489 protein-coding genes, 1 tRNA gene, 4 pseudogenes, 6 riboswitches and 3 other annotated features (2 of these 503 only partly in view) are annotated in these 458926 nt (G+C 38.5%); of the genes and pseudogenes, 170 read left to right on the forward strand and 324 right to left on the reverse strand.

From position 1 onward, the window contains the following. Positions 1 to 77 carry the 5' end (the start) of a 2,3,4,5-tetrahydropyridine-2,6-dicarboxylate N-acetyltransferase gene (gene dapD / locus FS458_RS12685; RefSeq protein ID WP_144701039.1) on the reverse strand. The gene continues 640 nt to the left of window position 1, outside the view, so 77 of the gene's 717 nt are visible here — the first part of the coding sequence; it begins with the start codon at positions 75 to 77; the stop codon falls past the left edge of the window. Between the two features lie 69 nt (positions 78 to 146). Further along, a complete protein-coding gene (locus FS458_RS12690) occupies positions 147 to 1016 on the reverse strand; it encodes a LysR family transcriptional regulator (RefSeq protein WP_144701041.1) in 870 nt (289 codons plus the stop codon). A gap of 123 nt (positions 1017 to 1139) precedes the next feature. Here FS458_RS12690 and FS458_RS12695 point away from each other — a divergent pair, with 123 nt between their 5' ends. Next, positions 1140 to 1871: a sulfite exporter TauE/SafE family protein gene (locus tag FS458_RS12695; RefSeq protein WP_186320539.1), complete on the forward strand. Its 732-nt coding sequence runs from the start codon at positions 1140 to 1142 to the stop codon at positions 1869 to 1871. A gap of 6 nt (positions 1872 to 1877) precedes the next feature. Then, entirely contained in the window at positions 1878 to 2243 is a 366-nt protein-coding gene (locus FS458_RS12700) for a VOC family protein (RefSeq protein ID WP_144701045.1), read from the forward strand. Here FS458_RS12700 and FS458_RS12705 read toward each other — a convergent pair. The 3 genes from FS458_RS12705 to FS458_RS21040 form a co-directional block, all read right to left on the reverse strand. Beyond that, entirely contained in the window at positions 2235 to 3125 is an 891-nt protein-coding gene (locus FS458_RS12705; protein WP_144701047.1) for a cation diffusion facilitator family transporter, read from the reverse strand. The two genes, FS458_RS12700 and FS458_RS12705, sit on opposite strands and share 9 nt — an antisense overlap. Positions 3126 to 3216: 91 nt before the next feature. After that, positions 3217 to 3963, reverse strand: a complete 747-nt coding sequence (locus FS458_RS12710) for an SDR family NAD(P)-dependent oxidoreductase (protein WP_144701049.1) — start codon at positions 3961 to 3963, stop codon at positions 3217 to 3219. A 121-nt stretch (positions 3964 to 4084) separates the two neighbouring features. Next, positions 4085 to 4534, reverse strand: a complete 450-nt coding sequence (locus FS458_RS21040) for a spore coat protein (RefSeq protein WP_260858606.1) — start codon at positions 4532 to 4534, stop codon at positions 4085 to 4087. A 175-nt stretch (positions 4535 to 4709) separates the two neighbouring features. Here FS458_RS21040 and FS458_RS12720 point away from each other — a divergent pair, with 175 nt between their 5' ends. After that, positions 4710 to 6035: a short-chain fatty acid transporter gene (locus FS458_RS12720; protein WP_144701051.1), complete on the forward strand. Its 1326-nt coding sequence runs from the start codon at positions 4710 to 4712 to the stop codon at positions 6033 to 6035. 77 nt (positions 6036 to 6112) lie between these two features. Here the strand turns inward: FS458_RS12720 and FS458_RS12725 are convergent. Together FS458_RS12725 and FS458_RS12730 are read right to left on the reverse strand one after the other, a co-directional pair. Continuing rightward, positions 6113 to 6188, reverse strand: a tRNA-Val gene (locus FS458_RS12725). Positions 6189 to 6336: 148 nt separating this feature from the next. Next, a complete protein-coding gene (locus FS458_RS12730; protein WP_144701053.1) occupies positions 6337 to 6894 on the reverse strand; it encodes a phosphatidylglycerophosphatase A family protein in 558 nt (185 codons plus the stop codon). 141 nt (positions 6895 to 7035) lie between these two features. Between FS458_RS12730 and FS458_RS12735 the strand changes: the two genes are divergently transcribed. The 4 genes from FS458_RS12735 to FS458_RS12750 all read left to right on the forward strand — a co-directional run bounded on the left by FS458_RS12735 (position 7036) and on the right by FS458_RS12750 (position 9563). After that, a complete protein-coding gene (locus FS458_RS12735; protein ID WP_144701055.1) occupies positions 7036 to 7764 on the forward strand; it encodes an alpha/beta hydrolase in 729 nt (242 codons plus the stop codon). A 62-nt stretch (positions 7765 to 7826) separates the two neighbouring features. Further along, positions 7827 to 8345, forward strand: coding sequence for a YjcG family protein (locus tag FS458_RS12740; protein ID WP_144701058.1), 519 nt, complete (start codon positions 7827 to 7829; stop codon positions 8343 to 8345). 2 nt (positions 8346 to 8347) lie between these two features. Further along, the gene (locus FS458_RS12745) at positions 8348 to 8782 is read left to right on the forward strand and encodes a GNAT family N-acetyltransferase (protein WP_144701060.1); all 435 of its coding nucleotides are present in this window, start codon (positions 8348 to 8350) and stop codon (positions 8780 to 8782) included. Positions 8783 to 8867: 85 nt separating this feature from the next. After that, positions 8868 to 9563 (forward strand): YetF domain-containing protein, encoded by a 696-nt coding sequence (locus FS458_RS12750; RefSeq protein ID WP_144701062.1) that lies wholly within the window; start codon positions 8868 to 8870, stop codon positions 9561 to 9563. Here the strand turns inward: FS458_RS12750 and FS458_RS12755 are convergent. The 5 genes from FS458_RS12755 to FS458_RS12775 form a co-directional block, all read right to left on the reverse strand. Further along, a complete protein-coding gene (locus tag FS458_RS12755) occupies positions 9535 to 10449 on the reverse strand; it encodes an MBL fold metallo-hydrolase (RefSeq protein WP_144701064.1) in 915 nt (304 codons plus the stop codon). The two genes, FS458_RS12750 and FS458_RS12755, sit on opposite strands and share 29 nt — an antisense overlap. Positions 10450 to 10494: 45 nt before the next feature. Next, positions 10495 to 10722 (reverse strand): hypothetical protein, encoded by a 228-nt coding sequence (locus tag FS458_RS12760; protein ID WP_144701066.1) that lies wholly within the window; start codon positions 10720 to 10722, stop codon positions 10495 to 10497. Between the two features lie 129 nt (positions 10723 to 10851). Next, the gene (locus FS458_RS12765; protein ID WP_144701068.1) at positions 10852 to 11199 is read right to left on the reverse strand and encodes a hypothetical protein; all 348 of its coding nucleotides are present in this window, start codon (positions 11197 to 11199) and stop codon (positions 10852 to 10854) included. A 63-nt stretch (positions 11200 to 11262) separates the two neighbouring features. Then, positions 11263 to 12150: a hypothetical protein gene (locus FS458_RS12770; RefSeq protein ID WP_144701069.1), complete on the reverse strand. Its 888-nt coding sequence runs from the start codon at positions 12148 to 12150 to the stop codon at positions 11263 to 11265. 134 nt (positions 12151 to 12284) lie between these two features. Beyond that, complete coding sequence (locus tag FS458_RS12775) at positions 12285 to 13397, reverse strand: hypothetical protein (protein ID WP_144701071.1); 1113 nt, start codon at positions 13395 to 13397, stop codon at positions 12285 to 12287. A 120-nt stretch (positions 13398 to 13517) separates the two neighbouring features. Here FS458_RS12775 and FS458_RS12780 point away from each other — a divergent pair, with 120 nt between their 5' ends. Both FS458_RS12780 and FS458_RS20735 read left to right on the forward strand, forming a co-directional pair. Beyond that, positions 13518 to 14543: a hypothetical protein gene (locus tag FS458_RS12780; protein ID WP_144701073.1), complete on the forward strand. Its 1026-nt coding sequence runs from the start codon at positions 13518 to 13520 to the stop codon at positions 14541 to 14543. Further along, positions 14540 to 14692, forward strand: coding sequence for a hypothetical protein (locus tag FS458_RS20735; protein ID WP_186320540.1), 153 nt, complete (start codon positions 14540 to 14542; stop codon positions 14690 to 14692). Before FS458_RS12780 ends, FS458_RS20735 begins: the two co-directional genes overlap by 4 nt. A 36-nt stretch (positions 14693 to 14728) precedes the next feature. Here the strand turns inward: FS458_RS20735 and cysC are convergent, their stop codons facing one another. Then, positions 14729 to 15334 carry an adenylyl-sulfate kinase gene (gene cysC, locus FS458_RS12785; protein ID WP_260858608.1) on the reverse strand — a complete coding sequence of 202 codons (606 nt, stop codon included), beginning with the start codon at positions 15332 to 15334 and terminating at the stop codon, positions 14729 to 14731. A gap of 22 nt (positions 15335 to 15356) precedes the next feature. Beyond that, a complete protein-coding gene (gene sat / locus FS458_RS12790; protein ID WP_186320541.1) occupies positions 15357 to 16490 on the reverse strand; it encodes a sulfate adenylyltransferase in 1134 nt (377 codons plus the stop codon). A 99-nt stretch (positions 16491 to 16589) separates the two neighbouring features. On the opposite strand from sat, the gene FS458_RS12795 reads away from it, so the two are divergent. Both FS458_RS12795 and FS458_RS12800 read left to right on the forward strand, forming a co-directional pair. Further along, positions 16590 to 16829: a hypothetical protein gene (locus tag FS458_RS12795; protein ID WP_144701075.1), complete on the forward strand. Its 240-nt coding sequence runs from the start codon at positions 16590 to 16592 to the stop codon at positions 16827 to 16829. A gap of 401 nt (positions 16830 to 17230) precedes the next feature. Continuing rightward, on the forward strand, positions 17231 to 18556 hold the full coding sequence (locus FS458_RS12800; RefSeq protein ID WP_144701077.1) for a glycosyltransferase family 2 protein: 1326 nt from the start codon (positions 17231 to 17233) through the stop codon (positions 18554 to 18556). A gap of 135 nt (positions 18557 to 18691) precedes the next feature. Here the strand turns inward: FS458_RS12800 and FS458_RS12805 are convergent, their stop codons facing one another. The 4 genes from FS458_RS12805 to wecB (FS458_RS12820) are packed head-to-tail and all read right to left on the reverse strand — an operon-like array spanning position 18692 to position 22440. Continuing rightward, complete coding sequence (locus FS458_RS12805; RefSeq protein ID WP_144701079.1) at positions 18692 to 19561, reverse strand: NAD-dependent epimerase/dehydratase family protein; 870 nt, start codon at positions 19559 to 19561, stop codon at positions 18692 to 18694. Next, positions 19558 to 20364: a dTDP-4-dehydrorhamnose reductase family protein gene (locus FS458_RS12810; protein WP_313957538.1), complete on the reverse strand. Its 807-nt coding sequence runs from the start codon at positions 20362 to 20364 to the stop codon at positions 19558 to 19560. Before FS458_RS12810 ends, FS458_RS12805 begins: the two co-directional genes overlap by 4 nt. 5 nt (positions 20365 to 20369) lie before the next feature. Next, positions 20370 to 21356, reverse strand: a complete 987-nt coding sequence (locus tag FS458_RS12815) for a polysaccharide biosynthesis protein (protein ID WP_144701083.1) — start codon at positions 21354 to 21356, stop codon at positions 20370 to 20372. After that, entirely contained in the window at positions 21349 to 22440 is a 1092-nt protein-coding gene (wecB, locus tag FS458_RS12820) for a non-hydrolyzing UDP-N-acetylglucosamine 2-epimerase (protein WP_144701085.1), read from the reverse strand. The genes FS458_RS12815 and wecB (FS458_RS12820) overlap by 8 nt, the downstream gene beginning before the upstream one ends. Before the next feature lie 177 nt (positions 22441 to 22617). Here wecB (FS458_RS12820) and FS458_RS12825 point away from each other — a divergent pair, with 177 nt between their 5' ends. Beyond that, a complete protein-coding gene (locus FS458_RS12825) occupies positions 22618 to 23676 on the forward strand; it encodes a glycosyltransferase family 4 protein (protein ID WP_144701087.1) in 1059 nt (352 codons plus the stop codon). 43 nt (positions 23677 to 23719) lie between these two features. Here the strand turns inward: FS458_RS12825 and FS458_RS12830 are convergent, their stop codons facing one another. The 3 genes from FS458_RS12830 to FS458_RS12840 are packed head-to-tail and all read right to left on the reverse strand — an operon-like array spanning position 23720 to position 25668. Beyond that, complete coding sequence (locus FS458_RS12830; protein ID WP_144701089.1) at positions 23720 to 24439, reverse strand: glycosyltransferase; 720 nt, start codon at positions 24437 to 24439, stop codon at positions 23720 to 23722. Between the two features lie 15 nt (positions 24440 to 24454). Further along, a complete protein-coding gene (locus tag FS458_RS12835) occupies positions 24455 to 25378 on the reverse strand; it encodes a glycosyltransferase (RefSeq protein WP_144701092.1) in 924 nt (307 codons plus the stop codon). A 56-nt stretch (positions 25379 to 25434) separates the two neighbouring features. Further along, complete coding sequence (locus FS458_RS12840) at positions 25435 to 25668, reverse strand: hypothetical protein (protein ID WP_144701094.1); 234 nt, start codon at positions 25666 to 25668, stop codon at positions 25435 to 25437. Between the two features lie 243 nt (positions 25669 to 25911). Between FS458_RS12840 and FS458_RS12845 the strand changes: the two genes are divergently transcribed. Then, positions 25912 to 26274, forward strand: a complete 363-nt coding sequence (locus FS458_RS12845) for a hypothetical protein (protein WP_144701096.1) — start codon at positions 25912 to 25914, stop codon at positions 26272 to 26274. 144 nt (positions 26275 to 26418) lie between these two features. On the opposite strand, the gene fabI is transcribed toward FS458_RS12845, so the two are convergent. Together fabI and FS458_RS12855 are read right to left on the reverse strand one after the other, a co-directional pair. Further along, positions 26419 to 27198, reverse strand: a complete 780-nt coding sequence (gene fabI, locus FS458_RS12850) for an enoyl-ACP reductase FabI (RefSeq protein ID WP_144701098.1) — start codon at positions 27196 to 27198, stop codon at positions 26419 to 26421. Positions 27199 to 27795: 597 nt separating this feature from the next. After that, positions 27796 to 29637, reverse strand: a complete 1842-nt coding sequence (locus tag FS458_RS12855; RefSeq protein WP_144701100.1) for a monovalent cation:proton antiporter family protein — start codon at positions 29635 to 29637, stop codon at positions 27796 to 27798. A 150-nt stretch (positions 29638 to 29787) separates the two neighbouring features. On the opposite strand from FS458_RS12855, the gene FS458_RS12860 reads away from it, so the two are divergent. Both FS458_RS12860 and prpE read left to right on the forward strand, forming a co-directional pair. Beyond that, on the forward strand, positions 29788 to 30945 hold the full coding sequence (locus FS458_RS12860; protein ID WP_144701102.1) for an FtsW/RodA/SpoVE family cell cycle protein: 1158 nt from the start codon (positions 29788 to 29790) through the stop codon (positions 30943 to 30945). 65 nt (positions 30946 to 31010) lie between these two features. After that, entirely contained in the window at positions 31011 to 31751 is a 741-nt protein-coding gene (gene prpE, locus FS458_RS12865; protein ID WP_144701104.1) for a bis(5'-nucleosyl)-tetraphosphatase PrpE, read from the forward strand. A gap of 152 nt (positions 31752 to 31903) precedes the next feature. Here the strand turns inward: prpE and FS458_RS12870 are convergent, their stop codons facing one another. From FS458_RS12870 to FS458_RS12890, 5 genes are all read right to left on the reverse strand, one after another. Beyond that, entirely contained in the window at positions 31904 to 32674 is a 771-nt protein-coding gene (locus FS458_RS12870) for a sulfotransferase family 2 domain-containing protein (protein WP_144701106.1), read from the reverse strand. A gap of 96 nt (positions 32675 to 32770) precedes the next feature. Continuing rightward, positions 32771 to 33664: an RluA family pseudouridine synthase gene (locus FS458_RS12875; RefSeq protein ID WP_144701108.1), complete on the reverse strand. Its 894-nt coding sequence runs from the start codon at positions 33662 to 33664 to the stop codon at positions 32771 to 32773. Position 33665: 1 nt separating this feature from the next. Next, the gene (locus FS458_RS12880; RefSeq protein WP_144701110.1) at positions 33666 to 34460 is read right to left on the reverse strand and encodes an NAD kinase; all 795 of its coding nucleotides are present in this window, start codon (positions 34458 to 34460) and stop codon (positions 33666 to 33668) included. Positions 34461 to 34474: 14 nt separating this feature from the next. Beyond that, positions 34475 to 35122 carry a GTP pyrophosphokinase gene (locus FS458_RS12885; RefSeq protein ID WP_066393151.1) on the reverse strand — a complete coding sequence of 216 codons (648 nt, stop codon included), beginning with the start codon at positions 35120 to 35122 and terminating at the stop codon, positions 34475 to 34477. Then, on the reverse strand, positions 35119 to 35517 hold the full coding sequence (locus tag FS458_RS12890) for a hypothetical protein (protein WP_144701111.1): 399 nt from the start codon (positions 35515 to 35517) through the stop codon (positions 35119 to 35121). Before FS458_RS12890 ends, FS458_RS12885 begins: the two co-directional genes overlap by 4 nt. Positions 35518 to 35643: 126 nt before the next feature. On the opposite strand from FS458_RS12890, the gene FS458_RS12895 reads away from it, so the two are divergent. The 4 genes from FS458_RS12895 (at position 35644) to FS458_RS12910 (ending at position 38408) form a co-directional block, all read left to right on the forward strand. Continuing rightward, entirely contained in the window at positions 35644 to 36225 is a 582-nt protein-coding gene (locus FS458_RS12895; protein WP_144701113.1) for a CYTH domain-containing protein, read from the forward strand. Positions 36226 to 36267: 42 nt separating this feature from the next. After that, the gene (locus FS458_RS12900; RefSeq protein ID WP_260858612.1) at positions 36268 to 36942 is read left to right on the forward strand and encodes a lytic transglycosylase domain-containing protein; all 675 of its coding nucleotides are present in this window, start codon (positions 36268 to 36270) and stop codon (positions 36940 to 36942) included. Between the two features lie 166 nt (positions 36943 to 37108). Next, a complete protein-coding gene (locus tag FS458_RS12905; protein ID WP_144701115.1) occupies positions 37109 to 37522 on the forward strand; it encodes a globin in 414 nt (137 codons plus the stop codon). Continuing rightward, positions 37506 to 38408, forward strand: a complete 903-nt coding sequence (locus FS458_RS12910) for a ClpXP adapter SpxH family protein (protein WP_144701117.1) — start codon at positions 37506 to 37508, stop codon at positions 38406 to 38408. The genes FS458_RS12905 and FS458_RS12910 overlap by 17 nt, the downstream gene beginning before the upstream one ends. 341 nt (positions 38409 to 38749) lie before the next feature. On the opposite strand, the gene pepF is transcribed toward FS458_RS12910, so the two are convergent. From pepF to mecA, 3 genes are all read right to left on the reverse strand, one after another. Further along, a complete protein-coding gene (gene pepF / locus FS458_RS12915) occupies positions 38750 to 40567 on the reverse strand; it encodes an oligoendopeptidase F (protein ID WP_144701119.1) in 1818 nt (605 codons plus the stop codon). Between the two features lie 96 nt (positions 40568 to 40663). Further along, positions 40664 to 41836 carry a competence protein CoiA gene (locus FS458_RS12920; RefSeq protein WP_144701122.1) on the reverse strand — a complete coding sequence of 391 codons (1173 nt, stop codon included), beginning with the start codon at positions 41834 to 41836 and terminating at the stop codon, positions 40664 to 40666. Positions 41837 to 41994: 158 nt separating this feature from the next. Continuing rightward, positions 41995 to 42663, reverse strand: coding sequence for an adaptor protein MecA (gene mecA, locus FS458_RS12925; protein ID WP_137789854.1), 669 nt, complete (start codon positions 42661 to 42663; stop codon positions 41995 to 41997). Positions 42664 to 42987: 324 nt separating this feature from the next. On the opposite strand from mecA, the gene FS458_RS12930 reads away from it, so the two are divergent. Then, the gene (locus FS458_RS12930) at positions 42988 to 43656 is read left to right on the forward strand and encodes a TerC family protein (protein WP_144701124.1); all 669 of its coding nucleotides are present in this window, start codon (positions 42988 to 42990) and stop codon (positions 43654 to 43656) included. Positions 43657 to 43748: 92 nt separating this feature from the next. On the opposite strand, the gene spxA is transcribed toward FS458_RS12930, so the two are convergent. The 3 genes from spxA to FS458_RS12940 all read right to left on the reverse strand — a co-directional run bounded on the left by spxA (position 43749) and on the right by FS458_RS12940 (position 45270). Then, positions 43749 to 44147: a transcriptional regulator SpxA gene (spxA, locus tag FS458_RS12935; protein WP_066245987.1), complete on the reverse strand. Its 399-nt coding sequence runs from the start codon at positions 44145 to 44147 to the stop codon at positions 43749 to 43751. A gap of 339 nt (positions 44148 to 44486) precedes the next feature. After that, positions 44487 to 44621 carry a hypothetical protein gene (locus tag FS458_RS21045; RefSeq protein ID WP_255548976.1) on the reverse strand — a complete coding sequence of 45 codons (135 nt, stop codon included), beginning with the start codon at positions 44619 to 44621 and terminating at the stop codon, positions 44487 to 44489. Positions 44622 to 44652: 31 nt separating this feature from the next. Beyond that, complete coding sequence (locus tag FS458_RS12940) at positions 44653 to 45270, reverse strand: GNAT family N-acetyltransferase (protein ID WP_144701126.1); 618 nt, start codon at positions 45268 to 45270, stop codon at positions 44653 to 44655. A gap of 129 nt (positions 45271 to 45399) precedes the next feature. Between FS458_RS12940 and FS458_RS12945 the strand changes: the two genes are divergently transcribed. From FS458_RS12945 to FS458_RS12955, 3 genes are all read left to right on the forward strand, one after another. After that, positions 45400 to 45579: a hypothetical protein gene (locus tag FS458_RS12945; protein ID WP_144701128.1), complete on the forward strand. Its 180-nt coding sequence runs from the start codon at positions 45400 to 45402 to the stop codon at positions 45577 to 45579. Between the two features lie 95 nt (positions 45580 to 45674). Continuing rightward, the gene (locus FS458_RS12950) at positions 45675 to 47435 is read left to right on the forward strand and encodes a UbiD family decarboxylase (protein WP_144701130.1); all 1761 of its coding nucleotides are present in this window, start codon (positions 45675 to 45677) and stop codon (positions 47433 to 47435) included. A gap of 129 nt (positions 47436 to 47564) precedes the next feature. Continuing rightward, entirely contained in the window at positions 47565 to 48104 is a 540-nt protein-coding gene (locus FS458_RS12955) for an HD domain-containing protein (RefSeq protein ID WP_144701132.1), read from the forward strand. Between the two features lie 39 nt (positions 48105 to 48143). Here the strand turns inward: FS458_RS12955 and FS458_RS12960 are convergent, their stop codons facing one another. The 6 genes from FS458_RS12960 to FS458_RS12985 all read right to left on the reverse strand — a co-directional run bounded on the left by FS458_RS12960 (position 48144) and on the right by FS458_RS12985 (position 55035). Further along, on the reverse strand, positions 48144 to 48995 hold the full coding sequence (locus tag FS458_RS12960) for a DegV family protein (protein WP_144701134.1): 852 nt from the start codon (positions 48993 to 48995) through the stop codon (positions 48144 to 48146). Between the two features lie 130 nt (positions 48996 to 49125). Then, positions 49126 to 50124 (reverse strand): ABC transporter ATP-binding protein, encoded by a 999-nt coding sequence (locus FS458_RS12965; protein WP_144701136.1) that lies wholly within the window; start codon positions 50122 to 50124, stop codon positions 49126 to 49128. Next, complete coding sequence (locus FS458_RS12970; protein WP_144701138.1) at positions 50124 to 51143, reverse strand: ABC transporter ATP-binding protein; 1020 nt, start codon at positions 51141 to 51143, stop codon at positions 50124 to 50126. Before FS458_RS12970 ends, FS458_RS12965 begins: the two co-directional genes overlap by 1 nt. A 16-nt stretch (positions 51144 to 51159) precedes the next feature. After that, entirely contained in the window at positions 51160 to 52182 is a 1023-nt protein-coding gene (opp3C, locus tag FS458_RS12975; protein WP_144701140.1) for an oligopeptide ABC transporter permease, read from the reverse strand. Further along, positions 52182 to 53111, reverse strand: coding sequence for an oligopeptide ABC transporter permease (opp3b, locus tag FS458_RS12980; protein WP_144701142.1), 930 nt, complete (start codon positions 53109 to 53111; stop codon positions 52182 to 52184). Before opp3b ends, opp3C begins: the two co-directional genes overlap by 1 nt. Before the next feature lie 238 nt (positions 53112 to 53349). After that, positions 53350 to 55035, reverse strand: a complete 1686-nt coding sequence (locus tag FS458_RS12985) for a peptide ABC transporter substrate-binding protein (RefSeq protein ID WP_144701144.1) — start codon at positions 55033 to 55035, stop codon at positions 53350 to 53352. A gap of 431 nt (positions 55036 to 55466) precedes the next feature. Here FS458_RS12985 and FS458_RS12990 point away from each other — a divergent pair, with 431 nt between their 5' ends. Together FS458_RS12990 and trpS are read left to right on the forward strand one after the other, a co-directional pair. Beyond that, complete coding sequence (locus FS458_RS12990; RefSeq protein WP_144701146.1) at positions 55467 to 55838, forward strand: DUF3899 domain-containing protein; 372 nt, start codon at positions 55467 to 55469, stop codon at positions 55836 to 55838. A gap of 26 nt (positions 55839 to 55864) precedes the next feature. After that, positions 55865 to 56115 (forward strand) — a binding site (T-box leader). 59 nt (positions 56116 to 56174) lie between these two features. Continuing rightward, on the forward strand, positions 56175 to 57164 hold the full coding sequence (trpS, locus tag FS458_RS12995) for a tryptophan--tRNA ligase (protein ID WP_144701148.1): 990 nt from the start codon (positions 56175 to 56177) through the stop codon (positions 57162 to 57164). A gap of 91 nt (positions 57165 to 57255) precedes the next feature. On the opposite strand, the gene FS458_RS13000 is transcribed toward trpS, so the two are convergent. From FS458_RS13000 to FS458_RS13010, 3 genes are all read right to left on the reverse strand, one after another. Continuing rightward, the gene (locus FS458_RS13000; RefSeq protein ID WP_066393092.1) at positions 57256 to 58002 is read right to left on the reverse strand and encodes a YjbA family protein; all 747 of its coding nucleotides are present in this window, start codon (positions 58000 to 58002) and stop codon (positions 57256 to 57258) included. Between the two features lie 137 nt (positions 58003 to 58139). Next, positions 58140 to 59378 carry a beta-ketoacyl-ACP synthase II gene (gene fabF / locus FS458_RS13005; RefSeq protein ID WP_144701151.1) on the reverse strand — a complete coding sequence of 413 codons (1239 nt, stop codon included), beginning with the start codon at positions 59376 to 59378 and terminating at the stop codon, positions 58140 to 58142. A 45-nt stretch (positions 59379 to 59423) separates the two neighbouring features. Continuing rightward, positions 59424 to 60356, reverse strand: a complete 933-nt coding sequence (locus FS458_RS13010; protein WP_144701153.1) for a beta-ketoacyl-ACP synthase III — start codon at positions 60354 to 60356, stop codon at positions 59424 to 59426. A gap of 263 nt (positions 60357 to 60619) precedes the next feature. Here FS458_RS13010 and FS458_RS13015 point away from each other — a divergent pair, with 263 nt between their 5' ends. Beyond that, positions 60620 to 60922, forward strand: coding sequence for a YppG family protein (locus FS458_RS13015; protein ID WP_144701154.1), 303 nt, complete (start codon positions 60620 to 60622; stop codon positions 60920 to 60922). Between the two features lie 41 nt (positions 60923 to 60963). Here FS458_RS13015 and FS458_RS13020 read toward each other — a convergent pair whose 3' ends face one another. The 3 genes from FS458_RS13020 to FS458_RS13030 form a co-directional block, all read right to left on the reverse strand. Then, complete coding sequence (locus FS458_RS13020; RefSeq protein ID WP_144701156.1) at positions 60964 to 61140, reverse strand: ComZ family protein; 177 nt, start codon at positions 61138 to 61140, stop codon at positions 60964 to 60966. Positions 61141 to 61463: 323 nt separating this feature from the next. After that, the gene (locus FS458_RS13025) at positions 61464 to 62375 is read right to left on the reverse strand and encodes an NAD-dependent epimerase/dehydratase family protein (protein ID WP_144701158.1); all 912 of its coding nucleotides are present in this window, start codon (positions 62373 to 62375) and stop codon (positions 61464 to 61466) included. A 113-nt stretch (positions 62376 to 62488) separates the two neighbouring features. Continuing rightward, a complete protein-coding gene (locus tag FS458_RS13030; protein ID WP_144701160.1) occupies positions 62489 to 63226 on the reverse strand; it encodes an alpha/beta hydrolase in 738 nt (245 codons plus the stop codon). A gap of 393 nt (positions 63227 to 63619) precedes the next feature. Between FS458_RS13030 and FS458_RS13035 the strand changes: the two genes are divergently transcribed. Beyond that, positions 63620 to 63799, forward strand: a complete 180-nt coding sequence (locus FS458_RS13035; protein WP_066393075.1) for a YjzD family protein — start codon at positions 63620 to 63622, stop codon at positions 63797 to 63799. 38 nt (positions 63800 to 63837) lie between these two features. Here the strand turns inward: FS458_RS13035 and FS458_RS13040 are convergent, their stop codons facing one another. After that, positions 63838 to 64017, reverse strand: coding sequence for a YjzC family protein (locus FS458_RS13040; RefSeq protein ID WP_066393073.1), 180 nt, complete (start codon positions 64015 to 64017; stop codon positions 63838 to 63840). Between the two features lie 89 nt (positions 64018 to 64106). Next, a complete protein-coding gene (locus tag FS458_RS13045; RefSeq protein ID WP_144701162.1) occupies positions 64107 to 64430 on the reverse strand; it encodes a hypothetical protein in 324 nt (107 codons plus the stop codon). A gap of 99 nt (positions 64431 to 64529) precedes the next feature. Here FS458_RS13045 and FS458_RS13050 point away from each other — a divergent pair, with 99 nt between their 5' ends. Continuing rightward, positions 64530 to 64823 (forward strand): HNH endonuclease, encoded by a 294-nt coding sequence (locus FS458_RS13050; protein ID WP_260858615.1) that lies wholly within the window; start codon positions 64530 to 64532, stop codon positions 64821 to 64823. A gap of 252 nt (positions 64824 to 65075) precedes the next feature. On the opposite strand, the gene moaD is transcribed toward FS458_RS13050, so the two are convergent. From moaD to FS458_RS13070, 4 genes are read right to left on the reverse strand one after another with little or no spacing between them, the layout of a single operon-like run. Next, complete coding sequence (moaD, locus tag FS458_RS13055; RefSeq protein ID WP_144701165.1) at positions 65076 to 65315, reverse strand: molybdopterin converting factor subunit 1; 240 nt, start codon at positions 65313 to 65315, stop codon at positions 65076 to 65078. Further along, positions 65315 to 65770, reverse strand: coding sequence for a molybdenum cofactor biosynthesis protein MoaE (locus FS458_RS13060; RefSeq protein ID WP_391503408.1), 456 nt, complete (start codon positions 65768 to 65770; stop codon positions 65315 to 65317). The genes moaD and FS458_RS13060 overlap by 1 nt, the downstream gene beginning before the upstream one ends. Next, positions 65763 to 66314, reverse strand: coding sequence for a molybdopterin-guanine dinucleotide biosynthesis protein B (gene mobB / locus FS458_RS13065; protein WP_186320542.1), 552 nt, complete (start codon positions 66312 to 66314; stop codon positions 65763 to 65765). The genes FS458_RS13060 and mobB overlap by 8 nt, the downstream gene beginning before the upstream one ends. Beyond that, complete coding sequence (locus tag FS458_RS13070) at positions 66254 to 67573, reverse strand: molybdopterin molybdotransferase MoeA (RefSeq protein ID WP_260858616.1); 1320 nt, start codon at positions 67571 to 67573, stop codon at positions 66254 to 66256. Before FS458_RS13070 ends, mobB begins: the two co-directional genes overlap by 61 nt. Positions 67574 to 67675: 102 nt before the next feature. Between FS458_RS13070 and FS458_RS13075 the strand changes: the two genes are divergently transcribed. Beyond that, positions 67676 to 67867, forward strand: coding sequence for a hypothetical protein (locus FS458_RS13075; RefSeq protein ID WP_144701171.1), 192 nt, complete (start codon positions 67676 to 67678; stop codon positions 67865 to 67867). 3 nt (positions 67868 to 67870) lie between these two features. On the opposite strand, the gene FS458_RS13080 is transcribed toward FS458_RS13075, so the two are convergent. Beyond that, positions 67871 to 68647 carry an alpha/beta fold hydrolase gene (locus tag FS458_RS13080; RefSeq protein WP_186320543.1) on the reverse strand — a complete coding sequence of 259 codons (777 nt, stop codon included), beginning with the start codon at positions 68645 to 68647 and terminating at the stop codon, positions 67871 to 67873. 141 nt (positions 68648 to 68788) lie between these two features. Between FS458_RS13080 and FS458_RS13085 the strand changes: the two genes are divergently transcribed. From FS458_RS13085 to FS458_RS21265, 3 genes are all read left to right on the forward strand, one after another. Then, complete coding sequence (locus tag FS458_RS13085; protein ID WP_144701175.1) at positions 68789 to 69601, forward strand: Cof-type HAD-IIB family hydrolase; 813 nt, start codon at positions 68789 to 68791, stop codon at positions 69599 to 69601. 136 nt (positions 69602 to 69737) lie between these two features. Beyond that, positions 69738 to 69881 (forward strand): hypothetical protein, encoded by a 144-nt coding sequence (locus FS458_RS20740; protein ID WP_186320544.1) that lies wholly within the window; start codon positions 69738 to 69740, stop codon positions 69879 to 69881. Positions 69882 to 69883: 2 nt separating this feature from the next. After that, entirely contained in the window at positions 69884 to 70273 is a 390-nt protein-coding gene (locus tag FS458_RS21265; protein ID WP_144701177.1) for a DUF3813 domain-containing protein, read from the forward strand. Positions 70274 to 70302: 29 nt separating this feature from the next. Here FS458_RS21265 and FS458_RS13095 read toward each other — a convergent pair whose 3' ends face one another. Then, positions 70303 to 70890: a GDSL-type esterase/lipase family protein gene (locus FS458_RS13095; RefSeq protein ID WP_144701179.1), complete on the reverse strand. Its 588-nt coding sequence runs from the start codon at positions 70888 to 70890 to the stop codon at positions 70303 to 70305. A gap of 149 nt (positions 70891 to 71039) precedes the next feature. Between FS458_RS13095 and FS458_RS13100 the strand changes: the two genes are divergently transcribed. Both FS458_RS13100 and FS458_RS13105 read left to right on the forward strand, forming a co-directional pair. Then, complete coding sequence (locus FS458_RS13100; protein ID WP_144701181.1) at positions 71040 to 71492, forward strand: GNAT family N-acetyltransferase; 453 nt, start codon at positions 71040 to 71042, stop codon at positions 71490 to 71492. A 26-nt stretch (positions 71493 to 71518) separates the two neighbouring features. Beyond that, positions 71519 to 71779 (forward strand): NifU N-terminal domain-containing protein, encoded by a 261-nt coding sequence (locus tag FS458_RS13105; protein WP_066393044.1) that lies wholly within the window; start codon positions 71519 to 71521, stop codon positions 71777 to 71779. A gap of 186 nt (positions 71780 to 71965) precedes the next feature. Here the strand turns inward: FS458_RS13105 and FS458_RS13110 are convergent, their stop codons facing one another. Both FS458_RS13110 and FS458_RS13115 read right to left on the reverse strand, forming a co-directional pair. Further along, on the reverse strand, positions 71966 to 72778 hold the full coding sequence (locus FS458_RS13110) for a BsuPI-related putative proteinase inhibitor (RefSeq protein ID WP_186320545.1): 813 nt from the start codon (positions 72776 to 72778) through the stop codon (positions 71966 to 71968). Positions 72779 to 72918: 140 nt separating this feature from the next. Continuing rightward, entirely contained in the window at positions 72919 to 73785 is an 867-nt protein-coding gene (locus tag FS458_RS13115; RefSeq protein ID WP_144701185.1) for a YitT family protein, read from the reverse strand. A gap of 159 nt (positions 73786 to 73944) precedes the next feature. On the opposite strand from FS458_RS13115, the gene FS458_RS13120 reads away from it, so the two are divergent. Continuing rightward, positions 73945 to 74808: a DegV family protein gene (locus FS458_RS13120; protein WP_313957526.1), complete on the forward strand. Its 864-nt coding sequence runs from the start codon at positions 73945 to 73947 to the stop codon at positions 74806 to 74808. Between the two features lie 56 nt (positions 74809 to 74864). Further along, entirely contained in the window at positions 74865 to 75002 is a 138-nt protein-coding gene (locus FS458_RS20745; RefSeq protein WP_186320546.1) for a hypothetical protein, read from the forward strand. A 64-nt stretch (positions 75003 to 75066) separates the two neighbouring features. On the opposite strand, the gene FS458_RS13125 is transcribed toward FS458_RS20745, so the two are convergent. Further along, on the reverse strand, positions 75067 to 76200 hold the full coding sequence (locus FS458_RS13125; RefSeq protein ID WP_144701189.1) for a histidine kinase N-terminal domain-containing protein: 1134 nt from the start codon (positions 76198 to 76200) through the stop codon (positions 75067 to 75069). 325 nt (positions 76201 to 76525) lie between these two features. On the opposite strand from FS458_RS13125, the gene FS458_RS13130 reads away from it, so the two are divergent. From FS458_RS13130 to ligD (FS458_RS21060), 3 genes are read left to right on the forward strand one after another with little or no spacing between them, the layout of a single operon-like run. Beyond that, on the forward strand, positions 76526 to 77413 hold the full coding sequence (locus FS458_RS13130) for a Ku protein (protein WP_144701191.1): 888 nt from the start codon (positions 76526 to 76528) through the stop codon (positions 77411 to 77413). Then, positions 77410 to 78372, forward strand: coding sequence for a non-homologous end-joining DNA ligase (ligD, locus tag FS458_RS21055; RefSeq protein WP_260858618.1), 963 nt, complete (start codon positions 77410 to 77412; stop codon positions 78370 to 78372). Before FS458_RS13130 ends, ligD (FS458_RS21055) begins: the two co-directional genes overlap by 4 nt. Next, positions 78345 to 79265, forward strand: coding sequence for a non-homologous end-joining DNA ligase (gene ligD, locus FS458_RS21060; RefSeq protein WP_260858619.1), 921 nt, complete (start codon positions 78345 to 78347; stop codon positions 79263 to 79265). Before ligD (FS458_RS21055) ends, ligD (FS458_RS21060) begins: the two co-directional genes overlap by 28 nt. A 73-nt stretch (positions 79266 to 79338) precedes the next feature. Here ligD (FS458_RS21060) and FS458_RS13140 read toward each other — a convergent pair whose 3' ends face one another. From FS458_RS13140 to FS458_RS13160, 5 genes are all read right to left on the reverse strand, one after another. Further along, entirely contained in the window at positions 79339 to 80367 is a 1029-nt protein-coding gene (locus FS458_RS13140) for a LacI family DNA-binding transcriptional regulator (protein ID WP_144701193.1), read from the reverse strand. 160 nt (positions 80368 to 80527) lie between these two features. After that, complete coding sequence (locus tag FS458_RS13145) at positions 80528 to 82057, reverse strand: alpha-amylase family glycosyl hydrolase (protein WP_144701195.1); 1530 nt, start codon at positions 82055 to 82057, stop codon at positions 80528 to 80530. A 30-nt stretch (positions 82058 to 82087) separates the two neighbouring features. Next, a complete protein-coding gene (locus FS458_RS13150) occupies positions 82088 to 82924 on the reverse strand; it encodes a sugar ABC transporter permease (protein WP_137789892.1) in 837 nt (278 codons plus the stop codon). A gap of 1 nt (position 82925) precedes the next feature. Then, positions 82926 to 84188 (reverse strand): carbohydrate ABC transporter permease, encoded by a 1263-nt coding sequence (locus FS458_RS13155; RefSeq protein WP_066393023.1) that lies wholly within the window; start codon positions 84186 to 84188, stop codon positions 82926 to 82928. Between the two features lie 147 nt (positions 84189 to 84335). Further along, a complete protein-coding gene (locus tag FS458_RS13160; RefSeq protein WP_144701197.1) occupies positions 84336 to 85604 on the reverse strand; it encodes an extracellular solute-binding protein in 1269 nt (422 codons plus the stop codon). 335 nt (positions 85605 to 85939) lie between these two features. Here FS458_RS13160 and FS458_RS13165 point away from each other — a divergent pair, with 335 nt between their 5' ends. Further along, positions 85940 to 87664 carry a glycoside hydrolase family 13 protein gene (locus FS458_RS13165; protein ID WP_144701199.1) on the forward strand — a complete coding sequence of 575 codons (1725 nt, stop codon included), beginning with the start codon at positions 85940 to 85942 and terminating at the stop codon, positions 87662 to 87664. A 113-nt stretch (positions 87665 to 87777) separates the two neighbouring features. After that, a complete protein-coding gene (locus tag FS458_RS13170) occupies positions 87778 to 89133 on the forward strand; it encodes an MATE family efflux transporter (protein ID WP_144701201.1) in 1356 nt (451 codons plus the stop codon). Between the two features lie 43 nt (positions 89134 to 89176). On the opposite strand, the gene asnB is transcribed toward FS458_RS13170, so the two are convergent. After that, the gene (gene asnB / locus FS458_RS13175; protein WP_144701203.1) at positions 89177 to 91024 is read right to left on the reverse strand and encodes an asparagine synthase (glutamine-hydrolyzing); all 1848 of its coding nucleotides are present in this window, start codon (positions 91022 to 91024) and stop codon (positions 89177 to 89179) included. A gap of 158 nt (positions 91025 to 91182) precedes the next feature. Here asnB and FS458_RS13180 point away from each other — a divergent pair, with 158 nt between their 5' ends. After that, positions 91183 to 92271, forward strand: a complete 1089-nt coding sequence (locus FS458_RS13180) for an AI-2E family transporter (protein ID WP_144701205.1) — start codon at positions 91183 to 91185, stop codon at positions 92269 to 92271. Positions 92272 to 92468: 197 nt separating this feature from the next. On the opposite strand, the gene FS458_RS13185 is transcribed toward FS458_RS13180, so the two are convergent. The 5 genes from FS458_RS13185 to FS458_RS13205 form a co-directional block, all read right to left on the reverse strand. Then, the gene (locus FS458_RS13185) at positions 92469 to 93005 is read right to left on the reverse strand and encodes a 1,2-dihydroxy-3-keto-5-methylthiopentene dioxygenase (RefSeq protein WP_144701207.1); all 537 of its coding nucleotides are present in this window, start codon (positions 93003 to 93005) and stop codon (positions 92469 to 92471) included. Continuing rightward, the gene (locus FS458_RS13190; RefSeq protein WP_144701209.1) at positions 92983 to 93648 is read right to left on the reverse strand and encodes a methylthioribulose 1-phosphate dehydratase; all 666 of its coding nucleotides are present in this window, start codon (positions 93646 to 93648) and stop codon (positions 92983 to 92985) included. Before FS458_RS13190 ends, FS458_RS13185 begins: the two co-directional genes overlap by 23 nt. Then, complete coding sequence (locus tag FS458_RS13195; RefSeq protein WP_144701210.1) at positions 93645 to 94319, reverse strand: 2-hydroxy-3-keto-5-methylthiopentenyl-1-phosphate phosphatase; 675 nt, start codon at positions 94317 to 94319, stop codon at positions 93645 to 93647. The genes FS458_RS13190 and FS458_RS13195 overlap by 4 nt, the downstream gene beginning before the upstream one ends. Next, positions 94316 to 95557, reverse strand: a complete 1242-nt coding sequence (locus FS458_RS13200) for a 2,3-diketo-5-methylthiopentyl-1-phosphate enolase (protein WP_144701212.1) — start codon at positions 95555 to 95557, stop codon at positions 94316 to 94318. The genes FS458_RS13195 and FS458_RS13200 overlap by 4 nt, the downstream gene beginning before the upstream one ends. Before the next feature lie 76 nt (positions 95558 to 95633). After that, a riboswitch (SAM riboswitch) is annotated at positions 95634 to 95753 on the reverse strand. A gap of 311 nt (positions 95754 to 96064) precedes the next feature. Continuing rightward, positions 96065 to 97231 carry a pyridoxal phosphate-dependent aminotransferase gene (locus tag FS458_RS13205; RefSeq protein WP_144701214.1) on the reverse strand — a complete coding sequence of 389 codons (1167 nt, stop codon included), beginning with the start codon at positions 97229 to 97231 and terminating at the stop codon, positions 96065 to 96067. A 107-nt stretch (positions 97232 to 97338) separates the two neighbouring features. Between FS458_RS13205 and FS458_RS13210 the strand changes: the two genes are divergently transcribed. The 6 genes from FS458_RS13210 (at position 97339) to FS458_RS13235 (ending at position 104410) form a co-directional block, all read left to right on the forward strand. After that, positions 97339 to 98121 (forward strand): carbon-nitrogen family hydrolase, encoded by a 783-nt coding sequence (locus FS458_RS13210; protein WP_144701216.1) that lies wholly within the window; start codon positions 97339 to 97341, stop codon positions 98119 to 98121. Between the two features lie 105 nt (positions 98122 to 98226). Next, a riboswitch (SAM riboswitch) is annotated at positions 98227 to 98391 on the forward strand. A gap of 87 nt (positions 98392 to 98478) precedes the next feature. Next, positions 98479 to 99696: an S-methyl-5-thioribose kinase gene (gene mtnK, locus FS458_RS13215; RefSeq protein ID WP_144701218.1), complete on the forward strand. Its 1218-nt coding sequence runs from the start codon at positions 98479 to 98481 to the stop codon at positions 99694 to 99696. Positions 99697 to 99699: 3 nt separating this feature from the next. Beyond that, on the forward strand, positions 99700 to 100767 hold the full coding sequence (gene mtnA / locus FS458_RS13220; RefSeq protein ID WP_144701220.1) for an S-methyl-5-thioribose-1-phosphate isomerase: 1068 nt from the start codon (positions 99700 to 99702) through the stop codon (positions 100765 to 100767). Further along, on the forward strand, positions 100745 to 101890 hold the full coding sequence (locus FS458_RS13225; RefSeq protein ID WP_144701222.1) for a sugar ABC transporter substrate-binding protein: 1146 nt from the start codon (positions 100745 to 100747) through the stop codon (positions 101888 to 101890). Before mtnA ends, FS458_RS13225 begins: the two co-directional genes overlap by 23 nt. Further along, positions 101887 to 103392 (forward strand): sugar ABC transporter ATP-binding protein, encoded by a 1506-nt coding sequence (locus FS458_RS13230; RefSeq protein ID WP_144701224.1) that lies wholly within the window; start codon positions 101887 to 101889, stop codon positions 103390 to 103392. Before FS458_RS13225 ends, FS458_RS13230 begins: the two co-directional genes overlap by 4 nt. Continuing rightward, positions 103373 to 104410: an ABC transporter permease gene (locus FS458_RS13235; protein ID WP_144701226.1), complete on the forward strand. Its 1038-nt coding sequence runs from the start codon at positions 103373 to 103375 to the stop codon at positions 104408 to 104410. The genes FS458_RS13230 and FS458_RS13235 overlap by 20 nt, the downstream gene beginning before the upstream one ends. A 72-nt stretch (positions 104411 to 104482) precedes the next feature. Here the strand turns inward: FS458_RS13235 and FS458_RS13240 are convergent, their stop codons facing one another. Together FS458_RS13240 and FS458_RS13245 are read right to left on the reverse strand one after the other, a co-directional pair. Next, entirely contained in the window at positions 104483 to 106261 is a 1779-nt protein-coding gene (locus tag FS458_RS13240; RefSeq protein ID WP_144701228.1) for a sensor domain-containing protein, read from the reverse strand. A 153-nt stretch (positions 106262 to 106414) separates the two neighbouring features. Then, positions 106415 to 106771 carry a DUF1516 family protein gene (locus FS458_RS13245; RefSeq protein WP_066392958.1) on the reverse strand — a complete coding sequence of 119 codons (357 nt, stop codon included), beginning with the start codon at positions 106769 to 106771 and terminating at the stop codon, positions 106415 to 106417. A 147-nt stretch (positions 106772 to 106918) separates the two neighbouring features. Between FS458_RS13245 and FS458_RS13250 the strand changes: the two genes are divergently transcribed. Continuing rightward, a complete protein-coding gene (locus FS458_RS13250) occupies positions 106919 to 108127 on the forward strand; it encodes an ornithine--oxo-acid transaminase (RefSeq protein ID WP_144701230.1) in 1209 nt (402 codons plus the stop codon). Between the two features lie 281 nt (positions 108128 to 108408). Here FS458_RS13250 and FS458_RS13255 read toward each other — a convergent pair whose 3' ends face one another. The 3 genes from FS458_RS13255 to FS458_RS13265 are packed head-to-tail and all read right to left on the reverse strand — an operon-like array spanning position 108409 to position 111573. After that, positions 108409 to 109197: an SDR family oxidoreductase gene (locus FS458_RS13255; RefSeq protein ID WP_144701232.1), complete on the reverse strand. Its 789-nt coding sequence runs from the start codon at positions 109195 to 109197 to the stop codon at positions 108409 to 108411. A gap of 30 nt (positions 109198 to 109227) precedes the next feature. Continuing rightward, positions 109228 to 110652 carry an NAD-dependent succinate-semialdehyde dehydrogenase gene (locus FS458_RS13260; RefSeq protein ID WP_144701234.1) on the reverse strand — a complete coding sequence of 475 codons (1425 nt, stop codon included), beginning with the start codon at positions 110650 to 110652 and terminating at the stop codon, positions 109228 to 109230. Between the two features lie 36 nt (positions 110653 to 110688). Then, positions 110689 to 111573, reverse strand: coding sequence for a fumarylacetoacetate hydrolase family protein (locus tag FS458_RS13265; RefSeq protein ID WP_144701236.1), 885 nt, complete (start codon positions 111571 to 111573; stop codon positions 110689 to 110691). A 193-nt stretch (positions 111574 to 111766) separates the two neighbouring features. Between FS458_RS13265 and FS458_RS13270 the strand changes: the two genes are divergently transcribed. Then, positions 111767 to 113521, forward strand: a complete 1755-nt coding sequence (locus FS458_RS13270; protein ID WP_144701238.1) for a B12-binding domain-containing radical SAM protein — start codon at positions 111767 to 111769, stop codon at positions 113519 to 113521. A 303-nt stretch (positions 113522 to 113824) separates the two neighbouring features. On the opposite strand, the gene FS458_RS13275 is transcribed toward FS458_RS13270, so the two are convergent. Together FS458_RS13275 and FS458_RS13280 are read right to left on the reverse strand one after the other, a co-directional pair. After that, the gene (locus FS458_RS13275) at positions 113825 to 114898 is read right to left on the reverse strand and encodes an efflux RND transporter periplasmic adaptor subunit (RefSeq protein WP_144701240.1); all 1074 of its coding nucleotides are present in this window, start codon (positions 114896 to 114898) and stop codon (positions 113825 to 113827) included. Between the two features lie 15 nt (positions 114899 to 114913). Next, a complete protein-coding gene (locus FS458_RS13280) occupies positions 114914 to 115585 on the reverse strand; it encodes a hypothetical protein (RefSeq protein WP_144701242.1) in 672 nt (223 codons plus the stop codon). 162 nt (positions 115586 to 115747) lie between these two features. On the opposite strand from FS458_RS13280, the gene FS458_RS13285 reads away from it, so the two are divergent. Genes FS458_RS13285 through FS458_RS13295 form a run of 3 tightly spaced genes read left to right on the forward strand, consistent with a single transcriptional unit; the run spans position 115748 to position 119567 of the window. After that, positions 115748 to 117343, forward strand: a complete 1596-nt coding sequence (locus tag FS458_RS13285; protein ID WP_186320547.1) for a spore germination protein — start codon at positions 115748 to 115750, stop codon at positions 117341 to 117343. Further along, entirely contained in the window at positions 117340 to 118443 is a 1104-nt protein-coding gene (locus FS458_RS13290; protein WP_144701247.1) for a GerAB/ArcD/ProY family transporter, read from the forward strand. Before FS458_RS13285 ends, FS458_RS13290 begins: the two co-directional genes overlap by 4 nt. Then, positions 118440 to 119567 carry a Ger(x)C family spore germination protein gene (locus tag FS458_RS13295; RefSeq protein WP_186320548.1) on the forward strand — a complete coding sequence of 376 codons (1128 nt, stop codon included), beginning with the start codon at positions 118440 to 118442 and terminating at the stop codon, positions 119565 to 119567. The genes FS458_RS13290 and FS458_RS13295 overlap by 4 nt, the downstream gene beginning before the upstream one ends. A 40-nt stretch (positions 119568 to 119607) precedes the next feature. Here FS458_RS13295 and FS458_RS13300 read toward each other — a convergent pair whose 3' ends face one another. From FS458_RS13300 to FS458_RS21220, 11 genes are all read right to left on the reverse strand, one after another. Beyond that, positions 119608 to 123009, reverse strand: coding sequence for an AAA family ATPase (locus FS458_RS13300; RefSeq protein WP_144701251.1), 3402 nt, complete (start codon positions 123007 to 123009; stop codon positions 119608 to 119610). Next, positions 123006 to 124187 (reverse strand): metallophosphoesterase family protein, encoded by a 1182-nt coding sequence (locus tag FS458_RS13305; protein ID WP_144701253.1) that lies wholly within the window; start codon positions 124185 to 124187, stop codon positions 123006 to 123008. Before FS458_RS13305 ends, FS458_RS13300 begins: the two co-directional genes overlap by 4 nt. 11 nt (positions 124188 to 124198) lie before the next feature. After that, on the reverse strand, positions 124199 to 127936 hold the full coding sequence (gene addA, locus FS458_RS13310; RefSeq protein ID WP_144701255.1) for a helicase-exonuclease AddAB subunit AddA: 3738 nt from the start codon (positions 127934 to 127936) through the stop codon (positions 124199 to 124201). After that, complete coding sequence (addB, locus tag FS458_RS13315; RefSeq protein WP_144701257.1) at positions 127933 to 131436, reverse strand: helicase-exonuclease AddAB subunit AddB; 3504 nt, start codon at positions 131434 to 131436, stop codon at positions 127933 to 127935. The genes addA and addB overlap by 4 nt, the downstream gene beginning before the upstream one ends. A gap of 203 nt (positions 131437 to 131639) precedes the next feature. Next, positions 131640 to 132713 carry a GGDEF domain-containing protein gene (locus FS458_RS13320; protein WP_144701259.1) on the reverse strand — a complete coding sequence of 358 codons (1074 nt, stop codon included), beginning with the start codon at positions 132711 to 132713 and terminating at the stop codon, positions 131640 to 131642. 69 nt (positions 132714 to 132782) lie between these two features. Beyond that, entirely contained in the window at positions 132783 to 133733 is a 951-nt protein-coding gene (locus tag FS458_RS13325; protein WP_144701261.1) for a GGDEF domain-containing protein, read from the reverse strand. Positions 133734 to 133919: 186 nt separating this feature from the next. After that, positions 133920 to 134008: riboswitch (cyclic di-GMP riboswitch) on the reverse strand. A 93-nt stretch (positions 134009 to 134101) separates the two neighbouring features. Next, the gene (locus FS458_RS13330; protein ID WP_144701263.1) at positions 134102 to 134740 is read right to left on the reverse strand and encodes a serine/threonine protein kinase; all 639 of its coding nucleotides are present in this window, start codon (positions 134738 to 134740) and stop codon (positions 134102 to 134104) included. Between the two features lie 107 nt (positions 134741 to 134847). Next, positions 134848 to 135207 carry a hypothetical protein gene (locus FS458_RS13335; protein WP_144701265.1) on the reverse strand — a complete coding sequence of 120 codons (360 nt, stop codon included), beginning with the start codon at positions 135205 to 135207 and terminating at the stop codon, positions 134848 to 134850. A gap of 16 nt (positions 135208 to 135223) precedes the next feature. Further along, positions 135224 to 135433: a WYL domain-containing protein gene (locus FS458_RS13340; RefSeq protein WP_144701267.1), complete on the reverse strand. Its 210-nt coding sequence runs from the start codon at positions 135431 to 135433 to the stop codon at positions 135224 to 135226. A 95-nt stretch (positions 135434 to 135528) separates the two neighbouring features. Then, entirely contained in the window at positions 135529 to 136362 is an 834-nt protein-coding gene (locus FS458_RS21215; RefSeq protein WP_137789931.1) for an STAS domain-containing protein, read from the reverse strand. 171 nt (positions 136363 to 136533) lie between these two features. After that, a complete protein-coding gene (locus FS458_RS21220) occupies positions 136534 to 137190 on the reverse strand; it encodes an N-acetylmuramoyl-L-alanine amidase (protein ID WP_144703585.1) in 657 nt (218 codons plus the stop codon). A 271-nt stretch (positions 137191 to 137461) separates the two neighbouring features. Between FS458_RS21220 and FS458_RS13355 the strand changes: the two genes are divergently transcribed. Next, complete coding sequence (locus tag FS458_RS13355) at positions 137462 to 137899, forward strand: MarR family winged helix-turn-helix transcriptional regulator (protein ID WP_231607465.1); 438 nt, start codon at positions 137462 to 137464, stop codon at positions 137897 to 137899. A 70-nt stretch (positions 137900 to 137969) separates the two neighbouring features. Continuing rightward, on the forward strand, positions 137970 to 139586 hold the full coding sequence (locus FS458_RS13360) for an MDR family MFS transporter (RefSeq protein ID WP_144701269.1): 1617 nt from the start codon (positions 137970 to 137972) through the stop codon (positions 139584 to 139586). 332 nt (positions 139587 to 139918) lie between these two features. Here FS458_RS13360 and FS458_RS13365 read toward each other — a convergent pair whose 3' ends face one another. Next, on the reverse strand, positions 139919 to 140746 hold the full coding sequence (locus FS458_RS13365) for a GNAT family N-acetyltransferase (RefSeq protein ID WP_186320549.1): 828 nt from the start codon (positions 140744 to 140746) through the stop codon (positions 139919 to 139921). Positions 140747 to 140883: 137 nt separating this feature from the next. On the opposite strand from FS458_RS13365, the gene FS458_RS21080 reads away from it, so the two are divergent. Then, the gene (locus FS458_RS21080; RefSeq protein WP_255548974.1) at positions 140884 to 141009 is read left to right on the forward strand and encodes a hypothetical protein; all 126 of its coding nucleotides are present in this window, start codon (positions 140884 to 140886) and stop codon (positions 141007 to 141009) included. A gap of 228 nt (positions 141010 to 141237) precedes the next feature. On the opposite strand, the gene mgtE is transcribed toward FS458_RS21080, so the two are convergent. The 8 genes from mgtE to yfcC all read right to left on the reverse strand — a co-directional run bounded on the left by mgtE (position 141238) and on the right by yfcC (position 148640). Next, positions 141238 to 142596: a magnesium transporter gene (gene mgtE, locus FS458_RS13370; protein WP_171005480.1), complete on the reverse strand. Its 1359-nt coding sequence runs from the start codon at positions 142594 to 142596 to the stop codon at positions 141238 to 141240. A gap of 162 nt (positions 142597 to 142758) precedes the next feature. Further along, a complete protein-coding gene (locus FS458_RS13375) occupies positions 142759 to 143160 on the reverse strand; it encodes a DoxX family protein (protein ID WP_144701273.1) in 402 nt (133 codons plus the stop codon). 151 nt (positions 143161 to 143311) lie between these two features. Next, positions 143312 to 144061 carry a type I methionyl aminopeptidase gene (map, locus tag FS458_RS13380; protein WP_144701275.1) on the reverse strand — a complete coding sequence of 250 codons (750 nt, stop codon included), beginning with the start codon at positions 144059 to 144061 and terminating at the stop codon, positions 143312 to 143314. 80 nt (positions 144062 to 144141) lie between these two features. Beyond that, complete coding sequence (locus FS458_RS13385) at positions 144142 to 144747, reverse strand: TVP38/TMEM64 family protein (protein ID WP_144701277.1); 606 nt, start codon at positions 144745 to 144747, stop codon at positions 144142 to 144144. A 121-nt stretch (positions 144748 to 144868) separates the two neighbouring features. Further along, complete coding sequence (locus FS458_RS13390; protein WP_144701279.1) at positions 144869 to 145255, reverse strand: hypothetical protein; 387 nt, start codon at positions 145253 to 145255, stop codon at positions 144869 to 144871. A 120-nt stretch (positions 145256 to 145375) separates the two neighbouring features. Continuing rightward, positions 145376 to 145831 (reverse strand): pyridoxamine 5'-phosphate oxidase family protein, encoded by a 456-nt coding sequence (locus tag FS458_RS13395; protein ID WP_260858621.1) that lies wholly within the window; start codon positions 145829 to 145831, stop codon positions 145376 to 145378. Between the two features lie 96 nt (positions 145832 to 145927). After that, positions 145928 to 147100, reverse strand: coding sequence for a beta-aspartyl-peptidase (gene iadA, locus FS458_RS13400; protein ID WP_144701281.1), 1173 nt, complete (start codon positions 147098 to 147100; stop codon positions 145928 to 145930). A gap of 34 nt (positions 147101 to 147134) precedes the next feature. Then, positions 147135 to 148640 carry a putative basic amino acid antiporter YfcC gene (gene yfcC, locus FS458_RS13405; protein ID WP_144701283.1) on the reverse strand — a complete coding sequence of 502 codons (1506 nt, stop codon included), beginning with the start codon at positions 148638 to 148640 and terminating at the stop codon, positions 147135 to 147137. Between the two features lie 170 nt (positions 148641 to 148810). Here yfcC and FS458_RS13410 point away from each other — a divergent pair, with 170 nt between their 5' ends. Further along, complete coding sequence (locus tag FS458_RS13410; RefSeq protein ID WP_260858622.1) at positions 148811 to 150898, forward strand: sigma 54-interacting transcriptional regulator; 2088 nt, start codon at positions 148811 to 148813, stop codon at positions 150896 to 150898. A 211-nt stretch (positions 150899 to 151109) separates the two neighbouring features. Here FS458_RS13410 and hpaD read toward each other — a convergent pair whose 3' ends face one another. Genes hpaD through FS458_RS13440 form a run of 6 tightly spaced genes read right to left on the reverse strand, consistent with a single transcriptional unit; the run spans position 151110 to position 157483 of the window. Next, positions 151110 to 152093, reverse strand: coding sequence for a 3,4-dihydroxyphenylacetate 2,3-dioxygenase (gene hpaD / locus FS458_RS13415; RefSeq protein ID WP_144701285.1), 984 nt, complete (start codon positions 152091 to 152093; stop codon positions 151110 to 151112). A gap of 11 nt (positions 152094 to 152104) precedes the next feature. Next, complete coding sequence (gene hpaB / locus FS458_RS13420) at positions 152105 to 153580, reverse strand: 4-hydroxyphenylacetate 3-monooxygenase, oxygenase component (RefSeq protein ID WP_144701287.1); 1476 nt, start codon at positions 153578 to 153580, stop codon at positions 152105 to 152107. An 11-nt stretch (positions 153581 to 153591) separates the two neighbouring features. Continuing rightward, positions 153592 to 155106 (reverse strand): 5-carboxymethyl-2-hydroxymuconate semialdehyde dehydrogenase, encoded by a 1515-nt coding sequence (hpaE, locus tag FS458_RS13425; RefSeq protein ID WP_144701289.1) that lies wholly within the window; start codon positions 155104 to 155106, stop codon positions 153592 to 153594. Then, positions 155090 to 155881 carry a fumarylacetoacetate hydrolase family protein gene (locus tag FS458_RS13430; protein ID WP_144701292.1) on the reverse strand — a complete coding sequence of 264 codons (792 nt, stop codon included), beginning with the start codon at positions 155879 to 155881 and terminating at the stop codon, positions 155090 to 155092. Before FS458_RS13430 ends, hpaE begins: the two co-directional genes overlap by 17 nt. Beyond that, positions 155882 to 156805 (reverse strand): 2,4-dihydroxyhept-2-ene-1,7-dioic acid aldolase, encoded by a 924-nt coding sequence (hpaI, locus tag FS458_RS13435; protein ID WP_144701294.1) that lies wholly within the window; start codon positions 156803 to 156805, stop codon positions 155882 to 155884. A 12-nt stretch (positions 156806 to 156817) separates the two neighbouring features. Then, positions 156818 to 157483 carry a GntR family transcriptional regulator gene (locus FS458_RS13440; protein WP_144701296.1) on the reverse strand — a complete coding sequence of 222 codons (666 nt, stop codon included), beginning with the start codon at positions 157481 to 157483 and terminating at the stop codon, positions 156818 to 156820. A 212-nt stretch (positions 157484 to 157695) separates the two neighbouring features. On the opposite strand from FS458_RS13440, the gene FS458_RS13445 reads away from it, so the two are divergent. Beyond that, positions 157696 to 157986 carry a late competence development ComFB family protein gene (locus FS458_RS13445; protein ID WP_144701298.1) on the forward strand — a complete coding sequence of 97 codons (291 nt, stop codon included), beginning with the start codon at positions 157696 to 157698 and terminating at the stop codon, positions 157984 to 157986. A 260-nt stretch (positions 157987 to 158246) separates the two neighbouring features. Continuing rightward, positions 158247 to 158447, forward strand: coding sequence for a cold-shock protein CspD (gene cspD, locus FS458_RS13450; protein ID WP_066237152.1), 201 nt, complete (start codon positions 158247 to 158249; stop codon positions 158445 to 158447). Between the two features lie 377 nt (positions 158448 to 158824). Here cspD and FS458_RS13455 read toward each other — a convergent pair whose 3' ends face one another. Beyond that, on the reverse strand, positions 158825 to 159682 hold the full coding sequence (locus tag FS458_RS13455; protein ID WP_144701300.1) for a hypothetical protein: 858 nt from the start codon (positions 159680 to 159682) through the stop codon (positions 158825 to 158827). A 190-nt stretch (positions 159683 to 159872) separates the two neighbouring features. Between FS458_RS13455 and FS458_RS13460 the strand changes: the two genes are divergently transcribed. Together FS458_RS13460 and FS458_RS13465 are read left to right on the forward strand one after the other, a co-directional pair. Then, positions 159873 to 161348, forward strand: a complete 1476-nt coding sequence (locus FS458_RS13460; RefSeq protein WP_137789948.1) for a methyl-accepting chemotaxis protein — start codon at positions 159873 to 159875, stop codon at positions 161346 to 161348. Between the two features lie 61 nt (positions 161349 to 161409). After that, positions 161410 to 161904 carry an NUDIX domain-containing protein gene (locus FS458_RS13465; protein ID WP_144701302.1) on the forward strand — a complete coding sequence of 165 codons (495 nt, stop codon included), beginning with the start codon at positions 161410 to 161412 and terminating at the stop codon, positions 161902 to 161904. 28 nt (positions 161905 to 161932) lie between these two features. On the opposite strand, the gene FS458_RS13470 is transcribed toward FS458_RS13465, so the two are convergent. Then, on the reverse strand, positions 161933 to 162340 hold the full coding sequence (locus FS458_RS13470) for a hypothetical protein (protein ID WP_066399872.1): 408 nt from the start codon (positions 162338 to 162340) through the stop codon (positions 161933 to 161935). Positions 162341 to 162684: 344 nt separating this feature from the next. Continuing rightward, a complete protein-coding gene (locus FS458_RS13475) occupies positions 162685 to 163779 on the reverse strand; it encodes a hypothetical protein (protein ID WP_144701304.1) in 1095 nt (364 codons plus the stop codon). A 99-nt stretch (positions 163780 to 163878) separates the two neighbouring features. Here FS458_RS13475 and FS458_RS13480 point away from each other — a divergent pair, with 99 nt between their 5' ends. Further along, positions 163879 to 164214: a toprim domain-containing protein gene (locus tag FS458_RS13480; RefSeq protein WP_186320550.1), complete on the forward strand. Its 336-nt coding sequence runs from the start codon at positions 163879 to 163881 to the stop codon at positions 164212 to 164214. A gap of 102 nt (positions 164215 to 164316) precedes the next feature. Here FS458_RS13480 and FS458_RS13485 read toward each other — a convergent pair whose 3' ends face one another. The 3 genes from FS458_RS13485 to FS458_RS13495 form a co-directional block, all read right to left on the reverse strand. Next, a complete protein-coding gene (locus FS458_RS13485) occupies positions 164317 to 164691 on the reverse strand; it encodes a VOC family protein (RefSeq protein WP_144701307.1) in 375 nt (124 codons plus the stop codon). Between the two features lie 18 nt (positions 164692 to 164709). After that, positions 164710 to 165933, reverse strand: coding sequence for an MDR family MFS transporter (locus FS458_RS13490; protein WP_144701309.1), 1224 nt, complete (start codon positions 165931 to 165933; stop codon positions 164710 to 164712). Between the two features lie 373 nt (positions 165934 to 166306). Beyond that, on the reverse strand, positions 166307 to 166939 hold the full coding sequence (locus FS458_RS13495) for a DsbA family oxidoreductase (RefSeq protein ID WP_144701311.1): 633 nt from the start codon (positions 166937 to 166939) through the stop codon (positions 166307 to 166309). A gap of 359 nt (positions 166940 to 167298) precedes the next feature. Between FS458_RS13495 and FS458_RS13500 the strand changes: the two genes are divergently transcribed. Together FS458_RS13500 and FS458_RS13505 are read left to right on the forward strand one after the other, a co-directional pair. Further along, positions 167299 to 167958, forward strand: a complete 660-nt coding sequence (locus tag FS458_RS13500; RefSeq protein ID WP_144703591.1) for a deoxynucleoside kinase — start codon at positions 167299 to 167301, stop codon at positions 167956 to 167958. A 46-nt stretch (positions 167959 to 168004) separates the two neighbouring features. Then, positions 168005 to 168223, forward strand: a complete 219-nt coding sequence (locus FS458_RS13505) for a hypothetical protein (protein WP_144701313.1) — start codon at positions 168005 to 168007, stop codon at positions 168221 to 168223. Between the two features lie 22 nt (positions 168224 to 168245). On the opposite strand, the gene FS458_RS13510 is transcribed toward FS458_RS13505, so the two are convergent. The 5 genes from FS458_RS13510 to FS458_RS13530 form a co-directional block, all read right to left on the reverse strand. Beyond that, entirely contained in the window at positions 168246 to 168593 is a 348-nt protein-coding gene (locus FS458_RS13510) for a hydrolase (RefSeq protein WP_231607463.1), read from the reverse strand. Between the two features lie 53 nt (positions 168594 to 168646). Further along, positions 168647 to 169582 carry a magnesium transporter CorA family protein gene (locus tag FS458_RS13515; protein WP_186320551.1) on the reverse strand — a complete coding sequence of 312 codons (936 nt, stop codon included), beginning with the start codon at positions 169580 to 169582 and terminating at the stop codon, positions 168647 to 168649. A 78-nt stretch (positions 169583 to 169660) separates the two neighbouring features. Further along, positions 169661 to 170035, reverse strand: a complete 375-nt coding sequence (locus tag FS458_RS13520) for a cupin domain-containing protein (protein ID WP_144701317.1) — start codon at positions 170033 to 170035, stop codon at positions 169661 to 169663. An 11-nt stretch (positions 170036 to 170046) separates the two neighbouring features. Next, entirely contained in the window at positions 170047 to 170469 is a 423-nt protein-coding gene (locus tag FS458_RS13525; protein WP_144701319.1) for a DUF1992 domain-containing protein, read from the reverse strand. A gap of 221 nt (positions 170470 to 170690) precedes the next feature. Beyond that, positions 170691 to 171647, reverse strand: coding sequence for an ABC transporter substrate-binding protein (locus FS458_RS13530; protein WP_144701321.1), 957 nt, complete (start codon positions 171645 to 171647; stop codon positions 170691 to 170693). 184 nt (positions 171648 to 171831) lie between these two features. On the opposite strand from FS458_RS13530, the gene FS458_RS13535 reads away from it, so the two are divergent. The 6 genes from FS458_RS13535 (at position 171832) to FS458_RS13560 (ending at position 176558) form a co-directional block, all read left to right on the forward strand. Continuing rightward, entirely contained in the window at positions 171832 to 172842 is a 1011-nt protein-coding gene (locus tag FS458_RS13535; RefSeq protein WP_144701323.1) for a FecCD family ABC transporter permease, read from the forward strand. Continuing rightward, positions 172839 to 173882, forward strand: coding sequence for a FecCD family ABC transporter permease (locus FS458_RS13540; protein ID WP_144701324.1), 1044 nt, complete (start codon positions 172839 to 172841; stop codon positions 173880 to 173882). Before FS458_RS13535 ends, FS458_RS13540 begins: the two co-directional genes overlap by 4 nt. A gap of 16 nt (positions 173883 to 173898) precedes the next feature. After that, positions 173899 to 174717: an ABC transporter ATP-binding protein gene (locus FS458_RS13545; RefSeq protein ID WP_144701326.1), complete on the forward strand. Its 819-nt coding sequence runs from the start codon at positions 173899 to 173901 to the stop codon at positions 174715 to 174717. Then, positions 174692 to 175450, forward strand: a complete 759-nt coding sequence (locus tag FS458_RS13550) for an IucA/IucC family C-terminal-domain containing protein (protein WP_186320552.1) — start codon at positions 174692 to 174694, stop codon at positions 175448 to 175450. The genes FS458_RS13545 and FS458_RS13550 overlap by 26 nt, the downstream gene beginning before the upstream one ends. Positions 175451 to 175538: 88 nt before the next feature. Beyond that, complete coding sequence (locus FS458_RS13555; RefSeq protein WP_137789964.1) at positions 175539 to 175823, forward strand: hypothetical protein; 285 nt, start codon at positions 175539 to 175541, stop codon at positions 175821 to 175823. A 15-nt stretch (positions 175824 to 175838) separates the two neighbouring features. Next, a complete protein-coding gene (locus FS458_RS13560; RefSeq protein ID WP_144701330.1) occupies positions 175839 to 176558 on the forward strand; it encodes a hypothetical protein in 720 nt (239 codons plus the stop codon). A 34-nt stretch (positions 176559 to 176592) separates the two neighbouring features. Here FS458_RS13560 and FS458_RS13565 read toward each other — a convergent pair whose 3' ends face one another. From FS458_RS13565 to FS458_RS13575, 3 genes and pseudogenes are all read right to left on the reverse strand, one after another. Further along, positions 176593 to 176955: a cupredoxin domain-containing protein gene (locus FS458_RS13565; RefSeq protein WP_144701332.1), complete on the reverse strand. Its 363-nt coding sequence runs from the start codon at positions 176953 to 176955 to the stop codon at positions 176593 to 176595. 115 nt (positions 176956 to 177070) lie between these two features. Beyond that, positions 177071 to 177388, reverse strand: a pseudogene (locus FS458_RS13570) (redoxin domain-containing protein); the annotation flags it as partial. Positions 177389 to 177403: 15 nt separating this feature from the next. Next, positions 177404 to 177586, reverse strand: coding sequence for a hypothetical protein (locus FS458_RS13575; protein WP_144701336.1), 183 nt, complete (start codon positions 177584 to 177586; stop codon positions 177404 to 177406). Positions 177587 to 177714: 128 nt separating this feature from the next. On the opposite strand from FS458_RS13575, the gene FS458_RS13580 reads away from it, so the two are divergent. Continuing rightward, complete coding sequence (locus tag FS458_RS13580; protein WP_144701339.1) at positions 177715 to 178416, forward strand: thermonuclease family protein; 702 nt, start codon at positions 177715 to 177717, stop codon at positions 178414 to 178416. A gap of 52 nt (positions 178417 to 178468) precedes the next feature. On the opposite strand, the gene FS458_RS21270 is transcribed toward FS458_RS13580, so the two are convergent. The 6 genes from FS458_RS21270 to FS458_RS13610 all read right to left on the reverse strand — a co-directional run bounded on the left by FS458_RS21270 (position 178469) and on the right by FS458_RS13610 (position 181406). Beyond that, entirely contained in the window at positions 178469 to 178750 is a 282-nt protein-coding gene (locus FS458_RS21270; protein ID WP_144701341.1) for an adhesin, read from the reverse strand. A 140-nt stretch (positions 178751 to 178890) separates the two neighbouring features. Beyond that, positions 178891 to 179085: a hypothetical protein gene (locus FS458_RS13590; protein ID WP_144701343.1), complete on the reverse strand. Its 195-nt coding sequence runs from the start codon at positions 179083 to 179085 to the stop codon at positions 178891 to 178893. A 159-nt stretch (positions 179086 to 179244) separates the two neighbouring features. Further along, positions 179245 to 179829: a DedA family protein gene (locus FS458_RS13595; protein ID WP_066392783.1), complete on the reverse strand. Its 585-nt coding sequence runs from the start codon at positions 179827 to 179829 to the stop codon at positions 179245 to 179247. Between the two features lie 376 nt (positions 179830 to 180205). Next, a complete protein-coding gene (locus tag FS458_RS13600; RefSeq protein WP_144701345.1) occupies positions 180206 to 180550 on the reverse strand; it encodes a fluoride efflux transporter FluC in 345 nt (114 codons plus the stop codon). Next, the gene (gene crcB, locus FS458_RS13605) at positions 180547 to 180936 is read right to left on the reverse strand and encodes a fluoride efflux transporter CrcB (protein WP_144701347.1); all 390 of its coding nucleotides are present in this window, start codon (positions 180934 to 180936) and stop codon (positions 180547 to 180549) included. Before crcB ends, FS458_RS13600 begins: the two co-directional genes overlap by 4 nt. Before the next feature lie 47 nt (positions 180937 to 180983). Further along, positions 180984 to 181406 (reverse strand): CBS domain-containing protein, encoded by a 423-nt coding sequence (locus tag FS458_RS13610; protein WP_066392775.1) that lies wholly within the window; start codon positions 181404 to 181406, stop codon positions 180984 to 180986. Positions 181407 to 181652: 246 nt separating this feature from the next. Between FS458_RS13610 and FS458_RS13615 the strand changes: the two genes are divergently transcribed. Continuing rightward, positions 181653 to 182630 carry a metal ABC transporter solute-binding protein, Zn/Mn family gene (locus tag FS458_RS13615; RefSeq protein ID WP_144701349.1) on the forward strand — a complete coding sequence of 326 codons (978 nt, stop codon included), beginning with the start codon at positions 181653 to 181655 and terminating at the stop codon, positions 182628 to 182630. Between the two features lie 38 nt (positions 182631 to 182668). On the opposite strand, the gene FS458_RS13620 is transcribed toward FS458_RS13615, so the two are convergent. The 3 genes from FS458_RS13620 to FS458_RS13630 all read right to left on the reverse strand — a co-directional run bounded on the left by FS458_RS13620 (position 182669) and on the right by FS458_RS13630 (position 186976). Continuing rightward, positions 182669 to 184486 carry an ABC transporter ATP-binding protein gene (locus FS458_RS13620; protein ID WP_144701351.1) on the reverse strand — a complete coding sequence of 606 codons (1818 nt, stop codon included), beginning with the start codon at positions 184484 to 184486 and terminating at the stop codon, positions 182669 to 182671. Between the two features lie 5 nt (positions 184487 to 184491). After that, a complete protein-coding gene (locus tag FS458_RS13625) occupies positions 184492 to 186255 on the reverse strand; it encodes an ABC transporter ATP-binding protein (RefSeq protein WP_144703594.1) in 1764 nt (587 codons plus the stop codon). Between the two features lie 172 nt (positions 186256 to 186427). Beyond that, on the reverse strand, positions 186428 to 186976 hold the full coding sequence (locus FS458_RS13630; RefSeq protein WP_186320553.1) for a copper resistance CopC family protein: 549 nt from the start codon (positions 186974 to 186976) through the stop codon (positions 186428 to 186430). A gap of 221 nt (positions 186977 to 187197) precedes the next feature. Here FS458_RS13630 and FS458_RS13635 point away from each other — a divergent pair, with 221 nt between their 5' ends. After that, positions 187198 to 187284 (forward strand): YjcZ family sporulation protein, encoded by an 87-nt coding sequence (locus FS458_RS13635; protein WP_082820548.1) that lies wholly within the window; start codon positions 187198 to 187200, stop codon positions 187282 to 187284. Positions 187285 to 187540: 256 nt separating this feature from the next. Here FS458_RS13635 and FS458_RS13640 read toward each other — a convergent pair whose 3' ends face one another. Both FS458_RS13640 and FS458_RS13645 read right to left on the reverse strand, forming a co-directional pair. Next, entirely contained in the window at positions 187541 to 189625 is a 2085-nt protein-coding gene (locus FS458_RS13640; RefSeq protein ID WP_186320554.1) for a peptidoglycan D,D-transpeptidase FtsI family protein, read from the reverse strand. A gap of 144 nt (positions 189626 to 189769) precedes the next feature. Then, positions 189770 to 190825, reverse strand: a complete 1056-nt coding sequence (locus FS458_RS13645; RefSeq protein WP_144701357.1) for an EAL domain-containing protein — start codon at positions 190823 to 190825, stop codon at positions 189770 to 189772. Positions 190826 to 190920: 95 nt separating this feature from the next. Here FS458_RS13645 and FS458_RS13650 point away from each other — a divergent pair, with 95 nt between their 5' ends. From FS458_RS13650 to FS458_RS13660, 3 genes are read left to right on the forward strand one after another with little or no spacing between them, the layout of a single operon-like run. Next, a complete protein-coding gene (locus FS458_RS13650) occupies positions 190921 to 191700 on the forward strand; it encodes an ABC transporter permease (protein ID WP_144701359.1) in 780 nt (259 codons plus the stop codon). A 3-nt stretch (positions 191701 to 191703) separates the two neighbouring features. Then, positions 191704 to 192489: an ABC transporter permease gene (locus FS458_RS13655; RefSeq protein WP_144701361.1), complete on the forward strand. Its 786-nt coding sequence runs from the start codon at positions 191704 to 191706 to the stop codon at positions 192487 to 192489. Positions 192490 to 192501: 12 nt separating this feature from the next. Next, a complete protein-coding gene (locus FS458_RS13660; protein ID WP_144701363.1) occupies positions 192502 to 193470 on the forward strand; it encodes an ABC transporter ATP-binding protein in 969 nt (322 codons plus the stop codon). A gap of 71 nt (positions 193471 to 193541) precedes the next feature. Here the strand turns inward: FS458_RS13660 and FS458_RS13665 are convergent, their stop codons facing one another. The 4 genes from FS458_RS13665 to FS458_RS13680 form a co-directional block, all read right to left on the reverse strand. After that, on the reverse strand, positions 193542 to 194399 hold the full coding sequence (locus tag FS458_RS13665; RefSeq protein ID WP_144701365.1) for a patatin-like phospholipase family protein: 858 nt from the start codon (positions 194397 to 194399) through the stop codon (positions 193542 to 193544). A gap of 211 nt (positions 194400 to 194610) precedes the next feature. Then, entirely contained in the window at positions 194611 to 196209 is a 1599-nt protein-coding gene (locus FS458_RS13670; RefSeq protein WP_144701367.1) for an SH3 domain-containing protein, read from the reverse strand. A gap of 136 nt (positions 196210 to 196345) precedes the next feature. Then, on the reverse strand, positions 196346 to 197122 hold the full coding sequence (locus FS458_RS13675) for a Cof-type HAD-IIB family hydrolase (protein ID WP_144701369.1): 777 nt from the start codon (positions 197120 to 197122) through the stop codon (positions 196346 to 196348). A gap of 77 nt (positions 197123 to 197199) precedes the next feature. Continuing rightward, the gene (locus FS458_RS13680; protein ID WP_144701371.1) at positions 197200 to 198132 is read right to left on the reverse strand and encodes a DMT family transporter; all 933 of its coding nucleotides are present in this window, start codon (positions 198130 to 198132) and stop codon (positions 197200 to 197202) included. Positions 198133 to 198552: 420 nt separating this feature from the next. Here FS458_RS13680 and FS458_RS13685 point away from each other — a divergent pair, with 420 nt between their 5' ends. Continuing rightward, a complete protein-coding gene (locus tag FS458_RS13685) occupies positions 198553 to 198759 on the forward strand; it encodes an alpha/beta-type small acid-soluble spore protein (RefSeq protein WP_066288466.1) in 207 nt (68 codons plus the stop codon). Here the strand turns inward: FS458_RS13685 and FS458_RS20755 are convergent. The 3 genes from FS458_RS20755 to FS458_RS13695 all read right to left on the reverse strand — a co-directional run bounded on the left by FS458_RS20755 (position 198756) and on the right by FS458_RS13695 (position 202326). Further along, on the reverse strand, positions 198756 to 198929 hold the full coding sequence (locus tag FS458_RS20755) for a hypothetical protein (RefSeq protein ID WP_186320555.1): 174 nt from the start codon (positions 198927 to 198929) through the stop codon (positions 198756 to 198758). The two genes, FS458_RS13685 and FS458_RS20755, sit on opposite strands and share 4 nt — an antisense overlap. 109 nt (positions 198930 to 199038) lie before the next feature. Further along, positions 199039 to 201471 (reverse strand): DUF6359 domain-containing protein, encoded by a 2433-nt coding sequence (locus tag FS458_RS13690; protein ID WP_313957527.1) that lies wholly within the window; start codon positions 201469 to 201471, stop codon positions 199039 to 199041. 207 nt (positions 201472 to 201678) lie between these two features. Next, on the reverse strand, positions 201679 to 202326 hold the full coding sequence (locus FS458_RS13695) for an SOS response-associated peptidase (protein ID WP_260858628.1): 648 nt from the start codon (positions 202324 to 202326) through the stop codon (positions 201679 to 201681). A 73-nt stretch (positions 202327 to 202399) separates the two neighbouring features. Between FS458_RS13695 and FS458_RS13700 the strand changes: the two genes are divergently transcribed. Then, entirely contained in the window at positions 202400 to 202630 is a 231-nt protein-coding gene (locus tag FS458_RS13700) for a hypothetical protein (protein WP_144701377.1), read from the forward strand. Here the strand turns inward: FS458_RS13700 and FS458_RS13705 are convergent. From FS458_RS13705 to gnd, 5 genes are all read right to left on the reverse strand, one after another. Next, the gene (locus tag FS458_RS13705; RefSeq protein WP_144701379.1) at positions 202590 to 203723 is read right to left on the reverse strand and encodes a GerAB/ArcD/ProY family transporter; all 1134 of its coding nucleotides are present in this window, start codon (positions 203721 to 203723) and stop codon (positions 202590 to 202592) included. The two genes, FS458_RS13700 and FS458_RS13705, sit on opposite strands and share 41 nt — an antisense overlap. Beyond that, positions 203723 to 204946 (reverse strand): Ger(x)C family spore germination protein, encoded by a 1224-nt coding sequence (locus FS458_RS13710; protein WP_144701381.1) that lies wholly within the window; start codon positions 204944 to 204946, stop codon positions 203723 to 203725. The genes FS458_RS13705 and FS458_RS13710 overlap by 1 nt, the downstream gene beginning before the upstream one ends. Further along, the gene (locus FS458_RS13715; protein ID WP_260858629.1) at positions 204943 to 206613 is read right to left on the reverse strand and encodes a spore germination protein; all 1671 of its coding nucleotides are present in this window, start codon (positions 206611 to 206613) and stop codon (positions 204943 to 204945) included. Before FS458_RS13715 ends, FS458_RS13710 begins: the two co-directional genes overlap by 4 nt. A 309-nt stretch (positions 206614 to 206922) precedes the next feature. After that, the gene (locus FS458_RS13720) at positions 206923 to 207441 is read right to left on the reverse strand and encodes an acyl-CoA thioesterase (RefSeq protein ID WP_144701383.1); all 519 of its coding nucleotides are present in this window, start codon (positions 207439 to 207441) and stop codon (positions 206923 to 206925) included. A gap of 114 nt (positions 207442 to 207555) precedes the next feature. Then, the gene (gene gnd / locus FS458_RS13725) at positions 207556 to 208452 is read right to left on the reverse strand and encodes a phosphogluconate dehydrogenase (NAD(+)-dependent, decarboxylating) (RefSeq protein WP_137789991.1); all 897 of its coding nucleotides are present in this window, start codon (positions 208450 to 208452) and stop codon (positions 207556 to 207558) included. A 241-nt stretch (positions 208453 to 208693) separates the two neighbouring features. On the opposite strand from gnd, the gene FS458_RS13730 reads away from it, so the two are divergent. Further along, the gene (locus FS458_RS13730) at positions 208694 to 209560 is read left to right on the forward strand and encodes a sulfite exporter TauE/SafE family protein (RefSeq protein WP_144701385.1); all 867 of its coding nucleotides are present in this window, start codon (positions 208694 to 208696) and stop codon (positions 209558 to 209560) included. 97 nt (positions 209561 to 209657) lie between these two features. Here the strand turns inward: FS458_RS13730 and FS458_RS13735 are convergent, their stop codons facing one another. Continuing rightward, a complete protein-coding gene (locus FS458_RS13735) occupies positions 209658 to 210500 on the reverse strand; it encodes a DegV family protein (protein WP_186320556.1) in 843 nt (280 codons plus the stop codon). A gap of 227 nt (positions 210501 to 210727) precedes the next feature. Here FS458_RS13735 and FS458_RS13740 point away from each other — a divergent pair, with 227 nt between their 5' ends. From FS458_RS13740 to FS458_RS13755, 4 genes are all read left to right on the forward strand, one after another. Beyond that, on the forward strand, positions 210728 to 211171 hold the full coding sequence (locus FS458_RS13740) for a MarR family winged helix-turn-helix transcriptional regulator (protein ID WP_137789994.1): 444 nt from the start codon (positions 210728 to 210730) through the stop codon (positions 211169 to 211171). A gap of 212 nt (positions 211172 to 211383) precedes the next feature. Next, the gene (locus tag FS458_RS13745; protein ID WP_144701389.1) at positions 211384 to 212337 is read left to right on the forward strand and encodes a helix-turn-helix transcriptional regulator; all 954 of its coding nucleotides are present in this window, start codon (positions 211384 to 211386) and stop codon (positions 212335 to 212337) included. A gap of 67 nt (positions 212338 to 212404) precedes the next feature. Continuing rightward, positions 212405 to 212593: a cold-shock protein gene (locus tag FS458_RS13750; RefSeq protein WP_066392730.1), complete on the forward strand. Its 189-nt coding sequence runs from the start codon at positions 212405 to 212407 to the stop codon at positions 212591 to 212593. Positions 212594 to 212806: 213 nt separating this feature from the next. After that, positions 212807 to 213388, forward strand: coding sequence for a YtxH domain-containing protein (locus tag FS458_RS13755; protein ID WP_144701391.1), 582 nt, complete (start codon positions 212807 to 212809; stop codon positions 213386 to 213388). A gap of 50 nt (positions 213389 to 213438) precedes the next feature. Here the strand turns inward: FS458_RS13755 and FS458_RS13760 are convergent, their stop codons facing one another. The 3 genes from FS458_RS13760 to FS458_RS13770 all read right to left on the reverse strand — a co-directional run bounded on the left by FS458_RS13760 (position 213439) and on the right by FS458_RS13770 (position 217198). Beyond that, positions 213439 to 215307: a heavy metal translocating P-type ATPase gene (locus tag FS458_RS13760; protein ID WP_260858630.1), complete on the reverse strand. Its 1869-nt coding sequence runs from the start codon at positions 215305 to 215307 to the stop codon at positions 213439 to 213441. A 200-nt stretch (positions 215308 to 215507) separates the two neighbouring features. Beyond that, a complete protein-coding gene (locus tag FS458_RS13765) occupies positions 215508 to 216314 on the reverse strand; it encodes an ABC transporter permease (protein WP_144701393.1) in 807 nt (268 codons plus the stop codon). Next, a complete protein-coding gene (locus tag FS458_RS13770) occupies positions 216311 to 217198 on the reverse strand; it encodes an ABC transporter ATP-binding protein (protein WP_144701395.1) in 888 nt (295 codons plus the stop codon). The genes FS458_RS13765 and FS458_RS13770 overlap by 4 nt, the downstream gene beginning before the upstream one ends. Positions 217199 to 217343: 145 nt before the next feature. Here FS458_RS13770 and FS458_RS13775 point away from each other — a divergent pair, with 145 nt between their 5' ends. From FS458_RS13775 to FS458_RS13785, 3 genes are all read left to right on the forward strand, one after another. Continuing rightward, positions 217344 to 217946 (forward strand): TetR/AcrR family transcriptional regulator, encoded by a 603-nt coding sequence (locus tag FS458_RS13775; protein ID WP_144701397.1) that lies wholly within the window; start codon positions 217344 to 217346, stop codon positions 217944 to 217946. A gap of 250 nt (positions 217947 to 218196) precedes the next feature. Continuing rightward, positions 218197 to 218814, forward strand: coding sequence for a DUF47 domain-containing protein (locus FS458_RS13780; RefSeq protein ID WP_144701399.1), 618 nt, complete (start codon positions 218197 to 218199; stop codon positions 218812 to 218814). 12 nt (positions 218815 to 218826) lie between these two features. Then, the gene (locus tag FS458_RS13785) at positions 218827 to 219825 is read left to right on the forward strand and encodes an inorganic phosphate transporter (RefSeq protein WP_144701401.1); all 999 of its coding nucleotides are present in this window, start codon (positions 218827 to 218829) and stop codon (positions 219823 to 219825) included. Between the two features lie 25 nt (positions 219826 to 219850). Here the strand turns inward: FS458_RS13785 and FS458_RS13790 are convergent, their stop codons facing one another. The 11 genes from FS458_RS13790 to FS458_RS13840 all read right to left on the reverse strand — a co-directional run bounded on the left by FS458_RS13790 (position 219851) and on the right by FS458_RS13840 (position 231514). After that, positions 219851 to 220687, reverse strand: coding sequence for a pentapeptide repeat-containing protein (locus FS458_RS13790; RefSeq protein ID WP_144701403.1), 837 nt, complete (start codon positions 220685 to 220687; stop codon positions 219851 to 219853). Between the two features lie 148 nt (positions 220688 to 220835). Further along, positions 220836 to 222089 carry a dicarboxylate/amino acid:cation symporter gene (locus tag FS458_RS13795; protein WP_144701405.1) on the reverse strand — a complete coding sequence of 418 codons (1254 nt, stop codon included), beginning with the start codon at positions 222087 to 222089 and terminating at the stop codon, positions 220836 to 220838. Positions 222090 to 222178: 89 nt separating this feature from the next. Further along, positions 222179 to 223087: a GNAT family N-acetyltransferase gene (locus tag FS458_RS13800; protein ID WP_144701407.1), complete on the reverse strand. Its 909-nt coding sequence runs from the start codon at positions 223085 to 223087 to the stop codon at positions 222179 to 222181. 92 nt (positions 223088 to 223179) lie between these two features. Continuing rightward, the gene (locus FS458_RS13805) at positions 223180 to 224217 is read right to left on the reverse strand and encodes an HAAS signaling domain-containing protein (RefSeq protein WP_144701409.1); all 1038 of its coding nucleotides are present in this window, start codon (positions 224215 to 224217) and stop codon (positions 223180 to 223182) included. Between the two features lie 13 nt (positions 224218 to 224230). Continuing rightward, complete coding sequence (locus FS458_RS13810; protein WP_066392702.1) at positions 224231 to 224551, reverse strand: PadR family transcriptional regulator; 321 nt, start codon at positions 224549 to 224551, stop codon at positions 224231 to 224233. A gap of 121 nt (positions 224552 to 224672) precedes the next feature. Next, positions 224673 to 226103 carry a proline--tRNA ligase gene (gene proS / locus FS458_RS13815; protein ID WP_144701411.1) on the reverse strand — a complete coding sequence of 477 codons (1431 nt, stop codon included), beginning with the start codon at positions 226101 to 226103 and terminating at the stop codon, positions 224673 to 224675. Positions 226104 to 226149: 46 nt separating this feature from the next. Continuing rightward, positions 226150 to 226374 (reverse strand) — a binding site (T-box leader). Between the two features lie 216 nt (positions 226375 to 226590). Further along, the gene (locus FS458_RS13820; RefSeq protein WP_144701413.1) at positions 226591 to 227559 is read right to left on the reverse strand and encodes a sugar phosphate isomerase/epimerase family protein; all 969 of its coding nucleotides are present in this window, start codon (positions 227557 to 227559) and stop codon (positions 226591 to 226593) included. A 1-nt stretch (position 227560) separates the two neighbouring features. Next, positions 227561 to 228616 carry a Gfo/Idh/MocA family protein gene (locus FS458_RS13825; protein WP_144701415.1) on the reverse strand — a complete coding sequence of 352 codons (1056 nt, stop codon included), beginning with the start codon at positions 228614 to 228616 and terminating at the stop codon, positions 227561 to 227563. Further along, complete coding sequence (locus tag FS458_RS13830) at positions 228613 to 229650, reverse strand: Gfo/Idh/MocA family protein (protein ID WP_144701417.1); 1038 nt, start codon at positions 229648 to 229650, stop codon at positions 228613 to 228615. Before FS458_RS13830 ends, FS458_RS13825 begins: the two co-directional genes overlap by 4 nt. A gap of 36 nt (positions 229651 to 229686) precedes the next feature. Then, a complete protein-coding gene (locus tag FS458_RS13835; protein WP_144701419.1) occupies positions 229687 to 230409 on the reverse strand; it encodes a ThuA domain-containing protein in 723 nt (240 codons plus the stop codon). A gap of 88 nt (positions 230410 to 230497) precedes the next feature. Next, positions 230498 to 231514: a LacI family DNA-binding transcriptional regulator gene (locus tag FS458_RS13840; protein ID WP_144701421.1), complete on the reverse strand. Its 1017-nt coding sequence runs from the start codon at positions 231512 to 231514 to the stop codon at positions 230498 to 230500. A gap of 154 nt (positions 231515 to 231668) precedes the next feature. Here FS458_RS13840 and FS458_RS13845 point away from each other — a divergent pair, with 154 nt between their 5' ends. Further along, positions 231669 to 232757: an AI-2E family transporter gene (locus FS458_RS13845; RefSeq protein WP_186320557.1), complete on the forward strand. Its 1089-nt coding sequence runs from the start codon at positions 231669 to 231671 to the stop codon at positions 232755 to 232757. A 19-nt stretch (positions 232758 to 232776) separates the two neighbouring features. Further along, a complete protein-coding gene (locus FS458_RS13850; RefSeq protein ID WP_260858632.1) occupies positions 232777 to 233628 on the forward strand; it encodes a DUF1206 domain-containing protein in 852 nt (283 codons plus the stop codon). A 94-nt stretch (positions 233629 to 233722) separates the two neighbouring features. On the opposite strand, the gene FS458_RS13855 is transcribed toward FS458_RS13850, so the two are convergent. The 9 genes from FS458_RS13855 to thiD all read right to left on the reverse strand — a co-directional run bounded on the left by FS458_RS13855 (position 233723) and on the right by thiD (position 239995). Further along, positions 233723 to 234958 (reverse strand): MFS transporter, encoded by a 1236-nt coding sequence (locus tag FS458_RS13855; RefSeq protein ID WP_144701425.1) that lies wholly within the window; start codon positions 234956 to 234958, stop codon positions 233723 to 233725. Positions 234959 to 235211: 253 nt separating this feature from the next. Next, positions 235212 to 235793, reverse strand: a complete 582-nt coding sequence (gene clpP / locus FS458_RS13860; RefSeq protein WP_066392681.1) for an ATP-dependent Clp endopeptidase proteolytic subunit ClpP — start codon at positions 235791 to 235793, stop codon at positions 235212 to 235214. A 15-nt stretch (positions 235794 to 235808) separates the two neighbouring features. Further along, positions 235809 to 236018 (reverse strand): hypothetical protein, encoded by a 210-nt coding sequence (locus FS458_RS13865; protein ID WP_144701427.1) that lies wholly within the window; start codon positions 236016 to 236018, stop codon positions 235809 to 235811. Further along, complete coding sequence (locus FS458_RS13870; RefSeq protein ID WP_186320558.1) at positions 236015 to 236599, reverse strand: winged helix-turn-helix domain-containing protein; 585 nt, start codon at positions 236597 to 236599, stop codon at positions 236015 to 236017. The genes FS458_RS13865 and FS458_RS13870 overlap by 4 nt, the downstream gene beginning before the upstream one ends. 197 nt (positions 236600 to 236796) lie before the next feature. Further along, positions 236797 to 237036 carry a hypothetical protein gene (locus tag FS458_RS13875; protein WP_144701431.1) on the reverse strand — a complete coding sequence of 80 codons (240 nt, stop codon included), beginning with the start codon at positions 237034 to 237036 and terminating at the stop codon, positions 236797 to 236799. A 68-nt stretch (positions 237037 to 237104) separates the two neighbouring features. Next, the gene (thiW, locus tag FS458_RS13880) at positions 237105 to 237617 is read right to left on the reverse strand and encodes an energy coupling factor transporter S component ThiW (protein WP_260858770.1); all 513 of its coding nucleotides are present in this window, start codon (positions 237615 to 237617) and stop codon (positions 237105 to 237107) included. A gap of 2 nt (positions 237618 to 237619) precedes the next feature. Continuing rightward, positions 237620 to 238297: a thiamine phosphate synthase gene (thiE, locus tag FS458_RS13885; protein ID WP_144701433.1), complete on the reverse strand. Its 678-nt coding sequence runs from the start codon at positions 238295 to 238297 to the stop codon at positions 237620 to 237622. Continuing rightward, positions 238294 to 239196, reverse strand: coding sequence for a hydroxyethylthiazole kinase (gene thiM, locus FS458_RS13890; protein ID WP_260858635.1), 903 nt, complete (start codon positions 239194 to 239196; stop codon positions 238294 to 238296). Before thiM ends, thiE begins: the two co-directional genes overlap by 4 nt. Then, a complete protein-coding gene (thiD, locus tag FS458_RS13895; RefSeq protein ID WP_186320625.1) occupies positions 239183 to 239995 on the reverse strand; it encodes a bifunctional hydroxymethylpyrimidine kinase/phosphomethylpyrimidine kinase in 813 nt (270 codons plus the stop codon). Before thiD ends, thiM begins: the two co-directional genes overlap by 14 nt. Positions 239996 to 240093: 98 nt before the next feature. After that, positions 240094 to 240199: riboswitch (TPP riboswitch) on the reverse strand. Between the two features lie 367 nt (positions 240200 to 240566). Between thiD and FS458_RS13900 the strand changes: the two genes are divergently transcribed. Continuing rightward, positions 240567 to 240797, forward strand: a complete 231-nt coding sequence (locus tag FS458_RS13900; RefSeq protein ID WP_137790020.1) for an IDEAL domain-containing protein — start codon at positions 240567 to 240569, stop codon at positions 240795 to 240797. Between the two features lie 131 nt (positions 240798 to 240928). Here the strand turns inward: FS458_RS13900 and FS458_RS13905 are convergent, their stop codons facing one another. After that, positions 240929 to 241819: a DUF4349 domain-containing protein gene (locus FS458_RS13905; protein WP_144701437.1), complete on the reverse strand. Its 891-nt coding sequence runs from the start codon at positions 241817 to 241819 to the stop codon at positions 240929 to 240931. A gap of 194 nt (positions 241820 to 242013) precedes the next feature. On the opposite strand from FS458_RS13905, the gene FS458_RS13910 reads away from it, so the two are divergent. Beyond that, positions 242014 to 243042 (forward strand): YecA family protein, encoded by a 1029-nt coding sequence (locus tag FS458_RS13910; protein ID WP_144701439.1) that lies wholly within the window; start codon positions 242014 to 242016, stop codon positions 243040 to 243042. 66 nt (positions 243043 to 243108) lie between these two features. Here the strand turns inward: FS458_RS13910 and FS458_RS13915 are convergent, their stop codons facing one another. The 7 genes from FS458_RS13915 to FS458_RS13940 form a co-directional block, all read right to left on the reverse strand. After that, complete coding sequence (locus FS458_RS13915; protein ID WP_144701441.1) at positions 243109 to 244431, reverse strand: APC family permease; 1323 nt, start codon at positions 244429 to 244431, stop codon at positions 243109 to 243111. 155 nt (positions 244432 to 244586) lie between these two features. Further along, positions 244587 to 244763: a hypothetical protein gene (locus FS458_RS20760; RefSeq protein WP_186320559.1), complete on the reverse strand. Its 177-nt coding sequence runs from the start codon at positions 244761 to 244763 to the stop codon at positions 244587 to 244589. Positions 244764 to 245066: 303 nt separating this feature from the next. Continuing rightward, entirely contained in the window at positions 245067 to 245864 is a 798-nt protein-coding gene (locus FS458_RS13920) for a DeoR/GlpR family DNA-binding transcription regulator (protein ID WP_144701443.1), read from the reverse strand. A 251-nt stretch (positions 245865 to 246115) separates the two neighbouring features. Further along, positions 246116 to 246439 carry a nucleoside triphosphate pyrophosphohydrolase gene (locus FS458_RS13925; RefSeq protein WP_144701445.1) on the reverse strand — a complete coding sequence of 108 codons (324 nt, stop codon included), beginning with the start codon at positions 246437 to 246439 and terminating at the stop codon, positions 246116 to 246118. Positions 246440 to 246506: 67 nt separating this feature from the next. Then, positions 246507 to 247538, reverse strand: coding sequence for a YkvI family membrane protein (locus tag FS458_RS13930; protein WP_144701447.1), 1032 nt, complete (start codon positions 247536 to 247538; stop codon positions 246507 to 246509). A gap of 105 nt (positions 247539 to 247643) precedes the next feature. Continuing rightward, positions 247644 to 248753 (reverse strand): GGDEF domain-containing protein, encoded by a 1110-nt coding sequence (locus FS458_RS13935; RefSeq protein WP_144701449.1) that lies wholly within the window; start codon positions 248751 to 248753, stop codon positions 247644 to 247646. A 177-nt stretch (positions 248754 to 248930) separates the two neighbouring features. Continuing rightward, positions 248931 to 249212 (reverse strand): hypothetical protein, encoded by a 282-nt coding sequence (locus tag FS458_RS13940; protein WP_137790028.1) that lies wholly within the window; start codon positions 249210 to 249212, stop codon positions 248931 to 248933. Between the two features lie 208 nt (positions 249213 to 249420). On the opposite strand from FS458_RS13940, the gene FS458_RS13945 reads away from it, so the two are divergent. Beyond that, a complete protein-coding gene (locus tag FS458_RS13945; protein WP_260858637.1) occupies positions 249421 to 249828 on the forward strand; it encodes a phage holin family protein in 408 nt (135 codons plus the stop codon). 3 nt (positions 249829 to 249831) lie between these two features. On the opposite strand, the gene FS458_RS13950 is transcribed toward FS458_RS13945, so the two are convergent. Continuing rightward, complete coding sequence (locus FS458_RS13950; protein ID WP_171005494.1) at positions 249832 to 250089, reverse strand: flagellar biosynthesis anti-sigma factor FlgM; 258 nt, start codon at positions 250087 to 250089, stop codon at positions 249832 to 249834. After that, positions 250086 to 250346, reverse strand: coding sequence for a hypothetical protein (locus tag FS458_RS13955; protein WP_144701453.1), 261 nt, complete (start codon positions 250344 to 250346; stop codon positions 250086 to 250088). The genes FS458_RS13950 and FS458_RS13955 overlap by 4 nt, the downstream gene beginning before the upstream one ends. A gap of 239 nt (positions 250347 to 250585) precedes the next feature. Here FS458_RS13955 and FS458_RS13960 point away from each other — a divergent pair, with 239 nt between their 5' ends. After that, positions 250586 to 251887 carry a purine/pyrimidine permease gene (locus FS458_RS13960; protein WP_144701455.1) on the forward strand — a complete coding sequence of 434 codons (1302 nt, stop codon included), beginning with the start codon at positions 250586 to 250588 and terminating at the stop codon, positions 251885 to 251887. A 47-nt stretch (positions 251888 to 251934) separates the two neighbouring features. On the opposite strand, the gene FS458_RS13965 is transcribed toward FS458_RS13960, so the two are convergent. Together FS458_RS13965 and FS458_RS13970 are read right to left on the reverse strand one after the other, a co-directional pair. Beyond that, entirely contained in the window at positions 251935 to 252813 is an 879-nt protein-coding gene (locus FS458_RS13965; protein WP_144701457.1) for an alpha/beta fold hydrolase, read from the reverse strand. Then, on the reverse strand, positions 252814 to 253209 hold the full coding sequence (locus tag FS458_RS13970) for a hypothetical protein (RefSeq protein WP_144701459.1): 396 nt from the start codon (positions 253207 to 253209) through the stop codon (positions 252814 to 252816). A gap of 118 nt (positions 253210 to 253327) precedes the next feature. On the opposite strand from FS458_RS13970, the gene FS458_RS13975 reads away from it, so the two are divergent. After that, positions 253328 to 253882 (forward strand): DUF402 domain-containing protein, encoded by a 555-nt coding sequence (locus tag FS458_RS13975; protein ID WP_144701461.1) that lies wholly within the window; start codon positions 253328 to 253330, stop codon positions 253880 to 253882. A 43-nt stretch (positions 253883 to 253925) separates the two neighbouring features. Here the strand turns inward: FS458_RS13975 and FS458_RS13980 are convergent, their stop codons facing one another. Continuing rightward, complete coding sequence (locus FS458_RS13980) at positions 253926 to 254162, reverse strand: hypothetical protein (RefSeq protein WP_144701463.1); 237 nt, start codon at positions 254160 to 254162, stop codon at positions 253926 to 253928. A gap of 117 nt (positions 254163 to 254279) precedes the next feature. Then, positions 254280 to 254855, reverse strand: coding sequence for a cysteine hydrolase family protein (locus tag FS458_RS13985; RefSeq protein ID WP_260858638.1), 576 nt, complete (start codon positions 254853 to 254855; stop codon positions 254280 to 254282). 143 nt (positions 254856 to 254998) lie between these two features. Between FS458_RS13985 and FS458_RS13990 the strand changes: the two genes are divergently transcribed. Then, on the forward strand, positions 254999 to 255634 hold the full coding sequence (locus tag FS458_RS13990; RefSeq protein ID WP_144701466.1) for a LysE family transporter: 636 nt from the start codon (positions 254999 to 255001) through the stop codon (positions 255632 to 255634). 41 nt (positions 255635 to 255675) lie between these two features. Here the strand turns inward: FS458_RS13990 and FS458_RS13995 are convergent, their stop codons facing one another. Beyond that, positions 255676 to 256404 (reverse strand): TraR/DksA C4-type zinc finger protein, encoded by a 729-nt coding sequence (locus tag FS458_RS13995; protein WP_144701469.1) that lies wholly within the window; start codon positions 256402 to 256404, stop codon positions 255676 to 255678. A gap of 305 nt (positions 256405 to 256709) precedes the next feature. Here FS458_RS13995 and FS458_RS14000 point away from each other — a divergent pair, with 305 nt between their 5' ends. The 3 genes from FS458_RS14000 to FS458_RS14010 all read left to right on the forward strand — a co-directional run bounded on the left by FS458_RS14000 (position 256710) and on the right by FS458_RS14010 (position 259350). Continuing rightward, positions 256710 to 258206 (forward strand): HD domain-containing phosphohydrolase, encoded by a 1497-nt coding sequence (locus tag FS458_RS14000; RefSeq protein WP_144701471.1) that lies wholly within the window; start codon positions 256710 to 256712, stop codon positions 258204 to 258206. A gap of 15 nt (positions 258207 to 258221) precedes the next feature. Beyond that, the gene (locus FS458_RS14005; protein ID WP_144701473.1) at positions 258222 to 258800 is read left to right on the forward strand and encodes a GNAT family N-acetyltransferase; all 579 of its coding nucleotides are present in this window, start codon (positions 258222 to 258224) and stop codon (positions 258798 to 258800) included. A gap of 187 nt (positions 258801 to 258987) precedes the next feature. After that, positions 258988 to 259350: a hypothetical protein gene (locus FS458_RS14010; RefSeq protein ID WP_144701475.1), complete on the forward strand. Its 363-nt coding sequence runs from the start codon at positions 258988 to 258990 to the stop codon at positions 259348 to 259350. A gap of 39 nt (positions 259351 to 259389) precedes the next feature. On the opposite strand, the gene FS458_RS14015 is transcribed toward FS458_RS14010, so the two are convergent. Then, entirely contained in the window at positions 259390 to 259794 is a 405-nt protein-coding gene (locus FS458_RS14015) for a hypothetical protein (RefSeq protein WP_144701477.1), read from the reverse strand. Positions 259795 to 259990: 196 nt separating this feature from the next. Here FS458_RS14015 and FS458_RS21275 point away from each other — a divergent pair. Both FS458_RS21275 and FS458_RS14025 read left to right on the forward strand, forming a co-directional pair. Then, positions 259991 to 260552 (forward strand): annotated as a pseudogene (locus FS458_RS21275) (site-2 protease family protein); the annotation flags it as partial. An 885-nt stretch (positions 260553 to 261437) separates the two neighbouring features. After that, a complete protein-coding gene (locus FS458_RS14025; protein WP_144701481.1) occupies positions 261438 to 262460 on the forward strand; it encodes a C40 family peptidase in 1023 nt (340 codons plus the stop codon). Positions 262461 to 262509: 49 nt separating this feature from the next. On the opposite strand, the gene FS458_RS14030 is transcribed toward FS458_RS14025, so the two are convergent. Beyond that, complete coding sequence (locus tag FS458_RS14030; RefSeq protein WP_144701483.1) at positions 262510 to 264189, reverse strand: hypothetical protein; 1680 nt, start codon at positions 264187 to 264189, stop codon at positions 262510 to 262512. Positions 264190 to 264474: 285 nt separating this feature from the next. Here FS458_RS14030 and FS458_RS14035 point away from each other — a divergent pair, with 285 nt between their 5' ends. Beyond that, positions 264475 to 264900, forward strand: a complete 426-nt coding sequence (locus FS458_RS14035) for a PH domain-containing protein (RefSeq protein ID WP_144701485.1) — start codon at positions 264475 to 264477, stop codon at positions 264898 to 264900. 12 nt (positions 264901 to 264912) lie between these two features. Beyond that, the gene (locus FS458_RS14040; protein ID WP_144701487.1) at positions 264913 to 265461 is read left to right on the forward strand and encodes an HAD-IIIA family hydrolase; all 549 of its coding nucleotides are present in this window, start codon (positions 264913 to 264915) and stop codon (positions 265459 to 265461) included. Positions 265462 to 265499: 38 nt separating this feature from the next. Here the strand turns inward: FS458_RS14040 and FS458_RS14045 are convergent, their stop codons facing one another. The 5 genes from FS458_RS14045 to FS458_RS14065 all read right to left on the reverse strand — a co-directional run bounded on the left by FS458_RS14045 (position 265500) and on the right by FS458_RS14065 (position 268483). Beyond that, on the reverse strand, positions 265500 to 265730 hold the full coding sequence (locus tag FS458_RS14045; RefSeq protein WP_144701489.1) for a DUF3953 domain-containing protein: 231 nt from the start codon (positions 265728 to 265730) through the stop codon (positions 265500 to 265502). An 18-nt stretch (positions 265731 to 265748) separates the two neighbouring features. Beyond that, positions 265749 to 266657, reverse strand: coding sequence for a YitT family protein (locus FS458_RS14050; protein ID WP_370630092.1), 909 nt, complete (start codon positions 266655 to 266657; stop codon positions 265749 to 265751). 22 nt (positions 266658 to 266679) lie between these two features. After that, positions 266680 to 267240, reverse strand: a complete 561-nt coding sequence (locus tag FS458_RS14055) for a tyrosine-type recombinase/integrase (RefSeq protein WP_144701491.1) — start codon at positions 267238 to 267240, stop codon at positions 266680 to 266682. 144 nt (positions 267241 to 267384) lie between these two features. Further along, a complete protein-coding gene (locus tag FS458_RS14060) occupies positions 267385 to 268146 on the reverse strand; it encodes a Nif3-like dinuclear metal center hexameric protein (RefSeq protein WP_144701494.1) in 762 nt (253 codons plus the stop codon). 100 nt (positions 268147 to 268246) lie between these two features. Then, on the reverse strand, positions 268247 to 268483 hold the full coding sequence (locus FS458_RS14065; RefSeq protein ID WP_137790051.1) for a hypothetical protein: 237 nt from the start codon (positions 268481 to 268483) through the stop codon (positions 268247 to 268249). A gap of 226 nt (positions 268484 to 268709) precedes the next feature. On the opposite strand from FS458_RS14065, the gene FS458_RS14070 reads away from it, so the two are divergent. Further along, entirely contained in the window at positions 268710 to 269063 is a 354-nt protein-coding gene (locus FS458_RS14070; protein WP_144701496.1) for a DUF2512 family protein, read from the forward strand. 49 nt (positions 269064 to 269112) lie between these two features. Here the strand turns inward: FS458_RS14070 and FS458_RS14075 are convergent, their stop codons facing one another. Continuing rightward, positions 269113 to 269661: a class I SAM-dependent methyltransferase gene (locus FS458_RS14075; protein ID WP_260858641.1), complete on the reverse strand. Its 549-nt coding sequence runs from the start codon at positions 269659 to 269661 to the stop codon at positions 269113 to 269115. Positions 269662 to 269963: 302 nt separating this feature from the next. On the opposite strand from FS458_RS14075, the gene FS458_RS14080 reads away from it, so the two are divergent. Then, a complete protein-coding gene (locus tag FS458_RS14080) occupies positions 269964 to 271370 on the forward strand; it encodes an alanine/glycine:cation symporter family protein (protein ID WP_144701499.1) in 1407 nt (468 codons plus the stop codon). 130 nt (positions 271371 to 271500) lie between these two features. On the opposite strand, the gene FS458_RS14085 is transcribed toward FS458_RS14080, so the two are convergent. Next, positions 271501 to 271665, reverse strand: a complete 165-nt coding sequence (locus FS458_RS14085; RefSeq protein ID WP_260858642.1) for a Fur-regulated basic protein FbpA — start codon at positions 271663 to 271665, stop codon at positions 271501 to 271503. Between the two features lie 257 nt (positions 271666 to 271922). Here FS458_RS14085 and FS458_RS14090 point away from each other — a divergent pair, with 257 nt between their 5' ends. Continuing rightward, positions 271923 to 273407, forward strand: a complete 1485-nt coding sequence (locus FS458_RS14090) for a potassium/proton antiporter (RefSeq protein ID WP_144701502.1) — start codon at positions 271923 to 271925, stop codon at positions 273405 to 273407. Between the two features lie 33 nt (positions 273408 to 273440). On the opposite strand, the gene FS458_RS14095 is transcribed toward FS458_RS14090, so the two are convergent. From FS458_RS14095 to FS458_RS14135, 9 genes are all read right to left on the reverse strand, one after another. Next, on the reverse strand, positions 273441 to 274238 hold the full coding sequence (locus FS458_RS14095) for a mechanosensitive ion channel family protein (protein ID WP_144703618.1): 798 nt from the start codon (positions 274236 to 274238) through the stop codon (positions 273441 to 273443). Positions 274239 to 274366: 128 nt separating this feature from the next. Continuing rightward, positions 274367 to 275353 (reverse strand): biotin synthase BioB, encoded by a 987-nt coding sequence (gene bioB, locus FS458_RS14100; protein ID WP_137790057.1) that lies wholly within the window; start codon positions 275351 to 275353, stop codon positions 274367 to 274369. 15 nt (positions 275354 to 275368) lie between these two features. After that, a complete protein-coding gene (locus tag FS458_RS14105; RefSeq protein ID WP_144701505.1) occupies positions 275369 to 275971 on the reverse strand; it encodes a biotin transporter BioY in 603 nt (200 codons plus the stop codon). 158 nt (positions 275972 to 276129) lie between these two features. Further along, a complete protein-coding gene (locus tag FS458_RS14110; RefSeq protein WP_144701508.1) occupies positions 276130 to 276954 on the reverse strand; it encodes a carbohydrate ABC transporter permease in 825 nt (274 codons plus the stop codon). A gap of 12 nt (positions 276955 to 276966) precedes the next feature. Beyond that, complete coding sequence (locus tag FS458_RS14115) at positions 276967 to 277857, reverse strand: carbohydrate ABC transporter permease (protein WP_144703621.1); 891 nt, start codon at positions 277855 to 277857, stop codon at positions 276967 to 276969. 31 nt (positions 277858 to 277888) lie between these two features. Further along, a complete protein-coding gene (locus FS458_RS14120; RefSeq protein ID WP_144701511.1) occupies positions 277889 to 279151 on the reverse strand; it encodes an ABC transporter substrate-binding protein in 1263 nt (420 codons plus the stop codon). A 41-nt stretch (positions 279152 to 279192) separates the two neighbouring features. After that, positions 279193 to 281286 carry an amylo-alpha-1,6-glucosidase gene (locus FS458_RS14125; protein ID WP_144701514.1) on the reverse strand — a complete coding sequence of 698 codons (2094 nt, stop codon included), beginning with the start codon at positions 281284 to 281286 and terminating at the stop codon, positions 279193 to 279195. Positions 281287 to 281360: 74 nt separating this feature from the next. After that, positions 281361 to 282377 (reverse strand): LacI family DNA-binding transcriptional regulator, encoded by a 1017-nt coding sequence (locus FS458_RS14130; RefSeq protein ID WP_144701517.1) that lies wholly within the window; start codon positions 282375 to 282377, stop codon positions 281361 to 281363. A 140-nt stretch (positions 282378 to 282517) separates the two neighbouring features. Next, a complete protein-coding gene (locus FS458_RS14135; RefSeq protein WP_144701520.1) occupies positions 282518 to 282856 on the reverse strand; it encodes a LapA family protein in 339 nt (112 codons plus the stop codon). Positions 282857 to 282982: 126 nt separating this feature from the next. On the opposite strand from FS458_RS14135, the gene FS458_RS14140 reads away from it, so the two are divergent. Further along, complete coding sequence (locus FS458_RS14140) at positions 282983 to 283660, forward strand: haloacid dehalogenase type II (RefSeq protein ID WP_144701523.1); 678 nt, start codon at positions 282983 to 282985, stop codon at positions 283658 to 283660. Between the two features lie 9 nt (positions 283661 to 283669). Here FS458_RS14140 and FS458_RS14145 read toward each other — a convergent pair whose 3' ends face one another. The 3 genes from FS458_RS14145 to FS458_RS14155 are packed head-to-tail and all read right to left on the reverse strand — an operon-like array spanning position 283670 to position 285085. Continuing rightward, positions 283670 to 283855 carry a hypothetical protein gene (locus tag FS458_RS14145; RefSeq protein ID WP_144701527.1) on the reverse strand — a complete coding sequence of 62 codons (186 nt, stop codon included), beginning with the start codon at positions 283853 to 283855 and terminating at the stop codon, positions 283670 to 283672. A gap of 29 nt (positions 283856 to 283884) precedes the next feature. Next, positions 283885 to 284448: a hypothetical protein gene (locus tag FS458_RS14150; RefSeq protein WP_144701530.1), complete on the reverse strand. Its 564-nt coding sequence runs from the start codon at positions 284446 to 284448 to the stop codon at positions 283885 to 283887. After that, complete coding sequence (locus FS458_RS14155) at positions 284441 to 285085, reverse strand: hypothetical protein (protein WP_144701532.1); 645 nt, start codon at positions 285083 to 285085, stop codon at positions 284441 to 284443. The genes FS458_RS14150 and FS458_RS14155 overlap by 8 nt, the downstream gene beginning before the upstream one ends. An 85-nt stretch (positions 285086 to 285170) precedes the next feature. Here FS458_RS14155 and FS458_RS14160 point away from each other — a divergent pair, with 85 nt between their 5' ends. Next, complete coding sequence (locus tag FS458_RS14160) at positions 285171 to 285590, forward strand: DUF4830 domain-containing protein (protein WP_144701535.1); 420 nt, start codon at positions 285171 to 285173, stop codon at positions 285588 to 285590. 41 nt (positions 285591 to 285631) lie between these two features. On the opposite strand, the gene FS458_RS14165 is transcribed toward FS458_RS14160, so the two are convergent. Together FS458_RS14165 and FS458_RS14170 are read right to left on the reverse strand one after the other, a co-directional pair. Continuing rightward, a complete protein-coding gene (locus tag FS458_RS14165; protein WP_144701538.1) occupies positions 285632 to 286549 on the reverse strand; it encodes a CobW family GTP-binding protein in 918 nt (305 codons plus the stop codon). Between the two features lie 73 nt (positions 286550 to 286622). Further along, on the reverse strand, positions 286623 to 287201 hold the full coding sequence (locus tag FS458_RS14170) for a thioredoxin family protein (RefSeq protein WP_231607455.1): 579 nt from the start codon (positions 287199 to 287201) through the stop codon (positions 286623 to 286625). A gap of 425 nt (positions 287202 to 287626) precedes the next feature. On the opposite strand from FS458_RS14170, the gene FS458_RS14175 reads away from it, so the two are divergent. Next, positions 287627 to 288133 carry a cupin domain-containing protein gene (locus tag FS458_RS14175; protein ID WP_313957528.1) on the forward strand — a complete coding sequence of 169 codons (507 nt, stop codon included), beginning with the start codon at positions 287627 to 287629 and terminating at the stop codon, positions 288131 to 288133. A gap of 45 nt (positions 288134 to 288178) precedes the next feature. On the opposite strand, the gene FS458_RS14180 is transcribed toward FS458_RS14175, so the two are convergent. The 4 genes from FS458_RS14180 to FS458_RS14190 all read right to left on the reverse strand — a co-directional run bounded on the left by FS458_RS14180 (position 288179) and on the right by FS458_RS14190 (position 292164). Beyond that, on the reverse strand, positions 288179 to 289282 hold the full coding sequence (locus tag FS458_RS14180; protein ID WP_144701541.1) for an MBL fold metallo-hydrolase: 1104 nt from the start codon (positions 289280 to 289282) through the stop codon (positions 288179 to 288181). A 152-nt stretch (positions 289283 to 289434) separates the two neighbouring features. Then, on the reverse strand, positions 289435 to 289605 hold the full coding sequence (locus FS458_RS20765; protein ID WP_153238849.1) for a hypothetical protein: 171 nt from the start codon (positions 289603 to 289605) through the stop codon (positions 289435 to 289437). Between the two features lie 41 nt (positions 289606 to 289646). Further along, positions 289647 to 290648: a S8 family peptidase gene (locus FS458_RS14185; RefSeq protein WP_144703627.1), complete on the reverse strand. Its 1002-nt coding sequence runs from the start codon at positions 290646 to 290648 to the stop codon at positions 289647 to 289649. Positions 290649 to 291003: 355 nt separating this feature from the next. After that, positions 291004 to 292164, reverse strand: coding sequence for a S8 family peptidase (locus tag FS458_RS14190; RefSeq protein ID WP_144701544.1), 1161 nt, complete (start codon positions 292162 to 292164; stop codon positions 291004 to 291006). Positions 292165 to 292467: 303 nt separating this feature from the next. On the opposite strand from FS458_RS14190, the gene FS458_RS14195 reads away from it, so the two are divergent. After that, entirely contained in the window at positions 292468 to 292962 is a 495-nt protein-coding gene (locus FS458_RS14195; RefSeq protein WP_186320561.1) for a peroxiredoxin family protein, read from the forward strand. A 71-nt stretch (positions 292963 to 293033) separates the two neighbouring features. Here the strand turns inward: FS458_RS14195 and FS458_RS14200 are convergent, their stop codons facing one another. After that, a complete protein-coding gene (locus FS458_RS14200; RefSeq protein ID WP_144701550.1) occupies positions 293034 to 293486 on the reverse strand; it encodes a hotdog fold thioesterase in 453 nt (150 codons plus the stop codon). A 136-nt stretch (positions 293487 to 293622) separates the two neighbouring features. Between FS458_RS14200 and FS458_RS14205 the strand changes: the two genes are divergently transcribed. Then, positions 293623 to 294054 (forward strand): DUF4395 domain-containing protein, encoded by a 432-nt coding sequence (locus FS458_RS14205; RefSeq protein ID WP_144701553.1) that lies wholly within the window; start codon positions 293623 to 293625, stop codon positions 294052 to 294054. A 23-nt stretch (positions 294055 to 294077) separates the two neighbouring features. On the opposite strand, the gene FS458_RS20770 is transcribed toward FS458_RS14205, so the two are convergent. Beyond that, on the reverse strand, positions 294078 to 294215 hold the full coding sequence (locus FS458_RS20770) for a hypothetical protein (RefSeq protein WP_186320562.1): 138 nt from the start codon (positions 294213 to 294215) through the stop codon (positions 294078 to 294080). A gap of 178 nt (positions 294216 to 294393) precedes the next feature. Here FS458_RS20770 and FS458_RS14210 point away from each other — a divergent pair, with 178 nt between their 5' ends. From FS458_RS14210 to FS458_RS14220, 3 genes are all read left to right on the forward strand, one after another. After that, complete coding sequence (locus tag FS458_RS14210) at positions 294394 to 295122, forward strand: ABC transporter ATP-binding protein (protein ID WP_144701556.1); 729 nt, start codon at positions 294394 to 294396, stop codon at positions 295120 to 295122. Beyond that, on the forward strand, positions 295112 to 296146 hold the full coding sequence (locus FS458_RS14215; protein ID WP_144701559.1) for an ABC transporter permease: 1035 nt from the start codon (positions 295112 to 295114) through the stop codon (positions 296144 to 296146). Before FS458_RS14210 ends, FS458_RS14215 begins: the two co-directional genes overlap by 11 nt. A 74-nt stretch (positions 296147 to 296220) precedes the next feature. Further along, positions 296221 to 296877, forward strand: a complete 657-nt coding sequence (locus FS458_RS14220) for a TetR/AcrR family transcriptional regulator (RefSeq protein WP_144701562.1) — start codon at positions 296221 to 296223, stop codon at positions 296875 to 296877. A 41-nt stretch (positions 296878 to 296918) separates the two neighbouring features. On the opposite strand, the gene FS458_RS20775 is transcribed toward FS458_RS14220, so the two are convergent. From FS458_RS20775 to FS458_RS14230, 3 genes are all read right to left on the reverse strand, one after another. Continuing rightward, positions 296919 to 297059 (reverse strand): hypothetical protein, encoded by a 141-nt coding sequence (locus FS458_RS20775; RefSeq protein ID WP_186320563.1) that lies wholly within the window; start codon positions 297057 to 297059, stop codon positions 296919 to 296921. Positions 297060 to 297139: 80 nt separating this feature from the next. After that, a complete protein-coding gene (locus FS458_RS14225) occupies positions 297140 to 297427 on the reverse strand; it encodes a hypothetical protein (protein ID WP_144701565.1) in 288 nt (95 codons plus the stop codon). Then, positions 297424 to 297858 carry a VOC family protein gene (locus FS458_RS14230; RefSeq protein WP_144701568.1) on the reverse strand — a complete coding sequence of 145 codons (435 nt, stop codon included), beginning with the start codon at positions 297856 to 297858 and terminating at the stop codon, positions 297424 to 297426. Before FS458_RS14230 ends, FS458_RS14225 begins: the two co-directional genes overlap by 4 nt. A 140-nt stretch (positions 297859 to 297998) precedes the next feature. Between FS458_RS14230 and FS458_RS14235 the strand changes: the two genes are divergently transcribed. Continuing rightward, entirely contained in the window at positions 297999 to 298385 is a 387-nt protein-coding gene (locus FS458_RS14235; protein ID WP_144701571.1) for a glyoxalase superfamily protein, read from the forward strand. A gap of 47 nt (positions 298386 to 298432) precedes the next feature. Here the strand turns inward: FS458_RS14235 and FS458_RS14240 are convergent, their stop codons facing one another. The 12 genes from FS458_RS14240 to FS458_RS14290 form a co-directional block, all read right to left on the reverse strand. Further along, positions 298433 to 299590, reverse strand: coding sequence for an acyl-CoA dehydrogenase family protein (locus tag FS458_RS14240; protein WP_144701574.1), 1158 nt, complete (start codon positions 299588 to 299590; stop codon positions 298433 to 298435). Positions 299591 to 299863: 273 nt separating this feature from the next. Then, a complete protein-coding gene (locus FS458_RS14245) occupies positions 299864 to 300265 on the reverse strand; it encodes a CBS domain-containing protein (protein ID WP_144701577.1) in 402 nt (133 codons plus the stop codon). Between the two features lie 12 nt (positions 300266 to 300277). Next, complete coding sequence (gene kdpDN, locus FS458_RS14250) at positions 300278 to 301429, reverse strand: KdpD-like non-kinase potassium sensor (protein WP_144701580.1); 1152 nt, start codon at positions 301427 to 301429, stop codon at positions 300278 to 300280. Positions 301430 to 301489: 60 nt separating this feature from the next. Then, positions 301490 to 302056, reverse strand: a complete 567-nt coding sequence (gene kdpC / locus FS458_RS14255; protein WP_260858646.1) for a potassium-transporting ATPase subunit KdpC — start codon at positions 302054 to 302056, stop codon at positions 301490 to 301492. 17 nt (positions 302057 to 302073) lie between these two features. Then, positions 302074 to 304101 carry a potassium-transporting ATPase subunit KdpB gene (gene kdpB / locus FS458_RS14260; RefSeq protein ID WP_144701586.1) on the reverse strand — a complete coding sequence of 676 codons (2028 nt, stop codon included), beginning with the start codon at positions 304099 to 304101 and terminating at the stop codon, positions 302074 to 302076. 21 nt (positions 304102 to 304122) lie between these two features. Then, positions 304123 to 305802 (reverse strand): potassium-transporting ATPase subunit KdpA, encoded by a 1680-nt coding sequence (kdpA, locus tag FS458_RS14265; protein ID WP_144701588.1) that lies wholly within the window; start codon positions 305800 to 305802, stop codon positions 304123 to 304125. Between the two features lie 49 nt (positions 305803 to 305851). After that, complete coding sequence (gene kdpF, locus FS458_RS21280) at positions 305852 to 305929, reverse strand: K(+)-transporting ATPase subunit F (protein WP_144703630.1); 78 nt, start codon at positions 305927 to 305929, stop codon at positions 305852 to 305854. Positions 305930 to 306057: 128 nt separating this feature from the next. Next, positions 306058 to 306330, reverse strand: coding sequence for an HPr family phosphocarrier protein (locus FS458_RS14275; protein WP_144701591.1), 273 nt, complete (start codon positions 306328 to 306330; stop codon positions 306058 to 306060). 70 nt (positions 306331 to 306400) lie between these two features. Next, positions 306401 to 306538: a hypothetical protein gene (locus tag FS458_RS20780; RefSeq protein ID WP_186320564.1), complete on the reverse strand. Its 138-nt coding sequence runs from the start codon at positions 306536 to 306538 to the stop codon at positions 306401 to 306403. 23 nt (positions 306539 to 306561) lie between these two features. Next, positions 306562 to 306975, reverse strand: coding sequence for a hypothetical protein (locus FS458_RS14280; RefSeq protein WP_144701594.1), 414 nt, complete (start codon positions 306973 to 306975; stop codon positions 306562 to 306564). 112 nt (positions 306976 to 307087) lie between these two features. Further along, positions 307088 to 307242, reverse strand: a riboswitch (cyclic di-AMP (ydaO/yuaA leader). A 51-nt stretch (positions 307243 to 307293) separates the two neighbouring features. Further along, positions 307294 to 307434: riboswitch (cyclic di-AMP (ydaO/yuaA leader) on the reverse strand. A 294-nt stretch (positions 307435 to 307728) separates the two neighbouring features. Next, positions 307729 to 307977, reverse strand: coding sequence for a hypothetical protein (locus FS458_RS14285; RefSeq protein ID WP_144701597.1), 249 nt, complete (start codon positions 307975 to 307977; stop codon positions 307729 to 307731). A 51-nt stretch (positions 307978 to 308028) separates the two neighbouring features. Beyond that, a complete protein-coding gene (locus tag FS458_RS14290; protein WP_144701600.1) occupies positions 308029 to 308262 on the reverse strand; it encodes a hypothetical protein in 234 nt (77 codons plus the stop codon). Positions 308263 to 308555: 293 nt separating this feature from the next. Here FS458_RS14290 and FS458_RS14295 point away from each other — a divergent pair, with 293 nt between their 5' ends. After that, the gene (locus FS458_RS14295; protein ID WP_144701603.1) at positions 308556 to 309740 is read left to right on the forward strand and encodes a DHH family phosphoesterase; all 1185 of its coding nucleotides are present in this window, start codon (positions 308556 to 308558) and stop codon (positions 309738 to 309740) included. Between the two features lie 147 nt (positions 309741 to 309887). On the opposite strand, the gene FS458_RS14300 is transcribed toward FS458_RS14295, so the two are convergent. Beyond that, positions 309888 to 310328: a MarR family winged helix-turn-helix transcriptional regulator gene (locus FS458_RS14300; protein ID WP_144701606.1), complete on the reverse strand. Its 441-nt coding sequence runs from the start codon at positions 310326 to 310328 to the stop codon at positions 309888 to 309890. A 157-nt stretch (positions 310329 to 310485) separates the two neighbouring features. On the opposite strand from FS458_RS14300, the gene FS458_RS14305 reads away from it, so the two are divergent. The 4 genes from FS458_RS14305 to FS458_RS14320 all read left to right on the forward strand — a co-directional run bounded on the left by FS458_RS14305 (position 310486) and on the right by FS458_RS14320 (position 315415). Next, complete coding sequence (locus FS458_RS14305) at positions 310486 to 310908, forward strand: organic hydroperoxide resistance protein (RefSeq protein ID WP_137790096.1); 423 nt, start codon at positions 310486 to 310488, stop codon at positions 310906 to 310908. 217 nt (positions 310909 to 311125) lie between these two features. Next, positions 311126 to 312502 carry a sigma-54 interaction domain-containing protein gene (locus FS458_RS14310; RefSeq protein WP_144701609.1) on the forward strand — a complete coding sequence of 459 codons (1377 nt, stop codon included), beginning with the start codon at positions 311126 to 311128 and terminating at the stop codon, positions 312500 to 312502. Between the two features lie 90 nt (positions 312503 to 312592). After that, positions 312593 to 313930 carry an aspartate aminotransferase family protein gene (locus FS458_RS14315; protein ID WP_186320626.1) on the forward strand — a complete coding sequence of 446 codons (1338 nt, stop codon included), beginning with the start codon at positions 312593 to 312595 and terminating at the stop codon, positions 313928 to 313930. A gap of 42 nt (positions 313931 to 313972) precedes the next feature. Then, positions 313973 to 315415: a sodium:solute symporter gene (locus FS458_RS14320; RefSeq protein ID WP_144701615.1), complete on the forward strand. Its 1443-nt coding sequence runs from the start codon at positions 313973 to 313975 to the stop codon at positions 315413 to 315415. Positions 315416 to 315456: 41 nt separating this feature from the next. Here FS458_RS14320 and FS458_RS14325 read toward each other — a convergent pair whose 3' ends face one another. From FS458_RS14325 to FS458_RS14340, 4 genes are all read right to left on the reverse strand, one after another. Continuing rightward, positions 315457 to 315927 (reverse strand): hypothetical protein, encoded by a 471-nt coding sequence (locus tag FS458_RS14325; RefSeq protein WP_260858649.1) that lies wholly within the window; start codon positions 315925 to 315927, stop codon positions 315457 to 315459. A 57-nt stretch (positions 315928 to 315984) separates the two neighbouring features. Then, entirely contained in the window at positions 315985 to 316266 is a 282-nt protein-coding gene (locus tag FS458_RS14330; protein ID WP_066392454.1) for a hypothetical protein, read from the reverse strand. Between the two features lie 84 nt (positions 316267 to 316350). Beyond that, positions 316351 to 316671 carry a hypothetical protein gene (locus FS458_RS14335; RefSeq protein ID WP_144701618.1) on the reverse strand — a complete coding sequence of 107 codons (321 nt, stop codon included), beginning with the start codon at positions 316669 to 316671 and terminating at the stop codon, positions 316351 to 316353. A gap of 132 nt (positions 316672 to 316803) precedes the next feature. Next, positions 316804 to 317298, reverse strand: a complete 495-nt coding sequence (locus tag FS458_RS14340) for a competence protein ComK (protein ID WP_066392449.1) — start codon at positions 317296 to 317298, stop codon at positions 316804 to 316806. Between the two features lie 271 nt (positions 317299 to 317569). On the opposite strand from FS458_RS14340, the gene FS458_RS14345 reads away from it, so the two are divergent. Both FS458_RS14345 and cphA read left to right on the forward strand, forming a co-directional pair. Further along, the gene (locus FS458_RS14345) at positions 317570 to 318364 is read left to right on the forward strand and encodes a cyanophycinase (protein WP_066392448.1); all 795 of its coding nucleotides are present in this window, start codon (positions 317570 to 317572) and stop codon (positions 318362 to 318364) included. Positions 318365 to 318379: 15 nt separating this feature from the next. Beyond that, positions 318380 to 321007, forward strand: coding sequence for a cyanophycin synthetase (cphA, locus tag FS458_RS14350; RefSeq protein WP_144701621.1), 2628 nt, complete (start codon positions 318380 to 318382; stop codon positions 321005 to 321007). 39 nt (positions 321008 to 321046) lie between these two features. Here cphA and FS458_RS14355 read toward each other — a convergent pair whose 3' ends face one another. Both FS458_RS14355 and FS458_RS14360 read right to left on the reverse strand, forming a co-directional pair. Further along, entirely contained in the window at positions 321047 to 321451 is a 405-nt protein-coding gene (locus FS458_RS14355; RefSeq protein ID WP_186320565.1) for a hypothetical protein, read from the reverse strand. 129 nt (positions 321452 to 321580) lie between these two features. After that, positions 321581 to 321739, reverse strand: coding sequence for a DUF3934 family protein (locus FS458_RS14360; RefSeq protein WP_144701624.1), 159 nt, complete (start codon positions 321737 to 321739; stop codon positions 321581 to 321583). A 396-nt stretch (positions 321740 to 322135) separates the two neighbouring features. On the opposite strand from FS458_RS14360, the gene FS458_RS14365 reads away from it, so the two are divergent. After that, entirely contained in the window at positions 322136 to 323014 is an 879-nt protein-coding gene (locus FS458_RS14365; RefSeq protein ID WP_186320566.1) for a nuclease-related domain-containing protein, read from the forward strand. Here FS458_RS14365 and FS458_RS14370 read toward each other — a convergent pair. The 4 genes from FS458_RS14370 to FS458_RS14390 form a co-directional block, all read right to left on the reverse strand. Further along, complete coding sequence (locus tag FS458_RS14370; RefSeq protein WP_144701630.1) at positions 323007 to 323372, reverse strand: hypothetical protein; 366 nt, start codon at positions 323370 to 323372, stop codon at positions 323007 to 323009. The two genes, FS458_RS14365 and FS458_RS14370, sit on opposite strands and share 8 nt — an antisense overlap. A 17-nt stretch (positions 323373 to 323389) precedes the next feature. Next, a complete protein-coding gene (locus FS458_RS14375) occupies positions 323390 to 323959 on the reverse strand; it encodes a GNAT family N-acetyltransferase (protein ID WP_260858652.1) in 570 nt (189 codons plus the stop codon). A 280-nt stretch (positions 323960 to 324239) separates the two neighbouring features. Further along, positions 324240 to 324725 (reverse strand): hypothetical protein, encoded by a 486-nt coding sequence (locus FS458_RS14385; RefSeq protein WP_144701636.1) that lies wholly within the window; start codon positions 324723 to 324725, stop codon positions 324240 to 324242. 98 nt (positions 324726 to 324823) lie between these two features. Continuing rightward, positions 324824 to 325573 (reverse strand): MerR family transcriptional regulator, encoded by a 750-nt coding sequence (locus FS458_RS14390; RefSeq protein ID WP_144701639.1) that lies wholly within the window; start codon positions 325571 to 325573, stop codon positions 324824 to 324826. An 89-nt stretch (positions 325574 to 325662) separates the two neighbouring features. Here FS458_RS14390 and FS458_RS14395 point away from each other — a divergent pair, with 89 nt between their 5' ends. Further along, positions 325663 to 326349 carry a CPBP family intramembrane glutamic endopeptidase gene (locus FS458_RS14395; RefSeq protein WP_144701642.1) on the forward strand — a complete coding sequence of 229 codons (687 nt, stop codon included), beginning with the start codon at positions 325663 to 325665 and terminating at the stop codon, positions 326347 to 326349. 68 nt (positions 326350 to 326417) lie between these two features. On the opposite strand, the gene FS458_RS20785 is transcribed toward FS458_RS14395, so the two are convergent. Then, on the reverse strand, positions 326418 to 326561 hold the full coding sequence (locus FS458_RS20785) for a hypothetical protein (RefSeq protein WP_171005500.1): 144 nt from the start codon (positions 326559 to 326561) through the stop codon (positions 326418 to 326420). A 177-nt stretch (positions 326562 to 326738) separates the two neighbouring features. Between FS458_RS20785 and FS458_RS14400 the strand changes: the two genes are divergently transcribed. Continuing rightward, positions 326739 to 327731 carry a Gfo/Idh/MocA family protein gene (locus tag FS458_RS14400; RefSeq protein ID WP_144701645.1) on the forward strand — a complete coding sequence of 331 codons (993 nt, stop codon included), beginning with the start codon at positions 326739 to 326741 and terminating at the stop codon, positions 327729 to 327731. A 447-nt stretch (positions 327732 to 328178) separates the two neighbouring features. Here the strand turns inward: FS458_RS14400 and FS458_RS14405 are convergent, their stop codons facing one another. The 3 genes from FS458_RS14405 to FS458_RS14415 all read right to left on the reverse strand — a co-directional run bounded on the left by FS458_RS14405 (position 328179) and on the right by FS458_RS14415 (position 330696). Then, on the reverse strand, positions 328179 to 328682 hold the full coding sequence (locus FS458_RS14405) for a hypothetical protein (RefSeq protein ID WP_144701648.1): 504 nt from the start codon (positions 328680 to 328682) through the stop codon (positions 328179 to 328181). A gap of 225 nt (positions 328683 to 328907) precedes the next feature. Beyond that, positions 328908 to 329600 (reverse strand): response regulator transcription factor, encoded by a 693-nt coding sequence (locus FS458_RS14410; protein WP_144701651.1) that lies wholly within the window; start codon positions 329598 to 329600, stop codon positions 328908 to 328910. Next, entirely contained in the window at positions 329578 to 330696 is a 1119-nt protein-coding gene (locus FS458_RS14415) for a sensor histidine kinase (protein WP_144701654.1), read from the reverse strand. Before FS458_RS14415 ends, FS458_RS14410 begins: the two co-directional genes overlap by 23 nt. Positions 330697 to 330953: 257 nt before the next feature. Between FS458_RS14415 and FS458_RS14420 the strand changes: the two genes are divergently transcribed. Next, positions 330954 to 331607 (forward strand): DsbA family oxidoreductase, encoded by a 654-nt coding sequence (locus FS458_RS14420; RefSeq protein WP_260858774.1) that lies wholly within the window; start codon positions 330954 to 330956, stop codon positions 331605 to 331607. Between the two features lie 95 nt (positions 331608 to 331702). Here the strand turns inward: FS458_RS14420 and FS458_RS14425 are convergent, their stop codons facing one another. The 3 genes from FS458_RS14425 to FS458_RS14435 all read right to left on the reverse strand — a co-directional run bounded on the left by FS458_RS14425 (position 331703) and on the right by FS458_RS14435 (position 333587). Next, positions 331703 to 332170 (reverse strand): hypothetical protein, encoded by a 468-nt coding sequence (locus tag FS458_RS14425; RefSeq protein WP_144701657.1) that lies wholly within the window; start codon positions 332168 to 332170, stop codon positions 331703 to 331705. Positions 332171 to 332233: 63 nt separating this feature from the next. Then, a complete protein-coding gene (locus FS458_RS14430; RefSeq protein ID WP_144701660.1) occupies positions 332234 to 332716 on the reverse strand; it encodes an NUDIX hydrolase in 483 nt (160 codons plus the stop codon). A 118-nt stretch (positions 332717 to 332834) separates the two neighbouring features. Then, positions 332835 to 333587, reverse strand: coding sequence for a hypothetical protein (locus tag FS458_RS14435; protein ID WP_260858654.1), 753 nt, complete (start codon positions 333585 to 333587; stop codon positions 332835 to 332837). 78 nt (positions 333588 to 333665) lie between these two features. On the opposite strand from FS458_RS14435, the gene FS458_RS14440 reads away from it, so the two are divergent. Next, on the forward strand, positions 333666 to 333932 hold the full coding sequence (locus tag FS458_RS14440) for a hypothetical protein (protein WP_144701663.1): 267 nt from the start codon (positions 333666 to 333668) through the stop codon (positions 333930 to 333932). Between the two features lie 46 nt (positions 333933 to 333978). Here the strand turns inward: FS458_RS14440 and pheA are convergent, their stop codons facing one another. From pheA to FS458_RS14455, 3 genes are all read right to left on the reverse strand, one after another. Then, entirely contained in the window at positions 333979 to 334803 is an 825-nt protein-coding gene (pheA, locus tag FS458_RS14445) for a prephenate dehydratase (RefSeq protein WP_144701666.1), read from the reverse strand. An 88-nt stretch (positions 334804 to 334891) separates the two neighbouring features. Beyond that, the gene (locus tag FS458_RS14450) at positions 334892 to 335953 is read right to left on the reverse strand and encodes a hypothetical protein (protein WP_144701669.1); all 1062 of its coding nucleotides are present in this window, start codon (positions 335951 to 335953) and stop codon (positions 334892 to 334894) included. Continuing rightward, entirely contained in the window at positions 335934 to 336464 is a 531-nt protein-coding gene (locus FS458_RS14455; protein WP_144701672.1) for an RNA polymerase sigma factor, read from the reverse strand. Before FS458_RS14455 ends, FS458_RS14450 begins: the two co-directional genes overlap by 20 nt. Before the next feature lie 170 nt (positions 336465 to 336634). Between FS458_RS14455 and FS458_RS14460 the strand changes: the two genes are divergently transcribed. Both FS458_RS14460 and FS458_RS14465 read left to right on the forward strand, forming a co-directional pair. Further along, positions 336635 to 337063 carry a hypothetical protein gene (locus tag FS458_RS14460; protein ID WP_137790116.1) on the forward strand — a complete coding sequence of 143 codons (429 nt, stop codon included), beginning with the start codon at positions 336635 to 336637 and terminating at the stop codon, positions 337061 to 337063. A 73-nt stretch (positions 337064 to 337136) separates the two neighbouring features. Continuing rightward, a complete protein-coding gene (locus tag FS458_RS14465; RefSeq protein WP_144701675.1) occupies positions 337137 to 337823 on the forward strand; it encodes a DUF1796 family putative cysteine peptidase in 687 nt (228 codons plus the stop codon). Between the two features lie 419 nt (positions 337824 to 338242). On the opposite strand, the gene FS458_RS14470 is transcribed toward FS458_RS14465, so the two are convergent. The 8 genes from FS458_RS14470 to FS458_RS14505 all read right to left on the reverse strand — a co-directional run bounded on the left by FS458_RS14470 (position 338243) and on the right by FS458_RS14505 (position 345370). Next, a complete protein-coding gene (locus FS458_RS14470; RefSeq protein ID WP_144701678.1) occupies positions 338243 to 340189 on the reverse strand; it encodes an LTA synthase family protein in 1947 nt (648 codons plus the stop codon). A 223-nt stretch (positions 340190 to 340412) separates the two neighbouring features. Further along, positions 340413 to 341870 carry a protein adenylyltransferase SelO gene (locus FS458_RS14475; protein ID WP_144701681.1) on the reverse strand — a complete coding sequence of 486 codons (1458 nt, stop codon included), beginning with the start codon at positions 341868 to 341870 and terminating at the stop codon, positions 340413 to 340415. Positions 341871 to 342039: 169 nt separating this feature from the next. Beyond that, positions 342040 to 342291, reverse strand: coding sequence for a hypothetical protein (locus FS458_RS14480; RefSeq protein ID WP_144701684.1), 252 nt, complete (start codon positions 342289 to 342291; stop codon positions 342040 to 342042). Between the two features lie 89 nt (positions 342292 to 342380). Continuing rightward, entirely contained in the window at positions 342381 to 342650 is a 270-nt protein-coding gene (locus FS458_RS14485; protein WP_144701687.1) for a hypothetical protein, read from the reverse strand. 12 nt (positions 342651 to 342662) lie between these two features. Further along, positions 342663 to 343157, reverse strand: a complete 495-nt coding sequence (locus FS458_RS14490) for a hypothetical protein (protein ID WP_144701690.1) — start codon at positions 343155 to 343157, stop codon at positions 342663 to 342665. A 138-nt stretch (positions 343158 to 343295) separates the two neighbouring features. Further along, positions 343296 to 343760, reverse strand: a complete 465-nt coding sequence (locus tag FS458_RS14495) for a GNAT family N-acetyltransferase (protein WP_144701693.1) — start codon at positions 343758 to 343760, stop codon at positions 343296 to 343298. Between the two features lie 217 nt (positions 343761 to 343977). After that, positions 343978 to 344742 (reverse strand): SDR family NAD(P)-dependent oxidoreductase, encoded by a 765-nt coding sequence (locus FS458_RS14500; protein ID WP_144701696.1) that lies wholly within the window; start codon positions 344740 to 344742, stop codon positions 343978 to 343980. A 139-nt stretch (positions 344743 to 344881) separates the two neighbouring features. Next, positions 344882 to 345370: a DinB family protein gene (locus tag FS458_RS14505; protein ID WP_186320567.1), complete on the reverse strand. Its 489-nt coding sequence runs from the start codon at positions 345368 to 345370 to the stop codon at positions 344882 to 344884. Positions 345371 to 345554: 184 nt separating this feature from the next. On the opposite strand from FS458_RS14505, the gene FS458_RS14510 reads away from it, so the two are divergent. Further along, on the forward strand, positions 345555 to 346949 hold the full coding sequence (locus tag FS458_RS14510) for a sensor domain-containing diguanylate cyclase (RefSeq protein ID WP_144701702.1): 1395 nt from the start codon (positions 345555 to 345557) through the stop codon (positions 346947 to 346949). 25 nt (positions 346950 to 346974) lie between these two features. Further along, positions 346975 to 347169, forward strand: coding sequence for a diguanylate cyclase domain-containing protein (locus tag FS458_RS21285; RefSeq protein ID WP_391503409.1), 195 nt, complete (start codon positions 346975 to 346977; stop codon positions 347167 to 347169). Positions 347170 to 347228: 59 nt separating this feature from the next. Here FS458_RS21285 and FS458_RS14520 read toward each other — a convergent pair whose 3' ends face one another. Together FS458_RS14520 and FS458_RS14525 are read right to left on the reverse strand one after the other, a co-directional pair. After that, on the reverse strand, positions 347229 to 348698 hold the full coding sequence (locus tag FS458_RS14520; RefSeq protein WP_144703652.1) for an aldehyde dehydrogenase family protein: 1470 nt from the start codon (positions 348696 to 348698) through the stop codon (positions 347229 to 347231). 416 nt (positions 348699 to 349114) lie between these two features. Continuing rightward, complete coding sequence (locus tag FS458_RS14525) at positions 349115 to 350635, reverse strand: DHA2 family efflux MFS transporter permease subunit (protein ID WP_144701705.1); 1521 nt, start codon at positions 350633 to 350635, stop codon at positions 349115 to 349117. Between the two features lie 156 nt (positions 350636 to 350791). Between FS458_RS14525 and FS458_RS14530 the strand changes: the two genes are divergently transcribed. Both FS458_RS14530 and FS458_RS14535 read left to right on the forward strand, forming a co-directional pair. Continuing rightward, positions 350792 to 351667 carry a TetR/AcrR family transcriptional regulator gene (locus tag FS458_RS14530; RefSeq protein WP_137790130.1) on the forward strand — a complete coding sequence of 292 codons (876 nt, stop codon included), beginning with the start codon at positions 350792 to 350794 and terminating at the stop codon, positions 351665 to 351667. Positions 351668 to 351939: 272 nt separating this feature from the next. Beyond that, complete coding sequence (locus FS458_RS14535) at positions 351940 to 352590, forward strand: FusB/FusC family EF-G-binding protein (RefSeq protein WP_144701708.1); 651 nt, start codon at positions 351940 to 351942, stop codon at positions 352588 to 352590. Positions 352591 to 352651: 61 nt separating this feature from the next. Here the strand turns inward: FS458_RS14535 and FS458_RS14540 are convergent. Further along, positions 352652 to 353600 (reverse strand): annotated as a pseudogene (locus FS458_RS14540) (LLM class oxidoreductase). Between the two features lie 186 nt (positions 353601 to 353786). Next, positions 353787 to 354341 carry a GNAT family N-acetyltransferase gene (locus FS458_RS14545; protein ID WP_137790133.1) on the reverse strand — a complete coding sequence of 185 codons (555 nt, stop codon included), beginning with the start codon at positions 354339 to 354341 and terminating at the stop codon, positions 353787 to 353789. 172 nt (positions 354342 to 354513) lie between these two features. Here FS458_RS14545 and FS458_RS14550 point away from each other — a divergent pair, with 172 nt between their 5' ends. Genes FS458_RS14550 through FS458_RS21090 form a run of 3 tightly spaced genes read left to right on the forward strand, consistent with a single transcriptional unit; the run spans position 354514 to position 356789 of the window. Then, the gene (locus FS458_RS14550) at positions 354514 to 355566 is read left to right on the forward strand and encodes an ArsR/SmtB family transcription factor (RefSeq protein ID WP_144701711.1); all 1053 of its coding nucleotides are present in this window, start codon (positions 354514 to 354516) and stop codon (positions 355564 to 355566) included. Further along, positions 355556 to 356398, forward strand: a complete 843-nt coding sequence (locus tag FS458_RS14555) for an MFS transporter (protein ID WP_260858657.1) — start codon at positions 355556 to 355558, stop codon at positions 356396 to 356398. The genes FS458_RS14550 and FS458_RS14555 overlap by 11 nt, the downstream gene beginning before the upstream one ends. Then, positions 356373 to 356789, forward strand: a complete 417-nt coding sequence (locus FS458_RS21090; protein WP_260858659.1) for a hypothetical protein — start codon at positions 356373 to 356375, stop codon at positions 356787 to 356789. The genes FS458_RS14555 and FS458_RS21090 overlap by 26 nt, the downstream gene beginning before the upstream one ends. A 73-nt stretch (positions 356790 to 356862) precedes the next feature. Here the strand turns inward: FS458_RS21090 and FS458_RS14560 are convergent, their stop codons facing one another. Then, entirely contained in the window at positions 356863 to 357897 is a 1035-nt protein-coding gene (locus tag FS458_RS14560; protein ID WP_144701714.1) for a zinc-binding dehydrogenase, read from the reverse strand. Between the two features lie 237 nt (positions 357898 to 358134). Here FS458_RS14560 and FS458_RS14565 point away from each other — a divergent pair, with 237 nt between their 5' ends. After that, entirely contained in the window at positions 358135 to 358701 is a 567-nt protein-coding gene (locus FS458_RS14565) for an MEDS domain-containing protein (protein ID WP_313957539.1), read from the forward strand. Positions 358702 to 359192: 491 nt separating this feature from the next. Here FS458_RS14565 and FS458_RS14570 read toward each other — a convergent pair whose 3' ends face one another. After that, a complete protein-coding gene (locus tag FS458_RS14570) occupies positions 359193 to 359525 on the reverse strand; it encodes a hypothetical protein (protein ID WP_144701720.1) in 333 nt (110 codons plus the stop codon). An 83-nt stretch (positions 359526 to 359608) separates the two neighbouring features. Here FS458_RS14570 and FS458_RS14575 point away from each other — a divergent pair, with 83 nt between their 5' ends. Then, positions 359609 to 359845 carry a hypothetical protein gene (locus tag FS458_RS14575; protein ID WP_144701723.1) on the forward strand — a complete coding sequence of 79 codons (237 nt, stop codon included), beginning with the start codon at positions 359609 to 359611 and terminating at the stop codon, positions 359843 to 359845. Positions 359846 to 359857: 12 nt separating this feature from the next. Here the strand turns inward: FS458_RS14575 and FS458_RS21095 are convergent. The 7 genes and pseudogenes from FS458_RS21095 to FS458_RS14605 form a co-directional block, all read right to left on the reverse strand. Next, positions 359858 to 360274, reverse strand: a pseudogene (locus FS458_RS21095) (DUF5694 domain-containing protein). Beyond that, complete coding sequence (locus tag FS458_RS21100) at positions 360262 to 360582, reverse strand: hypothetical protein (protein ID WP_260858661.1); 321 nt, start codon at positions 360580 to 360582, stop codon at positions 360262 to 360264. Before FS458_RS21100 ends, FS458_RS21095 begins: the two are co-directional and overlap by 13 nt. Continuing rightward, complete coding sequence (locus tag FS458_RS14585) at positions 360582 to 361457, reverse strand: hypothetical protein (RefSeq protein ID WP_144701726.1); 876 nt, start codon at positions 361455 to 361457, stop codon at positions 360582 to 360584. The genes FS458_RS21100 and FS458_RS14585 overlap by 1 nt, the downstream gene beginning before the upstream one ends. A gap of 103 nt (positions 361458 to 361560) precedes the next feature. Beyond that, positions 361561 to 362085, reverse strand: a complete 525-nt coding sequence (locus FS458_RS14590; RefSeq protein ID WP_144701729.1) for a GNAT family N-acetyltransferase — start codon at positions 362083 to 362085, stop codon at positions 361561 to 361563. Then, positions 362082 to 362774, reverse strand: a complete 693-nt coding sequence (locus FS458_RS14595; RefSeq protein ID WP_186320568.1) for a diphthine--ammonia ligase — start codon at positions 362772 to 362774, stop codon at positions 362082 to 362084. The genes FS458_RS14590 and FS458_RS14595 overlap by 4 nt, the downstream gene beginning before the upstream one ends. A gap of 25 nt (positions 362775 to 362799) precedes the next feature. Next, a complete protein-coding gene (locus FS458_RS14600) occupies positions 362800 to 363003 on the reverse strand; it encodes a helix-turn-helix domain-containing protein (protein WP_066392329.1) in 204 nt (67 codons plus the stop codon). 19 nt (positions 363004 to 363022) lie between these two features. Then, positions 363023 to 363595: a DUF2975 domain-containing protein gene (locus FS458_RS14605; RefSeq protein WP_066392328.1), complete on the reverse strand. Its 573-nt coding sequence runs from the start codon at positions 363593 to 363595 to the stop codon at positions 363023 to 363025. A 190-nt stretch (positions 363596 to 363785) separates the two neighbouring features. On the opposite strand from FS458_RS14605, the gene FS458_RS14610 reads away from it, so the two are divergent. After that, entirely contained in the window at positions 363786 to 364982 is a 1197-nt protein-coding gene (locus FS458_RS14610) for a DUF418 domain-containing protein (RefSeq protein ID WP_144701741.1), read from the forward strand. Between the two features lie 46 nt (positions 364983 to 365028). Here the strand turns inward: FS458_RS14610 and FS458_RS20790 are convergent, their stop codons facing one another. Together FS458_RS20790 and FS458_RS14615 are read right to left on the reverse strand one after the other, a co-directional pair. Further along, a complete protein-coding gene (locus tag FS458_RS20790) occupies positions 365029 to 365172 on the reverse strand; it encodes a hypothetical protein (RefSeq protein WP_156499128.1) in 144 nt (47 codons plus the stop codon). Between the two features lie 21 nt (positions 365173 to 365193). After that, entirely contained in the window at positions 365194 to 365973 is a 780-nt protein-coding gene (locus tag FS458_RS14615) for an aminoglycoside 6-adenylyltransferase (protein ID WP_186320569.1), read from the reverse strand. Positions 365974 to 366232: 259 nt separating this feature from the next. Here FS458_RS14615 and FS458_RS14620 point away from each other — a divergent pair, with 259 nt between their 5' ends. Genes FS458_RS14620 through FS458_RS14635 form a run of 4 tightly spaced genes read left to right on the forward strand, consistent with a single transcriptional unit; the run spans position 366233 to position 369230 of the window. Beyond that, positions 366233 to 366787, forward strand: coding sequence for a sigma-70 family RNA polymerase sigma factor (locus tag FS458_RS14620; RefSeq protein ID WP_186320570.1), 555 nt, complete (start codon positions 366233 to 366235; stop codon positions 366785 to 366787). Further along, complete coding sequence (locus FS458_RS14625; RefSeq protein WP_144701747.1) at positions 366777 to 367376, forward strand: hypothetical protein; 600 nt, start codon at positions 366777 to 366779, stop codon at positions 367374 to 367376. The genes FS458_RS14620 and FS458_RS14625 overlap by 11 nt, the downstream gene beginning before the upstream one ends. Beyond that, positions 367373 to 368248 carry an ABC transporter permease subunit gene (locus FS458_RS14630; protein WP_144701750.1) on the forward strand — a complete coding sequence of 292 codons (876 nt, stop codon included), beginning with the start codon at positions 367373 to 367375 and terminating at the stop codon, positions 368246 to 368248. Before FS458_RS14625 ends, FS458_RS14630 begins: the two co-directional genes overlap by 4 nt. 1 nt (position 368249) lies before the next feature. Further along, positions 368250 to 369230, forward strand: coding sequence for an ABC transporter permease subunit (locus FS458_RS14635; protein WP_144701753.1), 981 nt, complete (start codon positions 368250 to 368252; stop codon positions 369228 to 369230). Between the two features lie 70 nt (positions 369231 to 369300). Here FS458_RS14635 and FS458_RS14640 read toward each other — a convergent pair whose 3' ends face one another. The 3 genes from FS458_RS14640 to FS458_RS14650 form a co-directional block, all read right to left on the reverse strand. Further along, a complete protein-coding gene (locus FS458_RS14640; protein ID WP_144701756.1) occupies positions 369301 to 369501 on the reverse strand; it encodes a hypothetical protein in 201 nt (66 codons plus the stop codon). 96 nt (positions 369502 to 369597) lie between these two features. Next, positions 369598 to 370248 carry a pentapeptide repeat-containing protein gene (locus FS458_RS14645; protein ID WP_144701759.1) on the reverse strand — a complete coding sequence of 217 codons (651 nt, stop codon included), beginning with the start codon at positions 370246 to 370248 and terminating at the stop codon, positions 369598 to 369600. 137 nt (positions 370249 to 370385) lie between these two features. Next, entirely contained in the window at positions 370386 to 370880 is a 495-nt protein-coding gene (locus FS458_RS14650) for a lactoylglutathione lyase family protein (RefSeq protein WP_144701762.1), read from the reverse strand. Between the two features lie 122 nt (positions 370881 to 371002). On the opposite strand from FS458_RS14650, the gene FS458_RS14655 reads away from it, so the two are divergent. Beyond that, a complete protein-coding gene (locus FS458_RS14655) occupies positions 371003 to 371338 on the forward strand; it encodes a winged helix-turn-helix transcriptional regulator (RefSeq protein WP_144701765.1) in 336 nt (111 codons plus the stop codon). Between the two features lie 49 nt (positions 371339 to 371387). Here the strand turns inward: FS458_RS14655 and FS458_RS14660 are convergent, their stop codons facing one another. Continuing rightward, on the reverse strand, positions 371388 to 372236 hold the full coding sequence (locus tag FS458_RS14660; RefSeq protein WP_144701768.1) for a DUF2785 domain-containing protein: 849 nt from the start codon (positions 372234 to 372236) through the stop codon (positions 371388 to 371390). Between the two features lie 181 nt (positions 372237 to 372417). On the opposite strand from FS458_RS14660, the gene FS458_RS14665 reads away from it, so the two are divergent. Together FS458_RS14665 and FS458_RS14670 are read left to right on the forward strand one after the other, a co-directional pair. Beyond that, positions 372418 to 372939 (forward strand): DUF6843 domain-containing protein, encoded by a 522-nt coding sequence (locus FS458_RS14665; RefSeq protein ID WP_144701772.1) that lies wholly within the window; start codon positions 372418 to 372420, stop codon positions 372937 to 372939. A gap of 204 nt (positions 372940 to 373143) precedes the next feature. Next, positions 373144 to 373372: a binding site (T-box leader), on the forward strand. A gap of 84 nt (positions 373373 to 373456) precedes the next feature. Next, complete coding sequence (locus FS458_RS14670) at positions 373457 to 374824, forward strand: amino acid permease (RefSeq protein ID WP_144701775.1); 1368 nt, start codon at positions 373457 to 373459, stop codon at positions 374822 to 374824. A gap of 34 nt (positions 374825 to 374858) precedes the next feature. On the opposite strand, the gene FS458_RS14675 is transcribed toward FS458_RS14670, so the two are convergent. From FS458_RS14675 to FS458_RS14690, 4 genes are all read right to left on the reverse strand, one after another. Next, on the reverse strand, positions 374859 to 375755 hold the full coding sequence (locus FS458_RS14675; protein WP_144701778.1) for a DMT family transporter: 897 nt from the start codon (positions 375753 to 375755) through the stop codon (positions 374859 to 374861). Further along, the gene (locus tag FS458_RS14680) at positions 375752 to 377083 is read right to left on the reverse strand and encodes an opine metallophore biosynthesis dehydrogenase (RefSeq protein WP_144701781.1); all 1332 of its coding nucleotides are present in this window, start codon (positions 377081 to 377083) and stop codon (positions 375752 to 375754) included. The genes FS458_RS14675 and FS458_RS14680 overlap by 4 nt, the downstream gene beginning before the upstream one ends. Further along, a complete protein-coding gene (locus tag FS458_RS14685) occupies positions 377080 to 377871 on the reverse strand; it encodes a nicotianamine synthase family protein (RefSeq protein ID WP_144701783.1) in 792 nt (263 codons plus the stop codon). The genes FS458_RS14680 and FS458_RS14685 overlap by 4 nt, the downstream gene beginning before the upstream one ends. 230 nt (positions 377872 to 378101) lie before the next feature. Then, complete coding sequence (locus FS458_RS14690; protein WP_144701786.1) at positions 378102 to 378437, reverse strand: n-acetylglutamate synthase; 336 nt, start codon at positions 378435 to 378437, stop codon at positions 378102 to 378104. Between the two features lie 134 nt (positions 378438 to 378571). Here FS458_RS14690 and FS458_RS14695 point away from each other — a divergent pair, with 134 nt between their 5' ends. Further along, entirely contained in the window at positions 378572 to 379234 is a 663-nt protein-coding gene (locus FS458_RS14695) for a GNAT family N-acetyltransferase (RefSeq protein ID WP_144701788.1), read from the forward strand. Positions 379235 to 379284: 50 nt separating this feature from the next. Here FS458_RS14695 and FS458_RS14700 read toward each other — a convergent pair whose 3' ends face one another. After that, positions 379285 to 380010 carry an AAA family ATPase gene (locus FS458_RS14700; protein WP_144701791.1) on the reverse strand — a complete coding sequence of 242 codons (726 nt, stop codon included), beginning with the start codon at positions 380008 to 380010 and terminating at the stop codon, positions 379285 to 379287. A 298-nt stretch (positions 380011 to 380308) separates the two neighbouring features. Between FS458_RS14700 and FS458_RS14705 the strand changes: the two genes are divergently transcribed. Both FS458_RS14705 and FS458_RS14710 read left to right on the forward strand, forming a co-directional pair. Then, entirely contained in the window at positions 380309 to 381772 is a 1464-nt protein-coding gene (locus FS458_RS14705; RefSeq protein ID WP_144701794.1) for an MDR family MFS transporter, read from the forward strand. 182 nt (positions 381773 to 381954) lie between these two features. Beyond that, the gene (locus FS458_RS14710) at positions 381955 to 382368 is read left to right on the forward strand and encodes a MarR family winged helix-turn-helix transcriptional regulator (RefSeq protein WP_186320571.1); all 414 of its coding nucleotides are present in this window, start codon (positions 381955 to 381957) and stop codon (positions 382366 to 382368) included. 5 nt (positions 382369 to 382373) lie between these two features. On the opposite strand, the gene FS458_RS14715 is transcribed toward FS458_RS14710, so the two are convergent. Beyond that, positions 382374 to 383120, reverse strand: coding sequence for a hypothetical protein (locus tag FS458_RS14715; RefSeq protein ID WP_144701800.1), 747 nt, complete (start codon positions 383118 to 383120; stop codon positions 382374 to 382376). Between the two features lie 181 nt (positions 383121 to 383301). Here FS458_RS14715 and FS458_RS14720 point away from each other — a divergent pair, with 181 nt between their 5' ends. After that, positions 383302 to 384087, forward strand: a complete 786-nt coding sequence (locus FS458_RS14720) for a lipase family protein (protein WP_144701803.1) — start codon at positions 383302 to 383304, stop codon at positions 384085 to 384087. A 261-nt stretch (positions 384088 to 384348) separates the two neighbouring features. Continuing rightward, complete coding sequence (locus FS458_RS14725; protein WP_144701806.1) at positions 384349 to 384969, forward strand: cell wall hydrolase; 621 nt, start codon at positions 384349 to 384351, stop codon at positions 384967 to 384969. Between the two features lie 166 nt (positions 384970 to 385135). On the opposite strand, the gene FS458_RS14730 is transcribed toward FS458_RS14725, so the two are convergent. Next, positions 385136 to 386053: a hypothetical protein gene (locus tag FS458_RS14730; protein WP_144701809.1), complete on the reverse strand. Its 918-nt coding sequence runs from the start codon at positions 386051 to 386053 to the stop codon at positions 385136 to 385138. A 201-nt stretch (positions 386054 to 386254) separates the two neighbouring features. On the opposite strand from FS458_RS14730, the gene FS458_RS14735 reads away from it, so the two are divergent. From FS458_RS14735 to FS458_RS14750, 4 genes are all read left to right on the forward strand, one after another. Continuing rightward, positions 386255 to 386680 carry a DMT family transporter gene (locus tag FS458_RS14735; RefSeq protein ID WP_144701812.1) on the forward strand — a complete coding sequence of 142 codons (426 nt, stop codon included), beginning with the start codon at positions 386255 to 386257 and terminating at the stop codon, positions 386678 to 386680. Positions 386681 to 386706: 26 nt separating this feature from the next. After that, positions 386707 to 387411 carry a Crp/Fnr family transcriptional regulator gene (locus FS458_RS14740; RefSeq protein ID WP_144701815.1) on the forward strand — a complete coding sequence of 235 codons (705 nt, stop codon included), beginning with the start codon at positions 386707 to 386709 and terminating at the stop codon, positions 387409 to 387411. A gap of 14 nt (positions 387412 to 387425) precedes the next feature. Then, positions 387426 to 387926, forward strand: a complete 501-nt coding sequence (locus FS458_RS14745) for a DMT family transporter (RefSeq protein WP_144701818.1) — start codon at positions 387426 to 387428, stop codon at positions 387924 to 387926. A gap of 235 nt (positions 387927 to 388161) precedes the next feature. Next, positions 388162 to 389184 (forward strand): M14 family zinc carboxypeptidase, encoded by a 1023-nt coding sequence (locus FS458_RS14750; protein ID WP_186320627.1) that lies wholly within the window; start codon positions 388162 to 388164, stop codon positions 389182 to 389184. 64 nt (positions 389185 to 389248) lie between these two features. Here FS458_RS14750 and FS458_RS14755 read toward each other — a convergent pair whose 3' ends face one another. After that, the gene (locus FS458_RS14755; RefSeq protein ID WP_144701824.1) at positions 389249 to 389902 is read right to left on the reverse strand and encodes a C40 family peptidase; all 654 of its coding nucleotides are present in this window, start codon (positions 389900 to 389902) and stop codon (positions 389249 to 389251) included. Positions 389903 to 390201: 299 nt separating this feature from the next. On the opposite strand from FS458_RS14755, the gene FS458_RS14760 reads away from it, so the two are divergent. Then, a complete protein-coding gene (locus FS458_RS14760) occupies positions 390202 to 390495 on the forward strand; it encodes a hypothetical protein (RefSeq protein ID WP_144701827.1) in 294 nt (97 codons plus the stop codon). Positions 390496 to 390564: 69 nt separating this feature from the next. Further along, positions 390565 to 391413, forward strand: a complete 849-nt coding sequence (locus tag FS458_RS14765; protein WP_144701830.1) for an SDR family oxidoreductase — start codon at positions 390565 to 390567, stop codon at positions 391411 to 391413. A 16-nt stretch (positions 391414 to 391429) separates the two neighbouring features. Here the strand turns inward: FS458_RS14765 and FS458_RS14770 are convergent, their stop codons facing one another. Then, positions 391430 to 391768 (reverse strand): MerR family transcriptional regulator, encoded by a 339-nt coding sequence (locus FS458_RS14770; protein ID WP_144701833.1) that lies wholly within the window; start codon positions 391766 to 391768, stop codon positions 391430 to 391432. Positions 391769 to 392241: 473 nt separating this feature from the next. On the opposite strand from FS458_RS14770, the gene FS458_RS14775 reads away from it, so the two are divergent. Further along, the gene (locus tag FS458_RS14775) at positions 392242 to 393036 is read left to right on the forward strand and encodes a TIGR00266 family protein (RefSeq protein WP_144701836.1); all 795 of its coding nucleotides are present in this window, start codon (positions 392242 to 392244) and stop codon (positions 393034 to 393036) included. Positions 393037 to 393114: 78 nt separating this feature from the next. Here the strand turns inward: FS458_RS14775 and FS458_RS14780 are convergent, their stop codons facing one another. The 4 genes from FS458_RS14780 to FS458_RS14795 all read right to left on the reverse strand — a co-directional run bounded on the left by FS458_RS14780 (position 393115) and on the right by FS458_RS14795 (position 396923). After that, positions 393115 to 393783, reverse strand: a complete 669-nt coding sequence (locus FS458_RS14780; protein WP_144701839.1) for a class F sortase — start codon at positions 393781 to 393783, stop codon at positions 393115 to 393117. A gap of 2 nt (positions 393784 to 393785) precedes the next feature. Then, a complete protein-coding gene (locus FS458_RS14785; protein WP_144701842.1) occupies positions 393786 to 394574 on the reverse strand; it encodes a DUF4397 domain-containing protein in 789 nt (262 codons plus the stop codon). 239 nt (positions 394575 to 394813) lie between these two features. Beyond that, positions 394814 to 395830 (reverse strand): S66 family peptidase, encoded by a 1017-nt coding sequence (locus tag FS458_RS14790; RefSeq protein ID WP_144701846.1) that lies wholly within the window; start codon positions 395828 to 395830, stop codon positions 394814 to 394816. 70 nt (positions 395831 to 395900) lie between these two features. After that, positions 395901 to 396923 carry an NADP-dependent oxidoreductase gene (locus tag FS458_RS14795; protein ID WP_144701849.1) on the reverse strand — a complete coding sequence of 341 codons (1023 nt, stop codon included), beginning with the start codon at positions 396921 to 396923 and terminating at the stop codon, positions 395901 to 395903. A gap of 138 nt (positions 396924 to 397061) precedes the next feature. On the opposite strand from FS458_RS14795, the gene FS458_RS21105 reads away from it, so the two are divergent. Then, positions 397062 to 397448, forward strand: a complete 387-nt coding sequence (locus FS458_RS21105) for a hypothetical protein (protein WP_233096388.1) — start codon at positions 397062 to 397064, stop codon at positions 397446 to 397448. Positions 397449 to 397808: 360 nt separating this feature from the next. On the opposite strand, the gene FS458_RS14805 is transcribed toward FS458_RS21105, so the two are convergent. Together FS458_RS14805 and FS458_RS14810 are read right to left on the reverse strand one after the other, a co-directional pair. Then, positions 397809 to 399113, reverse strand: a complete 1305-nt coding sequence (locus tag FS458_RS14805) for an amino acid permease (RefSeq protein ID WP_144703658.1) — start codon at positions 399111 to 399113, stop codon at positions 397809 to 397811. A gap of 142 nt (positions 399114 to 399255) precedes the next feature. Beyond that, positions 399256 to 399885 carry a LysE family translocator gene (locus tag FS458_RS14810; RefSeq protein WP_144701852.1) on the reverse strand — a complete coding sequence of 210 codons (630 nt, stop codon included), beginning with the start codon at positions 399883 to 399885 and terminating at the stop codon, positions 399256 to 399258. A gap of 107 nt (positions 399886 to 399992) precedes the next feature. Between FS458_RS14810 and FS458_RS14815 the strand changes: the two genes are divergently transcribed. Then, a complete protein-coding gene (locus FS458_RS14815; protein ID WP_144701855.1) occupies positions 399993 to 400256 on the forward strand; it encodes a hypothetical protein in 264 nt (87 codons plus the stop codon). Between the two features lie 41 nt (positions 400257 to 400297). On the opposite strand, the gene FS458_RS14820 is transcribed toward FS458_RS14815, so the two are convergent. The 5 genes from FS458_RS14820 to FS458_RS14840 all read right to left on the reverse strand — a co-directional run bounded on the left by FS458_RS14820 (position 400298) and on the right by FS458_RS14840 (position 404485). Further along, entirely contained in the window at positions 400298 to 400525 is a 228-nt protein-coding gene (locus FS458_RS14820; protein ID WP_144701858.1) for a hypothetical protein, read from the reverse strand. Between the two features lie 257 nt (positions 400526 to 400782). Then, a complete protein-coding gene (locus FS458_RS14825; RefSeq protein ID WP_144701861.1) occupies positions 400783 to 401238 on the reverse strand; it encodes an SRPBCC family protein in 456 nt (151 codons plus the stop codon). 15 nt (positions 401239 to 401253) lie between these two features. Further along, positions 401254 to 401739, reverse strand: coding sequence for a DinB family protein (locus FS458_RS14830; RefSeq protein WP_186320572.1), 486 nt, complete (start codon positions 401737 to 401739; stop codon positions 401254 to 401256). A gap of 75 nt (positions 401740 to 401814) precedes the next feature. Then, the gene (locus FS458_RS14835; RefSeq protein WP_144701867.1) at positions 401815 to 402828 is read right to left on the reverse strand and encodes a Gfo/Idh/MocA family protein; all 1014 of its coding nucleotides are present in this window, start codon (positions 402826 to 402828) and stop codon (positions 401815 to 401817) included. Positions 402829 to 403981: 1153 nt separating this feature from the next. Further along, on the reverse strand, positions 403982 to 404485 hold the full coding sequence (locus tag FS458_RS14840; protein WP_186320628.1) for a GNAT family N-acetyltransferase: 504 nt from the start codon (positions 404483 to 404485) through the stop codon (positions 403982 to 403984). Between the two features lie 533 nt (positions 404486 to 405018). Here FS458_RS14840 and FS458_RS14845 point away from each other — a divergent pair. Beyond that, on the forward strand, positions 405019 to 405357 hold the full coding sequence (locus FS458_RS14845) for a hypothetical protein (protein ID WP_144701870.1): 339 nt from the start codon (positions 405019 to 405021) through the stop codon (positions 405355 to 405357). A 46-nt stretch (positions 405358 to 405403) separates the two neighbouring features. Here the strand turns inward: FS458_RS14845 and FS458_RS14850 are convergent, their stop codons facing one another. Next, positions 405404 to 406483, reverse strand: a complete 1080-nt coding sequence (locus tag FS458_RS14850) for a diguanylate cyclase (protein WP_260858665.1) — start codon at positions 406481 to 406483, stop codon at positions 405404 to 405406. 173 nt (positions 406484 to 406656) lie between these two features. Between FS458_RS14850 and FS458_RS14855 the strand changes: the two genes are divergently transcribed. Beyond that, positions 406657 to 407733: an FAD-dependent oxidoreductase gene (locus FS458_RS14855; RefSeq protein WP_144701873.1), complete on the forward strand. Its 1077-nt coding sequence runs from the start codon at positions 406657 to 406659 to the stop codon at positions 407731 to 407733. A gap of 77 nt (positions 407734 to 407810) precedes the next feature. Here FS458_RS14855 and FS458_RS14860 read toward each other — a convergent pair whose 3' ends face one another. The 10 genes from FS458_RS14860 to FS458_RS14905 form a co-directional block, all read right to left on the reverse strand. Further along, entirely contained in the window at positions 407811 to 409238 is a 1428-nt protein-coding gene (locus FS458_RS14860; protein WP_144701876.1) for a dihydrolipoyl dehydrogenase family protein, read from the reverse strand. Next, the gene (locus FS458_RS14865) at positions 409235 to 409834 is read right to left on the reverse strand and encodes a CDP-alcohol phosphatidyltransferase family protein (protein WP_144701879.1); all 600 of its coding nucleotides are present in this window, start codon (positions 409832 to 409834) and stop codon (positions 409235 to 409237) included. The genes FS458_RS14860 and FS458_RS14865 overlap by 4 nt, the downstream gene beginning before the upstream one ends. Positions 409835 to 410032: 198 nt before the next feature. Further along, positions 410033 to 410968: an ABC transporter ATP-binding protein gene (locus tag FS458_RS14870; protein ID WP_144701881.1), complete on the reverse strand. Its 936-nt coding sequence runs from the start codon at positions 410966 to 410968 to the stop codon at positions 410033 to 410035. A 3-nt stretch (positions 410969 to 410971) separates the two neighbouring features. Further along, complete coding sequence (locus FS458_RS14875; RefSeq protein WP_144701884.1) at positions 410972 to 412645, reverse strand: ABC transporter permease; 1674 nt, start codon at positions 412643 to 412645, stop codon at positions 410972 to 410974. Then, positions 412623 to 413864 (reverse strand): ABC transporter substrate-binding protein, encoded by a 1242-nt coding sequence (locus FS458_RS14880; RefSeq protein ID WP_144701888.1) that lies wholly within the window; start codon positions 413862 to 413864, stop codon positions 412623 to 412625. Before FS458_RS14880 ends, FS458_RS14875 begins: the two co-directional genes overlap by 23 nt. 434 nt (positions 413865 to 414298) lie before the next feature. Further along, a complete protein-coding gene (locus FS458_RS14885) occupies positions 414299 to 415567 on the reverse strand; it encodes an aminopeptidase P family protein (protein ID WP_144701891.1) in 1269 nt (422 codons plus the stop codon). Positions 415568 to 415684: 117 nt separating this feature from the next. Further along, on the reverse strand, positions 415685 to 416164 hold the full coding sequence (locus FS458_RS14890) for an NUDIX domain-containing protein (protein WP_144701894.1): 480 nt from the start codon (positions 416162 to 416164) through the stop codon (positions 415685 to 415687). Then, entirely contained in the window at positions 416165 to 416527 is a 363-nt protein-coding gene (locus FS458_RS14895; protein WP_144701896.1) for an NUDIX hydrolase, read from the reverse strand. It abuts the gene before it with no gap. 58 nt (positions 416528 to 416585) lie between these two features. Continuing rightward, positions 416586 to 417818 carry a peptidase T gene (pepT, locus tag FS458_RS14900; RefSeq protein WP_144701901.1) on the reverse strand — a complete coding sequence of 411 codons (1233 nt, stop codon included), beginning with the start codon at positions 417816 to 417818 and terminating at the stop codon, positions 416586 to 416588. A gap of 494 nt (positions 417819 to 418312) precedes the next feature. Continuing rightward, complete coding sequence (locus FS458_RS14905; protein WP_144701905.1) at positions 418313 to 418732, reverse strand: DUF1801 domain-containing protein; 420 nt, start codon at positions 418730 to 418732, stop codon at positions 418313 to 418315. Between the two features lie 187 nt (positions 418733 to 418919). Here FS458_RS14905 and FS458_RS14910 point away from each other — a divergent pair, with 187 nt between their 5' ends. After that, the gene (locus FS458_RS14910; RefSeq protein ID WP_144701908.1) at positions 418920 to 419969 is read left to right on the forward strand and encodes an NAD(P)/FAD-dependent oxidoreductase; all 1050 of its coding nucleotides are present in this window, start codon (positions 418920 to 418922) and stop codon (positions 419967 to 419969) included. 53 nt (positions 419970 to 420022) lie between these two features. Beyond that, entirely contained in the window at positions 420023 to 420991 is a 969-nt protein-coding gene (locus FS458_RS14915; protein ID WP_231607426.1) for a D-2-hydroxyacid dehydrogenase family protein, read from the forward strand. 40 nt (positions 420992 to 421031) lie between these two features. On the opposite strand, the gene FS458_RS14920 is transcribed toward FS458_RS14915, so the two are convergent. Then, complete coding sequence (locus tag FS458_RS14920; protein WP_313957529.1) at positions 421032 to 422330, reverse strand: Nramp family divalent metal transporter; 1299 nt, start codon at positions 422328 to 422330, stop codon at positions 421032 to 421034. Between the two features lie 285 nt (positions 422331 to 422615). Here FS458_RS14920 and FS458_RS14925 point away from each other — a divergent pair, with 285 nt between their 5' ends. Next, complete coding sequence (locus FS458_RS14925) at positions 422616 to 422927, forward strand: MerR family transcriptional regulator (protein WP_144701911.1); 312 nt, start codon at positions 422616 to 422618, stop codon at positions 422925 to 422927. 37 nt (positions 422928 to 422964) lie between these two features. Here FS458_RS14925 and FS458_RS14930 read toward each other — a convergent pair whose 3' ends face one another. The 8 genes from FS458_RS14930 to FS458_RS14965 all read right to left on the reverse strand — a co-directional run bounded on the left by FS458_RS14930 (position 422965) and on the right by FS458_RS14965 (position 433612). After that, positions 422965 to 423693, reverse strand: a complete 729-nt coding sequence (locus FS458_RS14930; protein ID WP_144701915.1) for an exonuclease domain-containing protein — start codon at positions 423691 to 423693, stop codon at positions 422965 to 422967. Next, the gene (locus FS458_RS14935; RefSeq protein WP_144701918.1) at positions 423690 to 424667 is read right to left on the reverse strand and encodes a DUF294 nucleotidyltransferase-like domain-containing protein; all 978 of its coding nucleotides are present in this window, start codon (positions 424665 to 424667) and stop codon (positions 423690 to 423692) included. Before FS458_RS14935 ends, FS458_RS14930 begins: the two co-directional genes overlap by 4 nt. 60 nt (positions 424668 to 424727) lie before the next feature. Further along, positions 424728 to 426002: an ammonium transporter gene (locus tag FS458_RS14940; RefSeq protein WP_144701921.1), complete on the reverse strand. Its 1275-nt coding sequence runs from the start codon at positions 426000 to 426002 to the stop codon at positions 424728 to 424730. 153 nt (positions 426003 to 426155) lie between these two features. After that, the gene (locus FS458_RS14945; protein ID WP_144701924.1) at positions 426156 to 427130 is read right to left on the reverse strand and encodes a bile acid:sodium symporter family protein; all 975 of its coding nucleotides are present in this window, start codon (positions 427128 to 427130) and stop codon (positions 426156 to 426158) included. A gap of 171 nt (positions 427131 to 427301) precedes the next feature. Further along, complete coding sequence (locus FS458_RS14950) at positions 427302 to 428168, reverse strand: hypothetical protein (RefSeq protein ID WP_144701926.1); 867 nt, start codon at positions 428166 to 428168, stop codon at positions 427302 to 427304. A gap of 163 nt (positions 428169 to 428331) precedes the next feature. Next, positions 428332 to 430068, reverse strand: coding sequence for a ribosomal protection-like ABC-F family protein (abc-f, locus tag FS458_RS14955; RefSeq protein WP_144701929.1), 1737 nt, complete (start codon positions 430066 to 430068; stop codon positions 428332 to 428334). Between the two features lie 379 nt (positions 430069 to 430447). Next, positions 430448 to 432841, reverse strand: a complete 2394-nt coding sequence (locus tag FS458_RS14960) for a M14 family metallopeptidase (RefSeq protein ID WP_144701932.1) — start codon at positions 432839 to 432841, stop codon at positions 430448 to 430450. Positions 432842 to 433036: 195 nt separating this feature from the next. Further along, positions 433037 to 433612: a GNAT family N-acetyltransferase gene (locus FS458_RS14965; RefSeq protein WP_260858777.1), complete on the reverse strand. Its 576-nt coding sequence runs from the start codon at positions 433610 to 433612 to the stop codon at positions 433037 to 433039. 67 nt (positions 433613 to 433679) lie between these two features. On the opposite strand from FS458_RS14965, the gene FS458_RS14970 reads away from it, so the two are divergent. From FS458_RS14970 to FS458_RS14980, 3 genes are all read left to right on the forward strand, one after another. Next, on the forward strand, positions 433680 to 434069 hold the full coding sequence (locus FS458_RS14970) for a hypothetical protein (RefSeq protein ID WP_144701939.1): 390 nt from the start codon (positions 433680 to 433682) through the stop codon (positions 434067 to 434069). After that, entirely contained in the window at positions 434029 to 435240 is a 1212-nt protein-coding gene (locus FS458_RS14975; protein ID WP_144701942.1) for a hypothetical protein, read from the forward strand. The genes FS458_RS14970 and FS458_RS14975 overlap by 41 nt, the downstream gene beginning before the upstream one ends. 118 nt (positions 435241 to 435358) lie before the next feature. Beyond that, positions 435359 to 435613, forward strand: coding sequence for a YiaA/YiaB family inner membrane protein (locus tag FS458_RS14980; protein ID WP_066392185.1), 255 nt, complete (start codon positions 435359 to 435361; stop codon positions 435611 to 435613). A gap of 46 nt (positions 435614 to 435659) precedes the next feature. Here FS458_RS14980 and FS458_RS14985 read toward each other — a convergent pair whose 3' ends face one another. From FS458_RS14985 to dnaN, 8 genes are all read right to left on the reverse strand, one after another. Beyond that, complete coding sequence (locus FS458_RS14985) at positions 435660 to 435953, reverse strand: putative quinol monooxygenase (RefSeq protein WP_144701945.1); 294 nt, start codon at positions 435951 to 435953, stop codon at positions 435660 to 435662. 19 nt (positions 435954 to 435972) lie between these two features. Next, positions 435973 to 436608, reverse strand: coding sequence for a nitroreductase family protein (locus FS458_RS14990; protein ID WP_144701948.1), 636 nt, complete (start codon positions 436606 to 436608; stop codon positions 435973 to 435975). 48 nt (positions 436609 to 436656) lie between these two features. Then, positions 436657 to 437094 (reverse strand): MarR family winged helix-turn-helix transcriptional regulator, encoded by a 438-nt coding sequence (locus FS458_RS14995; protein WP_391503399.1) that lies wholly within the window; start codon positions 437092 to 437094, stop codon positions 436657 to 436659. A gap of 151 nt (positions 437095 to 437245) precedes the next feature. Further along, positions 437246 to 437428: an alpha/beta-type small acid-soluble spore protein gene (locus FS458_RS15000; RefSeq protein ID WP_066392178.1), complete on the reverse strand. Its 183-nt coding sequence runs from the start codon at positions 437426 to 437428 to the stop codon at positions 437246 to 437248. 256 nt (positions 437429 to 437684) lie between these two features. Then, positions 437685 to 437807: a hypothetical protein gene (locus tag FS458_RS21110; RefSeq protein WP_260858667.1), complete on the reverse strand. Its 123-nt coding sequence runs from the start codon at positions 437805 to 437807 to the stop codon at positions 437685 to 437687. 11 nt (positions 437808 to 437818) lie between these two features. Further along, positions 437819 to 438226: a GNAT family N-acetyltransferase gene (locus FS458_RS15005; protein WP_260858668.1), complete on the reverse strand. Its 408-nt coding sequence runs from the start codon at positions 438224 to 438226 to the stop codon at positions 437819 to 437821. A 17-nt stretch (positions 438227 to 438243) separates the two neighbouring features. After that, complete coding sequence (locus tag FS458_RS15010; protein WP_260858669.1) at positions 438244 to 439149, reverse strand: alpha/beta fold hydrolase; 906 nt, start codon at positions 439147 to 439149, stop codon at positions 438244 to 438246. Between the two features lie 15 nt (positions 439150 to 439164). Beyond that, positions 439165 to 440301 (reverse strand): DNA polymerase III subunit beta, encoded by a 1137-nt coding sequence (gene dnaN, locus FS458_RS15015; protein ID WP_186320573.1) that lies wholly within the window; start codon positions 440299 to 440301, stop codon positions 439165 to 439167. 188 nt (positions 440302 to 440489) lie between these two features. Here dnaN and FS458_RS21115 point away from each other — a divergent pair, with 188 nt between their 5' ends. The 4 genes from FS458_RS21115 to FS458_RS15050 all read left to right on the forward strand — a co-directional run bounded on the left by FS458_RS21115 (position 440490) and on the right by FS458_RS15050 (position 450829). Next, on the forward strand, positions 440490 to 445589 hold the full coding sequence (locus FS458_RS21115; RefSeq protein ID WP_260858670.1) for a beta strand repeat-containing protein: 5100 nt from the start codon (positions 440490 to 440492) through the stop codon (positions 445587 to 445589). Between the two features lie 65 nt (positions 445590 to 445654). Next, positions 445655 to 447682, forward strand: a complete 2028-nt coding sequence (locus FS458_RS15040) for a glycosyltransferase family 2 protein (protein WP_144701960.1) — start codon at positions 445655 to 445657, stop codon at positions 447680 to 447682. Then, entirely contained in the window at positions 447655 to 449343 is a 1689-nt protein-coding gene (locus FS458_RS15045; RefSeq protein ID WP_186320574.1) for a glycosyltransferase, read from the forward strand. The genes FS458_RS15040 and FS458_RS15045 overlap by 28 nt, the downstream gene beginning before the upstream one ends. Continuing rightward, a complete protein-coding gene (locus FS458_RS15050; RefSeq protein ID WP_144701966.1) occupies positions 449324 to 450829 on the forward strand; it encodes a tetratricopeptide repeat-containing glycosyltransferase family 2 protein in 1506 nt (501 codons plus the stop codon). Before FS458_RS15045 ends, FS458_RS15050 begins: the two co-directional genes overlap by 20 nt. 520 nt (positions 450830 to 451349) lie before the next feature. Here the strand turns inward: FS458_RS15050 and FS458_RS15055 are convergent. The 7 genes from FS458_RS15055 to FS458_RS15085 form a co-directional block, all read right to left on the reverse strand. After that, positions 451350 to 451886 carry a hypothetical protein gene (locus FS458_RS15055; RefSeq protein ID WP_144701969.1) on the reverse strand — a complete coding sequence of 179 codons (537 nt, stop codon included), beginning with the start codon at positions 451884 to 451886 and terminating at the stop codon, positions 451350 to 451352. A 17-nt stretch (positions 451887 to 451903) separates the two neighbouring features. Then, positions 451904 to 453037, reverse strand: coding sequence for a glycosyltransferase family 4 protein (locus tag FS458_RS15060; protein ID WP_260858671.1), 1134 nt, complete (start codon positions 453035 to 453037; stop codon positions 451904 to 451906). Continuing rightward, positions 453037 to 453762: a glycosyltransferase gene (locus FS458_RS21315; RefSeq protein ID WP_260858672.1), complete on the reverse strand. Its 726-nt coding sequence runs from the start codon at positions 453760 to 453762 to the stop codon at positions 453037 to 453039. The genes FS458_RS15060 and FS458_RS21315 overlap by 1 nt, the downstream gene beginning before the upstream one ends. A gap of 17 nt (positions 453763 to 453779) precedes the next feature. Then, on the reverse strand, positions 453780 to 455753 hold the full coding sequence (locus tag FS458_RS15070) for a hypothetical protein (protein ID WP_144701972.1): 1974 nt from the start codon (positions 455751 to 455753) through the stop codon (positions 453780 to 453782). 40 nt (positions 455754 to 455793) lie between these two features. Continuing rightward, a complete protein-coding gene (wecB, locus tag FS458_RS15075; protein ID WP_144701975.1) occupies positions 455794 to 456933 on the reverse strand; it encodes a non-hydrolyzing UDP-N-acetylglucosamine 2-epimerase in 1140 nt (379 codons plus the stop codon). 119 nt (positions 456934 to 457052) lie between these two features. Next, entirely contained in the window at positions 457053 to 457949 is an 897-nt protein-coding gene (locus FS458_RS15080) for an AraC family transcriptional regulator (protein ID WP_144703685.1), read from the reverse strand. A 312-nt stretch (positions 457950 to 458261) separates the two neighbouring features. Next, positions 458262 to 458926, reverse strand: partial view of a M4 family metallopeptidase gene (locus FS458_RS15085; RefSeq protein WP_144701978.1) — the final stretch only. It continues 967 nt past the right edge of the window; 665 of the gene's 1632 nt are visible here — the last part of the coding sequence; the start codon falls outside the window, past its right edge; its stop codon occupies positions 458262 to 458264.

Genomic DNA, 458926 nt, shown 5'->3' on the forward strand with positions numbered 1-458926 from the left:
ACATAAACTTTTACTGGTGTAGATTTTGTTGCGTTTTGGATAAATGAGATAATTTCGTTTGCATCCATCATTTTCATGTTTGGTAGTTCCTCCTTAAAAGTCATTCTGTATTGTATTAAACCACTAAATATAGAAAGATTCAAACCTTATTCATTCGTTAGTTTTCGAATCAAATCCATAAAGACATTGACTTGTTTGAGCTCCGATCCTGTGCCGTGATGAATAAGCCAAGTATCTCGTTTAATGGCATTACCCTTTTTATCTGTTAATGGGATCTTATAGATATCGTCCTCAGGCCGAAGACTGATCGATGGGAGAATCGCATAACCTATTCCATTTAGAGCCATCTGTTTACACGTTTCAATCTGGTCAACAACAATTGTTTTTTGTGGCGTCGTTTTAAAATGAGTATGCCACCAATCTTGTATTTCTTGATAATAGGTTGAGTGACTCCTAAACTGAATAAATGGTTTAGTCGTATCAGAAAGCTCGTCAATGGATGAGATCGTCGTATCGACTAAATATAAGTGGTCTGACAAAATATGTTCTTTGCTGCCTCTCCACTCTGGATTGCCTCTAACAATTCCAAGGTGTATCTTATCTTCGTAAAGGTGTTTAATGATTTCCGAACTCCAACCCGTTATTAGTGAAATATTTACATGAGGGTAGAGATTCACATACTCTTTTAGCACATGAGGTAACCAATATTGACCTATGATAGAGGCCACCGCAAGCTTTAATGTGCCGTGAACATGCTCTGAGAGAGATTGAAGTTCTTCTTTTACAAGCTCCTCTTTTTGAAGAACTTCCGTAACAAAAGCTAGAATTTTTTCTCCAGAAGGTGTTAAATTCAATCCCTTTTGAGAACGAATAAAAATAATGGTTCCCCAATTGTTCTCAATCGTTTGAAGCCTCTGACTGAGAGCAGGTTGAGATACGTATAAACGCTCAGATGCTTTCCTCATATTTAATTCTTCAGCAAGAACTTTTAATATACGAAATTCAGATAACTGCATTATTTCTCCTTTTAGCATTCATAAGTTTTTCTTATTGAAAATTATCTAATATATGTAATTTATTTTAAGTATACCTTAACATAGGATAGATATGTAAAGAGAAAATGAAGGGATGTGGATCCATTGTACATTCTCATATTCGTGGGCTTTATAGCAACTTTTATCGGCACTCTTTCTGGAAGTGGGGGCATGATTAATTTTCCGATCATGTTATTATTAGGTGTTCCCGTTCACTCTGCGATCGCAGCGAATAAATTTGCCAACATGTTCAGTTCTTTTTCCAGCTTTTTTGTTCTCTTACGAAAAAATGATACAAAGCTTACGCCTTACCTCATTTCAGGTGTCATCAGTCTGCTTGGAGGAATTGGAGGCGGCTTGACTGCTTCCTCAATATCTAGAGAAAATTTAACCATCATCGCTCTCTTCTTACTCACAGGTGCACTCTTCTTAACCTTTCTAAAAACAAAAAGAGAAACACATCCTAATCATGAGATCAAACAGCTGCCTGTAAGTAAATATCCCTATCTTTTTGGTATCGGAGCTTACGATGGCTTATTTGGTCCAGGTCAGGGAACCTTACAGATGCAGCTTTTTTTGCGAAACGGCTTTACATATATTCGCACTCTTTCGTTTACGCGATTTAATACGTTCTTAAGCTGCACTGGAGCTGTATTCACTTATTTGTGGGCTGGTCATTATCTGTGGAACGTAGCCATACCGCTGACGATTGGAAGCATCTGTGGAGCACAAGCTGCTGTAAAGCTTGCACCTCGCTTAAAAACAAAACAAGTTACAATCCTTATGAGGACTGTAACTGTTCTGCTTATTCTTCAATTAATTATTCAATGGAGGTAATAGATCATGAAAATAACAGGCATCCATCATGTCCAAATATGTATTCCACTAGAAAAGATAGATGAAGCACGAGATTTTTATGAAGGAATCCTGCAACTTGAAGAAATTCCAAAACCAGAGGCTCTTCGAAAAAACGGTGGGATGTGGTTTCAATTCGGTCATCAACAACTACACATCGGAGTGGAAGATCAGGTTTACAAAGGTAAACACCATCCCGCATTTTTAGTTGATGATCTCTTAAGCTTCAAGGAACATTTAGCTCTCCACCATATACAGATACAAGAAGAACTCCCGATTCCGGGATTTTCTAGGTTTACGATAAGAGATCCATTCGGAAATCGGATAGAATTCATTCAGCCCTCTTCACTTTAATGGGTTATCTTTGTTCTTTCCGTCCTCTGGTTCAACGTGAACTTGTATACTTTCGACATTATAAGCTTCTTTGATCGTGTCTTCTATCTTTTCTGTGATTTCGTGACTTTCCACTACATTTAGGGAAGGGTCAACTTTAATCGTTACATCGATAATAGCTCGGTTACCGTGTTTACGAGCTTTCAGGTCTCCCACGTTCTCTACACCTTCAACATCTAGAATCTTGTGCTCCATTTCCTTACCTTCTTCATAATCAAAGCCATCTGAAAGGTTATGGGAGGTTTCCGTGAAAATCTCCCAACCTGTTTTAATGATGATTAGACCAACAAGAACTGCTGCGGCAGGATCTAGCCATGGTAAGCCGATCTGTGCACCAAAGATTCCGACTGCGGCTCCAATGCTAACAAAAGCGTCTGAACGGTTATCAAGAGCGGCTGCTTTTAGCCCTTGGCTGTCTGTTTCTTTAGCTACCTTAATATTGTACAAATAAACGATGATCATCACTGCCGCACCAAACAATGCGATCAAGGCTGCCGTCAGCGAAGGCTCCGTTTCCACTCCGTTAAACATCTTTTTAATAGAAGATATCAATACTTCTATACCGATAACTACCATAATAAAGGAAGCAACCATCGATGCAATCGTCTCTGCACGCAAGTGTCCATAAGGATGATCCTCATCTGCTGGCTTCCTTGAAATTTTCAAACCTATTAATACTGCGATAGAAGCGATTATGTCAGTAGCATTGTTTAATCCGTCAGCAACTAAGGCATCGGAATTATAGAAAATACCTGACACAAGTTTAACTATTGATAGAAAGATATATGCTCCTAGACTAAGATAAACACCGCGTTCCACTCTTTTTTGCTGATCAGATTGCATTCTCTATTCTCCTTCGTTAAATAATACCTTTTACATCATAAAGAATGGATTCCGGGTGGGTCTAGAGCAATCTTTTTCCCTATAGGAAACATTAATGTTCATAGATCATTTTTCTAGTCATCCCGCCATCGATCGTAAGATTTTCCCCGGTAATAAAATTATTGTCAGACTGCGCTAAGAATAAGCATGCCCTTGAAATATCAGCTGGCATACCCACTCTTTTTGAGAGATGCTGATCGTGATCAACTTCACGTAGCTCCTTATAATCTCCTGTATGTATCCAACCAGGACTAATGGAATTTACGGTAATAAAATCTTCAGAGAACGATGCAGCCAAGGCGTGAGTTAAAGCAACAATTCCGCCCTTAGTTGCCGCATAGGCTTCGGAATGAGGCTCAGACATCACCGCACGAGTGGAAGCCATATTAATTATGGATCCTCCACCTGTTTGAGACATGTACTTGGCTGTTTCTCTTGAAAAAAGAAATACACTTCTTAAGTTTGTGTTTAAAATATCATCCCATTCATCTACAGATAATTCATAGGGGGATTTCCATTTCGAGAGACCAGCATTGTTGATCAAACATTGAATGTCACCTAATTTATCATGTGTTTCTGCTACTGCTTGAATGATATCATCGGGATTCTTAACGTCACATGTTACCGCAATTGCATCCTTTTGAATCGATGTAACCTCAGACAAAGTTGATTCAAGTTCATTTTTATCAAAATCTATTAATGAAGGAATATAACCTGCTTTGGCAAAATCAATTGCGATTTGTTTACCTATCCCTTTTGCTGCTCCTGTAACGATTACAACTTTTGTATCACGACTCATCTTCATAACCTCCAGAAATTTATGTGTACTAATCTATTCATTCCCCATACCGTATTAATTTCACACAAATTCATACAAAAATAGAATAGAAAAGCTGCCGACACTGTCGACAGCTTCACTTTTACTTCTTTCTCCAAGGGCCACATGGACCACATGGAGGAGGGCATGGCGGGGGACAAGGTGCCATGATTGGTTGTACAGTTCCACAAAGGTTTTGCTGCGTTGCTTGGTTTACTACGTTCGTGTTCTGCGGGAAGTAATGTACATATTTGTAGTTCATCTGGTTGACTTGAGTCGTTTGAGTTGGATGAATCATCGGAACATATACATCTTGCTGGTTATATTGAACTTGTTGATTTGTAGGACTAAACTGTGCAGGCATAACTTGTGGAGGATAGTATTGAGACGGTGATACTACAGGGTATCCACATCCACCCATCTGAGGCATCTGTTGCATAGCTCCCATCGTAGGCGCCATCTGTCCCATTGCTCCCATCGTAGGTCCCATTGCACCCATATTAGGAACCATTCCCTTTTTGGCAAAAATGCCAGGGCGTTTAAATAAAGCCAAAAAAATGTTCTCCTTTCAAAAACCTTATATCCTATTTCTCTATATTTTATGTAGGACGACTTAAAAAGTTCGTCCATTTATCAATAAGTATTAAAAGGATTTTGTAGAAATTAATCGAACTGTACTTGAAATACATACTATTCAAATATCATTTAAGAGGAGAGGAAGAAGCGTTTTGAAACTTTTAATTTCATTTTCAAACAGATTGATGCAAAGGTATATGCCTGACCCCTTTTTGTTAGTCATCTTACTGACATTCTTCGTATGTGGTTTAGCACTATTTGCGACAGATAGCACCCCTGTGCAAATCGTTAATTATTGGGGTACAGGTTTTTGGAGTTTATTAACATTTTCCATGCAGATGGTGTTAATATTAGTGACCGGACACGTTATGGCAAGCTCCCCGCTATTTAAGAAACTATTAGGATCTTTAGCAAAAATTCCAAAAACACCAGGACAAGCTATCATACTCGTAACGTTAGTCGCGCTCGTCGCATGCTGGATCAATTGGGGCTTCGGACTTATAATAGGTGCTCTATTCGCAAAAGAAATCGCAATGAAGGTAAAAGGTGTCGACTACCGCTTATTAATCGCAAGTGCATATAGTGGTTTTATCATATGGAGTGGAGGTCTATCGGGCTCAGTTGTCTTAACAATCGCTACACCGGGACACTTTACCGAAAACATTATGGGCGTTGTTCCGACGAGTGAGACAATCTTTTCATCGTTCAACTTCATTATTCTTGCAGGTCTATTCCTATTGGTACCAATTATTAATAGATTAATGGTCCCTCCAAGTGAAAAAGCGTTTGTAATCGATCCTGCATTGTTAGAGGAAAAAGAATCTCTAGAAGCAGCAAGTAATGAAGAAACACTTCAAACTCCTGCTGATCGACTTGAGAATAGTCAGTTATTATCTATCCTCATCGGACTTTTAGGCATTTCATACCTCGTCTATTTTTTCACCAAAAATGGGTTCACCTTAAACCTGGATATCGTAAACTTTTTATTCCTATTCATCGGTATCATCTTACATAAAACACCACGGTTATTTTTGAAAGCGGTTACGGATGCTGTGAAAAATGCGAGCGGAATTATTATTCAGTTCCCTTTTTATGCCGGATTAATGGGTATTGTAACTTCATCAGGATTAGTAGCTGTTCTGTCCAATATGCTAATTTCTTTTTCAAACGAACATACTTTTCATTTATTTACTTTATGGAGTGCAGGCCTCGTTAACTTTTTTGTTCCGTCTGGAGGTGGACAATGGGCGGTACAAGGACCCGTTATGTTAGAAGCGGCGCAAAACTTAGGGGTTTCTTTATCAAGAACAGCAATGGCTGTAGCTTGGGGTGATGCATGGACAAACATGATTCAACCATTCTATGCCCTTCCTGCTCTAGCTATCGCTGGATTAAAAGCAAAAGACATCATGGGTTATGGCCTTGTTATGATGATCATTACAGGGGTATTCATCTCTGGCGTGTTTTTATTGCTGTAACACTTGGACTAAAAAATGCAGATGCATAAAAAAACCTCCTTACGGTAAGGAGGTTTGCTTATGTATGTATGTATGTATGGTGACTCGAGAGGGGTTCGAACCCCCGACCTCCACCCTGTCAAGGTGGCGCTCTCCCAGCTGAGCTATCGAATCAATCTATCATCTAACAAAAATTATTATATATGCTTTTTAAGAGTTTTGACAACACTTTTCTTTTGGTTTCTTAAATAACAATTGTTATTCTTAAAATTATGCATAAAAAAAGACATCTCCAATGATTGAAGGTGTCTTCTTTTATTTGTTATCCGATTTTCTCTTCCTCGTCACGCATTTTTATCTCTTCTGTATCTAAACGTTCTTGCTTATCACGAAGTCTGTGTGCGAGTCGACTTGATGCGTTAGCCGCAATACTTGCAACTAAATCATCCAAGAATGTATGCACTTTACCATTTGCTATCTTTGTATCTAATTTTTGAATAATACCCATTTTAAATTTGTCTAGGTGCCCAAAAGTTGTAACTGCTATCGATCCATAGCCAAAAACAGCTCCTAGTGCGACCGTTTCATCTACCCCAAACAATCCTTCATCTTGTTCAACGATACTTTGAAGAGGTTCAGACAACTTTCTTTGTTCCGCGAGCATATCAAGTTCTACACCAACAAGAATAGCATGCTGGATCTCGCGCTTCATGAGAACAGCATCGACGCTCTCTATACATTCTTCTTTCGTTAAGCCAGGTGAAAATGGAATCTGCATTTCATATACAATTTCAGCGATTTCAGGAATTGTGACGCCTCTTTCATTCAACAGCCTTCTAGCCGCTGCTTCAACTTCTCTACTATGCACTCTATTATTCAACAGACTTCACCTCTTCTTAATGTTCGATCTCTTTTGGCAGAACGAATTGATTCTTTCATTATATCATTATGTGATACAATAAAACGAGTTGAATGAAAACGCTTATAATTTTAAGATCAGTCAGCATAGGAGGTACTTTTTATGGCCATTCTTAAAGGTTCTATTACAGATGATAAAATATACAGCAACTACTTGGATGAGGAGATTGACTTGCTCATCTATCTGCCTTCTAAGTTTACTCCACTCGTTAAATACCCTATCCTAATCGCTCAAGATGGCAGAGACTACTTTCAGTTAGGAAAACTCGCGAAAACCGCCGATCGACTAATGGAAGAAGAAAATTTACAGAGCTGTATCATTGTTGGTGTAAATCATAAAGGCATCGAAGATCGAAAAGCAAAATATGACCCAACTGGAGAGAAGCACGAAAATTACATTAGATTCATGGCATTTGAACTTACCTCTTACCTTAATGATAAGTTTAATACGCTCCAACTTGGTGCGGGCATGGGATTAATCGGAGATTCTCTAGGTGGTTACATAGCGTTTAAGCTGAGTATTCTGTATCCGAACACGTTCGGTAAAGTAATCGTCCAGTCTCCTTACGTTCCTGAGAGCCTTATTAATACCGTTGAATCCATAGAACAAATGCAAACGTTGACCATCTATCACTCAATAGGTGATGAAGAAGAAAAGTTTACGAATCCTGAAGGAATAACAAAAGATTTTTTAACACCTAACCGTCAGCTGAGTAAGCTTTTGAACAATTTAGCTCTCGATTATGAATACGCTGAGTTTCAAGGAAATCATCTCTGGGTAAATTGGCAGAAAGACTTAGTTCCCGCGTTAAGGTTTCTTTACAGCGACTAGTAACTGTGGGAAATAAATAGAATATTTGGTATACTAGTTCAAAAGATGAGGGAGGAAGAAATATGAAATACGGTATAGCAATTTTTCCATCAAAAAATCTACAAGATAAAGTGAATTCCTACCGAAAGCGTTATGATCCGCATTATGCCCTTATCGCACCTCACATCACATTAAAGGAGCCTTATGAGGCAACTGAGGAAGAAATTCAAGAACAGATCTCCTATATTTCTTCTGTTGCAAAAAATATAGATCCGTTTTCTATCTTGATAAATAAAGTAGGATCATTCCATCCTGTAAACAATGTAATCTTTTTAAAAGTTAATGAAGCAGATGAAATAAAATCACTTCATGAGCAGTTATATTCTGGTCCGCTTGAACACCAACAGCCGTACAATTTTGTACCGCATTTAACACTTGGGCAAAAGCTGTCTGATGAAGAACATTCAGACGTATTAGAACGTTTGCGTATGATAGATATAGAACACGAAGAACGAATCGATCGTTTTCAACTTCTCTATCAACTTGATAACGGTTCTTGGACGGTCTATGAAACATTTCGTCTTGGAAAAGGAGTACAATAATATTGATTAAGACGTTTACAACGAGTGAGCAAGGCTTTCAAGATGCACTAGCTGTAAGAAGAGATGTTTTTGTTCACGAACAGCAGATTGATGAAAACGAAGAAATTGACAACAATGAAGATGTCTCCTTGCATTTTGTTCTTTACGATGAAGACAAGCCGGTTGGTGCGGCTAGACTTCGTGAAGTTAATGGAGAAGGAAAAGTAGAACGCGTCTGTATATTGTCTTCTCATCGAAAAAAAGGACTTGGAGAAGAATTGATGAACGCTATGGAAACAGCAGCCATCAAACGTTCTTTACCTAGCCTTATATTATATGCACAAACACAGGCAGAAGACTTTTATAAAAAACTGGGGTATCTTACAACCTCCAAAGAACCATTTCTAGATGCAAACATTCCGCATGTTGCTATGAAAAAAGCATTGAAATCGTCGTAATGGCGATTTCAATGCTTTTTTGTTTATTACGGTCTAATCTCGTCAAAACTGTACAATAAAACGTACGTTGAGGAGACTAAGGTTGATGGACATTCATGTTGGACAATTGACAACCGAATTAATCGTAGGGTTTATCGCTCTCTTTTTGTTAACAAAAGTTTTAGGAAAAACGCAGATTTCTCAAATAACACCCTTTGATTTTATTTCATCTATTTTCTTGGGTGAATTAGTCGGTAATGCAATGTATGATGACGAGACTTCTATATTCGTTATCTTGTATGCCATTGTAATCTGGGGCTCCATGGTTTATGTAGTTGAAATTATATCTCAGAAATTTAAAGGTACGCGAAAATTTCTGGAAGGCGCCCCCACTATCGTCATTCGTAACGGACTAATCGATCGTGACATGCTCAAAAAGAGCAAGCTCGATATCAACCAGCTTCAAAACTTAGTTAGACAAAAAGGATTTTTCGGTTTAAGAGAAGTTGAATATGCCATATTAGAATCTAATGGATCTTTAAGCATATTGCCTAAATATCAATACGGCCCTCCAAACAGACAGGATTTGAACCTTCAAAGCCAGCAGCAGCCGGAGTTGCCAATTACACTTATATTAGACGGCGAACTAAATCATGATAACCTTTCAACAGCTGGACTTTCAAAAAATAAACTATTAGAACAAATTCACAAACAAGGATACTCCGATATAAAAGAAATCGTGTATGCAGAATTCTCAGACGGTAAACTGTTAATCATGCCTTGTACGAAGCCGAAAAAATGACAGGCCGTCCGTTCGTAATCTGATACGCTGCACTTCCATTCTCTAGCAAATAAATAACATGTGCAGAGATGGCTGTTCGAAACAAGGAATATGCCCCCAGGTTTGACGGTTCAACTTCGTATTTCGTTAACATTGAGGCCACAATATCCTCTAATGATATTCCAGAGTTACCTGAATGGTTGATCATATTCTGTACTTCTAAAGTAATTGTTTCATATATAAGGATATTATCCTGTATAACATCCTTATACTCAGTTTCATACTTACCGTGACCAGGAATCATACCTTCCGCATCAATCATCTTCAGCTTCTTTAAAGTTGCTATGTTTTCACCAGCATCAACAATAAAGGGAATCTTATGCTTCCGGAGTACATCTTTTCCTAAAAACGCATCGGCAGCATATAAAATGCCGCGGAATAAGATTCCATGTTGATTATAGCTATGACCTGGAAGATGAATAATTTGAACTTCTGGAAATTGTTCTATATTTCCTTCTGAGCATTTTTCATCAACACGTATAGCGGGTGCTTCTAAAAATTTATTGCGCATTTCTTTTAAAGGAAAATTCCCATGCGATAGATAGATTGGTTCAAGTACAGGATTCCTCATAATTGCTTCTTCTAGTAGAGGAGCGATTGTATGTACATCAACCTTTTGTTGTATATAGAATGCACCTCCAAAATGGTCCGCATGAGCATGAGTAATGAATAGATGGGTTAAAGGTAGCTTTTCATTATGAAGATGCTTTAACACTTTTTTGGCTGCTGATGAATCAAGTCCAGCATCTATTAACATACCTTTGCTTTTGTCATTATTCACGATATACCCTATGTTAACGGCACTCTTAAAGTAATAACAATCAGTCGAAAGTTCAATAAATTCCACTATTAACACCCCAAGTCTTAATGTTATGAACAAAAAAAGAAACCATCATATGGTTTCGTTAATTATATTTCCTTTGCCTTCCATTTCACTTAAGATCTGATCAAAAGAACGCTTTTCTTCAAAGGTCAATCTCTTCTTATTCTGAAATGAACGTACGTCTTCATTCTGGATTGGAGGAACACTAGCAACAACAGGTAATCCTCTTTCAGCTTTTTCCATCCGACTAGCATATTGCAACTGCTGAATTGGTAGGTACGGCAAGATATACCCCATCGATATCCTCTCCTTTATCATTACTTCTCTATTTCTTACCCTATTCCTTCTAAATCTATGTTTTCGAAGTGTAATATTAAAAAAAATGAGCACTCTGTTGAGAGTACTCTAAAGAAACATTTGGATTGCTTAGACCCAAGGATCATAGTGGCAGCCCTTGCTGGAGCTTGAGCTGGAACTTGAGCTTGAGCTTGAGCTAGAAGAAGATTCATGTTTTGAAGAAGATTCATGCTTTGAGCTAGATTCATGTTTATGGCTAGATTCATGTTTATGGCTAGATTCATGTTTAGAAGATGACTCATGTTTGTGGCTAGACTCATGTTTATGACTAGACTCCCATTTGCTAGAGCTTGATTCGCACTCTACCTTCTTTTCATGAATAATAACTTTATCTGCTTTAATGATTACTTTATCAGCATAAACCTTCTTATGTTTTTTATGCTTCTTCTTCCTTTTACAATAATAACAATCTTCCATGTTACAACCTCCTCGTATAGTACATCATATGCAAGTCTGACGAGTTGGTTATAGGCTGTCTCACTAAAAGTTGATCGCTATATGATTAACTGCTTTTGTTCGATAGTTTTGTTTATGAAAATAAACGAACGCTTCTACCGTAATATTTTCATCGATACCACTCTTAAAAGGAATTTGGAAATCATCCAAAGAGAGTTTGTCACCACTTTTAAACTTGGTTTCACGTAGTGGACAGATCCACATCTCTCCCCGTTCTTTTGCTTTTTCTGCCCACTCATTATCCATATACATCCAAATAGACTGTGTCATTTCTTCCTGTGAGGGTGACGCGATCAGCGATATGATCTTTCCTTTTAATGAACAAGCTTCTGCTGGTTGGAACCTGAAACAAATATAAGGATTCTCCAACGTCTCTGTTCCAGTATTTTCGATAAAGAATGAGCCTCTAATAAAGCCCTTCTTATCTTTAGTAAAAATTACCGAATAATCGAAATAGCACGCACTGTTAAAACCTTCTTTTTTCTGAGGTTCTGAAATATTTTCTGTATCAAGCTCTTCAAATACAGGTTCAGATGTGCGGTTGATATTGATCCGCTTTTCCATACTTTTGATTCGCTGTTGGTACAGGTCAATCTGTTGGTCTTTATCGTTCATTTCATCTTGAATACTTTTCAACAGTTCTTCATAGCTCTGCATCTTTTTTTCCATCTCATGTTCTTCTAATCTTTTTAATTTTCTTGTGAGTTCTTCAACTTGTTTTCTTAGGGCTAGCAGTTCCTTTTCATTTTCTTCAATTATCTTAAGGGATCGATCATTGTTCGTCTCTTTTTCAAGTCTTTCGATGGTCTCTTCTGCGAATACGAGCTTTTTCTCTAGATCAAGTGCTTTATCTTTATAATAGTCCACCCTAGTAACGAGCCGCTCATAACTTAGTTTATCTTTCGTCCCCATGCATCTTCCCCCTTGCATAATTAGGCTCTTTCCCTATTGTATGTAAGCTATGATTATTCGTTCACTTTTTTTTCATGAACAAGAAAGACCTGCAGGCAGATGCCTCAGGTCTTTCTGTTCTTCAGATCTAATAATTATTGATGCTGTAAGCAGTTTTCTATAGCGATCTCACCAGAATCTGCTTTTACAACACCGGTAGTAAATACCTTATTACCTGCTCTGTCAATAAGTTCTACCTCAAATTGATTTCCATCTGCTGTCTCAACAATAGCCAGGTTAAACTTATATTGTTCTCCAGAAGTATCCAATGTTCCTCTTCCTGAAACAGTTAGTCTTAACCCATCAGCATATTCATCACAGCTAAGTGTATCTTGTGTGAATTCAGTAGCTGTATATCCTGTATCGTTTAATGATAATTGGAATCTGCTTCCTGAAAGGTTATAATTTGGGCAGATTTCAACGGATATTGTGACTCTTCCTGCTTCTGTTGCTCCATCTTCTTCACACGTTAATCCGCTAGCAGTTCCTCGTGATCTACACAGGCAGCCTGGCCTGGGATATATGTCCGGGCATTGTTGTGGAAACACTACCTCAGGACACATTTCTCCCTCGCTTTCCTCTGCACAGAGATCATTTTCACGAGGCGAGCAGAACTTCGCTAATACCTCAAGTTTAACTTCAGCCTCAACTTGGATGTCAACACAGAATGTAATGTCTACAACGAATGAAGTTGGAGAAGGACTATTCAACAATACAGTTCCTGTTGGGATGCGAGCAAAAATCTTAGTGATTCGGCAGTATAAGTCTGTTCCATCTGGATAACACAAGACGAAAGATTCAAATACTGACGCGTTAACCAACTGCTCTACAACGATTACTCCGTTACGGTCTACAACTTGAACTTTAATATCTGTTGTAAAGAGTAGCTCTACAAGCTGTGCTTCAGCAAAACCTCCGTTAAGTGCTACTGTTACATCTCTCTTATCTCCAACTTGCTCGCATAGATATAATTCAGGGCATGCTTCGTTTGTCTCACCTGTTAGCGGGAATGCTGGAGGAGTTTTAGGTACTTTCGTAACTAATCTTAACGGTCGGCGTGAAGGATCATCCAATGCTTCTTCTATAGCTACAATTTGTTCAGGAGTAAAAGAAACGGTTTTTCTTACGTTTAGTGTATCAGTCACCCAGTCGTAAACTTTCTGAACGCGGATACACTCATCCTGCAAGTGTTTATGATTATTTCCCATTGTTTCCCTTCCTTTCCTCATCATGATCTGAAGATTCCATACATACTATGGAAATAGAGTGGGTTATGACACAAGAACGAAAGCCTATTTTTATAGATAAGCGTTAAGGAGGAAGCTATCATGAGACCAATCTGGTATCAAAATCAGAAAGTATGTGAGTTATCAACAATAGAATATGAGGCTTTAAGCCTTTTATTGCCTTATTGGGGATTACAGATCTCTGATGATGGAGGAACGATTTCAGGTGCTCTTTCTACATTTATGTTTGGTATTCAAGGGCTATCACAACAAAAAGTAAAAGAACTAGATCAACTTTTAAAGCATACCGGAATAAGTATTACGACAGACGATTATATAAAATGTGACCAGCGTTTCTATGTGGATTTTCATAGCGGTCATCCAATGCCGCTTGCACTAAATACACCGGAGAAACAGCTCTACTATTTAAATCCTTCTCCTTCTTTCAGACTGCCCGTACAGTCAGGAATACACAAAGGTATAACGTTAAAACGGAAAGATGGACCACTTTTTTTAGCCGTTCAGCCTACCTTTGACAATCAAATTACTGAATGGATCAGTTATTTAGTAATACAAACATTTTTACGTTTTCAATTCGAATCATTGTCATCCGTTTCTGAAGCTACATTTTTCACGTGCGCTAATAAAGTGTTGAGCAAAATAAACAGCAATTTTGCAGCTGTACAGATTCCTTTACTTCAACAAGAAGAATCGATAATAGAACAAACAGAACCTCCGACTAAACTTCCTTTAAATAAGAAAGAAGAAGATAACTTTTTTGAAGGTACTGAAAAGCCACCTGTCAAATATCAGCTAGACAACAAACCAAAAGTAACTGTTGTACCACAAATAAGACCCTTTTCTGCATCAGGTTCCCTTATAACCAATCATGTTCCTAAACCTTACGATAAAGAACAGTCCTTATATCGAGATGCAAAACCAATAAGTCCTTTCAAATCAAACAACGTAAGGGAAAAAACGATACAACCATTCAATACCAATCCATCCGATCCTTATAAAAAATCAGTCATTCGTCCATTTCATACAAATCAAAACACTCCATCTCCTGATTCAGAATATAATGACAAGGCATCCAGGATATTTAGACAGAGGAGAGATGGAAAGTGAATAAAGATGATCTTCAAAAGCTTTATTCTGAAATAAAAGCAAACAAAGCCAAGAATGCTGGTAAGAATCAATCTCTTATAAAACCAGCTGCTAAAAAGGGCTGCAGTTCATGCGGAAAAGTAACTTGGAAACCGAATAAACCAAAATGAAAAACTGTCACCCACTCGCGGGTGACAGTTTTTCATTTACGTTATATAGTTGCGGTTGATCAAATATTCTATAACTTTTAAAGCACTGTCTGAGATGCCCATTGACTCGGTTTGAATTATGATTTCTGGATTTACAGGTACTTCATATGGATTAGAAATTCCCGTAAAATTAGGAATAAGTCCTTCTCTAACTTTTTTATAAAGTCCTTTAGGATCTCTATGTTCACACGCTGAAAGGCTGCAATCAACATAGATTTCCACAAACTCATCATTACCAAGTTTACTTCTAACAGCTTGACGATCTGCTTCTATAGGTGAAATAGCAGCAACTAACACAATGACACCGCTATCTACAAAAAGTTTTGCAACTTCACCAATTCTTCTAATGTTTTCTCTCCTGTCTTCTTCAGAAAATAATAGATCTTGATTCAATCCATGCCGGACATTGTCACCATCAAGCAAAATCGTAGATAGTCCTTTTTTATAGAAAATACGTTCAATTTCTGACGCTACAGTTGACTTTCCTGATCCAGATAAGCCTGTAAACCAAAGTACAAAGCTTTTATGGCCATGAAGTTTTTGTTTCATTTCCTTTGATACATTCATATTTTGCCACGTTATATTTTTATCTTTTTGATTCAATAATTGAACCTCCCATCTTACATTATTCAGCGTAGTGATTTCGTAAAATTGAAATCACTTCAGGTCTGCTGAAATTTGGTGGAATTGCTTCATTTCCCCTAAGCATTTCTCTTACTTTTGTTCCCGATAATATTAATCTGTCTTTTTCATTGTGAGGACAGGTCTTCACCGTTGCCATCGTATTACATCTTGTACAATAAAAACTATTTTCAAAGAATACTGGGGTGATACCTAACTCTTCATTTTTGAATTTGTTAAATATATTTTGAGCATCATATGGTCCATAGTAATTCCCTACTCCTGCATGATCTCTTCCAATTATAATGTGGCTGCAGCCATAATTCTTTCTTACGAGGGCATGAAAGATTGCTTCACGTGGTCCTGCATATCTCATAGATCCCGGAAAAGTACTTAAAAGGACCCGTTCTTTTGGATAATAATGTTCAAGCAGCGCTTCGTAAGATTTCATCCGTGTCGGAGCAGGGACATCGTCCTTCTTTGTCTCTCCAACTAATGGGTGTAATAAGAGGCCATCCATCTGTTCAAGCGCTGTTTTTTGAAGATATTCATGCGCACGGTGAATGGGATTTCTAGTTTGAAAGGCAACAATTTTTTCCCACCCCTTCGCTTTAAACTGTTCTCGCATAGTCAGTGGATCTATATAATAATGCGGAGCTACTTTACGAGGAGGTTTTTTAAGCATCATAATACGCCCACCGACGTACCAGTCACCTCTTTGCTTTATATTTTTCACCCCGGGATGAGCAGAATCTTCTGTAGAATATACAAGCTTTGATTCTAAAGAATGATTGGGCTTGTATACATCGGTAATTTCTATTTTCCCATAAACCGTATTTTCATAAATTAATACAGCTTCACTCACTCTCGTTACTTCTTTTGCTTTTTCTTCAGATACTGGCAAAGTAATAGGCAAAGACCAAGGAAGTCCGTTAGCAAGTCGCATATCATTTAGTACAGACAAGTAATCAGCTTGGTTCATAAATGAATCCAGCGGGCTAAATGCTCCAATTGCCAGACACTCTAAGTCCGATAAACTGATGGCATCCAGCTCTATACTTGTCTTTATGTGTGTGTAGTCGGCATTTATGTGGTACCTGTTTATCAAACTTCCGCCATGAGGAAGAAGGGTCATCATATTTCACCTCAAAATTTTTATAATTAGCAAGTGCTAACTATTCATATAATATGTCGATAAAAAAGGTTCTGTGAGCCAAAAATAGAAGGATAGTATATTTTGATTAACCAAAACCATGACCGTTCTGATCCACTTGATTCCTTTTTCTTTAATTCATTTTCAAAGAGCGGAACTCATCTAATGTTTCAAATCTTAACGGGGTTTCCTTCTGTAAAACATGATCCAGCTCAGCATTTATATATGGGGCTGCCCAATCAAATTGTTCATCATGAAAAGGCAATAAAGAGATTAAACAAAACGAATTCATCTCTGGTCACGTTTTTTTATTCCAAAATGTGAGAAAAAATTAAAAGAGCTAAACATGAAACTACTTTTCTTATACCGCGATTTGCGTGATGTAATCGTTTCTTATAACTTTTATGTAGAGAAATAATATCAATCCGTCAATGTCAGCTACATTTCGGAAGGGTAAGATTGGGAGTTGGAGAGAAGAATTTGATGATGAAATTAAAGTAGCTTTTAAAAGATCTGCAGGAGAATTTTTAACTTCGTTAGGATATGAACTAAATAATGACTGAAAACTAAATAATGACTGGTAAACCTCTACCTTTCAATTCTAGTTAGAGGGTGATTCATAAATTCTTGCCTGAATAACCATGTCCAAATTTAGTATGTCCGCATACAATGCTAGAAAAGCACTATGAAGTTCATAGGGTAATTGATTCTTAGGAGGAACCTTAGTGAAAGTAGGAGTTGTGCTCCCTGTCTATCATCAAGAAAGGGAGTATATTTTTGAATGTATTCAGTCAATGGAAAAGCAAACGTTCCGAGACTATAAGCTTGTCATTGTATTAGATGGACCCAATGCAGAGACTGTAAAAGCAGTAAAAGAAGCCAGCCAGATGTTAACTGTTCCATTTGTCATTATAGATAGAAAAGAAAACCTAGGTATTTCCCCAACCTTAAACCAAGGATTTAAACTTCTGCAAGATTGTCCATATTTCACTTGGATCTCTAGTGACAATCGGCATGATCCTAACTTCTTGGAAAGATTGGTCGTTACAATGGATCAAGCAAAACCAGGAACCGTTTTAGTTTACTCATTTTACAGAAGAATTGATCAAAATGGTACACCTATTACCTATACGAAAGCATGGTACGATTATGTAGAGTATTTTATGACAAGAAAGAGAGCAGAGATTTTTCAAAATTGTTTTATTGGTGCATCTTTTCTTTTTACAAGAGATGCTTTTAATAAAGCAGGAGGCTACCGCAATAAATTTCCCAACGTACAGGATCATGATTTTTGGATTCGTTTATTGCAGCATGGAAATTTTGTCTTGTTGCGTGAATATATTATGGAATATCGTTTCAATGGTCGATATGCCCTAACGACAAACATTCCACCTGAACAATTAACAATGGAAAGCATGGCGAGCAGCGTAGATGTTAGAAAACTAACAGGACAAATTCCGAAAGTAAGCATCATCCTATATTCTCACAATCATGTAAAGACGGTAAAGCACGCTATAGAAAGCGTTATTCGCCAAACGTTTAAGGATTTCCAACTCATTGCCGTCGATAACGGTTCAACTGATTTTTCTCCAGATGCCATACACAAAATTCATGAATCCCGTATGGTTCCTTTGTTATTAGCTAACAGAAGCAGAGCCAAAACATTAGAAATTGCACTTAACTATTGTTTAGGGGACTATGTATTGTTTATGAACGGTGACGATTGGCTCGATCCACAAGCACTGCAAATCATGGTTCAAAAATTTGAGACATTACCCTCAAACATTGAAATGCTGCTCTGTAACCATAAAAATTGGCTTGAACGTCGTAACCGCTTAATTTCTGGATCCATAATATCGGGAGAAAATTATGGAAAATATGCTTTAAAACCTCAATTGCCATATGCTGTAATGTATAAAACAAATACAATTTCTAACGAGTTTAAGGATCTTCAAGAGCCTATTGAATACCACTTATTTCATAAAAGTAGTAAACAAGGTAATGCCCACTATATAAACATGGCTCTTTATCATAAACGAATAATAAAATAAGGCTTCTCCCATGAAGGCACAGGCCTTTCATCTTACTGTTTTCCAACTATAAAAAGGTGTCCCATTTTTTCGGGACACCTTTTATTAGTTAGCTACTGTGGCCAATCACTATGTCTAGCTTTTAGAATTACTGAGTTAATAATGTATTTTTCTAAAGTAAGAAAGAGTATCATAGAGAGATTCCTTAAGTGTAAACCTCGGTTTCCAGCCAAGTTCTCTCACCTTGCTGCTTACCATTAATTCAGGTGATTTGTCCGGTTCTGGCTGTGAGGATGAATAATCTAACTCTGCATGTGTTAATGATTGATAGATGGATAAAACCTCGTTAAGTGATGTTTTTTCTTCTGAACCCATTTCATAGATAGAAGATGCCTCTCCTTTGTTGAAAAGAATCTCATAACAAACGACAGCATCCCTTACATCTAAAAATTCTCTTTCATTCAATAAATGACTGAGTTCGATTAATTCAGTTTGTTTATCTTCTTCCATTTTTACGATTTTTTTAGCCAACAGTGAAACAATACCTGAGGAATTCCCTGGGCCAATTAAATTACATAACCTAACGGCTAAGACTTGAAGGTTGAACACTTTTGCCCATTCTATTGATAATTGCAGTTGTATATTTTTACTTACGGCGTATGGATGGTTAGCACCAGATAAAGCAGAGCCTGCAATAATCGTCTTGCAGTTTGAAGCATGCAGCCGAAGGGCTTCTAGAAGATGAAAAGTCCCAAGTACATTGCTATCGATAACTGAAGGGGGATTTGACCATGATTGCGCAACAGAATTAACTCCTGCAAGATGCAAGCAAAAATCAGGTTGATGTTTTTTCATAACCTCTATTATCTGTTTTGGGTTTGAAAGATCACAAATTTCCGTTTCATAACGAGAGGATAATTGTCTTCGGGAAATTCCAATTACCTTGTAGCCTCTCTTCGAAAAGTATTTACAGGCATGCTGTCCTGTGAAACCCGAAGCACCTGTAATTAGAACCGTTTTTTTCATTTTAACCAATCTTTTAATTCTTGCAGCTGTTTATTATAAGGTAAAACGCGATAATCTGAATCATGCCTGGAGTTAAATAGCGTTCTGTCTAAACGCGGTTCGGTATGAGGGATAATATCAACGTCCTCTTTTTGAAAAATGATTTTTATAAGATTCAACAATTCATATTTGGATAGAGTTTCAGGTGCGGTTAAATGGTACAATCCTGAAAGAGGCTGATCAATCGTGTGATGAATAAATTTGGCAAGTTCTAACGTGGTAACACCGTTCCATTTTACATGGGTAAAACCCTTAATAACACCTCTTTGGTTGATAAACCAGTGAAATAATCCGATGCCATTTTTCAATTCCGGTCCAATGATGGATGTTCTAATGGTCAAATGAGGATTTGTTTTTATTTCACCGAGCTGCTTCGTTTTAGCATACATCGTTAATCCGTCCGGTACGGATTCTTCATTGTAGTTTCCTTCGTGTCCGCTGAAAACACAATCCGTACTAATGTGAATCAGCTTTCCCCCATACACATTGAGTTGTCTTGCTAGTTCGTGAGGAAGCAAGCTATTTACAAGAATTGCATCTCTTTGATGAAAAGCGGCATACTCATTAAGAAGTCCGATACAATTAATAATAAGATCTGGCTTATTTAATTGTATGACTTCTTCTATTTGATTTAAATTCGTAGCATCTAACATAATATGGCCTTCTGTTCTATCTCTAGAAGTAAGAAGCAGTTGGTGTTTTGTATTCGCTTTAAAATAGGATGCGATCATATGGCCTGCCATCCCATTAGCCCCTAAAATCATTATTTTCAATTCAGAAAGCCACCCTCAACAAGCATCTGATGGATCTCTTCCTTAGTCATTAAGTCCTTTTCAGAACTATAGCTCTCAAGTTCAACTTTCTCATAGGAATCATAATGCTGGTTTAACCCTTCAATGTCAATCGTTGGCAAGATAACAAAATACTCACTGTCATAATATACAGTTGTTGCACTCTCATATTCAGATAAAAGGATCTCATGCAGCTTCTCCCCTGGGCGTTTCCCAAGTTCAACCATGGTTACTCCCTTTTCCCCTGACGCATCAATAAGAACTTGTGCTAAATCCGTAATCTTGCATGTAGGCATCTTCATAACAAAGATCTCTCCCCCTACACTTTCAAAAGTTGCCTTAAACAATAAGCTGATCGCTTCTTCTAACGTTAAAAAGAATCTTGTCATTTCAAAATCCGTGATTCCTACTTGACCTTTATTCTTGATTTGACTTTTAAAAACATGGATAACGCTACCGTTTGTCCCTAAGACATTTCCGCCCCTAACGCAAACAAAACGCGTATGCTTGCTTAGCAGGTTCGCATGAATGATTAATTTCTCGCCGATCGCTTTTGTCATTCCATATAAATTAGAAGGATTTGCTGCTTTATCAGTTGAAATATAAATTACTTTTGTTACTTTATGATAAATCGCCGTTTCAATTACGTTCTGTGTGCCTTGAATGTTGCTTTTCATTGCTTCATATGGCTGCAGTTCACAAATAGGAACATGCTTTAATGCTGCAAGATGATAAATATAGTCTATACCCTCACTTGCTCTCATCAAGGAATCTTTATCCCTGATATCACCAATCATAAATGTGAGCTTTGGATTGTATTCAAATTGTCTCTGCATAGCCACCTGGCTAGCTTCATTACGAGAAAGAATAATGATCTCTTTAGGTTCTTTCGGCAGAAGCTGTTTGACAAGTTCGTGTCCCCAAGAACCTGTTCCTCCCGTAATTAAAATTCTTTTATTAAACAATACTATTTCCTCCTAAAATAAACTTAACGACTCGATCTGAAACATTCAAATCATCATATCCCTCTGGAATGGACCACTGCTTTTCCTTGTGGGTCATTACTTTAACAGAAGATAAAATCTGTTTAGCCGAAACTCCAGATACACAGTTACTTCCGCATTCAACGGTTTCGGGACGTTCCGTACTGCTCCTCATGGTTACAGTCGGCACCTGAAATAGACAGCATTCTTCCTGCACCGTACCACTATCTGTTAAGGCACAAAATGCGTTTTTTTCTAACTTGACAAAGTCAAAAAATCCGAATGGCTCATAAAACTGTATGAGCGGATGCATCTTCAGCTGGCTGCTCTCGATGATTTTGGATTTCGTACGAGGATGGATCGAACAAACAACAGGCATTTGGAAATAATCAGCGACTAAATTTAAACCGGTTAAAATCTCTTTTAAATGAACATGATTGTCCACGTTTTCTGCACGATGAGCTGTAACTAGCATATAATTTCTTGCTGTGATTCCTAATCTTTCTAATATCTTGCTGTTATCAATTGAATACTCATATTTGGTTAACACTTCATAAATGGGATTACCAGAAACCATTATCCGGTTTAAAGGAACTCCTTCTCTAATTAAGTTCTCTCTGCTGTACTTTGTGTATGGCAGATTGAACGTCGATATGGCATCAATAACTTTTCTGTTCTTTTCCTCTGGCACACGAAGATCGAAGCAGCGATTGCCCGCTTCCATGTGAACAACAGGTATGTTAAGCCTTTCAGCGACAATGGAAGAAAGTGCGCTGTTCGTATCTCCAAGTACCAGTACTTTATCTGGCTTTTCATGTAACAGGATCTTTTCTAGCTCTGAAAACAGATGGGCGATTTGGTTTCCGAAAGAAAATTGCTGTTTCATTAAAATATAGTCTGGCTTTCTAAGTTGAAACTCTTGAAAAAACACATCATTTAACGACGGTGTGAAATTCTGACCCGTATGGATCAAAATATGCTGATCTGCTAAAATATCCAATTTCTTTATAATTAAACTTAATCGGATAATCTCTGGCCGTGTCCCAAGAATAGTTGCTATTTTCAATGAAACTCTCCTTTCTTAATTAAAATTAAAGCTTTATATTAAACTATGATTGAATCGATTTTGTGGACTAGACCCCTATCCTGTTCATAAAAAAAAGGCGCCCTAAAAAGGACGGCCCCAGAACAACTTTTCACTTCATTCATACTATGGCTTATAAGGATTTAAAGGAGCTTGAGTATGGCAAAACGTAAAATTCTATTTGTTTTTTATTTACCAAGCGGAGGTATGGAAACGCTGAATCGCCAGCGCTGTAAATCATTAACCAGCCATGGAATTGAGTGTCATTTATTATACCTACAAAATGGAACGGGTATTCAAAACATATCGCAGATCCCTACCTATATAACAAATCAGAATTCAGAAATAAAAAATATATTAGCTAAAAACTTTGATGCCATTTTTGTATGTTCAGACTATACAATGCTTCAGAGAATTCGAAACTTAGGATATAAAGGCAAGCTTATTTTTGAAGTGCAAGGATTAGGCAGCTATAAGAACGCTGAGAAAATCCTTACACAAGCAAAATCGATTATATTAAAAGAAGCTAATGGCATTCTTCTCCCTAAAACCGGACATTTAATGAACTTAATAGATATACATTATCCATCTTTGCCTAAGTATTGTTTTCACAATTGTTTTGACACCAGCGAATTCTGTTATCAATCTACTCCCCCTCTTCCTTTTCCAGTGATTGGATGGGTAGGGAGATTAGAACTTAATAAAAATTGGGATGATTTCCTCATGTTTGCTATGCGTTTTGCCAAAAAGAGACCTAACATAAAGTTTTGGATGTTTATTGATGATACATTAGGAAACCCTCAAGAGAAAACAAGATTTTATAAATTACTTGACCGATTTAAGTTAACAAATTCTGTTATCGTTCACGCGAATGTTCCTCACAAAAGAATGGCCGATTATTTTTCTAGGATCGGAGACAGTGGCGGTTTCTTATTATCAACTTCCAAAGTAGAAGGATTCGGTTATGCGGTCATAGAAGCGATGAGCTGCAGATGTCCTGTTCTTTCTTCTGATTCGGATGGCGTTAAAGCATTTATCACCCATAATGTGACAGGTAAATTTTATAACAATGGAAATATAGCATCTGCCGTTGCACAAGCAACTGAACTAACAGACAATATTGCATTGCGAACTCAAATTATTAATCAGGCATTAAACCGCTTATCTCTATTTAATTTAGAGACGTATGCACAAGAGTTCTTAAAGATATTAAAATAGCAAAAGCCGCTCTTTTTCTTGGCGGCTTTTGCTTTTATTTATCCTACAATCTTTTTTGAATGGCGATTCTAATCAGTTCATTCATTTTGCTGTTGTGACGCTGAATTGTTTTCAGCAGTTCTTTTCGTATTTCCATTTTATGTTTTTCACTTCCCATGTTGTTGTGTACTCTATAATTAACGAGGATTTCTGGACAATAATAAAAACGGTATTTTGCAAGAACCCTTAACCAATATTCATAATCCTGGGTGTAGCGCAAGGTTTCATCAAATAGCCCTAATTCTTTAAAGATACCCATCTTTAACATGACTGTACAGCCGTTGATTACACAGCCGCGACGCATTCGCTTTAAAAATAGAACTTGGTTTGGAAAGGCCTGGCCTTGTGAATAGGTTACGATCGCACCTTGTTCGTTTATTATATTAAAGTTTGAATAACATGCTGAAGCATGATTTACCTTCATAAATCGCAGCTGTTTTTCAATTTTAGCAGGATGAAAAAGATCATCGGAACTTAGCCAAGCAAAATAATCACCAGATGCATGACGAATACCTGTATTTAGTGCTGAAGCAGTACCACCATTACCTTTTTTAATGTATTTTATTTTATTCAGGTATGGAATGATCTTTTCATTGTGCAGAGTAGAACCATCATTTATAACAATCACTTCAACATTCTTATGTGTTTGGTTTAAGGCACTCTCTATCGCTTTATCAATGTAAGGGCAATTATAAAAAGGAATTATTATAGATACTTTGTTCATTGAATAAACCCCTCCTTATTTTTTCAAATGATTTAAATACTGGTGAATGGTATGAACCATTTCTTTCGCTCTTATCTCAGTTGTATGTCTTTGCCTGATTAATTGTAATCCGTTATGGACGATCCGGTTCCGCTCAGACTCATTTGATAAAAAATATTCTATTTTGTGTTTATAATTCAATTCATTAATGGCAGCAAATGTTTTCCCATCTATGAAACCTAGATCGGACAATTCTTTTGAAGCTGGCGCAGCAAGCAGCGTACCACAAGCTAGCACTTCAAAGTATTTTAGCAGCGGAAAATGATGAATAGAGTCACACGTTAAAAAGATTTTTGCTTTGCTTATTTTTTCAGCATACCTATTGCCAGTCAGCCCTTTTTTTAATGCTCCGTAACCTGGATGTGCAGGGTGAACGAAACGGGGATCATTTTTAAATTGCTGAACAAGATGATGGCGAAATGGATATATATGCGGAAAAGTGGCTCCTATTAATAAAAGTGGAATTTCTTTAGGGATTGGATAAGGGTGAAATATTTGAGCGGGAACATGATGAGGAAACCAAACAAGTCGATTGATATGTTCAGGTAACCATCTTTTAAATGCGTCTCTATAATGGCAAAAGATAAGTGCAGGTTTTTCTTGATGAATTAATAAATTCCGTTTTGATAACTTATAATGCAGGTCGTGCATCAAAGTCCCATGTGGAATTTGTAAATCTTTTAATCCTCTGATAAAAGGTCTGTATTCAGGTTTGTAATCGTTCAAAAGAATAAAATCAGGTTTTACTGAAAGCTGACTTAGTATATTGTGAATGTTTCCATCATGCTGCCATTTTGTTAAATTCGTAAGTTTGGCGAGCTCGAGTTCTAAATAATAACTGCTTCTTTCTAACTGCTGTGAACGGTCTTTTGTAATAAATAGAAGATTAAGCTTTTTCATCTCCCTCTCCTTTCAATATAAATAACTCCACGCCTAAGCATGGAGTTATCAATCATTTATAGCTCAACTGATAGAATTTTATCGATTGGTACGTATGAACGAACTGCACCAGCGGACCCTGCTTGAGTAAATACAACATAGTCGCCGCCAACTTCTAAAACTCTAACACCTGTTAAGTCAGGTGTACCTGAAGGTTGGTTTGAGCTTAGAAGAAATACTTCTGAAATAATTTGTTGTGTTTGAGACAATTGAACAAAAAAGTATCGGTAAGGACTAAAATATACTGACATTGAAAGAACACTCCCTTAGAAACATTGGGCATTACTTAAGCCCTACTTTAATATATTCTTTTCAATGTTTTTTGTTTGGACGAACATCTTACTTTCAAAAAAATGGACTTAATTTCTATCAGCCTATTTATATTAAAAATGGTTTAATACCCTATTCCATTTCGTACAAACTTCCATATAGTATATTAACCTGATAACTGAGAGAAATCAGGTACATGTATCTATTTCAAAGGAGGAAATACATTGAGTTTATTTAATAATGGCTCATGTTGTGGCAATAATGCTGGAGCAACAAAATCTAAGTCTGGTGGCTGTGTGTGCGAACTTTTAAAACAGCTGGCTAACGCTAGAATGAACGGGAATTTTTGCTCTATGGGGCAACCGCAAGTTGTTCAGCTTATACTAAAAGGTGCTTCTCTACCACTAGGTGTTGCAGCTGATCAGTCTACTGATTTTACTGTAGTAAGTTATGATGCAGAATCTCATTGTGCAGTTTTTTCATACCTTCAAACAGCTACAGAAACTCGTACAATCGTTCTTGATTGCCGTTGTATCTGCGGAATTATCTGTGTACCACCAACAACTGGTACTCCTGCAGCATTGTAATCCACTACACTCACCACTAGGCTGATGAGTAAAGGAAACAGCCACAACTTAAAATAGGACTGATGAGAATAGGATACAGTCCAGGACACGAAAAAACCCCGAATCCCATTGAGAGCATTCGGGGTTTTGTCTATTTATTTTTTATTAGCGTGCAATCGTATTATATCCGCTGTCAACGTGAAGGATTTCACCTGTAATTCCTCGAGCTAAGTCACTCATTAGGAATAATGCAGCATCGCCTACTTCTTCTTGTGTATTAGCTTTTCTAAGCGGTGATTTTTCTTCGATCTCTTTCAATACAGAATTGAAGTCACCGATTCCTTTTGCAGCCAGAGTACGAATTGGTCCAGCTGAGATCGCATTTACACGGATTCCGTCTTTTCCAACATCACTTGCTAAGTACTTCACACTTGCATCAAGTGAAGCTTTCGCAACACCCATAACATTATAGTTGGAGACAACTCTTTCTCCACCAAGGTAAGTAAGCGTTACGATGCTGCCACCTTTAGTCATTAAGGGGCGAGCTTCTTTCACTACAGCCGTAAGTGAGTAAGATGAAATGTTATGGGCCAGAAGAAAGCCTTCACGTGTTGTGTTTAAGTATTCTCCTTTAAGCTCTTCTGTGTTTGCAAAAGCAATACAGTGTGCTAAACCGTGAATAACTCCAACTTCTTCTTTCAATTGAGCAAACGTCTTTTTAATTTCATCATCATTCGTGATATCACAAGGAAGAACAATAGAATCATTTCGATCTAGGGACTCTGCCAAATCTCGAACATTTTTCTCTAATCTTTCACCAGCATATGTAAATACTAAGCGTGCCCCGGCGTTTGATAGAGATTGTGCGATTCCCCATGCGATACTTCTTTTGTTGGCTACACCCATTACAACGAACGTTTTGTTTTCTAGTGATAATTGATACATAGAAGCATTCCTCCCAATTGTTTCGGTTTCAAAATTTTATAAATTAGTATTTGTTATTAGTACCAAGTCCTAATTAGTATAACAGAAACAATGGGGAAATTCACTAGTTAACCTTTACTAGTCTGAATATTTTTCACTTCATAACCGCACGAATCACAGCGATAGATGACATTTTGATTAGATTGAGCGATTAGAATTTTATGGTTTAAATCATGCATTTTATGACATTTAGGACAATGAACAACTGGCTGCATAAATAATTTCAGCTCCTTTTTTTGTTTATATTTAGCATGCTCATATATATAAAAAAATAAGGCTTGTTTTGCAAATTTGATGTTTTGAAAGAGAACAATGAATCAGTTGATCTCCGTTTCAGATGCTCCCTTTCCGAGGGGCAGGCGGTGAGCCCCATTCGTAACATTTCACTCTTAAGTGTCTCACCTGCCCAACTGTCCCGTAGGAGTCTCGAATCTTACACTCCAATTAACTATCAATGAAGTTTACGAATAGATAAATGAGAAATCATTAATAGACATGAACCTAATTAAAAACGATAAATAAAAAGCACTGGCATTTAACCAGCACTTTTAATGGACCTTAACTCAGTATTTGTCTCATTTGTTGAATTTGTTCCTTGCTTCCTGTTACAACCATCTTATCTCCTAATAGAATCTCCGTATCACCATGTGGAACAATTGATTCTTTTCCTCTATAAATCCGAACAATGATGCTGTCACCCAAGAATGGGAAGTTTCTTAATGCTGTACGGTGGTACGAACTATTCGAAACGATAATTTCGTTCAAACTATTATCTGATGTAGTAAGGATATCGACAACCGCAGGATTTTCAATTAAAGCTTTTAATAAAACTTGCGACGAGAAGTAAACAGAATAAACTTCAATGCCTTCTTCTTTAAGTGCATCTCTTTTAACAGGGTCTTCAATACGAGCAACGATTCGTTGTACTCCTTCTTCTTTTGCAAGGAGCGCAAGATTTTCGTTCGTTTCATCGTTTCCTGTTGCAAATACAATTACATCTGTTTCAAAAACGTGAGATGCTTTTAGAGTATCTGCTTCGTAATTTTCAAGTTCACGTATATTAAAGCTTTCTAGCTGTTTCTGATCTTTCTCTTCTTGTTTTGTATGATACAGTCTAAAATCAAAACGAGTTTGATCTAATTCTGTAGTTAGTGGTAGCGTAAACTGGTTTGCACCGACAAACACAAGCTGTTCTTTTGGTGCTTCTTCTTCCTTTTTCTTAGGTAAGAACTTCTTAAAGAATATAGGTGTAACAACCGCACTAATAACAGCAGTAAGAATAAGAGCTGACGACGTACGTGCATCTATAATCTCAATTCGCTCTCCAATTTTAGCAGCTGCAATAACCAGTGACAGTGTTGAAGTTAATAAAAATCCAGCCGCCGTTACGGTTTTCCAGTCGTACCACTTTCTAAGGTATAGAATAGGCAAGAATTTGGAGATTAACAGAGCCAAGAGCAATAAAGGAATCAATGCCAATGCTTTTGAATCAGCAAAAATTGAACGAATATCCAGCTCCACCCCTACCATTACAAAAAAGATAGGAATTAAAAAGCCATAACCAAAAGAGTCTAACTTATGGACAAGCTGCTTATTAGGTGACAGAAGAGAAACTAAAACTCCCGCTAAAAATGCTCCTAATATATTCTCCGCACCAACCGATTCAGATAGTCCGACTAATACGATGATTAACGTAAATACTGCTCTTGTATCAAGCTGAATCGTTCCTTTAGACATTGTTTCAAGAAAAGAACGGTGTCTTAATTGCTTTCCGACGAAATACAGAATCAATCCTGCAGCGAAAAGGATAAGCAATAACCACATGCGACTTGGGTCACCGGATTCCATAGAAACAAATAGAGCAAGAAGAATCATTGTAACAAGATCCGCTATAACAGCGACTAACAAAATGATTTGACCAATCGTTGTTTTAGACAATTTTTCTTCTTTTAAGGTAGGAACGACAACTCCCAAAGAAATCGTAGATATTACAAGAGTCATAAAGAGCGCACTTTCTGTAAAACCACCCCATACAAACAATAGAGATAAACCATAAGAGAGAATGAGAATAAATAGAAAAATCACACTCGATACAGCAAGACGGTTTGGCTCTTTTTTTGTATTCTTTTTCTTTGAATTAGATTCACCTGCAAAAATACTAAAATCTATCTCAAGACCGCTTAGAAACATTAAAAAGATAAAGCCAAGTACAGATAAGATTTCAAGCCAAGCGTCTGCATGAACAATATCAAAGCCGCTTTTTCCTAATACGATTCCGACAATAATTTCTGCGACTACAACAGGAATCACCCTTAAGCGAAATTTGTTTAGAAAAATAGGAACAAAAAATGCTGTTAGAATAACGATAACTAATGAAGCAAAAGATGCATGTTCTTCCATAATCCCTCCATAGTTTCTATATATTATTGGTTTACTATAGTAAAGCAGAAAAAGAAATGTCAAACGATTGTGCTCAAAATGATTTGCAAACGTTCTGTTTTTCGGTAAGATAATACATGTTATTGTTTTACTTTAAGGAGTCGATTCCACATGCAAAATAACCATAAATCTCCATGGCAGCAACTCGATTACAATCTTTTGTTTATATTATTCTTAATGGTCATCTCAAGCTGTATTGCGATCTATAGTGCACAGATGATGGATCAATACGGTAGCAACTTCGTAATTAAACAAATCGTATGGTACATTATCGGTGGAATTGCTGTAATCGGAGTCATGGTCTTAGACTTTGATCAGTTCAGAAAGTTATCTTGGTATCTCTATGGACTTGGTATCATATTGCTATTAGGTATTCTTGCTGCACCAGAAAGCATTGTTCCAAACATTAATGGTGCACAAAGCTGGTACAGATTTGGACCTTTTGCACTTCAGCCATCAGAACTTGTTAAAGTGGCACTTGTTATAGCATTGGCTAATACGATTGCAACACATAATGAAAAGTATATTATTCGTACAATTCATGAAGACCTATTATTGCTCGGAAAAATTGCTGTAATCGCTGGTTTTCCGACTTTTCTAGTGCTATTGCAGCCTGACCTTGGTACGAGCCTTGTTTTCATGGCAATTACCGGTAGCCTTCTACTTGTGTCAGGAATTAGATGGAGAATTATACTTATTCTTATTCTTTCCTTTATCTTGTTCATATCAATCCTGGTTTGGATATATTTTACCTTCCCACAATTTTTCGTAGATCACATACTAGATCAATATCAGCTTAACCGATTCTACGCATGGCTTGATCCATATGGACATAAAGATGCAGGATATCATACGAGAAACGCACTGCTTGCGATTGGAAGCGGAATGCTGTTTGGAAAAGGATATACAGAAGGCTCTGTATATCTGCCAGAAGCACAAACTGATTTTATTTTTTCAATCATCGGTGAAGAATTTGGGTTTGTAGGAACAAGCTTTGTTATTTCACTCTTTTTCTTAATGGTCTACAGAATGATTAACACGGCCCTCGAAAGCAATGAAGCATTTGGAAGTTACCTTTGTGCAGGTGTAATTGGAATGTATACCTTTCAAGTATTTCAAAATATTGGTATGAACATTCAAGTGATGCCGATCACTGGAATCCCCCTCCCATTTATCAGTTATGGAGGAAGTTCAGTACTCGCATGTATGATCGCATTCGGTATCGTTCTAAATGTTCGATCTAGAACTGTAAAATACATGTTTGAATAACACCTGATTTTTTCAGGTGTTTTTCTTTTACCTTTGAAGTATCCTAATGAGGATGAGGTGAAATTATGAGATACGATATTATTGGTGACATTCATGGGTGTTATAAAGAGTATTGTGAGCTAGTGTCAAAGTTGGGCTATGAGTGGAATAATGGTATGCCTGTACATAATGAAAGCAGGAAACTCGTATTCTTGGGGGATTTAATGGATCGTGGACCAGACTCTATAAGTGTTATGGAACATGTTTACGAGCTTGTGCAAAATGACCTTGCACTTTATACACCGGGTAACCACTGCAACAAACTTTATCGATACTTTTTAGGACGAAACGTACAGATTAAACACGGATTAGAAACGACCGTAGCTGAATTAGAGGCTCTCAGTCAGGATGAAAGAACAGTGGTTAGAAATCATTTTTGTAGCCTTTATGAAAAGGCACCCCTTTATTTACATCTTGATGATGGAAAGTTAGTCGTAGCTCATGCTGGAATTCGTGAAGATTATGTAGGACAGACACATAATAAAGTAAAAACCTTTGTTTTATATGGAGATATTACTGGTGAAACCAATCCGGATGGAACTCCTGTCAGAAGAGATTGGGCAAAAAAACATTCAGGCAGAATTACTATTGTCTATGGCCATACACCAGTTGAAGACGTTCGACATATTCAAAACACGTGGAATATTGATACAGGCTGTGTATTTGGCGGCAAATTAAGTGCATTAAAATATCCAGAGCTTGAGCCGGTAAGTGTACCTTCCTCTCATCCATTTGTACCTGAAAAGTTTCGCTCTTTTAACGATTAAAAAAAAGCTTCTTTGTTTTCATTGTCGCATCTCAAAGAGCATCGTTCTAGAGCCAAATAAAATAAAGGTGTAGTCCTTTCATGAATTACACCTTTTTTTGTATTCCTGCTGCTTCATTGTAAGAGTGCTTAGTTGCTATCCAATTGCATATTTTATAAAATGTTAGGATTGTACCCAAGCTTTTTAAAGTCATCCGCATATAAATTTTTTACAATCTGCATTGTCTCATCATCATAAAAATGCTCGTATGACGGTATATCTTTTAAGAGATATGGCTTCATGTTTCTGGTCGCATAGGAGTTTGTTACTTTTAAGTTCATTCTTTGACTGTTATGGTGATTGGATGAAGATAATTGATTGAGCGGGGCTTTTTTAAGGTCAAACTTCTTTTCTATTGCCCTTAGTTCTTCTGAAAAATTTTCCAATTTTAAATACTGATCAATGATATGTTCTTCACCGTCGCTGTATTGCTGCGCGATATGGGGATTGATCTTATTTCTTTTTACTCCAATTGCGCGGATTCTGTATAAAAATTGTTTAAAAGAAATACCCTCTGGTCTTCCTGGAGCAATTTGTTCCAAGATTGATGGAACAGCTAATACGGCAAAATAAGAACTCACAGCTCTTTTGTATGGATTTCTAACCAGTTTATATGTCGTTTTTTTTCCATGAAGCAATTCATTTTTTACGATTGTTTTATAATGTTTTTGCTTTTCAAAAACTTCTTCGCGGTATGCATGAATCCATGTTGAATACCCTCTCGCTTGTTCAAGTTGGCCAATTTGAAAGAAAAACCATTTTATTAAGGAAGTGCAGCCGCATTTCGGGTTCCAAAACAAAACGATTGGTAAACTGCTATGATATAGAGGAATAATGGGATCCATTAATCTCGCGATGATTTCAATTTGGTTTTTTTTATTCATTTTCAAATTTCTCTCCTTCTTTATTAGTAGATGAAGAGCTTGTTCATTTTGCTTGGATTTTAATAGCCTAAAAGTTAAAAAAAAAAAGGATTTGTGCTAGTTCCACAAATCCTTCATATCTTTAGGACAACTTACTTTTATATTAATCTGTTCACCGGTAAATGGGTGTATGAATGTTGTTCTTTCACTGTGAAGCGCCTGGCGATTAATGAGGTTTAAGCGGCCTCCATATAAATCATCGCCTAAAAGGGGGTGGCCAATGGATGCCATGTGAACTCTAATTTGATGAGTTCTTCCTGTATCCAATTTTAGCCTGACCACTGAAAAATCAGAATCAGGCAGATAATCTATTTTTTTATAGTGAGTCATAGAATGCTGTCCATCTTCCCTGACCATTCTTTCGATAATACTGTCAGGATTTCTTCCAATTGGTGTATCTATTGTACCTTCTTGGTTTTCTATTTGCCCATGGACAAAAGCGATGTAACCTCTTTTTATAGACTTATTGATTTGTTGTTTAGACATTAGAGAGTGGGCAAAGCGGTGTTTCGCTATTACTACGATTCCTGAGGTGTCCTTATCCAATCGATTTACAGCATGAAACGTACCAGGTATACCCTTTTCTTGATAGTAAAATAACACTGCTGCAGCAAGTGATCCTTTTGGTTGGTACAGAGACGGAATCGTTGGCATACCAGCAAGTTTATTTACAACTAAAAAATGTTCATCCTCGTACACGATGTTAATTGAAATATTCTCTGCTTCCATAGTTTCACTTTTCGTCTCAGGTGGAAAACAGACAGTTATTTCATCTCCGCTATTTAAGAGCGTTCTTACCGTTACTTCTTCTTTATTCACAAGAAGAGCGCCGCCGTGAAACTTAATATCGGTCAGCGCTGCTTTCGAAATTTCTTTCGTTTTTAGATAGTCTCGTAAAAGAACGGAAGCCTCTTTTTCTTCAACAGTCCAAGTGATTTTAAAATTTTCCATATTAATCTCCAACAAATGACTCTTTCACTCTTTTCCAAAAAGGAAATGGCCGAAACCTAGCAAATCGAATTTTCTCTTCTGCGACCCTGTACTGAATCGACTTTACTTTTTTCTGAACTAAAAATCGATGGTCGATCGTAATATGAAAATCCACATCGTTCACAGGTTTCAAAATACACGTATGATGCTGCGGCAGTACGAGCGGCGAACCTATCGTTCGGAATACACGGTTGTTAATTGAAGCCATCTCTGATAGTTGAATGGATGCAAGAGACGGATGGATGATCGCTCCACCGAGTGCTTTGTTATAAGCTGTACTTCCAGATGGAGTTGAAATACAAAGGCCATCGCCTCTGAACGTTTCAAATTTTTCTCCCTTGATCTCAACATCCATTACAAGCGATCCTTCAACACTTTTTACTGTACATTCATTAACAGCGAGATATCTCTTCTCATCTAGCCCATCAATATATCGTACTGTAACTTCGAGTAAAGGATATTCAACGATCTGAAAAGGTGTTTTTGCGATATGTATGACGAGCTTTTCCACCTCTTCAGGCAACCAGTCTGCAAAAAAACCAAGGTGACCGGTATGGACACCAACAAAAGCAGTTTTGTCGATGCGATGTACATAATGATGGAACGCGTGAAGCAATGTACCATCACCACCAACTGTTATCACAATCTCAGGCTCTTCTTCTTCATAAACCAGTTCAAATTCTTCAAGATATGCCCGAATTTTTTCTGTTAAGATATTGGATTTATTATCTCCTTTTGATACGATGGCAAATTTCATTCTCTCTCCATCCTTTATGATCCTAAATTAGTTTCATTGGATTTATCATTGCGTTCCAAAAACACAAGCTGAGCTTCTTGAATTTCCCCTTTGATCTGAGACATCTCTTCGTCTAATCTGTTTGCCGCTTCTGCCGCTCTTTGTAGCCTTTGACGAATATCTTCAGGAATTTGTCCTTGATACTTATAGTTCATAGAGTGTTCGATCGTAGCCCAAAAATTCATAGCTAGTGTTCGGACTTGAACTTCTACAAGAATCTTCTTTTCTCCATCTAATACTTGAACGGGATACTCGATAACGATATGGTACGAACGATAACCACTTGGTTTTTTATGTGTGATATAGTCGCGTTCTTCTACAATCGTAAAATCATTGCGCTGCCTGAGAAGATTTATTACGGTTTTTATATCATCAGTAAACTGACACATGATTCGAAGTCCCGCTAAATCTTGAATTTCCGTTTCTAAATGTTGATCGGGAATGTTCTTTTGATAGGCCTTGTTCACGATTGACTTGATGGGTTTCACTCTTCCAGTAACAAACTCAATCGGACAATGCTGATTTGATTTTTCAAATTGCTCACGCATTCCTCTGAATTTAATCTTAAGCTCATCAACAGCTTGCTTGTACGGAATTAATAGAGCTTCCCAGTCCATGCTCATTGGGCTTTTTCCTCAGTTCCAAAAATCTTGATCACTTCATCTTCCATCTGTTGCCCATAGTTAGCATTTCCTTGTATATTGTCTGTTAAGAAGTCCATTTCACTAGAGAAAGCAGTAAGTTCAAGCTCTTCTCTTTTTTGATTTTGAACAGCGAAAACGGCATCTTTTTGAAGAGCACTTTTCACTTCGTTCCAATGATTATGATCAATTGAGATATAAATGAATCCATCTTCATCCTCAAGAACATAGATGAATGCTAACCCATCAGAATCGACCAGCATTCTTTCGCTGTCTTTCCAGTCAGAAAGTCCTGTGTTTTCTTCATTCTCAATAAGCAAAATGAGCTTATTTTCTTTCCATGCAGTTGACTGCACATTCAATCGTCGTGGCATCATGTTAACAACCTCCTGTTTCTTCTTTTTTAGTGTAACACAAAATAGGAGTTTAATAAGAAATTGAGATGCAGGAATCGCTATGAGATAATAAGTTTACTTAAGTATAGCTACAGGGGGATAAACCAAGTGTCTCAAGAAATTGAAATTGAATTTAAGAATTTGTTATCACACCTTGAATTTTTAAAACTTATAGACGAGTTTGATGTGAAGCAAGAAGCTTTTCACAAACAGACCAACTATTATTTTGATACCCAACAATTTGACCTGAAACACCACAGAAGTGCTTTGCGTGTTCGAACAAAAAATAACGAATATACACTCACGCTAAAACAGAAATTAGATAAACATATTCTTGAAACCCATCAAACTGTTTCTAAAGATATTTTTGAAGGTCTATTAAACGGGAAACCATTGCCTTCTGGAGAGGTAGCTGATCACATACAAAAAATGAATATTGATGTGAAGAAAATTACATATTTAGGAGAACTCACAACATTCCGTGCTGAGTTTCCTTACAAAGATGGCCTTCTCGTTTTAGATGAAAATCATTATTTAGGTAAAATCGACTATGAAATTGAATACGAATCTGCCGATTATACAAGTGGACTAAATAAATTTAATGATCTGCTAACGATTAAACAGATTCCTATTAGAGAAACAGATAGCAAAATTGCCCGTTTCTTTAATGAAAGCCTTAGAAATAAGTAAACTGATCATTTTAATACGTTAATCGATTTAGGAGGATATCTCTTGAATATTCAATCGTATAAAGCACTAATGGAAATCCAAGCACTGCAACAGTTGAATGTAAATCCGTCTTCTTCTGTTTCAAGTATGCAAAATACCGTTTCAAGTCCTTTTGCAGCCTTGTTGCAAGAGGCCTATTCTAAAGTTGGTAGTACAACCGGGTCAGTGGATGCAGCAACTTTTAACCTTAATGCTACACAAATGCTCCAACCACTCACTGCTAATACTAGTGCTCAATATTCATTACCAGCAACACCATCTGTTCCGATCACAACTGAAAAGTTAAACATTCCATCAAAAAATTTAGATGAGTTGATCGAAAATACTGCTAGAAAATTTGGTGTAGATCCTAAACTTATCCGTTCCGTCATCAAACACGAATCTAATTTTAGTACGACTGCCGAAAGTCATGCAGGTGCTCAAGGACTTATGCAACTGATGCCTGCAACAGCTAGGTCGTTAGGAGTTACAAACCCTTTCGATCCGATACAGAACGTGGAAGCAGGAACAAAATATTTAAAGATGATGCTCGATAAATATGATGGAAATCAAAAGCTTGCTCTTGCCGCTTATAATGCGGGTCCCGGAAACGTCGCAAAATATAACGGTATTCCTCCTTTTAAGGAAACCATTTCTTACGTAAACAAGATTATGAATACGTACCAATCACTCGTATAACCCTCAAATGCTGAGGGTTATTTTTATGAAATCTACACGCTGATTTTTGCCATTTTTAAAGAGACTTTGGAATATACAACTATCCTTGTCTGTTCATATTGTTTGCTTACCATTCATGAACCTTGCTACAATAAAATTACAAATTGACGCAAGGAGCTTTTGGACCATGTTTGACGAATCAAAAACACCATATGATCTATTGGGAAAAAAAGAGGGCATTGAAAAACTGGTTACGACTTTTTACAGCTTAGTTAGTCAAGACTCATTGCTTTCTCCACTTTTTCCTGTTGACTTAACTGAGACTGCCTATAAACAAACTCAATTTTTAAGTCAGTTTTTTGGCGGACCGCCACTATATACTGAGGAACATGGACATCCTATGCTCAGAGCGCGTCACATGCCTTTTCCGATAACAAATTCTCATGCAAAAGCTTGGTTAGCTTGCATGGAAAAGGCGATGACGATTCAAAAAATAGATCCTGATTTGCAAAACATACTGTTAAGCCGATTAAAAATGACTGCTTTTCATATGGTTAATACAGAGGATTCAGAAAGGGGCGAGAATGCTGACACTGTATAATTCCAATTCCTTTTATGACGAACAAGAGAACATTAAAAACTATGCCTGTCAAAAGCCATTGGAAATCTATTCTGTCATCGATCCGCTATGCCCAGAGTGCTGGTCATTAGAGCCTGTTCTAAAAAAATTGCAAGTTCAATACGGCCATTATTTTACATTACGCCATTTTGTAAGTGGCAGCCTTGAATCACTCAATACGTATGTTCCTCGAAAAAAGGGGATAAACACTGCTGAACAGATTGCTGAAAAGTGGGAGAAAACAGCTTCCATTTCTGGTATGAGCTGTGATGGAGATGTGTGGTTGGAAAACCCTATTTCTGCCCCTCATAAAGCAACACTTGCCATAAAGGCTGCTGAGCTTCAAGGCAAGCAACAAGGCATGAAATTTCTAAGAAAGCTTAGAGAAAACTTGTTTTTAAATAAACAAAACATTGGAAACGATGACGTCTTATTAGATATCGCCCGCTCGGTAAACTTGGATGAAGATGAATTTTTAAGTGATCTTTCATCTGAAGCAACAATTAAAGCTCTTCGTTGTGATTTGAAATTCACCCAAGAAATGGATGTTACTCAAATACCAACGCTTATTGTTTTCAATGACAAAACAGATGACGATGGGATTAAAATATCCGGCTGTTATTCTTACGACGTTTATGTACAAATCCTAAAAGAAATGTCTGATGTTCCTTTAGAGCCTTCTCCGCTTCCTGAATTAGAAGACTTTCTTTCTACTTACTCATTTGTAGCAACAAAAGAGGTCTCTGTAGTATATCAAATCAGTTGTGAAGAAGCTGAAAAAAGATTAAAACGCCTCGTTCTGCAACAAAAAGTTGAACGTGTACCGGTAAAGTACGGAACATTTTGGAGATTTCTCCCTAACCGCTGATTTATTTCAGCGGTTTTTTTTTATTAGCTTTTTTAACAATAGTCTTTATTATTCGGACACGCTTTGCATATCCTGTCCCAACATGAATAAACATGTACAAAGGGAGGGAGATTTTTATGTATTTGATTATGTTTTTGCTTAGCTTACTTTCACTTGCAGGGAGTTTTTATTTTTTTGTGCTCTCTCTGCTAAACATGGCACCAAAAATTTTAGCAATACCTGGACTCTTTATCGCCGTACTACTCACAACACTCTGCTATAACTATCGATCAAAACTAAGAAGAATAGGCTAGAACAACATAACAAAATCCTGCCCAGAAAATTGGACAGGATTTTTTTGTTTATTTCTCAAAAAGCAGTTCTTCCATCTCATCAAGAATTGATTCAAAAACTTTAAGAGCATTTTCAATTGGTTCTGGTGTAGTCATATCAACACCAGCTTTTTTCAATACTTCGATCGGATAATCAGAGCTTCCTGCTTTTAAGAAATCTAGGTAACGGTCAACAGCTGGTTTTCCTTCATCTAAGATCTGTTTCGACAAGGAAGCAGCTGCGCTAAATCCTGTTGCGTATTGATAAACATAGAAATTGTAATAGAAATGAGGAATTCTAGCCCACTCTAGACCAATTTCCTTATCAATTACGAGATCTTCACCAAAATATTTAACGTTCAGATCGTAATAGATTCTCGTTAACAGTTCTGGAGTTAGCGGCTCACCATTCGCGGCACGAACATGAATTTCTTGTTCGAACTCTGCAAACATCGTCTGACGGAAAACAGTGCCTCTAAATCCTTCCAAATGGTGGTTTAACAAGTACAACTTTTCCTTCTTATCAGAAGTTTTTTCTAACATATAATGATTCAATAAAGCTTCATTACAAGTCGATGCTACTTCTGCAACAAAAATTGAATAATCCGCATAAGGATAAGGCTGATTCTCACGTGTATAGTAACTATGAACAGAATGTCCGATCTCATGAGTGAGAGTGAACAAGTTGTTGACGTTATCTTGCCAGTTCATTAGGATATACGGCATCGTACCATAAGCCCCTGATGAGTATGCACCACTTCGCTTACCAGCATTCTCATGCACATCGATCCAGCGCTTCTCATAACCTTCTTTTACGATCTGTTTATACTCTTCACCCATTGGATCTAAACTATCAAGGACAAGCTGCTGAGCCTCTTTAAAGCTCACTTCCATCTTGGCATCCTTAACAAGTGGCGTATAAAGATCATACATATGAAGTTCATCTAGTCCTAATGCTTTTTTACGAAGGCGAACATAACGATGCAACAAACCAAGGTTATCGTTTACTGTTTTAACTAAATTATCATAAACTGCTTCAGGAATGTTATTGTTGTTTAGTGCTGCTTCACGAGCTGAACTAAACTTTCTTGTTTTTGCAAAGAAATTATCTCGTTTAACTGTTCCAGAAAGTGTACTTGCAAATGTATTTTTGTAAGAATCATATGTGCCATATACAGCTTTAAAAGCATCTTCTCTCACTCTGCGATCTGAGCTTTCTAAAAAGCGTATATATCGTCCATGAGTAACTTCAATCTCTTCCCCGTTCTCATCTTTAACAACTGGGAATTTAAGATCAGCATTATTTAGCATACCAAATGTGTTGCTTGACGTATTAGCTACTTCTCTAACATCCGCTAAGAGTGCTTCTTCTTCTTTAGAGAGTACGTGAGGACGCTGACGGTTAATCTCATCTAAAGCTTGTTTATACAACTTCAAAGGTTCATGACTTTGTAAAAATTGAACCAATGATTCTTCAGATAAAGATAGGATTTCTGGCACTGCAAACGACACTGTACTGCTAACTTGTGTTGCCAAGTTCGAAGCACGGTCATTCAACCCTTGGTAAAAGGAGTTAGTTGTATCTTGGTCGTATCTCATATGAGCGTATGTATAAAGTTTACCAAGCTTTTTAGTTACTTCATCTTGCTTTTGGAAGTATGAATAAAGGGTTTCGGCAGACTCTCCAAGTCTTCCTTGAAAAGATTTTAATTCAGGCAGCAAGTTTTTTGTTTCATCGAATTCTTTTTCCCATACATCGTCTGTCGCATATATTGCTTCTAAATCCCACGTATCTGAAACAGGGACTTCATTACGTTTAGGCAATGATTTTGTTTTTGTTTGAGACATACATACACCTCCAGGTAGATTAAAGAGAATAGTAGGAATACTTTCTCCTTATATATATCTACATATTACCAGAAAATGCTTATGCAAAGTCAAAAATTACGACTTTTCACTGAAAATTTCGTCTAGTTTTAACGCCTCATCCAACGTTTTTGGATAGTGAACGAGTTGAAGCTTTCGATAAGTTCCCTCTGACACTTTTTCGAGCAATTGATGATTCACTAAGAAAGAAAGGTAGTTCTTGACAGCATCTCTCCAAGATTCTTTAAGATAAGGAAAATCTCGTATCTGAAGAATACGTTTTTGAATCAATCGCTGAAATTCTTGTTCGATTAGATTAGTGGAAAATAATGAGGTCGGCAACTTTTCAATCAGGAACAATAGATATGTCTGCCATAAATAAGGTGATGTTTCGATGTGATAAAAGTCATTAGTGGGAATACCCGCAATAGAAGGAAACAATGTTAGGGTATGATGATTGAAATACAAAACTTTCTTCATATACATTACAGCTGGAGATGTGTTCTTAAAAGCTGTTGTTCTCCACGTATATTTTTGCTTTTTCCAAAGAACGTTGTGATTAACGTTATGAGTTTCTAGATTCAAAAACGTTCTTGACAACCAGAGGACATCACAACACTTGTTAGTTGAAAAAACATAACCATGGGCAACAACTTTCTTTTGTGATAGAGGAATAATATTTCTAAGCAGAAAAAACTGTTCTTTAAGAGGACAATAATAATTTAGATATAGCTGGCCGTTGCTATCCTTTTTAGCAGCAGATAGATCGGAGCTCTGGATATAATAAAGATCCAGTCCTTTTTGTTTGATCCGTTTCATACCAAAGATCCAGTCGGAGGCTAGGTTAAGAGCCTGATAACCTGATATTCTTTTTCTCAGATCTTCAGGTGTGATCGTTGCACACTGAAACTCGATGACATGCTGGTTTTCTTGAAGAAACAAATCAGGACGCTGCTTAATATCACGGATATAATACTCCAGAATCGTTTTTTCATTTACATGTGTAAGCCATTTATACAAGCCTTTTTTTCCAAGGAGATGATAATCCGTTTCTCCTTCATGAAAACCTTCACATTCTTCAAAAGAATGATGAGCAAAGTGCCATGTCTTTTTTGTTCCACATTTCGGTATGACTTTATTATGACAGACGGGGCATCGTAATTTTCCTGATTTATTTTTCAGATACCATTCTTCCTTTGTTATTTCTCCAACCATATCAACGTACTGATCATTAAAAAGAGCGACTAACAATTTGTTTCACCTCCACACTCATCATAATGAACGATGATTGCAGAAACTTCACTTCTTCATTTTCTCTAGATCGTTATTGAAATGATTGATTATTGATAAAAACACTCAGTGAAAAAAAAACAAAAACCGATTTCAAGGTAGCTGAAATCGGTTATATCTTATAATTTAAAATATTGTTGTACGTGATCTAATGCTGCCTCTGAAACAATTGTTTTTCCATACTCTTGTATACGGTAAACAGATAGATCAGAGTCATTTCCGTATTCCAATAGCTGGGCTAATAGATCGTCTTGTTCTCGATCTGAAGTTTCCACATTAAATGTCACATACAAATAATATTTACCCTCGAAGTGAAACAGCGAATTCTCAAAAGACGAAGAATCAATCGTATGACTTAAAGAGATAACATCTTCAAAGTCACCAAAAGAAATGAGGAAGGATAAATAGTCTTCTTCTGTTTCTTCTAATTCATCAAAATCTTCTTCTACTTGAAACTGTTGATCTAATATTTGTTCAATATTCTGATCAACGGGTAAATCCAATTTATCATCGCCTATAGGAAGCTCAATCTTTTTACCGTCTTTGGACATTTGAGCACGAGTTACAATTATTTCAAGACCTTTATCCAGAGCCTGAACTTGAATCCACAGTGGACCTTCTAATGGAAACTGCTCTTGCTGATGTGCTTCGTCCATCATTTCCCAAAAGAGTTCTTCTCCTCTTTCGCGATCAGACCATATTTCTTCACGATCGAAACCGCGATCTTCAATATCTCTGTACGTAATGAAAAATTTAATGGTGAACTCATTCACTCTTTCAATTTCCATTTCTGCTTCTCTCCCTTCTCTCCGGTTTGTTCGTGAAGGGATAAATACCCCTAGAAAAAAGCAATTCTTATTTCCAATCGTTCTCCGTCGAAAACTACATCAATCACAATTAAACCTCTTGTACCTTATTCTATGACAAAACGGAAAATATGGAAATAAAAAAGGCCTGTATAAACTGCCCTTTTTTACACCTGTACACACGTCGAATCTTAAGCTCTCAACTTGACGGAGCAGGTCAAGCTGGACTATAATTCAAAGGTCTTTAAGGTTAACATATTGTACCATAATACAAGTGAAATTTCATTATTTACGGGGGGTTTACGTTTGGAAACAGAATTTCTGATATCATTGTTGCAGATCATTGCAATTGATATCCTTCTTGGCGGAGACAACGCTATTGTAATTGCCCTTGCCAGTAGAAACTTACCAGAAGCTCAAAGAAATAAAGCCATTTTCTTAGGAACTGGACTAGCTATTGTTGTTCGTGTAGTACTAACCATTGTAGCTGTTTATTTATTAAATATTCCTTTCTTATATCTTGCAGGAGGAATTTTACTTCTAATTATTGCTTATAAGTTAATTTTAGAAGAAGATGACGAGCTTGATGTTAAAGCGGGCAAGAACCTATCTGATGCTGTAAAAACAATCGTATTTGCAGATATTGCGATGGGACTTGATAATGTACTTGCAGTCGCCGGGGCTGCACATGGAAATATCGTGTTAGTAGTGATTGGACTTTTAGTATCAGTTCCTATCATTATATGGGGAAGTAAGATAATATTGCACTTTATGGAAAGATTCCCTGTTTTAATTTATATTGGTGCCGGAGTACTTGCTTTCACATCAGCAGGAATGATTGTTGAAGAACGAATGATCCATTCCGTATTTGAAGGTAATGATGTTCTGAAATACGGTTTATATGTATTTTTAGTAGTAGGCGTGATTCTTGCGGGTATTTTAACGAATACTTTCAAAAAGAAACGAGCCAATTAGTCTAAAAAGAAGTCCATGCGCTATAAGTGCATGGACTTCTTTTAAAAAAGTACAATAAAAAACTTCCGCTATCGGATAGCGGAAGTTTTTCTTTATTCATTGACAAGACGCTGTGCTTCCATAAGCTGAAATGTACGTACACGTCTTGGCAAGAAACGACGAATTTCGTCTTCGTTATAACCAACTTGCAAGCGTTTTTCATCCAAGATAATAGGTCTACGCAATAATCCAGGATGGTCTGCAATCAATTGGTATAAGTCTTGCAATGGCATGGATTCGAGATTGATGTTAAGTTCCTGGAACGTTTTTGAACGAGTAGAAATAATCTCGTCTGTACCGTCCTCTGTCATTCTCAAGATTTGCTTAACTTCTTCTATTGATAAAGGTTCTGAAAAAATATTTCTTTCTTGATAAGGAATGTCATTCTCTTTTAACCATGCTTTTGCTTTACGGCATGATGTACAGCTCGGCGAAGTAAATAGTGTGACCATAGTGGAACTCTCCTTCCCCTCTCTCTGATTTAGGCACTTTAAAAAAGTTATTAAATCATTCATAGTATACTACACATTTTACATTTTCGGTAGAGGTTATACAGACTTTTGTACATTTTTACGAATTTGTCATACAAATGTAATACATCTACAAAATATTCTACACAACTTTTCCGTATCTACATATATATAGACGTATTACCCAAGAATAAGTTTCATAAAACATAAAAAAAGAATATGTTAATTATTCGTTTGCTTGATAACGTATTTGATCATGATTAAGGTAGATCAAAAAAAGGGCTGTTAGAAGAAGCATACCCTCCTTTTAACAGCCCTATCTTATGCAATTGTTTTCTTTACTTGTGAAGCAGGGCCTTTTCTAGAAATGCTTGGGTTAAATTTCTTAAGATTCTTCTTAAGCATTTCTTTCCAAAGTTCTCGTTTTGTTTTTTTCTTCTTGTCTTTTTGTTTCATGACATTTCATCCTCCTTTAAAAAGGAAAATCTTATTGCTCTGAAGCAGGTTTTCCGGAAGAATCTGTTGACTCATCATCAACGACCTCAGGCTTAGGTACTGCATTCTCTGTATCTAAAGTTAACACTTCACTTGCAGGTTGATAGGACTTACCGTACAATTCACTATCTTTGTACGTGTGTATTTCATTATACGTCTTTTTCATGTTTTCATAAATAGTTTCTTCGGATTCTTTAGTTGGTGACCAAAAAAGAATCTCCATCTCATTCACTTCATCCGTAGCGAGTGAGCGCCTTCTGTACCCTATACTAGATGCATGTTCAAATCCTTCCCGAGTGTAGAACCGTAACCTTTTTTCTGTATCAGTATCTTCATAATCGACTGGCTCAACTTCTAAGATGATCGGTTTCCCTTTTGCTTTTAACTTTTCGATCAGTTTATGGCCGAGACCTTGACCTCTAGCATCTTTTGAAACAAATAAGTAATCAATAAAAACAAAATCAGTGAGTTCTACATACATCAAAACGTGATATTGGCCTTCATCTTTGTGATAGATGTCACTCTTCTCGTCTAATAATAATTCCATGTGTTCTTTAGATTTCATCTCTTCAATCGGAAAATATTGATTTAATTTCTCATACCAGTTCATTTTTTCCCCATCATCTCCTTAGATTTTAGTGATAATATATAGTTTTCCCTCTTTCTTCCTTTGTTATCATGAGATACAATAAAGAAAGAAGTACGTGGTGAACTCTTTGTGAAAAGGAGGAGTCCTCATTTGATTTCATTCTTTACCGATTTAACCTTGCTAGCACTTTGTGTTGTTGGAATCACAGCCCTGATGGGAAGCATCTCCCAATTCATTGCTGTAAAATTGTTTGGCGGTAAAAAAGTTTTTCATTTTGTGGATAAATCGAAGTCTTTTCAAGAAAACTGGAGACCTGTTAAAAGAAGATAAAATGCGAACAACCCGTGAATTTTGGGTTGTTTTTTACATTTCAAGTCCGAACTACTTTATAATATAAGGGTAGCATACATAATAGAGGTGTACAAATGCATAGAAACCTTAGAACGTTCATCAACCAATTAAGATCTGAAAAAGAAATTGTAGAAATTCATACAGAAGTGGATCCTTATCTAGAAATCCCTGAAATCCATAGACGTGTGATCTCAGAAGAAGGACCAGCTCTTCTGTTTACAAATGTTAAAGGTAAGAATATTCCTGTTGTAACGAATCTTTTTGGAACAATAAAACGAGTAGACATGGCTTTTGGTCCAAAACCAGAGCAGCTAGTAAAAGAACTTGTAGGGTCTATTGATGAGTTAATGCCTCCCTCCCCTTCTGTATTATGGAAGAAAAAAGGCATGATCAAGGATGTTTTATCACTTGGCACGAAAACAGTGAACAAAAATAAAGCTCCTTTATTAGAAACTTTTACAACGAATATTAACATGCAAGACCTGCCAGCATTAACGGGCTGGCATTTAGACAGCAATCCATTCGTAACCCTGCCACTCGTGTATACGGAACATCCTGATAAACATGAACACAATCTTGGTATGTACAGAATTGAGATTAAAGAAAAAAATAAGACGGGAATTCACTGGCAGATTCACAAAGGTGGAGGCTTCCATCATTATGCCGCTGAGCAAAAGAATGAAGCTTTGCCTGTGACGCTGTTTCTAGGTGGACCTCCTTCCCTAATGATCTCAGCGATCGCTCCTCTTCCAGAAGCTGTTCCTGAGCTTATGTTTTCCTCTATGTTAATGGGAGAAAAATTAAGTCTTGCACATGTTGATGGCCATCCTCATCCTTTAATTGCAGAGGCAGAGTTCGCGTTTGGAGGAATCGTTCCGCCGCATGTCCGAGAACCTGAAGGACCTTTTGGCGATCATTATGGTTATTATTCATGGGCACACGATTTCCCTGTATTTAACGTTGATAAAATGTGGAAGCGAAAAGATGCCATCTATCCTGCAACAGTGGTCGGTAAACCAAAACAAGAGGATTATTTTATCGGAGAATATCTGCAAAGATTGATGAGTCCACTATTCCCTGTTGTTATGAACGGAGTACGAGATCTTTGGACGTATGCAGAAACAGGCTTTCATGCACTTGCAGGGGCTGTCGTCCGCGAATCTTATTATAAAGAAGGTTTGGCACACGCTTTTCGTATTATGGGTGAAGGACAACTAACGCTAACGAAATTCTTGATGGTAACGAATAAGCCTGTTAACCTGCAAAATTTCGCAGAACTTGCAGAAGGGGTACTTGAGAGGTTTCTTCCTGAACGTGACCTTTTGATTATCCATGATACTTCTATGGATACTCTTGATTATACCGGCCGTAAGTTCAATACAGGTTCAAAAGCAATCATGACTGGATTAGGTGAACCTGTCCGCGAACTTAAACGCACTTATGATGGTGGTACCATTTCAGGCATCCATGACGTTGGCGTATATTGTGGTGGGTGTTTAACGGTAAGTGGACCATCATTTGAAGAAGCACCTGACTTTGCAGAAAAACTGCTTGAGAATGGTCACGACTCTTTCAAAGATTGGCCGTTAGTTTTTCTAGTTGATGATGCATCCATTGCAGCAACACAGGCTGAATTTTTGTGGACAACCTTCACACGATTCGATCCAGCCTATGATGTATACGCAAAGAGTACGATAGACAGAAATCGTATTAAATATGAAGGAACAATCATTATTGATGCTAGAATGAAGCCATTCTATCCCGATGTGGTTGAAACTCGTGAAGATATAGATAAATTAGTGACTGATCGTTGGGATGCGTACTTTAAAAAGTAATCCTTATTATACTTCAGCAGCAAAAAAAGAAGCGTTGCGGCTTCTTTTTTTGCTTATTTTAGTTGATAAATTGTCCAAATGGTGTTATTGTATATAACAATATACATTTTTAGAGAAAGGAGAAATCATATGCGAAATATTAGCTTACTTGATTTATATAACCACCCTCATGTACAAAAATATGTGAAGCGCTCTGGAATGGTTCATGCCATCTCAACAGCTTATCATGCATACCATTTGTCTCAAAAATATGGTGTGGATCCTGATTTAGCGACAAAGGCTGCTTTTCTTCATGATATCGGTCACTATACATGGTATAAAAACGGTCATTGGGACTATGACATGTACAAAGAAAATGATATTCATGCGATTAAAGGTGCAGAACGCGCACATCGAATTTTAGTTTCTCTTGGTGAAGATCGTAAAAATGCAAAAGAAATTGCTCTTGCCATTTTACTGCACACCGATTCATATCTACCTGCTGGCTCACTTAACCTTAATCCGTTGCAAAAAGTTGTTGCTTTAGCTGACGAAGCAGATGAAGAACCAGGCGGAAGCCACCACTATCGTACGATTAGTGATATGAAAGCTATAACCATGATCAAAAAATTAGATGAAATGGTAGATGAATATCATGAAGAAGAAAAAGTAAAACACTCTGTTTCCTAAGGAAGGAAAAGAGTGTTTTTAACATTCTTACATATTTTATTAATAAGCTACAAATCCAATAGCTTTTTCACTCGAATACGTTCCGATCGTGCTTCCAAAACGAGTATAGATCACTTTTGGAAAACTAGATAACGAGAATAATTCTTCAAATTCTTTTATAACTTCATCCGTAGAAGGAAAACTATGAATGAGGTAAAGTGTCTTTTCAGGGTTTTCTTCTCTCCATTCAGAGATATATTCTTTCATTTTCGAAAGACCCTTCTTACTTCCTCTAAACTTCCCAATCGTTTCAACCACTCCATCTATGATCGAAATCATCGGTTTAATATTTAACATTCCAGCGATAGCCCCTTGAACAGCAGATATTCTTCCACCTTTTTTCAAGTTTTCTAACGTTTCAAGCAGTACGTAAGCTTTAATGCCTGATTTCGTATTCTCTAAGCTATTTACAATTTCATTGATCGCCATACCTTCACGTGCTAATTCAATGGCTTCGTTTAATAAAATTTGTACACCACCTGAAGCGATACCGGAATCTAGAATGATCACTTTTTCTTGTTCTTCTTCAGTTAACATGCTCTTTCCGATCGTAGCACTTTGAACCGTTCCACTTAAGTTAGATGAGATGCCGATGTATAGGACATCATGGCCTTTATCTACTTCCTTCTGAAAGGCTTCATAAAAAGATTGTGGAGATGGCTGACTTGTTTTAGGTAGTTCTGGTTCCATACTCATACGTTTATAAAATTCATCTTCAGTAATATTCACGCCATCTAAATAATGGTCTTCTCCAAATTGTACATTCAAAGGTACAACGGTTAACGAATAATCCAGTTTCTCAAGATCTATTTTAAGGTCACTTGCGCTATCAACTATAAAACTAAGGTTCATATTGTTCTACCCCATTTCTGCTTCTGAATCAATTATTAGGGATGTATAAAGAATTGTATACGCTTTACACACTTCTAATAGTTTAACATAAAAACGACCTCCTGTATTATAGGAGATCGTTTTAAATGTGTTAATTCTGTTGCTTTACAGCTTCTTCATCATAAAGGTGACATGCTACCCAATGACCTTCTCTAGCTTCTTGCCATTTAGGCTTAACAGCTGCACACACATCCATTGCGTGTGGGCAACGTGTACGGAAACGGCAGCCACTTGGAGGGTTGATCGGACTCGGAACATCTCCCTCTAAGATGATACGTTCACGGCTTCTTTCAAGTTCAGGATCCGGAACTGGAATCGCTGATAAAAGCGCTTGTGTATACGGGTGAAGCGGTTCTTCATAAAGCTCATCACTTGTTGTAAGCTCGACGATATTACCTAGGTACATTACACCTACACGATCAGAAATATGTTTAACCATAGATAGATCATGGGCAATAAATAGGTAAGTTAGTCCACGCTCTTTTTGCAGTTCCATCATCAAGTTAACAACTTGTGCTTGAATGGATACGTCAAGAGCTGAAATTGGCTCATCAGCAATAATAAAGTCTGGATCTACGGCTAGCGCACGAGCAATCCCAATACGTTGACGCTGTCCACCTGAGAATTCATGCGGGTAACGGTTTGCGTGCTCTTTATTTAATCCTACTGTTTCCAGTAGTTCATAAACACGATTTTCACGGTCTTTCTTTGTTTTCGCCAATCCATGAATATCGATACCTTCAGCAATGATATCCTTAACTGTCATACGCGGGTTAAGAGAAGCGTATGGATCTTGGAAAATCATTTGCATTTTGCGGTTAAATTTCTTTAACTCAGAGCGAGACTTTTTATCATGAACATCATCGCCCTCGTAAAGAACTTCACCTTCAGTAGCATCATATAGACGAATAATTGTACGTCCAGTTGTAGATTTACCACAACCTGACTCACCTACAAGTCCAAGTGTTTCTCCTTTATAGATATCAAAGGAAACATCATCTACAGCTTTTAGTACGCCCTTTTTTCCAGCTGGGAAATACTTTTTAAGATTCTTTACTTCTAATAATTTTTCTCTTTCTACTACTGCCATTATCGAGCACCCCCAACTAATGCCTCTTCCGGCGGTTCAACTTTTGGAGCTCGCTCATCTAACAACCAGCAAGCTGCTTTGTGAGAAGAAGATACATCTGTAGCTTCAGGCATATTCTCCAAACAAACTTCCATCGCATAAGGACAACGCGCTGCAAACGGACATCCTTTTGGAGGGTTCATAAGATCAGGCGGTGTTCCAGGAATCGCTAAAAGTTCTTTTGATTCTGCATTTAATTTAGGCATTGATGCCAATAGTCCCCAAGTGTAAGGATGCTTCGGCTTATAAAAGATTTCATCGACTGTACCAGTCTCTACGATCATACCACCGTACATTACAGCTACACGTTGAGCTAAGTTAGCTACAACACCAAGGTCATGTGTGATCAAGATAATTGCAGTACCAGTTTTATCTTGTAGATCACGCATCAAGTCAAGGATCTGTGCTTGAATGGTAACGTCTAGTGCAGTTGTCGGTTCATCAGCAATTAGTACTTTTGGATTACATGATAATGCAATCGCGATTACTACACGCTGACGCATTCCACCTGAAAATTGGTGAGGGTACTCATCCACCCGAAGCTCAGGATTCGGAATACCAACAAGTTTTAGTAAGTTAACAGCACGTTCTTTTGCTTCACTCTTGCTCATGTTTTGGTGCTTACGAAGACCTTCCATGATCTGTTTTCCGATTGTCATCGTCGGGTTAAGAGATGTCATTGGATCTTGGAAAATCATCGAGATTTCAGCACCACGAATTTTTTCCATCTCACGTTCAGAAGCTTTTGCAAGATCTTTACCTTGAAACTTAATCGATCCTTGCTTAATCGAACCGATTTTATTTGGCAAAAGTCTCATGATTGATTTAGATGTTACTGATTTACCGGAACCAGACTCACCAACGATGGCAAGTGATTCACCCTTTTCTAATGTAAAGCTAACGCCACGAACGGCCTTAACTTCTCCCCCATACGTCTGGAAGGAGACATGTATGTTATCTAACTCTAAAAGTTTTTCCATTTATATAATCCCCTTCCTATCTTCTCATTTTAGGATCAAGCGCATCGCGAAGACCATCACCAAGAAGGTTAAAGCTGATCATCAGTATACATAATACTGAAGCAGGATAAATTGCTAAGTGAGGGTAGATTCTTATGGATCTAAACCCATCTGCAATCAACGACCCTAGAGAAGCGATCGGCGGTTGAATTCCTAAACCAATAAAGCTCAAGAAAGATTCAAAGAATATTGCCCCAGGAATAGTAAACGTACTTGTAACGATAATTGCACCTAGTGTATTAGGTAAAAGGTGCTTTGAGATTAATCTTCCATTCGTTGAACCAAGTGTTTTAGATGCTAAAACGAACTCTCGATTCTTTAATGAAATTATCTGAGCACGAACAATACGAGACATTCCAATCCAACCGGTTATGACGAGTGCGAGTGTGATTGATAGTATTCCTGGATCGAGTATGATGATGAATAAGATGATTACCACCAAGTTAGGAATACCAACTAATACTTCTACAATACGCTGCATGATATCATCTGTTCTGCCACCGTAGAAAGCAGAGATTCCACCGTATGCAACTCCGATGATTAATTCGATGGCTGAAGCTAAGAAAGCAATATATAAAGAGATTTGTGTTCCCTTCCATACACGAGTCCATTGGTCTCGCCCAAGACTATCTGTACCAAACCAGAAGTAATCGTCTTTAGGAACATTCTTCATTTCATATTGATTTACATCTCTGATATCGACACCATTCACTCCAAGAAACTCTACTTTTTCAAGTCCAGGAATCTTAGGTGGCAAGTTAGCTCTCATAAGTTCTTGATCATCAATATCATATTTAGTAAATGTTGGTGCGATTAGTGAGAATACAATGATGAACGCGATGGCAAAAAGACCTAACATCGCACCTTTATTTTGTTTAAGTCTTCTAAATGCATCTTGCCAAAAACTTAAGCTTGGCTTAGAAATTTCTTCAGCTCTGTTTGAATCTAGGTTCGCTGGGCGGAATAAATCAGGTGTTAGTTTGCGTTCTGACATGCTCATTATGATTTACCTCCTGCTACACGAATACGTGGATCAATGATTCCATATAAAATATCTACGATTAAAATAATCGCTACAATTAAGAAACTAAAGAAAAGTGTTGTACCCATAATTACTGGGTAGTCATTTACCTGAATCGCTTTTACGAATTGCTCTCCAATTCCAGGGATAGCAAAGATATTCTCAATTACTAGTGATCCTGTAATAAGGCCGATAGCCATTGGTCCTAAGATCGTTACGATAGGAATCAAACTATTTCTTACGCAGTGTTTAAAGATTACTGCAGATTTACTTACACCTTTTGAACGTGCCATAAGAATGTAATCTGTTCCTAGTATCTCAAGCATTTCAGTACGCATGAAACGAGCTACTGTTGCTATAACTCCTACGGATAAAGAGAATGCTGGCAATATGTGATATTCCGGCCCGTTCCAAAATGCAACAGGAAGCCATTGCAATTTCACACCAACGTAGTATTGCAAAAGTCCTGCAAATACGAATGAAGGAATCGCGATACCAAATACCGCAATGACCATTGCACCATAATCCAAGAACGTATTATGTTTCAATGCAGCCATAATACCCAGCAACAAGCCGACTATTGTACCAAAAAGCAAAGCTTCAAAACCAACAGTAGCTGATGGTCCCATACCATTGACAATTAATGAATTGACGGTACGTCCATCAAACTGAAACGTATATCCTAAATCACCCTGTGCCAATTTCGTAATATAGTTAATATATTGAACAGGCACCGGGTCATTTAACCCGTATTTTTCATTTAGTGCATATCTTTGAGTTTCCGTTAACTTGTCTTGGTTGTTAAATGGAGAACCCGGTAACAACTTCATTAAAAAGAATGTAATCGTTGCAATGATCAGCAAAGTTAAAATCATGTATAGAACTCGCTGTGTAATATAACGCAACATTACAAACACCTCCCCCAAATGTTTCAAGCCTTAATATTTTGAAATCTTTCTGTAATATCTATCTTAAGGGACAAAATATTTTATATCAATAGAAAATATTCTTTTTTCGACATTTTCTGATTTCTTTCTCATGTTATAAAAATTTCCATCTGCCCTTTTCATGGCAAAAAAGAGAGTACATGTCAGGAACACATGTACTCTCCTGAGAAAAACTATTTACTATTTTTCAATAGTACAATTATTGTTGCTTACCTTCGATGTAGATCCACTTGTAAGAAGTATCTGCACCGAATAAGTGGTTAACTAGACCTTTAACGTAAGGCTTACGAAGTCCTACGATACCTTGTTGGTAAAGTGGAGAGATCGCTTGGTCTTCGAAAAGAACTTTCTCAGCTTCAAGCATTGTTTCCCAACGTTTCTTCGTATCAGTTTCTTTCTTAGCTGAGTTGATTAACTCATCATACTTAGGATTTGAATAACCCATTTGGTTATGTGCACCATCAGTAATGAACATGTCAAGGAAAGTCATTGGATCTTGGTAGTCAGGACCCCAGCCAGCATAAGAGAAGTCATACTCGCCTTTAGACTCTAGCTCAAGCTTTTGTTTGAACGGTTGTGCTTTAATAGAAACTTTTAATCCAGGTAGGTTCTTTTCTAATTGGTTCTTAATGTATTCACCAGTCTTTTTAGCGCCATCAGAATCGTAGTTTAGAAGCTCAAGAGTAAGCTCTTTCTTACCGATTTCTTCAAGTCCTTTAGCCCAAAGCTTTTTCGCTTCTTCAGCATCGAACTTACCAAGGTCTCCGTTTGTTTTACGGAAATCTTCGTTCCCTTCAGGGCTGAACGTGAACTCACCAGGTACTAAGAAGTAAGCTGGAGTTGAACCGTTGTTAAGTAGTACGTCAACTAGTGATTGCTTATCGTAAGCCATATCAATAGCTTTACGGATATTAACGTTTTTAAGTTCTTCTTTCTTTTGGTTAATACGTAGGAAGTATACAGCTGCATCCCCACGAGTAACTAGGTCTTCGTTATCTTTAAATTGATCAACGAACTCAGAGTTTAAGCCAACAGAGTCAACTTGACCTGTTTCGTAAAGGTTAACACCAGTAGCGATATCTTTAACGATTTTCACGTTAACTTCATCAAGCTTTACAGTGTCTTTGTCCCAATATTGATCGTTTTTCTTGAACTGCCATCCTTCGTTATGCTTCCACTCAGAAAGTACGAAAGGACCATTGTAGATCATTGTGTTAGCTTCAAGAGAATACTTGTCAGCTTGTTTCTTAACATATTCTTCTTTTTGCGGGTAGAACGTTGCAAATCCAGTTAGTCCTAAGAAATAAGGAGCTGGAGCTTCTAATGTTACTTCAAGAGTAGTGTCATCAACCGCTTTAACACCTAGCTCTTCAACTTTACCGTATAATGGGTCACCATCCGTTTGGATCGCGTTTGCGTTTTTAACAGGTCCCATGATGTAAGCATACTCAGAAAGAGTATCTGGGTGTAATGCTTTTTGCCAAGCGAAAACGAAATCTTTCGCCACTACTTGTGAACCGTCGCTCCATTTAGCATTTGGGTTTAATTTAAATGTGTAAACTGTGCCATCTTCGTTTACTTTGTGGCTTTCAGCTACACCTTCAGTCGGTTGGTTGTCTTTATCAAGACGATACAAACCTTCGAACACGTTGTTCATTACTTCGAATGAAACTTGGTCAGTAGCTTGAGAAGAATCCATTGAAGGAATTTCAGATCCATCTACTAAGTTAAGTACTTGTGGCTCATTTGGCTTTTCAGTTGCATTGTCGCCTTCGCCGCCTTTAGAATCGCTTGCCTTGTCTTTGTCTCCACCACTACATGCAGCTAAGAACACGCTTAGTACAAGTACTAATGTAAGAAGCAAAGACCATTTTGACTTCTTCATGAGTCGACCTCCCCTTTTTATCCTGTTAAATTGTTAGCAGATAAAAGCATCAAGAATTATCAGACATTTTCATCTACAAGTTCGATTATACAAGTTTTCAAACAATTGTGCATTTATTTTTTTTAAGAGTTTTACAAAAAGCCCATTATATTTACTTTTCATTAACAAAAAATAGGTATATTTACCTATTACTGAACAGGGTTTATTTTCTGATAATTCTACAAATTTTACCAAAAATATGTGTAAACTAGCATGAATATTACATTCTCGATTTTTTGTGAGGATAGAACATGCTTCACTTTGTAAGATAATTCGTCATTTTTATATTTCATTTGTTACAATGGGGATAAAGTCTGACGGTATAATTCAAAAAATATGGTACATTTCTTAATGTTTATGGTGTAATTTTTACTAGATGGAGGCTTCTACAGATGAACATACTTTTTAAGAGAATCCTGATCATATCAGCGTTCCCTATCGTGATAGCATTTGGCGTTAGTTTGATATCTTCCGGACCTTTTACCCTTGAAAAATACGTAAATACTTTATTTTATTTTTCATTGTCGATTGCTCTCATTGGCATCGCTCTATATGTAGCCAAAGGTGGATTCTTTGATTTTATTACGTACAGCTTTAAAAAAGTGGCTCGAACTTTATCCAGACATCCAGAGATCGATGATGTTGTTTCATTTAAGACTAACTTTCAAGTATCAGAGCGAATTAATGTCTCTTATATGAAGTCGTTTTTATACAGCGGCCTACTTTTAACTTTTATAACAATTGCCGTTGCATATCTTCTATAATTTGTGTATACTACAAAAAATAAATGTTATATGCGATGAGAAAGAAGAGTACATGATGTGAAGCTCTCAGAGAGCCTGTGGTTGGTGAGAACAGGCAGTGAATCATGATGGAATGGGCTTTTGAGCATTCTGACCGAACCTTTATAGTAGGCTCAGGCGTGTAGATGTCCGCACGATATAATGGACAGCGTATCGGAACTTTTCCTGTACGTGTTAAAGTGATTTTCGGTATGTATGAAAATTATAAGGGTGGCACCGCGGTCCATTCGTCCCTTGCATAAGGCGACGAGTGGGCCTTTTTATATTGATTTTTAAAAAACAAAGGAGAGATGAATCATGTCTGTAATCTTCTCAGGCATTCAGCCGAGCGGAAATTTAACGATCGGCAACTACATTGGAGCAATGAGGCATTTTGTTGAACTTCAAAATGAACACGAATGTTATTTCTGCGTGGTTAATCAGCACGCTATTACAGTGGCACAAGATCCGGTTGAATTAAAAAGAAACAGCAGAAACCTAGCTGCGCTTTACTTAGCAGCAGGAATCAATCCTGAAAAATCAACAATATTCATTCAATCTGAAGTTCCAGCTCACACGAAGATGGGATGGATGATGCAATGTGTTTCTTATATTGGGGAATTAGAGCGCATGACACAGTTTAAAGATAAATCAACTGGAAAAGAAGCAGTATCTGCCGGATTATTAACGTATCCTCCTCTTATGGCAGCTGATATTCTTCTTTATAACACGAGTATCGTTCCTGTGGGAGATGATCAAAAACAGCATCTTGAATTAACACGAGATATAGCTGAACGATTTAATAAGAAGTACCGCGAGATTTTTGTGATTCCAGAGCCTCGTATTGCTTCTGAAGGTGCTAGAATCATGTCACTTGTGGATCCTGAGAAAAAGATGAGTAAATCGGATCCAAATCAAAATTCATTCATCTCTATGCTTGATGATGAATCTGTTATCTTAAAGAAAATTAAGCGTGCTACTACTGATTCAGAAGGTGTTGTTGCTTATGACAAAGAAAATAAACCAGGGATTTCAAACCTCTTAACGATCTATTCACAGTTATCAGGAGAAAGCATCAAATCTCTTGAAGAGAAATATGAAGGCAAAGGATATGGCGACTTTAAACAAGGTGTGGCAGAAGCTGTTATAAATGCTCTTAAACCTATCCAGGAACGATATAAAGAATATTTAGCATCAACTGAGTTGGATGACATTCTTGATTCTGGTGCTGAAAAAGCCAATCGTGTGGCGAACAAAACATTGAACAAAGCGGAGCGAGCAATGGGCTTAGCTCGTAAACGTGCTTAATAAAAAAGCAGTAAAATCAAAAAACCAGCAGAAGTGGTCATTCGATCACCTGCTGGTTTTACTTTTTTCTAAAACTATTTGATTTCGTTCCTTAGTTCACTTGTGTACCGTTCTCAAGCTCCCAGATCTTTTCGAAATATGGTTGTCCTTTCACTAATCGCTCACACATATCCATATGTTGTTTGGACCAACCGCTTTTCAACTCACAGTATAACGCATCCCAAGCTTCGTCAAAATCCATCCTTTGAATTCTTCCGTATTGCTCTGGCATCCACTCTGTACACCAATACCTCATCTCAGCAACATTTTTTGTCGAGTGAAGCTGATCTAAAGCCATGAATAAAAGTTGTTTCAGTTGTCGCTCTTTGCGAGTTAACCCTCGCATGCTGTCTGGATTCGGAGAAAGAATGTGATATTCCTTACTTAATTGCTTCTCACTGAACGTATAGACTTTTGTCTCGGTCTGCTCTGCCATCTCAAATACTAGCTGTTCTTGTCTTGGTATGAGTCTGCTCTTGCGGATTGGTATTCTATAACCCATCGTATCTATGATGAGTGATTTTTTTTCATCTGTAATGATAAAGCAATGTTCTAGCTGCACCCGTTGGTTGTTCTTTCTAACGTAAGCTTTTTGGTGTACCTCTTCAAGCAGGGAATCCGGCAGATCATTCAGATCATTCTCGATGTAATGAAAGAGTGTGGATTCTATTTTAATAATTGGTACTTGATCCAATAATTCAATATAGTCGTCTTTTCTCCATTCATGAAACTCACAAACGTTATAGCCGTTCTCTTCTCCTTCGAACCAGTTGACCCAAACATCACGTAAATATAACATCTGTACCCCTCACTTCTTTGCCGATTTGTATTTAAAATCAGTATAGTCAGAGGTTGTCCTTTTTATTCTAAATAAAGGTAATTAACTCGAAGTATGCAAAACCCCGCTTTCATAAGAAAACGGGGTTTGATCATATATTATTCTTCGATTTTTTTGAACACTAATGATGCATTATGTCCACCGAAACCTAGTGAGTTACTAAGAACAGCTTTCACTTCTGCCTGTCTAGCTGTATTCGGAACATAATCAAGATCGCACTCTTCATCCGGTGTTTCATAGTTAATCGTTGGAGGAAGAATACTCTCTTGAATCGCTTTTACAGAAAAGATTGCTTCGATCCCACCAGCAGCACCTAATAAGTGACCTGTCATTGATTTTGTAGAGCTGACCGGAATCTTATAAGCATGCTCGTTAAAAACAGCTTTAATAGCAGCTGTTTCAAACTTATCGTTGTAATCCGTACTAGTTCCATGCGCGTTAATGTAAGAGATTTCTTCTGGAGCAAGACCGCTATCTTCAACTGCTTGTCTCATCGCACGTGCTCCGCCTTCTCCGCCTGGAGCAGGCTGAGTGATGTGATAAGCATCACCTGTTGCTCCGTAACCTACAATCTCTGCGTAAATCTTAGCTCCACGTTTTTTCGCAAATTCATATTCTTCTAGAACTAGAATTCCAGCTCCTTCACCGATAATAAAGCCTGTTCTGTCCTTATCAAACGGACGGCTAGCTGTTTTTGGATCTGGATTCGTTGAAAGTGCTCCTGCTTGGCAGAACCCTGCTAATGCCATGTCTGTGATCGGTGCTTCTGTACCACCTGTAACCATTACATCTGCATCTCCGCGCTGAATCACTTTGAATGCATCTCCGATTGAGTTTGCACCAGATGCACAAGCCGTTACGGTGCATGAGTTCATACCTTTCGCACCGATGGTAATTGAAACTTGACCAGATGCCATATCTGGAATCATCATCGGAACGAAGAATGGGCTAACACGTCTTACACCTTTTGCTTCAAAAATACGGAATTGTTCTTCATGAGTGTCCATTCCACCAATTCCAGAACCAATCCATACCCCTACGCGAGGCGCAATTTCTTCCGTGATATCTAGGTTTGCATCTTTAACAGCCATAATGGATGCTGCAACCGCAAACTGGGTGAAACGATCCATACGGCGTGCTTCTCTTTTATCCATAAAATCTTCCGGATTAAATTCTGTTGCTTCTGCAGCAACTTTAACCGGAAATTTCTCTTTATCTCTTCTTGTAAGTGGACCTACACCACTTTGACCTTCAACAATCTTTTTCCATGTTTCTTCTACACTGTTTCCAAGAGGAGTTACGGCTCCTAGACCAGTTACGACTACTCTTTTTTTCATTGTAAAACCAACTCTCCTTTGTACACATTTGCGGTCATTTGATGATTATCTTCCCCAACGAAGTGCTACAGCACCCCAGGTTAAGCCTCCACCAAAGCCAACAAGTACGATTGTATGATCTTCTTTTATTCTACCATCTTTTAGTGCTTCTTTTAATGCCATCGGTATGGAAGCTGATGACGTATTACCAAATTTGTCGATCGTCATGACCATTTTTTCTTTAGGAAGCTCTAAACGCTCTCGTGAAGCTTCCATGATTCTTATATTGGCTTGATGTGGAATTAAGAAATCAACGTCTTCTTTCGTCAAACCTGCTTTATGAACGACATTTAATGAAGTCTCACCCATCTGACGAACAGCAAACTTAAAAACTTCTCTGCCGTTCATATGGATAAATTCATTTTGATATAGATGTTTTGCTCCTGTTCCATCTGACCCAAGCTCAAACGAAAGGATGCCTCTACCTTCACTAACATTAGAAAGTACAGCCGCTCCAGCTCCGTCTCCAAATAATACTGCTGTATTACGATCTTTCCAGTCCGTTATTTTAGATAGCTTTTCAGCACCAACTACTAGAACATTTTTATACGTTCCTGTTTCAATGAACTGCTTTCCTACGACCAAACCGTAAATAAAACCTGCACAGGCAGCACTTACGTCCATCCCTACTGCGTTCTTTGCACCTAAGGATTCTTGTAATTGGCATGCTACTGAAGGAAATGGGTTGTCTGGTGTAACCGTCGCTACCACGATAAGATCAATATCTTCTGCAGAGATGCCCGCATCTTTTATCGCTTCTTCCGCTGCATATCTAGCCATATGAGACGTTTTTACCGATTCTTCTGCAATTCTACGTTCTACGATTCCTGTTCGAGTTCGAATCCACTCGTCACTTGTATCAACCATTTTTTCTAGGTCGGAGTTCGCTAGAATTTTTTCAGGGATATAGCTTCCCATCCCTATGATTCCTGCATTCATAACATTACCCCTTTGGTTTCGTTTTTGTTTAAATAAAGGTTTCTTACTCGTTCCCGCTGAGATGAGTAATATGAAATAACGATTTACTAAATAAATGAAAAACTGATTTATAATCAAATATTATGACCTGGTACTAATTTTATGATATCTCTTATATTTTGTCTAGTTAAAGTTCTTTTCTTTCACCAATATAAGCCGTAGGGCATATCCTGTATGGAAGAAAAGTGTAAGTTTAGTGAAATTGATATTAGGAGTGGTTCAATATGCATAATCCCCAAGCTAGACAGCAACCGATGTATCCTCCGCAGTTTCCTGGACGTTTTCCAATGGGCCAACAAAACCAGCAGCATATGCAGCAAGGTTTTCCACCACCACAACATTTCGGTGGCCCTGGTTTCAGAGGTATGCCGGCACCGTTTCATCAACCGATGCCTCGACCATTTCTACATTCTTTTCGAACGCAGGAAGGCTCTTTAGATTACAATAAAATTTTTTCTGTTATCGACCAATCGGTAAAAGTCGCACAACAGATCTCACCTATCTTTTCTGCGTTTAAGAAGAAGTAAAAAAAGCCAACCCGAGCTGGTTGGCTTTTCTTTGTTTATTTTTATTTTTCTTCTTTTCCAAGTTCGTAAGCATCATTCATCACGTTCATTAAGAGCTGAAGCATCGGCTGAACATCTTCCATCCCAAGCTCAATTCCTTTCTTCTCTAAAAAAGCTTGCGCTTCAGGCAGATGTGACATAGCGATCTGCATAAATTTCATGTTGCGTTCTGTATCCATCTTTTTAATCCTCCTTCACTATATGTACAGAGTTATTAACCCTTACCTATTATAAAGAAAAATGTGCGACGGATAAACGTTTTAAGATTAATTTTCGATCTAACTAATGAAGTTTCAACTATACTTGCTAAGGTATTCATATAAATTTTTTGAGAAATCCGAGCGTTATATTGACGAATTTTTACGATAATTCACCGAGTTTTCCTCACTTATCGACGAGTCGACATACAACGTCAAAGGTAATCATACCTATACCTTCATGCTAGTATACTGCAATTCAAGCAAAAAATGACCCTGGAAACTACCAGGATCACCTTCACTTGTTAAATCTCTTTAGAATTGGGCTTTGATTTTTTATTCCTATTCCTAAAATGCATAATCTGTTTCATAATACCCTCTTTTATTTTCGTTTTAGCACGAAACCCGAGTTCATTTTCCGCTTTCTCACCTTTTATCCGCATCTTTCTTTTTTCTTTGAATGTTAATTGATCGGCTTTTAATTCTGTTAATCCTTCAAGCCATTGGTTCTGATTGCCACTTGATATGTTGTAGATTTCATTTTTTGCATCTGATTTACCCGCCAAGAATAATGCTTCAGCGGCGTCATCTACAAAGAGTACATCTTCTGTAACTGAATCTTTTGATATCGAATCGTTCCTTTTCTGATCTTGATCTTCCGTCGATATTACCTGTTGATACGTATGGTGTTCAGGCTGTCCGGGTCCATATACAGTTGGCAATCTCATGATAACAAATGGAAAATCATGCTGTTCAGCAAGTTGTTTCACGATATTTTCTTCTGTTAGCTTAATTAGACCAAAAAGTGACTCGGGATTTTTTGGTGAGGTTTCCAAAACATCTCCTTGACGTTTACCATACACATCATAGGATGATACATAGATCAACTTTGTTTCACTGTTGGCTAACGTTGCAACTTTTTTTAGAACAGAGACGTTCCGCTGTACTTCATCTTCTATATTAGCCCATGGTGCTGTTGGCTTGACTGAACAAGCGAGATGGAAAATCACATCGCAGTCATTTGTATGTGGTTCAAGATCCGTTTCGTTTATATCATAAGGAAGGTACTTAAATCCGGCATGGCGAGCAATGAAATCAATCCGGTCTGGAGATTCTGCCATATCTATGCCGACGACGTCCACTTCTTCATCCAATAAACGGCTGCACAAATGGTAACCGATAAACCCTGCCGCTCCTGTTACAAATGCCTTTTTCATGTAAGAGCCTCCAGTCCATTTTTCTCCTCTTACTATCCTATGGCCTTACCCAAAAGAATACGATACTTTTTTACACACAAAAACCCCATTACAGAATTCACGTAATGAGGTTTCTACAACACTTTTTCATGGTTTTTAAAATATTCTTGAAAGGCCCTTGCCGGATTGAACGTAGCTTCAGGAACATGTATAGAAAGTGAAATAGGTGCTGCTAATTCTTGTCTTCTCTTCTCATAAGGTCTGCTGTGGTCTTTAAAATTAAATGCAACACCGCGTGCCGCATGCCATATTTGAACGGGTGTAGTAGCTGTAAGATGATTGGTTTGAGGTAGATTATGAATTAGTAATTCTATATCTTCTTCTGTATCATAAGCTGTGATGATTTCACGAATCAGTCGTTTGAAAAATAATCGGTTCTGTCTTTCATGATTGAAATGGTGCTGCAAATCGATACATGGATTGATAAATAAGGCTGAGCGTATATTTTTTTGCATATCCTCCATGAGCTGGAGTGCAACAAGTGATCCCATACCCTCTGCGATCAAATGAATATTCGGGTTTAAAATTTCATGCTTCATTACATAGTGGTAAAGTCGTTTTGCCAGAATGACTGCTTTCGGACTACCCCAATGTCTTCCGTATAGATTAGAATAAAATATGGTATATCCTTGATTTTTGAGGGATTGGATGAGGTTTGCACGTTCAGTGTTTTGTTTCCAAAGACTCGTATGCTCATCAACATAATGACTGCAATCACCGATGATCATCACGGCAAAACCATTCGGTTGCTTTGGTAGGTGTATGATATTCCATTGATTGTCTATTTGGAAAGTGCGTTTGTCGATACTCACATTTCTCCCCTCGAATTCGCTTTTCTTAACTAATGTATGCAGGGGAAAAAAAATAGCTAAAGTTATCTGCCTAAGAATTTAGTTCTTTTTTCAGCTGTTCCAACGTTTGTTTTCCTTCAACCGTTAAATTCTTCTCTTCCTGTTCTTCCAACGCTTTCAATTCTTCCAATTTTTCTTTCATACTAAAAGATCCCTCCATGAAACCCGAATTAAGTATGTACCTTCTTCTTCGCAACCATCCCTTATCCTGTTAAGCTTGAACAATTTATGAAAATTTTTAACATTTAGGGCTTATTAGACGATTATTTACATAAAGAATCTTTCCCTTTATCTCAACTTTTGTTACTATACAGAAGGGTAAAGAATTCGTTTACATAAAGAGGTGAATGTGGCATGCGTTATATTTGGACGTTAATCTGGTCTTTATTATTAAGTAATATGATTTTTTATGTGCTCGTTTCAATGCAAGGCGGAACATTCGATTTCGTTAAAGCTTGTATTTTCGGAGTAGTGTTTACAGTCATAATATCTATTCTTGGTGAGTTATTGCCAGCAAAAAGCGAAGAGATATAAAATAAAAACCCGGTTTATATGCCGGGTTTTTATTTTTGCTATGGCTTTCGTTTATATGTCCAAACTCTGTTATGATTCGTTGTTTCCGGAAATCGATCTCCGGCTGATAAATGAATCTGTTGCGGATCATTTACCATACTTCCCGTCTCACCGATTTCTACATACATCCCGTTATTGGGTGCTTTCTGACCATGTTTAAATTGTTTATGCTGCCCCATATGTTGATGTACCTCCTTTCTTCTATAGGTTACCCGCGCTCTCATTGATAACTCTTGCTAAAAAAAGAAGGATTCCATCAAAATTTCCCTTAAAATGCCCCGTTTACCCCTGCCACAGCATGAAGCGGAAACATACATCGATAGATCTGATATCCCCTTACATCATACTGCGCTTCAGGGTTTCGATGTTCTTGTGTTTCTTCTACATAAGGTATGGCAAAATAGACGTTTTGCTGGTCCACATATTCAATAAAACCTGTATATGCTGCACCATCCATCAACATTAATTGCACATGCTGATTTTTGTTTTTTAAGCATGTTTTATACATTTTTTTTAATGGTGACCGACCCATTCCCGCCGATTGTCCACCAAAATTTTGTGATGCTCCATATGGATATGGTTGTGGATACATATTACCCCCTCCTTCTACCACATCCTATTCAGAGTAAAAGAAGATGGTACATTTTATCTATAGACAGATGTTCAACAACTTGAAGGGATTGAGAAAAGCGTGGAGAAAGGTACTTGTGAACTTTGTAGGAGAGAACCAATAGAATTAACGGTTCATCACTTGATTCCGAAAGAAGAAGGCGGCAGATTTTCAGAAACAGCAAATCTTTGTGCTCCCTGCCATAAACAGATTCATTTTTTGTATACAAATACTGAACTAGCATCACTATACAACACCATTGAAAAACTAAGAAATACTCCTGAACTTAAAAAATTCTTAAAGTGGCTTCGTAAACAGCCGGCATCAGCGCTTCCTCGTATGAAAAAGTCAAACCGTTTGAAGCGAAGGAGATGAAAGTATGAAGGAACTAGTTGGAACCTGTTCGATTTGTGGTGTACAGTTATTTTGTATAGATGGGTTTTTTCATGGTCATATCATTAATAATCAAAATTTCTGTCTTTCTTGTGGGCCAAATAACGAGGGTGAGAATTCTTGAAACGAGCATAAAAGCTGGGGCGTATAAAAAAACTCTAGAGCAAATCAAAAAGAAACCTGCAGACTAACAAGTGGCAGGTTTCTTAAACTTCTCATTTTGCTTTTGGCTAATTATCCCCCACTAACAGGAGGTATGAAAGCTACAGTGTCACCATCGTTCACTTGATCTGTTAACTCTACATATTCCTCATTTACAGCAAGTAATGCATTTTCAATTCCAGAAAGTTTACCGACTTCATTTTGCAACAAGGTTCTTACTTCTTCTACGTTAAGAGGAGAATGAACTTCAATCGAAATTCTTTCTGTTTTGGCCTGCTGCGCTAAATCTGCAAACAATAAGATGTTGATCATTACTTCACTACCCCCTCTGGATGTCCAGCAGGATAAGTTGTTGTACCTTTTTGATTGCCTATCCACTCTTCCCCATCCGTATAGTGCTCCTTTTTCCAGATGGGCACTATCTCCTTGATGCGCTCAATCGCATAACGACTTGCTTCAAAAGCATCGTGCCGATGAGGCGTAGATACTGCAATCGTTACCGCGATATCGGATATTTGCAGAGTTCCAATCCGATGTGTAATCGCCGTGATCGCACTCGGCCATTTTTCTTGAATTTCGGTTCCAATTCTTTCGAGTTGTTTTTCGGCCATAGGTACATACGCTTCGTAATGAAGGAATTTGGTTTGTTTTTGTCCTGTCATTTCTCTAACCGTACCGATGAAAACAGAAATAGCTCCTGCATTATGGTGAGCGACAGAATCGATGACGTCTTGATTATTTATTGGTTCAGATGTTATCTTAAACATTTTCATGATCCACTCTCCTTCGATGTTCCTGAGTGATGTATGTAATTAAACAGTTCAGCCATAATTCTTCATCGTCCCTCATGAAATGGGGGTTATTTGATTCCTGCAAAATAGTTCCCTTAGGTTTATTGGAATGGATGGCTGCAATCACTTCATGAGAATTTAGCAAAAGATCCATATCTTCTATCTCGTTTCGCAAAAGAACGACTCGAGGATACGGAATATGTTTATATCCTTCTATTAGAATACAATCCATTTCAAGTGTTTCGTAAAGAGCGATTGCTTTATTCAATGGTAATTCTGAATCCATGGTTAATATAGAGTTATTATAAGAAGTAACACATGTTATATTAGCGCCAGCATTTCGATGTTGCTCTGTATCTTTTCCAGAATCATTAAAATCTACGCAATTTCCGTGACCATGGTGTTTAATGACTCCAGTCTGAAAGTGGCGTTTCCCTAACTCCTTAAGGAGCTTACTGATTAAAGTTGTTTTTCCACTGTTCTGATAGCCGACGACTTGGAGAATAACTGGTGATCCCACGGCCATTCGCTCCCTTCGCCATGCCAAGTGATTACACCAACTTCGCTTCCCTTTTCCCACCCCCGCGTACCTCCAGGCAAAACGATCAGACAATTCGCTTCAACTAAAGAGGAAACAGAACTGGACTTATCTAGGCCAGCAGGTGTTACAACGCTTCCATCGATCTTCTCTGAAAGAGTAGCCCTAACAAATCGTGTAAACGGATTTGGTTTTGGAAAATCCCTTGAAAGTGTTGCCTTTTTAACTTTGCAGTGTGGCTTTATCATATTCATTCCTTTTAAGATCACAGGCCTCACAAAAAGTTCAGCTCCAACAAAGCAAGCTGATGGGTTTCCTGAAAGCCCAAAAAGCCATTTATCTTCGAAGACCGCAACGGTCGTTACACTGCCTGGTCGCATGGCAACCTTATTAAATAGAACTTCTGCACCAAGCTTTTTGTATACTTCCGGAAGAAAATCGTAATCTCCAACAGATACTCCCCCTGTTGTGATCAGAACATCGGTCTCTTGCAGTGATTCCTTGATACTTTTATACAGAGAGTCAAAATTGTCTTCACGATGTTGATAGAGTTTAACTTCTGCTCCCATCGCTCTAACTTGAGCTGCACACATGTATGCATTGCTGTTTCTTATTTTTCCTGGTTGCAGATCTTCATTTACGTCAAGCAGTTCTGTTCCTGTTGAAAGAATACCAACAACAGGTCTTTTGTAAACCGAAATAGTGTGGTAACCGAACGTGGCAAGAATTGCAACAATTCCTGGCGTGATTTTAGTTCCTGCTTTCACCAAAACAGTGCCCTCTTGTGTGTCTTCACCTTGAAAAGAAATGTTCTCATCTTTTTTAACAGATCTTTTTATTTGGATATGGGTTTCGCCATCGATAACAAGCTCTTTTACTAGTTCTAACATGATAACTGCATCAGCACCATCGGGAATCTTGGCTCCTGTCATGATTCGAACCGCCATTCCGTTTTTTACTTCCTGTTCAGCAACTTGTCCCGCTCCAATTGTCTCTACAACCTTCAATGTGATGGGATGATTCATTGATGCATGTTTCGAATCACCTGAACGAATAGCGAACCCATCATAAGGAGAACGATTAAAAGGAGGAACATCATGGGTAGCAGCAAGATCCTCTGCCAATATACGATGATCACACTCAGTGATCGAAACTTTTTCAATTCCCCAAAACCGAGTGTGATTCATGATTTTATTTACGGCCTCTGCAACTGGTAGTGGTGTTCGTTTAGTAACTGGCAAAATTTCACCCCTTTTAATTTTCAGAATATAAACACTTTTCAGTTTACTTTTATGTATATTTTTGTTATTATTTTTTTAAATTATGGAAAGGATGTTGATCGAATGAAGGTTTCTTATGAATATTACCACCGTTCCGGCTATAAAGTAACCATTACCGACATCCCAGAAGAATTTAACGAAAAGGGAGTTTTTTCCCTTCGCATCATGCATTCTCTGCAAAAGCAAATTGACGAAATCGACCATATGTATCAACCTAAACGAACATATCGGCTAAAGCTTGAAGAAACGGGGTAAAACTTACACCGTTTCTTTTTTTGCATTTAATTGCTGTGCGATCCACTCTACTGCATTTAAATAGGCAGCACGTGAAACTTTATGACCAGAAGTTTTGTCGTTCATGTAAACAGATGCACTATTTTTCTCAGTTAAAGTTTGTACGTATGGTTTTGCAAACTCATATGGAATCACAGCATCAACTTCACTATGCCAAATAAATAATGGACGATTATTTAGCTTATCAAGGTTGCGTGTAAGGTCGTAATCCTTTAAGGAAGAAATAGAACTCTCAAGCTCTTCGACTGTGAGAGGAATATCATAACCTGCATTTTGAATTCTTTCGATCTGCCATCTTGCAAATTTCTCATGAGCCGGCGTTCCCATAAGTGCACATCCAGCACTAATCTTCGGATTGTTGACGAGTGATCCGTAAGTGATGATAGCCCCCATCGAAGTTCCACCGACTGCTACTTGATCTTCTAAAACAAACTCGTTTTCTTTTGCCCAATCGATAATACGGTTTACATCTTGAATGCCTTGTTGAACGATGTTCCAAAAGTCATATTCCATCGACTTGGGTGGATTCGCAGCGATTCGCTCTCCATGATGCAATGCATCTGGTAAGATTACTCGAAAATCTTTTTCAGCTAGTGAATATGCAAAATGTAAATTATGTTCTTTGGCACTTGTATATCCATGTATGAAGATGAAAAGCGGCAACGGCTTACCTGCATTCTCTGGTTTTTCCGCAAGTAAGAAAGGAATATCGCCAATCGTTCCTTTTTGTATTGAAACCATGTGTGTATCTCCTCTTTCTCTTTTTTTCCATCTTATCATGAGACATGTTTCTTTTTCATGAAAGACGCCCTGTATGAATAGACTTTTTGTAAGTAAAATAATACACTTTATATAAGCATCCTAAAAAAGGCAGGTACTTTCGTGACACAACCTTACTTAATTGCATTAGATCTTGACGGAACTTTATTAAATGATGAGAAAAAAATTCCAAGAAAAACAAAAGAACTACTTTTTCAACTGATCGACCATGGTCATCATGTTTGCATTTCTACTGGTCGCCCTTTTCGTTCATCTAACATGTATTATGAGGAGTTAGAACTCAACACTCCGATTGTAAATTTTAACGGCGCCTTTGTTCATCATCCGCATGATGCAGGTTTCGGCATTCATCACTCTCCGCTTGAACTAGACGTTGCAAAACGTATCATTTCAGCATGTGAGACATTTAAAGTGAAGAACATCATGGTTGAGGTTCTAGATGATGTCTATTTAAAGAAACAAGATGAAGTAATTGTTAATACATTCATCATGAATGAAAATCCTCTCCAGATTGGCGATCTTCATAAAACATTGCAGGATGACCCTACGGCTATTCTGGTTCATCCAGAAGATCATCACATTCCTGAGTTAAGAGCGATGCTCCAAAAAGAACATGCTGAAGTTGTTGATCAACGAGTATGGGCTGCACCATGGAACATTATTGAAGTCATTCGTTCTGGTATCAGCAAAGCCACTGGTCTTAAAAAGATTGCTGAATACTACAATGTCCCACAAGATCGGATTGTAGCTTTTGGTGATGAAGACAACGACTTTGAGATGATTGAATATGCAGGTCATGGTGTTGCGATGGGAAATGCTATTGATGAACTTAAAGCACGTGCTAATTATGTAACACTTACAAATGAAGAAGAAGGCATTGCTCATTATTTAAAAAACATCTTAAAACTTGTTTAACATGATAAAGATCTTCAAGCTGAATTTCAGCTGGAGATCTTTTTTCCATTTCTTTTCTAAGCATTTGATTCTTCTGATTACATATTGTACTTCTTACGGTAAAAACTAAATGTACGGGAGAAAAGGAGGAATTCCAATGAGTAAAAAGAGTCGATCCAAACGTGCTACTAAGCAAGGTGCCGATATGGTGAGTCAAGAAACAACAATGGCTTTTAGTAAAGATGAGCAACAAGATCGCAAACGTGAAAAAGAAGAAAGAAATTCATTAGGAGGCATATAAAGATGGCAAACAGATTATTTCAAATCGCGAGAAATGCCGTTCAACAAGCTGTTGGAAAGGTTCAACATTCAACTCATGAATTAAATAACCAGATTTCTAACAGTGAACATGCCGATCATGCTGAACTTTCTAGTCATGACAAAGAAGTAGCACAGAATGCACTTTCTTCTGCAATGGCTAATTCTTCTGATGCAGAGCGCGCTCAATTGGCAGAATTTCAAAAAGAATTGGATGAACACTCTGGTGTTTCGTCTCATGTGAATTCTGATTCCCAACATGCAGAAAACCAACACTCGGATACAAGTCAGCCTCAGTCATTTACGCAGGCGACTGGCTTAAGTTTAGAAGACGCCGAGAGCTTATTGGAAGAAAACCCTAATCGCCTAAACTAAATGGTTAAAAAGGAACAGCTTTCTCTTTTTCAAGGAGAAAGCTGTTTTTTTGGAAATGTGATGGCAGTCAAAGTTTTGATTTTTCTTAACACAAGTTCACTAAGTTGTTCATATCCGAATTTATTAAAATGAAGACCATCATCAATTACATATTTTTGAATGTTCTTATCAACTAGTGTTTCAAACAATGGTATATAAGATGTCCCCTCATGTTTCGCTACTTTTTTAACGGTTTGTGCATATTTTTTCATCCTATCATTCGTCCGGGCTTTCTGTTGGTCTTCAAACACGGGAGCTGGACTGATCAAGATAACTTTATCAGCTCCGATTTTATTCACCATATATGTTAAGTTTTTTTCGTATTCCCCTAATGGAATAAGTCTATGATCGCTTGAATCGTTGGCACCAAAAAGAATGGTGACAAAATCAGGATGATGCCGAAGAACGTCATCTTGCAGTCTTACAAGGGCAGCTCTCGTCGTCTCTGCAGGTATCCCAGCATTCATTACAACCCACTCGGTTAATTCTTGTCTCAAACGGGAAGTTAATCTAAGTGAGCCATCTTTACTCTTTTCTTTTGAAGTGATGCTGTCTCCAAAACAAACAAGAGTCTTCATTTCTTACTCATCTCCTCTATTGAATATCTCTAATTAAACTATTCGAAAGAAATTACCATTTATCAAACGTCAAACCTCCATTATTTTTGTTATAATGTGTTATGTGAAGAAGATATCTTATGTTTTTAGAGTAATTTTGGGGGCATTGTATGAAAATATATCGCGTAACGAATGAAGCTGAATCTCATATCATTGAAGAAATTGCGCATTTATTCTTACAGCAGCGTACGATGGATGGTGAGCCAGAAGAAAAAACCAGAACGTTTGCTGGTATTAAAATGGCGCTTGAAAACCCAGAGAAAAGCGGAATCATCATTGCAGAAGAAGAAAACTCTGTTATCGGACTTGCCTTCTTTAACTTAGGAGTAAGTCTTCGTATCGGTGGACCTTATCTTTGGTTGAATGAGCTTTATGTACATGAAAAGCATCGCAACAGAGGAATTGCCCGTAAACTTTTGCTACACTTGATCTATTGGGCTGAGAGAGATGGTATCAAATCCATTGAACTTGAAACAGGAATCAACAACTCTGTTACGAAGCATCTGTACAATTCATTGGATTTCCATGATATCATCTCTAAGAGATATGCATTTCATTTTTAATACTATTATTTGAAGGAGTGTTCGTAATGGCAGTAGAATTTTCGATCCAACCAACACCGAACCCTAACGCAATTAAATTTGATGGTTCAGAGAAGTTTTTAGAAGGAAGACTTTCTGCACGCGTAGGTGATGATTCGGACTCCCCTCTAGCTAAAGCACTATTATCCATTGATGGAGTAGAATCGATTTTTGGTTTTGAAAACTTTATTACAGTAAATAAAACAAATGACAGTGACTGGAACGAATTGATGCCAGAAATTCAAAAAGCATTAGAAGAAAATGCTTAAGTTGTTTACGCCAGCCTTTACGACCGGGCTGGTTTTTTGTTGGTGATTTTTTGTGGAAAAGGCAGTTTTCATAAAAATTGTTACTTTTGGAAGTATTGATTTCCGTTCCAGGGCTGCTCGCTTTTCACTCCAATCAGTTGTCAAAGGTGACAAGGAGTTAAAAGCAACAACCTTTTAATAAAGAGCTTATTTAAACGACTGAAGAGGCACTGCTAGTATATCTGCTTTTTCCCCGTTCTTAGGACTATAGTAAAACAGTTCTAGCATGAGGGTACCGTTTATAGGCAAATCATCCTCTGGAATTTTAACTTCAAAGGAAAATGGAGCCCAATCTGGTCCACCTTTCTCGATTTGTTTATTCTTTTCGATAAAAACGTCGTGACCGTCAGAAACAGAATAGGCAAATGAGCCTTCAAACACTCTTGCCTCCCCTGATACTTTGTAAGTACCGTCTTTACCTGAAACGTGTATTTTTCTAAAGGTATCATTTTTCTTTTCTTCAGATCCCCCTTGAAGAGTAAGCGTTTCTTCTACTGTTAGACTCTCAGTGCTCAATGATCCTGGAGCTATTTTATTAGGTAAAAAGGTTGCTTTAACTGTATATATCCCTGCTTTATTATTCTCTGCAGAGATCTTCCACTTTGTTTTCCAAATATGACTTGCCCCAGCTTTTATATGTACGTCCTCTCGTTTCTTCTCATAGTTCTTTCCTTTAGAATGTCTGAAAACTTCTTTTCTCGAAGAATCCAAGATAGCCACATCAAACATCTTTGAACGATTAAAAGATAAAGTTACCGTATGATTGCTATGATTCTCAAGAACAGCGAGCACATCAATCCCATCGTTTCTTTGCTGGATGGATAGAACGGGACTGAGTTGAGAAGTTACTTCACCGTGTTTAACTTTAGGCTTATCCTCTTCTTTGTTACAAGCTGACAGTAAGAAAATAACGGTACATACAATTAGAAAAGCGATAATGGATGTTTTAAATGACTTCATGTTTTCATTCACCTCACTTTCATTTTTACCTTTATATGGTGTTTTTATTGAAAACATTCGCAAAAAAACACACGGTATGGACTTTGTCCATACCGTGTGTACAAAAATGAATGGTTTGTAATTGTGTGGGGTCAGACCCCTTAGTCATTTCTGAAGAAGCCGTAGATGCCTGTAGTGTGAACGATGTTTGTGAAGGCATTCGGATCTACCTCTTTAAGCACTTGCTCTAGATCATATAATTCATAGCGTGTGATTACGATGATGAGCATCTCTTTATCTTGCTTCGAGAATGCGCCTTTAGCGGGTACTATTGTAATCCCACGAACCATTTTTCCATGAATGGCCTCTTGGATCTCATTGCCCTTCTTGGTAACGATCATCGCTGTTAGTTTTTCATGACGCGTATGTACAGCGTCAATAACGCGTGATGATACATAGAGAGCTACAAGCGTATATAACGCCTTCTCCCAACCGAATAGGAAACCTGCAGCAAGTATGATCAAACCATTAAGGATAAAGAAATAACCACCGATCGGCTTGTTCTTCATTCTTGATAAGATCATCGCGATAATATCAAGTCCTCCTGTCGATGCTCCATACTTCAATGTAACACCAACACCTAATGCAGCGATAACTCCGCCGAAAACCGCATTCAAGAGTATATCTGATGAAACGACTGTAATAGGTATGATCTCAAGAAACGCCGTGATCATGATGACACTCAAGAAACTATATACCGTAAATGACTTTCCTACTTTCAGCCAGCCTAAAATCGTCACAGGAATATTAAATAATAAGTACAAAATACCAGTGCTGATCGGAAAAGCCGTATTAACGAGCAGTGATGAAATCAGCTGAGAAACACCTGTAAACCCACTCGCATAAACCTTAGCCGGTATTAAGAACATGTTAAGCGAGACGGCATTAAGCAGGGCTCCAACGATTATAAAAAAGATCTTTTTAAGTTCAGTTATACCTAGATCTTTTAAGCGAAAACGTTCTGTCATGAGTGAGAGTCCCTCCTTTTTTCATTAATCCAAGATTCATTTTTAACAGATAAAGATACCCCGCGTCAATAGTCATAAGAGCTATTTTTCAAACATGATCATTGCCTTTTCATTCCATCACAAGTTAAACTATAGAAAAAGCCAAGCAGGTGAACAATAATGACTACTATAATAACCGATACAGGATCTGATCTACCTAAACAATTATTGGACGAATACGAGATTATCATGCTGCCTCTAATCGTGCAGGTCAATGATGAAGAGTATTTAGATCGATCTAACATCGAACCAAAACAGTTATATACATATATGAAGGAAGGCGCCGTTCCAAAAACAGCTCAAGTTCCTCCATCAATCATTAAAGAAACATTAACTTCATGTGCGAGAAATGGACAACCTGCCATCTATATCACTTTATCTTCAGGAATCAGTGGGACCTATCAAACAGCTGTACTTATGAAAAATGAAGTGCTTGAAGAATTTCCAAACGCTCAAATAGAAGTGTTTGATAGCCAATCCGCATCATTAGGATATGGTTTGATGGTCTATGAAGCAGCTAAAGAAGCCAAGGAAGGAAAATCGTTTGATGAGATTCTTCACACGCTTCAACACTATCAAAACCACCTTGAACATATTTTTACCGTTGATGACCTTGAATATTTATTGCGTGGCGGCAGAGTAAGTAAAACAGCAGCTCTCATGGGGACACTTTTAAAAATTAAGCCTGTTCTTCACATGGAAGATGGAAAGCTGTTTCCACTTGAAAAACTGCGTGGAAAGAAAAGAGTTCTAGGACGCATGGTAGAACTCATGAAAGAAAGAGCTACAACTCTTGATGACATTACGATCGGAATCAGTCATGCTGATGATACGGAAACGGCAAAAGCTTTAAAAGATTTAATCAATGAAGAAACAGGAAACAAGAACATTTTAGTTACAATGATCGGTTGTGCGATCGGCGCTCACGCAGGACCTGGAACAATTGCCTTGTTCTTCTTAAATACACCTAAAAAACCATCTTAAAACATGATGAATAATGAGACCCCTTCTGACAGATGTTAGAGTCAGGAGGGATTTTTATGACACACCATAATACAAAAGACAATAATAAACGCCCAGAAGATAATCAAGCAATGAATCAATTGAAAAATGAAGCAGAACTTGAGAGTAAACAAAAAGGAAAACAGCCATACTCAAAAAAACCTGATCATCTATAATAAACGAAAAAAAGCCCCCTTACAAAAGGGAGCTTTTTTCATGTCTTTATTTAGTCTGTCAGAATTAGATGATCGGAAATTTAATCGTAAAACAAGTGTCATCTCTTGAAGAACTTACTTCAATCGTTCCGTTATGTTTTTCAACAATCTGTTTACAAACAGAAAGCCCAAGTCCTGTTCCGAGTGACTTTGTCGTAACAAATGGTTCAAAAACATTCTCAAGTAAATAATCAGGTATCGGGTTACCATTATTACAGATTGATAATTCTGCCATGTTATCTTTGTTTTTCGCTAATGAAACCTTAATCTTTCTCTCACCACTCCAGCCACTTAGTTCTTCTACGGCATTCACTAGAATGTTTAATAACACCTGCTTGATCTGTGAACTGTCGCCCTCTGTAAACACGTCTTTTTCAACCTGAGATATAGTTACAATATTCGTTTCAGTAAAACGCGGATACATAAAGTTAAGCATTTCCTTCAAAAGTGATGATAACGAGACTTTCTCCAGCTTATCTTGTAAGCCTCTCATCTTTGATAAATAGAGAAACTGTGTAATCTTTTCTTCAAGGCTCTGCATCTCGTTTTGGATGATCTCAAAATAATACTCTGATTGGTCCGTCTTATCTAATTCTTTTTGTAAAAGGTAGATGAAACCCTTGACGGAAGTAAGTGGATTTCGAAATTCATGGGCAAAACTGGCTGCAATCTGTCCAAGCATGGTTAACCGATCGTGGTGCATCTCTTGGATAAACTGGTTTTTACGGTCAATGATCGAATCCTTAAGCGCTGTATATTCTTGAACACTCAAGAATACAAGTTGATCAAAATACCTCTGCATTTTTAAAACACCATCGCCTTTTAATTGGTCATTTAAGAGCGAACACATTAAAAGTTCATAGACGATGCTCCGGCCTACGTTAATGTTATGAACAAAATCTCCAACGTTCGCTTTTGCTTCAATTCGTTCTTTGGCGATCTTACTTGTTAGAGCTTGCAGTCTGTCCAGTGAACCTGTTTCCAAAAAGTTGATCAGTTCTACAATCGTTTGATGACCGTTCTTTTTTACTTCTTCATAAAAAGGGTCATTTTGAGGCAACAGTACGTTTTCCAGCCATTTTTCTACAATGCTTGTTCTTTGGTTGTTTAAGAATTGAGCAAGTTCTGTATTTGATTGTGTGTTTGTACTGCTATCCAATGTTATCACCCTTTTATTGAAAGGCTGTTTTCGTATACATTTTTGCTTGCTCGCTTTCCATGTGGCGTGCGCTGAGCCTCCTGCCGCTTTGCGCCGTTTAGAGTCTCACACCTTACACTATAATCAACTAGTGCGTTTTAGTAAAAGTAAGACAATGCAACAATCTTAGGAAACAGCCTATTGAAAAAACTCTATTCTCATTATGAATGAAATTGCATGTTTCTACAATGCATTGTCGAAATCTGTATAAACTATGGAAAAATATACATGATGTCGATTGGTATGGAGAAACTAACTGTAAATGAGTTTTGAAAGGATGGTTTTCATGCACACGATGTGGAAAGGTGCTATCAGCTTTGGTCTTGTTAATATTCCTATCAAGCTGTTTGCAGCAACTGAAAATAAAGATATAAAAATGAGATATTTACATGAGAAATGCCATAGTCCCGTTCAATATGAAAAGATTTGCCCTGTATGTGAAGAAACTGTGGACTCAAAAGAAATTGTAAAAGGATATGAGTATGAACCCGGTAAGTTCGTAGTGGTGGAAAAGGAAGAACTTGATGAACTAGCAGGTGTTTCTGATAAATCAATCGAGATCATCGATTTTATCAAGTTAGAGGAAATAGATCCTATCTTTTATAATCGTTCCTATTTCGTTGGACCTGGTGAGAACGGTACAAAATCTTTTGCCCTTTTAAAAAAAGCAATGGAAGACACCGGGAAGATCGGACTCGCCAAGTTCACACTTCGATCAAAAGAACATCTTGCAGCTGTTCGTGTATACAAGAACGGTCTAGTCTTGGAAACCATCTTTTATCCCGATGAAGTAAGGAATGTAGATCATGTGCCTGGTTTAACAGATGAAGTATCACTCAATGAAAAGGAAGTTGAGATGGCCAAACAGCTTATCGAACAATTAACGGCCCCATTCGAGCCTGAAAAGTATGAAGACGAATACCGTGAAGCGGTTCTCGAATTGATCAACTCAAAAATTTCTGGTGATGAAGTGAAAGTTGCGAAGGAAAAACCGAGAACAAATGTTGTAGATCTTATGGAAGCACTTCAAGCTTCTATCAATGAGAGTAAAGGAAAAGAAACTGCTGATAAAGGTAAGAAAACGAAAGAAACAGGTTCTAAGAAAAGCAATGATTCCACAGAAACAAAGCCTAAAAAGAAGAAGTCAACAGCAAAGAAGAAAGCTAGTTCATGATTCAACCCTTTTTAAAACCGATGCTCCCTTCTCTTTCAAATGAATTGCCCGAAGGAGATCATTGGGTATATGAAGTGAAGTATGACGGGTTCAGATGTTTACTTTACTGGGATCATTCAAATGTGATCATGACATCTAGAAATGGTCATCCTCTGCATGGTATTTTCCCTGAGATTGCAGATCATCTGAAAAGCATTGAGCATCGTGTTAAACACATGTTTCCCCTTCTATTAGATGGAGAACTATGCCTTCTAGAAAACGAGAATAAAGCCGATTTTGAACACATTCAAAAAAGAGGCAGATTAAAACAACCCGATAAAATTGCACAAGCTTCTAAAGATAACCCATCGTCGTATTGTGCATTCGATCTGCTAGCTGGTAAGGGTGAATACATTTATCGAAGGGGTTTTCTGGAACGAAAAGAAAACTTGCAGAGGCTTCTTCAGCTTGCAGGTGTTCAAGTAAATATAATTTTACCTGAGAGTCGTCTTAATTTTATTCCGTTTACTTCGGCAAGATCGGAAATAACGAAAAGAGTTCAGGGTGACAAGAGTGAAGGAATCGTGGCAAAGAGTCTTTCGAGTAGATGGACTCCAGGACTTCGGACAAATGAATGGATAAAAGTGAAAAATCTTAAATTTCATCCCTTTATCGTATTAGGTTATGATACGGAAAACGGTTTTTTCCATGTTGGTGTAATGAATGAAGGGACCATTGAGTTTGTCGGATTATTCTCACATGGCATTTCTTCTCAAGAGAAGGAAGCGTTGATTCAAATCATTAAGAAAAATATGATAAGCAGGAAAGGTACGCTTATTATGATAGAGCCTTCGATCTGTGTAGAACTTTCGTATTTAGAACTATACAAAAATCAATTGAGACAGCCAAGGTTTGTTTCATTCCGTTTTGATACAAGCTGGGAGGAATGTACATGGGAAAGTCTTCAAAAGAACAAGTAGATCTTCATGTTAACGGCGAGATCGTAACGTTAACAAGCCCTAACAAACCATTATGGCCGAATCAAGATATTGTTAAAGTTGAGTATATCAATTATTTAACCCAAATAGCGCCATATATGTTGCCTTTTTTGAAGAATCGGTCCTTAACGGTCATTAGATATCCTCATGGAGTGAGTGAGGAAAAGTTCTATCAAAAGAATTGTCCTGATTATGCTCCACAATATGTACATACGAATATGGAAGAAGATATTAATTATATCGTTTGTAATAACTTACCTACATTGCTCTGGTTAGGAAACCAGCTTGCATTCGAGTTTCACATTCCTTATCGAACAGTTGAAAATGTTCACCCCTCAGAGATCGTTATGGATTTAGATCCTCCCTCTCGTAAGGAATTTCATCTTTCGGTAGAAGCCGCGCTTATGATAAAAGAAGTTTGTGATAAGTTACATCTCACCACGTTCATCAAAACAAGCGGTAATAAGGGTATGCAGATCTATATTCCATTACCTGAAAGAGCTGTCACATTTGAAGATTCACGGCTATTCACAGAATTTTTAGCACAGTATTTAATCGAACGTGAGCCGAAATGGTTTACAATCGAACGATTAAAAAAGAACCGTGGCAACCGGTGCTATATTGATTATATTCAGCACGCAGAAGGTAAAACTATTATTGCTCCCTATTCTGTAAGAGGAAACGATGATGCTTTAGTGGCAACTCCCCTATATTGGAATGAAGTAGATGCTTCATTACAGCCTGAACAGTTTCCACTTACTTCAATCATGGATCGGATAAAAGATGTAGATAACCCGTTTAAAGATTTTTTTTCTTGTAAAAGCAAACAGCCGATCCTACCTGTAATTAAAGCTCTTAAGGAAAAAAGCCTCTAAGAAGATTTGAACATATCTTCTTGAGGCTTTTTATTATGCAGTATTAATGAGCTCAATTTTATCAAGCTGACCGTTACTTCCCACTAACCTTACTGCACGTCTGTCTTTCGATCAACTGAAAAGGTACGACTACTCGTTTTGCTTCTTTTTCGGGACATTGAATGCATTCTAAGAGTCCCTTAGCCGCTTCATAACCAAGTTTAAAGATATTGATATCAACAGATGATAGTGAAGGTGATGAGAGTTCAGATAGCATAACGTTGTTGAAACTTAGTAACGAGATGTCATCGGGTACGGACACACCTAGCTCGTTTAAAGTGCTCAAGACACCGAAGGACATAACGTCATCTATAACAAGGAGTGCTGAAGGTGGGTCTTTCAACGCGAGAAGCTCTTTTACTGCTTCCTGCCCTCCTTCTTTTAAGAACTCTTCATGAACGATGTACTCATCTTTATAAGGCAGCCCCGCATTTCGTATCGCTTTTTCATAGCCTAATAACCGGTCAATGGTTACGACTAGATTCAAATTTCCTCCTACAAAACCGATTCGTTCGTGACCTAGTGATATGAGATATTCTGTCATTTCTTGAGCAGCTTTGAAGTTATCATTATCTATATGTGTGATACTTTCAGCGTTTTTAAACGGCTTACCGATTACTGTGAACGGGAATTTCTGTTCTTGCAGGTAGCACATGATCCGATCATCTACACGTGAATACAACATAACGATGCCATCCACTCGACGACCTTGTACCATTCGCACAACCCCTTCGAAGATTTCATCTTCTGTATTACCTGTCGACATGTATAGGGCGTATTCTTGTTCATGTGCAATCGTACTGATTCCTCTGATTACTTCTGGAAAAAACGGATTTTGAAAAGCTTTATCTGCAGAACTAGGCATGACAAGACCGATCGCCTGAGTGCTTCGGTTTGCCAAACTTCTTGCATTAAAGTTTGGATGATAGCCAAGATAGTCCATCGCTTCTTTAACTTTTCGTTTTGTTTTTTCAGAAATTCGAGGATTATTCGCAATTACTCTTGAAACGGTTGAAGGTGCAACATCTGCTAATTTTGCTACGTCTTTTATCGTTACTGACATGTATAGTCCTCCTTTCAGACTATTTGGCATAGTGTATACGCTTACTTTATTCCATCAATTATTGTATAGCGTTCGTAGGAAAAAAGAAATATTAATTCCTTTCCACTTTTAATGTTTTCGACTTTTTTTGTAAATTGAATGGTTCTAAGACTTTCCAACTCTATAAAGTGCGTTTTTTTCTTTTATTATAAATATAGAAAGAACTCAACAATAGTACGATTATCGCTGCTGCTATTAAGTAGAGCTTCCAATCGGAATCTGCTTCTTGTACAGAATAAATATCAGCTGATTCCCCAGCCATATTCATTTCAACTGAAGTGTCGTTCACCTTTATCTCTTCGTCTGACAACAGACTTACAAGTTTTTTATTATGAAGGCTTTTATCCGAAAATGAAATAGCAGACTTCTTCTTATCATTGTTAAAAGCGATATAAAGTGTTTCATCCTGATATTTTCGTTTAAAGACGGCTTTCCCATCTTTATCAACAATCATCGAATAATCACCACGTCTAAGTGCAGGATGTTTCTGTCTAAGCTTTCCTAATTTTGAACTGAACTTTTCAAAATCCTTATTTTGAGTAAAGTCCATCATGCGACGGTTGTCCGGATCTTTTGCTCCATCCATCAAATGCTCTGTCCCTTGATAAAGGATGGGAATACCAGGTGCCGAGTAAAGGTAAGTAAGAGCTAACTTTAGCCTTTTTTCCGGATCTTCTTGCTTCAGCAGTGCTTCACGCACGAATCGAATGTTATCATGATTATCTATAAAATTCCCTAACGTATACGGATCTTTATAATAGAACTTGTTTCGCTCCCATACAGCGTTCAGTTCTGAAAGCGATTGTCCGCTTTGTCTAAATATACGAACCATCTCATTAAACAAAGGATAATCTACAAACGATTGAATTCCTGCTTTATTATACTCAGCAATATATCTTGGGTCATTGTGCCAAACTTCACCGATCAAATAAAATTCAGGCTTAGCCTTATTCACTCGTTCTGAAAATTCTTGCCAAAAATCTTTTGGTACATGTTTCACTGTATCTAACCGATAGCCATCAATGTCTGTTTCTTTGATCCAATATTCAGCCATGTCGAGTAAATACTTACGCGTTTCATTGTTTTCGGTGTTCAGATCGGGCAAACCAGCGAGCCAGCCGTTCTCAACTTCTTTTTGGTTATCCCAGTTGCCGATCTCCATCTCTTTGTGGAACCAATCCTTTTTTGACTCCTCATCTAACCAAGTATGTTTATAGCCTGTATGATTTACGACAAGATCTAATATAACTTTTATATCACGATCATGTGCTTTTTTTACAAGTTGTTTCAACTCAGCCATTGAACCAAAATGTTCTTCTGTTTCATAGAAATTCTCTGTCCAATAACCGTGATAGCCACCTGGTTCGTTCTTAACAACAGGTGTCAGCCAGATTGCTGTAACACCAAGATCAGCTAGATAATCAAGCTTGTCCATGATCCCTTTGAAGTCTCCCCCATGGTATGCTGTGGGGTCATTAAGATCCACATCAAAATCGTTATTCTTGTCACCATTATTAAACCGGTCCACCATGATAAAATAGATCGTTTCATCTTTCCATGATCGTTCTTCCTTTTTTTCTGCAAGCGCTTTATTTTGAACAGATAAAAAAAGAAGAAACGACATAGCCAAGAATATCATTCTTTTGCCCATCGCCGTTCCTCCTATAATGAGGTGCTGTGATTAACCTTTTGTACCGCCAGCAGTTAAGCCAGAGATAAAGTAACGCTGCAGTGATAAGAATAATAGACCGATTGGAATCGCTACTAATACTGAACCCGCTGCAAACAATGTGAAACTGTTTCCGAACTCATTCTTGATCATGTTAAACAGACCAACTGCAAGTGTCATCTTTTCATCTGAACTGATCAGAATGGACGCTAAGATAAAATCAGCGAATGGTGAGATGAAACTGAAAAGTGCGATTACCGCTAAGATTGGCTTTGAAAGCGGCAGGATGATCTGCCAAAAGATACGAAAGTGTCCAGCGCCATCAATTCGCGCAGATTCGTCTAGTTCTTTTGGAATCGTATCGTAATAGTTCTTTGCCAAGTATGTGTTCATCGGAATCAATCCACCCACATAAACAAGGATTAAGGCAAAGTGTGTATCAAGCAATCCTACTTGGTAAGCTAGGATGTAGATTGCAAGGATCGCTACGAATTGTGGAATCATCTGCAAGATTAAGAAAAGAAGCAATCCATTCTTACGCCCTATGAACTTATATCTTGAGAATGCATAAGCCGTTAGGCCGATAAAGATAACAGAGAGAACCATCGTAATAAAACAAATCTTCAATGTGTTCCAATACCAGATCAGATAATCCGTCTCAGCAAATAGCTCTTTATAATGCGCGAGAGTCGCATTTTTTGGAATGATCGTCGAACTGGATAAAGTGTTCCCTGGGTTAAAGGAAGAACCTATTACCCAAAGGATCGGATAGACCACGATTGCGATCGCTGACAATAATACTAGATAGGACAGAGTTAACCGTATTCTTCTTGCTGTTTTTATACTCATATTAAATCATTCCTTCGTCCTTAAATGATTTGGTTTTTCTAAACTGCCACAATGCAAGTGACACGATGATCAACGATAATAATACAGTTACAGCTGCAGCCTTGCTGTATTGAGCTGAAGTCATCGTTAAGTTGTAGATCCAAGAGATCAAGATGTCTGTCCCACCTGCATTTTGATCAGCTACTGCAGGTCCACCATTGTTAAATAGATAGATAACATTGAAGTTATTAAAGTTGAACGTATATTGCGTAATTAAAATTGGAGCTGTTGTAAATAAGACCATAGGAAGTGTGATCTTACGAAATTTATCCCAGTTCGATGCCCCATCCACAGTTGCTGCTTCATAAAGTTCTCCCGGAATCGACTGAAGTACACCCGTTGTCATCGCCATGATGAACGGGAAACCAAGCCATGATTGAATAAAGATTAAAGCCACCTTCGTATAGAACGGATCAGTCATCCATGGTATGGAATCGATTCCAAGAGGTGCTAAAATAGATTGGTTGATCGCTCCGAATGTATCATTGAACAATCCTGAGAAAATTAAGATAGATACGAAAGCCGGTACAGCCCAAGGCAAGATCAATAGTGTACGAATAATCCCTTTGAACTTAATTTCTTTCTGGTTCAATACAACTGCTAAGAAAATACCGACAGAAACTTGGAGTGTAGTTGCTGTAAATGTCCAGATAATCGTCCATGCAAATACCGAGATAAACGTCTCACGCCAAATGTCTAGTGAGAAAATTTCAATAAAGTTTTTAAAGCCCACCCAATCAACAAGCTTTGCTGGTGGTGAGTTGTATAAGTTGTAGTTCGTAAATGCTAACAACAACATAAAGATGATTGGAAAAATAACAACGAAGATCAACAATAAGAATCCAGGTCCAACCATTAAATAAGGAAACCCTTTATCTACTACATTGTGATATTGCTCTTTTAGTGTGTTAAGTTTAACGCCGTTATCACGTTTTTTGCCGTTTTGGAAAGCATCGTAGATATTAAAGTAGTAAAATCCTAATCCAATGCCTACTACCAGAATAGAGATTACGCCGTTAACAAGTAAGAAGATGGAATGATCTCTTGGCACTTCTGTTCCAAGTGTTACAATTCCCCAAAGTCCAATGTTTAGAAAATCAAGAAATGCTATAAAGTAACAAATTGCTAAAAATAAGAATGCGAAACCTTTAACAAATTGCTTGTTATAAAATTGTCCCATTCCTGGAATGATTGACAGCAAAGCTGCGGTCTTACGGTGTGTCATTACAGGTTTCCCCTTTCTTTTCCCCACTTTTGTGTATTGTTCGAAAGATTTTAGGACCCATTTATAAGTGAAATCTTTCCAACACACACAATAGTTAGAGAAAGCAGTACCCGCGACGTCTGGGTACCGCTTTCCAGTTAATGCTTATTATTTTTTACCGTGGTTCGCTTCAATGTTTTGTCCGATCGTCTTAACTGCGCTCTCTAGAGCAGCTTTTGGCTCAGACTTGCCAGTTGCAGATAATTGAAGTGCGTTTGCAGCTGGAGCCCAAACTTCTGCCATTTCAGGAATGTTAGGCATTGGAACTCCACGTTCTGATTGAACGGCTACAGCTTTAGCTGCTTCGTTGTCTGCGATGATTGGGTCCTCCATTAAAGATACGATTGGAGGGATCTCTGCTGTTTTCTCAAAACGAGTCTTAGCGTTTTCTTCGTTTGTGATGAACTCAACAAGTTTTGCAGCCCACTCTTGGTTAGGAGAGAATTGGCTTACGTTGTAACCTTTAACACCGATAAACGTTTTTACATCTTCACCGTTTGGAAGTTTAGGCATTGGTGAAACACCAATATCGATTCCAGCATCTTTATAGCCTTGGAAAGACCATGGTCCGTTCATTACAGATGCAACTTTACCTTCTTGGAAAAGACCGTCGATCGTAGGGCCAGCTTTTTCACCGATGATTCCTTTAGGGAATAATCCGTCTTTGTACCAGCTAGTGATATAATCTAATCCTTCAACAGCACCTTTGTTAGAAAGACCAAGGTCTTTTGCATCTAAAGTTCCGTTGTCGTCTTTGAATACATAGCTTCCATATCCAGAAAGCACACCATTTGCAAAGTAGAAGTCAGTCCAGTTAGCTAAAAAGCCATACTGTGCTCCACCTTTGTCACCTTTAGAGAATGCAAGTACATCATCAAAAGATTCAGGTGCTTCAGGCATTAATTTTTTGTTGTAGATGAAAACAGGTGTTTCAGTTGATTTTGGAAGTCCGTAAAGTTTTCCATCATATGTTAATGCGTTAATTGAAGATTCAGTGTAAAGCTTTGTTACATCATCAGATACTTTAATTGGTGCGATAAGACCTTCGATCGCTAATGGTCCAATTCGGTCATGCGGAGTTGTAATAACATCCGGTCCTTTTTTAGCTGGTCCATCAAGACGAAGCTTTTCTTGTTGATCTAACATTGGGATTTCTTTCAGATCAACTTTAATGCCGTATTTCTCTTCGAACTTTTTGATCGCGTCTTCAGTTCCAGCACCTTTTTCTTGGTCTTCCCACATTACTAATTTTTCAGGCTTGTCTGCAGCCGATTCTTTCTTACCACCTGTTGAAGAACTGTCTTCTTGCGGTCCGCAAGCAGCTAACGCACTTGCAGCTAGAGCAAAAGTTAAAGGCAATGCTAATAACTTTTTCATCAATTGTACCCCCCATTATTGTTAAAAGATCAAAGCATACAAACGTTTGCACAGATTAGCAAAAAAAATGTTTTTCTGTCTTCCTATATATTTTTTTGCAGTTTATGAAAACGATTGCATTACCTGCTCAATTTCATTATACCTATGCTTTGAATTTTTACAATACTTTTTTAATTATTTTTGGTTTCGCTTTCATTTCTCTTGATTTTGTTAGTGAAAGCGGTTTATACTATCACCATTACAAGTTGAAGGCAATGTACGTTCCTTAGGGGTACAACCTAGTTTCTATAGGTTGTGCCCCTTTTTTATTGCCAAGACTGAGAGGAGATTAAAATATGTTAAAAGAAGCAATCTACCACAGAGCAGGCAACAACTTTGCTTATGCATATGACGAGACTACCCTTCACATCCGTCTTCGTACTAAAAAAGGTGATGTTGATTCTGTAACGTTAATTCACGGTGATCCTTATGACTGGACGAAGGATGGCTGGCAGACGTCTCGATCGCTCATGACACTTTCGGGTACAGACGAATATTTTGATTACTATTTCATTGCGATTCAACCCCCTTTTCGCCGTTTGCGATATGGATTTGAACTAAAAAGCGGTGATGAAACGTTAGTGTTTACCGAAAAAGGCTTCTATAATGATGCTCCGTTCGATGACACGGCTTATTACTTCTGTTTTCCATTCTTAAATGGCATTGATGTATTTCGTGCTCCTTCTTGGGTGAAAGATACGGTTTGGTATCAAATCTTCCCTGAACGTTTTGCAAACGGAGATCCGAGCAACGATCCAGAAGGTTCTCTTCCGTGGGCTAGCGAAGAACCGAAATTCAACAATTTCTTTGGCGGAGATTTTCAAGGTGTTATTGATCATATTGATCACCTCGTTAAACTTGGTGTGACAGGGATCTATTTCACACCCATCTTTAAAGCGAAGTCTAATCATAAGTATGATACGATCGATTATTTAGAGATCGATCCACAATTCGGTGATAAAGAAACGTTTAAGCAACTAGTGAAAGTATGTCATGAAAACGGTATTAAAGTTATGCTTGATGCCGTGTTTAATCATAGCGGATATTATTTTGAACCGTTTCAGGATGTGTTAAGTAATCAAGAGAAATCCTCTTATAAGAACTGGTTCCATTTAAGAGAATTTCCAATTCAGACTGAACCACGCCCAAATTATGATACGTTTGCTTTTGAAAAATCGATGCCGAAACTAAACACCGAAAACCCAGAGGTTCGCGAATACTTACTCAAGGTTGCTCGTTATTGGGTGGAAGAGTTTGATATTGATGGATGGAGATTAGATGTTGCAAATGAAGTGGATCATTCATTTTGGAGAGAATTCAGAACAGCTGTTAAGTCTGTCAAACCAGATGCATATATCTTAGGTGAGATCTGGCATGATTCAATGAACTGGCTCCAAGGAGATCAGTTCGACGCCGTTATGAACTATCCATTCACAAATGCTGCTCTTGATTTTGTAGCAAAAGAATCGATCGATGCAAAAGTGTTTGCTGAAAAAATGACGGCTGTTCTTCATATGTATCCGGAAAACGTAAACGAAGCTGCGTTTAATCTTTTAGGCTCGCACGATACAAAACGTGTTCTAACGTTCTGTGATGAAAACAAGGATAAGATGAAGTTATTGTTCTTGTTGATGTTAACCTTTAAAGGAACACCATGTATCTATTATGGCGACGAAGTCGGTATGACGGGTGGTAATGATCCGGGTTGCAGAAAATGTATGGAATGGGATGAAAGCAAACAGGATCTAGAATTGTTCAATCACATTCAAGCATTGCTTAGCCTTCGCCAAGATCACAAAGTATTAGCAAATGATGGAGAAATAAAGTTTATTAAGGCTGATGAGCAAACATTAGTTTATGAGCGATCAACAGAAGAAGAAAGTGTTTGGATTCTTTTGAATGCTAGTGAACACAGCGCAGCACTTTCCATTAAGATCCCTGAGGACTACTCACACATTTTAGGGTCATCTTTCTCAGGTTCTCTGCCTGGATATGGCTTTAGTATATATAAAAGAAAATAAACATGTTCCCCTCACTAAAAAGTGAGGGGATTTTATTTCAGTAAGTACTCATACCTGTTACAATAGGTAAATGTTAAAACCATACAATATAAACACGATGGAGAGGGATTCACATGAAAGGCACCAAAGCTGCTAAGCTTTCCCTTTTTGCCATAACGTGGCCAATTTTTATAGAGATTATGCTTCATATGTTGATGGGGAACGCCGATACTCTTATGCTCAGTCAATATTCCGATCATTCTGTAGCCGCTGTTGGTCTTACTAATCAACTGTTATCAATCGTAATCGTTATGTTTGGATTCGTTGCTACCGGAGCCAGCGTCGTTATTGCTCAGGCAATAGGTGCTAAGCTTGAACGAACGGCTGCTGAGGTAGCTGTCGTTGCGATCTTAGGGAACTTGCTTTTTGGGTTGCTCTTAAGTGCTGCATTATTAATCTTTGGAGATGTGTTCTTAAAATGGATGAATACGCCACCAGAGTTGATGGCGGAAGCATCTAGCTATCTTATGATCGTAGGAGGATTTTCATTTATCCAATCGGTCATCATGACGATAGGAGCTGCAATTAGAAGCTACGGTTTTACGAAAGATGCTATGTACGTGACGATTGGAATGAACATCTTAAACGTATTTGGAAACTATTTATTCATCTTCGGAGCTTTCGGCTTCCCTGTACTAGGTGTTGAAGGTGTAGCGATATCAACATCTGTTAGCCGCTTTTTAGGATTAGTTGTGATTCTTTATCTCTTGTTCAAGCGCTCTTCTATACCACTGCCCTTTGCGAGTTCAATCAAACTATTTCCTCTTCATATTAAAAGTGTATTAAAAATCGGATTACCCTCAGCTGGAGAGCACCTTTCCTACAGCGGTTCTCAGATGCTGATCACGTTCTTCATTACGCTGCTCGGTACAACTGCACTAACGACTAAAGTGTATACCTTTAATATTATGATGTTTATCTTCCTTTTCGCCGTAGCGATCGGTCAAGGTACACAGATATTAATCGGTCATTTAATAGGTGCAAAATCATACGACTCTGCTTATAAGATGTGTCTTAAAAGTCAGACGTATGCCATGATTATAAGTTTTCTTATGGCAGGTATAGCTTCTCTATTCGCAAAGCCACTTCTGTCTATTTTCACAGATAATCCTGAAATTATTAAGGAGGGTACTATTCTTTTATACTTAACGCTCCTGCTCGAACCTGGCCGTTCTTTTAATCTTGTTATCATTTCTAGTTTGAGAGCTGCAGGTGATGTGAAATTTCCTGTCATTATGGGTGTCATCTCTATGTGGGGAGTAAGTGTCCCTCTTGCCTACTTGTTGGGAATTACCTTTGATCTGGGGTTAATAGGGATCTGGCTAGCTTTCACTGCAGATGAATGGCTGCGGGGGTTATTCATGCTGTCGAGATGGCGTAATAGAAAGTGGCAAAAACAATTAGTCGTGGAACAAGAAGCAACTGCATAAATACAAAAAACCGGAGAACAGTATGTACTCCGGTTTTTTGTATTTAATCTACAATATTAATATTATAGTCTGTCAACCAGCTGTCGATCTGTGCAAGATGAGCCATTAATTGTGGTCCTGTCATAAGCTGGCCGAACCAAGGTTCTTTAAACGTCTCTCCGTTCGTTTGAATGATATCCTGAACGCGTGCTCGGTTTAATACTTCAAACAATGGTGAATTCTTTTTTGCGACAATGCTTGTTAGCCAATCTTTTACGCCGTTCGTATAATCAGGATGGAACGTTTTCGGGTAAGGACTCTTTTTCCGATATAGAACATCATTCGGAAGAACACCAGTAAGTGCTTTTCTAAGTATTCCCTTCTCTCTTCCATCTAACATTTTCATGTCCCAAGGAATGTTCCATGCGTATTCTACTATTCTATGATCTGCAAAAGGCACCCTTACTTCTAATGAAGCTCCCATGCTCATGCGGTCTTTGCGATCCAATAGAGTCGTCATAAACCAAATCATATTCAAATAGAAGATTTCTCGTCTTCGCGCTTCTATTTTTGATTCTCCCTCTAAGACAGGCGTTTCATTTACCGTCTCTTCGTAACGTTGCTGCACATACGAAGCTAAATTTAGTTTACTAGCCCACGAGTCTTGCAAGAGATTCTGCCGAGCTTCTGTTGAACGCATCCACGGAAACATCGGACGGTTTAATAGCTCTTCTTTATGAAACCATGGATATCCTCCAAAGATCTCGTCAGCGCATTCTCCTGATAGTGCAACGGTTGACTGTGGTTTAATCTGACGACAGAACCATAACAGAGAAGAATCCACATCAGCCATTCCTGGCAGATCCCGAACAGTAACAGCTTCACGCAAATGATTGATTAATAGTTCATTATCGATCACGCAGCTATGATGAACAGATCCTGTAGCCTCAACCATCTGATTGATCCAATACGCATCTGAATTGGGCTGATAATCACTCGCTTTAAAATACTTATCATTATCAACATAATCAATGCTGAACGTATGAAGGTCACCCTTGTTTTCTTCTTTAAAATATTTAGCTGCGATTGCTGTTATCGCACTTGAATCGAGGCCGCCAGAGAGAAACGTACATACGGGTACATCTGCAACCAGCTGTCGTGTTACTGCATCAGTCACAAGATCCTTCACATTTTCTATCGTGTCTTCTAAAGAGTCTTGATGTGGTTTACTTTCTACGTTCCAATACCGCCAAATTTTCAGCCCGTTTTTTGAATACGTCGCAGCATGAGCAGGACGAAGCTCTTTTATTCCTTTATATACACCGTTACCTGGAGTACGAGATGGTCCTAGACCGAACACTTCTTGCAATCCTTCACGATCTATTTCAGCCTTCACATCTGGATGAGCTAATATAGATTTTATTTCAGATCCAAATAACAGCATACCGCCTTTTTCCGTATAAAAGAACGGCTTAACTCCTAGTCGATCTCGAGCTACAAACAAACTTTGCTTTTCTTCATCCCAAATGCCAAATGCAAATATTCCATTAAAACGATCGATACAACTTTCTCCCCATTCCATATAAGAAGTAAGCAACACTTCTGTATCAGAATGCCCATCAAACGAATACCCTCTTTGTAAAAGTTCCTTACGTAGATCTTCGGTGTTGTAAAGCTCTCCGTTATAGCAAAGTGTATACTGTAATTTGTTCTTTGTTCTCGTCATCGGCTGAACGCCGCCTTCAATATCTACTACTGCTAACCTTGCGTGACCAAAACCTGCATGCGTAGTACTCCATACATTGAGTGCGTCAGGTCCTCTTTTTGATAAAGGTGTGGCCATCTTGATCAATATATTTTTTTCATGTGTGAGGTTACGATTCCAATCTGCCCAACCCGTTATTCCGCACATTGGTTTCATCCTTTCTGTACAAACTCCATTTCTAGTACGTATGCCCATTACTCAGCATATGCTTTTATCCTTGTACGGGTGTTTTTTTAAAATTTGTGTATGTTCTCATAAGTTGTATATAATGAATACATATTTCAGAAGATAAAGGTGATAATTACATGCCACAGTCGAAATTTTTTCGTATCGGTTACGGATTTCTGCTCATTTTTTTAATCATTTTAGTAGGAACAAAGATTGACTTTATTTTCAGGCCGATCGTCGTTCTTGTTCAAACGTTATTTTTCCCGTTTTTACTTGGCGGTGTTCTTTATTATCTGTTCCGGCCAGTCGTTCAGTTCTTGCATAAGCGAAATGTGCCGAAGGTGTTATCTATCCTTCTCATCTATCTGCTTGCGATCGGACTTTTCGTATTGCTATTCTATTCTATTGGTCCGATACTACAAAGACAGGTAAGTAATTTAATCGAGAATACACCTGCTTTAATCGATGCAATTCGTTCAAAACTAAATGATTTACAGCAAAATGAATGGGTAAGCCGTTTCCAAGAAAGTGACCAATTTGATGTGAAAGAAATCTCTGATAAAGTGACTGCTTATTTGTCTACTAGTGTTCAAACAATTGGTACGAACATCGCAAACTTTATTGGAATCATCACAAACATTATTATGATTTTTGTTACTGTTCCTTTCATTCTTTATTACATGCTAAAAGAGGGTGAAAAAGCTCCACAGATGGTGCTTCAAACTCTTCCAGAAAGACAGCGTAATAATGGTACAAAAATTCTAAAAGACATGGACATCGCACTTAGTTCTTACATTCAAGGACAGATCCTTGTCAGTGTCTGTGTCGGTACAATGCTGTATATCGGTTATCTCGTAATTGGAATCGAGTACTCGCTGATCTTAGCTATCATCGCGATGTTCACTAATGTTATTCCGTTCCTTGGACCGATTATCGGAGTCGTCCCAGCACTGATCGTAGCCATTGTTGACTCGCCAGCGATGGTCATCAAAGTACTAGTCGTTATGGTTATTGCTCAGCAGATCGAGGGTAATGTAATCTCTCCTCAAGTTATGGGTAAAAAGCTGGATATTCATCCGCTAACTATTATTTCTATTTTGCTTGTAGCCGGTAGTCTTGGCGGTCTGCTTGGATTGATTCTAGCTGTTCCAGTATATGCTGTGCTAAAGGTTATTGCCCTGCACACGTATCGCTTGATCAACCTAAGAAAATCAAAAGAGCTTTAAAATAATGTGGAATTGGATAAAGCATCGGATATTAACGTCCGATGCTTTTTTTGTATTTTTTGTATGGCGTTCGTATTTTCTGTATGGCGCTCGTCCATCGTGCTTGTCAGCCGCTGGACGAGCGCCTAAACCACCATCTACTCTTTCATTACAAAAGAAAACACACCATTTCAATCAAATGAAATGGTGTGTAGTAATTATTGTGCTTCTTGCGGCTGTTTATCGTAGATCGGTACCCAGCCTTCCTTTGATTTGAAGATGCGGACCGCTACTACTTTACGATCTTCTTGCAGCGTGAAATAGTGACGGAAATTTTCAGGAACAGAGATAAGGTCTCCTGGCTCAAGTTCAACATCGAAGAATCTTCCGTTAGGTCCTTCGATCGCAAAAATTCCATGTCCAGAAACGATAAAGCGTACTTCATCATCTGTGTGATGGTGCTCAGCTAAGAAGTTTTTCAAAAGCTCATCTAAGTTTGGTGTCGCATCAGAAAGGGAGATAACATCTTCTGTTACATACCCTCTGCGCTCAGAAATATCATCGATCTCACTGCGGAAGGTTTGAATCACTTCTGCTTTGTCCTCATCACTTAACGAAAAATTTTCACGAAGGTGGGATGGAAGTTTTTCAATGTCCCACTTTTCGTAAATAACTTCCTGTGAGTTTAAGTACGATTCTACCTCGCTTTGTTTTTCAATTCTTTCGTTGTTATCATGAAATCGTAGTTGTGCCATTTTTAACGCCTCCAAATGATTGATTTTTATTTAAAACGTTTAAAGTTTGTAACTTGATGTGGTAAGAGAATAGAAACTCGAAAGCTTCTAAGTGTTTCTTCGCTTCAAAAGCATTTCTGCCCCATACGGTAATACCATGATTACGGATCAAAACAGCTTTTGTATCAGGCTTTATCACCGCACCCACCGCTTCTGACAGCTTGGAGAGATCACCATAATTTTCAACAATAGGAACCGTTATACTTCCTTCTTCTTCCCATATTCCAAAAGCCTTTATCAGTTCTTGGCCTTGGAACGTCACCTCCCCAACATCACCATACAACTCCGAAATTAAGTTGTTATCTACGGTGTGAACATGTAAACAACAGCCTGCATCTGTTAACCGATACACTTCACAATGGATACCTGTTTCTGCTGAAGCTTTTAAGTGCGTATCTTCTACCGGTTCTCCGTACTGATCAACTAAAAGAAAGTCTTCTGAGGTACGTTTTGTTTTATCTTTTCCGCTTGCAGAAACGTAAAAAGCAAGAGGCAAGTCACTTACCTTAATCGATACGTTACCACTTGTTCCAGGAAACCAGTCTCTTGATGCCAGCTCATCCTTTACATCTGCGAGCTCATTCCAACGCTGTTGTTTACTCAACTTTTTACACCTCTTTTCTCTAAGACATGAATGATGTCATGAAACGTTTCAAATGGTGTGTATGGTATTCGATTTTCTTCGCATTTTTCAATCAGATAGTCTCTTGCGAAAACAACATCAGCCATCTTAGAGGCTTGAAGATCTGTTATCGAATCACCGATTACAATCTTTTCAGCTCGTGGGAACTTCTCTTCCAGTCGCCTGATAACAGATGGTTTGCAGCAGCCACAATCATTGTCACATTGATCATCACACGCATTGGGCCAAGTTATTTTTATCGTGTCATTTGAAAAGTCACTGTTATTACAAAAAACGTATTCTGAATCTAGCTTGTTCTCTAGAACAGGATGAACAAAAAAATCAATACCACCGCTTACGATGTGTAAAGGAATTCTCTCACTTTGAGTAAATTGAATAAATTCCTGAAAACCTTCTCTGATCTTAGAACGTGTTAGGACGAATTCAACGATCTCTTCCTTTTTATCCGAAGAAATTCTAGAAAACATCTTTCCTACACCTTCTCGAATCGAGATCGTTTCATTCAAGATTTCATTAACGATCGGCTGCCAGCCCTCAGGTGAAAATTCTTCCATGATCGCGACGATGTTATCTTTTTCGGTAACTGTCCCATCAAAATCACAAAAGATTACCGATTGGTGTTGAGTTGTCATTTTACAGGAACACCGCCCCAAAGCTCTAATGCTTTTTGTAGTTCTGCATGTTTTTCAGCAAAGCTCTCAAAGTCTTCTCCTTTAACAACTGCGTCAATAGCTTGACGGAAAGCACGCGCTCCACCAGCAGCTCCATCTGGATGACCATGAATGCCTCCACCCGCGTTTATTACACTGTCCAATCCGAAATCATTGTATAAAACAGGTGTTAAACCTGGATGGATACCCGCTGATGGGACGGGAAACGACTTGTTTAACGAAATGCTATCTGTTGTTAAAGCATCTGCTATGCTTAACGTTTCTTTACGATCAAGTGCCACACTTCCATATGGTGATGGGAACAACACAAGATCTGCTCCTGCATAACGAAGCAGTTTGCCTAATATCACGGAATAACCAATTCCATAGAGAGACGATGATCCTATAGCTCCGGATAATGCAGGGTGTGCCATGATTGGAAGCGGAATCTCTTTATCTTCTGCTAGTTCTTGCAATACATCTGGTCCGTAGGATAAAACGTTGAACAATAATGCGTTAGCTCCTAATTCTGCTGCGCGCCTCGCTTTGTCTCGAAGTTCACTCGTTCTGCCTGTTAAGTTAACTGCGTAGAGCGTCTTTTCGCCTGTTCGCTCATGAACAGACTTTAATACTTCTTTAGCGATTTTCACTCTTTCTTCAAAAGGAGTAAGTGGGTTCTCAAAAAGAATTTCATCATCTTTTACAAGATCTACCCCACCTAAGGCCTGCTCATATAATTGCTGCTTGAAGAATGAAAGATCTTTTCCGAGTACCCCTTTAAAAATACTCATAACAAGCGGGCGGTTATGTACGCCTAAGATATCTCGGATTCCAGTTATTCCGAACTTTGGACCAGGAAATTGCTGTTCTAGATTCTTATCAAACTCTAAATCTACGAGTTTGATCTCACCATCTAACGAAAGTTTACCGAAAACCGTCGTTAGTATAGCAGGAATGTCATTTGAAAAGTTTGCTGATGGATAGGAAATCTTGAGTAAGCCCCTAGTTCTTTTACTTCCTAAAAATTGATCTGTACGTGGATCTTCAGGAAGTTCAATGACTTCTTCCACGATACCTTTATGTTTTTTTAGCTGTTCTTGCTCAAGCTGGGGAAGATCTGTCCAAGAACCTACTGTAAGTCCAAGTGCGATGCCTTCTGCTTTTTTGTGTAGATTCTCTTTTTTATCATGCACTAAGTACGTAGCTGTAATTTTGCTCATGTTCGTCGTTCTCCTTTCAAAACGCAAAAAACCCCTTCACGAGGAAGGGGTGTCTACATATTGACAGTTCCGCTTCCTCTTATCTCTCAGCCAAACGTTTGACTGCAAGAATTAGCACCGTTTTCAGTTAAGCTAAATTAACTGAATGGTTGCCGGGTTTCATCGGGCTAGTCCCTCCACCTGCTCTTAATAAGAGTGCAAATTGTTAGAATATAATTTTAATTGTGATTATGACAGGGTATGAAGGATCTGTCAACCAAAACCTTCAACATCTCATTAGTAAGCTTTAAAGTTTTTGAAAGATGTTGATCTCCGTTCCAGATACTCGCTTTCCACTGGGCAGACAGTGAGCCACATTCGTACGTTTCACTCTTAAGTGTCACACCCTGCTTGTCGGGGCTGTACGAGACACTTCCACTTTTCGGACTGCCTGCCTGTCCCTTAGGAGTCTCGCATCTTTCACTCCATTCAACTAATCAAAGAGGCATAAAGAATTAAATAAAACTTCTAAAATAATTTAGCAATTCGATCTGCAGCCTCAATCAAACGTTCTTCAGACGTTAAAAGACCGGCACGTACATATCGATCGCCTTCGCTTCCAAATCCAATGCCTGGTGCGACTACGACATGTGCTTTCTCAAGCAAATAGTCTGCGAACGTTTCAGATGTATACCCTTCAGGTACAGGCAGCCAGCAGAAGAATGAACCTTTTGGCGAATCTACGTTCCATCCATTTTCATTTAAACGTCCAATGAATGCATTTCGTCGTCGTTCATATGTATCTACCAATTCATCCACACATTGCTGTGACCCATTTAATGCCTCAGCTGCTGCATGCTGAACCGCTCCAAACAAGCTTACATAAAAATGATCTTGAAGTAGATTAATGGATTCGATGACAGATTCGTTTCCAACGGCAAAACCAACGCGCCATCCAGCCATGTTATAGGTCTTGGAAAGCGTATAGATCTCTATCCCTACCTCTTTTGCTCCTTCGATCTGTAGAAAACTGACCGGTTTTTGCCCATCGAATCCGATAGCTCCATATGCAAAATCATGGCACACGAGTATATCGTGTTTGTTAGCGAGTTCCACTGTTTCTTTAAAGAAGGATTCAGTGGCAACACCTGCAGTCGGGTTGTTCGGATAGTTTAAGAACATAAGCTTTGCTCTTTCCAGTACCTCTTTATCTATTTCATCATACTTCGGCAGAAAATTATTTTCATTTCTTAAAGGCATTGTCTCCATCGTAGCACCAGCCATTGCTACACCTGACCAATAGTCCGGGTATCCTGGATCTGGAACGAGTGCAACATCTCCTTGGTTTAAATAGCACTGTGACAACTCTACTAAACCCACTTTCCCGCCAAAGAGTACAGCTACTTCTTTCTCAGGATCAAGTGTGACCCCATATTCTCGTTTATAAAAATCGGCAGCTGCCTGCTTCAAAAATCCATGACCGCGAAACGGTGAATACTTATGAAAATCAGGTCGATCAGCTCCCTCTTTCAATGCATCTACAATATGCTGAGGAGTGGGCTGATCAGGGTTTCCTTGCCCAAGATTAATAACGTCATAGCCTTGCTCCACATAGTGAGATACTTTTTTTACAAGTTTGGCGAAAAATTGCTCCGGCAGTTTCCCCATCACTTCTGCCTGCTCAAATTGTTTCACGACGATCACTTCCAGTCTAATTTGAATGTTCTTGAAATTCTAATCAGTTATGTTATACGCTTAAGGAAATTCTGTAAAGACTTTTTTATAATCTGGAGGGTACAATCATGAAAATTGCCTGTATTCAAGTTGATATACATTTTGGCGATCCTGAAAAAAATTATGAACACATAGAAAATAAAATCCGTGAAGCGGTTGTCGAGCACCAACCTGATACGATCGTTCTGCCAGAACTGTGGGATACAGGATATGATCTTACTCGATTAGATGAGATTAGCGATCATTATGGTAAAAAAGCAAAGGAATGGTTAAGTCGATTATCTAAAGAGCTGGATATTAATATTGTCGGCGGGTCTATCGCGTATCGTGAAAGCAACACAGTTTACAATACATCATTCACTTACAACAGAAACGGTGAACAGGTTGGCACCTATTCAAAGGCTCACCTCATTACCCTTATGGAAGAAGAAAAATATATCTCACCAGGAAGTAACGGTAACCTGTTTACTATCGACGGCAACCTCTCCACTCTTGCTATCTGTTACGACATCCGTTTTCCTGAATGGATTCGCGCACCTTTCTTAAACGGGGCTAAAATTTTATTCGTTCCTGCCGAATGGCCGATTCAAAGACAGACCCATTGGCGTGCATTGCTTACCGCACGTGCCATAGAGAATCAATGCTATGTGGTTGCTTGCAACCGGGTAGGAAGCGACCCTAAAAATACCTTCGCAGGTCAATCTCTAATCATTGATCCGTGGGGAGATATTATCGCTGAAGGATCGGTGTACGATGAAGAGGTCCTTACAGCAGAGATATCACCTGAATTAGTAGACGAAGTACGCGTAAAGGTTCCTGTGTTTAACGATCGTCGAACAGATCTTTATTAAATCATTTTTAAAATTTAGTGTTGACAGATCTTCATACAACGTTGTAGTATAACGATTATGAATTGCGTGAATATTGTTACGCATTAAAAAACAAATAATTTTGGTCTCTTATCAAGAGCAGGTGGAGGGATATGGCCCGATGAAACCCAGCAACCGACCGTAATACCATTGTAAGATGGGGCGCCCGCATTCTATGGGGAGCCGCTGACTAACTCAGCGTATGGCACGGTGCTAATTCCGGCAAAACATTTTGTTTTGCTAAGATAAGAGGCACGGGAAATCATCATTCCGAGCCTCTTTTCTTATACGAAAAGAGGCTCTTTTTATTTGTAAAAAACTTTCCGGGGGGAACACAAAATGAGCGTACAAGTAAGACCTACATATGAACCGTTAAATGAATTGACAGTCCTTGATGTGGTAAAACCTTTAGCATTTTTCGATGCATCCGAACAAAACCAACTGCATGTTAGAGAGATTGGAGATGGCAACTTAAACCTTGTTTTTCATATAGAAAGCGCACTCTCCAAAAAAGCACTGATCGTCAAACAAGCACTTCCTTATGCAAAAGTGGTTGGTGAAAGCTGGCCGCTCACACTAGATCGCGCACGAATCGAAAGCGATGCTTTATTAAAAGAAGCAGAATCGGTTCCACACTTAGTTCCGAAGGTTTTATATTCAGACTCAACGCTTGCGGTAACGGTTATGGAAGATTTATCTGATCATGTCATCCTTCGAAAAGGACTTATTGATGGTCAAATTTATACACAACTTGCTGATGACATTGGAACGTTTGCGGCTAAGACCGCTTTTTATTCTAGTGACTTTCACCTTCATCCATTTGAGAAAAAAGAACAAGTTAAACGATTTTCAAACCCAGAGCTTTGCAAGATCACGGAAGACTTAGTATTCACAGATCCTTTTTTCAACAACGAAACGAACGACTTCCCTGCTGAACTTCAAAGTGAAGTAGATCTAATTTGGAATGACAAAGAGCTTTTACAAGAGGTAGCTCAGCTGCGACTATCATTCTTAACAAGAGCAGAAGTTCTTCTTCATGGTGATCTACATTCTGGAAGTATTTTTGTAAAGAGCGACTCTACTAAAGTGATCGATCCTGAGTTTGCTTTCTATGGTCCAGCAGGATTTGATATCGCTCACTTCATAGCTAACCTTGCGCTTAATCATCTTTCTCAGAATGCACATGCGAAAGAGCCGTTTCATCGTGAAACTTTACAAACCTATCTGTTACAAACGATTGAAAAGACTTGGGAGACATACACAGAAACGTTCACACAGCTTTGGAACGAGAAAGCGACTGATCCTTTTGCCAAGATCGACGGTGTTCTTGAAAATTTCTTAGAAAAAACGTTTCAAGAAGCAATTGGATTTGCTGGATGTGAAATCATTCGAAGAACGATCGGACTTGCACATGTAGCTGATCTAGACTCTATACCCCAAAAAGAAGTTGAGCTCTTTTATAAAAAAACAGCGCTAGAGCTAGGTGCAAAACTTATTAAAAATCAGAGAAACATTACAAACATCACAGAACTTACTGACTGGATTAGAGGTGCTTAAATTATGACTGTAGCTGAAAAGTGGGTTCCTTCTGTTCGATACAGAGGTAACCACCTTCTTATATTAGATCAACAACAACTTCCCCATCACACGGTTTACTTAAACGTAACCACGATTGAACACGTATGGGATGCCATTTCCAAACTTAAAGTTCGAGGCGCTCCTGCGATCGGAATTGCTGCAGCGTTCGGACTCGCACTTTGGAGTAATTCTGAGACAGAGGCCGATCATTCTTCGTTTTTATCAAAATTACATAAACAAAGAGATTACTTAGCCTCCTCTCGCCCGACAGCTGTTAATTTATTTTGGGCTTTAGACCGTGTTGTGGCATCTGCCGAACGATCCGCTTCTGTAGAAGAGGCGAAAAAAAACATTGAAGCTGAAGCACTTTTAATTCAAGAAGAAGACGAGAATACTTGCAGAAAGATCGGTGAGTACGCCTTATCGCTACTTCAAGACGGAGATGCTGTTATGACGATCTGTAACGCGGGTGCCATCGCGACAAGCAAATATGGAACAGCTTTAGCACCTTTTCATCTTGCAAAAGAGCAGGGCTGGAATCTTTCTGTATATGCGAACGAAACGCGTCCTGTCTTACAAGGATCTCGTTTAACAGCATGGGAGCTCCAAGCAAACGATATTGATGTGACCTTGATCACAGATAATATGGCAGCCCACACGCTTAAAACAAAGAACATTAAAGCGGTTATCGTTGGATGTGACCGAGTAGCAGCGAATGGAGATACAGCAAACAAGATCGGAACTTTTGGGCTTGCTCTTCAAGCAAAAGCACTTAGTATTCCCTTCTATGTAGCTTGTCCTCTATCTACCTTGGATTTAAAAACAACAAGCGGTGATGATATTCCGATCGAAGAACGTCCAGAAGAAGAAGTCACTCATCTAAACGGTGTTCGTATTGCACCGGAAGGAATAAAAGTATTCAACCCAGCTTTCGATGTCACTCCTGCTGAATACATTTCAGCGATCATTACAGAAAAAGGGATCGTGAGCGGCAATTATCGAGAAGCGCTAGCCACACTTAAGGAGGATGAAAAGATTGAAACCTTATAGAGTCTTGGCAACCGCTTGCCTAACCACTGCTTTGTTCTTAACAGGATGCACCAATGAACAAGATGCTCTTTCCAATAAGACAGAAGCGAAACCTACTGCCGCAAATGAGTCACAATCAAAACAAAAAAATACGGCTACAACATCTAGCAAAGTTCCAGAACAGCTTCAGAAGCCTTTAAAAATCGCTTCGATCAACCAGTTCTCTATTGGTACTTTTTCTTCTCAATATATTAGTGGCGTAAAGAAGCAAGTTGAAGAGTTCGGTGGTGAGGTACAGATCTATAACGCTGATAACGACCTTTCAAAAATGGCAGCATATGTAGAAACAGCCGTAAACCAGCAAGTTGATGGAATCTTAATCGATCATGGTCGTGCTGATGCAATTGCACCAAGTGTAAAAAAAGCAGTTGCAGCAGGAATTCCTGTTGTAGCTTTTGATAGTGACATCAACATACCAGGGGTAACCGTTATCGACCAGGATGACTATAGCCTTTCGTGGAATGCTTTACGAAGCATGGCGCAAGACTTAAATGGAAAAGGTGAGATCGTATACGTTTGGGTAGGCGGTTTCACACCGATGGAACGAAGAAACGTTATGTATGAAGCTTTTAAGAAACGTTATCCGTCTATTAAAGAAATCGCTCGATTTGGTACAGCGACACAAAATACGGCCCTTGATACACAGTCACAAATGGAAGCTTTACTACAGAAATATCCGAAAAAAGGGGATATTGACGCTGTATTCGCTCCTTGGGACGAATTTGCTAAAGGCGTAACGCGTGCGATCCAACAAGCTGGACGTGACGAAATTAAAGTATATGGAATCGACTTAAGTGACGAAGATCTACAACTGATGCAAGAAGAAAACAGTCCTTGGGTTTCAACAGCAGCAACAGATCCTGCTGATGTTGGAAAGCTGCAAGTACGCTTTCTCTACCAAAAAGTAGCCGGTGAAGAAACACCTCAGATCTATAGTGTACAGCCTCACCTTGTAGAAAAAGAGGACCTGCCTAAGTCCAAAGTATCTATGGACGAGATCGGTAAGTACGTAGAAGGCTGGGGCAAATCAGATGCCGGAACATCACCTTGGATGGAAAACTTACGTAAGGATAACCAACAATGACGACACTCTCATTAACTTCTATACAAAAATCGTTTGGTGAACAGATTGTTTTAAAAGGAGTGGACTTTACCGTAAAAAGCGGTGAGGTCCATGCTCTTTTAGGCGCAAATGGCGCAGGTAAAAGTACACTCATGAAAATACTCTCGGGCGATTATGAGCGTGATGGCGGTGTCATCACGTTGGATGCAGAAGAACTGACGATCAAAACACCGGCTCATGCAAAAGCAGCTGGCATAGAAATGGTCGTTCAAGAAGTAGATACTGCTCTCGTCTCTTCTTTAAGTATCGCAGAGAACGTAACGATGAATACTTTTATCACGGGTCCTGCCTTCTTCTCCTGGAAAAAAAGATATAAAGTGGCTCAAGAGCTATTAAGCAGAGTTGGCCTATCACTGGATCCTGCCATGCCCCTCTCTCAATGTTCTTTAGCTGAGAAACAGTTAGTACTCATCGCAAAAGCAATTTCTCGAAATATATCTTTTATTATTCTTGATGAACCTACAGCTGCACTTAGTACGAAAGAAGCTCAGCATCTGTTCTCTGTACTTCGTGAACTTCAGAAGCAAGATGTTGGCATTATCTATATTTCTCACCGGTTACCTGAGATTATGGAACTGTCGACGAAAGTAACCGTCTTAAAAGATGGATATGTGACGCTTCAAAAAGAAACGTCTGGCTGTACTTCTGAAGAAATTGTTCGCTCGATGCTAGGCAATGAATTGGTTGAACTCTTAAACGATGAAGAAGATAGAATACTAGGCGATACCCTTTTAGAGGTCAAACAGTTCAGTGTTCCAGGTACAGGTGAAACTCTGTCCCTGTCTGTTCGAGAAGGAGAAATTGTAGGAGTTGCTGGATTAGTAGGTGCAGGAAAGACGGAAACGGCAAGAGCATTGTTTGGTGCAGATCCATCAAAAGACTCTCTTTACATGAAAGGTAGAAAAGTAAGAATATCAAACCCTCAAAAAGCCATTTCGGCTGGTATCGGCTTTGTTCCAGAAGAAAGACGCAAAGAAGGAATACTTGTCGATTATAATGTGGTGGAGAATTTAACCTTACCTGTCTTAAAGCAATTTACCAAGTTCGGGTTTATCCAAAGAAAACGTGAAAAAACCGAAGCTGAAAAATGGATCAAACAACTCGGTATAAAGACACAAAAATCTTCACTCTTGCTGAACCATTTAAGTGGGGGTAATCAGCAAAAATCTTCGATCGGTAAATGGCTTCTTACAGACGGAGATGTGTTCATTTTCGATGAGCCGACTAAAGGTATTGATGTTGGCGCTAAACAAGATGTGTTTCAATGCATCAAAAACTTAGCTGACAACAAAAAAGGAGTTCTCTATTTTACGAGTGAGATACAAGAACTGCTCGCATTTTGTGACCGAATCCTCGTTATATACGATGGAAAGATTGCAGGAGAATTAACTAAAAACGAAGCAACCACTGAAAAAATTATGCACTATGCAACTGGAGGTCATTATGGCACAGTACGTTCATAAAGAACACGTTGAGAACGACATAAACACTACAAAACTCTCACTTCAAGAAAAGATCTTTCCTTTTCTTTACCGATACGGCACCCTTCTTGTCATATTATTAACCGTTATCGGATTTAGTCTAGCAAACGATAAGTTCTTAAGTTATCAAAACTTTACAGATATCTTACGCTCCGTTTCTATTATTACGTTGCTCGCAATCGGTGTAACCATATCTTTAATCGTTGGAGGCTTTGACCTTTCTGTTGGATCAACGGCGAGCCTTGCGACAGTTACGAGTGCTGCAGCACTCGTTCTGTATCGCCAAGAAACGATCATCGCCATTCTTATTCCGATAGCAATCGGTCTATTAGTAGGGCTATTAAACTCGTTCTTCGTTGTAAAAGTGAGACTTCCCGATCTACTCGCAACATTAGCCGTTATGTATATTATTAATGGATTGCATCTAACGTTTACAAAAGGATTTTCAATATACAACAACATGCCTTTATCAGAAGGTGGAACGGCTCCTGGTGTTTTCCTTCCCTCTTTCTTATTTATTGGTCAAGGTGAGATATGGTCTGTTCCGGTACCTGTCATCATCATGCTGATCGCGGTTATTGTTGTCCATGTCATTCTACAGCAGACTCGTTTCGGCAGATTATTGTATATTACAGGCGGAAATGAAGAAGCTGCTCGTCTATCTGGTGTCCCTGTCCAGCGTTACAAGATGTATGCTTATCTTTTATCTGCATTCTTTGCTACTCTTGCTGGTATATTATTAGCGGCACGAATCGGAACCGGCCAAGTTTCCGCTGGTGCTCCTCTATTAATGGACGGTGTTGCAGCAGCTTTTATTGGCTTTTCAGTGTTTGGCGCAGGTAAACCAAATGTGATTGGTACATTTGTTGGTGCCGTTTTGATCGGTATACTTCTTAATGGATTAACGATGCTAAACGTTCCGTACTACGCACAAGATATCGTAAAAGGTTCGATTCTGATCGGTGCCCTGGCGTTTATGTATTATGAAAAGAAAAAATAAAACATACATGGATGTTTTTCGGTAGTAGTTGCTTTCCGTTTAAAAGAATCTAGCAAAAAAACAGCACACTCTTTACGGAGTTGTGCTGTTTTTTGGTAATAGAAAAGTCCTTAAAAATTCACTCGCTTCACAAGCAGGCATTGGCTTACTGATTATGTATCCTTGAGCAGTGTGACAGCCATACTCTTGAAGTAACTTCATCTGTTCATGTGTTTCTACACCTTCTGCCACTGTTGATAGAGAAAGTCCTTCACACATCATGATGATCGCTTTAATGATCGCCGCATCACTCGTATTAAAAAAGTCATCGCTAAGATGTCGGATAAAGCTTTGATCGATCTTTAAATAATCGACCGGAAAATCTTTTAAATAACTAAGAGAACTGTAACCCGTACCAAAATCGTCGATTGATAGACGAACACCTAGCTCTCTTAATTCTTCCATGATGCTGATGCTGTATTGAACATTTTGTATCATCGTACTCTCTGTTAATTCTAGGTGAAGATATTCAGCGGATATTCCTGCCGTTTCTATCGCTTCTTTTACTTCATATACAAATGACAACCTTTGAAACTGTCTGCCTGAAACATTTACAGAGATTGAAAGATGAGGCGCACCATCATCATGCCATCTTTTTAGCTGCTTACAAGACTCGAATAGAACAAACCGACCGATCTCATCAATAAGTCCGATCTCTTCAGCTAAAGGAATGAACTGCATCGGAGAAACCAGACCCAAGTCAGGATGATTCCATCTTACAAGCGCTTCAAATCCAAGAATCCTTTCCGTTTTTAAACAAAATTGAGGTTGAAAATAAGGTTCTAGTTCACCCTTTTGAACTGCCTTACGTAGAAAGCCTTCTAGCTTTAGCCTTTCAAGTGTGAATGCGTTCATATCACCCGTAAAGAATTCACGTTTTCCTCTGCCCTTTTCTTTCGCTTTATGCAGAGCGGTGTCTGCATTCTTGATGAGAACATCGGCACTCGTGCTATCATTTGGGTAGATGCTGACCCCAATCGACGTACTAACCGTATACTCTTGGCCATCGAGATAGATCGGCAATTGAAGTGCTTCTTCTATCCGATCTGCTGTATCGATTACGTCAGACGGCTTTTCAATCGTTAAGATTAACGTAAATAAGTCCCCCGCGAATCGACAGAGCAAATCTTGACTATGGATTACTTGTCTAAGCTGATTGCTTACATGCCTTAACACAACGTCTCCGATATGGTGACCTAAACTCTCATTTATGATCTTAAAATGATCAATATCCACAAACATCACAGCTAACAGATGGTTTGCAGGATCACTTTCAGAAACGAGTTCTCTTAACCTTTTTTCAAATAAACTTCGATTTGGCAAACCTGTTAGCGAGTCGTGAAATGCAAGTTGTTCGATCTCTTCTTCCGCTTTTTGCTGCCAAGTAATGTTCTTTCCGATCCCATATACACCAACTACTTGATCGTTTACGACGATTGGAATGTTCGTGATGCTGCTTAAAATGTGCCCGCCATCTTTTTTCTTAATATTTGCAACAAAATTTTGCGGTTTATCATGTACGGCGAGCCTGAAGTGTTCAACGACCCGTTTGTGGTCTTCTTCGCACACAAATTGCAGTGCGTGGGTTGAGAGCAACTCTTCTTCTGAATACTCTAAAGACTGAACGAGCGCATGGTTCACACTCGTTATATAACCTTGTAGATCCATAGAATAGATCATATCTGGATTATGATCGAACAACGACTTATAGCGCTGTTCTGATTCAATTAAGTTATCATTAAGCTCTTCCATCTCTTTCGTATTCATCTTGATTAAATGAGATAGCGCTAAATATTCATCCATCTCTTTCATTCTTACACCTCATCTGTCCAATGAACCCCATTTATATAGTGCTACGTTTCTATCATTTATATCGGTGTACAGAAGGCATTGTTAACAAAACAATAGATGGTTATTTTATCCAAATAAAAAAAGCCGCCCTAAAAAGAGCGACTTTTAAAAGTATTAACCAAGAACGGAATAACCGTAGAATAACACTAATAATAATGTAATCCAGAAAAACACCCAGTTTAGCAGGCGGCTTTCACCACGTTTTCTTTGTACAAGGATGATCTCCATCAAACCGATGAGGACAACTCCTAAAGTTCCTTTGATGATAATCGGCCCTTGATTAACGATACCAGGGTCCGTTAGATAGCCAGCAAGCATGTGGCCACCTGTTGCAAGGATTGCTAAGTACAAAACGCGCAGGATCATATGCAAAATTTTCGATTTTTTTCCGGCATTTTTTTTGTATAACATATACGTTACAAAAAACAAAATTAACGCCAGAAACCATGATGTTACGTGAGCATGAATCATAAATATATCCTCCTATGTATAATTCTCCATATAACTATACCATGAACTGCTATAAACTAGGCAATCAAATGAGTTCCCTCTGTAAAGTAAGCACTTTCATTGCTATAATAGCAATGTGAGAAATCTTGCAGAATAGAGGTGTTTCCTTTGAAACAGACAGAAACGAAAAATACGGAAACTGTAATTTCAAAAACGGAACAATATGGTGCACAAAACTATCATCCGCTTCCTATCGTTATCTCGGTAGCCGAAGGTGTATGGGTAACAGATCCAGAAGGTAACCGCTACATGGACATGCTGAGCGCATACTCTGCGGTAAATCAAGGGCACCGCCACCCTAAAATCATTCAAGCACTAAAAGATCAAGCAGACAAAGTAACACTAACATCTCGTGCATTCCATAACGATCAACTTGGAGACTTTTATGAAAAAGTATCAAGTCTAACGAAGAAAGATATGGTATTACCGATGAACACTGGTGCTGAAGCTGTTGAGACAGCTATTAAAGCGGTCCGCCGCTGGGCATATGATGTAAAAGGTGTTGCGGATAATCAAGCTGAGATCATCGTTTGTGAAGGAAACTTCCATGGTCGTACGATGACTGCTGTGTCGATGTCATCTGATCCTGATTACCAACGTGGGTTCGGTCCTATGCTCCCAGGAATCAAAGTAATACCTTACGGTGACTTAGACGCACTAAAAGAAGCCATTACACCTAATACCGCTGCATTCATTCTAGAACCGATCCAAGGTGAAGCAGGAATCGTTATTCCACGTGAAGGTTTCTTGAAGGAAGCTCTTGACGTCTGTAAGTCTGAAAATGTACTCTTTGTAGCTGATGAAATTCAATCAGGACTTGGACGTTCAGGCAAAATGTTTGCTTGTGACTGGGAAGAGATCGAGCCAGACATGTACATCTTAGGTAAAGCACTTGGCGGCGGCGTAATGCCGATCTCTTGTGTAGCAGCAAACCGTGAAGTACTTGGCGTGTTCAATCCTGGATCTCATGGATCAACTTTCGGTGGAAACCCGCTTTCTTGTGCGGTATCAGTTGCTTCTGTAGACGTGCTTGTAGAAGAAAACCTAGTTGAGCGTTCACTTAAACTTGGTGAATATTTCTTAGACGAGTTAAAGAAGATTGATAATCCAGTGATCAAAGAAGTTCGTGGTAAAGGTCTTTTTATCGGTGTTGAATTGAACGAACCAGCTCGTCCTTATTGTGAGCGTTTAAAAGAACAGGGCTTGTTATGTAAAGAAACACATGAAAACGTTATTCGTTTCGCACCACCATTGATCATTTCTGATGAAGATCTAGATTGGGCGATCGAACGCATTAAAAAAGTACTTTCTGTTTAAATCATCGACTGAGGCTGACTCTTTTTGGAGTCAGCTTTTTTTGAGGCTTTTAATTGAGCTCCGTATTATATACGCACTAGGGTATTAATCCACTTTTTGATAGATGAATCCACAACTTTTATGGATCAATCCAAAAGTTTTAGCACTTTATCCAGAAGTTTTAACTCTCAATCCAAAAGTTTTCACTGTTTATCCACGAGTCTACAAATATCGACATCTACACTGAAACTTATACCCCTCAAATAACTAAAAAAAGAAGCAGCCATAGCTGCTTCTTCCTTTTAAAGTGCTTTCACCATACCGCCATCGATCAGCAGTGACTGGCCAGTTATATAAGTGTTTGCGTCAGAGCAAAGGAACACGACCATCTTAGCAAACTCCGCAGGTTCACCGTATCGGCCAAGTGGAATTCCGCTTTCCATGGAAGTTCTGACCTCTTCAGCGGAAACGCCTTTTTTCTCAGCCATCATTTGGTCTAATTCACCTACTCGATCAGTTCCGATTCGCCCCGGTCCGATGGTATTGATCAAAATGCCATCTTTCCCTAGCTCTTGCGAAAGACTCTTTGATAATCCGTTGATGGCTGTTCGGAAAGTGTTAGATAGGATGAGTCCGTCGATCGGCTGTTTAAAGGACGAAGAAGCGATATTCACGATACGACCTCCGCCGTTTTTAATCATAATAGGCGTAACCGCGCGAACAGAACGTACAAGACTGAGTAATGTTAACTCAAAGGCACCCTGCCAATGCTCATCTTCAAAATCATTAAACGTACCAGCTGGAGGTCCTCCTGCATTGTTCACGAGCACGTCCACACTACCAAACTTCTCTACTGCTGCTGCAACAAGTTCATCGATCTCATTACGCTGTGTGATATCACATTTTTTATAGAAAACATCCGAACCTGTTTCCCTCTTTATCTCTTCCGCTGTCAGAGAAAGCTGTTCTTCATCACGGCTTGTTAGCATCACGTTCGCACCTTCTCGTGCAAATTCTAATACACAAGCTTTTCCAAGCCCTTTACTTGAAGCAAGAACGAGTACATTTTTTCCTTTTAGACCTAGATCCATCTCACAATCACCTGGTTTCTTAGAAAGATTTTATAATACGAAACTTACGTATTTCGTTTCAAGATAAGCTTCCATACCTTCTACTCCACCTTCACGGCCAAGACCGCTCTCTTTCATACCTCCGAACGGTGCTTGTGCAGCAGAAGGAACACCATCGTTCCAGCCTATGATTCCGTAATCTAACCCTTCAACAACTTGAGTTCCTTTGGACATACTCTCTGTATAAACATATGCCGCTAAACCAAATGGACTTGTGTTTGCAAGGCGGATCCCTTCTTCAACACTGCTGATCTTGTGAATTGGAATGACTGGACCGAACGTTTCTTCATTCATGATCAACATATCTTGTGAAACATTTTTCAGGACCGTCGGCTCGTAATAATACCCACCGTTATCTGCTCTTCCTTTTCCTCCTGTTACACACTCTGCACCGTTTGAAACCGCATTTTCCACGTGCTCTGAGATCTTTTCATACCCGTCTTTGTTAATGATTGGACCGATATCTGTACCTTCTTCCAAACCGTTTCCTACTTTTAATTTCTTAGCTTCAACAGCCACTCGTTCTACAAACTCTTCATAAACACTTTCTTGCACGTATACTCGGTTAATACAGATACACGTTTGACCTGCGTTACGAAACTTAGAAGCTACGATTCCAGCGACTGCTTTATTTAGGTCTGCATCCTCAAGAACAACTGCTGGAGCATGACCGCCTAGTTCCATAGATACGTTCTTTACAGTTGCGGCACTTTGCTCGATCAATTTCTTACCGATTTCTGTAGAGCCAGTAAAGGTAACTTTTCTAACTTTCTCAGAATCCATAATGGCTTTTCCAATGACAGAAGACGATCCTGTTACAAGATTGATAACGCCTTTTGGAAAGCCTGCTTGATCTGCTAATTCTACTAATTTAATTGCTGTAAGTGGTGTTTCCTTTGGTGGTTTTACAATAAACGTACAGCCTGCAGCGAGCGCTGGACCTAGCTTTCTTGTAATCATTGCAGCTGGGAAGTTCCATGGGGTAATGGCCGCCACTACCCCAACAGGCTGGCGTAAAACTTGCATTCTTTTATTTTCGGCACTTGAAGGAATCGTACGGCCGTAGATACGCTTACCTTCTTCTGCATACCACTTTATAAAAGATGCGGCATACATCACTTCACCAACAGATTCTTTTAAAGGTTTTCCCATCTCAAGTGTCATTAGTTCTGCTAATTCTTCTTTTTGTTCGATTATCAAGTCATGCAGTTTCATAAGATAGTCAGCGCGCTCATAAGCCGTCAACTTTGACCAGCTCGGAAACGCTTCGTGCGCAGCATCTATTGCAGCATCTGTTTCTTCTTTTCCACAAGATGCTACAGTCCCTACCACTTCACCGTTAGCAGGATTATACACCTCTATTTTTTCAAGAGATTCTCCTGTCCATGAACCGTTAATATAAAGCAGCTTTTCCACGTGAATTCCTCCTCTATGTAACTAGTTAATTCGACTTCATTCTACTATTTCATTACGAAGTGTACCGATTCCTTCAATTGTAATCTCGATAACATCACGGGGCTTCAAAAATACAGGCGGCTTCATTCCTTTACCTACTCCAGCAGGTGTACCTGTCGCGATAATATCTCCAGCTTCAAGCGTCATGCCTTTTGAAAGCTCGTTAATCATAGTTGGGATGTCAAAGATAAAATCAGATGTGTTTCCGTTCTGTCTCACTTCTCCGTTCACTTTTGTCACGATCGAAAGGTTATCTGGATTTGGTACCTCAGACTGATGTACAATCCATGGACCCATCGGGCAAGTTCCGTTGAGACTTTTTCCGAGTAAAAATTGCTTATGCTTTTGTTGTAGGTCACGAGCTGTAATATCGTTGATGATCGTAAACCCGAAAACGTGATCCATCGCTTCTTCTTTCTCTATACTCGTACCCGTTTTACCGATTATTATAGCCAGCTCGCCTTCATAATCGAGTTGATCGGTTATAGAAGAATGACTAGGAATCCCTTCATCATGACCGATTACAGACGTAGGAGCTTTTGAAAACACCATGATATCTTCCGGAATGTCTGCTTCACTTCCCATTTCTATCGCATGGTCGCGGTAATTTTTTCCGATACAAAATACATTTTTACCTGGACGCGGAATCGGTGCTTTTAACTGGATCTCATGGAGTTCATATGTATGGTTTGCTACGAGATCAGAGTGAATCAAGCTCTCTACCTTCTCCAAAAATTCGTCACCAAGAGCAATTGCCTCGAGTAAGGTTGTTGGAAACTCCATCTCTCTGCTTTTCGCGAGTTCTGATACATTGACAATTTTCTCTTCTTTCACGAGGCCAATGAAGTCCTCGCCATGTTTAACAGCTGTAGCCCATTTCACAATAACCTGATTCCTCCTTTAATAAACGCTTACAAAGTAATTATTACTACTATATCGGTTCTGACTTTGTACCGTAAAGCAATTTGCTGTTTCAAAGCACAATACTCGTTTTTGATTCTTTTTAAAATATGGTAAAATAGTTTGTCATCAAAAAAACCCAACTGATGGGTAACAGTAATGAGGTTATCAAATTATGAAAACTGTACTAAGTACGTTAAATGCCAAATATATACACACGTGTCTAGCGCTGCGCTATTTAAAGGCATATAGTGAACCTGATTTTCCTGTCGTGATTAGAGAGTTTACGATCAAGGATCCTTCTCTTAATATTGTGACTGATCTTTACAGCCAAGAACCTGATGTTCTCGGATTCAGTTGTTACATCTGGAATATTGAAGAGACGATTAAGGTTATCCAAATGTTTAAAAAAATTAAGCCTGATACAAAGATCGTCTTAGGTGGTCCTGAGGTATCTTATGATGTAGCTCATTGGCTCGAACAGATTCCAGAGGTTGACTTCATAGTTGTGAATGAGGGCGAGGAAACGTTTAAGCACTTGCTCACTCAGATTCAAAAGGGTGGTAGCTTTGAATCGGTTGCTGGACTTGCCTATCGAAAAGATGGAGTGCCTAAAATTAACGGTCCTCGTGAAAAACTGGACTTAAAAACAGTTCCATCTCCATTCCGCTTCGAAGAAGATATCCAGTCTTTATCAAAACGGATCACGTATTTTGAGACAAGCCGTGGCTGTCCCTATTCATGTGCGTTCTGCTTATCTTCTATTGAAGTAGGTGTTCGATATTTTGATCCAAAGCTCGTTAAAGATGATTTGATCTTCTTAATGGATAACGGAGCAAAGATTATTAAGTTTGTGGACAGAACGTTTAACATTCGAAGAGATTATGCACTTGATATGTTCTCATTCTTAATCGAAAACAGAAGACCAGGGGTTGTTTTTCAATTTGAGATCACAGCAGATATCATGAGACCCGAAGTCATCGAATACTTAAATGAACATGCACCAAAAGGTTTGTTCCGTTTTGAGATCGGTGTCCAGTCCACGAACGATGCTGTAAACGAACTGGTACAACGCCGACAGAATTTTGAAAAGCTTACGCGTACCGTAACAACTGTTCGTGATGGAGGAAAAATCGTACAGCATCTAGACTTAATCGCTGGGTTACCTGAGGAAGACTACAACTCGTTTAGAAAAACATTTAATGATGTTTTCGCATTTGGTATCGAAGAAGTCCAGTTAGGTTTCTTGAAGATGTTAAGAGGTACAGGTCTACGATTAACAGCCGAAAAACATGATTATGTGTACATGGATCATTCACCGTACGAAATACTAGGAAACAACGTTCTCACGTTTGATGAAATTATTCGTATCAAACAAGTTGAAGACGTATTAGAAAAGTACTGGAACGATCATCGCATGGATCATACTGTTAAATACTTGATACACCATGTATTCCAATCACCTTTTGACTTCTTTCAAGAATTCGGGACCTATTGGGAAACACGTGGATGGTCAAGAATCGGTCATCAGTTAGAAGACCTGTATACACGCTTGATCGCATTCTTAACAGAAGCTGCACCACAGGCACTTCCTGTTGCTGAAAGTCTGATGAAACTTGATTATTTAGAAAGACAACAATTCAAACCACGTAAGCCATGGTGGGAGAACACACAGAACAAAGAAGAAACATCAAGAGTACTTTCCCTGCTCGCTCAATACCCTGAAATGATTGATGGGTTTCCAACTCTTTCTGAAAAAGATATGCATAAACATGCTTTTGTCACGGAAACTGCGATTGATCCATTATCAGATCAACTAGTGCCACAAGGGGAGAAAGATTTCTTACTCATTGCGTTGTTTGATCCTAAGCAACAATCGACAAAAGTGTTCACAACATCTAAAAAGTCTTTGTTAACAAAACATTCGTAAATTGTGAAAGCGGGGATCTCTGTTCCAGGGTACATGGTTTCCGCGGGGCTGGCGGTGTGCCCCCTGCCGCTACGCGCCTTTAGTGGTCTCACCTGTCCCACTTGTCCAGGAGTCAGTACCCTTCCACTCCACTCCCTAAAAGTTAGCACGAAAAAGATTAAAGACACTAACTAAAAAAAGCTAAGTAAAAAAACAAGGGTTTTGCAAGTAACATACTTGCAAAACCCTTTTTCTTATTAAAACGTAACACTAGTGTAATCCCACTTGTTTTTTATTGGTAAACATTTAAAATCTAAATAACAATTACTTCTTTAAGACTGGCTGCCCTGAAACAAATACAGGCGAAGGGTTCATCACAACAACCTGACCCTTTTTAAGTCCTTTTGTGATCTGCACGTTACCCTTTTGCTCAAGACCAGCTGAAACCTTCAGCTTATACAATTTGTTCTTAACGATTGTTAACACATACGTTTTCCCATCATCTATTAAAATTGCTTGTTTAGGCACACTAATTGCTTTTTCTGCAAGCTTTTCTGTTACGATGATTTGAGCAGTTTGTCCTTCAACCCAAGACGCTTCATCCTCAACGAGAACGGTCAACTTAAAATTATTTTGATCAGCTGGTAATACAGTTTGAACAGTACCCATCAAGATCTTTTCACCGTTGGATTTGATTTGAACTGTGTCTCCTGTTTTCACGAGAGAAGCCATTTTTTGATCGATGTCAGCAACTAGTTCAAAGTTTCCTTGACCTACAATAGTTAGAAGTGGTTCATCATCGCCAACTCCATTTACTTCTGAAACTACACCGTCAGCTGGACTTTTCACACTAAGATCCTCAAGTTGCTCTTCTAGATCAGATATTTCATCTGACAAGACGGAACTTTCATTTTCAGCCAAGTCACTTTGCAGCTCAGCTTCTGCTAATTTTTCTTGAAGAAGCACTTTAGCATCTTTGCTGTCTTTTTCTTCATCAAAATCCGAAAGTTCACTTTTCCATTCACTTATTTGTCCCGAATAATGGCTGCTTCGAACATCTGCTGCTTCTTTGTCTCGTTTCAAGTTGCGAAGTTCATTATCAATCTCTGCATTTTCATATGTGATTAAAGTTTGACCCGAAGTAACAGTATCCCCCTTCGATACCAACACTTCTTTAATCGAACCAAGAGATGCATTTTCATAGATCTCAAATGTGTTCTTTGACTGTGCAACACCAGTTGTTTCGTGTTTTTTCGTAAAATCTTTTTGTGTAGATAGCCCAGTTGCAACTCTAGGCGCTTCAACTGCGGCAGATTCTTTTTTATCAAAAATCACGATGTTCATAACGACAAGGAGGACAACCATAATAGCTGCAGCAACCCATTTCAGTTTATTCATAAGCTTGTCTCCTCCTTAAATCAGCTGTCCACTAGCTAACGCAGCGTATAGCGAAGATAATAAAATAAAAACAACAAAAAATCCGATTGTAACAACGAGGCAGTAATTCTTTTCTTTAAAGGATAATTGACGAAATGCAAAATACATCACAACAGAACCCCAGATTGTAAAGATATTGATGGAGTTTAAGAATTCTTGCCAAAAACCATGTTCAAAGAACAGTACACCAGCAAAACCGAAACCTAACGGCTGAACAACTTCTTCTGCACCTGTTACAAACTGAATCGGCAATTCGAATAAGAGTCCTAGAATAAATAGAAGATATACTGTCGTCATTACATAAAAAAGTGCTTTAAATCCGATATCTCGAAAGAAAACATATAAAAATAGTACGCCTGAATTTATCACTAAGAACGGTATGATCAATCCCCAGGCACCGCCTACTAAAGCGATGATATATCTCAAGAGCTCAAGTTCCGCTCCACTTAGTTTCGCTGCCTCTACAAAAGAAATAGTTTTAAACGATGGAAACGCTGCAAAGAATGAAAGTGCATGCAACAATCCGCTAGCGACTAATATAGCAAAAAAACGAATCCAAAAACCCTCTTTATCTTTCCATTCACTATAAAACGCGAAATATGTATTCGGCTTAGTTAAAGCAGGAATAAATTGTGCTCTTCCTGTCATGGTGCCGCCCCCTTCTCTCTTTATCTCTGTCTATGTTATCACAATTTTTTACTCATAATTACAATTTCTGACTCATTTTTGAAAAATAGTACCTTATCCGCATAAATAAATTTGGGTAGCAAAAACTAAACCAAATTATTGCGAATCGGGATGATGTTCATCATGACTTTCTTTAAGAAACCAAAAAAATTGCTAGAACAAAAAAAAACAGCAAACGAAGCTGAAAATCAAGGGTCTAGTCCATCCTCTCAAAGTAATTTAGAAACAAGCTCTTACTCAGAGCAGGCTGCGAAAGTTAACCAAAATCAATCGATCGATGTTCTGCTTAAAGACATTGAAAAAAGCTTCTCTTCTTCCGAAGACCTGATGACTCATTGGGTTGAGATGCCTGCTGACAAGAGCAAAGTGGCATTAATTTTCTTGGACTCAATTATTGATAAACAGAAACTTCAGGATTTGATTTTGAATCCTTTATTTGAATTGGACAAAGATATTGATCTACATACTTTCGAAACAGTTATTAATATTGACTTTAAGAAACAATCAGACTTTGCAAAGATCCAAGAATTACTCTTACAATCTTACACTTTGATATTTACAAAGGACACAACATGCTATTTTTCTGTATTCACTCCTGTTAAAACAGAACGTGATATCAAAGAACCTGATAATGAGGCTGTTATACGTGGATCTCATGAAGGATTTATAGAGAGTATGTCAACAAATATTGCTCTCATTCGTAAGCGACTTAAAAGTCCGAAGCTCGTAGTGAAGTATCTGCAAGTCGGAAAAGAAACGCACACAAATGTTGCAATGCTGTACATGTCAGATATCGCAAATCCAGATGTGCTTCATGAGATTGAAAGAAGGATAAATTCAATAGAAGCAGATTCCGTTATGACTCCAGGGAACATCGAAGAGAGTATTGAAGATAAAACATTTAGTCTGTTTCCACAAACGTTGAGTACAGAGCGACCTGACCGGGTGGCTGCTAACCTGATGGAAGGAAGAGTAGCTCTTCTATACGATAGCTCACCGACCGTAAACCTTGCACCTGTAAACTTCTTTGTTTTCTATCAAACACCTGATGATTACAACAAACGTTGGATGTTAGGAAGTTTCTATCGATTAATTCGTTTGTTAAGCTTTTACATTGCAATTGGTCTGCCCGCCTTTTATATTGCGATCGTTTCTTTTCATTTCGAGGTTATTCCATCCGCTCTCATCCTCTTAATGAAAAGCTCACTTGAAAACATCCCGTATCCACCACTTTTTGAAGCATTAGTGATGGAGCTCACTATTGAGTTAATACGTGAGGCCGCTATTCGTTTGCCAACGAGGATCGGTTCCACGATCGCTATCGTTGGAGGTTTAGTAATTGGTGATGCGGTCGTTAAAGCAGGACTCATCTCAAACCTAATGATTATCGTTGTTGCGACGACTGCGATTGCGGCTTATACAGTTCCTTCAAATGAGATGAGTTTAGCTGTACGTTTATTGCGTTTTCCATTCATGGTAGCAGCTGCAACATTTGGTTTCTTAGGTATTGTGTTCGGGTTAATTCTCATGTTCTTTCATCTTTGCCGTTTATATTCATTTGGGACACCATACCTTGCACCGCTTGCACCTTTTAAAATAGGAGATCTAAAAGATACAATCATTCGTTTACCTTTTCTCAAGATGAACTCACGTCCTAGTGATATCAAACCAATAAAAAAAGATGAAGATAATCATACAAGAAAGTGGGAGAAGTCATGAATAGCAGCCATACGATTACTCACAGACAGCTGTTCTTTATTATCACTCAATCCCAAATCGGCGTTGGTGTCCTTTCACTTCCTTATACGTTATTCGTAAAAGCCAAAACAGACGGATGGATTTCCCTGCTCTTAGCAGGTCTCTTTATTCAGTTCTCTATACTTGCGATTTGGAAACTATGCGAGATGTATCCAAAGCAGACAATTTTTGATTTTATGCCGAAGATCGTGGGGACAAAGCTAGGAGCTGTTTTAAATTTTTTGTTCGTGGCTCATTTGTTCTCTGTATGTGTTGTCCTTTTAATCCTCTACAACAGCGTCGTTTCTAAATGGATTTTTTATCAGACCCCTCGGTTGGTTGTTATTTCCATGTTAGCTCTTACTTGCGTCTATTGTATTACATGTACAGCACGCGAGATCGCCAGGTTTTTGATGTTAGTCTCTCCCTTACTTCTTGTGATGTTTATTTTTGTGGGATATGCCTATACAGATGTTCACCTTCTTTATGCGTTTCCCGTAGGTGCATCCGGTATCAAAACGATACTTTCAGGTTCTACAGATGCGTTAATCTCTTTACTTGGCTTTGACACAGCGCTCGTATTTTTAGCTTATACGCAAGGAAGATCGAACAGTAAACTGAAAGCAATTTCTTATGCTTCATTATGTGTTACCCTTTTCTATTGCTTTGTCACATTTACAACGTATATTTTTTTCAATCCAGTTGAAATTGTAATTGTTCCAGAACCAGTGCTGTATATGTTAAAAGCTTTCTCATTCAAAATCTTGGAGAGAACAGACCTTATTTTCCTTTCCATATGGATTGTATTTGTTACAACTTCTCTTATTAGTTATCTGTTCTTTACAGCAAAAGGCGTCCAGTCAATTTTCAAGCTAAAACATCATAAATCTGCTGCACCTTATGTGGGAATTATTTGTGCATTAATCGCTTCGATCCCAGCGAGTAAATTAGATGTTCAACTGTGGTCCAAATTGATAGGTATGTCAGCATTATGCTGTTCGGGTATCTTTCCGATCTTCTTACTACTCATTGCTGTTATCAGAAAAAGAAAAGGCAAAGGCAAAGGAGCGGTTTCAACATGAGGAGTGTAAGGTTAATCTCTCTTTTTTCTAGCCTTTTATTATTAACAGGATGTTGGGATCAGGCTCAACTAAACGAAACAAAACTCATCAGAGCAGCAGGATTTGATTATTTAAAGAACGGAAAAATAAGAAACACCGCTTCTATTCCTCAATATCTCAATACAGAATCAGGAGCTGGACCAGTAAATAATCAGGTTTTCCATGCTATTGGTAACACTGCCCGCCAAAGCAGGATTAAATTAGATCGAAAAGTTTCAGAACAAGTTGAAGCATCAAAAAACTTAATCGTGGTATTAGGAGAAGATGCTGCAAAAAAAGACATCTATCATATTTTGGATGTATTCTATCGGGATCCTAAATCGGCACTCAATGCAAGGATTGCAGTGGCAAAAGGTAAAGCATCTGATGTTATCAGTGCAAAATTTAAAGAAACCGAAACTACCATGGGTATCGGTCAGTACTTGAATGAATCTGTTCGATCAGCAGAAAAATCATCTATCGTACCTTCAGAAAATATCCAAACGATATGTCCTGTGATGTTTGATCCTGGTCAAGATTTTGCATTACCTTATCTTGTACCAGAAAAAAATGACGTATCTGTTAAAGGTGTTGCAGTATTTCATGGTTATAAGATGGTTGGTACTATTTTTGGTGCCCAAGGAGTTATGTTCACATTATTAACTGGAAAAGAAAGACACTTATCCATGTCATTAACAAAAAAAATCACCAACAAACACAAAGATAGAATTATGAACTTTGTTTCCATTAAAGTAAAACAGAATAAACGAACATTTAAGGTTGATGTTACTCCAGATGAAAGGATATCAGCTCATATCAAACTAGATATGAAAGTCGTGATTACCGAATATCCGAGGGATAACTTAACTACTCAGAAGAAAATCCATAGTATTGAACAAGCACTTTCAAAGACGCTAACAAAAGATGCAAATGCTATTCTTAAAGAGTTACAAGACATGAATAGCGATGCATTTGGTGTAGGGAGAAAACTCATCGCATTTCATAATCCCACATGGAAAAAGTTAGATTGGAATAAAGAGTACCCGAATATCAATTATACTGCTTCAGTAAATGTGAAAGTAATTGGTCATGGTATAATTGAATAGCAAAAGGATGCAAGGCGTGTAAGCCTTGCATCCTTTTCATTTACATCTGATCCAATCTCACACGTGTTCCTCTGCCAGAGTGCTCTGCAGGTTCTACAATCAGTCTTTTTGTTAATCTCGCTTTTAATTCAGGAACGTGGGATATAACTCCGATCGAAAAATTTTCCATCCTAACTTTTTCCAAAGCTGTTACAACTGTATCTAACAGCTCTTGATCAAGTGTACCAAATCCTTCATCAAGGAAGAAAAACTGAAGAGGAAACTTCCCTCTTAGCTGGATTTGAGCAGAAAGCGAAAGTGCTAGTGCAAGTGACGTTAAAAATGTCTCTCCTCCAGATAAAGAGGTGACAGGGCGTTTGATTCCTCCGTTGGCATCATCACGAATAACAAAACCTCCCGCTGAATCTACTTCGATCGCATAACGTCCACGAGTAAGTTTAGCAAGCCTGCCAGACGCATCGCGTGTTACAAGATGCAATTGCTCTTCAGCCATGAATTCAACAAAAGCATTTCCACGGAACACACCTTGAAGTTTACCTAATTGCTCTAGTAAATTAGAGACCTTTTTCTTTTCTTTTTCCAGTTCTTTGTAACGTGCATGATTTTTCTCAACCATCATATACCTTTGTCGCGCTTCTCCAACAGCCTCATGCGTATGGTTCATTTCTACTTTGAGACTTTGCAGCTGGCTTTTTGCCGATTCAACATGTTGACCGGTTAGAATTTCCTTAGGGAGCTTTTCTTTTATCGCATCTAATGCCATAGCATTTGACTTACAGCGATCTTGATAATCTTCTATCAGCTTTTCCCATTCCAACTGAACTTGCTCATCTTTTAAACAGTTTTCAAAGTCTTCATATGATTGGAAATCTGACTTACTTAACTGTTTGTTCCATTCTTGTGTTGCTTTTTCTACTCTGGATTCAGCAACATTCTTCCTTTGAACAGCAGAATGATATACTTTATCACTCTCTACGTACTGCTTTTTAGCATTTTCATATTCTCGTTCGGAATGAATGAATGATTTCTTCAGACTCTGCAACGCATCTTGTACATCCTCAAGAACTCTTTGAGCTTTTTGATCGCCTACTCTGTTATATAGCTTTTCTTTAATATCTTGAATTTCTTTTTGCAGCATTTCGTGTTGTTTAGAAGAGACAGATAAACTCGTTTTCAACTCGGATTTTTGCTCTTTGGCGGATTCCATTTTTTTCGTTTGTGTTTCTAGAAATTCTTCTGCAATATTTAAACTTTTTACGATATCCGTTTGGCGACTTTCTTTTTGTTGAAATCGTTTTAGCTGCTCTTTAAGCTCCTCTGATGAAAAGGGAATCTCTGCTTGCTCCCATTCCGATTGAATATGATCTATTTTTTTTGATATCAAAAGGAGCTGTTGTTTTAACTTGTTAGTTGTTTCATCATTATTTTCAAATGAAATAGAAATTCGTTCATATTGTTTTTGATCATCTTCTAATTTAGATAATAACTTCTGCATGCGTTCTTCAATCAAAAGCTTATCTTGCTTAATCCCTTTTACATTAGCTTCATGATCCTTGAACTGTTCCAAAGAAAACGCTCTGATTTCTTCTTTCTCAATTGTGATCGTGATTTGATCTGATGCAGCAGTTTCAGCTTCAGCAAGATTAAGTTTTTTCCATAGCGTTTGGGAATCCTTTTCAAGTCCTTCACTTAGGTGTTTCAGCTCATGATAGTTTTCCTTCAAACGTTCAATCGCTTCTTCTAATTCGTGAATACGCTCGTTATCATGTTCAACATTTGCATGCATTTTGTTCGGTGATGGATGGATTGTTGAACCGCATACCGAGCACGGTTCGTTTTCTTTTAATTCTCTAGAAAGCTGTGCAGCCAAATGGCTGATTCTTATTTTTTCTTGTTCGTTTTTCCATTCACGCAATTTATCCATCGAAACTTTTGAAATCTTTTCGTTTGTACGCAGAATTTCAGACACTTCTTCATACATTTGCTGAATATCGTTCAGCACTTTCTTTCCTGCATCGTAACTTTTGACTATTGTTGAACTGATCTGTTTTTTTGCTTTTTCTGCAGAAGTCTTTTCAGCTTCTGAAACGGAGATTTCTTTTTGTATCTTTTTCTCTTCATCACGAACATCTTCTAATCTTTGATTAAGCAGAATAGCTTTTTGATATATACGGCGATCATTTTGTGTGATTTCAATTTGAGATAATTCTTTCTTTAAAGCAGATTGTTTATCTTTCCCACGCTTAAGAACTTGCGTGGCATCATACTCAGCTCTCTCGCATTCTTCGTACAGTGTCACCAATTGTTTATGCTTTTCCGTTTCGTTCTGCAAAATCTGATTTTTTCTTTCTAGATCCTTTTCCCAGTCAACTGCTTCTCTTAATCCACTTCTTTTTTCGATAAGAACAGGCTCATCCTCGTTAATCGCCTTCTTGGCTGATTCATATTTCTTTTCAAGCTCTTCAAGAATGGTCTGAAGTTCTTCAGTCTGCTTCTTTAGCTGCTCTTGCTCTTGGCAGACTTTTTTCTCATCAGCGAGTGATTGTTTCCACTCGGTCGCATAGGGAGCAATTTTGTCTGCATAGATAGCTTTCTTTAAATCCTGTTGAACACGTTCCATAGGGATTTCCTGTTTCTTCAGTTCGTTTCTCTCTTCGATCAGCTTTTCATTTTGAACTTGAGCATCCCAGTATACCTCAAGGGTTTTGAGATTCTCTTCTTGTTCTTTGTATTGTTTTGATACTTTTTCTAACTTTTTTTCATTTTCTTTTAGGTGAGCTAATGCCTGTTCTAACGTTTCTAAGGAGGCTTCACCCAGACCGGTTTGCTCTGCTGTGATTTCATTCAGGCGGTTTTTTTGTTCATCTGACCGTTTCTTTAGCTTTTGATTTAATTGGTCTCCGTACTTTTCAAGTTGGAACAGACGTTGCAGCATCTGTCTTCGATCAGCACCTTTAAGGGATAAGAATTCAGCGAATTTACCTTGAGGCAGAACGACCGCTCGCGTAAAGTCATCGATAGTCAGTCCGATCAGCTCTTGAACAAGACGCGTTACATCTCGTTCTTTGTCGGCATGAACGATAGATTCACTGTCCACCACCTCAATTAATCGACAAGTACTTGTTCGAATGGAATGTTCACCACTTCGTTTAAATATGCGCTCCACACTGTATTCTTTTTGCTGAGCACCTTCACCTATCTGAAACGTAAACGAAACAGACAGTTTATCTTCAGCCTGATTCATGATTCCGTGTGTTCCACCAGCCGCACGTTCCACCTTTCCATAAAGAGCTAGTGTCACAGCGTCTAGAATCGTGGACTTCCCGCTTCCAGTCGGTCCAAATATACCGAAGACTCCGCCAGAACAGAGTTCATGAAAAGGAACGGATTGTGCTTCTCGAAAACTTTGCAAGCCTGAAACAGTTAATGCTATTGGTCTCATTCTCGTTCCTCTCCTCCTAATTCCCCTTCTCCAACAAGATCAAGAAATAAGGAGATCAGCTCATCGTCTGGCATCGCTCCCCCTGTCTGTCGCTTATAAAACGTTGTAAACAGTTCATCAACAGGCAATTTTTGAGCAGATACAGAGATTTGTTCTCCGGACTTTTCTTGATACACAGGTTTGATATGAACAATGCCATCATGTGATTTTCTAAGTCGTTGAATTTCTTCCATCGAAAGTGCATCATCTACATGTATGGATAGATCAATCCAGCAATTTTGGTGCAAACCAACTTGAATTCCTTGAAGGACCTCCTGGATCCCATTCTTTGCTTCCCATGATACTAGTGGTTTTCCCGAAGTTAGATGAAGCTCTTCAACTTCTGCAATACCGTTTGGTTCAACGTTAATAATGGACACAGATTTTGCTTGTCCACTTTCAGAGAAACTATAAGATAGGGGAGAACCTGAATACCTTGCATCTGTTTTTGCTCGTTTGATTCGTTGTGGACGATGCAGATGGCCTAATGCCACGTATTGAGCTGAACTCGGAAGACTTTCTGCAGCTACCGTATACGCACCACCAATGTGAACAGGTCGTTCAGAATCGGTTTCCTTGCTTCCAGCGACATAAAGATGACTCATCGCAACATGCACGTTTCCTGGCTTAAATTGATTGGTGATCTGTTTAAAATACGAGTCCACCCAATCATCATATTGAGTTCTTACATCTAATTCTTCAGCAGATTCACTTAGTAGTACTTTTAGTCTTGATTCAGAAGGATACGGCAGAGCAGCGATTTCTAAGATCTCTCCCGTTCTCTTAATCGGAACACGCTGAAGTTCTAACGTTGGCAGACCTACCAGTGTGATGCCCAGTTCTCTTAGCAGAGGGAAGGAGGCAGCTAGTCTCTCAGGATGATCATGATTTCCCGCAATCGCGATAAACGGACATTCTCCGTTTCTATTAATCCGTGATAGTGCATCATAAAACATTTGCTCCGCCGCAGCCGGAGGATTTACCGTATCAAAAACATCTCCCGCCATTAATACCGCATCTATTTTTTCACGCTGTACGATCTCTACTAGTTCGTCTAAAAAATCTTGTTGTTCCTGAAGTCTGCTTCGTCCTTCTAATGAGCGCCCAAGATGCCAGTCAGCAGTATGAAGTAATCGCATCGTATCCCTCCTTATTTCACTTGAAGAATGTGTCCACCATCAAAAAAGTAAAGATAACTTTCTTTTACTGGCTTTTTTAGTATTCTTTCAATGGCTTTTGCGTACAAATTGAGCTGCAATTCGTAACGGTTGAACAGGATCTCTCTTGCTCCTGTAAAGCCGTTTGTAAAGCGGTTCGTGATTTTGTCTGTTTTATAATCAATCAGTACATAACCGTCTTCTTCTTCTATGAGACAGTCGATGACACCTTGTACAAGAACATGTTCTTCTTCGCCTGTCCACTCTCTTTGAATCTCTGATAACGGGAGTGCCATACTAAACGGAATTTCCCGTTTTAAATCATGCTCTTTGATTCTCTTTCCGAGTGGCCCTTCTATAAACTGCTGAATCTGAGAAAGCTGAATATATTGAGCTTGTTCTCTTGTAAGCAGCTCTTTCGTTTCCATTTCTGCAAGCTGATTTTGAAGGGATTCTAATGTAGCTGGTTTTCTAAAGTCAATATGCTGCATGACCATATGCATTGCTGTACCGACTTCAGCAGCGTTCAACTGTTCTTCTTGCATAAATTTTGGCCGCTCATGTATAACTTGTTGGGCGGCTTTTACTAATTCTGTAGAACTGTATTCATCTGCTTGATATTGTTTTTTTATTTCTGTAACCGACTGTTTCGAACGGGTGTATGTTGAATTTTTATTCGTATATCGCCATTGGAGTCGACGTTCGACTTCATCAAAGTCATCTGAAGCAAGATTCACTTTTTCATAGTTCTCTAACTGCTTCAGCAACTCTTCTTGTTTTTCTTTCTCTTCCACTTCTAACTCTTCATATTGACTCGCTGGAAGAACCGCAATCTTCCAATCTGTTTCATCTATATAAACTTCACCTCTGCCTCTTTCACCTGTTCCTAGCAGCGATAAAAGGGGTTCAGCGTTCTTATGGCGGATGACTGCTCTTCCGATCCAATCAAGATAACTCTTTACACCAGCTCTTTCAAAGTCTGGTAGAATCCAGTTTTCTTCATAAAGAGAATCACTCCATGAATCCACAGATTTTTCAATGTCATTTACTGTGCCGACTAAGTACAGTTTTTCTTTTGCACGTGTAAGAGCCACATATAGCACTCGCATCTCTTCTGCGATCAATTCCATTTTCTTTCTTCCGGCGATCGCAAGCTTCGGCAATGTCGGATAAGCAATTCGGTACTCTGGATTTATATATTGAGTTCCTAGTCCGAGTTCTTTATGAAGAAGAACTTTTTCGTTCAGATCTCTTATATTGAACTGTTTGTTAATACCCCCAACGAATACAATAGGAAACTCTAAGCCTTTACTTTTATGAATCGTCATGACACGAACAACATCTTCTTGTTCACCTAAAGCTCTTGCCGCACCTAGATCTTTTCCTCGCTCCTGCATTCTTTCAATAAAACGAAGAAAGCGGAAAAGCCCTCTAAAAGATGTACTTTCATACATTTTCGCACGATCATATAAAGCCCTTAAGTTGGCTTGTCGTTGTTTTCCGCCGGTTAATCCGCCTACATAATCAAAATAGCCGGTTTCTCGGTAGATGTCCCAGATCAGATCAGAAAGAGATCCTTGTCGCGCTTGATGACGCCACTTTTCCAGCTGATCTAAGAAAGTAGAGACCTTCTCTTGAATCCGAGCGTTTTCTCCTTCAGCACGATACAGTTCTACGGCTCCCAAATAATTATCTTGTTTTTGTTTCAATCTGATCACTGCAAGTTCTTCACCCGTCATTCCGACAAGTGGCGAACGAAGAACAGCTGCAAGCGGGATGTCTTGCAGAGGGTTATCGATCACCTTCATGAGTGACATCATGACATGAATCTCCGTCGCATCAAAATAGCCAGTTGAAAGTTCAGCATAAGCAGGTATCCCTTGCTGTTTAAACTCTTCTAGTATGACTGGTGCCCATACGGAGGTTGCCCGAAACAACATAACGATGTCTTTGTATTTTGCCGGCCGCAATTTTTTCGTATGTTTATCAAGTACGAGATGAGGAGAGTTCCCCGTCGTTCCTACGATCTGTTTTATTCTTTCTGCTATAACTCTTGCTTCTAACTGGACGGTTTCAAGCTCCGATTTTTCTACTTCTCCATTTTCAAGACCTTCTTCATCTGTTACAGGCTGACTTTTATTAATAAGAAGAAGTTCTGGTTCATTTCCCTCTTGCTCAGGATAATAAGTAGCACCTAGCTTTAATTCAGCATCATCGTTGTACTCAATTTCCCCTACTGTTTCGTTCATAATCTGTCTGAACAAATAATTTGTAGCTTGCAGAATTCCATTTCGGCTTCTAAAGTTTTTTGCAAGGTCAATGCGTAAGCCGCTGCCGCCTTCTTTCGTGAACTGTTTGTACTTAGTTAGAAAAAGAAGTGGTTCTGCTAGTCTGAATCGGTAGATGGATTGCTTCACATCACCTACCATGAACATGTTTCCTGCTTCTCCATCTTTTGATACTAAGCGAACTATGGATTCTTGGACAAAATTCGTATCTTGATACTCATCGACTAGTACCTCTACAAATCTTTCTCTGTATTCTAATGCAGCATTAGATGGAACTGGTACATCCATCGTTGATCCTTCACCTTTTAATATTCCTAGGCAAAAATGTTCAAGATCACCAAAATCAACAAGAGACTTTTCTTGCTTCGCTTCAAGATAGCGTTCTCCAAACTTTTTCACTAAGGAAGACAGTTCTTTAACAACAGGAGCCATCTCTTCAATATGAACGATATACGAATCAGGATGCCTTTCAAAATATTCTTCTTTTAATGCACCTGTCCGTTTTTTAATGTTGTCTCTCATAGCTTTTACTTTATTCTTCAGTTCTTCATCTACATCTTTCCCACGAATGGCTTTTAATTTAGGAGGCTCATATGATTGAAATTCCTCATAAAGCTCACTCCAGCTATTCTTTGCACGAAGTAATCGTTCGATAAAGATGAGATCTTCTTGAAGTGTTTCGGCGTATGCAAGAGGTCCTCCTGAAAGCTCGCTCAGCTCTATCGCTCTTAATGCCAAAGATCGAAGCCCTTCTATCTGTAGCGATATATCGATCAAAAGCTCTTTCGTCCAAGGAAGATCGTCAATGGTTGCCGCTTGCACTTGGTAAGTTTCTGCCATCTGGTCTAGCCAGCCGTTCGGATCAGGGTGACTTCGAGCAAAATCATAGAGCGATAAGATTAGTTTTTGAAGTTCCATATCATTTCGGTCAGAACTATAAGCATCGACCACTTGGTAAAAAATATGGTCTTCTCCTTTGCTATACTCTTCTTCAAACAAATCCTCTATCACTTCTTGACGAATAAGTTCGGCTTCTGTTTCTTCTGCCACACGAAAACCTGGATCGAGGTCTGTTTCATAATAGTGTTTACGAAGCACCTCAATACAAAAAGAATGAAGAGTAGAGATCGATGCTTTGTTTAATAAGTTAAGCTGCCTTCTTAAGTGGAGAGATGAAGGATTTAAAGACAGTTCTTTATCGATCGCTTCTCCTATTCTTTTTCTCATTTCAGCAGCGGCAGCATTTGTGAATGTAACGATAAGCAAACGGTCTACATCCGCAACCTTTTCACGTATCATCGTGATGATTCTTTCTACAAGGACAGCTGTTTTACCCGATCCAGCTGCTGCAGCAACGAGAACATTTTCTCCTCTGGCTTGAATTGCTTGCCACTGTTCGTCCGTCCATGTTGCACCTTCTGGTTTTGGGATCAAAGTCTTCAATTCACATTTCCTCCTTCCTCATGCATTTTTTCTAGAATAACATCATCTTTTTCTGAACGAAGTTGACGGTATTGGTTCTCTTCAAGTGTTTGATCAAACTGACAAACAGGTTTATACGAACAGAACGTACAAGGTGTTTTTTTCTTCATCTCATATGGAGAGATATCAATCACTCCGTTTGTAATCCCTTCTCCACTATTCACAGCCATCTTACGTGCATGTTTTCGCATCGTGTCAAAATGCTCTCTTGAGGCTACTGATGAATGTGATTTATGAAATCCTTTTTGAGTTAGAGCGACAGGAATGATAGAAGAACGCTTTTCCATTGTACTGTCCATAAGTTGAACGGCTTCTTCCTCAGCAAGGACTAAACCTTTCATCTTGAACTTCTTTAACACTTCTTTTTCGATTTCTTCCACACTAAGCAGTTTTTTTTGATTTAAAAGCGGGTTGTGAACATGGAAATACAGAACGCCTGCTGGAACGGACTCTTCACCTAGCCAGCTTTCTGAATGTGTGACCGCAACATCTAGATAAGTCAGCATCTGCAGAGCAATGCCATGAAATAACTCTGCTAAGTTAAGTCCTGTTGAGCTGGATTTATAGTCAATCACACGCATCAGAAGTCCTTTAGAACTTTTGGCTGTATCAACACGATCGATACGTCCGATCACTTCCATCGTCGTGCCATTCGGCAATTTATAGGTTAATGGCGGCAATGTTGCACCAGAAGCGAATGCTAGTTCAAGACCTGCAGGTGTGAAACCACTCGCCTTTGCGTGCTGACTTAATATGTGCGAAGCTTTTCCGACTACTTCTTTTAACTTCTTCTTAATATAGAGATGTCTGTTGGAACTTAACAGAATCTCATGCTGAAGCTGTGGTGCCAAAAGTTCAACAATATCTCCTGCTAAGCGATAACAATCTCCCTTTGAAAGATCACCCCATGCTAAGCTTCTTTGCTGAAGTGAGTCATTCATCTGTTTTAAAGCTGCATGAAAAAGCTGTCCGATATCAGGAGCTTCAAGCTTGTACATTTGCCGTTCTTTTAACTTAAGTCCATACGACATGAACTGAGAGAATGGACATGACTGAAAAAGCTCCATCCTTGAGATGCTCGTTAAGATTTTATCGCCGTAAAGGTCTTTTGATACAGATGAACTGAGAGGTGCTTCTCGATTAAAATAGAACAGAGAAGACAGAGCACGCTTTGCATAGAAATCATACTCTTTGTCTTCGATCACCCAATTGTATACATCCCACCAAACGGAAGAGATCGGATAGCCTTTTTTCCATTCTCTAAGCTGTGCACTTAAAAAAGAGACACTTTTTATCGGATGCTGCACAAAATCAATATCATTTTGTAAAACAGGTTCGTTTTGATAAAGTTCTTCCTTTAAATCTGGGAAAAGGTCGTGCAACCGCTGTATGACCATTGAAGGCTGCATCGTTTTCCCTTCCTCGTCTGCTAGGGCATACGAAACAAACAGATGGTCACTTCCATTCGTTAACGCCAGATAGATCATAAACTGCTCATCTAGCAGCTTTCTGCGAGCAGTCGGTGCAAGCACAACACCGTTTCTATCAAGAGCTTCTCTCTCGTCTTCTGAAAGTAATCCATCGTCTTTTGGTTTTAACGGAATGATTCCATCGTTTACGCCGAGAACAAAATTTACTTTTACATCCGTGAAACGAGATCTTTCCATCGTTCCTACTAACACTTGATCTAGAGAAGGAGGAACAAGAGCGAACTTAAGGCTTTCAAGTCCTGTTTCAAGCATTTGCATCCACGTCTCTTTTGAAAGTTCTTCCTCGCCAGTCAACTCTACCATCTCATCGAGAAGACCTAACACCGCATTCCAAACTTGACCATGTTCAGATGCTGCTCGTAGTTTCCCTGCTGATTCCGCATGAATTCTCATGCGTTCCAGTTTCATCGGCACATTGAGATCTTCAAGATACTGATAAAGACTTTTACAATATTGGATGATACTTTTACTGTTTGATAGATTTTTAGATAGACGACTCAATGGAGATACAATCATATCCCGCATGTCATTGATCAGTTGTTCCTTTTCATCGTCACGTGTTGTCTTTCCAAAATCTTCTGATTCGAACCCTCTAAATCTTTTATATTTCCAAGGTTTTGGATCTGTCCACCTTTTGCCTTGGATACCAAGTGCTAACACATAGTTTTCAAGTTCATCCATACAACGTCTCATCTCAGATGTCGTTTTTCTTATCTCGTCAAGCGGATAGAGCATGTCTGTTTTAACGGCTCGAAACACGGACTCATAGCGCCAATTCTTTAAGACAATGTCTAATGAGGAACGGATCAGCTCAATCAGTGGATGGTGGAGCATAGATTTTTTTTGATCGAGAAAAACAGGTATTTCATAATCTGTGAATACCGTTTCGATCAGTGTTTGATAACTACCCGAATTTCGGACTGTTACAGCGATATCGCGATATCGATAACCTTGGTCACGAACGAGTTCAATGATTTTTCTTGCTGCTCCCTCAACTTCTGATCGAACATTTACTGCCGCCGCTACTCCAACACCTTCATGTTTGGCTGACGAGATGGCCGGTCTTCGATCATACTGATCCTCGATGTGAGCGATGGCACTTGAATTAAATTTTGGCTTCTCATGAAGATAGATCGGTTCCTCCACGAAAACACCCAGTTCTTTTGCTTGTGCTGTTAGTGACTGTATAGTCTTTTTAGTCATATAAAACAAATCTAGCTCATGAGGCTCAGATTCCGAAGTTAAGAATTCATCGGTCGTAAGTGCAATGGTCACTTTCTTGGCATGAGCCAGTAATCCCGCCGTAACTTCTAATTCTTGGGGGGTAAAAGAATGAAATCCATCTATGTAAATTTCACTTTCCTTAATGCTCTCAGAAAAAGGAATCTTAGCTTGGAGGAGACGCAGGTAATCTTCTGAATCTACATACTTCCCAATTAGTGCTTCATCCAAGGAACTCAAAATGACACTTAGATCTGACAATTTATCTTGAAGTACTTTTTTATTATTTTCTTTTTGTCCAATAGAAAGAAGTGTATCAGCATTCCGCGAAAGATCTTCTGCTGAAACACAATATCGCTTAAGTTCTGTAGTCATTAACTCAAGCAATTCGTAAAAACCACTTTGTTCAGAGGCTTTTCGAAAGATTTTAAGATCTTCTTTTTTGTGCTCGACGATTTTCCGAAGCATCATTCTTATTCCGGTAGATGTGATGTGCATTCTTGTTAAACCACCGGTCTCGCCAAGAATACGCCAAGCAAGCCTTGAGAAACTAAAGACTTGCGCACGCATCATTCCCGATAATCCTGGCGTTGTGGCTAGCTTATACTCTGATTGAAAGGTCATCTGATCTGGTACAAGATAGATGATCGGATTGCCTGAAGGACGGTCTGTAAGTTCTCTTTGAATCTCCTTAAATACAGAGTGGGACTTTCCGCTGCCGGATCGTCCCAAAATAAATTGCAAACTCATTTTTGTTCATCCCCTGTTCCGCACTTGAATTCTAACTCTATTATCTCATAATCTATTAGGACATCAAAGGCTCGTACCCCGAAAAACAACCACTTCCTCCTGGTAGTTATAGGATAGTAATAAATCGAATCATGCCCGTGAATGGTAAATTACATGATTACATGTTAGACACGAAAGACTGAGGAAAGAAAAAAGGAAAACCGCTACATCGTTAGCTGATTTTCCTTTATTCTGACCATATCTAGTTTACATGTATTTCTTCCTGCTGCTTTCGCTTCATATAAGAGCACATCTGCTCTTTGGATGATCTGTGAAGGTTTTTCGCCTTCTATATAGCTTGCAATTCCATAGCTGAGTGTAACAGGTAAAGCTCCATCATCTGACATATAAGGAAATGTTTCTAAATGCTTATTAATCGTCTCAATCGTATTTTCCACTTCTGTTCTAGATGTTGTATGGAGAATCCAGGCAAACTCTTCTCCACCATAACGATACGCTTCTCCCTCCTTTAAAGATATGAAGCGTTTAAACGTTGAACCAACAAGCTTCAGCACTTCATCACCAATCAAATGACCGTGCTGATCGTTAAACCATTTAAAACGATCAATATCACATAAAACAAGTGTAAAGGGCTTATTGTGTTTTGTGCTTTCCAAAACGTCTTCTTGAAATTTCCGATGATTCAAGAGACCCGTTAAATAGTCTTGTTCAGATTGAAGCTGATACATATTCTTCTCAAGATAATGTTGTCTTTCTTTTGAAGCAATCACACCTCCGTAAAAAGCGATCAACCATAAAAAGATGCTTTTCATTAAAAATTCAAAGTTAGAAAGCGTGTTCATATACCCGCTATCTCTTATGAAAAAGTAAGAGAGGATGACAAAACTCGCTGTTCCTACCATTAGGGCTCCCCTTAACCTCCAATATAGAGCGGCATGAATAACGATTAAATAGCCAACAGAAACAAAGGGGCTGTCAGCTCCGCCAGTTAGCTGCATCAGCCAAGCATAAGCAAGGCAATCAAAAACTATTCCACCTCTAGTAAAAACACGGTAGTACAAAGACGTCTCAGGCAATTGATGCAATACAATTTGTGTGGATGTCATATATAGGATCCCAATTATGAAGAGAATCGGAAAGGTATCCGTTTCATATTTCAGCACACTTGAAATAGGTTGATAATAAAAAACAGGTACACAAAGTATTAAGAAGAACCACCGTAGTAAAGAAGATATTGTTTCAGAACGGTGTTCAGTAATCGTAAATGAATCTTTCATGCAGTCATCTTCCTTTGCATTTTACGATCTGCTAAATCAAATAGCAGAAAGGCCCTTTATTCATTTTGTTTAAATGAATGATTTATTCTCACTTCTTGCTCTTTTATTGGTATACATCCGCTCATCCGCAAGCTGAAGATAATAATCGATGTTCTCGCATGCATCTGCAAGCAGTTCTATGGCACCATATGCTAATGAAATCGATTCATTCCAAACGATAAGCTGGCTCTCTAACTTTTCTATTAAGATATATGCTTCATCCTCAGTGATCCCTGGCAATAGAAAAACAAATTCATCTCCGCCAAACCTAAATCCAGAGAACAATTTTAATCGTTTAGAAAGTTCTGCGATCTGCTGAAGAATTTCATCACCTGCGTGATGTCCTAGCTCATCATTGATACATTTAAAATTATTGATATCAAACATGACAAGTGTAAGAGGAAGTTTATGTCTGTGTGCTTTTGTAAGCTCTTTTTCTAAACAATCATAAAAATATCGACGATTGTACAGATTTGTTAACGGATCGCGAATGCTAATCTCCTTAAGGTCTTTGAATTGTTGAGAGGAGAAACCGCTTAGAAAGCCTGTTACAGCTCGATGAGAAATCCGATTCCAACGATCCAACATAAATAGCTGTATGACTAATGGCTCGTTTATCGTTGCTTTTTTCACTTCAAGTAAAACAGATTCACTAATACTCGTCGTAAAACATGCTAATGCTTGATGAGGAATTCGTTGATGTCTTAAAAAATGAATACCTGATGAAAATGCTTTTTGCTCTCCTTGTTTTAAAAAGGACTCGAATCGATCTTCTTCTAAAAATACAGCATGCACGATTCCGCGTAAAAACTTCTCTAATACCTTTTCATATTGCTCAACAAAACCGTTTAGAAACGTATGAAAGTCTTCATTTTTTCGTAGATGCTCTTTGTGTGTATGTATCATAGCGGGAATAGACTTCATAAATTCTGGCAACAAGTTTTTTTTGAGTGCGCGTAAGTCTAGTTGGAAATTTTCCATTCTACAACCCCTCAAATTCCTCAAAAATTACATACAAAAAGCCATCACCTAATAAAGGGAATGGCTTCCATTTATGTTCAGATACGTTTAACCTCTATGAGTGCTTAATCTCTAAAGTGTAAAAAACTTCACTCTTCGGAAAAAAACTTCATAGAAACACCTGTGTCTAAACTAAGTCCGTTTCCCTTTGGCAACCGGCTGCCATTGCATGTTAACCATACTTTAGGCCCATAGCTTTGCGTCCCAGCTTTTCAACTGGTTTGCCCTTAATAACAAAGGTTTCTATTGATTTATAGTTATTATATCCTACTAAGGCAATTTATGCCAATGATTTTAATGATTCATTAGACCTATTATTTTAGACCTTTCTATTTGGATATTTTTAACTTCCTGTAGTACCTATACCCCATCCTTACACCATTCAAAACAAAATAAGGAATCTTTATAGGAAAGTGATACAGAGATTTCTTATAAATGGTGAAATAAGCCTTGCGCAGATCTTTCCATTTCCTGCACGTTTCGTATCCACTAAAATCAGAAACGTCTACAATAATTCCTCTGTTATTAGATATCATCACATTTTTCCCATGCACATCATTAGGAAACAACCCTTTATCTCTCGCATGTCTCACTGCTTCATCAATGTCGTAAATGACATTCTCATGGATCTTTATCCCTTTATGCACACAGTCATATAGAGTCATTCCTTCAATGCGTTTTAAAATTAAAAAACGCTGTTCCGAATGATAGCAAACAGAAAATCCAGGGTGTTTGCCTAATCGATCATATACTTTCTTTTCTTCTAATAATCCGTGCTCATCCCTGCCATAGATCTTTACAACATAATCAGGATGAGCAGGATGAGAAAAAACCGCTGCATAGTTCCCACAACCTAACATCTTCCAAGGGAATGGAGTATTCACTGGGCAAACCGGATCAAATGGGCTGCGGCTTTCTATCATAATCTCATTGTTTAATTGTCTGGCTAGCTGGATAAAGTGTTCCATAGCGTTCCTCAATTCAAATTCTAATCCTAATATCATCATCTTATGTCTTTGCAATACGTTCATTGTATACAGATGTTATAGAAAATGAAACTTGCACGCTTTATCCTTTATTCAATTGTCACTTGTAGATAAGAAAGCATTAGTGTTTCTGCTTTATTTTTTAGATGAATGTTCGGAAATCTCATAATTTCACGATAACCCCTAATAAAGATCTCATATTCTGTAATATCATCCTCGCGTTGTGCATCCATTACTTTAATTCTTCGTTTTCTCAGTTCAATTCTTACATCATATAGATCTTTGCTGATTTGATTCATAATTTGCTCCACTAGTGCAACGTATGGCTGTCTCAGTTTAAAAGGAGAGCCGTTAATAATCTGTAGATCGCGATTAAACACGGTAAGTAAAATCGGATACATCACAAATTTTTCAATAAGCGAACGCTCTTCTTCGCTTCCATATTGCACGACGATCCCTCCAATCTTAAGAAGACAAAAAACGTGAATGTACAGATAATATGTTTCTTATGTGAAAACTTCGAATCTGTTTTTTTGCTGAACAATAACCTTTGATGATATGACCATCAAAAGAGTACGGAATGACAAAACGGTGCGAGATATCACCCTTTTGTGAGAGGTAGATCATTTCGATTCCAACTCGTTCTCTTATGCATCTCATTAATAAGTTAGTCATGAAGCAACCTCCTTTTTTTATATTATATGCGAACAAACGTTCTTTTTATACTAGAAAAAAATACCTGCCTTTTTAAGTAGGCAAGTATTTGTGGTTTATTTATTTTTTTGAGGTCGAATCCCCATTGCTTCAAGCTCCTGATACAAGTTTCCAGCAATTGAAAATCCTTCGAAACTAATTCCTAGCGAAACGACAGTCTGAGCAAGTTCAGGACGCATCCCGCTTAAGGTTACATTTACACCTAAAAGCTTAAGAGAATTTATTACCTTAAATAAATTATGAGCGACCATCGTATCAATCACGGCTACACCAGATAGATCGATAAATAGATGTTCAATCTGTAATTCCATGCATTTTTGAAGAGAAGTTTCCATAATTAACTTAGAGCGATGCGTATCGATCGTTCCTACAAGCGGGAGAACCGCAACCGCTCTTGTCAGCCTGACAACGGGAACAGACAACTCTTCAATTGCCTCTCTAGCCAATCCAAGTACACGATTATTATTCTCAACATATGCGACACTAAAAGCATGGACCGTTTCATCTAGAAATGGGTCGATGATAGAGGCGGCTTTCAAAATGGTTTCAACGCTGAATTTTTCATTACTAATTTCGTTACGTATGAAATCCCAAAGCACCATTCTATAGTATCTGGTACTGCTTAATGCTTTGTCCAGTGGAACTTCATGCTGAACAGCAAGCTCGCCATTTTTTCTTCCCCATTTAATAAAATGCTCTTGTGATGTTTTCTTATCTTCATAAAGAGCTTTTCCAAAGTATGAAAATAGTTCTCCACGGAGGTTTAACACAAATTCCGTTTGCTCTGTAGGATGCTCACCAAGTGATACGCGCACCTCATCAATTTTCTTTGATAGATCATATTTATGCTCAATGATTTTTTTTCCTAATACCCTCAATTGTTGCTCCATGTTCTACTGCTTCCCCCTATGTACACAAAAAATGGCATACCTCCAACTTATTTACCATTAATTTGTGTACTTAAAACCTATTCTCACAAAAAAATAGCCTGCCGATCGGAAAGCGAGCGACCTGAAATCAAAAATCAACACATCGCAAGGCCGTTTTACCATATATTGTTTTTAAGAGTGATCGATATGAACATCAAATCCTGCAGATTTGGCTTTTCGAGAAAGAATCTCGGCATTTTCTCTAGATGAGAATGCTCCAATCTGCACTTTATAAAGTTTTCCTTCTGCAGTAACAAGCTCTTTAAACTCATTCTGATGAACAACAAATTTTTTTAACTCATACTTTACATCTTCAATAAAGAATGGAAATGTCTTACCGTATCGGTGAAAACAATTTAAAGGATCTGTCCTTCTTTTTGGGTCCAGTTGAAAGTGACCTTTTATGTTCCGAGCAGGATTCCATTGATACATGTCACATAAATAGGCAAAAAACCATACATAACGGCTGTAAGCTTTGTTAAAATCTATGGATGGACCATAGCATAACTCAACCCCTATTCCCCATTCATTCGCATCTGATACGTTAGAGCGAACGTGCCAAGCTCTTTCATGCAATGGAATGATTACCAATATTTGTTTATCATCTATGAATACGTGCGCAGAAGCCTCTAGTTGTCTGCTATTGAAATATTCATAGTTCTGTTTGGCCGTTGAGTCGGGATTCCCAGTGTCGTGTGCAACCGCAAAGCGCGGTATACGATTACCTCCTGGACGCTGCTTCCATTCTTTCTTTAAAAATTGATTTGTAATCTGAAATTTTTCTTTCATACATACACCTCCTATTTATTTACAATAGAAGTGTATAATTTTACAAAAAAAGAGCCATTACGGCCCTTCTTTACATTCCACCTGGTTGTGATTGTGTTGTGATCGCCCAAACCCAATAAGCTGCTCCAATCAAAAAGCCAAAACCTAGAAGCACAAAAAATAACGTTGAATTTTTCATAATCCGTTTCTCCCTAAACTTTTACTTTCTTTCTTATTATATATAAATTATCATATACTAGTAGAAGAAGAAACAAAAAGCAAGGGTGTTAAGATGGAAAATAGAGAACAAACCCCATTAAGAAATGAGTTAGAGCGAGAATTGGAAATGAGCTTACGCAGACTTTTTCGCACGTTAAGAAAAGGCTTAAACGAAGTGTACTCAGATTATATTCCAAGCAATGAGTTTGCTGTTCTTCAGACTTTATTTATTCAAAGTCCTTTAATGGCTTCAGAAATCGCTAATGAATTAAAAGTTTCATCAAGCCATATTACCGCAGTGACGGATCGGCTTGTTGGCAAGAATTACATTCAGCGTGTACGATCAGATTCAGACCGTCGGATCGTCTATTTAGAAATTACTGAAGATGGTAGAGAAATCGCACGAAAAATGGATAACATTAAGAATAACTACCTGGAAAAAAAGTTTGCTGCATTAACAGATGAAGACATAAAGCGAATGATAGATTCTTCAATAAAACTGCTTGATTAGTGGAGCAGTTTTACTTTTCGAAATTATTTCATATTGTGAAATATTTACAACATGAATAGGAGGATGATGCATGGAACATCTAGAAATGCGGCGAAAAGTAATTATAATGCTTTCCATCATGTCTGCTATGCTTTTTGCAGCGTTAAACCAAACCATTGTTGGTACGTCTTTACCAAAAATCATTGCTGATCTTGGAGGAATAGAATACTACAGCTGGGTTTTCACGATTTTCATGCTCACTTCAAGTATCACAGCAATATTAGTTGGAAAACTATCAGACATTTACGGTAGAAAGCCATTTATCCTCTTAGGAATCGGTGTGTTTACTGCAGGATCCCTTTTATGCGGCATTTCCGAAAGTATCTTTGAACTTATCTTATATAGAGGGGTTCAAGGTTTTGGTGGAGGTATGATCATGTCGACGGCTTTCACAGCAGTTGGTGATCTATTCCCCCCTCGCGAACGTGGCAGATGGCAAGGAATTATGAGCAGTGTTTTTGGTTTAGCAAGCGTGTTTGGTCCAACTTTAGGAGGATACATCGTCGATCACTTTCATTGGCATTGGGTATTCTGGATCTTTCTCCCCTTTGGTCTTGTCGCTTTTGCCGCTATATATTTTTTATTTCCTTCTGTTCAAAGAAAAGAGAAGGAATCCATCGATTACACAGGTTCATTGTTACTAACGTTAACAATGGTTCCTCTTCTCCTTTCATTCACTTGGGCTGGAAATCAATATGATTGGGCATCTCCAGAGATCATCGGACTGTTTACTGTAACAATCGTAGCTTTCTTTTTATTTGTGCTAACAGAAAAGCGTGTATCAAGTCCTGTGCTACCGCTTGATATGTTCAAAAATAAAGTGTTCACCGTGTCTAACATCATCGGGTTCTTTTTAGGAGCAGGCATGTTTGGATCGATCATGTATATGCCTTTTTTCATACAAGGAGTAATGGGAACATCTGCTACAAAATCCGGCTTTGTCATGATGCCATTAACACTTGCTATGGTTGCAGGAAGCACGATAAGCGGACAGATCATTACAAAAACAGGAAAATACAAGAAATTAGCTATGCTGGGATTATTCATTATGGTCAGTGGAATGACGAGCATGCATTTTATGGATACGCAAACGACTAATACGACAGCAATCTTTAATATGATTCTCGTTGGGTCAGGACTTGGAATCGCGTTTCCGATTTTCACCTTAACCGTACAGAACGCGATTGAACATAAGTACTTAGGTGTTGCGACCTCTTCTGTTCAACTGTTCAGACAGCTTGGAGGTACGATTGGTGTTTCTATTATGGGGAGTGTAATGAATAACTCTCTAGCAGACCACTTTAATAAAGAGTCTCAAAAGCTAGTCGCGTCTTCACCTAGTGTTACACCTGAGATGGGTGAGCAGATTAAAGAGCTCGCGAACCCTCAAGTCTTGCTGAACCAAGAAGCTGTTATAGAAAAATTCAGTGCTTTACCACCTGAATCTTTAAACGTTATTAAACAAGTACTTGGTATACTGCGTGAGTCTTTGAGTTATGCATTAAACGGCGTTTTCTTAACTGGTGCAATCGTTATTGGCACAGCATTCATACTCACCTTCTTCTTCTTAAAAGAAATTCCATTAAGAACTTCTAATGAAGAAAAGAATGCGTCAAATGAACAAGCCGAAGAACGGAAGCTTGGTTAACAAAAGAGAAAGACGGCAGAATCGAAAGATGTCGATTCTGCCGTCTATTCATTATTTCCTTAAGTTATTTTCGTAAACTTTGTTGCTTTAGTAGTGTTTATTTCCGTTCCAGGCTGCTCGCTTTCCACGAGGCAGGCGGTGAGCCACATTATGCTCCTTGCTCCTGCATCTACAAGTTAATGCTAGCGGAGTAAGTTTCCTCATCGCATACCTTGCGAAATGTATTTCAGGCGATAGGCAAGCATCTTCTACTCCAATTTACTGTCAGAGGTTAAAAGCAACAATCTTTTAGAAAAGAGCGTTTCTTTATCAGTTTTCACTAGTGTTAATGCTTATAACACTTTTTCCTGCTGTTTTTTTGAGTCAGCTGTTCGGAGTGGGTAGTTCATACTCCAATGACCAATATCATAAAATCCTAAACGTTTATAAATGGAGCCTGCTTTTGGATTATCATAGAACAGACAGAGCGTTTTCCCTTCAGCTAAAATATCGTAGCATAGCGCTTCCATACAAAGTGAAGCATACCCTTTGTTTCTTTTTTCAGGGTGTGAACACACGCCGACAATCATCGCTGACAATGAATTTTCTGCCGTAGAGGATGCACAAGAAACAATGGTATCCTCTTCTCTTATAAAATAAGTACGTCCTGTTTTGGTGGATAATGCTTGCTCCAAGCTTTCTTTAGCTGTTTTTCCAATTGAGAATTCTTTGATCAAATATTTTAATTCCATGAGGCTATCAACATCTTTAAGCTCAGCTTGTAAAATGCTTTCTCTTGATATATTTTTCTTTAATGATTTTGCATCTTTTAGTTCGGCAAAATATAGTTCTTTTGTTCGCTCAAACTGTAAATAAGGAGTAAACTGGTCCGCGATTTCCTTTTTACCAGAAAGCATCTCATAACTTTTATCTTTATTGATAATCTCTGAAAAAGCTTTTGCATTAATCTCCCCTTTTGCGTAAGGAAGGTAGTTTCCTTTATAACGAAGAAGAATGCCTGTGATCGCCCCGTTCTCCTCAACATCTGCCCAGATGTCTTGAGAATCTGTTTCATAACCAAAATTCTCAATATCAGCAATAATGAATAAGTTTAGCGCAGGTTCTTCACTCAAATAGTCCATAACTTTTTCATGCCACGTTTGATCCAACTTAACTATCATCTCTATTCTCCTCCTTATTTTGTTTAATTGTATATGCGAATTGGAAAAATGCAACATTTTTTAAAAAAAACGCTCTTTTTCTAAAAGATTGTTGCTTTGAACTCCTTGTCACCTTTGAAAATTAATTGGAGTGGAAGGTGCGAGACTCCTACGGGACAGGCGGGCAGTTTGAAAAGTGGAAGTGGCTCGTTCAGCCCCGACAAGCAAAAGTTGAATGGGCTATGAAGGCGCACTTTGCTCATCACAGACCGTTTAACTTTTGACCTCGAGGGGCTAGCCACTGCAACTAGACAGGTGAGACACTTAAGAGTGAAACGTACGAATGTGGCTCACCGCCTGCCCCGTGGAAAGCGAGCAGCCTGGAACGGAAATCAACACTTCCAAAAGCAACAAAGTTTATGAAAACAGCCTAAAAAAATAAAAAACCAGTCAGAAGACTGATTTTTTATTTATACACTATTTTTTAATACGACTTAACTTCACTAATAATTTTAGAGAAGATGAGACAAAAACATTGTAGCTGTACCAAAGTATACTAAGAGTGAAAAAATATCATTCAATGTTGTGATAAGAGGTCCCGATGCTACCGCTGGGTCAATCTTAAACCTGTATAGTAATAACGGAATAAGTGTTCCAGCAAGTGTACCAATTATCAATGTAAAGAATAATGAACTACCTACAACAAGCCCCAATATTAGATTGCCTTTCCATAAGAAAGCAACGATTGATATCAAAATTCCGCAAGTAATTCCTATAATAAACCCAACACCAAATTCTCGGAGTATTAATTTCATAATGGTCGGCCGATCAATGTCATGCGATACAAGTCCACGAACAACTACTGCAAGAGATTGTGTGCCCGTATTCCCTGTCATACCTGCAATCATTGGCATAAAGTACGTAAGTGCAACCGCGCGTTCGATCGTTCCTTCAAACGTGCTTATGATACTACCAGATAAGATTCCAATAAACAGAAGTAAAATAAGCCAAGGCAGTCTTCTATAGGAAGCTACAAGGGCACTTGTCTGAAAATCAATGGATTTACCTGTTGCCGATAACTTCTCGATGTCTTCATTAGCTTCTTCAATTAATACATCTAGCACATCATCGACTGTAACAATCCCGATCAAACGATCATGTTCATCCGTTACAGGGACAGCTATAAAGTCGTAGCGCTCAATTGTACGCGCTACTTCTTCTTGGTCTGTCTCTGCGGGTACGGAGATAACCCTGCTGTACATGATTTCCTCGATCTTCTCATCCATCTCTGCTAATAACAGATCACGATAAGACACTACACCAACAAGCTTTCTATCATCATCAATTACATATAAGTAATAAATATTCTCTGCAAAACCGGCGAAAGTTTTTAGCTTTTCAACCGCATCTCTAACCGTATAAACTTGCGGAATCCATACGAACCGGTTGGTCATAATACCACCAGCTGTATCTGAATCATATTGCATAAGGCTTTGAACCGTTTTGGATTCATCTGCTTTCATGGAAGACAGAAAATCTTGAATCTCATTAACATCCAAGTTACCAAGAAGGTCCGCTAAATCATCATTCTCCATTAAGTTCATGATGTGAGATGAGCGCTCAATGCCAAGTTTGTTCAGAATTTCCATCTGAAGGTCACTTTCTAGCTCTTGAATCAAGGAAGCGATCTGTCTTGTGGTTAAAAACGTAACAAACTTATGTCTGTGCTTTTCCGGCAAATTTTTATAAACATTTGCGATATCATACGGGTGAAGTTCATCGATTAAAAGCTGAAATTCTTTTTTTCGTAACTCTTTTAAGTTTTTTATGACATATAATAATATCTGGTTCTCTGACATCTCTTTAAACAAGGAACGTCACCTCCTTATAAAAGTACTTCACCATTATAAGTGATTTTTCTAACTGTGACTATGGTATCGTATTGAATCTTTTCTTCTGATCTTAATTACTTAGGCAAAAGAAAAAACCACTTAGCATAAAGTGGTTTCGTCATTTTTGTTCTGTATTCAGTTCTATTTTAACCAAAGGTGATCCAAAGAATAATCTCCTGCACCTGTTAAGGCGACTCCTATCACTACTGCGATTAAGACTAGGTTAAACTCATAGCCGTTCGCCGTTACCCAGAACCCGTTCTGCAAGTGAACTTTAACTGCAGCCACAAGCATCGTTCCAGCGATCAGCACAGCACCAATTTCGGTGAACAAACCTGCGGCAAACAAAAGTCCTCCGCCAAATTCAGCCAGACCTGCTAATAGAGCCATCGTATAGCCTGGTTTAATACCGATAGATTCCATCCAGCCTCCAGTTCCTTTTAATCCATAACCGCCGAACCACCCAAACAACTTCTGAGCTCCATGTGCTGCTAATGCTAGACCTACTACTAATCGAATAATCAGTAATCCTAATGATAACATCCCTATCCCTCTTTCTCTTCGTGAATTTAACTTACTTTATGTTAGTATATTACAATTAGTAACTTGTCTATGTCAAGTTACTTTAAAAAAATAACCTTAAGAGCAAAAAAAAATACCGCTCTTCTTTAAAGAATATGCGGCAATGTTTATTTTAAGCTTGTTCTGTTAAAATAATTGGTCCCTCTTTTGTAATGGCAACAGTATGTTCATATTGTGCTGAAAGACTTCCATCATAAGTGACGGCGGTCCAACCATCCTCCAATAAACTAACGTGCGGCCGCCCTCCATTGAGTATAGGTTCAATGGTTATGACCATACCCTCTTTTAAAGTGATTCCTGTGTTACGCTCTCCAACATGGTGAACTTGAGGCTCTTCGTGTATGGAGCGACCTATACCATGCCCAATAAACTCTCGAACAATCGAATAGCCCTTATTCTCCGCATAAGATTGAATCGCATGACCGATATCACCTATACGATTACCAACCCGAGCTTGTTCTATCCCCTTATATAGAGCTTGTTTAGTTGTTTCCAACAAAGCACGAGACTTTTTAGAAACCTTTCCTACTTCATATGACCAAGCGGAATCAGCCAGCCATCCATTTAAATTCACAACAAAATCAATCGTTACGATATCTCCGTCTCTTAACGCATTTTTATTTGGAAGCCCGTGACATACTTCATCATTTACAGAAGCACATGTCGCAAAAGGATACCCCATATATCCTTTTTGAGCAGCTTTTGCTCCGTGAGCTGTTAAAAAACTTTCAACAAACTGATCAATTTTAAATGTTGTTGTTCCAGGTATAACAAGCTTGCTTAATTCTCTGTGACATGAAGCAAGCAGCCTTCCCGCTTCATGCATCTTTTCAATCTGCTTTTGTGACTTGATCTTAATCAATACAAAGTCTCCCTTCCTCTTTTTTAACTATATTCAAGGAAAAAGATCTTCGTGAAAGTAAAAAAGCACCTGGCGTTTTATCACGCCCGATGCTCTGATTCTTTAAGTCTTGATTCAACTATTTTTCCACCTAGCCACAATACAAATATGCCAAAAGCAATCATCCCAAGTTTCAAGGGGCTCTTCAACACATCAATAAAGTCGTATCCGATAAATGAAACGATCGCGATCATCACCAATTTACCGAGAGTTAATGCTAGCAGAAAGGTTTTAATATTAATTCGCGATAATCCGCCTACTACGTTAACTAGAGCGGATGGAGTAAACGGAAAACAATAGATGAGAAAAAGCATACCGAAACCATGCCTCTCTACCCATCCAAGCATTCGTGTTGTGTTTGTATGTCTGTTTAAAAAATTCAAAAAACGCTTTTGGCCATATCGCCGCACTAATAAGAACACAATGATAGAACCAACGCAAACCCCAATCCACGAATAAAGAAATCCTAACCAAAATCCGTATGCCGCTGCATTTCCCGCTACAAAAATAAAAAGCGGAAGGATCGGCAGAAATGATTCAAGCATAGGTAGCAATATCCCTGGCAAGAAACCTAAATCTTTGTATTGGTCAAGCAGTTCTAATATGTTTTTTTCCGTAAAATAGCGTTCCCAGTTTCGCCAGTCCATCCATCGTTCACCCTTTTCTTCCTCATACCCTCATCGTTGCCACAGTTAACTTGTTTAAAACCGACTTTAGGAAAAACAAGGAGTTAATCATCTAATTTTATCATAAACTAAAAAAAGTTCACTATTTGCTGATCGTTTTCGAATGTGTTTTATACCTTTTTTGTCCTAGAATAAACCCGCAGCAACATACTGAGACGAAAGACATTAAAGGTAACAGGAAACTGATAAAATGCATTCCCTTTACCTCAGCATCGAACGGAAACAAAAGACTATACATAACTACCGTTCCATGTAGTAATGCCCCTGCTGCAGCCAAAAGTTTGTGTATCCACACAATAGCAAAACGATTTAATGCACATAGGAATGCGACAATACCCCATAAAAGAAGAGGATACCCCAAAACATTCAGACCATCGGCTTTCATTTCCACAAGACTCGTAATCTGTACGATTCCCACCAAGATAGAAAAAAGCCCTGCTAAGAGAAACGATCGGTATATGATAGGCATTTGATTTCCCCCTTTTTCATATGACACCATGTTGTAGCACAATCTAAAATAAACAAAAAACCGCCACAACATAATGTTTTGACGGTTTGTACGTTTCTTCTAGTTGTAAAAAAGTCAGCTTTATTTCATAAGAGCGTCATACACTTGGACATCTAGCTCTTTTGCTTTCTTTTCATTATACGTCTTTTCATATACAGGTTCTTGGACGATCTTCGCACCCCAGAACATACTCTCAAACACATGGTCAATATCCACTTCGATCTTCGCAAGCTTTAATGGTACGCCTTCCATTGTTTCCTGCAGGATATTTGCTTTTCCATTAATTGAATACACAGTTTCAAGTCCTACTACCGTAAGTACCACTTGTGGATTATCTTTAATGTTTGTTACGATGCGTGAATTGTTCGTCACCGTAAATCGAATCTTCTCTTTTGATAAACTCTTTACCCATGAGATCGCGTTAACAGATGGAGCTTTCGTTTCTGCGTCAACTGTCCCTAGGAGGACAAGTTGTTCGCCTTGCAGGTGTTCAAACAATTCTGGACTTAACGTTGTTGGAATTTCTTGTTTTGCCACTTGATCGCCACCTTTTAAGAGAATTATGTATGATCCCTATTTTACCATATATTTCATAAGTTGAAAGTGAAAAAGGAAGCGTTACGGTCGCTTCCTTTACTCTTCAAACGTTCCTTTGATTACAGCTTCTCCCTCTCGAACCATCACTTGCCCATTCGCAATAACTGAATCAATGCTGAGATCTTCATTAAGCATAACAAGATCAGCATCCAGTCCTTCTTGCAGTCTTCCTTTTTGATTAAGCTTTAAAACGCGGGCAGGATTAGAAGTGATTGTCTGCAATGCCTCATGAAGTGGAACTCCTTCTGTTTGAACAGCATCCCGCACTTCGCCGAACAGCGAGTTCACTCTGCCGATACGCAAGCCCGTAAATTCTCCAAATTCATTAAATGCAGGCAAACTTCCTTGTGCGTCTGATGTGAACGTTATTTGCTCGATTGCCACTCCTGCATCTAACATTCTTTTAAGCCCAATTGAGCATTTAACTTCGCCTTCTTCTAAAAATTGCTTCGTCGTACTTGTTGTGAAATCTACGATACCGCCTTTTTTCGCAAATTCGATACCAGCTTCAAACAAGTAAGAATTTCGGTTAATATGCGTAGGATAAAATTGAGACAGAGGCAGATCGGTGGTATCAACTACTTCTTTAATTAAAGACAACATCCGTTTGCTATCGCCAAGGTGAATGTTCACAACACCTGCTTTTCCTGAAAGCATACCTGCAACTCTTGCTTGTGACGCCAGCCTTGCCAGCTCAGATGCTAACGGCTGGCTGGAACGATGGTCAGAAATAGCAATTTCACCTACACCGATGATCTCATCAACCATCATGATGTCAGTTTCAATATTCCCTGTTAACGTTTTAACAGGAACTTGATAGGAACCGGTGTGTACAAAGCACGAGATTCCTTCTTCTTTTAGCGCTTTTGCTTTTGCGATCAAAGAAGTCATCGTCCTGGCTATCCCGTCCGTACCAATCACTCCAACAATCGTTGTCACACCCGCTTTCGTAACATCTGACAGATAGATCTCAGGGGTTCTCGTTTTATATCCGCCTTCTCCTCCACCGCCAGTAATATGAACATGTCCATCAATAAAACCTGGTGCCACTATTTTACCTGTTGCATCAATGATATGGATATCAAGAGCAGGTGCCGGCCATTCAATATTTTCTGAGATGCTGGCTATCTTTCCGGCAGCTAGTAGGATATCTTTTTTTCCGAGATAATGAGGCGCGTACACCTCACCGCCTTTTATGAGAGTAAACATGTAAATCATTCCTTTATTTTTAAAAAAATATAGATTATTTAAAACCAATGAGTACTGCTGTAACGATTACAATAGAAGCTAAAATAAACAATAATAGTTGAAACTTGATCTGGAATTTGAACCATTTGGACCACTCGATACGTGCCGCACCCAATGTTCCCATCAATGCCCCGGAAGTCGGTACGATCATGTTTGTAAATCCGTCACCAAGCTGAAACGCAAGTACTGCTTCTTGTCTCGTAACGCCTGCCATGTCAGCAAGCGGAGACATTAACGGCATAGTAAGAGCGGCTTGACCTGAACCTGAAACGATAAAGAAGTTAAACACGGCTTGGAATACATACATGATCCATGCTGAAACGGCTACTGGTACATCTGAAACTAGGCCACCTGCTGCATTAAGCATTGTGTTTAATACGGAAGGCTCGGCCGGGTTGTCTCCACCTAACATGATAATTACCCCTTTTGCCATACCAACAATGAGGGCTGCAGGAAGAATATCTCTAGCTCCTTGTTTGAAACCATCAGATATACCGTTAACTGTCATGTTATTTAATTTGAAGATTACTCCAATTATACCCGCAACTAAACCGATTGTGAAAAATTGAGTTGCGATTTCAGGAATGTAGTATGCTCTTTCAACAACGCCCCATACAATCCAGATTACCCCTGCTACTATTGTTAAAAGAATAAGAATATGTCCAATTCCAAAGCTCGCTTTAATGTCCGTTTGTTTAAAATCTTCTCGGAAGTATGCATCGGACTCATAAGATAATGAACGTTTAGGATCTTTTCTAATTCTAGAAGCATAGATCCATGTATAAACAATACCCACTAATGTAAAGAATGCCCACATACCAATACGGAAAGGTGCACCAGACAATACTGGAACTCCCGCAATTCCTTGTGCAATCGCTACACCAAATGGATTCATCCATGATGTTGCAAATCCGATCTGTGTGGCAACATACGTAATCATAACCGCTGTAATCGCATCATAACCAAGCGCAATTACAACTGGCACAAGAATCATTGCAAACGCAATGGCTTCTTCACCCATTCCAAAAACCGCTCCGCCTAAAGAGAATAATAAGAACATAATAGGAATAATAAGGACTTCTTTTCCTTTTGTACGGTCAATCATCTTTAAAATACTATCTTCTATCGCACGCGTCTTCATAATAATTCCGAATGCGCCACCTATAATAAGGATAAACGCAACAACCCCAACAGCAGATCCCCACTTATCCCCAGTAACTAAACCTTCAAAGATATAGTTTAAGAACCCTGCACCGCCGCCTTCTTCAAACAGGCTGACACCTTTAGTAGCTGGCTCACCGTCTTCCCCTTTTACATAGGAAAAGCTGTCAGGAACTAAAACTGTTTTAGTCTGCTCTTCTCCACCTTGCGTATAAGTTGTTTCTTTCGTTTCAAACTGTCCTGCCGGTATGATATACGTTAATAGTGCCATCAAGGCTACGACAAAGAATACGATAACGAACGTATCAGGCATCTCAAACCTTCTTTTCTTTTTATCCACTTTTCTTCCCCCTTTTCTAAGTTCACATTATATAAATGCAAGAATTGTGCCAACATTTAGTCTCCTTTGTTAAAGGTTTTTAAATATTTTGTTTTATTAATTGGCTAGTTATTAGATAATAGTTTTATAACCAATTAACATCCTAAAAAAGACCATTAAAGAAGGTGCGTATGATGGAGACAAAAAAAGAGATTGTTCTTTTAGCAGGTACAAAGGAAACACGCATTGCACTATCCCATCAGCTTCAATCCATATTAGGCGATTATTTTCATATTAAGAGCTATTCTTCTGAAGAAATGCTTCCTACACGATTAGAAAACGAAGTCGTAATTCTATCATCTTATCTTATAAAACGTGAGGTAGCTCATTGTTTGGATAACTCATGTAGAGTGATTACAGCAAGACGAACCGTCAACTATGAATATCTGAATCAGCTTTTACAGCTGCCGGAAGGTACAGATGTTATGTACGTAAACGATTTTCCTCAAACGGTAGAACAGTCCGTACAAACACTCATTCATCTAGGAATCAATCACTTAAACTACCTTCCCTACTATCCTGGAATATCTTCCTACCAACATGCAGATATCGCTGTCACACCCGGGGAAATGCATCTAGTGCCGAAAGAGGTTAAGAGAATCATTAATATCGGCGTACGCCTGATCGACATTACTACAATAACAGAGATCTTGAGCGAACTTGGTGTCTTAGATGACCGGGCAACAGGTATTTCTGAAAGATTTACAGAAAAAATTATTCAGTTATCCAAGAAACTTACACATGCTAATCAAAAGGCTCTTCAATTTAACGAACACTTGGACAAAGTTTTAAATGGTGTTAATGATGGAATCTTATCATTTGATCATACGGGAATGATCACCGTATTTAACGAGGAATTGAAACACATATTTTTAACCGACTCCAAACAAGCTGTCGGAAAACATATTAAACAAATTATTAAAGATAAAGAGCTGCTGAACTTTTTAACAGATACTGCGAGTGAACAATCTGATCAATTTTTTACGATCAATGATACGAATGTTATGGTTCACCGGTTTGCATTGACAGCTGAAAACACGATGATTGCCACATTTAAGAACACGAGTACTACAATATCAATGGAAAAAGCAGCCCGATATGAACTAAAGCGAAAAGGCTATATCGGAAAGTATTTTTTCCATGATATCATCGGAGACTCAGAGGCAATAGTTCGAGCAAAAAACATTGCAAAGAAACTGGCTGCAACAGATCTTTCCCTCCTTTTACAAGGCGAGAGCGGAACGGGCAAAGAACTCTTTGCAAGTGCCATTCATAACGAATCCGGCAGAAGAAACGGTCCCTTTCTAGCAGTAAACTGTTCTGCCCTTTCTGAGGATTTATTAGAGAGTGAACTCTTCGGATATGAAGAAGGCGCGTTTACAGGTGCTAAAAAAGGAGGTAAACAGGGTCTCTTTGAACAAGCAGAAGGCGGTACTATTTTTCTGGACGAAATTGGCGACATTAGCGTAAAACTTCAAACGCGCCTTTTGCGGGTTCTACAGGAAAAAGAATTACGAAGAGTCGGTGGAACACGAGTACTCCCTATAGATGTCAGAGTTATTTCAGCTACTAACAAGGATCTGGCATCTGACATAAGAAAAGGACTGTTCCGTGAAGATCTATATCACCGGCTGAATGTTCTTTACTTAAAAATCCCAGCACTCCGTGAGCGGAAAGGCGATATTCCACTTTTACTAAATCATTTTTTAGAGATGCGTTCTACTAAAAAAATAAAAGTGGAGAACGAAGTCGTTGGCCATTTAATAAATCGTTCTTGGACGGGTAATATTAGAGAATTAAAGAATGCCATTGACTATATGCTCGCTGTTTGCGATGAAGAAAAGATTAAGGTTAACGATCTCCCTCAGGAAGTGATGAGGATAAAAAGTGATGAGACGACTTTTGCAGCTGAGGCATTTAGTGAGGTTTCTGCCACCTCAGAGAAATTGCCCCCACTTATCGCACCAAACGAGGAAGCTGCTATTATGAGCTGCATCTATCGCAACCACGTTTCTGGTAAAGCATCCAGCAGGAAGGGCTTACTGAAGGATTTGGAATTAGAAGGCGTTAAGCTTACTGAAGCTCAAGTCAGATTACGTTTAGATCTCATGGAGCAGAAAGGATTCATCGTGAAAGCAAAAGGGCGACAAGGAACACGACTGACCGAGAGCGGACTATCTTATATGAAGAATGAGTTGAATCGCTCACAAGTCTTGTGAATCGCTCACAAATCCTGAGAATCGCTCATAAATCTTGAGAATCGCTCACAAATTCTGAGAATCGCTCATAAATCTTGAGAATCGCTCATCCAGCTTGCATATCATGCCGCTGGACGAGCGCGAATGCTCCTACAAACAAAAAATGCCGGCTCCTGCAAATTAAAAGCAGAGCCGGCTTTAATTATTTCACTTATCTATACTAAACCTAATATCAAGTCACAAAATCAGGCTTACGCTGGGCTAATGTCGGACCTTTTAGCTCTACGGGCTCTCCTTTTTCAAGACTCAAAAAGGAAGTCGCCTCATTAAACCAGCTGTCAGGAGCTTTATGTCCCCAAAACGTCTGACGTCTTGGATCGTTAATGTCCCACTTGATCGGTTTAAAGTCAGGATCACTTGTCAGATAATCCCCATTGTATAGTTCTATTCTATTTCCATCAGGATCACGCACGTATAAAAAGAATGCGTTCGATAAGCCGTGACGTCCTGGCCCGCGCTCAATGTTATCTGCATAACCCATGCTTGCCATCACGTCACAGCAATGGATCAAACTCATCGGATCAGATAACCAAAAACCAACGTGATGAAGACGAGGACCTTCTCCGTTCATAAATGCAACATCATGTACCGTTGGTTTTCGGTGAAGCCACGCGGCCCATGTTCGGTCGTCTTCGGTTGCTGTATATTCTGAAACTCTAAATCCGAGTTCATCTGTATAAAACTTTACAGCCCCTTCCACATCTGGAACCATGCAGTTGATGTGATCGATACGCTGAATACGTGCACCACGGTACAGATCATACTTTTGGATGCACCGCTCAACACTTTCCATCTCCACAAAAAACTCTAGCGGTATTCCAGAAGGGTCCTCTACACATAACGTTTTACCGATTCCAACGGCAGGATCTGCATCTTTCCACAGTACTTTGGCACCTTTTCCTTTAAACAAGGATTCCAGCTCATTCAAGTGACTGTCTTCCCACACTTTGTAGCTTACGACATGAACGCCAGGCTTATCTGCTTTTTTCAACAAAAGACTGTGATGGGAGTGTTCTTCTAGTCCGCGTAATGCCATCCATTCTGAAGTAGCAGCCGTTTCGATAAAACCTAGGGCATTCACATAAAAATCACGGGAAGCATGGAGATCGGTGACGTTCATGACAACACGCGCGATTCGTATAATGTTAAAATCCATGACGACTCCTCCTATACACTACTGTAGTTATGGCTTTTGGAATTCACGCGCTCTAGAAAATCCTTTACCATTGCTTTATAAGGCTCTTTATTAAATTGATCATAATAAATGTTCGACATACGCGCCGGATCTCCAAAGAAGTAATACTCATAAAGAGCTTGGCGGCCGCCGAACGTACTGATGGAAATGTCCCATGCCAAGCGGAACAATTGGGTGCGCTCATAACCATCAATGTTGGCTCCTTGTGTATAACGATGAACAAGTTCACCGATATCGTCTGCATTAAAATCCGCTTCTGTCGGAATCCCCATCAAACCTGATGCCCCAAGAATTTTCACGATTTCAACAATGCGCTGATACATTTTCGGGTACCAGTTACGGGCTGCATTCAGCGGTGCAAAGTCTGGTGTCATATTTCCGTATTTATCAATAGAAGCGTTATGCTCTGCACGGTAAAGGTGAGAGCGCATCGTTTCGAGAATCAGCATCACTTCAGATGCTTTCTCTTTAACATGCGGAAACACATCAATGCCAATCGATTCCATCATGTTTAAGATGACACCGAGTACAAATTCAGTTTTTACCGTATTCTTCGCGATTACTTGATGTGCCATATGAACGATCGCGTTAGTCTCGACGTACGTTCGGTTACAAATATCAGAGCTGCCACTTACGAAAACGCGATCCCACGGTACGAGTACATTATCAAAAACAACGATTGCATCACTCTCTTCGAACCGAGAGCTTAGCGGATGATCCCATTGGCTTCGTCCCGTATCAAACGATTCGCGACATAAGAACTTTAAGCCTTCTGTATTGTTAGGGATAGCAAAAGCCATCGCATACGGATCATCTTCAGAAGAAGCTTTGTTCAGCGTTGATGGGAACACAACGATCTCATCTGTTACCCCACCGAGTGTTGCCAGCAACCTTGCCCCTTTTACTACAATGCCGTCCTTGTTCTTTTCAACGATACGAGCAGATAAATAAGGATCTTTTTGCTCAGACTGCTTTTTTGATCGGTTCGTTTGCGGATGGATCAGCGTATGCGTTAGGCTGATGTCATTTTCGCGGCAATAGTCATAATACTTTCTTGCGTTTTCTGCGAACATTGGATCGTTTTGGGCAAAAAAGTTACCTGACGTACCGAACGCCATAACACTCGTGTTTAAGTAATCTGGCGTACGCCCCATCATTCCGCCTGTGTAGCCTGCCCATTCCGAAATCATCTCACGACGGCGGATGAGATCGTCCACCGTTTTGGGTGCAATAAAGGAAAGACCTACTTTATCACCCGTCTGTTCAGAGGTATAGAGCATCTTGTCTGCTTTTTCGTGCTGGAGGTCATATAGGTTAGCAATGGACCTTACAATGTTTCGAAATGCCGGATGAGAAGGAACATCATCTACTTTCTCACCATGAATCCAAACGTTATTCTTAGCCTTTGAAATCCCTTGAATATATTGTTCCCCCGTGCGTGCAGGCAAAGAAATCCCTCCTAATGTTTCGCTTCAGTTTGAAGCGACTGTTTTTTCTTTCCGAACTGCTGAATGTGATGATCAGCAAGTGCAACATGCACCACTTTCATCTCGGTGTAAAACTCAAACGCATAGTGTCCGCCTTCACGGCCGATACCCGAATTTTTTGAGCCACCAAACGGAATACGAAGATCACGTACGTTCTGTGAATTCACCCAGAGCATACCAGCTTCAACGGCATTTGCGACACGGAGACCCCTTTTCATGTCGTTTGTCCACACATAGCCTGCGAGACCGTACTTAATATCATTTGCGTATTCGATCACTTCTTTTTCATCTTTAAACGTCATCACAGATAAAACAGGACCGAATATTTCTTCTTGCGCCACCGTCATATCATTTTTTACGTTTAATAAAAGTGTCGGAGCTACAAAATTCCCTTTTTTGTGAGATTCAGAGAGTGCTTGTGTGTATACTTCTGCACCTTCGTTTTTTGCAATCTGTAAATATCTTTTCACATTTTCATAGTGTTCCGTATGGATGAGTGGGCCAACTTCCGTATCTGGATCAGATGGATCCCCAACGATAATGTTATCCACCCTCTCCTTTAAACGAGCCACAAACTCATCTTTAATTGATTCTTGAAGAAACAAACGAGAATTTGCTGTACACCTTTCTCCGTTAAAAGAGAAGATGCCCCATACACAAGCGTCTAGCGCACGCTCAAAGTCACAGTCATCAAATACGATGATCGGTGACTTTCCGCCAAGTTCCATAGAAAAGCGTTTCAATGAAGCAGCACCGTTTCTCATAATCTCGGAACCTGTCTTCGTCTCTCCGGTAAACGAGATAAGCTGCACATCATCATGTGCAACAAGCGATGCACCCGCTGTTTCACCAAAGCCATGAACGACGTTAAAGACGCCTGCTGGTAGTCCAGCTTCATCCACAAGCTCTGCTAGTTTATTAGCTGTTAATGGTGACCATTCAGCTGGTTTTAGAATGACCGTGTTTCCTGTCGCAAGTGCAGGTGCGATTTTCCATGTCTCGAGCATGAATGGCGCATTCCATGGTGTAATGAGTCCTGCCACACCTACAGGCTTTTGAATCGTATAGTTCATGAACTCATCATCCACATGATAAGCTTCACCAGACATACGGTTCTTTACCATCTCCGCATAAAATCTAAAGTTATCCGCTGCACGTCCTACCATCTTTCGTGTTTGAGCTATAGGAAGTCCCGTATCATAGGATTCTAACAGTGCAATCTCTTCTACATCGCGATCAATTAGATCTGCAATCTTATAGATGTATTGAAGACGCTTTTCCTGCTTCATCTTTCCCCAAGGACCTTGTTTAAAAGCAGCCTTTGCCGCTTTTGCAGTTGCATTAATGTCTTCTTTCGTTCCTTCACTTACCGTATTGATCTTTTCGTTCGTATAAGGATTGACGTTAACAAAGTAGTCCCCTTTATGCCCTGAGACAAACTGTCCGTTAATATAGTGCTGAATCATTTCCTTAATTTCCGGCTTCATGATCCTTCCCTCCAGTTGGCACCTTTTCTGTACGTCCATCAACGATCGTATTCTCTAAAGAACCTAAGTAGTCTATCTCAAGCCTGACCACATCACCAGGATGAATATGCGATATTCCTTTTGGTGTACCGGTCCAGATCACATCATTTGGTTCAAGTGTCATGAATGAAGAAACAAACTCAATGATTTCAGGGATTGAATACATCAAATCTTTTGTGTTTCCTTGCTGTCTTAACTCACCGTTGACGTATGTGCGAAGTTCAAGGTTTGTAACATCCGGAATATCTTCTGCATCCACATAAAACGGACCCATCGGACCAAACGTGTCATGCCCTTTTGCGCGTACTGGGGGACGGTACCAGTTGTTCACAAAATCACGGACTGTTACATCGTTCGCAATGGTGTAACCGCTTACAAAATCCATCGCGTGTTCGGCTTTAATATTTCTTCCCTCTTTACCGATGACGACGGCTAGTTCATTTTCATAGTGCATATAAGTTGCGCCATCTGGATAGAACACTTGCCCTTTGTGACCTACTAACGATGAATTTGGCTTTATAAAAAGTACAGGCTCAGCTGGTTTTTCAAGCCCCAGCTCATCTGCATGGTCAGCATAATTAAGTGCTAGCCCGATCATTTTATTTGGCGTAAAGGGAGGTAGCCACGTTTTGATCTCGCTCACCTTAGCTGATTTCCCTGATGAAAAAGTGATTACATCGTCCACTACCGTTCCTTTTTGTTCTCTTCCTTCAAAAATAACGCGAGCATGCTTCATTTATACTTCACTCCCTATTTTTTCTACTAACCCATAATCAGCAAGTACAGCTCTTATTTCTTTTTGCAGAGAATCTGCCGGCAAGTCCATCGGCAACCTTAATGTTGGGTTGATCTTGCCCATCATACCTAACGCGGCTTTTAGTGGAGCTGGATTCGTATCTTTAAAAAGAACGTCATTTAAAGGCATCAAATCATAATGAAGCTTTAATGCTTCTTCAACATTTCCAGAATCCCATGCGTTGTATACTTCTGCCACTTTAGACGGCAATACGTTTGCTGTTGCAGATATGTATCCTGCCCCACCAATGGCAAGCATCGGATAGCAAAGCAACTCTATTCCTGAATACAGCAAAAAGTCACGTCCACAGTTTAAAAGTACACGGTTGATGTGTTCAAAGTCTTTATTAGATTCCTTTACTCCGATAATGTTTGGACAGTCTTCATTAAGTCGTGCTAGCGTCTTCACTTCCAAATTTACGGCTGTTCTGCCTGGAATGTTATAAATGATTAATGGGATGTCTACTGAATCTGCGATGAGTTTAAAATGTTTGTAAAGTGCGTGTTGTGAGGGCTTATTGTAGTAAGGGACGATGACCATAGCGGCATCCGCTCCCATTTCTTGAGCTAATTTTGTTAAATGAAGAGATTCTTGATGATTGGTCGATCCAGTTCCCGGAACGATAGGTACGCGCTTGTTTACCGCTTTGATCGCTGTTTCCATTACAAGCTCTCGTTCTTTTAATGTCAGCGATGAAGGTTCTCCTGTCGTTCCGGTAACAGAGATACCATGACTTCCAGACTGGATGTGCCAGTCTATCAAACTTTTAAGTGTTTCAAGATCTAGCGATTCATCTTCATGAAAAGGGGTGATGATCGGAGCGATTGATCCTCTTAGAGATTTCTTTACTTCTTCTACTTTCATACTTTCATCTCCTCAAATAGAATTTTGTTTGGTATCCTCCAGAAAAGCTTTCAGTGTATTCAATTTATGGTTTCTCGTAAATGCCTCTATTATTTTGGGTTCCTCTCTTCTTTCCATCATCTCTATTAGTTGATAGTGTTCAGCAACTGATCGCTTCATTCGAACAGGTTTCATTGTTGATCCCTGCTGACGAACAGTCCCGAGCCTTTCCCAAGTTGTATGAATCTGTTCTAACAGAAATAGATTGGTGCAATATTTGTAAGTTAGTTTATGAAATTCTTTGTTGTAATTGGAGAAAAGAGAATAATCGAGTTGTTCAAGTGCATCTTCCATAAGTTTTGTATACACTCTTAAACCTTCAAGTTTTTCGTGAGGAAAGTTTATTGATGATTCTGCAGTCGCAAAACCTTCTAATACGGCTAGAACGGATAAAGTTTCTAAATATGCTTGTTCATCAAAGGGGGTAACAATCGCTCCTGAGTAAGGCTTAAACGAGATTAGAGAATCTGCTTCAAGCAGCCTGATCGCTTCACGAACGGGAATTGCACTTGTTTGGAGCTCTCTAGCCAGTTGGTCAATAACAAGTTTGTGACCTGGTGGATACCTGCCATCTAAGATACGGGAACGAATGACTTGATAAGCATACTGCTGTTTGTTTGTTTTATGTGTAGTCTTCATAATCTTATGTTAATCTCAAATCATATATGATTTCAAGTTATTTTTCAGAAAAATCATATATTATTGTCAATTTAGTAACAAAGTAATAGAATTTGAAATTTATTAAAATAACTATAGTTAAATAGTCTTGTTACTTGCAGTAAAAGTTTACATATGTAGTAAGAATAAGCTATTCTATACATATAGATTGTGTATAAAGGGGTAAAAAGCCCATGAATGTAAAAAACGCCATGGAAATTCTAGTAGAAGAAGCACTAAAGAATTATTGGGGACAACTTCAGCTTCCTTGTAAATGTGAGATTTGTAAAGCTGATGTGTTTGCGATCACACTCAATAATTTACCACCTCGTTATGTATCAAATGAAGATGGCTATGCTTTTGTCAAAGCACAAAACTTTGATGATCAATCCAGAGTTAACATCTTAAACCAGATTGTAAAAGCGACAGGCATTGTAGCAACTCGACCATCACATGATTTAAAACCATCTCCTGCTAGCGAATAGAAGGCAGATGGTTTTTATTTTTGTACATATGTATATCTTAAAAATGTTGATTAAACCTATAACATTCAGTTGAAAATTACATATGCAAATATATTCTGACTCTTTATTCCTATTTTTCAGAAAAGTTCCTTGCGAGAGCTTTTTTCTTGTGATATATTTGTGACAACCATTCAGTACTGGATTACATCTTAACTTAAGAGTTTGAAAGTGGTTTGGTAATTACTGAGCACAAAAGTGCAAACGTTCTAGGAGGCATTCATATGCAAACAGGTAAAGTAAAATGGTTTAACGCTGAAAAAGGTTTTGGTTTCATCGAAGTTGAAGGTGGAGATGACGTTTTCGTACACTTCTCTGCAATTCAATCAGAAGGATTTAAATCACTTGACGAAGGTCAAGAAGTAGAATTTGAAATTGTTGACGGAGCTCGCGGACCACAAGCAGCTAACGTAACTAAAAAATAAGTTCAGCCTATATATAAAGACCCGGCAGTTGCTGCCGGGTCTTTTCTATGTAAAATGAACAAATGAAGAGGCTCCCTAACCAGGCAGCCTAGTCTTTTAAACCAACTTTCATTTTATACTTTTGAATTTTACCTAATATGTCTATCTTGTCTTCCTGCGAAAAGATTCCAAGCTTGTGTAGGATTATCGTGTATTGCTGCAACTTAAACAATGAACTCTCTTTATACCACATAACGATCACCTATCTTTCCTTAAGGAAACTTTTTAAACCTTTGTAAATATTATATGCCATCCGCTACATTTATGATAATCATTTGTTCTCCCTTTTCAAATTGTATCCAAAAAAAAAGCGCACCTAAAGGGTACGCTTTACTAAACTATTTGGTTTGAAGAGTAGAAAGCATGGCCCAGATGGCTTGTTCCCATTTAGCCGCATTCTTATGTTCAGGCAGGTTCACCGTATATTTAACTTGATCTCCGTTGTTTAAGTCTTGGATAACAATATATTTTTTGTAAGAATCTTTTGAAGCCGTAATAAATAACGCAGTCTTTTCAAATGCCTGTCCAGCGACCTCTTTTCCATTCACTTCACTTACTTCCCCGATAGCTTCAAGTTCATCCTTAGCCCATTCTTTTAGATCATCAATAGAAGATTCTTCTGACAAAGGTTCTATTCTAACAAATGTCTCAGCAAATTTCGTAGCAAACAATAAATCTTTTCTTGGCTCTTCTGCTGTAAATTCAAAATCTGGCAGTTTGTAAAAATGGTATTCAAGTTCGCTCTCTGTTAATACCGCGTCCTCTTCAATTGAAACTCCATCCGCTATGTAAGTTAGTTTTTTTGTTGGAGCTGCCTCTGGCGCACTTTCTTCAGTAATTTGCTCAAGTACCCATTGTCCCTCGTTATTCTTCTTGTAAACGATGTTAACTTTTGAACCATCCTTCAAACTTTCGACAGCTTCCCTAACTTCGTCTGTAAGACGAAGAACTAATGTTTCCCCTGCTGCTTCTACCTCAATAGAATTATTGTCAATCATACCAATATACGTTCCTTCTTCTTCAATAGATGTCACTTCTTCGTTAACAGGTTCTTCTTTTTCCGCTTCTTTCTTTTCAGTTGGAGAAGATTCGTTTGTTTTAGGTGCTGGTTCTTCTTTCGTATTGGTGCTTTTCGGTTCGCTGCTACAAGCGGCAAGCAATAGTATGATAGCAAATAGCCAAGTCTTCTTTTTCATCGTTAATCACCTCGAATTAAAAGTTTAATTACAAAAAAAATTTCTGCTTTTCAGTTCTTATTAAAAAAAGTTCACGATTCAATAGGTATCGTAACAACTAAAACAAAATTTGGAAAACATCTTAAATGCAAAGAGAATCCTGACGATATAAAAACAGTACTTATACATTTTAAAACGGAGATGACGAAATTTGAATCCATCATTTGCCTCAAATTTACAAACGAATAAACTGGTTACCAAAATGCTGTGGGGTATGTATTTTCTCGGTCTAGCAAGTACGTATGCTAGTACGAAAACCGTTAATAGTGTCATGTTTTATGGTATTGCTGGACTCGCAATCCTTTTATCACTCTCGATTTGGACGTATCGAAAGTGGGCTCCATTCGCAGTTCAATATTTTGTAGTTATCGGCTTAACGATACTAACTATTATCATGGCAGATTCAAACCCGAAGATTTCTACTTACCTGATGACTTATGTATGCCTGGCAGTCATCACGTTGTATCATAACTACCTTTCAATCTTACTATCGGGTATTAGTGGATTATTATTAACCAATTTCTTCTTTTTTCAATACAAAGAAACGATGTTTGCCGGACAAGACCCAAAGATTATTATCTCATTAAACGTTTTCTTAACTGTTATTACTGCTGCTCTAGTGGCACAAGCAAGAATAGGTCAGCGTATGCATGAAAACATTTTGATCGCAGAAAAACAGTCAGAGCAAGATAAGATTAAATTGGAAAAATTGTTAAGTAAAATCAAAGATGCATCAGAAAATCTTCATCACTTTAGTCAGTCTGTAAAAGAAAACGTTACACGAACAGGTGAAATTTCAAGCAACATCACGTACGCTTTTACTGAAGTAGCAAAAGGTGTAGAATCTCAGGCTGTCAGTGTAGGTGGAATGAATCAATCAGTCACAAGCACCAATGACGTAGCAAAAGGTCTTTATCAGCACTCCAATGATATGAGAAAGCTTTCAGAGCAAACAGCCATCGTAACAAAAGCAGGTGAAAATCAAGTAATAGAACTTTCTTTGAAGATGAAAGAAGTAAGTGAGCTCATGCAGCAAACGAACACTCTAATGTACGAATTAAATCAGCAAAGTGAATCAATAGAAGGAATCTTAACGACAATAGAAGAAATTTCATCTCAGACGAATCTGCTTGCATTGAATGCTGCGATTGAAGCAGCGCGAGCAGGAGATCAAGGTAGAGGATTTGCTGTAGTGGCGGACGAGGTTCGACGCCTTGCCGAGGATTCTCAACACTCTACAAAGCAAATCGGTGCAATCCTAGGAGAAATTCGTAACAAAGCTAAACAAGCCGCTCAATTTGTAGATGGTTCACAAGGGGTTGTCACATCCAGTCTGCAAGCTACAGAGAAAACAGCAGACAACTTCAGTCAAATTTTAGTGAACACCGATCAAGTGGCTGCACAGTCATCTGAAGTTCAAGAATTAATTAATCAGCTGTATGAATCAACCGGATATATTGTTGGAGAAATTCATTCTGTTTCTGGAATTGCTGAAACATCAAGTGGTTCTGTTGAAGAAGTTCTTGCATCTGTAGAAGAGCAGCATAGATGTGTAGAAGAAGTGGTTGATAGTTTCAACAAGTTCGAGGCGTTAACCTCAGAACTAAATGAACTGGTAAAAGAATAATAATGCTACAATACCTTTTCATGCATAATGAAAAGGTATTTTTTCTGAGGGAGCTTATTAGATGCATAAACACAGAGGAATCTATTGTATTTGTTTGAACGAATCTAGGGAACTGCTCGTTATCGAAAAGAACGGTGGTCCTTATAAAAATCGCTTGGATCTTCCTGGAGGCACACCAAACGATGGTGAATCTGAATACGAAACGGTCATTCGTGAAGTTCTAGAAGAGACTGGCTATATGGTGATAAAAGGTATGAAACTAGGTGAACGCTGTTATGAACTTCCTTGGAACTATAAGGAATGGACCCGGTCACAACATTCAGCGGTTTTCTTTGATTGCAGGATAGACATTCATTCCCAATCGGCTATAGCTGATATCCCAGATCAAGATTCTAGCGGAGCAAGGTGGATTCCTATTAGTGATCTAAAGAAGGATTGGTGCTCTCCTCTTGTATGGGAAGCAGCGCAATATGCTTTGACCAAACGCATTAGGTCTGAAATGAAAATATATGAAACATGGCGAGTACAAAAGAAACCACTATATCCTATAACTTAAAAAAACAACCGCACAAGGGCGGCTGTTTCTAGTAACAATAAAAGGAACTGATCTGGCGTGTATCCATACCAAAATAGATCCATCTATTGCCGGTCCAGCGAAATCCTGCAACCGATCTTCTACCTGCAAAAGTAAGCCATGCCCAGAATCCTGGTCCCCATGTTGGCCAGATATAGACATATTGGTACAAACAAGGTCTGATCGCGCCTGGATCAACAGCATAGACTCCTGGCTGACTTCCTCCGCCACCTCCACCTTGCAAACTAAAACCTTGCGCTTGGGATGGTGTAAATGATGGAGGTGCTGATGTTGGCGCCATTCCACCGCCACCACCGCCTCCTGGAGGTCCGCCTGGAGGGCCACCTGGTGGGCCAAAACCTTGCCCTCCGCCTTGACCGCCGCCTTGACCCGGAAAAGGTGGAAAACTTCTATACATGCTCAATACGTTCAACTCCTATAAAATTGTATTCGGTTCATCTTATTCATATCGTGATGAAACGTATAGACAAGTAACCCGTATAACTATAAAAGGATTGCTTCATGCTGATTTCGGGTATATTACTTGAAACAACTATGATTTTTATAGGAGGATGAAAATGGGACGTATTAAAAAGGGTATCAAAGGAATGGCTGTTGCTTTTTTAATCAAACAAGGTAAAAAGAGGTTATTGCCTATCATTAAAAGAAAATTAAAAAGCAGATAATAATAAAGAACTCCTTACGTGAGGAGTTCTTTTTGCTTGATTACACGTTTACTTCTATAAACAATTGAGCATCAGATCAGCGCTTTAAATTCATAAACTCTTCTCTTAAAAAACGCACCTCAAACTCGATCAGGGATTCACCTGTCTCTTCTTCAAACAAGCGGTAAAAATTCTTCTGTTTATTAAGCAATAAGGATTTAATTTTAGATCGATTCCCGTCCCTTACTAATTGATCAATGGCATAATAGCTTTGTCTGTATGGACGGTGACTAGATTTTCTCCGATTTTGATATGTCCAATCCTTTACGGAGTGAAGCCTTGTGAAGGGAATGAAGTTTAGAGGTACAAAGATCGGCACCTCTCTTACACTCTGTTTCCCAGCATATTCTGCAAGCCCCTCTTCAAACCATCTAGGTAGATGCCTATTATCCAGTTTATTTTCTGACAAATAACTAATAATCCAATGATGTGTATATTCATGTCCGACCAACTCTAGAAATAGATCAGAATTCTCATCCATGTCGTTAGTAACAAGCAGATGGATGGTTTCTTGAGCAGGTACGTATAATGCTTGCAAGTTTTCATACGAGTGAAACGGCAGATGTTGCTGAAAGATTAAAGGGTTCCGATAGAGGATGAGGGTTACAGGAAGGGCATCATGAACATCAATCCATTCATTGTGATAAAACTGCATTTTACGGATGTGACGAATCGCAGAAACTGCTAATTCCTCGTCTTGAGGTTCATAGAAAACAAAAGCTTTTTTCTCATTCATATTTTCTAGCGTTTTTAAAAAGGATACTCTTTCAAAAATCCTATCCTTTTCTACTAACATCGCTTCCAAATAAAATTGATTTTTTACTCTAGGAGATAAAGAGTGTGGCAAAGAGGTTTCGAGCGCATAATTGCCTACAGATAATATAGCTGTAGAGAATGCTGTAAGAGTAATAACCATGAGGTTTGGCTGTATCCTTTTCATTACAAGCGTTTCTTTTCTCTCTATAACAAATCTAATGAATCGCATGCTAAATAAGGAAAAGCATACAAGAAGAATGGACACCCCGATCAGTAACCCTTCAATATCACCTAACAACAAATACAATCCATAAATACTAATAAGGGAAAAGAAGCTAAGAGAACAAGTTCTTACAAGGATAATTAGCTTCTTCACAGTTTACACTCCCTTTGTCCAATAATTTTTTAGAAGTCGTACTATTATCGATATGCCCTCCATAAAATGTTAATGAATCTTAGTTTTACAGGAGGCGCTATGACCGGATACATTGTTGAAGGCAAAAGTGATCAACTGAGAGTACAAAGTGTTCATCCTCACGCCCATTTTGTCATTTTAAATGGGATTTCATTTCGGCATAAAGAACGAAGAGCGATTGAAGAAGCATTAATTCTTTGTAATGAAGTTTATGTATTAACTGATCCAGATGAGCCTGGTGACAAGATCGCTTTAAAGATCATGGAAACATATCCTGAGATCAAACGAATTCATATTGATCCGGAGAAAGCTAGAAATGTTAGAGAAAGTCGCTACAAGTATGGAGTAGAATACTGTTCAAACCAATATTTAAAAGAGACACTGCCAGGAATCTAATTCTCATTCATAGACTTCTTTACTGCTGTCTTATCACCTTCTCCCTATAATGACTCTTTACAAAGAAATAAAAAAAGACTGCAACTCATGCAGTCTTCATTTCTATTTACTCTCAAAAAATTCAAGTGATTCTTCATCTGGTCCGTAAAAGAAGAAGTATTTTCCGTTTGGAAGCTCTGTGATTTCTTTATCTTTCATGACTACGTCTTTTTTCTGCAACAACTCATATTGCTCTTCAATATTCTTTACAGAAAACGCAATGTGGTGGACCTTCCCCTCATTCGTAACTGGCCCTGTATATCCCGCAATCAACTCAACAAGAACTTTTCCTTCTACCCCTAAGAATGCCAACTCAACGGGTACGCTTGTATGATCGAAACGATCTAATAGATCTAAACCGAGTACCTCGGTATAAAATTTGATAGAGTTCTCCATGTTAGAAACCATAATTCCAGTATGTTCAATTCCAGTAATCATGCTGATCTTTCCCCTTTCTTAAGTTGAAGCAGATTGTTGTTTTAGGAGCGTTTTGCGGATACCTTCTCCGTATTGAAAGAATGGCAAGGACAGTAATGAGATAAGCGTTAGAATGCCAAACACATAAAATCCATGTTCAAAGCCAAACGTACTTAAAAGTAAGCCGCCAATCCACGGCCCCGCACTGAAACCGATCGATCGAAACGACATCGCTCCAAAATATGTACCTCTCATATGCTCAGGCGCTAAATCATCTAAAAGCACATCACTCATAACGAACACAATAATTTCTCCTACTGTTAAAAACACCATACTTATGACAAGAAAAACCCAATTCGTTGATAGTCCAAATCCAAGCAATGCAAGACTGAAAGCAAAACTCCCAAAACGAAGTGCATTCATCGGCTGAAATCGCCTTACATAGTTTGTGACTGGAAACTGAAGTAACAGGACAGTTATTGCATTTGTAACAACAAGGTACGCAAAAAGCTTAACCCCATTCTCGAACTGAGGTGAATTCCCTATATATTGCGCTAGAGTTGTATCCATTTGTGACTGTGCCATCATAACAATTGTATTTCCGATCAGAAAAAAAGCAAGCACTCTGTCTCTTGAAAGCACACTAATGGCAGACTTAATTGAGAACTTTCTCTCTTCCCCACCCTTTAACTCTTTGGAGTACCCTTTTAATGTAAATACAATTAATAATGCATATAAGAGATAAGCGATCGCAGTAATGTAAAAAGCTTGAGTTGAATTTGATGTACCTAGCTGCGTTCCTATAACCGGACCAACTGCAGCACCAACATTTATTGCAAAATATCGAGCATTGAAAACATGAAGCCGGTTTTCTTTTGTCGTTACATCTGCAAGCAATGCTCTAGAAATGGGTTCAAACCAAGAACGGCACAGTCCGTTTAACATGTTTAACACAAAGAAATGCCATACGAGGTCTGCTACAGCAAATCCAACAAACACGGCACTCCAAATGAAGATAGCAACTGTCATCACAGGAAGCCTCCCTATCCGATCAGATAGATAGCCCCCAAAGAAACCACCGAACGTACCCGTTAGAGCACTTACTCCAATTATCAATCCAACCATGGCTGGATCGATCCCTTTTTCATTGTACAAATAAATGGCTAAGAATGGCATAGTCATAAAAAATGCCGCTCGCGTAAACAATGTTCCAGCAACAATTACGATGACTGCTGGATGCCACTTTTTAAGAAAATCTCTCATCCCCATTCCTTCTCTCTTCTATTCTGTTACTTACTCTATCATTTTTTAATTGACTAGAAAAAGAATTTTTACAAATTTTGAAACTTTTCCATTTTTCCTTCGTCTTATATAGGTGTACCCCCCTTTCCCGAAAAAAGCCCTCCCCTAATTTAGGGCTTTTTTCATTTTAAACAATTGCCCTTTAGTCCGTCAGCGCGACTTTGTCACAAAGTGATAACGTTTATCAAAAAAATCACATATTCGTCCATTTTTAATGAGACCTTGCTATATTATAGACATCCCTATCAACAACCCCCTTTTTTCATTGTTAAGAACGAAAAAGAGCGCTAAGAAGGACGACCTTCTAAGCGCTCTTTTTTCATCATTTTTACTTTTATTCACATTCGTCGCCATCACAAAATTCAAATTTCGCATCCCTAATAGCGCCTCTTAATGCACGTTCGATATTAGCTTGAGGATGCAGCCCCTTCAATACTCTCTCACCGATAATAATAGTAGGGACTGCTGATATATTAAGGTCTTCTGTGGCTTCTTTCTGAATCCTCTCTCTTTCTTGCTTAAATTCACGAGATTCCAATGCATGTTGAAAGGACTTGCCGTCGAGGCCGATTTCTTCAGCAATGTTTTGAAGTACATCAATCTTTCCGATATCTTTTCCGTTTTGATAAAAAGATTTAAAAACAAGATGAGCATATTCTCTTTCCTTGTTGTGCCTTTTAGCAAACAATAATCCTTCATGAGCAAAGAAAGTATGAGGTTGAGGAGATACTTCTGGCAATATCATATCAACACCCATTTTCTTTGATAGAGGCTGAACAGACTCTTGCCACGATCTTTGTAAATAATCTTCTTCAGGACGTAATGTTTTCTGTGGAAATGGTCTGAGTTCGTATGGCATCCACTCAATCTCAACATCCTTATCTTCGGTTGCTTTTAATAATGGCGTTTCTGCTAAGTAACAATATGGACAAACAAAATCAGAATAAACTTTTATTTGTATGGTCATGTTTAATATCCCCTTTATTACAACTTCAGTTCTATGTTTTATTGTTTTCACTTGTGACGCTTATGATATTTCCACCGCAATATATGTTCAAGCAATAAGACTTATCACTATACCGGCAAAACTCCCATTTCTTTAAAATCAAGTAATGGTGTTGTTCAGAGTTTCCAGTATTATAAAATGATTAATAAAAACAACCTCTGTTCACCTTTTGTATTACATGATATATTTAGAAAGGCTTTATCGCTTACATACCATATATTGATATTTTAAAACTTATGAATACATATGATCTACACAAGTCGCATCACTGGCTACAGTGCCTATGAAGCACCATTTTAGGAGGATATACCGTGATTTTAATGGCAGGTATGATCGGTACAGGTAAGTCTACATATGCTGAATTCTTGAGCGAGCAGCTAGGAAGCTCTATCTTTTATGAAAGTGTCGTTGACAATCCTATTTTACCCGATTATTACAAAAACCCGAAGCGATGGGCTTTCCCGCTTCAAATATATTTCTTAAACACACGTTTTAAGACGATTCGTGAAGCTCGTACAAGTCCAGACAATGTTCTGGATCGAAGCCTCTACGAAGATCTAATCTTTGCAGAACTGAACTTTGATTCAGGAAACATGACACAGCTTGAATTTGACACATATAAAGACTTACTTGAAACGATGATGAACGAAATCGACAAAACTCCAAAGTCACGTCCAGATTTGCTTGTCTATTTGGATAGTGATTTTGAGACAGCATTAAGCCGTATTCAACAAAGAGGTCGCTCATATGAGCAAGTAGAAGAGAATCCTGAACTACTGGCATACTACAAAACCCTTCATGCTAAATATAAAGATTGGATCTTGGCCTACGATAAAACCCCTGTATTGATTATTGAAAGTGATCAATATAACATATTTAGTAAAGAAGATCAGGATAAAATCCTTACACTTGTAACGAATGAACTGACACGTCTTGAATCGTTAAAGCAACCTTCATTTCTTATGCATGAAAGCCGCTAAAACCACAAACACTACTAGGACAAACAAGGTTTAAGGAGTGAACATATTGTTTACAATGTTCTTTATTTTGTTATCTGTCCTTGTAGCCGCTATAGGTCTCTGGTGGACGATGAAAATTGCAAAAAAACAAAAAGTGTATACAGAAGATGAGGTAAACCCTGCCGTCTCGAGACATACTGCATTGTTGAATCCCGTTTTTATTGCACTAGCCGGCTTTACTATCGTAATTGGCCTCATCATCTACATTGCTTATTTTATTTATTAACAACGTAAAGACCAAAAGACATTTAGTCTTTTGGTCTTTTTTCTAAATCTTGAGGTTTCTCTGGATTCCAAAAACTCATACTTTCGATAAAGCGACGTGTTTCCTCTTGACCAAGGTCATGAATCATCTGATAGGCTTCTCTTAGTTTCTCATCATATCTGTCATTATCTGAGTCGTTTGAATAAGGAACGTATGGTAAGTGTGATCTTACAAAAGTATCATTTGCTGTACTGTCTAATTCACTGAACTTCCTTTCAAGATGCCTTACATCTTCATCAGAGGCAGAAATTTCAAACTGAAACGTTGAAGCCGTTTTGATGGGAAGAATCTCGCCGGTTTCCACATTAATGTAATACGGTCTTTTTTCCATTCTTCACGTCCTCCTTTTTCTTTATTTTCCTCAGCTCATACGTTTTTATGTAGTCACCACCATTTTTTCTTCTTAAAATAGCTCATGATTACAACAGGCAAAACGAAACAAAGAGTTAAAACGTAAAAATACCCATAGTGCCATTTAAGTTCAGGTATGTATTCAAAGTTCATGCCATAAAGGCCTGCGATAAATGTAAGGGGAATGAAAACAGCACTAACGAGCGTCAACGTTTTCATGATTCTATTCATGTGATCGGACTTTAAAGACATTTGCAGATCTAAAATTCCTTTTAAATTTTCTTTAAAACTGTCAAAAGCATTTGTTACTCTTGAGAAGGAGGATAGCAGATCTTTAAAATAAAAACCTGATTCTTCATTTGCGTATTCAAAGTCATCATGACCCATTTTCTGTATGATGCCCTCTTCTGCTTCAACATATTGTCTTAGCTTGTGTAAGCGGGTCTTCCAACGATACACGTCCCGTCCGATCTCACGTTTTTGTGGATCAATAAACACACTCTTTTCGAGCTCTAAAAACTCATCTGAAAGCTGATCAACAACTTCTAGATAGGAATTAACGATATCCTTCATCAGATAGTACAGCATATAGCTAACATGTTTCATGTGTTCAGGATTGTTCGTGAAATCTTTTACTAGCTGTTCCCTAAAGGAAATTTCGTGTTCACTCATAACAATCAAATACTTATCACCGATTAGAAGGTTAATCCTAATCGGTTCATAATTTTCAGATCCCAAATAAAACGTTGAAACAACAGCATGATTGCTATAAACATTAAGTTGTGGATGTTCAGAAAAATTCATAAAAGCATTCTTAGCTAAAGGGTGAAGATCTAGCTGCTCTAATATATTGTCTTGATTCATTTCTTTAAGAGATTGATAAAACATCCAGATGGTTTCGTTCTCTTTTGGCATGTCAAAGTGTTCAATTCGTTCGGTTTGATTCGTAACCTCTTTATACATTAACATCTCATGAACTCCTGGCCGTTTTTTCTCTATCTTTCCCATAAGTTCAAGTTCACATGACAAAAAAATAACCCTTTATGTTTAAAGGGTCACTGTACTAATACTTTTTACTTTTTTCACAACTACTCTATCTCCTTGTGCAGGTGGATGAGAAGTTAAAAGAAACTCAACAGGCAAACTCGATTCGTTTCGAACTTGATGGGTTGTCCCTGCAGGAATATCTAATCCTTGATGGGCGCTAAGGATAATTTCTTCACCATCTTTTTCGATCAACAGTTCTCCGTTTAAAACAAAGAAAAATTGATGGGAAAACACGTGATAATGTCTTACCTCAGCTGTTTGTGGGGGCATTCTTTCTTGTATGATGCTTAGGTTCTCTTGCTTTAGAAGGTGCCAGCCATCACATGCATCTCCCCATTGATAATGTTCTGCATTTAATGTACTTTTCTTTGCCATACACCCTCCAATTATTTATTCAAAACGTCCTCCAGGTTTATCTTCATCCTTTGTGCACTAGGTGGACAAGTTAAGTTATACTGAAAGACTTTTTGGTTAATGGTCTCTACGGTCTTTTTAATGTTGAATTCTACGGTATACGTATTCAGCTCCTCTTTTAGTACGTCTATCTCTTGACCAAGTTTCACCCAACTCGGGAGAATGTTATTATCTTTCATTACTTTATGAAGACGCTTCTCGGGATTATAAGTAAGATCTTCATCTAGGTTAAGAGGCTTACCTAAGCCTTCTAAATCATCAAATGCACCTTCTTTACGGGCACGGTTAACGATGGCTGTAATGTGATCTTCGTAAAACCAAGCATTGGTTTGCTCGTCTTTCATTAAGATCTCACGTTGCTGCAGTTCCTTTTCAAGCGATGGTTTTTTGTTCATTACAAAAACCTCCAGGAATAAATTTATTTCTATACTTATACATTATGTTTATTATTCCTCTTCCCTTGGAAAACTTATGGCAGATTTATTGCAAAATTGTGTACAAATTAAGAACGCCTTTCCTACAGCTTAACTTCATCCAAGTACATTTATAGGTAAAAACTGGAGTCAGCTGAAGAAGAAAAAAGGAAGCGACTGCTCGCTCCCTCTCTGTTACACCCTTATTTTTTTAAGAAGTACTTCTCAAGATCATCTAACATCAAGTTTGCAGCTTTCACTCCACCTGCTGTATTCCAGATTGAATCACTTACCTTGTATGCTTTATCTGCTTTTACAACCTCAAGGTTCTTCCAAAGCGGATTGCCTGTCCATTCTTTTTCTGTATCAGTCGCTTTTCCGTCACCTTCTTCATAAGTGAAGTAGAACAAAATATCTCCATTCATATCAGGAATACGTTCTTGTGTAACTTCTTCCATAAAATCATCGTTGTTTTGATCACCAGGACGTGCAAATCCAATTTGATCAAGAATCACACCTGAGAAAGAATCTTTGTGATAGATACGAGATGTTCCTGGCAAGAAACGAACCACTGAAACTTCTGTTTGTAATTGATCTGCTGCCTCTTTCTTCATATCTTCAATACGCTTGTCGAATGCAGCTAGAACTTCTTTTCCTTTTTCTTCTTTATCTAAAGCTTTTGCGTATAGTTCAAAGTTGATCTTCCAATCACCACGAAGTTCTTCTGCAAAAACAGTCGGCGCAATTTTATTTAGTTCATCATATTGCTTTTCTTGACGCTGCTTGTTTCCAATGATTAGGTCAGGTTTTAAAGCTGCGATTTTCTCAACATTTACAGTACTCTCGTCACCTACGACTTCTACGCCTTTCATGTCATCCTTAATGTGATCATACCAAGGATCACCTAACCAAGATTTAACGGCTCCAACCGGTTTTACGCCAAGAGCGAGAACTGCTTCAGTACCTTCGTTTGTTAAGACAACTACTCGCTTGTTTTCCTTAACTTCTGTTGTACCCATCGCATGTTCAACTTTATAGGAAGAAGAGGATCCTTCTGACTTTTCTTCTTTTTCTTTATCTTTTCCTCCACATGCTGCTAGTGCAAGCATTAACGTTAACACAGCTGCGAAAGCAAGCCATTTGTATGTAATTTTTTTCATTCGATTTTCTCTCCCCTTTTTATAATGTAAATGATAATGAGAATCAATTACAATTCGTATCATAAACTGATATGAATACGTTGTCAATAACTAAATGATAATGATTTTCAAAGTCATTGACAGATACACACTTTACTTTTAAACTGATAAATGAGAATAACTTTCATTATTAAAAGAGGCTCTAATGAACGGAATATTATACGGAAATAAAATTAAAGCAGCTGGACTTATCCTAGGCGTAATGATTGCGCTCATCATTATGGTGCTGAGTGTGGTACTCGGTTACACCAATACTTCACTTAAACAAGCCATTGAAGCGTATACAGCCTTTAACGGTTCGAACGAACATTTGATCATTCAACTTTCTCGGGTTCCGCGTTCACTTGTAGGTATGGCTGTCGGAATCTCATTAGGGATTGCCGGGGTCCTCATGCAAGCGCTCACTCGAAATCCAATTGCATCTCCAGATATCTTTGGTGTGAATGCCGGAGCCGGATTCTTTATTGTTTTTGGTGTTACTTTCCTTGGGATCTCATCTATACAGCAGTTTATGTGGATCGGTTTTTTAGGAGCTGCAGTTGCTGCAGGATTGGCTTATGCATTAGGTTCCGCAGGACAAGGTGGACTAACACCCGTCAAACTAACACTTGCAGGAGCTGTTATGGCCGCACTTTTTGCATCCCTCACGCAAGGTATGCTCGTCACCAATGAAAAAGCACTAGATGAGGTTTTATTCTGGCTCGCTGGTTCAGTTGAAGGAAGAAAACTTTCTATGCTAGCAGCTGTCTTACCTGCACTTATTATCGCTTGGCTCATATCCATCTTATTATCAAGGCAGTTAAACGCCTTTGCGCTTGGTGAAGATGTTGCCATCAGTTTAGGTCAAAAAACAGTAGTGTTTAAACTAGCGGCGGCTCTCATGGTTATCATATTAGCAGGAGGATCAGTTGCGATAGCTGGACCTATCAGTTTCATAGGGATCGTCGTTCCTCACTTTGCTAGATATTTAGTAGGAAATGATCACCGCTGGATCGTGCCATACTCTGCCATCATCGGAGGTATAATGCTCGTCGTTGCAGATATAGGAGCACGTTATATTATCATGCCTGAAGAAGCACCTGTAGGGGTTGTAACAGCTCTGATTGGTACACCATTCTTCATATATATTGTTCGAAAAGGAATATTTCAAAAATGAGAAAGTACTGGGTTTTACAGCGTAAATCATTTTCTTTTTTAGTTGATAAAAAAACGACTGTTAGCATATTTGCTCTCATTCTTGCGGCAGTAGTTGCCATGTTAATTAGTATCGGTGTCGGTGATATGTATATCCCACCGTGGGATGTATTTCAAGCATTATTAGGAACAGGAATTGATATTAACCAGCTCATCATACTTGAGTTTAGACTTCCAAGGGTACTAGTCGCTTTTATAGCAGGAGCTTCGCTTGCTCTCTCTGGTGCCATCTTGCAAGGTATTATCCGCAACCCGCTAGCCTCTCCAGATATGATCGGAATAACTGGTGGAGCCGGTTTTGCAGCTGTCGCTTTTCTAACGATGTTCAGTGATGATTCTAACAACCTATTATTAAGCATCAATTATTTACCATTGTTTGCTTTCGGTGGCGCGACGATTGTTGCTTTCTTGATTTATGTATTAGCTTGGAAAGACGGCGTAACACCAATACGTCTCATATTGATCGGCATCGGACTCATGGCTTTATTACAAGCTTTAACTACGCTCATGATGCTCATCGGCCCGATTTACAGAGCGAGTCAAGCCACAATATGGCTTACCGGAACGGTGTACGGTACATCCTGGAACGAAGTAAAAGCATTGCTGCCTTGGTTTATAGGAATGTTACCTATCTTAGTCCTTCTCGTACGCCGATTGAACGTCCAAGGATTTGGTGATGATCTTACAAAAGGAGCAGGAATCTCCGTCCACCGTGAACGATTTTTACTTTTGATGGTCTGCACGGCTTTAGCCGGTTCAGCAGTCGCATTTGCAGGAGCGATGGGGTTTGTTGGACTTATCGGACCACATATCGCTAGAAGAATTTCAGGCTCGTCGTTCGGCGGCTTGCTCCCAGCTTCGGCTTTGATCGGTGGTATCATGGTCGTTTTGGCAGACCTTGCCGGACGTACCTTGTTCTCACCTTTAGAAGTACCTGCCGGTGTTTTTACAGCGGCGATCGGTGCTCCCTACTTTATCTATCTATTATTTAAAAACCAATAACAGGAGTGGATGACAGATGGCTGTACTAACAACCTCTAACCTAACTTTAGCTTATGGAAAAGAACCGATTATCGACGAGTTGAACCTGCAGATTCCAAAAGGTAAAATCACCGTCTTGATCGGAAGCAATGGTTGTGGAAAATCCACTCTGTTACGCTCTATGGCAAGACTATTAACTCCTAAAGGTGGCCATGTTTTGCTAAATGGTAAAGATGTAGCGAAACGGTCTACAAAACAAGTAGCAAAAGAACTGGCGATCCTGCCGCAAGGACCAATTGCTCCAGAAGGGTTAACTGTTCTACAACTGGTGAAGCAAGGACGCTTTCCATATCAATCTTGGCTGCAACAATGGTCACAAGAAGACGAACAAGCCGTAATGAACGCGCTTCGTGCGACAAATCTTATTCCTTATATGGAAACACCTGTTGATTCACTTTCAGGTGGTCAGCGTCAGCGTGCTTGGATCGCTATGACACTGGCTCAAGGAACAGAGACGATTCTATTGGATGAACCTACTACCTACTTAGACATGACACATCAAATTGAGATTCTCGATCTGCTATTTGAGTTAAATGAAAGTGAAAAGCGAACAATAGTTATGGTGCTTCATGATTTGAATCTTGCATGCCGTTATGCTCATCATATTGTTGCGATTCAAGACAAAACCGTCTACGCAGAGGGTGCACCTGAAGATATTATGAATGAACAATTAGTAGAAGATGTATTCCAGATGTCGAGTACCGTGATTCCTGATCCAGTTTTCGGCACACCAATGTGTATTCCATATGGAAAGGGGCGAGTCGTTCGACATGTCAATACTCCTCAGTACGCCTAAGTCAAACGGTTGGACAGCAGAAGAAAAAAATCATATCAGTTCAAACTATCGCTTCTCCTTTCAAGCACCATATGAGAATGAAGTTGTCGTTTCTGCCGAACAGCTGTTGAACGATGAGCACCTGCTTCAGTTTTTGGATCAAACAGGACCGCGTATCGGTTCGAATAAACGCCCTGTGACTGCATCTCTATTCTTTAAGCGCTATGCGTATTGCAGTTTAACTTCCTGTTTATATGGAATGACCATTCTTAATAAGTCATTCGATATGAACATAAAAAATGTATATCTTATCGATCACAACTCAGACAGCATGTGGCTTCCATCATTCACACTGAAAGATGCATCTGCTCACATCGCTGACGAAAACAGGGCAGATTGGCGCTCTTCTGTCATTGAATCACTTTTTAAAGAAAATATGTCTGTCATGTTGAATCATATTGCAAGCACTGCACGTATCTCAAAAGCAACTCTTTGGGAGAACGCTTGGATCTACATACGCTGGGTATATGAAACGTGGTTAACAGAAGAGCATCCAGCAGAAGTTAAGCAAAGGATCCAAGAAGATTATGCGTTCTTTATGGAAGCACCTGCTTTTCATTTTGGGTTAACAAAAAACCCGTTCCAACGTTTTACAGTCCCCGTCGGCTGTGGACCTACTAAGACTCGTAAGACTTGCTGCCTATATTACAAAACAGATAACGGGACTTGTTGTTCTACATGTCCAAAGCGATAAAATCGAGGCTATCTGACCTCGGTTTTTTGTTTTTTCTTGATTGATTTCGGGTAATTTAGTATAGATAGATTGATTGGAGGCGATTGTATTGATGTGGTTATGGATTTTCTTAGCTGTATGCGCAGCTGCAGCTCTATTTATTTTAATTCCAGGAATTAAGGCTATGAAGGAATCAATGGGTACTGTTCAACAAATGAAGAGCACTGGTGACAGCATTACCGCTCGGATGAATGATGTAAAAACACAGCAGCAACTTCTTCAAGAAAAGAAAGATTACTTAAGATATGACATTTACCAAAAGAAAAATAGTTTTTCAGCTGTTAAAGAAGGATTCACAGATTTAAAAGATACCTTTAAGAAAATAAAAAGCTAAAGGAATAGGATAACCATGCGTTTTACAACTTTTGTAATGGCGGCGATCGAACAGCCTGATGATGAAACATTGAGTGAATTGCACGAGGAAGAATTGCCCTCTTATGAAATCTCTAAAAAAGGGTTGTACACCGCATATTCCTTGGAGTCTGGCGAACGGTTAATTAAGGACGAAGATACGTGGTATGTGTGTGCTTCTTTTGAAAGAAAAACGCTTCATGAGATCAAATATGGTAGGCAGCTTTTTGCGCCACCTTATGCGGAAATTCCTATGGAACAACTACCTTTTGTAGAGTTGCTGCAGCGAAATAATTGGACTCCGTTACATGTTCATTATGATAAAGCATTGTGTCATGTCATAGCTGAAGTAGAGGACATGGATTCCGTTTCATTAGAATTTCAATCCAGACTGGCACATGCTGATGGTGATGACGATCCGCAAGTGGCACACTCTCTTCATTACATTGAATCTAAGCTGAACGGTAAGCGCACACGCTTCATATCAGGCTGGGAGTCTCACTCTTTTGCAACGATAACGGAAAGTAACGAATTTGCTCAAAATATTCTCCTTCCTACGTCTTCTTGGCTCTATCTTTTGTATTTTGAACATTTTCTACATCACAAAGGATCGGTTCCATCAGATCAGATGATGCCAAGATTGTTAGGTAATCTGTGGGCGTCTACAGGAAATGTAGTTCCTTATAATGTGGAGCTTGTACAGATTAAAAAGTTATAATTAAAGCCTCTAGCATTAGCTAGAGGCACATTATTTATTTTACAACAAGTTTTGATACCATATCTGCATGACCGTTTCCACAAGGAACGCTGCATCGAAGAGTATATTCACCAGGCTTTAAATTTACAACATCAGAAGAACCACCTGTTACGTTCACGTCTTCTCCCTCAATCATAACCGCGTGGTTGCCATCAACGTTTTCAAGTTTAAGAGCTACGTCTTTATTTGCTGGAATTTCATATTCTTTTTTATCGAACTTAAAATTGCTAGCTTCAATTGTGATCGTTTCTTCAGCATTCTTTGTACTTTTTTCCTTGTCTTTTCCTCCACCGCAAGCTGCCAGTATTCCAATTGCAAGAATTGCGATCGCTGCAAGCCATAAAGATTTTTTAAGCATGGAAAATCCCTCCTAGAGTCTTTCTTCCTTCATTATAACCCCATTTTACAACAACTAGTATGGAGAAACTGTGACAGATAACATATGCGAAAAAAATAGTCCGATAATTGCCGGACTATTTTTCTAACTTTTTATATTCTTCATGGATTTGTTTTGACGTTTGATCGATCTCTTCTCCCCAATGGTCGTTCACCTTAGTCACGATAACCTTTCCTTTCTTATCGATCAGTGCGTACCCACGCTTAGCTACACTGTCCCCTTTCATATCTAGATGATCAATAAGCTTAAATTCGGGATCTGATAAGAATGGAAATCCAGGTTTCATCTCTTGATGAAGGACAGACAAATGCTCAACCGTATCAGAGCTTACCGCATAAATATTTACATCCATATCTTTAAATTCACCAATATTTTCATTCAGCTGAACTAGCTGCTTTTGGCAGAGTCCTCAGCCAGCTGTTGTAAATAAAAAAATGAGTGATGGTTTGTCAGAAGGAAAAACAACCACTGGTTCACCGTTTTGGTTTACTAGCTTTGCTTCTTTTATTTTTGAATCATTTCCACATCCAGCAACCACAAGCATAAGAACGATAGCTACGCATATATTGAAATTTTTATGTATCTTTTTCATGCCAATCCCCTTTCGGAAAAACTCTAAAACAGTTAAGTATGGTAATCTATAACCTCTACGATCTATCTTTTATTATAATGGTAAATGGTAAAGCATATACAATAAAACTTAAAATGAAGGATGTTTACATGTTAAAAACTAAATGGCTAGTGTCTATATTTAGTGCCGTACTCTTTATATCTGGGTGTAGCTATCTAAACTCTGAAGATGGAAAAAGAATACCTGTAAAAGTTGCAAAGGTTGTTGATGGAGATACGATTAAAGTACGAGTTGATGGGAAACTTGAGACTGTTCGCTTCCTCCTCGTCGATACACCAGAAAGCGTTCACCCTTCCAAACCTGTTCAGCCATTTAGCAAAGAAGCTAGTACATACACACAAGGTATACTTAAAGATGCTAATGTTGAGTTAGAACTTGGGATAGGAGAAAGAGATAAATACGGTCGCCTTCTCGCTTATGTGTTTGCAGATGGGCAAAGCGTACAGGAAAATCTGTTAAAGCACGGATTAGCACGTGTCGCTTATGTATTTGAACCAAATACAAAATATGTCGATCAATACGACCGTATTCAAAAACAAGCCCAAAAAGAAGGTGTAGGTATTTGGAGCGTAGAGAACTATGTTCAAGAAGAAGGTTATATATTTGATGAAGAAGCACAACCTGAGATAGCGACAAACCAAGAATGCACGATAAAAGGAAATATTAACTCTTCTGGAGATAAGATTTATCACCTGGAAAGTGGACGATATTATAAAATTACAAAACCAGAAAAATGGTTTTGCACAGAAAGAGAAGCCGTTGATTCAGGTTTCAGAAAATCTAAACAATAACAATAATAAAACCGCAAGTGACTATCATTGAAGTCACTTGCGGTTTTATTTGTTAACAACAGTCGTCCTGTCCGAGCATTACAAGACCTGATCCATGTTTAGAATCTTCAAAGTCTAGTTTTAATGTGGAAGTCTGTTCTTTGATTCTTGGATCAAAAGCCACTCGAATTCCGTTGATTTCTTCAATAATGTCTGAGTTTTCAGGCTCATCCAGAGCCAGGCCAAGCTTAGGACCGCCTCAGCCCATACCTGAAAAGTAAACTCTTATTCCATTGGCGTTGTTCATTTCAAGCACTTCTTCTATATATTTCTTTGCGCTTAATGTTATATCCATAACCATCACCTCTTACAAGAAGTATAACGCAGATGTGTGGTCATCGTCTAAGAAAGGGCATAATTAATTCAGTATATAGGTAGAAATGTATATCAAAGGTGTCCACTGGAGAAGGACAAAGTTGATGAAAATGTAATTGTCTAGGGTCTGTCCCCTCCTCGCAGTTGTTTCAGCACTTGCTCGATATCTTTGGCTGTGAATCCGCAGATTTCCATCGCTTCAGACACTTTCGCAGCGATGTTTTCTTTCCCTTGGTGTTCTTTAATGCGCAGAAGCAACTCATTCACTTTTGCAGCATTATACGTTTCATGGTAACTCTTAATAAATGTATCCATCTCCATTTCACTCCTTTCGTTTTATTTGCGGTAGCCATATATATGTTTTGTACATCCCTCGTTAGAATTTGTCTATGCAATTAATTGTCTGAAGAATAATAAAAAAGCCTGATACATAATACCAGGCTTTCACAGATAGATTCGAATGAATAATAATGACTATTTCTTCTTCACTTTATAAAGAATGAACAAAAAGATGACAACTACTGCTATTATCATAATACCGCGTGTGTAAGGAGCTGCGATTGTTTTAATATCTTCCCAGTTGGAGCCAAGACGGCTACCCAATTCAATAAAGAAAATCGACCATGGAATAACAGCTAAGGTTGTAAACAATGTAAACTTAGCGAATGACATTTTTGCGATCCCTGCTGGAATGCTGATCGCATGTCTTACAACCGGAATAAATCGCGCAAAAAAGATGACACCTGTTCCGTATTTATTGAACCATCTCTCCGATAAATCGATCTGCTTTTTAGAGATTAGTACATACTTTCCATATTTCTCAAGAAACGGACGACCACCGTAATAGCCCATCCAATACAAGAAAAGCTGTGCTAGTGTTCCTCCGATCGTACCGGCAATCACACTCAACGTGAAGTTCAAGTGTCCCTGTGACACCATATATCCTCCATAAGATAACACCAGCTCACTCGGAATCACTTCAACCATCAAACCAAGCGCGATTCCTAAGTGTCCTAAACTCATAATCCATTCTAATAGAGAAATCACTAAATCTTTCATTATGTCTCCTTTTATGTTTTCATTGGCTGTTTACGTATTCAATGCTGCTTATGAAAGTAGTTGATTTCCGTTACAGATGCTCGCTTTCCGCGGGGCAGGCGGTGAGCCACATTCGTACGTTTCCGTATAAGTGTCTCACCTGGCTAGTTGCAGTGGCTAGCCCCTCGAGGTCAAAAGTTAAATAGCCCAGAAGGCATAGTGCGCCTTCATAGCCTATTTACTTTTGCTGGTCGGGGCTGAACGAGCCACTTCCACTTTTCGGACTCCCCGCCTGTCCTAGCCGAGAGTCTCACATCTTCCACTACAATCAAAAGTCAAAGAAGGAAATAATACTTAATGCAACAACCTTTTAGGAAACAGCCTTTTGAAAATCTTTTCATTTTATTCCGATAACAAAGCCAGTCCAAGCTGCTACTAATCCTAATATATATGTAAGAAACAAATACGTTAGACCTCTTTTAGCATGACTCTTTAATAGAGTAACAGCTTCGAATTGCAAGGTGGAGAACGTGGTAAGAGCTCCCAAGAACCCGGTCGCATAAAGTGAACTTAATAATTCGTCTCCCTCTTCTGCTACATACCACCCTAAAAGAAACGATCCCACAATGTTAACAGCTAACGTACCCCATGGAAAATCCCTGTTCAGGCTTTGACTAACTAAGAAACGTATAACTGCACCCAATGCTCCACCTGCGGCTACTGCTATCGTTTGTCCTATCATTGTTCTGCACCTGCTTTACTGCGTGTAATGGAACCCAATTTCATTCCAAGGTATATCGCGAGAACACCAGTAATTGCACTGGCTGCAAAATACAAGAATGCCGTCCTATAAAGCTGTTCCTCAATCAATAACACAATTTCTGTATTAAATGTCGAAAATGTTGTAAAAGAACCGATTACACCTGTTTGCAGGGCGAGTATGAGATAGTTGTTCTGAGTTTTTTTCACACCATATATAACAAACCAGCCTAAAAGAAAACTGCCGATTACGTTTACAAAAAAAGTAGGAAAGGGAAAAGATGCTTCTGGATTGTAAAGAAAGAGACCGCACCAAAAACGCAGCAATGCCCCTACAATTCCACCCAATGCCACTGCAAGTATCTTCATTTAGGAATAATCCTCCTGTATGTACAAAAAGATTAAGACATTCAGCCTTAATCTTTCGTAACTTCTTTATTCCAGATTAAATTTGCACAATACTTGATGATGTCTCGTCTTCTAATAATTCCAATAAAATGGCCGTCATCATCTGTAACAGGTATAAAATTTTGGTCGGTAGACAAAGTAATAAGATCTTCCATGTTAGAGTTGATGGAAACAGATATATTGTTTATACGCTGAGGTACATTCACTAACTTTGTCTTTAATACCTCATCATACCCTTTGTCAAAGGCTTCTCTAAGTTTCCATAGAAGATCGCCTTCTGTTAACGTTCCTATGTAACGGCCTTCTTCTGAGACAAGAGGCACAGAGGTGTACTTGTGGTAGGATAACTTTTCAAGTGCCTGTCTCATCGTTGCTTCTGGGTTCAAATACTTCACTTCATCTTTAGGCAACAAATAAAAAGCAATATTCATGTTAGTACGCGCTCTCCTTTTTAAGCCTGATTCACGCTTATTTAAACGCTTAGATAAAAAACACCTTCTTTATTATACCAAAAAGGACTTCTATCTGCTTTATAAATCACTACCCTTTAGAGATTCGTTTTAGACGATATATTTTATATCTACTGAAAAAACTTTAAATGTAACAAATAACATTTTACAAATCGTAATCATTACGTTTATAATAAGTAAGGATTGTTTGAAAGGAGAGAAAGATAAATGCGAATAATAAGCTTACTAAGCATAACGATATTGCTGATTCTATCAGCAGCATGCGGTAATAATAGCACATCTGATAAAAAAGACGGTACATTACAGATCTACACGACCATGTATCCTTTAGAATATTTCACTGACAGAATTGGAGGCAAACATGTAGACGTATCTTCTATTATACCTCCTGGTGCTGATGCACACACGTATGAACCTTCTACCAAAAAGATGGTTGAAATGACTGAAGGTGATGCTTTCGTTTACAACAAACTTGAGTCTGATGAATTCTCATCTTCTGTTGCCGATACATTAAAAGAAGAAAACATGCCGATTATCGACGGTGCTAAAGGAATATCCTACCATGAATCTGCAGAGCATGAAGGTGAAGATCATGCTGCTGAAGAAGAACATACTCATGAAGATGAACACGCTCATGAGGAAGAAGAACATCATGATCACGGTTCGCTAGATCCTCATATTTGGCTTGATCCTGTTCTCGCACAGCAGATTGCAGATAACATTTATAACGGACTTGTAAAATTAAACCCTGGTGCGAAAGATGACTTTAAAAAGAACCATGAAGCACTCATAGCCGATTTAAAAGAATTAGATTCTTCGTTTAAAACAAAAGTTGAAAACGCACCAAAGAATTCGTTCATCGTTTCTCATGCCGCATATGGCTATTGGGCAGAACGTTACGGACTAGAACAGATTGCGATCAGCGGTCTCTCACCATCACATGAGCCAAGTCAGCATCAGATCGAGAAGATTATTGAAAACGCAAAAAAAGAAAAGACTAGCTATATTTTATTTGAAGAGAACGTGAATAATAAAGTAGCTGCGATGATCAAAAAAGAAGTCGGTGCAGAAACTTTAACTCTTCATAACTTAGAGACATTAACGAAAGACGACATTAAAAAAGACCGAGATTACCTATCTATCATGAACCAGAACATTGATACACTTTCAAAAGCATTACAATAAAGCAAAAACGCCTAGGAAAAAATTTCCCAGGCGTTTTTTTAAATCGCGTCAAGCATCTTAAACTGAGAGACGACTAAGTGATAATAAATGCCTTCTGCACGCATAAGCTCTGCATGACTTCCTTGCTCCATAATCTCACCGTGATCGAGAACAACGATATTATCTGCTTCTCTGATCGTAGAAAGGCGATGTGCAATGATGATGGCTGTCCTTCCATTTAAAAGCGTCTTTAGGGCTTGTTGAATCTTTTGTTCAGATTCTGTATCGATACTTGCGGTCGCTTCATCAAGAATCAAAATATCTGGATCTGCAAGCAGTGCTCTTGCGAAAGAAAGAAGCTGTCTTTCACCGACCGATAAAACATTTCCTCTTTCCTCTACTTCTGTTTCATAGCCATTAGACAGTCTCTCAATGAACGCATGTGCTCCGACTGCTTTTGCTGCATTCTTAACATCTTCGTCAGAAGCATCAGGTCTTCCAAAGCGAATATTCTCTTTGATCGTTCCTGAAAAGATAAAAGTATCTTGAAGAACGACACTTACTTTTTCACGAAGACTAGCAAGATTGACGTCTTTTAAATCTTTTCCATCAATCTGTACCGTACCCCCTGTCGGATCATAAAAACGGCTGACTAAGTTCGCGATCGTCGTCTTTCCTGACCCTGTATGGCCGACCAGTGCGACTGTCTGACCACCTTGAATGGTTAGATCGATGCCATTTAACGCTTTTCGATCAGCATTATAGGAGAACTCAACGTCCTTGAACTGAATTTCGCCTTTAATTTTTGTAAACGAATAAGCATTTTCTTTTTCATGAACATTCGGTTTTTCATCTAAAAATTCAAATATCCTCTCAGATGATGCCATCCCTACTAGAAGCTGATTGTAAACTTGCCCCAGTCGAGAGATCGGCTCCCAAAACATACCAAGATAAAAAGCAAACGTAACAAACACCCCTATTTCAAGTGCTTCACCTTGTATCAAGTAAGAACCAAACCACAATAGAATCACTGTTCCAATCGCATTGGACATTTCAACAAACGGCCTGAACAATGCGTTCTGTTGAGTCGCGGTTTTCCAGCTATCATACGTTTCATTGTTTACACCATTAAAAAAGTCCATGTTTTCTTTTTCCTGCGTGTACGATTTAGTCACTCGTATCCCTTGAATGCTTTCATTCAGATGCGAGTTAAGCTTTGCTTGTTTAATACGTACCACTTGCCAAGAGCGTCTGATCTTTTTTCGAAGACTTGTAGAGATGAAGAACATCAGCGGCAAAATCACCATGATCGCTAGTGTTAGCTCTGGGCTGTAGATGAACATGATGACGATGATACCAAACAGGAGGATGATATCCATTAATACGTTGATAACACCGTTCGTGAACAAATCTTGTAACGAGTTTACGTCGTTAATGATGCGAACAAGAATGGAGCCCGCAGAACGCTGATCGAAAAAACGATGTGACAGACGCTGTATATGCTTGAATAGATGCTGACGTATGTCGTAGATCACATATTGTCCGAGATAATTCATCCATTTGATCCGTAATGTGTTAGCTCCCCAAGATAAGAGATAGAGGCCCGCAATCGCAACGATTAATGTTACGAGCAGGTTCGTATCTTTGTTCTTAATCGCATGATCAAACGTCAGAACACCTATAAAAATCGGAACTACAAGTCTTACTGCTGTCGATACCATCATGGCGATAATCGCTTTTGGCAACAAGTTCTTGCTATAAGGTTTCATGTATTGAAACAATCGAATAATCTGACCCCAGTTGAATGGCTTATCGATTACTTGCTCTGACGAATATTTAAACCGTGGTGTCTTCTTCGTCTGTGAATTCTTCTGCATCTTCCCTACACCCCCTGTCCGTTCATTTGAAACACTTTATCTTTGTCTTGATACTGAATATCATAAATTTTACGGTACGCTCCTGATTCTTTATCTATAAGTTTTTCATGTGTACCACGTTCGATCACTTTCCCATTTGAGAGAACAAGTATCTCATCAGCATGTTTTAAAGAAGAGATGCGGTGAGCAATAATAAATGTCGTTCGGTCACTCATCACTTCTTTTAAAGCCTTTTGTATCCTGAATTCTGTCTCCATATCTACAGCGCTCGTCGCATCATCAAGGATTAGGATTGTTGGATCGATAAGAATCGCTCTAGCAATTGAGACTCTCTGTTTTTGTCCTCCAGATAGCCCAAGTCCTCTTTCTCCTAATATCGTGTCGTAACCATCAGGAAGTTCCATGATAAAGTCATGAGCTTGAGCGCGTTTCGCTGCATCAATAATGTCATCCATTTCTGCATACGGATTTCCATATGAGATATTATCTTTTATCGTTGACGAAAACAAGAACGATTCCTGTAGAACAGTACCGATATTTTTCCGAATGGTTCGTAATGAGTAGTCTTCAATTGGTTTGCCATCTATTGCGATCGTTCCTGATTCTGGGTTGTAAAACCTCGATAGAAGTTGAGTAATGGATGTTTTTCCAGAACCCGTTGCACCGATCAATCCAATCGTCTGACCAGGTTTTGCTGTAAAGGAAATATCCTTGAGTGCTTCCTTTTTCTCGTTCTTATAACGATGTGTAACATTTTCAAACTTCACTTCTCCATGAAAGCGCACCGTTTCAAGTTCACGATCTTTTCCTTCCATCTCAAGTGGTTCGTCTAACACTTCCAACAGTCGTTCTCCTGATGCTTTAGATTGTGAGAACGTGTTCATGATAAACCCTAAGTTCATGATGGGTCCCATGATGTACCAGACAAGACTAAAGAACGCCACGAGCTCACCCGCTGACAGGTTCCCCTGAATAACAAGATAACCACCATATGCAAGCAGTAAAACGACCGAAAGATTTCCGATCAATTCCATAACAGGGAAGTACTTAGCCCAAATATGAGACGTGTTTAAGTACTGAGACTTATAATCTTCATTAGACGTATCAAACTTATTAATCTCAAAATCTTCACGTGATAGCGATTTAACCGTATTAATTCCGCTAATATTCTCTTGAACCTTCGTATTGAGATTCGCCATAGATTTACGAATTCCACGAAAAGCAGGATGAACTTCTTTATCAAACTTGTAAACGACAATTGCGAGGAAAGGCATCATACACAATGTGATGAGTGCTAACGGAACCGAGTAGAAGAACATGACGGAGAGACTGAAACCTATGATTAGTACAAAATTGATAAGCTGTGAAAATCCGAAAGAAAGAAAAAAACGAAAACCTTCAACATCTGCGGTTAATCTCGACATTAAATCTCCAGTCTTTGCATTGTCATAATAATCAAATGGCAGAAACTGCAGCTTTTCATATAGAGATTCACGAAGTTCATAAACAGACCGAATACCGAAAAGATCTCCATAAAACTGATGAGTGTATGTAGCTGCACCTTTTATTATCATAAGCAAAATAAAACCTATCGCAACATATGGTACTGTTGAATATTCTCCCTTTATAATGATTTCATCAATGGTATATTGTAAGACCATTGGATAAACGACTGTGATTCCAGACACTAGTATCAAAGTCAAGATCGACCAGTAAAAGTACTTTTTATACGGCCAATAAAAATCTTTTAATCTTTTAAATGTATCCAACCCCATCACCTTCCCCCTTCTAAAAATGAAAAGACAATATACATCATATAACAGAATAGTTAGAAAAAACTATCTATTTGCTCATAATCTTTACTAAAAACAAAATAAATAGTTCACTTTATTACCTTTCCTATAGTACGAAAAAAAGCCCCGATATATTCGAGGCTTTCCTTTAGCGCTTTCTTCTGAATGCGAAGAATGACACGATAGCAATCACAATCACTAAACCAATGGTTAATGGAGCAAAATAAGTTGGATTATTTGGCTTTTCTTTCTCTTCTTGATCAGTTAATGCCTTTTCATTGTTATCTTGTTTTTCTTGTTCATCATTATTTGGTGTACCCTCTTCTGTTGCTTCTTCTTGTTTAGGGCGCTCTACTGAGAACGAGTAGTTCCCTTCGATCACATGACTATCAGCACCAATGATTTTATATGCAACTGTATAATTTCCATTTTCAAGCGGATTGGTAATCGCTCCAGTCATTTGATCATCTTCTACACTAATCTGAAGAGGAATCTCTTTGTCCCCATTTTTTAACGTCATCGTACTTAACGACTCAATCTTTGTAGAAAACGTTAACACCACTGCTTCAAGATCTGTTGTAACCTTCTCGCCTTCAGCAGGGGTAGAACTTTCGAGTTTTGAATGAGCAGACGCCGATAAAGGCAGTTGGAATACAATCGTAACCAATAGTACTAAGGGTAAAAGTAATTTATTCATATGCTGACTCCCTGTCACGTATTTTCTTTCTACTTTCATTAAAACAAAGAATATATGTTCTTCACAAGTATCCAGTCTTTACAAATCGTTGACACTTTCATGGTCAAACATACATTTACAGCCTATTTTGATGGAATCTGGGCTCATGCCCACTTCAATTATGAAAACAGGCATAGGATATATGGAATTAACAATTGCAAGAATTAAAGGAGGAAAAATCGATGGGTTATTCTTATGGCAATTCTTTCGCATTGGTAGTAGTGTTATTTATTCTATTGATTATTGTTGGGGCAGCTTGCTTCTGCTAATAATGAATAGTGTGAAGGAAGAAAGCCGGCCATGTGCCGGCTTTTTTCTTTTTGTACATAAGTTTTTTAAAAGGGCTGTTTTCGTAAACTTTGTTGCTCTTGGAAGTGTTGATTTCCGTTACAGGCTGCTCGCTTTCCACGGGGCAGGCGGTGAGCCACATTCGAATGTTTCACATTTAAGTGTCTCACCTGCCCGCCTGTCCCGTAGGAGTCTCGCACCTTCCACTCCAATCAACAGTAAAAGAAAAACTCAGCATCATTCTGCTGAGTCTTCTTCGCTGTCTTTTTCTAAATTACCGGTTACTGCTGCTGCATTCTCACCGTATTCTTCTTTTAAGTTCCAATACGCTTCTAATGCACGTTGCCCGATGTATTTATTGATCTTCTGGTTTCCGTTCTGTGGTGTACCTTCTGGAACCACTACAGCAAACGCAATCTCAGGATTTTCAAATGGCGCGTAACCTACAAGCGTAAGATTATGCTTTTCCACAATGTTCCCCGTACGAGGATGTCTTATAATACGTTGAGCAGTCCCAGTTTTCCCTGCTGGATTATGGTATTTTGCCGGGTCATCAAAATAGCCTTTAGCAGTTCCTTTAGAACCATGCATAACTTGCCAGAATCCATCCTGAACGCGTTCAATGTATTTCTGTTCTACATCAATCTTGTTTAAAATTTCTGGTTCAAAACGTTTTAAGAGTTTACCATGACTCTTATCATCTGTTGCTGGTTCTCTAATCTCACGAACAAGATGTGGCTTAACGCGATATCCATCATTTGCAATGGTAGATACATATTGAACAAGCTGCATGGTTGTATACGTATCAAACTGACCGATACCTAAGTCATATAGAGTACCTGATTCTCCTTCAGGTGGTTTTCCCTCATATCCAATAGCTTCATTTGGAAAGTCAATTCCTGTTTTCACACCTAAACCATATTGATTAAAAGAATAACGTGCTTTAGCGTACGTTTGAGTCCAATGTTCAGGACCAATCATGCGGTCCATGATGTTAAACATATAAACGTTGGACGACATCATTAAAGCTTGTAAGTCTGTTATTGGGCCCATAGTTCTCCAAGAAGACTTATTCATCTGGTTTTTAGTAAAGGGCTTATCTACAATAACTTCTCCCATATGAATCAATCCTTGTTGAAGGCCAGTCAATACAGTAGCACCTTTTACTGTTGAACCCATCTCGTAGGCATCGAACAAAGCTCCATAAGAATCATTCGTAAATTCTCCGTCTTCGTACTTTTTCCCTGCGATTCCTTTTATTTCGCCAGTCTTAGGATTCATCATAACGATGTAAGCTGAGTCTAGAAGATCATTTCCTCCTAGTGGCTTAGCTCGTAATATTTCTTCTTCAAGAATCTTTTCTAAATGAAATTGCAGCTCCATATCCAAAGTTAAAACGATATCTTTCCCTCGCTGACCAGGAATCGTTTTAGGTTCACCGATCGTTGCACCTGTTTTTGGATTTGTCAGATAAACGGATTTTTCTTTTGTGCCTCTTAATACATTTTCGTATTGATCTTCAAGACCACTGATTCCCACTTGATCACTTCGATCATATCCCATGCTCATAAAGTAATCTGTTTTTGATTTTGGAATCTGTTTAACTTGTCCAAAAATGGTAGAACCACCGTATGGATAGATTCTTTTTGAATCCGCCATAATATCTACCCCTGGAAGGTCACCAAGATTCTCTGAGATCACGGAAACTTCCTCGTTGTTCAAGTTGGTTTTGATTCGCTGTGCTGAATAGGCATAACCTGTATCCATCGCACGTTTGTAAGCGAGAATCTTAATATCTTTATCAGTTAGACTATTGATTTCTTCTTCTGTAATCTTATTGACGAGTGCGACATATTGATCTTTATCGCTTAGTTTCTTTTCTTTCTTGCTAAGACGTTCTTCAATCATCTTGGTCACATCTTGTTTTGCGATAAAATAGTCTTTTTTATCGCGCTCTGTGATCTTTTTAATCTGATCTTCTGTAACACCAAGGCGATCAGCTAGCCATTCTGCAATCCGCATCGTGTCTTTTGCTTTTGTATCTACTGTTTTCGTATATGTTAAAGAAAAGAAAGGTTCATTCCCTACCACCTCACGGAAGTTGCTATCTAACAGCTTTCCTCGTGGCGCTTCTTTCCTTGCGATAACTTCTTCAACTGCTTCAGACTCTAGTCGTTTTTCCTCTCCATTTACAATTTGGAGAACACCTAGCCTCAAAATAAGGACTGAGAAAAGAAAAAAGACGACCAAAAACAAGACATTTAAACGAAAGGGCACTTGCGACTTTTTCCTCTTTTTTTCCGGATCCGCTTTCGTTACCATCATTCCGCTCCTTTTGGAAATATTCCCGTTAATTTTACAATTATATTACAAAAGCATCTACCTATAGATTACTAGAAGTTGACTATTATTCCAAGTCATTCGTAAAAAAAAACCTTATCTTTTTTCGATAAGGTTTTCGTAAATTTATTGGACTGCTGCAGCTAATGATTCTGTTGGAACTGGACGACCAAAATAGTAGCCTTGAGCAAGCTCAACTCCGCATCTTAAAGCGATGGCTGCTTCTTCTTTTCTTTCAATTCCCTCTGCAAGAACCACTGCACCTATTTCTCTTGCAACTTCAACGATCTGCTGGATCATATCTTCTTTAGAAGAATTTTCATCACAGAAAGAAATGATTTTACGGTCAATCTTCACATAGTCTGGTTTCAGCTCTTTTAATACAGAAAGTGTTGAATGGCCCGCACCCAAGTCATCTAATGCTACTTTCATTCCTTGCTCTTGATAAGCTGTTAATATGCTTTTTAAATGATTGATGTCTGCGATCTCTTCTGTCTCCACCACTTCGAAGACTAGATCGTTTGGATCTACTCCTGCCTCAGCAGCTGCTTTAAATGTTGTAGCTAGACAATGCTTTGGATCATAGATGGATGATGGAAGGAAATTGATGAATCGCTTCAATCCTGGCGCAACAGCCCCAGAGCTGTTACGAATGGAAGTCATCCTCGCATTTCCATCCAATAACGCCTGTAGACCCGATCGTTCAGCAAACTGAAAAAGTTCATACGGTTTAAATTCATTTTCCTCTGACAATGGACGAAGTAAGAATTCATATCCATAAATTTCTTCGCTCTGTAAAGAAACAATGGGCTGAGAATGTGTTGTGAAGAGCTGCTGTTGAATAATTTCATACAGATCGATATGCTTCATTCTTTCATAGAAATGCTGAAATGAAATCCAAGGTGTGAAAACACTCATTTCTTCCAATGTCGAAGTAACTGAACAATAATAGGATCCCACAGCAATGTCGTTAAAGGTTTCAAGTGACTTCTCCATGAAATCTTGCAGTTCTATAAGATTTCTATATTTTGCTGATGCAACATTTCCAGAATGAATACCTTCTAAACCATGCTCTTTAAATAAATTCATCAAACTTTCCACAAGAACAGGATGATCGGTACGGATATGAAAAAATCCACTTTCCGGAAAATCTCCTGCTGGACGACACTGTGAGCATGACATATAAATTACCTCCAAAAAAAGAATTGCAAACTTTTGTAAAATTTGCTATTTTATAATTCTGCGCTAAAAAATGAAAACTTCATAAAGGGGGACTTATGGTTTATTGGATTCTTTTACAAAAGAGCTTTTTGCGTAACATGCAATACAAGGTAGCGCATCTGATCAATAATGCAGCGAGCGCAATCTTCGGATTTGTTTTCATCGCCATTTGGGTCGGTGTACTGCAAGGAAAAGAGAATGAAAGTCCCTATAGTGCCCTAGATATGACCTACTACATAGCAGCTGTACAATGTATCCTCTGGTTATCTGGATTCTTAACGGCAGGACTTAATATTCAAAACGGAGTAAGAAATGGTGCCATTTCTTTAGAACTCGCTAGACCAACAAACTTTTTTCTATATGTTACCTCTCAAGAAGCCGGGAGACTATTGTATAACTTGTTCTTTCGCTCTCTTCCTATTGGGCTTGTTTTTTCTTTTACTGTAGGCTTTTATATACCTCAACACATACCGTCTTACTTTTTCTTATGTATATCTATTCTGTTTGCCATGATCATCTCAATAAACCTTCACTACTTAGTAGGAATAAGTGCTTGTTGGACAACAGAGATCAACTGGGCACATTTTGTGAATTTCACATTATTGGTGGGACTAGGCGGGCAACTCGTACCTATTGATCTACTTCCAGCTCCTCTATCTTATATCACACCTTATCTACCTTTTGCCGGAGCCATCTATTATCCTGTCATGATATTTCTTGAGAAAGTTTCAAGTGAAGTTATTCTTATCCAGCTAGTTTGGGTCGTGGTATTAACAAGTTTCAATCTCTGGCTAACTGAGAAAGCGCGCCATAAGTTAGAAATTCAAGGAGGATAATTCATGAACCTTTATCTGAAACTATTATCAGGAAGTTTGCGTTCGCGTATGCAGTATAAGATGAACTTTCTTGTATCCTCCTTATCATACGGTTTGATCATGGCGGTGGATTTTGTGCTGCTCGCAGCAATCCTGCAGCGTTTTGACGATATCAAAGGTTGGAACCTTTATGAAGTGGGCTTGCTCTATGGAATCTCTTCTGTTGCTATCACTCTGTACAGAGTATTTTGTGTAGAGGTACATAATTTTGAACGATACATGGTCGAAGGTGAATTCGATAGTCTTCTAATTCGACCTGTCTCTCCGTTATCACTGCTTTTAACTAAGAACATAGACCTATCCCGAATAGGAGGAACGATACAAGGTGTTTTGATCCTTGTTATTTCTATTATCGGTTTAAAACTTAATAACGTTGAATTATTTCTTTTGTTAATTTATTTACCTGTAACCATCTTTTCTGGATTAGTTATTTGTTTTTCACTTGGCCTGATCACGGCAACCATTGCCTTTTGGACACAAAGGATCAAAGATTTCCAAACCTTTACTCTGTATGCTCCTTTTAATGCAGCCAACTATCCCATGAACATCTATCCCGGTTGGTTAAAAATCATTTTTTTCACTGTTATACCAGTAGGATTCATGAACTACACACCTATTCTGTTTCTATTAAACAAAGGCGGTGACCTTTGGAATCTAGCATTACCACCACTCGTTTCTATTATTTTTCTTTTCATTTCGTTACGATTCTGGAAGTTTGGCATTCGTCATTACCATAGTACAGGAAGTTGAGGAGGGCTATATATGATTCAAGCTCAGCAATTAAATAAACACTTTAAGATTTATGAAACAAAGAAAGGCTTTATCGGGTCGTTCGCTTCTCTTCTTTCTACAAAGCATCATGTGGTAAGAGCTGTAGATGATATTTCTTTTTCTGTTGAAGAGGGTGAATTCGTAGGTTACATCGGGCCGAACGGAGCTGGAAAATCCACTACGATTAAAATGTTATCAGGCATTCTTCATCCAACTAGCGGTGAAATTAAAGTAGGCGGATTAAGCCCGCAGAAAAAAAGAAAAGAAGTTGCAAAAAAAATCGGCATTGTATTTGGACAACGTACACAACTATGGTGGGATCTCCCGTTACGAGATTCATTTGATATTTTAAAAGAGATGTATAAAGTACCTGATGAGAAGTACCGTCAGTTTTTGAAGTTGTATGATGATATGCTTCAGATTGGAAAGTTTATGGACACTCCTGTTAGAAAACTATCTCTAGGGCAACGGATGCGCGGGGATCTGGCAGCAGCCATGATTCATGATCCTGACATCCTATTCTTAGATGAACCTACGATTGGATTAGATGTGAATGCAAAAACCAGTATACGAGCCTTTTTAAAGGAACTGAACCAAAACGAAAAGAAAACCATCCTGTTAACCACACATGATATGGATGATATTGAACTGTTATGCAGCCGAGTAATCGTGATCAATCACGGACAAATTGTATTAGATGGAACGCTCGCAGATTTACGTAAGAATATTGGATTGCCAAGCGTTATGGAGATTCAGTATCGTGTAAAACCAAACACGGGTGACCTTCAATTAGAAGGAATTGAAAGAATGACATGGGAAGACGAAAAGTTAATTATAGATTATGATCGCTCTCTTCTCTCTTCACCTCTATTACTTCAAAAAGTCACACAATGGGGCGAACCGGTTGATATTCAGATGAAAGAACCAGATATTGAACAAGTTATTCAAAAGATATATTGAATGAAAAAAAGCTTGCGATAGAGGTCTGTTCCGTGACTTCTATCGCAAGCTTGCTTTTTTTAGTGGATTTTTTATTCTGCGAGCCAGCTTCTTAAGTTATCTAATTGGTTCTGGGCATCTACTCTTCCTTGTTCGTACAGAACTCCGAGGCGTTTAGGATCGCGTTCTATTCTTTTTACTATCATCTTCTCCATGGGACGTAGTACGAATAGATTTCCACTTTTCTCTTCTTTTTCTATAAAATCAAGCGTCTCATTATACTTGATGTAGCGTCCACGTAAACTTTCGTCAAGACCTGTGTATTCAGGATAGAATTTTTTCGTGACCCACGTCATTTTAGGCTTTTTCTTGCGATACCCCGCGTTTTGAGTCAGGACAACAACTCCTTTTTGGACGCCATCTTTTAAAGCTTTATGAACAGGTATAGGATCCGCAATCCCGCCATCCATCATCTGACCTCCTGCAAGCTCGACTACTGGTGCGATAAAAGGAATGGACGATGAAGCACGCAAAACATTTGAGATCTCCATCTCTTCGTAATCTTCTTTATTTAAATAAACGGGTTGGCCGGTTCTTACGTCTGTTACAACGACTACAAATCTTTCTTTCGATTGTTTAAATGCAGCGTAATCGAAGGGAACTAACCGATTTGGAAGTTCGTCAAATATAAAGTCCATGCCGAACAACCCTTTCTTCTTGAACAACCAGTTCTTATATGAAATATATTCAGGATGAGAGCTGTATTCTAGATTTACCGTGCGATTTCTTCCGTGCTGACGTGATAGGTATGATACAGCATTACAAGCACCAGCAGATGCCCCGATCACATACGGAAAATAAAGATCGTTCTCCATAAAAACATCGAGTACTCCTGCCGTATAAACACCGCGCATTCCGCCACCTTCAAGAATAAGTCCAGAGTTCTCCAAATTTGGCACCACCTATTGTTAACTACATTTATTATTTATGTTTTTAATTATATGAATAAACGACGTCTTAAATCCAGTAAAGTGATTGAAAAGATAGAAAAAAGCTTATGTGCATTTCGATGTTATGTCTTGACTATCATTCCAAAGAAATCCTAGTACTATAAAAAAGCAGCATCTCTCAGAATTTCTTCTCTTGAGATGCCGCTACTGTTTATTGAAAATATTGAGCCAAGCCTGTTGTAATACCCGTTGCGGCTTTTGTTTGAAAAGAGCTACTCTTTATCGTCATCTCATCGAACGGATTGGATAAAAAGCCAAGCTCTACTAGAATCGCTGGTTGCTTGTTCTCACGCAGAACGTGAAAGTTTCCATACCTTACATTACCACCTTTTAACCCTGTATTAGCTTGAATCAATCCCGCGTTTACGGAGTTTGCCAATTTCAAATCCTTCTGTCCGTAGTAAAAGGTTAAGAGTCCTGAAGCACTTTTATCGGAAGCTGAATTATAATGCAAACTTACGAACGCATCAGCAAAATGGTAATGACTGATCTCCACTCGTTTATTAAGAGAGAGATACGTATTATCACTTCGAGTTAAGATTACTTTTGCACCTGCATTACTAAGCTGTGTGGCTAATAATCTCGCACTCATCAACGTCATAGCTGCTTCTTGTGTACCCGATGATCTACCTGAAGCACCTGGATCATTTCCGCCATGCCCAGGATCCACTACGATTCTTTTTCCCTTTAATCCCCCTAAGGTTGGTTTAGATGTTGAAGGACTGTTAGAAGTAGGTGGCTGTTGTAAAGCAACGAGCCATCCAGCTACCCAAGCACTTTTACCGTTTGGCAGCTTAATTTGTACCCAGTCGTTCTTCGATTGAAGAAATGCGAATTCGTCCCCTTGATTTGCATGACCTACTATTAAGTAAGCAGTAGAAGGACCTTGCCTAATATTTACGCCATCTGACATGATGACAACTTTTTTGGCTATTGAAGAAGGGGGAGCAACAGGAGGTTTCGTTGTAGGCTTAGGATTTGTTACAACTGAAGACCCACCCGTTTGTATGGATATGTATTGACTAGATACCCAACCTTTTTTTCCATCCGAAGTTTGAATGTAAACCCAACTTCCTGACTCTGACAAAATTTGTACAGCCGTATCAAATTTCAGTGAACCAATGATCGGTGAAGATAAATTTCCAGCAGATCGAAAGTTCAAATAAGTTGCTGTTACTCTTCCCCACTTTCCGCTATTTACGGGTTTGGTTGCAGAAGGCTTAGGATTTGTCGGAGATGTACCTGTTTGGTTCAAAAGATAAGCACTGCTTACCCATCCTTTAATCGATCCACATGTTATTGAAGACCAATTACCTTCTTCTTTAACGATAGAAACGACGCTCCCATTCTTAAGTGAACCTACTGATTTATACTGTGTTCCTGCACCATTACGTACGTTTAGGGAAGTTGCTGTAACTTTTGCAGTTTTCTTCGTTTTGGTTTCTTTTTGAGATGGTGTAGAAGAACTGGTTGTACCATTCGATACTATGTAAGCTGAACTAACCCACGCTTTTCTATCATTAAAAGATATGTTAGCCCAACCTTTTTCGATCTTGAATACAGTAACGATTGATCCCTTTTTTAATGATCCGATCTGTTTAGATGATGAGGAAGGCTCAGTGCGTACATTTAAGCTTGTTGCGTTCACTGTAGCGGTCTGTGTTGCTGCCGAGACAGTACTAAGTGGAAAGCCCGCGATTAAAAGGACAACGATCAAAAAGAAGCACATCACCTTAACATTCGATCTCACACGTTTCAACTCCTATTAAAATTTTCTTTACTAGCTGTACGTGTTATATCGTCATTTAAGAGGCATCCTTAACCCCTTTCACTGCGTTTTAAGAACAAAAAAAACACCCTAGCTGTAATCACTAGAGTGTTACTTATTAAATCAATCCAAAATGCTTCAGTCCATGATAGATGCCGTCTTCATCAACAGATTTGGTTACAAAGTCAGCTGCGTCTTTTGCTTCTTGTAAACCATTGCCCATAGCGATTCCTGTTCCTGCTGATGTAAGCATCTCGATATCATTTAACGCATCACCAAACGCGTATACGTTTTCGGGCTTCATGTTCATCTCGTTCATGAACGCCTGAATTCCTTTTGCTTTTGAACCACCCGTTGGCAAAATGTCTAACGCATTTTCATGCCAACGTATAAAATCGAACGTGCCTTTGTATCCATCTCGATAAACATGTTCGTGCTGTTCTTGGCAGAATAATAAAACTTGATAAACTTCATTTTCCTTATAGAATCCTGGGTGGAACACGGGATAACTCGGCATGAGATTAAACGTACAGTTCTTAATGATCTCATGATTATCAGCATTACTTGTCGCTCTTTCATGATCAAGATAGACAAGAGGGTGACCTGCCTTCTCTGCTTCTTCTTCAATTTTAAGAATCGCTTCTCTAGATAAAGGCGTCTTGTGGATCACTTCATCTTTAAAAACAACATAAGATCCGTTAAAACTTACAAACGAATCAACCTCTAATTCCTCACGAATCGGTTCAAACATGAACGGGCCTCGCCCAGTAGCGATTGCTACATGTACGCCGTTCTTTTTCAACTGAATGATACTTTCTTTCGTGCTGTCAGGAATTTTTTTCTCATCATTTACTAGCGTTCCATCTATATCGAAAAATACTATTTTGTCATTCATATGCATCGTCTCCTGTTGAAAGTTCTTCCCTACAATAGTGGTACGATTCTGTATAAATGTCAAATCATGCGTTTGTATTACTTTCTTACGGATTGATTTACTCGAATCAATCCTTTTTCGGGCATTGATAGTAAGAATACTGTCAAAATAATTAGCATGCCACCAGCTGTTTGGTAACTTCCAAACGCCGTACCAAGCCAAATGACCGATACTAGCGTCGCCACTAAAGGTTCAGCGCTTCCAAGTAAACTCGTTTCTGTCGAGCTTATATACTTTAAAGAGTCTAAGTAAAGATAAAATGGCAATAGGGTACCGAATACCACTACAAATGAAAGCATCCCAACCAATGAGAATGACCAATCGATCTCATTTGCTTGCCACGGCTGAGTAAAGATGGAAACAGCAGAGCCACCGAGCAGCATAGCCCAACCTACGATCACAGCAGAAGGATATTGTTTCAGCAGCCTTACAGGATAAACAGTATAAACCGCAACAGATATTCCTGACAGAACTCCCCAAAAAACAGCTTTTTCAGAAACAGTTATCTCTTGTAAACTTCCGTTCGTTAATAACAAAAATGTTCCTGATAGAGCCATCAGAACTGCGATCCATTCTTTTCGTTTTGGCCATTTCAAGAATTTTAACGCAAAGTAAACCGTAATAAAGACCGGGCCTAAAAACTGAAGCAGTGTTGCTGTTGGTGCATTTCCCGCTTCAATACTCAAAAAGAAGGTGAGCTGTGCTCCAAGCATGCCCGTTAAAGAAAATACGATCAAATCCAATCTGTCTTTTTTATTTCTCCACACTTCAAATATGTTGTGATGAAAAGAAATAAGAAATAACAGCAGCGCTCCAGCCATCACCATGCGGACAGATACTAACCATGTGGCAGTCATTGCTGAATGTGAAAAGATCCATTCTGCCGCATTTCCTGAGAAACCCCATAGTGAAGCTCCTGTTAATGCAAGTCCTATACCTTTCCACCGTAAATTTTCATTTTGTTTCTCCATCGTACACCCTCTTCCCAATTACATTGTTCTTAAGAAAGATTCACAGATTTACTCCATACTTTTTCAATTCCTCATAAACGTGCATCCTTCATTCATTATAGAACGAATCAGTGAAAATCAAATACATTTTCTTTATTCTAATTAGTTGGCTATGTAGGAATGAGCTAGAGTTCAAAACTAGTCTAGTTTCAGCAAAAGTCCTAACAACAGAAAGCACTGAGCGATAGAAAATCGCTCAGTGCTTATCTAGAAAATAAAAATAGGGGGATGATGTATCATACGAAATTTACGGGTTTTGGTGTCGGTTAAGGCAAAAATATGCGAATACCTATTATATTCATCACCCTAGAAAAAACTTTTTCCATATGTGCATAAATTTGTTAAATATATACAAACTAGTAGTACAAGGAGGTGATACATATGGCACGTAACAATAACTCTAACGAATTAGTAGTAGCTGGAGCACAAGCAGCTTTGGATCAAATGAAGTATGAAATCGCTTCTGAGTTTGGTGTTCAACTAGGACCAGACACAACATCCCGTGCGAATGGATCTGTTGGTGGTGAAATCACTAAACGTCTTGTTCAAATGGCAGAACAACAACTAGGTGGCGGATACCGTCGCTAAACTGCAGTTAACATGAAGAAGTCATCCACAATATGCGGATGACTTTTATTTATTGGCTGTTTTCGTAAGCTTAGTTGCTTTTGGAAGCGTTGATTTCCGTTCCAGGCTGCTCGCTTTCCGCGGGGCAGGCGGTGAGCCACATTCGAACGTTTCACTTTTAAGTGTCTCACCTGCCCACCTGTCCCGCAGGAGTCTCTCACCTTCCACTCCAACCAACTATCAAAGAAGAAAATACAAAAGATTTAAAAGCAACAATCCCTTAGAATACAGGCTGTTTATTTATCTGACTTTATCTAGTTTGACTTGAATTAAGACTGGATCATGATCACTTGCTCGACCGTGTTCTTCCATAAACTGTGAATTGATATGAACGATGTCCACTTTTGTTTTCTTCGCCATATTATTCGTTACTAGAATGTGATCAAGAACTTGAGCGTTTCCTTGATAAGAATACGTGTATCGCTCTTTAAATGGAACCTCTTCAATCATGTTCGTTAACTCATTGCCTTTAACTTTCTTAAGAGTCTTCGTAAACTCAAAATCATTGAAATCTCCTAGCAAGACTACATTTGCATCCTTATCTTCACTCTTTACATTTTTAACAAACCCATTCACAATTCCCGCGATCTCTAAACGCTGCGCTTCACTTCCTAGGAAAGGAGGCTGATTTTTCCCAAACAGCGGTTGGTCTCCACCTTTTGAGTTAAAATGATTGGCAACTACAATTACGCTTTCACCTTTAAACATAAACTGTGCTGCGACAGGCTTACGGCTGTTTTGGAATGCCGGATTGGTAGGATCGATCCGTCCAGGGTTAGCAGTAAGCTTTCCATCTTGAAAACCAACTGCTTGTGTTGCTGTTCCTTTTGTTCCTTTTGCAAGGGAAACTCGTTCAGGATTGTAGATGAACCCGACTCGAATGTTACCACCAGGAATCCCGCCATCTTGTCCATCAACTGGAGCAATATCTGTATACACATATTGCGGACCACCTTGCGCTGTAATCTCAGCAATTAATCGGTCAGCACTTGCTTGTGCATCTGTGGTACCGTCATTCGTTGGGCCGTTTCCATCCTGCATCTCAACAAGACCTACGATATCAGGTGCATTTAAATTACGAACGATCGATTTTGCGATACGTGTTACTTTTTCATCGCTCGTACTGTCACGTCCTTCTTCTAGTGCAGAGAAGTTCTCGACGTTGAAACTCGCGATCGTTAACTCTTTTTGTTTTTCGTGAATTTTTGTAACTTCAGGTTTGGTTCTTCCTTCAACAAACGTTGGAAGCTCCTCACGATCAGCTAACACTTTATAGTTACCAAACCCGTAGCTCACAATACCTGTAATAGAGCCTAAGAAGAAATCTCCTGTTTTAGCAACAAACGATTCATCGTTAATATCGATAAATATTCGCTCAGGATTGTAATCGAACTCTGTGATGTTTAGACCACCTGATGAATTAAAGTCTTTTTGCTTCCAAAAATCAGGTACTACCACAAGTTCCCCGTAATTTTGAGGTGCAAGTACACCTGGATTTTTAACTTCTACAAGCATTCCTTCTAAACTTTCATAAAAATCAATGCCGTCTTCTTTTGGATCAAACACTCCAAAGTTATCATTGTCGATCACTTTTGTTGGCTGTTGCAGACCAAACAAACCGATGATCGTTGATTTTGGAAGTTTTTGTCCTTCTTGTAGTTTTGTAATGCGACTTCCATTAATTTCTGTAACAGCTAGATCTGTTTTTAATTTATCTGAATACCCTTCAAGTACCCATTCTTTTACTAACCCATCAACGGACACCAAATTTCCTTTGGCCTGTCCGTGATCTTTTTGGTAGACTAAGATTCCTTCAGATGTTCTATAGTCTCGGTCTGGCTTCACGTCTTGCATATAAAAATTATTGTTATCAACCACTTTTGTTACAATACCTTCAACGCCTTCTACTGCCTTGTTTGCAACAGGAGATTGATGTCCTGCTCCTTGAACATCATGGATACGAAGTCCAGATAGAGCAACTTGGTATTTAAATTCTGAAATGTTACTATTCTTTAATCCTTCCTTAACAGCAACAGCTTTAATCGTTACATCTTCATTTACTGTTATAGGAGCTGTGTAACGCGTGCTATCTGTAGTCGGATCTTGTCCGTCTAAAGTATAATAAATTTCCGCGTCTGTTGTTGCGGTAGAGAGTGCGACAGAAGTCCCTTTAGAAACAACTTGTCCCTCAACAGAAGACTGCACTTCTTCGACTTGTGGTTCAGAAGGAGTTCCATCAACAAATTGAAATTCGTTTACATTTTTAATTCCTGGTACACTAAAATACGCCTCAAGCGTTCCTTTAAGTTGAACTTTCTTCCCTAAGTTATCAGGATGTTCAACGAGATTCAATGCACTTCTAGCAGCATTATTAGGCAACTGAACAGTCAGTATTTTCGTTTTATCTGTCTCGTTAGGCGAATCCGCAAGAGCTAAATTTGTATTCGCTGTAAATGGCCCCTCATGCTTGAATGAGATAGAAGACCCACTGCCTCCATGCACAGTTCCTACGATATACCCTTCAACTACCTGTGTTGATTTATCCTGCTTAACTAATGCTTCGCTAACCGTTAGAACGTCAGCTGCAGAAGCTGTTTGTTGCAGTGGCAAAACCATGCTAAGCACCATTACTAGCATGATACTTATATTTGTAAGCCTTTTCGTCATTTTCATGAACATATCGTTCCACCTGCCTCACTAATAGTATGTAAAACATGTAAATCCATGAAAAATATAACACAATTCTGTCGATTCAATTGTTAGTTTTATATTAAAACAGTTAGAAAGACTTACAAAGAATTTACAATATAGGACTCTGGTATGATTTTCAGCAAAAGAAAAGACACTTTCATCTGATCAAATTTTGATCAAAAGAAACTGTCAGTTTGTTCTATGAACGTTTAAATCTAAGGTGACTTGCTCAGCAAATAATTCAGGATTGTTTTCTTGAAGTATTGAAAGAAGCTTGTCCTTTCCTGCTGAACTGTCCAGCCATCTTTCTCCAACATCTGGCTCTAGAATTACTGGCATACGGTGATGATATTTTTCCATAGAAGAGTTGGACGCTTTCGTTAGAATAGAACAGGTAATTCTTTCTTCTGGCTGACCGTTGATTTCACCTTTCCATCTTGACCAAATTCCAGCAAATGCAAACGGCTTTTTATCTTTTAATGTAAATTGCAAAGGTTGCTTTTTAGCAATACCCTCATCTAAAATCCATTCGTAGAAGCCGCTCGCAGGAATCAAACATCTTTTTTGAAGAAAAGAGTCTTTAAAGCTAGGCTTTACAGAAACGGTCTCACTTCTGGCATTCATTAATTTATTCCCTATTTTCGGATCCTTCGCCCAACTTGGAACAAGTCCCCATTTCATATATCCAGCTCTATTTCCTGTGCTAGCTTTTATTACAGAGAGAACTTTCTGACTAGGAGCAATGTTGAAGCGTTGGTCATAATCAAATTCATTTACTAAGTTAAATGCATCAATGATCACATCTTTTTCATAATAAAGCATATATCGTCCACACAAAATATATCACCTCGGGTTCAACTTACGGATAATGCCGTCAATCGTGCAAAAACTAAAACAGGAGGTGAACACCATGAAAAATCCTGTTACTATTTATATGATCCTGCTATTTTGCATGATCTCTTTACTCATTATCATCGATTGGTTCTTAGGAATAGCACCAGCAACGGTTATAAAAAAATCTTTTATGTCTTTCTTTCACTATGTTGATAAAGTCGAATATTTCTTAGTCATTACTTTGATCCTTTTACCTATCCTGACATTTATTCTGTCGATGTTGATGGAGAAGAAGCAAAAGACTTAAGTTTCTTTCTTCTCAATAAGAATACAATAATGAACAGACTCGGTAAAACAACTTGAAACGGAATATGGATAAAATGTGGGACAATACTTAAACCCTCTTTAATATGCTCCACGTAATTTGCTGCTATAACAATGGATGACAATATTAAGACAATACCAATCGGGCCTATTAGCTTTTTTTCTTCTTTTACGCCGAAGATGTCTTGTGTTGCTTTAACAGCCACATAAAATAATACAGAGATCTTGAAGAATCCTCCAATAATTAGGGTGAACACCACTAGTGCATCCAACCTTTGAATAAATTCTCCTAAGTTAATCTTCGCAACGGCAGCAAGCAATGGGAAGTAGACATGAGTAGCAACATGCCCACCTAAAATCGCGATGTCCATCGCGACCGTTACACTTAAGATCAGACCACTTAGCATTATGGCAAATAAACCAACTGTGAGTGCTTTACTTTTCTTTGATGTTTTCAAATAAGGAAACAGCATCGTAAAGACCACCATCTCTCCAAAAGGAAAAGTCGGAGTTACGGGGAACGCTGCTTTCAAGACTGGTAAAAATCCTTGACCTAAGACGGGGAGAAGATAATTGTATTTCAACAAGTCTGCTGATAAAACGAGTACAGCAAGAGTGATACCTAGTAAAACGACTAATGAAAATATGATCTCCCCTGTTCTCACCAGTACTTCAAATCCTAATTTTAATACATAAACAATCGTAGCAATCATTAGCGCATTTACGACAATAATAGGTGTTTGGACAAAAACTGCGGATAGCAGAAGGCTTCCAAAGTCACGTAAAACACGAGCAGCTAGGTACATGAAGTACATTAGATATAGAAAACCAAATAGCTTTCCTATAGATTTCCCGAACAAGATCTGTAGATATTGTGTTAAAGATTGTTCAGGAAACTGTTTATATAGATAAAAATACCCTAGAAAAAGAACCATGCCAGAAACCATCCCTAAAAGTATCGCGATCCATGCATCTCTGCCGGCATCCATTCCTAGACCAACAAGGATCGCACTTCCAAGTTCAAATAAAACGATGATAATAAAGTATTGTTGGATATCGATCTTGATGGTCTTCATTATGGAGCCTCTTTCTTTTTCTTTTCTTCAAACAAGAATGGTGAAGTTCGAATACCTGACCTTCTAATTCGAGAATCAACGTTCACTTCCACTTTTAGTTCCGGAAAGATTTCTTTGTAGTTCTCTTTATAATCATTGCGCCATTTTCTTGGATTCTCGCGATACAATAATTCTCCAAATCCAAGAACATCACTGTTAAAACCTTGTGAAGCTGTAATTGTCTCTTGAATTTCTTTTTCAATGACTAGGTTTAATCTACTTTCGATATTAACGATTTCAGAAGGGTTTTCTAAGTTCACAGCACAGTTTGCTTCTGCAATATTCGCTTCTGGAAACACATCAAGCGTTATAGTCGGTATATCCCGCTTTGTATCTGCTGACAGTTCAGTGTTTGAACGAACAATTTCGATAGAATATCCGTTATCCTTATTCATACAAGGTACTGTGATCGCTGAACTAACAAGCTTTCCCTTTATCCACAGAACACCTCTCGCCTCAGGACCATCCAACCAACCCTGCAGCTTGCCATCTCTGAATACTCCCATACCTGATAATTGAACTCTAGCAGGATCGCCTACTTCATAGTTTTGTGCTGTCATTGCCAACTTTTTGTCACCCGTTATCTTGATGCCGTTGATAATCGGTTCGCCGCCTTCATCAATAATAGATTGAAGCACTTCATTTATATCTTGCTGCATGTTTTCTCCCCAATTTTTCTCTGAAATCTTCAAAATTGTAGCCACTTCGTCAGAAGTAACTTTATCGATGGCCGTAAACGTTCTTAATAATTTGGATGGTGTCGTATCTCTCGCTACCACAACCTGAATGGTCGAACGGACTTCTGGGTCTCGTGAAATCATATCGACGGCTTGATAGATACTATCTTTTGCTATTTTTTCACTAAAGACAAGCATCCTCGCATGCGCAAAAAATAAACGCCTTGATGTTTGTTTACTTGCTTTTCTCGTCGCTTCCATCAAGTTTCTACCTGTTGTCTCATAAACGGTAAATACAGGTTGCTTTCCTCCTCCTGCTCCAGTTATGCCTGGTGCCACTTCGGTTGGATTGACTACTTGGTAGGTAACGATTAAATCCCCTTTTTTATCTAGGTTAATTCCAATTCCCATTACAATAGAAAGCTCATCCAACTCATTTTGATCCCAGCAGCCTGTTAAAAATAGAAGGCAAAGTGAGAGAGGAAGACAACTTTTTAACAGTTTCAACGTGTTGTTTCCTCCTCGCGTTTCTTCTTAACCGAATAAGGTTGAGTGCGTGTTTGGTTTTTTTTCGAAAGCTTCTTTGGTCTTTTAAACAATTTGGTAATAGGAAATCGAAACAAACTATCTTTTAAATCTTGTGTTTGTATAGGAGCAAAAGGACTCAAATATGGATAACCAAAAGATCTTAAGCTTGTTAAATGTGCGATGATCACAATCAATGCAAGTGTAAGACCATAGAAGCCAAAAACAGATGAGACCAACATTAATGGAAACCGTAATAATCGAGCTGATGTGGCAACAGCGAAAGATGGAATAGCAAAGCTGGCTACAGCTGTAATTCCTACAACGATAACCATGGCAGGAGAAACAAGTCCTGCTTGAACAGCCGCCTGTCCCAAAACAAGAGCGCCTACAATTGAGACAGCGACTCCTACAGCACGGGGCATCCTAATGCCCGCTTCTCGTAATATTTCAAAAGTAATCTCCATGACTAACGCTTCTGCAATCGCAGGAAACGGAACACCTTCTCGCTGAGCTGCTATACCAAACAATAAAGTTGTAGGAATCATGGCTTGATGAAAAGTGGTGAGTGCAATATAGATTGATGGTGCGATCAAAGAGATTATAAAAACTGAAAATCTTAATAAGCGCAGAAATGTACTGATGTCATATCTCATATAATAGTCTTCCGATGATTGAAAGAATTGTATGAATTGTGCAGGGGCGATTAGTACAAATGGTGTTCCGTTAATAATAATGCCCACACGACCTTCGAGAAGGTTTCCAATTACCACATCTGGTCGTTCTGTGTTCAAAAATTGGGGAAACACAGTAACAGTCTCATCTTGAATGAACTCTTCAAGTTGACCAGATTCTAGCAGGCCATCTGTCTTCACTTCTTCTATTCTTTCTTTTATTTCCTTAATCAATAACGGGTTTGCGATATTCTCTAGATAAACGATTGCAACATCGGTATGTGTGACCTCTCCTATTTTAAATTTTTCGATTCTAATATCTTTGGACCTTACCCGGCGTCTGATCAATGAGATATTCGTTTTAATCGACTCTGTAAAAGAATCTTTAGGACCACGAATCACAACTTCTGACGAAGGCTCTTCTATCCCTCTAACTTTTCCACCGGTCGTTCCCAGTTTTAGCCCTTTCGTATTCCCTTCAACTAAAAGAACACTGAACCCTGCCAGAAGAGCTTCCACTAGTTCGTCTTCTGTTTCGACATCCAAAACTCTTCCTAGTGCTAATGCATTTTGTTTGATGTAATGTAATACATGGTCCACGGGTACTGGAGAAGATTGTTTATGAGATGACAGTGACATCAAGGGTGATAGAATAAACTCATTTAAAATTTGAGGATCGTTCATTTCTTCTAAGAATAATAAGGTTGCCGTAACCTTTTGTTCTAACTCAAATTCAAATTCACGAACGATTAAATCCATGGGGTCACCTAAGAGTGTCTTTACCCGATCGACCATTACATGGAGAATGGGACTAAGTTCTCCGACAACCGTTTCTGCCGTTTCTTTCCTTTTAGAGGTTTCCATAGAAATGGTTTTGGACCGAAGAGAAGAAGGATCATCATGCTTTTTATCTGCTAACATATCCGTTAACTTTTTATGAGTTCTAATGATTGGACGTTTTCTTCTATTTCGCATAACCATCCACCTTTTTACCAAACTTTTCATAGCATTTGCACAACACGCTTTCGTTATGTACTAAAAAGGAACGATATCCATTTCAAGTGGTGTTTTACCAAAACTGCTTCTAACGGGCGGGCGGTCTCAGGCATACTTTATTGCACACAAAAAAGCCCCTGATCAAAAAACGATCAGGGGCTTTAACAATTAACAGTATAATGCCAGGGTTCTGTATCCCTGGCTGGAAAAAGGTAATTTAATTATAGCATCTTATTTTCAAAATGCGAATTTTATGAACTGCAAAATGCTAAAAATATATCTTTATGCTCACATGGGATCCCAAGGTTTTTTTACTCCGAACTCTTTGGCTAATTTTTTGCTTTCTTCTCTGCGTTTTTTCCTCGCGATCGCTCGTTCCGGTGCATGCTCATGCAACCATTTTTCTTCTTCTGTTTCAGGTATGACTTTTGGCACTGGGGTGGGTTTTCCATCTTCATCTAACGCTACGAATGTTAGAAAGGAAACAGCGCAAACTTTTCGTTCTCCAGATAATAAATTTTCGGAGATCACTTTTACGAAGACTTCCATTGATGTTGTTTTCGTCCATGTTACGAATGATTCTAAACACACAGAATGTCCTTCTTTAATCGGCTGTAAAAAATCAACAGAATCCGTTGATGCCGTAACTACATTCTTTCGCGCATGTCGAATTGCTGATATAGCAGCAACATCATCGATGTAAGCCATCAATTTTCCTCCAAATAACGTACCATGATTATTTGTATCAGGTGGTAGTACTACAGAGGATTTAACCGTCCGAGATTCACGAACAAACTTTTCTTCCATGATCAAAACTCCTATTCTTGTCTCTTCATCACTAGTATATGTTGAATGTCCAAATATTAATGAAAGACCTCTGCTTAAACGGATAAGCAATGAGGTCTTCATTAAGGTGTTTTATTATTTTTTCACGACTGCATGGCCACCAAATTCGTTACGAAGTGCTGCAACGACTTTACCGTGGAACGTGTCGTCTTCTAATGAACGGAAACGCATGAATTGTGATAATGCGATAACTGGAGCAGATGCTTGGTAGTCAAGAGCAGCTTCAACTGTCCAGATCCCTTCACCTGAAGAGTTCATCACGCCGCGGATGTCTTCAAGTTTTGGCTGTTTGCTGAATGCGTTCTCCATAAGTTCGATCAGCCAGCTACGGATAACTGATCCATTGTTCCATACTCTAGAAACCGCTTCATAGTCGTAATCGAAGTCACTTTTATCTAAGATCTCAAAACCTTCTCCGATCGCTTGCATCATACCGTACTCAATTCCGTTATGAACCATTTTCAAGAAATGACCAGAACCTGCACGGCCAGTGATCATGAATCCTTTTTCCACACAGATTTTTTCGTATAGAGGAGCAAGATAGTTAACTGCATCGTCATCTCCACCCATCATTGCACAAAGACCGTAACGAGCTCCGTCAGTTCCACCGCTCGTACCAACATCTACAAGATGGATGCCAGCTGCTTTTAGTTCCTCATAGCGGCGAAGAGTGTGCTTGTACATGGAGTTACCAGCGTCAACGATAATATCGCCTTCTGTTAAATGCGGCTTCAATTGTTCGATTACTTGGTCAACAATCTCTCCAGCTGGAACTAAAAGAATAACCGCTTTTCTTCCTGTGAAAGAATTAGCAAGTTCTTCGATCGAGTCAACACCTTTAACACCTTCTGCCGAAATCTCTTTAACAGTGTCTTTGTTAACATCTGTAGCGAAAACCGTATTTCCTTTATCATTCATGTTCAGTGCCATATTGAAGCCCATTTTTCCAAGGCCGATTAAACCGATTTCCATTGTACATATCACTCCAATTTATGTATTTATGTCTGTTTTGTATTATTCCACAAAATAAAGGCGATTAACCTCTACTTGCAACACTGTCTATTAGAGTATCTAAAAATGAGGAAAAAAACAATTATTTCAGTTCGTTTTGTTTGAAATTACAGAGAAAAATTTTAAAATCATAAACATTTGTCCTAAGCATTCTCATTTTGTCCTCATAATCTATAGAATCTCTATTGTTGGAGGACCTTCTATGAAAAAAATTGTAATGCTAGCTCTGATCGGCCTCATGGCTCAGCTCATTGACGGCTCTCTCGGCATGGCATATGGCGTTACTTCTACGACTCTTTTGTTAGTTGTTGGTTTCTCACCGGCATTAGCTTCGGCTTCTGTTCATCTATCTGAAGTTGTGACATCTGCTGTCTCAGGCTATTCACATCTTAAATTCGGAAACGTTGATATGAACACAGTGAAAAAGCTTGTCATTCCAGGAGCGATCGGAGCATTCTTAGGTGCTGCTTTTTTAAGTTATATTCCTTCGACTTTTATAAAACCGTACATCTCCTTATTTTTATTAGGACTTGGCTTTTATGTGTTGTTCCGCTTTTTACTGATAAAAGTGAACGTGAATATAGAAACTGATTCTACAGTAAGCACAGCTAAGAGAAGGATGTATCAACCATTAGGACTCCTCGCTGGGTTTATGGATGCGACAGGAGGCGGAGGATGGGGGCCCATTACGACTCCTATTCTGCTCACACAGAAAAACCTTACACCCAGTAAAGCGATCGGCTCTGTAAACTTCAGTGAATTTGCTGTTTCATTATCAGCTTCTATCGGTTTCTTTTTGTTTATCGGTTGGGAGACCATGCTTTGGCAGGTCGTAGTTGCGATGATGTTAGGTGGGATTATAGCAGCTCCTTTTGCAGCATGGCTCGTGCAAAAGCTTAAACCAGCACTATTAGGAGTCCTTGCAGGGGGCTTAATCATCATAACGAACTTAAGAACAATTCTGAACGAATTTATTTCAGTGGATTTGTTTACAGAAAAGTCAGCATTGTTGCCTCTTCTTATCCTATGGGGTATTTTGATCGTCTTTGCCGTTCGAAAGAAAGCGTAAGAAAAAGAAACGAGCATAGATGATTGAATGCAAAACAGCCAGAATGTGCATCCCGGATGGACATTCTGGCTGTTTGTAATTGTGTGGGGTCAGACCCCTATTCTTCGAACCAGAGGAGGCCGAGGGTGCCAGCGCCGACGTGAACACCGATCGCGGGGCTGAGCTGCCCTAGATTGAAAGTAATATGAGGATACTTCTCTTTTAAGAGATGAAGCCAATCCTCTGCTTTCTCTGAGGAGCCGCTGTATACGACACTTACACCGTATGCACCTTTATTCTGTGCAGATTCCTCAAATAAAGCAAGAACGCGGGATTCTGCTTTTTTTAATGTTCTGATCTTTTCGAATGGTACGAGTGAACCATCGTCAAAGGTAAGTATAGGTTTGATCTGAAGAAGATTTCCAACAAGAAAGCTTGCGCCAGATAATCTACCGCCTTTTCTTAGCTGTTCAAGACTTCCGATGCATACATATCCTTTTACATGATCTGCCGTTTCACGAAGCATCATAGCTATATCTTCGGCTTCTAGGCCCTCCTCTTCAAGCTTTTTCCCTTTTAATAAAAGTTGTTTCATGGATTCAGATAATATTTTTGAATCCACAATATGTACAGGAAAATCTGCCATCTCCGCGCCAAGTCTTGAACCGTTTATCGTGCCGCTGAATTTTTCAGAAACATGAATGGCAATTCCACAATCATAGTTATGTTTTAGAACTTCATAAAAGTCAGAGAACTCACCGACTGTTGGCTGGCTCGTTTTTGGGAGCTCAGAAACATTTTCAAGTTTTGCATAAAATTCATCCGGAGTAATATCTATACCGTCTTTATAAATTTTATCTTCCATTATGACAGATACAGGAATAATATGAATGCCAAGTTCCTTCGCTTCTTCCTGTGTGATGCAGCTTGTACTATCTGTAATCCAAGCAATACGTGCCATATTGCACATCCCCCTTTATCTCTCTATTTTTTATTAGATAATAATAAGAGAATTCCTCTATTATCAGAAAAATATATTTTTATTTCTAAATTAAACCTATATTTCAATAGTTTAAATACTAGCACAGAGATACACATTGAAAACTAGATACTTTATACTACTCTTTAATGGAACTTATCGGAAATTTATATTAAAATAGGAGTAATGTAAGCTAAGGAGGCAGTACTGTGAAAGTGGTGACAGATAGTAGAAATGTATTAATGGAAGTAGAGCGTATAGAGAAAGCGTTTAATGAGATCATGGACGTGATAAAGCCTGAGATTTGGGAAGAAGAAGAGATAACTTCTACTCAATTCCAAATATTAAAGACTTTATCATCACGTGAGAAATGGACGGTTTCTGAGATTGCTGACGCTATGAAAGTACGTGCAAGTGCTACTACCGTTATCATCGACCGACTTGTTAAAAGAGGACTAGTAGATCGTTATCGGTCTGACCTCGATCGAAGAATTGTATACGTGCAATTAAATGAAACCGGTTTAGTAGCGTTTCATGCAATTCAAGAAAAAAGAAACGGTGTACTGATTAAGTACATGTCACAGCTCACTGATAAACAGCTTGCGGATATGGTTCAATGTATTGAACACCTTTCTTCAATAGTAAAGAACTAATACTAAAAAACTGCTTATAACAATGACCGCAGATTAGTTTTCCTACCTTTCATACTACGAAATCAACACGTTATCCTATGGAATAACGTGTTTTTAAATTTATTCTTACTTTATTTGGATAAACCCTAACATTTTACCTTATTTGTACGATATAACATACGAAGACTAGTACAAAAGTTTTAATACATGAATATGTCAATTAGGGGTCTAACATGTCAAAGATAAAAAGACTGGAACGGCTACTGCTTTCCATAAACTCAAAAAAGCATTTTACCTTAAAGGAATTAGCCGATGAATTCGGAGTATCTACTAGAACGATTCAGCGAGATTTATTGAATCTTATTGAGATGGGTCTCCCCATCGTTTCTGAGTTCGGACCACACGGCGGATATCGAATCGAAAATGACCGGATCCTGCCTCCTATCGGATTTACCGAAATGGAAGCTTCCTCTATTCTTTTTAGTTTACAGACATTCACTGAAACGAGTTTTCCATTTCAAACGCAAAGTAGATCAATAGTAAATAAACTTCATCAATTCATGCCAGAAGATGCTAAGGATAATTGGGCGCAGATTCAAAAACGGCTATTTGTTCAGCTTCCGATGCCTACGAAGAATCAAATCGCACCAATCATCCTTGAAGCTTCAATCAAGCAAAAGATTGTTACGATTCTTTATACGATGAATGAACAAAAATTGTATAGCAACATTCAACTGATCGGCCTCTTTAGCGAAAATGGTGAATGGTATTGTCCCGCATACTGTTATTCACTTATGGATTATCATATTTTTAAACTATCAGATATTAAACACGCTGTGATTAACTATGAACCGATAGAAGTGAAAGACTTTACTGACGTGACCATTCAAAATTGGGCATCTCAGATCTCACCAAGAAACTACGTTAGACTAGAAGCAGAAATTTCACAAGAAGGTTTGAATTATTGTGAGTCTCATCCTTTTCTACGGCAATTTATAAGAACGAAAGAGAATGGTCTATATCGTTTGTCAGGAGATATTTTGGCAACTTATGTTGATAGAGCCGCTGAGTATTTATGGACATTAAAAACAAATATCTCGATACAATCTCCTAAAGAAATCAAAGAGATTCATGCACGTTGGGCAAGGGATATCTCTCTTCAATATGAACTTATTTTAAATATGTAATCAAATTGATACATATTTTTCCTCTTTTAGGCGTATACTATAAGTAGAACAGAAAAGGGGGATATCTATGGCTTTTTTTTCAAAACAACCTGCAGAGCCGATTCCAGACGTAGAAACGAAGGTTTGGGCATGTACGAGTGATGGATGCTCTTGCTGGATGCGCGCTGACTATTCTTTGCAAAAAGAACCGCAATGCCCCATTTGCAAATCTGCAATGAATGAAGAAGTTCGTATGCTTCCAGAATTAAAAAGTTAATGAAATAAATAGAAATCGGCCGGGTGCTCGTTGCCCGGCTTTTTCTATTTCTCCAAAATAGCTCCTATAAGTTGTCAAACTCTTTCCCCCCTTATTTCTCCTTCCAATATACTAGCTTAAATCCTACAGCTCACTTCACCTTTTTATACTTCATGTTTATCATTTATACGTTCCGGGTAGGGTTTTATACAGACTAAAAGGAGGATTTATACTATGCCTAACTATACAAATACACCAACGACTACTGCGGAACCGGTTTTTACACATTCCGATTTCCAAACACGAGAAAACGCTGATACTAACGTTAGCAAGAAAAGTAATACCTCTGGTTTTGCTACAGGATTAGTAGTGGGAGGTCTTGTAGGAGCTGCAGCAGCTCTGTTATATGCACCTAAAAACGGAAATGAATTTAGAAACGATCTTCGCGATTCATCTATTAAATTAAAAGAACGAACACAGCAAATGAAAGATGAAACCATGTTGAAAGCGAAACTTGGGACGATGGATGCTAAAGATACTGTCGCATCTTTAAAAGAAAAATCAGGAAACCTTTCTCTATCTGCTCGTCAAAAGCTACAAGAAGCAAAGAATACGGCGAGTGAGGTAAAAAGTGAAACAAAAGCTGCGATTGATGAAGCAAAACAAGAAAATGATAATTATCAATCCAACGCTAACACTCAAACTAAAGCGGTTGTTACGCCACGTACACTTTCTTCAACAGATACACAACAAAAAACAGGTACAGATTCTTCTTATGAGAAAAAACAAAGCGATGTAAACAATCGTTCAATTTAATCGTAAGAAAGATAAAAAGCCGAGACGTTGCGTCCGGCTTTTTTCCTTGGCTATTTTAATAAACGTAACCCATTTAAGATCACTAATATGGTACTTCCTTCATGCCCGATCACGCCCAATGGCAAAGTGAGAAACTGTAGGTAGTTCGCACATAATAAGAGAAGTATTACACTGATTGAAAAGAAGATATTTTGTTTAATGATCTTTGAAAGCCTTTCAGACAGCCTCATCGCATATAGCAGCTTACTCAGATCATTTTTTACGAGTACAACATCTGCGGTCTCGATGGCAGCATCGCTTCCCATACCCATCGCAACACCTACATCTGCTATAGCGAGTGCTGGCGCATCGTTCACTCCATCTCCAATCATCGCTACAACCGCATCTTTTTCTCTCCACTTCTTCACGGTGTTCACCTTATCTTCAGGCAAACATGAATAACCAATCTCATCGACCTTCGCGATTCTTCCGATTATCTCTGCTCCTCGCTCAGAGTCACCCGTTAGCATGATCGTTAAGATTTGTTTTGATTGTAATTCTTTTATCGCCTTAACGGTTTCTTCCCTCACTGTATCTCCTAAAAGAAAATAAGCTGCGAGTTGATCGTTAGCTGTTACATATACAACCGTATGTCCTGTGTCTTTTGCTTCATCGTCTAGATTCATCAGAAGCTCAAACTCTTGTTTTTCCGTTATGTCCGTCCACTTGCGACTCCCTATTTTCCAAATGGTACTTTGAATATCAGCTTTCACACCTTTTCCTGGCACATCTTCAAACGCCGTCAGTTCTATAGGCGTTTTTTCTGGACGAACTTTAAGGTATTCATTAATGGCGTTTGCGAGTGGATGTATGCTATTTTTTTCAATTTCATAGATGATCGAGATCAACTTTTCTTTGCACCAAGAGGTCTGGAGAAATTCAGCGTGTTTCACAGTTGGTCGGCCTTTTGTTAAAGTACCTGTTTTGTCAAAAGCGATAACGTTTACTAAACTCAGTTTCTCCAAAAAGACACCGCTTTTGAATAGGATTCCGTTCTTAGCTGCGTTAGATAACGAAGCTAGCAGTGCTGGCATGGTCGAGGCTACAAGTGCACAAGGAGAAGCCACGACTAGCAGAACACAAGCACGGTACAAAGATTCTGAATAACTCCAAACCCCTATCGAACTAGGCACTAAAAAGGTTAATGCCGCAGCCAGCAACACGAAAAGAACATATTTTGTTTCAAACTCCTCTATTTTTCTTTGAACAGGTGGTGCATCATTCTGTGCATTATTGACGAGGTCTATCATTCTTTGAAATACTGAGTCTTTCATATGTTTTGTAACAGAAATCTCTAACAATCCAGATTGGTTTAACGTTCCTGCTAATACTTCTGATGAGGTATGGACTTCGCGAGCAAGAGGCTCACCGGTTAATGCAGATTCATTAATAAAGGAGTTTCCTTTTACAATTACACCATCAGCAGGTACCCGCTCTCCTGGTTTAACTTTTATTAGGTTACCAGGTTCTAAAGATGAAGCCTCTACTCTCAGTTCCTTATCATCTAACAAAAGCCATGCTTCTTCCGGTTGTAAAGATAGTAATGCTTTAATCTCTTTATCGCTTTTTTGTAAGGTATACATTTCTAGAGCGCCAGAATAAGCAAAGATTAGGATCAATACAGCTCCCTCTCCCCAATAGCCGATCGCTGCAGATCCAATTGCGGCAAACATCATAAGAAGTTCAACGTTCAATTGTCGGTCTTTTATGCTTTCCTGAATGCCTTCGACTGCTTTTGCATAGCCTCCTACGATAAAAGCCAACAAATAAAAGAGAACATAGTAAGGAGAATCTGAATATTTTTCCATCATCCAAGCGGTTAATATGAAGATACCAGACGTTGTTGCCATTAACAGTTGTGTACGTGCAGAGAGTTCCAATGGACTTCCCCTCCTGCGTATTTGATAATAACTATCATCCTCAAGTACCCTTAAAAAGCAGAAATGCTGCCGTCTTTTACGACAGCAGCCTGAAAACTATCCAATATTCGGTTCCTAGCACTAACATTGTATGTGAAATTTGCATTTTGGTGACTTATTATTATTTATATTATACATGTTAACCTAACGATTTAGAATATTTATAACGGAAGATTTCTTTTCTTGAACGCAGCCACACTAAGCATGAATAAGAGAAATGTTAAAATGCCTAGTGCACATCCGATCCAGAGCGCCTCCGTCTCGTTATTAATCATCTTGATCGGATCATACCATTTAAAGATCGTAAAGTTTAACATCCATTCTGTTTTCTCGCTTAACTTTCCGGCCATGTTCAACATATAAAATAAAAGCGTAATTCCTGCAGAGATCCCGAGCGCTTTCTTCTCATCATTATTTACAGAGGAGATGAAGAAGCAATAACCAGCTATCGACGAGAAAACAAGGAAAGTGAGTAGATTCAATGTAATAAAAGAAGGAACGTCTAATTGATAGCCATCGATCAGCCACTCGCTTGCTGCAATACCACTAAGCGTTGTAAAACCTACGATTAATGCCAGCCCGGTAAGCAAGACTGCTGCTTGTGTAATGGCAACCTTTACTCTTGAATTAGGGGTAGCAAGCAAGTAAGCCATAGATCCTTGGTCGACCAGTCGTGCCATCACTCGAGTCGAAGTCAAAATTACATAAACCATCAATATGATCAGAAGCAACATCCCATAAAATTCACCTGCTATATAGTCTGACAAGGAATTTATGCCATTCTCCATACCGATCAGCTTCCGCATACCTTCTGGCAGTGCAGCGATCATTTCGTTAAATCCTTTCATATCAGCAATAGAGGGATATATCCAAATGATTAGTACAATATAAGCTGAAGCACCGTAAATGAATCCCCCTAACATCTTTCCGTGATTTTTCATCATCGCAAGATATAAAGGCAAGCTCATTTCTCCACTTCCCTTCTGTCATAATAATGCATGAATATATCTTCTAAATCCTGAGGCCGTGTATCGATATGTTGAACATCACAACGACTCAAAAGCTGTACAAATTCTTGATCGTTACCTTGTACCGTAACATGAATGGTTCTAGCACCTTTGACTTCAGTAACAAGCGGTGATTGAATGATCTGTTCCATGTCACCCTCAGACTTCACTTTCACTTCAAATACTCTGCGTTGTACTCTTCTTAACAAATGCATATCTTCTAACGCCACTAACTTTCCATCTTTTATGATTCCGGCCGAATCACATGTTCGTTCGATCTCTTGAAAACTGTGTGATGACATGAGTATCGTTTTGTTATTTTGTTTTTCTTCCAAGATTAGATCAATGAAGACGCGTTGCATGAGCGGGTCAAGCCCAGATGTAGGTTCATCTAAGATAAGGACTTGAGGGGAATGCATAAACGCTGCGATGATACCCACTTTCTGTTTCATTCCTTTAGACATCTTTCTTATCGGTGAGTTTACGTCTAACTGAAATCGTTCTATTAACTCGTCTCTGCGTTTTATGCACTCTTGCTTTCGCATCTTTTGAACGAGGGACAAAAAGCCAAGCCCTGTCATTCCTTCTAAAAAGACAATCTCGCCTGGCAAGTATCCTGTTTTTTCTTGAATACGCGCAGCGTTTTTCCAGCAGTCCATTCCATCGATTGAAGAATAGCCACTATCTGGTTTCACAAAGCCCATTAAATGACGAATGGTTGTTGATTTACCTGCTCCATTCGGACCAATATATCCAAACACCTCGCCTTTTTTTACTTCAAAATTCAGATCGAACAATCCTTTTTTATCCGTAAACCGCTTTGAGAGCCCCTTTACCTGAATCATCCTCACACCCACCTTTTTGAAATATTGAACAATGTATATTTCAAAATAATCATAAGTCTTTTCTTCCCACTAAGCAATACTTTTTGAAATATGTTATTTGTTATTTTTCAAAATGTGTTTTATCCTAGTAAAGAGGTGAAGAGTCTTGAACGGATATGAACGTCGAAAGGAACAAAAGAAAAAAGACATTAAGAAAGCTGCTTTCTCCCTGTTTCAAAAACAAGGCATCAAAGAAATTAAAATAGAAGATCTAGCAAGACATGCCGGGGTATCTCAAGTTACCATCTATAATCACTTTGGAAGCAAAGAAGCTTTGTTTCGGGAAGTGATTAAAGAGTTCGTTGCCGATGAATACGATTTTCATAAAGAGCTCTTTCACAAGGATCTTTCTTTCAAAGAAAAAATGACCTCAAGTATTCTTCATAAAACGGATAACATACAAAGTATTCATCCTGAAGTTATAGAAGAGATGATGTTAAACGATGAAGAATTAAAATTATTTTTAGCTGACTTTCAAACGAAGTATAGCATTCCGTTATTAGTTGACCTGATTAAGGATGCTCAAAACAATGGTGAGATCAACCCTGACCTTTCTATGGAATCCATCATGGTATACATCCAGCTTTTTAATAACAATATGCTCATCTCCATGATTACAGGCGAGAATGGAAAAAAACTTGCAACAGATATCTTTCAAATGTTTTTCTACGGGCTTTCACTGCCCATAGATTCTAAAGAGTTCCTTTAGGGAATGATGTAAGAAAAGAATGTAAAGTTTTTATTTCATTTCTAAACGTTTGTTAATTCCAAGTTTGTTGAACGTTAAAAGAAAGCTTAACTATGTAAAGCTTTTGTAAATTATTGATTACAATTCATTCTTTTTCGACAAAAACTCTTATTTTTTTGTATAATGTGCTGGGTGGTTAAAAAAGAAAAAAATGACTGCCACAAAAAACGTAAAAGAAAAAGGATAAAAGACATTTCTTTTGGAGGGTACTATGTTTACAAAGAAAAAGGATAAGTTCATGGTCATGCTAACGGATATTGCTAGCAACTTGAAAGATTCTGCTGGTTATTTCCACGATTTCAAAATTAATAACGAAAATGATCTTCGCGAATTCGCAGACCATTTAAAAGAACTTGAATCAAAAGGTGATTCTTATGTTCATACCGTTATCATGGAACTGAACAAAGTTTTTATTACACCTATTGAAAGAGAAGATATCTTATCACTTGCTATGAGCATGGATGATATTCTAGATGGTATCGAGCAATCTTCTGCTTTGTTTGACATTTACGCAATTACAAACCCAGATCAATACATGGTTAAATTTGTAGAATACATCAAGTTAAGTGCGGAAGAAATCCTGCTTACTGTTAATTTGTTATCTGAGAAGAAACTTCTTGATATGCGTGAACATGCAATCAAGATTAAAGATTACGAATCAAAATGTGACGATCTTTACCGTGAAGCTCAACGAGAATTGTTTGCCACTCAAACAGATCCGATCAAAGTTATCAAGTATAAAGAAATGTATGAAGTGCTTGAAGGCATTGCCGACAGCTGCCAGAACGTTGCAAACACATTAGAATCTATCATTATGAAAAACGCGTAACGGGTGGCTGGTATGGATACAGTATTACTCATTACCATTCTTGTTGTAATCGGTGCGCTAGCATTTGACTTTATTAATGGATTTCATGATACAGCGAACGCGATTGCAACATCTGTTTCAACAAAAGCTTTAACACCAAGAAGAGCTATTATTCTAGCTGCAGTCATGAACTTTGTCGGAGCCATGACATTCACTGGTGTTGCTAAAACGATCACAAAAGACATCGTTGACCCATTCACACTTCCTAACGGGTCAGTCGTTATTCTCGCTGCTCTTGTAGCGGCCATCGCTTGGAACTTGATCACTTGGTACTATGGTATCCCAAGTTCATCGTCACATGCGATCATCGGTTCTATCGCTGGTGCTGCCATTGCAGCTGCTGGTTTTGAAGCACTTCATTATTCTGGTTTTCTAAAAATTATTTATGGTTTGCTTCTTTCTCCAATTCTAGCATTTATCGTAGGTTTTATATTTTATAACGTTATTAAGATGGTATTTAAGAATACGAATTTAACGAAAACGAATAACGGTTTTCGTAAAGTACAGGTAGCTACTGCCGCTCTCCAAGCTTATTCACACGGTACGAATGATGCGCAAAAAGCGATGGGGATCATCACGATGGCATTAATCGCGAACGGCTACACAGATAGCACAGACATTCAGCTTTGGGTACAGGTATCCTGTGCGCTTGCTATGGGTCTTGGTACATCTGTAGGTGGTTGGAAAATCATCAAGACGGTTGGCGGAAAGATCATGAAAATCCGTCCTGTTAATGGGGTTTCAGCTGATTTAACGGGAGCATCTGTTATCTTTGGTGCATCTTTCTTAGGTATTCCTGTAAGTACAACGCACGTTATCACTTCTTCTATCTTAGGGGTTGGTGCGTCTCACCGATTAAAAGGAGTTAAATGGGGAACGGCTAAGACGATGATCATCACTTGGTTCATCACACTTCCAATTTCAGCAACATTAGCAGCACTCTCTTATCTCGTACTAAACTTAATCTTTTAGTCACAGTTAAGCCTTCCGTTATTCGTTAACGGAAGGCATTTTTGTTTTGTTTTACTTTTTGCCAGTGATTCGGATGAGTTAACCTAACAGGTAGTTTTGTTTCAGCATTTCCTTTAGCTGAATTTACTTGTGCTTGTGTTAAAAAGATACTCCCTCTTAAGTCTGCACCACTTATATCAGCATCACGTAAATCCGCCCCTATTAAATCTGATTTTCTTAAGTCCGCATATTTTAAATCTGCCGCTATGAAAAGAGCACCTCGTAAATTTGCGCCACGAAGATCTGCATTTTGAAGATTACTACCGATAAAATCACTGGTCTTGCCTGTTATTTGATACTTCTTATGCTTGTATTCTTCTCTTACTAAATGGCTCGTACGAATCAGCAACTCGTTCATCCTTATACGAATTTCTGCTACGTTCATCATTTTGATCTCTGAAGCTCGGCGTAGAGTAAGATTTTCTATTTCGCTTATAGCCACTTTTAATTCTTGATGGATAGGTTTTGTTACGCTAAGGTTCATCGCCTCAGTTAGGTAATAGATCATTTCTTGAAGTTGTTGCATGATTGGAAAAACATCAAACATCTCGTTCGCTAGCTCTGGATTAGTCTCCCAATCCATTCCTGAAAAAGTGTTTTGTGAGACTTTTTGTCCTGCTCCAAAACACTCATATACCGTACAACCTTTAAACCCTTGATCTCTTAGATGTTGGTGAATCCCACAGCGGAAATCGTCTTGTAAGTTTCTACAAGGCGTTCCACTGTCTTTATCAAAAGCAAAATCAGCAGATTTTGCGTAAGGTAGCGCCACACAGCAAAGGCCAAAGCAACGAGAACAGTCTGCTTGCAATGAAGAATTCATCTGTACACTTCCTTTATCAACGACACATTGTTCATTCTTGTTACGTTAAGAATAACATTTTCATAATGATTTGAGGATAGAGAACTTCCCTTTTTTCCCATAAAAAAATCTCTAACTCAAAATAAGATGAGTTAGAGATGAAAATAAATTATGCGCCTTTTTGTTCTGTTAAAGAACCTGTCTTTTTCAAGAACCAGTTCTTACCTTCAACTAAACGAGCCGTCATCATACTTGCGACATTATCACCTGTCGCGTTCAGTAATGTGGCTGGCGGATCAATAATGGCAGAGATCGCAGCGATAATCGGCAGTGCTTCTGGAGGAAAACCGAACAGTGATAGAATCAGCATCTCCGCGATCAGTCCACCTTGAGGGATTGCTCCCATTACCATACCCACTAAAAGGGCTACTCCACCAACTAAAAGATACGTGTTGATGCCTGAGAAATCCATATCAAATATTCCAAAAAGAAAAGTAATCTTTAATACCCCACCAATAACAGATCCGTCTTTATGCAGTGTTGCACCAAGAGGAATCGTCGTTTCACTAATATCGTCAGGTACGCCCATTTTCTTAGTAGCTTCTATGTTAACGGGAATACTCGCAGCAGAACTGCACGTTGCAAGACTCGTAACAGATGGCGAGAGCATGTTTTTCCAAAACACACGAATACCAAGCTTTCCATGAGCCATGAACGCGTAAAGCGTAAAGAAGCCGAAGAAATAAATAATAGAGAACGGATAATAGAATAAGACTGCTTTAAAGTAAGAACCAAGCAGCGTTGGACCGAATTCACCAACAAGTGCTGCAAAATAGGCTCCTAAACCGATCGGGGCATAATACATCACGTATTTTACCATCTGAAGTGTAACTTCACTTCCTGCTGAGAGGAAGTTAGCGAGCGGCTTAGCTTTTTCTCCCACTTTAGATGTTGCAAGACCTAACAACACAGAAAAAAGAATAAGTGCTAACATATTCGCACGACTTAATAAATCGACAAAATCAGGAACCGTAACTGTACTTACTAGCTGATCACCAATCGATACTTCTTCACCCGTTGTATCAGGTTTCACTAGATCAATCTTCACACCCTCTGAAGGCGGAAAGATTTTAATACCAGCCATACTAATAATAGCTGCTACCGTTCCAGTGAATAAAAAGACGATCATCATAGAGCTGATGATTTTACCGAAACGCTTTGAACCAGCCATGCTTGCAACACTCGATGAGATTGAAAAGAACACGAGTGGAACAACAATCATGAACATAACGTTTAAAAACAGATCGCCGAACGGTTTAAGGACAGCAGCGTCCTTTCCCATCGTAGAACCGATTATACTTCCCGCAATAATCGCGAGCAGTAATATGATCGGCGAGCGATATGCTTTCCAAGTATTTTTCATAAAACATTCTCCCCTTAAATAGATTCATAATCACTCTATCTATTTTATACGGAAAAAATATTTTTCATAGAGGTCAAATCAAAATAGTACTATTTTCTAGACAATGTCTCTACAGAAAGTTGCTTAGTTATATGAAATAGTTCTTTTTGAATAGCAAAACCGATTTTTTTATAAAGATGGATCGCTAGCTTATTTTCATTGTTGACGCACAGATCAATATGCTTCAAATGCGGATTGCTGAGCATCCAAGTGACAGCATACGTTAAAAGCTGCACACCGATTCCTTTTTCTCTATGCATTTCATCTACAGCGAAGAACTCAATAGAGCCTTCACCAAACTGTGGTTGTATCTCTACATAAATATAACCCACCACTTCATTCTCAATTTGATATACAAATACTTTATGAAACTCGTTTAATCGTTCAATGATCTGTTGTGAATTGTAATACGTCGAAGGAAAATAGGTATCATGCAAATTCTTGAAATTATTCTTATCCCTTTCTGTATATTCTTTAATGTTATTCACTGCAGCTGTGTTTGTTATTGCTTCCTTGGTGATTGATAGAATGGTGTGTTTGCTTTTTTGGTCTATTATATCGTTATGAGTTAGAAACTTTTTGAGGTCTGTATGATCTGTAGAGATAAAAAAATGAACCGTTTCAATCGTTTGAGGTATGAGCTGGAGTAGGAGATCCCAAAGCTCTTTTGTAATCTGCTGGTGCTCACTATGTGTAATAAAAGGACCCCATATTTCGGCGTTCCGGTTTTCAAGGTCGGCATCAAATCCAAGAACTCCCACTAGAAAGTCATTCTCATAGGCCAACACAAAAGATTCCTGATAAGGAACATCTGAGAGGTCTTCTTTCAGCGAATGAAGAATTTCGTGTTCCATTTCACCGCAATAGCCGCAATGTTTGGATGCCACTCTGTTTTGGACTGCGATGAACTTTGCAATTTCTTTAGCTTTTGAAGAATCTGCTTTTACGAGAGTAATCACGTTATTCCTCCTAAGTCATTTTCTATTCGTTTAAGTTTAACATATTGTTCCATTTTGAAAATAAAAAGACTTCATGATAGAAGTCTTTTTGCTTATCCGTTCTTCATCCATTGATCTATTAGGGTGTTTGATTTATTTGCTTTATTGAAACCAGAAATGATATCTATGATAGAAAAAACCGCTACGATTGTTGCAATTGTGGATATAAACCAAAATGCTGGTACATCAGGGAAGGTGTCATATAGTTTTTCAGTGAATGACTTATTATAAAGCGTTTCATCCGTTAGCATAAAACAAAGTAAGCCTACCGAAATAAAATGATAGATTAAGTTCAATGAAGCAAGTAGATTCGTCCATCTTCCAATAAAAAATTTATAGATAGCAAGACTCACTTCAATGAGAATAAGCAAAATGATAAAAGGAGCATATGAGAATAAAACTTCCTCGTTGAATAGTGGTGCTTTGAGCGTAAGTCCTTCTAATCCTTTTCCACTTTGTTCATACCAGCCGATCATTTCAGACGAGTTAAATAGAACTATGGCCCAAATTGCTGTCCAGAATAAACTAAAGAAAACTTCCGCCTTTGGAATCTGTCTTTTCGTCACTACTTTTTTAAGTTGATATAGATCAGATGGAGACCATGTTTTCTTTTTTCTCGTATAGATATCACCATTTGAAACTCCTGATCGTTCTAGCATGATAAATACAATCGTTACCCAGAAGAAAACTTGAAACAAAACCGTCAAGCTGGATAAGAACATCTTTAAACAAAGTTGACCGATAAAAGCCATTAGAGTGAATAGAGATTTATCACCTTCAAATGTAATCATACCGTTTACAAAGAGGGTAAGGCTACTGGCCACTACAGAAATGATAGCTGCCACGATCAACACATTAATATAACTTTCATAAAACATAGGACCTATTACATGCCTAGGTTTGTTGTTGTATTCGCTTGCGAGTTTTACAGGATCTCCGAGTTTCATAAGAACTTCTTCAACATCTTTTTCTGTATGTTGATCTGGAAGCATATCTTCAATCGTTGATCTTAGCTCCATCGCGATGTCATCCCTTATTTTTTCAGGAAGTCTTTGTGTCACTTCACTGATATACGTTTCAATCAAATTCATTTGGAATTCCTCCTTATAACATCGAATTTAATTGCATAGACGTGTTATGCCATTCTTCTTTCAGTTGCTTGAACACTTCTTGACCAAACTCGCTGAGAAGATAATATTTTCTAGGTCGGTTCTCTGTTGTATCCCATTCACTCGTAAGCAGCTCTTGCTTTTCAAGCCTACGAAGAAGCGGGTACAGGGTGCTTTGATCAATGGATACGTTGTTCTCTTCTAACCGCTGCGCGAGTGAATATCCGTATTGCGGTGTTTGGAGCTGGCTTAAGACTGCTAAAGTTAAGGTTCCTCTTCGCAGTTCTGTCTTTAGAGAGAAAATTAATTCGCTCATGCAATCACCTCGATTATAGTATAGTGTATGACATACAGTAATGTAAAGTTCCTAATATAGTGAGAAATAATATATTTTTAAAAAAGAAAAGGGGTCAGACCCCGGGTCTGACCCCTTCTATTTAATATGCTTTTGCCCAGTAGACGAGGTGTTTTGCTTGTTGATCACAGCAAACACATTTTTCTGAGAGCTTTTCTTGTTCAAACGGTATACACCTTGATGTTGCGCCTGTTTCGTCTTTTATAAAACTTTCACAAGCATCATCACCACACCACATCGCTTTCATGAAACCGCCTTTTTTACTTAATTCGATTTTGAATTCATCAAATGTAGTAACCGTTGTTGTTTTATCTTCCCGATGAGTCTTCGCCTTTTTAAACAAGTTATCCTGAATATCACTTAATGTATTTTGAATGTAGGATTCTAAGCCTTTGAGAGGTACGGTTTCTTTTTCCCCTGTATCTCTTCGCACTAATATCACTTGATCTTGTTCGATGTCTCGCGGCCCTACCTCTAGACGAAGAGGAATTCCCTTCATCTCATACTCATTAAATTTCCACCCTGGCTTTTTATCACTTGCATCAATTCCAATTCGAATGGTCTGTGATAGCTTATCTTTTAAATCGTATGCAAAATCGAGAACTCCCTCTTTGTGTTGAGCAATCGGTACGATCATGAGTTGAGTTGGTGCTATCTTTGGAGGAACGACGAGCCCGCGTTCATCACCATGAACCATGATCATCGCCCCAATAATACGCGTCGTAAAGCCCCATGATGTCTGCTGAACAGTCTGTAGTTTTCCTTCTCTGTTCGTAAACTCAATACCGAATGCTTTGGCGAATCCATCTCCTAAATGATGAGAAGTTCCAGACTGCAACGCTTTCCCATCATGCATTAGGCTTTCAATCGTATAAGTATATTTCGCTCCAGCAAATTTTTCTTTTTCTGTTTTCTGACCCTTCACTACCGGTATTGCAAGGAATTCTTCACAGAGATCAGCATACACATTAAGCATTCTTACCGTTTCATCATGAGCTTCTTCATCTGTTTCATGGCAAGTATGTCCTTCCTGCCAGAGGAACTCGAGAGTACGAAGAAAAGGTCTAGTGGTCTTTTCCCATCTCACAACGTTCGACCACTGGTTATAAAGCTTTGGAAGATCGCGATGTGAATGGATGATGTTTTTAAAATGCTCAGCAAAAAGAACTTCTGATGTCGGACGAACACAAAGGCGTTCTGTCAGCTTTTCTTCTCCTCCATGTGTGACCCATGCTACTTCAGGGGCGAATCCTTCAATATGGTCTTTTTCTTTTTGAAGCAGACTTGCTGGAATAAAAAGCGGCATATACACATTCTCATGACCTGTCGCTTTGATTTGCTTATCAAGTTCTTTTTGAATGTTTTCCCATATTGCGTAGCCGTAAGGTCTTAAGATCATAGATCCCCGAACACTTGAATAATCAATAAGTTCCGCTTTTGTCACCACATCGGTATACCATTGAGCAAAATCATCTTGCATACTCGTTACGCTCTTTACAAATTCTTTAGTCATTGGATGCACTCCTCGCTAAATGAAAATAAAAAAAGCTATACTTTTCATTAGGGACCAATTTCTTGGCGGTACCACCCTAATTCAAAGCATAGCTTTACACTCTTTCATGATAACGGTATTTAACCGCTGAATATCTTATAACTGTTATAACTGAAATAAGATACAGAACTCAGAGGCAGGTTCAATCGTTTGTCAGTAGGAGCCTTCCAGCGCTACAGCTCCCTCTCTAAAAAGACAGATTCAATCTACTAATCCTCTTCTTCGTTTTCTTCGTCATATGTTTTTGAAATTATATGTGATATTGGGATGAACTGTCAAATATTTTTTATTGATGAGGTTAAATAGGTTAACCTGGTAAACAGAAAACCTGTATCCCATTAAAAGGGGTACAGGTTTTCTCCATGCTGTGAGACTTGAATGTAATGCTAGGAGTGTCCACTCCACAAATACAAATTTAGTGAATTTGTATTTGTTTGGGGTCAGACCCCTAGACCCACCACATCTCCGCTGGCTGCTCGGCGATGAGGATCGACTGCAGGTTCTTCACCGCGCGGTTGAATCCTTCGTCGATCGACATGATCGGATCTTCATGCTCGATGCTTACTACATAGTCATAACCATACGTACGAAGTGCACTCATCATATCGGACCAATCTTGAACAGAGTGACCACAGCCTACTGAACGGAAGCTCCATGCGCGGTTTTGAACAGCGCCGTATGGCTGCATATCCGTTAATCCGTACATGTTAATATTATCTTGGTCTAAGTATGTGTCTTTTGCATGGAAGTGGTGGATTGCTCCAGCTTTTCCAAGAATCTTAATTGCTGCCACAGGATCGATGCCTTGCCACCAAAGATGGGATGGATCAAGGTTGGCACCAATTGCGTCACATGTTTCTTCACGCAGCTTCAGTAACGTATATGGAGTATGCACTAAGAAACCACCGTGAAGCTCTAAGCCGATCTTCACTCCATGTTCTTTTGCAAATTGACCCCACGTGCGCCAATATGGAATCAACTTCTCTTCCCATTGCCACTTCAACACATCGCTGTATTCATTCGGCCAAGGGGAAACTGGCCAGTTTGGATACTTTGCATTCTCAGAGTCACCCGGTACACCAGAGAAACAGTTTACCACTGGTACATTCATCAATTCAGCCAGTTCAACAGTTTTTACAAAAGTTTCATGTGACTCTTTTGCAAATGCCTCGTCTGGAGATAACGGATTCCCGTGACAACTGAAGGCTGAAATCGTCAAACCACGCTTCTCTACTTCATGAAGGTACTGTGATCGCTTCTCTTCACTCTGAAGTAGTTCATCAAGCGGACAGTGAGCGTTTCCTGGATAGTTACCCGTTCCAATTTCTACGGCTTGTACGCCTGCTTCTTTCACATAGTCAAGCATGTCTGTAAATGATTTCTGTGAAAACAGGACCGTAAACACACCTAATTTCATACTATTTCACTCCTTTTTCAATTCCTAGTTGAACGCCTTTTCCCATAAGACTGCTAGCATAGATCGCTTCGATCACCCGTGAAGTATTCATCGCTTCCTCAGCTTTCACAAGAGGTTCTGCTTTACCTAAACAGCTATCCACAAAATTCTCAGCTTGAGGAAGACCGGGATTGTCTTCTCCTAGGATCCAATCTGCTTTAGTTGTAGTCATCATACCGTTTACTGCTTTGTTCACCGCAAATGGGAATACATCCAGTCCGCCTTTATCACCAGAAATGCGCAGCAGTTCTGCATCGTCCGGAATATTTGCCGCCCACGATGTTTCAAACAGAATCGTACCACCGTTCGCGAGACGAATATACGCGGTGACATGATCATCGACTTCAAATGTTTCTGCATCAAACGAGCCCCATTGATTTACTTGTTCCGCTTCACGGCTGACGGTGTTATACGTTTGACCAGATACTTCACTCACAACCGGGTTATCTAAAAGCCAAAGTGTCAGATCCAGCAGATGGCAGCCATAGTCGATCAAGCTGCCGCCACCTTGAAGCTCTTTATTTGTAAATACTCCCCAACCCGGAACTTTTCTTCTTCTAAGCGCTTGTACACGAACGACTAGAGGATTACCAACTTCTCCAGACTCCATGATTCGTTTTGCAGCTTGAGACTCTTTCATGTATCGATAGTGATAAGCGATCGATAATACTTTTCCTGATCGCTTCTCTGCTTCTACCATTTCGGCACATTCTTCAACGGTCATTGCCATCGGTTTCTCACACAGAACATGTTTACCTGCATCCAATGCCGCAACTGTGATCTCTCTATGAAACTTGTTAGGCGTACAGATCACAACCGCATCTACATGCGGCCACATCTCTACGTAACTCGTAAAATAGTTCGGTACGTGAAATTTTTCAGCAACACTTTTCGCAACATCCACGTTTACATCACTAATGGCCGTCACTTCTGCTTTTTCACTTAAACTTTGAAAAGCGGGGATATGTCGGCCTTGAGCGATGCCGCCTGCCCCTATGATCCCAACTCTTAGTTTCATGCGTGAACTCCTGTTTTAACTTTTTCAATCGTCTTCTTCTCGTTTGATTCTAAAGCAGCTAGAATTACGGCCAATGAGCGTTTTCCTTCTTCGCCCGTGATCAGTGGAGCATGACCCGCTTCAATCGCCTCGATAAAGTGATCTACCACGTGAGAGTTAGACTGGTTATCATTCGTTTGGATCGCACCCATCTCATAGCGTACAACATTTCCATTCGTGTATTGTGCGACTAAAGAATATTTCGGATCATCTTCTAATCGAAGGATACCTTTTTCGCCATAGATGATCGTAGAGTTATCTTCTTTTGCCGTGTAAGACCAACTAGCCGCCAATGTTCCGATAATTCCACTCTCTGTTTTCAACACGCAAACAGCTGTATCATCAACTGAAGCAAACTCTTTTGCGCTCGTCTCAACAAAAGCACCAACTTCGGCGATCTCTTCTCCAAGAATGTATCGAATCAAGTCTGTTTTATGAACACCAAGGTCCCCCATTGCGCCGATAAATGCTTCATCCTTTTTAAAGAACCAGCTGTTCACACCATCTACGCTCCAGCCTTCAGGTCCTGGGTGCCCGAAAGCCGTTCGGAAGCTGTAAATTTTCCCGATATCACCAGAGGCAATTAGCTCACGCGCTTTTTGGTGTGCCGGAACAAAGCGCTGATTATGACCAATCATTAGCGTTTTTCCGCTCTTTTCTGCTGCAGCGATCATTTCCTCTGCTTCTTGAAGCGAGGTTGCCATCGGTTTTTCACATAAAACGTGTTTTCCAGCATTTAAAGCGGCAATTGAAATCGGCGCGTGAAGAAAATTAGGCGTACAAACACTCACTGCATCTACATCTTTAAGCGCAAGAAGTTCATTATAATCCGTAAAGATCTTTCCTCCATAAACCGCTTGTGTTGACTCAGCACGTTCTTTTACAATGTCACAAACCGCAACGATCTCTACGTCCTGATTCGCTGCATATTCTGGCAGATGGCGATGCTGTGCGATGCTACCGCAACCAATGATTCCAACTTTAATTGTCATGATTATTTCCTCCTTATAGTGGGTGTTTAATCGTTTTATTTACTTTGCACCGATCGCTTCAAGCGGCTTAGCATTTCCGTACTTTGGCGCTTCACTGCCTGAAGGAGCTAAGAAAGATACAGCATTCGTGATTACTTTTTGTACATCTTCGTTATAATACGTTGGATACGTCTCATGTCCCGGACGGAAATAGAACACTTTTCCTTTACCACGATTGTAAGCCGCTCCTGATCGGAACACTTCTCCTCCTTCAAACCAGCTAACAAATACTAGGTCATCTGGAGCAGGGATATCGAAATGCTCTCCATACATCTCTTCTTTTTCAAGCTCGATATATTCACCAAGTCCGTTTGCGATCGGGTGACTTGGATTAACGATCCAGATACGTTCTTTTTCGTCAGCTTCGCGCCACTTTAGATCACATGAAGTTCCCATCAATTTTTTAAAGATTTTAGAGAAATGACCAGAATGAAGGACGAGTAGACCCATGCCATCTAGTACTCGTTGATATACTTTATTTACGATCTCATCTTCTACTTCATCATGAGCTAAGTGCCCCCACCATACTAAAACATCCGTGTTATTTAACACATCTTCTGTAAGACCATGTTGAGCTTCATCAAGTGTTGCTGTATTCACATCATGTCCTGCTTTTTCAAGGAATTCTTGAATAGCACCATGAATTCCTTTTGGATAAATATCTTTAACTACCGGATTTTTCTGTTCATGACGGTTTTCATTCCAAACTGTAACTTTAATCATGTATAACGTCCTCCTATGTGTGTAAGCGTTTTACGTAAACGTTTACGTAAATCCCAAATAAAAATGAAGCTTTGAGTTAACCCGTTTTTTACTTGTCACGAAAATCACTGACTGATTGCCTTTCCACAATGGTAAAAGGCATATAACGGCTTTTTGCTTCTTGTTGTTCACCTTTAATCAAACTGACTAGCATTTCACCTGAGGTTTGTCCCATATCCTTTAACGGCTGAGATACAGTCGTTAGTGGCGGATAACACATCTCAGCAATCTTCAAGTTATCATAACCGATGATTGATAGTTCCTCTGGCACCCTTATTCCTAACTGATGTGCAGCAGACATTGCACCAATGGCCATCTCATCACTTGCTGCGAATAGTGCCGTCATGTCAGGAAGTTTTTTTAGCAGAAGCGGAAGCGATTCTTTTCCGTTTTGAAAACGATAGCCCTCATTTTTCGTTATGTGATTGTTAGTAAATGAAAGACCATTACTCTCAAGAGCTTTTTGAAATCCTTGCATTCTTGGTACTCCAGCAATCGGATCCTCATCGCTTCCACCGATCATGCCAATCACTTTATGACCTTTTCGAATTAAATACTCTGTAGCTTGAAAAGCTCCATCAAAATCATTTACCCGAACAAACGGAAGATCGTATTTGGATGACGCCGTAGAAACAAGGACAACCGGTACTTTCATCTCTTGAAAGATTTTATAGTACTCTTCTTTAACATCTTCTGAAGCAAAGATGATTCCATCTACTCGTTTTTCTTGCAGCAGCCTCAAATACTTCACGGTTCTCTTCCCACTCGAAGTGGTGTTGCAGACGATTACGCTGAATCCTCCGTCATGCGCCGCATTCTCTACACCTTCTAATACTTCTGACGAAAGCATTCCTGATACATCCGGAAAAAGAACCCCGATCGTCTGTGTCCGCTTGTTAATGAGCCCGCGTGCGATCGCGTTAGGCTGATAGCCGAGTGCTTCAATTGATTGCTGCACTTTTTTCTTTGTTTCCTCCGAATAGCCAGGCAATCCGTTCACAATTCGAGATACTGTAGCGATTGAAACGTTTGCATGCTTGGCAACATCTTTTATTGTCGGATTCAAAACATCTCCCTGCTTTCTTGTTACGTAAACGTTTACATTTACACTTACAATCTATCAGCGCTCTTAGAAAAAGTCAATTATTTTATTATCAAATTAAGATTACGAATTACTAAAAAGGGAAAAGACTACTAATATGAAATGGAGGTCAGATTTAATGTGGTATCAGCACTCATTCTTTAAGTACGCCGCAGGTTCAGTCTTACTGTTAACCATCCTTTATTTACTAGGAAAAATTGATTACCTGCTTGACTTCCTATATCTCGTAATATCTAGCGTTTTCTTCCCTCTATTTATCGCAGGGTTGCTTTATTATTTGCTTAGACCAGTCATACGCTTCTTCATTCAGAAAAAAGTTCCTAAGTTTGTAGCGATACTTGTAGTGATGGTCGGATTGATCTTAGCCGTAACAGGCATTGCCACGCTAGCCGTCCCCGTTGTAGCCGATCAGCTTTCTAATATCACCGACGATTTCCCAAAAAAGATTGGTGAAGCTACTGAAAAAACAGGTACGATGATTACCGGCAGTAAAAAATCGTTCATCGATAGCACACAGATAACAAAACTCGCCACACAACGATTAGAAAAGTTTACTAGTACCGTCTCAAAAGATGTTATTGCCCTTGTAGCCACATTGACGAATATTGCTCTTGTATTGTTAGTGGTCCCTTTTATTCTTTTTTATTTGTTGCTTGACGATAAGAAATTTTTTAATTATTTCTTAAGGTTTGCTCCTCATCACATGGAGTATGAAGTTGCTGCGATTTTACGAGATATTGATTCAACCTTATCTTCGTATATTAAAGGACAAGTTCTTGTGGCATGGTTTGTCGGCATCTTTATGTATGCCGGTTATTTATTGATCGGGTTAAAGTTCGCTTTAGTTCTTGCTCTTTTTGCTGTTCTAACGAATGTGATCCCCTTTTTAGGACCATTTATCGGTGTATTTCCAGCTCTTTTAGTAGGTTTGATCCAAGATCCTTTTATGGCAGTTAAAGTCGCTATCGTAACGCTCGTTGTACAACAAGTAGAGGGAAATATTTTGTCTCCTCAAATCATGGGAAAACAGCTTCGTATCCATCCGCTCACCATCATCCTAGTCGTACTCATGGCAGGTGCAGCATTTGGATTTATCGGTCTGCTTTTAGCCATCCCTACTTATGCGGTTTTGAAGACGATCATCAGTAACGTGTACCGAATCTACTTGTTATACAACCCACCAGAGACTAGAAGTAATCTACTCTGAAAGGAGATACGTGCTTATCGTGAAACAGCCTTTTGTAAAAGAACCAACATTCAAAGATAAAATGAAAACTCATTATGAATCGTATCGCCCTTGGGTACACCGCTCTGCTCGTATCGGGTATCTTTCAAAAGGTATCGTTTATATCATCATCGGCATTCTAGCGCTAATCATGTCTATAGGAAAACACCCGAATGAAGCGAGTTCAAACGGAGCACTATACACAATCGCTCAACAGCCATTCGGCCCCGCATTATTAATCGTGCTTTCCTTAGGTTTGAGTGCATTCGCTTTTTGGCAGATTGTTAAAGCTCTTTTCGATCCTGAGTGTGCAAAACACGATTGGAAAAGATGGTTTAACCGATTAAATTTTTTAATCATTGCAGGGATTTATATCACAATGTGTATCAGTTCATTACGCATCTTGTTTCGTGCAAGAGCAAAATCTTCTGATGAAACATACCAAACTCTTTCAGCACAAATGCTTTCACAGCCTTTTGGTCAGCTTTTGGTCGCTATAGGTGGTATTGTTTTTGCTATTACAGGTATAGTCTTTATGTTTCAAGCCTTCACACACCGATTTAAACGTGATTTAAAAAAGAATGAAATGAACAAAAAAGAGTGGAAGTGGAGCGGTTACATTGGAACACTCGGAATGGCAGCACGCGGAATCGTTTTTATGATTATTGCGTTCTTTCTCATACGAACAGCCGTTTTGGCTGATCCAGATGAAACGCGTGGTTTGGATGGTGCACTCCTAGAACTTGCCTCACAGCCGTTCGGCCCCGTTCTTCTCGCCATCGTAGCAATCGGCTTTATATCGTACGGTATATTCATGTTCGCAAGTGCTCGATATAGACGATTGAATAACTAGACAAAGGCCCCGGTCTCATATATGAGACCGGGGCCTTTGTCTTTGTGGGAAAGACATAATTGAGAAAATGTCTTTCTTGGGGGTCTGACCCGGGTCAGACCCCAGAAGACCATTTCTTAAGCGTTTTATCTGTTGGCAGCATGACAGTTAACAATCCTACTAACGGCAAGAAGCTGATCAAAAACATCGTGTTTGAGATGCTTGTAACGTCAGCGACCTTACCAAGCACTACCGATCCGAGCGCTCCCATACCAAACGCCAAGCCTACGATCAAACCTGATACCATGCCTATTCTGCCTGGTACTAGTTCTTGAGCATACACGACCGTCACCGAAAAACTCGTGTTCAAAATGAAACCGATTAAGAAGAACAAAGGAATAACGGCCCACAGTCCTACGTGTGGAAGAAGGAGAGCGAGTGGAGCAGTTCCGACCATCGACCAAAAGATCATGTTTCTCTTTCCTAGCCGGTCTGCGATCGGTCCTCCAAAGAATGTTCCGAGTACACCGGAGGCCATGAAAACAAATAAATAAACTTGAGCTTGTCTAATCGTCAATCCATAATCATCGATCAAATTAAATTGATAATAGTTTCCGATTCCAGAGAAATACCATGAACGAGCAAATACTAAAAACACGAGTAATGCCATCGCTCCTATTACTTGTTTTTTTCGCTTTCTATCAATCTTTTTCTTCTCGCCAGTTTGCTTTTGAACACGAGGAAAATGCACGAGCTGTTTAGCATACCAGCCTGAAACATAAAACAGTACAAAAATGGCGATAGCCGCCAGTGAAGTAAACCATACAGCTCCAAACTGTCCGAGTGGGACGAATACGAGTGCCGTCATCACAGGGGCGAGCGAACTGCCTGTATTGCCTCCTACTTGATAAATGGATTGAGCTAGACCTCGTCGGTTTCCTGCTGCCATATACGCGACTCTAGACCCCTCAGGGTGAAAGACAGCAGACCCTAAACCGATTCCAACAACCGAGAGTATGATCATATAAAAGGAATCTGCAAACGCGATGCCTAACATTCCTATTAAACTCGCCATCATACCAACAGGCAGTATATAAGGTGAAGTCGTTCTATCCGTATACCAACCAATCACTGGCTGCATGATAGAAGACGTGATGTTTAAAGTAAAAGCAATCCAACCAAGCTGAGTAAATGAAAGATTCATTGATTTCTCTAAAATTGGAAAGATGGCTGGAATAACTGCCTGCATAGAGTCATTTAATAAATGCACAAAACTTATCGCAAAAAGAATAGAATAGATCGTTTTTTGTTGGTTAGAAGTATCTGTTGACTTGCCTGTGGTAGCTGACATGCTTCATTCCTTCTTTCGTTTATCTTTACAAACTCATATACTGTTAAACAATGCAACTTACATTAGATTACCATATTCAGCTTGATCAAAACGAAATGGCATGCATCTGAAGTTCGATATGAAACAAACACCCGTAGAGAAAATCTTAAAACAAGACAGGAAATAAATTGTTTGGGGACTGACCCCATCAGTACATAAGAAAGCCAGTCGTTGATCACGACTGGCTACCATGCACTTATCTCTCTTCTATCTCCTAGATCTTCTCGATCACTTTATCAATGATCCCGTATTTCAATGCTTCTTCTGCAGACATGAAATAATCACGGTCAGTGTCTTTTTCTACCTTCTCGATCGGTTGACCCGAACGGTCAGAGATGATCTTATTCAACAACTCACGAGTCTGCAGGATGCGCTTCGCGTGAATTGCCATATCTGAGGCCTGCCCTTGTGTTCCGCCTAATGGCTGGTGGATCATCACTTCTGCGTTCGGAAGCGCGTAGCGTTTTCCTTTTGCACCAGCTACCATGAGTACAGCTCCCATTGACGCCGCCATCCCGATACAGATCGTTGAAACATCTGGTTTGATGAACTGCATCGTGTCGTAGATCGCTAGACCTGCTGTAACAGAACCTCCTGGTGAGTTGATGTAGATGGAGATATCTTTATCCGGATCTTCAGCAGCTAAGAAGAGCAATTGAGCAACGATAGAATTTGCCACGTTATCATCGATCGCACTTCCCAGCATAATAATTCTGTCTTTTAATAAACGCGAATAGATATCATAAGATCGCTCTCCACGGTTTGTCGACTCTACTACCATAGGGATTAGATTCATCTGTTTTCCTCCTAATTAGGCTGCAATTGCCATTGGGTTTGTATTTGTTTTTGGTGAAACATGTATTTTACCAAATCCTGACGTGATAAAAATGATCTTTGCCGGCTCCTGCACCGTTTCTGTTTCTTTCACCTGTACTTCCGTTTTCATAGGAAGGATGTTCGCATCCTCATTTGCCACTTCAGAATTGATCGGGAAAACAGTACCTTTGCTCTTCTTATTCACGTTGTGCCGCCTCCTTCAGGTTTTGGGTACACCGCCATTGAAACGTGATACACTTTTGCGTTCTCTTCGTTTGGTCTGTGGTGTTTTTGTATGAGAGTGGTGAGCATATCTGCATATTCCTGTAAAAATGCATTGCGGTGTTCCATGGTAGAAAGTGCTAGTTCCATTTCTACTACTGCGCTTGGTATCTCTTCTTCCTCCGATTGCTCCATTAAAGAAATGGCATCCCGCTTCATCTTCTCTGTAAGGGATAACACATGAGCAAGAGCGGTTTGATCTTGGAGTTTTTTTATCGTATCAGAAGAGAGACCTAATGAATCTGACAATAAAAAAGAACGGCCGGCACTTACATATAGAACTTCTACAAGGTTCCTAACATTCCTTGTGCCTGCGCGAACCACAAGGCCCACTTTTTCTAATGCTTTAAGATGATAATTAATCTTTTGAGCGGAATCGTTCATTCTTTTTGATAGCTCTGTCGCAGAACGCGGCTCTTTTAACAAACTTATGAGCTCAGATCTTACAGGATGCAATAGTGCAGCTGCTTGTTCCGGTTCTGTGACAATAAACGTCTCTGGCATTCTTTGATTCCTCTTCACTCTCATCACCTCACTTCACAATAATATATGTTCGTTACATAAAAATATTTCTTTACGTAAAATTATTTTATTACGTTCAGTATCATTTTGTCAAAGATTTGAAAAAAATATACGTTTGCCTAAAAATAAAGAAAACAGACTGATTTTCATTTCAGCCTGCTTTCTATACATTATCCTTTTTATACAAACGGTACGATTCCAAGAATGAAAAAGACCGTGGCCATTCCTGTGTTCAACCAAAACTCAGTTTTTCGATTAAAAATTTTTCGCTCAACTGCACGAAAGATAAAGATCACCATCAAGATTGAAAATAATACAGTGGGATTTTCCCAAGTCTTACCGTTATAAATAGCTAAAAGCAGTCCAAAAAACATAAGAACCATCTCTGTATACACCCAGGGTTTTGGACGTTTTTTCATCCGATCTTCCCCCTATTCAGGTTGATAGTACACATTGTACGTTATGTGAGCCTATCCGGTGCATAACTTCATAGAGCTTTTTCTTCGTTCGAACCTAGCCAATTCTTTGCCGCTGCATTTTTAAAAAGAAGACGGAGAATTAGCAACCCGATCACTCCACCAACGATGGAGCTAACCAAAAAAGGAGTGACAAAAAAGAATGCACCCGTTTTTGATCCTAAGAAAACAGTAGCAACTGGCACTGCTATAACAGCTCCTATAATTCCAGTTCCAACCCATTCCCCTATTACTGCGAACGTGTATTTTTTTCCATTTTTATAAAGGTAACCGGCCAAAAATGCACCGATCATTCCCCCCGGAAAAGCAAGCAGAGAGCCGATTCCAATTAAGTTACGAAGCAAACCGATACTGAATGCGACGATTACCGCCGGAATGGGTCCGAGCATCACACCAGCCATCACGTTGATCGCATGCTGAACGGGAAACGCTTTTGCTACTCCAGCAGGAATATATAACAAATGTGAACAGATCGTCCCGATCGCGACTAACATAGCCATTACAGTAAGTTTTTGAACAGATATCTTCACTTCACTTCTCTTTTCGCTGTTTGAATAGCAAAAAGCAGGTTGCTTGAAGCGGAAGAAGGATCAACTGCACCACTTATTTCTGAGATTAGAGCTACACCATCCGCACCTGCCTTAATGACTTCACTCGCGTTTTGCAGCGTAATCCCGCCGATACCAACAAGCGGAATGTTCACTTGATTGCTGCGAAGTTCTGCGATTAGATCAACGCCTACAGGTTTCTTCGCATCAGGTTTTGTACTCGTCTGATAGATCGGGCCAGCACCAATATAATCGGCTCCATGTACGATGGCATCCTTTGCCTCAGCAAGTGTGTGAGCTGACACACCTAAAAGTTTACCTTCTGTTTCTTTACGAATATACGCCAGATTACCATCTGTTTGACCAACATGAAGTCCATCCGCATCAACAGCTTTCATCAAATCTAGATCGTCATTCACGATAAATAGCACATCATGTTTGTGGCATATTTCCTTTGCACGCTTTGCCATTTCTAACTGTTTCTGACCACTCAAGCCGTTAACACCTTTTTCACGAAACTGAAACGTGGTAATTCCACCTTGAATCGCTTGCACAAGAATACGATAAAAATCTTCTGGTGAACAGCAGTTCATCGTCCCTGCTACATAATAGAGTGATAGATCTTGTTGTAAACGTATCTTTGCTTGAGTTTTCATCGGTTCGCTCCCTCCTTCAACACGTGATCTTGCCAGTGGATGGATCCGTGAAATATCTCATGAGTAGATTCTAAACTATAGAGCTGATCGAGAAGGTTTTGCTGAAAGCTTCCAGGGCCTTTGGCCGTTTTCACAGCCTCTTCAGCCGCCTTAGTGAGCATCAATAGTGCAAGTGCTGTTCGTTCTAGTATCGGAAGGTCAACTTTAGCTCTTGTAACTTCTTTTTTCCGATTTCCCTGATAGAGAGCTACCATTGATGTAGCAAAGCATCCTGTCCCGGTGACATAGGAAAGCATCGGATCTCCATGAGAAAGAACGATTGCTCTTTCACCATCTGAAATAACATCTTTAGTTCCAGTCATGGCGATAAGACAGCCTGTTTGCTTCGCAGCAGCTCTAGCAAGCTTGATGAGATCCTCTTCCGAGTTAGGTAGATCACCATCTACTCCTCTGCCTTCCCATGCGCCTTCAGCCAAAAACTGCATCTCCGCAGCATTACCGCAAATTGTCAGAATTGTTCGGGGTCTGACCCCCTTCAATTCTGAATATTCAAACAACAACTTCCTTACAAGCTCTTGCCTGAACGATGATAATCCTATCCCCACTGGATCGAGGACTACTGGCACTTCTGCATGCATTGCTCTTCGTAGAGCGAGTATCATAGATTTCGCTGATGCTTCATCTAAAGTACCGATGTTTAGTACTAAAGCATCGGCCACACTTACTGCTTCTTCGACTTCACATGCGTCATGCACCATCATTGGGCTTCCTCCTGCTGAGAGGACACCATTAGCTAGAAAGTTCATGGTTACGTTATTCGTTATATGATGAACGAGTGGCTTTTCTTCTCTGATCTGTGATACGAACGTTTTCCATTCTTGTATTCTAGTATTGTTCATGTGTAACCCTCCTATAAGCGAAATGATTGACCGGTCCATGACCTGAACCAACATCGATTCCATGTTCGATAGCAGTTTGTATATATTTTTTTGCACACACTATCGCATTCTCTGCTTTCTTACCAGAGGCAAGCTCAGCTGCTATAGCCGCTGAGAACGTACACCCTGTTCCGTGTGTATTTTTTGTTTGAATCCGCTTCTCTACAAGTTCGATCATTTCAATGCCATTAAAGACAAGATCTGATACAAATTCACCATCTCCAAAGTGTCCACCTTTAACAACAACATGATCCGCACCAGCGTCAAATAAAACTCTTGCCGCCTCAATTCTAGCTTCAATGCAGTCTATCTTTATCCCTGTTAATGCTTCTGCTTCTGGAATGTTAGGTGTGATGATTTTTGCGAGTGGAAGCATGCATGTTTTCATCGCATGAAGTGCTTCTTCACCTAACAGCGTTGCGCCTCCTTTTGCGATCATGACTGGGTCGACGACTACGTTTTCCCATTGAAATTCCCTTATCATATATGCTGTTCTCTCGATATACTCACCTGAAAAAAGCATTCCTGTCTTAATGGCATCCGGCGTCAGATCAGTCCCTATTGACTTCAACTGAGCTTCTAATCCCTCTATTGCGACTGGAAATATCCCTTGGACACCTGTTGTGTTCTGTGCAGTAACTGCAGTAAGAACCGACATACCGTACACACCTAATTCTTGAAACGTTTTTAAATCAGCCTGAATGCCTGCTCCCCCGCCACTGTCTGATCCTGCGATCGTGAGGGCTTTACTAACTTTTATCAAATGTCCCATAACTTCTACCTCCCAGTTGTCTATGCAAAAAAGCCACCCGCTTATTTAGCGGGTGGCTTAAATTTTCAAATCATAAAGGAAACGATAGTTTATCCACGCCGCTTCCCTACGCCAGTATGAACTGGATCAGGTTCAAAGGGTCGAAAGTCATAACCTTCTCTCAGCTTAGAATAAGCACCCCTAGCGAAATAACAATATTGAGTTAACACAATCCTACTCATACATAAACAATAATGTCAATATTTTTTAGGTTATCGGTTTCAAAAAGTTTAACCCTCTTGAAATACGGGGAAATAATAACTAACACAGAATTACAACATAAAAAACATAGAAATAAAACATTCGTAACAAATAGTTTTTACCAGAAATAAAAATTACAATTCATTAACATTTTTACCAGAAGGTGGTGAAAGTAAGGTACTTTAGAAGCAATAAAGAAATTTTTTCTGAATTTTCAAACAAAATGGTTGTCATTAGGCATCTTGCTCAGTATACTAGTAGAAACCTAGAAACATAAAAGGTTAATTGGATAGGGAGATAATTTAAGGAGGGAAACAGGATGAAAGACAAAAATGCTTCTTTTAACAAGAACCAAAATGAAATGGTGCAGTACAAACAACAAAAAAGAGACCCATTTGCCTTCAGCCTTATTGCCCAAATGGTACTGGATGAGGCCCTTCACAATTATTACAGAGAGTATTATGAAAGAGAAATTGACAATGCCTTGGATACAAAAGATAAAGAACGATTCATGAAATTGAGCGCAGAGTACAAAGCGTTTCTCAGTTAGTGCTTTTGGGCGGCACACTCTCTTAAAAGGTGCCGTAAAAGCCAAAACACCCTTTCAGCAAACGGTGGAATCATCCGTGCTGCAGAGGGTGTTTCTGACGTCCCCGTTACTGACAAGTTAAAACCTATTTTTTAAGTCAAAGTTGTCGGTGATTCCGGCTTTTTCTTTTGCTCTTTTTCCCGTTTCAACCACCACACATAAATCACAATGACTACGATCACCCAGATCGGCGCAAGACCCAATAAACTTACTACAACAAACGAAATAGCAGACATTAAAAAGTTAACTGTATCCATAAATAGGACCTTTGTTTTTGCCCACGTATTTAAACCTTCTGTTTCAAGTGCTTTCGCATTTAAATTTTTCACTTCAAATTGTATCGTAACAGTTGAATAATCACTTTGGTTTTGTAAAAAATTCAAACGCCCCTCTACCTGTTCGATCTCTTCTTGAACAGCAGCCAGATCACCCGATATCTTCAACAAATCTTCTGTTTTCTGAGCATTCTTCATGAATGCTTCAAGCCGCTCTCTTACTTGTTGTTTGGCTTTTAACCGTGAAGATAGATCAACGTATTCTTCCGTAACATCTTCTCCACGAATATTTTCGTTTGGAGTCCCCTTACTCAAACCTCGAACCTCGTCTAAGAAAGGACGAAAATTTTTCATCGGTACACGAACAACCATCACACCAGATTCATAATCTTTCTCTCCTGTACTCGTGTTCGACTCAACCATATATCCGTCCATTGTCTCTAACTTTTTCCGAACGGCTTCCATAGAGGTTTGTAATCTATCTACTGTAATCTCAAGATCAGCGTGATAGATCACTTTTCTTTGGTTCTTCATTTGTTGCTCAAATTCAGAACTCTGACTTTCTTCTGTAGAGGTATCCATGTTTGCTTCAGACTTGCTGCCACTATCTCGGTCTATTGCTTTATCACTTTTTGAACTGCTATCGCTGCTGCATGCACTCAACAAAAACACAGTTATGAATACCCACATTTTCCATCTCTTCCACATATCGTAATTCCCCCTTTCTCGCTTAGACGCTCTCTACAAGAAAAAGGTTTCAGTTCCCAAAAAAACCAACCTATTGAATGATTTTTTCCGAGACATTTTTGTGATAAAATAGTGTCTGATGATTTGTAGTTTGAAAAAAAACCGATTTATGCTAGTATGTACAGGATAAGTAAGTGGTTTACTGGAGGAATAGCATGTCAATGATAGGAAGAAATGATCCGTGCTATTGTGGCAGCGGAAAAAAATATAAAAAATGTTGCTTACATAAAGAAGAGCAAACACGTGAAGTATCCTTTCATCAAGAAGGACTCATCAAATATGCTCTAGAGAACTATCAGCAGGATTTAGCTGCACGTACTTCTAAGTATGTGAAAAAATACCCTGTTGCTAAAGAGCAAGAACAAACATACGCAAACATTGCCGTTTGTTGGGAGATCTTTTGCTCAGAGATTAAGGAAAACAAGACCCCTGTTCAACTTTATGTAGAAAAAGTGAAGAGTTCTGTTAAACCAGAAGTAGCTGAAATTCTAGCTGGCTGGACAACTGCTGCACCTTCACTATATAAAGTTTTAGAGCAAAAGACAGGATTCATCTTTACCGTTCAGGATATTTGGACAGAAGCGGTGTATGATGTCACGATCAATGCTGCTGAAAAGCCAAAAACAGAAAGTGCACTACTTGGAACACTCGTTTCAAACGGAATCAACCATGAGTTTTACGTTGGATATGTAGAAATGCCGATGACTGAACTTCCGCCGCTAAAAACAGCGATAGAAAAGATTCAGCCTCAACAAGATCCAAAAGTTACATTCAAGAACGAATTCCCTGCTGTTCTGCAACTAGCTTTGATCGATATTAGTGCTGGTGTACCTCAATCTCAAGTTGAGAAGAAGGAAACTGACGCTACTTCTACCAAAGTTGAAAAAGCAGAAGAAGCCGCGGATTTTAAAGATGAAAAATACAATGCTGTTACCGAGCTCGTTAAAGCGAATGCCGAAACAGAAGTTGTAGAAGAAGCAGAAAAGCTTTGGAGTGAGTACGTTACAGAAAGCAAACCTGCTATTCGTAAAGAAGAGATTTATGCGGCTGCCCTTGACTATCTCGTTTCAAAAGATATTCGAGGAATCGCTTCTACTCAAGCAGAAACAGCTAAAAAATATGGTGTCTCACCTGCTAGTCTATCCTCACGATATCGTGAGATGAAAGAACTATTAAGCGTATAAACGTTTTTTTCACTAACCCGCCTGATGCCTCAGGTGGGTTTTTTTCATAAAAAAACAAGACCCTTCCTAAAAAGAGTCCTGTTTGTTATTTCGCTCTAGCCAAAAATACACGGGAAGTCCCGCAACTGTAATAAAGATAGCTGTAAAACTATCTAAAGGATCGTTGAGTATCGTTGATACTACGATGTACAAAGAGCCTAAGATCGCAAAAATAGGAACGACAGGAAATAACGGAACACTGTAGGTTCTCTTTTTATCACGATTCCGATTGCGCAGTTTAAACACAGCATAAAACGCGAAAATATAAAAGATGTATATAGCAAATATCGCCATTTCTGATAAATAGTCTGGATCAGTTACGATCATCATGATGATCGCGATCACGACTTGTAAATACGTAGCAGCAATAGGTGTACCATATTTTTCACTAACCTGACTAAACGTTTTTGACATCGGAAGCTGGTTTCGTTCTGCCATTGCAAAAGGAACACGTGGAATGGTTAAGATCTTACCGTTTAAACAGCCAAAAATCGATACTGCGATTCCAACTGCTATTAACTTTCCGCCTAGTGGTCCAAATAGAATCGTTGCTGCTGATGCCGCCGAATTCTCTCCTAGTCTTACAATTTCTGATGCAGGCAAAATGTGCAGAAGTGCAACATTAACCAGCAGATAGGCTGCCATGACGACTAAGATTCCACCAATGATGGCTTTAGGTAACGTTTTTCCTGGATCCTTCATCTCACCCGCTACGAATCCAACCATCAACCATCCATCATAAGCAAAAAGTGTCGCAAGGATCGCTGCACCCATTGAAATCTCTACAACTGCTCCGCTTGAAGCATTCAAGATTTGTTCGTTTCCTTTAGTTATCCCAAAAATAATAATCAGACCGATCGGAACCAGTTTTCCGATCGTGAATAAATTTTGGATAAAACCTCCATACTTCGTTCCAAAGTTATTGATAATCGTAAGGAAAAGAACTGTACCTATTCCGATCCAAGGTCCAAATGATTCATCCCACGAAAACAAATTAACCATCAATGAACCGAAGTATAATCCTAAAGCCCCGATTACCGCTGGACCATAAATAACAGTCTGAACCCAACCGCTTAAGTATCCCCAAAGCTTACCGTATACTTCTTCCATATAGACATACAAGCCACCTGTCTTTGGAATTTGAGTTGCTACTTCAGCGATCGTTAACCCGCCTGCTAACGTGATCAACCCTCCAAGAGTCCAAGCTAATAGAGCAAGATTAGAATTTCCTGTATATTCGAGAACACTTCCAGGTTTCATGAAAATGCCTGATCCAATAACCGTTCCAATCACGATGGACATGGCTACAGAAAGCCCGATATCTTTTTTCAACGCTGTTTCTTGATTCATGTTGTGTTCACTCCTTAAAAAGACCTTTAAAAAACGAATTGTCCATCTGAAAAAGACTAGTGTCACTTTAACACATACAGTCATCAAATGTCACTACTTCTTAAAAAAGACAATGTATTCAGTTTTTTTAAAGTGTTTCTAGAGAGTGATATGGCTTAAAGTTCCTTTCTGCGCATTAACTGTTTTTTTATGAAAGCTTTCTCGATTAGATCATTGAGCTGTCGTTCTAGCTCCTTTTTTTCTTGAGCATCTGTTTCAAGCCTTATCTTCTTCTTCAGTTCACGAATCATAAGCTTTTCTTCTGATGAAAAATGAGAAGAATGCAGCATCATGTTCACCTCATTTCAGATTTGATCCACTGAACCTCCCTCTGTCTTAAGGATAAGATAATCTGAACACCAGAACATTTGATGTGTCATATAATCTGACACTTTTTTTATGGGAATTTACTCTTTTGAAAAAAACACCAAATTTGAGCTTGAGTTCAACTTACCAGGTTTGATGAATGGTTTAATAGAAAATGGCGGGCCTCTCATGATTTTATCTTCAGAAGTCGGAGATCTCGCCTTGATCTTGATGATGAACGAACAATAAAAAGACCTCCTCACCAGGGGTCTTTTTATTGTTTAAGAAAATTATTCTGTTTTTGAAGCTGGTTGCTCATGGCTTAAATCTGATTGAGCAATAACGACAGAAACTCCTTGTTGTTCAATGGCTGATAGATGGTCTCTCGGTGCATCATCATCTGTGATCACAACATCTACATTCGTAACAGGACCAACTTTTGCAAAAGCGTTAACTCCTATTTTGTAATGAGGGAATACACCAATTACTTTACGAGAGACCTTTCCAACAGCACTCATAAAAGCAGCTACTTCTGGAGTTGCCGTACTTATCCCTCTTTCGGAGATTCCGCCACCTGTAGCAAATGAAACATCAAAAGAATACTGACCGATGAGATTGGTTACTAAGGCATCCGTCATGTTGCCTGATTTCTTCACTTTTCCACCAACCATATAAAGATCAATGTTTTCATTCTTGCGAAGTGCATCAGCAGTTGCGAGTGAGTTGGTCACAACTGTTAATCGGTACTGAGGAAGATGCTTTACAATCTCATGGTGCATGCCTCCTCCACTTAGGAAAATGGTATCGTTCTCTTTGATGTACTTCACAGCTTCCTTCGCAATAGCTTTCTCATACTTTGATCCTTCTCCAAAACGAACTTCATTCGGCGAAGGCCCTTTTTTTACTTCTGTTACAGGAATAGCGCCACCATGTGTACGTTTAAGCAGCCCATTATCCTCAAGAGATGATAAGTCTCGGCGAATAGAATCAATCGAAACTTGGAGGGCATCTGATAATTCTTTTGCAAGCACTCTTCCTTCGTTCTTAAGCACTTCTAAAATCTTTTCTCTTCTTTCTTCAGAAAACATAATCTTTTCCTCCATTACCTCTTATTTCCACGTGGTACTGTAATCATATGCTGTTTCACGCTTGTTTGTCAAACATATTTTGCATGTTTTTTCCTGTTTTAATTTAAAACAAGCTAAAACAAGCATTCATGGTAGCTTGTTTTAGCCCGAATTGGTAGGTAAATAGAATAGAATATAATATGGAAGTTTTCCAGTTTGTACTTCTGACAAATACAAATTCATTACATTTGTATTTGTCTGGGGTCAGACCCCTAGTCCTCTACTTTGATCAGGAAAAGACGTTCGTGAAATCGGCCATGTTTTCTAGCCTTTTCCTGCCTGATCTCATCCAGTTCTCTTAAAGTAAGTTCATGCACTTTCGTTAACGCGATTAAGATCTCAAACAATTCTGCTAGCTCTTCCGCTGCATCTATCTCACTTTTAGCTTCACCATACTCTTTTACCCCTTCAGTAAGCTTTTTCTTAAGCTCACTTTCAAACTCCTGATTTCCAAGGATCCGAAAAGTTCCCTTCTTCCCAGCCTGTTCGAGCAGTTCTGGTATTTTATCTCTCACTAATTTATTGTAATACGCCATTGGCTCTTTTCCTTTCCAGCAATTTCACAGCATCTCAAAAAAAACTTTCCTATATAAACGATATGCATCAAGTTAGTTTTTTAGCAGAAACAACAGCTAAAAAAATGATGGCGCTCAAACCGAATACTGGATACAAATAATGCAGAAGTTCAGAATATCCTACTTGACTTAACAAGTAACTCCCTGTCATTAAAGCGATTAAGATGACTTGATTGGATAACCTGACATTTCTTTGCAACGCTCCTGCTAGCCCGAAGATGTTTCCGATCAGTGTCGAGAAGATCTCACCGTAGATCACGAAGACAAAAATATAATGAACTACTACACCAAGACCGCCTACTATTTCAGCAATCGGTATCTCATAGCTCATGACACGCGGAACAGAATAGAGCACATACTGACTATTTAATAGAATAAACGTTAATCCTAGGCCGCCTAAAAAACCGCCCCACTTAATAACAGATTCATCTTTAGCTTCTCGTGAGAGTGGAACGAGAACGGCTTGTGCCAAGGTTAAGTTAAATGCTGCATAGGCAAACGGACTTACAATCCATCTCCAATCACCAACAAAGTCTTGTTCAACAAATAACTGCCTTCCTGAAGAAAGATCAAACATGGATACTGACAATACGATAGAAAAGAATATCATGATGGGGACGATCAATGAGTTTGTCCAAAGAATACCCTCTATCCCTTTTTTCATAACGAAGTAGGTTACAAGTAACGTTAATAGTATTCCCATTTGAAAAGGAAGATGAAGCTGTTCCCAAAACAAGGCTCCTGCACCTGATAACATGACTCCCGTTACTCCAAAGAGCATGATCAACATTAATACGTTTACGATTCGTGAGGCGACCGCTCCAAACAAATATTGATTCATCTCATCAAAAGAGGTTGCACCTAGCCGCTTTGCCATAATCATAAGTTTTGTACCAATCACGATAAAAAGAAAACCACTGATCAGAATTCCCACAAAACCGGCTGAGCCGTATCTTGTAAAAAATTCGACGATTTCTCTTCCTGTAGCAAAACCAGCACCTACAACAGTGCCGATGTAAGTGGCGGCTATCTGCAATATTTGTTTTATTCGACTACTCATGCCCTCACCTCCATGGCCATATCTTTTACAAACATATGCATGGACAAGGATTTTAGAAGAAAAAGAAAAAACAGCAAGATTTCTCTTGCTGCCATAGATCACTTATTAAATATGTATTGCTTCACTGTATCCTTCAGTTATTACCCTGTTCTTTCCCTGTCTCTTTGCAACGTACAAGCTATTGTCGGCACCTTCAAAGAATGCTTGTTTATGCATACCTCTTCTGTACGTTTGTAATCCAGTACTGATTGTTATGTTCTCTTGCTTCACTTCGGGGTGCTCTAGCCCTTGTATGACCAATCGAACCTTTTCTAATAATGTAAAGGCTTGTTCTTCACTTATATCATTTAAGATAACCACAAACTCTTCCCCGCCGTACCGTGCGACAAAATCATCTGTGGTCACATTATCTTTTATAGCCTTCGCAATTCGTTTCAACACGATATCTCCAATGCCATGACCATATGTATCGTTGATTTTTTTAAAATTATCTATGTCCATAACCGCTAAATGAACCGGGTAATGATACGTTTCCGCTTGAAGCAACAGCACGTCCATATATTCATAAAAGGCCATGTGATTGTACAAACCTGTTAGAGCATCTGTCTTCACTTGCTTTTCCATAATTGTCGATTTCACCATTAGATCTTGATGATCTGCCTGCGCTTTGTTTAGTTCTTTCGCCATCTCATATCCTCGACTCATGATCCCAACACAGATAGCAGTTGAGGTTAAGAGAATACATATCATTGAGATCTGATCCATCACATCATTCATGTTTTTTAAGACCGGATGGAAAGTCGAAAGCAGCAGATAGGTAATTGAGCTGAGAGCAAAAGATAACCATACTTTTTTCTTTTTAAAATATATCGTCGAAATCAACATAGGAAAGAACAGACTCGTATACATAACATACATTTCATAATGAACGCTGATTAAGATCGCAGAGAACATACTTGCTGTCCAAATTATTATGTAATCAATGTATATTGTTTTCTTTTTAAAACTCCATTCAGCCAAACAAACCATAAAAATTAAAAGTGTTGTTGGTAGAACAATGTACATCCCAATAAACTCTTCTAATGGTTTAGATGTAAAAAAACTGTTAATGACCTCTACACACACTGACACAAAGATTACAACCCAAAATACATTTATTATTTTTCGATTCCAGGCGATGTGATTTAAGTGTGCAGGCAGGTGTTTTTTTTCCAATACATTCACCTCATCTACACGTATCCAACATCATTATAACATTTTTTTCCTTCTTTCATTTTGTTTTCTAAATTATTTCTTTTCCAACACATAGCTCTTTTTCAATAATTTTCTACACATATAAAATGAAAAACGCACAGCAAAATGAATCTGCTGTGCGGCTTTTTTCTTCATTATTTATTTAATTTTCACACGTTTCTTTTTAGGTAGTTTATCAAGGAGCCAGCCTCTGCCTACTTCACAAAAACGAATCGGCATCTCAAGTGTCGCGAGTATCTTATCCTTTCCATGAATGGTAAGTAATCCTGTCTCATCGTTCACTTGATCAACAACTGCATTTTCGGTACCCGAGAGCGGAAACGCCCATTTGTTGTTACCAGAGTCCTTGATCTTAATCATTCTTCCGTCACAAGTTACTTTGTGGCAATGTGGAGGCAAGCCTAACGTAATTTTATTCATTGCATTTCTTTCCTCCCTTTCCGGATTTGTTTCATTGTAACAGATATAGTGCGTGTCTGACTCCATATTTTTTAAATTTTTTGACTATTTAACACATTTGAAATAATGCTTCAAAAAATTAGGGGACAAGTAGTAGGTAATCGCCAAAACGTATCGTTTCGTACAAACATATACTATACAAATTGGAGTTCAAAGGGGGAAGGAACGAGTGGAAAAATGGTCCATGCTATACAATATGACTGTAGTATCATTAGGAGCAGTTGCAAGCTTCCTGTTTGGTACACCCGGCATGTTATTCAAGACACTTATCTTATTCATTGTATTAGACTATTTAACCGGCATGGCTGCTTCAGCTTACGAAGGTAGATTGAACAGCAAAGAGGGCTTTAGAGGTATACTAAAAAAAATGATCATTTTCGCGATCGTGGCAGCGGCCCATTCTCTCGACCAATTGCTAGGTGGAAACTATATCCACAGTGCCACCATCTTTTTTTATCTATCTAATGAATTGTTATCAATTATTGAGAATGCAGGAAGAATGAATGTTCCAATTCCTACTTTCATAAAAAATGCCGTTTCTCTGTTAAGACAGAAAAACGACAATCAAAATAAGTAATTGTTAATTGGAATAAAATTGTGAGATTTTTTTTGCGATCGCTTGCGCATCGATCTGGTATTCACCAGCATCAATGCGTTTTTTAATATCTAATAGTTTCTTCTCTCTTATGTTCAATTGAGCATTTTCATGCAGCACTTTTGCTTCATTAGATATGTATAATTCATCTTTAGCAAATGATGGCGGCTTTACAGAAGGCTGCTGATATACTTTATTCACATCATATTTTCGCTGAACGGGTTGTTGTCCGTCAATTCTCATGATTTCACCTCTTCTGAATATTGAAATGTGCCAAGCCATTTCCATTTGTCATCATAATCTAAGTTGTCCAACAGTCTGAAGAACAATTCTTGTCCTGATGGATCCCATTTTACTTCAAACTCATTTCCATTTTCTTTATCCTTACAAAAAGAATGAATCCACTGTGAAGTAAACAAGTAAGGCGTAAACTGTTCAAAGTCTAATAGATGTTTCTCTAACAATTGAATGACATCATCATGTGTAAGTTTATGCATCATTAGAATCGTCCTTTGTTTGTGGTCGTCTTAACCTGTGACTATATAATTCGGCCACAATCTATTTTTTGAGGGTATACGAAAAAATATTTCACATTTTTTTCTATTATTCGTTGTTGGTACCTGCTTGCTTTAAGGAATTCTACCCGCTAACACAGTATGTATAAACCTATTTCCTTTCTACGATTCAAATGAAAGGTCTATAATGAGAAGTAAAGAAATACATAACAGAAGGTGTTTACATGAAATTAACGTTCTCTTCTCTTCAATGGATGGTGTTTATCCTTGCGGGTAGTTTAGTTGCTCCCATCGCTATTGGTGATGCGTTTGGAATGACACAAGCGGAAACCGCAGAACTATTACAGCGGTCATTCTTAATTATTGGTGCGTCTGCGATTCTACAAGCACTATTTGGTCATAAGCTGCCGATCAATGAAGGTCCAGCTGGATTATGGTGGGGTGTTTTTACAGTTTATGCGGGCATTGTAGCTTCTGGGGCATTAACGGTGGCTGATGGCCTGCAGCAACTGACAGCTGGCATGCTGATCAGCGGAATCCTTTTTTTACTGCTAGGCATGTTTCGTATTATCAGTTCGGTCAGAGCTCTTTTTACTCCTTTAGTAACGGGTACTTACTTAATCCTACTCGTCTCACAATTGAGTGGCTCTTTTATTAAGGGTATGCTAGGAATTGGATATCTACAGGAAGGCGCAGATACCAAAGTAGCTCTTACTTCACTCTTCATCTTAGTTTTATCTATCGTACTTGGAAAATCCCGTGTGAAATGGTTAAGAAGTTATTCCATCTTGATTTCTTTATTACTCGGTTGGGGACTTTTTAAACTCTTGAATTTAACAAAAGAAACGATGCATAGTAATACGACTTTTGCTTTTCCAGAATTATTCGCTTGGGGTATGCCAGAGCTATCTTCCGGAACAATCATCACTTCCCTATTCGTCGGGATGCTTTTACTTACAAACATGGTAGCTAGTATTAACGTGGTCGAAAAAGCCTATGAAACAGAAAACAAAGATTATGAACCTATCAATTACAATCGCTCATCCATCATGATGGGGATAAACACATGGATAGCAGGTCTATTTTCAGCTGTTGCAAGTGTACCGATCTCAGGTGCTGCTGGATTCATCTTAACGACAAAAATGTTTAGCAAATTAGCATTCATCATGGGTAATGCACTTATTATCTTGATTAGTTTTTTTCCGCCACTTACCTTTTTCTTTGCCGGTATTCCTGCACCGGTAGGATATGCAACGATCTTCCTTCCTTTTTCGAGTATGATCGGTCTAGCTTTCAAAGAATATAAAAATGAATTAAAATCGGAAAACAATCTTTTTATTATCAGTACTTCCCTTATGGTTGGAATCGGAAGTCTCTTTATTCCTGCTGCCGCATTAAAAGATTGGCCCAATATTATCGTAACTTTACTAAGCAATGGCCTGATCATGGGGATGCTCACTTGCATGATTCTTGAACAGTTTTATAAACGCAGAAGTTCACATCAGCATGTCCAAAAAGAAGAATGAAAATAGAAAATAAAGAAGGGCTCCCTTAATACTGGGAGCCTTTTTTCTTAAAGTTTTTCTGAAACCGGAATTTCCGAGTGAAATTTAAATACAGCCTCTGCTAATTCTTTTCCATGATCAAACATCATTAAATGTGTCGTGTTTGGAATAACAACAGTCTCACTGTAAGGCAAATCTTTTTTTGCCAAATCAATAAACTTTAAAGATTTTTGAAAGTGATCTTCTTTTTCAGCAGGCAGAAATAGAACAGGAGACTGAACCTTCTTATACCAAGTTAAGAAATCTATATAATAGATTTCAGATATGATCTTTTCCATCGTTTGGCCGGTAGTAATATTGCCTACTTTTCCGTTCTCTTTCAGACGAGGTTCATACGCAGCAATATAATCAGCTCGTTCCTTGTTCCATGGTAACCATTGTTCTTGATAAACTTGTTGATATTCTTCTACCGATTCGTAATCTGGATCCAATTGTCCTTCAAACTTAGCAAGATGCTCATCTAAGGTCTCATCGTAAAGACCATGCTCACCAGAATCATTTATGATCGCACCGTCTATGTTGGAAAGTGACAACACGCGATCTTGGCGCATCGCTGTGAAGTATAGCCCAATCATACATCCGTACGAGCTTCCTAAGAGATGAGCCTTATTAATATCGAAATGATTCATTACACTCTCTAAATCGTTTGCCGTGTCTTCGAATGAATACCCCTGATCGGGTTGATCAGATTTTCCATGTCCACGAAGGTCATAGCTTATTATTCTATAATGACTCTTAAAAAAAGGGATCACTGGATGCCATCCTTTAGCTGTTCCACCAAGGTAGTGAATTAAAATCAACGTATCCCCCGAACCGCCATAATCATAACCTGAAAGCATTGTGCCATCATGAGATCGTATCTTATGTTCTTCAATTAGAATATCCATTTATCTTACCTCCTCTTTCATACGCTTTTGCAGATTTGGTTTTGTGCGAGAATGGATCTCGTTCAATTTATTTTTTATATCTTGTTCAATATCTCTTTGGAAGAACGTTGCAAATTTGCAAAGATAAGCGATGCTATCTGCAATTTCTTTTCCAATGTCTTCAGCAACTTCTTCCTTTGCGAGTTGAAAAGCTTTTTCCCCTTCAACACCTTCTTCTTTCATGTCATACGCCCTATTTAACATTCTTCTTAATTCTTCAGCAATTTCCGCTATTTCTGTTGTTAATAGTAAATGATTAAGCAAAAGAGATTCCGTGCTCTTATCAGCACCTTCTTGACTAATCTCCCATCCTCTTTCCAATTGAAAATCCTCTAACTCTTTATGTATCTTTCTCATATTTAAAATTCCTCCGTTCTTCATCTTACCCACTACATAATTCTCCACAATTTTACAAAAACCTTTTTATATACTTAAATAATAGGGTATAATATCACCAGAATATGGAGGTTGTACAATGGAACGCAAAATGGCAAACCGACCTGATTGGAAAAGAGTAACAGACAGACATTTTGAAGTAACGCATAAGGAAAATTCTTGTTTTAATGGGAAAGTAACAGCAATCCATCTAAAGCAAGTGTCTGAACCATTAATTGTTAACTATAAAGATCATGAAGTATGTATTGCTGACTCTGGATATACATGGATGCAGCATTTTCCAAAGGGAGAAAAATATACGATCACAACCGTATTAGATGGTAACGGGAAGGTTGTGCAGTTCTATATAGATATGTGTATCGATCATGGAGTGGATGAAAACGGAATTCCTTGGTTTGATGACCTCTATTTAGATATCGTTATCCTTCCTGATAAGGAACTCTTTCTTTTAGATGACAATGAGTTGATGGATGCATTCAACAAAGGGATTATTGATGAACATCAAATGAAACTAGCTCATGAGACAGCTCAAAAAATTATCGCCATGCATAAAGAAGGAAAGTTTGAACAACTCGAAACATGCATTGAGCATGCTGAAGAATGGATAAAAGAAAAAAAGTTCATCAATAAGTAAAAAAAGACAAAAAACCAGAGGGCTGTTACCCTCTGGTTTTTATCTATTTATTTACATTCTTACTTTTCTCTAAAAAACGCAAAGCATCTTCTACTTCATCTAAAACTTGTGATCCGATGATCCCTTCTTCCTCATCTAAAAAAGTAACTTGGAAATAACCACTCTCACCCTGAGGAACATATCTCATTCTGACAAGTTCCAGCTGTTGATCTTCTTCTCTCCAAAACTCTAATTCTTGTTCAGGATTGTTCATCAATTGTTCGATTTGATCACTATTCATCTGTAAGACACCTCTAGATTACTCTGATTAATTTAGTATATACATTTTTACCCTAAATAAAATCCTCTAAACCATTAGCAACATCCGACATTTCCTGGGGAATATTGTCTATGTCTGTTATTGCACGTATGGAGAAATCCTCACCCACCGTGCTAATGCTTCTTCTGTGCTAATTATTTCTGCAAATTCTTTATGAAGATGAGCAAGAGCAGACTCATGGACATCTTGAGCCGAAAAAACTGTTCCATCATAAGAATTTATTTTGAATGCAGCAGTCGCATCATGGATGAGAGACACGCTAAACCCATAATTAGCTGCCATTCTTGTAGTAGTAGAAACACAATGGTTCGTCGTTAAACCAATGATCAAGATGTGTTCGATTTCGTGTGTTTCTAATGTTTCTTTAAGCTTCGTTCCGATAAAAGCACTATTAACGCTCTTAATGAACAAAGGTTCATCTTCTTTAGGTTCAAAGCCTGTTTTCAACTGATAACCTAATTTTAAAGGGTGCAATGGTGAGTGTTCATTTTCTGATTGGTGCTGCACATGAAAGATCGGCAACCCTACCTCTCGAGAGGCACCAAGCAATGTAAGCATATTCACTTCAGCATTCGCATTATTTCGTTCTCCCCAGAAATTTGTATCATCAAATCCTTTTTGAACATCAACAATAAGCAAACATGCTTTTTTCACAATTCGTTCTCCTTTTATTCAGATTGTAACCTTATGACATACCTTTTTCGATACAACTTTAATTTTTCCTGCCGTACTATTTTGGATGAGGTTCTCATATTTTGGGAGTACTTAGACAAGCTACTTGAATAGGAGGATCACTTTTGAACGAGATCATGATATTGAGTATGCATTTTGTTATGCTTGGTATCAGTTTAGCTATTCCTATCGGGCCAATTAAACTTGAGATGATTAAATACGGACTATTTGGTGGTTTTTGGCCATCTTGGTTCGTTGGGATTGGTGCAGTATGTGCGGATCTATTGTTTATGTCTTTGATATTTCTAGGACTTACTTCTTTTCTGCATCATGAATGGATTACAATTCTCATGCTTATCATCGGAATTATTATGCTTAGTTATTTAGGAATTTCGACCATTAGAAATTCAGACTCAACCTTATCCTTACTAATAGACGACAAGATAAACCTCAAGAAACCTTTCTGGACAGGTTTTGTCATCGCTCTTATGAATCCTTATAATTTTATCTTCTGGTTTGGCATATATGGCGGTTCACTTCAAAGCATACCTTCTACCACAAATGAAATGACCAGAATTGCTTTAAGTCTTTGCATAATTGCAGGGATTGTCCTGTGGAATTTAAACGTTGCATTTACCGTCCATTTTTTTCGTTTTTTGATTAATGAGATTACGATAAGGTGGCTAGCAAGATTTGCTGGAATCGGTCTAATTGGTTTCTCTAGCTTTCTTGCATACAAATTGTTTTCAATCCTTTCATAAACAAAAGGCGCTGCTATGAAATAGCCAGCGCCTCAAGTCTTTTACTTATCATACTTGTCTCTATCTGATTGTTTCTCTTCTTCTCTGTCTAACTCTTTTTCATACTCCTCGTGATTTCTGTTCTGAACAACATTTCTTTCTTTTCCTGTGATGTCAGTAGCAACAAAACTTTCATATTCTTCTACAAATCCGTCATCATCATCAGAGTCTTCGTACATCTCGTTATAGTCTCTTTTATCAGGATCGGTAAAGTCTGAAGGCGTTTCACTCGTACCATATTTAGCAACGGACTGCCATGCATCTTCTCCATCAAAAAAAGTAGCATCCTTATTGTCATTGCTTCTTGTTTTATAATCTGGACCAATAACCTCTTCTTCAATAGGACGATCATCTGATGAACTTTGTGCAGGACTATGCTCTTTACAATAAAGCGTAAAAGGGACTACCTCTAAACGTTCCTTCAGAATGTCATTGCCACACGTTTTACAAATTCCGTATTCACCTTTATCGATACTTTTTAAAGCTGTGTCGATATCTTCCAGCTCTTTTTCATGTAGATCATTTAGAGCAATATCTTTTTCTTTTTCAAATAATTCTGTGCCGAGATCACCAGGATGATTATCATAATTAGACAGTTCGCCTGTTGATTCTTTCGGAAATTCTGAATCATTACCAAAAGACTCGTTTCTTTCTCTCATACCTTTTATCTCTTCTTTTCGTGATAATAAGATTTGTTTAAAATGGTCCATTTCTTGTGTAGATAATGCCATGATTCAATCTCCCTTCTTACTTCGATATACCATTTCATACCCTTTATTCCGAATAATTATCCATCCTGTGTATTTTGCACCTTAATCATGCATGCTATACTAATCAACAACTTATTACCTTTGTTATATAGAACAACACCGTTTGTTTTTCCGTTTCTTAATCATCAAATAGTCGCTTGTAAATCGAAATACCTATTTTTTAGCAAAAAATGTTCTAAAGTGTTGAAAAATTGCTTTTTTTCCAACTTTTTGTAAGGTATGCTAATAATATCTTTTTAAAGTAATAGTAAGAAAGGCGGTGGATCATGAAGATCTATGAGAGTTTTGAAAAGCGTTTATTAAAAAATTATGTGATTGGTTCGACCGCTGCCGTTTTAGGAGTGGGAGGAGTATTTGTTTTTACTACCCTCCGTTTATCCATGTTTGAATTTATGATCTTGTGTGGCATTCTTCTTACTTCTTGTGTGATTATGTTTTCACTCGAATATGTTTTCTTTCGTATGCATACAGCTATTTTTAAAAATTACTTTTCAAAACAAAAACCTGCTTTACAGCTCGCTGAAAAAACATATTTTCATGCACATCATTTCCCGATCAGAACTGTAAAGAGAATTCTCGGTCCGCATCTGTTAGGATTATCTATACCAGCGCTATCCTTAACTGCTATAGCCATCTCACTAGAATATTTATCACTTCCCTATTATTACATGTATCTTGCATCACTCGGAGCGATATTAGTAGCAGGTATGCATGCGATAATTGAATTCTTTTTAACCACCAAGGCCGTTCAGCCTGTGCTTCGCACCATTCAAGAAAGAACGCTTAAGGACCATGGGAAAATACTGTCTCTAGCAACGTCTAAACACATATCTATTCAACGAAAAATTCAGTGGAGCACTTTATTTATTGGTACGTTCCCACTTCTTTTATTCGCACTTGCGAATCAAGTTCGACTATACCATCTATCAGCGCCTGTGAATGGATCGTATTGGAGCTGGGCTTTCTTTATCTTATTGATTGGTATTTCTTTTGCTATCTATGGAGCCTACTTATTGTTTAAAGATATTCAGCAGCCTATGGACGAACTTCAAGCAGGAATGTATGAAGTCCGCACCGGAAATTCTAATGCAAAAGTTCATGATCTGTATTCAGATGAATTTTCTAAACTCATAAAGGGTTTTAACCATATGGCTCATGCGATACAATCTCGTGAGCATGAAAATAAGCAGCTGCTCGAAAGTTTTTTTGCGACGATGGCCGCAACCTTGGATGCACGTGATCCATATACAGCAGGACATAGTTTACGAGTTGCTGATTATGCGATGAAGATCGGTCAGATGGCTGGATTGCCGTTTCAACAATTGGTCCAGCTTCGGAAAGCTGCACTTTTGCATGACATTGGAAAAATTGGAATACCCGATGTAGTTCTACTAAAAGAATCTAAATTAACATCAGAAGAATTTGAACAAATAAAAAAGCACCCGGTAATAGGTGCTGATATCCTTGCTCAAGTACAGCCTTATGATGCTATGCAACCGTTGCTACCTGGGGTTCGTTATCATCATGAACGTTATGATGGAAAAGGTTATCCTGAACAGCTGGCTGGAGAAAACATTCCTATTTTCGGAAGGATTATTGCTGTTGCCGATGCTTATGACGCAATGACGTCTGATCGGCCATATCGTAAAGGGATGACTCATGAAAAGGCATTGGCCATTTTGGAAGATGGAAAAGGCACACAATGGGATCCATACTTAGCCCAACTTTTTATTGAAGAGATGTCATTAAAATCTATTTCTTAAAACAGGAGGTTATTTTTGAATACATACGATCATTTTCCAGTTATTGAAACAGATAGACTTAGACTAAGACCAGTCATTGAGTCAGATTTAAAGGAGATTTATGCAGTCTTCTCAGATAGTGACGCTTTACGTTATTATGGAATGGCACCCTTACAAACGGAAGAAGAAGCCTATGAGCTTATTCAAGCGTTTGAAAAAGGATTCGCTACAGGAAGTTCAATACGTTGGGGAATCATTTTAAAAGAACAGGATAAACTTATCGGAACCTGCGGATTTCACAATTGGAGCAAATCAGATCGAAGAACAGAGCTTGGTTATGAACTAAATCGTGACTATTGGAATAACGGTTTCATGATCGAATCGTTACGAGCCATCCTTCACTACGGTTTCAACGGGATGGAATTTAATCGGATAGCTGCTGTGATCAGACCCGAAAACAAAGTTTCCCGTGCGTTAGTATCTAAACTTGGTTTTCATGAAGAAGCATTACTACAGGAACATCAAAGAGTGGGCGACCACTATTATGATATGTACATCTATTCCCTACTAAAAAAGAACGCAGATTTGTATGAACAAGAAGCTACTAGTCTTTAGCTTCTTGTTTTTTTTCTTTTTTAAAGGGTTGTTGCTATTAAAACTTTTTGCTTTTGAAGTGACCATGAAGGCAAAGAGCGCCTTCCTTATCTATTCACCTATTTACGAAGATAGCCTTACATTAGTCCGAAATAGGTTTCAAAGTAACTTACTAGAGGTATGAAAAGGAAAAAGGAGGTAATCAGGTATGGAACAAAAAGGTACATTTTATGTAACGGCGAAAGGTGATTTACAGCCCCTTCCTACTGACGACCATGTTCATTATTTTGAGATTCTAGCTTCTTATGATGAGAAGCAACAGCTAGAGCATCTTTTTGCTAAAATGCATGCGAACAATAAACAAGAAGGTTTAGATATTTTCTCACCAAAAAGACACTTTTCCGAATCACATGCAAAATACCATCGAGGAAAAGACAGTAAGCTTGTATACGAGTTATTTAGATATCTCTACTTATTAGGAACAGAAAAAACAAAACGGGAAATTGAAGAGATGGAAGTTTTGCCAGAATTATATGAAGCAAGCCATGATACAATTGAAAAAGTAAAATAGCACCGGAATCTTTTCCGGTGCCTTTTCTTTAAGCTATTGTTATTCCCACTCTATCGTTCCATCTTCTTTAATCCAAAATCTTACCATACCTAAATCATCCAACGCATGCTTGATCGTATTCGCTTTTTCACGATAACTTGGAGTGTCAGGATGAGCCAGTACTAAGGTTTTAGCAGGATTTTTTTCATGACTTTTTAGTAGATTTACAAATTTAAGGCAAAATTCATTCTGGTTTTGATAGCCAGGTAGTTCAGACATATTTCCTTGCGCTGCGATGAGAAGTGTATGATATTCATTCGTCGCTGTCATATCTACCCCATCAATCTCATGGCAAGTTCCCGTTTCATAACCTTCACGTAATAAATAAGTTTCAACTGCTTTTACCACTTCTGCTTTGTTCATTACAAATGCATCACTAATGTATGGATGGTCATGTAAAGCCAAACTCATCACTCCTTCTTATCTATAACAGCATTCGCAACACTTTCCTACCAATAAAGGGGTACTTAAATGTCGTATACCCCTATTTTTCTACCAAAAAACCGTCTATAAAGGATTTTTCTAAAAGAGAAACTTCTTTCCCCTTTCAACGTATTTCCTATAAGATAGAAATAAGAAACTATAGTTGGGGGATTCGTACATGGCTCAAAAAGCTGAAAAACAAAACCAATCCCGTATATGGACCATCATAGCGGGAATAGGTTTGTTTCTGTTAAGTAAATTAAAGTGGGTGTTCAGCCTGCTTAAATTAGGGAAATTTGCAACACTCATCTCCATGTTTATATCACTTGGTGCATATGCGGCGTTTTATGGCTGGAAATTCGCAGTAGCCATCGTTTATCTTATTTTTGTGCATGAGATGGGCCATTTAGTCGCAGCTAAACAAAAAGGAATTAAAACATCTCCAGCGATTTTCATCCCCTTTATGGGGGCGGCGATTGGTATGAAAGAGATGCCTAAAAATGCTAAAGACGAAGCTTATATCGCGTATGCAGGACCATTGTTCGGGTTATTATCTTTCTTACCAGCTGTGTTTCTGTATGAAGCGACTGCAGAACCATTCTGGGGCTTGGTCATCTTTTTAGGGGCTCTGATCAACTTATTTAATTTGTTCCCTGTCTCACCACTCGATGGCGGAAGAATCGTTGGGGTTCTATCTACTAAGATCTGGTTCATCGGCTTATTACTTGTTCTACCTTATTTGTTCATATCACCAGATCCAATCATTTTCTTAATCTTCATTTTCGGTATCTTAACTTGGTGGAAACGAGTTCGTGAAGATTTCGAACAAAACAAGTTAAAAGAAACGCTTACTTTGTTTCAATCCGAACAAGAGAAACTTACTGTGATCAATCAAGAGATGGATGAGTACAAAGACATGCCGAACTTTGGTTATATCATCGGAACTTACTTAGAAGATGTGAGAGTTGCCAAAGATAGACTAAAACGAAATATGCCCTCTGGTTCTTCATTTCCTGTTCTACAGGATAAGAAAAAGATTCGTAAGCATCGTACATTAGTAGAAATTGAAATATTAAACAATCGTGAACGTTTCTTACAAACACTTTTAAAAGAATATGAGAGCAATCAACGTCAGAGAGAATATATTCAAAACATGTATCAAGAAGCTGATCCTGAAGAAATCGCATCTTTACCAGAGCTTCAGAACTTTAGCCATAGCAGCTTGTTTGAAGCATATGAACAAAGCCTGTTATCAGAAAAAGCGAAAACAGAGAAACAATTTGAACAAACAAAGAACTATTACGTCTCAAACACAAAAACAAAAGTGATCGTGTTGATCATGTATCTATTGTTAGCAGGTGTCTTATCTGCTTTTGTTGTATACGGCAATCAACTTATGGATGCAAATCGTTTCTTAATCAGCTAGACCTAAAAAGCACCTCTTAATAGAGGTGTTTTTTTATACCCTTCTTTATACCTGCATGAACTTGTTTTTAGTACATTGGCAACAGAAATTCATAAACGTACAAAGGGCTTTTTGACTTATCTTTTGGATAGATAAAAGGTATGCCTCATCAATAACACGAATGGTGTAGAAAAATAGAAAAAAAGGAGCGAATATCACGATGCAAAAATTTCTTAAAGTTTTATTTTCACTCGCTGTCATACTTGGTATATTCTCAAACACAGCTTCAGCTGAAAAAGGAACACCTAACAAAGACGTGGTTGGAAAAGACATGTATGTGAATGTTGCTGCAGCGACTCTTTGGGTAGGACCAAATGCAGCAAGACCTGTAGATTCCCCATCCGTTTCCCACCCTGTTGACTTACGAAGGTGGTCAACAAGTATGACTTATGACGAGAAGCTTTGGTTAGTTGGAGAACTTGAAACACAAGCGCTATACGGTCAAAAGGTACATATTTTAGAACAACAAGAAGATTGGGTAAAAGTAGCGGTCTACGGCCAACCTACTCCTAGAAACGAGCTCGGCTATCCGGGATGGATGCCTCTTTCACAATTAACTTATTCTAAACATTTCAGTGAAGCTGAAGGAAAGCACTTTGCATTAGTCACGAGCCCAACAGCGTGGCTTTCTAAAGGACCATTCGGACATAAAAAAGAACTTGAAATAAGTTATAACACGAAGTTACCCGTTATTAAGAAAGTCTCAAAAACGATCGCTGTTTTAACACCACAAGGAAAAGTTCGTTGGCTTGATGCGAAAGATGCAAAAGTATACAAAAGTGAAAGTGATATCCCTGTTCCAACTGGAGAAGCTCTTGTAGAAGAAGCTAAGAAATTTCTCGGTCTTCCTTATTTATGGGCAGGTGCATCAGGATTTGGATTCGACTGTTCCGGATTTACACACACCATCCATAAAGCAAACGGCATTACTATTCCACGAGACTCTGGCCCACAGTCTAAAGAAGGGCTGATCGTTAATAAAGATCAACTGCAGCCAGGGGATCTAATGTTCTTTTCTTATGAAAAAGGAAAAGGACGCGTTCACCATGTTGCAATGTACGCAGGAAACGGTATGATGATCCACTCTCCAAATACAGCTTCTACTGTAAGACTTGATCCCATCTCAACACCTGCTTATGCAGAAGAGTTCTCAGGTGCACGTCGTTACATTCCACAACCATAACAAAAAGCAGAGCACGGTGAAATGTGCTCTGCTTTTTTATTACCTTCTATTATTCTAAACCTTCTATTTTCATCTCCGTTACCGGTAAGAATGCTTCTCCTGTATTTTGAAAAGTTACATTAACCTTATCTTGTTCTTTTAAATAGATGGCTAGCGGATTACTTTCTGAAGATACGATGTAGCTTTTACGGTTATCCAACAAGAACGATACGGTCGTATAATCTCCAACTTTTTCTTTATATACACGAAGAACGGTTCCTGAAGTCTGTTTTTCTTCAGCATCTGATGTTCCGTCCACTGTTCCTCCACCTCGTTGCAATGCTGTTTTATATTGTTTTATTGCAGCATTCGGTGTATTGGCATATACAGAGATCTCTGGATTTGCAGCAGAAACGATAAAATAGTTTTGTAAAAATCCATTCGAATCTAGAACAGGAGTCAGCCAGCTTGCTTCTCCATAGAAGTTATAGAGTACAGGCATCTCGCCGTCCCATTTTTTCTCGATAAATTTCTTTTCTATGATCTCTAAAGCTCCTTCAGAATCCATATAAGATTCTTCGAGATTACCAGTATAATAGGTTGCCTTCCCCGTTCTAGCATCTGTTAATGAATAACCGAGCATAGAGTCGACTCCCTCTTTCGGACTTGTGAAGTCGGTAAAGTAAAACATATCCCCATTCTCATCAAAGATCGGGCTCACATTCGCTTCCGTTCCTTCATCAGAAGGCAGTTTTACATCTTTTTTACCGAATTTGCTGTTCCAAAAACCATGAACATAGTTACCAAAATAGCTGTTTTGAAGGCTCACTGTTTCTGGAGATACAGCGCCATCAATAAAGGCTGGAATATCCTTGATCAGATATTTCTTTGTATTCCCATTCTCCGGATCTGTAACAACAATACCTTCTACTTTAAAGCCGTTACGAGCTGAGATGAACTCTCCATAGGAGCGAATGTAAAACGGCTTCCCATTATCATCGATCTCTAGCTGTGGTTTGCCATAGAAAATGTATTCTGGAAAACTTGAACGCATATGACGTTCAACGTTCTTATTAAAATACGAAGATGGTGTATAACTCATCTCAGATTTAACAAACTTCGGATTTGCTGATGAATCAGTAGCACTTAATGTAAAATAACCAGGTGTTACATCACCGTTCCACCACTTAAAAAGTCCAGAGAACTCTACGGGTGCGATATATACGTATTTACCATCCACTTTTTGGATCTGCAGATTTCCTAGTTCATAAAAGCTTGTATTTGGTACTTGGCCAAACGACTTTCTCATTTTATTTCTTGCAAATTTAGGCGGCACACTTGCCGGAGTTTCTTTCTCATCAAAAGACTCGATCTCTGTCTTTTCTGCCATTTTGGATGACTGATATTTTTCACCCGAATTAAATAGTCCAGCAGTAAGAAAAAAGATACCAATCATCAAACTGATAAGAAATAAGACTAGCTTGATCAATCTCTCTTTACCAGTTGCAAAAAACGCACCAATAGCCGTAACAATAATCGCTAATATCCAAATGGAAGAAATATTGCGATCGAGATTTGTTATATAGTAGAAAGCAAATACAACAGGAACGGTACAAATGATAATACCGATCATTGCCCCAGTCAGATTGTTTTTCTTCTCTTTTTTAACCGGCTTTTTGCTGCTAGAAATCGGAAAGATCACTAATGCTGCAGCAAGCCCTACAATGATGGAAAATAACAAGATGTTCATAAACTATCCCCTTTTTTAACATTCATTTACTTCTTAACCCTATTAAGCAATACGATTGAATATGTAAAAAGTTCCATAACATATTTTGAATAAGAAAAAAGCTAACTTATTTAGAAACAACTGAACTGCAGCTCTAATCCTTTTTACTATATAATGGAATATAAAGGATGTGCGGTTAGGGTTATTGTTTATGCGGAAATTACTACTTACAAAGGCAACAAGAAATAAACTAAATAGTCGTTTGTGCTCCACTAATTACTGATTCTTAAAAGGAGTTGTTACACGATGAAATACTCATCAAAAAAAGATTGGTGGCTTGGATTGATCCTCTGGGGCGCTGTTGCTTATGGCGCTTATATCAGTACATATGCCTTAATAACAGAAAAGGCAAACCTTCTAGGAATATTGATTACGGTCATTATTAATCTTGCCTTAATTGGCTTTATCAGTTGGCTGTGGTTTACAACCTATTATGTCTTAGATGAAGATGAACTAATTATTAGAAGTGGTCCGATCAACAAAAGAATTCCATATCGTGAAATCTCATATGCACATAAGACACTGAATCCCATATCAAGTCCCGCACTCTCATTAAAACGAATCAATATTACGTACCAGTTTGGAATGGCTCTTATCTCTCCAAAAAATCGAGATGAATTTTTACAAGAATTAAGTGAAAGATGTCCGAATGCAACTATCAAATATGATTAGGAGCTGCTATTGATGAATGAAACCTATCAAGCTGTATTTTTAGATCGTGATGGAACGATCGGCGGTTCGGATCATATTGAATATCCAGGGGATTTTAAACTTTTTCATTATACAGAAGAAGTGATTCAAAATCTCAAATCCAAAAACATTCCCGTTTTTTCATTCACGAATCAACCTGGAATCAGTCGTGGTGCTGCAGCCGAAACAGACTTTTTCACTGAATTAACGGCGTTTGGATTTGATGATGTGTATCTATGTCCACACCACCATTCAGAAGGTTGCGAATGCAGAAAACCTTCTACTGGTATGTTAAAAAAGGCGGCAAGTGATCATCAGCTGGATCTGTCAAAGTGTGTCGTGTTTGGTGACCGATGGACAGACATTGTAGCTGCCAAAACGGCTGGATGCAAGGCCATATTAGTTCTGACTGGTTCTGGCAAAGCATCATGGAATCAAAATCATACCTCTTCTATTATTCAACCTGATCATGTTGCAGCAACTTTAAAAGAAGGAATGACATGGTTGTTTGAGCATACGAATACAATCCAACATGTGAAATAAATAAAAAACGCCTCGAAAAAATCAAGGCGTTTTTACTATTAAATAAGTAAGGATTGTACAAAGACATAAAAGTTGAATGCAAATGCAAAAAAACAGAAATAGCTGATCCATTTTTTCTTTTTTTGCCGTTCTTCAAATCCCATAACAAGTAATAATAAAGCTAGTACTAGAGTAGTAAAAGGAGTAATATCAAGATTTCCTGTAGTTATGCTATAGATCGCAAGTAATAAGACGACTGCAGAAAAAGCAATTTTCACCTTACGAAACATAGAAACCTCTCCTCTACTTTAATGAATTCCTTTTTTCTTAAACCTTCCGCCTTTTACTTCAGCAATATCAGCAATCGCTAAAAAGGCACTCGTATCAAATTCATCGACAATATCTTTGAGTTTTGCCTCTTCTAAACGTGTGATGACACAGAATACTACACCTTTTTCGTCACCCGTATACGCGCCTTCACCTTTAAGGTATGTAACTCCACGTCCTAAGCGATGAAGAATAGCATCTCCGATTTCTTTATGGTTATCACTGATGATCCAAGCCGACTTGGATTCCTCAAGACCTGTAATCGTTAAGTCAATCGTTTTAAAAGCGATAAAGTATGCGATCAAAGAATACATCGCTCTATCCCATGTGAAAACAAAACCTGCCGCTCCGAGAATAAAGATATTAAAGAACATTATAATTTCACCAACAGAAAAAGGCAGTTTGTTATTTGAGAGTATAGCTAAGATCTCTGTACCATCTAATGATCCACCACTTCGGATTACCATTCCGATCCCGACTCCGATAAAGATACCGCCAAAAACAGTTGCTAATAATAAATCGTCTGTAAACGGTGGAACTGGATGCAATAGAGTGGTTGCGATTGAAAGAACGATGATTCCGTATAATGTTGAGAAAGCAAACGTTTTTCCGATCTGCTTATAACCAACAAAAATAAATGGTAAGTTCAATGCGAATAGAAAGAGTCCTAATTTTAATCCTGTTATATGTGATAGCATGATTGAGATACCCGCTATCCCACCATCAATAACATTGTTCGGTACTAGGAATATTTCTAGTCCGACTGCCATCAGTATGGCTCCGAAAGTTATGAGGATCGCTCTAGTAGCAAGTTTTCCTTTGGTTAGCTTTCGGTGTTGTTTTTTAATCTGTTCCATGGCTTGCGTATTTGTAATCGCTTCTCCTGTCATAAGTGTACCTCCACGCTTTCCCTTATAATCTTACGTCAATCTGTGTTTTAAGAGGATCTTCCCTAGAGATCCCTAAATATTTAAGTGTTTCAGAAGGACTTGAATGGTTGAAATGTCTTTGTAATAGAGATATGGCTACTCCTCTTTTATAGGCATGGTAGCCGAATGTTTTTCGCATCGAGTTTGTACCAATCTTACCTTTGATCCCTGCATGTTCTGCAGCTTGATGAATGACTCGATATGCTTGCTGTCGAGTAATCGGCAACTTAGTTTTCTTGGATAGAAATAAAAAATCCTCTCGCTTTAGTTCTGCACATTCAACATACTGAGCAATGATCTTCTTCACGGTTTCGTTTAAGAAAACTTCTCTATTTCCCTCTTTATTGGGAACAGAATAAAAATCATAGACGATTAAATCTTCCGATAGTAAATCTTTTACTTGCATGCAAAGCAATTCAGTAATTTTCAAACCCGTGTTGATTCCTAAAACAAATAGAACATAATCACGTACGGAGCTTTTCTTTAAATAACGTTTAATCGCATTGATCTCTTTAATATCTCTTAAAGCTTCAACATATTCCATCTGAATATCCACCTTATATGATGTTACTTAATACTATTATACCAAAGGGTTATGTAACATTAGAAAAGATATGCTCACTTTTTGCTTTTATTAATCTTTACTTTTCCTAAAAGAAAAAACCCTCTAAAAATTAGAAGGTTTAACTCAATACGATTCTATATGTTCTTCCTGTATTCTAACCATTTTTACATTTGGATAGATTTCCTTCATTCGAACCACCAAGTTCTCTACTCCAAAAATTTCAGTAAATGTATGACTTCCCACAAACAAGTGAATGCCTGCAAATTTTGCATACTGAACGGAATACAATGATTGTTCTCCCGTAATATATGCATCGCAATCTTGTTTCTTAGCGTATTGAATAAGTGCTGTATGATTTCCTGCACCTGTAAGAATTCCTACTTTGTTGATTGGACGATCATGATTTTCCCATGCTTTTACCGGTTCTCCCAACACCTGTTCAAGTCTCTCTTTAAGTTCCATAAATGAAAGTGGCTTATGATAGAGGCCGATACCTGGAAACTCTTGATTATCCTTAAATGTGGAAAAGGTCGTAATTTCATCGATTTTAATTTGTTCGAATAAAGCTGTACTCGTGCCAAATTCCACAAAATCTAGAGGGTAATGAGTGAAATAATGTGAGATATCATGCTTCCTTAATTCATCCTCGCAAGCCTCTTTCATTCCATACACAAAATCCCAAGCATCATGATGGGTGATCAAGAGATCTGCTCGACTATTATGAGCTTTCTCTACAGTCTCTGGCGTTAAGTTTGTAGCATAAGCGACCACCTTGATCTCTTTCTCAACTTTATGCGTAAAACCATATTCCCCCTCGTTTTCAAACTCTTTAAGCCATACTCCAAATAGTTGGGTGATCAAATTTTCAAAATCATTCATTTTCATACTGATATCTCCCATTTCTTGTTTCACCCATTATTACATGTTTTTCCATATTGAGCTAGAAGAAAGACCAAGTACTTAATACTTGGTCGATAGTTGGTATTTATTCTGTTTCATCCTCTAATGAATTCTCGAGGTGCTTCATTAAATCATAATAATCATCTGGCCTTTGGAACTGATCAACAGACCAATGCTGTTTAATCCATTGAGCAACTTCACTCGCACTGTTGAACACTTCACCTGTTGTATCACTGTCACGCACTGTAAAGACCATATTGTCATAATCAACGGTAACATCACATGGAAACTTTCCGTCCTTTTTATAGAGTGAATATTCCACTTCTCTTAGCCTCCTTGTTCATTTCGTTCTTACAGAAGTAATACCCACTCTCGTGATGTTTTATGACACTTTCATTCAGAAGTTTCTAAAATAGGTATAAAACAACGCTACAACGTTCATTCTGATAAAGGATTGTTATTAAAATTTTTGTATAAGATTGAGCTGTTAGAAAATAAAAGCTGATTAAATCACTCTTTAAACATATTTAGGACAGGAGTAAAGAAACATGCAAAGTTTGATGATAAAAATTTTAGGTATTCCACTCGCACTTGTTTTAGCCAACTTTTTATTTAGAAGCGTGGATTTCGAGTTCGTTCAACCTTTTATATGGATTACTGTCATACTAGCTCCTCTAGGTGTATTGCTGGAGTATATCATGGTTCCTCGGATCTCCTATGGCAAACAACTGGCAGTTGATTTTGCTACAAGCTTTGTACTCGTATATCTCTTAGGGCTTGTATTGCCTGGAGTAACTATCTCATTGTGGGGTTCGCTTCTTGTAGCTATCTTGATAACCTGTATGGAAGCAATGGTTCATAAGCATTTGATCTCAGACCACATGGATCACTCATATCGCTAAAAAAAAGTGATTCGTTCTTATTGAAACGAATCACTTTTATTGTTTTCATCTATTTTTCACAAGTATATACGAATGCAGGAGGGAAATTTTTCGGTACAAATGCAATTTCGACAGTTCGAAAAAATTCCTGAAATGTTTTTTTCATCTGAGTAGAATATTGAAAAGCTACGAATACTCCACCTGGTCGAAGCGACCGATATACTTCCTCAACAATCTCTCTTTGCAAGTCACGAGTAAAATTTGCAAAAGGTAGCCCTGAGAAAATTGCATCTAACGTTTCTTCCTCTTTTTCTATGCTACTTAGGATGTAACGAGCATCTTCACAGACCGTATTTCTAGAAAACTGAAGTTTAAGTTTTTTTCTCATCTCTTCATCTTTTTCAAAGATATAAAGCTCTGAACCAGGCTTTAAATTGCGAATGATCTCTTTTGTGATTACACCTGTACCTGCCCCTAATTCAGCAGCGATGTCTATATGATCCCAGCAAAGAGGGTTTGTCATCTTCTTAGCTAAGCTGTTAGAGCTTGGAAAAAGACTTCCGACTTGTTTTGGAGATTGAAAAAACTTTTGTATAAATAAAGGGGTTCCGCCATCCACCCTTAACACCTACTTTAATTCCGATTATTACAATCAATTTTATCTAGTATATTCAGATGCCAAAAGTTGGTGAGAAAATAGATAACCTTGAAATCTTTTTCCCATTTTTTTCTGTTTGTATCTTCATCGTTCAGGGAATATTTATGTGGAGGAAATTATTCGAAGACTAAAAAGGCATTCATCAACTAACTATCATGAAAAAGGGTAGTGGAAAAAATTATAATTGATTAATATGTAAGGTTTTGTTACATTAAAAAATAGTGTACAGCTGAGATAGACAAAAGATTAAATGAGGTGTATGTATGGATTGGATTAACAATTTCATAGGAAGTGTTAACACATATTTATGGTCGTTTATCCTAATTGTTATGTTGATTGGGTTAGGACTTTATTTTACGGTACGAACAAAGTTTGTTCAGTTCCGCATGTTTGGCGAGATGATCCGGCTTTTGGGTGAAGGTGCTAGAGCTGATAAGAAAGGCGTCTCTTCGTTTCAAGCTTTCTGTATCAGTACCGCTTCTCGTGTAGGTACTGGTAATTTGGCGGGTGTAGCACTTGCCATTACAGCTGGGGGACCTGGTGCTGTATTCTGGATGTGGCTGATCGCATTAATCGGTTCTGCATCTGCATTCGTAGAAAGTACGTTAGCTCAGATCTACAAAGTTCGAGATGGGGTCGCATTCCGCGGAGGACCTGCTTATTACATGGAAAAAGCATTGAATGCTCGCTGGATGGGTGTTATTTTTGCCATTTTAATTTCAATCACGTTCGGACTTGCCTTTAACTCTGTTCAATCGAATACGATTGCAAGTGCGTTTGGACAATCTTTTGATATAAAACCTGTTTATGTAAGTATTTTCTTAGCCGTTGTAACTGCAATTATCATTTTTGGTGGCATCAAACGGATCGCCAAAGTATCAGAAATCATCGTTCCAATTATGGCTGGACTTTATATCCTTGTAGCTCTGTTTGTAATGGTTACAAATCTTACAGAACTTCCTGCCGTTTTCAGCATGATCTTCGAAGGTGCTTTTGGTGTAGAAGAAGTAGCTGGTGGAGCATTGGGCGCAGCGATGATGAACGGTATTAAACGTGGTCTATTCTCTAACGAAGCCGGTATGGGTAGTGCACCGAATGCAGCTGCTACAGCAGATGTGAGCCACCCTGTTAAGCAAGGATTGATTCAATCTTTAGGTGTTTTTGTTGATACCCTTTTGATCTGTTCTTCTACCGCCTTTATTATTCTATTATCAGGCATGTATGATTCTAAAGAAGCGGATGGAATTATTTTAACGCAGGAAGCTTTAAACACATTGCTTGGATCATGGGGTGGCCCATTCCTAGCGATCATCGTAATGTTGTTCGCATTTAGTTCCGTAGTAGGGAACTATTATTATGGTGAGTCTAACATTGAGTTTATTAGTACGAACAAAACGTGGTTGTTTATCTACCGATTAGCTGTTGTCGCAATGGTTGGATACGGTGCAATAGCATCTCTTGATTTTGTTTGGAGTTTAGCAGACATGTTCATGGGACTTATGGCGATCATCAACTTAATCGCTATTTCATTGCTTGGAAAAATTGCTTTTGACGCTCTCGGGGACTATCTGAAACAAAAGAAAGAAGGAAAGGATCCCGTTTTCCGACCATCTAGTATCGGACTAAAAAACACAGAAGCTTGGGATGAAGATCTTTCAACAGAGAAATAAATAAAACGAAAGAAAGAAGACTTCCTGAGTGAAGTCTTCTTTCTTTTATGTTAGTTTAAAATGGACGGAACAAATTAAAAAACTGGCATAGAGAGCCAGTTTTATATTACCATTTATCACTCAACCTATTTTAAGTTGCTTTTTCCTCTGCAGGCGGGGAAAGTAAATTCTTTAATTGTTGTTCAAGATCCTGCAAAGAAAGCTCGTATAAATGACGTCCATCTGCTGTCTTATAGATATTATGTAACAATAGATCAGCAATTAAATTTTCTCTTTTTTGATGGTCCGCTGACACGTTCAATCCCTCCTGTAAATCTCTTCAACATTTTACTTACCCTGAAATGATGGAGAAAAAACTTCCATTAATAGTTTATGTAAAAAAATGACGAAGGTGATGTAATTTTATAACCATTATCTTCCGTCAAGGTTACCCGCTTTTGGTTAAATTGTCAATTGTTTCAAGACAATAATTGTCGTCGATACTGTAAAAGATTCGGTAGAAATTGTATGCTAAACAATCTCATATACATAGATAGATAAAGGAGAGGTGTTATGTTTGAAGGTGGTTTAAACGTAGATTATTTTATACTATTACTTGCCATTCTACTCTTACTAGGCGTCGTTACTACGAAGTTCTCTTCACGCTTTGGTGTACCTGCCCTTGTACTTTTTATTGGAATCGGAATGCTCCTAGGAAGTGATGGACTCAATTTTATTTATTTTGATGATCCGCACGTAAGTCAACTAGTGGGCGTAATTGCTCTTATTATCATTTTATTTGAAGGTGGACTTCAGACAAAATGGACTAGCGTAAAACCCGTTCTATCCACTTCACTGTCACTCGCGACGTTTGGAGTATTCCTTACAACAGCCGTTGTCGCGGTATCTGTTAAATTGTTATTGGATGTTAATTGGCTAGAAGCATTTCTGTTCGGTTCGATCGTTGGATCTACGGATGCTGCTGCAGTATTCTCTGTTTTGGCCGGAAAAAATGTGAAAGAGAAGCTTTCTTCGACGCTTGAAGCAGAATCTGGTTCCAATGATCCGATGGCTGTATTTTTAACGATCACATTTATTGAGTTGCTCACAAAAGACTCCACTTCCATTACAGGACTTGTTCTATCATTCTTTTGGCAGATGGGAATGGGAGCTGTTTTTGGCTATTTCTTTGGAAAGCTTGCCGTTTATGCCATTAACCGTATACGACTTGAATCAAGTGGACTCTATCCCGTATTCGCTCTTTCTTTTGCTATCTTAACCTATGGGATTACGATGCTTGCTGGAGCAAGTGGACTGCTTGCTGTATATGTTGCAGCTGTGTTTATGGGGAATAGTCACCTTACATACAGAAACTCAATCGTGCGATTTAACGAAGGTTTCGCTTGGATGATGCAGATTTTAATGTTTGCGATCTTAGGTTTACTTGTTTTTCCGAGTGAGCTGTTTCATATCGATATTATGCTGAAAGGCTTGATGATCTCTTTCGTACTCATTGTTATCGCACGTCCAATAGGTGTTTTCCTAAGTATGCCAACTTCTGCTTTCTCAATTAACGAAAAATTATTTATCTCGTGGTCTGGTCTTCGTGGCGCTGTTCCTATTGTTCTCGCTACATTCCCACTCATTGAAGGGGTTGAGAACAGCCAGTTGCTCTTTAATCTCGTTTTCTTCGTTGTGCTTACATCTGCTCTCATACAAGGATCAACCATTCCTTGGGTAGCTCAGAAATTAAAGTTAACGGAAAAAGAAAAACCTACATCTCCACATGTTTTAGAACTTGTTTCAATCGGTAAAGCCAATGCCGAAATCGTTGAATTTTTTGTACCCGAACATGCAAAAATTATCGGACAGACACTTGAGGAAATTTCCTTACCAAAAGAATCTACTGTAAGTGCAATGATTCGAGGCGATGAATTGATCACACCAACAGGGAGAACAGAGATTCACGCTCACGATATTCTTTACATCATGGCACATAAAACAAAACTGAAGAGTGTAACGGATTATTTATCCAAACAAAATATTGAAAAGAATTAAAGAAAAAGCCGGGAAGCTCTTCCCCGGCTTTTCTTATGCACCTTTTTCTACATGTACTTGATGAGGGTATGGAATCTCGATGCCATTAGCATCCAAAGCTTCTTTTAAAGCTTTACGTAACTCTCTTTCGACCGCCCATTGTTCTCCATTAATCGTCTTAGAAATAATACGAATTACCACATCAGACGAACCTAACATTTGAACTCCTAACACATTCGGCCCTTCCATTATGCTCGGATTCTTTTCTTTTACTTTGTCACAAGCATCTTGTAGTATGACGAGAGCCTTGTCTATATTTTCTTCATAGGCAATACCTATATCAACAAGTGCACGCATATTACCCCGTGTATGGTTCGCAATCGTACTGATCTCACGGTTCGGCATATAGTTCAATGTGCCATCAAATGCTCGTATGTGAGTCGTTCTCAGACCCACTTCTTCTACAATTCCATCGACCCCGCCAATCGTAACATAGTCTCCGACCTCCATCTGCTTTTCAAGAAGAATGAAGAAACCTGTTACAACATCACTTACGAGTCCCTGCGCTCCAAAGCCTATAGCTAGTCCAACTACCCCTGCCCCTGCTATAAGAGTACCGATTTCAAGTCCGAACTGCTTAAATATGATACCAGCAAAAACAAAGATCAATACGTATGAAAACAGGTTGACTACAAGTTTTTGCAGCGTAATAATTCTTCCAGAAGACATCTTTCTATGTGTTGCTGCCTTATCAAACATTCGATTGATCACACGTCTACCGATCGAACGAATCACCAAGAACATGACGATGATCAATAGAAACTTCACTGCCCATAAACCAGCCGCAAGCATAATCTCAGCCCAGTTTATTTTTTCCAGCCACTTTTGCCATTTTTCCAAAAAAACCACTCCCACGATGTACAATAGAATACTCCTTATTGTACAAAGCTTCGAGTGGCTTTTCAATCATTTACAAAAAACTATGGTGCCATAACAGGCGTACGATCAATCTTGAAGCCCATATCTTCTAACATCTTATGATCTGCCGTTGACTCTTGTCCTCTCGTCGTAAGATAGTCACCTACGAATATGGAGTTCGCGGCATACAGACCGAGTGGCTGAAGACTTCTTAAATTCACCTCACGCCCACCTGATATTCTAATCTCCTTCGTAGGATTAATATAACGAAATAATGCAAGTACTTTCAAACAGTAGCGTGGATCTAGCTCATCTGTACCTTCTAACGGTGTACCATCGATCGCATGCAAGAAGTTCACTGGAATAGAATCTGCGTCAAGTATATTAAGACTTCTTGCCATATCTATGACATCTTGTTTCGTCTCTCGCATACCTACAATAACTCCTGAACAAGGAGAGATCCCGCTTTCCTTAACGATGTTTACCGTATTCACTCGATCATCGTATGAATGAGATGTTGTAATATTTTCGTGATTTTGAGCGGAAGTGTTGAGATTATGATTATATCGGTCGACACCCGCTTCTTTTAAACGCTCTGCTTGTTCTGGCTTTAATATACCTAGACAGGCACAAACTTTTAAGCCATATGTATCTTTGATCTCTTTTACAGCTTCAACAACTTTATCCACATCACGGTTAGTAGGTCCACGCCCACTTGCAACGATGCAATACGTTCCAACGTTTAAGTTATACGCTGCCTCTGCTCCTTTTACCATCTCTTTACTATCCATCATTCGATAAGTCTCGATGGGTGCAGTCGACACGATAGACTGTGAGCAATATCCACAGTTCTCTGGGCATGCGCCTGACTTTGTATTAATAATCATGTTGAGTTTTACGAGATTACCATAATAATGCTTTCTGATCTGATAAGCCCCATGCAGCAATAATAGCAGATCTTCATCAGGACAATTTAAGATATCAAGAGCTTCTTCGTTCGTAATTTGTTCTCCACTCAATACTTTGTTTGCAAGAGCATTCCAGATCATCACAACAACACTCCTTTATGATGCATGTTTTGTTCGTTGAGTAATTGATTTTTTACGCGCAAAATTAATTCTTGGAGCTAACATACCTGCACAAATCGCTAAAATAATATCTTTAGGTAGCGGGACCATCATCCATGCCCAAGCCATAGAGTACGTGAAACCTTCTGGTGCATCTGCCCACATTTTATATGCCATGAACATTAGGTTTGTCCCTACAATATAGTTAACCGCTGTTCCAACAAGGGTTGCTACAATGTATGAAGCTTTTCCACCATTCTTTTCAATGATTAATCCCGTAAGATATGCAACCAGAATATACGATAACAAAAACCCAAAGGTAGGACTGATCACTGTTGCAAAGCCACCTTTAAATTGAGCGAACACTGGTGCTCCGACTAATCCGACTAGTACGTATACACTCATCGAGATTGCTCCTAATCTGCTTCCTAACAATGCTCCTGCTAGAATACAGAAAAAGGTTTGCAACGTAATTGGCACCCCACCAACCACCATGAACGGAAACATGGTTGTGATATTTGCACCAATCGCCATTAGCGCTACAAACATACCAACTAGCGTAATATCAATCGTTTTCAAACCGTTTCTTTGTGCTGTCATCTTCATAAACCTCCACATATTAGTTCTGTATACGCTTTAGAATAGCGAAGGTTCATAATTACGTCAACTTAAAATATATTTTAGTTAACATATAAATATTGACTAAACCATTCTAAAAGCTAGAATGGTTTAGTCTGTTTTTATTTAATTCAAGATAATTATTTATCCCCCGTAAACTTGATTCCTTTTACAAAGTATCGGTTAAAGAATGCGTACAGAACGATAATCGGTAATGTAAAGACCATCGATGCGGCCATAATATAGTTCCAAAAAGAGATAAACTGGCCTTTAAATGAGTTCAATCCTAGTGGCAGAGTGAACATGTCTTGATCAGATAAGATGATGAGAGGTCTCATGAAATCGTTCCAAAACGCCATGAATACGAATATTGTCTGAGCTGCAAGTGCCGGCTTAGCAAGTGGCAAAACGATACGGAAAAATGTACCGAAGCGCCCAAGCCCATCGATTGCAGCTGCTTCTTCCACTTCTTTTGGAAAGTTGATGAAAAACTGTCTCATCATAAAAATAAACGTCGCGTTCACCGCTCCTGGAATGATCATCCCTTGATACGAGTTCAACCATCCAAGTTCTTTCAGTATTAAGAAGTTAGGAATGAGCGTTACTTGGAAAGGAATCATCAATACAGCCAAAATCATTAAGAAAATACTCTTCTTTCCTGGAAAGCTTAGTCTTGCGAGCGCATATCCAGCCATAGAGTTGAACAATAAGTTTAATAGCGTTCCGACTGTTGCAATGAACAAACTATTAAACAACCATCTTCCGAATAAGGGCTCTCTCGTAAAGATCTGTTTATAGTTATCAAGTGTAAATTCTTTCGGGATAAAATTAATCGACCCACTTACGATCTCACCAAGTGTTTTAAAGGAAGAAGACAGTGCCCATAAAAACGGAATGACGGTGATGATCGCGTAAACGACAAGGATTACATACAAAGCTTTTCTTCCAGCCGTACGTTTTTTCATGGTATCTCCTCCTTAGTATAGTGATTCTTCTTTTGAAAATTTGCGTTGTAAAAGTGTTGCCACTAAGATGATGATGGCAAGCATGAAAGCAATCGCTGTAGCGTAACCCATCGTTCCAAGTGTCTTAAATGCATATTGATAGATTAAGAGAACGACAGTTAGAGTGGAGTTGTTCGGTCCGCCCGAGCCTCCAGAGAAAATATAAGATTGATCGAAAAGCTGGAATGTACCAATCAGACCCATAATCACCACAAAAGATGTTACCGGTCTTAAGTTTGGAACCGTAATGTGCCAAAACTTTTGAATCGGACCTGCTCCGTCGAGTTCAGCTGCTTCATAATGACTGTCTGGAATATCTTGAAGAGCTGCTAGATAAATAACCATGAAAAACGGTGCCGTCGCCCAAATATTCATGATCATGATGGCGATAAGAGCAACGTCTGGATCACCAATCCAGTTATACGTTGGCAGATTTAAGAACTTTAGTACATAGTTAATCAATCCGTTCTGGTTATACATCCACATAAAAATAAGTGTTAACACAGCGGATGAAGTTAAAGTAGGCAAGAAGTAAACGATGCGAAAGAACTTCTGCCCTTTGAGTCCTGCATTCAATGATGCTGCTAATACTAGAGCTAGGAACGTCTGAGTCGGCACTACGATCGCAACATAGATCGCTGTGTTCTTCAGTGCAATAATTGCTCTATCGTCAAATGTGACCTTCATAAAGTTATCGAGCCCTCTAAACTCATAAGTCGCACCGCCGATCAGTTCTACTTTGTGAAAAGAAAGAAATACAGCGTAAAGTATCGGTGCGATTACAAACACGCCTAATACGAGGAGCGCAGGCAACAAGAATAGATACCCTTGTCCCGCTTCTCTTCTATCTTTTTTTGATAACATCTTCACATGGTTCACCTCGATTCAAAAGTCTTTATTCTGTTACTTTTATCTCTCTGTTCGCCTGTCTCTCTGCATCTTTTAACGCTTCTTTTAAAGGACGGTCACCTAAATAAGCACTCAGAAATTGGTTATTGAAATTGTTCATCACGATTGGCAGTGTTGGACCATCCTGCCATACCGTTGCATATTCTGCTCCACTTACAAGTGGACCGCGAAGTTCATCTTGATCAAAACCTAGTTCAGTAGCTACAGACTTTCTTGTTGGAAGTGCAAAGCCTTTGCTCGTCCATTTCTTCATTCCTTCTTTACCCGTGAGATATTCGATCAGTTCCCATGACTCTTTCTTATGCTCTGATTCTGCATTCATAGCGTATCCGACTGCAAAGGACATCGTCCCTTTTTTACCGTTTACTGTTGGCAGTTCTGCCGTTCCATAATCAAGCTCTGGAAACGTGTCTTCTAAAAAAGGAATGTTCCAGTTCCCTTCCATTACCATGGCTGCGTTGCCACGTCCGAACATCTCACCAGCGGATTGCCCTGCCCCTACTTCTGAAGGTGTTGCTGCAGTCTTATCTTTTATGTGCATATCAACCACTGGCTGGATCGCATCCACGACTTTATCATCAGCAAAAGTGGCTCGACCATCTGTGATGACCTGTCCATCCTGAGATTCTGCCATATAATACATCCGTTCAATCTGTGGAAGCATTCCAAGTCCGTATACTTGTTTCTTTTGATCGGTCAGTTTTTTTGCGACAGCCTCCATCTCTTCCCATGTCTTTGGAGGTTCTTTTATTCCAGCTTCTTTAAACATTTTCTTGTTATAAAAAAGAGCGAGTGTTGAGTAATCCTTTGGCAGACCGTAAAGCTTCTCACCTTCTTTAAAAGCATCAAGCATCGGTTTTTCAAAATCTGCAAGGTCAAATTCTTTTGTCACATACTTATTTAGCGGTTCAACAGCGCCTGTCTCAATGAGAGCAGGAGCTTCAAAAGCATCAAGATAGAATACATCTGCTGCGGTTCCACCGATCAATCGTGTTTTCAAAACATCCATGTATTGATCACTAATTGTATTCAGTTTCACATCAATGTGGGGATGTTCTTTTTCAAAATCTGATAGAACTTCGTTTAACAATTTCTTCTCAGTCGGATTTCCACCCCAACCACTCAGAACAATCTCGGTTTTCCCTGATTGAGTTTCTTCTTTTCCATTGTCATTTCCACAGCCAGATAACACCGTTGCTAAAACCAGCGAAGGTACACCTATTGCAGACAGCCACTTTGTATGTCTCATCTTCTAAAACTCCCTTCTCTACATAAGGTGAACGAACCATTCTATTTTTGAATCACTTCATATCCAGTCGTATTTTCTTTTATCTCTACGGTCGTTTCTTCTTCCTCACGTTGAACATGAACGGAAAGATGTCCTTCTCCAATTTTAATTCGGTCAACTTTTAGTTCTTTCATCTCTTTCAACAGTTCTGGAGAGAGATAGATGACTTTGTTTAAACTATCAGGAAATAATCCAAGAATGGTTTGGATGAAGACTAGTGGTGTCCCTGCAGCCCAAGCTTGAGGTGAACATGCTACGGGGTATTTCACTGCTCTTCCTGTTTTAGAATCATATCCACAGAAAAGCTCAGGCAGTCTGTCATATTCAAAGTGGCTCGCGGCAGCTATCAATCCAGAGATCACCGTATTTGCATCACTCTGGTGTTCTACTTTACTCATGCCAAGCAGGATCATACTGTTGTCATGCGGCCATATGCTACCATCGTGATAACTCATCGGGTTATACCCCGCTTCTCCTTCTGCCATCGTGCGAATACCGTAACCTGAGAAAAATTGTGGAGAAACAAGTTTTTCTATCACCTTACTTGCCTTATGATCATCCAGCATCTCTGCAAAAAGAACATGTCCAGGATTGGTCGTTAAAGTCCCTACCTGCTGTTTATCTTTATCTAATGCAATGGCATGAAACTCCTGATCTTCCATCCAAAACTTTTCGTCATACCGTTTCTTCAGCTTTTCTGCATCAAGACGAAGTTTAGTAGCTTCATCTACTCTACCAAGTACATCCAAAATAGCTGCAATACCGATCTTGGCTTGATAAACATATCCTTGAACCTCAGATAGAGCTATCGGTGTATCTGCATAATTTCCGTTTCGATGTACGATCGAATCACCAGAATCCTTCCAGCCCTGGTTCGCGATCCCTTTACTTGATTCTTGATGATATTCTACGAATCCATCACCATCACGATCACCATATTCATCGATCCAGTTTAGTGCTGCATCTACATTCGACTTCAGCTGCTCTGCCAACGATAAATCACCTGTCCATTTTGTATATTCAGATAAAAGGACCAAAAACAGAGGTGTTGCATCGATCGTTCCGTAATAAGGTGTAAAAGGTACTTGGTTTGTAGAAGCTAGTTCTCCGTATCGAATCTCGTGCATGATCTTGCCAGGTTGTTCATCACGCCAAGGATCTACTTTCGTACCTTGTTGAGAAGCCATGGTTAATAAAGTACCTTTTGCTATTTCAGGATTAAAAGCAAGCATCTGAAGCGCTGCGATCAAACTGTCTCTTCCAAAAGGAACACCAAACCAAGGTAATCCTGCTACTGGGAACGCTCCATGTCCAATGTCCGTTAACAATACGCGAAGATCCATAATGCCTCTGTCGACAAGTCTTTGAAGTGGTTGGTAGTCTGTTTGTACTTTTGTTGTATCTCTTTCCCAATCTGTATAAGAAGTCTTTAAAAGTTGAAGTGCTTTCTCAGGATCCATGACTGTTCCTGACTTTCCGTTAATTTCAGGTGTCACAGAGAATGTTACACTCTTTGCCTCACCGTGATTCAATTGAAAATCAAACGCGATCGTACCATCTTTATTTACCGTCTTTGCCTCTCGATCCCATTGTACTTTTGTAGCCCGTTCAACATCGTCAGCTCCTTTATAGAAGTATGTTAACGAGTTTTCTGTAACTTCTTCGCCGGACCTTTTTCCAATCTCACCATATTGAAAACCTCGAATAATGAACATATCTGTAAAATCAGCGTCAACATGAACACTTATTTCAAAATTGACTGGTTTCGGATAATAGCTTTTTAGCTGTAGTGTCTCATATAATACGCCATCATAAATTAAGCGCTTTCTTTCAATCTCAATAGATTCCCTCCACAGAATGAGTTCTCCGTCTTCTTCCATGTGAGGGTTAGTCAGCAAGATCTTTGCTTCATAATTCTCATCTGCAGATGAAGATAGAAGAATAGGATCTTGACCGTTTATTTTGATATCGAACTTGCTAAGAAACCGGGTATCTTTTGTATACAATCCGAGTCCATAATCGTTCTCTTTAGGAATATTCCCTTTGTCATCTGTTAAAAAAAATAGATCGTTTTCTTTTATTACACGATAGTTCATACCACAAATCCTCCTGATAATATTAGTATAAAACGCATCCGAAACGTTTTCGGTCTTAGTCTAAGTAAAAACCACTATTTGTGGTTTTCAATTGATGATTCTCTTTTTATAAATGTCGTTTGCAGTACTTTATTCTTTTCTACTTCTTTTCCTTCCAACAGATTTGTAAGAAGTTTTGTCGCTTCAAACCCTAATTTATACCGATCTTGTGCAATCGTAGATAATGATGGCGTTGAATAAGCAGATAAGATAATGTTGTCAAATCCAACAACAGATAGATCTTTTGGAAGTGTTTTACCCATCTTTTTCGCTGCTCTTATTGCCCCCATCGCCATAAGGTCACTTGCACAAAACAATGCAGAAATCTCAGGATGTGCTTTTAATAGTTTGGTGGTTTCCCGTTCTGCTGTATCCTCCAAAAAAGCTCCGTTTACAACATAACTTTTGTTGAAAGGAATACCATTCTTCATCAAAGCCGCTTCGTAGCCAGCTAACCGTTCCCTGCTGACAAAAGCTTGACTATGCCCATTAATCATCGCAATATGTTTATGACCTAAATTCAGGAGATGTTCTACCGCTGTTTGTGCACCGTCTTTATTGTTGGTTGTTACATAGCCAACCGAATCACTTTCAATCGGAATATCAATAAGAATACAAGGAATATCACTTTTTAATACTTCGTCTAAGTACGGATCATCCGTTTTAATACCTTGTAAGATCACACCTTCTACTTTTCTTTCCTTGCATAACTGGTTATACGTTTTTTCCTGCTGTTTTTTAGAATCTGTACTGATCAAGACTAGTTCATATCCTAGTTCACCAGCACAGTCATTTACGCCGCAAAGTACTTCAAAGGTAAAATTATCCTTACTTCCTTCAATTCGAAGTCCAGATACGAGCAATCCAATGGTTTTTGTTTTTTTCATTACGAGACTTCGTGCTAGTAAACTAGGACTATAATTAAGTTCTTGAGCGATCACTTTTATTTTCTCTCTTGTTTTTTCATTTACATCAGAGTAGCCGTTCAGCGCTCTGGAAACGGTTGTTACAGATACTCCTGCTTTTTTTGCAACATCTCTTATGGTAGCCATATTTTATCCTCCAAAACGTTTTGGAACTGATTAGTAGTTATCTTAACGCTTTTTGATATCGCTTTCAAGTATTAGTTTTATAACATGCAAAAAACCCTGAGAGTAATCTTTCAAGACTACTTTCAGGGTTTCTTTTGCATCTACTTGTTTTCTTCTTCTTTTTCATGAGGAACTTCTTCTGTTGGAGTTACAGGTTCAGAAGTATGTTCAGCAACCCTTTCTTCTTTCCAAGATTCTTTTTCATTATGAATCTGGTGCAGCTTTTTCACTTGTCGCTGCAGCTGAATTACTTTAATCAGACCAAATAGTCCGACTGATAGGCCACCGATTACGGCTGATCCTAAAATGACGAGTACTAATGGCCAGTTGGCAGTTCCAAAGAGGTAGTTGATTTCTACATCACCAACGTTTATGACCGCGAACGTTGCTATGATTAGTGCGAAGATAAAACCAAATAACAGATACAATTGCATTTTCATTTTTATCACCTCATTGTTATCTATTCCCTCAATGAAAGGGAAATTCACCTAAATTTTTACGAAATTTTTTATGAAAGTTAAGCTGCTTTGATTTCGGGTATCCTTGTATTATAAGGAGGTGTTTCATTGACGATTAAAGCTTTTGTTTATGACGCATACGGAACACTTTTTGATGTACATTCCGTTACTGAAAAAGCCGAGTTTCATTTTAAAGGACATGGTAAATCGATCAGTGAAGAATGGCGAAAAAAACAAGTAGAGTACTTCATGCTTCACCAGCTAACTGGAACATACATTCCATTTTCCGAAATCACTCGCAATGCTCTTTTATATACTTTAAAAAAATTCTCTCTACAATGCAACGAAGAAGCACTTGTTTCTTTAACGGAGGCTTATCTAGAACTCCAAGTCTATGAAGAGGTACCCGGCTCTCTTCATAGCATTCAACAAAATAATATGAAGCAAGTTATTTTTTCTAATGGAACTTATAAAATGCTAAAGCCATTAGTTAAAAAAAGAGAACTAACTGATGTTATAGACCTATTATCGATTGAGGATGTTCAACAATATAAACCTGCACCTGCTGCCTATCAGTATGCTCAGGAGACGTTAGCTGTAAACCGTGAAGAAATTTTATTCATGAGTTCTAACTATTGGGACATAACGGGCGCAGCAGCATATGGATTTAAGACCGCATGGATCAATCGAGGAAATCTACCATTAGATGTTTTAGGTATTAAACCTCATTATATTTTTTCCTCTCTTAAAGATCTTGAGAACGAAAAAGAGCTGCACTCCTTATGAGTGCAGCTCTCATCTATTTTTCGTTTGGTTCCTAGAATTAACAATATAATCTGGTATCAAAAGAGTACCGATGAAGAATAAACTACCCCCACCTATCCGAATGATCCTCTCATGTTCAGAATCTATCGTTAAAGAGATTATCATGATTAGTGTTCCAATAATTACAAATGTAATCCCAAGATATCGATATTTCATTGTAATCTCCCTCAGATTGATTTTTTTAGTTAGTTTAAAAACTTCATAATGAATGACTTTTTGTCTTGCAATTCTTTTTCTTGTTTTTCAGTGGTAGGTATTTGCTCTCTTTCCACATTACGAATTTTTGGTTCTGCTTTGGATTCAGAATAGTTAATGTGAGTTACAAACCATCCTTTATCCTCTTTCTTTATACGAACCCATACATCTTTTTGACAATCTGCACAGGATTCCATTTTGTAGTAGTGAAGTCTGTAAATATATTCCTTACTGTTTATACGATATTCAAACTGATCTAACTCTTTAAATGAGTATGTAGGTTGTTCTTCTTTATTAGTTTCTGAAATAATATCCACGTATTTCATTTTTTCTGAATCGGAGAGTAATGTATATTGCATTGATTCATTATTTATTAACTTTGCCTCTCCCCACTGTCTAGCAATTCCTTGTGTCTCAACACTTTGATCATCTAGATCTACAACAAGAACGACCAGAAGACAAACGATCAAGAAAGTAAATATCATACGAAATGCATAGGTTGATTCCTTATCTTCTTTTAATTCCAATTTAAATTTAATTTTGTCTTCATTCATTTCGTACTCCAGGCTTCCTTTTATTAATCTCCACACTCACAACCGTTTTCCATGTTTCAGGTTTATGACACATCATAGCAGGAGTTAAATAGATTTCTTTATAACTACTTTTTAGCGAAAGGCTCTCTTCTTCGGCGAAATTCATTATCTCTTCCAGGGTTTCAATTGAGTTTCGATAGTGACCTCTATGTAACTTTTGAACACAAGTGAGCGACTCATTATAAATGAGTTGTAGTGTTGGAAGCTTCTTTCCTAATCTCTTTTCAACGTGAAAACATGCTTCTTCAAATAATTCTTTAGTTATACAATCAGGGACTTGCATCATTTGAGTTGTAATTGACCTACTGACATTTTTCTCATGCCAAAGAATCTCATGCGGCATTAAAGTAAATTTGTAACTTAACTTATTTTTCGTTAAATGTTTCAGCTGATTTACGACTTTCCAGACGATCCATTGCTCATCTTTCGGTTCTGGCCTACCTGCCCAATCCATGCGATAGGATGTGTTCATCTCTTGTGTAACATACTTCATGGGTGGAATTTCACGAACAGTAGCAGGTCCTTGATTCATCTTATAAATCTCAGGATGGATGTTTCGATGGTCATGAGTCATTAATTTCGTAGTCAGAGAAGACACCTCTCCTTCAATAATAATTGGAAAATAATGATAATAAAAGAATATCATAAATCAAACTGAATTTCTTTACAAAGGAGAGATAATTTTGAAGAAAAAAGGGTTTGTAGGTATTAGTATGTTTTTTCTTTCCTATGTGATTATCTTTATAATTTTGAACGCATACTCCTTAGCTACTACCCCGGAGAAACACACTGAATGGTTAGAAGAATACGGTTGGAAAAGAGACTTTTATTTTTCTCGAAAGCAAGCATTTACGATTCCTAGTCACTCTGAATCGCTAAATACCTATCAATCAGCTGATGTTCGTTTTAAAGGTTATGAGGATAATAATCTTGTTCAACATGTCTATCGGTTAAAAGAGAAATGTGGTAACCGTTATCTGGAGGCTGTCTTATTAACTAGTGATGACAAAATAGTTAATAGTTACATTAAAATGTCTCAAACGGATCCTGGCATTGTTAAGATGATGTATCGACCTCAGTTCATGGATAAAATTTGCAAATAAAAAAACACTCGTAACTCAAGAGCCACAAGTGTACTTTTTTTCTATTTACTTGCTTTTTCAACTTCATTTAGTCCGTTCTTTAACTGATTTGTATCAAGGTCTTCTCCAATAAAAACAAGTCTTAGCGGCATCTTCATCAATTCTTTTTCGTAAGTAGGCAAGCCATAAGAGTACTGAAAAAGATAAATTTGATTTTCTAACTGAATATACCCTTTGATTCTGTAGATCGATGAGGGTACATTTCTCAGCCAGTTTTCAAACAACTCTTTATTAACAGGTCCTTTAAACGAATAAATAAAAGTTTTGACATTCAATTTATCTGCGGAAATAGACTGGTGATCTGATCGCTTTTTTACGGAAAGTGAAAAAAGTTGAGACAGTTCTACCTTCGCAAAATCTGTTAACACAAATGGAGTGCCTTCATTCAACCTTGATGCGTCACTCGTAAGCATCATCTTCTCTTTCTCCGTCAAACCGCTTGTTTTGTTCCACACGATATAATCTGCGTGCTTAACCTGCTCAAGCATGAGCATTCTAGCCTGAACATTCATACTCTCTCGTTCCAGCCATCGAGGTGCGTCCATGATTGAAATGATACCTGCTATCTGTAAGTCGTCGATTAGAAAAGGTGACAAACAGGCATCAAGTACATCAATCGGATGAGCGACACCTGTTGCTTCAATAATTAACGTATCAAGCTCATTCTCTTTACATAGTCCCCAAAGCTGTTTTTCAAGTTGATCCGATAAAGAACAGCATATACAGCCGTTGAGAAGCTCTTTAAGCGGAACATCTTCTGGAACAGAATCAGAATCGATCGAAACTTTCCCAATCTCATTCATTAATACAGCTGTTTTATGCTTTTGTTCTTTTTCATATGACAGCAGCTGTTTGAGCAATGTCGTTTTTCCGCTTCCTAAAAATCCAGCTAGAATAATAACATTCGCTTTCTTTTTCATCTTACACCTCGAACTTCTTTTTTATAGATCTCATCAATTTCTCTATTTTAACACAAACAAAAAAACAGCCGTTTTACAGGCTGTTAACATTTAGTTTAGCTAATAATTTTTTTATAATATCAAGGCTTACTTCTTCCCAAAGGGCATGGTCAGTCGTAAACAAACTAGAGATTCGATCAGCAAAAAGCTTGAAGGCTTTTTCGTAACGTGGATCCTCTTTTGAAGGTATCTTCTTTTTGCGCTCTTCAACAATTTGCTGCAATTTCGGAGCACGTGGGCCCCACTTTACAACTTCTTTTCCCTTCTCATCAATAAAGATAATGATAGGAATTGATTTTGCTTTTGCTGTTAAGTATCGATCCATTAATTCCGGATGCTGGTCGCGTAAGATAAAGCGGATATCAATAAGTGCTTCATCTGCCATGCGCATAAAAACAGGAAGATTCAACATCGCATCACCACACCAATCTTCGGTAATCACGATCGCTCTCAACCGGTTTTTTTGGATGCCTTGCAACGCATCTTTCATAGGTTCAGGTAGCACGAATGAATTATATATCGTCAGCAAGTTTTCCTTGTGTGTTTTCATTGAATGGATATATGCATAGCGCGTCATGCCTTTATCAAACCATGTATTGAGGTCAGTCATCATCCTGTGTTCCTCCCTGTTTATCTTGTATTCTTATTTTAACCAAACAAGGGGGAGTTGTGGCAACGAAAATGCCTTACATTTATTTTTTTAGTTCTTTTAACCTGCTCTGAGCTTTTTCTGGAGTTGGGAAACAGCGAATAAAAGCAGGTATCTCTCATTCGGCGTTAACCGGAGCCAGTCCTTCGCTTTGTACTTCATACTGATTTCCACCTTTCACTAACATTTATCATGCCGTAACTATCTAATACCTCTTTTCACATAAAAGAAAACTTTTTTTCACACATAAGTTTTCGTCATTTAATGAGGAATTTCGCATTATTACTCGTAATTTCTTTTTTCTCCTATACTATTTCTCGAAAGAAGAAGGGTTTCTTTTCATAAAAATAAGGGAATGGATACGAAAACAGGGGAGGGGTTAAGTGGTTATGAAAATGCTGAGTGAAGATGTTAAAACTTTGTTTTTTACAGACGATGGGACGATTCCGAATCATCCTTCCTGGCCCGTTTTGTTATACGTAGGAAAATTAAAAGAACCTCAGGATGCATTAGACGTTTTTGAGCAAAACGGCTGGAGTAATGGTTGGAAGAATGGTGTCTTTGATTATCATCATTATCATAGCAATACTCATGAAGTTCTAGGTGTTATGAGCGGTGAGGCGGTTCTCCTTCTTGGAGGAGAAGATGGCGTTTCTGTTACTGTTTCAAAAGGGGATGTTATCGTGCTCCCTGCCGGTACCGGACATAAATGTATCGGATCCAGCACTGATTTTAAAGTAGCTGGAGCATACCCGAATGGAATGGACCACAACCTTAAAAAAGGTGAACCTGATGATCGACCAGCTGTATTAGATGATATTATGCTCGTTCCATTACCTGATAGAGATCCTCTCTTTGGAAGTGATGGCCCACTGTTGGAGTTGTGGAAAAGTTAAAGAATACATGTAGAGAGTGCCCTCCACAGTGAAGAGCACTCTTTTTTATCTATTCTTATTCTCTCTCCACCACGTCGAGCTAGATAAAAACTCTGAGCCAAGAGTAACTGTCTCACCAATCTGAGGCGTACATATTTGAACATTGGATAATATTGCAGCATTTACCGCCCGTTCTACAGGATCTGTCCAATCATGCAGTGATAGCGTAAAAGCACCCCAATGAATAGGAAGCATGACTTTGCCACTTACATCAAGGTGAGCTTGTACTGTTTCTTCAGGCATCATATGTATCGCAGCCCACTTCTCATGATATTGTCCACATTCCATTAAAGTGAGGTCAAAAGGTCCATACCGTTTCCCAATCTCTTTAAAGTGTGGTCCATATCCACTGTCCCCACTAAAATAAATGTTCGAATCCTTTCCTTGTATAATCCAAGAACACCAAAGGGTAGAATTACGATCCGATATGCTTCTTCCTGAAAAATGTCGTGCGGGGGAGCAGACTAATGAAATTCCTGAAAACTGTATCTCATCCCACCAGTTACATTCTTTTATGCGGTCTGGTTCCACTCCCCACCGCTTTAAATGTCCAGCAACGCCAAGCGGGACTGCAAAATTTTTCACTTTATGTTTAAGTTGTTTGATGGTTCCATAATCCAGATGGTCATAATGATCATGTGACAAAACCACTAGATCCACTTGGGGAAGTTCTTCAATTTTAAAAGGCAGTTCTTTGCTATAACGCTTGTTTCCAAACCAAGGAACAGGCGACGGTGCGGAGCCGAACATAGGATCGATTAGTATGCGTTTTCCGTCCATCTCTATCAATAATGCTGAATGTCCAAACCAAGTTACTCTTGTTTCTTGATTTGCTTCTTCAGGTAACTGAAACGAGTTTATAGGAATTGCTTTCTTAGGCTGACGATTAGGGTTTCCACTTAAAAATTCTTTTAATACAGGGAGCATAGAACGTAGATCCGTTGTCATCACGGTTTCTATCTGATTAGTAAAAACACCATCTTTATAGTTTTTTATTGTTTCATACGTGTTCACCTCTTGTTTTGAGGGCTTCTTACCAAAAACAGGATGAATCATCATAAATAAAAAAACAGCTGTTACGATTACAAGTAGAAAGCCTAATAAAACCATAGTTACGTTCCTCTCTATTTTACAGTAGTGCTCATATATTACTCCTTTTCAAATCATAGAAGCAACTTTCTAGTTGGTTACTTACGACAAAAAAGCTGATTCATGTGAATATACTAGATCTCACAAAATCAGCTTTTAATCAATCTATTCATTTAAGCACTTTCCTTTTCCTTTTTCTTCACTGCTTTCTTTCGCTTTCTTTTCTTTTTCTTTTGAAGCTCTTCTTCTTTTGCTCTGTTCTTTGCACGTCTTCTCATCTCTTCATAAATTCTAATACAAAGAGTTGCAAAGCTGATCAACAACGCAATAATTTTATACGCCATCCCCATACACGCCCTTTCTTCCTAAGAAACGGGGCAAATATTTATGATTCTGACTCTTTCGCTGCAGCCGTTTCAATAGGAGTTCTCATCGCTCTTAAATTCTCCTGATCGCAAACTGCTTTTTCTTGTGCATTTAATACTAACAAACCATTTCCTTCTGCTTTCTTTGTTAGTCCGATACTTAGCGTATTTTTTACCAATTGAGCATAGACCTCTGCTTCTGAAAGTTCACGACCAAACAATTTTTCTTCTCGTTCAATCAGTAATGCTGCTGCTCCCGATACATGAGGCGTCGCCATAGAAGTTCCAGATAACTTTGCATATTTATTTCCTGGATAAGTAGAAACAACATCAACGCCCGGAGCAACCAGGTCAATCTCATCATTGGTGTTTGAAAACGGAGCAAGTTTCATTTTAGCATCCACTGCACCTACTTGAACGACTTCTTTATACGCGCCGGGATAAGCATGCTCATTCGTATTTTCCTTATTATCCCCTTCGTTACCTGCTGCACAGACTACAAGCACATCTTCCAATACGGCTCTTTGAATCGCTTCATGTAGCTCAGGTACATCTGTCGGTCCACCAAGTGACATAGAGATCACACGCACTCTCTCACCATTTTCCCCTCTCCATTTAACGGAGTAGTCAATAGCATCGATGATTCCTTGATACGATCCGCCTCCATCTTTTCCAAGAACTCTACAGATTAAGAGTTTCACATCTGGTGCTACACCCGCTACACCGGCATTGTTTAAAGTAGCTGCGATCGTACCTGCCACATGTGTCCCATGATAATGCGCATCTTGATAATCATCTTCATCCCCATCTACAAAATTCCGACCACCAACGATTCGTTCAGCAAGCTCCGGATGGCTTGCATCACATCCGGTATCTAGTACGGCAACAACTACGCTCTGCCCCTTTTCACCATCACGCCAAAACGCAGGTGCATTGATCATCTCGACTCCGTATGGAATCTCTTCTTTTGATTCTTCTATTACTTCTTCTAACACAAACGGGATCAAACAGACTTCACTCATCATCTTTACCTCCTTTTATTTTTAAAAGAATTTTTTGTAAAGTATGTGACTGTTGAAGAGACAAATGGAAGCGTGAACCTCCTTTCTTATAGGATGTAAGACTTGTAAGAAATGAAGATTCTAGTTGTAGAACTTAATACTATTCTACCAAACTGTTAAAACTTACCACAAGTCCCGTCTTTAAAATGAGCTATTAAGTCTACATCGACATTTTACGCAATGCGAACATATGTCCTTATCCTTAAATTCCAACACCTTTCGACAAAGTTTGTTAGTTCAATTAAACTATTGCAAACAAAAACTCCCAAGACTAGAACAGATCTAGTCTCGGGAGCTTGTAAATATAAAGAATAGATTAGTAGCGAACTGCGTCTGCCGCGTTTACACGACCTTTAGAGTAATAAGATCCTGTTCCTGAGATAGGATCTGCTGTGTTCTCGATTGCAGCACGGATATTAGAAGCACTTCTTCCTTGTGAAGCAAGTAAGCCTGCAATACCTGCTACTAGAGGACAAGCCATTGATGTACCAGACATGTAAGCATATCCACCATTACGTACAGTAGAAGCGATGTCTACACCAGGAGCAGCAACATCAACCCAAGATCCATAGTTAGAGAATGAAGCACGAAGGTCATTACGGTCAGTTGCAGCTACTGCAATGGCACCTGAATAATAAGCTGGATAGCTCGGTGCAGAAGTGTTCTCGTTACCAGCTGCGGCAACTACAACTACTCCTTTAGAAACGGCATAGTTTACAGCGTTTTGTAATGAAGTAGCAGATCCAGGTCCGCCAAGGCTAAGTGAAACTACTTTTGCTCCGTTATCTACAGCATGATAGATTCCGTTAGCTACATCATCAAGAGATCCGCTTCCGTTCGCATCTAGTACACGAACAGCATAGATGGATACGTTTGGTGCCATTCCCGCGATACCTCTCGCGTTATTCGTTGCAGCTGCTGCAATACCTGCAGCATGTGTTCCATGATCATTTTGATCCATTGGATCCCAATCATCACTTACATAGTCATATCCTTTAATTACTTTACCTGCTAGATCAGGGTGATTATAATCAACCCCTGTATCGATGATTGCAATTTTTGTAGTAGATGAACCGCGTGTGATGTCCCAAGCTGATTGAGCACTTACTTTTTGAGGTGCATATTGCACTCCATTTGAGAAATACGTGTCATTTGGAGTCCAGCTCGCATGGTATGTATAGTTTGGCTCTGCATACTCTACATCTCCACTCGCTTCATATTCTGCAATGGCTGCATCTACGTTTCCATCTTTAACTTTAATGACATGAAACTTAGATCCTTTTTCTTTTACTTCATCTTTCCCTTTTACTGCTAATGATTTTACTTTTGACTCTGACACGTTGTCTTTAAATTTTACGATAATTTCTTGAGGTGTAACATTTGCTTTCACCTCTGTACTTTTCGCTGCTGCCGCTGGTGTTGCAAGAGAAACAACTAAAGGTAAAACCGCTGCCATTGTGGCAATCTTCTTAATCATTTACTTCACTCCTCTAATTTGGTGTTGAACTACAATTTCTAATATAGAGCCCAATTTACAGAAAATAAAGAAGAATTTTACTATTCTAACAAAAACAAATATAAACTACTAATTTTTAAAAGTTTTAACTTAAAATAGGAATAAAGTCATTAATCCAGCTATCATTTTATTACTTCTTTCCTCATCTAGACGTAGATATGACCTAGTATTGGGACTGGTTTTTTGAGAATCAAATAACTAAAGAGTTTAAAATTTTCAGCAAGAGGAATAGCTAAAGAAGAAACATATAATGGAGGGATGTTCATGCTACAAACAGGAGACACGGCACCTGACTTTACGATTAAATCTGAAAATGGAGAATCTTTCTCACTTCATAACCACCTTGAAAACGATAATCGATTTCACTTACTTGTTTTTTTCAGAGGAGAATGGTGCCCCGTATGTAACGATCAATTGAAAGAGTTAGAGCAAAATATTGAAACATTTAATGAATTGAATACTCACATCTTAGCGATTTCTACTGATGAGGAACAAAATTTGAAGAAAATGAAAGAAAAACACGCTCTTTCTTTTCCGGTCTTTAGTGATATAGAAAGAGTTGCTGGAGAACCTTATGGCGTTCAATACCATAACGGAAAACTATATGACGATCATGGTGAACATGGAGAACCAGCATTATTTTTAGTAGATAATCAAAAAAGAGTTGTCTATTTTGATATTCAAACAGGACCATTTGGAAGACCTACTGCTGAAGATCTAAGAAAGACAATCAAATATATTAAAAAAACATTAAGATAAAACAAGACGACGAAATCAGGTGTTTCCCTGACTTCGTCGTCTTTTACCTTAAGACTGATGAAACAGCCAACTTAATCTTCTTCTATTCCTACAAAATATTCGTTCTTCCGATAAGATAGAGCACTTACATGAGCAAGGAGCTCTTTATCATTTTCCACGCTCACTTCATACCAAGAGGTCCGATGATTACGTTTAATCTCTGTTGCTCTTGCCGTCACCTTATCCCCTCTTTGGCATGCAGCAAGATACCCAATAGTAACAGAAAGTCCCACTGATGTTTTTCCATAGGAATTACATGCTACAGCAAAGACAAAATCAGCGATAGCAAATAATGCAGCTCCATGTGCTGTTCCATGAGCATTTAGCATATTTTCAGTGATTGTCATCTGTGCTTCTGCTGTACCTGGACCCACTTCTAATAATTCGATACCTAACCATTTTGCAAAAGTGTCATTTTGGAGCTTTTCCTTTATCTCCTCTCTATACTGAATATGCACATCATGATCGTCTCTTATTGTTTTCATATTTCTCACCTCACTATAAGACATTCTGGGTTCAACAAATATTCACCTTCTTGCATATATAAGGATTGATACTTCACATTCTATACGAATACATTTAAAATAAAGTAACTAAACATATAAGAAAGGTCGGATTAATATGTCTCACTCTTCTGTTTCTATTCCAAGACCTTTAGTTCGAACAAATCAGTGGTTCATTTTTTTATCTACACTAGCTACTTGGCTAACTGGTCAACCATGGTTCTTATTACTTCCTTTAGTTGCCGGTCTTCTAGGAATGTTTTTTGATTACAATCCCATAATGAAAGCTGCTGCATTCTTTTTAAAAAAGAAACCTTCTGCGTACATTCCAGAGGATAAGGACCAGCAGAAGTTTAATCAGTTGATTGCGATCTCGCTTCTTGCAGTAGGTTTTCTGAGTTATATATTAGGTTGGAGTACTGTAGCATGGATTGCTACAATCATGGTTGCAACAGCTTCTTTTGTAGCGATACTCGGCTTTTGTATCGGATGTTTTATTAGGTTCAGATGGCAGCAATATCGTTACAAGAGAACTCAAGACTCAAACTAAAAAACACAAAAAACCATTGGCATTTAAAGGCGAATGGTTTTTCTTAATTTTATTGCTTCAAATACTAAGTATTGCCTTGCATGAGTAGTTTCCTTACCACCTTCAAAATCAGCTATAACCTTAACCTCTGAAAGCCCAACATCCTTTAATATCATTTTCATTTCTTCAATGCACACCATCGAGTTGCAAAGCGTTTGAGCTCAGTTTGAATCAGACTTCCTTATTTTATTTTTTATTTTACTTAAAAATGAGTGAGTACTCACTTGACCGTTATCATCTCACTAACATATGATAGTGATAATGAGTGAGTACTCACTAAATTTTCGAAGGAGGCTTAATATGGGATCTGTTATTAAAGTAGCTAATGTTTCTAAGAATTATCGGTCTCATCAAGTATTGAAGAACATCGGCCTAACCGTAAACAAAAATGAGATCTATGGATTGTTGGGTCCTTCAGGAGCTGGAAAAACAACATTAGTTAAAATGATCGCGGGGATCGAGATTCCCACTTCTGGCAGTATAAGTGTTCTTGATTCATCCATGCCTAATCTTAAAATCATGACCCAAATTGGGTTTATGGCTCAATCTGACGCTCTTTACGGAGAATTAAGCGGAAGGGAAAACCTAGAATTCTTCTCATCCATTTATGGTCTAAAAGGACAAAAACAAAAAGAAAGGATTCATCAGGTTACTGAGCTCGTGAACCTTTCAAGCTTTCTACAAAAACCAGTCAATCAATATTCCGGCGGCATGAAACGAAGATTATCTTTAGCTGCTGCACTCTTACATGAACCACAGATCCTCATTCTTGATGAACCTACTGTAGGAATTGATCCCGTGCTCCGGCAATCGATATGGGATGAACTTTATAAGTTAAGTAAGAGCGGAACTACGATTCTAGTTACGACACATGTAATGGATGAAGCTGAGAAATGCGGTCAGCTGGGAATGCTTCGTGATGGAAAGCTAATTGCCTCTGGAACACCACAAGAATTAAAGAATTTTACATCAAGTACTTCAATTGAAGACGCATTTCTCTATTTTGGAGGTGTCCATCGTGAGAATTAAAGCATTAGTCATTAGGATTATCAGACAATTCATAAGGGACAAACGCACACTTGCCATGATGTTTATTGCCCCTCTTCTCATATTAACGCTTGTGAATCTCGTTTTCTCAAGCAATGATTATGAACCTAAAATCGGGGTTGTAAGTGATCAAAAAATTGTAGACCTACTGAGATCGTCAGATAATGCTTTCTTCGCTTATCAAAATGCGTCAATAGCTCACCAAGATTTAGCAGATGAAAAACTTGATGCTGTTCTTGAAGTTACATTACCTTCTACTTCCATTACACTAGAAGGAAGTAATCCTACAGCAAACAAGTCTTCGATTACAACGATTGAAAAAGCCTTGAGATCACTTCCGAATCAAGACACTGAAAAAACAAAAAACGCCCCCGAAATCAATTATTTGCATGGTTCTGCTGATATGGAAACTTTTGACTATATCGGCCCGTTCTTGATCGGATTTTTCATTTTCTTTTTCGTATTCTTAATCTCTGGGGTATCATTTTTACGCGAAAGAACGACTGGAACACTTGAGCGGCTGCTCGCTACGCCGATGCGTAGATGGGAGATGGTAGTTGGATATGTAATAGGCTTTGGCATTTTCACCATTTTACAATCGGCTATCATCGTTTCCTTTGCGATCTATATTCTTGATATCATGATGGCTGGGTCTATTTGGTTAGTTATTTTAATTACACTCATGCTTGCGATAACCGCACTTTCACTTGGAACTTTGCTTTCTGCTTTTGCCACCAATGAACTACAGATGATTCAGTTCATCCCGCTTGTCGTTGTGCCTCAAGTATTTTTCTCAGGTTTGTTTTCTATTGAAACGATGGCAGAATGGCTTAAGCCTTTAAGCATTATTATGCCCTTAACATACGGAGGAGAAGCGATTCGGGATGTTATGATTCAAGGTGACGGGTGGAATGATATATACGGAAACGTTCTTGTCCTTATTGGTTTCTCCCTTTTATTTATGATACTAAATGTACTCGCGTTGAAAAAACACCGCAAACTCTAAGGTATAGCGTTTGTACTACCTATCAATAGTGTCTATAATGAAGAAAATGTACGATTATAAAAGGAGTAGCTGTAATGTCCAATTCCGAGTGGATTCATGACCTAATTAACGAACACGATGCTCCCACAATGAGCGATAAACAGCGAAAGATTCTTGAAGCTGCCATCGATACTTTCTCAGAAAAAGGATATGCCGCTTCTTCTACGAGTGAGATCGCAAAAAAAGCAGGGGTTGCTGAAGGTACAATTTTTCGTCATTTCAAAACGAAAAAAGAGCTATTGCTTGCCATCGTGACACCAACTGTCGCTAAATTCGTTGCGCCTTTCTTCATAAAGTCTTTTGCAAAAGAAGTATTCGAGAACGAATATGAACACTATGAAGATTTTATAAGAGTCGTTGCTAAAAACAGACTGGAATTCGTTCGAAAACAGTTTCCTGTCTTAAAAATATTCATTCAAGAGATCGCTTTTCATGATGAATTACGTGAACCGTTCCAAAAACTTTTCACTGAACATGTGTATCAAAAGTTCAAGAAGGTCATCGAGCATTTCCAAGAAAAAGGAGAGATTGTTTCTCTTCCTCCGGAAACGATTATGCGCATGACAGCATCTAGTATCATAGGGTATATCTTGCCACGTTTTCTTCTTTTTTCGGATAAAGAGTGGGATGACGAAAAAGAAATTGATCAGATCGTAGCGTTTATCATGTATGGTCTTACAGGAAAACAATAACGAAAAAACAGAACCCGCTTTTTAAAAAGCGGGTTCTGTTTTTATTCGACTAGGATTTGGGGTTCAGGGGTAAAGTGAGAAAGTTGAACCTTCGTATCAGTAGTTGTCGGTGACATCACTTTAGCTGCAGGACTAAAAGCAATGAATAAACAAATGATGACAAATATATTCACTTTCTTCATATACTCACCTCCCTACTATTTCCTTTATGTTCACATTATTTCTGGATTCACCATATACATTACCCGAGAACCTCTCATCCTCAAGCCTGTTTTTTTGGCGTGATCGGCTTTAATGTGCTTTTTTCACTTAATAGGATGATGAACAAGCAAACAGCAAGTATTAAAAATATCACGCCAGATCCCATAAACCCATTAGCATAGGATAGTATATCTTCAGTAGGAACACTCTCATTGATCTCTATCCCTAAAAAATATACACCGATTCCATCACCGTCCACGGAGTGTTTTGCAATCTCTCTTAAGTTCAGTCCTTGCGTTAACAATAAAATGCCTATTATAGAAAACAGGATTCCTATTACCCATCTCATCTTTCAATCTCTGAAAAAGCTTCTTTTTGTAAAGCTTTAAATCTCGGACTCAGAACACTCCAAACATCAAAAAGATTCCCTTCTAGATCAGAAAAAACAAAATTCTTACCAGTATGTCCTCGATCTTCAATATCACCTGTTTGAATGCCCTGTTCTTTAAATTCAGTATGCAACGTATACAAATCTTCCAACCCGTCTACTTCAAACGTTAAAGAAAACCTTTTGTTTCCGTTATAGTCAGTAAAGTTTGAAGTCTCACCTTCTAATGATCGCACAAGAAAAAAACTTTGGTCTGCTAGATTAAGAATGGCTTTTTCATCATCACCATAACTTATCCTTGCCCCAAGCTTTTCTGCGTACCATTTAGCAGAATGTTCTACATCCTTAACAGGCACATAAGTCGTACCAACACGAATTAACTTTTCACTCAAGGACATTCCCTCCTCATGACATTGAATTAATTATATAAAAATTTCTTCTAATAAAAGAAAAATCCTCCATAAAAACAAGGGAACTTAGTTAAATAAAGAGAAATAGTACAGGAATAAAGTAGCGGGAGAGTGAATACTTCATGAATGAATATCAATTTAAGAATACAATCCCTGTCCTTCGAATATTTGATGAAAATAAGGCAAGGGAATTCTACATAGATTTCCTTGGATTCTCGATAGATTGGGAACATCGTTACGAAGAAGATTTTCCAATTTATATGCAGGTTTCACTTGGGGATTGCTCCCTACATCTGTCTGAGCATCATGGTGATTCAAGTCCTGGAATTAAACTAAGGGTACACGTTGAAGGTATCCAAGCCTACCATCAATTCTTGGCTGAAAAAAATTATAAATTTGCTAGACCAGGACTAGAAGAGGCACATGGCTTTAAAGAAGTTAGAGTTGGTGATCCGTTCGGAAACGAATTTTGTTTTGTTGAAAAGATTGAATCTCTAAAGTCTTTGTAAGCAAACGAATAAAAGACACCTGTAGTTATCCAGGTGTCTTTTATACTTTATTCTAGCGCTCTTTTTGCTAACGTATTAATAACCATATCATCCATCGGAGGGTTATGAAGTCCTGCTCGAACATCACGATAATGTCTTTGTAAGGGGTTAGACATAGCTAAACTTCTTGCTCCAACAATCCGCATAGCTAGATCGACCACTCTTGCTGCTGCATTTGTTACGATGTGTTTTACTGCCATTAATTCTGGACCCATTTGCATTCTAAAATGAGGTTCATTTACCCATCTATGTGCAACACTGTACAATACTTCTCTTGCATGTAAGAGCTCTAGCTCCATCTCTCCAACTTTTCGTTGCACTTCTGGCACCTCTCCAATCGGTCCTGGCAAACTATTTGGTTGATACGTTTTCGCAAATTGAACGGCTTCATTGCGAGCTGCAACCGCAACACCGATGTAACATGCTGGTATGTGAAGCAGCCATGCTTTTGGGAGTTCGCTCTTGCCTCGATCTTGTTCGACTAGTGCATTGTTACTCACTTTTACATCCTTCAAGATAAGATCATCACTTCGGGTTCCGCGCATCGCTACTGTGTCCCACGTTTCTTCAATCGACACACCTTCAGATTTCATAGAGATCATGAAATTCCCTTTTTTACCTGTATCTCCAATCTGTGCTGAAACAATCACATAATCGAGCGCAGGTGCCATGGAAGTGAAGGTTTTCCTACCATTGATAATCCACTCATTCCCTTTTTGAACGGCAGTTGTTTGCGGCATTCCTCCGCGAGTAGGACTTCCTGTTGCCGGCTCCGTTGCTGCCCTGTTAACTAAAATTTGTTCATACACTACTTTTTCACACAACGTCTTAAAAGTTTCTTCATCCCAAGTCCGCTCTTCAGCAAGTTCTAAAAAACAGCCGAGGTGCCATCCGAGACACAACGCAGTAGCAGCGTCACCCGTCGCGATCCTTTCTTGTAAAAGAACAAATTCATACAAACTTAACCCTTCTCCTCCAAATTCAGTTGGAACAGTTAGAGATAAGTACCCCGCTTGTTTTAATTCATCAACATTTTCAAATGGAAATTCACCTTTTTGATCATATGTGTCCGCTCTCTTAGCAAATCCACCTGCGAGCGTATCAATCTTATCAAACCATTCTCGTTGTTTCTCTGTTTTTATATACGTTTCATATAGATAATCCACCTGACGACAATCCCTTCTTAACAAATCAGAACAGTATGGTTTTAAGATATAGTGTATGCCTTTTTCATAAAAAACGGCAAGGTAAAAGCCCTATCAATGTAATTAACAAAAACTGCTCTCTTAAAAGGTACTATATAGGAGGAAAAAAATATTGATTACACATTTACAAGAACACATGTTCGTGTTATGATAAATTCAGGTTAGATATTCCAACGACTAACCTCCCCACCAGTTAGAGACCGGCTTACCAGCCGGTCGTATTTTTTCTATCTATTACGTTGACTTTTTTCTTAAGTATTGAATAATATCCATTCTACGAATAATGCCGATAAATACCTCGTTGTCATCAACTACAGGCACAAAGTTTTGTACTTCAACTAGTATCATTAAATCTTCCATCTCTGCATCTATATGCACAGGCTGATAATCTCTATTCACCTTCATATCTTTGATATAATGGTGATTGCACGTTTGAAAAGTAAGACCTTCTGTATTCTTAATTTTCCATAACAAATCACCTTCTGTGATTGTTTTAATATATCGTCCGTTTTCATCGACTACAGGGACTGCTGTATATCGATGGTGTTCCATCTTTTCAAGAGTCTGCCTGACTGTTGATGCCGCTTGTATACAAACCACTTCACTTTTTGGTAAAAGAAAAAATGCTATATTCATTTTCTTCCCTTTCTAATTCTCGTTTTGATCTGCAACAATATGTATGTCAATACCTGTTGCAATCCTCATAATATTATTTACAATCGATCCTTTTGTAATCTCTTCCCATCGACTTCTTGCAGATTGACCTAATATGATTTGAGTTATTCCGTTTTCAACGGCAATATCTCGAATGGTCTCTGAAATCGTTCGTTTATCCGTTTGTTCCACAATAAATGTAGCACTGAATTGAGTAGCTAGCTTCTTCCAATTTTGAATCTTCTTTCGATCTTCTTGTGAGCGGTTCATAGATGCTTCGTTTGTAACGTGAAGGATTAATAGATCAGTTTTTAGCCTACTGGCAATCCTCCAGCCTCTTCGAATTAATTTTTCGGCATTTCCACCATATTGAACGCAGACCATGATTTTTTCATGTACGCCGGTAGGACTCTGAAGGCCGTTTTGCATCCTTGTTTTTCCGATTCTTTCATCAATATCATCAGCGACCTCTCGCAACGATAATTCTCTTAATGCGCCAAGATTGCTATCTGTAAAAAAGTTTGTAAGTGCCTGCTCAATTTTACTTTTGTCATAAATTTTACCTTCGGATAATCTTTTACGAAGAATCTCTGGGGTGACGTCTACTAGTATTACTTCATTTGCCATTTTGTGAAGAACGTGATCAGGAATTCGTTCTCTTACTTTTATACCCGTGATCTGCTCAACAATATCATGCAAGCTTTCTAAGTGTTGAATGTTTACAGCGGAAATAACATTGATACCCGCTTGTAAAATTTCCTCCACATCCATGAATCTTTTTTCGTTCGGTGAAGTTGGAACATTCGTATGTGCTAGTTCGTCCACGATTACTACATCTGGGTTTCGTTCAATAATCGCTTGTGTATCCATCTCTTCTAGTAATCTTCCTTTATATCGAACTTCCTTTTTCGGAACAATCTCTAGATCTCGAATTAGATCACTTGTTTCTTTTCTATTATGTGTTTCAACAAGTCCAACGAGTACATCAATCCCCTCAGCTTTCAGTTCATGAGCTTCTTGAAGCAAACGATATGTTTTCCCGACTCCCGGAGCAGAACCAATGTAGACTTTTAATTTACCTCTTTTTAATTGTTCTAATTCTCGTAAAATCTCTTCAGGTGTTTTTCGTTTATATTCTGGAAACAATCTTAATACCTCCTTACATGAGTAAATACCCCGGCCAATTATAGACCGAGGTTCATCAACCTATTCCATTACATCTTGAACTTTCATATTTAATTCCAAGACGTTTACATGCGGTTCACCGAAGATTCCTAAACTTCTATTTGTTGTTGAATCTTTAATCATGGCTAGCAATTCTTCTTTTTTAATGCCGGTTTTCTCACTCACACGCTCTGCTTGAAACTCAGCAGCACGAACAGAAATGTGTGGATCAAGACCAGAACCTGAATTTGTGATCAGGTCTAATGGAATATCTTTTTTATCTAGTTCTGGATTTTCTTTTTGTAATACCTTAATAGAGTCCTCTGTTCTTTTCAGCATATCTTCATTAGACGGAGCATAATTATTTGATCCTGTAGAAGCTCCGTTATTTTCTATTGAAGAAACTCGACCTTGGAAATATTGCGGACTCTTATAGTTTTGACCGATTAATTCTGAACCAACAACCTTCCCATCGCTATTTTTCACAAGACTTCCATCAGCTTGTGACGGAAAGATCGTCTGTGCTAGCCCTGTCATAGCAACCGGGTAGACGATACCGCATAATACGATCAATAATAGTGACAATCTAATTATTTTTAACACACTCATAATCCTCCCGTTCATTCTTACATGAATACTTTTACAATCATGTCGATCAACTTAATCCCTATAAACGGGACTACAATTCCTCCCACTCCATAGATAACAATGTTTTTATACAACAATTTGTTTGCACTCATCGGCACGTATTTAACGCCCTTCATGGCAAGTGGAATCAAGAGCGGTATGATGATCGCGTTAAAGATCAGTGCTGAAATAATGGCACTCGTTGGGGAATGTAACCCCATTACATTGAGAGCCTGCATCTCTGGTATAGCAGCTGTAAACATTGCTGGTATAATGGCGAAATACTTCGCAATATCATTTGCAATACTAAACGTGGTCAAAGATCCTCTAGTCATGAGCAACTGTTTGCCAATCGCTACCACTTCAATGATCTTCGTTGGGTCTGAATCAAGATCAACCATGTTTGCCGCTTCTTTTGCTGCAATGGTTCCCGAGTTCATCGCGAGTCCTACATCTGCTTGAGCAAGTGCTGGGGCGTCGTTCGTTCCATCTCCAGTCATAGCAACTAGTTTTCCTTTTTCCTGTTCTTCACGGATCACACGTATCTTATCTTCAGGCTTTGATTCGGCAATAAAATCATCCACCCCTGCTTCTTTTGCGATGGTTGCAGCAGTTAAGGGGTTATCTCCTGTACACATGATTGTTTTGATTCCCATTTTTCTTAGTTCATCAAAACGTTCACGCATTCCCGGCTTAACGGTGTCTTTTAAATAAATCAATCCATAGATTTTTTCATTCTTACAAACGGCAAGCGGAGTACCACCTTTTTTCGCTATCTCATCACTTTTCTTTTTCAGATCTTCTGGAATCTCTCCAGCTTGCTTCTCTACAAACTTGATGATTGAGTCAACAGCACCTTTTCGATAATGAAAACCATTCAAATTAATTCCACTCATACGTTCTTCTGCTGTAAAAGGTACGATTTCAGCTGCATCGTAAGCTGAAGCATCCCAAGAAACACCTTGGTTTTTGGCTAATTCTAAAACTGATCTTCCCTCCGGTGTTTCATCAAATAAGGATGTTACGACTGCCATTTCAGTTAATTCTTTCTTTGCAGACCATCCTACCGGAATAAATTCTGCAGCTAGACGGTTACCAAAGGTAATCGTCCCTGTCTTATCTAAGATGATGGTATTAATATCACCTGCTGCTTCAACTGCTTTTCCTGACATCGCTAATACGTTAAAGCGTGTTACACGGTCCATACCAGCGATTCCAATCGCTGATAATAACGCACCAATTGTTGTTGGAATGAGACAGACGAGTAGAGCTATTAGTGTTGACACTTCTAGATTTACTCCTACATAATCAGCTATTGGAACAATCGTTACGACTACTAACAAAAAGATGATCGTCAACGTTACAAGCAAAATGTTAAGTGCGATCTCGTTCGGTGTCTTTTGACGTTTAGCCCCTTCTACTAGGGAGATCATTTTATCTAAAAATGACTCACCTGGATCTGCGGTAATCCTAACTTTGATGAAGTCACTGACCACTTTTGTGCCGCCCGTTACAGAACTAAAATCTCCTCCTGCTTCTTTAATGACTGGTGCTGATTCTCCTGTTATAGCAGATTCATCAATGGACGCAAGCCCTTCGATAATCTCACCGTCACCCGGAACCATGTCACCTGTCTCGATTAAAACGATATCTCCTTTACGAAGATCTTCTGAAGATACTTCTTTGATCGTTCCTGATTTGACCACTTTTTTTGCGATTGTGCCTTTTTTCGTTTTCTTTAAACTATCGGCTTGCGCTTTTCCTCTACCTTCTGCTAAGGCTTCTACAAAGTTTGCAAAAAGAATGGTGAATAAAAGGATTAAGAAAACCGATAAGTTATAACCAAATCTACCTTCAGCATCAAACTGCTTAGGCATGATCATCATGAGCAAGACAAGGAATGTACCGATCTCTACTACAAACATAACCGGATTCTTCATCATCGTTATTGGATTTAACTTCACTATACTTTCCACCATCGCTCGGCTGATGAGGCCAGAACGAACACTCTGTTTGGATTGATTCATTTTTATCTGCACCTCTCTAAATTAACGGATCGACAAGTATTCAGCTATTGGTCCAAGCGCCATTACGGGTAAGAAGGTTAACGCACCAATAATAAGCACTGCCCCAACAAGAATACCTACAAAAAGGATGTTGTCTGTTCTAAACGTACCAATCGTTTCAGGAACAGGTTGTTTTTTTACAAGAGACCCTGCTACAGCGAGCAAAGCGATGATGGAAACGTACCTGCCAAGTAGCATGACAAGTCCTGTTGAGATATTCCAAAACGGCGTATTGTCTCCAAGACCCTCAAAGCCTGAGCCGTTATTTGCTGCAGCAGAAGTATACTCATAGAGAACTTGTGAAATACCATGGAATCCCGGGTTGCTTATCGCCCCTTTTCCAAGCTCTGTCATAAAAGCTAAGGCAGTCGGACCCAATATGATCAACGGGTGTGCAAGAAGCGCTATCGTTATAAGTTTCATTTCTCTTGGCTCTATTTTACGGCCTAAAAATTCTGGTGTACGCCCAACCATCAGACCGCAGATGAACACTCCGATGATCGCATACATGAGCATGTTCACTAAACCTACTCCATCTCCACCAAACACTGTATTTAACATCATAAGTGACAATGGTGTAATTCCACCAAGGGGAGTCAAGGTATCATGCATGTTATTAACCGTTCCTGTTGTAGCAGCTGTCGTTACTGTGCTAAACAGTGCAGATTGAGCCATTCCAAAACGAACTTCTTTTCCTTCCATGCTTCCTTGTTCTGAACTAAGACCGATAGCATTCATTGCTGGATTTCCGTTACTTTCGGAAATATAGATTAAAGATAAGAACGCAATAAAGAGAATAGCCATCGCACCGAAAATAACCCAGCCTTGTTTTTGATTTTTAGCAAATCGTCCATACGTGTATGTTAATGCAGCAGGTATACACCACATTGATAGTATTTCGATAACATTAGTTAACGGACTAGGATTCTCAAAAGGATGTGCTGAGTTCACTCCAAAGAACCCCCCACCGTTCGTACCTAAGTGTTTAATAGAAACGAGCGAAGCCACTGGCCCTGTTGCGATTTCCTGCTTCTCTCCTTCTAAAGTTGTAATCTGAATCGTACCATCTAACGTTTGTGGAACTTTTAATCCAACTAAAACGAGGGTGACGACAACAGCCATTGGAATAAGTAAACGGGTATGGCCTTTTACAAAGTCTTCAAAAAAGTTACCAATCGTTGCACCTTTGCTTGTAATACCACGAATAAATGCAATTGCTACAATGATTCCAGTCACTGCAGAAGTAAACATCATCATCATGATGACAGACATTTGAGAAAAGTAAGATAGTCCTGTTTCTCCACTATAATGCTGCAGGTTTGTATTCGTCATAAAACTGACAATCGTATTAAAGGACAGCGTCGATTCCATGTTGTCAATTTGGCTAGGGTTTAATGGAAGCCACTTTTGAAGTCTTAAAATGACATAGCCGACTGCGACCAGGACAATGTTCGTTAATAATAATGACATCGTATACTTTTTCCATGTCATGCCTGGTCTTTCTTTTATTCCAGATATTGAATAAATAATCTTTTCAATTCCAGCAAACACTTTATCTGTTTTGTTAGATTTGTTGGAAAATACGTGATAGATATAGCTTCCTAGTGGTTTCACGATCAGAAGCAGTAAAAGAATCACGATTACCATTTGCAAAACGCCCATTACCTTGTTCCTCCTAAGTAAATCTTCAAATGTATGTTAATTAGTTACCTTAAAATTTTTCAGGATTAATCAATGCGTATACTAAGTACAAAAACACGCCACCTGTCGCAATCATCGTTATTATCATTTTTTCTCGTCTCCTCCAACAACTCGATCACACCAGTAAATAAAATTAAAATAACCAAAAATGAAACGATTAGAGTTAAAACCATATAAAGATCTAACAATGCAACTTCCTCCTAACTAACTAGTACACTACTCATAAAAACTTGATAGCATATGTGACAAATCTTTAATCGCATCTTGTGCGTCAGAACCTTCCACTCTAAGTGTGATCGGTTCATCCAGATTTTTAGAATAATGCGACAAAAAGAATAGATTAACAGAGAGCAATCCTTTCGCATTAATCTGTATGCCTTGATAAAAGAAAAGGATCTCACTTTCAAAAGAACCAGCAGCATTGACAAATTCATTGATCTGTCCGATCGATAACCGTTTTGGCAATAAAACAACTGACTCTGTCCCCATGTTTTTCCCTGCCTATCATTGGTTTGAAATACAGAGGGAACTTTTATGATTTAGTCCCCTCTTAAATTGTTTAACCTTTACTTCTAAGCGCGTTTTGTATGACCCATTTTGAGAGACTATGTTGAATCACACTTGCATAATAAGCATTCAATTGATCTCTTTTCGCTTTTAACAAAATCTGTTCAATTTCGTTTGGACTCAATCTCATAAATGAATTCCTCCGCTCATTTTTTATGAAGAAAGTAAGAATTGAATATTTCCGGTTTTGTTATAGATCACGTAATCAGCACCTAATTCCTTATAAACTCTGGAAACATACCGTGTGTCTGATTTGATGACATAAACAGGTATGTTATAGATGCTGCGAATGAGTTCAATCGTTTGACAGCATTCTAAAAATCCTGATTCAACAACAATAATCTTTTGAACAAAAGGACCTACCATTTCGATGAATATACGCTTGTCACCATAATTCATGACATATACATGTTGAAAACCAACTTGTGAGAGTCTATCTGCTTCATTTCGGTTAGGAACACAGAGAACAAGAGATTGATAGTCGTCACATAATCTTAGTTTTGAAATAAATACATCTGAAACTTGATCTGGAAACATAATGAGCACGTTCCCGGATGATTTCTCCATCGTTACATCCTCCATTTCGAAAAAAAAGGCAACAAAAAAGAAGCCTGCGGAAGAGGAACTCTTCTCGCGGCTTCTACACATACTTGAATAAGCGTGTGAATACACGAAATTTGTTGCCTCTCTCTGAACGCTTACGGAGTTAGCTGACGGATTCGGGCTTGAGAGTAGCCCTACTCGATCTCTCGAGATTCACCCCATGCAGACAAGATAGCCTGCGATTGGTTCCCCCGCTTCCTAAAAGTTTTAGGAATTAAGCGATAAAGACGCATGATATAAATATCATATTTTAAGTTGTCATTACTCTTTGTTAATGTTCACCTTCCCTCTCCTACCACGCTTACGAAGTTAGCTGACGGGTTCGGACGGCAGAAGTCGCCCGACTTAATAAGTTTCACCCCAGGCAATAAAAAACTGCCGATGGTTCCTCCGTTCCAAAAATGGATTCAGCGGTCATGGAAAAATTTTAAAGTTTTACGATAAGAAATATATTACTCCTGCTTTAGTTCGTTGTAAACGAAATAAAAACTCCAAAATATTTATATTTCACTTGAAAATAATAAAAATACAACCTTTTATTTCATAAATAGCAAACAAATCATCTAATTTCTTTTATTATCTTTTATTTACGGTGTTTTTTAAATAAATTAATAGTTGTAATATTCTAATAAATCAAATTAATAAATACAAAGTTTTAATGCAAAATCATAATAACTCATAAAAAAAACTAAGCAAATTGAACTTTGCTTAGTTTTGTTAAAAAGATCTGAAATCCAATCTCTGTCTTTTCGTCCAGAGCCATACTCCTGTGAACAAATGGATTGCAATTACAACGAAGACAGCTCCATAACTTTCTGTAACCCAGCTCACAAACCAAATGATCGGCAGAGCTAAGAACAGGTTTACGAGCATTAAAACCCATGAAGTTCTTGCAATCGCTACAAAGAAAAGAATGATCGGTAAGATTAAAAAGATCCAGAATAGTACGTTTTGAAATGTTGCCATGACTTCCCCTCCGCTTTTCATTATAAAAGGGGTTCGCCATAATCTCCACCTTTAACCTGGTACTTTTTCTAATTGCAGCTCTTTTTTGTTTTCTTCTTCATCCATATCATACTTAGGTAGAGTTAACATATAGAAGAGTCCAACCACAATCAGACATCCTCCAATTACCCAAAACAGCATTTCCACAGTTAAAACTTTCGGAAAGAGCACTGCGATTAAACCGAGAGTCATCGTATGAGACAACATATTGATCGGTGAGATCCATCCTTGGACACGTCCCATCATTTTAGTTTTCTGAAGTTTTTATTCTGAAACACTTTCAGAAATTCCTTCACATCAAGACCTCCATTTTACATAATTAACCACTTAATCATTTTCCACCTAATTCCATTCATTGTAAATGTATTTTTATAGCTTTTCATATGAGGGATTATGCATATTCTCTCTATTGATAACGGTGAAATATGATCATACTTTGAATAAAAGCGATGCTACGATATAGTAAATTTTTTTAAAGGTTGAACTTTATGCTTTATGACGATACTCTAGACAGAGAGCATAATAGAGAGGATACTGACATGATTCATTTATTTTCACACAATGATTTAGACGGAAAATCGTGCGGTTATTTAGCACAACTAGCATTTGGAGACAATTGTAAAATTTCGTATTGTTCACACGGAACGATTAACGATCGTGTAGAGATGCTGCTCGATAATCCGAAAGAGAGAAAAACAGAAATTATCATTACCGATATTGCGGTCAATGAAGAATTAATGATGAGGCTTGATGAACGCTCGAATGCTGGCGGAAAAGTGAAGCTGATCGATCATCATGCAACAGCGCTTCATTTCAATGGCTTTGACTGGGGGCATGTTCAAGTTCGTTATGACGATGACCGTTTAACATGTGCCACTTCCCTTTTCTACGAATACTTGATCGAGAACAATAAGCTAAAACCAACAGGTGCACTCGATGAATATGTAGAGCTTGTCCGTTTATATGATACGTGGGAATGGTTTGACCAGAAGGTTGAAGCTAAGCGTTTGAACGACTTATTCTTTATCCTACCTCCTGATAAATTTGAAGATCAGATCATGGATCGTTTAAAAGGTGATACCTTTCAATTCTCAGAAACAGAAACAACGATTCTCGATCTAGAAGAAGAAAACATCGCAGATTACATCAAAAAGAAACAACGTCAGATGGTCGAGATCTGGGATACTTGGTCTTTAGGGGAGGGATCTGAAGAGAAAACGTATAAGATTGGGATTCTACATGCTGAACGCTATCACTCTGAGCTTGGAAACGAGATCAATCGTGAAAATCCTCATTTAGACTTGATCGTGATTCTAAATATCGCAAACAAACGAATCGGTCTTCGTACCATTCATGATGAAGTGGATTGCTCCATTTATGCGAAGCAGTATGGTGGCGGCGGGCACCCTAAAGCTTCTGGTGGAAACATGACTTCTGAAGCATTTGAAAAGTTTGTTGTTGCTGCATTCCATGAACAGCCTAGACGAATCGATGCACCAAAGAACGAGCACAACGTGAAGGAAAATCCTGATGGCAGCTTATATGTGAACAATCACCGTGAAGTATCTAAGATTTATTCTGAAGATAACCAAACATGGGTGATCACTCATAAGACTCATCCAGTTGAAGAAACATTTGAAAGCTATCAAGATGCGGAAAATTACGTCAAGCGCCACTTTGAGGGTTGGCTGATGCGTGATGATGAAGCAAATAACAATAACTAACCTTTATACCTTGGCTTTTACAGCCAAGGTATTTTTATTTACATACCGCGTTCACATTGACACCGAAAACCTAGAGTACTGCCCTCCTGTAAAAGAGATCTGGTTAAGAAAAGACGCTTAGAATAATTCTAAGCGTCTTTTCTTCTATCATTTGGAATGATTCTGCAACTGCTCTAACATACTTGTCAACGTTTCATTCAATGTTGAGAGTTCCTCTTTTCCCATCGGAATATTATCAACAAGCTGACTTGGAATACACTCTGCTTTTTCTTTTAAAGCATTTCCTTTTTCCGTTACAGACACGATCACACTGCGCTCATCTTGTTCTGATCTTTTTCTTTCAACGAGACCATTCATCTCCATGCGCTTTAACATGGGAGTAAGGGTCCCTGAATCTAAAAATAATCTTTGCCCTAATTCTTTTACAGATAATGAATGTTTTTCCCATAAAAGAAGCAAAACTAAGTATTGTGGATATGTGACGTTGAGTTCTTTTAACAACTCTCGATAAAGCTTTGTGATCTCACGTTCCGCTGTATAAATTTTAAAACATATTTGATTTTCTAATTTTAAGGTTTCACTTTTCATGATGTTTCCTTTCTTTTTGTAAAGGGTACTTGCATTATAGCACAATTTAGTTTTACCCAATTAAATTGTTTGACTCTACAAAAAGGATACGTTATGATGATTACGAGTTATTTAGTTGTACACAATTTAATTTTACACAAACAAAGGAGTGTTTTGAATGGAAGCATTATACACAGCAAAAGCAACAGCTGAAGGTGGAAGAGCAGGTACGGTTAAGAGTGATAATGGTGTATTAAATCATGAATTAGCTATGCCAAAAGCGCTTGGTGGATCAGGAAGCGAGAACGCAACAAACCCTGAGCAACTATTTGCAGCAGGATATGCAGCTTGCTTTGATTCAGCACTAAACTTAGTTGCACGTCAAAGCAAAAAACGAATTGAATCAAAAGTGACGGCTGAAGTTTCTATAGGGAAAGATACCGATGGCGGGTTTAAGCTTGCTGTAGTTCTAAACGTTGGGGTTAATGGAGTATCACAAGAAGAAGCTGAGGAATTAGTAAAGACTGCTCACGGTGTTTGTCCTTATTCTAAAGCAACAAGCGGTAACATTGACGTTGAATTAAAAACTGAACTTTTATAATGAAAGACTAAAAGGGCCAATCGAATGGCCCTTTTTTTATTTGTATCTTCCCTTCTTACCCCTTTTCACTTCTTAGGGCCGTATTACCTCCTAATTTCTTTTTTAAAAAAATTCTTTGTTCCTATATCTAATCAAAATAAGTAGTCGTATAATTATTCATAAATAAATAATTATTCAGAATTGAATAGCTTATTCTGTTGCCAAAGGACTGATTAACTTGAGTCAATCAAAAGATTGGAATGAAAATGAACAGATTCTTCATTCTTTAAAAGACGACATCTTAGTAACTAATGTAGAAGGTATTATTCTTAAGGTGAGTGAGGCTACAGGAAAGATTTACGGAGTTGAATCAGACAGCTTGATTGGAAAATCTGTTTATGATTTAGAAGCTCAAGGGTTATTCACACCGATTCTCACACCAATGGTTGTAAAAGAAAATAAAAAAATCACGTTTGTACAAACAACAAATAAAGGAAAAAAACTGCTTGTTACAGGGATTCCTGTATATAACGAACAAGGCGAACTATATAGAATTGTGAGCTATTCACACGACATTACAGAACTCGCTCAATATAAAGAGTTTTTGTTTGCTATGGAAGAAGAGATGCAGCGCGTAAAAACAGAGCTAGGTCTATTAAGAAGCAAACAACTTCATGATGCTGGAATCATCGCTAAAAGTGAAGATATGAAAAAAGCAGTTTCAACAGCACTTCAGTTGTCTGAAGTAGATGTGAATGCACTCATCTTAGGAGAATCTGGTGTCGGGAAATCATTGTTAGCTAAATTTATCCACAATCGAAGTCATCGTTCAAAAGGGCCATTTATTGAGGTTAACTGTGGTGCTATTCCAGATTCATTATTTGAAGCAGAATTATTCGGTTATGAACCTGGGGCTTTTACAGGTGCGCATCAAAAAGGCAAAGTCGGCCTTATTGAACTATCGAACGGAGGCACACTTTTCTTAGATGAGATCGGTGAACTTCCCCTTCAGCACCAAGTTAAGGTTTTAAAAGTCATACAAGAAAAACAGTTTTATCGTGTTGGAGGAACGAAACCAATCAAAGTAGATTTCCGTTTGATCTCAGCTACAAACAAAGATCTGCAGAAGGCGATCCATGAGAAACAGTTTCGCGAAGATCTCTATTTTCGTTTAAACGTAGTACCTGTAACGATTCCCCCACTCAGGAAGAGAACCGAAGATATCGTACCACTTATACATATGCTCTTACAGCAATTCGAAGAAAAATATAACAAGAATAAAAGATTAGATGAAGCTGTCATTCATCATCTTCTGCATTATGAATGGAGAGGAAATGTACGGGAACTGATCAACATCATGGAACGATTAGTGGTACTCTCTCCTACCACTCTTATTACGGACGAGCACCTTCCGGATCATGTAAAAGAAGGTGCATCAATTCCCTCTCCGTCTATTCATACCGAACAAACACTTAAACAGATGTTGGATGATAGAGAGAAACAGATTTTATTAGCAGCTAGAAAGAAATATAGAACGACCATACGGATGGCAGAAGCACTCGGCACTAGTCAGCCTTCAATCGTAAGAAAAATGAAAAAATATCAGATAATTTAGTTTTTTGGCATGATCCTTGCATGGATATTCTATATAGAAATTATTTATACAACATGAGTATGGAATATCTAGGAGGTAATACACGTGTCAATGAACAACTGGAGCAACCTTGTTAGTGAAATGCCAAACCTATTAGCGCCAAGTATGGCAAAAGATCATCCGAACCTACCCGTCGTAAAAGCAGAGGGCTGCTACTATTATGGATTGGATGGAAAGCAATATCTTGATTTTACTTCTGGTATCGCAACGGCAAATACCGGACATCGTCATCCAAAAGTGGTCCAAGCTATCAAAGATGCAGCAGATCACCTCATGCATGGACCATCTGGAGTCATCATGTATGAGTCAATCTTGAAGCTGTCAAAGGAACTAGCTCTTGTTCTGCCAGGTGATTTGGATTGTTTCTTTTTCGCCAACAGCGGAACAGAAGCAATTGAAGGGGCTCTGAAACTCGCCAAGCATGTCACAAAAAGACCGTATGTGATTTCTTTTACCGGATGCTTTCATGGTCGATCTCTAGGTGCGTTGAGCGTGACAACATCCAAAAGTAAATATCGTAAGTTTCTTCAGCCGAACGGCCTTGCCTATCAAGTTCCCTATGCAGATGTAAAGAGCGCACCTAGTGGAGTAGATCCAGAAACGTATGTCATCGAGAAGCTTGAGAAAGATTTTGAAACACTGTTTAATCATCAAGTAACACCTGAAGAAGTCGCCTGTATGATTGTAGAACCTGTTCTAGGTGAAGGAGGCTATATCGTTCCACCGAGTGGCTGGCTGAAGAAGATCAGAGAAGTTTGTGACAGACATGGCATCTTGCTGATTTTCGATGAAGTTCAGACGGGATTCGGAAGAACAGGTGAATGGTTCGCTGCTCAAACGTTCGGAGTTACGCCAGACATCATGGCTATCGCAAAAGGTATTGCTTCTGGATTGCCACTAAGTGCCACAGTTGCTTCTAAAGAACTCATGCAGCAATGGCCTCTCGGCAGTCACGGGACAACATTTGGTGGAAATCCGATCGCTTGCGAAGCGGCGCTCGCTACAATTGAAGTCCTAACTAAAGAAAAACTAATCGAAAACTCAAAAAACATGGGAAATTATGCATGTGCAAAATTGAAAGAACTTCAAGAGCGTACTCCGTTAATCGGGAGCATTCGTTCAGTAGGACTTATGATTGGAATTGAAATTATCGATCCTTTTACAGGCAAACCAGATGGTCAAGCACTCATAAATATTCTAGACAAGTGTTTAGAAAAAGGCGTTCTTTTTTATCTTTGCGGAAATCATGGTGAGGTTATCAGAATGATTCCTCCTCTTACGATCAACCAAGATCAAATCGATCAAGGTCTTGCTGTCCTTGAAGAGTCACTTACAGAGTATTTGGTTGAGGTTCATGCTCAATTATCAAAGAATTACCAAAACGCGTAAACGCTTAGTTAAAGAATTACACTAAAAAGGAGGTTTTTTATTATGCAAACTTTTGATACAGTTATTATTCTTTTGTATTTTGCCGTATTGATTGGAGCAGGAATCATTGGCTCTACTAAAGCGAAGACTTCTGAAGATTTCACATTAGCAGGACGCAACCTTGGCATGTTTATGTATCTTGGTTGTTTGTCTGCCGTCATCTTAGGCGGTGCAGCTACGATCGGAACGACAAAGCTAGGTTATCAATTCGGAATTTCCGGTATTTGGTTTGTATCTATGATTGGTTTAGGCATTATTCTTTTAGGTACTATATTTATTAAAAAGATTGATTCACTAAAAGTCACAACGATCAGTGAATTATTAGGAAAACGGTACAAATCTGAAACACGTCTGTTAAGTGCCATCGTGGCTTCTATATATACTTTGATGATCGCAGTTACCCAAGTGATCGGGATGGGGACGATTATTAATGTACTGTTAGGCTGGAGCTTAACGACTTCCATGTTAGTTGGAGGAGGAATCGTACTCTTCTACACAATCCTTGGTGGAATGTGGAGTGTTACAGTCACGGATATTATTCAATTCATCGTAATGACGGTTGGTATCTTCTTCATTATGGTTCCTATGAGTCTTTCAAAGGTAGATGGTATAGGAAATCTATTAACAAAACTTCCCCAATCTCACTTAGATTTCACAGGGATCGGTTATCAGCAAATCTTCCAATACTTTTTGTTGTTTGCGCTCGGTATGGTTGTATCACAAGACATCTGGCAACGTGTCTTCACAGCAAAATCTAGTAAGATAGCTAGAAATGGATCGATTTTTGCAGGAGTTTATAGTTTTGCATACGCGATTGCTGGAAGCATTATCGGAATGTGTGCATTCATAGTGCTACCTGCCTTGGATAATCCACAGAACACGTTTGCAGAGATGGCACTTACCATTTTACCTACAGGAATATTAGGTCTTGTACTTGCAAGTGTGTGTTCAGCACTTATGTCAACGGCATCAGGTTCGTTACTTGCCTCTTCTACTCTGATTACGAACGACATCTTAAAACAATATTTCTTGAAATCTCCTAGCGACAAACAAATGATTAAAGCATCAAGACTCACAACACTTGTTATTGGTTTAATCGCGATTACTTTTTCCATATGGATTCAAGATGTACTCGTTGCACTTGATGTAGCTTATGCGATTCTATCGGGAGCCATCTTCATCCCACTCGTTATGACGTTCTTTTGGAAACGAGCGACTCCTAATTCAGGATTCTATGCCATTTTAATTTCTACGGTTGTTGTACTAGCAGGGCTATTTATCGAAGGACTCACAGCAACAAACCCTATTCTTTATGGAATGTCTGCTGGACTGGTTAGTATAATAGGAATTTCCTTATTCACTGCACCAATCTCTACTGAATTTGATACACCGTTTGATGAAGAGGTTGTACTTGAAGAAGTAGAAGAAGGAAGAAAACAAGCTTAAATATAGAAAAGCCTTTCCCGAGGGAGAGGCTTTTCTCATTATTATTCAACAACTTCAATAGCAAATGCATAAAGTGCATCTCCATCAGAAACATTTTCTTTTTCCTCAGACATCCACCAAACGCTATATCCGTAAACGTAAGTACCCAGTGTATCCGGTGCTATAAACGTATTTGTTCTTACATCTATTTTCCGTTCATTCTCCTCATGAAATTGTGATAGATGATATTCGTTTGGCTTGGAACCTTTCATCGCAAATGAAATTTCGGCTCCTGATCTTACTTGAATCGGTTTTTCGTTAGAAACAAGTTCAATGGGACCTGCTGAATCTACACATATACTCGAAAAGTTTGATTTCCAGCAATAAGAACCAAGCTTCATTACGTGTTTTTCATTTCCAATGACAGCAAAAGCAGTTGGTGGCTTTTTTCCACGCATTTCACCATTAGAGTCTTTTGAACAACCAACAAGTACTAGTAGAGCTATAGTTAAAGTTAAGATGATTTTTCTCATAACTGCTCCCTTTTTTAATACTTGACGTAACAAAGGGTACCAAAGTTACATTCTCTCTTATTTTCCACCGATTCCAAACGATAACAACAGCAGACCGAATATAGAGATCAAAGCCATGAACAAGATAAAAAACAACCCAAAAAACTTAGCTTTTCCAGCTTCTTTCTTCACAATTGCTATAACGCTAAAGATGACACCGATAAAATACAACATGATTCCACTAAAAAGAAAGATAGCAACTTGTTGAGCTACATCATCTCGAACGATGAACGGCCAGCCAGCAAGTAGAATTCCCGCTATACAAAACCATAATGATAAACGACCAAAACGCAGATTCAATGTATGGACACACTCCTGTTTAAATTCTTCAAAAGAAGTTCAATATCCATTGTTGCCATTTTCCCTTCAAAAATCAACTATCTACTAAATAAAATAATCTTTGTAATAAACTAATATGGAGATGAAAGAAACGAGGGTATAAATAACAGCCGTATAATAAGGATAACTCGGTTTGAACGTTGCTTTTTCTTCTTCAATCTTGATTCCTGTCATAGCTTGCGCCTGCATGCGAACCATGTTTGATGAAAGTCCACCTTTTGAAGTGAAAAATCGAATCGTGAGAGCAAAAATCAAACCAACAAATAATGAAGTATCAATAAACGCCACTCCTAATAGATTTGCAACCACATAGTTAATAACAAACAATAAGAAAACGGTAACGATACAGCTAATAAAATGTTTCATGATATCTCCTCCTCAAAATGTTATACGAATAATTAGGAAGAAAGTTCCAAATTTTCAAGGGGCATTTAACCAATCAAAACACGCCCGTACAAGTTTGCATCGGGCGTGTTCGTATCTATTATTCTACTTTATTCAATATCTCATCATTCGTTCATTTACTCGTTCGCTAAGGATATATCTGTATTGTGCAGTTCGGAACAATTTCGCCTCTAATGCATATTTAGATTGGGGTAAAATTAAATTTGCGGTATTTTTAAAGTGGACACTGCACGTGTCAGAATCTATGGAATCTATTCGTTGAACATGCGATTGGGATAACCAGATGCACGTTTCATTCTTAGGAGATTCTACAGGAAAAAAGAAAATGCCTAGTTCGAGGTTGATCATGATCGGGGATAAACTCACATAGCCCATAGACCGACGAACTGCTTCACGCCTGCCTTCATAGCTAGATCCAAAAAACAAACAGCTCTCGTTAATAATTTTTATGGGGCTGAGTGCAACTCTTTCGTTTTTTTCGCTTTCTAAAATTTCGGTTTGAACCTCTCCATATTCGTTATAAAACGGTAAGAGTGCCATAGTACTCGTATTAATTTCGTAGGATCGAAGAAGTAATGTTTTTTCCATTTATACATCCTCCCTTTATATTGTTAAATGACCCTTAACTCCTCCCCTTGGAAAAATAGAAAGTAAAATACTCCCAATAGGTAAATTATACTAATTGTTTTGACAAGAATCTATATAATTTTACAAAAATTTTAACTATTTAAATAAACAGTAAAATAATTCCTCAAATAGGTTTGAATACTAGCGAATCGTGGAATACATAACAGGGCGAAATGGACGATTATTTCGACCTGTTTTTCCTACTACTTAATGAATAAGAGGCTGATGAAAGATGGCAAAAGGTGATCTGCTGATCATTGGTGGCAATGAGGACAAGAGCGAAAAGAAAATAATCTTATCCAGATTCTCTGCACTATGTAAAAATCGTCAAGGTCCGATAGGAATCCTGACAACAGCATCCGGCTATCCGGAAGAAGTAGGCAGTGAATATTATCAACTGTTTCAAACCTTACATGGTACTAAGCCACTGCTTTTCCATTTAGATTCCCGTGAAAAAGCGGAAGACCCTGAATTACCCGAACAACTTTCTTCTCTGTCTGGTCTTTTCATGACAGGGGGCGACCAATTAAGACTAACAAGTATTTTAGGTGGCACATCCTTTTATAAACACCTCTTTCGAGAATGGCAAGACGGTTTGATCATCGGTGGAACGAGTGCCGGTGCTGCTGTTATGAGCAGATTGATGATTATCTCATCAAAGCTGTTTGAAAAAGAAGATGTTTCTATACTTGAGTTAGGTTCAGGCTTTGGATTTTTAGAAGACGTAATTATTGATCAGCACTTTTCTCAGCGTGATCGGTTTAGTCGTCTCATGCGTGCTATCGCGTTAAACCCTCAGATCATTGGCATCGGTATCGATGAAAACACTGCAATCTGGGTTCATAACGACGGCAAGCAGTTTGAGGTGATTGGTGAATACAACGTGAGCATATTTGATGGCAAAACATCGACGTATGTAGATATTGCTGAGAATAAAGGAAATATGACGATTTCCGATATCCGTTTCCATACACTTGGAGCGGGTGCTGTATTTGACTTATACAAACGAGAATTAATCATCACTTAAGGAGAGAACGTCTTAATGAAAATCAACCGCGTCAATTACTTAACGGGACCGAACCTTTACAGCTTTAAACCTACTATATGGATTGAGCTTGATATAGAAGAATTCGAAGAAAAACCCTCTAACACAATACCCGGGTTTATAGATACATTATTAAAAGTCATCCCTTCCCTTCACACACATACTTGTTCAAGGGGTTATGCAGGTGGATTCGTAGAACGCCTTCATGAAGGAACATGGATTGGACATATTTTAGAGCATATTGCACTTGAGATCCAACATCTTGCTGGCATCTCAGTCAAACGTGGCAAAACGATTACAAGTGAACGAAAAGGAATTTACTTTGTAACGTATGATTATAGGGAACCAAAATCAGGATTTTACGCATTTGAAGCTGCTCTTGAAATTGTAACCGCTATCTTAGATGGGAGACAAATTAGTGCTGATTCTTACATCACCCATACCTCTGACCTGTATCATCTACATAAACTAGGTCCGAGTACGGAAGCCATCTATGAAGCTGCACGAAAAAGAAAGATTCCAGTAGAACGTATCGGAACAAACAGCTATTTAAGAATTGGAACGGGTAAAAAGCAAAAATCGGTCCAGGCGACCATATCCTCCCAAACGTCTTATTTAGCAGTAGAAAATTCTTGTGATAAAGATATGACCAAAACATTAGTAAGAGGTGCTGGTCTCCCAGTTCCTAAAGGTGATGTTGTTTCCAATGAATATGAGCTGCTTCAGTCAGCTGAAAATATTGGTTACCCGCTTGTCATTAAACCGCTTAATGGCAGACAGGGACAGAACATCATAACAAATATTCAAAATGACACTGACTTAATTGCTGCTTTCCGCTGTGTGTTCAGCGAAGGTACTTCATATATTCTAGAACGATATTATGCAGGCAATGATTACCGTTTTTTCGTCGTAAATAAAGAGTTAGTTGCAGCAAGTCTTCGTCTTCCGCCATTTGTAATCGGTGACGGCTATAAGACGATAGCTGAACTCATTGATGAAGAAAACTTAAATCCATTACGTGGTGATGGTCATGAAAAAGCGATGAGCAAGATTCCTTTAGATGAACGTACGGTCGTTCATCTTGAGAAAAGTGGCTATTCCCTTCAATCCGTATTAAACAAAGGAGAATCTTTAGAAGTATTAGGTAACGCAAACCTGTCTACAGGCGGTTCGGCAATCGATGTGACAGATGATGTTCATCCTGATTATCGTAACATGGCTATTGAAGCGGCAGAAGCAGTTGGTCTTGATATTGCAGGAATTGATATTCTGTCGCCAGATGTTACGGTTCCTTTTGTTGAAGGTGAAGCTGCCATTCTTGAAGTGAATGCAGCTCCTGGCATCCGTATGCATCTTCATCCATCGCAAGGGAAAAAGAGAGATGCAGGTGGAGCCATCGTCGACTATCTGTTTGCTTCTCGTGAGGAAGCTGCGGTACCTGTTGTTGCGGTAACAGGCACAAACGGTAAAACGACAACCACTCGTCTTGTTTCACATCTTTTACAGAAAGAAAACATAACGGTTGGATATACGTGTTCTGATGGTGTTTGGGTAGGTGATCAGCAACTGGACGCAGGAGATTGCAGCGGACCAAGAAGTGCGCGCAAAGTTCTGGCTCATCCTTCTGTAGATATCGCTGTGTTAGAGACTGCTCGCGGTGGGATGTTGCGTGAAGGCCTTGCGTTTCGCTATTGTGACGTTGGAATCGTAACCAACGTTAGTGAAGATCATCTTGGGTTGAATGGCGTAGAAACATTAGAAGATTTAAAAAAACTGAAGCAGACGGTTGCTGAAGTTGTTCTTCCAGAAGGTACATGTGTATTGAACGCTGACGATTCACGGTGTGTGGATATGGCGAATCATACGAATGGCGAAGTAATCTTCTTCTCCCTTTCGGTAATGAATCCAGTTATTCAAGATCAGTTAAAGCAAGGATTAAAAGTTTGGTATCTAGAAGATGACTGGGTTGTATTCAACGAGAATGGTAAATCAGAAAGATTTCTTCCAGTATCACACATTCCGATTACGATTAATGGTGCTGCCCGACATAATATCGCGAATGTCCTTGGCGCTCTCGCTGCCGCTCATTCATTAGGAAGACCTTTGTCAGAATTAAGAAGTAAAGTGATCACTTTTCTCTCTTCGGAAAATCAAAACAGAGGACGCTTCAACGTTTTAAACATACATGATCGTACGATTGTGGTGGATTATGCGCATAACCCTGCTGGTTTGAAGGCACTCTTTGAAACGGTGGATCATCTAAAGAGTGGTCGCGTGATAACAGTGGGTTCAGCAGCTGGAGACAGACAAGACCAAACGATACAAGAGATGGGTCGAATATTTGGTACTCACTCAGATATTTTTATTATAAAAGAAGATGTAAACCTAAGGGGACGAATTCCAGGTGAAACGGTTCATCACCTTTATATGGGGGTAAAAGAAGCTGAAGGCATTACATCCGTTTCTGTATATCCTAAGGAAGCCGAAGCATTGATCCAAGCTTGGGAGTGCTCCGAGCCTGGTGACACACTTGTCTTCCTCTATGACGAATACACGTCTATTCAAGGTATCCTGCAGAAAATTAGAAATTCAAAAGCTGTTGGCGTACTGCAGAAAGCAGAATAAGAAAAAGCAGTTCCCCTTTTGGGAGCTGCTTTTTCCCTTTTATGCTTTAAGCGTTTTAACAACAATCGCTTGTGAAGCACTCTTAATCAAGCATCCTTCCAAATCACCTTCACTTAATAACCCTAGCATAATGGCAGACTTTACTTTTTCTTCATCCGGTTTTGGTACATGAAGAATGAGATCTGTCATATTTAATTCAGTAAGGCGACTCACTGTCTTTTCTTCATGAAGCTTTTCAGATTTTCGGATCTGGCGCTGGAGCTTGAAGTTGTTTACTGTAACTTCGCCTTTCTCATTTTGACCAACTAAGTGATCAAAATAAATATGAAAGACTTTTTTTAGTTCATCTAATTCTTTCTCAACCTCTTTTTTCTTCTCGTTAAGCTTGTTGTATTTTATGATCAAATCTTCTGAAATGGTGTAATTCGTATTTTGTGTAGCCAAAGCTTGTCCCTCCCATTTACCAATGAATAGTTCATCTTATGGTAGATTTGAGTGATTTATTCCAAAATAAAAACCACCTAACTTTAGTAGTAGATGGCTCATTCACAGCTTTTGGCTGTTCTATTTTTATTAATTGTTTTCTGTTCCACTTTGGTTCTCTGGTTTATTCTTACCTTTACTCACATAAGGCTTTGGACCTTTTTTCTTACTGCTGGATTTCCAACGGTTCCATCCCTTTTTCCCCGTTCCTTGCCCAACGCCGCTTTTCTTGCCTTTTGCTTTACTCATTCTTATCACTCCATGACCGTTCTTGTGCTTATTTCAAGCAGTAATTTGAATTATACTACATTACCGGCGGTGGGGATAGTTCCTTAGAAAGTAGTAGGAGCTCTGAATAATAAAATTATGTGATGTATGCCATTTTTTATGTGATAATCCCTATTTTTTATGTGATGAGTGTCAATTTTTATGTGATTCTCCTAAGAAATTATTTGATTCTTGATATTTTGTGCTTCGGTTATTCAGAAAATGCTTTTTTGCAGCACCAGATCATGCATCCTATATTAAGTCCATAAGTTGAAAGGAGGTCTTTCCATAAAAAAACAACCGCTTACCCCCTACGTCATACAAAAACTCGGTGCAGTCATTAACAGATTGCAAAGCTGTCATCCAGAACGTTCGAAATTGGAAGGAAATCTGGCAAAATATATTGCTGGGCATAACGGTGAAAAGTCCCTACAGTATTTTTATCGATATCTGCCAAAACAAGAGGCCGATATTATCCATAACATTCGAATTAAGCACATGGAATTCTTCTTTCAGGTTGATACACTTATTATAACTTCAAAATTTATAATTCTGTTAGAGATAAAAAACTATATAGGAGATTTGTTCTTTGATGATAAATATGGACAACTCATTCGGATTTCTAGTAAAGGAAGAGAAATATTTGAAGACCCTATTCAACAAGTAAAAAGACAATCTTTCCATTTAACTCAGGTGCTAGAACAGCACAAGATCCCCAGGATCCCCATTGAAACGTTAGTTGTTATTACTAATCCACGAACTTTTGTAGATAGTTCAGAGACATATAAAAATGCATTAAAGTTAGTAATTAAAAGCCCGATGTTACTTAGTAAGTATGAAGAATTCAATGCTCATTATAAAAAGGATGTGCTTTTGATGAAAGAAAGGAAAAAGATCAAAAGATTATTGATGAAGTTAAACGAACCATATAATCCCGATATCCTAAGCTATTATGGAATTGATAAAAGTGAGTTGATAACAGGGGTGCTTTGCTCCAAATGTAACACACAAATGAATCGGATAAATGCAAACTGGGAGTGCGCAGTCTGTTTTCATACCTCTAAGACTGCACATGTTGGAGCACTGAGGGATTACGCTCTTATCATTTCAACGGATATAACAAATAAAGAATGTAAAGATTTTTTACATTTATCAACAAGTATGCAAGCATACTACCTGCTCAACTCACTAAATCTTCCATACACTGGTACATCCCGCAGGACTAGAACCTATCAGCTAGACTCCCTCATCACTTAGTCTGCTTCTTTAACTTTTCAGCATCTTCCCTACTCAGTTTCCCGTACTTATGCTCATTTAAATCCACGATTACCGCATCCATATCGTTATGAAACCAAATTTTATATTCTTCCAATCTCTCAGGCATGTTCGGATCATACAGATAGAAAAGGGTTAACGTCAAATCTTCTTTTCTTGCTATCTCCACTTTTGCATTTTCCCAATTCACTCTTTCTAATTGTGCACCAATTGATTTCACTTGATCCTCATCTGTTATGATTCCATCATCACCCGTTCGCATCTCACTTAGTTGATAATCAACACGGATCAGCTTTTCATTCTCGTTAGAGCCAGCTAAACTCATCATAAGTAAAAGCACAACCAGCCTTCTCTTCATCAATCAGCAGGATTGATGATAGCCATTTGTTGATGGTCTTCCCACTTTCCATTAATCTTCACGTTTTTACGAGCTAGCCCTTCTTTCTCAAAACCAGCTTTTTCTAACACTCGAATAGAACCAACGTTGTGCGGCATCACACCCGCTTCTACTCGATGAAGTTTAAGTTCATCAAATGCGTATTTTACGATCAAACGTACAGCTTCTGTCGTATAGCCTTTTCCATTGTGCTTTTCATCTAAAAAGTAACCGACAAAGGCACTTTGAATCGAACCGCGCATCACTGCGAACAGATTGATTGTTCCGATCAAAACCTCTTCATCTTTTGTAAAAATACCAAAATAGTAATCTAAATCTTGTTTAGCATTCTCTACTAACATCTGAATTCGTTTCTGCTGATTTTCAAGGGAGTAAAAATCATCGCTGCGTTCCATTGCAAACTGACTAAAGAATTTTCTGTTCTCTAATTGAAGATTCACCATATCCTCTGCATCCTCAACGGTCAATAACCTAATATAGATATTGTCTCCTGTTAATTTAACATTTGTTTCCACAATTTGATTCATCATACATTCTCTCCGTTTCTTATTTAAGAACCTTTTTGGCAAGGAAACCCTATAACATGTTCCTGGCTTTTTTCCTTACTTAGCATCCTTTTCATCGCGCCAGCCGAAGATTCTCCAAACATTATATGAACGTTCATTACTACAGCCCCTTAACTTAACCTTACCTTACAATCCATCAAGACCACCCTACACATTCTCTAGTCTACCTGTAATACCCTTTTTATTTCCAGAATTTATTACAGAATTAAAAAAGAGCTGAGTATGTTCAGCTCCTCAAACCCAATTATTTTAAGTCTGTTTCTTCTAATGTAAAGTTGTTGTCTTCCGCAAACTTCTCTAATTCACTCTGACTTTTTTCGCTCATTTTTTCTGCTTCCTCAAGCATTGTATACGACTTTTCATCTAATTCTACATCTTGTTCTTCTATTGCAGTTAAACTTAATTTCATTGCTTCTGCTCTAGTCTTTATATTTTTCACAAAAAGATCTTGTGATTTCTTTAAATCGTCTAATTCATTCAAGCTTATTCCTTCAGCTTCTTTTGCCAATGCTTCATAATCGGCAATTGTGTTCTCTAGTTCTTCTTTCGCAGTAGGGTCTTGTAACATTTTTTCAAAGTCAGTTTCCACTTTTTTAGATAATTCCATATCTTTCTTTATAAGTTTATTGCGATCATCCAAATACGTATTAAAATCATCTTCGATCAACATGTTACAACCACCTAAAACGATTACACTTAGCGCTACTACCATCACCAATAACTTTTTCATATTTTCTTTCACCTCATGGATAATTTTGGAGTCTATTTCTTGATACCCTTTACCCACAGGTTATCAAACCAAAGTTTTACATTTTTATAAAACTTTGGTCATAGGTTAATCGTTTGATAACTGATAATAGCTCTATCCAAAAACTCTAAGACTTCGCTGCTAACAGGATATAAATTCAATGATTGTGATGAAGTTTCTGATTTTCTAGCGGTCCAGAATTTTTCCTCTAACTCGGTGTCTCCCTGAAACATTTCATGCGATAAGAGTAATACATCTGAAGCGATCAAATGACCATCGTCGGACGATGGTTCTCTTTTGTTTTGCAAACAGATCTCTATTCGTTTTATGATGTTCACCCATTTTGCTGTACTTGCATCCTCAAGTTTTGGGAGGGAGGTTTGAAGCATCTGTCTCTCATTATCAGAGAAGAACTTTTCCCAGGTTTGAATTCTCTCAGCCATCTTTGTATCTTCATTTGCTTGAACGAGGGAAAGGATATGCTCCCAATCCAACTCTCCCTGAAGCTCTAGGATATGTAGGAGTGTATTTATTTTTTCAGACGCTGATTGAAGCTGATTCAGCTGAGTCTGAACATCTTTTTTCTGAGCTACAAGAATATCTTTTATCGTTACTTCACCTATTATTTTTTTAATTTCTGTTAAAGGTAGAGACAAAGATTTCAAGAGTGTAATCTTTTCTAATAGTTGAAGATCTTCCTTCGTATACATTCTTGTGCCGCTATCACTCTTTATACTCGGTAAAAGTAGACCAATTTGGTCATAATACCGCAGAGTCCTTACGGAAACGCCATATTGCTTTGAAACCTCTCCTGTTGAAAATAGGTTCATTATTTTTTCTCCTTTTTCTCTTGCAGGTTACGTTACGTCACCGCTTACAATTAACATATTATAACAAGTTAATCAGGAGGAACAATAAGATGAACGTTACAACAGAGAGAAAATGGAACATTCGTGAACTTATACTATTATTAAGTCTTTGTTTAGTTGGTGTACCCATTCTTTTGGAGAACATCCTATACGATCAGTTGATACATTTGTTAGATAACACTTTATACGCGGGGACGTTAACTGGTTTTTTCATGGCGATCGTTTTTACAACAGGTGTGTATTGGATCGCATTAAAACCAAATCAGTTAGGTTGGCATGCAGTTGGTCTTAATCCACTTAGAAAAAATATGTGGAAAACGATAATGCTATGGACGATCCTTCTCATTTTCATAAGTATTGCCCTTGTCGTAGTAATGGATGTGCTTTCAATAGGAACAAATAATGCTAAAACAGACAGTCTAAAATCTGGCCTTACACCCTTTACATTTCTGATAGGCTTTTTATCAGCAGCAGTTGTTTCCCCTATTTATGAAGAGATTTTTTACCGGGGTTTTTTGTATACGTGGTTCAGAAGATGGGGTATTAGAAAAGCAATGATTTTCAGCTCGTTCATTTTCATGATCGTTCATATCCCTACGTATAATACGCTGCCTGTAAACTTTGCTTCTGGCCTGGTTTTTTGCTGGGTGTATGAGAAGACAGGCTCTATTATTCCAGCGATTATCATTCATGGTATTGTAAATGGAATTGGAATCTCATTGTCTGTTTTAGCGTGATATTTTAAAATCAAACAAAAAAAGCGAAGATTCCCTAAGATCTTCGCTTTTTTCATGTATGGCTTCTTTTATTTTGGATTCAACGACGTTAATTCAAATTCAGGCTTGCGTTTCTCTTGATCTGCTACTGATTGTTCTTTAAGCACGTATCGTGATACTGGCATATCTAAAGGCTTTATCGTTTGCTGGTTATGATTGGTCATAGTAAGCATAACTCATCCCTCCTTACCAGGTTTTAACTTCTATTTACCCTGGATGTTATATCAAGAAACCTTTTTCTACAAAAATAGTGCGACAGTCCTCATTATTTGTCTAAAACATGACTATAGGAGTAGAATACATACTATGAAAAGCATCGGGCTATGCTACCGATTGTGAAAGGATGAATCATCTTGAAATTTGGAGTTATTGGAACAAATTGGATCACAGAGAGCTTTATTGCTGCTGCAAGAGAAGTAAATGGTTTTACACTGAATGCTGTCTATTCACGTACAGAAGAAAAAGCAAAAGAATTTGCTGAGAAGCATGGTGCAATCCATACGTTTACTGATTTAGAAAAGATGGCTGCTAGTAATGAAATTGACGCGGTGTATATTGCTAGCCCAAACTCATTTCACGCAGAGTATGCGATAACACTCATGAACCATGGCAAACATGTAATCTGTGAAAAGCCTATTGCATCGAATGCAAAAGAAGTAGAAAAAATGATAGCTGTTGCTAAGGAAAACAATGTGTTGCTCATGGAAGCTATGCGTTCAACCGTGATGCCGAACTTTAGAAGCATTCAAGAGAACCTTCATAAGATCGGTAAAGTTCGCCGTTATTTTGCAAACTCCTGTCAGTACTCATCTCGTTATGATAAGTATAAGGAAGGCACGATCCTTAACGCTTTTAAACCGGAGTTCTCAAATGGTTCATTGATGGATATCGGAATTTATTGTTTATACCCGATGGTCGTTCTTTTTGGAGAGCCTCGCGAGGTTAAAGCAAACGCCTACCTGCTCGAATCTGGCGTAGATGGTGAAGGAAGTATTCTTTTAAACTATGGAGAGAGTGAAGCAGTTGTGATGTACTCTAAGATCTCTAACTCTTACGTCCCGTCAGAAATCCAAGGTGAAAACGGAAGTATTCTGATCGATCATATACAGGATATGACAAACATCCAGATTCGATATCGAGATGGTCGTACAGAGAACATCACAGTTGAACAAGATAAACCGAAGATGTATTACGAAGCGAAAGAGTTTATCGATCTGATCGAACGTGGTGAACTTGAGTCTAAAGTGAATTCACATGCAAATTCACTAACTGTGATGAAGATTATGGACGAAGCCCGCAAGCAAGTGGGGTTGATTTATCCAGCAGATAATAAAAACGATTAATAGGCGAGAACTATAATAACTAACGAATAGATTATAATCTGGTCGTTTTTATACAACCTTATTTAATTTAAGAAACCTTTATAATGGTCGTAGCATTTGTATGCCTAAGTATTCTTTAAAATTTTCACCTTCACACGCTAAGTTATTTTTGTATCAAGGGTGCTTAGATGTAAGCAGGATGAATGAATGGAACACCTTTTGGATATGCTTTACGCAACTGCTTACAGTTTTGATCGAATTTTGCTTTAGAAGGTAGTGCGTGTAATGGGGCAAGGTTTCGGCTAACTAGAAGAAGTTGAACTTGAGCCAGACAAACTTGGTGGCTTAATCACAATAGCTGTAGATTTCTGTTCTTCCGGATATGAATCCCTTTTGTTGTTCCGTTCACGCCAAATGCCCACAAATCCGAATTAAGCCCGGATCAAATAGATCCGAGCTTTTTTTGATTCAGTTCTTCTTCTCCAACAAACGATATTTGTAATACTTCATAAACCCAACAAAAATTAAAATGGAGCCAACGATATTCGTGATAACGCGAATACTGTGAATCAAGACAAACTCTTTCGCTGTTTCTTTTAAGAACGCTACTGAATGAACGTCTGTTCCTTCGATAAACATAATTTCGTTACGTGGCCATTCAAATACAATTGAAATAGCACCTTCAATCACGATCATCATCATGCTCCAAAAAATCCATTTTCTTGCCGGTTTTACTTTCCATCCTAAAAATAAAGCCAGGATTCCTGTTGAGATACTTGCCATGCCGATCGGAGGAAAATACGTGTGCGGGCTTGCTACTTCCATAAATTCCATAGCCGTTTCAAGTGATTTTGGTACATTATAAAAGATATTAGGATATAACAAAAACGTATTTACGAGCATACTTCCTAACATGATCCACTGCACCCAAAGATGAGATAATATCGATACAAACGTAATGTTTTTCTTCATGAATGATAACCCCTTTGGTAAATGTTTTGTGTTCAACCTTCTTACTGGAGTTATCATAAACAGGAAAACTAAAGTTTTTATTAGCTAATTCTTAAGAATTTCTTAAATCCATCCATAAAGAAATGCAGCCTTAGCTGCACAAATACTATCATCTTGAACTTGTTTCTACGTCGAAAATCATCGCGCAAACAAGTTATCGATGAAGGGTCAAGAATACCTTCATTTCTACATGCCATTTCTGAATCGGTATCCCACTCCCCAAACGGTCTCGATATATTGTGGCTTGGCTGGATTTTCTTCGATTTTCTCTCTTAGCTTTCTTATGTGAACCGTTACCGTCGACGTATCTCCCATCGATTCAAGTCCCCATATTTGGTCAAATAGGTGCTCTTTACTAAAGACGATGTTTGGGTTGGTCACAAGGAATTTTAGCAGGTCGAATTCTTTTACAGCTAATTTTTTCTCAATCCCATAAATAAGAACCTGTCGGGAATTCAAATGGATTTCTAGACCTTTTATTATAATAATGTCCTGTTTCTCATCAAGTTTGGTGAGACGCTTGTAACGTGAGATGTGGGCTTTCACCCTGGCTACCAATTCATTGGTGTTAAAGGGCTTAACGATATAGTCATCTGCTCCACGGTCAAAGCCACGCATTTTATCAATATCGTTTTTTCTTGCGGTTACCATTAAGATCGGAATCTCCAATTTTTCACGTAACTGGGTGCAAAGTTCGAAACCATCTACACCTGGCAGCATGAGATCAAGTAAGATCAGATCATAAGATCCTTCAAGAGCCATTCTTAATCCTTCATCACCTGTTTCGGCAATGTCGCTCTCGATTCCGTTGAATTTCAGGTAATCCTGTTCCAGCTTCGCGATGCTCGTTTCGTCTTCAATGATTAATACGTTTGGCATTGCTGTTCCCTTCTTTTCGTTTTTTTAAAGTAAAATAGATAGAAGTACCTTTTCCTTCTTCGCTTTCAGCCCAAATATCTCCACCATGTCCTTCAACAAGTTTCTTCACAATAGCCAGTCCTAAACCACTTCCACCCGTTGCTTTGTTCCGAGATGGATCTGCGCGGTAAAAGCTTTCAAAAATGCGAGGCAAAGATTCTTTAGGTATCCCTTTACCATTATCCTCAATTTTCACAAGTACAGTATCGGATTCATACTGAAGGTAAACTGAAATCTTTCTCTCTTTTTTGTCACTATACTTCAAGCTATTTTGTAAAATATTATCAATGATTCTACCTAAACTTAGCCGATCAGCCATGACCGAATTGTTCTCACTCGTCTCTGATTGAAACGTGAACTCTACATCTTTAAAGTAAGGGTCGTATTGAAGTTCCTGAAGATAATCTGCTAAAAAGTTATCTAATGAAACCGGTTCAAATTGAAATGAAAATTGTTCAAAATCTAATTTTGAATATAGAAAAAGCTCATTTATGAGGTGATCCATATCCTCCGCTTTTTGATAAGCGGTCTTTAAGTACATTTGTTTCGTCTTTGGGTTATCTGGGATTCCATCTAATACACCATTTATGTAACCTTTTATTGATGTGAGCGGAGTTTTCAAATCATGTGAGATACTCGCAACAAATTCTTTTCGGTTATTCTCGTAAAGGTCTCTTTCCTCTCTTGCTTTTTTCAGCTGAAGTCTCATACTCTCAAACGTTTCAGATAGTTTTCCCAGCTCATCTTTATTTACGGATACAATCTCATGATCTAAATTTCCATTGCTTATTTCTTCTGCCGCTTTTGTAAGAATACGAATCGGCTTAAGTATCGTTTTTGAAACCATATAGGTAAGGATTCCGTTCGTTAGGATCAGAATAAAAAGAAGTCCAATGAACCTTAAGCTCATAAACCATTGTGAGTCCTTTTTAACAGGTGTGCCATTCATCCCCGAAAAGATAAGGGTTGCGATTACAAGTTCAAGCAATAGAAATAACACGATCGGAAAAACGATCATAGCAACATTTGAGGCGATAAGGCGTTTCTTTATAGACATGACTTCCTCCTGTTGAACACTAAACGTACAGTCCAAATAATTTGAAGAATCACTCCTATTATATAACCAAAATATACAAAATCATGAGTGATTCAAAAAACATTAGAGTTTTTGAATAGAAATATTGTCAATCCGAAATCAAACCACGTGTAAAATATACAGTTTCCTTTTATACTATGATAGACATGAACCAAATGGAGGGATTTACGATGTTGCACATTGAAATGTGGACAGACTTTGCTTGACCATTCTGCTATATTGGCAAAAAGCGTCTGGAGGACGCTATTAAAAAGCTTAATCATCCTGTTGAAGTAACGTATCGCTGCTTTGAACTGGATCCAACGATGGAACGTGACGTTAACGAAAACATCTATGAAAAACTATCTAAAAAATATGGCATGAGTATAGATGCTGCTAAAGCAAACACGCAAAACGTGATACAAATGGCGAAGGAATCTGGACTAGAGTATCACATGGATACGATGATTTTAACCAATACCTTTGACGCTCACCGTTTGACGATGTACGCTAAAAAAGAAGGTAAGATGCAGGAGATGACAGAACGCATTTTATACGCCTTTTTTACAGAATCCAAACATATTGGGAATCATGAAACATTAGCAGATCTTGCCGAAGATGTTGGTTTAAATAGAGAAGCTGTATTACAGATGCTTTCAAGTGATGAGATGGCAGATGAGGTTAGAGATGATGAAGAAACAGCTAAAGCTTATGGAGTAACAGGCGTACCCTTCTATCTCATCGACAAAAAATATGCGCTTACTGGTGCACAGCCTACTGATGTTTTTGTACAAGCACTAAATAAGATCATATCTGAAAACAAAATCACTTTTCTAAACAATGAAGATGGAATGAGCTGTGACGATGATGGCTGTGAAATTCCTGAGAAATAGCAGACATATATTAAGGCAAATCGCATAAAGAAAAACGCAGAGGTATTAGCATCCTCTGCGTTTTTTTTAACTATAGCCATAATTCCAAAATTTATTTATATAAATCTCTTTAAATAGTCGCCAAATATTTTGTTCATAACTTTGGGCGTGTTTTCTAAATAAACACTAATCTGTTCCTTGTTTGATTTGAATTTATCAGAGTTTCTCTCATCTGTTGGAAAATCAGATATTCCTTTGATTATTATACATTCAACATCATTCTTTTTGCATTGAACGGCTTTATGGGGTACGAAGATATCTAAATTAGTGAAAGTATCATCTATTCCTGCACATGTTCCAGCTACGATTACCTTCGTTAAGTTAAATTTTGAAATCATATACTGATTACCACCAACACCGTTTACTTTTCTTACACCTGTACTATAAAAAACAAGTTCAGAATCATTAATTGTTCTCATGAAATACTCGCCATAAGGATAATTGAAACATTCATCCTTTTTTATGCGGAAATATTCTAAGGTCGCTTCATATTCCCACTTTGTTGCTATACTTATTCCTATCATCAAACTTATCCCCTAAAACGCTTAATATTGTTAATTCCTTTACATCTGAACCACAATAAAGATTTACACGCTTCTCTCGACCTTCAATTCAAAATTAGGTTTTGTCACATATTCCTTATAGATTACTTTTCCTGCATTGTTTAAATAATCACTATAGCGAGTCAGATAAGCTTCACCCGTTAACATACCTAATACATCGTCTTTTGGCACCCAACGGCTATCTGTCGTTTCATCTGACACCGTTAGTTCCCCGCCAATCGGCTTACATACAAAATCAAACATAACCTTCGTTGGCACGTTCGTGACTCCATCATGCCACTTATATTGAGCTGTGTTCGAGTATACTCCAGATAAATGTGAAACGGTAATATCAATACCGCTCTCTTCCTTTGTTTCACGAACCAAAGCGTCAATTAAGTTTTCTCCTGCTTCCACCTGACCGCCAGGAAAAACCCAGCCATTATGTATGGTTTTAACTAACAACACATTCCCTTTACCATCTTCCACATAACCTGCCACTGCTACAATATGAGTTGGCATTATCATTTTTGAAAACCTCCAATAGAATAGGTTAATATATCCTACTCCATCATAAGGAGAATTAGAAGATATTCCCATGATCGATTGGTGATAGGTTGATGATAGATTCACTACTTTCTAAGGCTTATTTATACTTTCTCAAAGCTTCATATAAAAATTCTTTTTGGTAGCCGCTTTTCTCATGGATCATGTTCACCCAATGTTCGATTGAATCTGTTTGATCACCATCATGTAAGCCTTCACTCGTACTTAAAAAGCTTTCCCAATTAAAGAACTCCCAGTGCGCAGTCTCATTCTTATAAGGCACTCTGCATTCAAAGAGAGGTTTTGGATAAACGTGATTCTGCGAGTACTCTGCTCCTTGTAAGAAGACATTCCTCTCAATCGGAGTTAAATCAAATAATTGGTTTGAGATCTTGCCATTCGGTCTATGATAAAGGATCTCGATATGATTCTGACCTCTTGATTGAACTTGGATTTCAGCCGCAGGAAAGAATCCCTTTAACTTTTCATTCGAATAATCTTCATTATTGGTTTCAACGAGGATGGGTTGCAGCCACTGATCGCCTAAATCACACAGATACCGATTACCCTTTTCATCTAACGCCACAACCGCAACATGTGCTTCATCTGAATGAAACATAGAGCCGATTGGAAAGGCTGTTATTCCATCATTTTTGAATTCGTCCAACAACCAGAGTGCAAGATCAAAACAATTGCCCGTATTTCCGTATTGCATTCTATGTTCTTTCATCAACGAGACGTCTCTTTGTTTCTTCGTCGTACCTTTATGGAAGTACCAAGCCTTCGTTAAGGTTTCCATAGGAAAAGAATCGAACTTCTTCCACGTTTTAAGAATAGGATGTGATGAATACACCTAAAATCCCCCCTAACACTCATACTATATATTTACAGTTAAGTATATCATCGTCTAACTTTTTAAGGAGGATATGAGATGGAAAGCGTAATTATTGTCAGTGAACTTTTCTTATTAACCTCATTTGGACTTATTCTCTTTCTTAGAAAACGCACTTCTAAAAATGTAATTTCTACTATACTTCTCTATTTAATTAGTGCATTACCACTTATTATTGCAGGTTTGAATACTCCTCAAAGCAACCTTAGCACACCTTTAGCGCTCGGACTTTCGTTGATTTACACATGGCTTGTCGTAGGGATCTCTATGCTTTTCTGCATCGTACTATTGTTGAAAACCAAATGAGAGACATAATAAAAAGAGCTCCGACTTTTTTCGAAGCTCTTATCATTTATAGCCTTGTTGTTCTATAGCTTCCCAACACACGTACATCATGTCCGAATGCTTCTAATATCGTAATAGCTTTGTTCATTTTCTCTTCATGAAGACCATTTTGAGCTTCTACAAAAAAATGATACGTCCCAAGCTGCTTTTTCGTAGGTCTTGATTCAATCCACGTTAAGTTGATAGATAACGCTGTAAATACGTTCAAGATGGATGAAAGGACACCAGAATAATCTGATGTTGGCGAAATCAACAACATCGTTTTTGAGTTCTTGGGGTGAATTTCCGCATTCTCTTTGCTGATCACAACAAAACGAGTATGATTATTGCTGTTGTCTTGAATTCCACTTTTGACGATTTCGAGATCAAAGACCTCTGCAGCATATTTGGATGCAATGGCAGCAACATCTTTTCTTTCTTGATTGTTAACAGCTTGTGCAGCTGCAGAAGTGCTATCGTAATGCTTACTTTTCACTTTTGCTTCTCGAATAAAATCTCGACACTGAGCGAGAGCAGGAACGATTGACCATACTTCCCGTATCTCTTCTAAATGAGCTCCCTTTAATGCAAGAAGGTGCAAAGAGACTGGGAAAATAATTTCCGCTTCCACAAAGAGATCATGTCTCAACAATCCGTCAGCCGTAATATTGATCGTACCTTCAATTGAATTTTCGATCGGTACAATTCCTTTATCTGCTATACCCTCTTCTACGGCTTCAAGTACATCAACAATAGAATCACATTTATGCCATTCATTTTCGTAATCTGCAAAATAACGAAAGGCAGCTTCTTCTGAGAAACTTCCCTGTGGACCTAGATATGCTACTTTCATGACTGTGATAACGCCTGCCTTTAGTTTTTCATATCAGTATACAACGATTAAGGACGTACACCAACCTTTTTTCACTAAAAGTATTGGCTTATTTGACTTCAACGACGATACTGTCGAACCTTTCCCCACCAAAATATGTGTCTAGTCGATAAATCCCAGAGTTACTGAATTTCATATTTACCGGAATAGAATGAATGGATCCCACTTTTTCTATAGGACTCAAAGGACTGTCTTTTTGAAATTTGTATGACCAAACCATTCCCGAATTTTGAACAAGAACTCTTTCATGTTCCCCACTGTCCTTGTTCGTAGCCATTATCTTAAAGTCACCTCTTGTTAATATTTCTATTTCATTATGACTTCCAAAGAAATGCCATAGAAACTTATCTGTTTTCCCAGCTATGAATGGCGGACCAGCTATTCCGATTTTATCTTTTTTTCCTACTAAGACTTCAAAGGTAGGTGTTGCAAATTCGGTTGAAAGTTTCCAATTTTCATCACTTCCCTGAAGGAGTTTACCGTCATTATAGATCTTAAATGAATAAGCTAACTCAGCTGCCGTATCTCCATTAAAAAAAGGTGTGTAAAAGTAAACATGATAATTCAACTTACTATGTGGTGACTTAAAGTAATAATGGTGAATTTGTACAACATCCATCGTTTTTTGATGATCTAGATTATATGTTCCTGAGTACCGAAACCCTTCTAAATCTTGACTAACAAATGGATTTTGAGTTTGAATACTTTTCATTTTTTCATCTTCTGTTAACGGCTCAATCCCACCAACTTTTTTTCCGTCAGCCATAAAGAACATAGACCCATCTTTGTTTCTTTTCATAATAAAATCATCACTGTTCTTCATTTTAAAAGATTCATCCCCATGCAAGAATATCCCGGACCCTGTGGTATATTTCCCAGTATTTTCGTTAGTTTGATTCATTGCAAAGTAACTTCCACTTACCAGAAATAGAAGCAGAACGATCATGCTTAAGAGTGGTTTATAAAAACGAAAAATAAAAGTTGATGATGTATTTTCAGAAGACAACTGGTTTAACTCGTTTTCTATAGATTGTAGCTGATTGCTATTCATCTTATATGATTTAAAATTTTTAAGTTCCATGATAACTTCTTCATCGGTTAATCGCGTCAATATAATCACTCCACTTTTCAGACGTAAGCTTTTTCTTTAAAGATTGAACTGAGCGATAATAAGTAAGATTCACTTTGTCTATTTTCCATTTCAAAATGTGAGACGTTTCTTCAGGGGTAAAATCTAAAATACCCCTTAAAATGACGACATCTCTATAGGAAGCCTTCAACTCAGTAATCGCTTCATATAACTCCTTTTTTCGTTCGTCCTCCAACACCCAGTCGTGAGGAAGTTTACTTTTTTCAGAAAAAATACTTTTTAGTTGATTCACAAGAGCATATTGTCGTTTTGTTTTCCGAATGTGATCAATCGCAATATTCCTTGCAATAGAAATAAGCCATGTTTTCGGATCAGCACGTTGTTCAAATTGATCGATATATTTAAAACCTTTAACAAATGCTTCTTGAACCATATCTTCAACATCTTTTGTGCCTAAATAATAAATGAGAAAGTTATAAATATCATTGTGATACAAAGTAAACCACTGTTTAATTCGTTCTTCCTTTTTCATCGCTTCACTCCCTCTTCTAGAGCCTCTCATGTATTAGACGTTTAAATAGGAAACTCCTTTCACTAGGACAGAACATTTTCAACCCAACGTTCAAATTTTTATTTTTTTGTACTGTTGTACAAGCCATTTTCACCAAGAACCATATATTGAAACAGAGGGGAGGTGATTACTTGGCTAAATTTCTTGATTTAAGAACAAGTCAAAATGCAAGTTATTCTAACTCAATTGCCCAACCTATTACTGTAGCAGGTGCTCCACAATTATTTGGAAGAATTGGTCTAGGTACTGTTGGTGCTGGCCCCAATATCAGAGTTCTCTTACAAGGTGCCGTTTCATTACAGCTTCCTCTACTTCCCGCTGTTACAACCATTACGATTCAAGTCGTAAGAGGTACAAGCCCTAACTCTCCTCTAGTTTATTCCGCGAGTGAAAATATGGACCTAAACATCTTAGGGCCACAAACTTTTGCATTTAACGCTCTTGACTTTAACCCTCCTGCAGATATTCAACAAACATATTCAGCTTATATTTCAGTAAGTTTAGTGGGCGTTGTCCGTGTAGGACCTGAAAGCTTCTCAGGGGTTGCGGTAAGCGATTAATAAAAGAAAACAACCTTCTTGATGGAGGTTGTTTTTTTAAAGAGTGATATGTATTGAAACAAGAGGTGCACATATGAAGTTACAGGATATAAAAAAAACAATCAGTGCAGTCATTAGTCTTGGAAGTGAATGCGGTCCTGGTATTCATCATAGAAGACATTCTTTAAGAAAGACTGCTTTTCCTTTTGATTGGGTTTGCTCTCACTCTTTAGCTAGGATCAATGAGCTTATGAGAACCAAATTTAAAAGATACATGAAGTTTAGAAATATGCAAAAGATTCATTCTTATAAACCTGGTTTTGTGTTGGCTGATCAAGGAGTTACAACAGGTTCTCATTCCCACTTCATCAAGGACCTTAAATATAACGTTATATCCGTCCATGATTTCCCTATCGTTACAGGACAGCATTGGATGTTAAACTATCTAAGCTTTAAACGTACCATCAAGCAGCGGGTGCAGAGGATGTACGAGTGGTTTAGAAAGAGCTCTTCCCTATTATTTATTAGATGGTCTGTTATTGATATCGATGAAGATCAACTGAAAAAAGAAACCGCTGAATTAGAGATGGTATTATCTAATTGTGTAAAAGGTAATTTCAATATTCTAATGATATATCCTACAGATAAGGTTGAGGAACATACAGAAGTAGATTGGGGTATGAAACATGTATGTGTTATTTATGTACCTGTAAGAACAGACCCTATTACAGATAATGATACTTGGGATTACTTATTACATGGTATCTCAATAGAAGATTAATCAAACATTACCGGGGTGCCAATTAAATTTCAGACATCTGCCAGCACTTATTAGATGTTTTTCTTATTATATTTATAAAATGTAATAAAAAGTTTACAGCAGAAGGTTTCCTAGTGAATCATCCTGTGCTACGCTCTTATATAGGATAATATAACTAGATTAGGATGTTTTAAAAGATGTGTGATGAACAAATCGCGATAAAAATTATAAAAAAATTAGGCCTCTTATTTGAAGAATATAAATGCTGCAAATGTGAAAAGCACAAGAAAAAGTTGGTACGTGACATTCAGCTTTTGGGTGAAAAACTAGAAGAAATTTAAGACTGATCAACAAGCGAAGCTCAACATTTATACAAGTTGAGTTTTTTTGTCTTTTTAAACTAAAAAAGCCGTCCAGATCATCTGGACGGCTTTTTTGTGTTACTCGTTTGTTTCACTTTTAGGTTTTTCTTCTTCTTTAATGTTGTAATCGTACTTAGAAGGATCAACTGGCTTGAACCCTTTTACTTTATGGAATCGTAATAAGTCTCCATAAACGGTTCGGTCAGATAGGTCCAACTTCGTCTCTGCTTCTTTTTCGAGGGCTTTAATTTCTTTTGTTTCCTTTACAGGCTCCCCGGTTTTAGAGTCGTAATATTTACCATCAATTCCTGTTACAGTAGGCGAAACAAAATCACCATTACGCAACGGTAGTACTTGGTCATGATTTTTAGATAACAGATCAGTACCGAATTGAATGTACTCTTTTGTATCCATTCCTAACAAATGCATAAGCGTTGGACGAATATCGATCTGACCTCCAACTTTATCAATGGTTCCACCCTTTAATCCTGGTGCATGAATGAACAATGGTACCTTTTGAAGTTGTGTGTTCTCAAAAGGTGTGATTTCTTTTCCGAGTACTTTTGCCATTGATTTATTACGCGTTTCAGCGATTCCATAATGGTCACCATACATAACGACCATCGTATTATCGTATAGTCCAGCCTCTTTTAAGTCAGTAAAGAACTGTTGAAGAGCTTCGTCCATATATCTTGCCGTTTGGAAATAACGGTCTACCGTTCCATCTCCTGTTGTGTGAGGCTCGATTGTAGCTTCCTCTTCTGTAATCGGATATGGGAAATGGTTTGATAGTGTAATGAATTTAGAGTAGAACGGCTGTTTTAACGATTTCAGCATCGGCATAGATTCTTCAAAGAACGGTTTATCTTTTAGACCATAGTTTTCTACGTCTTCTTCGTTCATATCATAATGTTCTGCATCAAAGAACTTTTGATAACCAAAGCGCTTATAGATCACATCTCGATTCCAGAACGACTTGTAGTTACCATGGAACACAGCTGTCGAATAGCCTTGTTGTTCCATAATGGCTGGTGCAGCTTGATAAGTGTTCTCACCTTTTGTAGTAAACGCTGTTCCTTGCGGTAATCCATATAACGAGTTCTCGATCATAAACTCAGCATCAGCTGTTTTACCTTGTGATGTTTGATGATAAAAATTGTTAAAATACAACGTGTTTTTATCTTGTGTTAACGAGTTTAAGAAAGGTGTTACTTCTTGTCCGTTCAATTTGTAATTAATCGCAAAATTTTGCAGCGACTCTAAGTGAAGATAGATAACGTTCATGCCTTTTGCTTTTCCGAAATATTCCGGATTCGGTTCAGCATAATTAGCCTTCACATAGTTCTCCACTTCTGTAACATCATCTGTATCTGCAAGTGCACGCTGAGCAGATGATTTCGAGCTTAATACCGCGTCATAGAGCGTGTAGTTATACATTCCTAAATATTTTACAATATAGTTTCGGTCAAACGTTCTAGTCAACAGTTGCGGACGATCCATTTCAGCTAACAACAAGTTTGCAGATAATGCAATAACTGCAGCTAGACCAACCGTTAAGATACTTTTTCGTTTTACTCTGATTGGTTCTGGATTAATTTTCTTTGTTAAAACTAATACTAACAGTACAACGATATCTAGAAAGAACAGTATGTCATACGGATTGAAAAGTGCTCCAATACTGTTTCCGATCGTTCCAGCATTTTTTGTCTGCGTTAAAGTTGGCAGCGTGATAAAATCTGTGAAAAAACGGTAATAAAGCATATTTGCAAATAACATTAAGGTCATTGCCGTATTGATGATAATCATCCAAACGTATGATTTTCTACCTTTTGCAAACAAGGCAAATCCTACAAATAAGAGTGCTGAGCCAATTGGGTTGATAAACAGGATGAATTCTTGAAATCCACCTTCGACTCCCAGATTAAATTCCGTTTTATAAGCGGCATAAGATTTAATCCAAACTAAAACAACTGTAAGCAGGAAAAATCCCATATGTTTGTTCAATATTTGTTTTTGGTTAATCATTCTCTCACCTCTAAAGTTTCGGTAACCAATCTATCATTCTAGTTTAATTTCAGTTCTTTTTCAATACGATCGTGGAAAACAATATAAAAAATAGTACATCTTATTAACTAAAAAGTCAACGAAACATACCTTCCTCTTTTTCCATGGGATATTATGGATATCAGAAAAAGCTACTCTTCTGAGCAGCTTTTTATCTATATGTTCTTCATTTATTTTTATGTGATCATGTCCCACAAAATGTTCGGTACGGTCCTTCTGTTTCAGGTGGTAGTTGCGTGTATTCTTCTTGATCTGGTAAATAATCGTAAGGCATAGATAAGACATGATGAAGTCTTTCCAGTACGCTGTAATCACCATTTTCAGCTGCTTGAATAGCCTCTTCAACTCTATGATTTCTTGGAATGATGGATGGATTATTGTTTCGCATCAACTGCAATGTTTCTTCCTTGGACTTTGGTTGTCTCGTTTTTCTTTCTTCCCACTTTTGATGCCAAGTCTTAAAATCTTCCGCTTCAAAAAGATCCGAACAATCTTTGTTGCCAAGCGTTAAGGAACGGAATGTATTCGTATAGTCTGCTTTATGATGAGCCATGAGTGAAAGTAATTCTTCTATAAGAGATTGATCTTCTTTCTCTTCATTATATAGTCCAAGCTTTGATCGCATTCCTCTAAAATAGTTAGCATGATACAGATCAGAAAATCCATATAAAACTTCTTGTGCCAATTCAACTGCCTTTTCTTGTTCATCGTGTAAGAATGGCAATAATGTTTCAGCAAATCGGGCTAGATTCCAACCGGCAATTCGGGGCTGGTTAGCGTATGCATAACGGCCCTCTCTATCAATTGAACTGAAAACAGTCAGTGGATCATATTTGTCCATGAATGCACATGGGCCATAATCGATCGTTTCTCCGCTGATGGTCATGTTGTCGGTGTTCATAACGCCGTGGATGAAACCAACGAGCTGCCACTTCGAAATTAAGTACGCTTGTTGTTCGATCACTTTTTTGAGGAGATTCAAATATTGATTTTCATCACTTTCCACTTCAGGATAATGACGCTTTATACTATAATCTGCTAACTCTTTCAATTCATCGAGTGTTCCCCATTTTGAAGCAAACTCAAACGTACCTACTCGTAGATGGCTTGCCGCTACCCGCGTCATGATAGCCCCTGGAAGAGTGTTTTCACGCATGATCGATTCACCTGTCGTTACAACTGCCAGACTTCGAGTCGTTGGAATTCCTAGAGCGTGCATCGCTTCACTCACAATATATTCACGAAGCATTGGACCAAGAGCTGCCCGTCCGTCTCCTCCTCTAGAATAGGGAGTTCTTCCCGAACCTTTTAGTTGAATGTCATAACGTTTTCCATCAGGAGTGATCTGCTCTCCCACCATTAATGCTCGTCCATCACCTAACATATTAAAATAACCAAACTGATGTCCTGCATATGCTTGTGCTAAGGAAGAACCGCCTTCTGGAAGCATGTTGCCTGCAAATACGTTTACAGCATCTTCATCTCGAAGAAATTCTACGTTCAATCCAAGAGACGAAGCCACCGATTCATTGAGCACAACTAATTTTGGTGAAACTACTGGGTTTGGGTCAATGATTGAGAAAAATTTATCTGGTAGTTCAGCATAACTGTTATCTAAATTCCAGCCTGTTACTTTCGTCATGAGAAGCACACCTTCTTTTATATGATTAAATCCTTGATTTCTAGTTCCACCTTAACATACTAGACCTGTCCTTGTTTGTTATCTGTATATTAATCACATTAAAAAGTAATTAATCATAAGAAAACTCGGAAAAATTCAATCCGAGTTCTGTCTAAACTATTTTCATTTCTTAGGCACTTAGTTTTTTCATAATAGCTGATGGATTAGAAGTAAACAAAATATAGTTTTGTTTTTCTGTCTCAATAAAGACCCGATCTGTCATACCATACGGGAAACCGATACGGATAGCCTCTTTATCGTCTCCACCATATGTATCGTCTAAACCTACATTAAGAATATCATCGGCAGGAATCTCCACCCTCAATAGCTGCCATCGAATAATAAAGTTGTTATCTATCTTTTTTACACTAACCTCAATCATTGCTCTCCACCCCTATTTTTTGTCTTACTAATATTACGGATTAGTAGATGGAAAGTTTCGGTAATCAGAGTTTAAGCTACAGACCCGGTTTAATTTCCAAATCCACCGTTACGCCATGCTAATCCGACCATCTCCATCAGCAAAAGAGGAACCGCAAGAATGATTGATACAGTTATGGCCAAACCCCGAAAACCGAGGTTCTTGGGAGATCGAAATGCAAAATACATAGCAGTGAGCACTCCTCCCCACACGATCAACCGCCAGTATCCAAAAGCAATGGCATAGGTTTGTATCAGTAAAAAGAACGCGACTGTAGAACCACTTACAAGTAATGAAATCGAACTAAATTTTCCTTTCAAACCAATCCACTCCTAGTAGTCCATCGAATTTGCTGATTTCAACAGATCCTCCATCTTAAAATCAGAACCCATTAACATCATCCCATAATATACATCATCTTTACTCCAACGAATGGATTTAACGTCAGATGATTCAGCTTCAATAATAACCTCAGTTCCATCTTTCAATTTTGTTGTCTTCTTCTCACCTTCATCATTAAAATTTGCGTTTTTATGTTGAAACGTGGTTACATGAAGGACGGAACCTTTTTCATTGCCATAAATAAATTCGGTATGTAAGATATCCCCTTTTGGATCTCCCGCCGGTTCTGCAGCATATGTTAATTGGACGTCTTTTGGCTGAAAAGGAAGTTTTTCTGGAGCTGCCATCTTTTGTTGCACATCTTTTGACAACCGCTCCATCTCTTTCTTCACATTCGGATAATTCATCTTAAGCTTCTCGACAGCTCCTTGATCGCTGCAAGCTGCCAAGATAATTAAAAGTAACAAGCTCAGTATTTTCTTCATACGATCACCTCTTACTTTTCTATATTCTCTTTTTGGAATATAATTCCTGTTTCGGAGTAAGCTGTCCTTTCGAAATATACAAAAAAGCTTAGAGATTATCTCACCCTAAGCCACTTCCTAATTTATCTTAATAATGTTCTATAGAACAAATTCCATCGATATTCTCGTGTTTTTATAACCTAGCCTCTTATACAATTGATAAGCAGCTTCATTCTTTCCAAAGACACTTAATCCAATAGACTCTATTCCTGATTGCTTTAACATACTTTGAAGTATTTCTAACGTTTTCTTCCCGTATCCTTTTCTTCTATGAAGGTCGTCTATGAAAATATGGTACAAATAGGCTTGATTAATCTCCGGCATCAATCCATACCAGAGAATTCCTACTTTTTCATAGGTTTTGGAATCTTGAATGTTGTACAAATACTGACCTTCAGTTAACAAGCCATCTTTCCAAAGATCAGACATCATCATTTCTGATTCTTCTAATGCTGACTGTAACGTTAGGTTGAAGTTCTTAGTGATTTCACAAGCGTAATCTGAAATCATAAATGCCAGATAATCCTGAAATTCTTGTTCGGTTAATGGTTTTAAATGTATCATGTTATCTCTCCATTCTAGTAATGATCAATTAGAAGGAAGTAAACAAAGATTCATTCATAGAAAATTGATTAAATAAAATAAAGAGTTACCTCATGAATAAACACCTTTGTTTACTCGTGAGACCATGTTACACAATTTGTTTGAGACATTCTTATATGCTCCTTTAACTTTCATCATTTTATAAAGTTTATTTTAACATAAAGTTCCAATAAATGATTTAATCCATTATCGAACCGCACGTTACATTGATAATCGCACCTGTTATAGCACTCGCTCGATCAGAAGCAATAAACACCGCTATATCAGCGACTTCTTTTAACTTTGGAAGGCGTCCTAGCACTGTTCCTCCCTCCATATATTCTCTCACCTCAGGAAAGTCTGGTTTCCAAGTATCTGGTATAGCATCTAATCTTAAAGATACGACACGAATGCCTTTTGAACCGAGCTCACCGGCTAAGCTACGTGTGTATCCTTCAATTGCTGCACATGCTGTGGCGAAACCTCCCGTGAAATGATAAGTACGGTCTCTGCCTGATAATGATGAAGATGATGCAGAAAGAGTTAAGATCACTCCCGAATTCTGCTTTATCATATGCTTAGCTGCTGCAGTACTTGTGAGAAAATGAGTTTGGACACCGGTCAAAATGGGAGTCATAAAATCTTCTTGTGCCATTTTGGTGAGTGCCGTTCCTTGAAGATCTCCTCGAATTCCTATTGCGTTAAAGGAAATATCTATCTTTCCAGCATGCTTTACGATTCGATTTAGATGCCCTTCTATTTCATTTTGATTAAGAGCATCTACTTTCGTTACTTTCGCCGTGCCTCCAGCATTTGTTATCTCATTTGCTACAATTTGCAGAGAATCAAGCGATCTTCCGGCTAAAAATACAAAGGCCCCCTCTTCAGCAAAAGCACGTGCAACAGCACCACCTATCGCACCACCCGCTCCATAAACGACTGCGATTTTGTCTTTCAACAACATCTTCAGTCCTCCTTTTTTCATTCTTTCAATCAGTATTGCACTTAAACCAAAGCTTTCATTCTTTTTATCCCTATTTCTTTCGTTCCATAAAAAAGTACATTCTCCTGATTGAAGAATGTACGGTCTGTTTTATATTCGTTTAGAGACTTAACTTTTCTTTCACTTCTTTAATTTGAAGAATATGTCTTTGTTCATGATAGGCCACAAACGGAATCCATTGTTTTAAACTAATATCACCGAAAATAGGATGTGGAAAGCCTTTTGCTTCTAAGTCCTTTTCATCAGCAGTATTCTCGATATCTAGTAAAAGTTGATGAGTTGCAGCCAATTTCATTTTAAGCTCTTCAATAGTTGCAAATTCTGAAGTTGGCACTGCAAATTCTGGAGCATCGACTTTAATATCTCTGTTAATTGTTGCTTCAATCGGCTTCTTGTCTGCGTTTACCACTTTACCATTTTGAAGTTGATGTTTAATGTTTTTAGCAATACCGCCTTCCATTAAATATAAATGTTCTACAATTTGTTTAATAGACCACTCATTCTCTGAAGGTTTTCGATTTAGATTCTCGTCATTTAATCCTTCAACTTCTGTAAACAGATCTTGGCGTATCTTATCATTAATCAGCATTTCTTCATCACCTTTAATGTATATGACTTGTCCTCGTAGTGTAGCATAATCAGCTTTCAAAATTCTCGTTTGAGAACTTTGTCCCATCGTTTATTTCATTGATTCCTAATCATTTCTATAATTGTTTCCGATATAACAATTGGTTCTTTTTGAAATAAATTTTATTATTATAGGAGTCATTTCAATGTCTATCAAAATTCAAACGTATCTGTCCGTGAGCATCTCATTGATCATACTAACCACATCATTATTTCTTAGTATCTTTATCAGTGATAAATCCAGCGAATTATTAGAAAAAGAAATAGGTAATTCCCTAGCTTCTTCAGCTTTTCAACTATCCCACAACCTTGATTCTTTCATGTGGTCCAGATACCAGGAACTTCAAGTTTTAAGTGAACAGGAAGTTCTGAAAGACCCGAGAAGAATAAATGAAGCACAATTTCTGATCGATCAGCTTCAAAATAAAATCCCTTCCTTCTCTTGGGTTGGAATAACGAATCAAAATGGAGTCATTCAAGCTTCAACGAAGAAACTTCTTATCAACCAAGATATATCTGCTCGTCCCGTTTTTCAAAAAGCAACTGAACAGCCTTTTATCGGTGATGTACATGATGCCCTTTTGTTATCCAAACTGATTCCAACTAAGGATGGTTCACCTTTACAATTAGTTGATATCAGTACACCATTAACAGATAAAAACGGCGTTTTCCAAGGTGTGTTAGCCGCCCATCTCAGCTGGGAGTGGTCTAAAGAAGTGGAAGCCGCGATTCTAAAGCCCATAAAAGAGCAAAAAAAAGATGTGGAAGTATACATAATCAGTAAAGAAAACACAGTACTCCTAGGTCATAAAAATGATTTAGGAAAAAAAATCAAGATAAGTGATCTCGATAATAAAGGAAAGAATAACGAGTGGAATTTTGTGCGTTGGCCAGATGGAAAAGAGTATGTAACAGGCTATGCATTTGGCGACGGATATCTGAATTATCCCGGACTAGGCTGGACGGTTGTCATTCGTCAATCAGAACAAGCGGCTTATGCATCCGTCCAATATCTTCAAAAATTTATTTTAGTCTGCGGTATTGTGATTTCTCTACTTATGGCTGTTATTGGATGGTTTATCACAAAGAGAGTTTCTCGTCCTCTTTTTGATTTGGCTATCTCTGCTGACAAGTTGAAAGATGGTGAGATTGTAGAGATTCCTTTGTTACGCGGAATCAAAGATATAGAAGTTCTAAGTTCTTCTTTTAGAAGCTTAATCTCATCATTAAAGCAAACAGAAAAACAGTTAGACAAGATGGAGAACATGGCACATACGGACTTTCTGACAAGTATGCCGAATCGGTTAGCTCTTTTAGAGTACATGAATTCAGTTCGCTTTGATTCTTCTAATGGCAGCTATGGGGTGCTCTATATAGATTTGGATGGTTTTAAATCAATCAATGATACACACGGACATCATGCGGGAGATCTGCTATTAATAGAGGTAGGTAAGCGGATCATTGATTCATTAATAAAGAAGGAACATTTCGCAGCACGTTTAGGTAGTTGTACTACCTATTCAGGAGAATTATTTAAATGAAATAACCGAGATCTCACACTTCCTCATAGACACTCTTAACCGACCATTTCTTATTCAGGAACATTCTATAAAAATTGGGTGCAGCATGGGATCAGCTGAATGGGTAGCTCAGGACGTTTCACCACAAACAATACTTGAATATGCAGATGAGGCACTATACGTTTCAAAGAACACGGGTAAAAATAAGTTGAGTTTCTACCCATTTCGAAAAACATCATAAAATTGCTTCAAATAAAGAAAGCATCCGAATGAAGACATCCGGATGCTTTTTGTACTTATTTACTTTAATTGGCTAATGAAAGGTCCATAATTTCTTGGAGTACGTTGCACAGATAACCATTTTAGAGTAGTGAATTCTTCTAACACCCACTCACCATTAAATCGACCAAGTCCTGAGTCTTTTTCTCCACCAAATGGCATGTGAGGTTCATCGTTAACAGATTGGTCATTGATGTGAATCATACCTGTATGAATGTCATGAGCTATGTCTGTTGCATGTTCAATGTTTTTAGAGTGAACGGCTCCGCTCAGTCCGTACGGATAAGCATTTGCCATCTGAACAACGTCTTCATCCTTTTCAAACGGAATAAGAATAGCTACTGGTCCAAAAATTTCATTCTTCGCTAAAGGCATTTCATTATTAACATCTGTTATCACTGTAGGTTCTAAAACATTTCCGTCGGCATCTCCACCAATACGAATCTTCGCACCCTGTGAAACACTCGCTTCAATATCTTTTAAGATTCGATCAACTTGGTCTCTATTGATTAATGGACCAACGTTCGTATCTTTTTTGGACGGGTCACCAAATTTTAGATTTTTTGCACGTTGAACAAAGGTTTCTGCAAATTCTTCATAAATATCTTGATGAACAAAGATACGATTGATTGCCATACATATTTGCCCTTGGTGATAGAACTTTCCAAACAAGGCTGAATCTACGGCTTGATCAATGTCTGCTTCTTTTAACGCGATAAATACGTTATTACCGCCTAATTCAAGAGCAGATTTCTTTAAGTTCTTACCAGCAAGTTCACCGATGTGTCTGCCGACTTCCGTAGAACCTGTAAACGAGATCAGACGCGGGGTTGGATGTGTGACGATCTCATCTCCAATTTCTGAGCCACGTCCTACGATAACATTAATCAGACCTTTTGGAAGTCCAGCCGCTTCAAAAATACTCGCAAAGATTAATCCACCAGTTACCGGTGTGTCAGTAGCTGGTTTAATAACAACAGCATTTCCAGTCGCGATGGCAGGTGCGATGGATCGAATAGCCAGATGGAACGGGAAATTCCAAGGACTAATAATTCCAATTACACCTAACGGATTACGGTACACTCTATTTTCCTTGCCAGCTGTTTGAGAAGGAAGAATTTTTCCTTCCATTCGATAAGGGTATGTTGTAGATTCTTTTAAGATATTGATAGAAGCTCGAAATTCTGAGTTAGCTTTCATATATGTGCTTCCTGATTCTTTGATAATCCAATCAATAATAAGCTCTTCATTCTCTTGCATTACGTCAGCTACTTTTTCTAAAACAGCTCGCTTGTTTTGTGGGAGTTCATTTGCCCATTCAGCTTGAGCAATTCTTGCCGCTTCATAAGCTTCGTCCAAGTCTTCTTTCGTCGCAGCTTGAATCGTAACAAGCTCTTCATCTGTGAATGGATTTGTGTTTTTCATGAAGCTATCACTGCTTCCCTTTCTCCATTCGCCGTTAATAAATATATTTGAAAAATCGGTGTTCATTTTATTCATCTTCAATTCCACTCCTTTTACTTACAAAAGATTAGTTAAGACCTTACTCCTATTTTCAAACGATGTAAATCAATCTGCTTATTACTTTACCCAACTACTCATAGATACTACACATGATTTGTGATTCTTAAGTGTTTTACGGTACGTGTTTTTTATATTTACACGTTCACCGATAAATGGAGTGTAATCACCTACGAATTAATTGTGAGCACCGGTAAACACTTCACTTTCACCGATAAAGTGGAACTTTTCACCTGAGATCAAGACACCTCCACCTGAACATATACTGATCAATGGCGCTGTTGTATTCAGCGACTACATTCTGAACCTAATTCTTAAAGAAAAAGAAAAACCGACACTAGATTGGGTATTATTCGTACCCAAAGTGTCGGTTTCATAAAAATATTTTAAGCTGTAACTGATTTAGTTGATGTTTTGTTTTCTTTTTCAATCTTATTTACTGCTTCAGCACTTGTATCGACGCGTTTGACGAAAAAGGCTAGCACTAAAGCAACGATATTAATTCCGAATGCAACTAAGAATGAGTATTGAATTCCTGACAGAAGAGCCTGCTGTGTTAAAGCAGCGGTTGAGGCTTCGGTAATCGTCGCTGGATCTACTCCGCTCATTAAGCTTTCTGCTTCTGTTTTTGTAACAGTGTTCATAATCGTAACTAGTATCGCTGTACCGATCGAACCGGATACTTGCTGTGCTGTATTATTAACGGCTGTACCGTGCGGATTTAGGCTCGTTGGAAGCTGATTAAGACCATTCGTCATAATCGGCATCATGACCATCGACAATCCAAACATACGCATAGAATAGATCATGATGATATAAGAATAAGACGAATCAGCTTGCAGATGAGCGAGCATATAAGTCGAGACTGCTGTGATAGAAAGTCCGACTACCGCTAAAGCACGCGGTCCAAATTTATCAAAAAGTTTACCAGTAATAGGTGACATGATTCCCATAATGATTGCTCCCGGCAGCATCATCAGTCCAGAATCAAGTGGTGAAATTCCTCGAACGCTTTGCACGTAAGCTGGTGTAAGAATCATGCCAGAGAACATGGCAACCGCATTAACGATCGCAATAACGGATGCAAGTGCAAACATTGGATACTTATACACTCGAATGTTCAACAATGGTTCATCTAACTTTAATTGTCGCATGATGAAGATAACCAATGCAATTCCACCGATAATCAATGTTGATAGAACAACGGTATCTGTCCATCCGTCTGAACTTGCTGTACTACAGCCGTATAGGATTCCTCCAAAACCGATGCTAGACAACACAAGAGAAAGGTAATCCAACGATACATTTTTGTTCTGCTTCATCACGTTCTCAAGCTTCCATACAGCAAATAGTAAGCTTAGGATAGCTAGAGGCAGAATCATTTCAAAAAGAAGACGCCAGTCATAGTATTCTACGATATACCCTGACAATGTTGGTCCGATCGCAGGAGCTGTAATCATGACCAACCCGAAAATCCCCATCGCAATGCCTCGTTTTTCACGTGGAAAACTAACGAGCATGACGTTCATTAAGATTGGTCCCATTACAGATGAACCGACAGCTTGCACCATACGTCCTGTTAATAACACACCAAAGTTAGGTGCAAAGGCTGATAGCGCTGTACCGATTGTAAAGATGACCATTGCTGTAATAAATAACATTCGATTAGAAAATCGAGTGATTAAAAACGCTGAAGCTGGTATTAAAACACCGCTCACAAGCATGAAGCCGGTGACCAGCCATTGAACGGTCGAATAGTCTTTTACATTTAAATCCACCATGATGGTAGGCAATGCTACGTTCAGCAATGAGTTGTTTAAAAAAGCTACGAACGCTCCAACGAACAAGATCGCAAGCATCAAATAGGGCGGTTTTTTATGTTGTAAAGTGGAATCTGTATTCCCCATGTCATTTCTCCTCTTTATAAAATAATTACTTAACTTTATTAAGTTTATACCCTGAGTATAAAAATATCAATACTTTTGTACCTTAAGTCTAAAAACGTTGTGTTTCCAACTGAAGAAATTTATACTAGTCGTAAGGGTTGGACTTAGGAGGAACGCATGAATAACAGAAAAAGAAAAGTCGCTGACACCGCATTAAAGCTTTTTATAGAAAAAGGCATCCAGCAGACATCTATACAGGAAATCATAGATAAAGCAAATATTTCAAAAGGTACGTTCTATAACTATTTCTCATCAAAGAGTGACTGTATCGCAGACATATTAGAATTTCTACGGTATGATGCCAGTCAGCAGCGAATTGCCGTTCAGATCGGTAGGGACACAGGTGATCGGGACGTTTTCATCGAACAAATTGTGATCATTATGCGTTTGAATCAGGAAAGAAACCTTCAGCCACTTTTTGAAGCGATTCTTTCATCCAATGAAGCCGACTTAAAAAAACTCGTTATGCAGCATCGGTTATATGAGATGGAATGGCTTTCTAATCGTTTTATCGAGATCTTAGGGGATGAAGTGCGGGAGCATGTGTTTGAAGCCACTATCCTATTCTTTGGAATGATGCATCATATGTTATTTACGATGCGAATAACGAATACAACTTACTCATTAGAGCATGTCGTTGATACACTTCTCTCTTATATTGAGTTGATCGTACCGAAGATGATGATGAACGAATCTGTTCTCATTCCTCTTTCAGCTATTGATTTACTTCGTACAAATGCAAATAAAAAACAAGTTAAAATAGAGGACATTCTTTCACTTGCTGATCAGCTGCAGCAGGATTATACGTTTAACGAAGAACAGCAAGACCTTTTTGATGCGATCATGAGTGAACTTCAACGTGAGCGTATTCGTAAAATAGTTCTTCAACCATTATTGAAGCCATTTCAAAAAAGTTTTGAAGAATCACCAATTTCTTCTCAAGCGCAAACTTTTACTAACTTGGTATGGTACTTTTTAAGAAACATGAATTGAAGAAAAGGCTGTCCGATGTCTAGAATCGGGTCAGCCTTTTTATGTTTGCACAAATGACGTACTCTTCTTATAATATTGGTGAATGGAGGTCGGTAAAAATGGCAAATCATTTTGCCGGAATCATAAGCAGCTCATGCAAAGCCTACAATTAGGGGCGATTCTTTGTATGGGCAGACATCGGTAACGTCAGTCGCCCGAGCGTATGACTTCGTTTCTAATGATGGCTTTGCACCTTGTTTTCTTTTTTCACAAAAAATAAGGAGCTGAACAAAATGAGTAAACCATTCATTAGAAATCATCAGTACAACCTCATAAAAAAACAGGTTTTACAACTACAGCGTGCATGTAATAACGGTGCTGATCCAAAAGTAATTGAAGCTGTTCAACACAGCGCTCAATCAAAAATTCTTGAATCCTTTTCTGAGCTGGATGAATCACAAAAAGATTTAATAGCGGGGTTAGAACCTTTACGCAAATCAGAAGAGTTTCAGAAATACTTGCAATCCTTAGAACCATTTCTTGAGGAATTTTCAACCACTACTAATAAGCAGATCATTAAATTGTTTCCGAAAGTGAAGAAGCTGAAAGTACCTGATTTAAATACGATTGATTTTCAAAAGATCAGTTATCTTGGCTGGGTTGATATTGGTACGAATAAAATGTTTATCGTGTATCACTTAGACGGTAAGCTAGTTGGTGTGCAAGGTAGATATACACCTTCAAACAAAGGTATCTGTTTTTTGTGTAACGGAATTACAGATGTTGCATTATTCTCAGCGATAACAAAATCTAAACCAGCAAACGCTTCTTCCGACTATTATAAAGCGATCGGAAATTACATTTGTACGGACAGTCATGAGTGCAATAAAAGAATTTCAAATGTTGACTCTTTAGAAAAGTTTCTTCAAGACGTTCTATACTAAAGAAAAGCCAAGCTTCTGCGTCTAGCAGCTAGCTTGGCTTTTTTGTTACCTTTTTAAAGTTTTAAAGTTTTAAAGCTGGAAAATGCGGTATCACTTCTTCACCTAGTTCTTGTATAACTTCTTTAGCTATCGAAGAGTGCAAAGAACAAGTGGTTTACTCCAGATTCTTTATACACTTGCAACAGCTCGATCAATGGATTGCGGCCGATTCTAAATCCTAAACGAATCGGTTGTGGAGCTTCGTTAGGATCTTCTGCTAGATCAAGGTGCATGGGCTGAGTGAATGGTTTGAACGTATTAGGTTGATAGCGCTCAACTAACTCTCTCCACCTTTTTATTGTTACTTCTTGATACTTAGGGCTGCGAGGATAGTACATCCACCCATCTCCATGCTCTGCAAACCACTCCATTTCCTGTTGTGCATAGCCTGTAATAAATGTCGGAATTCGTTTTGTTGGCTTAGGTACAAGATTAGCTCCCTGCAAGGCTCCCCGGGATGAATGGATTTCTGGGTATTCGTTATAAAGGACCTGGTTAAGATATTGAAAAGCCTCCACAAACGCTTGCCCTCGTGTTTCGTGCGAGACACCTAAAGCAGAGAAATCTGCACGTCTATCACCTGATGATACGCCAAGCAACACACGTTCTGGGAACAATTGATCCAGAGTTGCGATTTCTTTAGCAACACGCAACGGATGCCTTAATGGTAGTACAGCAGCTGCTGTTCCTAGTGCAATTTCCTTCGTCTGACTTGCTAAATATGTCATATAGATCATCATATCGTAAATCTGACCTACCGCTGGATCTCCAAAATTCGGATCTTCCAACAGAACATCACGAAACCATAAACTTGTGAAACCTAATTTTTCAGCTAACTGCGACAATTCAACTTGCTGTTCCATCGTCGGAGTAGCAAATCTATAATTTTCAAGAGGGATGTGTAGTCCAAGTGTTAATTCACCCTCACTATACATTCGATTGTAAGAACGATGATATTTGAATGGATTCATTGTTGGTCGTGCCCTCCTATGAGAAAAGATTCCTTTATGATTTAAAATCATACGCTCTTTACCAAAAAATAAAAGTACGCACTTTGAAGTACGATAGGCACTTTCAAGTAACAATTACGTAATATCAAAAAAAGCCGACAGCAAAAAGGTCTGTAAAACCTTTTCCTGTCAGCTTACCTAAACATCCTAGTTATTTTGTTTCCATTCTTCAGCTAATAGACCATATATCACATGATCAACATAATGATCATAAAGCCATTCTGCTTGGCGAATCTTGCCTTCTTCCTGAAATCCTAGCTTCTCAGGAATCGCACGGCTTTTTTTATTTTCTTCAGCTACTCGTATTTCAATTCGATTAAGATCGAGTTCATTAAAGCCATATGCAATATATGCTTTACACGCTCTCATCATAATTCCTTTTCCTTGAAACTGTTGACCGAGCCAATATCCCATAACACCGATCTTATGTAACCTATTTATTTCGTTAAACCCGATAATTCCAGCAATGTTTCCTTTATAGATAATTGCTGTTGTCTTTGGATAACCCCCTGTTTCAATTACCCCTTTTAAGGTCGCTTTTATGAAAGCAAGGGAATCTTCTTCTTCATTCGTATAGTCTAACCAGCCTAGCCATTCCTTTAGATACTCTTTAGATTGAATCGTTAGTTGGAAGAACTCTGTAGCATCTTTTTCATTAAACATACGAAGAGATAGCTCCTCGTCAATTTTATAAACAAACATGACCTTTGACCCCTTTTTTTCCTAATTTTAGCACATAGGTACGGAAAATAGAGGTTATTATTGATTTTTAAAAAATTCAATTCATTTCGAATTATAAATTCTAAATATGTTGAATTTTATTTTTTATTGAATTAGAATAAAAAATAGAATTCATTACTTTTTGGAGGTAGAAATGAAAAATATCCATTCTCCTCATTCTCATGAAACTGTATCCCTATCGATTGAGAGTTCAATGGTATGGGAACTAACTCTAGGAATTGCAGGTTATACATACGAAAAATTGCGTCACACGTTTGAACAGGATGAGCAGTGGACACAGCAAGAGTCTCTAATGTCAGCGTCTTTAAGAAAGAATTTAGAAACCATACAACAAACAAACTTGTGGTATGGCATGATTATGCTGCAGAACAAAATTTCAGCTTCTACGATTACAGAATTTTCATTAAAAGTTTCTGAGTTACCATCTGACATTTTTTATGAAACGCTTTTACCTTACAAAAATCGTTCATGTGAGTCGCACAGAAATGAGGCCGCAAAAAGTTATGAACAATCTAATGCCTTTGATCAATACGCATCTCTATTTAAAGAACACGACTTTTTGGAGGGATATGTACGAACACTTGAGCATATGAACCGTGATGAACTGCACTCCTTACTAACTGAAACACTTTCGGAATGGTATAACTGGCAAAGTAAAAATACGGATTGGGAAAAATGGATGCAAGCTCTCTCATTTGAAAAGAAACAGCATGGTCTTCTTGATCACCAAAAACCATCAGAAGAAATTGAACGTATTACAAGAGGAGCAAAATATGTTCCAGAACCTTCTGTTTGGAACATAAAACTAATTCCACATGTCTCTTATAGACCATGGATACTTGAACAAAAAACATCAGATACAAAGCTCATCTTTTATCCATTGAGTGATGAAGCGTTATTAGAGCCAGGTTCTCCTACAAATGAGCTTGTACGGGGTCATAAGGCACTAGGTGACGATCTTCGATTAAAATTATTGTATCAACTAATGAGAGGACCACTCTCTCTTCAAGAATTAACCACACAGTTTAACGTATCAAAAACCACCCTGCACCACCAGCTATCACTTTTAAAAGCTGCTAAATTTGTTAAGGTTGAAAAGGGTATATATTCCGCTAATACACACTATATTCGTTCGTTCTCCAACCAACTTCAACACTATTTGGGAGAAGACACAAATGAAGAATAACTATTTATCTAGACCATTTAAAGCCCTCTGGATAGGCGAGATCATTTCCGAATTTGGAGGCGCTGCCGGTGGAATCATAAATGGCCTTCTTCTGTATGAGATAACAGGGTCTAAAGAGTGGATGGGAGCACTTTGGCTTCTTTATTTTATTCCATCCTTAATTCTGCAAGGTATCAGCGCTCCATTCCTAAACCACGTTATTAAAGAAAAAATGCTTTTAAATATTCAACGATTCCGTTCTGTTGCTTATATTCTGCCTTTGATCGGATACATAAGCGGTTCAGAAATAGGTACGATCGCTGGATTAGTGATTCTGCAATGTGTATTGGGTCTATTGCAACCGATATACGCTAGTCTTTCTTTTGCTTTATTACCAGATCTTTGTGAAGAAAAAGAATTAGTTTCTGCCAACAGCTTACTCGATGGAACCATACGCCTCATGAGTTTTATCGCACCAGGTGTTACATCGTTACTTCTTTTAGTCAGTCCTCTGTATACCATTTACGGGTTATCTAGCCTTATGTTTTTACTGAGCTCCATATCGCTTTCTCAAATTCCTCATGTAAGCAAAAAAAGAGTAGCGACATGGTCAAAAAAGTTCTGGTGGGAAGAAACAAAAATTGGGTATCGTACTTTCCTTCAATTTCCACAGCTACTTAGACTAACTCTGTTATCATCATCTGTACAATTTGCAGTAGGAGCCACTTTGGTAATAAACGTGCCTTTTATTAGAGAAGATTTGACCGGGGAAGCTTGGGAATATGCGATTTTTGCGGGAATGTTTCCGATTTGGATATGCGCTTGGCATGCTGCTTCTTACAAAGCTACCTAAGAACAACAAAACCATGTATGTTGGCCTTGTTGGAGGTGGGTTGTCTTTTATCGCATTGTACTTCGCTCCTTCTGTTTATATCGCTTGGGGATGCGAATTCTTAGGAGGACTCTTATTTCCGATGTTCAATGCCCAAAGCTCTGCTCTTTTTCAACGAAATGCTCCTCGAGATCGATTATCACAATTAAGCGCAGTGAGGTTACTTTTTCTTCGGATCACCATGCCACTCGGAATCTTATTCGCTTCTAACAGTTACTTAGGCATAAGTACTCGTATGACATACTTTTTTATCGGTGTGATAATTGCAGTGCCAGGAATGTATTACTTAATCTGTACCTTGATTCAAAATAAAGATCATGATTTGAAAGATCGAGTTAAAATCTCAAGTTAAATGAAAAAATGGCGACCAAAACTAGAGAGTCCTAATTTGGTAGCCATTTCTTTTATTTTAAACTAAATATTTACTAAGGAATTAATACAATTTTCCCTAACTTTCCTGCTTTCTTGAAATATGTTTGAGCTTCTCTTGCTTCATGAAGAGGAAACGTTCGATCTATAACGGGTTTAATTTTACCTTGAGAAATTGCATCTAACATTCGAGCAAATTCTGCCTTTGTTCCTAAAACAGAACCGTATAGTGTTATGTGTTTTAAATATAAAGTTCTAAAATCAAGCTCTGTTTTTTGTCCGCCGGCAGATCCTGAAGTACAGAACTTGCCTCCGTTTTTTAATACTTGGAGAGAAGTAGAAAACAACGCGTCTCCAACCACATCTAAAACAGAGTCAATCGGACCCCCGTTGATTTGTTGGATTTCATGCGCAAGGTCCTTCGATTTATATGAGACAACATGTGTTGCCCCGAGTTCTTTTAGTTTTTCCTCTAACGTAAGGTCGCCTACCACTGCAATTACTTTAGCTCCAAAAACATTTGCAGCAATCTGTACATTCAGTGAGCCTACACCACCGTTGGCACCCGTTACTAGGACGGTTTCATTCGGTTGAACCTGAATCTGTTCGACCATGTGCCACGCAGTTAAACCACTTACGGAGAAAACGGCACTTTCTGTGAAACTCTGTAAAGGCATATCAAAGCAAAGATGTGCTGGCCATACTACATATTCAGCATACCCTCCGTCATACTCAGACCCTATAAATGACATATCATCAGAGATATGTTCGTATCCTTCTTCTCCACTTGATGTAAAAGGAAACAAAACAACGTCCTTTCCTATCATAGAAGATGCAACTTGTTTCCCTGTTTTCACAACTGTACCTGTAATATCTGAGCCTGGTATTCTCGGAAATTGAACCCCTTCTGGTCGCCAACCTGATTTAGAACCTGTACCGTATGCTCCTTCTCTCATCCAAATTTCCGTATTATTGATACCACATGCCTTCACCTGAATTAAAACTTCATTTTCTCCTGGCTCCGGTATGTTGATATCAACAACTTCTAATTTATTTATATCACCATAACCTGTCACTTGAACGGCTTTCATAGAATCAATCCCTTATAAATCCATATTTTGTCTTTGAGCTACATACTGCATTCATTATAATTAGTTAATGTCTTATCGCTACATCTCTTATAGTAGCCCAAAAATAAAGTGATAAAACCGTCACCTCAACTTCTTAATTTAAATAACTTTAGCTTTTACAATACTTCCCTTAGCTTTTATCCTGTAAAACTAGTAAACTAATAGAAATACATACCCGAGAGTTGTGATAATTTGAAAATGAGTATGAACGAGTTATTTAAACAAAAAAGAAGTGTTCATGTTCTTTATTCTTACAATGAAATGAAAAATTATATAGAACAAATTGTTAGTTATATACAAGAAGGTACCTCTTTAGGAGAGTACGTTGTAGTTATTGAAAACGAACGAATTTATCGAATGGTTCATAAAGAGCTCACCACTCGCTTAACTCCAGAACACATGAAGCTTGTTCATCATGTAAATAACTTCGATTTTTACTATTCAAGCGGCAGTTATCATCCGCCTGCAATTATTGATTACTTCTTCAAAACAGTTCAGCCTTATGTAGATAATAACCACTCTTTTCGCTCATGGGCACATGTGGAATGGGGCACGATGGAAGATCCGTTCCATCTGATTGAGAATCTTGAGAAAATCGTAGATGGTGCCGTAAATGAACTCGCATTCCCGCTCATTTGTGCATATGAAGGTGAAAGGATGCCAGAACATCTTCAGACAAGCTTATTGAAAACACATCCTTATATTCTTATCGACGAGGAATTCAATATATCAGATCAATATATTTTGAATGATAACATTAAATAAAACACTGCATATGCAGTGTTTTCAACTTATAATTTGCCATCACTCTTTTCCAGCACATACTCTTTATTTGAATTCTTCACAACATAATCAAAGTGCTAATGTGTGGAATGCATGAACATTTCATATTGAATTCTTCGTTCATCATGTGAATGTGTGTACCTCGCTCCGAAACCTCACGACTCCTTTTAAAATCTTTTCATAGCTTTTTTGTACTCCTAAAATTTGTTCTACATGATCAATGTACCTTTTTTGATAAATAAACCTTTTGAATACTATATAGTTGTATGCATATTGCAATCAACACACCGAGAATTGCACCTAGTAGTATACAAATGCCCTCTTGATTATAATAACTTCCGACAATTAGACCGAACAGTAATCCAAATAGAATAGTTGAAATGAGGACTTTCATTTTTTCAGACTCCTTATTTGTATACTTTCCTTTTACTTAACGAGCAGCTATTGAGTGAAGCTCGTTTATCTCGTTTCCACTAGCTATGCGTCTTGTCTTTCTTTTGTCGCGTAACATATCGCTCTATTCCAGAAACCACACTCCCTATAATATAGAGAGCACCGTTTCCAATAAGGACTAGAGCTATAATTGCTCCTGCAAGTCCTGCTCCGAACCCATCACTTCCTTCGCGATGAGCCTCCTCTCCTAAATATGAGCCTACCCACATTGCAACCAACGGTCCTAAAAAACAAATGATGATACCTGAAACCCAATAAGGTATTCTGTACTTTTCCCTCAAAGTATAAGGAAAATAGTTAAACACAAAAAGACTTAGAGTCAATACGATCCCGAACACGGCACCTGCATTCATAAGCTCCTCCTAAATGGAATATAATGGTATATTAATATATATGTTACTCGTTAACAATCATGTGAATGGGGGTCGATCCTTGTATGAATAAAACATTGCTCTCACTAATTCTTGGAGTAATTATCGGAAGTGTTTTTTCTTATTTTCTATTAGACTATGAGAACCAAACAATGGAATTTCTAAACTATTATGGTGAAGAATCTAAAATAGTTCATGAATTAGATTTTAATTATTTTTCTAACACTGCAGCCTTCATTATAGTAGCTTCTCTTATCGTATACTTAACGATTTCATGGATTGAAAGAAAAAATAAAAGATGAATATACACATCATTATGTAAGATAGTCTAAAGAATTTACAACACTAAACAAGTTACTCTCCTTTAAAAATCGAGTAACTAAATGTACATGAGCCGCACCAATTATTAATAGGGTACGATCTGATATGGATGTAATCTTAGCTAAATTGTAATAAAGGATTAGATTTCGTTGATATCACCATCTCATCCAATCGATGCCAATATATTCTTCGGATGAACCAATTCTTGCTATTACCATATACATCTCGTGTTCCTTCTCAATAAAGGAAGTTTGGTTTTGTGATCTGATTATTTCATAGATGCTCTCGCTACCTATTGAAAGCTGCTGATTAGAACGATAGGTATCATTTATGTAACGAAAAAACTCAGGTTGATTCTTTTCAGCCCACTCAAAAACCTGACCCAACCCTCTATTTCCTACCGTATCCATCCAGTCCACAGCATGTACTTTTTCATGTTGTAGATCTGAAGCGATACGGAACCGTCAATTGCTAGTTTTAGTTCACCCTCTTTGTATTGAATAAACTCTTCATTCAATTTATTTTCTTCACTCTTTACTACCTCTAATGCAACCTTTGTTGGCTTAAATTTCTTTAATTGTTCCACCACTTTCAATATTTCTTGTTGTCTTGAATCAGCTAACAGATCATCAAACTCCATTCGTTGAAGGTCCGGTGTATACCTCATGTGAAAAGTACCTACTACCATTATTTGTGGTTTTTCTTGTTTGATGTTCATCACAACAGCTCCATACTATTCTTATTTAATCCAGTTCTTTGAGTTAACCACACCTCAGCATTCCTTATGAAATTATCATCTTTCCAAGCCGTTATCGCATCTCGCTCGCCCAGTTTTATAACTTGGTCTTGAAAGAACAGATCCGCTAGATAATAGCCAAGTCTGCTGTGACTAAATTTCTTACCACCATTAATGGAGAACCACTCTGAAAAAATAGATTGGGCAGACAATGCGGTGTAATCTTTTGCAAACGCCAGCAAGAATTCATCTTCGTTTTTTTGAGCAAACTTAAACCACTCATATCCATGATTATCAAAGGAAAAGTAAACAGAGGGATGGAGACTGCCTACGATTTTCCTGGAAAAGTGAGTTGCTGCGCCTTCTTGATTTAACCAAGTCATGGGACTGTTCCAATTCACTCTCTCCCATTTCATTCCTTCTTTATCAGTCAAAATATTATGTGTGGCGTGCCCAAATTCATGAGCAACAATGGTTCTTAAATGCTCTGGTTCTGGTGACAGTTTTTCTAATGCGAACGTAACATTCGGTATAATCTGTCTGTGAGTGTATGCATTTGAGCCATAACCACCAACGATCAGGTTCACTTCAACAGGAAATTGAACACCATAATCTTCTTCATATTTTTGAACAATTTCCTGAATAAGCGGTTTTATTAACTCGTGAACGCGTTGTATAGACGACCATGAGTCCTGATATTTTCTAATTGATAAATCATGTCTCTCCTCTGTATCTTTGCAATGGTAAGAAAAATATTCATGAAAGATAGACGGGTACCTTTTATAATATTCTTTCAAAAACGAGATCGTTGGCTGATAGTTTTGCAGAAAAAATGAAACAGTATCAATAATTTTCATGTTAATCCTCTTTTCCTATCTCTTTTGCTATCTCAATTCAATAAAAATCCAAAAAATCCCTTTAAATCAAAAAACTGCCCGAATGGACAGTTATGAGTAATTATTATTTGATTAATTTCTCCATTCGAATGTCCGCCCACATTCGATCTTGATAATACGTGAATGCCTCGACCCTACCAATTTCTGAGTATCCCAGTTTTTGATAAAGCTTTTGTGCGGTGGTGTTGAATTCAAATACACCAAGCTCGATGCGTTTCAAACCATTTCTTTTCATTTCATTCTCTAAGTACGACAACGCTTGGTAACCAATTCCTTTACCTCTTCCAACCGATTCACCTATCGTAATACCTAACCATGCCGTTCCTTCCGTTCTCTTAAAAAGGTGAGGAGGATCGACCATATAGTTCATCTCACCTACTAATTGATCATCTACAAAGATCAAATAAATCTCGTGAAACTCTAAACGTTGATACAAGTCTTCCATTGTGATGATTCGTTTATTTTCGAGCTCTACTCTATCCTTATTCGGTCGTGTTAACGGAACCAGCTTTGTGTCGTTCTCCCAACGATTTAAAGCTTCTACTACGTTTTCTTCAGGTTTTAACATCTTTCTAAAGTGAATGTTCATTCCATAACAGCCTCCGTATCCTTATCTATGAACCTGCATGAATGTATGTCGAGCGACCATAATCCTGAATTTAAGATAACATCTGAGTGAACAATCTCAAGCCTTTTTCCGAAGATTGGTCCGTCTACAACAAATGTATGATATTCTCCATGTTCACCCATTGGGCAGCTCTTTGTTGCTTTAATATCCTTACAAAAACTTTCATTCAACTCGCGACCTGTCCAAGTCGAGTCCAATATATCTGCTGAAGCTCGACATACAATCGAATGAAAACCTAATGAGATAAATTCTTCTAATAGTTCAGAGGCTTGTTCTTTTAAGATCCATACGGGAAAAAGAGCATCCAGACCTGCTTTATCCGCAACCTGTTCATTCCATTTCCGATCTTCTTCCATATACAAACTGCCGAATGCGATCGCATCTATCCCAAACTGTTTCTTTATAGAAGTTAATGACTTTACCAAAGAAGCTTCATACCCCCCAGCTGAATCCACCATAATTAAAGGAAGATCGATCGCACCTGCTTGTAATTGTAAGATTTCTAATGGAATACCATGGGCATGATTTCGTGCATCCTCTTCAGAAACCATGGATATCAAGCATACAACTTCATGTTTTTCTTGAAGCAATCGATATAGAGCTAAGCAGCTGTCTTTCCCGCCGCTCCAGCTAACAGCTACTTTTTTCATGTACCAAACCATCTCCCTTTTTCTACTAGTCTTCGATATATTCGATGAGATCGCCTGGCTGACATTCTAGTACTTTACACAAGGCATCAAGTGTTGAAAAACGAATCGCTTTACCTTTTTCATTTTTTAGTACAGAAAGATTAGCAGGGGTGATATCAACCAGTTCAGACAATCGATTCAATGACATTTTTCGCTGTGCCATCATAACATCTAATTTTATTCTAATCATTGCAATCCCTACTCCACCTTTAGATTGTGTGTTTATTTTCTTCTACTGCCTCTACGGCAACCTTTAGTGCAGAGGCTAGAATCATTACGAAAATCCCTGTGAAAAACGTATCAACATAAGCTAGTCCTGTATATGTTACAGAAGCGTTCGTTACATGGATTTCCTTAAGTGCTTTTGTCATTAAAAGCTCGTCCATAAAGGTAAAAGCTGACCCAAGTACAAGAATGGTGATACCCATCTTGAATAAAACCTTAACGTTCTCCATCATAAATAAACTCTCTTGGTGTAAATTCTGTAACAATTTTCTCATGAGTCTTAAGAAAATTAATGCAAAAACAAACATAATGATTGAGGTCACCAATGAAAGGACGATGAATTCTTCATCCTTATACAGTAAAGGTTGCTGATCAAAAACTAACGTTAAGTTGCTATACACAGGATCAAATGCACCGAAAGACTTTGCCAATTCCCCTGTTGGACTCATTAAATAAGACAAATGATATACCAAGGTAAAAATACCAATAAGACCAATAACATAAAAAAGAACTGAGCATAATTTCGCTCCATATTTATAAAAAATTTTCCACTTCATCTTTCTGCTCCTCTTCTTTAATTTCATAAATTTAACATACCATAAAAGAAGGATAAAATCTCAATAATCATTATTTTTTTATCGTAAAACAATAAATAATTGTTGAATTTTATAAAATGCGCTGTTATAGTTATGTCGTCGACGCATTTGTTAGGTATTGGTAATTATGTAGATAAAGGGGATTATTAACATGTCATTGGTCAAACAGAGAATTAACATCATCGATGGTATTAGGGGATTTAGTTTATTAGGGATTCTTTTAGCAAACCTACTCATTTTCCAGTTCGGAATCTTTGGAAAGGACGAAATTCATTATTATCAATTATCAACCATTGATACATATGCTTACTACTTCACAAAAGTGGTGATTGAAGGCGCATTCCTTCCCATCTTCATGTTCATCTTTGGGTACTCTCTCATTCTTATGCGTAACAAGTTAAAGGAAAATAACAAACGCGTAAAGTGGCATCTGTTCAGAAGATTTGCTTTACTGATGACTCTTGGGATCTTGCATAGTACGTATTTATGGGAAGGAGATATTCTTTTTGTATATGGGCTTATGGGTGTTCTGCTTTTGGTTATGGTAAATCGCAAACCAAAGACACTATTGATTTGGGCTGTTCTACTATTCTCTCTTCTCTTCATTGGCTCTCTGTTTGAGGCAGAAGAAATCAAAATGATTCGTGCTGATAAGATAGATTTATACATGAAACAAACACAAGAGATCTATGGATCAGGAACGTACTCAGAAATAAGAGCACACAGTCTTGATGACGAAATGCTTGATATGAGTGGTGGTGAAGCCGCCTTCATGTTATTCTTAACACCTTTTGTTCTTAGTCCAATGTTTCTGATTGGTATGTATGCAGCACATCGAAAATGGCTGCAAAACACGTCTTCTAAGATCAAACAGTTCACAATCCTAAGTGGTTTATTTATACCAATCGGTCTCTTACTAAAAGCTACTCCTCTACTCAGCAAGCAATGGGATTATCGTTTAGATATGAGTATGATCGGAGGAAGTATGCTTGCGATCGGTTATATCAGTCTGTTCGTTTACATGTACAACCATCAGAAGTTCAGACGCTTTTTAAGTGGTTTTGAAAGTATGGGAAAACTATCATTAACAAATTATTTAATGCAATCGATGATTTGTACATTTCTTTTTTACGGCTATGGTTTAGGTTGGTTTGGTGATCTTGGTGTAATACTGGCCACTGTAGTAGGTGTTATAATCTTCGGAACTCAAGCACTCCTTAGTTCCATTTATTTGAAATACCTGCCCATCGGTCCGATAGAATACCTTGTACGCTTGGTCGTCTACTTAAAGATACCTAAATTCAAAAAACATACTTCTTTAGAGTATAATCATAAAAAAGCGATATAAATAAAGATAGCTGTCCACACAGGGACAGCTATCTTTTGTTTCATGATTATTTCTCATCTAGTCGATCCGCTATTCTTTTTAGAGATCGGTTCATTTGATAGAGCATGACCAACACAAAGATTCCTACTCCTATTGGTACTAAAAATGTAAATAACCCCATTAATGCTAACCCTGACGACCCATATTCCATACACTCACCACCTCATGCCAGTTAATAATCAACGAGAACTTTCTTTAAAATCTCTTCTTCCCATTTCTGTTCATACGTAATTTCGACGATTTCACATAACTTTTTATGTAACTTTTGGAATTCAGGTAAGATATTCTTAAAAACTCTTAACATGTCTTCTTCGTTTGAAGTGTAGCGCCAATTAGTAAGGTGCATTCGCTGCCAGTCAGCTAACGGACTGCTCTTTCTTTCAACCTTCGACCAATCACCAAATGTATTCGGTTGCAGACCTGCGTTCATATACCATCCAGACACCATAGAATAGATCATGTTCTCTAAGCATTGTTTTGCGTATGAAAGTTCACTTCGCATGATTCGCCTATAGAACTCATGAACGTATGCAAAGAATTTAGTACGCCAGATCTCTACTTCTTCTATTGTTGGTGAGTAGGATAGCTGAAGTGATTGTTGCCTTATGGAGTTTACATGACCTTCAGGATCGTAAACTATTTTTAAATGCTGCATCCATATAGAAGGGTGAAGATCATTTTTCTTGTAATAGAAAGAATCTACTTTGATAAACGAGTCATAATGAGCGATAGAATAGTTTGTCCAAGGAAAATCTTCATAGAAAAGAACTTTCCCCCAATTGGCCGCTCTTTTCTTTTTATTCTCTCGAAACTTCTCAAAAACAGCGTCTTGCACGACAACACGAAGATCAATATCTGAATAGAGATCTGTGTTTCCTTTTCCGATCGACCCACCATAAAAAACTGCTAAAACATTGTTATCTGCCACTAGATCTTGTTCTATAGTTCTCATTAATTTTTTCCGTAGTAACGGCAGTTCTTCATCCCTCTTTTTATAAAAATTTCTTAAAGCTTCAAATCCCACTCATCGAAAACCAGCTCCCTATTATCATCTTCTTTTCATATTCCTCTTAAAGGAGGATTGTACCTTCTAATTGGATAAAAAAGGTTTTTCAAATAAATATTAGAAAAGGTTATGGGTTAGGAAAAAATCCAACCTTTATTAAAATGAATCGTCTATAGTTAAATGACTTTTTCTATGAGGGATGCAGATGAAACCAAATCCATTACAGAATCAAACATATGATCACCGTGAAGAACAATTAAAACGCATTATAAAACAGTATGGAGAAAGCATCTTACGACTTTGTTATTCCTATGTTAAAGATCAAGCAAAGTCTGAGGACATTCTTCAAGATACGATGTTAACGGTTTACTTACAGATGGATAATCTACGTGAGAAACAAGCGATTAAAAGCTGGATCTATCGAATTGCAATAAACAAGTGCAAAGATTATTTAAAGAGCTGGCATTACAAGCAATCGAGGCTTTCTCAGATGCTATCTTTCACAGCCTCTAATGAAAAATCGATAGAGTTAAAGTTAATTATCCAAGATGAAACAGAGCAACTTATTCAAGAGATTCTGAAACTAAAGCCTAAGTATAGAGAAGTTATTCTCTTATTTTATTACGAGGAGTTATCGCTGCAAGAAATTGAACAAGTTCTGAAACTAAAGTCTACAACGGTCAAGTCAAGACTCTATCAAGCCCGACAACTTCTTAAAAGTAGATTAGAGAAAACGGGGGGATCTACATTTGGAAGATAAACTACAACAACTAAAAAAACATATGGATCAACGATTATATAGACATATTAAACTCACATCGCAAATGGAAAGAGGGATTTTACTAAGTATTAAAGAGAAAAAAACCGTTATTAAACCTTCGTTCTATTTTGTGAAAGACCTTATGATTACGGCGCTAGTCTTACTTATCGTGACAACTAGTATTCCACTTCTCGTTTCAAAAACAGGAAATAATTCGTCAACAAGTTATATGTCTATACCGTTTTTAACAAAAGCTGAAAATTTGGCTAAACAAAAAGGATTGACCGATGAAATTTATCGCCTTCAACAAAGTGAAGATTCCTTCTCCATGGAAGTGATGATTTCAGACAAGCGTGAATTAAGTGATTATAAAAAGGATGTAGAAGAATTGTTAACAACATACTCAAGACTCTATCAAAAGCTTTACCCACATCGAAAAAACGTGTGGGACATGAAAGATGTGACTGTATACCTTTCGATTTATAGAGAACACCCAGCTGCTTATGATAACGGTAATGCAAATAACTATATACTTATCGGACACAAACCTGCAGGATCAATAGGTATTGAATGGAGCATGCCAAGATGAATAAAGTAATGAGCGGGGTCAAACATTCATTATTTACGTGTATTCACCTAGTCCTATCATTAGTAGGAATTATTACGTTAGGTGCTACACCGGCCCTTTTTAATGGACTTTCGTTGAATATCACACAATATTTTCAAGCAATCGGAAACCTAGTTGCAAGTTTACTAGAACCTTCTTCTTTAACGTATTCCTATTATAAAGTTGTACGTCCGTTATTCCCTGAAATTTTAATCAGATACAAAGAATCTATCACTATATTCGCTAGCTCATTTATCATTTCATTAATACTAGCGATAGTTATCGTTTATTGTCTTACCTGCCTTGATCCTAGAATTGTTAACAAAGTTAAGCAGAGCTTTGGATACCTTGAATCTTTACCAGATATTTTAATCATTATGATCTTACAGTTGTTTATCGTTTGGTTGTTTAAAAAGACCGGAATACTCGTTGTGGAAGTTGCAGCAGCTGGTGATCAAAAGATAAGAGCGCTTCCGATTATCTGTTTAAGTATTCCTACAACCATTATGTTTACGAAAATTTTACTTTTTCGTACAGAAGAAGAGTATGAAAAGCCTTATGTATCACTTGCAAGTGGTAAAGGTTTAAGTCATTTCACTGTATTTTTCAAACATGTGTTAAGAAATGTCTTACTTCGCTTCTTCTTTTTTACAAAAACCAACATTTGGCTTATGTTATCCAACCTTTATATTATTGAATATTTTTTTAACTCTATTGGGATATTCATTTTTGTAAAAGACTATAACAGTATCGAAACTTTTACAGTAGCATTATTACTCATCTACATACCTATTTTTATTTATTTCCAGCTGTTCAGACTATTCACTTCACATCTGTTAAAAGAGGTTGTCTAATATGTGGTATTATTTCATACGCCAAAAAAAAGCTGTAACTGCTCTTCTGTTTCTAGTAACTCTTGTCGTATTAAGTATTGGAAATTCAGTTATCTATGATGGCGAGATCAGAAGAGTATCCTTACTTTTTGATGAAAATGGCACAGTGAGTGCTGCACCGTTTGCACCGTCAGCTAAATTCTTATTAGGAACGGACCGTAAAGGATATGATTTGCTTCATCTCATCATTGAAGGCGCAAAGTGGACTATAGGGGCTGGACTACTTATCACTTTCATGCGTATTCTTATTGGCTTATTACTAGGGATAACCCTTGCTAAATTTAAAAAACCACTCTTCCAAAGCTTTGAATCTTTTTTTGATAGTTTCTCAGTTATTCCAATGACCATGATTTCCTATTTCGTCTTGCAACACGCCCTAACGTTTAGTAACGGTACTACACCAGAACCCTTTTATCTAAGGGTTGGCTTTCAGATGATGATCTTAATCATATTCGCCGTTCCAACGATTACTTTTTATTTAGGAAATGAAATAAAATTATTACTCCATGAAGAATTTGTGCGTTCTGCAAAAATATTAGGTGGCCGTTATCCTCATCTTCTAAGAAAACATATTGCCCCCCACCTCAATCCCATACTTATCATCTTGTTTCTGCAGCAATTCATTCAAGTTCTTGTCATCTTAATACACTTAGGAGTACTACAAGTATTTTTTGGGGGAACTATTGTCTTTCATGGGGGAGATATTGATTCTGTTACTCATGAATGGACGGGTTTACTAGGGATGTATTATCCATCGTTTATGTCGCATCCTTGGATTCCACTTGTCCCCATTCTTTTTTTCACATTAACCATAATCGCATGTACATTTATACTTTCAGGACTAGAGAGGGCTTACCTTTTTTCTAAACAAAAAAGCTTTAGAGATCAAACAACGCCTATTGAAGTAATACCTGCTGCTCCATCTTTTTCATTTGTTAAATAGTATAAAATGAAAAAAACTCATTTCCCTTTAGATGGGTAATGAGCTTTTATTTTGTACAGAAATTTTCTTCTTAATTTCTGTTTAGATTCGTGCGTTTTTGTGCCTGCCACACGTGGATCATACTAGGAATCCCAACGCTCATGCTCACGATGAAACTCCACATCACGAAACGCCATTCACCAGTATAAATAGCGATGATTATAAAAAACAACAACTGTCCTACAAGAGCAAATAAAGCAGCAATCCAAGCTAGTGTAAGGTTCTCCTTCATTTCATCTCTCCTAAGGGAAAATGATCTAAATCTATGAAGTCATGCAATAGTGCCTACACTAACATTAACATAATTATCCAATTTGTAGTTAAGTAATTAATCTTCTTTTACTTGTAATCCTAACAATGTAGAAAACACGATTGCTTGCTCTCGTGATACGGTACATCCTTTTAAACTTGTGAGGTCTACGTGAATAGTATTGAATTTACATGTACTAATATCGATCCCGTTTAAGGATGTTTCTGTAAAGTCAATTTCCTCAATATTACACGATTCAAATTTTACTGCATTTAGCTTTGTTTCATAAAAGTTTGCCTGCTTGAGCGATGATTGATCGAACAAAACGGGCTTAAGATCTGTTTCTACAAACTCACTCATGTCTAACATACAATTTTCAAACGTCACATTTCTAAGATTCGCTTTTTCAAAATCAACACCCATCAGCTTACAATCTTTAAAATGAACGCGGTACAGAATACCCTCTTTAAAATTTGTATTAGAGAGGTCACAGTTTTCAAATACAACATCTGTCATGTCTATTTTATAAAAACTCGAATGAATCAGTGTTACATTATTGAATTTCACTTTAGACAAAATCAGCTTGTCGATTTCTTCATTCTCTAAAAATGCTCCCGTGATCGAGCAATCGTGAAGATATAGATCTTCCTCTAAATACAGATCCCGAAAACGTGCTTCTTCTAAATCCCCTTGAATTTTAGGCAAATCTATTTTAAATTTCTTTGTCATTTTCTTCACTCCATTTACGTGATTATGTTAAATCAAGCTTACAGAAGTAAAAATGCAAATAGTAGTCTTTTCTTTTCTTCTGAAATCTGTGCAAAAAAAAAACCGCTGAACAAAATCGTCAGCGGTTCTTATGTTTATTAGTAAGCTCCCTGAGAATAGGTAAGCTCATAACTATGTGTATAGATTTCAAAGATATTGCCGAATGGATCTTCTACATATACCATTTTATAAGGTTTTTCGTTCGGATAATACTCACGAATCGGCATGCGCTGCTTGCCGCCATACGCTTTAATTTTCTCAACGATCCCTTCGATGTCAGGGTCTTGGATACAAAAGTGGAACAAACCTGTCTTCCAGTACTCAAAATTGTTTTCCGGCTTTTCGTTATGAGGAAACTCGAACAGTTCAACTCCGATCTTGTCACCTGTAGCTAGATGAGCAATTCGGAAAGTTTCCCAGTCATCACCGAATACATCACGGCACATTTGTCCGATCGGTGTATCATCATTCTCTACATCGGAAGGCTCCATGATAACGTACCACCCGAATACCTCTGTATAAAATTTTATGGCTTCTTCTAAATTTGGCACGGATAAACCAATATGAGAGAATGTTCTTGGATAGATTGGCATAATCGTATTCCTCCTTTTATTTTTGATTACAGGAATCATTATACCCAGACATACTTCGCGTATGTAAGAACGCACTTTTAAGTGACATACTATCCTTAAGGTAAGAAAGGACTGTTATGCTCATGAAGATATCAACACATGACGATGGTAAATTAAAATGCTCGATCGAATATACATTGCAAAAAATAGGCGGTAAATGGAAAACAGTTATTCTATGGCACTTAGCTGTGGATGGTACATTGCGTTACAACGAATTAAGAAGTCTGTTGCCGGGTGTGACACATAAAGTACTATCGCAGCAATTAAAGGAATTAGAAGAAGAAGGCTTTGTTGATCGTAAATCATACAATACGGTTCCACCAAAAGTAGAGTATACATTGACTGCATTTGGCGCAACTCTACTGCCCATCTTAAAACAGATGCATGAATGGGGAACAGAGCACGGAGATTTGGCATAAAAAAAGGAGGCTCAGTGCTCTTGACCATAAGCCGCCTCCTTTAGCTTCTTTAAATTTGTGATAAGCTTTTTCGAATAGTTTGTTTTAGTGAAACACATAGCGGATCATCACTAACCCCTATGAAGAGGCTTTTTAACAAGGATACACAGTTAGCCATAACAAACCAATACTTTTCAGATGATAATTCTTCTTTTTGAGATTTTAAAAGGGCGGGAATATCTTCTATAAATTGTTTTAATTCTTCTAATCCTACCTCTTTTTTGAGCATTGCAAGAACAGCTGTAACAACGCGATCATCTTCTCCATGCAAAAAACCAGTCGGTGTTGTACAATATTTTTTCAAAAGAATTTCAACGATAGAAAAGTATTCATCTTCATCAATTTTTTCACTCTTAATCAGTTCTTCGCACGTGTCTGCCACATGAGCAATACTGTGTGCCCAACCTTTTACTGGTACATAACCTCTAACATCTCGTTCCAACTCGATATACTTTTTGATATTATTTTTCACTTCAGTAAGTTTTTCTTTCGGAAGAAAGTCCACTTCGATATCTTTATGGATGATCACAGCAATTAATATCGTTGTGAAAGCACGTGTGAAAACAGAATCTGTCCCACTTTCGCCTATTCCTTTAAATAAAAGGTGCTTCACACTATAATCCAGGAGTTTTTTTATAGTCTGTGAGTTGAGCTGATCGTGAATAATTGACATATAAAACGATCGGTAAACCATCTCTCTCAGATCACTATTTGGTGACCCAATGTGAAGGATCATAGCATCCAAAACAACTTCCTGATCTACATCTTCCCATGTCTTTTCTTTGTTATTTATAGAAGTTAAGAGTGCTAACAATTCGGTTCCTTCTACGATTGTGTTGCTTTGGAACAATGTCGCCATTATCTTTATCCCCCATTTTCTGATCTATCTTTTTCATTATACAAAAAGAAGGAATAATTAAGGTTATATTTTGGAAAAATTTGTTTAACTCGTTACAATTCTGTGGAAAGGTTATTAGTTGTTATTGGAATTTTGGATACAATGATACAATAAAGAAAATGAATTGAAAGAGTGAATGCAATTGAAAAAATATATAATGTTTGCGATATCTATAATGTTTTTAGCAGGATGTAGCTTTAATAAACAAGAGACTACAAACAATATCTTTTTAATTCCAGAAGGTTTTGAGGGCTCCATCTTTACGTTCTATAACATGCCTGACGAACCCGCATTAAAAAAAGAAGATGATTATACGGTTATTCCTGTTAAAGAAAAGACGTTGGATGTCTTAAAAGATACAGAGATCAGTCAGTATGGCGTTTCATTCACGTCAACCAAAGATATGATTTATGGAGTTGTGAATGATAAATATTATTACGTGGATAAAAACGGAAAACGAAAAGAAATTAACGACCAATGTATCAGTCTTGGATCGAACGGTGGTTTTACAGGAAGAAACGGTGAAGACATTAAGTATTCTGTTATTCAAGTAACTTCTTCTAGTTGTGGTCCTTCTTTTAAAGAAAACGGACGCAATGACTTTAATGCACAAGTGAACCATGTAGGAAAATATTACTTTCAAAAGCTAGCTATAAAGAAATAAAGTGCGGTGCTGGGGAGATTTCATAACCTCCAGCACCTTTTTTATTTTGTCTTATACATGTTTATAACAGTTTGTAATCATTTGAAAATTGATTTAATGATACCGTTTCCATCAGACCTATCATCGTTCTTAAAAAATTTTTGTGTTGACAAGCCCAAGATACAGCCTTTATAGTAATCCATATTATTCTGAATAATCATTTTGATAAAAGCAACGAACGGGAGTAGTAAAAGTCTTTTTGTAGTCTAGAGAGCTGCGGGTTGGTGGAACGCAGTCTACGAAAACTTTGAACTCGCCCTGGAGCAGCAAGACAAAAAGAACGCGTTCTCTATGTTTTGACGACTAACCTTCGTTAACAGGTTCTACAAGCAGGATTCTATGACGAATCAACAAGAGTGGTACCGCGGTCAGCCAAAGGCTTATCGTCTCTTTTCTCACAACCGAGATCAGAGATGGTAAGCCTTTTTTTGTTATTTGTTTTATAGATTCTAACATCACTTTAGGAGAGGTTATGAAGATGAAAAAAAGCACAGAGCATTTACAACGAACGATGACTTCTCGTCACATCATGATGATGGCTCTTGGTGGTAGTATCGGAGCTGGACTTTTTAAAGGAAGCAGTGCCGCTATTGATACAGCAGGCCCTTCCGTTGTTCTAGCCTATTTGATCGGCGGAATCATCTTATTATTTGTAATGCAAGGGTTAGCAGAGATGGCTGTTCAAAACAGTGGTGCCAGAACGTTTCGGGATCTTGTTCAATCTGCTTTAGGCATGTTTCCCGCTTATTTTCTAGATTGGATCTATTGGAAGATGTGGGTTTTAAACATTGCGGCCGAAGCTGTAGTGGCAGCGATTTTTCTTCAATATTGGTTCCCTGATACTCCGATTTGGATGCTAGCCTTGTTAGTTTCAATCGCAGTCACGATCGTAAATCTATTATCCGTTAAAATATTTGCTGAGACGGAATACTGGTTAGCCCTTATTAAGATCAGTGTAATCGTCATTTTTATTCTTTCCGGACTTTTGCTTTTATTCGTATCGTTTGGTGACCATATTGCACCGAACTTCACGAACTTAACGGATCAAGGAGGTTTCTTCCCAAACGGTTCAGCCGGTCTTATGACAGCTATGTTAGTCGTGATCTATTCGTATGGTGGAACAGAGATTATCGGTGTAACCTTAGCTGAAACGAAGAATCCAGAAAAAGTAGTACCAAAAGCTGTTCGCAGTACATTAACTCGAATCATAGCCTTTTACTTGTTTCCGTTCTTTATCATTGTTGGTTTAATTCCTTGGGACCAAGTAAACGGTGTGAATGAAAGTCCTTTTGTTATGGTGTTTCAGATGATCGGAATTCCTGGTGCTGATCATGTGATGAATGGTGTGATTCTGCTTGCGATCATCTCATCGATGAACTCAGGGTTATACGGTTCATCACGTGTGTTATATACGCAAGCCGTTGACGGTCGAGTTCCTGGGATTTTCGCACGACTTTCATCTAAGAAAGTTCCATTTATCGCTATATTGATGTGTACAGCTTCTCTGTATGCGGGTGTACTCATCTCTATTTTTGCAGGAGACAAAACCTTTAACTATCTTATGGGCTCACTCGGCTATACGGTATTATTCATTTGGTTGATCATTTCCTTCGCTCATTTGAAATCAAGAAAAAACAATGAACAGTTATCGGGTTATTATGTAAAATGGTTTCCTTATACAACTTGGATTGCGATTCTATCTTTATTTGCAATACTAATCGGAATCGTGCTCACAACTTCTGTTATTATCACTGGCGTAACATTAGGAATTTATTTGCTGATAAGCGCAACTTATATGTTTAAAAGAAAATCACTCAATACAAATCAAGAAAAGGTTGCAAGTTAACAAAAGAAAACGCTCTTAACCGAGCGTTTTCTCCTTACCTTTTTGCATGTGTATTCATCGCTACTTTATTCAATCTTAAATTATTTACCTTTGCTTCTAGTGCTCGCCTACGTGATAGGAAGATGCATGAAGCAATAATTAACATGCCTCCTAGAATCGTTTGACCATCTGGAATCTCTGACCAGAATAAAAAGCCCCAAAAAGCGTTAAAGACGATTCCAATGTAACGGGTAACCTCGACAACGATAACATTTTCATGCGTAAATGCACTTGTTAAGAATAATTGTCCTACTAAAGATACAACTCCGATACAGATCAGATAAAACAGTTCTAATGGTGAAGGTATTACAAATTGGTTCCACATTAAAGGTATACTAACTATCGTTGCTGTAGCGAGAAAATAAAATACGATTTCATAAGCATGATGTCTGCTGCTTAAATAGCGTATAGAAGTGGCTGCACAAGCTGCGAAAAAAGCACTTCCTACACCAATTAGGGCATACATGGAATAGGACGAGAACTCTTGTGGTTTAATCAGCAAGAAAGCCCCTGCTAACACGACAGGAAGAATATAGAGAAGCGTTTTTGTTAGCTTTTCTTTTAAAAACAAACCTGCTAATACTACGGCAAAGATGGGAGACAAATGAGCTAGAATACTCGCATCTGCTAACGGTATTTTCGCGATTGTATAAAAATAAGCTAATAGATACAACGCGCCAAAGACTCCTCGAACCATAAGCATTGGTACACCCGTTTTTGAAAAGGCTACCTTTTTCTTTTTCATAATAATAAAGATGATGATTGTGCCTATCAAACTTCTAAAGAATACACTTTCTGAATAAGGGATGTTTAAACTTACTGCCTTAACGAGAGCGTTCATTATACTGAAAATAAAGGAAGATAGAATGGCGAGCCAAACACCGTTCTTCATAGTAATCGCCTCTTTCTTTCCTTCATGATGTTTGTTACTTCTCGCAAGGAAGATTCTCTTCTTGCTTCGATTAATGACTCTTTTATTCCTAACAGAGATTCAATCTGCTCACACTCTGATTCGAAACTTTTGATGAGTCTTTTCATCTCAGGCATTGGAATTCCTGAATTCTCTGCAAGTCCATAGATCACGATCAATTTTTGATAATCTTCGAACGGTATCCTAGGGATAGACCACACTCCCTTATTTTCTTCTTCTGCTTTTTTAAAGGGAACTGCTGAGAATTCAAAATATCTTCCTTCATGATCAGGCTTTGAAAATGGGTCGATTAGAATAGAAGCATAGCGTATATACATCAGATACTCCTGTTTGACCTCCTCGTATTCTGAAAAATCATCAATGTCCTCTCTTTGGATGCACTCTGTTGGAACTGGATAATTATCGTCATTTAAAAACTGCAATAAATTGATCGGTTTTGCTCCTAATTCATTCATTAAAGTAGAAATTTCTTTCCAGAGCCTCACCATTATTCTTATTCTTTGTGGTGTGATGGGACCTTCAGGAAATAACTTATACATATACTTCTTACCATTCGTATGATGGCCGAATATTTCATTTAAAGTAAATCTATTTAAGAAAAAAGCAGGATGCACATATGTTGTTATATTTCTGCATTCTGCATCGAGAGGGTGGTCGACGATCTCCCCATCGATATTCATTGATTTTAAAAATTCTTGCAATGTATTTACCATACGGCTTTTACGATTCGATGAACCTAGGTAAATACGTTTTTTATATGCTTTCGTATGAGCCTTTATAGCAGAATTAAGAGATTTAGTAGCAGCAAAATATGTTGACATGCTGATCACTTCAACTGTTTCTTTTAACAGCAAATTTTTCACGAGATCGTTTGAACCGATGTTGGGAGCTAGCAAAACTATGGTTCTTACCCGCTTTAAATCAGCAGTTTGAAGTAACTCAATTACGTTTGCATAGCTCGTACAGGGAGTTGCAAGAATAACCGTATCCCATTCATCAGATAGTTGAGATACGTCATCCAAAAAACAATCCACCTTTGTTGTCAATTCTTCCTCTTTATCCTGAATAGTAAGATTGACTTCAAAATGATTTTGATTCAGTTCTCTTTTAATCCGTTCTGCACGAGCTCCTCGCCGATTATACAATCCTATTCTTTCACTAAAACCAGCAGCGCAAAGCTGGACAGCTGTTTGAATGGCAGCTGGTCCAACGCCTGCTATTAGGATATTCCCAAGATCTTTTGAACGTTTCGTACCCACGTTTCCCTCACTTCCTTTACTTCCATTCATGCATTTACCTTCGCTAAGACCATCGTGTCATAGATACCATCTGTTCGTTTAACGCTCTGCAGTTCCCAGTCTTTCGTTAAGTTCATTTCTAACGGATAGTTAAAGATTGATTTTAAACCGTTTCCGTATCTGAGAATCACTTTTGTATGAGGCTGTAATATATCCTTTAGTTCATTCAGTACTTCCCGTTTATTTCTGACTAGAGAAGCGATTAAGACATGAGTAGTATTATGGGCAAAGTGTAAGTCGTTTCGAACAGAATTAGAAAATCTAACGTTGTCTTGTAGGCCTGTAATCAGAGAGACTTTTCTTCCCATCTCGACCGCTTCTTCATCAATGTCTATACAATGAACTTCAGCATTCTTCTCACTGGCGATAGTGAGGGCAGAAATGGGAAACGCTCCAGAACCTATAAATAATACCTTAGAGTTCTCATTGATATGTAATTCATCCAATTCATGTTTCACAGTTTGAGAGAGTGTAGTTATGTATTCACTTGCATTCAATTGGTGGTTACATGTACGCACACTTTGGTATTTTTCCATCTCACAAAGAGCTTGTACGGAAGCTTCCCGGAGCTTTTCAGACAGTGACAGAATATCCTTGTCCTTCCCCCATTCCTGCCATCGGTGCAGGTTTATAGGATCTGTCATAAAATGGTGAAGACTATCCAGCTTTACTTTTAATAACTCGTAACACTCATCACATTCTTTGGCAAACTTTGAAAGTTCATTGATCTCATACTCGGTGACTTTCAAAGATAGTAATAATTGAAATCTCTCTTTCACTCGTACCTCCATACAATATTTTGTAAATCGTAATTATTACGATTTGATTTTTATATACTATCATCACTTTATAAAACGAGTCAATGATAATTGTCCTATGAATTTGTTATATTTAATTACTGTTCAAGCCAAGTACGATAAAAAAAAACACTGCATATTTTGCAGTGCTTACAGATATACTGAATGTTTTGCTTTTAACAAATTGGATGAAAGTGGATATTAATTTTTCTTTATTTTACTTCCTCAATTACGGACTCTCCAGAACTGCCTTCCGCCCATCTCCATTTTTCATACAATCTTATCCTTCCGTCACTTAATACCTCAGGTTGAGATATACAGGCTCCACCTCTTATTTCATCAGACGTATTCACATGATTGTACCTGAAGTTCAAGCTGCCGTCTTCGTTTGCAATTCCGATTAACGTGCCTTTTAAGATTTCTCCACCTGCATATGAGGCAGTGACAATGTTACCGTCTTGTTTGTAATGAAACGTTGTTTGTGAGGATACCTCACCGTTTGAAGAATTTTGAACAGACACGAATACTTTTCCATCATAATTAAGCATCTTTCAACCACCTTTTTAGAATATTCACATAACTTAACATATAAGTTTAATTTTTCCCAGTAACAAGTGATTCATTTCAATGGTACTTAGCGTACTGACAATGATGGGTTACATCATCGGAGGGAGTTTTCTTCATGTATGATCACTTGAAAAAACTACAAAAAAAACACCTCAAAAAAGCAAGTGAAGTGTTAACGAATTCATTTATTGATAATCCAATGTTTGTGTATTTCTTTCCTATCCTGAATAAAAGAAGAAAGATTTTACGTTCCGTCTTTCCTATGGTCCTTCGAATCCTACAAACCAACGGCTCATTATATGTAACGTCTGATAAAGTGGAGGGGCTTTTTTGTGTATCTCAGCACGGCGAAAAAACCAAGATAGGAAAGTTAATGCTCGCTGCTCTATCATGTACTTTTCGCCTGCCCATTGTTTTCATTCAATTATCTTTAATCGATTTTTTGAGAAAAGCTAGTCAATTACAAACCACTAATAGCAAACTTAACCATTATAAGACATACTATGAAAACTTTCTGTTGGTCGATTCAGTATGCGTAGACCCGCAATACCGACATCAAGGACATATGACCACCATGTTGAGTGCCGTAATCGCAGAAACAAAAAAGAAAAGAACCTTTTGTTTGCTTCAAACAGAAACCCTGCAAAATGTGAAGATCTATACGCACTTAGGCTTTTCACTCGTTGAGGAGATTACAAGTGATCAGATTCCCTTCTCAACTTTTGTAATGATTTATGATCCTCTTGGCTTAACGACTAATAGAGAACTAGATACATAATGCTAGTTCTCCTTGCTTCATTGCTATCTTTTTTAAAACTTAATTAATCATTAATCGTCATCTTTAAGAAGCTCTTCCATAAACTTCTCTCTATTATTTAAAAAGTACTTGGTTACTTGAAAATGATCTGTGGATTCATAATCTACTTTGGATATCTTTCCATCATCAAAGCTTATGATGTCGGCATTCGGATAGCCCAATAAGATGGGAGAATGAGTAGCGATAATAAACTGCGTATCGCCTTGAGCTGTTAGATCATGAATAATCTTCAAGAAAGTGAGTTGTCTTGAAGGTGAAAGAGCCGCCTCAGGTTCATCTAGCAGATAGATCGCTTTGCCTTTAAAGCGATGCAAAAACAAAGACAGAAAGGATTCACCATGAGATTGTTTGTGAAGGGACCGGCCTCCATAATCTCTAAAACCTGTATTGTCTACTTCTTCAAGATGAGTGGCAAAGCTGTAGAACGATTCTGCACGTAAAAAGAACCCGTTCGATACTTTTGGCAGCCACGAAAGCCGAATATAATTTCCGAGCTCAGATTCTGAAGCATACACTTCGTACATATTGTTGCGACCACCGCCAGCTGTATTAAAGTCACATTTATCCGCAATCGCTTCTAACAGTGTAGATTTCCCTGTTCCATTCTCCCCCACAAAAAAGGTCACGTTCTTTTCCAAGTATATTTCCTCAAGTCCGTTGATTGCAGGAATGGAGAACGGATAATCTTTAAACGATTTAATATCATCACGCAACAGCTTGATTCTTTTTAAAAACACTAGCATCACCTATGAAAAGTATAACAAATTCGATCAGCCGTTCACTGCTTTCAGTCATATTTTCTCTAATTTAAAGCGTTATCTGTCCGATCTAAAGAGGGTCTGTTCAAACTGGTGCATAATCTGTCCAATTACAGCTCCGTACACACTCCATCCCCTCCCATCAATACCTCAAGATAGCAAATCCTATAATGACGTGATAAACTAATTTCTTGGTTATACTCTTTTATTTACTATTCATTTAACTAAGTGAACTACTTATGATTTGGCATGCTTTTAAATGCCAAGGAGGACATATATGAGAAAACAAATTATGACTGCTTTATTGCTCGTTACTGTTCTGGCTGCGATGGAAGGTACAATTGTAAGTACTGCCATTCCGCGTATCACGAGCGATCTTTCCGGCATTGAACTTGTAAGTTGGGTATATGCGGTTTATATGCTGGCCACAGCTGTATCGACACCCATCTACGGAAAGCTTGCTGATTTATTCGGCCGAAAAAAAGTTATTCTCGCAGGTATTATTCTCTTTTTGATTGGATCTGCTCTTTGTGGAATTGCCATGTCCATGGAACAACTCATCTTTTATCGGGCTATTCAAGGTCTAGGTGCTGGTGCAGTTATGCCAATTACGATGACGATAATTGGAGATCTGTATGCTGAGGCAAAAGAGAGAGCAAAAGCACAAGGCTGGATTTCAGCAGTGTGGGGAGTTGCTGGTGTGTTAGGACCTCTAGCTGGTGGTTTTCTTGTTGACACGCTGTCCTGGCGATATATTTTTTTCTTAAATATTCCGTTCGGACTTCTTGCTTTCTTCATGCTCGCAGCGAACTACAAAGAAAATCTTACAAAAGGAAAACCATACATTGATTATTGGGGTGCTGTCACGTTTTCACTTGGTACGATCGCATTTCTTTATGCACTTTTAACAGGAAGCCAAACTCAAGATTGGAGCAATCCTATCATTATCGGATTATTCCTAACTGCAATCCTGCTTTATGTGCTATTTGCTTATATTGAAAAAAAATCACCTGAACCACTCATTCCTCTTAATCTTTTTACCAATAAAAGTGTGTTGATCGTAAACTCACTCACATTGATTTCAGGTGCTGTCGTTATCTGTATCACGATTTATTTACCGATCTGGAGCCAAGGAGTTATGGGGAAAACGGCTACACAAGCTGGTTTTGTATTGATGCCACTTCCAGTTATGTGGACACTAGGATCACTAGTTGCTGGGAACTTAGTAGGACGGTTAAAGGATAATTGGATTATTACTCTTGGAATTAGCGTAGTAAGTGCTGCTTCATTACTTTTCTATCTGTTAGATGCTCATTCTCCGACATACTTAATCTATGTCGCCTCAGGTGTTCTAGGTCTTGGAATGGGGCTCATTACACCAATTTACATGCTAATCATTCAGGCTTCTGTACCATCAAATAAACGAGGGGTAGCTGTAGCTTCCAATACGTTTACGAACACATTCAGCCAAACACTCGGATCTGCTGTGTTCGGTACAATATTTAACTTAATCACGATTTCTAAGGCTGAAAAAGCTGGACAAGATCTTGATCTGAATGCTTCTTTTGAACATGGGAGTGAACTACCTACTAGCCAATTAGGTCAACTTCAAGAAATTATAGCTTCAGGGATACATGCTATTTATGGAGTGACTCTCCTATTAACCTTGATCGGTATTGGTATCTCATTTCTCCTTTTAAAATATAAAAATAAAGAATTTATATCTTCAAATGTTCGCTAGTTATAGGCTTCCTAAAGGTAAAATCCATTTATTTCAAATTGAACAACGCATACAGCTATGTTACAGTAGGCACATAAGTTAACAATGTGAAGAATTAAAGATAGATCAAACATTTATTATGAGACGGCACTTAAATAAGAAGTGTCGTCTTTTCATTTACTTTAATACTTAGGAGAATGATAATGACTACTAATGACAACTATGAGATAGATGAACTGGTCAAATATGTGAAAAACTTTAAAGACTCATTTCTTCATGACGAAAAACTAAATTATCTTCAAATCGAAACGATGATCTATCTGCTTGAAAACAATACGCAAACCATTACACAACTAGCTGAAAAAATAGATACTACCCCAGCTTCAACATCTATCATTATTGATCGGCTAGCTAAAAAAGAAATGGTGAATCGGCAATATACAGAATCAGATCGAAGAAAAGTATATGTATCATTAACCGAGACCGGATCCCAAGAAATTAACAGGTTGTTGATTAAGAAAAACGAAATCATTTCCACATCCCTGTCACCTTTAACATCAACAGAAAAACTAATCTTTGCAAAATTAAACGAGCTCTTTCAAAAAATAAACGACTAAAATTTCTAGACCAACATCATCAGTACCGAAAAACCTGTTAACCCTGTGATAAACGATACAAAACTGCTTTCCTGATCCTCTGGCAGTTCTTCTTTTAGAACGTTTAAAATAATGCCTCCTGCTAGAAGAGCAACTAGTATAGATACGATTAGTTCATGAACTACCGTGATAGCCCCGATACCCCAACCAATTAAAATCGCGACTGTAAGCAGTACTCGTCCATACTTGTCATATTTTTGTTTGTGATCCTTCCTAAGGCCATGATCATTAGCGACAAAGTGAATGCTCAATGCCAAAAAGAAGAAGAACATTCCCCATTTCGTCTCGTACTCTTCTCTTATGAGCAAGTATCCAATTACCGCATTATACAGAAAGAATGATGCTATATGTACCCAGAAGACACCTGAAGAAACTGCAACTTCTTCAGAGTTTGACTGTGCGCCTTGTTTCTTTTTAGAATTCTTGACTAATCGCTCTAGTCCATAAAAAAGTGCAAGACCAAGCAACGCTATTAAATAGATATGATCCTCCAAATAGTGACCGATTCCATGATTAAGCGTTTTCCCAACCTTTTGTTGATAGTGATTCAAATCAGGGAGTAAATGTAGAAACACATAAGAAACAGCTACTCCTCCTGCAAAAGATAAAAACTTATTTCGCGGAGAATCTTTTATAAAACTCAAGTATTTTGAGCTTAAATGAACGAGAGCAAATCCCATTACAAAAATGAAACTAAGCACAGTTTTTGTCATTTTCAAACTCCTCTCTCTATTGATTAAGTACACCCAATTAGTATGTATCCATCTCCTTGTACAATAAACAACAACTTCTACTTTCAAGAAAAATAGTTATTTCTCTCAGTGTACGTGTCTATACTTGTCCACCACTTCCTTCATATACTATTAAATCGGATGAGTGAAGGATGTGATTTGTATGAAAAATATAAAAGAGTTATTTGAGTTCGATGGAAAAATGGCTCTGTTCCTGGCAGTGATGTCTTACAAAGCCTATATCGTTCACGAACTTTGTACGATTGAATTACCAAAGCATTACGAGATGAAACAAGAGATCATCACAGATTCAGGTGAAACATTCGGATTTATTGCTGAGTCAGAGGATTCTTTAGTGGTCGCTTTTCGGGGAACTAAGACTATGGATAATGTAAGTTCATATCTAGATATTTCTCAGATTCCTTATACCTATGTATCGAATAGCGGTTTAACACACCGTGGAATCACTAAAATTTACAGCACATTTCGAAATGCCCTTCTGGCAGATATCAACCATCTCTATTCAGACGATAAAAAACTACTTGTTACAGGTCATAGCCTTGGCGGCAGTCTAGCTGCTTTGTTTACGTTAGATGCAGCTGTGAACACAAATTTCAAAAATCCTATTCTCTATAGTTTTGCGAGTCTACCAATCGCTGATGAAGGTTTTACTAAAAAGTTTTATGAAGAAGTAAAAAACAGCATTCGTGTTGTAAATGTACACGATGCCATCTCAAATTGTATGACTCCACTTTTTTTTAAGAACAAGCCTCTTCTAAATCTCCCAGTTGGACAGGAATATCAACTGAATTTTAAAAATAGGCGATATATCCAAAATCATAGGATTCTATGTTATATCCATTTTTTAAGTAAGCAATATCCAAATGAATACAAAGAACTTCGCAATAAGTATCCAGGTTTTTTTCCTGTTTCAACTCTATGTGAATGATTGATGCTATCCGTTTAACACTGTGTTAAATGGTTTTATTTTTATGTATGTAAGGATGGTTTCTTATCCAATCCATTTGTATACCCCATACTACTACAATAAAACGTATTAATACCGAGTTAGTAGTTTTGTAACATGAATTGTCATAACCCCCTACTTTTGAGGTGGATGCACAACTGCTAAAAATAGAGAATGCGCTTCATGTCTAAATCATCCTTTATTGATAATATATAGAAATCACGAAGGAAAGGGAGTTTTACAATGATAAACCTACTAAGCAAGTTTGTACTCTTTTTTGTGGCACTGACGTTTCTATTCGTTCCGACTAAAGTTCAAGCGCATGGACTATTAACTGAAGGAAGTCAGGGCAATGAGGTCGCCATCCTACAAGAAAAACTAAAAACACTTGGATTATTCTATGGACCTGTTACTGGATATTATGGCCCTATTACAGAAAGAGCTGTTGCTAGCTTTCAGTATGAGACAAATCTTTCATCAGATGGTGTTGCTGGTCCCGCTACCTTTTTAATGTTACACGATGTAGAACAGATGGCTCGTGTTGTTCATGGTGAGGCACGCGGTGAATCCTACATAGGCAAAGTTTCTGTGGCAGCTGTTATATTAAACCGTCTAGAAGACCCTGCATTCCCCAAAAATGTGAGTGATGTCATTCATCAGACGAACGCATTTACTGCCGTTCATGATGGGCAATATCATTTAAAGCCTTCCAACAATGCCTATCGTGCAGTGCTTGACGCGATGAAAGGTTGGGACCCCACTTACGGATCTGTTTATTATTACAACCCTGAACTTGCAACAGACACGTGGATTTTCTCACGATCTTCCGTTACGAAAATCGGTAACCACCTTTTCGCGAAATAAATTTGTTTGAAATATGGTTGATGTGGTGCAGATAAAATTTTGTCGTCAATCGTTTAAATTATTCTAGTTATCCGTTTGAACGGACAATTTTATATTTTATTCGTCTCAGCTTTAAACGAATACAAAAAGGTGCGCCTCCAAAGGCACACCTTTTTTCTATCATTAATTATTGAAATGTTTTACTTACATGAATGAATTCTCGATAGCCTGAGCGTGTCAGGTGATAGGTGTCATCTAATAACCCATCTCTTATTAAGGAATTAAGTGTTTCTTCCGGAATAACGTCAATCACTTGATCCATACGTTGATTCAAGTCTTCAAGAGTTGCGTTTTTAAGTGTGACCGGGTTCATCATACGAACGATTCCTTCAATTCGAGAATCTCTTTTTTGGAAAAATTGAGGTGTTTTCTTGAACACATTTTGAATGCGATCTTTAAACTGATTCAATTCTTGTTTTGTGTTAAAGCTTTCTGTTTCTTTTTCTCTGATTTTCTCGTTAAAGTATGTCATTTCTTCCTTGCTTAACTGTGCTCGCGAGAACAGTTCGTTATAGATCTGAGTTTTATCCATCTCGATCTTGGCTAGCTCTTCTTCTTTTATACGCTGCGTTTCCCAAATTTCTTCTTCATCTATTACTTCTTCTTTTACTTCTTGTTCTTTTTCATCTTCTTCTGTTGCGTCTACTTCTTCTACTTCAGAAACAGGTACTTTGTGCTGTTCTTCCTTTTCCTCAAAGAGCTCTAGTTGCTCTTGTTCAGGCTCTTCCACGACAACAGCAACTGCTGGGGTTGTCTCAAACGACTGAGCAGCTCTCTCTTTAAAGGTAAAAGACTCAATCATCTTCTCTAATTTGCTGACCTTGTTAAAATAAATGAGTGAGATGGTTATAGCGAACAACGAACTAAATACCGAAATAAAGTCTGAAAAGCGGAATACGAATGGTGCTGTTGCTATCTTATAAAAGATCAATAGAGCGAAAGCACCGATAATAATAATCTTTAACCAGCTTTCACGATTCTTAAATTCTGCTGATTGTTCATTGTTTTTATTATTTTTATTGGATAGATTCTTTAGACGTTTCATATTCTTACCTCTTTCATAGAGATTGTCGTGCAGCTTTTTATTTTATACGAAATATGTAAAAGTGGAAAGGAAAAGGAACATTTCATCATGTAATTATCATGTGTGTAACATACATTTTAAAGTTTTAGGACATATGTCCTTCCCAATGGATCCACTTCTATTCTTTAATAGTTATAGAATTTTTAATTGGGAAGTGATGACATGAAAGGAATAGTGTTTGCTTTTTTAGCCGGCGCCTTTATTACTCTGCAAGGTGTAGCGAACGCACGGATCAGCCAGGATATTGGCTCATGGCAGGCAGCAACGATTACTCAATTGACTGGTTTTGTCGCAGCCGTTCTAATTGTTTTGATCGTAAAAGATCAAAAATGGAAAGAATTTAAGAAAGTACGACCCATCTATTTAACTGGCGGATCATTTGCTGCAGTCGTCATCTATGGAAATATTTACGGCATTCACTCTATAGGCGTGACGTTGACGATCGCCGTAATCTTAATCTCGCAGCTAGCGATTACATTTGTGATCGATGGCAAAGGCTGGTTTGGTGTATTAAAAAAAGAAATGAAAGTTCCGCAATTTATTGGAATTGCCATGATGATTGCAGGAGTTGTCATTTTAAAATTTTAAGAAGAATGAAGTGAGGTGATTGTAAAATGCGAGAAATTCACGACCCTGAGCTGCTTCAGTACTATTTGAAGACTTTCGAAATCAAACCTATTTTAAACGAGGATCTTCTACCCTATCTAACTCTATACAGCTATAATCATGGTGAATTGATCTGTACACAAGGTGATCCTTATAACCATTTATATTTGTTAGTAAAAGGAAAACTGAAGATTTTCAACACTTCACCTGAAGGTAAGACGCTCATTCTTTCATTTAAAACACCTCTTGATGTTGTTGGGGATATTGAATACGTCCAAGGAACTGACTTTATCAATACAGTTGAAGCCGTCTCTGAAGTTCACATGATTGCGATTCATCACCGGTGGTTGAATAAATACGCAAGCGATCATACGCCGCTCTTAAAGTTTCTGCTGAACGTAATCACCAAGAAGTTTTTTGTTAAATCAAGCTCTTTAAGCTTTAATCTTCTGTATCCGGTTGAAGTGCGTTTTGCGAGCTACCTTTTGTCGGTTTGTTTTGACGAACGAGATGCGTTATATAGCGGCAAACTTAGCACGAGTCATCTTATAGATGCTGCAAACTTAATCGGAACAAGCTATCGTCATCTGAACCGTGTCATCCAACACCTTTCTAAAGAAGGGCTCGTTGAACGACATAAAGGTTTTATCGAAGTGAAGAATCGTGAAGGCTTAAGTGAACTAGCCAACCATCGAAATATTTACGAAAAATAAAAGGAGCGTTCAAAATGCTTATCGGTATACTCTTTGCAATTTTGGCAGGCGTACTTGTCGGTCTGCAAAATATTTTTAACACACGAGTCAATGACCATGCCGGAACATGGTCGACTACAGCCCTTGTGCTAGGTTTGGGCTTTCTAGCCTCAATGGCACTAGGTGTTGTTTTTGAAGGAAAAGAATTATTTGTTCTCAAAAATATGGAAACTTGGTTTTGGTTCAGCGGATTGATCGGGGTCGGTGTTGTTGTTTGTTTAGTTCAAGGTACAAAACTGCTCGGTCCAACATTCGCTATCTCTATCGTTCTGACGTCACAGCTCGGCTCTGCTCTCATGTGGGATTCACTCGGGTTGTTCGGTCTAGAGAAAATTCCGTTTACCTCTCAGCAGCTTTTAGGAGTCCTCGTCATTATCGGTGGCGTTATCGTGTTTAAATTGGGAGGAAGAAGTCAAGAAAAACAAAAAGTTAAACCCATCCAGAGACATATGAAAGAACAAGTTACGGGGAGATAATAGATCTCTCCTTTTTTTATAATCATTTACTACATCCTACTTATTACCTTGTTTGCCTCTAAATTTCCACAACTATATTCTCATCCTTATTCTTTAAGATAGGTAGTACCCTCTATTAAATTTGAATCCAGCATACTGTAAACTTAAATGTATAAAACTTTTTAAAAATTCGAACTATGGAGGTATTACTTTGAAAGTAAAAAGAAAAGTTCTTTCAGTTACGTTGACTGGCTTAATGGCTTTTAGTGCTCTAAATGCTGTCGCTTCACCTGCACAAGCTGTTGGAAACGGCCCAGGTACAGGAAATGGTTCTATACAAACGTCTATTCTACATACTTACGAAGAACTTGTTGATACGCTAAAAACACTTGATGCTAAACAAGATGCAATGAAACTTGAAGTGATCGGTCAAACTGTAAAAGGTCGAGATATCTTCATGGCAAAGTACATATCTAATCCAAATAATCCCACCATTCTTTTTTTAACTCAACAGCATGGTAACGAGCAACTTACAACAGAAGGTGCGTTAGAGTTCATGAAACATCTCGGTACTAATAAAACAAAAGGTTTGTTGAATAATGTAAATGTTTTAGTCATACCGATGCTTAATGCTGATGGTGCAATGGGCGATGTAAACTTTTCGCTTGAAGATTACTTAGCTGATGGTGACCGCCACCTTACCCGTTATAATGCAAATGAAGTTGACTTGAACCGTGAACATGATAAGCCAACAAATGAAATGGAGCCTGAAGCTCGTGTACTGCATGAAAATGTGTTTGCTAAATATAACATTGATTACATGATAGATTTACATCACCAAGGAACGCTAAGCGAAACGGATGGCCAACTTGTTTCGGGATCTATGCTTTATCCTACTAATGCAAAGGTGAAGCCAGAAGTCGTTGAAAAATCTAAACGATTAGGGGCTGTTGTATTTAACGCCATTCATCATACTGGATGGGGACATATCGGAAAGTACGATGGTGGTTCTGGGGAAAACATCGGACGTAACGGTGCTGCTGTTCGTTATGATATTTCTACTCTACTTTTTGAAATGCGTGGAATGTCTGACCATTATAGAGAAGATTATGCTCTTGGACAAAAGAGCAATGGTTATTTGATCAAACAGACAGTCGTAACATTAGATGCTGCTGTTCGTGCCATTTCAGATGGTTCAATCAACACAACGGATGCAAGTTTCTGGGATACACTTCCTCAACAAACAAATCGTTCTGGTGAGGTTGATGAAGACGAGTAAACAGAAGGAAATAGAACACAACAAAAAACACCTCAAAAGATTGAGGTGTTTTTGTTGTGTCGTTTTATTCGTAGCTTTTTGCTCCAATATAGTTTTCTGACCAGTAAGAGCCGTTAAGCTCCGCTGTTGTTACCCCTTTTGAAGATGAAGCATGTACAAATTGGTCGTTTCCGATATACACTCCAGCATGGCTCGGACCGTCTCCCTCTAGATCAAAGAATACGATGTCGCCTACTTCTGGTGAATCAACCTTTGTTCCTTCTGCGTATATATCATCCACTGTACGAGGTAACTCAACATTTTCTGCTTCGTCAAAGATATATTTTAAGTATCCGCTGCAATCAAAACCATCAGGTGACTCTCCACCCCATTGATAAGGTGTTCCTTCGTATTTTTTAGCCACTTCGACGATTGAAGAATTACTTTCTGTAGCATCAATTCCTAGCGATTTAAATGTTTCATCACCAGCGATACCATCCACTGTGATTCCTTTTTCAGCTTGGAATTTCTTTACGGCATCTGTTGTATAATTACCATAATAATCGGTTGTTTTGCTATATGAAAAATATCCTTTTTTGTCTAATGTTTGTTGGAGGTCTTGTACATCTGAATGCTGCGTCCCAGGTTTCAGCGTTTGATCACCTAGAGCTGCTTCACCCACAATCGGATTAAACGCCACGACACCTGCTATTGCTAATCCTGCTGCTGCTTTTTTCAAAGTAACATCCCCTTTTCTTATTTAATCTGACCTGTCCCATACTAACAGGCTGAGATGACAAAGACATTGTAAGGGGATTACAGCGGTTTAACAATTTTCGGCAGAGTGTATGAGAAATTACATATTGTAATATTTAAAAAAGTGACGAAATCCTTTCATTGTGTACAGGTAAGAATCAAATCTATGAACAAAAGAGAAAACCAAATAAATTTTTGCACAATGTGGACAAATAGAAGGAAAGATTAGCTGTATTCTGTATAGAGTATATAAAGGGCAAAAAAGGGTAAGGAGGCATCTATTTGGAGTTCCCGTTCATTCTTACTAACTTTTGGGATGCATTGATTGCTATACCCGCCATCATCATCATGATTGAAATCCTCAAGATCTTCTTTCCTTACATCTCTGCTTGGATACCAACGATCGCCTGTTTGCTGGGCTTAATCATATCTGTTTTAATTGCACATCCGCATAGTCTTTGGACTGGTATCGTAATGGGAATCGTCTATGGAGTTGCTGCAGTCGGATCATACTCAAGCTTTGTTTATGTTATTTATAACTATCGAGATAAGAAGCCCCACAATCCTTATAAATAGTTGAATGCTCGGAAAAGTTCGTTTACGTTTAGTACATAACTTAACGAACTTTTTTATGAGGAGAATGAAATGAACAGAAAAACAGCCATTGTGACTGGCACATCTAGCGGGTTTGGTATGCATTGTGCAATTGAACTTGCGAAGGCCGGTTTCTACGTAATAAGTACGATGCGAAATATCGGTCGTGCAGAATCTCTATTAAAGTTGGCAGACGAAAACAAGGTAAGTGACCAAATTCATCTTTATGCTCTGGACGTGACATCAACAGAATCTATTCTTACTTTTAAAGACTTCATCAAAGAGTTTCCTAGCATTGATGTTTTAGTCAATAATGCAGGATTTGCACTTGGCGGTTTTTCGGAAGAACTTTCAATCGATGAATATCGTCTTCAGTTTGAAACAAATGTGTTTGGTGTTATCGCGATTACGCAAACCGTTCTTCCCTTCATGCGTAAAAACAAGCGTGGACGCATCATTAATATGAGCAGCATATCTGGAAAGTTCGGCTTTCCTGGTCTATCACCTTATACGGCATCTAAGCATGCGTTGGAAGGATACAGCGAAAGTTTGCGTTTAGAGCTTCGTCCGTTCGGTATAGATGTTGTTCTTATTGAACCTGGATCTTATCAAACAAACATCTGGTCTTCGGTTGACAACATGACCATTAGTTCTAAGTCTCCTTATTATTTTTATATGGAGGCATTGATGAAAAACATGGAGAGCAGCAAAGGAAATCATGGAGATCCCGTTGATGTCGCACAGCTAGTAACTAAACTAGCTACCGCCACAAAAACACCTAAACTGCGGTATCCGATTGGTAGAGGTGTGAGATTAACGATATGGCTAAAAGCAATCGTTCCATGGAAGACGTTAGAAAGAATAATAACAATGAAACTAGTAGGAAACAAAAAGAGGTAGTCATGGGACTGCCTTTTTATGATGTTTGATCATGGTTGTTCTTAAAGTGAGCATTGAATTGTCCACGGAGCATTTCTTTTAGCACACTCTTCTCTGCAGGTTTTTCTTTCTCCTTTTTCATCTCTGTTCTAATTTCATGTGTTTGTACTCCGTCTTCTCGTTTGTTTGCAATCTCAACGAGCTTTTCAATATCAGAAAATGAATATTTCCGTGTCCCTTTTTCAGTACGTTCCGGGAAGATCAACTTTCTTTCTTCGTAATAACGAATCTGCCTGAATGTTAATCCCGTTAACTCACTTACAATACCTATTGAAATAACCTTCTTATCTTTATATGGTGTATTTTCAAAAGACATATAGAAGCCACTCCTTCTCCCTACCCCCTGCTTTTACTATATCTTAATGAACCTTTCATTCAACAAAGCTGTTAGATTATCTCACCTACGTTTTTATATATTTATGAATCCCTTGATATATTTTCTAACAGGTTTGACCAAAGAATTACGAGTTTGATTGCAGGAGATTTCCACCATCTTAATTGTTAAATCATCGGCACAGAGTATCTGATGATAAATTCTTTAAAAATATTTTCACTTTTGAAACCAAAAGGCTGCAGGTGCGTAATATCTAATGCATTCTATCGAGTAAAGTTCGTTAATGAGTCAATAGACGAAGAAGATTGTTGTGCTAATAGGATATTCAATATTTTTAATGGCTGTATGGTTGATTTTAACTAAGCACAAATCTTATTTCACCTCAGAAACGGATAAAGAGGTTTGAATGGGTCTCAGCATGAAACACAGATTAAACATTATTGGGGGAATAGAACATGAATAACCACGAGATTGATTATAAAATTTATGGCGATGATATGCAGTTCGTTGAAGTAGAGTTAGATCCAAAAGAAACGGTAATCGCTGAAGCTGGTGCACTAATGATGATGGAAGACGGCATAGAGATGGAGACGATCTTTGGAGACGGGTCAGGTTCATCAGGCGGCACTGGTTTAATGGGCAAACTATTCAATGCCGGCAAACGCGTACTGACAGGTGAGAGTCTATTCATGACAACATTTACGAATGAAGAACGCGAAAAGAAACATGTTTCATTTGCTTCTCCTTATCCTGGAAAAATCATTCCGATGGATTTAAGTGAACTTGGCGGTAAAGTGATCTGCCAAAAAGATGCGTTTCTAGCCGCTGCGAAAGGTGTAGCAGTCGGCATAGAATTTCAACGTAAGATTGGAGCAGGCTTCTTCGGTGGTGAAGGTTTTATTATGCAGAAGCTTGAAGGCGATGGGATGGCATTCGTTCATGCTGGTGGAACCATTCACAAAAGAGAATTGGCACCTGGCGAAGTACTGCGTGTAGATACGGGATGCTTGGTTGCTATGACAAGCGGAGTTGATTATAATATTGAAATGGTTAAAGGCGTGAAAACAGCACTATTTGGCGGTGAGGGCTTGTTCTTTGCCACATTAAGAGGACCGGGAACCGTTTGGATCCAGTCTCTTCCGTTCAGCCGCTTGGCAAGTCGTGTGTTTGCTGCAGCTCCGCATAGAGGTGGATCAAGTGATGAAGGCAGCATTGCTAAAGGCGTGTTCGGAATGCTAAATGGAGATTGATTAAGAAATGGTAGTTAAACAGATGTTATAGTTAAAATAAAGAGCAGAATCATCTTCAGTAGATGGTCTCTGCTCTTTTTATAGTTTGATCCGTTTTGCATAAACGACCAACCGTTTCTCATGTTCATTGTTTTTCCTATTATATACACCTGTACATGTTATGAGGTTTAACCTAGGCTGCTGACCAGGTCCAAATATCACACGTAAAGGTGCTTCGTCTTTTTTATAGGCAACGACCTTTTCCACTTGAAAAGAAACTTTTTCATTTCCTTTCCCATAAACATGAATGAGATCACCTGCTTTCAAGTTCTTTAAATAAAAAAATACAGCAGGGCCTTTATAATCATCAACGTGACCAGCTATAACTGCATTTCCATTTGCCCCGGGCTTAGTACCCAGCTCATACCAACCAACATCTTCTCCGTTATTTGGCACTTCCATCTGTCCGTCTTTGTTTAGTCCTTGTCCATTTACAGAAGCGCTCACTTTTAAAGCTGGAATCTCGATTTTTGTTGGAAGAATACCAATGGATTCAGTCTCATTTGACTCATCTTTTTTTGCATCATCGTTATTCATTTTCATCATAGAATCGGTTTGTTGAGCTGATTTTGTATCTGTTTCTTCTTGTGATGAAACTAGAATCTTGTTCTCACTATACTCTTGTTTTTTATCACTTTCATAGTTATTTCCTGCTGAGCAACTGCTCAGCAGGAATAAAATTGGTATTAAAATAATTTGATTTCTCATTTTTATTGAACAGTACGTTTTCGATAAAGGACAAACGCAAGCGCACCCAATCCAGCTACAGCGATAATTTCTGCTGTATAGCTTGCCGTTGAATCATCAGATGCTCCACCCATTCCTGTTTTTGGCATTTCTGACGGCATTACCATTGAGTCTTGAAGAACGAGTACTTCAAGTTTATCTGCTGTATTGATTGCATAAACGCTGTAAACCATATTTGCTTCAAGCTTTGTTCCAGAGAGGTCAAGCACTTGCTTACCATCTGGAGTTCGAATCTCTAAATCATACGTATTTGGATCTAACTCTTTATAATCTGTAAATGCTTTGAAAGTAGCTCCACTAAACAAAGCGTCCCCTCCGATTAAACCTACATCCACTGTCGGTGCATCAGGAGAAAGATGGCCGATGCGTACTTTTGCTTTTCCTTCAGTTGCTTCCATGGAATCTTCTGCAACTGCCAGCTCAATCATTTCTAGCATGTTTGCTGCAGCTACTGTATAAGCTTTACCTGCTTCAACGGACAAATTTTGTGAGATTACAGCATTATCTTTAGTACCCGCTGCAAAGATTTCCACTTTATGTTCGCCAGCTGGCAATGGCATGTAATCTGTTGCCGCCTTAAACTCCGCACCCTCGACTACTGGTTTTCCATCGACATACACATCAACTGCAGGGGCATCTGGTGAAGCATGTACAATACGAACCATTGCATCATTAGACTCAGCAAAAACCCCCGTTGCCATCATAGCAAACATCATAACCGCGGCAAGTGCAGACCCAAAAAACTTTTTCATTTCATCTCTCCTCACAAATGGTATACAAACCACCGTACAATAAATGTAATGTGTTTGTGTAAGTTATGTACCACTTAAACTATTAACTTAAACCATATTTTTAAAATATTTACAATTTATTATTTTATCCGTTGTTCGTTTAGTGAACAAAAAAAAAGAAATTGCCCTTAAAATAAGAGACAACTTCTCAAGAATTTGTAATATTGTGTTGCGTTAATTATTTCTTATCGGTTAGCCGTTCATTTACGAAAATGTTGTAAAACCGTTCCTCTACCACCTTTTACCTCGACTTCGGCAAAAGCCCCGTTTACAAATGTAATTTGAGGCGGTACATGTCCACAATCCACATCGTATATAACAGGGATCTGCAACTCATCTGCCAATTCTCTATACACATCTTCAGCAGTATAGTCATTAACAGGATCATTAGCAGGGCTTCGGCCGAATAGAAAACCTGAACAGTTATCAAACCAGCCGGCTAGCTTCATCTGAACCAATGATCTTCTTAAATCAGCCGTGTTCATCTCACAATTTTCTAAATACCATAGGATCGGTTCACCATTGATTTTCTGTTTATTAAAATCAGCGAGGTTACCATAAGGTGTCCCTACCAGATGCCGAATCACATCAATACAACCGCCCAGCAGACGCCCAGAAATCTTTTCATCCTCACCTGAAACCGTCTTCCATTCTGTATCTTCAGTCAAATGAAACACGTATGGTGTTGGCGCCTGGTGTTGCCATTCTTTTTGATATTTTTCAGAGGACTTCTGAAGAACAGTTTTACCTTCTTCTGTTGAAAGTACTTTTTCCCACATAGCTGTTGTTTCATCAGAGTACTCACCTCTTAAATCGACGAAATTTGTTCCATGAGCGGTTGCGATCCCTGTTTTTAACGTGATGGAAAGCAACAGAGCACTCGTATCTGAATAACCTAGAATCCACTTTTTTGGCAAATTCGTGAAATCAACATATTCTAAGATTTCGATTAATAGCTCACCACCCCAAGGAGGGATGATTAAATCTATATTTGGTTCTCTTAACATCTCATTAAACTCAGCAGCACGTGTTTTTGCTGGTGCTGACTTCGCTTTTTTCTGTGTCCAAACCGTTTCACCACAAGTTACCTCATATCCTTTCTTCTCCATCCGAATACAGGCCTGCTTGAACATATCATGAAGAGTTGATTGTACACCTGAGGAAGGAGCAGTTACTCCGATCGATGCATTATCGTTTAATACTGGATATCTAATCATCTGAACTCATCCTACTTTTTGTATTTTTTCTGTTGTTAATTAAACTTCCACAAATTTAGTTAGAGTTCCTTCAATCTTTCGCAATTAGAGGTGATTCCACTTTAATGATTACTTTTCCTTTTGCTCTTCCCGTTTCTACATACTCAATTGCTTTTTGTGCATCTTTAAATGGAAAGACTTTATCGATCACAGGTACGATCACTTCTTTTTCTACTAAATCAGCAATCTTGCTTAACTGTTCCCCACTCGGTTTCATGAATAGGAAATGGTAATGAACGTTATGTTTTCTTTCAAGCTTTGCTATCTTACTACTCACAATAGAAAAAATCACCTTTTTGAAGAACCCCAAATTGTTTTCTGCTGCAAATGCCTTATTCGGGACAGCTGAAACAGAAACAATCTTTCCACCGGGTCTCAACACTTTAAATGATTTTTCTAAAGAAGTTCCACCTAACGTGTCAAAAACGGCATCATACCCTTTAAGAACCTTCTCAAAATCTTGTTCTTTGTAATTGATAATCTCGTCAGCACCCAATGACTTAACAAGATCGTATCCTCTATTACTCGCTGTGGTGGCTACATAGGCTCCCATAGTTTTTGCAAGCTGAATCGCAAATGTACCAACTCCGCCCGCACCAGCATGGATTAAGATTTTTTGTCCCTCTTTCAATTGAAGAACGTCATGAAAGGCTTGCCAAGTAGTCAAGCCAACTAGCGGCAGTGAAGCACTTTCAATCAAGGAAATGTTACTTGGTGCGATTGCCACATCTTCTTCATGAATTGAAATATATTCGGCGAATGTTCCAATGCGGCTCTTTCTTGGTCTACCAAACACTTTATCTCCAGGTTGAAACTTAGTCACTTTACTTCCTACCTGTTCAACGGTACCTGAAAAATCATTCCCAAGAATTAATGGCATTTGAAAGGATAACAACATTTTTACTTTTCCATCTCTTATTTTAAAATCTATCGGATTTATACTTGCAGCATGTATTCGGATTAAAAGATCTTGCTCCCCTATTTCGGGTATATCTATTTTTGTTTCTTGAAGTGCTACGTCCTCTCCGTAGCGATCGATTATCATTGCTTTCATTTGATTGTTTATACCTCCAGCATTTCGCCCATTTCTTACTAATTTTACTATTATGTACAACGAACAAGATACTCATAAGAAGCAGCTATCATATTCATATATCGAACAAACTGTTTTGTGGAAGGAGGAAAAGCCTTTATGAACAATTATCCCATGAACAATCATCCATATAATCATCAACATCAACACTCCATTGACGAATCAAATTATGTAGAGCGCCAAATGGAAGAAGATGAAGCAGGTCCATTTTCACCACCGCCCCAACAATTTGCACAAAGCCAGATTCCACAACCTTTTTTCACTCAAAACTTCCAGCCCCCACAAATTCGTGCACGGTTATGCAGTTGTTTAGGAAATTGGGGGCTATTAGGTCTACGTCGTCCAGGTCAGTTTGGGCGTGACTTTTGGTTCTTTCCTGTAGCAATACGCCAAAACAGCGTAACCGGCTATATTTGGATTGGCGGTCGGCGTCAGCGCGTACGATACGGATTTTCTCAGATCCGAAACTTCGTATGTTTTGGTTGATTTAAAAAATGGGCTGAAACCAAGCCTTTCATGTCAGCCTTAGTTGCATTTATACTCTCGTTTTAACTTGTTACTACGTTGAAATTCATCTACAAACAAGTTAACCTTTCTTATGATGTAAGAAAAAGCCGCTCCCACGGGGAACGGCTTTCTTTAATCTCGTTTCTTATAAAAAACACCAAGGATATTATCAAGAATTCCCTCGTCATCATTTCCCTCTTCTTCCCACTGGTCGTGGTCATTGCCATCTAGAATATTTCCCCGATCAAGGCTAGAATCTAAGTTCAAATCTAGATGGGCACTGTCCTCCCTCACTCCATGTGTTTAATGATTTGATAAAATGTTTTTCACACAAAAGAATTAAACCGAACTTTTTTCTTGTTTATTACGTTTCTTTTGGATAATCAAAGCAATTATTCCTATGATTACCGAGATTCCAATACTAACATAAAGCCCCGGTCGTATGGTTTCTTCAAACCATGTACCTGTTACGGCTAAAGAGATTAATCCGATTGCAACGATCGAAATCAGCTTCACCCCTATAGATTGCTTTAGTATCTTCATGGAAGACAAAATGATAAACAACCAGTTGAATAGAAGTAATATCCCAGCTGCCGTTGTAATGTACTCATAAATACGTCCTGGGAGGAGAAGTGCTGTTATGATACTTGCTAAAAGGCCTCCTGCTCCTAAACCCATCGCAGGAAGCGGCAGTTTTTTAAATTTTATCGTTTTCGCAAATAATTTAGGAGCATCTCCGTCTTCTGCAAGCGTTCTTAAAAGATTAGTCACTCCAAAAAGAGCTGCCGCCATAGCTGAAAACCCAGCTATAATGATCGCTCCGTTAAATACATGCGGGAAAAAACCTAGATGATACCTTTCCATCGCCGTAACAAATGGACTTTCTTTATGATCAAATGTTTCTAAAGCAACCGTAGACACAGCAAGTCCAATCGATAAGACATAAATAATTGTAAGGATAAATAGCATGATCGAACCCGCTTTTGAAGCATCTTCTGTCTTTTTCAATTGCATCGCCATCATACCGATTACTTCTATTCCGCCAAATGCATAAAACGCATAGATTAGAGACGACCAGAAGCCTTTAAGTCCTCCTGTAAAATAACCGTTGAACGTATTTGGTATGACTAGATCATAGTTTTTTCCATCAACAAAACCAATTAGTCCTGCGATCGCCAAAATAATGAACATAACGATTGCTGCTACTTTTATGACAGCCAGCAAATTTTCAACTTGATCAAATTTCTTCGTTCCCGCTAACACAACAATAATGGCTAAAACTGCATAAAAAGCTGCAAAGATCCAAAGCGGAACATGTGGCAACCAAAATTGAGAGAGGATTGAAAGTGCAGTGAGCTGGCTTCCCATGATCAATATATTAGAGACCCAATAATTCCAGCCACAACTAAAACCCGCCCATCTTCCATAGGCATGTGTGGCATAATAACAAAAAGAACCCTTTTGAGGATCTGCTGCTGTCATTTTGGCTAATAACTGAAACACGATGTAAGTTCCTATTGCTGCCAATATAAAGGAAAATACAATAGAAGGGCCGGTAAGCTGGATTCCAATCGTGGATCCTAAAAAATAACCTGTTCCTATTGTACACCCTACTCCAACAAGAGAGAGCTGCCACCAAGCCATGTTTTTTGCTTCTGATTTATCAAGATTTGGTTGAACCGGTCCACTACAATTGTTTTTTTTCACAATAATACCCTCCTGCTTTACAGGTATTATTGTTTATCTTAAGCGATTGAATATTCATTGGCGTAAGAAAAAACAATTTTTACGATAATAAAAACGAGATACCTTTATAACCAAAGTAAAAACCAAATCCGATTAATGATAAACCTGATAGTTTCGAAATTCCATCTAGAATGCGGTCAGCCAGCATCTTTCGAAAACTACTTGATACGACTGCCATCGCGAAATCCCACATTAGTATGCCTGTAAATATAGCTGCACTATAAAGAAGTAGACTTTCTAATGAATATTTCGTTGCAGTTTCTGCAAGTATAGAACCATATATTCCTAACCAAAATAAGATAGTAAGTGGATTGGTAAGAGACATGAGAAAACCAGCCATAAAACTCCTGCTATTATGTACCGTGTAATCTTGTTGACTGCTCTTTCTTTCAGCAGAAGCTTTTTTTAATGTCTCGATTCCCGTATAAAGAAGAACAAAACTGCCAAATAGCCAGAGGAAAGTTTTAATGAATGGTGTATTAATATAGCTTACAAGCCCCATGTAGACCATAAGCATATAGAGAGCATCTGCAAGAGTTGCACCTAATCCGACCATCCAAGCTTGCCAAAATCCGTATTTAATACCGCGGTCCATCTGTGCAGCATTTACAGGACCGATTGGTGCAGCAAGAGATAAACCTAGCAGTACATATTTAAAAAATAATATCATTGATTACCTCCACATATAAGATGGACACCTTATGCTTGTCTTCATCTTATTCGGAAGTAATTCTAATCAGACCTAAAAAATCATATTGTGAATGGGAGTTCATACAAATGGATCATCAGTTAAGCCCTAAGATTCAAGAAGCTCTTGACCATGTTAAGCGTGCGGATGAAGCTATGATAGAAGCACAAGCAAATCAAACGCCATCTTGTTTTCAAACCGCAAAAATATGGCTAGAAACCGCTCAGCAATCAGTACATGACGTAGGTGAAGGAATGTCTGAAGAAGAAAAGAAACACATTCATCACGCCAAAGAATACTTGAGACATCTTCACGAAACACAAGCTGCACTGCAAGATACTAGGTACGATTAACGTATAAATCCCTCATGAGAGCTCATGAGGGATCTTTATGTTTAGGTAAATAAATTTCGGATAAAACCGGCTTGGTTGACGGTTTCAGTTTTCACATCAACATTAAGTTTACGAATGTTATCACAATAAATATGAAGTCGTTTTGCTTTCTCTGCGTTTAGATAAGAGGCGTAGTTGTCCAGCTTATCTACTTCACGAAGTACGTCTTCCTTTGTGTCTGCTTTCTCGATCCTGCTGCAACAAGAGCTGATCTGGTCATAAACAGACATGCTAGCCACCTCCTTTATGTTTTATTTAATAATTCCCTCTCCAAAATTTTTAAAACTGCGACCTATGAACTGTTGAGTCGTTTAACAATAATTCCTATAATTTGTTTGCTAGACTTTGCTTACACCATTTTAAAAGGAGCACAACAAAGTGGAAGAATTTCGTGCTACGTTCTGATGACCGTTATATCGCAGCGCTTAAAGGTTAATGGTACATACATAAAAAAAGGAAGAATCACTCTCCCTTTTATAAAAAGTATTCAAGAAATTACTGGTGGCAACGTTCGTCCTGTTTCCAGCATTGTTTTCAAGTTGCTCAAGATCGCTGGCCAGCCATTGTTAAATCCTACGAACGTATCTTCATCCTCTACGAGATCTGCATCCTTCAAATTCTCGTGACGCAATGTCAACCTCACTGTACCGTTCAACTCCTTAAGCAGAAATGTCGCAATAGTAGGCTTTTTCCGAACTTCATCATCCCACTTGTTGAACCATGTAAAGGAGAGTTTCTTTTGTGGCTCATATGTTAAGATTTCTCCCCAATCAGTCACCTTACTGCCGCGTGAATATGTAATCTGTGAACCTTCTTTCCATTCCGAATCCACTCGGCTGCCGAAAAAGTATTGCTCTGTTAAATCTCCGTTTGTTAGGGCATCCCACAATTTTTCAGATGAGGTCTCTATATATGTAACATATACAAACTTTAGATTCTCCACATTCTAGCCCTCCTTTTAATGAACACCTTTATTAGAATCCCAGTTTCCTTTAGATTTTCTTATCTCAACGATTTGGCCGATGTGATAGGCATTATGAATGTTTATATGAGCAAGTACAGAATACCAAGGGTCGTGACGGTCTTCATGAGCAGAAATTTCAAAGATACTACCCTCTGCATCTTTTAATACAGTCGCCCAATCCGTTAGGATAGCAAATAATTGATCTTTAGCTGCTTCCCAATCCTGACCGTTTTTGTTTTCGAACGTCTCATCATTGCTTTCAACCTTTTGATGGGGCGAATTTCCTTTAAACCTCTGTAAATAACGTTCGTTCCAGAAAATCAAGTGGTTGACGATCTCCCATATAGAGTTGCTTTCACCAGACTTTTCCCTCGCTTGTTCAATTGTAAGTCCTTGAAGTGCTCGATCAATAGGCACAAACCAGTTTGGTTCATTATGGTTTGCCGCCATTTGATTTAAAAGAATTGTTTTTTTATTCATACAAAAACCTCCTTGTTCAGAACTGTTTACGAACATACATTCTGCACAAGGAGGTTGGATTCCTTTTTATAAACTTTAAATATTCTGCTTTGATATTAGTTCTGATAGTTGCACACGACGACCTTCTTTACTCGAGATAGCTGCTGCTTCATTTATTGCCGTTAGGTTCACAATATCATCTCTTTCTATCGTCGTCTTCACCCCATTTTCAATCGCCTCAACCCATTGCTCCATATTAGAAGAGATTGGATTCGGCAGTTCCGGCTTTACCCAATCCTCTGTGCCAAGGTGCTTACTTTTAATTCTTACATCTTGCCATTCAACCATAAGTGTACCTTCTGTGCCGTAAAGCTCGAGTTGCTGAGGGCTTCCATAAGATAAGAAGCCCGTTTCGATCATTCCCATAGCACCTGATTCATATTCCACCATAACGACAGCGTTATCATCTACACCTAATTCGTATAATTCATTCAATCTACTGCTTACTGCTTTTACTTTTCCACCTAAACGGTTCGTTAAATAAATTGGATGTGCCCCAAGATCGATCAAAGCTCCTCCTCCACACTCTTCTTTATTATAAAAGTGCTGTGGCAGCCATCCTTTTGGATTCTCTTCCGAAGGTACTGATCCGTTATGAGCTACGCGACATCTAATATATGTAAGATCTCCAAGAAGTCCAATGTCTACTGCTTGTTGGGCATAGAGGTAAAAGCTTTCTGTAAGTCTTGGAAGGTTGACCATAAGTTGTACCTTATTTTTGTCTACAGCATCTAAAATTTCTTCACACTCTTTCACTGTGAAAGCTAGGACTTTTTCAGTAAAAATATGTTTCCCATGGTTCGCAGCAGCGATAATTACCTCTTTATGACGGTTTGTTGCTGTAGTAACGATTACACCATCAATGCTTGAATCAGCTAGCACGTTCTGGAGATCCGCTTCATACGAAACACCTAACTCTTCCGCCCATCGGATTCCTCGCTCTTCGTTTTCGTCCCAAACCGTTTTGATCGTGATGGCTTCATTTTCCATTGCTTCTCGTGCATAATCGACTGCATGCACGTGCCATTTACTGAGTAGAGCTACATTCATTACCTTTACCACTCCTCAAGCTAGAATTATTACCATTATACATAAGAGAGGCGTGCAATACATAACAAGCTTTACTGTGTTTACTAGGAGTTTAGAAGTTTATCAAAGTTAATAAAATAACTAAAATTTGCTTCTTGATTCTATACGCTGCTCTCACTTGCGCCTTCTATTACCATTCTATTTTGAAGTGACTCTACAAAATCTCCCGCATGATCAAAATAAAGATGCACTTTATTAATCTCTTGTTTTTGTCCAAAGTAACCTCTTGCTTGCACTGGATCCTTAAACACTATTTCATATTTTAGCTCATCGCTAATCCCAAAAATAATCGTAAGTATTCTTGGGAAAGCCGTAGCATGGAATACTCTCTTCTCATTTATGATACTTCCACTTTTGTTGTATTTGATTGAGGCAGGCTGTATATAGTCAATCTAGCTTAAATTAAAATATAGAGATCGTCTAGCACCAATTTTCATCCTTACTTTATCTTTGGTAATACGAAAAGGGGTATTTCTCATTAAGTTATAGTCACCTAGCATGTAGATAACACTGTAAATATGTAAAACTAGCATAATAAGAGCTATGTTAGGTTCTTCTTTTTTAAGGTAAATATGAAACACAATCGTCTCAATGATTTGTTCGTGGATTAAAGCTAGAAATAGATAAAAATAATTGGAGTTTTTATGAAAGAGGTAACTATCATTCTGAATCACCATACGTTTTTTAATTCTCCACTTAAAGAAGGCATGGTATAAGATGTTCCATTCCTTTTTGAAGAGTAAGAATATAGGGTTCTGATCTATGTTTCCTTTCTTATACATAAGAAATAAGTAAATAAACAAACTCTCAAATAAAATGATGACTATGACAATTGAGATTAATAGTTGGCGATCCATAAATACATTTCCCTTCCTTCACCATATTCTTCAAGTTAATTGTAAAGGAATGGGAATTAATGAGTAGTAAAAATAATGATTTCCATAATTTTGTAACAACTTTAAGGCAAATTGGTTAAACCACCTCTTATTGGAAGGAATTTAGACTGGACTCGATGGTATTGGAAAGTTCTATTTTAAATTACACTTTATTCAACATAAAAAAAGCCGTACTCGAAGTACAAAATCTTCCTCAAGTGACGGCAAAAAGTTATGAGTCATATCGTTTTATAGTACAAAACGGTTGTATCTAATCCACCTTTTTCGTTCTTAGCGAAAAAGGGTATTCGCCCCGCTTCTTGAAAACCAAACGACTGATAAAGTAGATTTGATGGATCACCTTCCCTTGTATCTAAAACAAGCAGTGACCGCCCTATTTCTTTTGCCCTTTGTTCTGCATGAAGCAGCAGCTTTCGCCCAATTCCTTTTTGTCTAAATGCTGGGTGTGTCATCAGCTTAGCTACCTCTGCACGATGAGTTCCATTTGGTTTCGTACACAAGTGAAGCTGAATGGTACCCGCGATATGCTCATCAACTTTAGCGATCCAAAACAAAATATCAGGTTCCACACAGCTTTCCCAAAAGGCATCAGCTTCTTGTTTTTTTAGCGGAGACAAAAAGCCGATTGAAGCTCCTTCATCTACTACTTTAATTAAAAGATCAGACAGCTCGTCGGTACATTCGTCAACATTCCGTATCTCAACAATTTCCATTCCCGTTATCCCCTTCATCACCATTTGTTTATTATCCATTTTAATACTCCTTTTCAGTGAAAAGAAGAGGGTTTGTTGAAAATCGAATTATCATACATTAACTCATCTCAATTCCTTAAATTTGTCACTCCGCTTCAGCCTATGCATACACTATGTTCGAGAATAACTTAGGGGAGGCTTATATATGATGAAACATTCAAGAAACAGTTTATTCTCAAAACAACATCTATTTCAAAACGAGAAGAAGCAACATCCTCAAACAAGCTGCGAGGGTTGTATCTGTGGAATTTTTCGTCGTTTAAATGAGGAATGTACAGAGGGTTGTACAACTAACAATCAGTTCTTTTATATTCTGCCAAAAGGGGAAAGTCGTCCAGTCGGTGATACCCCTATTCTCTTTCGATTCCTACGCTTTGAAGCTGAGAGTTGCTGCGCTTTTTTGAGATTATGATTGAGCAAAATACGGTCACTTTGCAAGTTGCTGTAGACTGTCACGAAATTAGTGGTATCGTACCGATCCAGTAAAAGAGGTGATCTTTAAGATGTTAGCAAATTGTGGTTGCTCCAACCTTTCAAAATGCGGTGGTTGTGCATGCTGTATTTTAAAAAATTTAGCTCAGCAAATATCTAGTCAATGTAACAGCAGTTTAAATCCCTCTCTATTTCTTCTGAATAAAGGAACAAGAGAACCGATTCGCCTGATAAGTGGTGAAGGGGATAATTCGACTGTTTTTCAACTCTTGAAATTTGATCCTGACTCTTGTTGTGCTTACTTCACATATGTTGACAATCTAGGTGTTACACGAACATTTATTATTGATTGTAGAGATATTAGCTTTATTGCAATGGGTCCGCCTGGAATGAACGGAAACATGGCTTAGTTCTAGCAAAAAAAAGGAACGATTACTTCGTTCCTTTTCTTACATTTCATTGATTGGCTGTACATACTTTATTTCTTCCAGTTCTCTTCGCTTCATACAATGCTTTATCTGCGTCTTTAATCATTAAGTTTCCATTAGGAGTTGTTTCTGGAAAGTTAGATAATCCGATAGAAACTGTGATGTTCACTTCTGTACCACTGTTTAAGAGGAATGCATGCTCTTCCACCGTTGATCTAATTCTTTCTGCGATTTTTTTTGCTTGATCCAGCGAACAATCTACGAGTAAGACCGTAAATTCTTCTCCGCCGTTCCTACTCACAATGTCTGTTGGCCGTGCGCATGATCTAAGGATCAACCCTAAATCTTTTAAAACAACATCCCCTTCTGAGTGACCATAAGTATCATTAATTTTCTTAAAAAAATCAATATCGATATACAACAAAGAAAGCTTTTTCTTCTTTTCAAGATCTGCCATACAACTGTTGAATACTTCATCAAATTTCCTTACATTGTTCAACCCCGTCAACGGGTCGATCGTAGACTCTGCTTTGTACTTATCAAACATCATCTGACTCTTAAATAAAATATGTAATACCTGAAACGCTACATAACCTGAGAGAAAGGAAACGAACCAATATCCAGGAATTAAGTAAAGCAGCAACTGTTGGTCCTCAATCAGATAGAAGAATAAGAGGGTTGTTAATAGATTTGCAAAAGTAAGCATGGACCATTTTTTTGTCTGTTGGCTCAAGTTCGTTCTTGAGATTCCGATTGCAAACAAGGTAACAGTTAACATTAACAGACTAGACGTATAAGAAGAAATATTAATCCCTATTAAAAACCGCCCTGCGATAACTAAGAACATTCCTATGAATGCCGGCACTGCTCCACCAAAATAGGCTAGTAGAATGACTGGGATATGTCTCAAATCGATCAGAGTTGTACCGATCGGAATGCTGTACTGCATGAGGATGTTACTGAACAATCCCCCTGCCACTCCTGTAGTTATCTTTTTCTTAATAGTAGAATTCATACGGAGTGGTGGATCTTTCTTAATCTGGGTATACAGAAACAATAGTGCGACTAAGATTGCAAGATTAGCAAAAAGCTGTTTAACAATTATCATTTTTATCACCATCTAGTAAAATACCATACATTACATCCAAAAACTAACAAAAATACCAAAACATTTGTAAGAATTTTCTTTTTTACCTTTAAACAAACAAATCATTCGCACGAATCAATTTCTACTTATATGATTAAAGGTATATTCTCATCAATAAAACTGGAGTGTTCATTTTGACAAAGCTCTTATTAATCGGTGGTGGTCATGCTCACCTTTCCATCCTGCGCAGCCTATTAAATGAAAATGTTAACAATTTAGAAGTTACACTTATTACATCGTCAAAATTTCAATATTATTCAGGCATGTTTTCAGGATTTACAGAAGGTCTTTATGACGAAGACGAAATTCGTATCGATTTAGAGTCGTTATGCAGTCGAGCCTCTGTCTCGTTTATAGAAGACACTATCATCTCTTTTGATCCCATGCAGAAAGTGTTGTTAGGATTTTCTGGCGGAATCTATTCATTTGATGTGATTTCTTTTGATATTGGTTCTGGGATCTCTTCGGATTTAACCAGAACTGTTGGTTTAAACATTAAACCAAACTACCGCTTTCCTGAACAGATCAAAAAATTCCGATCAAGTGAAAGTCCTGTCATAATCGGAGGTGGTTCTGCTGGAGTAGAGCTCGCCCTTGCTACATCGGCTTGGCGCCAAAAGCAAAGTTTGAAGAATCACGTAACCTTGATCAGCTCATCTCCACTCCTTCATTCTTATGGAAACAAAGCAACAAAGAAAATAAGAGAAATCGCTAAATCCCATAATCTTGTCTATTACGAAAATGAAAAGATAGATAAATTGGAAAACAACATCGTTGTTACTGATAAAGGTACAAAGATCGAGTACTCTGCAATCATGCCCGTAACCGGACCAAAAGCAAGCTCACTATTTAAACAAGCATTGCTTTCCACTGATATAAAAGGGTACTTACTCGTCGATGACACACTACAGAGCGCTGATTATCCGTACGTATTTGGAGCTGGTGATTGTGTGTCTTTATCGATCTATCCTGACCTTCCGAAGAACGGTGTCTACGCGGTTAGACAAGGACCCATTCTCTGGAATAATATTAAGCGATTGATAACAGGTAGAACACTAGTTTCGTTCAAGCCTCAAAAGTATTACGTATCTATCTTATCCACAGGCCATAAACATGGATTATTTACTTATGGCGACTACGTTATTTATGGAAAATGGGCTTGGAGCTTAAAGAATCTAATTGATCAAAAATTCATGAACAAACATCTATAATTCTAGTCGCTAAATTTTAAGAGATTATAGAGGTTAAGCTCAAAAAAACGAGCAGATCATTTTCTGCTCCTAACACTCTATCTAAACCAACTGATGTACTTTTTTGTTAGTTTTGGCAATGTTCCGCTAAACAACTTGCTCCTCCAGTACAGATCAGCTGTACGCTGAATAGCAGCGGCATGATTAGGATATGGATAGATCATCTGTGAAAGGTCTCCAATTTTGCTTCCCTTTTTCAATGCAAAAATAACAGTCTGCATCCAATCACCACTACCATTCCCTATTGCATGCCCACCCAGGATCTTACCATTCTGATCCGTAATAAATTTTATCAAACCGTCCGCTTCGTGATCCGAGATAAACCGATCAACATCAGTTAAAGGAATTTCATAAACCGAAAACTTAATTCCTATCTTTCTCGCTTCTTGTTCCGTCATACCTACATGAAAAATCTCTGGTTGGGTATAGATGTTCCAGGGAATGTGATTGTAGCTCATTTTCTTTGGTACACCAAGGATTGCATTCTGAACGACAACTTTTCCTTCTTCCCCAGCTACATGTGTAAAAGCGAATTTGCCGTTAATGTCACCGATTGCATAGATATGGGGTACATTCGTCTGCAACTTTTCATTTGTAGGAATGAACCCTCGCTTATCTTGAGATACCCCTGCAACATTCAGATTCAAACTGTCACTATTCGGTTTTCTGCCGACAGCCAAAAGAATCTGATCAAATTCCTCTGTATATTGCTCATGACCTTTGTTAATCACAACTCTTTTTCTTCCGTTTGATGCTACCTGTACTTTTTCTACTTCTGAATTTAATTGAATCGTTAACTCCTTCTCCAATATGGAAACCGCTGCTTTTCGGATACTTTCATCTTCTGTTGCTAGGAGTTTCTTTCCCTTTTCAACGATAGTAACTTTTGAGCCTAAACGTGATAGAGCTTGTGATAATTCCAGCCCTATGGGGCCACCGCCAATTACAAGAATCTTATCTGGCAATTCTTTTTGCTTAAATAAGTTTTCGTTCGACCAAAACCCCGCATCCTGCAAACCATCAATCGGTGGTACGAGAGGTCGTGAGCCGGCAGCAATAACGATCCTTTTCCCGTATATCTCTTGCTCATCAACTCTCACAGTGTTTGCCGAGGTAAATGTTCCCGATCCCTTATAAAGGTCGACACCTAGTGATGTAAATCGTTCATCACTATCATGCTTTTGGATCGCTTGTATGGATTGCTGTACACGTTCATTGACTTTTTCTAAGTCAACAGATCCAGAAACATCTAGACCAAGTTCCTTCCCTTTGGTTCTAGCAGTAAAAATATCCTTTGAAGCTTGTATAAAAGCTTTTGAAGGAACGCAGCCAACGTGAAGACAATCACCACCTAGATGCCGTTCTTTTTCAATTAGAGCTACTTTCGCTCCAAGAGAGCTAGCTCCAGAAGCTACCGTAAGCCCTCCAGCACCTCCACCGATAATAATAACATCATAATTCTTCACATCTCTCCCTCCTTGTGTTGCAAGATTTCCTTAGCTTCAAGCAATCTTTGCAAAGCTGTATAAAGTTCAATTACAAAAAATAGTAATGTTATAACCGTCAAATAATTTGAGAATACAATCATAAGACTGAACAAAATAAACCCTTCTGTACGTTCGGCTAAACCTGCTTGATAATAGAAAGACTTCATACCTTGCTTCTCACTCACTGCTCCTACTGTTAGAAAGATTGTCATCGATACAATAATTGACACGGATAAGAGCAAAAGTGGAAGCTGCGAATCAGGAAAAGCTATCGCTAACCCAATGATCACACTAATCTCAACAATCCGATCAAAGGTAATATCTAATACAGTTCCCCATGGAGAAGGTTTTGTAAGTCGTGCCATCGTACCATCAACTGCATCGAGAAATCCAGAAAACCATAGCGCACATACAGCTAGGATTGGCTGATCAAAATAGATCGACACACCTGATGTACTTCCAATGATAAAGGCGATCCAAGTAACTTGATTCGCACTCAATCCCGCTTTTATTAATAATCTCGCCGTACTCAAAATAGTCGGCTGTACATACTTTCTTGCATGAGTATCTAGCATCAACTTCTCCCTCACTTTTAATTTCCAGCTGATAAGTATCGTTAAATCTGTTTTTTCAGTACAAGAAAAACGGTTATTGAAACACATAAAACAAATGTGATGTACAGCATGTATGCATGTTCAGTTGCCGTGCTTGATCCTAGAAACGTGTATGCCAAATAACGAAAAGAATATTAGAGAAAATCGTTTTCTGCTCTCTTATCTCTCCACTTCGAAAACCTTTACATGTTCTCCAACATTCACCTTTTCACGAGTTGTTAACGTAATGATGGCTTCTGAATGTTCAATAGACAAAACACAATGAAACTTCCCGTCTTGATAATATGTTTCTATCACTTCAGCTTTTCTTCCATTTTGATTATCATGTCTTCCTAACTTAAGACTGCTTACGGGGATGAAGCGCTCTTCCGTCCAAATACCACCTTGAAGAAACGAAGCTACAAATGGATTAAATGGAGATTCATATAAAACATGTGGGCTATCAAGCTGTTGGAGCTTACCTTTATTTAAAACGGCTACACGATCTCCAAGAGCCATCGCTTCCTCCAAATCATGTGTGACGAACAATACGGTTATGTTTTCCGATTTTAATAGATGTTTGATCCATCTCCTCGTCTCTTTTCGAAGTTCCGTATCTAGACTTGAGAACGGTTCATCCAATAAAAGAACTTTTGGATGTACGATCAAAGACCGTGCCAAAGCTGCACGTTGTTTCTGACCGCCAGAAATCTCATGAGGAAAATCGGATTCTAAACCTTCTAAGCCCACTCTTTTCATCATTTCTTTACTTTTCTCATATCTCTTTTTTTTACTGACTTTTGCCATCTTTAGTCCGAAAGCAACATTTTCTAAGACATTCATATGTGGAAATAGAAGTGATTCTTGAAACATATATACCACTGGCCTTTGTTGTGGAGGTACATTTGTTATTTGTTCACCATCAATCATGATCTCTCCAGTGTCTGCTTTCTCTAATCCAGCAATCAGTCGAAGTAAAGTAGATTTCCCAGTTCCAGAAGGACCGACTACGGAAATAATCTCTCCTTTTCTTACACGCAGTTGATTCAAGTTCAGTACTTCTTTATCTTTGTACACTTTTCTGATATCACTTAACTCTATAAAATGAGATTCCATTCTTCACCTCGGTTGTTTTGGAATAACAAGTCTTAAGGTACCTTCTATTAACAGCCACACAACTATAGGGATCATGGCAAATAGAATCGAAAAACTTGCGATCACTGCGTCATTTGTTGTTTGAAAATAAGGAAAGAATAAGATTGCCATCGTGTTAACTTCTCCCCCACCAATTAGTGCTGTTAAAAAATACTGTCCGAGTGAAATTACAGTAACAAGAAAAACAACACTTCTGATACTCGGAATAAGCTGTGGAAGATAAACATTTCGGAACACTCCCCATGCACCTGCACCAAGTGATACTGCAATTTCTTCCTGTCTTTTGCCAATTCGCTCATAACCTGCGCGCAATACTTTGATCGTGTAAGGAAGAGTTGGTAATAGGTGGACAATCACTACTCCTGTCCAATGATTAGCAATTCCGATTTTAATAAAGGTTAGATGTACGCCAAGCGCGATTACGATTGAGGGTATTAAGATAGGAGACAATAATAAAGTCTCTACCAAACTTTTACCTTGAAAAATATGGAACGCGAGACCCTTAGCAGCTGGAAGTCCAATCAAGAGATTAAGCAATAATACTAGCAAGCTGATTCCTAACGAAGTATATACAGCCTCTATAAATTTTGGTCCATGCCATAACATCTCGTGCCAGCCACGGATCGTTAATGAGCTTGGAAGGAGTTCTCCATATGTCCATCTTTGAACAAAGCTGGTCAACACCAAAATGAATATTGGCAGCAACGTCATACCTAACATCACAAAAAATAAGACTCTTGAATACTTGCGATTTTCTGCTTGTAAGTCGTGAAATGCACCAGAGCTTTGAGCTAAATGAATCCTTCCTTTCCTAGTGAACAAGTATGTCAAAAACACAATAAGCACAATAAATAGGGTCAAAATAACCATAGCTGCAAAAGCGTACGGTTGTTTTGTCCAGTCTGATCCAAAGAACCAGTCATAGCTGATGACAGGAATCATCTTAGGATAGGTTGCTCCTAGGAGTGCAGGAACTTCATAAGCGGAAACAACAAAAGCGAAAACGATAAAAAACGTTTCTAACATAACGGGAAAAACGTATGGTCTCTCAACATGCCAGAATACATCCCATCTTCTTCCTCCAAGGGTATACACCAGCTCTTTCTGCGGGCTCGATAATTGTTCATATACTGGAAGAAGCATCAGGATTACAAAAGGTACCTCTTTCCACACATAAGTGATGATGATACCTATTCCAAAAGAATCTTTGAACAGGTTAGGAAACTCATTTGGCTGGTCATGTAGTCCCATTCCATTTAATAACGAAGAAATATACCCCGTTTGAGAAAAGAGAAGAAATAACATATATCCCCAAATAAAATGCGGAAAGACCATCGGCATCCAGGCAATTAACTTTGGAAACTTACTTCTTAAAACCGGATAGAGTGATCTCACAAGGATAAGCCCTATTAGAAGGGAAATAATCGTTGATATAAAAGCAATTCGAAGACTGTATAGAATAGATGTAATAAAGATTTCATCACTTAACAGCTCTCGATAAATACTTAAGGTTGGTTGATTGTAATACTTAATACTCTCTAGAAACGCCATTACTATTCCATAGCCGAGGAGAAGAATGGTTATTAGAACAGCTGGAGCCATAAGTACATAAGGATTACTTGTTCTGAACCACTTCATTAACCCAATTCTCCTTCAGCCATGCAACATACTCTGAATCTACTTCTGGCTGCAAATATTTTTTTAAAGTTTCAGCGGGTAAAACCGATTCTCCACGTTTAATGGTTTGAAGTTTCTTTTGATCTGCCGCTGAAAGTCGCGCTGGATCAAGGGACATATTCTCACCCCAAAATTCCGAGTCTAACTTTGTTAACTGAGCTTCAGGAGAAAGCATAAAATTAATAGCAATCATCGCACCCTCTTTGTTGGGACTATTAAAAGGAATCGCTAAAAAGTGAGCATTTCCTAAAGAACCTGATTTCATAACGAACGATCTGGTGGATGCGGGAAACACACTTTGTTTTATTAATTTCTCTGCTCGTGCCTCGTTATAACCCATCGTGATATATACTTCGCCTTTGCTATACAAACGATCAAGTTCTGTTAAATTATTTGGATAGGTCTTCCCTTCTCTCCATAAATAAGGTTTGATCTCGTTCAAATAATCCCACATCTTCACACTATTTTTCTGGGCAAAATCCTCATCATAGCCACTGTCCAAAATGTTTTTTACGTTCCCACTAGACTCATAAAATAGTTGACGTACAAAAGCATTACCTGTAAAGTCCGCAGGATCAGGGTATGTAAATTTCCCTGGATTTTCTTTTACCCACTGAGCTAATTCTTCAAATGTTTGAGGTGGATTTGGCACCTTTTCTTCATCATATTGATAAACGAACTGCACTTTCCCCCAAGGTGCTTCTAAGCCCTCTGTTTTTGTTCCAAAGTCATATTGAATATCTAATGACTTAGCATCCACATATTTTTTGTAGTTTGGCATCTTATCGACAAAGGGACCATACAACAGCCCATTGTCTTTTGCATTTTTAAAATTCTCACCATTGATCCAGATGATATCCATATTTCCAGCATCTTTCCCTGCTCTTTTTTCATTCGCTAGCTTTTTTAAGAACTCTGGAGCATCCATCGGTACTCGTTTCAGTGTAATGTTATAATCTTTCTTTAAACGTGGAGCAACCCATTCATCCATATAACGATTGATCCCTGTGTCTCCACCCCACATGTACATTCTGACTGTCTTGTTCTTAGTGGTCTCTTCAATTTCTCGCCAATCTTTTTTTAATATGTCTTTAGATTCTTTTGCTGCATCCGTTGATGGGGAACATGCTGACACGAATAATAGCAGCATTACCCAAACCAACATTCTCATTTTTTTCATCGTATACTCACCCTCCACTAAGCTAACGTTACTTCTCTTCATTTGGTTCATTCTTTTTATTGGTAATTTATTGTTTCCCTTTTTTTGTCCAACTCACGTACAAAAAATGGAGAAATTTTGTATATTTTTTTATATATGTATTGAAAGCTATGAATCTCAAGAAAAATGATAAAAAAAGGCTGTTTTCGCAAACTTTGTTGCATTTGAAAGTGTTGATTTCCGTTCCAGGCTGCTCGCTTTCCACGGGGCAGGCGCTGAGCCACATTCGTACGTTTCACTCTTAAGTGTCTCAGCTGCCCGCCTGTCCCGTAGGAGTCTCGCACCTTCCACTACAATCAATTAGCAAGGGTGACAAGGAGTTTAAAGCAACAATCTTTTAGAAAAGAGCGTAAAAAAAGAGGCCTTTGACAAAGAACCTCTTTTTTCAAAACCTATTAAGCTTTTACCGCATGAACACCTTGAGTAGCCATAAACTCTTCAATTTCCTCTACCTCACGGAAAATATCTTTAGACAAGTTCTCGAATCCATCTTCTGTTACTAAGATGTCATCCTCAATTCGAATACCGATCGCTTCCTCCTCAATATAAAGTCCAGGCTCAATCGTTATGACCATTCCAGGCTCTAAAATACGATCTTTGTACGAACCGACATCATGGGTATCAAGTCCAAGGAAATGGCTCACACCATGATAGTAATACTTGGAGATTTCATCGTCATTTTGTATCAAACCGATACGTCTGCACTCTTCTGCTAACACTTTTTTCGTATGATTATTAAGTTCGGCAAAGGCAAGACCTGGCTTAATGATAGCCGTCGTTTCTTTTAGCGCTTTAAGTACGATATTGTAGAGAACCTTTTGACGATCTGTAAACTTCCCATCTACAGGAAACGTATAACTGATATCCGCGTTATAATAATCCTTTTGTGCTCCTAGATCGAGAAGAACGAGCTCACCGGGATTCGTTTGTGCGCTATTATGCTCATAATGAAGAATCGTAGCATTTTTTCCGCTTGCCGTAATCGTCTTAAACGCGAAATCACGAACTCCGTTGGATTTTAAAGTAAAATCAAAATGTGCTTCAAGTTGATTCTCCTTCATTCCAGCTTTCGCGTGTTTCAGCACATTATAGATGCCTTCTTTCGTAATGGAGATCGCTTCTTTAATCTTTTGAATCTCTTCTGTCGTTTTGAACACACGCAGTTCAGTAACTTCATGATATACGTTGTGAATCGTCACATGCGGATAATGTTCTCGAATATGCTTTGCGAATTGTGATGTTTCAGATGGGGCACCTGTCCACCCACGGCGTTCTAGATCTAAACAAACATACTGAGCTTGATTTGTAAAGAATTGACTGGCAACAAACGACTCAAAGCTATCCACATATTTGATATCTTTTATCCCTGATTGATGCTCTGCTTCCTCTTTAGAAACGGTTTTCCCGACCCACTTTTCCATGACCGGATCAGCTTTTTCGATAAAAAGTGTTTCTTCAAATTTTTCGCCGCTCTTTTTTAGTACGAGGATCACGTTCTGTTCTGAAATCCCAGATAGATAGTAAAAGTTTCGGTTTGGTGTGAATGGGTATTGTTCATCAGCTGATTTTTGCGGAGCTTTTCCTGCAAAAAGAATAGTTAAAGATTCCTCTGGAAGCACTTCTTTTAATCTGCTTCGATTACGTTCAAAAAAATAAGATTCCATGTGGATCCTCCTTAAATCGTTTTAAAAACGACTGATTAGTTTATTTATATATGTATATAGTATAAAGATTTTTTGATAGTAATAACAGCTTTTTTCAGAATTTTATAAATGTGGTAATTATACCTTTTCGTAATTCTCCAGAGTATGTTCTTCAATAAAAGCGTTGTACCGTTTCTGATCTATAAACGCTTTTATATGTCTTTGTACTTTGGGGTACAGAGTGATTTGTTCTAAATCCTTAAGGGGAATCCATTTTACGCCAGTCTGATTCAGATCTGGCTTATCCGGTAATTTCGGTTCGGAGTCTCCTATACGAGTGCACTCAAACATGAGTCCTAGTGAATGTGTTGTTCCATATCTATTATCAATAAGATGTGGTGCATATTCATACGTGAACGCGAGTGGACCAACATTTACTTCTATTGCTGCCTCTTCTCTCGCTTCGCGTTTTGCTGCTTCTTTAACAGATTCATTTGGTTCAACCCCACCTGCCGGTAAATTGTAATGAAGGCCATTCTCATCATCAAACTCTATTAACAGGATAGCATCGTTTTCAATAATCAAAGCACCTGCTCTAACACGAATGGGATAGCTCATTTACACTACCTCCATATTCTTTAACACCATTTCAACTACAGGTCTTGAAACATCATCAAAATAACGATCACCTTTTAGATCAATCCATCGTACGTCAAGTATGTCTTCATCATCTTCAATAGAGAGGGTCCCTGAGATCAGTTCACAAAGGAATGTTTGTTTCTCTTTACTCTGAAACAGGGATCTTATTATTTTTACGGTATAGCCTGTTTCCTCCAGCACTTCTCTTAGGCATGCTTGTTCAAAGTTTTCTCCTTCCTCTACTCCACCGCCTGGAAAATTCCATACAATATCCCCACGTTTTACTTTTTGATGTACTAACAAAACCTTGCCTTCATGAACCACAACACCTTGCGCTAACATCTTTACTCCCCCTAGTGACAGAATAAAGCTAACCAAAAGGTATTGGTTAGCTTAGTAGTTAATCTTTCTGCTCAAACAACTGCACAAGTTCAATAATGACTTGAGTCGCTTTGATCATATTATCAACAGAGATATATTCGTGACGACCGTGGTAGTTTTCTCCGCCCGTAAAGATGTTCGGAGTCGGAAGGCCCATAAATGATAGTTGAGATCCGTCTGTCCCCCCTCTAATTGGTTTGATGTTCGGTTCGATATCGAGCTTTTTCATCGCTTCAGAAGCGAGATCAACAATCTCTTTAACCGGTTCAATCTTTTCTTTCATATTATAATATGTGTCGTTCATTTCTAACTGAACCTTATCTTGGCCATATTTTTCACGCATTTCATCTACGATCTCTAGCATTCTATCTTTTCTCTTTTGAAAAAGTTCCTTGTCATGGTCGCGAATGATGTAATACATGTCTGTTTGTTCTACATCACCTTTCAGACCGATTAAGTGATAGAATCCTTCATAGCCTTCTGTGTGCTCAGGCGCCTCTTCAACAGGAAGCTTCCCGTTCAATTCCATCGCAATTTTTGCCGCATTCACCATCTTGTTTTTTGCAGAACCAGGATGAATGTTCTTTCCTAAGATACGAATTCTAGCATCAGCCGCGTTAAAGCTCTCATACTCTAATTCTCCTAAAGGTCCGCCATCCATCGTATAGGCATACTTTGCTCCAAATGCAGCCACATCAAATTTATGAGGACCGCGCCCGATCTCTTCATCCGGAGTGAATGCTACTCTTATTTTTCCGTGCTTAATCTCTGGGTGTTCGATCAAGTACTTCATCGCTGTCATGATTTCAGCGATGCCTGCTTTATTATCTGCACCGAGCAATGTTGTGCCGTCTGTTGTGATCAATGTGTGTCCCTTATAGTCTTGTAAACTAGGAAAGTCATTTGGAGACAATTCGATATGTAAGTCTTTGTTTAAGATAATCGTTTCTCCGTCATAGTTTTCGACGATCTGCGGTTTAACGTTCGTTCCTGTAAAATCAGTAGCTGTATCCACGTGTGCAAGAAAACCTATGACCGGGATGTCTTTATCAGAATTGGATGGTAATGTTGCCATAACATAGCCGTTATCGTCGACAGTTACTTCCTCCATACCAATTGCTTTTAACTCTTCAACAAGCATGTTAGCCAGGGTCCACTGACCCTCTGTTGATGGAGTCGAGTCACTACTTCCATCAGATTGTGTATCTACTTTTACGTATGTAATAAAACGATCCATTATTTCTTGTTTCAATTTTCAATCAACTCCTATTGTTTTGCTTTATGATAGCATGTTTTACAAAACATTACATATTGCTAGATTATTAAAAAATGTACGCTTTCACATGTCTTGATGTCTAATCAACTTGTCCTCATCCTGCATAAAATATATTACCAGCACCAAACAAAGGTGTTGTGAAAATAATGGGGTGATTTAAATGGGTTCTTGGAAAAAAGATAAATGTGAGTCTTCTTCAAGCTATATCTATCTAAAATGTAAGAAGTGTAAGAAGAAAAAGAAGAAAAGCTGCGGCTGTCATAAAAAACATTAATTAAAAGAAGGAGTCCAATGTTGGGCTCCTTTTCAACTATTCTTCTATTTAGAACCTAAACCAAAGGCAATTTCGATCATCATTTCACTTTCCTTAAACTTGCTACGTTTTTTCGTAATCGGCTCATCTCCTTTAAAAATACGGAACCCGAGAGCACGCAAAAAACTTGAACATAGTTCTTCAGATTATAGAACTATTATTGTGGATACGTTTTTAATAGAAACTCAATTGACTTGTTAATCAGTTTTTTTAAGATCTCCTCATCCACATCAGCTAGTTTATTAATGTATACACAAGCGGCACCCGTTGTATGTTTGCCGAAGTGTTCAAGCAGCTCAGTGCGATCCGGGTCTCCTGAGGCAAAATACAGACTGATCTTTGCTTTTCTTGGTGAGAAGCCAACAAGTGGTGCATCCCCTTCATGCCCTGTCTTGTATTTGTAATGATACGAGCCGAATCCGATAATACTCGGTCCCCACATCTTCGCTTCAAAACCAGTCGTTTCCGAAAAGATATCTAACAACTTATAAGCATCTTCTCTCTTTTTTGGACTATCCACATTCTCGATAAACTCAACAACACTCTGTTCGGTTTCTTTTGTCTTTTGCTCGTACATAATTAGCTCCTTTTTTTATATGAAATTTTGAAGTGAAAGCTTCTATATCTTAACCTTCTACATACTTAGCAAATCCCCTTTCTTACTTCCCCTTTCAATTTCCTGATTGTAAAGTGTTTTATTAGATTGTATACTACTAATTGAGAATGATAATCAATATTAAATGTTCCAAAAAGGAGCGAACATTATGGATCAACATAACGTTTTCGATGTGACCATTATCGGCGGAGGTCCAGCAGGCCTTTATTCAGCTTTTTACAGTGGTCTTCGAGAAATGAAGACTAAAATTATAGAGTTTCAACCGCAGTTAGGCGGTAAGATACATGTCTATCCAGAAAAGATGATTTGGGATGTTGGAGGACATACACCTCTTCCAGGTGCAAAACTTATTGAAAAACTTGTTGAGCAAGGACTTACGTTTAATCCTGAAGTAGTACTGAATGAAAAAGTAGAAGCAATTTCACAAGATGAGAATGGTAATTTTATTTTGCAGGGATCTTCCGGTGAGCAGCATTTTTCTAAAACTGTTATCGTTGCCGTTGGAAGCGGTATCTTAAACCCTCAGCGATTAGATATTGAAGGAGCTGAACGGTTTGAAGTGTCAAACTTAAACTATACCGTTAAATCCCTTCAGCATTTTAAAGATAAGACTGTAGTCATATCAGGTGGCGGAAATACGGCGATCGATTGGGCGAACGAATTAGTACCCATTGCAAAAAAAGTGTACCTGACTTATCGAAAAGGAAATCTCGCTGGACATGAAGCGCAAGTTACACAATTAATGAACAGCTGTGCCGATTGCATTTTCAACACTTCGATCTCAAAATTATTCGCGTGTCCCAACCATGAAGTTATTGAACAGATTGAGTTAACAAATCACGAAACAGGTGAAATTTCTTACCTCCCTATCGATGAAGTCATCATCAACCATGGCTATGAACAAGATACATCTCTTTTAGGAAACAGTGGGTTAAATATTGAACTCGCAGACAACTTTTATATTGCAGGAAACGCTAACAGTGAATCTTCTATTCCTGGATTGTATGCCGCTGGCGATATCCTTAAACATGATGGAAAATTAAATTTAATCTCTGGTGCTTTTCAAGACGCCGCAAATGCAGTGAATAAAGCAAAGCAGTTCATCCAACCTGATGCACAAAAAGTTGCGATGGTGTCCTCACATAATGAGGTGTTTAAAGAACGCAATCGTGAGCTTGTTAAACAGATGGTGAGATGAACCAAGTAATATTAGGTGATATATCAATATGAAATGATAGGAGTTTTCTGGGGATGATGAGAATTGTAGTATTAGATGATTGGGAGCATACCTTTGCAACAAACCCTGAAATAGACCGTTTACGAAAATACTTCATTGTAGATATTTATTCCGATAAGCCAACAGAACACGAATTAATCTGTAGAATTGAACAAGCAGATGTCATCTTAACGATTAGAGAACGCACAAAATTTCCGAAAAAGCTTCTTAATCAACTAAAGAATATTAAACTCATTGCACAAACCGGATCAGGCGTTTCACACATCGATATGGAAGAGGCAAGTAAGCTTAACATTCCAGTTGCCACTACTCCAGGAGGATCTGCTGCCGTCGTAGAATTAATCTTTGGTATGATGCTCGTTCACGCTCGAAATATATTGCATTTAGATCAACAACTAAAACAAGGTGTATGGAAAGAGTCAGTTGGTCTTGGTCTGGAAAACAAAACAGTAGGCATCATCGGACTAGGTAAGATTGGTTCAGGTGTAGCAAGGATAGCAAAAGCTTTCAAAATGAAAACTGTCGCATGGGGCCCCCGCTTAACCATTGAGCGCGCGAAGGCCGAAGAGGTTGAATACAAAGAATTACAAGAACTTCTTCAGACCTCTCACTTTGTCATCATCTCAGTAAGACTCGTGCCCGAAACTCGGCACCTCCTTAGAGAAGAGCATTTTAGGCTTATGCGTAACGACGCTTTTCTTATAAACACATCAAGAGGTGAAGTGCTAGACGAGGATTCACTTGTATACGCATTAAAACATAAGTGGTTTGCAGCTGCGGGGTTAGATGTCTTTTCAGAAGAGCCAATCCGACAAGACCACCCAATCCTGAAGCTTAATAACGTGCTATTAACGCCTCACATTGGTTGGAAGACGGACAACATGTTTCACAATTTTTTAGCAACAAGTGTAGATAACATTATCTCTTACATAATAGAAGATAACCCTAAACGTATCGCTAATATAGAAGCTATAAAAAGTTAAAAGCCCACCGTTGAGTGGGCTTTGGATTGTATAGCGTTAATTAAAACAGCTTTTGCAGCTCATTTATTCCTAAGAATGCAAACATGAGTAGACACCCGATCAAGACTGCGTTGGTTAACCACTTGTTACGATATTCCGCATCCACTTTTTTAGAATTCAACAAGATAATGAGTGAGATCGCAAGAAACGGCATGAACAATGCACCTAACACACCATATATAATGATCAGCTGAACCGGCTTTCCAAAAAAGAAGATAAGCATCGGTGGGAATGTCAGCCATGCTAAATAAGCACGATACGACTTATCTTTTTCTGTAACCGGCTTAACTGAATGTAAGTCTTCTTTCTTTGTCTTAATGGTTCTTAAAAAGTCCGCAAACAGATACGGCACTCCGTTCCAAACGCCAAGAAGTGAAGTAAAAGCAGCGGACCAGAACGCGATCAAGAATAACCAGCGCAACGGTGTTCCGAATTCTTGGCCTAAAAGTTCAGCAAGATTTAGAAGACCTTGATCTCCTTCTAACTTCACATCTGTTCCAAATAAGAACTTCGCTCCGATTACAAGGGCCGCCATCGTAAAAAGTCCCGTAATAACATACGCTGCTTTCGTATCAAGCCTCATAATGGGAACAAAGTCTTTTCCTTTCCAATTCTTTTCTCTTAGCCAATATCCATAAGAAGCCATCGTGATCGTACCGCCTACTCCTCCAATTAATCCAAGAGCTAACATGAGCGATCCGTCTGGCATTTTGGGTACAAATCCACCAGCAAATTCTCCGATCGTAGGTAAGAAAAGCAAAGATGTACCAATAATTGTGATAAACATAACACCGATCAATACAGTCATTATTCTTTCAAAAAGCAAATAACGCCCCGTCCAAACAAGTGCAAAACCTAATAAAGAATGAATGATTGCCCAAGCCCATATCGGCATGATAGGAAGCATCGCATGCATACCTAATCCACAAGTCATAGCCGCAGTAGCACCGTAAATGTAACCCCAGATGACCGAATAAACACCAAAATATCCAGTCGCCCATTTTCCGAGTGAATGCCAACCTTGCAGAATGGTCTGTCCTGTCGCAAGGTACCAGCGGCCCACTCCTTCATTTAAGAAATACTTTAAAATAGAACCGATTACGATGGCCCATACAAAAGTCATTCCGAATGAGGTACCGATTACAATGGCAGTTACTAAATCCGCTGTACCTACTCCAGTTGCTGCAACTACAAAACCTGGACCGATCATTTTTAATTTTTGACCCATCGTTTGAGGCGGTAAAGGATTGTTACCAGCAACTGAATTAAGTTCATTGTTTAATTCCAATTCATTGTTCAATTTCAGCTCCTCCTTCTCTCTGTAATAAAACGCTTTCAGTAGAACATCTGCTAATTATGTCATATATCTGAATATTTTATCAACTTCTTATATACCTATCTATACATAGGTCCCTTTCTACTATCAACTTTGATAAAAGAAATCTAAACTCTTATCAGAAATAGTGTTCACAAACAAAAATAAATTGGAATAACATATATGTAAGAAAACCTAACACCAATATGATATAATAAATAACAATATTTTGAATTGTCGGCTAATACTTCATCAGAGAGGGGGAAAATCATGTCAGTTGATAAATCTTATAAAGATAAAAAAGTTATGTCCATAGGTATCATCAGTGAACTAACAGGGCTATCAGAACGTAAGATTCGTTACTATGAAGAGAGAAAACTCATTTTCCCTGAACGAACGGGCAAAGGAACGCGCAAATACTCTTTCTCGGATGTAGAACGTCTAATGGAAATTGCTGATCAAATTGAAGATGGTGTTCAAACATATGAAATCAAAAAAGAACTTACGAAAAAGCAGCAGCGTGACGAACGTAATAAAATGATCCGAGGACAGATTAACGCGCAATTTAATATGAGAAATTGAAAACAGCTGGCTCCCCGGTAAAATGGTGCCAGCTGTTTTATCTCGAGAGCCGCTCATACACCTCTCGTAAATTTTTTATTCCTAATTTTTGAACACGCTCTATATAAACACTCCAAAGCTCTGCGGTCATCTTAGCATCTCCTAATGCATGATGCCGGTTTGCTACCGGTATATTGCAATGTTCACAACAATCTTCTAACCGGACAAGAGTAGTCTCTGGTTCAGCAATCTTTAGTAAGAATGATGTATCTACTATTCGATGTTTGAACTGAGTTCGAAATAATTTCCAATTATAGTGTTGAAGAAACTTCTTCTCATGACTTGCATGGTGAGCCACGAGAACGTGTCCTCCTGCAAATTCATAAAAATCTACTAGCACTTTCGATAATTGAGGAGCATGTTGAAGATCACTTTCTTCTATTCCTGTAAGTTCTTTAATCTCTGGAGAAAGTTCACCCGTACATTGCGCGAGAGAATAAAAGGTTTCTTCATGTTGCACTTCTCCCCCTTTTACTTTCACTGCACCGACCGATAAAATCTGGTTACCTTGTTCAGGAAAAAAACCAGTAGTTTCAAGATCGAACACTACAACATTCAAATCACTAAAAGGAATAGTTAAACTTTCCTCCACTTTTAATTCCTTTTGAAGCTGCCTTAAAAATGCGACATGCTGAGGACTTGATTGCCCTTGTAATGACGCATAAACACTTGAGTTTATTTTCCCTTGGACTTGCTTCATAAATTGAATAAGCGGATTCATCCTCATGTATCAATCATTCCCTTAATGACCGATTGCGTGTAATTTTGTAGCTTTTGACCGTTTAATAGAATATGCTTCATATCTTTTCTTTCATCTTTGCTAAGTTCTTTTATGTTTAAGTAGTGAATGTCATCGTAGTTTTCTGTAGTTTTGTTATGATATTGCAACCTATATTGAAGGAGTTTTTCAAATTCTTCTCTGCACCATTTAAGATCTTCTGTATATTTCGACATGCTATACAGTTCCTTCAGTCTTGTAAGTGTAGAGGTAGCCTCTAAACTCTCTTTCATAGCAAGTAAGCGGACATTATTAACATAAGGAAAGAATCCAGATTGCTTTAAATCGATACTTCCTGCATGTGAGCCATGTGATTCTGTTATAAATTGATGAAAGAAGCCTACTGCTTTTTTTACATGCTGTGTATTTTCTAACAGCCGTTCTAAAAGATGCGGATTCCTCTTCACATAATCATGTATGAGTTTCCTAAGTTTTTTACAATAAGTTTCTTCACCCACAAGTACTCGTGCATCATAAAAAATCAAAAGAAAACGTATGCTCTCGAAGCTTTCTTCAGTAAGCCACTTTGAAAGTTGCTCTTCCCACTCTACTATGGATTTACTCCAAACAGGATTAGAACTCATCACATTTCCATCGCAATACGGATAACCTACTTCATTCAAACCATCTGCTAACTCTTTTCCTAAGGAAAGAAAATATCGTTTCGTTTCATCACTTTTTTCCTCATAGATCAGCCCATGATCTTGATCTGAGATGATTGCTTGTTCGAACCTACCCCCACTCCCCATCACAAACCATTCGTATCGGCATGGAACAGGGCCAAATGTTTCAATATGTTTTTGTAGAGCAACATGAAAGACTTTTTTCATCATTTTATCATGAAATTCATTTAAAGCTTGTGACGAATCTTGATGCTCCATCCATTTTTCATCACGCCATTTTTTCAAACTTGAGTAAGGCATATTCACACATCCTATGTGATAAAAGCATTGAGGAATAGCCCCCAATGCTTTCTATCACTATTAATTTGCGATTCTATTTTTTTCTTCGTTTGCGATGAACGCCTCTGGATAACCATAGTTTCCGTGTTCACTCACATCCAAGCCGATAATTTCTTCTTCCTCTGAAACACGAAGACCCTTCATTACTTTTTTCATTGCATATAAAAGAACGAATGAAACAACAAAAGCGTACAACGCTGACACAGATACACCCATCGCCTGAACGCCAAGCTGTGAGAATCCACCGCCATAGAACAAGCCAGGCTTCCCGACTGTAGCAAGTTCTGGTGTCGCGAACAACCCCGTAGATAACGTCCCCCAAATTCCGGCCGCTCCGTGAACGCTCAACGCATAGATCGGGTCATCTATTTTTAATCTATCGAAAAATTTAACTGAATAGAATACTAAGATTCCTGCAACAAACCCAATTAGAACAGCTGCCCACGTTTCAACGAATGCACAAGAAGCTGTAATCGCAACAAGTCCTGCTAACGCACCATTTAAGATCGTTGGAATATCGGATTTACCCAAAACCATCCATGAGATAATAAGTGCAGCAACCGCACCTGCTCCAGCCGCGAGATTTGTATTTAACGCAACAAATCCGAAAAATCCATCATCAACCACAAAGGTACTTCCTCCATTAAAACCAAACCATCCCACCCAAAGGACGATGACTCCTAATGCAGTATACACTTGGTTATGTCCGAAAATGTTATTGGACGTACCATTCTTATTAAATTTTCCAATACGCGGTTTTAAGAGTAATGTCGCAGCAAATGCCGCCATCGCACCTGTTAAATGAACGACTGTACTTCCGGCAAAATCTTGCTTGCCATGTTCCGCTAACCAACCTCCGCCCCAGATCCAATGAGCAACAACAGGATAGACTGCAACTGAGAAAAGAATAGCAAACACGAGATAAGCAGACAATTTCGCTCGTTCAGCAAATCCTCCGAACGCAATCGTTAAAGAGATGCCTGCAAACGCAAGCTGAAACATGAAAAATGCAGCTGTCGAATAGGCCATTCCTTCTGCTTGATCACCTGAATAGAAAAAATCAGACAGCCCGATAAAAAAGTTCGAGTTACCACCAAAAATAAATCCATATCCGACTGCCCAAAATACGATTGATGCTAATCCAAACGTAAAGACTGTCTTTCCTGCAATATGTCCTGCATTTTTCATTCGAGTCGATCCCGCTTCAAGTAAGATGAACCCGCCTTGCATTAAAATGACAAGAAGTGCACCTAAAATAAGCCAAACACTGTTTAATGAAAACACGATATCTTCCATCTGAACGCCCCCTACTGAACTGTTTCTTTCATTCTATACAGTTCTGGCGCAGATTCTACACCCATGTAAGATTATCTGACATGGTTTTTTAAATCGCTAATTAAAAGAGAAAAAGCAAACCCTTCAATGTATAAAGGTTTGCTTCTCTATCTGTTAGACCACTTTAGATGATGTAGTGTTAGTCCTCTTTTGTGCGTCAACATGTTCCGCTCTCTTCCCCCACCATGTTGCAAGCAATGGTCCTGATATGTTGTGCCACACACTAAAGATAGCACTTGGCACAGCAGACAACGGCGAAAAGTGAGCCACTGCAAGCGCCGCACCTAGACCGGAATTCTGCATCCCGACTTCAATGGAAATAGCCTTTTGATCTGCAAAGTCCAGCTTCAAACCTTTCGCGATCAGAAAACCGATTAAAAGTCCCAGCACATTGTGAAGAACCACAATGGATAAGATTAATAATCCTGTCTCAGCAATTTGTTTTGCGTTTGCTGCAACAACAGCTGATGCTACAGCTACGATTCCAACTACAGATACTAGCGGCAGGACAGCAACGCTTTTTTCAACGTGTTTACGAAATAATAACTTAACGACCAGTCCTAAAAAAATAGGAACGAGTACAATCTGCACGATCGACAGCAGCAAGCTGCCCGCTGATACTGAGAGCCATTTGCTCGCAAACAGCAGTGTTAGAGCTGGTGTTAAGATTGGGGCAAGTAACGTTGCCACAGATGTTACCGCAACCGATAAGGCGGTGTTACCTTTAGCTAGGAAAGTCATCACGTTTGATGCCGTTCCACCGGGACAGCAACCTACTAAAATCACCCCTACTGCTACTTCAGGCGGTAATTGAAATACCGTAGCTAATCCAAAAGCAAGGAGCGGCATGATCGTATACTGTGCTGCCACACCAATAAATACACTCTTTGGAGCTTGAAACACTGCCTTAAAATCATCCAAAGACAGAGTTAGCCCCATCCCGAACATGATAATTCCTAATAAGAGAGGAATATAGGGAGCGATCCATGTGAAGCCTTCTGGAATCAAAAATGCTACAATGGCAAAAAGAATCACCCAAATCGCAAAGGTGTTGCCCGCTGTCTTACTTACTTTCTCTAGAAATCTCATGGTTGTCACTCTCCTTTTTAAGAGAGTATATACGAGTTATCTAAAATTTCAATGGTTATTTATTAAAATTTCAGAATTATGTGATTATATTTGTTTTTTATATGATGAGGTCGTACTTTTATGTGATCAACTCCATTTTTTATGTGATTCCTTCAAAAATTTATGTGATTATCAATTTTCAGGCTCATCTATCCAGTTGTATCGCGGTACTTTCGCCATGTGTTCGCGTCTCCTCTCGACTATGAACATCCCTTTTAGCGTTCCATAAAAATATTGCATAAATGTCGCCTTGATTTTTCTGTTTTTGTAGTGAAAAACGGTTGTTTTGAATGCAGCGATTACAACTGAAACCATAAATTCTAGCGGACGGTCGAAATTAAACTTGTTATATGCCAGTTTCGCTTTCTCCCAAAACGTATAGATCTCAATGGCCGAATTAAAGAATGGTTTTACCGTACGTATGAAGTCTTTCGGAACAGAATCTGGCGTGAAGGATTCATCGAGGTCTCCTAAAGAAAGATAAGGTAAATTGTCCGTCATGACGTTCTCCTTACGTATCTTTAGATCTTTATCTTTTAGATTTATAAAGAGATTTATAGATTCACGCGCTTTTTTTGTATCCTCGTCCTTACTCTCACAAGGGGTTTCCCTTCCTTTAAGCTGGATCACTTTCGTTTCCATCGCTGGATCAAAGCGCTGAAAGACAAATACATTATGAGCAAATCCTCCGCTTGTACGATATGTTTTATGTACGACTATAATTCCTGCATTTTTCGCTTTTCTCATCATTCGTAAAAAAGAAGCGCGCGAAATACTGCCTCCTTTTTCTACACTTCGATCAACAAGCGTATCGATCTTTGCGTTTGCTACTCCTGGAACGACTACACTATATTGGCTAAGCAACTCAAACGCCAAAAACTCTGACTTCGTAAACAAACCGGCGTGATGTTCCAAAAAATAACGTTTGTGTTCATTAAACTCTTTTACATTTTCAAACTGGCTAAGTGAAGCAAATTGACGTATGTTCCCTGCTCTCAACTTTCCCTTCCCCCCTTATACGATTGATACAACCTATAAGTGTTTAAAAAAAGCGGAAAAGAGGCATGGAGTCTAAAAAAAATTTTGCAATATAAAAATGTGATGATAAACGAGGCTGTAAAACTAGAACAAAGCCAGGCGGATACTTCCACCTGACTTTGTTTTACAAAGATTTTTTTTGTATGAGCTGCCGCTTTTTACTCATTAATAGTTGTAACTCTTCATCAACCGCTCTGTACTCATCCGTCCCCGTTTTACAAAAACTTATTTTTCCAAGCATTTCTGTAATCTTGTTTTCTACTAAAACTAATTCTTCAGTCCACTGCTGAACGCCCTCATTTGTTGATCGTTTAGCCTGTTCTTCATGTTCACTAAGGCCAATCTCTATCCTCTTGAGCTGCTGATTCTCAATCACTAGCAGTTTATCACACAGCTTTTCAACGAAGAATCTGTCGTGCGAGACGATGATAAGTGTGCCTGAAAACTGTAACAATGTTTCCTCCAACTGCTCCCGGCTCGGCAGATCCAAATGGTTTGTGGGTTCATCCAGAATGAGTACATCATATTCCTGCAAAATCATCAGGACCAGCTTAACGCGTGTTCGCTCTCCTAAACTCAAGTGACGAATTGGCTTCGAAAGTTTTCGGTCCTCGATCCCCATGTTGGCAAAGATTGTTCTTGCCTGCGTCACTTGATGCTTCTCCTCTAAATCAAAATATTCATACACCGTTTTTTCTTCTGGCAGATCACTCACATCTTGGGAAAGATAAGCAATTTTCATCGATTCACTTTTCCAGATGGATCCTTTCGTTACAAACTCCTCGCCAAGCAACATTTTAATAAATGTTGTCTTCCCCGATCCGTTCGGACCCTGCAACGCTATTCTTTCACCGTGTTTAATGTAAAAGTGACTTTCTTTAAAGAGGGTTCGATCTCCATATTGTTTCGTTAGACCACGGGCTTCGATGAGTCTTTTTCCTCTCTTTCCAGTGGAATCAAATTGAAAGAAAACGTCACTTTCTTCTTTGGGCTTATCGATCCCTGTTTTCGAGAGTTCTAGATTCAAGCGCTTTAATTTTGATTTAATTTGATTATCTTTTTTCTTTGCTTTCATCCGTTCATATTCTTTCAGCCCCATCTGTCTGTTCTCAGCTGCCGTTCCACCCTTACCTGCTTCCCGGTGAGCTTTATCAGACCACGTTTTTAACGTGTTCACTTGCTGCTGAATCATGTGTATTTTTCTTTGTTGTTTCTCATAATCTCTTTGTTGTTGTTCAAAACGACGTTGTTTCTCTTTTCTATACGATGAATAGTTCCCTTCGTAAATGGTGAGAATGCCGTCTTCCAGTTCAAATATCTTCTCTACCGATTGATCAAGAAAATGACGGTCATGGGAGATGATAATGGCTGCACCTCTATAGTTATTAACTTCTTCTGTAAGCCAATTTATCCCTTGAAGGTCTAAATGATTTGTCGGTTCATCTAAAATCAAGAACTCAGGATGATTCGCCCAAATCTTAGCGATGGATACCTTAAGACGCTCTCCACCGCTTAAATGATGCAATTCATCATTTTGCAGCAAATGTTTCTGAAGTCCTAACTTCTTGCTAGTTCGCAGCAAATCTTCACCTGTTTCCATCAACTCCCGTTCAACATCTAACACATAATCTGTTGATTGTGGTAAATACCCCATGTGCAGATTTGCCGGCCAGGTCGTAATTGATCCATGATCGTGGTTAATACATTTCATAAGGATGTTAACGAGCGTTGTTTTCCCACTGCCATTCCAACCTACTAAACCAATTTTTTCACCTTGCCTGATATCAAATGAGATATCTTTTAATATTTCTTTATCCCCAAATTTTTTCTGCACTCGTTTAACTTGTAATACAGTCGTCATGCAGCTCACCTCTTTCTTGTTCGTTAAGGAGGCTCGCAAAAAAACCTCCCTGGAGACCCAGAGAGGTTGGTGAGTTCGCACAAATATGGTAATAACACGTATCCAAAGAAACACAAGAACATCATGTTCTTTGTGTGAAATCATAAGGGATATTTACGTGTATACGCAAAATGGGCAGACTTATCCTATTCTCCAGGTCTCAATATTGAGTTAGCCTAAGAAAATAAGAGTTTTCCACATCAGCGTAGTACCGTTCCTTTCCAAAATGACTTCTACTTACAATTGTTAGTATATGGTCGTAAACATTAAATGTCAACGCATGCATCAAACTGTTCTAAAAGACAAAAGGAAGAAGCCTTCTGCCTCTTCCTTTCATACATTATTTGATAAAGAAAGTTTTCGTGTTGTACTTCTTGTTGTTTCCAGGTTCGTATTGATTCTCTACGTTTTTACTCGCATCGACCGAGAACCAATTTAACGTTGTTGTCTTTTCAAACGTTAACGTTTCTGGTCCTTCACGTGTACCACTCAATGCTAACTTTTGAGAATTAAACGTTGGACGGCTGCCATCTAACGTGTAGTAGATTGTAGCAGGTTCACTCGTTTTAAAGCTGACTTCAACTTTATCTTCGTGTCTTCCGCCATTTGGTGTGACACTCGATTTTGGCGCTTTTTTATCTTTAGAATATTGATACGCCACATCAATAAGTCCTAGTAATCCATTTGAGAACTCCATTGCTTCTTCATGTCCTTCTTCAAACGGAGGCTGAAAACCAACCAGTTCCCAACGTTTTGTTTCTTTGTTCCAAAGATCGGCCCCTACTTCAAAGTTCCAAGCGTAGATTCCTTTTTCATACCAGAGGTGATCAGCAGAGTTTCCTGCAGCAGAATAAAGAACGTCTGGAATCGGCCCTGTTCGACTCGGTAAAATAACCGTTCCACGATGCTTTTTGATCTCTTTTAATATATGGTCAGATGCTTGCCAATAATAAGCTTCTTCCCCAGCAGACGGGCGAGGCAATGTTTCACGTTCTGGCGTATAAGCACCTGGTGACCACATGAAGTAACCACCATAGCTATGGATGTTCATGGCAAATTTAATGTTCGGGTTCTCATCTGTTAACCAAACTAAATTCCGGCTTTCTGGTTCAGAATGCTCGCTTGGCCCCGCATATGTGCCACTCAAACAATTCGTTGTGGATGCTCCAACATACCCATCAAAAGCTGATCCCACATCATGGTTACGATTCAAATCAACGCCCCACGAATTTCGGTAGCCATTATCAGATTGACTTGGGGAGCAGTGATTCGTCATGTTCTTCCGCTGTGAATTAAAGTCATAAAAACTATAGTGCCCTCCATCAGGATTCATGGATGGAATAATAAAGATATCAAGATTATCAACCAGTTTCTTAGTATCTTTATCATGCGAATAATTTCGTAAAAGTCGTTCAGCGGTTTCAACGGAAACTAGCGGCGTTACCCATTCACGCGCATGTTCTTGTGAGTAACCAAGTACCCCAGGCTTTGAGCCATCTCTATGCTTTCCGATTCGGATGGCTTTAACAGTAAATGGTTCACGTGAAACGGTAGCAGGTGCTCTTAAGTTATCTGACAAGTTGGAAGTTGCAGGTTCTACAATCCCATTACCTGCATTTCCACGATAGGTCGTAGCAGATACAAGATCACTTACTTCTGCATTCAGCAGATCTACGACTTCTTTTGCCGTACTTTTTGCGTTACCTGCAGCATCCGTTGCCAGTGTAACGATGATTTTGTTTCCGCTTGTTCCAACAGAAAGAGGAGCACCTGCAGCTGATGCCTTTTTCAATTCTAAGCTGATCGCATTTCCGCCCTCATGTCCCCACTCTCGAGATGTCACAACAACGGCTGTGTTCTGCAACGTTCCTAGAGTCGCTTGAGCTTGTCTGCGATATCCGTTCGTCTTGTTCGGCATCTCCACGATTTCAGCAAGCTCTGGGTATTCTTTTACTAAATTCTCGATCCTCGCGTTCGTTTCTGTTGGATCCATATAATGGTCAACAAAATTCTTCACATAATGCTTACCCGGCTTGTCCGGTTTTCCTTCCCCGAGCCATTCGGTAACTGTAGATACAGCTGAACCTCCGAGTGAGCTTTCAATGGTTATATCTTTTGGTATTGCTGAAACTGGTAACATAAAGGAATGGTAGAGGTACTCTCCGGCATCCTGAATCTGTTGGAGTGTTGCCGTCTTCTCTTCTCCATTCTCTGTCCATCTAGCGGTTAGAATCGTGCTTGATACAGCACCAGATGTGGATTTTGCTTCTACGTAAAGGAAAGTGTCGGATTGATTCGTGAAGTGGTTTGCTCTGAGGATTGTTACTGTTTCTTCAACAGCTGTTAGCTTTTGTTCTTGCTTAACTGCCATTCTTCTTTCTGTTGCACGCTGGTTGAGTTGGTTCTCTGTAATGAGCGTTTCTTTTACGTTAATTCCATAGAGCTTCAGCATCGCAACTTCAGTTGGTGTTACAACCGCATCTACTTCAATTTGTCCATTATGAACGTGCATCCTGTGGGTTAGATCGATACCAAGTTCTTCGATTTTTTTCATCGCATCCTTCGTGTTTGGAACAGCCAACTGAACGAGAGAAACGGACTCTACTGGTTGTATCTTGAGAGATGAAGCTTCAGCAACTTGCGGCGTCACACCTGATTCCATGGTTGAAAAAGCTATCCCTGCAACAGTTGAAAGCACGAGTGCAGAAGATAGCCACCTCTTACTGTTTTTCATAACAAGCACACCTCCTATATATGTATAAGGTAAGTGTAACTTTATTGTCAGAAAATTCAATCATACTTAAGGACTTACATAGGCAGTTAGAAAGCCGTTCGTTCTAACTAGACAATTTGTAAAAATAATTAATAAAAGGTAAATATAGTAATTTAGGAGTGGGTAGAAGACCTTATCTACCTTGCAGTTTTAATACTATAATTCAAACTCTTCTTTCAAAATAGAATACACGTTTAAATCTTGATGCTCACCTTTAGCAAACATCGCTTTTCTTAACGTACCTTCATAGCTCATCCCCAATTTTTTCATAACTCTTTCAGATCCACCGTTCTCTACAAAGCATCTTGCCTGAATCCGTTCTAAATGCATGTTTTGAAAACCGTATCTCAGAATTTCCTTACCCGCTTCAGTCGTGATGCCTTGACCCCAGTATTTTTGTGCGATTACATAACCAATCTCAGCTGTTTTATGATTGATCTGCCATGAGACAAAGTCAATCGTACCAATCAATTCGTTGGTTTCTTTTAGTACAATTCCCCAAGGTGCTAATTCACCTTTTTCATATTTTTTTAATACAAACTGGATAAATTCCTTTGTATCCTCTAATGTTCGGTGCGCTTCCCAAGTCACATAGCGTGAAACCTCAGCATCGGATCCATATTGAAACATATCTTGTGCATCCTCTACTGTTAATTTTCTTAAAAGAAGACGCTCTGTTTCTAATGTTGGTAAGTTTAATTTCCAAGATGAACTCCTCCCTACTTTTACTATTGTATACTTAATTTAAAAAAGGAAAAATATGGACTTTAGTCGAATTTTGGAATAAGGGGGAAATAAAATGAGAAAAATGAAGCCTTTTGTTATTCCACTTCTATTCTTCTTGGTAGTTTGTGTTGCGTTCACTTTAGAGAACTTAAAGACTGAACTGAAACTACCCAATGAAGGTTGGAGCCGTTCTCTGCCATTACAAACAGAAAAGATTGGTGAAGTTAAGCCGGTATTTCAAGAACAAAACGGAATGCACCATGTATATGTTCCGAAAGAAAATGAAGTATTGAGTTTTCAAGTTACTGACAAATTAGAGGTAAAAGATAAACAAACTATTCCTCTTTCTATTCCAAGTCCCCAAGACTTCTGGGTTCAAGGTGATCAGTTTGTATTCGTGAGGGACAAGCAGCTGATTCATTATGACGGTGAGAAAGAAAACGTCATTGATCAATATGTTTAGAGGTATGGATTCTAATCCAAACACTGTCATCTATTTTAAAGACAACGAGATATTAACTGTAGATATGAATTTATTGAAAGCTAAGTCTTTGAAAAAGGTGCCAGATCAAATTTATTCAGTCGTTCTAAACGACAAATCGGATTCGTTTATTAGTGTTAGAAAATCTTCTAAGGAAACGACTAAACATATTAAGGTTACTTTTCACCAACCTGATCATCATTTTGGCTATCAGGAACACGTAATCTTGGATAAAGATGAACAAATTAAAGAAAATCATTTCGGCTTTTACTTTATTGAGAATGGCAGAGATGTAACGATTTACTATACTTTGTTTACTAATAATTCAGGTGGGAAGTCATATAAAATTTATCAAGGAACTAATCCATTGAACACAAATAAAGAGTGGGATTTTAACTTAATGACATTCATTGATAATAATGGAGTGAAGTTAGAAAACCCTAAGTTCATTCAATATGGTGTTGATGAGAATGGTCAGGCAAAAGTAATGTTCACTACTCGTGCATTAAAGTCTAACGAAAAAGAAGCTGTTAATGTTTATGAAACGAGAGCTGATGGAGATGTTTGGAAAACTGAGCTTCGAAGTACTACAAATCATCAGTCCGTTCACCCTTACTGGATTGGTGAAGATTCAGTTATGTGGCTTAACTTAGTGGGATATAAAGAGTACACATTTAGTGGAGCTTCCAAGCATCCTGATGTTATTAAAAAGAGCCTAAAAATAACAAAAGTAGATCTTAAGGAAGCCGTTTCTGCAACGGTATTGTCTCTTTTTCAAGGATTAATCTTTGCGATGAGTTCAGTATATTGGATCACACCTGCCGTTCTTTTTGCATTAGTCATCTACATAGTAAAAATTAAATTGATGGAAGATGAAGATAAGCGCATTTTGTACACGATCTTAGCCCTGTTTCTCGGTGTCCAATTTATATTTATTCAGAAGTTGTTTAATACTCACTATTACATGTATGCTCCCGATTACTTAGCTTTTTCAGGGAGTTCATTTGTTCTCCCTATCGCGCTCGCTCTTGCAAGTGGTGCAGCCGTTTGGTATGGAAGAAGGCAAGACTGGAGTAAACTTACGGCTATTAGTTATTTTGCTGTATTAAACACTTTCTTTTTATCGCTTGTTGTTGGGCCTTATATGTTTTAAAGGATGGAGAGAAAATACAAGAAAAATAAGGAAATAAAACCATTTATTGATTATAATAAATATAGCTTTTGGCATATTTTTATTTATCTATATAAAAGAGAATGAAGGAGGTTTACATATGCAACGTCATAGAAGAAGAAACACACCCGCTTTTACGGTTTTAGCTTATTTCACGTTCATCGCCGGAGTGTCCATGTTTTGTATCGGACTCTATAATGCAGACAATCTGCAACTGAACGAAAAAGGCTATTATATTGCCGTGATGATTCTTGTGGCTGTAGGTGCGATTCTTACTCAAAAAGTTACTCGAGATAATGCAGAGGATGACGAGCTAATCGCTGAGCAAGAGCGCAAGTACACGAAAGCCGAATAGAAGCACAAAAAAGGAAGGCACATTTTTAAATGCCTTCCTTTCGTGATTATTTAACTTGTTCACCTGCGTACACTTTTACATCAGTTGGAGCAGCCATAAAACTCGCCGCTTTTTTACCGAATGCCACAAAGTGCTCACTTGTGTTATGGTTTTGAACCGCTTCTTGGTTCTCCCAAACTTCTACCATCATATACGTTGCTTCTTTTTCTGTATCTTTCTTTAGATCGTATTGAATGTTACCACTTTCAGCACGTGAAGCTTCTACTAATGTTTTTACCTCTGCTAAAAATGCTTCTTCTTTATTTTTTTGTACCGTTAAACCTGCGTGAATAATAATCATCTTTTTCTATTCCCCTTCCTTATCTCCACTCTGTTGTTTCTTCTACTGATAGACGAACAGATTGATATCCTGCATCTGCTGCTTTACCGATTGAAAGCAACATAACAGGGAAATAACGCTCTTTATCAAGACCAAACGCTTCAGCAATCTCAGCTTTTTCATATCCACCAATCGGATTCGTGTCATATCCGTGTGCACGAGCAACGAGCATTAATTGCATAGAAACTAGTCCTGCATCGATTAAGTTCATATCTTTGAATTGCTCTGGTGTCATTTGTTCTAAAAGTCCGCGGATTGCTGGTACTTGCTGATTTCTTACATCAGCTGGCATATGCCCTTCGTCTACGGCTTTGTCATAGATTTTTTCAAGGTAATCTAAGCTGTTGTTGTCTGCGAATACAGCAATTACAGCAGATGATGTTTCTACTTGACGTTGGTTAAACTTAGCTAGAGGCGCTAACGTTTCTTTGCCTTCTGGTGTATCGATCACGACAAAACGCCATGGTTGTAAATTAACAGATGATGGAGCAAGTGAAGCTTCTGTTAGGATTTCTTTCATCTCATCTCTAGAAATTTTTACTGATGGATCGTAGTTACGAATGGAACGGCGTCCTGTGATAATTTCGTTGAAGTCATTTATTTTTGTTTGTTGCATTGTGCATTCTCCTTTGTGTTTAAAATTCTTAGTTGTTTAAGTTAGTGACTACTCAAAAATTTCAATGTTGCGCTGAATACGAGTTAACATCTTCAGCAACGTTTTTCTTTCTTCTTCAGAAAAATCATGCAATACACCAGAAATAAAACGTTCTTTCTCTTCCCGGTAATGAATGATTTTCAAACGACCTTCCTCTGATAGAGAAACATACGTAAATCGTTGATCTTTAGGGTCTTTTCTTCTAATAACCATTCCCTTATCTTCAAGCTGCTTAAGGTGCCTTGTAACCGCAGCATGGTCAATGTTCACTTTCTTTTGAAGAGCTCTTTGGCTAATTTTTTCTACTTCATACAATTCATGCAAAAGTTCCAATCGCGTTTGACTAATGCCGGTACAGCTTTCAAACTTCGGTGCTGTCCTGCGATGGATCTCGTACAATCGGTTGATGATTTTCTCGTCTTCTATATTTGAGTTGGACAATAACATCCCCCTCCTTTTATTAATTGATAGCTCAATCATTGATACGTCAACTAATTTAAAACACTTCATTCTTTATGTCAACCGTTTAACCTTTTCTATGTAAAAACAAAGAGGCTATCTGCGATGAACAGATAGCCAAGCCATGATATTTAATTAATTAGCGCTTTCCGCCAAGAGCTTGAGCTACTAGACGTTTTGTAATTTCTCCACCTACAGATCCGTTAGCACGAGAAGTGCTGTCTGGTCCAAGGTTTACACCGAACTCAGAAGCGATTTCATACTTCATTTGGTCGATAGCTTGTTGTGCACCAGGTACTACTAATTGGTTTGTGTTAGCCATGTTGTTTTCACCTCCTAGTTGAATTAAGATTATAATTCCACCAGGATTTTTTCTTATACACGAGGCGAAAAGGTAGTATTTGTTAATAAAAAAATAGGACGACTCTGTAAAATCGTCCTTGTGTGAAACAAGTGGCAAACCTATATTTTGTATGCTTTTAGAATTCCCGTTAAATGAGTAATTATTCCATTTTTCTTTAAAAATTTAACAGGTATTAATTTTTATAAAAGATTGAAGTACTCTTCTTTTAAAATACTCATTCGCAACCGGTCAACATAAATGCCTTTTCTACCATTTCATCTAGACACCACAGATAACGGTCTTCTGCATCTTCTATAGTAAGATCTCTAAGCTCAACTTTTGGTAATTGTTTTTGCATGATAATCCCCTTTATGTTCTACGTTCCTTTTTCTTTTGAAAAGATTGAATCGATTTTGTAAAACCTGCCTTTTCAAAGAATGCTTCTTTTCCTGGCTGTGCCCCTATAAAAAGTGAGGTTGGACTAGCCTCCCAAGCAAGATCAATTAGTTGTTTTCCAATGGCTTTACCTTGGTAGTCAGGGTGGACAAGAATTTCAGTGATTGTGCCAAAGAAATAGCCATCTGTTAATAAACGTGCGCATCCAACCAACTTTTCATTGCCCCATGCGGTGATGTTTATTGTTTTTTGAAGTGCTTCTTTTGAATATTGTTCGTTGTACACACCTGGCCAGACGGCATTTACTAATGATAAAAATTTGGTGACACACAATTTATGATCATCTACTACATATGTAATTTGTTTCTCTTCATCATGCATTCACGTGACTCCTCAAATTAATTTCCACCCTGCCGATCTCCATTCTTTAAGAAATTCAAAGCCTTCTTTACAAACAACTCCCCCTCTTCCAAGTCAGGAAAGTGAGCACTCTTTTGAAAAAGCTCCAACCTGCTGTTGGGAAGTTTTTGCTTCATGATGTTGGATATACTTAGTCCCGTATTTCGATCGTGAACCCCTGTAAGTATCAAGGTATCATTAGTAATTTTGGTCAACCGATCTCGAAGTGGTGATACAGGTGGAATCTTTTCTAGCGCCTTCATCATTAGACCTGTATTAATTAACCCACTTTCTTGCCATAGCTTTCTATTTCGTTTAGCAATGAGCTTGTCTTCAAACAAAAAACTGTCCACAGTATCGGAATCCACGAGACTCCAAACCTTATTCCATTTCTCTTTAAGTGATTTATTGTTTAACATTTCGTGTTCTATTTTTTCTATTAATTCTTTGTCTGCGACAGTTTTGAACCCCTTTATCTGTGTTTCATAAACAGTGTCAGAAAAGATTAAACTTGGCGCAGAAAGAATTATTTTATTGATAATATCCGGATAGGTATAGGCAATTTCTAAGGCTAATTCTCCTCCAAATGAATATCCCAATACATCAACTTTCTCCACACCAATTTGATTCATTAACTTGATATAATCGTCAACCAAAGTTTCAATGGAATAATCATTGTCATTTTGTGGCTTTGAACTTCTCCCACAACCTCTTTGTTCGTAGTAAATTACCGTTCTTTCTTCTGCCAGTTTCGGTCCCACTGTTCGTTCAAAAACATAATGATTTCCGCCAGGTCCCCCATGAATGATAACTAAAGGTACCGTTCTATTTTGACTTCCTTCAATCTTCACCCAATGGCTTATTCCATTAACGAGTAACTGATATTCATCGTCTTTATATTTCACAAAAGCCACCCCCTATTAAGACCTAACAGGTGAGATTAGATGGAGATAAGATGATTTTTCATGGATTGATTCAATAACTATAGGTCTCATCGTACCGTTAAATTTTATTTTGATTTCTTCGTCTTTTATTGTCTTTAAGGCGTCCATAAGAAAATAACCATCGATTGATATTTTAAGTTCTGCTTCCCCATCCAAGTCTTTAATTTCTTGTAACTCCTGAATGGTTCCCATTTCAGATGAACCTGATGAAATACAAAGTTTATGCTCTTGAATACTTAACGTGATATTGTTGTTTTTCCATTCACCTGCAAACAAGCACGCTCGATCTACGCCTTTAACGAGAGATTCTTTATTCAGAAACAATGTTGTTTTTTGCTCGGTTGGGATTAGTTTAGATGTATTTGGATAGTTTCCAGAAATTAATCTCGAGTAAAGTGAAACCTGATCTGTTTTAAACAGAATATACCCATCTGCTGAGTGAATTTCTACTGTTCCTGAATAATCACTAATTTGTTTAACAAGTTCGCTTACGCTAGAACTTGGAACGATAAATGAAGCATCTCCCAATGTGTAAACATCTTTCACTTTAGAAGCTAAACGCTGTGAATCTGTTGCAACTGCCGTAAACTTGTAGCCTGAAAGAGAGAAATAAATACCTGTCAGTACTGGTCTAGTTTCATTTTTGGCTGTAGCAAATACTGTCTGTTTAATTGCCTCTATTAGATCTTCAGCATCGATATGTATGGTGTTACTTTGATTGATCATGGGCAAAGTCGGATATTCTTCAGCACGAAAGCCATTAAACTGTGTGAATATATCCCCTGATTTAACTTTAATCGTTTGATGATTGTTTACTTCTACTTGTATGGGTTCAGGGAGCTTTCGAATTAACTCTATAAAGGATCTTGCTGAAACAACGGCGCTTCCGGTTTGATCTATGTTAATTTCATTATTATTCGTTTCAGAAATAGGAATGAATCTCTCTATAATAATATCTGCGTTTGTTCCTATTAGCCTAATTCCATCTTCCTCAGCTATAACTTTTATTCCTGAAAGAATAGGAATGAGTGATTTAGGGGTCACTGCTTTTCCAACATCAGAAAGAGCTTTACTAAAAACATGTTGATTGATAGTGAACTTCATTTGCTGCATCCATCCTCTTTTTACAATCATTAATTTCAATAATTTTCCGACTATTATTTTAACACATTTTTACAAAGGATTAGATACTATGGGATATCGAAAGTGTTTGATTTGTACAACCTAAATGGCTTAGCCAACGTTCTAAATGAGGTTGAAGCACTATATCTTTACTAATAACACCAGGGGGAGGGATTAGCGTGAAGAAGAGGAACAAGCGTTACATCGTAAAAAGGCTCTCCCCTCCTAAATCTTTGATTGGCAACCAACCGCCTTCCATTCCGAATTATAAAAAGATTGATGCAAAAAAGGATCCCAAGCACCTTCAACCTCCTTCTATTCTAAGTAGCAATAACTTAATGAAACGACCTGTTGATCACCATCGAGTACGGTGCAGCCTATTTTGCGATCACGACTGTCATAAATGCAAACCAAATAAAAGCCTAACGTATGTATTAGGTGGAAATCTAAATTCCGTTGAAAGTGTGCTTGGCGCTACTATAACTGGTGGGACCATCAACGCCATTCTTGGGACCGTTACCGCTGAGATTCCTTCTGTAACCATTACTGGAGGAACGATTAATACTGTGCAAAACCTTCTCGGGGCTACAATTTCGGCTGGGACAATTAATACGATTGAAAGCGTGCTTGGAGCTACCATTACTGGCGGGACCATCAACGCCATTCTTGGGACCGTTACAGCTGAGATTCCTTCTTTAACCATTACTGGAGGAACGATTGATACTGTTCAAAGTTTGCTTGGGGCTACGGTTACTGCTGGAACCATTAATTCCGTTGAAAGCGTCCTCGGAGCTACCATTACTGGCGGAACGATCAACGCCATTCTTGGGACTGTTACCGCTGAAATTTCTTCTGCAACAATTACGGGAGGTACGATTAATACTGTTCAAAGTCTTCTAGGCGCTACGATTTCGGCTGGGACAATTAATGCAGTTGAGAGTATCCTTAGTGCTACGGTTACATCTGGAACAATTAATACGGTTGAAAGCGTGCTTGGAGCTACCATAACCGGCGGGACGATCAACGCCATTCTTGGAACCGTTACCGCTGAGATTCCATCTGTCACGATTATTGGCGGAACGATTAATACTGTTCAGAGTTTACTTGGAGCTACGATTACGGCTGGAACAATTAATACCGTGGAAAGCGTCCTCGGAGCTACCATTACTGGCGGGACCATTAATACGGTTGAAAGCATCCTCGGAGCTACAATTAGTGGAGGGACGATTAACGCCATTCTTGGGACTGTTACTGTTGAGATTCCTTCTGTAACGATAACTGGTGGAACGATTAATACTGTTCAGAGTTTAATTGGAGCTACGATTACAGCAGGTACACTTAATACGATAGAGAGTGTCCTTGGGGCTACGATTACCGGGGGCACAATTAATGCCATTCTTGGGACTGTTACTACAGAAATTGCTTCAGTGACGATCTCAGGTGGAACGATAAATACTGTTCAAAGCCTTCTCGGGGCTACGATTACGGCTGGGACGCTTAACACGCTAGAGAGTGTTCTTGGAGCTACAATTACTGGTGGTACCCTTAATGCCATACTTGGGACTGTCACTGCTGAAATTGCTTCTGTAACCGTAACAGGTGGAACTATAAATGTTGTAGAGAATGTGCTCGGAGCTACCATTTTAGGAGGAACATTAAACGCTATTTTAGGTACTGTTACGGCTGAAATTCCTTCTGTGACCGTAACGGGCGGCACTATAAATGTTGTAGAGAATGTCCTTGGCGCTACTATTTTAGGTGGAACGTTAAACGCTATTTTAGGGACTGTTACGGCTGAAATTCCTTCTGTGACCGTAACCGGCGGCACTATAAATGTTGTAGAGAATGTCCTTGGCGCTACTATTTTAGGTGGAACGTTAAACGCTATTTTAGGTACTGTTACGGCTGAAATTCCTTCTGTGACCGTAACGGGCGGGACAATCAATATTGTTGAGAATGTGTTGGGAGCTACCATCACTGGAGGAACTATAACCACGGTTGAGAATGTTCTCGCTGCCACTCTTGTCGGCGGAACAATCAACTCTATTACTGGTACTGTCACAGCTGATGTCACTGGAAATGTCACTCTTTCGGGCGGTACAGTAAACAACCTTTTAAATGGAACCATCACCAGCGTTTTAGGCGCAACAATCACGGCCGGAACGATAAACACGGTCGAGAATGTCTTGGCAGCTACTATTGTCGGGGGTACGATTAATTCAATTACTGGTACTATCACAGCTGATGTTACAGGGAATGTCACTTTGCTCGGCGGGACAGTTAACAATCTTTTAAACGGAACGATCACTAGCGTTTTAGGTGCGACCATTACTGCTGGGACGATAAACACGGTCGAGAATGTTTCGGCAGCTACTATTGTCGGGGGTACAATTAATTCAATTACTGGTACTATCACAGCTGATGTTACGGGGAATGTTACTCTGCTCGGAGGAACTCTTAATAATATTCTGAACGGAACGATTACCAGTGTTTTAGGGGCTACGATCACGGCTGGTACAATAAACACGGTTGAAAATGTATTAGCCGCCACGATTGTCGGGGGTACCATCAATTCCATCACAGGAACTGTCACAGCTGATGTAACCGGGAATGTCACACTGCTTGGTGGCACTCTTAATAATATTTTGAACGGAACGATTACCAGTGTTTTAGGCGCTACGATTACAGCTGGGACGATAAATACTGTTGAAAATGTTTTGGGCGCTACGATTGTCGGAGGAACCATTAACTCCATTACCGGGACTGTCACAGCTGATGTTACAGGCAACGTCACTTTGCTTGGTGGGACAGTTAACAACCTTTTAAATGGAACCATCACTAGCGTTTTAGGCGCAACGATAACGGCGGGTACGATAAATACTGTTGAAAATGTTTTGGCCGCCACGATTGTCGGCGGCACCATCAACGCCATTACAGGGACTGTCACAGCTGATGTAACGGGGAATGTCACTCTGCTTGGTGGGACAGTTAACAACCTTTTAAACGGCACCATTACAAGTGTTTTAGGTGCGACAATCACAGCTGGTACGATAAACACGGTAGAAAATGTGCTGGCTGCCACCATCGTCGGAGGCACCATTAGCGCTATCACTGGTACGCTAAATGCCAATGTCACTGGAAATGTTACCCTGCTTGGCGGCACACTTAACAATCTTTTAAATGGAACCATCACCAGCGTTTTAGGGGCAACAATTACGGCGGGTACGATAAATACAGTCGAAAATGTTTTGGCGGCTACTATTGTCGGGGGGACTATTAACTCCATTACAGGGACTGTAACAGCAGATGTTACGGGGAATGTTACTCTGCTCGGCGGAACGCTTAACAATCTTTTAAACGGAACCATTACAAGTGTTCTTGGCGCAACCATCACGGCTGGAACGATAAACACAGTTGAAAATGTTTTGGCGGCCACGATTGTCGGCGGTACCCTCAATGCAATTACAGGAACTGTCACTGCTGATGTCTCTGGAAATGTTACTCTTCTAGGTGGGACAGTTAATAATATTTTGAACGGCACGATCACAAGTGTTCTCGGAGCTACCATCACTGCTGGAACGATTAATACCGTTGAAAATGTTCTAGCCGCCACGATTGTCGGCGGCACCATCAACTCTATTACTGGCACTGTCACTGCTGATGTTACGGGGAATGTCACACTCCTTGGTGGAACGCTTAACAATATTCTAAACGGGACGATCACAAGTGTTCTAGGGGCTACTATCACCGCCGGAACGATAAATACAGTTGAAAATGTGTTGGCTGCCACCATTGTCGGCGGCACTCTCAACGCCATTCTTGGGACGGTCAATGCAAACGTCACAGGCAATGTCACTCTGCTCGGCGGCACACTTAATAACATTCTAAACGGAACCATCACGAGCGTGCTCGGAGCTACTATTACGGCCGGAACCATTACCACTGTCGAAAATGTCTTGGCCGCCACCATCGTTGGAGGCACCATTAGCGCCATCACTGGTACGGTTAATGCAAACGTTACTGGCAACGTTACCCTACTTGGTGGAACGCTTAACAATATTCTAAACGGGACGATCACAAGTGTTCTAGGGGCTACTATTACGGCCGGAACGATAAATACAGTTGAAAATGTGCTGGCCGCCACTATCGTCGGCGGCACTCTCAACGCCATTCTTGGGACGGTCAATGCAAACGTCACAGGCAATGTCACTCTGCTCGGCGGCACACTTAATAACATTCTAAACGGAACCATCACGAGCGTGCTCGGAGCTACTATTACGGCCGGAACCATTACCACTGTCGAAAATGTCTTGGCCGCCACCATCGTTGGAGGCACCATTAGCGCCATCACTGGTACGGTTAATGCAAACGTTACTGGCAACGTTACCCTACTTGGTGGAACGCTTAACAATATTCTAAACGGGACGATCACAAGTGTTCTAGGGGCTACTATTACGGCCGGAACGATAAATACAGTTGAAAATGTGCTGGCCGCCACTATCGTCGGCGGCACTCTCAACGCCATTCTTGGGACGGTCAATGCAAACGTCACAGGCAATGTTACTCTGCTCGGCGGCACACTTAATAACATTCTAAACGGAACCATCACGAGTGTTCTCGGGGCTACGATTACGGCGGGAACCATTACTACCGTGCAAAATGTATTGGCCGCTACCATTGTTGGCGGCACTCTCAACGCTATTCTTGGGACGGTCAATGCAAACGTCACGGGCAATGTCACTCTGCTCGGCGGAACGCTTAACAATATTTTAAACGGAACCATCACGAGCGTTCTCGGGGCTACAATTACGGCTGGAACGATTACCACTGTGCAAAATGTGCTGGCTGCCACCATTGTCGGCGGCACGCTGAACAACCTTTTGAACGGAACCATCACGAGTGTACTTGGAGCTACCATTACTGCGGGTACACTGACGGCGGTATCACAAAATACATTTGTTGAGCAAAGCTTTTTAAATATTCCCGTTGGCACAGCGGCATCTTTTAGCCCTCTTCCAACCATCACAACATCCGTGTTAGAAACGTATTCATTTTTTATCTACAACACGAACAATGTTGGGACGGTCGACACGATTGTTGAGATCAGCGCAAACGGAACAAATTGGTTTACAGATGTAACCGGCTTGAATATAAATCCTGGATCAGTTGATGTTTTAGTGCCTCAGCGCTTTTTAAAATATACACGGTTGTCATATCGGACTTCGACGACGCTTGCTACAGCTACAATCAGTGTCATATTTAATGCCCAAGGATCATAAAATAAACACAAATCAATCCCTCTGTCATTAGATAGAGGGATTTTTTACGGACAGGAGGTTACGGAATGCTTCTTGGACTTCATATGATTGTGAAAAATGAGGCTGAATGGCTGGCTAATTGTCTCGACAGCATTCAAGAGTTTGTAGATGAAATCATTATTGTCGATACAGGCTCAACGGATCAAACGAGAGACATTGCCAAGACGTATGGTGCTAAAGTGATCAGCACTGAATGGAAAGATGATTTTTCAATGGCGCGAAACTCATCTCTTGCACACGCCAATACCGACTGGATTCTGTACATGGATGCGGATGAAGTGTTTACAGGGAACGGCAATGAGCTTAGAGATACATTACAAAACTCAACGCGCCATGCTTATTTTGTTGAGATTGAAAGCTTGATTGGATCATCTTTACATGAGAAAACGATTCATCCTTCTATCCGTTTTTTTCGCGCGAAAGAAAATTACTTATTTTCCGGTCCCATTCACGAGGATATTCTTCCTTCGATACAAGAGAAAACGGCAAATAAAACAGAGATTGGAAAACTGGCTTGTAAACTTGTTCATTATGGATACTTGCCTGTCATTTCTCAAGCAAAAAACAAAGCCGCTCGAAATGTTTTCATTTTAGAAAAAGCCCTTAGAACTCATCAAAATCATCCGTATTATCTCTATCATTTAGGAATGGCTTATGAGAACTTAGGTGAGTTTGAAAAAGCTAAGCTGGCAATAGAAAAATCTTTGCAGGTATGTGAGGAAAAGTTGTCTTATCGTCCTACGATCGTAAAAGACTTATGCAAGTTATACCGAAAGCTGAATCAGACTTATCTGACTAGAGCTCTCTTAGAACGTGAACTAGAAAACTATTCAGATTACCCTGATTTGTATTATCAATTCGGTCATGCCTATCTTTGTGAGAAGGATGATGAAAAAGCACTTAGGATGTTTAAGAAAGCGACTGAGGTTCAGCATTGTTCTCAATATGTAACTGAAGCTGGATGCAATCATTTTTTATCGTTTACAGAAATGGGAAAGGTCGCTGTACAATGGTCTGCGCATTCAGATGCACTGAACTATTTTATACAGGCTCTTAACTTCTGTCCGTATTATGAGGAGGCGCTTTATGGGATTACAGACATCCTTATTGCCGCTCAGCTTTCTGATGATGAAATCGTAAAAGAATTAAACCAGCTCCTCACCCCTTCCCTTAATAATCCCGCTTTAAAGGAAGCAGTTGAGGTTGCGCTTTGTCATGCTCTTTATTACGGAGGGTGCTATAAGGCATTTATTGCGAGAGTTGATGGGTTAAAAGGAAGACCTCCTGAACTTCAAGATCAATACGTGTTAAGTCTTTTGTTATCCAGCGATGAGTTAAGGGCCATACATGAAGTAGAAAGAATGCAGCAAGCCAACGCAGCTGTTCCTGACCACCTTTTTAACGCGCTATTCTTAAACGCTTTGGAACGGGACAGCGACATCCCCTCTGTCTGTTTAAAATGGATGGAACAGCAAAGTAATCATGCGTACTACAGTCAGCTGATCGAAGGTGTGAAAAACGAATTTTCTGCAGAAAAACAAATGAATTTTCTATTGTTTCTTAAACCGCTTATTCACTTATGCATAACAAACCGTTATTACTCCCTATTAACCAAAGTGTTGATGAGCTGTCCGGAGCTGCGCCTTTATGCTGCAAAAATGATGTTTTATGAAGGCTATTCCCAACTTGCTCGTCCACTTTTTGAGACGTTGAATCACGATAACAAACTAGACGGAGAAGGCACCTTCCTGCTCGGACAAATGTTATATGCCGAAGAGGATTGGGCGCAGGCTTCTTATTGTTTTGAGGCCGCTCTTAAACTTCAACCTGCTATCACTGAAGCACATACAGGCGCAGGGCTCTGCTATCTTCAGCAAGCCAAAACAGAACTTACTCAGTCTGTAGAAAATTTCCCTGAGTATCCTCTTTTTGCTGCGCACCTTCAAAAAGTAAATCTTTCTATTGAACTAGCATCTAAATCTCGTTGGAGTGCGGTATGGAGAGGAAAGCAAAGGAGGAATACGTTATGCCAAATACCATCTCCCTCTGTATGATCGTTAAAGATGAGGAGCATGTATTGGCAGATTGCTTAGAGAGCGTTAAAAATCTTGTTTCTGAAATGATTATAGTGGATACGGGTTCAACCGATCGCACGGTTCAAATTGCGAAGAACTATGGTGCAAGAGTTATAGAGACAGATTGGAGAAATGATTTTTCGTGGGCCCGTAATTTAGGGGTTGAGCAAGCAACATGTGACTGGATTTTGTTTTTAGATGCAGATGAGTCACTCGATCCTGCAAGTCTTGATGATGTGCGAGCGTGGGCAAATTATGAAGAGGCTGAAGCGTATTTCTTTAAAATATACAACTTCTTTTCTGATACAGAAGCAAGTATTAACCCTACCATTCGTATGTTTCGGAACCTTCCTGCTTACCGGTTTACAGGCAGCATTCATGAACAGATCAGTGAAACCATCCAGCAACATAAACCTGATGCGCGCTTTGTTATGACGAACGTGAAGATTAATCATTGCGGCTATCAACCTAGTATTTATTCTGCAAAAAACAAATCTCAGCGCAATATCTCTTTGCTTTTAAAAGAGCTTGAGCGCAATCCGAATCACGCTTTTCATCAATACAACATTGGTGTAGAGTACCTGCAAACAGGAGAAATCGAAAAATCATTAGCCGCTTTTCAAAAATCTATAGAACTTGTTGATCCTCTCTCCAATTATGCACACCTTCTTTATAAGTTCGAATCCAGGTGCTATGGTGCACTCAACCGGCTGGAAGAGGCCATCGAAAGCTGTAATAGAGGTTTAGCGAAATACCCTGACTATACAGATCTTTTTCATTACAAAGGAACGTATTATTTAGCGATGGGCAAGAATTCAGAAGCGGAAGAATCCCTTGATCGGGCATACTCTTTATCTGAACCGCTTAAATATCATACAGAAAGCGGAATCGGAACGTTCACTACCGCTTACTTGTTAGGACTTGCAAACGAAGCACTTGGTGATGATGAAAGAGCTCTGCACTTCTATTTTGCTTCGTACAAGCAAAATCCGGCTCACCTTCGCCCAATCTTTCGTGCTTTTCAACTGATTCGCAACAATGGAAAAGAACACGAACTTTATGAACTCATTCATCAGAAATTCAAGGTGTCTACCTTTAAAGACCGAAGTGTCATTCAAGATATACTCGTCCGCTGTCATTGCTACAAAACCGTTTTGCGTTTTATAGAAAATTGGCTGGAAGAAGACTGGATTGGCACACACGAAAAAGTGCATTTGCGAGAACTTCAGCTTGAATGCCGCTTGCTTTCTGGTGAGCCTGTATTAGAAAATGAGTGGAACAGCCATTCGAAATTAAAAAACCTGACTGGTGAAACCTTGCCGCCTGCTTTTCATCCTAACTTTGCAGAAAATAAATTACATTCGTTAGTGGATACAGAAAGAATGGCTCACCTATTGTTTGCGACGGGCTGTTTTCATCACTTCCACACCTATATGAAAGAGTGGAAAACAAAAGAAAAACACACACAGAAAACTTTTGAGATTTCTTCCCGGTACCAGCGGGCACAAACTTTGTCTTCTATCGCTGAACAGCATTTTTCGGCGTTTTTGCAAAATCAAAAAATTGAGCTGGTTCGATCAGCTAAAACCGTTCTTCCTTTTGATGAAGGGCTGATACCATATGAACCGCGATTATACTAAGAAAACAGTCTCTTTATGCATGATAGTAAAAAATGAAGAAACCCATCTATCCCGTTGTCTGGATTCAGTATGTGACATCGTGGATGAAATCATTATTGTGGATACTGGTTCTAGTGATGGTACTCTTTCAATCGCTGAACAATATGGTGCTGTGGTTGTACCATATGTGTGGAATCATCATTTTGCTGAAGCCAGGAATGTAGGCCTAAAGCTTGCGACAAGTGATTTTGTTCTAGTTTTGGATGCGGACGAGGAACTGGATCGAGGCAGTGTCGCCCCTCTACAAGAAATCATACAATCTGGCAATGGTTCAGCTTATTATGTAGAGCTGAAGAATTTTATCGGCTCGTATCATCCTCATCAATATTACAAAGATACTTCCTGCAGACTGTTTCGAAATGTTAAAGGCTACAGTTTCAGCGGCAGAATTCATGAAGACATCGCTCCGTCTATATTAAAGTCAGGTGATGTGATTCAAACGATACCGATTGTGCTGAATCATTACGGATATTTGAATCAAACCCTGCAGGATAAAAATAAGAGCGAGCGGAACTTACAGCTTGTTGAATTGGCTTTAAAAGAGAACCCTTCTGACGTTCGCTGCCTTTATGCGTATGGAGCAGAACAGCTTCAGCAAGGCCGAAATGTGGAAGCTCTGCAAACCTTTATTTCCATTCTAGAGACCTTACCTGTTTCCTCTGACATTTTTCCGGATGTCTTGTTGAAGACCATTTCTATATATAAATTAAAAAACGATATTGCAATGGTCCTGCAGCTTACCGAAAAGGGATTGAACTACTTTCCGCATTTCACGGATTTACTTGATCTAAAAGCAGAGGTCCTTTCTGCACAAAAAGACTATTCTTCTGCAATAAAGTCACTACAACAATCTCTGCAAGCCGGTAATGAAAAAGGTAAACTATCTGTTATGGGTGGATCGGGAAGCTACAGAACGGCTTATGCATTAGGCGGTGTATACGAACGTTTACAAGACTATGAAACGGCTTGTTATTATTATCAGATCGGATTAACCATGCTTCCCGCTTTTGAAGCTGCTTGGTCACGCTGGTGCATGCTCAAACTATGTATGGATCAAGAAGAGGAAGTTTTCCAGTTTGTTAGGCAATACCATCGTTTTTTTGTACCTTCTCAGTGGGAGATATTACGAAAATGGGTTGCTTTTTTTAATAAAGAAAACAGTCTGCGAGATTTAGAGGATTGCGTTCAATCCCATTTCATAGGACAATCCGAGTCAAACATAACGCGTTTAGAGACGGATGAAGCATATCATATTTGTTTTTGTTTGCTTGGGATTCATACGTTACAATCCCTTCATCGTACCTTAGTGATTTCATCATACCTTACGAATGAACTTCCATTGCGGTGTGTCATTCGGTCACAAACCTTCATTCAATTAGCAATGCATCATATTCCTGAAGTTGACTCATCCTGTCTTTCACTTCAGCAGGCGGTGAATGGGGTTTGAATTTATAAATATTAGATCCATTAAGATGCGGTTTATCTTTATGGGTCTTTTTTCATGATAATCAGTGCTGCCTTTGGAAGCAGAAGTAGTTGATTTCCGCTCCAGGCTGCGCTCTTTCCGCGGGGCAGGCCGTGAGCCACCTTGCGCTTCAATCAACTTATCAAAGAAGTAAATAAAACAAAATGACTCAAAAAAACGATCTTTTAGAAAGGAGCCTTTAGAAAGCAACATTTCATTGAAAATCATGCCGTATTTTAAATGAAGTGGAGGAATGCAATGCTGATTTTCATGTGTTGGGGCGAAACAGTGGTCAGTTGGAGCGAAAGGAGAGGGTCATTGAGCGAAACAAGGCAGCCTTTGAGCGAAACGAGAGAGTCATTGAGCGAAACAAAGCCTTGTTTGAGCGAACGTGTAAAAAATAAAAGAACACGTACCGTAAAACTCAAAAGCGTGAATCACTCTCCCCTCCAACCAGCCTGTCCACAAGTAAATAAAAAAAGAGGACTTCTCCTCCATTTTTTTATGAAACGGGGCTCACTTCTGCCCATCCAATTGTTATGGCAAGTGTATTTGTTCCACCCGCTAAGCTTTGCAGGTTTACGATAAGACGTGTGTTTGGAGGAACGATGATTTTTCCAATCTCATCATTATCAATCGGCCCTGTTGCTTGAATAATTGTGCTGAACGTGGTACTGCCTACCGCTGGATTTGACCCTGCGCCACCCGTTGTATTCGTAAACGTAGGGATTAATTGGCTGGCATTCGTAAAACCGAAGTTGGTATTTACAGGCTGCAACGTTATTCCCCCTGCTATTGTCCCCCCTCGCATCAAATAGACTGCCGTGTTTGAGAGAGCGCCGCCAAATATTCGGCCGATTCGTGCTGTATAACGTGAACTTGATGGATTATCCAATTGAATCGCGAGGTAGCTGTTAGCCGCAACAGCTACAATTCCTGTTGTGATTCGATAGTTTACACCATTTTGCGCACTTGCTGCAGATATATCTTGATAGACAACAGGTTCTCGGAGGTTACCAAAGACATTATAATTCGGCATGATGTATCACCCTGTTTTCATGTTAAGTAATCGTTCAACACCGCAATCCATTGCTTTTGCCATCGCTTCATATCAAAAGCCATCGCTGTACCTCTGCTATTGGCAGCAAGTTCTTTCCGTTGATCGGGGTTCTGAATCAGCTCTGAAATCACACTTTCCAGCCTTGCAACTGTTGGCGTTACGAGTCTCCCATTAAATCCGTCGATAATGATATCGTTAAGTCCGCCAACATTTGAGCTGACGACTGGCAGCCCCGAGCTTAGCGCTTCTAAACAAGATAATGACGTACCTTCAGAGTAAATCGTTGGGATAATCACTAAGTCCGCGTCACGATAGGCATTTTTCATCTCATGAAAGGTATACACATTGTGAATTATACGCTCTCCATGAGGATGATGATTTCTCCAGAAGTGAAAAGCTGTTGTAACCTCTGCTCCGTCTATCGTTTCACCCGCAAATTCGATTTCAATATCACCATGTTTTTCTAACAGAATATCCGCTACCGCCATCATTTGCAGAATGCCTCTTTCAGGACTGATTCTTCGCGGATACAATAGTCTGAATCGCCCTTTGTTTGGACTTGATCGCGGCACAAATTGTGTGGTATCTACAAAATTTGGTATGAGTTCTACTTTTTCACAATCTGTATAAAAACTCGTTGAACGGCAATAGGTGAGAAAATGTGAATCAACTGATACAAGTTTTGATAAAGACGACAGTGCATTTTGTACGTTATCCCGGACAGCGTTCTTTGTATCTAACACTAATTCTATGCGATCCCAGTTAATTCCGTGACAAATGCCTAGACTTCCTTTTTTATAGGGAATTGCATGCCAGATGCAGCTCGCATATATTAACTGGCCCGATGCCTCACACGCCATTTTGTTAAATAGTTCGGGTATATGCTCTAAATTGCTACATTGGTGACCTACTATTCTCACATTTTCCAACTTGTTGTCTTCATAATGAGTTTCAAAGGCTTCTGAAAAACTGAGCTGATGAATTTCTACCGAATATCCTAACTGTGTGATAAGCAGGCTAAGTTCATAAATATAGCGTTCTAAACCGCCCGCAAAGATCTTTGTAATCTGGTGATTGTATCCATCTAAAAAGCTGTGCGTTAAGATTGAAATCGTATGATCAGTACCCACTATTCTCTATTCCTCCATTCCACAAGGTTTGGATTAGGGTCTAAGATTGATTCATATTGTACGAGACTTCCCCACTTTCCTTCAGGATCTATTTGTTTGTATCTTTCATATTTTTTTCTTCGCTCATCCATCGATCCCGCCCACCCAAAGTGTTTCACTCGCACATCGGATAATGAACCCCATAAAGCATTGTATGAAAACGGAATACGGTGGACGTGGTGCTCTTGCTGTAGATAATAATAAGGAAATCCCGGCAAATGCCGAACCAGCATTTTGCTGTGCCGCTTATGAAGATTCCAATGTTCATCTTCTCTGTAATGCGTTGTACTTCCCCAGAAATCGTACATGCGGAATGCTACCCAATCAAATTGATCTTGATTAATAAGCGAACGGATTTCCTCTTGTACGTTCTCTTCAAACATTTCATCTGCATCAATAGACAAAATCCAATCCGGTTCATATTTGCAGACTTCTTTCCAAAGACGACTTCTGAGCACCCACTCCTCGTGAAAGGATGATTCTTTAAGTTCCACTACTTCTTTGACTTTAGAAAACGATTTACATAGTTCAACTGTTCGATCTGTGCTGTTATCATCCACTATGACCATATCATCAACTACATCTGTTAAGGATTGTAAGACTTTCTCCAAAAACCGATTTTCTTCATTTCGAACCTGCATGATTGCTGTAAGCCGGTTACCTTCTTTTTTTCGGACAGGTCTCAACGTAACCTCTCTCCTCTTTATGTGCTTGACTTTAAGTAACTCTCCGCCGTCTGCATTCTTACAACCGCATCCAGCTGCAGTTCATCTATGCATGCTGTCTGTAAGTAATAATGAATGGCACGGTGTTTCTCTCCTTGCAGTTCTTCTATTTCTCCCTTTAGCTTTATTTGATCCAGATGATTTAATTGATAAAAAACAGAAAGCGAAGAATCTGTCGCTGGTTTTAAATAATGTTTCATTTTTAAATAAATATTCCGGATCAGATCCATTGACTGAATTGTGCTGTCTTCCCTCACTAATTGATCGGCATACAGCCAGTCACCTAGCGCAAACATCAACATTGCTATTGCCGTTCCAAATCGTCCTGCGTTATATTCATTTAATAAACACTCATAAATTTGCTTATTTTCATCTGTCACAGCTAGAATGCCAAAGCTGTTAATCGCTTCTACCAATTTGTATTGTCGGCATTGTGAAAGTGAAATCCAAGGATAGTATTTTAAGAGACCATCATCTCGCTGAAAGGCTACGTTTCTTGCAAATGCTTCAAAAAAATATTTCTCAGCTTCTTGAAAATCACCATTTAGATAAAGATACTTCGCAAGAGTACCGATAATGTGTTCATTATGAACATCCCATTTCAACTGTCTTTTTAAAACGGTAATTTTCCGATGTATTTGCTGCTGCCGTATATGCTGGATACATTCTTTGTGTTTGTAGCATGAAAACAATTCATTTAGCAGCTCTTCTTTTTCTGAAAATGGATAAAGCGATGTGTTTTGAACTGGATTTCTTGTACTCTGTATAAAAAAAACGGAGTCATAGCGCAGGGATTGGAGAAAAAAATCTTCTTCGTTATTTACGATTATTACATTGGAAAGGGCATACAAACATTCTTTATAAAATTGAAAGTATCTTGGGATCTGATCATTTGCATCATTTAACATAGAGATTAAAAACGATGGCTTTAATTCGCTATGTTTTGTCACCCAAAAAGGATGCGTCACGATTGTTATTTCGGGTTTTGATAGCGTGTGGAGATCACGCTTTTGAAAACCTTGATGCTTTAACGGCTCTTCTCCTGTTTCAATAATAACGGCAACAGCGTGCTGGCCAAATTCACATGTCTCATCCGTATTCTCACCTAAAACAACAACCTTTTTTGCAGGTTTGCTTCTAATAAGTTCTGTTTGATGAATGCGATTCAATTCATCCACTGCTTGTTTTCCAAAACGTTGTATTAGGCCGGTGAGGTTAACGTTCGCTTCATGCTCGATGTCAGTAAAATGCATACGCTGTGCCATCGTCTTGTGATACACCATAGACTGCAGGTTCACTTTCGGCTTCCAATTATATGGAAGATCTAACTCTCTAAAATAAGACAACAGCAAGTAATCATCTTCATACCCTTGCTTACCTTTTAAGTGATTTAGATCATACCCGCCAACTTGCTGCAAAAGGTCCGCTCTATGCATAACCGGATGAACAAAGCCTTCTGTAATCTTTGGGAGCTGTAACCATTTTAAAAGAGAGATGATCTCATTCGGCACGCTTGGCATATCAACAACAGATGTACCTTTTTGATGAGGATGCCACTCTCCGGATGCAGTTAATATGCCTGGTGAAACACACGGCTCTTTGCTATTCTGCTCTAAGAATTTACATAATGGCTCTGTCCAGTTGCTTGGAAACAGCATATCCGGATGGATTTCTGTTATGAAGGTACAATCTGATCGATGCTCCCAAATGTATTCAAAGCATTTTTGACGAGCAAACGGAATGCCTTTGTTTTCGCCATCACCTAAAATCACGTACGATAGATCAAATTTCTGCAGTTCTTGATGGAGGGCATCCTTTGAAAGACCACCTTGATTAAAAAACACGCAAAATGAATTTTTCGTTTTTGTTAAACTTGCCAGACATTGTTGAAGCATAAGAAGATCGTGATGATCTTGGATTAACACCAGCATCGTATGAACGACTTTTGACATCTAGGTTATTAACACTCCCTTCCCCGCTTGGTTAATCGCCCTACATGGATTTGATTTTTTTACGTTTTACAGACTTAGCAATATCGGATGATGTGATAAAGTCATGTATTCGCTCACTTGCTTTTCCATCACCGAATGGGTTCACGCTCATTGTCATTTTTTTATAACGCTGCTCATCTCCTAACAGCTGTTGAACTTCCTCAAAAATGACTGCAGGACTTACACCAATGACTTTTAGAATTCCAGAAGATACTCCTTCTTTTCTTTCTGTTTCCTCCCTCATCACTAAAACAGGTTTTATCAGAGCTGCCGCTTCTTCCTGAATGCCCCCTGAATCGGTCAAAATCAGATACGCCTGTTTTAATACGTGTACGAAAACGTTATAGGAAAGATGATCAACAATATGCATCCTGCCCTCTAACTGAAATGCTTTGTTTACTTTGCGTCTGATTTGCGGATTTTTATGAACAGGAAAGATCACTTCGACATCTGGATGTTTTCTCAATATTTTTTTAATCGCTTCAAATATCCCCTGTAAATGCCTTATGTTTTCTCTGCGGTGAGCGGTCACTACAATTAACTTTTTCTTGCTCTTTAACAGCTGTTCAATATCATCCGGTATTTGTTTTCTATTCATCAGCACTTGATATAGCGCATCAATGACTGTATTGCCCACCACTTGAATGGTTGATGCAGCGATGTTTTCCCTCAATAAGTTATTTCTGTTTAATTCTGTTGCTGCAAAATGATATGTCGCCAGTTGTGCGATCAGCCGCCTGTTTCCCTCTTCCGGAAATGGTGCAAATAAATTTGATGTACGAAGACCTGCTTCTACGTGCGCGATGGGTATTTGTTTTAAAAATGCTGCATACGCACTCATGTAAGCTGTTGTCGTATCACCGTGTACCAAAACAAGGTCTGGTTTTTCGAGTTCCAAAATGACGGATAGTTTATTTAAGATCTCAGAACTGATACTCTCAAGCGTCTGCTCACTCTTCATAATGTTCAAATCGTAATCAACTCTCAGCTCAAACAATTCTAGAATTTGATCGAGCATTTCTCTGTGCTGAGCTGTATTGACGAGTATACTTTCGAGTCGCTCATCTTTTTGTAAACGATGAAGGACCGGTGCCATCTTTATGCCTTCAGGTCTCGTTCCAATCACAGTTACAATTTTCATAGACTCTCCTTCTTCCTTATTCTCCCTTTTAACAAAATATGTACAACACACAGGTTTCATTCGTTTTCCCCACAAAAAACACCCTTTTTGCTAACGTGAGCAAAAGGGTGTTTTTTGTGTTATCTAACTTTTACAGCTTTTTTCACAACAGGAATATAAATATCAATTTGCTTATTTTCCTGACCATAGCAGCGCTGGTCATACAGCTCGAATTCTACTTTCCCGTCATGCTCATACCCTGAGTCTGGGAACCACTTTGAGAAGATCTCAACCCATGTTTGCTGAATGGATGGCACGAAGTTCTCCTCTGATGCTTTTGGGGTTGTGAAAACAGCGTACTCCATTTCAGGGAAGGTTCGATAGGACATATCTTCTGGAGCTGGTGTTCCTTCAGCCACTTCCATACCAATCATGTAAACAAACTCTCCCGTTGTTGTGTTGTATTCTGTGCACAGTCCAAGTTCTTGGTTTTTGTAAAGTGGATTTGGAATCTTAGCACCGAGGTTGTTTTGTATATAGTGCTGCCAAAACTTCGGAATTTCTCTATTGTTTTCACCGTCTGTGTTACGTGTGTTTAAGTCATACCCGATGATGTGGAGTGCTGGTTTTTTAATGAGTTTCATTTCCATATTCATTCCTCCAATATAGCGACTCATATTCAGGTAAGCTTTCTGATGAAGAGAGGCAGGATGAACAGTTGCACTGCGATACTCTCGCGGTGATTGGCCATAATATTTCTTAAACGCACGATTGAACGACTCATGATACTGAAACCCTAGATCAAATGCGATATCAATCACTTTTTCGTCAGATTGCAATAATCGTTGTGCCGCGTGTGAAAGCCGTCGCTTCCGCACATATTCCATGACCGACTCACCAACAAGAAACTGAAACACCCGATGATAATGAAAAGGCGAGAAGCAAGCGAGCTCTGCAAGCTCCTCTAGTGTAATGCGTTCCTGCAAATTCTCTTCAATATAGTCAAGTGTCCGCTGAATGCAAACTTCATAATCCATCTCCATCACCTACCCTTCTTCCATCATATACACGAACATTCATTCGTTCTTAACCTTTTTTGCTAAGTTATCGATTTACTTATTCTATATCGACAGGAGCAGCCCTCCTAATGAGGGTTAATTTCATGAGGTTGAGCTTTCAATCCAGGAATTTTGACAGTCATCCCACGAGTTTCGGCTGCCAATCCACGAGTGCTAGCTTCTAATCCAAAAGTTCTGCCAACCAATCCACAACTCTGTAATGCTCCACTTTCACTACTACACCATAGAAAAAGCTAGAACCACCAAACATGGTTCTAGCTATATCAATATTTATTGAATGCCTACTGCATTAAATGCTTGGTTTACTGACGTTACCGCTTGAGAGGAGGCACCATATAGATCTGTTGCAGACTGGACTGCCGCTGCTCTCGCCTGACTGAAGTTTGAAGATGACGTTAAATATACCGTGTTCATACGATAGAAGATTGCGCCTAGCTTGTCCCTTCCGATTCCCGTAACGGAAACGCCATAATGACTGCCCCCTTCGCTTAAGAGGTAGGCTGCTTTATTGATGATTCCGCTGTTGATATGAACTCCTCCGTTATCACCAGTTCCTGTATAGCGAACAGAATAGTGATCAGGATCTTGGTATTTCGCTGGATCTGACATTGAGCGAAGGGCATCTCCCGCTACGGCAGGCGTATACACGTCTTCACCAATCTCAAAGTCAGGATTTTTACCGTTATAATACTCTACTAGTGTTCCAAAAATATCAGACATCGCTTCGTTCAATGCACCTGACTCGTTTTGATAGACAAGATCTGAACTCGTATCTGTTACCGCATGCGTCAATTCATGAGCAACTACATCAATTCCTCCAGAGAAGGCGATAAAGTTCGTACCATCACCGTCTCCGTATACCATTTGTGAACCGTTCCAAAAAGCATTATTGTAGTTTTTATTAAAGTGAACAGATGATTTAATCTGTGCTCCTC

This window comes from Fictibacillus phosphorivorans (assembly GCF_007673525.1).
Lineage (GTDB): Bacteria > Bacillota > Bacilli > Bacillales > Fictibacillaceae > Fictibacillus > Fictibacillus phosphorivorans_C.

What these genes read in the sequence shown, in the direction of transcription:
- FS458_RS14185 (WP_144703627.1), bottom strand. Translation starts at nt 290,648, where the DNA reads ATGAGTGAAGTCTGTTTGATCCCGTTTGTGTTAGAAGAAGTAATAGAA.
- FS458_RS12990 (WP_144701146.1), top strand. Translation starts at nt 55,467, where the DNA reads ATGAACATACTTTTTAAGAGAATCCTGATCATATCAGCGTTCCCTATC.
- FS458_RS14535 (WP_144701708.1), top strand. Translation starts at nt 351,940, where the DNA reads ATGAGTAAACCATTCATTAGAAATCATCAGTACAACCTCATAAAAAAA.
- FS458_RS13720 (WP_144701383.1), bottom strand. Translation starts at nt 207,441, where the DNA reads ATGGAAGAAAAGTTTGTTCGTGAATCTCGGACGGTTAAATCCTCTGTA.
- FS458_RS14480 (WP_144701684.1), bottom strand. Translation starts at nt 342,291, where the DNA reads ATGATTGAGGTTAGTGTAAAAAAGATAGATAACAACTTTATTATTCGA.
- FS458_RS13140 (WP_144701193.1), bottom strand. Translation starts at nt 80,367, where the DNA reads ATGTCAGTAACGATAAAAGACGTAGCAAAATTAGCAGATGTTGCACCT.
- FS458_RS14145 (WP_144701527.1), bottom strand. Translation starts at nt 283,855, where the DNA reads ATGAAATATCGATATCTTGGGATTACATTTGTAATTATTGGAACACTA.
- FS458_RS13365 (WP_186320549.1), bottom strand. Translation starts at nt 140,746, where the DNA reads ATGATAGTTAAGTTGGATCAAACGTGGCATGAAAAAGTTATGGACTAT.
- FS458_RS13565 (WP_144701332.1), bottom strand. Translation starts at nt 176,955, where the DNA reads ATGCTTAAAAAATCTTTATGGCTTGCAGCGATCGCAATTCTTGCAATT.
- FS458_RS20770 (WP_186320562.1), bottom strand. Translation starts at nt 294,215, where the DNA reads ATGAAAATGATATTAAAGGATGTTGGGCTTTCAGAGGTTAAGGTTATA.
- FS458_RS14130 (WP_144701517.1), bottom strand. Translation starts at nt 282,377, where the DNA reads ATGGCTACCATAAGAGATGTTGCAAAAAAAGCAGGAGTATCTGTAACA.
- FS458_RS14315 (WP_186320626.1), top strand. Translation starts at nt 312,593, where the DNA reads ATGAACAACTGGAGCAACCTTGTTAGTGAAATGCCAAACCTATTAGCG.
- FS458_RS14910 (WP_144701908.1), top strand. Translation starts at nt 418,920, where the DNA reads ATGGATCAACATAACGTTTTCGATGTGACCATTATCGGCGGAGGTCCA.
- FS458_RS14630 (WP_144701750.1), top strand. Translation starts at nt 367,373, where the DNA reads ATGAATAAAGTAATGAGCGGGGTCAAACATTCATTATTTACGTGTATT.
- FS458_RS12860 (WP_144701102.1), top strand. Translation starts at nt 29,788, where the DNA reads ATGCAAAATAACCATAAATCTCCATGGCAGCAACTCGATTACAATCTT.
- FS458_RS14295 (WP_144701603.1), top strand. Translation starts at nt 308,556, where the DNA reads ATGATTCATTTATTTTCACACAATGATTTAGACGGAAAATCGTGCGGT.
- FS458_RS13240 (WP_144701228.1), bottom strand. Translation starts at nt 106,261, where the DNA reads ATGAAAGAGATGGATGAATATTTAGCGCTATCTCATTTAATCAAGATG.
- FS458_RS14405 (WP_144701648.1), bottom strand. Translation starts at nt 328,682, where the DNA reads ATGAAGAAAAACATTACGTTTGTATCGATATTATCTCATCTTTGGGTG.
- FS458_RS14850 (WP_260858665.1), bottom strand. Translation starts at nt 406,483, where the DNA reads ATGATAATTGTTAAACAGCTTTTTGCTAATCTTGCAATCTTAGTCGCA.
- FS458_RS14280 (WP_144701594.1), bottom strand. Translation starts at nt 306,975, where the DNA reads ATGGAGAAATCATCCGGGAACGTGCTCATTATGTTTCCAGATCAAGTT.
- FS458_RS21110 (WP_260858667.1), bottom strand. Translation starts at nt 437,807, where the DNA reads ATGCAAAAACAATTACCAAAAGTTGAGCTTAGAGATCTTACTATAGAA.
- FS458_RS20745 (WP_186320546.1), top strand. Translation starts at nt 74,865, where the DNA reads ATGACACACCATAATACAAAAGACAATAATAAACGCCCAGAAGATAAT.
- FS458_RS13245 (WP_066392958.1), bottom strand. Translation starts at nt 106,771, where the DNA reads ATGATTCATGCTCACGTAACATCATGGTTTCTGGCGTTAATTTTGTTT.
- FS458_RS14875 (WP_144701884.1), bottom strand. Translation starts at nt 412,645, where the DNA reads ATGAAGTGGTTCAGAACAAGTAATCCTTATGTACTTATGGCTCCAGCT.
- FS458_RS13545 (WP_144701326.1), top strand. Translation starts at nt 173,899, where the DNA reads ATGGCTGTACTAACAACCTCTAACCTAACTTTAGCTTATGGAAAAGAA.
- FS458_RS14300 (WP_144701606.1), bottom strand. Translation starts at nt 310,328, where the DNA reads ATGAAAAGTGAAACCTTAAAATTAGAAAATCAAATATGTTTTAAAATT.
- FS458_RS15070 (WP_144701972.1), bottom strand. Translation starts at nt 455,753, where the DNA reads ATGTCAAAAGTCGTTCATACGATGCTGGTGTTAATCCAAGATCATCAC.
- FS458_RS14985 (WP_144701945.1), bottom strand. Translation starts at nt 435,953, where the DNA reads ATGATTATTATTCACGCAGGTTTAACGGTACAAAAAAATAAAGAAGAA.
- FS458_RS14010 (WP_144701475.1), top strand. Translation starts at nt 258,988, where the DNA reads ATGGAACAAAAAGGTACATTTTATGTAACGGCGAAAGGTGATTTACAG.
- FS458_RS20740 (WP_186320544.1), top strand. Translation starts at nt 69,738, where the DNA reads ATGAGTAAAAAGAGTCGATCCAAACGTGCTACTAAGCAAGGTGCCGAT.
- hpaI (WP_144701294.1), bottom strand. Translation starts at nt 156,805, where the DNA reads ATGAAAGTAGAAGAAGTAAAGAAATCTCTAAGAGGATCAATCGCTCCG.
- mtnK (WP_144701218.1), top strand. Translation starts at nt 98,479, where the DNA reads ATGAGCGTACAAGTAAGACCTACATATGAACCGTTAAATGAATTGACA.
- FS458_RS14105 (WP_144701505.1), bottom strand. Translation starts at nt 275,971, where the DNA reads ATGACAGCACAAAGAAACGGTTTGAAAACGATTGATATTACGCTAGTT.
- FS458_RS21100 (WP_260858661.1), bottom strand. Translation starts at nt 360,582, where the DNA reads ATGAACATCAAACAAGAAAAACCACAAATAATGGTAGTAGGTACTTTT.
- FS458_RS13115 (WP_144701185.1), bottom strand. Translation starts at nt 73,785, where the DNA reads ATGACAGAACGTTTTCGCTTAAAAGATCTAGGTATAACTGAACTTAAA.
- FS458_RS13675 (WP_144701369.1), bottom strand. Translation starts at nt 197,122, where the DNA reads ATGAATGACAAAATAGTATTTTTCGATATAGATGGAACGCTAGTAAAT.
- FS458_RS13940 (WP_137790028.1), bottom strand. Translation starts at nt 249,212, where the DNA reads ATGAATAAAATTACGTTAGGCTTGCCTCCACATTGCCACAAAGTAACT.
- fabF (WP_144701151.1), bottom strand. Translation starts at nt 59,378, where the DNA reads ATGAAAAAAAGAGTAGTCGTAACTGGTCTAGGAGCCGTAACTCCTCTT.
- FS458_RS14115 (WP_144703621.1), bottom strand. Translation starts at nt 277,857, where the DNA reads ATGTTATCAAAAAAAGATAGAAGAGAAGCGGGACAAGGGTATCTATTC.
- FS458_RS14610 (WP_144701741.1), top strand. Translation starts at nt 363,786, where the DNA reads ATGTCATTGGTCAAACAGAGAATTAACATCATCGATGGTATTAGGGGA.
- trpS (WP_144701148.1), top strand. Translation starts at nt 56,175, where the DNA reads ATGTCTGTAATCTTCTCAGGCATTCAGCCGAGCGGAAATTTAACGATC.
- FS458_RS14120 (WP_144701511.1), bottom strand. Translation starts at nt 279,151, where the DNA reads ATGAGACATACAAAGTGGCTGTCTGCAATAGGTGTACCTTCGCTGGTT.
- FS458_RS13620 (WP_144701351.1), bottom strand. Translation starts at nt 184,486, where the DNA reads ATGCAGAAGAATTCACAGACGAAGAAGACACCACGGTTTAAATATTCG.
- FS458_RS14110 (WP_144701508.1), bottom strand. Translation starts at nt 276,954, where the DNA reads ATGAAAAAACGTACGGCTGGAAGAAAAGCTTTGTATGTAATCCTTGTC.
- hpaD (WP_144701285.1), bottom strand. Translation starts at nt 152,093, where the DNA reads ATGGATTTTAACATTATACGAATCGCGCGTGTTGTCATGAACGTCACC.
- FS458_RS13575 (WP_144701336.1), bottom strand. Translation starts at nt 177,586, where the DNA reads ATGAAAAAGATACATAAAAATTTCAATATATGCGTAGCTATCGTTCTT.
- FS458_RS12855 (WP_144701100.1), bottom strand. Translation starts at nt 29,637, where the DNA reads ATGGAAGAACATGCATCTTTTGCTTCATTAGTTATCGTTATTCTAACA.
- mecA (WP_137789854.1), bottom strand. Translation starts at nt 42,663, where the DNA reads ATGGAAATTGAAAGAGTGAATGAGTTCACCATTAAATTTTTCATTACG.
- FS458_RS12700 (WP_144701045.1), top strand. Translation starts at nt 1,878, where the DNA reads ATGAAAATAACAGGCATCCATCATGTCCAAATATGTATTCCACTAGAA.
- FS458_RS14225 (WP_144701565.1), bottom strand. Translation starts at nt 297,427, where the DNA reads ATGAGATGGGTAATAGGAATCCTGTTTTCTATAATAGGCATTTTATTG.
- FS458_RS13690 (WP_313957527.1), bottom strand. Translation starts at nt 201,471, where the DNA reads ATGAAAATGACGAAAAGGCTTACAAATATAAGTATCATGCTAGTAATG.
- FS458_RS13120 (WP_313957526.1), top strand. Translation starts at nt 73,945, where the DNA reads ATGACTACTATAATAACCGATACAGGATCTGATCTACCTAAACAATTA.
- FS458_RS21090 (WP_260858659.1), top strand. Translation starts at nt 356,373, where the DNA reads ATGCTGCTTCTTACAAAGCTACCTAAGAACAACAAAACCATGTATGTT.
- FS458_RS15000 (WP_066392178.1), bottom strand. Translation starts at nt 437,428, where the DNA reads ATGGCTAACACAAACCAATTAGTAGTACCTGGTGCACAACAAGCTATC.
- FS458_RS14290 (WP_144701600.1), bottom strand. Translation starts at nt 308,262, where the DNA reads ATGATGGGACGTGTCCAAGGATGGATCTCACCGATCAATATGTTGTCT.
- FS458_RS13275 (WP_144701240.1), bottom strand. Translation starts at nt 114,898, where the DNA reads ATGAATAAACTGAAATGGGTTGCTGCAGCTATTATGGTTGTCCTCCTT.
- FS458_RS13790 (WP_144701403.1), bottom strand. Translation starts at nt 220,687, where the DNA reads ATGAATTCTTCATTGCAAGCAGACTGTTCTCGTTGCTTTGGCCTTTGC.
- FS458_RS13875 (WP_144701431.1), bottom strand. Translation starts at nt 237,036, where the DNA reads ATGAAAAAACGTCCAAAACCCTGGGTGTATACAGAGATGGTTCTTATG.
- FS458_RS15045 (WP_186320574.1), top strand. Translation starts at nt 447,655, where the DNA reads ATGCCAAATACCATCTCCCTCTGTATGATCGTTAAAGATGAGGAGCAT.
- FS458_RS14305 (WP_137790096.1), top strand. Translation starts at nt 310,486, where the DNA reads ATGGAAGCATTATACACAGCAAAAGCAACAGCTGAAGGTGGAAGAGCA.
- FS458_RS14575 (WP_144701723.1), top strand. Translation starts at nt 359,609, where the DNA reads ATGAATAAAACATTGCTCTCACTAATTCTTGGAGTAATTATCGGAAGT.
- FS458_RS14335 (WP_144701618.1), bottom strand. Translation starts at nt 316,671, where the DNA reads ATGAAACATTTTATTAGCTGTATCGTTACCGTTTTCTTATTGTTTGTT.
- FS458_RS12970 (WP_144701138.1), bottom strand. Translation starts at nt 51,143, where the DNA reads ATGGAAAAACTTTTAGAGTTAGATAACATACATGTCTCCTTCCAGACG.
- FS458_RS14820 (WP_144701858.1), bottom strand. Translation starts at nt 400,525, where the DNA reads ATGTCTGTTTATGACCAGATCAGCTCTTGTTGCAGCAGGATCGAGAAA.
- FS458_RS13235 (WP_144701226.1), top strand. Translation starts at nt 103,373, where the DNA reads ATGGCACAGTACGTTCATAAAGAACACGTTGAGAACGACATAAACACT.
- FS458_RS13445 (WP_144701298.1), top strand. Translation starts at nt 157,696, where the DNA reads ATGAATGTAAAAAACGCCATGGAAATTCTAGTAGAAGAAGCACTAAAG.
- FS458_RS14845 (WP_144701870.1), top strand. Translation starts at nt 405,019, where the DNA reads ATGTTAGCAAATTGTGGTTGCTCCAACCTTTCAAAATGCGGTGGTTGT.
- FS458_RS14220 (WP_144701562.1), top strand. Translation starts at nt 296,221, where the DNA reads ATGTCCAATTCCGAGTGGATTCATGACCTAATTAACGAACACGATGCT.
- FS458_RS14030 (WP_144701483.1), bottom strand. Translation starts at nt 264,189, where the DNA reads ATGAACATCTTGTTATTTTCCATCATTGTAGGGCTTGCTGCAGCATTA.
- FS458_RS14505 (WP_186320567.1), bottom strand. Translation starts at nt 345,370, where the DNA reads ATGCTGATTAATGATAAGATACGCCAAGATCTGTTTACAGAAGTTGAA.
- FS458_RS14560 (WP_144701714.1), bottom strand. Translation starts at nt 357,897, where the DNA reads ATGAAAGCCGTTCAAGTGACAGGTTATGGTGATATAAATAAATTAGAA.
- kdpC (WP_260858646.1), bottom strand. Translation starts at nt 302,056, where the DNA reads ATGAGTGTGTTAAAAATAATTAGATTGTCACTATTATTGATCGTATTA.
- FS458_RS14245 (WP_144701577.1), bottom strand. Translation starts at nt 300,265, where the DNA reads ATGAATATAGCATTTTTTCTTTTACCAAAAAGTGAAGTGGTTTGTATA.
- FS458_RS13295 (WP_186320548.1), top strand. Translation starts at nt 118,440, where the DNA reads ATGAGGAGTGTAAGGTTAATCTCTCTTTTTTCTAGCCTTTTATTATTA.
- FS458_RS13525 (WP_144701319.1), bottom strand. Translation starts at nt 170,469, where the DNA reads ATGAACAAAAAACCATCGCTTGAAAAGGAACTGCAGCAACGTGAGATC.
- FS458_RS14000 (WP_144701471.1), top strand. Translation starts at nt 256,710, where the DNA reads ATGAAGATCTATGAGAGTTTTGAAAAGCGTTTATTAAAAAATTATGTG.
- FS458_RS14195 (WP_186320561.1), top strand. Translation starts at nt 292,468, where the DNA reads ATGCTACAAACAGGAGACACGGCACCTGACTTTACGATTAAATCTGAA.
- proS (WP_144701411.1), bottom strand. Translation starts at nt 226,103, where the DNA reads ATGACTAAAGAATTTGTAAAGAGCGTAACGAGTATGCAAGATGATTTT.
- FS458_RS13045 (WP_144701162.1), bottom strand. Translation starts at nt 64,430, where the DNA reads ATGTATCCACAACCATATCCATATGGAGCATCACAAAATTTTGGTGGA.
- FS458_RS13685 (WP_066288466.1), top strand. Translation starts at nt 198,553, where the DNA reads ATGGCACGTAACAATAACTCTAACGAATTAGTAGTAGCTGGAGCACAA.
- FS458_RS13540 (WP_144701324.1), top strand. Translation starts at nt 172,839, where the DNA reads ATGAGAAAGTACTGGGTTTTACAGCGTAAATCATTTTCTTTTTTAGTT.
- FS458_RS21045 (WP_255548976.1), bottom strand. Translation starts at nt 44,621, where the DNA reads ATGAAACAAAAAGACAAGAAGAAAAAAACAAAACGAGAACTTTGGAAA.
- FS458_RS13530 (WP_144701321.1), bottom strand. Translation starts at nt 171,647, where the DNA reads ATGAAAAAAATTACATACAAATGGCTTGCTTTCGCAGCTGTGTTAACG.
- FS458_RS12810 (WP_313957538.1), bottom strand. Translation starts at nt 20,364, where the DNA reads ATGATTTTAGGGGCTAATGGGATGGCAGGCCATATGATCGCATCCTAT.
- FS458_RS14555 (WP_260858657.1), top strand. Translation starts at nt 355,556, where the DNA reads ATGAAGAATAACTATTTATCTAGACCATTTAAAGCCCTCTGGATAGGC.
- FS458_RS13765 (WP_144701393.1), bottom strand. Translation starts at nt 216,314, where the DNA reads ATGAGCTTGCCTTTATATCTTGCGATGATGAAAAATCACGGAAAGATG.
- FS458_RS13340 (WP_144701267.1), bottom strand. Translation starts at nt 135,433, where the DNA reads ATGACTAACTTATTAATGAGATGCATAAGAGAACGAGTTGGAATCGAA.
- FS458_RS13870 (WP_186320558.1), bottom strand. Translation starts at nt 236,599, where the DNA reads ATGCCAGAGACGTTTATTGTCACAGAACCGGAACAAGCAGCTGCACTA.
- FS458_RS12770 (WP_144701069.1), bottom strand. Translation starts at nt 12,150, where the DNA reads ATGGGGACGAAAGATAAACTAAGTTATGAGCGGCTCGTTACTAGGGTG.
- FS458_RS12710 (WP_144701049.1), bottom strand. Translation starts at nt 3,963, where the DNA reads ATGAGTCGTGATACAAAAGTTGTAATCGTTACAGGAGCAGCAAAAGGG.
- FS458_RS14520 (WP_144703652.1), bottom strand. Translation starts at nt 348,698, where the DNA reads ATGAACACCGATTTTTCAAATATATTTATTAACGGCGAATGGAGAAAG.
- FS458_RS14905 (WP_144701905.1), bottom strand. Translation starts at nt 418,732, where the DNA reads ATGTACGAGCAAAAGACAAAAGAAACCGAACAGAGTGTTGTTGAGTTT.
- FS458_RS20785 (WP_171005500.1), bottom strand. Translation starts at nt 326,561, where the DNA reads ATGCTTACTATGACCAATCATAACCAGCAAACGATAAAGCCTTTAGAT.
- FS458_RS14135 (WP_144701520.1), bottom strand. Translation starts at nt 282,856, where the DNA reads ATGAAAATGCAATTGTATCTGTTATTTGGTTTTATCTTCGCACTAATC.
- FS458_RS14425 (WP_144701657.1), bottom strand. Translation starts at nt 332,170, where the DNA reads ATGATAGGAATAAGTATAGCAACAAAGTGGGAATATGAAGCGACCTTA.
- FS458_RS14570 (WP_144701720.1), bottom strand. Translation starts at nt 359,525, where the DNA reads ATGAATGCAGGTGCCGTGTTCGGGATCGTATTGACTCTAAGTCTTTTT.
- FS458_RS13915 (WP_144701441.1), bottom strand. Translation starts at nt 244,431, where the DNA reads ATGAATCAAGAAACAGCGTTGAAAAAAGATATCGGGCTTTCTGTAGCC.
- FS458_RS15080 (WP_144703685.1), bottom strand. Translation starts at nt 457,949, where the DNA reads ATGGATTATGAAGTTTGCATTCAGCGGACACTTGACTATATTGAAGAG.
- FS458_RS14930 (WP_144701915.1), bottom strand. Translation starts at nt 423,693, where the DNA reads ATGAGGATGAATCCGCTTATTCAATTTATGAAGCAAGTCCAAGGGAAA.
- FS458_RS14055 (WP_144701491.1), bottom strand. Translation starts at nt 267,240, where the DNA reads ATGGAATATGTTGAAGCTTTAAGAGATATTAAAGAGATCAATGCGATT.
- FS458_RS13560 (WP_144701330.1), top strand. Translation starts at nt 175,839, where the DNA reads ATGCGTTTTACAACTTTTGTAATGGCGGCGATCGAACAGCCTGATGAT.
- FS458_RS13280 (WP_144701242.1), bottom strand. Translation starts at nt 115,585, where the DNA reads ATGACAGGAAGAGCACAATTTATTCCTGCTTTAACTAAGCCGAATACA.
- FS458_RS14190 (WP_144701544.1), bottom strand. Translation starts at nt 292,164, where the DNA reads ATGATTAAGAAGATTGCCACAATGGCAGCGGTTTTACCTTTAGTTGTT.
- FS458_RS14510 (WP_144701702.1), top strand. Translation starts at nt 345,555, where the DNA reads ATGTCTATCAAAATTCAAACGTATCTGTCCGTGAGCATCTCATTGATC.
- FS458_RS13615 (WP_144701349.1), top strand. Translation starts at nt 181,653, where the DNA reads ATGCGAATAATAAGCTTACTAAGCATAACGATATTGCTGATTCTATCA.
- FS458_RS13550 (WP_186320552.1), top strand. Translation starts at nt 174,692, where the DNA reads ATGTCAATACTCCTCAGTACGCCTAAGTCAAACGGTTGGACAGCAGAA.
- FS458_RS12875 (WP_144701108.1), bottom strand. Translation starts at nt 33,664, where the DNA reads ATGGAAAATTTTAAAATCACTTGGACTGTTGAAGAAAAAGAGGCTTCC.
- kdpB (WP_144701586.1), bottom strand. Translation starts at nt 304,101, where the DNA reads ATGAATCAATCCAAACAGAGTGTTCGTTCTGGCCTCATCAGCCGAGCG.
- FS458_RS20760 (WP_186320559.1), bottom strand. Translation starts at nt 244,763, where the DNA reads ATGATGCTGCATTCTTCTCATTTTTCATCAGAAGAAAAGCTTATGATT.
- FS458_RS14960 (WP_144701932.1), bottom strand. Translation starts at nt 432,841, where the DNA reads ATGAAAAACAGTAAGAGGTGGCTATCTTCTGCACTCGTGCTTTCAACT.
- abc-f (WP_144701929.1), bottom strand. Translation starts at nt 430,068, where the DNA reads ATGACGACTGTATTACAAGTTAAACGAGTGCAGAAAAAATTTGGGGAT.
- FS458_RS13455 (WP_144701300.1), bottom strand. Translation starts at nt 159,682, where the DNA reads ATGAAAAAGAAGACTTGGCTATTTGCTATCATACTATTGCTTGCCGCT.
- FS458_RS14680 (WP_144701781.1), bottom strand. Translation starts at nt 377,083, where the DNA reads ATGAATGGAAGTAAAGGAAGTGAGGGAAACGTGGGTACGAAACGTTCA.
- FS458_RS12830 (WP_144701089.1), bottom strand. Translation starts at nt 24,439, where the DNA reads ATGAACAAAGTATCTATAATAATTCCTTTTTATAATTGCCCTTACATT.
- FS458_RS14935 (WP_144701918.1), bottom strand. Translation starts at nt 424,667, where the DNA reads ATGCCTTACTCAAGTTTGAAAAAATGGCGTGATGAAAAATGGATGGAG.
- FS458_RS14775 (WP_144701836.1), top strand. Translation starts at nt 392,242, where the DNA reads ATGAATAACCACGAGATTGATTATAAAATTTATGGCGATGATATGCAG.
- FS458_RS14660 (WP_144701768.1), bottom strand. Translation starts at nt 372,236, where the DNA reads ATGGCGACATTGTTCCAAAGCAACACAATCGTAGAAGGAACCGAATTG.
- FS458_RS13390 (WP_144701279.1), bottom strand. Translation starts at nt 145,255, where the DNA reads ATGCCTATCATATACCGATCGTTTCTCTTAGCAGGGCTTTTTTCTATC.
- FS458_RS13715 (WP_260858629.1), bottom strand. Translation starts at nt 206,613, where the DNA reads ATGCGAAATAGAAGAAAACGTCCAATCATTAGAACTCATAAAAAGTTA.
- FS458_RS13110 (WP_186320545.1), bottom strand. Translation starts at nt 72,778, where the DNA reads ATGAAGTCATTTAAAACATCCATTATCGCTTTTCTAATTGTATGTACC.
- FS458_RS13785 (WP_144701401.1), top strand. Translation starts at nt 218,827, where the DNA reads ATGGATACAGTATTACTCATTACCATTCTTGTTGTAATCGGTGCGCTA.
- FS458_RS12735 (WP_144701055.1), top strand. Translation starts at nt 7,036, where the DNA reads ATGGCCATTCTTAAAGGTTCTATTACAGATGATAAAATATACAGCAAC.
- FS458_RS14175 (WP_313957528.1), top strand. Translation starts at nt 287,627, where the DNA reads ATGAAAATGCTGAGTGAAGATGTTAAAACTTTGTTTTTTACAGACGAT.
- FS458_RS14180 (WP_144701541.1), bottom strand. Translation starts at nt 289,282, where the DNA reads ATGGTTTTATTAGGCTTTCTACTTGTAATCGTAACAGCTGTTTTTTTA.
- FS458_RS13995 (WP_144701469.1), bottom strand. Translation starts at nt 256,404, where the DNA reads ATGGCATTATCTACACAAGAAATGGACCATTTTAAACAAATCTTATTA.
- FS458_RS13805 (WP_144701409.1), bottom strand. Translation starts at nt 224,217, where the DNA reads ATGAATTTGATTGAAACGTATATCAGTGAAGTGACACAAAGACTTCCT.
- FS458_RS13480 (WP_186320550.1), top strand. Translation starts at nt 163,879, where the DNA reads ATGACCGGATACATTGTTGAAGGCAAAAGTGATCAACTGAGAGTACAA.
- FS458_RS13515 (WP_186320551.1), bottom strand. Translation starts at nt 169,582, where the DNA reads ATGTTAATGTATAAAGAGGTTACGAATCAAACCGAACGAATTGAACAC.
- FS458_RS14060 (WP_144701494.1), bottom strand. Translation starts at nt 268,146, where the DNA reads ATGAAAATGAATGATTTTGAAAATTTGATCACCCAACTATTTGGAGTA.
- FS458_RS13635 (WP_082820548.1), top strand. Translation starts at nt 187,198, where the DNA reads ATGGGTTATTCTTATGGCAATTCTTTCGCATTGGTAGTAGTGTTATTT.
- FS458_RS13080 (WP_186320543.1), bottom strand. Translation starts at nt 68,647, where the DNA reads ATGGTTTCAATACAAAAAGGAACGATTGGCGATATTCCTTTCTTACTT.
- FS458_RS13925 (WP_144701445.1), bottom strand. Translation starts at nt 246,439, where the DNA reads ATGGCGTATTACAATAAATTAGTGAGAGATAAAATACCAGAACTGCTC.
- FS458_RS12905 (WP_144701115.1), top strand. Translation starts at nt 37,109, where the DNA reads ATGTTTGACGAATCAAAAACACCATATGATCTATTGGGAAAAAAAGAG.
- FS458_RS13980 (WP_144701463.1), bottom strand. Translation starts at nt 254,162, where the DNA reads ATGAATAGTGATCAAATCGAACAATTGATGAACAATCCTGAACAAGAA.
- FS458_RS21215 (WP_137789931.1), bottom strand. Translation starts at nt 136,362, where the DNA reads ATGGAGCAACAATTGAGGGTATTAGGAAAAAAAATCATTGAGCATAAA.
- FS458_RS15050 (WP_144701966.1), top strand. Translation starts at nt 449,324, where the DNA reads ATGAACCGCGATTATACTAAGAAAACAGTCTCTTTATGCATGATAGTA.
- hpaE (WP_144701289.1), bottom strand. Translation starts at nt 155,106, where the DNA reads ATGAAGCCGGAAATTAAGGAAATGATTCAGCACTATATTAACGGACAG.
- FS458_RS13920 (WP_144701443.1), bottom strand. Translation starts at nt 245,864, where the DNA reads ATGTTTTCTGAAGAAAGAAGAGAAAAGATTTTAGAAGTGCTTAAGAAC.
- FS458_RS14150 (WP_144701530.1), bottom strand. Translation starts at nt 284,448, where the DNA reads ATGAATGAAGACAAAATTAAATTTAAATTGGAATTAAAAGAAGATAAG.
- FS458_RS13020 (WP_144701156.1), bottom strand. Translation starts at nt 61,140, where the DNA reads ATGGATACAGAACGCAACATGAAATTTATGCAGATCGCTATGTCACAT.
- FS458_RS14585 (WP_144701726.1), bottom strand. Translation starts at nt 361,457, where the DNA reads ATGAAAATTATTGATACTGTTTCATTTTTTCTGCAAAACTATCAGCCA.
- FS458_RS14410 (WP_144701651.1), bottom strand. Translation starts at nt 329,600, where the DNA reads ATGCCAAACGTATTAATCATTGAAGACGAAACGAGCATCGCGAAGCTG.
- FS458_RS12690 (WP_144701041.1), bottom strand. Translation starts at nt 1,016, where the DNA reads ATGCAGTTATCTGAATTTCGTATATTAAAAGTTCTTGCTGAAGAATTA.
- FS458_RS12950 (WP_144701130.1), top strand. Translation starts at nt 45,675, where the DNA reads ATGCATAGAAACCTTAGAACGTTCATCAACCAATTAAGATCTGAAAAA.
- FS458_RS13105 (WP_066393044.1), top strand. Translation starts at nt 71,519, where the DNA reads ATGGCAGTAGAATTTTCGATCCAACCAACACCGAACCCTAACGCAATT.
- FS458_RS13655 (WP_144701361.1), top strand. Translation starts at nt 191,704, where the DNA reads ATGAACCTTTATCTGAAACTATTATCAGGAAGTTTGCGTTCGCGTATG.
- FS458_RS13975 (WP_144701461.1), top strand. Translation starts at nt 253,328, where the DNA reads ATGGAACGCAAAATGGCAAACCGACCTGATTGGAAAAGAGTAACAGAC.
- FS458_RS13900 (WP_137790020.1), top strand. Translation starts at nt 240,567, where the DNA reads ATGAAAGACAAAAATGCTTCTTTTAACAAGAACCAAAATGAAATGGTG.
- FS458_RS13385 (WP_144701277.1), bottom strand. Translation starts at nt 144,747, where the DNA reads ATGGACTGGCGAAACTGGGAACGCTATTTTACGGAAAAAAACATATTA.
- FS458_RS13225 (WP_144701222.1), top strand. Translation starts at nt 100,745, where the DNA reads ATGAAAAGATTGAAACCTTATAGAGTCTTGGCAACCGCTTGCCTAACC.
- FS458_RS12960 (WP_144701134.1), bottom strand. Translation starts at nt 48,995, where the DNA reads ATGAACCTTAGTTTTATAGTTGATAGCGCAAGTGACCTTAAAATAGAT.
- kdpA (WP_144701588.1), bottom strand. Translation starts at nt 305,802, where the DNA reads ATGGGCGTTTTGCAAATGGTAATCGTGATTCTTTTACTGCTTCTGATC.
- FS458_RS13230 (WP_144701224.1), top strand. Translation starts at nt 101,887, where the DNA reads ATGACGACACTCTCATTAACTTCTATACAAAAATCGTTTGGTGAACAG.
- FS458_RS14725 (WP_144701806.1), top strand. Translation starts at nt 384,349, where the DNA reads ATGATAAACCTACTAAGCAAGTTTGTACTCTTTTTTGTGGCACTGACG.
- FS458_RS14235 (WP_144701571.1), top strand. Translation starts at nt 297,999, where the DNA reads ATGAATGAATATCAATTTAAGAATACAATCCCTGTCCTTCGAATATTT.
- FS458_RS14490 (WP_144701690.1), bottom strand. Translation starts at nt 343,157, where the DNA reads ATGAAGAAAATACTGAGCTTGTTACTTTTAATTATCTTGGCAGCTTGC.
- FS458_RS13155 (WP_066393023.1), bottom strand. Translation starts at nt 84,188, where the DNA reads ATGACACACCGTAAGACCGCAGCTTTGCTGTCAATCATTCCAGGAATG.
- FS458_RS12940 (WP_144701126.1), bottom strand. Translation starts at nt 45,270, where the DNA reads ATGAACTGGTATGAGAAATTAAATCAATATTTTCCGATTGAAGAGATG.
- FS458_RS14620 (WP_186320570.1), top strand. Translation starts at nt 366,233, where the DNA reads ATGAAACCAAATCCATTACAGAATCAAACATATGATCACCGTGAAGAA.
- FS458_RS13770 (WP_144701395.1), bottom strand. Translation starts at nt 217,198, where the DNA reads ATGATTCAGGTAAAGGGGCTCTCAAAGCGGTTTACGGATAAAAAAGGA.
- FS458_RS13645 (WP_144701357.1), bottom strand. Translation starts at nt 190,825, where the DNA reads ATGTCATGCTCACAGTGTCGTCCAGCAGGAGATTTTCCGGAAAGTGGA.
- FS458_RS13270 (WP_144701238.1), top strand. Translation starts at nt 111,767, where the DNA reads ATGAAAACTGTACTAAGTACGTTAAATGCCAAATATATACACACGTGT.
- FS458_RS13325 (WP_144701261.1), bottom strand. Translation starts at nt 133,733, where the DNA reads ATGGAAAATTTCCAACTAGACTTACGCGCACTCAAAAAAAACTTGTTG.
- thiM (WP_260858635.1), bottom strand. Translation starts at nt 239,196, where the DNA reads ATGAACAATACTAGAATACAAGAATGGAAAACGTTCGTATCACAGATC.
- FS458_RS14035 (WP_144701485.1), top strand. Translation starts at nt 264,475, where the DNA reads ATGAAATACTCATCAAAAAAAGATTGGTGGCTTGGATTGATCCTCTGG.
- FS458_RS14495 (WP_144701693.1), bottom strand. Translation starts at nt 343,760, where the DNA reads ATGATACATTTAAAACCATTAACCGAACAAGAATTTCAGGATTATCTG.
- FS458_RS13010 (WP_144701153.1), bottom strand. Translation starts at nt 60,356, where the DNA reads ATGAATGCAGGAATCATAGGGATGGGAAGCTATATCCCTGAAAAAATT.
- FS458_RS12835 (WP_144701092.1), bottom strand. Translation starts at nt 25,378, where the DNA reads ATGAAAAAGCTTAATCTTCTATTTATTACAAAAGACCGTTCACAGCAG.
- ligD (WP_260858619.1), top strand. Translation starts at nt 78,345, where the DNA reads ATGGGAAAGTCTTCAAAAGAACAAGTAGATCTTCATGTTAACGGCGAG.
- FS458_RS14705 (WP_144701794.1), top strand. Translation starts at nt 380,309, where the DNA reads ATGAGAAAACAAATTATGACTGCTTTATTGCTCGTTACTGTTCTGGCT.
- FS458_RS13955 (WP_144701453.1), bottom strand. Translation starts at nt 250,346, where the DNA reads ATGATGCATAAACTTACACATGATGATGTCATTCAATTGTTAGAGAAA.
- FS458_RS12775 (WP_144701071.1), bottom strand. Translation starts at nt 13,397, where the DNA reads ATGGGAAATAATCATAAACACTTGCAGGATGAGTGTATCCGCGTTCAG.
- FS458_RS14170 (WP_231607455.1), bottom strand. Translation starts at nt 287,201, where the DNA reads ATGATGACTGACCTCAATACATGGTTTGATAAAGGCATGACGCGCTAT.
- bioB (WP_137790057.1), bottom strand. Translation starts at nt 275,353, where the DNA reads ATGATCTGGAATGCTCTTGCAAACAAAGTATTGAGTGGAGAACAAATT.
- FS458_RS13500 (WP_144703591.1), top strand. Translation starts at nt 167,299, where the DNA reads ATGGCAGGTATGATCGGTACAGGTAAGTCTACATATGCTGAATTCTTG.
- FS458_RS13905 (WP_144701437.1), bottom strand. Translation starts at nt 241,819, where the DNA reads ATGTGGAAGAGATGGAAAATGTGGGTATTCATAACTGTGTTTTTGTTG.
- cspD (WP_066237152.1), top strand. Translation starts at nt 158,247, where the DNA reads ATGCAAACAGGTAAAGTAAAATGGTTTAACGCTGAAAAAGGTTTTGGT.
- FS458_RS14945 (WP_144701924.1), bottom strand. Translation starts at nt 427,130, where the DNA reads ATGAGATTTCTAGAGAAAGTAAGTAAGACAGCGGGCAACACCTTTGCG.
- FS458_RS14440 (WP_144701663.1), top strand. Translation starts at nt 333,666, where the DNA reads ATGGAAAGCGTAATTATTGTCAGTGAACTTTTCTTATTAACCTCATTT.
- FS458_RS14600 (WP_066392329.1), bottom strand. Translation starts at nt 363,003, where the DNA reads ATGATTAGAATAAAATTAGATGTTATGATGGCACAGCGAAAAATGTCA.
- FS458_RS13300 (WP_144701251.1), bottom strand. Translation starts at nt 123,009, where the DNA reads ATGAGACCAATAGCATTAACTGTTTCAGGCTTGCAAAGTTTTCGAGAA.
- FS458_RS14465 (WP_144701675.1), top strand. Translation starts at nt 337,137, where the DNA reads ATGAAGTTACAGGATATAAAAAAAACAATCAGTGCAGTCATTAGTCTT.
- FS458_RS14980 (WP_066392185.1), top strand. Translation starts at nt 435,359, where the DNA reads ATGCAACGTCATAGAAGAAGAAACACACCCGCTTTTACGGTTTTAGCT.
- FS458_RS13255 (WP_144701232.1), bottom strand. Translation starts at nt 109,197, where the DNA reads ATGGATCTAGGTCTAAAAGGAAAAAATGTACTCGTTCTTGCTTCAAGT.
- FS458_RS14050 (WP_370630092.1), bottom strand. Translation starts at nt 266,657, where the DNA reads ATGACAGGAGAAGCGATTACAAATACGCAAGCCATGGAACAGATTAAA.
- FS458_RS14390 (WP_144701639.1), bottom strand. Translation starts at nt 325,573, where the DNA reads ATGAACCTATTTTCAACAGGAGAGGTTTCAAAGCAATATGGCGTTTCC.
- FS458_RS14730 (WP_144701809.1), bottom strand. Translation starts at nt 386,053, where the DNA reads ATGAAACGTCTAAAGAATCTATCCAATAAAAATAATAAAAACAATGAA.
- FS458_RS14765 (WP_144701830.1), top strand. Translation starts at nt 390,565, where the DNA reads ATGAACAGAAAAACAGCCATTGTGACTGGCACATCTAGCGGGTTTGGT.
- spxA (WP_066245987.1), bottom strand. Translation starts at nt 44,147, where the DNA reads ATGGTCACACTATTTACTTCGCCGAGCTGTACATCATGCCGTAAAGCA.
- FS458_RS13930 (WP_144701447.1), bottom strand. Translation starts at nt 247,538, where the DNA reads ATGAGTAGTCGAATAAAACAAATATTGCAGATAGCCGCCACTTACATC.
- FS458_RS14615 (WP_186320569.1), bottom strand. Translation starts at nt 365,973, where the DNA reads ATGAGAACTATAGAACAAGATCTAGTGGCAGATAACAATGTTTTAGCA.
- FS458_RS13730 (WP_144701385.1), top strand. Translation starts at nt 208,694, where the DNA reads ATGAAAAAAATTGTAATGCTAGCTCTGATCGGCCTCATGGCTCAGCTC.
- FS458_RS13495 (WP_144701311.1), bottom strand. Translation starts at nt 166,939, where the DNA reads ATGACCATACAAATAAAAGTTTATTCTGATTTTGTTTGTCCATATTGT.
- FS458_RS14975 (WP_144701942.1), top strand. Translation starts at nt 434,029, where the DNA reads ATGACGGTGAGAAAGAAAACGTCATTGATCAATATGTTTAGAGGTATG.
- FS458_RS13485 (WP_144701307.1), bottom strand. Translation starts at nt 164,691, where the DNA reads ATGATTACTGGAATTGAACATACTGGAATTATGGTTTCTAACATGGAG.
- FS458_RS14720 (WP_144701803.1), top strand. Translation starts at nt 383,302, where the DNA reads ATGAAAAATATAAAAGAGTTATTTGAGTTCGATGGAAAAATGGCTCTG.
- FS458_RS14525 (WP_144701705.1), bottom strand. Translation starts at nt 350,635, where the DNA reads ATGGGGAATACAGATTCCACTTTACAACATAAAAAACCGCCCTATTTG.
- FS458_RS14455 (WP_144701672.1), bottom strand. Translation starts at nt 336,464, where the DNA reads ATGAAAAAGGAAGAACGAATTAAACAGTGGTTTACTTTGTATCACAAT.
- FS458_RS13950 (WP_171005494.1), bottom strand. Translation starts at nt 250,089, where the DNA reads ATGAGAATTGACGGACAACAACCCGTTCAGCGAAAATATGATGTGAAT.
- FS458_RS13100 (WP_144701181.1), top strand. Translation starts at nt 71,040, where the DNA reads ATGAAAATATATCGCGTAACGAATGAAGCTGAATCTCATATCATTGAA.
- FS458_RS13360 (WP_144701269.1), top strand. Translation starts at nt 137,970, where the DNA reads ATGGAACATCTAGAAATGCGGCGAAAAGTAATTATAATGCTTTCCATC.
- moaD (WP_144701165.1), bottom strand. Translation starts at nt 65,315, where the DNA reads ATGATCAACATCTTATTGTTTGCAGATTTAGCGCAGCAGGCCAAAACA.
- FS458_RS14810 (WP_144701852.1), bottom strand. Translation starts at nt 399,885, where the DNA reads ATGATATTATTTTTTAAATATGTACTGCTAGGTTTATCTCTTGCTGCA.
- FS458_RS20790 (WP_156499128.1), bottom strand. Translation starts at nt 365,172, where the DNA reads ATGGAATATGGGTCGTCAGGGTTAGCATTAATGGGGTTATTTACATTT.
- FS458_RS14645 (WP_144701759.1), bottom strand. Translation starts at nt 370,248, where the DNA reads ATGACAAAGAAATTTAAAATAGATTTGCCTAAAATTCAAGGGGATTTA.
- FS458_RS14090 (WP_144701502.1), top strand. Translation starts at nt 271,923, where the DNA reads ATGTTTGAAGGTGGTTTAAACGTAGATTATTTTATACTATTACTTGCC.
- FS458_RS14830 (WP_186320572.1), bottom strand. Translation starts at nt 401,739, where the DNA reads ATGAATAAAAAAACAATTCTTTTAAATCAAATGGCGGCAAACCATAAT.
- FS458_RS20775 (WP_186320563.1), bottom strand. Translation starts at nt 297,059, where the DNA reads ATGAAGAAAGTGAATATATTTGTCATCATTTGTTTATTCATTGCTTTT.
- pheA (WP_144701666.1), bottom strand. Translation starts at nt 334,803, where the DNA reads ATGAAAGTAGCATATCTAGGTCCACAGGGAAGTTTCTCAGAAGAAGCT.
- FS458_RS13060 (WP_391503408.1), bottom strand. Translation starts at nt 65,770, where the DNA reads ATGTTTAAGATAACATCTGAACCAATAAATAATCAAGACGTCATCGAT.
- FS458_RS12805 (WP_144701079.1), bottom strand. Translation starts at nt 19,561, where the DNA reads ATGAAAAAAACGGTTCTAATTACAGGTGCTTCGGGTTTCACAGGACAG.
- FS458_RS14070 (WP_144701496.1), top strand. Translation starts at nt 268,710, where the DNA reads ATGCAAAGTTTGATGATAAAAATTTTAGGTATTCCACTCGCACTTGTT.
- FS458_RS14785 (WP_144701842.1), bottom strand. Translation starts at nt 394,574, where the DNA reads ATGAAAAAGTTTTTTGGGTCTGCACTTGCCGCGGTTATGATGTTTGCT.
- FS458_RS12765 (WP_144701068.1), bottom strand. Translation starts at nt 11,199, where the DNA reads ATGGAAGATTGTTATTATTGTAAAAGGAAGAAGAAGCATAAAAAACAT.
- FS458_RS14750 (WP_186320627.1), top strand. Translation starts at nt 388,162, where the DNA reads ATGGCTTTTAGTGCTCTAAATGCTGTCGCTTCACCTGCACAAGCTGTT.
- FS458_RS12840 (WP_144701094.1), bottom strand. Translation starts at nt 25,668, where the DNA reads ATGTCAGTATATTTTAGTCCTTACCGATACTTTTTTGTTCAATTGTCT.
- FS458_RS13375 (WP_144701273.1), bottom strand. Translation starts at nt 143,160, where the DNA reads ATGTTATCATTAGGATTACTGATTATTCGATTAGTAGTAGGTCTAGCA.
- addB (WP_144701257.1), bottom strand. Translation starts at nt 131,436, where the DNA reads ATGAGTTTGCAATTTATTTTGGGACGATCCGGCAGCGGAAAGTCCCAC.
- FS458_RS13025 (WP_144701158.1), bottom strand. Translation starts at nt 62,375, where the DNA reads ATGAAAAAGGCATTTGTAACAGGAGCGGCAGGGTTTATCGGTTACCAT.
- FS458_RS13640 (WP_186320554.1), bottom strand. Translation starts at nt 189,625, where the DNA reads ATGGTAACGAAAGCGGATCCGGAAAAAAAGAGGAAAAAGTCGCAAGTG.
- FS458_RS13165 (WP_144701199.1), top strand. Translation starts at nt 85,940, where the DNA reads ATGTTAAAAGAAGCAATCTACCACAGAGCAGGCAACAACTTTGCTTAT.
- FS458_RS13470 (WP_066399872.1), bottom strand. Translation starts at nt 162,340, where the DNA reads ATGTATAGAAGTTTTCCACCTTTTCCGGGTCAAGGCGGCGGTCAAGGC.
- opp3b (WP_144701142.1), bottom strand. Translation starts at nt 53,111, where the DNA reads ATGTTGCGTTATATTACACAGCGAGTTCTATACATGATTTTAACTTTG.
- FS458_RS13510 (WP_231607463.1), bottom strand. Translation starts at nt 168,593, where the DNA reads ATGGAAAAAAGACCGTATTACATTAATGTGGAAACCGGCGAGATTCTT.
- FS458_RS14710 (WP_186320571.1), top strand. Translation starts at nt 381,955, where the DNA reads ATGACTACTAATGACAACTATGAGATAGATGAACTGGTCAAATATGTG.
- FS458_RS12880 (WP_144701110.1), bottom strand. Translation starts at nt 34,460, where the DNA reads ATGAAATTTGCCATCGTATCAAAAGGAGATAATAAATCCAATATCTTA.
- thiE (WP_144701433.1), bottom strand. Translation starts at nt 238,297, where the DNA reads ATGAAAACTCAAGCAAAGATACGTTTACAACAAGATCTATCACTCTAT.
- FS458_RS14865 (WP_144701879.1), bottom strand. Translation starts at nt 409,834, where the DNA reads ATGCTAGATACTCATGCAAGAAAGTATGTACAGCCGACTATTTTGAGT.
- FS458_RS14940 (WP_144701921.1), bottom strand. Translation starts at nt 426,002, where the DNA reads ATGGAAGATATCGTGTTTTCATTAAACAGTGTTTGGCTTATTTTAGGT.
- FS458_RS12740 (WP_144701058.1), top strand. Translation starts at nt 7,827, where the DNA reads ATGAAATACGGTATAGCAATTTTTCCATCAAAAAATCTACAAGATAAA.
- FS458_RS14565 (WP_313957539.1), top strand. Translation starts at nt 358,135, where the DNA reads ATGAGTATGAACGAGTTATTTAAACAAAAAAGAAGTGTTCATGTTCTT.
- prpE (WP_144701104.1), top strand. Translation starts at nt 31,011, where the DNA reads ATGAGATACGATATTATTGGTGACATTCATGGGTGTTATAAAGAGTAT.
- FS458_RS14740 (WP_144701815.1), top strand. Translation starts at nt 386,707, where the DNA reads ATGCGAGAAATTCACGACCCTGAGCTGCTTCAGTACTATTTGAAGACT.
- FS458_RS13330 (WP_144701263.1), bottom strand. Translation starts at nt 134,740, where the DNA reads ATGGAACACTTTATCCAGCTAGCCAGACAATTAAACAATGAGATTATG.
- FS458_RS14770 (WP_144701833.1), bottom strand. Translation starts at nt 391,768, where the DNA reads ATGTCTTTTGAAAATACACCATATAAAGATAAGAAGGTTATTTCAATA.
- FS458_RS13180 (WP_144701205.1), top strand. Translation starts at nt 91,183, where the DNA reads ATGCCACAGTCGAAATTTTTTCGTATCGGTTACGGATTTCTGCTCATT.
- FS458_RS13000 (WP_066393092.1), bottom strand. Translation starts at nt 58,002, where the DNA reads ATGTTATATTTACGTGATGTTTGGGTCAACTGGTTCGAAGGAGAAGAG.
- FS458_RS13780 (WP_144701399.1), top strand. Translation starts at nt 218,197, where the DNA reads ATGTTTACAAAGAAAAAGGATAAGTTCATGGTCATGCTAACGGATATT.
- FS458_RS13170 (WP_144701201.1), top strand. Translation starts at nt 87,778, where the DNA reads ATGAAAGGCACCAAAGCTGCTAAGCTTTCCCTTTTTGCCATAACGTGG.
- FS458_RS13490 (WP_144701309.1), bottom strand. Translation starts at nt 165,933, where the DNA reads ATGAGAGATTTTCTTAAAAAGTGGCATCCAGCAGTCATCGTAATTGTT.
- FS458_RS13285 (WP_186320547.1), top strand. Translation starts at nt 115,748, where the DNA reads ATGACTTTCTTTAAGAAACCAAAAAAATTGCTAGAACAAAAAAAAACA.
- FS458_RS12705 (WP_144701047.1), bottom strand. Translation starts at nt 3,125, where the DNA reads ATGCAATCTGATCAGCAAAAAAGAGTGGAACGCGGTGTTTATCTTAGT.
- crcB (WP_144701347.1), bottom strand. Translation starts at nt 180,936, where the DNA reads ATGAAGATACTTGCAGTGGCATTGGGTGGAATTGTAGGGGCATTGCTG.
- FS458_RS14880 (WP_144701888.1), bottom strand. Translation starts at nt 413,864, where the DNA reads ATGAAAAAAATGAGAATGTTGGTTTGGGTAATGCTGCTATTATTCGTG.
- cphA (WP_144701621.1), top strand. Translation starts at nt 318,380, where the DNA reads ATGAAAATCAACCGCGTCAATTACTTAACGGGACCGAACCTTTACAGC.
- FS458_RS14925 (WP_144701911.1), top strand. Translation starts at nt 422,616, where the DNA reads ATGTCAGTTGATAAATCTTATAAAGATAAAAAAGTTATGTCCATAGGT.
- FS458_RS13610 (WP_066392775.1), bottom strand. Translation starts at nt 181,406, where the DNA reads ATGAATATTGCTTTTTATTTGTTGCCTAAAGATGAAGTGAAGTATTTG.
- FS458_RS13855 (WP_144701425.1), bottom strand. Translation starts at nt 234,958, where the DNA reads ATGTCAGCTACCACAGGCAAGTCAACAGATACTTCTAACCAACAAAAA.
- FS458_RS13095 (WP_144701179.1), bottom strand. Translation starts at nt 70,890, where the DNA reads ATGAAGACTCTTGTTTGTTTTGGAGACAGCATCACTTCAAAAGAAAAG.
- FS458_RS14430 (WP_144701660.1), bottom strand. Translation starts at nt 332,716, where the DNA reads ATGATAATGCCAACTCATATTGTAGCAGTGGCAGGTTATGTGGAAGAT.
- FS458_RS12750 (WP_144701062.1), top strand. Translation starts at nt 8,868, where the DNA reads ATGGACATTCATGTTGGACAATTGACAACCGAATTAATCGTAGGGTTT.
- FS458_RS14475 (WP_144701681.1), bottom strand. Translation starts at nt 341,870, where the DNA reads ATGACGAAAGTAACAGGCTGGAATTTAGATAACAGTTATGCTGAACTA.
- FS458_RS14360 (WP_144701624.1), bottom strand. Translation starts at nt 321,739, where the DNA reads ATGAGTAAAGCAAAAGGCAAGAAAAGCGGCGTTGGGCAAGGAACGGGG.
- FS458_RS14550 (WP_144701711.1), top strand. Translation starts at nt 354,514, where the DNA reads ATGAAAAATATCCATTCTCCTCATTCTCATGAAACTGTATCCCTATCG.
- FS458_RS14415 (WP_144701654.1), bottom strand. Translation starts at nt 330,696, where the DNA reads ATGTCTATAAAGAAACGCCTTATCGCCTCAAATGTTGCTATGATCGTT.
- FS458_RS13145 (WP_144701195.1), bottom strand. Translation starts at nt 82,057, where the DNA reads ATGGGCAAAAGAATGATATTCTTGGCTATGTCGTTTCTTCTTTTTTTA.
- FS458_RS13320 (WP_144701259.1), bottom strand. Translation starts at nt 132,713, where the DNA reads ATGAAAGATTCATTTACGATTACTGAACACCGTTCTGAAACAATATCT.
- FS458_RS14640 (WP_144701756.1), bottom strand. Translation starts at nt 369,501, where the DNA reads ATGAAGGAGAACCTTACACTAGCTTGGATTGCTGCTTTATTTGCTCTT.
- FS458_RS13825 (WP_144701415.1), bottom strand. Translation starts at nt 228,616, where the DNA reads ATGAAACTAAGAGTTGGGATCATAGGGGCAGGCGGCATCGCTCAAGGC.
- dnaN (WP_186320573.1), bottom strand. Translation starts at nt 440,301, where the DNA reads ATGCAGCAAATGAAGTTCACTATCAATCAACATGTTTTTAGTAAAGCT.
- FS458_RS14895 (WP_144701896.1), bottom strand. Translation starts at nt 416,527, where the DNA reads ATGTTAGCGCAAGGTGTTGTGGTTCATGAAGGCAAGGTTTTGTTAGTA.
- FS458_RS12890 (WP_144701111.1), bottom strand. Translation starts at nt 35,517, where the DNA reads ATGATGCCACGACGATTGAATGTGCAGTCAACTGCATGGAAAGAAAAT.
- FS458_RS13705 (WP_144701379.1), bottom strand. Translation starts at nt 203,723, where the DNA reads ATGAAGACCATCAAGATCGATATCCAACAATACTTTATTATCATCGTT.
- FS458_RS13600 (WP_144701345.1), bottom strand. Translation starts at nt 180,550, where the DNA reads ATGATAGGACAAACGATAGCAGTAGCCGCAGGTGGAGCATTGGGTGCA.
- FS458_RS14275 (WP_144701591.1), bottom strand. Translation starts at nt 306,330, where the DNA reads ATGGGGACAGAGTCAGTTGTTTTATTGCCAAAACGGTTATCGATCGGA.
- sat (WP_186320541.1), bottom strand. Translation starts at nt 16,490, where the DNA reads ATGATGACCCTTCTTCCTCATGGCGGAAGTTTGATAAACAGGTACCAC.
- FS458_RS12825 (WP_144701087.1), top strand. Translation starts at nt 22,618, where the DNA reads ATGGCAAAACGTAAAATTCTATTTGTTTTTTATTTACCAAGCGGAGGT.
- FS458_RS14375 (WP_260858652.1), bottom strand. Translation starts at nt 323,959, where the DNA reads ATGATGAATCAAATTGTGGAAACAAATGTTAAATTAACAGGAGACAAT.
- FS458_RS13835 (WP_144701419.1), bottom strand. Translation starts at nt 230,409, where the DNA reads ATGATTAAAGTTACAGTTTGGAATGAAAACCGTCATGAACAGAAAAAT.
- FS458_RS13160 (WP_144701197.1), bottom strand. Translation starts at nt 85,604, where the DNA reads ATGAAAAAGTTATTAGCATTGCCTTTAACTTTTGCTCTAGCTGCAAGT.
- FS458_RS13845 (WP_186320557.1), top strand. Translation starts at nt 231,669, where the DNA reads ATGTGGTATCAGCACTCATTCTTTAAGTACGCCGCAGGTTCAGTCTTA.
- FS458_RS14805 (WP_144703658.1), bottom strand. Translation starts at nt 399,113, where the DNA reads ATGGCTTGGTGGCAGCTCTCTCTTGTTGGAGTAGGGTGTACAATAGGA.
- FS458_RS14210 (WP_144701556.1), top strand. Translation starts at nt 294,394, where the DNA reads ATGGGATCTGTTATTAAAGTAGCTAATGTTTCTAAGAATTATCGGTCT.
- opp3C (WP_144701140.1), bottom strand. Translation starts at nt 52,182, where the DNA reads ATGAGCATGTCAGAACGCAAACTAACACCTGATTTATTCCGCCCAGCG.
- ligD (WP_260858618.1), top strand. Translation starts at nt 77,410, where the DNA reads ATGATTCAACCCTTTTTAAAACCGATGCTCCCTTCTCTTTCAAATGAA.
- FS458_RS13305 (WP_144701253.1), bottom strand. Translation starts at nt 124,187, where the DNA reads ATGCGATTACTTCATACTGCTGACTGGCATCTTGGGCGCTCATTAGAA.
- FS458_RS13195 (WP_144701210.1), bottom strand. Translation starts at nt 94,319, where the DNA reads ATGACAACTCAACACCAATCGGTAATCTTTTGTGATTTTGATGGGACA.
- FS458_RS14745 (WP_144701818.1), top strand. Translation starts at nt 387,426, where the DNA reads ATGCTTATCGGTATACTCTTTGCAATTTTGGCAGGCGTACTTGTCGGT.
- FS458_RS14675 (WP_144701778.1), bottom strand. Translation starts at nt 375,755, where the DNA reads ATGAAGAACGGTGTTTGGCTCGCCATTCTATCTTCCTTTATTTTCAGT.
- FS458_RS14655 (WP_144701765.1), top strand. Translation starts at nt 371,003, where the DNA reads ATGAAGATATCAACACATGACGATGGTAAATTAAAATGCTCGATCGAA.
- FS458_RS14125 (WP_144701514.1), bottom strand. Translation starts at nt 281,286, where the DNA reads ATGAACTATCGTGTAATAAAAGAAAACGATCTATTTTTTTTAACAGAT.
- FS458_RS14545 (WP_137790133.1), bottom strand. Translation starts at nt 354,341, where the DNA reads ATGTTTGTTTATAAAATTGACGAGGAGCTATCTCTTCGTATGTTTAAT.
- FS458_RS14715 (WP_144701800.1), bottom strand. Translation starts at nt 383,120, where the DNA reads ATGACAAAAACTGTGCTTAGTTTCATTTTTGTAATGGGATTTGCTCTC.
- FS458_RS14045 (WP_144701489.1), bottom strand. Translation starts at nt 265,730, where the DNA reads ATGTTTCGTAAGGTGAAAATTGCTTTTTCTGCAGTCGTCTTATTACTT.
- FS458_RS13680 (WP_144701371.1), bottom strand. Translation starts at nt 198,132, where the DNA reads ATGGAGAAACAAAATGAAAATTTACGGTGGAAAGGTATAGGACTTGCA.
- FS458_RS14605 (WP_066392328.1), bottom strand. Translation starts at nt 363,595, where the DNA reads ATGAAGTGGAAAATTTTTTATAAATATGGAGCGAAATTATGCTCAGTT.
- FS458_RS13810 (WP_066392702.1), bottom strand. Translation starts at nt 224,551, where the DNA reads ATGAGCGAATTAATTTTCTCTCTAAAGACAGAACTGCGAAGAGGAACC.
- FS458_RS14040 (WP_144701487.1), top strand. Translation starts at nt 264,913, where the DNA reads ATGAATGAAACCTATCAAGCTGTATTTTTAGATCGTGATGGAACGATC.
- FS458_RS13750 (WP_066392730.1), top strand. Translation starts at nt 212,405, where the DNA reads ATGGCTTTTTTTTCAAAACAACCTGCAGAGCCGATTCCAGACGTAGAA.
- FS458_RS14970 (WP_144701939.1), top strand. Translation starts at nt 433,680, where the DNA reads ATGAGAAAAATGAAGCCTTTTGTTATTCCACTTCTATTCTTCTTGGTA.
- FS458_RS13355 (WP_231607465.1), top strand. Translation starts at nt 137,462, where the DNA reads ATGGAAAATAGAGAACAAACCCCATTAAGAAATGAGTTAGAGCGAGAA.
- FS458_RS14650 (WP_144701762.1), bottom strand. Translation starts at nt 370,880, where the DNA reads ATGCCAATCTATCCAAGAACATTCTCTCATATTGGTTTATCCGTGCCA.
- FS458_RS13440 (WP_144701296.1), bottom strand. Translation starts at nt 157,483, where the DNA reads ATGAAGACTACACATAAAACAAACAAACAGCAGTATGCTTATCAAGTC.
- FS458_RS13745 (WP_144701389.1), top strand. Translation starts at nt 211,384, where the DNA reads ATGTCAAAGATAAAAAGACTGGAACGGCTACTGCTTTCCATAAACTCA.
- FS458_RS14025 (WP_144701481.1), top strand. Translation starts at nt 261,438, where the DNA reads ATGCAAAAATTTCTTAAAGTTTTATTTTCACTCGCTGTCATACTTGGT.
- FS458_RS13430 (WP_144701292.1), bottom strand. Translation starts at nt 155,881, where the DNA reads ATGAAGCATGCTCGCGTTATTTTTGAAGGAAGAGAACAAAAAGGAACG.
- pepF (WP_144701119.1), bottom strand. Translation starts at nt 40,567, where the DNA reads ATGTCTCAAACAAAAACAAAATCATTGCCTAAACGTAATGAAGTCCCT.
- FS458_RS12955 (WP_144701132.1), top strand. Translation starts at nt 47,565, where the DNA reads ATGCGAAATATTAGCTTACTTGATTTATATAACCACCCTCATGTACAA.
- FS458_RS13590 (WP_144701343.1), bottom strand. Translation starts at nt 179,085, where the DNA reads ATGGATACATTTATTAAGAGTTACCATGAAACGTATAATGCTGCAAAA.
- FS458_RS14320 (WP_144701615.1), top strand. Translation starts at nt 313,973, where the DNA reads ATGCAAACTTTTGATACAGTTATTATTCTTTTGTATTTTGCCGTATTG.
- FS458_RS12910 (WP_144701117.1), top strand. Translation starts at nt 37,506, where the DNA reads ATGCTGACACTGTATAATTCCAATTCCTTTTATGACGAACAAGAGAAC.
- FS458_RS21105 (WP_233096388.1), top strand. Translation starts at nt 397,062, where the DNA reads ATGAACAATTATCCCATGAACAATCATCCATATAATCATCAACATCAA.
- FS458_RS13185 (WP_144701207.1), bottom strand. Translation starts at nt 93,005, where the DNA reads ATGGCACAACTACGATTTCATGATAACAACGAAAGAATTGAAAAACAA.
- FS458_RS12985 (WP_144701144.1), bottom strand. Translation starts at nt 55,035, where the DNA reads ATGAAGAAGTCAAAATGGTCTTTGCTTCTTACATTAGTACTTGTACTA.
- FS458_RS14995 (WP_391503399.1), bottom strand. Translation starts at nt 437,094, where the DNA reads ATGTTATTGTCCAACTCAAATATAGAAGACGAGAAAATCATCAACCGA.
- FS458_RS14670 (WP_144701775.1), top strand. Translation starts at nt 373,457, where the DNA reads ATGAAAAAAAGCACAGAGCATTTACAACGAACGATGACTTCTCGTCAC.
- FS458_RS14095 (WP_144703618.1), bottom strand. Translation starts at nt 274,238, where the DNA reads ATGCTTGCGGCTGGTTTATGGGCAGTGAAGTTTCTATTGATCATCGTC.
- FS458_RS14815 (WP_144701855.1), top strand. Translation starts at nt 399,993, where the DNA reads ATGGATCATCAGTTAAGCCCTAAGATTCAAGAAGCTCTTGACCATGTT.
- FS458_RS13820 (WP_144701413.1), bottom strand. Translation starts at nt 227,559, where the DNA reads ATGAAATTAGGTGTGTTTACGGTCCTGTTTTCACAGAAATCATTTACA.
- fabI (WP_144701098.1), bottom strand. Translation starts at nt 27,198, where the DNA reads ATGTATCAATTATCACTAGAAAACAAAACGTTCGTTGTAATGGGTGTA.
- FS458_RS14590 (WP_144701729.1), bottom strand. Translation starts at nt 362,085, where the DNA reads ATGAACATTCACTTTAGAAAGATGTTAAAACCTGAAGAAAACGTAGTA.
- FS458_RS20765 (WP_153238849.1), bottom strand. Translation starts at nt 289,605, where the DNA reads ATGGCGTATAAAATTATTGCGTTGTTGATCAGCTTTGCAACTCTTTGT.
- FS458_RS15040 (WP_144701960.1), top strand. Translation starts at nt 445,655, where the DNA reads ATGCTTCTTGGACTTCATATGATTGTGAAAAATGAGGCTGAATGGCTG.
- FS458_RS14345 (WP_066392448.1), top strand. Translation starts at nt 317,570, where the DNA reads ATGGCAAAAGGTGATCTGCTGATCATTGGTGGCAATGAGGACAAGAGC.
- FS458_RS13465 (WP_144701302.1), top strand. Translation starts at nt 161,410, where the DNA reads ATGCATAAACACAGAGGAATCTATTGTATTTGTTTGAACGAATCTAGG.
- FS458_RS13150 (WP_137789892.1), bottom strand. Translation starts at nt 82,924, where the DNA reads ATGAGTATAAAAACAGCAAGAAGAATACGGTTAACTCTGTCCTATCTA.
- FS458_RS14205 (WP_144701553.1), top strand. Translation starts at nt 293,623, where the DNA reads ATGTCTCACTCTTCTGTTTCTATTCCAAGACCTTTAGTTCGAACAAAT.
- FS458_RS14530 (WP_137790130.1), top strand. Translation starts at nt 350,792, where the DNA reads ATGAATAACAGAAAAAGAAAAGTCGCTGACACCGCATTAAAGCTTTTT.
- FS458_RS14835 (WP_144701867.1), bottom strand. Translation starts at nt 402,828, where the DNA reads ATGAATGTAGCTCTACTCAGTAAATGGCACGTGCATGCAGTCGATTAT.
- FS458_RS14470 (WP_144701678.1), bottom strand. Translation starts at nt 340,189, where the DNA reads ATGATTAACCAAAAACAAATATTGAACAAACATATGGGATTTTTCCTG.
- FS458_RS13040 (WP_066393073.1), bottom strand. Translation starts at nt 64,017, where the DNA reads ATGGGGCAGCATAAACAATTTAAACATGGTCAGAAAGCACCCAATAAC.
- FS458_RS13580 (WP_144701339.1), top strand. Translation starts at nt 177,715, where the DNA reads ATGTTAAAAACTAAATGGCTAGTGTCTATATTTAGTGCCGTACTCTTT.
- FS458_RS21220 (WP_144703585.1), bottom strand. Translation starts at nt 137,190, where the DNA reads ATGAAAGAAAAATTTCAGATTACAAATCAATTTTTAAAGAAAGAATGG.
- FS458_RS13700 (WP_144701377.1), top strand. Translation starts at nt 202,400, where the DNA reads ATGAAAAATCCTGTTACTATTTATATGATCCTGCTATTTTGCATGATC.
- FS458_RS14795 (WP_144701849.1), bottom strand. Translation starts at nt 396,923, where the DNA reads ATGAAAGCAATGATAATCGATCGCTACGGAGAGGACGTAGCACTTCAA.
- FS458_RS14695 (WP_144701788.1), top strand. Translation starts at nt 378,572, where the DNA reads ATGTATGATCACTTGAAAAAACTACAAAAAAAACACCTCAAAAAAGCA.
- FS458_RS13520 (WP_144701317.1), bottom strand. Translation starts at nt 170,035, where the DNA reads ATGGCAAAGAAAAGTACATTAAATGCAGAACATTATCAATGGGGAGAT.
- FS458_RS14595 (WP_186320568.1), bottom strand. Translation starts at nt 362,774, where the DNA reads ATGAAAAAAGTAGCTGTTAGCTGGAGCGGCGGGAAAGACAGCTGCTTA.
- FS458_RS12885 (WP_066393151.1), bottom strand. Translation starts at nt 35,122, where the DNA reads ATGAGCATGGACTGGGAAGCTCTATTAATTCCGTACAAGCAAGCTGTT.
- FS458_RS14285 (WP_144701597.1), bottom strand. Translation starts at nt 307,977, where the DNA reads ATGGCAACATTTCAAAACGTACTATTCTGGATCTTTTTAATCTTACCG.
- FS458_RS14385 (WP_144701636.1), bottom strand. Translation starts at nt 324,725, where the DNA reads ATGAAAAAGTTATTGGTGATGGTAGTAGCGCTAAGTGTAATCGTTTTA.
- FS458_RS14790 (WP_144701846.1), bottom strand. Translation starts at nt 395,830, where the DNA reads ATGATTAGATATCCAGTATTAAACGATAATGCATCGATCGGAGTAACT.
- FS458_RS13755 (WP_144701391.1), top strand. Translation starts at nt 212,807, where the DNA reads ATGCCTAACTATACAAATACACCAACGACTACTGCGGAACCGGTTTTT.
- FS458_RS13535 (WP_144701323.1), top strand. Translation starts at nt 171,832, where the DNA reads ATGAACGGAATATTATACGGAAATAAAATTAAAGCAGCTGGACTTATC.
- FS458_RS20780 (WP_186320564.1), bottom strand. Translation starts at nt 306,538, where the DNA reads ATGAGATTGAGTCCAAACGAAATTGAACAGATTTTGTTAAAAGCGAAA.
- FS458_RS13210 (WP_144701216.1), top strand. Translation starts at nt 97,339, where the DNA reads ATGAAAATTGCCTGTATTCAAGTTGATATACATTTTGGCGATCCTGAA.
- FS458_RS14395 (WP_144701642.1), top strand. Translation starts at nt 325,663, where the DNA reads ATGAACGTTACAACAGAGAGAAAATGGAACATTCGTGAACTTATACTA.
- iadA (WP_144701281.1), bottom strand. Translation starts at nt 147,100, where the DNA reads ATGTTTACTCTCATAAAAGGCGGTGAGGTGTACGCGCCTCATTATCTC.
- FS458_RS13630 (WP_186320553.1), bottom strand. Translation starts at nt 186,976, where the DNA reads ATGAATAAATTACTTTTACCCTTAGTACTATTGGTTACGATTGTATTC.
- FS458_RS13965 (WP_144701457.1), bottom strand. Translation starts at nt 252,813, where the DNA reads ATGGATATTCTAATTGAAGAACATAAGATACGATCTCATGATGGCACA.
- FS458_RS13410 (WP_260858622.1), top strand. Translation starts at nt 148,811, where the DNA reads ATGATGGAGACAAAAAAAGAGATTGTTCTTTTAGCAGGTACAAAGGAA.
- FS458_RS15005 (WP_260858668.1), bottom strand. Translation starts at nt 438,226, where the DNA reads ATGCATGATGAAGAGAAACAAATTACATATGTAGTAGATGATCATAAA.
- FS458_RS14690 (WP_144701786.1), bottom strand. Translation starts at nt 378,437, where the DNA reads ATGCTTAATTATGATGGAAAAGTATTCGTGTCTGTTCAAAATTCTTCA.
- FS458_RS13200 (WP_144701212.1), bottom strand. Translation starts at nt 95,557, where the DNA reads ATGAGCAAAATTACAGCTACGTACTTAGTGCATGATAAAAAAGAGAAT.
- FS458_RS12870 (WP_144701106.1), bottom strand. Translation starts at nt 32,674, where the DNA reads ATGAATAAAAAAAACCAAATTGAAATCATCGCGAGATTAATGGATCCC.
- FS458_RS13910 (WP_144701439.1), top strand. Translation starts at nt 242,014, where the DNA reads ATGTCAATGATAGGAAGAAATGATCCGTGCTATTGTGGCAGCGGAAAA.
- FS458_RS14200 (WP_144701550.1), bottom strand. Translation starts at nt 293,486, where the DNA reads ATGAAAACAATAAGAGACGATCATGATGTGCATATTCAGTATAGAGAG.
- FS458_RS13015 (WP_144701154.1), top strand. Translation starts at nt 60,620, where the DNA reads ATGCATAATCCCCAAGCTAGACAGCAACCGATGTATCCTCCGCAGTTT.
- kdpF (WP_144703630.1), bottom strand. Translation starts at nt 305,929, where the DNA reads ATGATAATAACGATGATTGCGACAGGTGGCGTGTTTTTGTACTTAGTA.
- FS458_RS15055 (WP_144701969.1), bottom strand. Translation starts at nt 451,886, where the DNA reads ATGCCGAATTATAATGTCTTTGGTAACCTCCGAGAACCTGTTGTCTAT.
- FS458_RS14890 (WP_144701894.1), bottom strand. Translation starts at nt 416,164, where the DNA reads ATGAGCTATCCCATTCGTGTTAGAGCAGGTGCTTTGATTATTGAAAAC.
- FS458_RS12760 (WP_144701066.1), bottom strand. Translation starts at nt 10,722, where the DNA reads ATGGGGTATATCTTGCCGTACCTACCAATTCAGCAGTTGCAATATGCT.
- FS458_RS12965 (WP_144701136.1), bottom strand. Translation starts at nt 50,124, where the DNA reads ATGGCAGTAGTAGAAAGAGAAAAATTATTAGAAGTAAAGAATCTTAAA.
- FS458_RS13735 (WP_186320556.1), bottom strand. Translation starts at nt 210,500, where the DNA reads ATGGCACGTATTGCTTGGATTACAGATAGTACAAGCTGCATCACACAG.
- FS458_RS13290 (WP_144701247.1), top strand. Translation starts at nt 117,340, where the DNA reads ATGAATAGCAGCCATACGATTACTCACAGACAGCTGTTCTTTATTATC.
- FS458_RS14870 (WP_144701881.1), bottom strand. Translation starts at nt 410,968, where the DNA reads ATGGAATCTCATTTTATAGAGTTAAGTGATATCAGAAAAGTGTACAAA.
- FS458_RS14780 (WP_144701839.1), bottom strand. Translation starts at nt 393,783, where the DNA reads ATGAGAAATCAAATTATTTTAATACCAATTTTATTCCTGCTGAGCAGT.
- gnd (WP_137789991.1), bottom strand. Translation starts at nt 208,452, where the DNA reads ATGGAAATCGGTTTAATCGGCCTTGGAAAAATGGGCTTCAATATGGCA.
- FS458_RS14885 (WP_144701891.1), bottom strand. Translation starts at nt 415,567, where the DNA reads ATGGAATCTTATTTTTTTGAACGTAATCGAAGCAGATTAAAAGAAGTG.
- FS458_RS14990 (WP_144701948.1), bottom strand. Translation starts at nt 436,608, where the DNA reads ATGCAACAAACAAAAATAAATGACTTCAACGAAATTATCACAGGACGC.
- FS458_RS13130 (WP_144701191.1), top strand. Translation starts at nt 76,526, where the DNA reads ATGCACACGATGTGGAAAGGTGCTATCAGCTTTGGTCTTGTTAATATT.
- FS458_RS13660 (WP_144701363.1), top strand. Translation starts at nt 192,502, where the DNA reads ATGATTCAAGCTCAGCAATTAAATAAACACTTTAAGATTTATGAAACA.
- FS458_RS14325 (WP_260858649.1), bottom strand. Translation starts at nt 315,927, where the DNA reads ATGAGAAAAATCATCTTAACTTTAACTATAGCTCTACTAGTACTTGTT.
- FS458_RS12780 (WP_144701073.1), top strand. Translation starts at nt 13,518, where the DNA reads ATGAGACCAATCTGGTATCAAAATCAGAAAGTATGTGAGTTATCAACA.
- FS458_RS14080 (WP_144701499.1), top strand. Translation starts at nt 269,964, where the DNA reads ATGGATTGGATTAACAATTTCATAGGAAGTGTTAACACATATTTATGG.
- FS458_RS14165 (WP_144701538.1), bottom strand. Translation starts at nt 286,549, where the DNA reads ATGAAAAAGAAAGCGAATGTTATTATTCTAGCTGGATTTTTAGGAAGC.
- FS458_RS14635 (WP_144701753.1), top strand. Translation starts at nt 368,250, where the DNA reads ATGTGGTATTATTTCATACGCCAAAAAAAAGCTGTAACTGCTCTTCTG.
- mtnA (WP_144701220.1), top strand. Translation starts at nt 99,700, where the DNA reads ATGACTGTAGCTGAAAAGTGGGTTCCTTCTGTTCGATACAGAGGTAAC.
- FS458_RS14915 (WP_231607426.1), top strand. Translation starts at nt 420,023, where the DNA reads ATGATGAGAATTGTAGTATTAGATGATTGGGAGCATACCTTTGCAACA.
- FS458_RS21265 (WP_144701177.1), top strand. Translation starts at nt 69,884, where the DNA reads ATGGCAAACAGATTATTTCAAATCGCGAGAAATGCCGTTCAACAAGCT.
- FS458_RS13595 (WP_066392783.1), bottom strand. Translation starts at nt 179,829, where the DNA reads ATGAAAGATTTAGTGATTTCTCTATTAGAATGGATTATGAGTTTAGGA.
- wecB (WP_144701975.1), bottom strand. Translation starts at nt 456,933, where the DNA reads ATGAAAATTGTAACTGTGATTGGAACGAGACCTGAAGGCATAAAGATG.
- FS458_RS13075 (WP_144701171.1), top strand. Translation starts at nt 67,676, where the DNA reads ATGAAGGTTTCTTATGAATATTACCACCGTTCCGGCTATAAAGTAACC.
- asnB (WP_144701203.1), bottom strand. Translation starts at nt 91,024, where the DNA reads ATGTGCGGAATAACGGGTTGGGCAGATTGGAATCGTAACCTCACACAT.
- FS458_RS13960 (WP_144701455.1), top strand. Translation starts at nt 250,586, where the DNA reads ATGAAATTAACGTTCTCTTCTCTTCAATGGATGGTGTTTATCCTTGCG.
- FS458_RS14500 (WP_144701696.1), bottom strand. Translation starts at nt 344,742, where the DNA reads ATGTTGTTGAAAGACAAAATCGCAGTCGTTTATGGAGCGGGTGGTGCG.
- FS458_RS14340 (WP_066392449.1), bottom strand. Translation starts at nt 317,298, where the DNA reads ATGGAAAAAACATTACTTCTTCGATCCTACGAAATTAATACGAGTACT.
- FS458_RS14735 (WP_144701812.1), top strand. Translation starts at nt 386,255, where the DNA reads ATGAAAGGAATAGTGTTTGCTTTTTTAGCCGGCGCCTTTATTACTCTG.
- FS458_RS13650 (WP_144701359.1), top strand. Translation starts at nt 190,921, where the DNA reads ATGGTTTATTGGATTCTTTTACAAAAGAGCTTTTTGCGTAACATGCAA.
- clpP (WP_066392681.1), bottom strand. Translation starts at nt 235,793, where the DNA reads ATGAATCTAATCCCTATGGTAGTAGAGTCGACAAACCGTGGAGAGCGA.
- FS458_RS13035 (WP_066393075.1), top strand. Translation starts at nt 63,620, where the DNA reads ATGCGTTATATTTGGACGTTAATCTGGTCTTTATTATTAAGTAATATG.
- FS458_RS13970 (WP_144701459.1), bottom strand. Translation starts at nt 253,209, where the DNA reads ATGAGAAAGATACATAAAGAGTTAGAGGATTTTCAATTGGAAAGAGGA.
- FS458_RS13795 (WP_144701405.1), bottom strand. Translation starts at nt 222,089, where the DNA reads ATGAAAAATACTTGGAAAGCATATCGCTCGCCGATCATATTACTGCTC.